The 422,860-nt window shown below is 63.3% G+C and carries 424 protein-coding genes, 3 tRNA genes, 1 other RNA gene, 7 pseudogenes and 1 riboswitch (1 of these 436 cut by a window edge); of the genes and pseudogenes, 173 read left to right on the top strand and 262 right to left on the bottom strand.

The genetic code is table 11. The annotated features are described in order from the left end of the window. Positions 1-320: 320 nt before the first annotated feature. The 5 genes from NKH05_RS04870 to NKH05_RS04850 form a co-directional block, all read right to left on the bottom strand. Positions 321-554, bottom strand: coding sequence for a hypothetical protein (locus NKH05_RS04870; protein ID WP_352494188.1), 234 nt, complete (start codon positions 552-554; stop codon positions 321-323). Positions 555-651: 97 nt separating this feature from the next. After that, a complete protein-coding gene (locus NKH05_RS04865; protein WP_352588427.1) occupies positions 652-1,497 on the bottom strand; it encodes a DUF4238 domain-containing protein in 846 nt (281 codons plus the stop codon). Positions 1,498-1,658: 161 nt separating this feature from the next. Beyond that, positions 1,659-1,733, bottom strand: a tRNA-Glu gene (locus NKH05_RS04860). A 90-nt stretch (positions 1,734-1,823) separates the two neighbouring features. Next, the gene (locus tag NKH05_RS04855; protein WP_353025080.1) at positions 1,824-2,231 is read right to left on the bottom strand and encodes a VOC family protein; all 408 of its coding nucleotides are present in this window, start codon (positions 2,229-2,231) and stop codon (positions 1,824-1,826) included. Then, entirely contained in the window at positions 2,228-2,611 is a 384-nt protein-coding gene (locus tag NKH05_RS04850) for a fimbrial protein (RefSeq protein WP_352480870.1), read from the bottom strand. The genes NKH05_RS04855 and NKH05_RS04850 overlap by 4 nt, the downstream gene beginning before the upstream one ends. Positions 2,612-2,637: 26 nt before the next feature. Between NKH05_RS04850 and NKH05_RS04845 the strand changes: the two genes are divergently transcribed. From NKH05_RS04845 to NKH05_RS04835, 3 genes are all read left to right on the top strand, one after another. Then, positions 2,638-3,678 (top strand): RluA family pseudouridine synthase, encoded by a 1,041-nt coding sequence (locus tag NKH05_RS04845; RefSeq protein ID WP_352961784.1) that lies wholly within the window; start codon positions 2,638-2,640, stop codon positions 3,676-3,678. A gap of 187 nt (positions 3,679-3,865) precedes the next feature. After that, on the top strand, positions 3,866-4,777 hold the full coding sequence (rpoH, locus tag NKH05_RS04840) for an RNA polymerase sigma factor RpoH (RefSeq protein ID WP_023720954.1): 912 nt from the start codon (positions 3,866-3,868) through the stop codon (positions 4,775-4,777). 368 nt (positions 4,778-5,145) lie between these two features. Then, complete coding sequence (locus NKH05_RS04835; RefSeq protein WP_352480872.1) at positions 5,146-5,661, top strand: hypothetical protein; 516 nt, start codon at positions 5,146-5,148, stop codon at positions 5,659-5,661. A gap of 216 nt (positions 5,662-5,877) precedes the next feature. On the opposite strand, the gene NKH05_RS04830 is transcribed toward NKH05_RS04835, so the two are convergent. From NKH05_RS04830 to NKH05_RS04815, 4 genes are all read right to left on the bottom strand, one after another. Then, complete coding sequence (locus tag NKH05_RS04830; RefSeq protein WP_352480873.1) at positions 5,878-6,750, bottom strand: MBL fold metallo-hydrolase; 873 nt, start codon at positions 6,748-6,750, stop codon at positions 5,878-5,880. Between the two features lie 152 nt (positions 6,751-6,902). After that, complete coding sequence (locus NKH05_RS04825; RefSeq protein ID WP_023720958.1) at positions 6,903-7,562, bottom strand: peroxiredoxin; 660 nt, start codon at positions 7,560-7,562, stop codon at positions 6,903-6,905. A gap of 174 nt (positions 7,563-7,736) precedes the next feature. Continuing rightward, positions 7,737-8,102, bottom strand: coding sequence for a cell division protein ZapA (locus tag NKH05_RS04820; protein ID WP_023720959.1), 366 nt, complete (start codon positions 8,100-8,102; stop codon positions 7,737-7,739). Between the two features lie 4 nt (positions 8,103-8,106). Further along, positions 8,107-8,379, bottom strand: coding sequence for a DUF4164 domain-containing protein (locus tag NKH05_RS04815; RefSeq protein WP_006200774.1), 273 nt, complete (start codon positions 8,377-8,379; stop codon positions 8,107-8,109). Between the two features lie 260 nt (positions 8,380-8,639). Between NKH05_RS04815 and tkt the strand changes: the two genes are divergently transcribed. From tkt to NKH05_RS04800, 3 genes are all read left to right on the top strand, one after another. After that, positions 8,640-10,631, top strand: a complete 1,992-nt coding sequence (tkt, locus tag NKH05_RS04810) for a transketolase (protein ID WP_352480874.1) — start codon at positions 8,640-8,642, stop codon at positions 10,629-10,631. Positions 10,632-10,789: 158 nt separating this feature from the next. Next, positions 10,790-11,800, top strand: a complete 1,011-nt coding sequence (gene gap, locus NKH05_RS04805) for a type I glyceraldehyde-3-phosphate dehydrogenase (RefSeq protein WP_023720961.1) — start codon at positions 10,790-10,792, stop codon at positions 11,798-11,800. 218 nt (positions 11,801-12,018) lie between these two features. After that, positions 12,019-13,908, top strand: coding sequence for a potassium/proton antiporter (locus NKH05_RS04800; RefSeq protein ID WP_023720962.1), 1,890 nt, complete (start codon positions 12,019-12,021; stop codon positions 13,906-13,908). Positions 13,909-14,086: 178 nt separating this feature from the next. Here the strand turns inward: NKH05_RS04800 and NKH05_RS04795 are convergent, their stop codons facing one another. After that, positions 14,087-15,004: a polyprenyl synthetase family protein gene (locus NKH05_RS04795; protein ID WP_352494184.1), complete on the bottom strand. Its 918-nt coding sequence runs from the start codon at positions 15,002-15,004 to the stop codon at positions 14,087-14,089. A gap of 78 nt (positions 15,005-15,082) precedes the next feature. Between NKH05_RS04795 and NKH05_RS04790 the strand changes: the two genes are divergently transcribed. From NKH05_RS04790 to NKH05_RS04780, 3 genes are all read left to right on the top strand, one after another. Further along, positions 15,083-15,841: a transglycosylase domain-containing protein gene (locus tag NKH05_RS04790; RefSeq protein ID WP_031194544.1), complete on the top strand. Its 759-nt coding sequence runs from the start codon at positions 15,083-15,085 to the stop codon at positions 15,839-15,841. A 139-nt stretch (positions 15,842-15,980) separates the two neighbouring features. After that, positions 15,981-16,163, top strand: a complete 183-nt coding sequence (rpmF, locus tag NKH05_RS04785) for a 50S ribosomal protein L32 (protein ID WP_006203806.1) — start codon at positions 15,981-15,983, stop codon at positions 16,161-16,163. A gap of 198 nt (positions 16,164-16,361) precedes the next feature. Further along, a complete protein-coding gene (locus NKH05_RS04780) occupies positions 16,362-16,763 on the top strand; it encodes a hypothetical protein (RefSeq protein ID WP_023720966.1) in 402 nt (133 codons plus the stop codon). Between the two features lie 10 nt (positions 16,764-16,773). Here NKH05_RS04780 and NKH05_RS04775 read toward each other — a convergent pair whose 3' ends face one another. The 3 genes from NKH05_RS04775 to NKH05_RS04765 form a co-directional block, all read right to left on the bottom strand. Continuing rightward, positions 16,774-17,205: a GlcG/HbpS family heme-binding protein gene (locus NKH05_RS04775; RefSeq protein WP_352908515.1), complete on the bottom strand. Its 432-nt coding sequence runs from the start codon at positions 17,203-17,205 to the stop codon at positions 16,774-16,776. Between the two features lie 99 nt (positions 17,206-17,304). Beyond that, entirely contained in the window at positions 17,305-17,535 is a 231-nt protein-coding gene (locus tag NKH05_RS04770; RefSeq protein ID WP_023720968.1) for a hypothetical protein, read from the bottom strand. A gap of 76 nt (positions 17,536-17,611) precedes the next feature. Continuing rightward, positions 17,612-18,136, bottom strand: a complete 525-nt coding sequence (locus tag NKH05_RS04765) for a winged helix-turn-helix transcriptional regulator (protein WP_023720969.1) — start codon at positions 18,134-18,136, stop codon at positions 17,612-17,614. A gap of 97 nt (positions 18,137-18,233) precedes the next feature. Between NKH05_RS04765 and NKH05_RS04760 the strand changes: the two genes are divergently transcribed. Then, on the top strand, positions 18,234-19,100 hold the full coding sequence (locus NKH05_RS04760) for an alpha/beta fold hydrolase (RefSeq protein ID WP_352908516.1): 867 nt from the start codon (positions 18,234-18,236) through the stop codon (positions 19,098-19,100). Between the two features lie 61 nt (positions 19,101-19,161). After that, entirely contained in the window at positions 19,162-19,818 is a 657-nt protein-coding gene (locus NKH05_RS04755) for a glutathione S-transferase family protein (RefSeq protein WP_352480879.1), read from the top strand. A gap of 147 nt (positions 19,819-19,965) precedes the next feature. Here NKH05_RS04755 and NKH05_RS04750 read toward each other — a convergent pair whose 3' ends face one another. From NKH05_RS04750 to NKH05_RS04740, 3 genes are all read right to left on the bottom strand, one after another. Next, on the bottom strand, positions 19,966-20,253 hold the full coding sequence (locus NKH05_RS04750; RefSeq protein ID WP_023720972.1) for an ArsR/SmtB family transcription factor: 288 nt from the start codon (positions 20,251-20,253) through the stop codon (positions 19,966-19,968). A 31-nt stretch (positions 20,254-20,284) separates the two neighbouring features. Next, complete coding sequence (locus NKH05_RS04745; protein ID WP_352480880.1) at positions 20,285-21,532, bottom strand: MFS transporter; 1,248 nt, start codon at positions 21,530-21,532, stop codon at positions 20,285-20,287. Positions 21,533-21,627: 95 nt separating this feature from the next. After that, positions 21,628-21,822, bottom strand: coding sequence for a DUF1192 domain-containing protein (locus tag NKH05_RS04740; protein ID WP_023720974.1), 195 nt, complete (start codon positions 21,820-21,822; stop codon positions 21,628-21,630). A 124-nt stretch (positions 21,823-21,946) separates the two neighbouring features. Between NKH05_RS04740 and NKH05_RS04735 the strand changes: the two genes are divergently transcribed. From NKH05_RS04735 to NKH05_RS04725, 3 genes are all read left to right on the top strand, one after another. Further along, positions 21,947-22,957, top strand: coding sequence for an NAD(P)H-quinone oxidoreductase (locus NKH05_RS04735; RefSeq protein WP_031194545.1), 1,011 nt, complete (start codon positions 21,947-21,949; stop codon positions 22,955-22,957). A gap of 132 nt (positions 22,958-23,089) precedes the next feature. After that, positions 23,090-23,230: a DUF1127 domain-containing protein gene (locus NKH05_RS04730; RefSeq protein WP_023720976.1), complete on the top strand. Its 141-nt coding sequence runs from the start codon at positions 23,090-23,092 to the stop codon at positions 23,228-23,230. Positions 23,231-23,584: 354 nt separating this feature from the next. Continuing rightward, on the top strand, positions 23,585-24,280 hold the full coding sequence (locus NKH05_RS04725; protein ID WP_352908517.1) for a DUF1013 domain-containing protein: 696 nt from the start codon (positions 23,585-23,587) through the stop codon (positions 24,278-24,280). 61 nt (positions 24,281-24,341) lie between these two features. Here the strand turns inward: NKH05_RS04725 and NKH05_RS04720 are convergent, their stop codons facing one another. The 3 genes from NKH05_RS04720 to NKH05_RS04710 form a co-directional block, all read right to left on the bottom strand. Continuing rightward, on the bottom strand, positions 24,342-25,061 hold the full coding sequence (locus NKH05_RS04720; protein ID WP_023678491.1) for a helix-turn-helix transcriptional regulator: 720 nt from the start codon (positions 25,059-25,061) through the stop codon (positions 24,342-24,344). Positions 25,062-25,079: 18 nt separating this feature from the next. Then, a complete protein-coding gene (locus NKH05_RS04715) occupies positions 25,080-25,487 on the bottom strand; it encodes a hypothetical protein (protein WP_023720978.1) in 408 nt (135 codons plus the stop codon). 135 nt (positions 25,488-25,622) lie between these two features. After that, positions 25,623-25,790, bottom strand: coding sequence for a hypothetical protein (locus NKH05_RS04710; protein WP_023720979.1), 168 nt, complete (start codon positions 25,788-25,790; stop codon positions 25,623-25,625). A gap of 203 nt (positions 25,791-25,993) precedes the next feature. Here NKH05_RS04710 and NKH05_RS04705 point away from each other — a divergent pair, with 203 nt between their 5' ends. Continuing rightward, positions 25,994-26,155, top strand: a complete 162-nt coding sequence (locus NKH05_RS04705) for a hypothetical protein (RefSeq protein WP_008873884.1) — start codon at positions 25,994-25,996, stop codon at positions 26,153-26,155. Between the two features lie 117 nt (positions 26,156-26,272). On the opposite strand, the gene NKH05_RS04700 is transcribed toward NKH05_RS04705, so the two are convergent. From NKH05_RS04700 to NKH05_RS04670, 7 genes are all read right to left on the bottom strand, one after another. Further along, positions 26,273-27,004, bottom strand: coding sequence for an SGNH/GDSL hydrolase family protein (locus NKH05_RS04700; protein WP_023720980.1), 732 nt, complete (start codon positions 27,002-27,004; stop codon positions 26,273-26,275). Positions 27,005-27,089: 85 nt separating this feature from the next. Then, positions 27,090-27,827 carry a DUF899 domain-containing protein gene (locus NKH05_RS04695; RefSeq protein WP_352855448.1) on the bottom strand — a complete coding sequence of 246 codons (738 nt, stop codon included), beginning with the start codon at positions 27,825-27,827 and terminating at the stop codon, positions 27,090-27,092. Between the two features lie 151 nt (positions 27,828-27,978). Then, the gene (locus NKH05_RS04690) at positions 27,979-29,004 is read right to left on the bottom strand and encodes a class I fructose-bisphosphate aldolase (RefSeq protein WP_352480884.1); all 1,026 of its coding nucleotides are present in this window, start codon (positions 29,002-29,004) and stop codon (positions 27,979-27,981) included. A 140-nt stretch (positions 29,005-29,144) separates the two neighbouring features. Beyond that, a complete protein-coding gene (locus NKH05_RS04685; RefSeq protein WP_352717022.1) occupies positions 29,145-30,341 on the bottom strand; it encodes a phosphoglycerate kinase in 1,197 nt (398 codons plus the stop codon). A gap of 174 nt (positions 30,342-30,515) precedes the next feature. Then, entirely contained in the window at positions 30,516-31,370 is an 855-nt protein-coding gene (locus NKH05_RS04680) for a lytic transglycosylase domain-containing protein (RefSeq protein WP_023720984.1), read from the bottom strand. 4 nt (positions 31,371-31,374) lie between these two features. Then, positions 31,375-32,628, bottom strand: a complete 1,254-nt coding sequence (gene ispG / locus NKH05_RS04675) for a flavodoxin-dependent (E)-4-hydroxy-3-methylbut-2-enyl-diphosphate synthase (protein WP_352480886.1) — start codon at positions 32,626-32,628, stop codon at positions 31,375-31,377. A gap of 204 nt (positions 32,629-32,832) precedes the next feature. Then, the gene (locus tag NKH05_RS04670; RefSeq protein WP_023678481.1) at positions 32,833-33,012 is read right to left on the bottom strand and encodes a YdcH family protein; all 180 of its coding nucleotides are present in this window, start codon (positions 33,010-33,012) and stop codon (positions 32,833-32,835) included. A 241-nt stretch (positions 33,013-33,253) separates the two neighbouring features. Between NKH05_RS04670 and NKH05_RS04665 the strand changes: the two genes are divergently transcribed. Further along, positions 33,254-33,457 (top strand): YdcH family protein, encoded by a 204-nt coding sequence (locus NKH05_RS04665; protein WP_023678480.1) that lies wholly within the window; start codon positions 33,254-33,256, stop codon positions 33,455-33,457. Between the two features lie 34 nt (positions 33,458-33,491). On the opposite strand, the gene NKH05_RS04660 is transcribed toward NKH05_RS04665, so the two are convergent. After that, a complete protein-coding gene (locus tag NKH05_RS04660) occupies positions 33,492-34,295 on the bottom strand; it encodes an IclR family transcriptional regulator (protein ID WP_023720986.1) in 804 nt (267 codons plus the stop codon). 127 nt (positions 34,296-34,422) lie between these two features. On the opposite strand from NKH05_RS04660, the gene NKH05_RS04655 reads away from it, so the two are divergent. The 8 genes from NKH05_RS04655 (at position 34,423) to NKH05_RS04620 (ending at position 40,881) form a co-directional block, all read left to right on the top strand. Further along, positions 34,423-35,304, top strand: a complete 882-nt coding sequence (locus NKH05_RS04655) for a transporter substrate-binding protein (protein ID WP_031194546.1) — start codon at positions 34,423-34,425, stop codon at positions 35,302-35,304. 71 nt (positions 35,305-35,375) lie between these two features. Next, on the top strand, positions 35,376-36,041 hold the full coding sequence (locus NKH05_RS04650; protein WP_023720988.1) for an amino acid ABC transporter permease: 666 nt from the start codon (positions 35,376-35,378) through the stop codon (positions 36,039-36,041). 1 nt (position 36,042) lies between these two features. Continuing rightward, positions 36,043-36,693, top strand: a complete 651-nt coding sequence (locus NKH05_RS04645) for an amino acid ABC transporter permease (protein ID WP_352640167.1) — start codon at positions 36,043-36,045, stop codon at positions 36,691-36,693. Positions 36,694-36,697: 4 nt separating this feature from the next. Further along, positions 36,698-37,492, top strand: coding sequence for an amino acid ABC transporter ATP-binding protein (locus tag NKH05_RS04640; protein ID WP_353025074.1), 795 nt, complete (start codon positions 36,698-36,700; stop codon positions 37,490-37,492). Positions 37,493-37,526: 34 nt separating this feature from the next. After that, on the top strand, positions 37,527-37,988 hold the full coding sequence (locus tag NKH05_RS04635) for a RidA family protein (RefSeq protein WP_023678474.1): 462 nt from the start codon (positions 37,527-37,529) through the stop codon (positions 37,986-37,988). A gap of 17 nt (positions 37,989-38,005) precedes the next feature. Beyond that, the gene (locus NKH05_RS04630; RefSeq protein ID WP_031194547.1) at positions 38,006-39,211 is read left to right on the top strand and encodes an aminotransferase class V-fold PLP-dependent enzyme; all 1,206 of its coding nucleotides are present in this window, start codon (positions 38,006-38,008) and stop codon (positions 39,209-39,211) included. Between the two features lie 99 nt (positions 39,212-39,310). Further along, entirely contained in the window at positions 39,311-39,808 is a 498-nt protein-coding gene (gene purE / locus NKH05_RS04625) for a 5-(carboxyamino)imidazole ribonucleotide mutase (protein ID WP_023720992.1), read from the top strand. Continuing rightward, on the top strand, positions 39,805-40,881 hold the full coding sequence (locus NKH05_RS04620; protein WP_352480890.1) for a 5-(carboxyamino)imidazole ribonucleotide synthase: 1,077 nt from the start codon (positions 39,805-39,807) through the stop codon (positions 40,879-40,881). The genes purE and NKH05_RS04620 overlap by 4 nt, the downstream gene beginning before the upstream one ends. A gap of 70 nt (positions 40,882-40,951) precedes the next feature. Here the strand turns inward: NKH05_RS04620 and NKH05_RS04615 are convergent, their stop codons facing one another. Beyond that, positions 40,952-41,374 carry a lysozyme inhibitor LprI family protein gene (locus tag NKH05_RS04615; protein ID WP_023720994.1) on the bottom strand — a complete coding sequence of 141 codons (423 nt, stop codon included), beginning with the start codon at positions 41,372-41,374 and terminating at the stop codon, positions 40,952-40,954. Positions 41,375-41,610: 236 nt separating this feature from the next. Between NKH05_RS04615 and ykgO the strand changes: the two genes are divergently transcribed. Continuing rightward, positions 41,611-41,736: a type B 50S ribosomal protein L36 gene (gene ykgO, locus NKH05_RS04610; protein ID WP_006327841.1), complete on the top strand. Its 126-nt coding sequence runs from the start codon at positions 41,611-41,613 to the stop codon at positions 41,734-41,736. Positions 41,737-41,831: 95 nt separating this feature from the next. Further along, entirely contained in the window at positions 41,832-42,431 is a 600-nt protein-coding gene (locus NKH05_RS04605) for a tetratricopeptide repeat protein (protein WP_023720995.1), read from the top strand. Between the two features lie 83 nt (positions 42,432-42,514). Here NKH05_RS04605 and NKH05_RS04600 read toward each other — a convergent pair whose 3' ends face one another. From NKH05_RS04600 to NKH05_RS04590, 3 genes are all read right to left on the bottom strand, one after another. Beyond that, the gene (locus tag NKH05_RS04600) at positions 42,515-43,597 is read right to left on the bottom strand and encodes an NAD(P)H-dependent flavin oxidoreductase (protein ID WP_352494179.1); all 1,083 of its coding nucleotides are present in this window, start codon (positions 43,595-43,597) and stop codon (positions 42,515-42,517) included. A gap of 215 nt (positions 43,598-43,812) precedes the next feature. After that, entirely contained in the window at positions 43,813-45,243 is a 1,431-nt protein-coding gene (gene pyk / locus NKH05_RS04595) for a pyruvate kinase (protein ID WP_352494178.1), read from the bottom strand. Further along, positions 45,240-45,686, bottom strand: a complete 447-nt coding sequence (locus NKH05_RS04590) for a DUF1036 domain-containing protein (protein WP_473505739.1) — start codon at positions 45,684-45,686, stop codon at positions 45,240-45,242. Before NKH05_RS04590 ends, pyk begins: the two co-directional genes overlap by 4 nt. Before the next feature lie 286 nt (positions 45,687-45,972). Between NKH05_RS04590 and NKH05_RS04585 the strand changes: the two genes are divergently transcribed. The 4 genes from NKH05_RS04585 (at position 45,973) to NKH05_RS04570 (ending at position 49,082) form a co-directional block, all read left to right on the top strand. Further along, a complete protein-coding gene (locus tag NKH05_RS04585; RefSeq protein WP_352855442.1) occupies positions 45,973-46,770 on the top strand; it encodes an N-formylglutamate amidohydrolase in 798 nt (265 codons plus the stop codon). A gap of 25 nt (positions 46,771-46,795) precedes the next feature. Further along, positions 46,796-47,104 (top strand): DUF1244 domain-containing protein, encoded by a 309-nt coding sequence (locus NKH05_RS04580; RefSeq protein WP_023721000.1) that lies wholly within the window; start codon positions 46,796-46,798, stop codon positions 47,102-47,104. Between the two features lie 165 nt (positions 47,105-47,269). After that, complete coding sequence (locus tag NKH05_RS04575) at positions 47,270-47,731, top strand: cupin domain-containing protein (protein ID WP_352480892.1); 462 nt, start codon at positions 47,270-47,272, stop codon at positions 47,729-47,731. Positions 47,732-47,900: 169 nt separating this feature from the next. After that, entirely contained in the window at positions 47,901-49,082 is a 1,182-nt protein-coding gene (locus NKH05_RS04570; RefSeq protein WP_352855440.1) for an MFS transporter, read from the top strand. On the opposite strand, the gene NKH05_RS04565 is transcribed toward NKH05_RS04570, so the two are convergent. Continuing rightward, positions 49,040-49,951, bottom strand: coding sequence for a LysR family transcriptional regulator (locus NKH05_RS04565; protein WP_023721003.1), 912 nt, complete (start codon positions 49,949-49,951; stop codon positions 49,040-49,042). The two genes, NKH05_RS04570 and NKH05_RS04565, sit on opposite strands and share 43 nt — an antisense overlap. 92 nt (positions 49,952-50,043) lie before the next feature. Here NKH05_RS04565 and NKH05_RS04560 point away from each other — a divergent pair, with 92 nt between their 5' ends. Beyond that, positions 50,044-51,021 carry an SDR family oxidoreductase gene (locus NKH05_RS04560; protein WP_352855438.1) on the top strand — a complete coding sequence of 326 codons (978 nt, stop codon included), beginning with the start codon at positions 50,044-50,046 and terminating at the stop codon, positions 51,019-51,021. Positions 51,022-51,058: 37 nt separating this feature from the next. On the opposite strand, the gene NKH05_RS04555 is transcribed toward NKH05_RS04560, so the two are convergent. The 6 genes and pseudogenes from NKH05_RS04555 to NKH05_RS04530 form a co-directional block, all read right to left on the bottom strand. Further along, entirely contained in the window at positions 51,059-51,217 is a 159-nt protein-coding gene (locus NKH05_RS04555) for a DUF3309 family protein (RefSeq protein WP_023678456.1), read from the bottom strand. Between the two features lie 99 nt (positions 51,218-51,316). After that, positions 51,317-54,493: an efflux RND transporter permease subunit gene (locus tag NKH05_RS04550; protein WP_352855436.1), complete on the bottom strand. Its 3,177-nt coding sequence runs from the start codon at positions 54,491-54,493 to the stop codon at positions 51,317-51,319. A 2-nt stretch (positions 54,494-54,495) separates the two neighbouring features. After that, positions 54,496-55,707: an efflux RND transporter periplasmic adaptor subunit gene (locus NKH05_RS04545; RefSeq protein ID WP_023721006.1), complete on the bottom strand. Its 1,212-nt coding sequence runs from the start codon at positions 55,705-55,707 to the stop codon at positions 54,496-54,498. Positions 55,708-56,086: 379 nt separating this feature from the next. Next, positions 56,087-57,213 (bottom strand): annotated as a pseudogene (locus tag NKH05_RS04540) (patatin-like phospholipase family protein). Between the two features lie 26 nt (positions 57,214-57,239). Further along, the gene (locus NKH05_RS04535; protein ID WP_023721008.1) at positions 57,240-58,022 is read right to left on the bottom strand and encodes a 3-hydroxybutyrate dehydrogenase; all 783 of its coding nucleotides are present in this window, start codon (positions 58,020-58,022) and stop codon (positions 57,240-57,242) included. Between the two features lie 201 nt (positions 58,023-58,223). Continuing rightward, entirely contained in the window at positions 58,224-59,312 is a 1,089-nt protein-coding gene (locus NKH05_RS04530; RefSeq protein WP_352480894.1) for a citrate synthase/methylcitrate synthase, read from the bottom strand. Between the two features lie 91 nt (positions 59,313-59,403). On the opposite strand from NKH05_RS04530, the gene NKH05_RS04525 reads away from it, so the two are divergent. Further along, on the top strand, positions 59,404-60,552 hold the full coding sequence (locus NKH05_RS04525) for a citrate synthase (protein WP_023721010.1): 1,149 nt from the start codon (positions 59,404-59,406) through the stop codon (positions 60,550-60,552). A 42-nt stretch (positions 60,553-60,594) separates the two neighbouring features. On the opposite strand, the gene NKH05_RS04520 is transcribed toward NKH05_RS04525, so the two are convergent. Further along, the gene (locus NKH05_RS04520) at positions 60,595-61,248 is read right to left on the bottom strand and encodes a TetR/AcrR family transcriptional regulator (protein ID WP_352494173.1); all 654 of its coding nucleotides are present in this window, start codon (positions 61,246-61,248) and stop codon (positions 60,595-60,597) included. A 101-nt stretch (positions 61,249-61,349) separates the two neighbouring features. On the opposite strand from NKH05_RS04520, the gene NKH05_RS04515 reads away from it, so the two are divergent. Next, positions 61,350-61,796, top strand: a complete 447-nt coding sequence (locus tag NKH05_RS04515) for a hypothetical protein (RefSeq protein ID WP_023721012.1) — start codon at positions 61,350-61,352, stop codon at positions 61,794-61,796. A 127-nt stretch (positions 61,797-61,923) separates the two neighbouring features. On the opposite strand, the gene phaR is transcribed toward NKH05_RS04515, so the two are convergent. Then, on the bottom strand, positions 61,924-62,532 hold the full coding sequence (gene phaR / locus NKH05_RS04510; protein WP_023721013.1) for a polyhydroxyalkanoate synthesis repressor PhaR: 609 nt from the start codon (positions 62,530-62,532) through the stop codon (positions 61,924-61,926). Between the two features lie 278 nt (positions 62,533-62,810). Between phaR and NKH05_RS04505 the strand changes: the two genes are divergently transcribed. The 7 genes from NKH05_RS04505 (at position 62,811) to NKH05_RS04475 (ending at position 70,806) form a co-directional block, all read left to right on the top strand. Then, positions 62,811-63,995 carry an acetyl-CoA C-acetyltransferase gene (locus NKH05_RS04505; protein WP_352480897.1) on the top strand — a complete coding sequence of 395 codons (1,185 nt, stop codon included), beginning with the start codon at positions 62,811-62,813 and terminating at the stop codon, positions 63,993-63,995. 103 nt (positions 63,996-64,098) lie between these two features. Continuing rightward, entirely contained in the window at positions 64,099-64,824 is a 726-nt protein-coding gene (gene phbB / locus NKH05_RS04500) for an acetoacetyl-CoA reductase (protein WP_023721015.1), read from the top strand. Between the two features lie 32 nt (positions 64,825-64,856). Continuing rightward, a complete protein-coding gene (locus tag NKH05_RS04495; protein WP_156948164.1) occupies positions 64,857-65,156 on the top strand; it encodes a hypothetical protein in 300 nt (99 codons plus the stop codon). 398 nt (positions 65,157-65,554) lie between these two features. After that, on the top strand, positions 65,555-68,971 hold the full coding sequence (locus NKH05_RS04490) for a helicase-related protein (protein WP_353025072.1): 3,417 nt from the start codon (positions 65,555-65,557) through the stop codon (positions 68,969-68,971). 12 nt (positions 68,972-68,983) lie between these two features. Continuing rightward, positions 68,984-69,370, top strand: a complete 387-nt coding sequence (locus tag NKH05_RS04485) for an RNA-binding S4 domain-containing protein (RefSeq protein WP_023721017.1) — start codon at positions 68,984-68,986, stop codon at positions 69,368-69,370. Positions 69,371-69,518: 148 nt separating this feature from the next. After that, the gene (fdxA, locus tag NKH05_RS04480; RefSeq protein WP_023721018.1) at positions 69,519-69,857 is read left to right on the top strand and encodes a ferredoxin FdxA; all 339 of its coding nucleotides are present in this window, start codon (positions 69,519-69,521) and stop codon (positions 69,855-69,857) included. A gap of 367 nt (positions 69,858-70,224) precedes the next feature. Then, positions 70,225-70,806, top strand: a complete 582-nt coding sequence (locus tag NKH05_RS04475) for a CarD family transcriptional regulator (protein ID WP_006327799.1) — start codon at positions 70,225-70,227, stop codon at positions 70,804-70,806. A gap of 74 nt (positions 70,807-70,880) precedes the next feature. Here NKH05_RS04475 and NKH05_RS04470 read toward each other — a convergent pair whose 3' ends face one another. The 3 genes from NKH05_RS04470 to NKH05_RS04460 all read right to left on the bottom strand — a co-directional run bounded on the left by NKH05_RS04470 (position 70,881) and on the right by NKH05_RS04460 (position 73,226). After that, positions 70,881-71,654: an amino acid ABC transporter ATP-binding protein gene (locus NKH05_RS04470; RefSeq protein ID WP_352588268.1), complete on the bottom strand. Its 774-nt coding sequence runs from the start codon at positions 71,652-71,654 to the stop codon at positions 70,881-70,883. Beyond that, positions 71,651-72,331 (bottom strand): ABC transporter permease subunit, encoded by a 681-nt coding sequence (locus tag NKH05_RS04465; protein WP_023721020.1) that lies wholly within the window; start codon positions 72,329-72,331, stop codon positions 71,651-71,653. The genes NKH05_RS04470 and NKH05_RS04465 overlap by 4 nt, the downstream gene beginning before the upstream one ends. A gap of 121 nt (positions 72,332-72,452) precedes the next feature. Continuing rightward, complete coding sequence (locus NKH05_RS04460; protein ID WP_023721021.1) at positions 72,453-73,226, bottom strand: amino acid ABC transporter substrate-binding protein; 774 nt, start codon at positions 73,224-73,226, stop codon at positions 72,453-72,455. Positions 73,227-73,554: 328 nt separating this feature from the next. Here NKH05_RS04460 and NKH05_RS04455 point away from each other — a divergent pair, with 328 nt between their 5' ends. Beyond that, complete coding sequence (locus NKH05_RS04455; protein ID WP_031194549.1) at positions 73,555-74,412, top strand: RNA polymerase factor sigma-32; 858 nt, start codon at positions 73,555-73,557, stop codon at positions 74,410-74,412. Here the strand turns inward: NKH05_RS04455 and NKH05_RS04450 are convergent. From NKH05_RS04450 to thiB, 5 genes are all read right to left on the bottom strand, one after another. Further along, entirely contained in the window at positions 74,409-74,594 is a 186-nt protein-coding gene (locus NKH05_RS04450; RefSeq protein WP_352480900.1) for a hypothetical protein, read from the bottom strand. The genes NKH05_RS04455 and NKH05_RS04450 overlap by 4 nt on opposite strands. 72 nt (positions 74,595-74,666) lie before the next feature. Next, positions 74,667-76,136: a M48 family metalloprotease gene (locus tag NKH05_RS04445; RefSeq protein WP_023721023.1), complete on the bottom strand. Its 1,470-nt coding sequence runs from the start codon at positions 76,134-76,136 to the stop codon at positions 74,667-74,669. 243 nt (positions 76,137-76,379) lie between these two features. Continuing rightward, positions 76,380-77,171, bottom strand: coding sequence for a thiamine ABC transporter ATP-binding protein (gene thiQ, locus NKH05_RS04440; RefSeq protein WP_023721024.1), 792 nt, complete (start codon positions 77,169-77,171; stop codon positions 76,380-76,382). Next, on the bottom strand, positions 77,168-78,787 hold the full coding sequence (gene thiP, locus NKH05_RS04435) for a thiamine/thiamine pyrophosphate ABC transporter permease (RefSeq protein WP_352480902.1): 1,620 nt from the start codon (positions 78,785-78,787) through the stop codon (positions 77,168-77,170). The genes thiQ and thiP overlap by 4 nt, the downstream gene beginning before the upstream one ends. Before the next feature lie 233 nt (positions 78,788-79,020). Next, entirely contained in the window at positions 79,021-80,034 is a 1,014-nt protein-coding gene (gene thiB, locus NKH05_RS04430; RefSeq protein WP_352480903.1) for a thiamine ABC transporter substrate binding subunit, read from the bottom strand. Positions 80,035-80,077: 43 nt separating this feature from the next. Next, positions 80,078-80,192: riboswitch (TPP riboswitch) on the bottom strand. 127 nt (positions 80,193-80,319) lie between these two features. On the opposite strand from thiB, the gene NKH05_RS04425 reads away from it, so the two are divergent. Genes NKH05_RS04425 through NKH05_RS04410 form a run of 4 tightly spaced genes read left to right on the top strand, consistent with a single transcriptional unit; the run spans position 80,320 to position 83,385 of the window. Next, positions 80,320-80,964, top strand: a complete 645-nt coding sequence (locus tag NKH05_RS04425) for a thiamine diphosphokinase (RefSeq protein ID WP_023721026.1) — start codon at positions 80,320-80,322, stop codon at positions 80,962-80,964. 1 nt (position 80,965) lies between these two features. Next, on the top strand, positions 80,966-82,786 hold the full coding sequence (locus NKH05_RS04420) for an ABC-F family ATP-binding cassette domain-containing protein (RefSeq protein ID WP_352788741.1): 1,821 nt from the start codon (positions 80,966-80,968) through the stop codon (positions 82,784-82,786). Between the two features lie 57 nt (positions 82,787-82,843). Beyond that, the gene (locus tag NKH05_RS04415; protein ID WP_352480905.1) at positions 82,844-83,086 is read left to right on the top strand and encodes a type II toxin-antitoxin system CcdA family antitoxin; all 243 of its coding nucleotides are present in this window, start codon (positions 82,844-82,846) and stop codon (positions 83,084-83,086) included. Continuing rightward, positions 83,086-83,385, top strand: coding sequence for a CcdB family protein (locus NKH05_RS04410; protein WP_352480906.1), 300 nt, complete (start codon positions 83,086-83,088; stop codon positions 83,383-83,385). The genes NKH05_RS04415 and NKH05_RS04410 overlap by 1 nt, the downstream gene beginning before the upstream one ends. A gap of 31 nt (positions 83,386-83,416) precedes the next feature. Here the strand turns inward: NKH05_RS04410 and NKH05_RS04405 are convergent, their stop codons facing one another. Both NKH05_RS04405 and NKH05_RS04400 read right to left on the bottom strand, forming a co-directional pair. After that, the gene (locus tag NKH05_RS04405; RefSeq protein WP_353025070.1) at positions 83,417-85,123 is read right to left on the bottom strand and encodes a hypothetical protein; all 1,707 of its coding nucleotides are present in this window, start codon (positions 85,121-85,123) and stop codon (positions 83,417-83,419) included. A gap of 74 nt (positions 85,124-85,197) precedes the next feature. Continuing rightward, entirely contained in the window at positions 85,198-86,496 is a 1,299-nt protein-coding gene (locus tag NKH05_RS04400; protein ID WP_352857536.1) for an adenylosuccinate synthase, read from the bottom strand. Positions 86,497-86,712: 216 nt separating this feature from the next. On the opposite strand from NKH05_RS04400, the gene NKH05_RS04395 reads away from it, so the two are divergent. Further along, positions 86,713-87,615, top strand: a complete 903-nt coding sequence (locus tag NKH05_RS04395) for a DMT family transporter (RefSeq protein ID WP_352547151.1) — start codon at positions 86,713-86,715, stop codon at positions 87,613-87,615. A gap of 84 nt (positions 87,616-87,699) precedes the next feature. Here the strand turns inward: NKH05_RS04395 and serA are convergent, their stop codons facing one another. The 5 genes from serA to glmM form a co-directional block, all read right to left on the bottom strand. After that, on the bottom strand, positions 87,700-89,298 hold the full coding sequence (gene serA / locus NKH05_RS04390; protein ID WP_353025068.1) for a phosphoglycerate dehydrogenase: 1,599 nt from the start codon (positions 89,296-89,298) through the stop codon (positions 87,700-87,702). A gap of 188 nt (positions 89,299-89,486) precedes the next feature. After that, the gene (locus tag NKH05_RS04385; protein ID WP_353025067.1) at positions 89,487-90,662 is read right to left on the bottom strand and encodes a phosphoserine transaminase; all 1,176 of its coding nucleotides are present in this window, start codon (positions 90,660-90,662) and stop codon (positions 89,487-89,489) included. A 188-nt stretch (positions 90,663-90,850) separates the two neighbouring features. Continuing rightward, positions 90,851-91,600: an outer membrane protein gene (locus tag NKH05_RS04380; RefSeq protein ID WP_352861258.1), complete on the bottom strand. Its 750-nt coding sequence runs from the start codon at positions 91,598-91,600 to the stop codon at positions 90,851-90,853. 235 nt (positions 91,601-91,835) lie between these two features. After that, positions 91,836-92,678, bottom strand: a complete 843-nt coding sequence (locus tag NKH05_RS04375; RefSeq protein WP_352861257.1) for an outer membrane protein — start codon at positions 92,676-92,678, stop codon at positions 91,836-91,838. Positions 92,679-92,904: 226 nt separating this feature from the next. Beyond that, the gene (gene glmM / locus NKH05_RS04370) at positions 92,905-94,257 is read right to left on the bottom strand and encodes a phosphoglucosamine mutase (RefSeq protein ID WP_352494163.1); all 1,353 of its coding nucleotides are present in this window, start codon (positions 94,255-94,257) and stop codon (positions 92,905-92,907) included. A gap of 874 nt (positions 94,258-95,131) precedes the next feature. On the opposite strand from glmM, the gene NKH05_RS04365 reads away from it, so the two are divergent. Further along, positions 95,132-95,797, top strand: coding sequence for a hypothetical protein (locus NKH05_RS04365; RefSeq protein WP_502896311.1), 666 nt, complete (start codon positions 95,132-95,134; stop codon positions 95,795-95,797). A 596-nt stretch (positions 95,798-96,393) separates the two neighbouring features. On the opposite strand, the gene ftsH is transcribed toward NKH05_RS04365, so the two are convergent. The 11 genes from ftsH to ruvB form a co-directional block, all read right to left on the bottom strand. After that, a complete protein-coding gene (gene ftsH, locus NKH05_RS04360; RefSeq protein WP_023677989.1) occupies positions 96,394-98,319 on the bottom strand; it encodes an ATP-dependent zinc metalloprotease FtsH in 1,926 nt (641 codons plus the stop codon). A gap of 106 nt (positions 98,320-98,425) precedes the next feature. Continuing rightward, complete coding sequence (tilS, locus tag NKH05_RS04355) at positions 98,426-99,847, bottom strand: tRNA lysidine(34) synthetase TilS (protein ID WP_352480914.1); 1,422 nt, start codon at positions 99,845-99,847, stop codon at positions 98,426-98,428. 54 nt (positions 99,848-99,901) lie between these two features. Next, positions 99,902-101,011: a tol-pal system protein YbgF gene (ybgF, locus tag NKH05_RS04350; RefSeq protein WP_023719604.1), complete on the bottom strand. Its 1,110-nt coding sequence runs from the start codon at positions 101,009-101,011 to the stop codon at positions 99,902-99,904. 187 nt (positions 101,012-101,198) lie between these two features. Then, positions 101,199-101,705, bottom strand: coding sequence for a peptidoglycan-associated lipoprotein Pal (gene pal, locus NKH05_RS04345; protein ID WP_352480915.1), 507 nt, complete (start codon positions 101,703-101,705; stop codon positions 101,199-101,201). A gap of 231 nt (positions 101,706-101,936) precedes the next feature. Then, positions 101,937-102,314 (bottom strand): four helix bundle protein, encoded by a 378-nt coding sequence (locus NKH05_RS04340; protein WP_352480916.1) that lies wholly within the window; start codon positions 102,312-102,314, stop codon positions 101,937-101,939. 44 nt (positions 102,315-102,358) lie between these two features. After that, positions 102,359-103,630, bottom strand: coding sequence for a Tol-Pal system beta propeller repeat protein TolB (gene tolB / locus NKH05_RS04335; RefSeq protein WP_502900346.1), 1,272 nt, complete (start codon positions 103,628-103,630; stop codon positions 102,359-102,361). Between the two features lie 80 nt (positions 103,631-103,710). Further along, positions 103,711-104,868 carry a cell envelope integrity protein TolA gene (gene tolA / locus NKH05_RS04330; RefSeq protein WP_352494161.1) on the bottom strand — a complete coding sequence of 386 codons (1,158 nt, stop codon included), beginning with the start codon at positions 104,866-104,868 and terminating at the stop codon, positions 103,711-103,713. An 8-nt stretch (positions 104,869-104,876) separates the two neighbouring features. After that, positions 104,877-105,335, bottom strand: coding sequence for an ExbD/TolR family protein (locus NKH05_RS04325; RefSeq protein ID WP_352494160.1), 459 nt, complete (start codon positions 105,333-105,335; stop codon positions 104,877-104,879). A gap of 9 nt (positions 105,336-105,344) precedes the next feature. After that, positions 105,345-106,055 carry a protein TolQ gene (gene tolQ, locus NKH05_RS04320; protein ID WP_254816465.1) on the bottom strand — a complete coding sequence of 237 codons (711 nt, stop codon included), beginning with the start codon at positions 106,053-106,055 and terminating at the stop codon, positions 105,345-105,347. 297 nt (positions 106,056-106,352) lie between these two features. Beyond that, positions 106,353-106,823 carry a tol-pal system-associated acyl-CoA thioesterase gene (ybgC, locus tag NKH05_RS04315; protein ID WP_353025063.1) on the bottom strand — a complete coding sequence of 157 codons (471 nt, stop codon included), beginning with the start codon at positions 106,821-106,823 and terminating at the stop codon, positions 106,353-106,355. A gap of 125 nt (positions 106,824-106,948) precedes the next feature. Beyond that, positions 106,949-107,989, bottom strand: a complete 1,041-nt coding sequence (gene ruvB, locus NKH05_RS04310) for a Holliday junction branch migration DNA helicase RuvB (RefSeq protein ID WP_352494158.1) — start codon at positions 107,987-107,989, stop codon at positions 106,949-106,951. Here ruvB and NKH05_RS33080 point away from each other — a divergent pair. Next, positions 107,988-108,242 (top strand): hypothetical protein, encoded by a 255-nt coding sequence (locus NKH05_RS33080; RefSeq protein WP_348633225.1) that lies wholly within the window; start codon positions 107,988-107,990, stop codon positions 108,240-108,242. The two genes, ruvB and NKH05_RS33080, sit on opposite strands and share 2 nt — an antisense overlap. A gap of 3 nt (positions 108,243-108,245) precedes the next feature. Here the strand turns inward: NKH05_RS33080 and NKH05_RS33075 are convergent. The 6 genes and pseudogenes from NKH05_RS33075 to rcdA all read right to left on the bottom strand — a co-directional run. Next, a pseudogene (locus NKH05_RS33075) lies at positions 108,246-108,320 on the bottom strand (AbrB/MazE/SpoVT family DNA-binding domain-containing protein); the annotation flags it as partial. 40 nt (positions 108,321-108,360) lie between these two features. Beyond that, complete coding sequence (gene ruvA, locus NKH05_RS04300; RefSeq protein WP_023719613.1) at positions 108,361-108,981, bottom strand: Holliday junction branch migration protein RuvA; 621 nt, start codon at positions 108,979-108,981, stop codon at positions 108,361-108,363. 13 nt (positions 108,982-108,994) lie between these two features. Then, on the bottom strand, positions 108,995-109,417 hold the full coding sequence (locus NKH05_RS04295; protein ID WP_353025062.1) for a type II toxin-antitoxin system VapC family toxin: 423 nt from the start codon (positions 109,415-109,417) through the stop codon (positions 108,995-108,997). Beyond that, complete coding sequence (locus NKH05_RS04290) at positions 109,395-109,664, bottom strand: AbrB/MazE/SpoVT family DNA-binding domain-containing protein (protein WP_023719615.1); 270 nt, start codon at positions 109,662-109,664, stop codon at positions 109,395-109,397. The genes NKH05_RS04295 and NKH05_RS04290 overlap by 23 nt, the downstream gene beginning before the upstream one ends. 56 nt (positions 109,665-109,720) lie before the next feature. Continuing rightward, positions 109,721-110,233 carry a crossover junction endodeoxyribonuclease RuvC gene (gene ruvC / locus NKH05_RS04285; RefSeq protein ID WP_352480921.1) on the bottom strand — a complete coding sequence of 171 codons (513 nt, stop codon included), beginning with the start codon at positions 110,231-110,233 and terminating at the stop codon, positions 109,721-109,723. A 307-nt stretch (positions 110,234-110,540) separates the two neighbouring features. After that, entirely contained in the window at positions 110,541-111,068 is a 528-nt protein-coding gene (rcdA, locus tag NKH05_RS04280) for a protease adaptor protein RcdA (protein ID WP_023719617.1), read from the bottom strand. Between the two features lie 578 nt (positions 111,069-111,646). Between rcdA and NKH05_RS04275 the strand changes: the two genes are divergently transcribed. After that, positions 111,647-112,198: a DUF2269 family protein gene (locus NKH05_RS04275; RefSeq protein WP_023719618.1), complete on the top strand. Its 552-nt coding sequence runs from the start codon at positions 111,647-111,649 to the stop codon at positions 112,196-112,198. A gap of 40 nt (positions 112,199-112,238) precedes the next feature. Here the strand turns inward: NKH05_RS04275 and NKH05_RS04270 are convergent, their stop codons facing one another. Both NKH05_RS04270 and NKH05_RS04265 read right to left on the bottom strand, forming a co-directional pair. Then, entirely contained in the window at positions 112,239-113,009 is a 771-nt protein-coding gene (locus NKH05_RS04270; RefSeq protein ID WP_023719619.1) for a sulfite exporter TauE/SafE family protein, read from the bottom strand. 95 nt (positions 113,010-113,104) lie between these two features. After that, a complete protein-coding gene (locus tag NKH05_RS04265) occupies positions 113,105-113,554 on the bottom strand; it encodes an Lrp/AsnC family transcriptional regulator (protein ID WP_023719620.1) in 450 nt (149 codons plus the stop codon). 132 nt (positions 113,555-113,686) lie between these two features. Here NKH05_RS04265 and NKH05_RS04260 point away from each other — a divergent pair, with 132 nt between their 5' ends. The 3 genes from NKH05_RS04260 to NKH05_RS04250 all read left to right on the top strand — a co-directional run bounded on the left by NKH05_RS04260 (position 113,687) and on the right by NKH05_RS04250 (position 116,428). Then, positions 113,687-114,571, top strand: coding sequence for a DMT family transporter (locus NKH05_RS04260; protein WP_353025060.1), 885 nt, complete (start codon positions 113,687-113,689; stop codon positions 114,569-114,571). Between the two features lie 176 nt (positions 114,572-114,747). Next, the gene (locus NKH05_RS04255) at positions 114,748-115,395 is read left to right on the top strand and encodes a thiamine phosphate synthase (RefSeq protein ID WP_353025059.1); all 648 of its coding nucleotides are present in this window, start codon (positions 114,748-114,750) and stop codon (positions 115,393-115,395) included. 1 nt (position 115,396) lies between these two features. Further along, a complete protein-coding gene (locus NKH05_RS04250) occupies positions 115,397-116,428 on the top strand; it encodes a tetratricopeptide repeat protein (RefSeq protein WP_352861127.1) in 1,032 nt (343 codons plus the stop codon). Positions 116,429-116,473: 45 nt separating this feature from the next. Here NKH05_RS04250 and NKH05_RS04245 read toward each other — a convergent pair whose 3' ends face one another. After that, positions 116,474-117,490 carry a zinc-dependent alcohol dehydrogenase family protein gene (locus tag NKH05_RS04245; protein WP_352494151.1) on the bottom strand — a complete coding sequence of 339 codons (1,017 nt, stop codon included), beginning with the start codon at positions 117,488-117,490 and terminating at the stop codon, positions 116,474-116,476. Between the two features lie 95 nt (positions 117,491-117,585). Between NKH05_RS04245 and NKH05_RS04240 the strand changes: the two genes are divergently transcribed. From NKH05_RS04240 to NKH05_RS04210, 7 genes are all read left to right on the top strand, one after another. Next, positions 117,586-118,458: a LysR family transcriptional regulator gene (locus NKH05_RS04240; RefSeq protein WP_352480922.1), complete on the top strand. Its 873-nt coding sequence runs from the start codon at positions 117,586-117,588 to the stop codon at positions 118,456-118,458. 138 nt (positions 118,459-118,596) lie between these two features. Beyond that, complete coding sequence (gene efp, locus NKH05_RS04235; protein ID WP_023678016.1) at positions 118,597-119,163, top strand: elongation factor P; 567 nt, start codon at positions 118,597-118,599, stop codon at positions 119,161-119,163. Positions 119,164-119,244: 81 nt separating this feature from the next. After that, positions 119,245-120,045 (top strand): inositol monophosphatase family protein, encoded by an 801-nt coding sequence (locus NKH05_RS04230; RefSeq protein ID WP_023719626.1) that lies wholly within the window; start codon positions 119,245-119,247, stop codon positions 120,043-120,045. 99 nt (positions 120,046-120,144) lie between these two features. Continuing rightward, positions 120,145-120,852, top strand: coding sequence for a PAQR family membrane homeostasis protein TrhA (gene trhA, locus NKH05_RS04225; protein WP_023719627.1), 708 nt, complete (start codon positions 120,145-120,147; stop codon positions 120,850-120,852). Between the two features lie 115 nt (positions 120,853-120,967). Continuing rightward, positions 120,968-121,993, top strand: a complete 1,026-nt coding sequence (locus NKH05_RS04220; RefSeq protein WP_023719628.1) for a MotA/TolQ/ExbB proton channel family protein — start codon at positions 120,968-120,970, stop codon at positions 121,991-121,993. Between the two features lies 1 nt (position 121,994). Further along, on the top strand, positions 121,995-123,026 hold the full coding sequence (locus tag NKH05_RS04215; protein WP_352480924.1) for a peptidoglycan -binding protein: 1,032 nt from the start codon (positions 121,995-121,997) through the stop codon (positions 123,024-123,026). 264 nt (positions 123,027-123,290) lie between these two features. Continuing rightward, entirely contained in the window at positions 123,291-123,689 is a 399-nt protein-coding gene (locus NKH05_RS04210) for a hypothetical protein (protein ID WP_352480925.1), read from the top strand. Between the two features lie 79 nt (positions 123,690-123,768). Here NKH05_RS04210 and NKH05_RS04205 read toward each other — a convergent pair whose 3' ends face one another. Next, entirely contained in the window at positions 123,769-124,119 is a 351-nt protein-coding gene (locus NKH05_RS04205; RefSeq protein ID WP_352480926.1) for a DUF1304 domain-containing protein, read from the bottom strand. A gap of 183 nt (positions 124,120-124,302) precedes the next feature. On the opposite strand from NKH05_RS04205, the gene NKH05_RS04200 reads away from it, so the two are divergent. Both NKH05_RS04200 and NKH05_RS04195 read left to right on the top strand, forming a co-directional pair. Next, positions 124,303-125,787 (top strand): carboxypeptidase M32, encoded by a 1,485-nt coding sequence (locus tag NKH05_RS04200; protein WP_352857550.1) that lies wholly within the window; start codon positions 124,303-124,305, stop codon positions 125,785-125,787. Positions 125,788-125,993: 206 nt separating this feature from the next. After that, complete coding sequence (locus NKH05_RS04195) at positions 125,994-128,021, top strand: DUF3857 domain-containing protein (RefSeq protein WP_352857552.1); 2,028 nt, start codon at positions 125,994-125,996, stop codon at positions 128,019-128,021. A gap of 25 nt (positions 128,022-128,046) precedes the next feature. Here the strand turns inward: NKH05_RS04195 and NKH05_RS04190 are convergent, their stop codons facing one another. Next, complete coding sequence (locus NKH05_RS04190; RefSeq protein WP_352480929.1) at positions 128,047-129,849, bottom strand: ABC transporter transmembrane domain-containing protein; 1,803 nt, start codon at positions 129,847-129,849, stop codon at positions 128,047-128,049. A 204-nt stretch (positions 129,850-130,053) separates the two neighbouring features. On the opposite strand from NKH05_RS04190, the gene rpmE reads away from it, so the two are divergent. Then, positions 130,054-130,275, top strand: a complete 222-nt coding sequence (rpmE, locus tag NKH05_RS04185; RefSeq protein ID WP_006327661.1) for a 50S ribosomal protein L31 — start codon at positions 130,054-130,056, stop codon at positions 130,273-130,275. A gap of 70 nt (positions 130,276-130,345) precedes the next feature. Here the strand turns inward: rpmE and NKH05_RS04180 are convergent, their stop codons facing one another. Further along, positions 130,346-131,053, bottom strand: a complete 708-nt coding sequence (locus NKH05_RS04180) for a hypothetical protein (protein ID WP_352480930.1) — start codon at positions 131,051-131,053, stop codon at positions 130,346-130,348. Positions 131,054-131,274: 221 nt separating this feature from the next. On the opposite strand from NKH05_RS04180, the gene NKH05_RS04175 reads away from it, so the two are divergent. Beyond that, a complete protein-coding gene (locus NKH05_RS04175) occupies positions 131,275-132,288 on the top strand; it encodes a helix-turn-helix domain-containing protein (protein ID WP_353025057.1) in 1,014 nt (337 codons plus the stop codon). Between the two features lie 16 nt (positions 132,289-132,304). Here NKH05_RS04175 and NKH05_RS04170 read toward each other — a convergent pair whose 3' ends face one another. Continuing rightward, a complete protein-coding gene (locus NKH05_RS04170; protein ID WP_352480932.1) occupies positions 132,305-132,946 on the bottom strand; it encodes a TetR/AcrR family transcriptional regulator in 642 nt (213 codons plus the stop codon). Between the two features lie 112 nt (positions 132,947-133,058). On the opposite strand from NKH05_RS04170, the gene NKH05_RS04165 reads away from it, so the two are divergent. Both NKH05_RS04165 and NKH05_RS04160 read left to right on the top strand, forming a co-directional pair. Beyond that, a complete protein-coding gene (locus NKH05_RS04165; RefSeq protein ID WP_352480933.1) occupies positions 133,059-133,892 on the top strand; it encodes a Rossmann-fold NAD(P)-binding domain-containing protein in 834 nt (277 codons plus the stop codon). Position 133,893: 1 nt separating this feature from the next. Then, complete coding sequence (locus tag NKH05_RS04160) at positions 133,894-134,373, top strand: anthrone oxygenase family protein (RefSeq protein WP_352480934.1); 480 nt, start codon at positions 133,894-133,896, stop codon at positions 134,371-134,373. A gap of 20 nt (positions 134,374-134,393) precedes the next feature. Here NKH05_RS04160 and NKH05_RS04155 read toward each other — a convergent pair whose 3' ends face one another. The 3 genes from NKH05_RS04155 to NKH05_RS04145 all read right to left on the bottom strand — a co-directional run bounded on the left by NKH05_RS04155 (position 134,394) and on the right by NKH05_RS04145 (position 136,008). Further along, a complete protein-coding gene (locus tag NKH05_RS04155; RefSeq protein WP_352480935.1) occupies positions 134,394-134,705 on the bottom strand; it encodes an Rdx family protein in 312 nt (103 codons plus the stop codon). Beyond that, complete coding sequence (locus tag NKH05_RS04150) at positions 134,702-135,451, bottom strand: YebC/PmpR family DNA-binding transcriptional regulator (RefSeq protein WP_352480936.1); 750 nt, start codon at positions 135,449-135,451, stop codon at positions 134,702-134,704. The genes NKH05_RS04155 and NKH05_RS04150 overlap by 4 nt, the downstream gene beginning before the upstream one ends. A 233-nt stretch (positions 135,452-135,684) precedes the next feature. Continuing rightward, complete coding sequence (locus NKH05_RS04145) at positions 135,685-136,008, bottom strand: ArsR/SmtB family transcription factor (RefSeq protein ID WP_352480937.1); 324 nt, start codon at positions 136,006-136,008, stop codon at positions 135,685-135,687. Between the two features lie 51 nt (positions 136,009-136,059). Between NKH05_RS04145 and NKH05_RS04140 the strand changes: the two genes are divergently transcribed. The 4 genes from NKH05_RS04140 to NKH05_RS04125 are packed head-to-tail and all read left to right on the top strand — an operon-like array spanning position 136,060 to position 137,880. After that, positions 136,060-136,542: an SRPBCC domain-containing protein gene (locus NKH05_RS04140; protein ID WP_023719640.1), complete on the top strand. Its 483-nt coding sequence runs from the start codon at positions 136,060-136,062 to the stop codon at positions 136,540-136,542. A gap of 28 nt (positions 136,543-136,570) precedes the next feature. After that, positions 136,571-136,963, top strand: coding sequence for a VOC family protein (locus tag NKH05_RS04135; protein WP_023719641.1), 393 nt, complete (start codon positions 136,571-136,573; stop codon positions 136,961-136,963). A gap of 55 nt (positions 136,964-137,018) precedes the next feature. Continuing rightward, complete coding sequence (locus NKH05_RS04130) at positions 137,019-137,381, top strand: VOC family protein (RefSeq protein ID WP_023719642.1); 363 nt, start codon at positions 137,019-137,021, stop codon at positions 137,379-137,381. Between the two features lie 31 nt (positions 137,382-137,412). Further along, positions 137,413-137,880, top strand: coding sequence for an SRPBCC family protein (locus NKH05_RS04125; RefSeq protein ID WP_023719643.1), 468 nt, complete (start codon positions 137,413-137,415; stop codon positions 137,878-137,880). A 21-nt stretch (positions 137,881-137,901) separates the two neighbouring features. Here NKH05_RS04125 and NKH05_RS04120 read toward each other — a convergent pair whose 3' ends face one another. From NKH05_RS04120 to ssrS, 4 genes are all read right to left on the bottom strand, one after another. Beyond that, entirely contained in the window at positions 137,902-138,666 is a 765-nt protein-coding gene (locus NKH05_RS04120) for a TerC family protein (RefSeq protein ID WP_352494148.1), read from the bottom strand. 70 nt (positions 138,667-138,736) lie between these two features. Then, positions 138,737-139,561, bottom strand: coding sequence for a TIGR00282 family metallophosphoesterase (locus NKH05_RS04115; protein ID WP_023678036.1), 825 nt, complete (start codon positions 139,559-139,561; stop codon positions 138,737-138,739). Between the two features lie 81 nt (positions 139,562-139,642). Continuing rightward, positions 139,643-140,230 carry a 5-formyltetrahydrofolate cyclo-ligase gene (locus tag NKH05_RS04110; RefSeq protein WP_352787922.1) on the bottom strand — a complete coding sequence of 196 codons (588 nt, stop codon included), beginning with the start codon at positions 140,228-140,230 and terminating at the stop codon, positions 139,643-139,645. A gap of 80 nt (positions 140,231-140,310) precedes the next feature. Beyond that, positions 140,311-140,466, bottom strand: a non-coding RNA gene (ssrS, locus tag NKH05_RS04105) — 6S RNA. 176 nt (positions 140,467-140,642) lie between these two features. On the opposite strand from ssrS, the gene NKH05_RS04100 reads away from it, so the two are divergent. The 5 genes from NKH05_RS04100 to msrB all read left to right on the top strand — a co-directional run bounded on the left by NKH05_RS04100 (position 140,643) and on the right by msrB (position 144,581). After that, positions 140,643-141,482, top strand: a complete 840-nt coding sequence (locus NKH05_RS04100) for an AAA family ATPase (protein WP_023719646.1) — start codon at positions 140,643-140,645, stop codon at positions 141,480-141,482. Positions 141,483-141,600: 118 nt separating this feature from the next. Next, entirely contained in the window at positions 141,601-142,047 is a 447-nt protein-coding gene (locus NKH05_RS04095) for a GNAT family N-acetyltransferase (RefSeq protein WP_023719647.1), read from the top strand. 8 nt (positions 142,048-142,055) lie between these two features. Next, positions 142,056-143,246: a vWA domain-containing protein gene (locus NKH05_RS04090; RefSeq protein ID WP_023719648.1), complete on the top strand. Its 1,191-nt coding sequence runs from the start codon at positions 142,056-142,058 to the stop codon at positions 143,244-143,246. Further along, positions 143,247-144,068, top strand: coding sequence for an MBL fold metallo-hydrolase (locus tag NKH05_RS04085; protein ID WP_023719649.1), 822 nt, complete (start codon positions 143,247-143,249; stop codon positions 144,066-144,068). Positions 144,069-144,176: 108 nt separating this feature from the next. Further along, on the top strand, positions 144,177-144,581 hold the full coding sequence (gene msrB / locus NKH05_RS04080; protein WP_023719650.1) for a peptide-methionine (R)-S-oxide reductase MsrB: 405 nt from the start codon (positions 144,177-144,179) through the stop codon (positions 144,579-144,581). A 3-nt stretch (positions 144,582-144,584) separates the two neighbouring features. On the opposite strand, the gene NKH05_RS04075 is transcribed toward msrB, so the two are convergent. The 13 genes from NKH05_RS04075 to NKH05_RS04015 all read right to left on the bottom strand — a co-directional run bounded on the left by NKH05_RS04075 (position 144,585) and on the right by NKH05_RS04015 (position 159,438). After that, positions 144,585-144,899 carry a hypothetical protein gene (locus NKH05_RS04075; RefSeq protein ID WP_352480941.1) on the bottom strand — a complete coding sequence of 105 codons (315 nt, stop codon included), beginning with the start codon at positions 144,897-144,899 and terminating at the stop codon, positions 144,585-144,587. A 70-nt stretch (positions 144,900-144,969) separates the two neighbouring features. After that, entirely contained in the window at positions 144,970-145,410 is a 441-nt protein-coding gene (locus NKH05_RS04070) for a hypothetical protein (protein WP_023719652.1), read from the bottom strand. A 50-nt stretch (positions 145,411-145,460) separates the two neighbouring features. Then, entirely contained in the window at positions 145,461-145,721 is a 261-nt protein-coding gene (locus tag NKH05_RS04065) for a DUF2312 domain-containing protein (RefSeq protein ID WP_023719653.1), read from the bottom strand. 161 nt (positions 145,722-145,882) lie between these two features. Continuing rightward, a complete protein-coding gene (gene pyc, locus NKH05_RS04060; RefSeq protein WP_352717794.1) occupies positions 145,883-149,341 on the bottom strand; it encodes a pyruvate carboxylase in 3,459 nt (1,152 codons plus the stop codon). Positions 149,342-149,515: 174 nt separating this feature from the next. Further along, positions 149,516-150,634: a branched-chain amino acid ABC transporter substrate-binding protein gene (locus tag NKH05_RS04055; RefSeq protein WP_023719655.1), complete on the bottom strand. Its 1,119-nt coding sequence runs from the start codon at positions 150,632-150,634 to the stop codon at positions 149,516-149,518. A 140-nt stretch (positions 150,635-150,774) separates the two neighbouring features. Next, positions 150,775-151,122: a DUF6867 family protein gene (locus NKH05_RS04050; RefSeq protein ID WP_023719656.1), complete on the bottom strand. Its 348-nt coding sequence runs from the start codon at positions 151,120-151,122 to the stop codon at positions 150,775-150,777. A gap of 17 nt (positions 151,123-151,139) precedes the next feature. Further along, positions 151,140-151,868: an ABC transporter ATP-binding protein gene (locus NKH05_RS04045; protein WP_023719657.1), complete on the bottom strand. Its 729-nt coding sequence runs from the start codon at positions 151,866-151,868 to the stop codon at positions 151,140-151,142. Continuing rightward, complete coding sequence (locus tag NKH05_RS04040; RefSeq protein ID WP_051409683.1) at positions 151,868-153,355, bottom strand: ATP-binding cassette domain-containing protein; 1,488 nt, start codon at positions 153,353-153,355, stop codon at positions 151,868-151,870. The genes NKH05_RS04045 and NKH05_RS04040 overlap by 1 nt, the downstream gene beginning before the upstream one ends. A gap of 23 nt (positions 153,356-153,378) precedes the next feature. Continuing rightward, positions 153,379-154,974 carry a high-affinity branched-chain amino acid ABC transporter permease LivM gene (gene livM / locus NKH05_RS04035; protein WP_352856394.1) on the bottom strand — a complete coding sequence of 532 codons (1,596 nt, stop codon included), beginning with the start codon at positions 154,972-154,974 and terminating at the stop codon, positions 153,379-153,381. Positions 154,975-154,978: 4 nt separating this feature from the next. Next, entirely contained in the window at positions 154,979-155,881 is a 903-nt protein-coding gene (locus NKH05_RS04030; RefSeq protein ID WP_023719660.1) for a branched-chain amino acid ABC transporter permease, read from the bottom strand. A gap of 334 nt (positions 155,882-156,215) precedes the next feature. After that, a complete protein-coding gene (locus NKH05_RS04025; protein ID WP_023719661.1) occupies positions 156,216-157,217 on the bottom strand; it encodes a 4-hydroxyproline epimerase in 1,002 nt (333 codons plus the stop codon). A gap of 28 nt (positions 157,218-157,245) precedes the next feature. Continuing rightward, complete coding sequence (locus NKH05_RS04020) at positions 157,246-158,496, bottom strand: NAD(P)/FAD-dependent oxidoreductase (RefSeq protein ID WP_352494144.1); 1,251 nt, start codon at positions 158,494-158,496, stop codon at positions 157,246-157,248. 48 nt (positions 158,497-158,544) lie between these two features. Continuing rightward, complete coding sequence (locus tag NKH05_RS04015) at positions 158,545-159,438, bottom strand: dihydrodipicolinate synthase family protein (protein ID WP_352494143.1); 894 nt, start codon at positions 159,436-159,438, stop codon at positions 158,545-158,547. Positions 159,439-159,541: 103 nt separating this feature from the next. On the opposite strand from NKH05_RS04015, the gene NKH05_RS04010 reads away from it, so the two are divergent. Beyond that, positions 159,542-160,195, top strand: a complete 654-nt coding sequence (locus NKH05_RS04010; protein ID WP_023719664.1) for a GntR family transcriptional regulator — start codon at positions 159,542-159,544, stop codon at positions 160,193-160,195. A 14-nt stretch (positions 160,196-160,209) separates the two neighbouring features. Here the strand turns inward: NKH05_RS04010 and NKH05_RS04005 are convergent, their stop codons facing one another. From NKH05_RS04005 to NKH05_RS03995, 3 genes are all read right to left on the bottom strand, one after another. Next, entirely contained in the window at positions 160,210-160,524 is a 315-nt protein-coding gene (locus tag NKH05_RS04005) for a hypothetical protein (protein ID WP_352480947.1), read from the bottom strand. 304 nt (positions 160,525-160,828) lie between these two features. Then, complete coding sequence (locus NKH05_RS04000; RefSeq protein ID WP_023719666.1) at positions 160,829-161,128, bottom strand: hypothetical protein; 300 nt, start codon at positions 161,126-161,128, stop codon at positions 160,829-160,831. A gap of 404 nt (positions 161,129-161,532) precedes the next feature. After that, on the bottom strand, positions 161,533-163,029 hold the full coding sequence (locus NKH05_RS03995) for a CoA-acylating methylmalonate-semialdehyde dehydrogenase (protein ID WP_352856395.1): 1,497 nt from the start codon (positions 163,027-163,029) through the stop codon (positions 161,533-161,535). A gap of 375 nt (positions 163,030-163,404) precedes the next feature. Between NKH05_RS03995 and NKH05_RS03990 the strand changes: the two genes are divergently transcribed. Beyond that, positions 163,405-164,286: a LysR family transcriptional regulator gene (locus NKH05_RS03990; RefSeq protein ID WP_023719668.1), complete on the top strand. Its 882-nt coding sequence runs from the start codon at positions 163,405-163,407 to the stop codon at positions 164,284-164,286. Positions 164,287-164,325: 39 nt separating this feature from the next. Here NKH05_RS03990 and NKH05_RS03985 read toward each other — a convergent pair whose 3' ends face one another. The 8 genes from NKH05_RS03985 to rsfS form a co-directional block, all read right to left on the bottom strand. Next, entirely contained in the window at positions 164,326-165,582 is a 1,257-nt protein-coding gene (locus NKH05_RS03985; protein WP_352494141.1) for a D-amino acid dehydrogenase, read from the bottom strand. 138 nt (positions 165,583-165,720) lie between these two features. After that, complete coding sequence (gene alr / locus NKH05_RS03980) at positions 165,721-166,890, bottom strand: alanine racemase (protein ID WP_023719670.1); 1,170 nt, start codon at positions 166,888-166,890, stop codon at positions 165,721-165,723. A 29-nt stretch (positions 166,891-166,919) separates the two neighbouring features. Continuing rightward, positions 166,920-167,441: an RNA pyrophosphohydrolase gene (locus tag NKH05_RS03975; RefSeq protein WP_352480951.1), complete on the bottom strand. Its 522-nt coding sequence runs from the start codon at positions 167,439-167,441 to the stop codon at positions 166,920-166,922. Position 167,442: 1 nt separating this feature from the next. After that, positions 167,443-168,654 (bottom strand): divergent polysaccharide deacetylase family protein, encoded by a 1,212-nt coding sequence (locus NKH05_RS03970; protein ID WP_353025055.1) that lies wholly within the window; start codon positions 168,652-168,654, stop codon positions 167,443-167,445. A gap of 198 nt (positions 168,655-168,852) precedes the next feature. After that, positions 168,853-170,178 carry a S41 family peptidase gene (locus NKH05_RS03965; protein WP_352494138.1) on the bottom strand — a complete coding sequence of 442 codons (1,326 nt, stop codon included), beginning with the start codon at positions 170,176-170,178 and terminating at the stop codon, positions 168,853-168,855. Then, a complete protein-coding gene (locus NKH05_RS03960) occupies positions 170,179-171,522 on the bottom strand; it encodes a murein hydrolase activator EnvC family protein (protein ID WP_352494137.1) in 1,344 nt (447 codons plus the stop codon). Positions 171,523-171,673: 151 nt separating this feature from the next. Further along, entirely contained in the window at positions 171,674-172,156 is a 483-nt protein-coding gene (gene rlmH, locus NKH05_RS03955; protein ID WP_023719675.1) for a 23S rRNA (pseudouridine(1915)-N(3))-methyltransferase RlmH, read from the bottom strand. A 61-nt stretch (positions 172,157-172,217) separates the two neighbouring features. Then, positions 172,218-172,595: a ribosome silencing factor gene (gene rsfS, locus NKH05_RS03950; RefSeq protein ID WP_353025054.1), complete on the bottom strand. Its 378-nt coding sequence runs from the start codon at positions 172,593-172,595 to the stop codon at positions 172,218-172,220. Positions 172,596-172,835: 240 nt separating this feature from the next. On the opposite strand from rsfS, the gene NKH05_RS03945 reads away from it, so the two are divergent. Further along, complete coding sequence (locus NKH05_RS03945) at positions 172,836-173,693, top strand: mechanosensitive ion channel family protein (RefSeq protein WP_023719676.1); 858 nt, start codon at positions 172,836-172,838, stop codon at positions 173,691-173,693. A 29-nt stretch (positions 173,694-173,722) separates the two neighbouring features. On the opposite strand, the gene NKH05_RS03940 is transcribed toward NKH05_RS03945, so the two are convergent. From NKH05_RS03940 to obgE, 5 genes are all read right to left on the bottom strand, one after another. Beyond that, a complete protein-coding gene (locus NKH05_RS03940; protein WP_023719677.1) occupies positions 173,723-175,012 on the bottom strand; it encodes an MFS transporter in 1,290 nt (429 codons plus the stop codon). A gap of 72 nt (positions 175,013-175,084) precedes the next feature. Beyond that, positions 175,085-175,672, bottom strand: coding sequence for a nicotinate-nucleotide adenylyltransferase (locus NKH05_RS03935; protein WP_031194203.1), 588 nt, complete (start codon positions 175,670-175,672; stop codon positions 175,085-175,087). Positions 175,673-175,921: 249 nt separating this feature from the next. After that, positions 175,922-177,208, bottom strand: a complete 1,287-nt coding sequence (locus NKH05_RS03930; protein WP_352480953.1) for a glutamate-5-semialdehyde dehydrogenase — start codon at positions 177,206-177,208, stop codon at positions 175,922-175,924. A 13-nt stretch (positions 177,209-177,221) separates the two neighbouring features. Next, positions 177,222-178,376, bottom strand: a complete 1,155-nt coding sequence (gene proB / locus NKH05_RS03925) for a glutamate 5-kinase (RefSeq protein ID WP_023719680.1) — start codon at positions 178,374-178,376, stop codon at positions 177,222-177,224. A 2-nt stretch (positions 178,377-178,378) separates the two neighbouring features. Then, the gene (gene obgE / locus NKH05_RS03920; protein WP_352480954.1) at positions 178,379-179,410 is read right to left on the bottom strand and encodes a GTPase ObgE; all 1,032 of its coding nucleotides are present in this window, start codon (positions 179,408-179,410) and stop codon (positions 178,379-178,381) included. A gap of 171 nt (positions 179,411-179,581) precedes the next feature. On the opposite strand from obgE, the gene NKH05_RS03915 reads away from it, so the two are divergent. Beyond that, on the top strand, positions 179,582-180,451 hold the full coding sequence (locus NKH05_RS03915) for an endonuclease/exonuclease/phosphatase family protein (protein ID WP_352480955.1): 870 nt from the start codon (positions 179,582-179,584) through the stop codon (positions 180,449-180,451). Positions 180,452-180,461: 10 nt separating this feature from the next. Here the strand turns inward: NKH05_RS03915 and NKH05_RS03910 are convergent, their stop codons facing one another. From NKH05_RS03910 to NKH05_RS03900, 3 genes are all read right to left on the bottom strand, one after another. Beyond that, positions 180,462-181,049, bottom strand: coding sequence for a GNAT family N-acetyltransferase (locus tag NKH05_RS03910; protein WP_352480956.1), 588 nt, complete (start codon positions 181,047-181,049; stop codon positions 180,462-180,464). Between the two features lie 115 nt (positions 181,050-181,164). Further along, positions 181,165-181,434 (bottom strand): 50S ribosomal protein L27, encoded by a 270-nt coding sequence (rpmA, locus tag NKH05_RS03905; protein ID WP_023678077.1) that lies wholly within the window; start codon positions 181,432-181,434, stop codon positions 181,165-181,167. A 98-nt stretch (positions 181,435-181,532) separates the two neighbouring features. Continuing rightward, positions 181,533-182,210 carry a 50S ribosomal protein L21 gene (locus NKH05_RS03900; RefSeq protein WP_352856400.1) on the bottom strand — a complete coding sequence of 226 codons (678 nt, stop codon included), beginning with the start codon at positions 182,208-182,210 and terminating at the stop codon, positions 181,533-181,535. Between the two features lie 338 nt (positions 182,211-182,548). Between NKH05_RS03900 and NKH05_RS03895 the strand changes: the two genes are divergently transcribed. From NKH05_RS03895 to NKH05_RS03885, 3 genes are all read left to right on the top strand, one after another. Next, positions 182,549-182,638, top strand: a tRNA-Ser gene (locus tag NKH05_RS03895). 430 nt (positions 182,639-183,068) lie between these two features. Further along, positions 183,069-183,707 (top strand): DUF1326 domain-containing protein, encoded by a 639-nt coding sequence (locus NKH05_RS03890; protein WP_352588206.1) that lies wholly within the window; start codon positions 183,069-183,071, stop codon positions 183,705-183,707. A gap of 60 nt (positions 183,708-183,767) precedes the next feature. Beyond that, positions 183,768-184,565, top strand: coding sequence for a DUF2182 domain-containing protein (locus NKH05_RS03885; RefSeq protein ID WP_245278614.1), 798 nt, complete (start codon positions 183,768-183,770; stop codon positions 184,563-184,565). 129 nt (positions 184,566-184,694) lie between these two features. Here the strand turns inward: NKH05_RS03885 and NKH05_RS03880 are convergent, their stop codons facing one another. Both NKH05_RS03880 and NKH05_RS03875 read right to left on the bottom strand, forming a co-directional pair. Further along, on the bottom strand, positions 184,695-185,270 hold the full coding sequence (locus tag NKH05_RS03880) for a DUF308 domain-containing protein (RefSeq protein ID WP_023719687.1): 576 nt from the start codon (positions 185,268-185,270) through the stop codon (positions 184,695-184,697). Positions 185,271-185,346: 76 nt separating this feature from the next. Then, positions 185,347-185,946, bottom strand: coding sequence for a TetR/AcrR family transcriptional regulator (locus NKH05_RS03875; protein WP_353020124.1), 600 nt, complete (start codon positions 185,944-185,946; stop codon positions 185,347-185,349). Between the two features lie 741 nt (positions 185,947-186,687). On the opposite strand from NKH05_RS03875, the gene NKH05_RS03870 reads away from it, so the two are divergent. Then, positions 186,688-187,581 carry an alpha/beta fold hydrolase gene (locus tag NKH05_RS03870; protein ID WP_353025053.1) on the top strand — a complete coding sequence of 298 codons (894 nt, stop codon included), beginning with the start codon at positions 186,688-186,690 and terminating at the stop codon, positions 187,579-187,581. Between the two features lie 197 nt (positions 187,582-187,778). Next, complete coding sequence (locus tag NKH05_RS03865) at positions 187,779-188,033, top strand: hypothetical protein (RefSeq protein WP_245278615.1); 255 nt, start codon at positions 187,779-187,781, stop codon at positions 188,031-188,033. Between the two features lie 21 nt (positions 188,034-188,054). Here NKH05_RS03865 and recQ read toward each other — a convergent pair whose 3' ends face one another. The 9 genes from recQ to uxaC form a co-directional block, all read right to left on the bottom strand. Then, positions 188,055-189,890, bottom strand: coding sequence for a DNA helicase RecQ (gene recQ, locus NKH05_RS03860; protein WP_352717786.1), 1,836 nt, complete (start codon positions 189,888-189,890; stop codon positions 188,055-188,057). A gap of 362 nt (positions 189,891-190,252) precedes the next feature. Next, on the bottom strand, positions 190,253-190,591 hold the full coding sequence (locus NKH05_RS03855; RefSeq protein ID WP_023719692.1) for a cupin domain-containing protein: 339 nt from the start codon (positions 190,589-190,591) through the stop codon (positions 190,253-190,255). A gap of 24 nt (positions 190,592-190,615) precedes the next feature. Continuing rightward, a complete protein-coding gene (gene kduD / locus NKH05_RS03850; RefSeq protein ID WP_352480961.1) occupies positions 190,616-191,383 on the bottom strand; it encodes a 2-dehydro-3-deoxy-D-gluconate 5-dehydrogenase KduD in 768 nt (255 codons plus the stop codon). Next, a complete protein-coding gene (kduI, locus tag NKH05_RS03845; RefSeq protein ID WP_353025051.1) occupies positions 191,380-192,240 on the bottom strand; it encodes a 5-dehydro-4-deoxy-D-glucuronate isomerase in 861 nt (286 codons plus the stop codon). Before kduI ends, kduD begins: the two co-directional genes overlap by 4 nt. Positions 192,241-192,268: 28 nt before the next feature. Then, positions 192,269-193,045: a FadR/GntR family transcriptional regulator gene (locus tag NKH05_RS03840; protein WP_352480962.1), complete on the bottom strand. Its 777-nt coding sequence runs from the start codon at positions 193,043-193,045 to the stop codon at positions 192,269-192,271. 10 nt (positions 193,046-193,055) lie between these two features. Beyond that, complete coding sequence (locus tag NKH05_RS03835) at positions 193,056-194,336, bottom strand: TRAP transporter large permease (protein ID WP_023719696.1); 1,281 nt, start codon at positions 194,334-194,336, stop codon at positions 193,056-193,058. A 4-nt stretch (positions 194,337-194,340) separates the two neighbouring features. Then, entirely contained in the window at positions 194,341-194,868 is a 528-nt protein-coding gene (locus NKH05_RS03830; RefSeq protein WP_023719697.1) for a TRAP transporter small permease, read from the bottom strand. A 103-nt stretch (positions 194,869-194,971) separates the two neighbouring features. After that, positions 194,972-195,949: a TRAP transporter substrate-binding protein gene (locus tag NKH05_RS03825; RefSeq protein ID WP_023719698.1), complete on the bottom strand. Its 978-nt coding sequence runs from the start codon at positions 195,947-195,949 to the stop codon at positions 194,972-194,974. Positions 195,950-195,986: 37 nt separating this feature from the next. Next, complete coding sequence (gene uxaC, locus NKH05_RS03820) at positions 195,987-197,396, bottom strand: glucuronate isomerase (RefSeq protein WP_352494129.1); 1,410 nt, start codon at positions 197,394-197,396, stop codon at positions 195,987-195,989. Between the two features lie 175 nt (positions 197,397-197,571). Between uxaC and NKH05_RS03815 the strand changes: the two genes are divergently transcribed. Next, positions 197,572-199,074, top strand: coding sequence for a mannitol dehydrogenase family protein (locus NKH05_RS03815; protein WP_023719700.1), 1,503 nt, complete (start codon positions 197,572-197,574; stop codon positions 199,072-199,074). Next, a complete protein-coding gene (uxuA, locus tag NKH05_RS03810; RefSeq protein WP_023719701.1) occupies positions 199,071-200,249 on the top strand; it encodes a mannonate dehydratase in 1,179 nt (392 codons plus the stop codon). The genes NKH05_RS03815 and uxuA overlap by 4 nt, the downstream gene beginning before the upstream one ends. Before the next feature lies 1 nt (position 200,250). Here the strand turns inward: uxuA and lepB are convergent, their stop codons facing one another. From lepB to NKH05_RS03775, 7 genes are all read right to left on the bottom strand, one after another. Then, positions 200,251-201,228 (bottom strand): signal peptidase I, encoded by a 978-nt coding sequence (gene lepB / locus NKH05_RS03805; RefSeq protein ID WP_502895829.1) that lies wholly within the window; start codon positions 201,226-201,228, stop codon positions 200,251-200,253. A gap of 89 nt (positions 201,229-201,317) precedes the next feature. Then, positions 201,318-201,725, bottom strand: a complete 408-nt coding sequence (locus NKH05_RS03800; protein ID WP_023719703.1) for a F0F1 ATP synthase subunit epsilon — start codon at positions 201,723-201,725, stop codon at positions 201,318-201,320. Positions 201,726-201,827: 102 nt separating this feature from the next. After that, the gene (gene atpD, locus NKH05_RS03795) at positions 201,828-203,393 is read right to left on the bottom strand and encodes a F0F1 ATP synthase subunit beta (protein WP_023719704.1); all 1,566 of its coding nucleotides are present in this window, start codon (positions 203,391-203,393) and stop codon (positions 201,828-201,830) included. 67 nt (positions 203,394-203,460) lie between these two features. Then, positions 203,461-204,345, bottom strand: a complete 885-nt coding sequence (locus NKH05_RS03790) for a F0F1 ATP synthase subunit gamma (RefSeq protein ID WP_023719705.1) — start codon at positions 204,343-204,345, stop codon at positions 203,461-203,463. A 28-nt stretch (positions 204,346-204,373) separates the two neighbouring features. After that, positions 204,374-205,903, bottom strand: coding sequence for a F0F1 ATP synthase subunit alpha (atpA, locus tag NKH05_RS03785; RefSeq protein WP_023719706.1), 1,530 nt, complete (start codon positions 205,901-205,903; stop codon positions 204,374-204,376). Continuing rightward, on the bottom strand, positions 205,903-206,463 hold the full coding sequence (locus NKH05_RS03780; RefSeq protein ID WP_023719707.1) for a F0F1 ATP synthase subunit delta: 561 nt from the start codon (positions 206,461-206,463) through the stop codon (positions 205,903-205,905). The genes atpA and NKH05_RS03780 overlap by 1 nt, the downstream gene beginning before the upstream one ends. A gap of 246 nt (positions 206,464-206,709) precedes the next feature. Next, positions 206,710-207,105, bottom strand: a complete 396-nt coding sequence (locus NKH05_RS03775; protein ID WP_023719708.1) for an AGROH133_08824 family phage infection protein — start codon at positions 207,103-207,105, stop codon at positions 206,710-206,712. Positions 207,106-207,320: 215 nt separating this feature from the next. On the opposite strand from NKH05_RS03775, the gene NKH05_RS03770 reads away from it, so the two are divergent. After that, the gene (locus tag NKH05_RS03770) at positions 207,321-207,566 is read left to right on the top strand and encodes a type II toxin-antitoxin system Phd/YefM family antitoxin (protein ID WP_023719709.1); all 246 of its coding nucleotides are present in this window, start codon (positions 207,321-207,323) and stop codon (positions 207,564-207,566) included. After that, complete coding sequence (locus NKH05_RS03765; RefSeq protein WP_352640107.1) at positions 207,563-208,018, top strand: type II toxin-antitoxin system VapC family toxin; 456 nt, start codon at positions 207,563-207,565, stop codon at positions 208,016-208,018. Before NKH05_RS03770 ends, NKH05_RS03765 begins: the two co-directional genes overlap by 4 nt. Positions 208,019-208,026: 8 nt before the next feature. On the opposite strand, the gene NKH05_RS03760 is transcribed toward NKH05_RS03765, so the two are convergent. Continuing rightward, positions 208,027-210,210: a primosomal protein N' gene (locus tag NKH05_RS03760; RefSeq protein ID WP_352640106.1), complete on the bottom strand. Its 2,184-nt coding sequence runs from the start codon at positions 210,208-210,210 to the stop codon at positions 208,027-208,029. A gap of 90 nt (positions 210,211-210,300) precedes the next feature. On the opposite strand from NKH05_RS03760, the gene fsa reads away from it, so the two are divergent. Then, positions 210,301-210,954: a fructose-6-phosphate aldolase gene (gene fsa, locus NKH05_RS03755; RefSeq protein ID WP_352640105.1), complete on the top strand. Its 654-nt coding sequence runs from the start codon at positions 210,301-210,303 to the stop codon at positions 210,952-210,954. A gap of 101 nt (positions 210,955-211,055) precedes the next feature. Here fsa and NKH05_RS03750 read toward each other — a convergent pair whose 3' ends face one another. Both NKH05_RS03750 and leuS read right to left on the bottom strand, forming a co-directional pair. Further along, positions 211,056-211,637, bottom strand: coding sequence for an LPS assembly lipoprotein LptE (locus tag NKH05_RS03750; RefSeq protein ID WP_023719713.1), 582 nt, complete (start codon positions 211,635-211,637; stop codon positions 211,056-211,058). Further along, the gene (gene leuS / locus NKH05_RS03745; protein ID WP_353025047.1) at positions 211,624-214,248 is read right to left on the bottom strand and encodes a leucine--tRNA ligase; all 2,625 of its coding nucleotides are present in this window, start codon (positions 214,246-214,248) and stop codon (positions 211,624-211,626) included. The genes NKH05_RS03750 and leuS overlap by 14 nt, the downstream gene beginning before the upstream one ends. A 146-nt stretch (positions 214,249-214,394) precedes the next feature. On the opposite strand from leuS, the gene NKH05_RS03740 reads away from it, so the two are divergent. Together NKH05_RS03740 and NKH05_RS03735 are read left to right on the top strand one after the other, a co-directional pair. Beyond that, the gene (locus tag NKH05_RS03740) at positions 214,395-215,057 is read left to right on the top strand and encodes a YggS family pyridoxal phosphate-dependent enzyme (protein WP_023719715.1); all 663 of its coding nucleotides are present in this window, start codon (positions 214,395-214,397) and stop codon (positions 215,055-215,057) included. A 107-nt stretch (positions 215,058-215,164) separates the two neighbouring features. After that, entirely contained in the window at positions 215,165-216,214 is a 1,050-nt protein-coding gene (locus tag NKH05_RS03735) for an aldo/keto reductase (protein WP_352480966.1), read from the top strand. A gap of 67 nt (positions 216,215-216,281) precedes the next feature. On the opposite strand, the gene NKH05_RS03730 is transcribed toward NKH05_RS03735, so the two are convergent. Next, positions 216,282-217,190 carry a LysR family transcriptional regulator gene (locus NKH05_RS03730; protein ID WP_023719717.1) on the bottom strand — a complete coding sequence of 303 codons (909 nt, stop codon included), beginning with the start codon at positions 217,188-217,190 and terminating at the stop codon, positions 216,282-216,284. Between the two features lie 136 nt (positions 217,191-217,326). Here NKH05_RS03730 and NKH05_RS03725 point away from each other — a divergent pair, with 136 nt between their 5' ends. Together NKH05_RS03725 and NKH05_RS03720 are read left to right on the top strand one after the other, a co-directional pair. Next, positions 217,327-218,505, top strand: coding sequence for an MFS transporter (locus tag NKH05_RS03725; RefSeq protein WP_352480967.1), 1,179 nt, complete (start codon positions 217,327-217,329; stop codon positions 218,503-218,505). A 37-nt stretch (positions 218,506-218,542) separates the two neighbouring features. Continuing rightward, entirely contained in the window at positions 218,543-219,577 is a 1,035-nt protein-coding gene (locus tag NKH05_RS03720) for an aldo/keto reductase (protein ID WP_352640103.1), read from the top strand. Positions 219,578-219,623: 46 nt separating this feature from the next. Here the strand turns inward: NKH05_RS03720 and NKH05_RS03715 are convergent, their stop codons facing one another. Next, positions 219,624-219,896, bottom strand: a complete 273-nt coding sequence (locus tag NKH05_RS03715) for an usg protein (RefSeq protein WP_023719720.1) — start codon at positions 219,894-219,896, stop codon at positions 219,624-219,626. 304 nt (positions 219,897-220,200) lie between these two features. On the opposite strand from NKH05_RS03715, the gene acs reads away from it, so the two are divergent. Next, positions 220,201-222,156: an acetate--CoA ligase gene (acs, locus tag NKH05_RS03710; RefSeq protein WP_023719721.1), complete on the top strand. Its 1,956-nt coding sequence runs from the start codon at positions 220,201-220,203 to the stop codon at positions 222,154-222,156. Then, on the top strand, positions 222,156-222,899 hold the full coding sequence (locus NKH05_RS03705; protein ID WP_023719722.1) for an MOSC domain-containing protein: 744 nt from the start codon (positions 222,156-222,158) through the stop codon (positions 222,897-222,899). The genes acs and NKH05_RS03705 overlap by 1 nt, the downstream gene beginning before the upstream one ends. 3 nt (positions 222,900-222,902) lie before the next feature. Here the strand turns inward: NKH05_RS03705 and NKH05_RS03700 are convergent, their stop codons facing one another. The 3 genes from NKH05_RS03700 to NKH05_RS03690 all read right to left on the bottom strand — a co-directional run bounded on the left by NKH05_RS03700 (position 222,903) and on the right by NKH05_RS03690 (position 227,103). Next, the gene (locus tag NKH05_RS03700; protein WP_353025044.1) at positions 222,903-224,168 is read right to left on the bottom strand and encodes a class I SAM-dependent methyltransferase; all 1,266 of its coding nucleotides are present in this window, start codon (positions 224,166-224,168) and stop codon (positions 222,903-222,905) included. Between the two features lie 385 nt (positions 224,169-224,553). Then, positions 224,554-225,915 carry a pilus assembly protein gene (locus NKH05_RS03695; RefSeq protein WP_023719724.1) on the bottom strand — a complete coding sequence of 454 codons (1,362 nt, stop codon included), beginning with the start codon at positions 225,913-225,915 and terminating at the stop codon, positions 224,554-224,556. Between the two features lie 318 nt (positions 225,916-226,233). After that, a complete protein-coding gene (locus tag NKH05_RS03690) occupies positions 226,234-227,103 on the bottom strand; it encodes a transglutaminase-like domain-containing protein (protein WP_353025043.1) in 870 nt (289 codons plus the stop codon). A 177-nt stretch (positions 227,104-227,280) separates the two neighbouring features. Between NKH05_RS03690 and NKH05_RS03685 the strand changes: the two genes are divergently transcribed. Beyond that, positions 227,281-227,952: an HAD-IA family hydrolase gene (locus tag NKH05_RS03685; RefSeq protein ID WP_023719726.1), complete on the top strand. Its 672-nt coding sequence runs from the start codon at positions 227,281-227,283 to the stop codon at positions 227,950-227,952. Positions 227,953-227,985: 33 nt separating this feature from the next. Here NKH05_RS03685 and NKH05_RS03680 read toward each other — a convergent pair whose 3' ends face one another. Then, entirely contained in the window at positions 227,986-228,198 is a 213-nt protein-coding gene (locus tag NKH05_RS03680) for a DUF1674 domain-containing protein (RefSeq protein ID WP_023719727.1), read from the bottom strand. A 116-nt stretch (positions 228,199-228,314) separates the two neighbouring features. On the opposite strand from NKH05_RS03680, the gene htpX reads away from it, so the two are divergent. The 4 genes from htpX (at position 228,315) to purH (ending at position 234,305) form a co-directional block, all read left to right on the top strand. Then, complete coding sequence (gene htpX, locus NKH05_RS03675; protein WP_352856419.1) at positions 228,315-229,331, top strand: zinc metalloprotease HtpX; 1,017 nt, start codon at positions 228,315-228,317, stop codon at positions 229,329-229,331. Beyond that, positions 229,322-230,722, top strand: a complete 1,401-nt coding sequence (locus NKH05_RS03670) for an RsmB/NOP family class I SAM-dependent RNA methyltransferase (protein WP_353025042.1) — start codon at positions 229,322-229,324, stop codon at positions 230,720-230,722. Before htpX ends, NKH05_RS03670 begins: the two co-directional genes overlap by 10 nt. Before the next feature lie 133 nt (positions 230,723-230,855). Then, positions 230,856-232,604, top strand: a complete 1,749-nt coding sequence (locus tag NKH05_RS03665; RefSeq protein ID WP_352494115.1) for a heparinase II/III family protein — start codon at positions 230,856-230,858, stop codon at positions 232,602-232,604. Positions 232,605-232,688: 84 nt separating this feature from the next. After that, positions 232,689-234,305 carry a bifunctional phosphoribosylaminoimidazolecarboxamide formyltransferase/IMP cyclohydrolase gene (purH, locus tag NKH05_RS03660; RefSeq protein WP_352494114.1) on the top strand — a complete coding sequence of 539 codons (1,617 nt, stop codon included), beginning with the start codon at positions 232,689-232,691 and terminating at the stop codon, positions 234,303-234,305. A gap of 34 nt (positions 234,306-234,339) precedes the next feature. On the opposite strand, the gene NKH05_RS03655 is transcribed toward purH, so the two are convergent. Together NKH05_RS03655 and NKH05_RS03650 are read right to left on the bottom strand one after the other, a co-directional pair. Further along, on the bottom strand, positions 234,340-235,716 hold the full coding sequence (locus NKH05_RS03655; protein ID WP_352494236.1) for an MFS transporter: 1,377 nt from the start codon (positions 235,714-235,716) through the stop codon (positions 234,340-234,342). A 185-nt stretch (positions 235,717-235,901) separates the two neighbouring features. Further along, complete coding sequence (locus NKH05_RS03650) at positions 235,902-240,686, bottom strand: NAD-glutamate dehydrogenase (protein WP_353025039.1); 4,785 nt, start codon at positions 240,684-240,686, stop codon at positions 235,902-235,904. 134 nt (positions 240,687-240,820) lie between these two features. On the opposite strand from NKH05_RS03650, the gene NKH05_RS03645 reads away from it, so the two are divergent. Further along, entirely contained in the window at positions 240,821-241,384 is a 564-nt protein-coding gene (locus NKH05_RS03645; RefSeq protein WP_023719735.1) for a peroxidase-related enzyme, read from the top strand. Positions 241,385-241,507: 123 nt separating this feature from the next. Continuing rightward, positions 241,508-241,831 carry a YciI family protein gene (locus NKH05_RS03640; protein ID WP_353025038.1) on the top strand — a complete coding sequence of 108 codons (324 nt, stop codon included), beginning with the start codon at positions 241,508-241,510 and terminating at the stop codon, positions 241,829-241,831. Positions 241,832-241,840: 9 nt separating this feature from the next. On the opposite strand, the gene NKH05_RS03635 is transcribed toward NKH05_RS03640, so the two are convergent. After that, entirely contained in the window at positions 241,841-242,455 is a 615-nt protein-coding gene (locus NKH05_RS03635) for a LysE family translocator (protein WP_023719736.1), read from the bottom strand. Between the two features lie 395 nt (positions 242,456-242,850). Here NKH05_RS03635 and NKH05_RS03630 point away from each other — a divergent pair, with 395 nt between their 5' ends. Further along, positions 242,851-243,468: a DUF1062 domain-containing protein gene (locus NKH05_RS03630; protein ID WP_353025036.1), complete on the top strand. Its 618-nt coding sequence runs from the start codon at positions 242,851-242,853 to the stop codon at positions 243,466-243,468. A 52-nt stretch (positions 243,469-243,520) separates the two neighbouring features. On the opposite strand, the gene typA is transcribed toward NKH05_RS03630, so the two are convergent. Continuing rightward, positions 243,521-245,350, bottom strand: coding sequence for a translational GTPase TypA (gene typA / locus NKH05_RS03625; protein WP_023719738.1), 1,830 nt, complete (start codon positions 245,348-245,350; stop codon positions 243,521-243,523). Between the two features lie 198 nt (positions 245,351-245,548). Between typA and NKH05_RS03620 the strand changes: the two genes are divergently transcribed. After that, positions 245,549-245,830 (top strand): hypothetical protein, encoded by a 282-nt coding sequence (locus tag NKH05_RS03620; protein WP_023719739.1) that lies wholly within the window; start codon positions 245,549-245,551, stop codon positions 245,828-245,830. Between the two features lie 46 nt (positions 245,831-245,876). Here NKH05_RS03620 and NKH05_RS03615 read toward each other — a convergent pair whose 3' ends face one another. After that, positions 245,877-247,451, bottom strand: coding sequence for an alkaline phosphatase D family protein (locus tag NKH05_RS03615; protein WP_023719740.1), 1,575 nt, complete (start codon positions 247,449-247,451; stop codon positions 245,877-245,879). A 366-nt stretch (positions 247,452-247,817) separates the two neighbouring features. After that, a complete protein-coding gene (locus NKH05_RS03610) occupies positions 247,818-249,101 on the bottom strand; it encodes an MFS transporter (protein WP_031194621.1) in 1,284 nt (427 codons plus the stop codon). A gap of 81 nt (positions 249,102-249,182) precedes the next feature. Between NKH05_RS03610 and NKH05_RS03605 the strand changes: the two genes are divergently transcribed. Together NKH05_RS03605 and NKH05_RS03600 are read left to right on the top strand one after the other, a co-directional pair. Beyond that, positions 249,183-249,788: a TetR/AcrR family transcriptional regulator gene (locus NKH05_RS03605; protein ID WP_031194622.1), complete on the top strand. Its 606-nt coding sequence runs from the start codon at positions 249,183-249,185 to the stop codon at positions 249,786-249,788. Between the two features lie 97 nt (positions 249,789-249,885). Next, complete coding sequence (locus NKH05_RS03600) at positions 249,886-250,476, top strand: hypothetical protein (protein ID WP_023721303.1); 591 nt, start codon at positions 249,886-249,888, stop codon at positions 250,474-250,476. Between the two features lie 17 nt (positions 250,477-250,493). Here the strand turns inward: NKH05_RS03600 and ppa are convergent, their stop codons facing one another. The 6 genes from ppa to NKH05_RS03570 all read right to left on the bottom strand — a co-directional run bounded on the left by ppa (position 250,494) and on the right by NKH05_RS03570 (position 254,841). Further along, complete coding sequence (ppa, locus tag NKH05_RS03595; RefSeq protein ID WP_023721304.1) at positions 250,494-251,024, bottom strand: inorganic diphosphatase; 531 nt, start codon at positions 251,022-251,024, stop codon at positions 250,494-250,496. Positions 251,025-251,139: 115 nt separating this feature from the next. Then, the gene (locus tag NKH05_RS03590; protein ID WP_023678138.1) at positions 251,140-251,646 is read right to left on the bottom strand and encodes a GNAT family N-acetyltransferase; all 507 of its coding nucleotides are present in this window, start codon (positions 251,644-251,646) and stop codon (positions 251,140-251,142) included. Positions 251,647-251,763: 117 nt separating this feature from the next. Further along, on the bottom strand, positions 251,764-252,402 hold the full coding sequence (locus NKH05_RS03585) for a TPM domain-containing protein (RefSeq protein ID WP_352494107.1): 639 nt from the start codon (positions 252,400-252,402) through the stop codon (positions 251,764-251,766). Between the two features lie 10 nt (positions 252,403-252,412). Continuing rightward, positions 252,413-253,255 carry a TPM domain-containing protein gene (locus NKH05_RS03580; RefSeq protein WP_352588424.1) on the bottom strand — a complete coding sequence of 281 codons (843 nt, stop codon included), beginning with the start codon at positions 253,253-253,255 and terminating at the stop codon, positions 252,413-252,415. 52 nt (positions 253,256-253,307) lie between these two features. Beyond that, positions 253,308-254,117 carry a TPM domain-containing protein gene (locus NKH05_RS03575; protein WP_502895830.1) on the bottom strand — a complete coding sequence of 270 codons (810 nt, stop codon included), beginning with the start codon at positions 254,115-254,117 and terminating at the stop codon, positions 253,308-253,310. Between the two features lie 85 nt (positions 254,118-254,202). Continuing rightward, positions 254,203-254,841 (bottom strand): LemA family protein, encoded by a 639-nt coding sequence (locus NKH05_RS03570; protein WP_023721309.1) that lies wholly within the window; start codon positions 254,839-254,841, stop codon positions 254,203-254,205. Positions 254,842-255,003: 162 nt separating this feature from the next. Between NKH05_RS03570 and NKH05_RS03565 the strand changes: the two genes are divergently transcribed. The 3 genes from NKH05_RS03565 (at position 255,004) to NKH05_RS03555 (ending at position 257,011) form a co-directional block, all read left to right on the top strand. Next, entirely contained in the window at positions 255,004-255,255 is a 252-nt protein-coding gene (locus NKH05_RS03565; RefSeq protein ID WP_023721310.1) for a hypothetical protein, read from the top strand. 11 nt (positions 255,256-255,266) lie between these two features. Beyond that, positions 255,267-256,151, top strand: coding sequence for a pyridoxal kinase PdxY (gene pdxY / locus NKH05_RS03560; protein ID WP_023721311.1), 885 nt, complete (start codon positions 255,267-255,269; stop codon positions 256,149-256,151). Between the two features lie 107 nt (positions 256,152-256,258). Then, a complete protein-coding gene (locus tag NKH05_RS03555) occupies positions 256,259-257,011 on the top strand; it encodes a DUF429 domain-containing protein (RefSeq protein ID WP_502905013.1) in 753 nt (250 codons plus the stop codon). A 10-nt stretch (positions 257,012-257,021) separates the two neighbouring features. Here NKH05_RS03555 and NKH05_RS03550 read toward each other — a convergent pair whose 3' ends face one another. Beyond that, positions 257,022-258,224 carry an aromatic ring-hydroxylating oxygenase subunit alpha gene (locus tag NKH05_RS03550; protein ID WP_352480981.1) on the bottom strand — a complete coding sequence of 401 codons (1,203 nt, stop codon included), beginning with the start codon at positions 258,222-258,224 and terminating at the stop codon, positions 257,022-257,024. A gap of 420 nt (positions 258,225-258,644) precedes the next feature. Here NKH05_RS03550 and NKH05_RS03545 point away from each other — a divergent pair, with 420 nt between their 5' ends. Further along, positions 258,645-259,049, top strand: a complete 405-nt coding sequence (locus NKH05_RS03545; RefSeq protein WP_352480982.1) for a hypothetical protein — start codon at positions 258,645-258,647, stop codon at positions 259,047-259,049. A gap of 93 nt (positions 259,050-259,142) precedes the next feature. On the opposite strand, the gene NKH05_RS03540 is transcribed toward NKH05_RS03545, so the two are convergent. Next, positions 259,143-261,230, bottom strand: coding sequence for a PAS domain S-box protein (locus NKH05_RS03540; protein ID WP_031194628.1), 2,088 nt, complete (start codon positions 261,228-261,230; stop codon positions 259,143-259,145). A 39-nt stretch (positions 261,231-261,269) separates the two neighbouring features. Continuing rightward, positions 261,270-262,049: a response regulator gene (locus NKH05_RS03535; RefSeq protein WP_352788054.1), complete on the bottom strand. Its 780-nt coding sequence runs from the start codon at positions 262,047-262,049 to the stop codon at positions 261,270-261,272. A 46-nt stretch (positions 262,050-262,095) separates the two neighbouring features. Here NKH05_RS03535 and NKH05_RS03530 point away from each other — a divergent pair, with 46 nt between their 5' ends. After that, positions 262,096-262,782: a winged helix-turn-helix domain-containing protein gene (locus NKH05_RS03530; RefSeq protein WP_352788012.1), complete on the top strand. Its 687-nt coding sequence runs from the start codon at positions 262,096-262,098 to the stop codon at positions 262,780-262,782. A gap of 78 nt (positions 262,783-262,860) precedes the next feature. On the opposite strand, the gene NKH05_RS03525 is transcribed toward NKH05_RS03530, so the two are convergent. Continuing rightward, entirely contained in the window at positions 262,861-263,028 is a 168-nt protein-coding gene (locus NKH05_RS03525; RefSeq protein ID WP_352641299.1) for a hypothetical protein, read from the bottom strand. Between the two features lie 603 nt (positions 263,029-263,631). On the opposite strand from NKH05_RS03525, the gene NKH05_RS03520 reads away from it, so the two are divergent. Beyond that, positions 263,632-264,096 (top strand): L,D-transpeptidase, encoded by a 465-nt coding sequence (locus NKH05_RS03520; RefSeq protein ID WP_023721319.1) that lies wholly within the window; start codon positions 263,632-263,634, stop codon positions 264,094-264,096. Positions 264,097-264,166: 70 nt separating this feature from the next. Here the strand turns inward: NKH05_RS03520 and NKH05_RS03515 are convergent, their stop codons facing one another. Together NKH05_RS03515 and NKH05_RS03510 are read right to left on the bottom strand one after the other, a co-directional pair. Further along, entirely contained in the window at positions 264,167-267,250 is a 3,084-nt protein-coding gene (locus NKH05_RS03515) for an efflux RND transporter permease subunit (protein WP_353025035.1), read from the bottom strand. Then, a complete protein-coding gene (locus tag NKH05_RS03510; RefSeq protein ID WP_502905034.1) occupies positions 267,247-268,524 on the bottom strand; it encodes an efflux RND transporter periplasmic adaptor subunit in 1,278 nt (425 codons plus the stop codon). Before NKH05_RS03510 ends, NKH05_RS03515 begins: the two co-directional genes overlap by 4 nt. Positions 268,525-268,674: 150 nt before the next feature. Here NKH05_RS03510 and NKH05_RS03505 point away from each other — a divergent pair, with 150 nt between their 5' ends. The 3 genes from NKH05_RS03505 (at position 268,675) to NKH05_RS03495 (ending at position 272,046) form a co-directional block, all read left to right on the top strand. Then, positions 268,675-269,211 carry a TetR/AcrR family transcriptional regulator gene (locus NKH05_RS03505; RefSeq protein WP_352641294.1) on the top strand — a complete coding sequence of 179 codons (537 nt, stop codon included), beginning with the start codon at positions 268,675-268,677 and terminating at the stop codon, positions 269,209-269,211. Positions 269,212-269,331: 120 nt separating this feature from the next. Further along, positions 269,332-270,936, top strand: coding sequence for an inorganic phosphate transporter (locus NKH05_RS03500; protein WP_023721322.1), 1,605 nt, complete (start codon positions 269,332-269,334; stop codon positions 270,934-270,936). A gap of 84 nt (positions 270,937-271,020) precedes the next feature. Further along, positions 271,021-272,046, top strand: coding sequence for a transporter (locus NKH05_RS03495; protein ID WP_353025033.1), 1,026 nt, complete (start codon positions 271,021-271,023; stop codon positions 272,044-272,046). A gap of 24 nt (positions 272,047-272,070) precedes the next feature. Here the strand turns inward: NKH05_RS03495 and NKH05_RS03490 are convergent. Together NKH05_RS03490 and NKH05_RS03485 are read right to left on the bottom strand one after the other, a co-directional pair. Then, positions 272,071-273,227, bottom strand: a pseudogene (locus NKH05_RS03490) (patatin-like phospholipase family protein). Next, a pseudogene (locus tag NKH05_RS03485) lies at positions 273,220-274,006 on the bottom strand (acetoacetate decarboxylase). Before NKH05_RS03485 ends, NKH05_RS03490 begins: the two co-directional pseudogenes overlap by 8 nt. A gap of 207 nt (positions 274,007-274,213) precedes the next feature. On the opposite strand from NKH05_RS03485, the pseudogene NKH05_RS03480 reads away from it, so the two are divergent. The 4 genes and pseudogenes from NKH05_RS03480 to NKH05_RS03465 all read left to right on the top strand — a co-directional run bounded on the left by NKH05_RS03480 (position 274,214) and on the right by NKH05_RS03465 (position 278,369). Continuing rightward, positions 274,214-275,002: pseudogene (locus NKH05_RS03480) on the top strand (3-hydroxybutyrate dehydrogenase). A 155-nt stretch (positions 275,003-275,157) separates the two neighbouring features. Further along, entirely contained in the window at positions 275,158-275,802 is a 645-nt protein-coding gene (locus tag NKH05_RS03475) for a carbonic anhydrase (protein ID WP_023721324.1), read from the top strand. A gap of 11 nt (positions 275,803-275,813) precedes the next feature. Continuing rightward, positions 275,814-276,224 carry a hypothetical protein gene (locus tag NKH05_RS03470; protein ID WP_023721325.1) on the top strand — a complete coding sequence of 137 codons (411 nt, stop codon included), beginning with the start codon at positions 275,814-275,816 and terminating at the stop codon, positions 276,222-276,224. Between the two features lie 90 nt (positions 276,225-276,314). Beyond that, positions 276,315-278,369 carry a M3 family metallopeptidase gene (locus NKH05_RS03465; RefSeq protein WP_352857126.1) on the top strand — a complete coding sequence of 685 codons (2,055 nt, stop codon included), beginning with the start codon at positions 276,315-276,317 and terminating at the stop codon, positions 278,367-278,369. On the opposite strand, the gene NKH05_RS03460 is transcribed toward NKH05_RS03465, so the two are convergent. From NKH05_RS03460 to NKH05_RS03435, 6 genes are all read right to left on the bottom strand, one after another. Then, positions 278,366-278,587 (bottom strand): hypothetical protein, encoded by a 222-nt coding sequence (locus NKH05_RS03460; RefSeq protein WP_023721327.1) that lies wholly within the window; start codon positions 278,585-278,587, stop codon positions 278,366-278,368. The genes NKH05_RS03465 and NKH05_RS03460 overlap by 4 nt on opposite strands. Beyond that, positions 278,584-279,270 carry an LOG family protein gene (locus NKH05_RS03455; protein ID WP_084642899.1) on the bottom strand — a complete coding sequence of 229 codons (687 nt, stop codon included), beginning with the start codon at positions 279,268-279,270 and terminating at the stop codon, positions 278,584-278,586. Before NKH05_RS03455 ends, NKH05_RS03460 begins: the two co-directional genes overlap by 4 nt. A gap of 51 nt (positions 279,271-279,321) precedes the next feature. Continuing rightward, positions 279,322-280,161: a hypothetical protein gene (locus NKH05_RS03450; protein ID WP_031194636.1), complete on the bottom strand. Its 840-nt coding sequence runs from the start codon at positions 280,159-280,161 to the stop codon at positions 279,322-279,324. A gap of 65 nt (positions 280,162-280,226) precedes the next feature. Then, positions 280,227-280,856 carry a LysE family transporter gene (locus NKH05_RS03445; protein WP_352480989.1) on the bottom strand — a complete coding sequence of 210 codons (630 nt, stop codon included), beginning with the start codon at positions 280,854-280,856 and terminating at the stop codon, positions 280,227-280,229. Continuing rightward, the gene (locus tag NKH05_RS03440) at positions 280,853-281,752 is read right to left on the bottom strand and encodes a DMT family transporter (protein WP_023721331.1); all 900 of its coding nucleotides are present in this window, start codon (positions 281,750-281,752) and stop codon (positions 280,853-280,855) included. The genes NKH05_RS03445 and NKH05_RS03440 overlap by 4 nt, the downstream gene beginning before the upstream one ends. A 629-nt stretch (positions 281,753-282,381) precedes the next feature. Further along, positions 282,382-282,457, bottom strand: a tRNA-Ala gene (locus NKH05_RS03435). Positions 282,458-282,621: 164 nt separating this feature from the next. Between NKH05_RS03435 and NKH05_RS03430 the strand changes: the two genes are divergently transcribed. The 3 genes from NKH05_RS03430 (at position 282,622) to NKH05_RS03420 (ending at position 284,257) form a co-directional block, all read left to right on the top strand. Next, complete coding sequence (locus tag NKH05_RS03430; protein ID WP_023721332.1) at positions 282,622-282,924, top strand: YggT family protein; 303 nt, start codon at positions 282,622-282,624, stop codon at positions 282,922-282,924. Beyond that, entirely contained in the window at positions 282,921-283,253 is a 333-nt protein-coding gene (locus NKH05_RS03425) for a DUF167 family protein (protein ID WP_023721333.1), read from the top strand. Before NKH05_RS03430 ends, NKH05_RS03425 begins: the two co-directional genes overlap by 4 nt. 290 nt (positions 283,254-283,543) lie before the next feature. Beyond that, positions 283,544-284,257 (top strand): haloacid dehalogenase type II, encoded by a 714-nt coding sequence (locus NKH05_RS03420; RefSeq protein WP_353025032.1) that lies wholly within the window; start codon positions 283,544-283,546, stop codon positions 284,255-284,257. 16 nt (positions 284,258-284,273) lie between these two features. Here the strand turns inward: NKH05_RS03420 and NKH05_RS03415 are convergent, their stop codons facing one another. The 7 genes from NKH05_RS03415 to NKH05_RS03385 all read right to left on the bottom strand — a co-directional run bounded on the left by NKH05_RS03415 (position 284,274) and on the right by NKH05_RS03385 (position 291,439). Further along, entirely contained in the window at positions 284,274-285,242 is a 969-nt protein-coding gene (locus tag NKH05_RS03415) for an ABC transporter ATP-binding protein (RefSeq protein ID WP_352480991.1), read from the bottom strand. After that, on the bottom strand, positions 285,242-286,252 hold the full coding sequence (locus NKH05_RS03410) for an ABC transporter ATP-binding protein (RefSeq protein WP_352481116.1): 1,011 nt from the start codon (positions 286,250-286,252) through the stop codon (positions 285,242-285,244). Before NKH05_RS03410 ends, NKH05_RS03415 begins: the two co-directional genes overlap by 1 nt. Beyond that, the gene (locus tag NKH05_RS03405) at positions 286,249-287,166 is read right to left on the bottom strand and encodes a dihydrodipicolinate synthase family protein (RefSeq protein WP_352788032.1); all 918 of its coding nucleotides are present in this window, start codon (positions 287,164-287,166) and stop codon (positions 286,249-286,251) included. The genes NKH05_RS03410 and NKH05_RS03405 overlap by 4 nt, the downstream gene beginning before the upstream one ends. 18 nt (positions 287,167-287,184) lie before the next feature. After that, positions 287,185-288,087, bottom strand: coding sequence for an ABC transporter permease (locus NKH05_RS03400; protein ID WP_352857104.1), 903 nt, complete (start codon positions 288,085-288,087; stop codon positions 287,185-287,187). Further along, on the bottom strand, positions 288,087-289,046 hold the full coding sequence (locus tag NKH05_RS03395; protein WP_352857106.1) for an ABC transporter permease: 960 nt from the start codon (positions 289,044-289,046) through the stop codon (positions 288,087-288,089). The genes NKH05_RS03400 and NKH05_RS03395 overlap by 1 nt, the downstream gene beginning before the upstream one ends. Positions 289,047-289,112: 66 nt before the next feature. After that, the gene (locus NKH05_RS03390) at positions 289,113-290,693 is read right to left on the bottom strand and encodes an ABC transporter substrate-binding protein (RefSeq protein ID WP_352857108.1); all 1,581 of its coding nucleotides are present in this window, start codon (positions 290,691-290,693) and stop codon (positions 289,113-289,115) included. 32 nt (positions 290,694-290,725) lie between these two features. Next, positions 290,726-291,439 carry a FadR/GntR family transcriptional regulator gene (locus NKH05_RS03385; RefSeq protein WP_352857110.1) on the bottom strand — a complete coding sequence of 238 codons (714 nt, stop codon included), beginning with the start codon at positions 291,437-291,439 and terminating at the stop codon, positions 290,726-290,728. Positions 291,440-291,536: 97 nt separating this feature from the next. Here NKH05_RS03385 and NKH05_RS03380 point away from each other — a divergent pair, with 97 nt between their 5' ends. Genes NKH05_RS03380 through NKH05_RS03370 form a run of 3 tightly spaced genes read left to right on the top strand, consistent with a single transcriptional unit; the run spans position 291,537 to position 294,440 of the window. Continuing rightward, positions 291,537-292,508, top strand: a complete 972-nt coding sequence (locus tag NKH05_RS03380; RefSeq protein ID WP_352857111.1) for a Gfo/Idh/MocA family protein — start codon at positions 291,537-291,539, stop codon at positions 292,506-292,508. Next, entirely contained in the window at positions 292,505-293,500 is a 996-nt protein-coding gene (locus NKH05_RS03375; RefSeq protein WP_023721344.1) for a Gfo/Idh/MocA family protein, read from the top strand. The genes NKH05_RS03380 and NKH05_RS03375 overlap by 4 nt, the downstream gene beginning before the upstream one ends. After that, positions 293,490-294,440 (top strand): dihydrodipicolinate synthase family protein, encoded by a 951-nt coding sequence (locus NKH05_RS03370; RefSeq protein WP_352857112.1) that lies wholly within the window; start codon positions 293,490-293,492, stop codon positions 294,438-294,440. Before NKH05_RS03375 ends, NKH05_RS03370 begins: the two co-directional genes overlap by 11 nt. A 36-nt stretch (positions 294,441-294,476) precedes the next feature. On the opposite strand, the gene NKH05_RS03365 is transcribed toward NKH05_RS03370, so the two are convergent. Next, the gene (locus NKH05_RS03365; protein WP_023721346.1) at positions 294,477-295,424 is read right to left on the bottom strand and encodes an LLM class flavin-dependent oxidoreductase; all 948 of its coding nucleotides are present in this window, start codon (positions 295,422-295,424) and stop codon (positions 294,477-294,479) included. A 130-nt stretch (positions 295,425-295,554) separates the two neighbouring features. Further along, on the bottom strand, positions 295,555-295,710 hold the full coding sequence (locus NKH05_RS03360) for a hypothetical protein (RefSeq protein WP_023678176.1): 156 nt from the start codon (positions 295,708-295,710) through the stop codon (positions 295,555-295,557). 266 nt (positions 295,711-295,976) lie between these two features. Here NKH05_RS03360 and NKH05_RS03355 point away from each other — a divergent pair, with 266 nt between their 5' ends. Then, complete coding sequence (locus tag NKH05_RS03355) at positions 295,977-296,744, top strand: SDR family NAD(P)-dependent oxidoreductase (RefSeq protein ID WP_023721347.1); 768 nt, start codon at positions 295,977-295,979, stop codon at positions 296,742-296,744. A gap of 14 nt (positions 296,745-296,758) precedes the next feature. Here NKH05_RS03355 and NKH05_RS03350 read toward each other — a convergent pair whose 3' ends face one another. The 10 genes from NKH05_RS03350 to NKH05_RS03305 all read right to left on the bottom strand — a co-directional run bounded on the left by NKH05_RS03350 (position 296,759) and on the right by NKH05_RS03305 (position 307,791). Further along, entirely contained in the window at positions 296,759-297,703 is a 945-nt protein-coding gene (locus tag NKH05_RS03350; RefSeq protein ID WP_352480999.1) for an ABC transporter permease, read from the bottom strand. Beyond that, positions 297,700-298,755, bottom strand: a complete 1,056-nt coding sequence (locus tag NKH05_RS03345) for an ABC transporter permease (protein WP_023721349.1) — start codon at positions 298,753-298,755, stop codon at positions 297,700-297,702. Before NKH05_RS03345 ends, NKH05_RS03350 begins: the two co-directional genes overlap by 4 nt. Continuing rightward, on the bottom strand, positions 298,755-300,260 hold the full coding sequence (locus NKH05_RS03340; RefSeq protein WP_352857113.1) for an ABC transporter ATP-binding protein: 1,506 nt from the start codon (positions 300,258-300,260) through the stop codon (positions 298,755-298,757). Before NKH05_RS03340 ends, NKH05_RS03345 begins: the two co-directional genes overlap by 1 nt. Positions 300,261-300,443: 183 nt before the next feature. Beyond that, on the bottom strand, positions 300,444-301,475 hold the full coding sequence (locus NKH05_RS03335) for a BMP family protein (RefSeq protein ID WP_023721351.1): 1,032 nt from the start codon (positions 301,473-301,475) through the stop codon (positions 300,444-300,446). Positions 301,476-301,642: 167 nt separating this feature from the next. Continuing rightward, entirely contained in the window at positions 301,643-302,851 is a 1,209-nt protein-coding gene (gene pcaF / locus NKH05_RS03330) for a 3-oxoadipyl-CoA thiolase (RefSeq protein ID WP_023721352.1), read from the bottom strand. A gap of 140 nt (positions 302,852-302,991) precedes the next feature. Continuing rightward, positions 302,992-303,753 carry an SDR family NAD(P)-dependent oxidoreductase gene (locus tag NKH05_RS03325; protein ID WP_023721353.1) on the bottom strand — a complete coding sequence of 254 codons (762 nt, stop codon included), beginning with the start codon at positions 303,751-303,753 and terminating at the stop codon, positions 302,992-302,994. Positions 303,754-303,764: 11 nt separating this feature from the next. Next, positions 303,765-304,577 (bottom strand): ABC transporter permease, encoded by an 813-nt coding sequence (locus tag NKH05_RS03320; protein WP_023721354.1) that lies wholly within the window; start codon positions 304,575-304,577, stop codon positions 303,765-303,767. Continuing rightward, positions 304,577-305,440: an ABC transporter permease gene (locus NKH05_RS03315; protein WP_352481004.1), complete on the bottom strand. Its 864-nt coding sequence runs from the start codon at positions 305,438-305,440 to the stop codon at positions 304,577-304,579. Before NKH05_RS03315 ends, NKH05_RS03320 begins: the two co-directional genes overlap by 1 nt. Positions 305,441-305,516: 76 nt before the next feature. Then, positions 305,517-306,680 carry an ABC transporter substrate-binding protein gene (locus tag NKH05_RS03310; RefSeq protein ID WP_353025027.1) on the bottom strand — a complete coding sequence of 388 codons (1,164 nt, stop codon included), beginning with the start codon at positions 306,678-306,680 and terminating at the stop codon, positions 305,517-305,519. Next, positions 306,661-307,791 carry an ABC transporter ATP-binding protein gene (locus NKH05_RS03305; protein WP_023721357.1) on the bottom strand — a complete coding sequence of 377 codons (1,131 nt, stop codon included), beginning with the start codon at positions 307,789-307,791 and terminating at the stop codon, positions 306,661-306,663. The genes NKH05_RS03310 and NKH05_RS03305 overlap by 20 nt, the downstream gene beginning before the upstream one ends. 114 nt (positions 307,792-307,905) lie before the next feature. Between NKH05_RS03305 and NKH05_RS03300 the strand changes: the two genes are divergently transcribed. Further along, positions 307,906-308,718: a response regulator transcription factor gene (locus NKH05_RS03300; RefSeq protein WP_352481005.1), complete on the top strand. Its 813-nt coding sequence runs from the start codon at positions 307,906-307,908 to the stop codon at positions 308,716-308,718. A gap of 8 nt (positions 308,719-308,726) precedes the next feature. On the opposite strand, the gene NKH05_RS03295 is transcribed toward NKH05_RS03300, so the two are convergent. The 5 genes from NKH05_RS03295 to NKH05_RS03275 form a co-directional block, all read right to left on the bottom strand. Further along, positions 308,727-310,796 (bottom strand): 3-hydroxyacyl-CoA dehydrogenase NAD-binding domain-containing protein, encoded by a 2,070-nt coding sequence (locus NKH05_RS03295; RefSeq protein ID WP_023721359.1) that lies wholly within the window; start codon positions 310,794-310,796, stop codon positions 308,727-308,729. 120 nt (positions 310,797-310,916) lie between these two features. Continuing rightward, positions 310,917-311,864 (bottom strand): ABC transporter permease, encoded by a 948-nt coding sequence (locus NKH05_RS03290; protein ID WP_023721360.1) that lies wholly within the window; start codon positions 311,862-311,864, stop codon positions 310,917-310,919. A 2-nt stretch (positions 311,865-311,866) separates the two neighbouring features. Next, positions 311,867-312,841, bottom strand: a complete 975-nt coding sequence (locus NKH05_RS03285; protein ID WP_023721361.1) for an ABC transporter permease — start codon at positions 312,839-312,841, stop codon at positions 311,867-311,869. A 1-nt stretch (position 312,842) separates the two neighbouring features. Beyond that, the gene (locus NKH05_RS03280; RefSeq protein ID WP_352845300.1) at positions 312,843-314,363 is read right to left on the bottom strand and encodes a sugar ABC transporter ATP-binding protein; all 1,521 of its coding nucleotides are present in this window, start codon (positions 314,361-314,363) and stop codon (positions 312,843-312,845) included. Between the two features lie 47 nt (positions 314,364-314,410). Next, positions 314,411-315,424 (bottom strand): ABC transporter substrate-binding protein, encoded by a 1,014-nt coding sequence (locus tag NKH05_RS03275; RefSeq protein WP_023721363.1) that lies wholly within the window; start codon positions 315,422-315,424, stop codon positions 314,411-314,413. Between the two features lie 218 nt (positions 315,425-315,642). Between NKH05_RS03275 and NKH05_RS03270 the strand changes: the two genes are divergently transcribed. The 6 genes from NKH05_RS03270 (at position 315,643) to NKH05_RS03245 (ending at position 323,288) form a co-directional block, all read left to right on the top strand. Beyond that, the gene (locus NKH05_RS03270; RefSeq protein WP_352588114.1) at positions 315,643-318,081 is read left to right on the top strand and encodes a glucan 1,4-alpha-glucosidase; all 2,439 of its coding nucleotides are present in this window, start codon (positions 315,643-315,645) and stop codon (positions 318,079-318,081) included. A gap of 14 nt (positions 318,082-318,095) precedes the next feature. Next, positions 318,096-319,112, top strand: coding sequence for a phosphogluconate dehydrogenase (NAD(+)-dependent, decarboxylating) (gene gnd / locus NKH05_RS03265; protein ID WP_353025025.1), 1,017 nt, complete (start codon positions 318,096-318,098; stop codon positions 319,110-319,112). Positions 319,113-319,134: 22 nt separating this feature from the next. Continuing rightward, positions 319,135-320,511, top strand: a complete 1,377-nt coding sequence (zwf, locus tag NKH05_RS03260) for a glucose-6-phosphate dehydrogenase (RefSeq protein ID WP_352788046.1) — start codon at positions 319,135-319,137, stop codon at positions 320,509-320,511. A gap of 19 nt (positions 320,512-320,530) precedes the next feature. After that, positions 320,531-321,235: an ROK family protein gene (locus NKH05_RS03255; protein ID WP_023721368.1), complete on the top strand. Its 705-nt coding sequence runs from the start codon at positions 320,531-320,533 to the stop codon at positions 321,233-321,235. 164 nt (positions 321,236-321,399) lie between these two features. Continuing rightward, a complete protein-coding gene (locus NKH05_RS03250) occupies positions 321,400-321,864 on the top strand; it encodes a Ros/MucR family transcriptional regulator (RefSeq protein WP_023721369.1) in 465 nt (154 codons plus the stop codon). 182 nt (positions 321,865-322,046) lie between these two features. Further along, on the top strand, positions 322,047-323,288 hold the full coding sequence (locus NKH05_RS03245; protein ID WP_353025024.1) for an MFS transporter: 1,242 nt from the start codon (positions 322,047-322,049) through the stop codon (positions 323,286-323,288). A gap of 82 nt (positions 323,289-323,370) precedes the next feature. On the opposite strand, the gene NKH05_RS03240 is transcribed toward NKH05_RS03245, so the two are convergent. The 6 genes from NKH05_RS03240 to hemC form a co-directional block, all read right to left on the bottom strand. Next, the gene (locus NKH05_RS03240) at positions 323,371-324,087 is read right to left on the bottom strand and encodes a glutamine amidotransferase (RefSeq protein ID WP_352850027.1); all 717 of its coding nucleotides are present in this window, start codon (positions 324,085-324,087) and stop codon (positions 323,371-323,373) included. 19 nt (positions 324,088-324,106) lie between these two features. Further along, complete coding sequence (locus NKH05_RS03235) at positions 324,107-324,586, bottom strand: tellurite resistance TerB family protein (RefSeq protein WP_352481012.1); 480 nt, start codon at positions 324,584-324,586, stop codon at positions 324,107-324,109. Between the two features lie 39 nt (positions 324,587-324,625). Beyond that, positions 324,626-326,242, bottom strand: coding sequence for a heme biosynthesis protein HemY (locus NKH05_RS03230; protein ID WP_352481013.1), 1,617 nt, complete (start codon positions 326,240-326,242; stop codon positions 324,626-324,628). Positions 326,243-326,250: 8 nt separating this feature from the next. Further along, on the bottom strand, positions 326,251-327,756 hold the full coding sequence (locus NKH05_RS03225) for a COG4223 family protein (RefSeq protein WP_023721374.1): 1,506 nt from the start codon (positions 327,754-327,756) through the stop codon (positions 326,251-326,253). Between the two features lie 337 nt (positions 327,757-328,093). After that, the gene (locus NKH05_RS03220; RefSeq protein ID WP_023721375.1) at positions 328,094-328,810 is read right to left on the bottom strand and encodes a uroporphyrinogen-III synthase; all 717 of its coding nucleotides are present in this window, start codon (positions 328,808-328,810) and stop codon (positions 328,094-328,096) included. Between the two features lies 1 nt (position 328,811). After that, a complete protein-coding gene (gene hemC, locus NKH05_RS03215; RefSeq protein WP_023721376.1) occupies positions 328,812-329,738 on the bottom strand; it encodes a hydroxymethylbilane synthase in 927 nt (308 codons plus the stop codon). A 106-nt stretch (positions 329,739-329,844) separates the two neighbouring features. Here hemC and tsaD point away from each other — a divergent pair, with 106 nt between their 5' ends. The 6 genes from tsaD (at position 329,845) to NKH05_RS03185 (ending at position 333,948) form a co-directional block, all read left to right on the top strand. Then, positions 329,845-330,930, top strand: coding sequence for a tRNA (adenosine(37)-N6)-threonylcarbamoyltransferase complex transferase subunit TsaD (tsaD, locus tag NKH05_RS03210; protein WP_031194644.1), 1,086 nt, complete (start codon positions 329,845-329,847; stop codon positions 330,928-330,930). Between the two features lie 11 nt (positions 330,931-330,941). Continuing rightward, the gene (locus NKH05_RS03205; RefSeq protein ID WP_352494081.1) at positions 330,942-331,943 is read left to right on the top strand and encodes an NAD(P)H-dependent glycerol-3-phosphate dehydrogenase; all 1,002 of its coding nucleotides are present in this window, start codon (positions 330,942-330,944) and stop codon (positions 331,941-331,943) included. Between the two features lie 26 nt (positions 331,944-331,969). Continuing rightward, positions 331,970-332,266: a YciI-like protein gene (locus NKH05_RS03200; RefSeq protein WP_023721379.1), complete on the top strand. Its 297-nt coding sequence runs from the start codon at positions 331,970-331,972 to the stop codon at positions 332,264-332,266. 135 nt (positions 332,267-332,401) lie between these two features. Beyond that, positions 332,402-332,827, top strand: a complete 426-nt coding sequence (locus tag NKH05_RS03195) for an EVE domain-containing protein (protein ID WP_352494080.1) — start codon at positions 332,402-332,404, stop codon at positions 332,825-332,827. Beyond that, on the top strand, positions 332,824-333,480 hold the full coding sequence (locus NKH05_RS03190; RefSeq protein WP_023721381.1) for a class I SAM-dependent methyltransferase: 657 nt from the start codon (positions 332,824-332,826) through the stop codon (positions 333,478-333,480). Before NKH05_RS03195 ends, NKH05_RS03190 begins: the two co-directional genes overlap by 4 nt. 48 nt (positions 333,481-333,528) lie before the next feature. After that, a complete protein-coding gene (locus NKH05_RS03185) occupies positions 333,529-333,948 on the top strand; it encodes a DUF1761 domain-containing protein (protein WP_023721382.1) in 420 nt (139 codons plus the stop codon). Between the two features lie 3 nt (positions 333,949-333,951). On the opposite strand, the gene gcvA is transcribed toward NKH05_RS03185, so the two are convergent. Continuing rightward, a complete protein-coding gene (gene gcvA / locus NKH05_RS03180) occupies positions 333,952-334,872 on the bottom strand; it encodes a transcriptional regulator GcvA (protein WP_023721383.1) in 921 nt (306 codons plus the stop codon). A gap of 162 nt (positions 334,873-335,034) precedes the next feature. Here gcvA and NKH05_RS03175 point away from each other — a divergent pair, with 162 nt between their 5' ends. Further along, positions 335,035-335,280 carry a hypothetical protein gene (locus tag NKH05_RS03175; protein ID WP_023721384.1) on the top strand — a complete coding sequence of 82 codons (246 nt, stop codon included), beginning with the start codon at positions 335,035-335,037 and terminating at the stop codon, positions 335,278-335,280. A gap of 114 nt (positions 335,281-335,394) precedes the next feature. On the opposite strand, the gene NKH05_RS03170 is transcribed toward NKH05_RS03175, so the two are convergent. Further along, positions 335,395-335,931 (bottom strand): L,D-transpeptidase family protein, encoded by a 537-nt coding sequence (locus NKH05_RS03170; RefSeq protein ID WP_245278686.1) that lies wholly within the window; start codon positions 335,929-335,931, stop codon positions 335,395-335,397. A 144-nt stretch (positions 335,932-336,075) separates the two neighbouring features. Here NKH05_RS03170 and NKH05_RS03165 point away from each other — a divergent pair, with 144 nt between their 5' ends. Both NKH05_RS03165 and NKH05_RS03160 read left to right on the top strand, forming a co-directional pair. Next, positions 336,076-336,759 (top strand): response regulator transcription factor, encoded by a 684-nt coding sequence (locus NKH05_RS03165; RefSeq protein ID WP_023721386.1) that lies wholly within the window; start codon positions 336,076-336,078, stop codon positions 336,757-336,759. 195 nt (positions 336,760-336,954) lie between these two features. Next, positions 336,955-337,410 (top strand): Crp/Fnr family transcriptional regulator, encoded by a 456-nt coding sequence (locus tag NKH05_RS03160; RefSeq protein WP_023680480.1) that lies wholly within the window; start codon positions 336,955-336,957, stop codon positions 337,408-337,410. Between the two features lie 43 nt (positions 337,411-337,453). On the opposite strand, the gene NKH05_RS03155 is transcribed toward NKH05_RS03160, so the two are convergent. The 6 genes from NKH05_RS03155 to NKH05_RS03130 form a co-directional block, all read right to left on the bottom strand. After that, complete coding sequence (locus NKH05_RS03155; protein WP_023721387.1) at positions 337,454-338,347, bottom strand: sugar phosphate isomerase/epimerase family protein; 894 nt, start codon at positions 338,345-338,347, stop codon at positions 337,454-337,456. Between the two features lie 117 nt (positions 338,348-338,464). Continuing rightward, positions 338,465-339,403 (bottom strand): ABC transporter substrate-binding protein, encoded by a 939-nt coding sequence (locus tag NKH05_RS03150; protein WP_023721388.1) that lies wholly within the window; start codon positions 339,401-339,403, stop codon positions 338,465-338,467. Positions 339,404-339,488: 85 nt separating this feature from the next. Next, positions 339,489-340,466, bottom strand: coding sequence for an ABC transporter permease subunit (locus NKH05_RS03145; RefSeq protein ID WP_502895841.1), 978 nt, complete (start codon positions 340,464-340,466; stop codon positions 339,489-339,491). Between the two features lie 20 nt (positions 340,467-340,486). Next, positions 340,487-342,031, bottom strand: a complete 1,545-nt coding sequence (locus NKH05_RS03140; protein WP_352643719.1) for a sugar ABC transporter ATP-binding protein — start codon at positions 342,029-342,031, stop codon at positions 340,487-340,489. After that, positions 342,028-343,407 (bottom strand): FGGY-family carbohydrate kinase, encoded by a 1,380-nt coding sequence (locus tag NKH05_RS03135; protein WP_353025020.1) that lies wholly within the window; start codon positions 343,405-343,407, stop codon positions 342,028-342,030. The genes NKH05_RS03140 and NKH05_RS03135 overlap by 4 nt, the downstream gene beginning before the upstream one ends. Beyond that, complete coding sequence (locus NKH05_RS03130) at positions 343,404-344,186, bottom strand: DeoR/GlpR family DNA-binding transcription regulator (RefSeq protein ID WP_023721392.1); 783 nt, start codon at positions 344,184-344,186, stop codon at positions 343,404-343,406. The genes NKH05_RS03135 and NKH05_RS03130 overlap by 4 nt, the downstream gene beginning before the upstream one ends. Before the next feature lie 229 nt (positions 344,187-344,415). On the opposite strand from NKH05_RS03130, the gene NKH05_RS03125 reads away from it, so the two are divergent. Genes NKH05_RS03125 through NKH05_RS03115 form a run of 3 tightly spaced genes read left to right on the top strand, consistent with a single transcriptional unit; the run spans position 344,416 to position 347,610 of the window. Then, positions 344,416-345,459 (top strand): class II aldolase/adducin family protein, encoded by a 1,044-nt coding sequence (locus tag NKH05_RS03125; RefSeq protein WP_353025019.1) that lies wholly within the window; start codon positions 344,416-344,418, stop codon positions 345,457-345,459. 1 nt (position 345,460) lies between these two features. Next, positions 345,461-346,762 (top strand): FGGY-family carbohydrate kinase, encoded by a 1,302-nt coding sequence (locus NKH05_RS03120; protein ID WP_352494075.1) that lies wholly within the window; start codon positions 345,461-345,463, stop codon positions 346,760-346,762. Further along, on the top strand, positions 346,759-347,610 hold the full coding sequence (locus NKH05_RS03115) for a TIGR01459 family HAD-type hydrolase (RefSeq protein ID WP_023721395.1): 852 nt from the start codon (positions 346,759-346,761) through the stop codon (positions 347,608-347,610). Before NKH05_RS03120 ends, NKH05_RS03115 begins: the two co-directional genes overlap by 4 nt. 20 nt (positions 347,611-347,630) lie before the next feature. Here the strand turns inward: NKH05_RS03115 and NKH05_RS03110 are convergent, their stop codons facing one another. From NKH05_RS03110 to NKH05_RS03100, 3 genes are all read right to left on the bottom strand, one after another. Beyond that, positions 347,631-348,437 (bottom strand): exodeoxyribonuclease III, encoded by an 807-nt coding sequence (locus NKH05_RS03110; protein ID WP_023721396.1) that lies wholly within the window; start codon positions 348,435-348,437, stop codon positions 347,631-347,633. Positions 348,438-348,821: 384 nt separating this feature from the next. Next, complete coding sequence (locus tag NKH05_RS03105; RefSeq protein ID WP_023721397.1) at positions 348,822-349,499, bottom strand: outer membrane lipoprotein carrier protein LolA; 678 nt, start codon at positions 349,497-349,499, stop codon at positions 348,822-348,824. Between the two features lie 133 nt (positions 349,500-349,632). Then, on the bottom strand, positions 349,633-352,293 hold the full coding sequence (locus NKH05_RS03100; RefSeq protein ID WP_353025017.1) for an FtsK/SpoIIIE family DNA translocase: 2,661 nt from the start codon (positions 352,291-352,293) through the stop codon (positions 349,633-349,635). 136 nt (positions 352,294-352,429) lie between these two features. Between NKH05_RS03100 and NKH05_RS03095 the strand changes: the two genes are divergently transcribed. Further along, on the top strand, positions 352,430-352,645 hold the full coding sequence (locus NKH05_RS03095; RefSeq protein WP_352481027.1) for a hypothetical protein: 216 nt from the start codon (positions 352,430-352,432) through the stop codon (positions 352,643-352,645). Positions 352,646-352,710: 65 nt separating this feature from the next. Here NKH05_RS03095 and NKH05_RS03090 read toward each other — a convergent pair whose 3' ends face one another. The 3 genes from NKH05_RS03090 to tesB all read right to left on the bottom strand — a co-directional run bounded on the left by NKH05_RS03090 (position 352,711) and on the right by tesB (position 355,597). Further along, the gene (locus tag NKH05_RS03090; protein ID WP_352481028.1) at positions 352,711-354,132 is read right to left on the bottom strand and encodes an ammonium transporter; all 1,422 of its coding nucleotides are present in this window, start codon (positions 354,130-354,132) and stop codon (positions 352,711-352,713) included. Positions 354,133-354,163: 31 nt separating this feature from the next. Then, entirely contained in the window at positions 354,164-354,502 is a 339-nt protein-coding gene (locus NKH05_RS03085) for a P-II family nitrogen regulator (RefSeq protein ID WP_023679755.1), read from the bottom strand. A 219-nt stretch (positions 354,503-354,721) separates the two neighbouring features. Next, positions 354,722-355,597 carry an acyl-CoA thioesterase II gene (gene tesB / locus NKH05_RS03080; RefSeq protein ID WP_023722686.1) on the bottom strand — a complete coding sequence of 292 codons (876 nt, stop codon included), beginning with the start codon at positions 355,595-355,597 and terminating at the stop codon, positions 354,722-354,724. A 100-nt stretch (positions 355,598-355,697) separates the two neighbouring features. Between tesB and NKH05_RS03075 the strand changes: the two genes are divergently transcribed. Beyond that, the gene (locus NKH05_RS03075) at positions 355,698-356,942 is read left to right on the top strand and encodes a ubiquinone biosynthesis hydroxylase (protein ID WP_352481120.1); all 1,245 of its coding nucleotides are present in this window, start codon (positions 355,698-355,700) and stop codon (positions 356,940-356,942) included. A gap of 187 nt (positions 356,943-357,129) precedes the next feature. Here the strand turns inward: NKH05_RS03075 and NKH05_RS03070 are convergent, their stop codons facing one another. From NKH05_RS03070 to NKH05_RS03060, 3 genes are all read right to left on the bottom strand, one after another. After that, on the bottom strand, positions 357,130-357,657 hold the full coding sequence (locus NKH05_RS03070) for a hypothetical protein (protein WP_353025015.1): 528 nt from the start codon (positions 357,655-357,657) through the stop codon (positions 357,130-357,132). A 118-nt stretch (positions 357,658-357,775) separates the two neighbouring features. Then, positions 357,776-358,132 (bottom strand): YciI family protein, encoded by a 357-nt coding sequence (locus NKH05_RS03065; protein WP_031195230.1) that lies wholly within the window; start codon positions 358,130-358,132, stop codon positions 357,776-357,778. A 2-nt stretch (positions 358,133-358,134) separates the two neighbouring features. Continuing rightward, on the bottom strand, positions 358,135-358,371 hold the full coding sequence (locus NKH05_RS03060; protein ID WP_352481030.1) for a hypothetical protein: 237 nt from the start codon (positions 358,369-358,371) through the stop codon (positions 358,135-358,137). A gap of 237 nt (positions 358,372-358,608) precedes the next feature. On the opposite strand from NKH05_RS03060, the gene NKH05_RS03055 reads away from it, so the two are divergent. Next, entirely contained in the window at positions 358,609-359,034 is a 426-nt protein-coding gene (locus NKH05_RS03055; protein WP_031195232.1) for an OsmC family protein, read from the top strand. Positions 359,035-359,333: 299 nt separating this feature from the next. Here NKH05_RS03055 and NKH05_RS03050 read toward each other — a convergent pair whose 3' ends face one another. Next, positions 359,334-360,293: a helix-turn-helix transcriptional regulator gene (locus NKH05_RS03050; RefSeq protein ID WP_352856373.1), complete on the bottom strand. Its 960-nt coding sequence runs from the start codon at positions 360,291-360,293 to the stop codon at positions 359,334-359,336. A gap of 159 nt (positions 360,294-360,452) precedes the next feature. Here NKH05_RS03050 and NKH05_RS03045 point away from each other — a divergent pair, with 159 nt between their 5' ends. The 3 genes from NKH05_RS03045 to NKH05_RS03035 all read left to right on the top strand — a co-directional run bounded on the left by NKH05_RS03045 (position 360,453) and on the right by NKH05_RS03035 (position 361,523). Further along, positions 360,453-360,623: a hypothetical protein gene (locus tag NKH05_RS03045; RefSeq protein WP_352481032.1), complete on the top strand. Its 171-nt coding sequence runs from the start codon at positions 360,453-360,455 to the stop codon at positions 360,621-360,623. Beyond that, a complete protein-coding gene (locus tag NKH05_RS03040; protein WP_352481033.1) occupies positions 360,620-360,973 on the top strand; it encodes a hypothetical protein in 354 nt (117 codons plus the stop codon). The genes NKH05_RS03045 and NKH05_RS03040 overlap by 4 nt, the downstream gene beginning before the upstream one ends. Before the next feature lie 151 nt (positions 360,974-361,124). Beyond that, on the top strand, positions 361,125-361,523 hold the full coding sequence (locus NKH05_RS03035; protein ID WP_352588052.1) for a hypothetical protein: 399 nt from the start codon (positions 361,125-361,127) through the stop codon (positions 361,521-361,523). A gap of 9 nt (positions 361,524-361,532) precedes the next feature. Here NKH05_RS03035 and NKH05_RS03030 read toward each other — a convergent pair whose 3' ends face one another. The 9 genes and pseudogenes from NKH05_RS03030 to NKH05_RS02990 form a co-directional block, all read right to left on the bottom strand. Then, a complete protein-coding gene (locus NKH05_RS03030) occupies positions 361,533-362,168 on the bottom strand; it encodes a YceH family protein (RefSeq protein WP_353025013.1) in 636 nt (211 codons plus the stop codon). Positions 362,169-362,256: 88 nt separating this feature from the next. After that, a pseudogene (locus NKH05_RS03025) lies at positions 362,257-362,793 on the bottom strand (nucleotidyltransferase domain-containing protein); the annotation flags it as partial. Between the two features lie 31 nt (positions 362,794-362,824). Next, positions 362,825-362,977, bottom strand: a complete 153-nt coding sequence (locus tag NKH05_RS03020) for a DNA polymerase beta superfamily protein (RefSeq protein ID WP_352588046.1) — start codon at positions 362,975-362,977, stop codon at positions 362,825-362,827. A gap of 6 nt (positions 362,978-362,983) precedes the next feature. Further along, positions 362,984-363,763 (bottom strand): succinate dehydrogenase iron-sulfur subunit, encoded by a 780-nt coding sequence (locus NKH05_RS03015; protein ID WP_023722699.1) that lies wholly within the window; start codon positions 363,761-363,763, stop codon positions 362,984-362,986. After that, a complete protein-coding gene (locus NKH05_RS03010) occupies positions 363,763-364,200 on the bottom strand; it encodes a DUF3052 domain-containing protein (RefSeq protein ID WP_352643749.1) in 438 nt (145 codons plus the stop codon). Before NKH05_RS03010 ends, NKH05_RS03015 begins: the two co-directional genes overlap by 1 nt. A 326-nt stretch (positions 364,201-364,526) precedes the next feature. Then, positions 364,527-366,365, bottom strand: a complete 1,839-nt coding sequence (gene sdhA / locus NKH05_RS03005) for a succinate dehydrogenase flavoprotein subunit (protein WP_352643748.1) — start codon at positions 366,363-366,365, stop codon at positions 364,527-364,529. A 3-nt stretch (positions 366,366-366,368) separates the two neighbouring features. Continuing rightward, positions 366,369-366,764, bottom strand: a complete 396-nt coding sequence (gene sdhD / locus NKH05_RS03000) for a succinate dehydrogenase, hydrophobic membrane anchor protein (RefSeq protein ID WP_353025012.1) — start codon at positions 366,762-366,764, stop codon at positions 366,369-366,371. Position 366,765: 1 nt separating this feature from the next. After that, positions 366,766-367,185: a succinate dehydrogenase, cytochrome b556 subunit gene (gene sdhC / locus NKH05_RS02995; RefSeq protein WP_352643746.1), complete on the bottom strand. Its 420-nt coding sequence runs from the start codon at positions 367,183-367,185 to the stop codon at positions 366,766-366,768. 242 nt (positions 367,186-367,427) lie between these two features. Continuing rightward, the gene (locus NKH05_RS02990; RefSeq protein ID WP_352481039.1) at positions 367,428-367,799 is read right to left on the bottom strand and encodes a hypothetical protein; all 372 of its coding nucleotides are present in this window, start codon (positions 367,797-367,799) and stop codon (positions 367,428-367,430) included. A 251-nt stretch (positions 367,800-368,050) separates the two neighbouring features. On the opposite strand from NKH05_RS02990, the gene NKH05_RS02985 reads away from it, so the two are divergent. Continuing rightward, complete coding sequence (locus tag NKH05_RS02985) at positions 368,051-368,410, top strand: hypothetical protein (protein ID WP_031195239.1); 360 nt, start codon at positions 368,051-368,053, stop codon at positions 368,408-368,410. On the opposite strand, the gene NKH05_RS02980 is transcribed toward NKH05_RS02985, so the two are convergent. Together NKH05_RS02980 and NKH05_RS02975 are read right to left on the bottom strand one after the other, a co-directional pair. Beyond that, positions 368,394-369,614, bottom strand: a complete 1,221-nt coding sequence (locus tag NKH05_RS02980; protein WP_353009381.1) for a GGDEF domain-containing protein — start codon at positions 369,612-369,614, stop codon at positions 368,394-368,396. The two genes, NKH05_RS02985 and NKH05_RS02980, sit on opposite strands and share 17 nt — an antisense overlap. Before the next feature lie 78 nt (positions 369,615-369,692). Continuing rightward, positions 369,693-370,889: a GGDEF domain-containing protein gene (locus tag NKH05_RS02975; RefSeq protein ID WP_352494059.1), complete on the bottom strand. Its 1,197-nt coding sequence runs from the start codon at positions 370,887-370,889 to the stop codon at positions 369,693-369,695. A 161-nt stretch (positions 370,890-371,050) separates the two neighbouring features. On the opposite strand from NKH05_RS02975, the gene NKH05_RS02970 reads away from it, so the two are divergent. Next, positions 371,051-371,362, top strand: a complete 312-nt coding sequence (locus NKH05_RS02970; protein WP_023722708.1) for a hypothetical protein — start codon at positions 371,051-371,053, stop codon at positions 371,360-371,362. 58 nt (positions 371,363-371,420) lie between these two features. On the opposite strand, the gene leuC is transcribed toward NKH05_RS02970, so the two are convergent. The 5 genes from leuC to rplS form a co-directional block, all read right to left on the bottom strand. Next, positions 371,421-372,830 (bottom strand): 3-isopropylmalate dehydratase large subunit, encoded by a 1,410-nt coding sequence (gene leuC, locus NKH05_RS02965; protein WP_352643742.1) that lies wholly within the window; start codon positions 372,828-372,830, stop codon positions 371,421-371,423. A gap of 250 nt (positions 372,831-373,080) precedes the next feature. Continuing rightward, the gene (locus tag NKH05_RS02960; RefSeq protein ID WP_353004072.1) at positions 373,081-373,716 is read right to left on the bottom strand and encodes a class I SAM-dependent DNA methyltransferase; all 636 of its coding nucleotides are present in this window, start codon (positions 373,714-373,716) and stop codon (positions 373,081-373,083) included. 51 nt (positions 373,717-373,767) lie between these two features. Continuing rightward, the gene (locus tag NKH05_RS02955) at positions 373,768-374,583 is read right to left on the bottom strand and encodes an amino acid ABC transporter permease (RefSeq protein WP_023722712.1); all 816 of its coding nucleotides are present in this window, start codon (positions 374,581-374,583) and stop codon (positions 373,768-373,770) included. A gap of 76 nt (positions 374,584-374,659) precedes the next feature. Next, the gene (locus NKH05_RS02950; RefSeq protein WP_031195240.1) at positions 374,660-375,457 is read right to left on the bottom strand and encodes a transporter substrate-binding domain-containing protein; all 798 of its coding nucleotides are present in this window, start codon (positions 375,455-375,457) and stop codon (positions 374,660-374,662) included. A gap of 258 nt (positions 375,458-375,715) precedes the next feature. Next, positions 375,716-376,255 carry a 50S ribosomal protein L19 gene (rplS, locus tag NKH05_RS02945; RefSeq protein ID WP_023722714.1) on the bottom strand — a complete coding sequence of 180 codons (540 nt, stop codon included), beginning with the start codon at positions 376,253-376,255 and terminating at the stop codon, positions 375,716-375,718. 367 nt (positions 376,256-376,622) lie between these two features. On the opposite strand from rplS, the gene NKH05_RS02940 reads away from it, so the two are divergent. Next, positions 376,623-377,375, top strand: coding sequence for a sulfite exporter TauE/SafE family protein (locus NKH05_RS02940; protein ID WP_353025011.1), 753 nt, complete (start codon positions 376,623-376,625; stop codon positions 377,373-377,375). Here NKH05_RS02940 and trmD read toward each other — a convergent pair. Together trmD and rimM are read right to left on the bottom strand one after the other, a co-directional pair. Further along, complete coding sequence (trmD, locus tag NKH05_RS02935; RefSeq protein WP_031195242.1) at positions 377,357-378,055, bottom strand: tRNA (guanosine(37)-N1)-methyltransferase TrmD; 699 nt, start codon at positions 378,053-378,055, stop codon at positions 377,357-377,359. The two genes, NKH05_RS02940 and trmD, sit on opposite strands and share 19 nt — an antisense overlap. After that, positions 378,052-378,651: a ribosome maturation factor RimM gene (gene rimM, locus NKH05_RS02930; protein ID WP_023722717.1), complete on the bottom strand. Its 600-nt coding sequence runs from the start codon at positions 378,649-378,651 to the stop codon at positions 378,052-378,054. Before rimM ends, trmD begins: the two co-directional genes overlap by 4 nt. A gap of 115 nt (positions 378,652-378,766) precedes the next feature. On the opposite strand from rimM, the gene NKH05_RS02925 reads away from it, so the two are divergent. Then, positions 378,767-379,705 (top strand): tyrosine recombinase XerC, encoded by a 939-nt coding sequence (locus NKH05_RS02925; protein ID WP_036245843.1) that lies wholly within the window; start codon positions 378,767-378,769, stop codon positions 379,703-379,705. Between the two features lie 84 nt (positions 379,706-379,789). Continuing rightward, a complete protein-coding gene (locus NKH05_RS02920; RefSeq protein WP_023722719.1) occupies positions 379,790-380,857 on the top strand; it encodes a TraB/GumN family protein in 1,068 nt (355 codons plus the stop codon). A 948-nt stretch (positions 380,858-381,805) separates the two neighbouring features. On the opposite strand, the gene lpdA is transcribed toward NKH05_RS02920, so the two are convergent. The 9 genes from lpdA to mdh form a co-directional block, all read right to left on the bottom strand. Next, a complete protein-coding gene (gene lpdA, locus NKH05_RS02915) occupies positions 381,806-383,212 on the bottom strand; it encodes a dihydrolipoyl dehydrogenase (RefSeq protein ID WP_023722721.1) in 1,407 nt (468 codons plus the stop codon). Between the two features lie 17 nt (positions 383,213-383,229). Next, the gene (locus tag NKH05_RS02910) at positions 383,230-383,979 is read right to left on the bottom strand and encodes an SDR family oxidoreductase (RefSeq protein WP_023722722.1); all 750 of its coding nucleotides are present in this window, start codon (positions 383,977-383,979) and stop codon (positions 383,230-383,232) included. Continuing rightward, positions 383,976-384,503: a hypothetical protein gene (locus tag NKH05_RS02905; RefSeq protein WP_352481048.1), complete on the bottom strand. Its 528-nt coding sequence runs from the start codon at positions 384,501-384,503 to the stop codon at positions 383,976-383,978. Before NKH05_RS02905 ends, NKH05_RS02910 begins: the two co-directional genes overlap by 4 nt. Before the next feature lie 23 nt (positions 384,504-384,526). After that, the gene (gene odhB, locus NKH05_RS02900; RefSeq protein WP_352548534.1) at positions 384,527-385,828 is read right to left on the bottom strand and encodes a 2-oxoglutarate dehydrogenase complex dihydrolipoyllysine-residue succinyltransferase; all 1,302 of its coding nucleotides are present in this window, start codon (positions 385,826-385,828) and stop codon (positions 384,527-384,529) included. A 48-nt stretch (positions 385,829-385,876) separates the two neighbouring features. Then, positions 385,877-388,864, bottom strand: coding sequence for a 2-oxoglutarate dehydrogenase E1 component (locus NKH05_RS02895; RefSeq protein WP_352717863.1), 2,988 nt, complete (start codon positions 388,862-388,864; stop codon positions 385,877-385,879). A 125-nt stretch (positions 388,865-388,989) separates the two neighbouring features. Then, a complete protein-coding gene (gene sucD, locus NKH05_RS02890) occupies positions 388,990-389,892 on the bottom strand; it encodes a succinate--CoA ligase subunit alpha (protein WP_352481051.1) in 903 nt (300 codons plus the stop codon). A gap of 49 nt (positions 389,893-389,941) precedes the next feature. Beyond that, positions 389,942-390,313, bottom strand: coding sequence for a cupin domain-containing protein (locus NKH05_RS02885; protein ID WP_023723110.1), 372 nt, complete (start codon positions 390,311-390,313; stop codon positions 389,942-389,944). A 4-nt stretch (positions 390,314-390,317) separates the two neighbouring features. Beyond that, positions 390,318-391,511 (bottom strand): ADP-forming succinate--CoA ligase subunit beta, encoded by a 1,194-nt coding sequence (gene sucC, locus NKH05_RS02880; protein ID WP_352481052.1) that lies wholly within the window; start codon positions 391,509-391,511, stop codon positions 390,318-390,320. Between the two features lie 41 nt (positions 391,512-391,552). Then, positions 391,553-392,521 (bottom strand): malate dehydrogenase, encoded by a 969-nt coding sequence (gene mdh, locus NKH05_RS02875; protein ID WP_023723107.1) that lies wholly within the window; start codon positions 392,519-392,521, stop codon positions 391,553-391,555. 356 nt (positions 392,522-392,877) lie between these two features. Between mdh and NKH05_RS02870 the strand changes: the two are divergent. Then, positions 392,878-393,183: pseudogene (locus NKH05_RS02870) on the top strand (GNAT family N-acetyltransferase); the annotation flags it as partial. 87 nt (positions 393,184-393,270) lie between these two features. Here the strand turns inward: NKH05_RS02870 and zapE are convergent. Beyond that, positions 393,271-394,467 (bottom strand): cell division protein ZapE, encoded by a 1,197-nt coding sequence (zapE, locus tag NKH05_RS02865; protein ID WP_352494048.1) that lies wholly within the window; start codon positions 394,465-394,467, stop codon positions 393,271-393,273. Positions 394,468-394,610: 143 nt separating this feature from the next. Further along, on the bottom strand, positions 394,611-395,150 hold the full coding sequence (locus NKH05_RS02860) for a protease inhibitor Inh/omp19 family protein (RefSeq protein ID WP_023723103.1): 540 nt from the start codon (positions 395,148-395,150) through the stop codon (positions 394,611-394,613). A gap of 281 nt (positions 395,151-395,431) precedes the next feature. On the opposite strand from NKH05_RS02860, the gene NKH05_RS02855 reads away from it, so the two are divergent. Next, the gene (locus NKH05_RS02855; RefSeq protein ID WP_352588018.1) at positions 395,432-396,442 is read left to right on the top strand and encodes an MBL fold metallo-hydrolase; all 1,011 of its coding nucleotides are present in this window, start codon (positions 395,432-395,434) and stop codon (positions 396,440-396,442) included. Here NKH05_RS02855 and NKH05_RS02850 read toward each other — a convergent pair. After that, positions 396,439-397,698 carry a flavin-containing monooxygenase gene (locus NKH05_RS02850; RefSeq protein WP_352588015.1) on the bottom strand — a complete coding sequence of 420 codons (1,260 nt, stop codon included), beginning with the start codon at positions 397,696-397,698 and terminating at the stop codon, positions 396,439-396,441. The two genes, NKH05_RS02855 and NKH05_RS02850, sit on opposite strands and share 4 nt — an antisense overlap. Before the next feature lie 289 nt (positions 397,699-397,987). On the opposite strand from NKH05_RS02850, the gene NKH05_RS02845 reads away from it, so the two are divergent. The 7 genes from NKH05_RS02845 (at position 397,988) to NKH05_RS02815 (ending at position 404,196) form a co-directional block, all read left to right on the top strand. Further along, entirely contained in the window at positions 397,988-398,149 is a 162-nt protein-coding gene (locus NKH05_RS02845; protein WP_031195454.1) for a DUF1328 family protein, read from the top strand. 74 nt (positions 398,150-398,223) lie between these two features. Next, the gene (gene dapF, locus NKH05_RS02840; protein WP_353025009.1) at positions 398,224-399,108 is read left to right on the top strand and encodes a diaminopimelate epimerase; all 885 of its coding nucleotides are present in this window, start codon (positions 398,224-398,226) and stop codon (positions 399,106-399,108) included. Next, positions 399,108-400,409: a tRNA (N(6)-L-threonylcarbamoyladenosine(37)-C(2))-methylthiotransferase MtaB gene (mtaB, locus tag NKH05_RS02835; RefSeq protein WP_352856362.1), complete on the top strand. Its 1,302-nt coding sequence runs from the start codon at positions 399,108-399,110 to the stop codon at positions 400,407-400,409. The genes dapF and mtaB overlap by 1 nt, the downstream gene beginning before the upstream one ends. Before the next feature lie 11 nt (positions 400,410-400,420). Continuing rightward, positions 400,421-402,184: a signal recognition particle-docking protein FtsY gene (gene ftsY / locus NKH05_RS02830; RefSeq protein WP_352588007.1), complete on the top strand. Its 1,764-nt coding sequence runs from the start codon at positions 400,421-400,423 to the stop codon at positions 402,182-402,184. Positions 402,185-402,244: 60 nt separating this feature from the next. Beyond that, positions 402,245-402,910 carry a septation protein A gene (locus NKH05_RS02825; protein ID WP_352494043.1) on the top strand — a complete coding sequence of 222 codons (666 nt, stop codon included), beginning with the start codon at positions 402,245-402,247 and terminating at the stop codon, positions 402,908-402,910. 91 nt (positions 402,911-403,001) lie between these two features. Beyond that, positions 403,002-403,622, top strand: coding sequence for a pyridoxamine 5'-phosphate oxidase family protein (locus NKH05_RS02820; protein ID WP_352494042.1), 621 nt, complete (start codon positions 403,002-403,004; stop codon positions 403,620-403,622). A gap of 40 nt (positions 403,623-403,662) precedes the next feature. Further along, entirely contained in the window at positions 403,663-404,196 is a 534-nt protein-coding gene (locus NKH05_RS02815) for an NADPH-dependent FMN reductase (protein WP_352494228.1), read from the top strand. A gap of 278 nt (positions 404,197-404,474) precedes the next feature. On the opposite strand, the gene NKH05_RS02810 is transcribed toward NKH05_RS02815, so the two are convergent. Together NKH05_RS02810 and NKH05_RS02805 are read right to left on the bottom strand one after the other, a co-directional pair. Further along, positions 404,475-404,684, bottom strand: a complete 210-nt coding sequence (locus NKH05_RS02810) for a tautomerase family protein (protein WP_352494041.1) — start codon at positions 404,682-404,684, stop codon at positions 404,475-404,477. Between the two features lie 32 nt (positions 404,685-404,716). Then, positions 404,717-405,634: an SMP-30/gluconolactonase/LRE family protein gene (locus tag NKH05_RS02805; RefSeq protein WP_352494040.1), complete on the bottom strand. Its 918-nt coding sequence runs from the start codon at positions 405,632-405,634 to the stop codon at positions 404,717-404,719. A 256-nt stretch (positions 405,635-405,890) separates the two neighbouring features. On the opposite strand from NKH05_RS02805, the gene NKH05_RS02800 reads away from it, so the two are divergent. After that, positions 405,891-406,058 carry a hypothetical protein gene (locus NKH05_RS02800; protein ID WP_023721879.1) on the top strand — a complete coding sequence of 56 codons (168 nt, stop codon included), beginning with the start codon at positions 405,891-405,893 and terminating at the stop codon, positions 406,056-406,058. 32 nt (positions 406,059-406,090) lie between these two features. Here the strand turns inward: NKH05_RS02800 and NKH05_RS02795 are convergent, their stop codons facing one another. The 5 genes from NKH05_RS02795 to ccmA form a co-directional block, all read right to left on the bottom strand. Then, a complete protein-coding gene (locus NKH05_RS02795) occupies positions 406,091-406,666 on the bottom strand; it encodes a DsbE family thiol:disulfide interchange protein (protein WP_352494039.1) in 576 nt (191 codons plus the stop codon). Next, on the bottom strand, positions 406,663-406,830 hold the full coding sequence (gene ccmD / locus NKH05_RS02790; protein ID WP_352494038.1) for a heme exporter protein CcmD: 168 nt from the start codon (positions 406,828-406,830) through the stop codon (positions 406,663-406,665). The genes NKH05_RS02795 and ccmD overlap by 4 nt, the downstream gene beginning before the upstream one ends. A gap of 102 nt (positions 406,831-406,932) precedes the next feature. Then, positions 406,933-407,310 carry an Imm50 family immunity protein gene (locus tag NKH05_RS02785; RefSeq protein ID WP_352481064.1) on the bottom strand — a complete coding sequence of 126 codons (378 nt, stop codon included), beginning with the start codon at positions 407,308-407,310 and terminating at the stop codon, positions 406,933-406,935. After that, complete coding sequence (ccmB, locus tag NKH05_RS02780; protein WP_352481065.1) at positions 407,310-407,975, bottom strand: heme exporter protein CcmB; 666 nt, start codon at positions 407,973-407,975, stop codon at positions 407,310-407,312. The genes NKH05_RS02785 and ccmB overlap by 1 nt, the downstream gene beginning before the upstream one ends. Continuing rightward, positions 407,969-408,598 carry a heme ABC exporter ATP-binding protein CcmA gene (gene ccmA, locus NKH05_RS02775; protein ID WP_352494037.1) on the bottom strand — a complete coding sequence of 210 codons (630 nt, stop codon included), beginning with the start codon at positions 408,596-408,598 and terminating at the stop codon, positions 407,969-407,971. The genes ccmB and ccmA overlap by 7 nt, the downstream gene beginning before the upstream one ends. 283 nt (positions 408,599-408,881) lie before the next feature. Here ccmA and acnA point away from each other — a divergent pair, with 283 nt between their 5' ends. Then, positions 408,882-411,572, top strand: coding sequence for an aconitate hydratase AcnA (gene acnA, locus NKH05_RS02770; protein WP_353025008.1), 2,691 nt, complete (start codon positions 408,882-408,884; stop codon positions 411,570-411,572). A gap of 67 nt (positions 411,573-411,639) precedes the next feature. Here acnA and NKH05_RS02765 read toward each other — a convergent pair whose 3' ends face one another. Next, a complete protein-coding gene (locus NKH05_RS02765; protein WP_023721887.1) occupies positions 411,640-412,302 on the bottom strand; it encodes a ceramidase domain-containing protein in 663 nt (220 codons plus the stop codon). A 175-nt stretch (positions 412,303-412,477) separates the two neighbouring features. Here NKH05_RS02765 and NKH05_RS02760 point away from each other — a divergent pair, with 175 nt between their 5' ends. Both NKH05_RS02760 and NKH05_RS02755 read left to right on the top strand, forming a co-directional pair. Continuing rightward, entirely contained in the window at positions 412,478-413,227 is a 750-nt protein-coding gene (locus NKH05_RS02760) for a DUF1223 domain-containing protein (protein ID WP_023721888.1), read from the top strand. Positions 413,228-413,826: 599 nt separating this feature from the next. Next, the gene (locus NKH05_RS02755; RefSeq protein WP_023721889.1) at positions 413,827-414,213 is read left to right on the top strand and encodes a DUF2794 domain-containing protein; all 387 of its coding nucleotides are present in this window, start codon (positions 413,827-413,829) and stop codon (positions 414,211-414,213) included. Positions 414,214-414,217: 4 nt separating this feature from the next. Here the strand turns inward: NKH05_RS02755 and NKH05_RS02750 are convergent, their stop codons facing one another. From NKH05_RS02750 to NKH05_RS02735, 4 genes are all read right to left on the bottom strand, one after another. Further along, positions 414,218-414,787 carry a GNAT family N-acetyltransferase gene (locus NKH05_RS02750; protein ID WP_352481068.1) on the bottom strand — a complete coding sequence of 190 codons (570 nt, stop codon included), beginning with the start codon at positions 414,785-414,787 and terminating at the stop codon, positions 414,218-414,220. Positions 414,788-414,946: 159 nt separating this feature from the next. Next, positions 414,947-415,726, bottom strand: a complete 780-nt coding sequence (locus tag NKH05_RS02745; RefSeq protein WP_254817871.1) for a Bax inhibitor-1/YccA family protein — start codon at positions 415,724-415,726, stop codon at positions 414,947-414,949. Between the two features lie 219 nt (positions 415,727-415,945). After that, positions 415,946-418,495, bottom strand: coding sequence for an ABC transporter permease (locus NKH05_RS02740; protein WP_352481069.1), 2,550 nt, complete (start codon positions 418,493-418,495; stop codon positions 415,946-415,948). Next, positions 418,495-419,205 carry an ABC transporter ATP-binding protein gene (locus tag NKH05_RS02735; protein ID WP_023721893.1) on the bottom strand — a complete coding sequence of 237 codons (711 nt, stop codon included), beginning with the start codon at positions 419,203-419,205 and terminating at the stop codon, positions 418,495-418,497. Before NKH05_RS02735 ends, NKH05_RS02740 begins: the two co-directional genes overlap by 1 nt. A 108-nt stretch (positions 419,206-419,313) precedes the next feature. Between NKH05_RS02735 and NKH05_RS02730 the strand changes: the two genes are divergently transcribed. The 4 genes from NKH05_RS02730 (at position 419,314) to NKH05_RS02715 (ending at position 421,450) form a co-directional block, all read left to right on the top strand. Continuing rightward, positions 419,314-419,958 (top strand): arylesterase, encoded by a 645-nt coding sequence (locus NKH05_RS02730; protein ID WP_023721894.1) that lies wholly within the window; start codon positions 419,314-419,316, stop codon positions 419,956-419,958. Positions 419,959-420,095: 137 nt separating this feature from the next. Beyond that, positions 420,096-420,692, top strand: a complete 597-nt coding sequence (gene thpR, locus NKH05_RS02725; protein WP_352481070.1) for an RNA 2',3'-cyclic phosphodiesterase — start codon at positions 420,096-420,098, stop codon at positions 420,690-420,692. A 6-nt stretch (positions 420,693-420,698) separates the two neighbouring features. Continuing rightward, the gene (locus NKH05_RS02720) at positions 420,699-420,995 is read left to right on the top strand and encodes a 4a-hydroxytetrahydrobiopterin dehydratase (RefSeq protein ID WP_352481071.1); all 297 of its coding nucleotides are present in this window, start codon (positions 420,699-420,701) and stop codon (positions 420,993-420,995) included. A 92-nt stretch (positions 420,996-421,087) separates the two neighbouring features. Beyond that, positions 421,088-421,450 carry a YkvA family protein gene (locus NKH05_RS02715; protein WP_023721897.1) on the top strand — a complete coding sequence of 121 codons (363 nt, stop codon included), beginning with the start codon at positions 421,088-421,090 and terminating at the stop codon, positions 421,448-421,450. 45 nt (positions 421,451-421,495) lie between these two features. Here NKH05_RS02715 and NKH05_RS02710 read toward each other — a convergent pair whose 3' ends face one another. Then, entirely contained in the window at positions 421,496-422,104 is a 609-nt protein-coding gene (locus NKH05_RS02710; protein ID WP_352494034.1) for a methyltransferase family protein, read from the bottom strand. 362 nt (positions 422,105-422,466) lie between these two features. On the opposite strand from NKH05_RS02710, the gene NKH05_RS02705 reads away from it, so the two are divergent. Beyond that, positions 422,467-422,860 carry the 5' portion of an invasion associated locus B family protein gene (locus tag NKH05_RS02705; RefSeq protein ID WP_023721899.1) on the top strand. 113 nt of this gene lie beyond the right edge of the window, so 394 of the gene's 507 nt are visible here — the first part of the coding sequence; it begins with the start codon at positions 422,467-422,469; the stop codon falls past the right edge of the window.

The following is a 422,860-nucleotide window of genomic DNA, read 5'->3' as shown; positions in this document are numbered from 1 at the left end:
GCCTTCCAATCTCCTCCATGACGATGTGAGGTGCAAAAGAGCAAGAGCCTGGCGCAGCATGGAGTGTGTAATGCATCAATTCCTCCGAAAACCGCATCTTACCTGTTTCAATCTGTACTAAGTTGCCAACGACGTCTTGCTGTTGTTTAGCGTACTTCCAACGCTACGGCCTCAAGCTCTTCCGCAGCCGCCATGAAGCGGTCGATCTCGGCCTGTGCAAGTTGCTTGGATGGTTTGGTTCTGGCCATTTTGCGATCTCCGTTAAGTGGATCGCCGCACCGGCGCAAATGAGGACCATATTCCTAATTCGACCGCAAGAGTTATTCTGCCAGATGGTCCTGATCGATCTTGGCAATTACCCCCTCAAGAGCCTGGACTGCGCGCCTCGATATCTCAACATGAGCAGCCGTGGTATCGACTTTTCCCTTGCCTGGCTGAACAGTCCAAATGCCCGTTTTCCCTGCTTCGGCATTGGTGATGAACCGGCGCTCCTCTTCGAGCTGCTGGCTAAGTTCTTCGCGGAAAGCCTTCCACTGGTCTTTCGTTGCGGCCATCGGGTCTCCTTCCTCGCTGCCTTTCGGCTGAAAGTGACGCAGCTCTGCCGGGCGCGCAAGCGCCCCTCAACGGTTTGCCGCCTCCCCGCGAAGGGAGTTAGACCAAGTGTGAGGACGACTCCGTTCTTGTTAGGTAACGATCGACGAAGCTGGGCTCTGCGTCGCCATACACAAATTTCTTCGCTGTGGAGATGGTGGAGATGTTCGTGGCGTCTACCACGCGCCTATCGGGCATCTTAGCGATGTTTTCTGCGATTGACCGCGCGTTTGTTGCGAAAAAGGCGTGACCAGGGGAGATGGGGAGATTTATGAGACATTTCGGACGGTAGAGGTCTCCAATGCGTTCAAGTGGGTCGTCGCCGAGCATGAGAGGCCGACTTGAATTGCTGACGTCGCGTACTGTCCACCAGAAGGAAAGCAGGCGCTCAATTGGCCGGCTCTCGCCGATCATCTTGGACAAGGTTTCCATGCCAGAATTGGCCAATGCACTAGGTGCGTGATTCTGAGCCCATTCGAGTAGGTTTCGTTCGGGTGCGGACCCTTTTGCAGCGTCGAAGTCTGCATCGGGTTCCGAAAGTATTTTTTGCTGCATCTCTTCAATGCGCTTTGATATCGACGCGACAACATGAGGGACACGCAGCAGCGCCGCGTTCAGATAGATCGCCCACCAGTATCGTTCTTCAATGGAGAGCGATTTTGCCCCTCGAACGACCATCTTCTCGAGGATGGGTGCTGCTTTGTCGTCTACGAAACCGAAAACCCGTTCTTCCACAAGGTGGACCTTGTCCGCGGGGACGTGCTCCAAAGCGTAAAGACCTGGGACGTATCCGGTGGCAGCAGGAGCTACCCCCTTTCTAGTCAGTTTTCCATTGTGCTTGATTCTGCCCCATTGTGTCACATAGCCAGCAGTGTCGGCCCACCGCCGGAGGTGAAACTGCGGCACATAGTGATGGTCCCCATCCTTGCTCAACGGTTTTGCTCAACTGCTTGCCAAGCGGCGCGGCTCACGGCGCTCTAGGCACCTCAAAAATGGATCCTACGAATGGCTTATTTGACCGTTATTTGACGGTTTTACCTGCCGGCCCGCTAAGTAGTTGAAACGATTGGTACGCCCAAGGGGAATCGAACCCCTGTTCCCGCCGTGAGAGGGCGGTGTCCTGACCGCTAGACGATGGGCGCGTTCAAGAACCGGCGATATAGGCTGACGGCTGGGAAAAAGCAACTAGGCTTAAGGCTGCCTGTCGCGCCGGTGAAATATCCGCTGCAAGCCTAGCGTTTTGGCTCGATCAGGTCCCAGAGATTTCCATGGAGATCGGCGAAAACCGCGACCGTGCCATAGGCTTCATGGCGCGGCGCCTCGCGGAACTCGACGCCCTTTTGGAACATCAGCGCATAGTCACGGGCAAACTCGTCGGTTTCGAGGAACAAAAAAACCCGCCCGCCGGTCTGGTTGCCGACGGCGTGCCTTTGCGCATCGCCGGATGCTTCGGCCAGAAGCAGCCGCGCCCCCTGCCCGTTGCCTGGCGTGATCGTGACCCAGCGTTTGCCGCCGCCGAGATCGACATCTTCGGTGAGGACAAAACCCAGCCGGTCGACATACCAGGCGATCGCCTCGTCATAATTTGCGACGACGAGCGCGACCGTGGCAATGCTGCGGTGTTCGGCAAAACCGGTCATTTGTTCCTGATCGAAAAACGGCCGACGATGCGTCGTTCGGTGATGTCATAGACGAAGATGGCGCGGCTGCCGTCTGCCAGCTCGGCGTCGATCGACAGGCGATTGCCGGAGAGCGATTGACTGACCACCCTGGCGCCGACCGGCAGCACGATGTCGCCATTGACCGGTTCGCCGATCGGCACCTGGATGTCGCTGCTCAGCGGAGGGCTGACAGGCGGTGCATTGCGCGCTTTGTAGACAAGCGCCGCGATCACCACCATAAGGGCGAGGAACAGCAGGCCGAGATTGATGGCGACGAAGCGGACGAGCTTCCTCCGCACCTTTTCGACCTCGGGGTCGAGCGGCTTTTCCTCGTCTTCGTCGGCAAGCGGCCGGGCCATGGCAGCAGATTCCGGAACTGTTTTCGATGAGCGCTCATAACGAAGAGGTCAGACAATTAATAGGGGCCAGACAGATCGTGCTGGAGGCCGGCGCCGATGCGGCCGGCCAACGGCTCGACCAATGGCTGGCGGCCAGGCTCGGCCCCGACATGTCGCGCAGCCGGGTGCAGATGCTGATAAAGCAGGGCGCGGTCAGGATCGGCGGCAGGCCAGCCAGCGAGACGAAGCGCAAGATGGCACAAGGTGACAGCGTGTCGGTCGACATGCCGGAGCCGGAACCGGCGGAGCCGCAAGGCGAAGATATTGCGCTGGATGTCCTCTACGAGGACAGCGAGCTGATCGTCATCAACAAGCCGGCCGGGTTGGTCGTGCATCCCGGCGCCGGCAACTGGACCGGCACGCTGGTCAACGCGCTGATCCATCATTGCGGCAACAGCCTGTCGGGCATCGGCGGGGTGAGACGGCCGGGCATCGTCCATCGCCTCGACAAGGAGACCAGTGGCGTCATGGTCGTCGCCAAGACCGATCGCGCCCACAAGGCGTTGTCGGAGGCCTTTGCCGACCACGGCCTGACCGGCGATCTCGAGCGCGCCTATCTGGCGTTGGTCTGGGGCATACCGGCAAGGCCGACGGGGATGGTCGACGCGCCGCTTGGCCGCGCCGCCGACCGGGTACGCCGCGCCGTGGTGCCGCAAGGCCGCGACGATGCCCGCCACGCCATAACGCATTTCACCGTCATTGAGCGCTTTGGCGAGCAGCAGCAGGAATTCGCCACGGCGAGCCTGGTCGAATGCCGGCTGGAAACCGGTCGCACCCACCAGATACGCGTCCACATGGCCCATATCGGCCATCCGGTGATTGGCGACCCCGAATACGGCCAGGCTTTCCGCACCAAGGCCAACCGGTTGCCTGAGCCGCTAACCAGCAAAGTGAAAGCATTTCCGCGACAAGCTTTGCACGCCCGCCTCCTTGCATTTCGGCATCCGGATACCCATTTAACGATGAGGTTCGAAGCACCGATACCGTGGGAGATGGAGGAACTCGTCGACGGCTTCCGCAAGCTTTGAACCAACCACCTGAAAACCTGACCGGCGTTGTTCACTTCAGCGTGACACACTGTTTCGTGTTGAACAAATGCCTGTCTTTCTGGTTTTGTTCCTATATATGTCGGTTGGCGCGAATGTGCCTTTGGCATTCGCGCCACATGCCTGCCGCGTTTCGGGGGCATCACTCCAATAGAGAGGGGGCGCTATCATGGCCCAGTCACTACCCAGTATCGTTTCCGGCGAAGGCGGCCTCAGCCGCTACCTGGAAGAAATCCGCCGTTTTCCGATGCTTCAGCCGCAGGAAGAGTACATGCTCGCCAAGCGCTACGCCGAGCATGAGGACACCACGGCTGCGCACAAGCTCGTCACCAGCCACCTTCGGCTCGTCGCCAAGATCGCCATGGGCTATCGCGGCTACGGCCTGCCGATCGGCGAGGTGATCTCGGAAGGCAATGTCGGCCTGATGCAGGCCGTCAAGAAATTCGAACCGGAGCGCGGCTTCCGTCTCGCCACCTATGCGATGTGGTGGATCAAGGCCTCGATCCAGGAATACATCCTGCGCTCGTGGAGCCTGGTCAAGATGGGCACCACCGCCAACCAGAAGCGCCTGTTCTTCAACCTGCGCAAGGTGAAGGGCAAGATCCAGGCGCTCGACGAAGGCGATTTGAAGCCCGACCAGATTACCGAGATCGCCACCCGGCTGAACGTCTCGGAAGCGGAAGTCGTGTCGATGAACCGCCGTCTGTCGGGCGATGCCTCGCTCAATGCGCCCATCCGGGCCAGCGAAGGCGAATCCGGCGAATGGCAGGACTGGCTGGTCGACGATCACGAAAGCCAGGAAGAGATGCTGATCGAGCAGGACGAGCTGGAAAACCGGCGCGGCATGCTGTCGGGCGCTCTTGCCGTGCTCAACGACCGCGAACGCCGCATCTTCGAGGCGCGCCGCCTCGCCGATGAGCCGTTGACGCTGGAAGAGCTGTCGGCCGAGTTCGATATCAGCCGCGAGCGCGTGCGCCAGATCGAGGTGCGCGCCTTCGAGAAGGTGCAGGACGCGGTCAAGGCCGCAGCCAAGCGCCAGATGCAGGCGCTGCGCACCATCGAGGCGCAGCCGGCGGCGTAAAGCCTTCCGATAGAAACAAATAACGGCCGGTAGAAACAAATAACGGCGGCGTCAGGTAACTGGCGCCGCCGTTATTTTAGAAGGTTGCCAGTTCCGCGGCGCCTTCGCGGATGTCCGATCCACTGCCATAAACTGCTCAGTAGCCTCGCCATCGTGTCCGCAGACGATCCCATCGATAGCGGCATTATCGCAATTTTCCCCAAGCTCTGGAAACCGCAACGCTGCAAGCTGTGGCGGCAATGTTCCGGCGCCGACACGGGCTTCCGTCGCAAAATTCCACAAGGCGGCGCTTGCGGCAGGCGGGCGACAACGGGCCGCCGGGGCCGCGCCGGGCAGTTGAACTCGTCTGTTCGGAAACGAAAGGCGATATGACGATGACGATTTCTCCGTTTCTGACCGCTCTCGGATCCGAAGGTCCCCCAGCCGACCGAGCGAAAGACATGGACCTGTATGGATGGCTAATTGGAAGCTGGGAAATGGACACGGTCCACTACCTCGATGACGGGACAATCCAGAAATGGGATGGCGAATGCCATTTTGGCTGGGTGCTCGAAGGCCGCGCGATTCAGGACGTTTGGATCAGGCCCAAGCGCCCTGCGCCGTCGACGATGTATGGCACAACCTTGCGCATCTTCGATCCTGGGATCGATGGCTGGCATATCATATGGAACGACCCGCTCAACCGGGATCACTCGCGCCAGATCGGCCGGGCCGAGGGTAAGGACATTGTCCAGCTCGGCAATGACTCGCGCGGTCTGAAAACTCGATGGCGTTTCACTGAGATCACTGCCAACAGCTTCCATTGGATTGGCGAGGAAAGATCTTCCGAGAGCGATCCTTGGCAAATCACGTATGAACATTTAGCCCGCCGAACAAAACCCTGACGCTGGACTAAACACTTAGCTGGCGTCTGCGCCGCTCCTCATCCGGCTGCCGCCACCTTCTCCCGTATGGCGACCTATCGGATTCGCACATCGCAAAAATCGAATCAGGATCAATAACTTAATCAATAACTTAATCAATAACTTAGATGACCATCTCGGAACGATGAGCGGGCGCCGAGTTTGAAATGGCATTTGTAGTGCCAGCGACCCATCTCCTCAGAGGCAATCGAGCGGAAATTTCAGATAGCGCCGCCCGTTGGATTCCGGTTCCGGCAGGCGTCCGCCATTCATATTGACCTGCAGCGCGTGCAGGATCAGCCGCGGCATCGGCAACGTCCTGTCGCGGGCTTGGCGGAGCGCGACGAAGTCGGCTTCCGTCTTGCAGCCGGCAACATGGATGTTGCCGGCTTTCTGTTCCGCGACCGTGCTTTCCCAGCGCGCTTCGCGGTCACCCGGCTGGTAGTCGTGACCGACGAACAGACGTGTCTCGTCCGGCAGTGCCAGGATGTCCTCGATCGAACGCCAGAGCCGCTCGGCGCTGCCGCCGGGAAAGTCTGCCCTTGCGGTGCCGCTGTCCGGCATGAACAGCGTGTCGTGGATGAAGGCGGCGTCGCCGATGACGTAAGTAATCGAGGCCAGTGTGTGGCCCGGCGAAAACAGCACTCTTGCCGGAAGGCCGCCGACCGAAAAAGTCGCGCCGTCGGCGAACAGCCTGTCCCATTGCGAACCGTCGGCGGGGAATTCCGGCCAGTTGTAGATCACCTTCCACAATTTCTGGACGTCGATGATCCTCTCGCCGATTGCCGTCGGCGCTCCGGTTCTCCCCCTCAGATAATGGGCGGCGGACAAATGGTCGGCATGCGGATGCGTGTCGAGGATCCACTCGACCTCCAGCCCGCTTTCCCTGACGAAGTCGAGCAAGGCGTCGGCGTTTTTCGTTGCCGTTGCACCGGACCTTTCGTCGAAGTCGAGCACCGGATCGATAATGGCGCATTTGCGGGTCGCCATGTCGGCGACCACATACTGGACGGACCCGCTCGGCTTGTCATAGAAGCCGGTGACCTGCGACCTGGCCGATAATGCGTCCAATCCCAGCCCCCTTGATCTCTCACCGTGGCAGGAATGATTTTCTCAGCCACGGCAAATGAAAGGCATGGTTGTCCGTCAACCAGGCGTCGTCAAGCACCCCGTGCTCACACGGCTAGGAAAACCAAAAATTTCTCCGTGCCGCCTCTGCCTGCTCAGGCGGAAGGCTGCTTGGTTTTCCTGAGATATGGCAGGATTGTCTCGTAGGCGCCGAAGCGCTTGATGGCATCCTCATTCGAGACAGCAGCGGTGATGATGACGTCCTCGCCCTGCTTCCAGTTCGCCGGCGTCGCCACCTGGTGCTTGGCGGTCAGTTGCATGGAATCGATGGCGCGCAGGATTTCGTCGAAGTTGCGGCCCGTCGTCATCGGATAGGTGAGGACCAGCTTGATCTTCTTGTCGGGCCCGATGACGTAGACCGAACGCACCGTGGCATTGTCGGCGGGCGTGCGGCCCTCCGAGCTCTCGCCGGCACCCGCCGGCAGCATCTCGTAAAGCTTGGCGACCTTGAGATCCTTGTCGCCGATCAGCGGGTAGTTCACCGAATGGCCGGTCGCCGTCTTGATGTCGTTCTGCCACTTTCCATGGCTTTCGACGGGATCGACCGAGATGCCGATGATCTTAACGTTGCGCTTCCTGAACTCGCCTTCGAGCCCGGCCATCGTGCCGAGTTCGGTTGTGCAAACCGGCGTAAAGTTCTTCGGATGGCTGAACAATACCGCCCAGCCGTCGCCGATCCATTCATGGAAGCTGATCGGTCCTTGCGTGGTCTCAGCGGTGAAGTCCGGCGCGATATCGTTGATGCGGAGGCTCATGACATGTCCCTACCTTGTGAGTGCAGATCGCAGCCGGCGTTGACCGGCGCTGCTTTTGCCTTTCTACCACTCCGGCGTCATCCTTCAAACGGCTGTTGCGCCGGCATCGAGGCCGGCGGCGAAATATTTTCATTGCTTCTCGGCAAATGCAGCAGGAATTTTCGCTGCGCTGGCTCAGGCCTTGCTCACTGCTAACGTCGTCGTCAGGTCTTCCATGCGCTGGGCCAACGCGCCGAGCGCCCCGGTCAGCACGGAATCGTTCTTGTCGGCCTTGGTCAGTGCGTCGTCGCGCGTCTTGCGCAGCGTCAGCACTTCGCTTTCCATGCCCTTGACCCGCTTTTGCAGTTCTGAAAGCTCGTCCATGACCATGATGCCGGCCATCACGGTCAGCCTCTGGTCGCCGATCTCGCCAAAAGAATCCTTCAGATGCGAGACATAGCGGTCGAAGCGCTCGGCAAGATCGATCAGATGCTCTTCCTGGCCCTCGTCGCAGGCCATCCGATACTGCTTGCCGTCGATGGAAACCGTGACTTGTGCCATTGGCCTACCTGTCCAGTACCGCGCGGATGGTCTCCATGGCTGTCACCAGCCTTCGCGACACTTCCTTGTTGGCATCTTCCAGCCGTTCGGCGCGGGCCTCGGAATTGTCGAGTTCCTGCGCCAGCCGCGAGCGGTCGGCGTTCATCCGCTGCACTTCGGCCTCGGCTTCCGAATAGTCCCGCTCGTGCTCGAGCTTGGCCGCGACGGCGTTTTCCAGCCCTTCGATGGCCTTACCCAGCCTGGCAATGACTTCCTTGAGGGTCGTTTCCCCGGTCATGGCTTTCGTCCTGCGCCCTGCCCATCACCGAATCATCCACGTTCAGAACGCGTTATCCCTGAAACATTACGCGCCGTGTGAACCGCACGTCAATAAAGCGATCGCGACTGTCCCCTGCTAACGCTAATGTAAGTGGTGCATGGCCATCACAAGACCGGCAAAAGCACACCGATTTGTTGACTAAAAGGCCGCGCCTGCTATGTGTCGCGCACCCTTTTCAAGGGCTTTCCCAAGGCCCAAACCCCCATTTTGGAGGAAGCATGACCTCGCGCGAACAACATGACCGGATGGCCAATGCGATCCGTTTTCTCGCCATGGACGCCGTCGAGAAGGCAAACTCCGGCCACCCCGGGCTGCCCATGGGCTGTGCCGACATCGCCACCGTGCTGTTCACCCGCTTTCTCAAATACGATCCGAAGAACCCGCATTGGCCGGATCGCGACCGCTTTATCCTGTCGGCCGGCCACGGCTCGATGCTGCTTTACTCGCTGCTCTATCTGACCGGCTACGAAGACATCACCATCGACCAGATCAAGCAGTTCCGCCAATTGGGGTCGAGGACCGCGGGCCACCCGGAATACGGCCATGCCGCCGGCATCGAGACGACGACGGGCCCACTCGGCCAGGGCCTTGCCAATTCGGTCGGTTTCGCGCTCGGCGAGCGCATCATGAATGCCGCTTTCGGCAACGATCTCGTCGACCACTACACCTATGTGCTGGCCGGTGACGGCTGCCTGATGGAAGGCGTGTCCCAGGAAGCCATCGCGCTTGCCGGACATCTGAAGCTGAACAAGCTGATCGTCTTCTGGGACAACAACAACATCTCCATCGACGGCCCGGTGTCGCTGGCCGACAACACCGATCAGGTCGCCCGCTTCCAGGCGTCCGGCTGGAACGCCAGCCATATCGACGGCCAGGACCCGGAAGCGATCGCCTATGCCATTGAAGCGGCCCGCCACTCCGACAAGCCGACGATGATTGCCTGCAAGACGACGATCGGCTTCGGCGCGCCGACCAAGGCCGGTACCAACAAGGCGCATGGCTCGCCGCTCGGCGCCGAGGAAATCGCCGGCGCCAGAAAATTCTTCGGCTGGGATTATCCGCCGTTCGAGGTTCCGGCCGATATCCTCGACGCATGGCGTACCGCCGGCCGGGCCGGCGTCAAGGCGCGCACCGACTGGGAAAGCCGCCTTGCCAAGGCCGACACCAAATTGCGCGGCGAATTCGAACGCCGCATCGGTGGCACGCTGCCGGCCAACTTCGATGCTGTCATTGGCGATTACAAGAAGAAGCTCGCCGCCGACAAGCCGAAGGTCGCCACCCGCAAATCGTCGGAAATGGCGCTGGAGGTCATCAACGGCGCCGTGCCCGAAACCATCGGCGGCTCGGCCGATTTGACCGGCTCCAACAACACCAAGACCAGCCAGACCAAGAACATCACTGCCGACGATTACGGCCAGCGCTATGTCCACTACGGCATTCGCGAGCACGGCATGGCGGCCGCGCTCAACGGGCTGACGCTGCATGGCGGCATTGTCGCCTATGGCGGCACCTTCATGTGCTTTTCCGATTATGCCCGTCCGGCGATGCGGCTTGCCTCGTTGATGGGCATCCGCTCGATCTTCGTCATGACCCATGATTCCATCGGCCTTGGCGAAGACGGCCCGACCCATCAGCCGGTCGAGCATCTGGCAGCACTTCGCGCCATCCCGAACCACAATGTCTTCCGCCCGGCCGACGCGGTGGAAACCGCGGAATGCTGGCAGCTGGCCATTGAATCGGAAAAGACGCCTTCGACTTTGGCGCTGACCCGGCAGAACCTGCCGACGGTACGCAACGACTTCGTTGCGGAAAACCTCTCCAGCCGCGGCGCCTATGAACTTGCCGCCGCAAGTGGCGAGGCGGCGGTGACAATCTTCGCTTCGGGCTCCGAGGTCGAGATCGCCCTGGCCGCGCGCGAGGCGCTGGAAAAGCACGGCCATGCTACCCGCGTCGTCTCGGTGCCGTGCTTCGAATTGTTCGACAAGCAGAGCGCCGACTATCGCAGCAGGATGATCGGCAATGCGCCGCTCAAGATTGCCATCGAAGCCGGCATCCGTCAGGGCTGGGATTATTTCATCGGCACCGAAGGCATCTTTATCGGTATGACCGGCTTCGGCGCCTCCGGCACGATCGAACAGCTCTATCCGCATTTCGGCATCACCGCCGAAGCAACGGTGAAGGCGGCGGAAGCCCGTCTGCACGGCAAATGAAATTAAGCCCCGATCCGCAAAGGCTGGCATAGCGGTTTTGCCGGCCGGCGGAGCACTAATCGATTTAAATCCGAGCCTCGGCGGCTGGATTCTTTGCCCGTCCGCCGTTATGAAGCTGCGGACTTGATCTTCGGCCCCCAACTCCCAGGGAGAGAACAATGACCGTCAGAGTTGCCATCAATGGATTCGGCCGCATCGGCCGCAACATCCTGCGCGCCATCCACGAATCCGGCCGCAAGGATATCGACGTCGTCGCCGTCAACGATCTCGGCCCGGTCGAGACCAACGCGCATCTGCTGCGCTTCGACAGCGTGCATGGCCGCTTTCCGCATGAGGTGACGGTTGACGGCGATCAGATCATCGTCGGCAAGGAAAAATTCAAGGTCACCGCGATCAAGGATCCGACGCAACTGCCGTGGAAGGAACTCGGCATCGACATCGCGCTCGAATGCACCGGCATCTTCACCGCCCGCGACAAGGCCGCCGCCCATCTGACCGCCGGTGCCAAGCGCGTTCTCGTCTCCGCTCCGGCGGAGGGGGCCGACCTGACCGTCGTCTATGGCATCAATCACGACAAGCTGACCAAGGACCACATCGTCATCTCGAACGCCTCCTGCACCACCAACTGCTTGGCGCCGCTGGCGGCCGTGCTGAATGAGGCCGTCGGCATCGAGAAGGGCATGATGACGACGATCCACTCCTATACTGGCGACCAGCCGACGCTGGACACCATGCACAAGGACCTCTACCGCGCCCGCGCCGCCGCGCTTTCGCAGATTCCGACCTCGACCGGTGCCGCCAAGGCCATCGGCCTGGTACTGCCCGAGCTCAAGGGCAAGCTCGACGGCATCTCCATCCGCGTGCCGACCCCGAACGTCTCGCTGGTCGATTTCAAGTTCATCGCCAAGCGGTCGACCACCGTCCAGGAAATCAACGACGCGGTAATCGCCGCTTCGAACGGCAAGCTGAAGGACATCCTTGCCGTCACTCGTCATCCCAATGTTTCTATCGACTTCAACCACGATCCGCACTCCTCGATCGTGGCGCTCGACCAGACGAAGGTCATGGACGGCAATTTCGTTTCGGTGCTGGCCTGGTACGACAATGAGTGGGGCTTCTCCAACCGCATGGGCGACACCGCTGTCGCCTTCGGCAAGACCATCGCCTGATCGCAGAACCATCTTCTCGACTTGGACAACGCCCGGCTCAGTCCGGGCGTTTTTCGTTGCAGCACGCCCCCCCGAGGCAGCCTCCGCTGCTCGGAGGTGCCAAAACATTCGACTATCGGCAGCGTAGGGCGAAAAGCCGCGCTGCTGCCTTGCAGCGGCCATGTCTTCGCCCCACTCTCCCGTGATGCCGGAGCATATCGACTAGGGGCGACCAACGAATGGAGCATGGTATCTATCTGGTGACGCTCGTTGGCGCAGCACTTGTCGTTGCCGCCGCGTTTTCGAGCCTGATCGCCTTCCGTTTCGGCGCCCCCCTCCTGCTGCTGTTTCTCTGCATCGGCCTTGCCACCGGAACCGACGGTCTCGGAATCCATTTCGACAATGCCCGATTTGCCTATTTTGCCGGCTCATTGGCGCTGGCGGTGATCCTTTTCGATTCCGGCTTCGGCACGCCGCTCAATGCCTTGCGGCAGGCGGCCGGGCCGGCGCTGTCGCTGGCGACCTTCGGCGTCCTTTTGACCACTGGCCTGTTCGGCGCCGCCGCCTATTATTTGCTCGACCTGACATGGCTGGAATCCTTCCTGCTCGGTGCCGCCGTCGCCTCGACCGACGCCGCGGCGGTGTTCTTCCTGCTGCGCGCCGGCGAGATCAATTTGCGCGAACGCGTGCGTTCGACGCTCGAGGTGGAATCCGGCACCAATGACCCGATCGCCATCTTCCTGACCATCACGCTGGTCGAGGTCATCGCCGCCAACACCCACCCCGAGGCCAAGGTGCTGGTTACCGATCTTGCCGTCGGTTTCCTTGTCAACATGGGGCTCGGTGCGGTCATCGGTATTCTCGGCGGCATGGCCATCGTGCGCCTTGTCGATCGCCTCAATCTAGATCACGGCCTGCTGCCGATCTTCGTGCTGACGCTGTCGCTGATGGTGTTTGCCGCCGCCGGCGCCGTCGGCGGCTCCGGCTTCCTGGCGGTCTATCTCGCGGGCCTGATCGCCGGCAATTCCGATATCCGGGCTGTCACCATCCTCAAGCGCTTTCAGGACGGGATGTCGTGGTTGGCGCAGATCATCATGTTCCTGATCCTCGGCCTGTTCGCGACGCCTTCGCAATTTCCGGCGATCCTGGTGCCGGCGGTGCTGCTCGGACTGTTCCTGATATTTGTCGCACGGCCAGTCGCCGTCTGGCTATGCCTGGTGCCGTTCCGTCTGCCACGCCCGGAAGTCGCCTTTGTCTCATGGGTTGGCCTGCGTGGCGCCGTGTCGATCCTGCTTGCTATCACGCCGCTGCTCGGCGGTCTTGAGAACGGCCGCCTCATCTTCAACACCGCCTTCATCATCGTGCTGGTCTCTCTGGTCATCCAGGGATGGACCGTCGGGCCGCTGGCGCGCCGCCTCGGCCTTATCGTGCCGGCCCGCCTGGGACCGCTCGACAAGGTCGAATTGGAACTGCCGGGCTCCGCCCATCATGAGCTTCTTGCCTACCGTGTGGCACCCGGCAGCCCGGTGGCGCGGGGCGAACGCATTCCGCGCTGGGCGCGGCCGTCGCTTGTGCTGCGAGACGGACGCTCGATGCGCTTCCAGGATATGGGCCGGCTGGCGGCTGGCGATCATGTCTACATCTTCGTGCCGGACCGCTATCCGCGCCTGCTCGACAAGCTGTTCGCCAGCCGTGCCGTGGTCGATCCCGAGGATGCGGATTTCTTCGGCGCCTTTGCCGTCGATCCGTCACGCTCCGCCGAGGAACTGGAGACCGCCTACGCGCCGGGCCTGACCGAAGCGGAACGCAAGCTCACCATTGGCGATCTGGTCACGGCGCGGCTCGGCGGCCACGCCGAATATGCCGACCGCGTGCTGCTCGGTCCGATCGAGCTGATCGTCCGCGACGTCGACGACAAGGGCAGGATCACCGGCCTTGGCCTATCCTTCGAGCCGACCGCGCCGGTGGCACGCGTTCCGGTGTTCCTCAGCGCCGGCGAAATCCGCGACCGTATCGCCGCCTTCATCCGCAACCGGCGCAAGCCGGCCGAAGCGCGAGCGGTCGAGGCGGTGGCCGAAATGGAACCGGTTCCGCAGCCCGTGGTGGAAAAGACAACTGGCGAAGGCTGACCGCGTCGACCCGAGCCGCGGAGCCCTGCCGCGAGGCTGAAGAATGGTTCGGCAACTGGCGTGGCGAGTCCATGTGGTCCGACATCGCCGGAAATCATCCCGATCGGCCGGCTGCGAGGGCATCTGGCCGAACAGTCGCCAATTCTCCGTGGCTGTACGGCGCGCCATAGGGGGCAGCTTAATTGTTGCGGGCCGCAACGAACTGCGCCGCTTGTTTCAGAAGCGCGGCTTGTTCGCCATAGGGCTCGAGCAGCGCATGAGCTTGGTCGACGAGGCCATGGAGTTGGTCCCGCGCCCAGTCCGGTCCGTGCAGCGCGACCAGCGTCGCCTTGCCGGCCGCGGCATCCTTGCCGGTTGCCTTGCCCATCTGATGCGCGTCGGCGGTCAGGTCGAGCAGATCGTCGGCAAGCTGAAAGGCAAGCCCGATCGCCGAGCCGAACTCGGCCAGCCTTTCGCGGTCGCCCGACGGCGCGCCGGCAACGATGGCGCCCGCTTCGCAGGCAAAGCGGATCAGCGCACCGGTTTTCATCGCCTGAAGCCGAATGATGCCAGCCTCGTCCGGCCGGCTTTGTTCGGCCTCGAGATCGAGCATCTGGCCGCCGACCATGCTGCCGGCCCCTGCGGCGCGGGCCAATGCCAGCACCAGCGCTGCCCTGCGCTCGGCCGGCAGCATTGTCGCCTCGTCGGCAAGGATGTCGAAGGCAAGCGTCAACAAGGCGTCGCCGGCAAGAATGGCTGTCGCTTCATCGAAAGCCCTGTGCACGGTCGGCTGGCCACGGCGCATATCGTCATCGTCCATGGCCGGCAGATCGTCATGGATGAGCGAATAGCAGTGCACGCATTCGAGCGCTGCCGCGACGCGCAGCGCCGGCTCGACGTCGGCTGAAAACAGTGCAGAACTTTCCATGACCAGGAAGGGGCGCAGTCGTTTGCCGCCGTTCAGAACGCCATGTCGCATCGCGGCCATCAGGCGTTCCGGCCGCGCGATCTCGCCTGAAAGCGTGCGTCCGTCGAGCAACCGCCTCAGCAGCGCCTCGAGCGGAACTGCCCGGGCAATAAGTGCAGCCTCGAACGCCATTTGGTCGTCTTTCGTCATGGTCGGGAGCGGTAGCCGACACTCAGACGTTGCGCAAGAAGCCAAGCGCCATTATGCCGGGGCAGGGAGTAGCGCGGATTGGGTGGCTTGGCGGAACCGATCGTCGATCACGAAACCGAAGGGTTGGACATGGCGAGACCGAGACGCGGCAGCCGCATCGGTCTTCAACGCTGGGTCCGGCGCGGCATCGCTGTCGCCATCGTGCTGGCGCTGATGCCGGTGGTTCTGACCTTTCTGTACCTGCCGTCATTCGTGCACCCGGTGTCGACATTGATGCTGAAGGACCTCGCGACGTTTTCCGGCTACGATCGGCGCTGGGTTTCTATCGATGATGTGGCGCCGGTGCTGGCATATTCGGTCATCATGTCGGAGGACGGGCAGTTCTGTTTCCATCGCGGCGTAGATCTGGGCGAGTTGCGCGGCGTCGTCGACGATGCGCTCGCCGGCGAGATGACGCGTGGCGCCTCGACCATCACCATGCAGACGGTAAAGAACCTTTATCTATGGTCGCGGCCGCTGGGCTCGGTCCGTAAGGTCGTCGAACTGCCGCTGGCCGTCTATTTCGATGCGGTGCTGTCGAAACGGCGGATCATGGAGATCTACCTCAACATCGCCGAATGGGGACCGGGCATCTACGGCATCGAGGCCGCCGCCCAACATCATTTCGGCGTCTCGGCAAAACAGCTGTCGCGCCGACAGGCAGCGCTGCTTGCCGTCACCTTGCCGAACCCGATCGTGCGCAATCCGGCGAAGCCCGGGCCGGGACTGAGGCGGCTTGCCGCGTTGATCGAACGGCGCGCGGGCCGCGCCGGCGCCTATGTCGGTTGCCTGCGATAGTGTCAAAAAAAAACACGGCGACGCTGGCCAAAACGCCATCGGGCGTGTATAGGCAGCCGACTTTCTCAGATTCCGGCCCCTGACGTGGCCCTTTCACGAGGGCCGCCGGGGCGTTTTGACCATGTAGTGGAGCATATCCATGGCCGTTCCGAAACGAAAAACCTCTCCGTCGAAGCGCGGCATGCGCCGTTCCGCCGACGCACTGAAGGCCCCGACCTATGTCGAGGACAAGAACTCCGGCGAGATGCGCCGTCCGCACCATATCGACCTGAAGACCGGCATGTATCGCGGTCGCCAGGTGCTGGAGCCGAAGGAAAGCTGAGAGAGCTTTCTACGGTTTATTATTGCAAAAGACCGGCCACTGGCCGGTCTTTTTGGGTTCGTCGACAACTGATCATACCGGCCGGGGCTGACATTGTTGTTTCACGCCGTCTTTGTCCGTGTTTATGGGCCGCACGAAAATTCTTGACGGCGAACGCCGGGCGCACTCTACAAAGATCAGTCCAACCGGAGCCGCCACATGTTCGGTGCCATTCCGCTGCTGATCGTGCCTTTCATCCTCTACAATCTCGGGCTTCTGGGAATATTCGGTAGCGGCGACGACCCGTGGGCGACCGAAATGTTTTCGGTCCGGATGATGTCGGGCGGGGTGTTCTCGATGACCCTCGGCGATCTCATCGTGCTGATCGCATTGATCTTCTTGTTCGTCGAAGTGGTGAAGTCGACGCGAACGACAAATGCCTCGATCATGGACCACCTTTTGTCGACCTTCGTCTTTGTGGCCTATCTGGTCGAATTCCTGCTGGTGAAGGGCGCCGCCCATTCCGTCTTTTTCACACTGATGGTCATAGCACTGATCGACGTGCTGGCCGGCTTTTCGGTGTCGATGCGGTCGGCCAGCCGCGACATCAACATGAATTAAGGATCCTGGCTCAGCCCGGGTCGGCGGTGAAGCCAGCCGCCTCGATGCCAGCGATGGCTGCCGTTTCATCATTGTCCGACGTATCGCCGGAAATGCCGACGGCACCGATGATCGTGCCAGCCTTATCGCGGATCAGCACGCCGCCGACGACCGGCAGGACGCGTCCGCCCGACACGTCGGAGACGCCGGCTATCAGATGCGGGCGCTCCTTGGCGAAAGCCTCCACCCGGCGCGAGCCCATGCCGATAGCGAGCGCGCCATAGGCCTTGCCGGCCGACATTTGCGGACGCAGGAACGAGGCGCCGTCCTGACGCTGGAACGAGACCAGATGCGCGCCAGCGTCGAGCACCGAGACGCCAAGCGGCCTGAGCTTGAGCTCGGCAGCCTTGGCAAAGGCGGCGGCAATGATCTCAAGGGCTTTGTCGAGCGTCAGTGCGGTCATGGCCGCCTCCTAAACGCGCCAGTTGTCAACCGGCAGAACAGATCGCGGTGAAAACTGTTCCCCGTACGAAACGAAGCAATGCGATCCAAGGACGCCGGCTTATTTCTTCTTGGCGCGGGACTTCTTCACCGGCGCCGGAGGCGCATTGGCCAGATCTTCCGCTTCCTTGGCGAGGCGCAGCGCCCGCAGCTTATTGGTTTTGGCTTGGCGAGCGTCGCTCTCGGCGACATATTCCGCCATGGCCTTCTGGCGCACCGTGGCTGCCTCTTCCTGTTTCTTGAAACGCAAATCGGCCCGCGCACGGGCAGTGTCCTTAGAGTTCTCGACCAAGAGCGTTATCCAATCCGGTAAATTATCTTCAGTCCCTTAATAGCAGAGCCAGCCCGCAATTGGGAAAATAAGTTGGTCATGGCGCCGGATCGCACCCGACTCGCTCCGCATTGCGGGCGATCACCGCATCGTATGCGGCCTGCAAGGTCGCGCGCACGGTGGGTCCAGATGGGGCGGGAGACGCACCTAGATGCTCGTGGCGCAACTCGTTCATGAACTTATCCCACATCGGCGGGCCGCCTTTTTCCAGAAGCTCGGCACGGATAGAGAGCTCTTCGCTGACCGGGAGCCAGACGCGGCCCCAGGCGCCGAGATGCGCCAGGATCGGCACCAGCGTAATAGCCATTTCGGTCAGGCTGTAGATCGCCTTCTGCTTGTGGGAGGGATCGTCCGCCTTGGTCAGCATGCTGAGCTCCATCAGCCGTTTCAGCCGGTCGGCGAGGATGTTGGAGGCGATGCCCTCCATCGAGCCATTGAGCAGCTCGCGAAAGTGGCGTCTGCCGCCGAAGATGATGTCGCGAAGGATGATCAGGCTCCACCGATCGCCGAACACTTCGAGCGACAGATTGATCGGACATCCGGACCGGCGATCGATGTTCATGCGAATCTCCAAAAACCGGTTGCATTATCGTATCGGTTTTAATATCGTGCAACCGATTGCAAATTGCAATCAGATTCGCGACCCGAGGAGGAAAGCCATGAGAAACGCCGAACACCCCGAAATCGTATCCCAGACGTTCGGCGATCCGGCACATCCGGCGGTATTGTTGATCATGGGCGCCATGGCTTCCATGCTCTGGTGGCCGGAAGCGTTTTGCCGGAAGTTGGCCGGCGAGGGTCGCTTCGTGGTCCGCTATGACAATCGCGATACCGGCCGTTCGACGAAATACGCGCCGGGCGAGCCGCCTTATACATTCGACGACATGGCGGACGATGCCATCCGCGTCCTTGACGACCAGGGAATCCGAAAGGCGCACGTGGTCGGCATGTCGATGGGCGGCGTGATTGCGCAGCTCGTTGCGTTGAAATACCCGTCGCGTGTCACTTCGCTTACGGTGATCAGCAGCTCGCCCTTGGGCATTGATACGTCGCATCTGCCCGGAACCACCGAGGCCTACAGGAAACATTCGGACGAAGGCGCGAAGGTCGACTGGTCTGACCGTGGCCAGGCGGTCGATTTCATCGTCAAGGACGCGTATGCGCTCACCGGCACCGCACGCTCATTCGACGAGCAGCGCACGCGGGCTTTCGTCGAACAGGATTACGACCGGTCCGGCGGCTTTCTAAGCGCCACCAATCATTTCATGCTCAAGAGCGGCGAAGATGGGAGCGGCGAAGATCGGAGCGGCCAGGACTGGACGGGGCGGCTGCACGAGATGAAGATCCCGCTCCTCGTTATCCACGGCACCGACGATCCGATCTTTCCAGTCGAGCATGGCGCCGCTCTTGCCGACGCGGTCGCCGGCGCACGGCTGGTCCGGATCGAGGGCGGCGGCCACGAGCTGCATCCCGACGACTGGGCCGCGATCATCGATGCCATCGTCACCCACAGCCAAGCCAAATAGTACCAAGCCTGACCTCAACACCGAATTTCCGCGAGACGAACCACCCAAGGAACGACAACCAATGTCCCTGACTATGCATCTTCATCCACTGGCCTCCTTCTGCTGGAAGCCGCTGATCGCGCTCTATGAGAACGGCACGCCATTCACATCCGTCGTCGTCGATCTCGGCAATGAACAGTCGCGCGCGGCGTTTCTGAAATTGTGGCCGCTCGGCAAGATGCCGGTACTGCGTGATGAAGCGCTGGATCGGACCGTGCCGGAATCGACAATCGTCATCGAATATCTCAACGCGTATTATCCTGGGCCGGCCGAACTGATCCCCGCCGATGTCGATCTCGCTCGCCAGACCCGGCTCGCCGACCGCTTCTATGACTTCTACGTCCAGGAACCGATGCAGAAGATCGTCGGCGACCGGCTGCGGCCGGAGGGCAAGACCGATCCGTTCGGCGTCGAGCAGGCCCGCGCCCAGCTGCGCAGCTCCTACGCCGTCATCGAACAGGACATGCAGTCGAGGACATGGGCGGTGGGCGGGAGCTTCACCATGGCCGACTGCGCCGCCGCCCCCGCGCTGTTCTACGCTAACAAGGTCGAGCCGTTCGGCGACAAATATCCTGCGGTGAGGCGCTATCACGACCGGCTGCTGCGGCGCCCGTCGGTTGCCCGTGTGATCGAGGAAGCGCAGCCCTATTTCAAGCTCTTCCCCTACAACAACGGCTAGAGAGTGGTTCATCGTTTCACGGAAACGCCGAACCGCTCGATCCTTTTGTTTTTTGCGCAATTCCGGACGGAAAACCGTTTCACACTTTTCCTGGAATTGCTCCAGGCCCGAGGCTGCACGAGCTGCCCGACGCGCGGACGACGCCTCTCAGCTTCCGGGTGAACCGAGCTGCTCTGCATCCCAGAACTGGTCGAGCCAGATGTTGAGCTTTAGGAAGCCGGCATTGCTGACCGTATAGACGCGCCTGGTGCCTTCCGGCTTGGCGTTGACCAGCCCGGCATCAAGCAGCACCTTCAGATGCTGCGAAACGGCCGGGCGGGACACCGGCAAGCCAGAGGCCAGTTCGTTGACGGTCTTCGGTCCGCGCCGGAGCTCTTCCAAGAGATAGCGCCGGTTGGGATCGGCAATCGCCATGAAGGCGTCGGAAAGCATCATGCCTTATTTGTGGGGCAAAGCGTCTCGAATCTCAACCGTCGGTTTCAGCTTTTCTGCGCGGGTCGAGCCGCAACGCTTCCGGCGTCACCGAGCGGTCGGCCGGCTGGGTCTTGAAGGCATCGCGGCCTTCGATTGGCACCGGCGCGCGACGGCTGATGCGCAGCAGCGTATAGGCGGCCAGGCAGAGATGCGCCAACGCAGTAGCCAGGAACAGCCCCTCGGGACGCATCCAGCCCATCAGGCCGGCGGCCAGCAGCGGGCCGATCATCGTGCCGAAGCCATAAAGCAGCAGCAGGCCGCCCGACACTTTGACGAAGTCTTCCGATCGGGCATGGTCGTTGGCATGCGCCACCGCGATCGAATAGAGCGTGTAGGCGAAGGCGCCGTAGGCGGCGGTGCAGACGATAACGAAGACGCCGGAGCGCGGTTCGAACAGGAAGATGGCGATGGCGAACAGCGCAGCGCCGAAAGCCGCGCCCGCCAGCACGAAACGACGGTCCGTCGTGTCGGAGAGCCGCCCGGCCGGAAGCTGCATGGCGGCGCCGGCGATGACCACCAGGCTCATCATGAGCGCGATCTCGGCCGTCGAGATGCCGATGCGAGCTCCATAAACGGCACCAAGCGTGCCCCAGGCGCCGTTGGCGATGCCGATCAGCACGCAGGCGATCGCCGACACCGGCGAATTGACGTAGAGCCCTTTGACGTCAAGCGACACGTCCTGCAGCGGCTTGGGGTGCGACGCCGTCGAGACCGCCGTCGGGATCAGTGATAGGCAAAACAGAATGCCGGTGATCATGAATAGCGACGCCGATTTCACATCGCCGCCGGCAACGATCATCTGACCGCCCATGATCGAGGCATAGGTGACCATCATGTAGAGGCCGAAGACGGTGCCGCGGTTTTCGTTGGTGGCCTTCTCGTTCAGCCAGCTTTCGATGACCATGAAAGCACCGGCCATGGTGAAGCCGGTGAAGGCGCGCAGCAGGATCCAGGTATATTCATCAATGATCAGGCCGGTGAGCAGTGCGACGATCGCTCCCGATGCGGCAAAGGCGCCGAAAGCCCTGACATGACCGGCGCGGCGCACGATGCGTGGCGCAAAGAAGCAGCCGGTGACGAAGCCGCCGGCCCAAGCCGTGCCCATCAGGCCGAGCGATGCGGTCGAGAAGCCCTCCACCTGGCCGCGCAGCGGCAACAGCAGCCCGTGCAGCCCGGATGCCGCCAGCAGGAACGCGGTGCCGCGCAGCAGCGAGAGGATCGGTCTGTAGCTTGCGAACATTGTTCAATCCGGCTGGGGTTCGGGGCACAGGTCTGGAGACAGCGGCATTCGGGCTTTTCGGCGGCGTGCCCGAGCTTTTGGAATTGCCCGCAGTACTATCCGCGGCGAAACAGCGCCTCTGCCGCCGACTTGGTGGAGCCCTTGGTCATGAGCTCGGCTTCCAGCCGGGCGATCTCGCCGCGCAGGATGCCGATCCGCTCGGACAATTCATCGACAGAAAGCAGCGACAGATCCTGCCCGATCTCGTGCGGGCGCGCTTTCTTCTTGGGTTCGTCGTCGAAGACCGCCATCGTCGCTCCTCCGTGATTGCCCATTTGCCTGATTTGCCAATGAGCATACATAGGGCAGGGGTATGGATGCAAATGGCAGGCAATAGCTGGCGCTAGAAACCGGCGAAACACGACGGGAAAATTCATGGCGAACGCACAGAAAATTCCGGCCAGGATGATGGCGATCGCCATCTCGGAGCCGGGCGGGCCGCGGGTGCTGAAACCGGAAACCCGCGACGTGCCGGTACCCGGCCCTGGCGAGATCCTGATCCGGGTGCGTGCCGCCGGCGTCAACCGGCCCGACGTGCAGCAGCGCAAGGGTGCCTATCCGCCGCCGCCAGGTGCGTCGGATCTGCCGGGCCTGGAAGCGGCGGGCGAAGTCGCCGCCCTCGGCGACGAGATATCGCGCTGGCGCGTCGGCGACCGGGTCTGCGCGCTGACGGCGGGCGGCGGCTATGCCGAATATGTCAAGGTTCATGCCGGCAGCGTGCTGCCGCTGCCCGCCGGCTTTACCTACACCGAAGCGGCGGCGCTGCCGGAAAACTACTTCACTGTTTGGCACAATGTCTTCGAGCGCGGCGGCCTGAAGAGCGGCGAGACGCTGCTCGTGCATGGCGGCTCATCGGGTATCGGAACGACGGCGATTCAGCTTGCTGCCGCTTTCGGCGCTTATGTCGTCACCACCGCCGGCAGCAAGGAGAAATGCGACGCCTGCCTCAAGCTCGGTGCCGACCGGGCGGTCAACTACCGCGAGGAGGACTTCGTCGCCGCGGTCAAGGAGGCAACCGGCGGCAAGGGCGCCAACGTCATCCTCGACATGGTCGGCGGCGATTATGTCGCGCGAAACTACGAGGCTGCGGCCGTGGAGGGCCGCATCGTCCAGATCGCGACGCAGGGCGGAGCGGTGGCGAGCGCCGATTTCTTCAAAATCATGGCCAAGCGACTCGTGCACACGGGTTCGCTGCTCAGGCCACGCACGGTGGACTTCAAGGCGGCAGTCGCGGCTGCGCTGGAGGCGCAGGTTTGGCCGCTGCTCGGCACGCGCAAGGTTGCACCGGTGATGGACACGATCTTCCCGCTCAAGGAAGCCTGGCGGGCGCATGAGCGGATGGAGGAGGGTGAGCACATTGGCAAGATTGTGCTCGATGTCGCCTGACGGCCGGTAAACAGGCTGAACGAAGGCTTAATGGTGCAATGCAACAAACGCATTGCCGCCATGCAAAAGCGTCTGTTCAATTTTTCATCGCCGATGCCTATTTGCGCGGCATCGAAACGATGGAGGACTACCATGAACCCGATCCGCGCTTTCCGTAACTGGCGCATGTACAACGAAACCGTGCGCGAACTGAACCGGCTGAACGCTCGTCAGCTCAATGATCTCGGCATCAACCGCGGCGACATAGAGAGAATCGCCCGCCAAGGGCTTTGATCTCGAGCACGATCCTGTCCGAAGACCGGGCGCTGCTTTTCCGCAACGCCGAGCCGCGGTTCGGGATCAAGCCTTAGAAGCCAGAGCCGTAGCAGACGGATTTCCGTCGTCGGTTCCGAGCCCGCCCGACCTTGGTCTGGCGGGCTTTGTCTTTTTGAAGCTTTCGACTGCATGGCTTCATGTGCCGACCCTTCGCGGTCTGCTGGTCGCGCCGCCATGCCGTCCTTGACGCGCGCCTGCCAAAAACATTGCGAAATGGCGAGTGAGCAGTTATATAGACCGCGATTTTCCCATTTTGGTGGCTGTAAACCACCGCCCGCGCGGGAACGCGGGCGAACGAGAAGGATTTTTGTAATGGCCAATACGCTGCTGATGCCAAAAGCGACCGCCGTCTGGCTGGTTGACAACACAGCGCTTTCCTTCGAGCAGATCGCGCAGTTCTGCGGACTGCATCCGCTTGAGGTCAAGGCGATCGCCGACGGCGAATCGGCGCAAGGCATCAAGGGTATGGACCCGATCATGACCGGCCAGCTCACTCGCAACGAGATCGCGCGCGCCGAGAAGGACCCGAACCACCGGCTGAAGCTCTCCGACCCCAAGGTGCGGGTGCCGGAATCCAAGCGCAAGGGTCCGCGCTACACGCCGCTGTCCAAGCGCCAGGACCGGCCCAACGCCATCCTCTGGCTGGTGCGCAACCATCCCGAGCTCAAGGATGCGCAGATTTCCCGCCTTGTCGGCACGACGAAGTCGACGATCGACCAGATCCGCGACAGAAAACACTGGAACTCCGCCAATCTCCAGCCGATGGATCCAGTGACGCTCGGCCTGACGTCGCAGATCGACCTCGACATGGAAATCAACCGCGCCTCGCGCGGCCGCGAGCAGGCGCAGCCGGTCGGCGATACGCTGCTGCCGGCCGCCTTGACCGAACGGCTGGTGCCGGCGCCGGAAAAGCCGAAGGACGAGGACCGCGAACTCGACGCCAACGCCGTCTTCGCCAAGCTTTCGGCGCTGAAGTCGAAGGACAAGGATACGGACGAAGAGGAATAGAGGTCTCGCATCCAAAACAAAAAGCCCGCTTTCAAGCGGGCTTTTTTTTCGATCTTCCGTGTCAGCTTCGCGCCGCCCGGTCCGGTGCCATGCCGTAGTCCTCGCTGCGTTCCACCGCGCGGTAGAAATCGGCGAGCTGCTTGCCGCGCTCCGGCTTGAAGGTGCGGCCGGCGATGACCACGGAGGCGATGCGGTCGATGCGGAAGGCGCGGAAATCGCCGCGCATCTCGCACCAGGCGACCAAGGTCCACACCTTGCCCCAGAACCACAGGCCGAGTGGGCGGATGTCGCGCGCGGTGCTGCGGCCGGCCTCATCCGAATAGTCGATGGTCAGCACCTGACGTTTCTCGATGGACCGCTCAATCAGGTCGATGGCTTCGCGGGCGGCGTCGCTTACCACCCACATCGGCGTGTGGATCTCGGTGCGGGCGATGCGGTCCTTTTCGGCGTCGGGCAGCACGGCGCCGATCTTGACCAGCGCCTCGTCGGCGGCTCGCGCCATGGCCGCGCCGCCAAAGGCGCGCACCATGCGGGCGCCGGCGACCAGCGCGACGATCTCGTCACGCGTGAACATCAGCGGCGGAAGGTCGAAACCCTCCCTCATCATGTAGCCGACACCGGCCTCGCCGTCGATCGGCACGCCGGTCGACTGCAGGTCGGCGATGTCGCGATAGATGGTCCGCTCGGAAACCTCGAGCCACGTGCCCAGCTTCTGGGCGGTGACCAGACGGCCACCGCGCAGGTGCTGCACGATCTGGAAGAGCCTGTCGGCGCGGCGCATCGTATGGTCCCTCGGCGTCTATTGCTCTAGCCCTTCGCGCTTGCGCTGCGCGGCGACGGAGGCCGCGCCGAAGGACAGTTTCCTCGTTGTCGGCGTGCTTGCGTCGAGCACCCGCCAGAACGGCGCAATGTCGCCCAGCGCCATGCCACGCTCAAGATCCTCGTTGGCGGCCTCGGCGACGGTACGCAGATGATAGCCGATGGTGACCGGACATGTCACCTCGGCACCGTGCTCGATGGCGAGCGCGGTGCGCAAAGCCCGGATATCCATATCCATGCCTTCGGGGATGGCGCAGATGAATGCATCGACCTGGCGAGCTGTGGGAACCAGCATCGGCTGGCCTTCGACGACATCAGCGATGGTGCGTGGCGACGGTGTTATGCCGTTGATGCCAGGCGTGTTCAGCCTGTCGGTCCAGCTTTTCATCGATCGTCCTCTCGGCCGTCCGTCTCTGACGGCCATCCCACTATGGCACGAGCCTCCTGACACCATACTGTCAGGAGGCTTCAGCATGCCTGTTTATCGCCGGGCCGCATCCAAACGCCGGGCAGAAAGATTGCCTCAATTGCCGCCATTGTGGCGGTCGCCATACATGTCCGGCCAGCCAATATCCTTGCGGATGTCCGCCGGCAGGGTGTTCATGAAACGCTGGGTGCGGATCTCATTGCGCATCGTCCGGATCTTGCCGACATAGTGCTGCACGCTACGCAGAATAGTAAAACCGTTCATGGCTGGTCTCCTCTCTTTCGATGCAGGCACTATCGCACACCCCTACTGACAGCAGTCAGTCAGGAGGGTGCGGCTCTCGCGACCGGCGTTCCGATTTGTCCACCGAAGTGATCGAACAGTGCTGAAAAGAGGCGTGCCGCGGTGGAAAGACCGCGATCGCGGAGCCGCTTTGACAGCCAGCCGCGATGCTGATCAAAGGCTGCATGTCGAAACTTCTCGCGCTCGTCATCATCGCCATGATGGTCATCCAGCTCATCAAGCCGCTCGGCTGGCCGGGGCTGAAGCGGCGCAGCGATTTCTGGAAGCTGGCGCTGTTGGCTATGGCGGCGATTTCGATTACGGCGGTGCTCGGACACTGGACGTAATGCATGTCGCGCAAAAGTGTGCAGCGGTTTTGCGCCAACGACATACATAAAACAAAGAACCTAAAGTAGCGTCGCATGAGGCCAATCGAACGCGACGCGCTTTAGTGCCGGCAGCCGCTACGCGACGCCCGGTTCGTTGGCGAGCACCAAGCCGGCCAGATGTTCCGCCCAGGCGCGGTAGCCGGCTTCCGAAGCGTGAAATCCATCCGACGCAAAGCCGGCCTCGGCGTCGGTGATCGGCAGGCGGGGCGCCGGTATGGCGCCGCGCTCGAGGCAAAGGCGCTCGCCCATCCGGTTCATCTCGCCGGCGCGGATCTCGAGGATCTTGCCGAGCAGCGGCGGCATTGCCGGCGCCCGGGTGAACTCCAGCACCGGCGACCACACCACGCGCGCCTCCGGCCATTTGGCGCGCAGCGCGTAGAGCAGGCCGCCAAAATCGCGCTTGAAGCGCGGTACCGAATGAAAATTCTTGGTGTCGTTGGTGCCGATGGCGAGCACGATATGCGTCCACGGATCGGCCGACAGATTGGGCAGCACATGATCGCGGATCTGGCCAGAGGTTGCCGAGTTGAAGCCGGCTGCCCGCCAGCGCACGGTGCGGCCGGTGCGTTGCGCAATTAGAACGGCCAGTTGCGCGGCCAATCCGTTTTCGGAATTGCCGATGCCGACTGAGGCAGCGGAGGAATCGCCGAGCACCAGCAGCGAGATTGCCGGCGCCTGGCCTGATATCTCGTGCATGACCGGACCTTGTGCCGGCAGCATGCGGGTGGTGCGGCGACGCACGCCAAGTCCTTGCCAGACATAGACCGGAAAGGCGAGCCAGGTGAGAAGGGTCGGAAAGCGCCGCATGGCAAATCCCTTTTAGGGCACAGCGAACAGCACTTAGCGCATGTTGCACTGAAGGTGAACGACCTTGCAGCGACAGCCTGTCGCCTCAATGGCAGCAGTCATGCGTCCCGGATTGGTCTTCATACTCGTCATGCAGCCGCACCCAGTCGGCGAGGCTATGATGCGGCCCGGTTTCGTTGCGGCCTTTCGGCGTCAGGTCGAGATAGTGATAGGCGCCGATCAGCGGATCGCCGCCTCTGGAGCGCGAGATGAAAGTCAGGAAGATGTCGCCTTTCTCGTCGCGATAGAACACGCTGGTGCCGGGAAGGTCCTTCGATCTCCGCGCGCGCCGCTCGAAATTGTAGGTCGTGTCGCCGGCCGAGATCTGCTTGTCGGTGAATGACACGTGCATATCGAAGTTGAAGTCCGAGGCGTAGGACGACACCCAGTCGAATTTCCAGCCCATGCGCTGCTTGTAGGGCAGAAGCTCGGCCAGCGGCGCCCGCGCCACCACGACAAGCGAAACATCGTGGTGCCTGAGATGCTGGTTGGCGCCGTCGATGTGGTCGGCAAGGAACGAGCAGCCCTCGCAACGATAATCGGCGCCCGGCCCGAACATGAAATGGTAGACGATCAACTGGCTGTTGCCGCCAAACAGGTCGGGCAGTTTCTTTGGCCCTTGCTCGGTCTCGAAGACGTAGTCCTTGCGGATCTTCAGCCATGGCAATTCGCGGCGTTCGGCGGCGACGCGGTCGCGAAAGCGCGTCAATTCCTTTTCGCGCGCCAGATGCGCCTTGTGCGCCTGGAACCAGTCTTCCTGCGAAACGGTCTTGTTGTTTGGCATAGGTCTGCTCCTCTTTTCACGGAGGACGTTCGGCAGCGAGGAATGCCGACACCGAGCTGCATTTCAGTTGCAAGAAAATTGCAGCCCTTGCTGCTTTCAAGCAAAACCCGGGCACGTGGCCCGGGTCGGGAGAAACGCAAGATGGATTCGGTTAAGCGGCTTGCTCCAGCGACGGCTGCCATTGTCCAAGCGCTGCCAGATGGTTCATGTGGGCGCGATGGGCGAAGGCGGCCTGCGCGGCGGCGACGTTCGCCGCCTTGCCGCTCCAGGCCTTCTGCGGAGCGGCCTGCAAGGCGCGGCCGTAGGAGAAGGTCAGCTTCCACGGATGCGGGCCGATGGCGTTGATGGCGTTGAGGTTGGCGGTCGCTTGCTCGTCCGATTGTCCGCCCGAAAGGAAGGCGATGCCTCCGATCGCGGCTGGCACCGTCTCGCGGAACAGTTTTATCGTCCTTTCGGCGACCTCGTCGGGGCTGGTGACCTTGCCCGATTTCTTGCCGGCGAGAACCATGTTTGGCTTCAGGATGGTGCCTTCGAGGACGACGCGGGCCGCATAGAGCTCGGTGTATAGCTTTGTCAGTGTCGCCTTGCTGATCTCGTAGCAAGTGTCGATGTCATGAGCGCCGTCCATCAGCACCTCCGGCTCGACGATCGGCACGATGCCGGCTTCCTGGCAAAGCGCGGCGTAACGGGCGAGCGCATGGGCATTCGAGCCGATCGAGGTGGCGGAAGGCACCCCCTTGGCAACATCGATGTCGATTACCGCGCGCCATTTGGCAAAGCGGGCGCCAAGCTTGTAATAGTCGGCGAGGCGTTCGCGCAGGCCGTCCAGGCCTTCGGTGATGGTATCGCCGGGAAATCTTGCCAGAGGCTTGGCGCCGGCGTCGACCTTGATGCCGGGAATGGCGCCTGATGCCTTGATGATGTCGACCAGCGGCGTGCCGTCGGCGGCCTTCTGGTGGATGGTCTCGTCATAGAGGATAACGCCGGAAATGTACTTGGTCATTGCATCGCTGGCGCGGAACATCATCTCGCGATAGTCGCGGCGGCTGTCGGCGGTCGACTCGACGCCGATGACGTCGAAGCGCTTCTTGATAGTGCCGGAGCTCTCGTCGGCAGCCAGCAGGCCCTTGCCGTTGGCCACCATCGCGGCGGCAATGTCCTCGAGACGTTCGCTCATCGTGCTTCTCCTGAAAGAATTGACCCGTACCCAGCAGACCACCAGAGCAACGCAGGTTCAAGTCGAACCCTTTCGTCGGAGAAGCGCGAATCGATTGAAAATCGCGAGCGCACTGCTTCGCGCTGTTATTAACGCCGCGCTCAGCGCTTCAAGACGTCGACGCCGGGCAAGGGCTTGCCTTCCATCCATTCGAGGAAAGCGCCGCCGGCCGTCGAGACATAGGTGAACTCATCGCTGACGCCGGCATGGTTGAGGGCGGCCACCGTATCGCCGCCGCCGGCCACCGAGACCAGCCTGCCGGCCTTGGTGCGCGCTGCCGCGTGCCTGGCCGTCGCCACCGTCGCATGGTCGAACGGCTCGATCTCGAAGGCGCCGAGCGGCCCGTTCCAGACCAACGTCGCGGCACGGTCGATCCATTCGGCAATGGTTTTCACGGTTTTCGCGCCGACATCGAGGATCATGCCGTCGGCTGGTACGTCTGCAATGGCGACGGTCTCGCTTGCGGCACCGGCCTTGAACTCCCTGGCGACAACGGCGTCGGCGGGCAGGATGATGGCGCAGCCGGCCTCGGCCGCCTCGATCATGATCTGCTTGGCGGTGGTCGCGAGATCGTGCTCGCACAAGGATTTCCCGACGTCGGTGCCGCGTGCCGCGAGAAACGTGTTGGCCATGCCGCCGCCGATGACCAGCGCGTCGACCTTCTTCACCAGGTTCATCAACAAGTCGATCTTGGTCGAGACCTTGGCCCCGCCGACAATGGCGACAACCGGGCGGACGGGATTGCCGAGGCCCTTTTCCAGCGCATCGAGCTCGGCCTGCATGGTGCGCCCGGCGAAGGCCGGCAGCACGTGCGCCAGCCCTTCCGTCGACGAATGGGCGCGGTGCGCAGCGGAGAAGGCGTCGTTGACGAAGATGTCGCCGTTGGCGGCGAGCTTTTCGGTGAAGGCCGGGTCGTTCTTCTCCTCGGCTTTGTAGAAGCGGGTGTTCTCGAGCAGCAGCACATCGCCGCTTTCCATGGCGGCGACGGCGCTCGCGGCCTTGTCGCCGATGCAGTCGGTGGCAAAGCCAACCGGACGGCCGAGCACGTCCGCCGTCGCCTTGGCGATCGGCTCGAGCGAGAATTCCGGCGCCGGTCCATCTTTGGGACGACCGAAATGTGCAAGCAGGACGACCTTGGCGCCCTTGCCGGACAGCTCGGCGATGGTCGGTACAATGCGCTCGATGCGGGTGGCGTCGGTGACCTTGCCCTCAGTGACGGGAACGTTGAGGTCGACACGCACCAGCACACGCTTGCCGCTGATATTGCCGATGTCGTCCAGTGTCTTGAAGTCGGCCATGCTGATCCCTTTCGCGAAAAATCGCGGGGACCTTACCCCGCATCAACGACGATGCAAGACCTGCCTGACGGTTCTGCTTAAGGGTTCACGGAAAATGTGATCGCGTGTCGAAGATGAAGCGCCCAGCGGGAGCGAGATGGGCAGCAATGGCGCGAAACGCGCCGACATATGGCTTTACCGGTTGCGCACCACAATGCATGCGCCGCCGACGCTGTGCAGCTTCTGGCAAATATCGTCGGCCTTGGCTTTGGTGTCGGCGCCGATCCGCACCGCATAGATGCCGCGCCTGCCGATCGGTGTGCGCACCCGGCTGACCACCGGATTGCGACCGCTGAGCAAGGCTGGAAACCGCCGTTTCACATTGCTCCACTGATTGAGCGCCGCGGCGCGGCGGAAATTGCCGGCCACCTGCACGCCCCATGGCTTGATGTTGATCGACGACATCGGCACGGTTCTGGACATGATCACCGGCAGCGTGCGGCAGGCGGCAGCGAAGCTCGCCTTCTTGTCGAGCGGCCGGATGACGCCGGCATACGCGGCATCGGTGAACCTGTCGGCCGGCTCGCCCATGACGTCCAAAACGTAGCTTTCGGTCTCCATCGGCAAGAAGCCGCCGGAATTCAGCCAGCGCGTCACCCGGCTCTCGCCGGCATTGTATGCGGCTGCGGCGAGGCCCAGATTGCCAAAGCCGGTCTTCATTTCGGCGAGGTATTTTGCCGAGGCCGGGATAGCCTGCTCGATATCGAACGAATTGGCGAGCCCGCGCATCTTGGCGGTACCCGGCATGAATTGGGCGATACCCTCCGCACCGACGGGGCTGACCGCATTGGGATCGAAGCGACTCTCCTTCCAGATCAGCCGGGCAAAGAAATCCCGGGGCAGGCCGTTCTGGTCGGCATGCGTCTCGATAAGATCGCAAACTCGATCGATCAGCTTCTGCTTGGCGGGCCGCGGCGGATCGGCCTGGACGGCTGTCGCCCAGCCCAGCCAGCAAATGACAACCAGCGTCGCCCCAAGCAAACGCCGCATCGAACTACTCCGCCGCGGCTTTGCCGTGTTGGCCAAACCGCCGTTCGATGTAGTCGGAAACCATTTTCTCGAAATCCGCGGCGATCGACGGGCCGCGCAGGGTCGCCGCCTTCTTGCCGTCGACGAACACCGGGGCGGTCGGCGTCTCACCGGTTCCGGGCAGCGAAATGCCGATATCGGCATGTTTGGATTCACCCGGACCGTTGACGATGCAACCCATCACCGCGACCTTGAGGTTCTCGACGCCGGGATATTGTTCGCGCCACACCGGCATGTTCTTGCGCAGGTCGGCCTGGATGTTCTGGGCAAGCTCCTGGAACACGGTCGAGGTCGTGCGGCCGCAGCCCGGGCAGGCGGCGACGATCGGCACGAACTGCCGGAAGCCCATGGTCTGCAACAGCTCCTGCGACACCTGCACTTCGCGTGTGCGGTCGCCGTTCGGCTCCGGCGTCAGCGAGATGCGGATGGTGTCGCCGATGCCTTGCTGGAGCAGGATGCCCATCGCAGCCGATGATGCGACAATGCCTTTCGAGCCCATGCCGGCCTCTGTCAGGCCGAGGTGCAGCGCATGGTTGGAACGGGTGGCGAGCTCGGTGTAGACGGCGATCAGATCCTGCACGCCGCTGACCTTGGCCGAGAGGATGATTTTCTCGCGCGCAAGGCCAATCTCTTCGGCCATTTCGGCCGACAGGATCGCCGACTGCACGATCGCTTCGCGCGTCACTTCCTGCGCGGTCAGCGGAAAGCCTTGGGCCTGGTTGTCATCCATCAGCCGGGTCAGCAGCTCCTGGTCGAGCGAACCCCAGTTGACGCCGATGCGCACCGGCTTGTCGTATCGGATCGCCATCTCGACGATCGCCGCGAACTGCCGATCCCTCTTGTCCTTGAAACCGACATTGCCGGGGTTGATGCGGTACTTGGCCAAGGCCTCAGCGCAGGCCGGATGATCGGCCAGGAGCTTGTGGCCGATGTAATGGAAATCGCCGACCAGCGGCACGTCGATCCCGAGCCGCTCCAGTCGCTCGCGGATGGCCGGCACAGCGGCAGCGCTTTCGTCGCGATCGACCGTTATGCGCACGATCTCGGAGCCGGCGCGATGCAGTGCCGCCACTTGCGCCACCGTCTGGTCGACATCGGCCGTGTCGGTGTTGGTCATCGACTGGACGACGACTGGGGCGCCGCCGCCGACCATCACGCCGCCGACGTCGACACCGACCGACCTGCGGCGCGGGAAGGGTGAGGAAAAATATCCGGTCATGCCGGCTGCCTTTAATCTTGAAGGTCCGGGCATGAGGTGGAGGAGCAAAGATGGCTTGTCAATGGCGACTGGCGCGCAGACCTAGCAAATCGGAAATGACAAGACGGCAGCTTGCCGCAAATCCATAAGCGTTTCCGGCAGCATAGAGACATGCCACCGGAAAGAAATCGCGCGCCAGGCGGCGCAGCTAGTCCTGGATGGGCGTCAGTGCGTCGTCGGTTTCGCCTTCAGTTTTTCAATCTCGTCCTTGAGCGCCAGCTTGCGCCGCTTGAGATTCACGATTTCGAGGTCGTCTACCGACGGATGGGTCATCGCATCGTCGATTTCGCGTTCGATGTCGCCGTGTTTCCGCTGCAGCTCATCAAGATGGGATGCAAGAGACATGATTGGTTCTCCCTTTCATGGTTTCCTCGGATTGCAGCCGTCATGGCACGTCCACCGCAGGCTCGCTTCTGTGACGGCATAATGACAGTGTGCCACCATCGCGCACCGATGTCGAATGCTGCGTGGTAGCATTCCACGACAATATGAAATGTGGTATGGGCTGCGCGCCGGTGCAAGAAGACCCCCGGTCCCGCCCAATCAGGCCCATAGTTTGGGCGCCGCAGACGTGCAGACGGTAAAAATGTCCGATCAGGAACAGGCAGATATCCGCCTCGAATATTCCCGGCTGAAGCAGGAACACGCCGATTTCGACGCGGCCATCAATGCGATGATCGCCATGAATTGCGACCCGCTGCAGATCCAGCGCATGAAGAAAAAGAAGCTTTTCCTGAAGGACAGGCTGATGGCGCTGGAAGACAAGATCATTCCAGACATTATCGCTTGAATGGACGCCGGCGCTGGCCTGCTGAAAAGGCGGCCTATGCCGCGATCGAAAGCCGCGCGGCGCGCTCGAGCAACAGCTCTATCAGGTCATCGGTCTTTTCGGTCGAGGTATCGATGGGAACCACCAGGCACATCGTCGCCTCGACCCTGCCCGGCGCCGAAAAGACCGGCGCGGCCAGGCATTTCGTGTAGGCATCGACAAGGCCGGAGGTGACGCAGTAGCCGGCCGACTTGGCCACCGCGATATCGGCTATGAAATCGTCGAGCTGCAACCTGCGGCCGTCCGGCAGTACGAGGTCGTCTTCCGAGACCATATCCTCGATCGCTGCCCTGTCGAAGCCGGCGAGGAGCAGCCGCCCGGAAGCTGTCCAGGGAAGCGGTATTTGCAGACCCGTCGCCGAGCTGATCCTGAATGGCCTGGTTCCCGGGCTTGAATGGACGATGGTGTAGCGGCCGCTTTGCAGCATGCACAGCTCCGAGGTCTCGCCGGACTCGCGTGACAGATGGTCGACTTCCTGCCGCCCTCGCCTGAGCAGGTCGTTGCCCCGCACATAGTCCATTCCGTAGAGATAGAGCTTCTTTCCAAAATAGACCCGATTGCCGTCTCCGGCCATCTCCAGCAGGCCTGCGTCGACCAGCGAGCGCACCAGCGTATAGGTCGTCGACCGCGGTGCGTTCACCCCTCTGGCAAGATCGCCAATGCCGATCGCGCGCTGGGTCGCGTGGAGAAACTCCAGAATCTGGAGGACCCGGTTGAGGCCCTTCTCCCGCGAGCCCGAATTCTTGTCTTCGTCCAGACCGGCGTCCGGTCGAGCGGCCAAGGCATTGCCTTCTTGCATTATCGATTCCTGATGTTAATCTGTCTTGTACAGAGTACAGGCGTCCCTTGTAAGGGACAATGACGTCAGTTGCAACCGATGCCTGCGCTGCTGGTCCAACGGGGAACACAACACGAAGGAGGTCGCCGTGAACGACACATCCAAAAGGCGTGAATTTCTGAAACTGGGAATGGCCGGGCTTGCAACGGCGGGAGTGATGAGTGCCGCCACTGCGGTCGATGTCCAGAAAGCTGCGGCCCAGGCAGCGCCTGACAGCCTGCTGCGCACCGTTCTCGAGCGCGGCAAGGTGATCGTCGGCACCGGCAGCACCAACGCGCCCTGGCACTTCGAGAACGATGCCGGCGAACTGGTGGGCATGGACATAACCATGGGTCGCATTCTCGCCAAGGGGCTTTTCGACGATCCGACCAAAGTCGAATTCGTCATGCAGGATCCGGCTCAGCGCATTCCGAACGTGACCACCAACAAGGTCGACATCACCATCCAGTTCATGACCATGACCGCCCAGCGCTCGCAGCTGATCCACTTCTCCAGGCCCTACTATGTCGAAGGCATCGCCTTGCTGACCCTTCCGAACGCCGAGAATAAGACCTTCGACAAGCTGCTTGCCGCCGGTTCGGCGACCCGGATTTCCATCCTGCAAAACGTCGATGCCGAGGCAAACGTGCGCATCGTCCTGCCGGAGGCGCAGGTGATGCAGATAGACACGCAGGCCAACGTGCTGCAGGCACTGGAATCGAAGCGATCCGACGCCGCGGCCGTCGATCTGTCGACGGTCCGCTGGCTCGCCTCGCGCAATCCGGACAAATACTTCGATGCCGGCAAGAGTTGGTTCTCGATGCTTTATGGTGCCGCACTGCGGCAGGGCGACCTCGACTGGCTGACCTTCGTCAACCAGACCTTCACCATCGCCATGTTCGGCCATGAAACGGCACTCTACGACGCTGCGTTCAAGGATTATTTCGGACAGGAGCCGCCGGCCCGCCATCCTGGATTCCCGGTTATCTGATCCATCAGGCGGAAGGATGCCTCCGGCGCCCTTCCGCCTCGCTCCCGGACTGTCGGCACTAAGCAGGACGCATGGGCTATACCCTCAACTTCAACCTGATCTGGCGGCATTTCGACAAGCTCTGGGGGGGGCTGCTGCTCAGCCTTGAGCTGGCTGTCATCTCCATCGCGATCGGCATCGTCATCGGGCTGCTTCTGGCGGTCTGGTACGTGTCGGCCGGGCGAGCGGTGCGGACCGTCATCGCGGGCTATGTCGAGTTCATCCGCAACGTGCCGCTGATCCTGCTCGTCTACCTGGTCTTCTACGGCCTGCCGACCGTGGTCGATATCGCCTACAGCGCGCAAACCTCGTTCATTGCCACGCTGTCGCTCTACAGCGGCGCCTATCTGGTCGAGGTATTTCGCTCCGGGCTCGAGGCGGTGCCGCGCGGACAACTCGACGCCGGCAAGGCGATTGGCCTGACCCCTTGGCAGAGACTGCTCCATGTACGCTTGCCGACGATGCTGCGCATAACGCTGCCGGCGCTTTCCAACACTTTCATATCGCTCTTCAAGGACACGTCGGTGGCGTCGGTCATCTCGGTACCCGAGCTCACCTATGGCGCCCAGTGGATCAACTTCAACACCTTCCGCATTGTCGAGGTCTATCTGGTGGTGACTGCGATGTACCTGTTGACCGGCTACGCGCTGCTTTTCGCGCTGCGGCTGGTCGAGCGCCGGTTCAAGGCGGCGCGCTGACATGCTGAGCCAGATCATCTATGCCTTGCCGTTCCTCGCCGAAGGCTTTGCCGTAACCTTGTGGGTGTCGCTGCTGGTTGTGGTGCTATCGCTTATCGCCGGCGTGCTGATGGGTGTCGGCCTCGTCTATGGTCCGGCTCCGCTGCGCTGGGCAGTGCGCGTCTTCAGCGACACCATACGCGGCATTCCGATCCTGGTGCTGATCTTCTTCGTCTATTACGGCCTGCCCGCGGTGGGACTGCATCTTGAGTCCTTTTGGGCGGCCGTACTCGCCCTCACCCTCTTCAAGACCGCACAAGTCGTCGAGTATCTCAGGGGCGCCGTCGGCTCGATTCCCAAGGGTCAGTCGGAGGCGGCGATGGCGATCGGGCTGACCTTCCGCCAGCGGCTGGCCTACGTCATTTTTCCGCAAGCGTTCAGGCGCTTCCTGCCGCCCTGGATCAACGGCGTCACCGACGCGGTGAAAGGCAGCGCGCTGGTCTCGCTGCTCGGCATCACCGACCTGATGCAAGCGATCAACCAGGTCATCGGCCGCACCTATGAGGCGATGCCGCTCTACATCCTCGGCGCGCTCGTCTACTTCGCCGTCAACTACGCCCTCTCCTTGGCCAGCCGGCGGCTGGAGCGGCGTTTCTCCTTCATCCGGGAATAACAAGATGTCCAAAGCCTCGCACGCAAATCCGGCGCTTCTCGATATCTCCGAGGTCTCCAAAGCCTTTGGATCCGTCGAGGTCCTGCGCTCGGTCAGCCTCAAGGTGACGCGCGGCGAGGTGGTGACGGTCATCGGCCCATCCGGCAGCGGCAAGACCACCCTGCTGCGCTGCGTCAATTTCCTGGAGAGCTATGATAACGGCTCGATCCGTATCGACGGTAAAGAGGTCGGCTACCGCGAGGCGGGAACACGCCAGCGACGCAGCGAGCGCGACCTTGCGGCGATGCGCGCCGAGACCGGAATGGTGTTCCAGAGCTTCAATCTGTTTCCGCATTTGACTGCGACCGGCAACATCATGCTCGGCCTGCGCAAGGTGCGCGGCAAGAGCAATGCCGAGGCCCGCACCATTGCCGAGCACTGGCTCGGCCGGGTCGGGCTCGCCCACAAGGCCGACAGTCTGCCGGCCGAGCTTTCCGGCGGCCAGCAGCAGCGCGTCGGCATCGCCCGCGCCGTGGCGATGGAGCCGAAGATCCTGCTCCTCGACGAGATAACCTCGGCGCTCGACCCCGAACTGGTTGGCGAGGTGCTCGAGGTCGTACGTAGTCTGGCCGAAGACGGCATGACGATGCTGATGGTCACGCACGAGATGGCTTTTGCACGCGACGCATCGAGCCGCATCGTTTTCATGGCGGATGGCGGCGTCAGTGCCCTCGGACCTCCCGCCGAGATTCTGGCTGCGGACTTCGACAATGAACGCCTTCGCAGCTTCCTGGCGCGGTTTCGCGCCTCGCATTTTTGACACCGGACGGCGAAAGCTGTCGCAAGGAGCTTTTATGACGCCTTACATCCGGCTCGCGGAATTGGGCCTGACGCTGCCCGAGCCGCCGAAGCCCATCGCCAACTTCGTCACCTATGCCGAGAGCGGACGGCTGATCTTCCTCTCCGGCCAGGGGCCGTTGCGCGCTGATGGCGCGCTCTGCACCGGCAAGGTTGGCGAGGATGTCTCCGTGGAGGAGGCCTATGGGCATGCCCGTCTCACCGGCCTGAACCTGCTCGCCGTCATGCATGCCGCGGCCGGCGACCTCGGCCGCATCGTGCGCGTCGTCAAGCTGCTTGGCTTTGTCAATGCAACGCCGACATTCAGCGAGCACCCCAAGGTGGTGAATGGCTGTTCCGATCTTTTCGCGGCCGTCTTTGATACGCTTGGCGGACACGCCCGTTCCGCGATCGGTGTCGGCTCGCTGCCGGGCAACATCACAGTTGAAATCGAGGCGGTCGTCGAGATCGCCGCCTGAAAACAGGATCTACAGAGATGACGACCTATTCCGCTGACCGTTCCAATACGACAATCCGCGAACGGCTCGGCCTTCGCCCGATCATTAATGTTTCCGGAACGATGACGGCGCTCGGCGCTTCGATCATCGTGCCGGAAGCGATTGCCGCAATGTCGGAAATCGCCTCGCAATGGGTCGAGATGGACGATCTGCAGCGCGCCGCAAGCACGGTGATTGCACGCCTCACCGGCGGCGAGGCCGGCTTTATCACCGCATGCTGCGCCAGCGGCATAACCATGGCGATTGCCGGCGCGATGACCGGAACCAGCCTTCTTGCGATCGAGCGGCTGCCGGACGACACCGAGGGCCTCAAATCGGAGGTCATCGTCCAGCTTGGCCACATCGTCAATTATGGCGCGCCGATCGACCAGTCGATCCGGCTTGCCGGAGCCAAGGCAGTGCCCGCCGGCACGGTCAGCGTTACGCAGGACTATCATGTAGGCGAGGCGATCCAGGACCGGACGGCGGCAGCCCTCTACGTCGTCGCGCACCACACCGTGCAATACGGCATGCTCTCGCTCGAAGAGTTCTGCGAGATCTGCCACGCCAAGGGCGTGCCGGTGATCGTCGACGCCGCCTCGGAATACGATTTGCGCGGCTTTCTGGCGCGCGGCGCCGACATTGTCGTCTATAGCGGGCACAAATTTCTCTCAGGGCCGACAAGCGGCATCGTTGCCGGCCGCAAGGATCTGGTGCGGGCCGCCTATCTCCAGAACCGCGGCGTTGCGCGCGCCATGAAGGTCGGCAAGGAGAGCATTGCCGGCACCATGGCGGCCCTGGAAGCCTGGGAACGGCGCGACCATGCCGGCATCCGCCAGCGGGAAGAAGCCGCACTGCATCTGTGGCAAACCGCATTGCAGGGCCTGCCCGGCATCGCAGCAAACATCATTCCCGATCCGACCGGAAATCCTCTCGAGCGCCTGCAGGTGTTTGTTGCGCCCGAAAGCCGGTTCACCGCCGCCGGGCTGGCCTCGGCACTGGCGGCGGGTTCGCCCCCCATTATCGTTCGCAACCACGAGGTCGAGCGCGGCCACTTCTTCCTTGATCCGTGCAATCTGCACCCCGGCGAGGCGGAGATCGTCGCCGAGCGCCTGCGGGCGGTGTTGAGCGCTGCTGAGCGGCCCGCGGATGCGATGAAGTCCGCTCGCAAGCAGTCTGCCGGGGCTTTGCGCTGGCCGGATTAGGTAGCGATGGCGCCATTCGCCCGAGTGCGGGACGCTCCTATCCTTGCGGCTCCCCTCGATTTCCGCTAATGCGCGCGTTTGCCGCCGGGGAGCAGAAGCTTGGACAATCACCGCGCCGACGTCGCCATCATCATGGGCAGCCAGTCCGACTGGGCGACGATGCGCCACGCCGCCGAAACGCTTGAGGCGCTTGGCATTCCGCACAAGCGGCTGATCGTCTCGGCCCACCGCACTCCCGACCGGCTCTATGACTTCGCCAAGGGCGCCAAGGGCGCCGGCTACAAGGTGATCATCGCCGGTGCCGGCGGTGCGGCGCATCTGCCGGGCATGACGGCAGCGATGACGCCACTGCCGGTGTTCGGCGTGCCGGTGGAATCGAAGACGCTGTCCGGCCAGGATTCGCTGCTTTCGATCGTGCAGATGCCGGCCGGCATTCCGGTCGGCACTTTGGCCATCGGCAAGGCCGGCGCTGCCAACGCCGCCCTTCTGGCCGCCGCGGTGCTGGCGCTGAGCGACGAAAAGCTTGCCGCCCGGCTGGACAGCTGGCGCGCCGCGCAGACCGCCAAGGTGGCCGCCGAGCCGACGGACACGCCGTGAGCCGGCCCGCCGGATCGACCATCGGCATCATTGGCGGCGGCCAGCTCGGCCGCATGCTGGCGATGGCCGCGGCCCGCCTCGGCTACCGCATCGTCGTGCTGGAGCCGCAGCCGGACTGCCCGGCGGCACAGGTCGCCAACCGGCAGATCGTCGCCGCCTATGACGACGCGGCCGCGCTCGGCGAGTTGGCTGCGGCCAGTGCCGTCGTTACTTACGAATTCGAGAACGTTCCGGTTGCGGCCGCCGCGGCACTTGCCACCACGGTCCCGGTCTATCCGCCGGCACGCGCACTGGAAGTGGCTCAGGACCGGCTGGCGGAAAAGAAATTCCTCAACGGCATCGGCATACCGACCGCAGATTTCAGCCCCGTCGACAATGACGAGGAACTGACGGCCGCGCTGAAAAAGTTCAACGGCAGCGGCATATTGAAGACGCGCCGGATGGGCTATGACGGCAAGGGCCAGCGTGTCTTCCGCAACATGGAAACAGGCGGCTTTGCCGGCACTTGCGAGGCGATGGGCAACGTGCCGTTGATCCTGGAATCATTCGTCGCCTTCGAGCGCGAGATTTCGGTGATCGCCGCGCGCGGCATCGACGGTTCGCTCGCCGCCTACGATCCGGCCTGGAATGTCCATCGCAACGGTATTCTTCACAGTTCGACGCTGCCGGCCGGGGTGAAGTCCGACACGGCGGCTGCGGCTCAAACGGCGGCGGCCGAGATACTTGCAGCGCTCGACTATGTCGGCGTCATCGGCGTCGAATTCTTTGTCCTGGCCGACGGTTCGCTGCTGGCCAACGAGATTGCGCCGCGCGTCCACAATTCCGGTCACTGGACGGAGGCCGCCTGCACCATCTCGCAATTCGAGCAGCACATCCGCGCCGTCGCCGGCCTGCCGCTGGGAAATCCCGCACGGCAGTTCGACTGCGTCATGGAAAACCTGATCGGCGACGACATCCGGCGCGTTCCTGAACTTCTCGCCGAGCCCGATCTGATGCTGCACCTCTATGGCAAGGCCGAGGCGCGGCCCGGCCGCAAGATGGGCCATTTCACGCGCGTGAGCCGCCGCAGCTAGAGCATGATCCCGAAAAGTGGAATCCGGTTTTCGGGAACGATCATGCTCAAACAAAAGTTAGAACCTACGCTTACTGGATGTCGCCGCTCTCGTCCTCGTCGGGGCTGGCGCAGCTCACATCGCCTTCCGCGCAGGTCGAATCGGCGGTGAGCTGTTTGGTGCGGTCGTCGGTCAGCCGCGTCAGGCATTCCGATATCAGCATCGGATAGATCGAGCCGCCTTCGCTGTCCGCGGCGGAATAGCTGCATTCCGCGTCGCGAAAGGCGATCCACGCGCGCTGCGCCGTCTGCAACAGCTTCCTGGCTTTTGCATCGCTTGCGCTGATGAGCTCCTGGTAGGCCTTGTTGAGTTTGGCGTCGGCGGATTTGTAGTCCGCGTCGGCGCAGATGTTCATCATCTGCTGGCTGTCGTCGTTGCGGTCGCATTCCTGCGCATGGGCAACAGAACCTGCCGCAAGGACGGCAAGACAGGCGGACACAAGAATTCGGCGCATGATGATCTCCAATTCGCAACCGCATCATTCCAGCCGTCTCAAGCCCGCGCAATGCCGCAAGGCGCCGTTGGCGGGTATTTCGATGATACGAAACGGTCCGTATCGTTTAGGCAACGCGCTTGCGGTTGACACGGGCAAGGCTCCTCGTCTATGAGCCACGCACAGTTCAAAGGCGCGTCTGTGGGCGCGCCTTAATAGTTCGGCCCGGGACCGGGCCCAGACCGACGGGCAAGACCATGAAGATCAAGAATTCGCTCAAGGCGTTGAAGGCGCGTCACCGCGACAACCAGCTGGTTCGTCGCAAGGGCCGCGTCTACATCATCAACAAGACCGCTCCGCGCTACAAGGCGCGCCAGGGTTGAGTTTTTGACCGGAGGCTGCGTGCCTCCGTGCGCATGATACGCCTCTCACGCTAAATTCAGTTTGACGATCCGGCGTCGGGGGCTAGATTCCCGCGATGCGGATTCTTTTTGCATTTTTCACGGCTTTCTTCGTTTCCAGCGCTGTCTCGCTGCCGGCGTGGGCTGAAGATCCGACAGCAAATCGGCCGACAGCACCTCCGGTTGTGATGACGAAACAGGCGCGGCTCGATCAGCTGTTTGCCGATCTCAAGCGCGAACGCAACGAAAAGGCGGCCGAGCGCATCGCCGGGCGCATCGGCAGCGAGTGGTCCCAGTCGGGCAGTGCCTCGATCGACCTCATGATGCAATGGTCGCAAAAGGCGACTGAAAACCAGAAATTCGATGTTGCGCTCGATTTCCTCGATCAGGTGGTAACCCTGCAGCCGACCTATGCGGAAGGCTGGAACCGGCGCGCCACGGTTCATTTCATGATGAAGAACTACGGGAAGTCGATGTCGGACATCGACCGTACCCTGCAGCTCGAACCACGCCATTTCGGCGCGCTTTCCGGCCTGGCCCAGATCATGGCCGAAACCGGCCACAAGCAGTCGGCGCTCGAGGCCTGGCAGCGCGTTCTCGGCATCTATCCGATGATGCGCAGCGCCCAGGACCAGGTCGCCGCACTTTCCGAAGAGCTTGCCGGCGAAGGCATTTGAGACCAGTAAGGGAATAGGGGAGTAAGGCAGTATGTGAGTGGTGTAGATGCACTCTGGAACACATCCCCTACTCCCCTACTCCCCTACTCCCCTACTCCCCTATCGGCCCGATCTATGCCGCTTGCTTCCGTGACGAGTTTCTCCACAAGGGCGGCGGCCGGCATCTCCCGCAGCTTCGCAACGCCCTGCCCGGCCCAAATAGGCAAGAAGTCAGCCCGCTTGCTTTCATCCTTTGCCATTGAAAGCGGCATGACCAGACTCGCCTGTAGCGGAAACGCCAGCGCAGCATCTTCCTCACCAGCCATTTCCATCACAAACCGGTTGCGCACCACGCGCGCTGGGCGGCCAGTGAAGCAGCGAGTCACCGACGTGCTCTCGTCGTTGGCCGAGCGCAATGCTACGCGATAGACTGGCTGCACATTGGCTTCAGGACAGGCCAGGAAAGCCGTGCCGATCTGCACACCAGATGCACCAAGTGCAAAGCTGGCAGCAATGCCGCGACCGTCGAAGATACCGCCGGCAGCAATTACAGGCACCCGCACGGCATCAACAATCTGTGGTACGAGGGCCATAGTGCCGGCTGTGCCGATAGCAGGGTCGCCAGTGAATGTGCCGCGATGCCCACCCGCCTCGTATCCCTGCGCGATAATGGCGTCCACCCCTCCTGCCTCAAGCTGGCGCGCTTCCGAGACGGTGGTAGCCGAACACAGGACAATACAGCCGCCGGCTTTCAACTGCTGCACAATTGCGGTGTCGGGTAGGCCGAAGTGGAAGCTGACCACCTTCGGGCGAAGCTCGAGCACAATTTCGAGACGCTCACGATCGAAGGTGGGGAAGGGTTCGCCCGGCTCGGGCACCGGTCCGAGGCCGACCTCCTCATAGCAGCCGCGAAGGCGGTCTCGCATACTTTGAGCTGCCGCATCATCGCGTGCCGGCGCCGGGTGCGCAAAGAAGTTGACGTTGATCGGACGATTGGTGGCGTGCTGTGTCGCCGTGAGCTGCTCGCGGATAGCCGCCGCAGGCAGAATGCCGCATCCGAGCGAGCCAAGCGCCCCGGCATTGCTGACTGCCGCCGCGAGTTCCGGCGTGGTGATGCCGCTCATCGGCGCCTGGATTATCGGGTGTTCAATGCCGAGGAGTTCCAGAAGATCAGTGCGCATCCACATTGGATCACCCTCCTCTTTCTCCCAGGAGAGATTACCTTAACTGACTTCCAGCTCAAGTCGGATAGGGCCTTCGAACCGCTTCACGGCCGGCCACAGGCTGATGCAAGCTGGCGGAGTTCGGCGTCGATCCTAACCCGACTGCGGTCGATGCGCCGGACTGGCGCCGCGTTTACGACGCGCCATGCAGCCGGCCCATCCGGCAGCCGCAGCCGACATTAGCGGCCGACTTCCGATCCGACATAGGCGATGCGCAGCATGTTGGTCGAGCCCGGCGTCCTCAGCGGCACGCCGGCCGTGATGATGACGCGGTCGCCGGGCTTGCCGAAGCCTTCGTCCAAAGCGATGCGGCAGGCGCGATCGACCATGTCGTCGAGGTCGATGGCATCGGGAGAAACGACGCAATGCGTGCCCCACAGCAGCGACAGCCGCCGCGCCGTGTTGAGGATCGGCGACAGCGCCACGATCGGCACTTGCGGCCGCTCGCGCGCGGCGCGCAAGCCGGTTGTGCCGGACGCGGTATAGGTGATGATCGCCGACAGCTTAAGCGTCTCGGCTATTTCGCGGGCGGCGAGCGAGATGGCGTCGGCTCCCGTCGCTTCCGGTTCCGAGCGCTGCGCGTTGATGATGCCGGCATAGGTCGGGTCGGTTTCGACCTTGGTGGCGATCCGGTTCATCATCGCCACCGCCTCGACCGGATAGGCGCCGGCGGCGGACTCCGCCGAAAGCATTATCGCGTCGGCGCCTTCAAACACGGCGATCGAAACGTCCGACACCTCGGCGCGTGTCGGCACCGGCGCGGTGATCATCGATTCCAGCATCTGCGTGGCGACCACCACCGGCTTGCCGGCACGGCGCGCGGCGCGGGTGATCTGCTTCTGGATGCCAGGCACGGCTTCGAGCGGCATCTCGACGCCGAGATCGCCGCGGGCAACCATCAGCGCATCCGAAAGTTCAATGATCTCGGCCAGCCGGGCGACGGCCTGCGGCTTTTCGATCTTGGCCATGATCAGCGCCCGGCCGCGTGCGATCTTGCGTGCTTCGGCCAGGTCCTCGGGCCGCTGCACGAAGGACAGTGCCACCCAGTCGACGCCGGTCGCCAGAACCGCGTCGAGATCCCGGCGGTCCTTTTCCGTCAGCGCTCCGACCGGCAGGTCGGTGTCGGGCAGGCTGACGCCCTTCTTGTCGGAAATGATCGTGCCGGCGACGACGGTGCAGACGATCGCCTTGCCGTTGCTGCTGACCGCCTTGAGCTCGAGCTTGCCGTCGTCGATCAGCAGGCGATGACCAGCCTCGACCGAACGCAGGATTTCGGGATGCGGCAGGTAGACCCTCGTCGAATTGCCGGGTTCGGGATTGTCGTCGAGCGTGAAGGTCTGACCGACGGTCAGCACCTCTTTGCCGTTGGCGAACTTGCCGACGCGCAGCTTTGGCCCTTGCAGGTCTGCGAGAACGCCGATCGGCCGGCCGACCGCCTCCTCGACGGCACGAATACGGCCGACGAGCGTACGCATCAATTCATGGTCGGTGTGGCTCATATTGATGCGGAACACGTCGGCGCCGGCTTCGAACAGCTTCTTCAGCATCTCCTCGGACGAGGAGGCCGGACCGATGGTGGCGAGGATCTTGACCTTGCGGCTGCGTCTCATTGACTGTTTGTTCCCGGGGCGGCTGGAGCGCCATCCGTTGCGGGCTCGTCAGTCAGCTGGACCATCCAGCTTGCCTGCTCGCCCGTGTCATATTCCTGGAATCCGGCGCGCTGAAAGCCCCGGGCGACGCAATCGGTAACGCCGGCGATCTTGAACTCTTTTTCGGCCACGCACATGTTGATCGGGCCATCCCAGCGTCCGCCGCGCTCGGCGTCTTCTGCATAAAGATAGTAAAACCTTGATGACAACGGTCCCTCGATCAGCGTCTTGCAGCTCGACCCTTCGATGTGCCACCAGCCTTCGGTGATCCAGCCAGCTTTGGCGCGATAGCCGATGCCGACACCGACCAGGTTCTGCGTGGCGTTGCAGACCCGGAAATCGGCCCGTGCCGGCGAGGCCGAAATCACCGCAAAAAGGCCCATGGCCGGTATCAGGAGCGGCATGGCCAAGGCATGGCGCACACGCAGCCTGCCGGCGAAACCCATCCTGAAACCCCTCAAGAACCACATTTGCATCTCTCAACGCCCCTTTTCGGAAAAGTCCGTACGCATGTCAACGCGCCGATCTATCCAATTCCAATCGATTTAGAAGGCTCTGGCGCGCTTACGGTCGCCCCTGCTCAGTTTTTTGGCAGAAACCGTGGCCAAACAACGGCATTGCGCGAGCGTTCTCTTCGTGGAATGACGGTACCACCCTCCCCGGAAGCCAGCGAACAGACCTTTCCCGCCAATGACCCGATCCACAGTTTTCGCGCCTTTCGACATCGTCGAAGGCGATCGCAAGCGCGGCATGGTGCTTTTGGCCGATCACGCCCGCCGCGACCTGCCGGAGGAGTATGGCAGCCTCGGCCTGCCCGCGGCGGAGTTCGACCGCCACATCGCCTACGACATCGGCGTCGAGACTGTAACCCGCGAACTCGCAAGTCTGCTCGGCGTTCCGGCGGTGCTTGCCAATTTTTCGCGACTGCTGATCGACCCCAATCGCGGCGAGGACGATCCAACGCTGATTCGCCAGCTCTATGACGGCACCGTCATCCCGGGAAATTATCCCATGGCGCCGGAGGAACGCGAAAGACGGCTGGATCGCTTTTACCGCCCCTATCATGACGCCGTCGGCGCCATGATCGCCTCGGTGGCGCAAGCGTCAGCGCAGGCGCCCTTCATTTTTTCGGTGCATTCCTTCACACCGACCATGCAGGGCTTCGTGCGGCCGTGGCATGTCGGCATATTATGGGATCTCGACGATCGCGCTGCGCGGCCGCTGATCGACATGCTCGCCGAGGACAAGAGCCTCGTCGTCGGCGACAACGAACCCTATGACGGCGCACTGCGCGGCGATACCATGTTCAGGCACGCTATCGTCAACGGCTTTGCCCATGCGCTTATCGAGATCCGCCAGGACCTGATCGCCGACCGGAAGGGTGCGCTCGCCTGGGCCGAACGGCTGGCGCCGATCGTTGACGCGATAGATCGACGTGCCGATATACATGCAGTGAAAATATTCGGCTCGCGCACCGGGCCGGCATGATGGAGGCCAAGGAGGCCAACAAGCCATGACCGAACTCAGCGACGTACAAAAGCGCGATTTCGAAGCCGCTGCCTTCCGCCGGCTGGTCGCGCATCTGCGCGAGCGTTCCGACGTGCAGAACATCGACCTGATGAACCTCGCCGGCTTCTGCCGCAACTGCCTGTCCAACTGGTACCGCGATGCGGCGCAAGCCGAGGGTGTCGAACTCAGCAAGGACCAGTCGCGCGAGATCATCTACGGCATGGCCTATGCCGAGTGGCAGGCACTGAACCAGATCGAGGCCTCCGATGCCAAGAAGGCCGAGTTCGAGGCAAGACGCCCCAGGGACCACTAGAGCAATTCCAGGAAAGGTGTGAACGGTTTTCCGTCCGGAATTGCGTCAAGACAAAAGGATGGAACGGTTCGGCGTTTCCGTGAAACGATGAACCGTTCCAGGGTCACAATCCATCGCACTGAACGACCTTCACGAATGGTTTTTGCCCCAAATGGGAGGACTGCCGTGCCTAAGATCGACGTCGCCGACGTACCCGGACGCAAGGGCTCATCCTATCCACCTCCGTTCGATGCACCCTGTGCCGAACGCGTGCGGCAGCGGCTGGGCAACGCCGGCGGGCTCACCGACTTCGGCATCAATCTCATGCGCCTGCCGCCGGGCAACTGGTCGAGCCAGCGCCACTGGCATTCGCACGAAGACGAGTTCGTCTACGTGCTCGAAGGCGAGCTGACGCTCGTCGAAGATGCCGGCGAGACGGTGCTGCGCGCGGGTGATTGCGCGGCCTTTCCGAAAGGCTCCGGCAACGGCCATCACATGATCAACAAATCGGGCGCAGTTGCGATCTATCTCGAAGTTGGTTCGCGTTGGCCCGCCGACGTAACCACCTGCTCCGACATCGACATGATGAGCACCAACGCCGACGGCCGGTTTGTGCACAAGGATGGCGCGCCTTATCCCGAGCCGTAGAGATTTTGGAGTGGACCACCGAGGTGGTTGGCCGACACGAGAGGACGTAGCGTCCACCGGCGCCTTGTGGCGCCGTCTGGTCCAAGCACTTTCGGCGAAGAGCGCTTGACTGTGAATTGAATCGATCTAATTTGCCGCGCAAAGCCATTTCCGGACCGGATTCTACCCGATGGACGCGCAGAAAATCACGCAAATCGCGATTCGTGGACGCTGGGCCGTGGCCGGCATCTTCCTCGCCAACGGCTTCCTGACCGGCAGCTGGGCGCCGCAGATCCCGGTGTTCCTGACCCGGCTGGACATCAGCAAATTCACGCTCGGCCTGCTGATCCTGTTGTTCGGCGCCGGCGCCGTCACCGCCATGACCTGGTGCGGCCATCTGATCTCGAAGCATGGCTCGCGCACCGTGCTGCGCTGGTTCGGACTTGCCGGCAGCTTCGGTCTTTTGATGGTGGCTCTGGCCCCCAATGTGCCCCTGGCGGCCATCGCCATGTTCATCTTCGGCGGTTCGATCGGCGGCATGGACGTCGCCATGAATGCCAATGCGGTGGCGGTGGAACGGCGGCTGTCCCGCGCCATCATGTCGTCCTCGCACGGTTTCTGGAGCCTTGGCGGTTTCGCAGGCGGCGCTTTGGGCGGTTTCGCCATCCAGAACTATGGTCATCTCGCGCATGCGACGATGGTGACGGCGCTTGCCTTTGCTGTCATCGCGGTAGCGATCCGCTACCTGATCGCCGAGGACAAGCATCCGGTCGCCGAGCATCACAAATTCGCCGTGCCGGCAAACCCGCTTGTCTATCTGGTCGGGCTGATGGCGCTGCTGACGATGATCTCCGAAGGCGCGGTGCTCGACTGGGCAGCGCTGTATCTCAGGCAGGAGCTCGGCGCCGATCTTGCTATCGCAGGCCTGGCCTATGCCGCCTTTTCCGGCGTCATGGCCGTCATGCGCTTTCTCGGCGATGGCGTCCGCAACCGTTTCGGTGCCGTTACGACGCTGCGCGCGTCGGCGCTTGCCGCTGCAGCCGGCATGCTGGTGGCCGGGCTGGCTCCCTCGCCGTGGCTGGCCATTGCCGCCTTTGCCTTTTGCGGCCTGGGTATTGCCAATATGGTGCCGATCATCTTTTCGGCCGGCGGCAACCAGGAGCGCATGGCGCCCGGCACCGGCATGAGCGTCGTCACCACAATGGGTTACTCAGGCATCCTGGTGGCGCCTTCGGCGATCGGCTTCATCGCCGAACACTCGAGCTTCGGCCCGATCTTCGTCGCTCTGTCCGGGTTGCTGATAGTCGTGCTGTTGATGGCCGGGCTCGCTCACCGCGCCGAATTTGCTGCCGAGCCTGCACCGGCTGAATAGCGCTTGAACTGTTCGTAGAGGAAATCCGCGACGCGGCGGATGCGGACGCTGGTACGCACGTCGCGGTGCATGGCCAGCCACACCGGCAGCGTCGGCAGCGGGAGGTCCGGCAGCACGATTTCCACCAGTGCATCGCGCTCGGCCAGCGGCTGCTGGCCAAAGCCGATGCCGTTTCCCGCCCGCAGTGCCTCCCACAAAACTATGTGGTTGTCGGTCCTGAAGCGGAAGGCATTGCGGTTGAGCGGAACCCCGAATTGAGCGAAGCCGCGAATGATTTCATCGCTGCGATCGAAGCCGACCAGATCGTGCTCGGCAAGATCGCGGGCCTCGCGCGGACGGCCACGCCGGTCGAGATAGGATTTTGCCGCGCAGGCGCGGAGCGGAATGTCGGTCACCTTGCGCGCGACCAGTTCATTCTGCGCCGGCTTGACCATGCGGATGGCAATGTCGGCGTCGCGACGCAGCAGATTCTCGACCTGGTTCGAAGCGACGATCTCAACCTCGATGCCGGGTTCCTCGACGGCAAGCCGCGCCGTCATCTCGGGTAGCACATAGGCCGCCACCACCTCGCTGGCGGCAATGCGCACCGTGCCCTCGATCGCTTCGACCGATCCCAGGGCCAGCAGCGAAAATGCGCTCGCCTGCTCGCTCACCGCGCGGCCCCGTTCAAAAAGCGTGCTGCCCGCTTCCGTGAGCGCATAGCCGCGCCGCCCGCGCCGGAACAAGGTGACGCCGAGCGCCTGCTCCAGCTCGGCGATGTGGCGGCCGAGTGTCGGCTGGCTTGCGGCAAGCTTTCGCGCGGCGGCCGACAGGCTCCCGGTCTCCGCCACCGTGACGAAACTCTTGATCAGGTTCCAGTCTATATCCATTCAAAATTGAATATCAGACCACCAGCTTTCGTCAATTTCCATTCGTTTGCGAGGAGATCATATTGGGTCATACGCAAACATGGAGACAAACAATGACCAAGATGGCAATTCTCGGCGCCAATGGCCGGCTCGGCCGCACGGTGGCCAAGGCCTTCATTAATGCCGGCTACGATGTCCGTGCCGTCACCCGCAGCGGCAAGGTGCCGGCGGAACTCAAAGGCGCCACGGCGATCGCCGGCGACGCGCTCGACCGTGCTGCGCTGATCCGCGCGACCGAAGGCGTCGATATCATTTTCAACGGCCTCAACCCGCTCTACACCGACTGGAGCAAATGCCTGCCGATGGCCGAGAATGTGATGGCTGCCTGCCGGGCGAATGGCGCACTGCATCTCTTCCCGGGCACCGTCTACAATTACGGCTCGCCGATGCCGGCGGTGATCGCCGAGGACACGCCGTTTCGTCCGACGACGGAAAAGGGCCGCATCCGCGTTGCCATGGAAGACCTGTTTCGCCGCGAGGCCGACGCGGGTCGGGTGCGCACCATCCTGCTGCGCGCCGGTGACTTCTTCGGCGGCACCGGCAGCGGATCGTGGTTCGATCTGGTCGTTGCCGCCAAGATGACCAAGGGCGTCTATACCGCCCCAGGGCCGGTCGATCTCGTGCATGAATGGGCCTATCTGCCCGACCTGGCCAAGGCTTTCGTCGGACTGGCCGACAATCTCGACAAGCTCGGCTCCTACGAGGCGCTGAACTTTCCCGGCCATGCGGTGACCGATCTCGAGATCAAGGCGGCCGCTGAGAAGGCGCTCGGGCGCACGTTGAAACTGACGTCGATGCCGTGGTGGGTGCTGCGTGCCGGCAGCCCGTTTGTGGCGATGTGGCGCGAGATCGTTTCGATGTCCTATCTCCGCTTCGAGCCGCACCGGCTGGTTTCAGGCGGGCTTGAAGGCATTATCGGTGCGATCCCCCACACGCCGCTGGAAAATGCAGTGTCGGAAGCGCTTGAAGACATCGGTATCGCCACGGTGAAGTCAGCGCAGAAGCAATCTGAAAAAAGGCGGATGGCCTGACGGTCATCCGCCGCTTGTCGGGGACCAATGATTGCGGTCAGATCCGGCCCATCAACAGCAGCACCAGGACAACGATCAGGATGACGCCGACGATGCCGGATGGTCCGTAACCCCAGGACCGCGAATGCGGCCACGCCGGAACCGCGCCAATCAGGATAAGAATAAGGATAATGATGAGAATGGTGCTTATCGTCATCAGAAAATCCTCGCTTTGAGGTTGCAATGACGGAACAATGCAGAAGGCCGCCCATTGTTCCCGGGCGGCCTTTGCTTGATCAGGACGGCGATTCAGCCTCTATTCGGCGGCCTTCGGGAAGGCGATCGCCGGTTCGGCGCCCAGATCGGCCTCCAGGCCTTCCGAGGAGATCTCGGCCTTGCCGCGCCCGAACAGGCGACTGAACCAGCCCCGACGCGCACTGGGTTTTACTTTGGCGCGGGTGAACACCATCAGCATTGACGGCGTCACCACCAGCGTCAGCACGGTGGCGAAGGACAGGCCGAAGACGATCGCCGACGACAGCGAAATCCACCATTGCGTCGACGGCGCGTTGATCGTCGTCTCGTGATGGAAGATTTCGAGGCCGAGGCCGAAAGCGATCGGCAGCACGCCGAGGATCGCCGACACCGCCGTCAGCACCACCGGGCGGGCACGTTCGCGGCAGGTCTGCAGAACGGCTTCGTATTTGTCCCAGCCCTCTTCGCGCAACCGGTCATAGGTGTCGATCAGCACGATGTTGTTGTTCACCACCACGCCGGCCAGCGCGATGACACCGATGCCCGACATGACGATGCCGAATGCCTCTCCCGTCAGCAGCAGCCCTAGGAACACGCCGATCGTCGCCATGACCACGCAGGACAGCACCAGCCAGACGCTGGTGAACTTGTTGAACTGCGCCAGAAGCACAATGAAGATCAGGAAGATCGCGGCACCGAAGGCTTTGCTGAGGAAGGCCCCGGCCTCCGCGCTGTCCTCATTGGAACCGGCAAGCTTCCAGCGAATGCCGCTGCCGAGGTTCATGTCGGCGACAGCTTTGGTGACCTCCTGCTGGACGGCAGCCACCTGGGCGCCGGCAGCGACGTTGGCCTGGACGACCACCGTTCGCGCGCCGTCGATGCGATTGAGGATACCGACCGTCGGCTCCGGCTTGCGTACGACGAAGTTCGAGATCGGCACCGAGCCTTGCGCGGTCTGAACCCTGAGTTCGTCGAGCGTCGACAGCGTGCGCCGATCCTCGGGCAGGCGCAGTCTGATGTCGACGGCATCGTCGGCGCCGGCGGGGCGGTACTCGCTGAGCTTCAGCCCGTTGGTCACCAGTTGGACCACCGTTCCGACCGCGGTCGGGCTGATGCCGTACTGCGCCGCCTTGGCGCGATCGACCTCGAGCGCCCAATCGACGCCGGGCGGCGCCAGGCCATCGGAAATATCGATGACGCCGGGCACCTTGGCAATGCGCGCGGCGACGGCGCGGGCCTTGTCGTCAAGACCCTTCGGATCGACGGCCGAAAGCCTGATCTGGATCGGCTTGCCGGTAGGCGGGCCGGCTTCCGGCACGCGAACCTCGACGTCGACACCGGGAATGCCGGCCATCACGCCGCGCAGTTCGTCGAGGATTGAGTTCGCCGATTTGCGCTCGCGCCAGTCGACGAATTCGTACTGGATCACGCCGACCACGTCTTCCGGAACGTCCTGGCCGCCGCCCTGCGTCTTGCCGACACGGGTATAGACAGACTTCACGCCCGGCCAGCCGAGCAGCCGATTTTCCGCCGTCTTGGTGGCCGCGTCCATTTCGGCAAGCGAAAGATTGCCGCGGGCGTGGACATAGAGCAGGCCGTAGTCAGGCTCGACATTCGGGAAGAATTCGACGCCGGCGCCGAATTTCGAATAGGCGTAGCCCACGCCAAACAACAGCGCGACGGTAAGGACAAGCACGGTGATGGGATAATGCACCGCCTGCTTGACCACGGCCATGTACCAGCCGTCGCGATTGTCGTCGGGGTGATGAGCCGGCGCCTTGGCAAATATGGCGCCCAGCGTCGGCGCGAAGACCAGCGCATAGAGCATCGAGGCCGAGAGTGTCACGATCAACGTGATCGGCATGTATTTCATGAAATCGCCGATGATGCCCGGCCAGAACAACAGCGGCGAGAAGGCGGCAATGCGCGTCATCGTCGCGGCGATGACCGGGCCGGCCATGCGCTTGGCCGCAAGCGCGAACGCCTGTTCCTTCGGCATGCCCTCGCTCATGCGTCGCTCGGCGAATTCGGTGACGATGATAGCGTCGTCGACCAGCATGCCGACCGCCAGGATGAGGCTGAACAGCACGATCATGTTGATCGTGTAGCCCATCATCGCCAGCAACAGGATGCCGATCAGGAAGGATGAGGGGATGGCCAATCCGATCAGTAGCGAGGCACGGCCAGACAGCGCGTAGAGAATGACGATGAACACCAGGATGACGGCGATCATCACGTGGTTCTGAAGGTCGCCGAGTAACTGGTTCACGAAGACGGACTTGTCTTGCGTGTAGGTGACGTGCATGCCCTCCGGCATCGTCTCGATGAAGGCGTCGGACACCTCCCTGACCTTGCCAATCGTATCGATCAGGTTGGAGCCGATGCGCTTCTTCACCTCGATGGCAATCGCCGGCTTGCCGTCCAGGCGGGTAACCGTCTCGGCGTCCTTGAAGGTCGAGCGGATGGTGGCGATATCCTTGGCCTGCACCACCGCGTTGGGGCCGGCGACGACCGGAAGCGCCGCCACATCTTCTGGTGTCTCGATAAGCGAGGGCACCTTGACTGCGTATTTGCCCTCGGATCCTTCGATGTTGCCGGCGGCGACAAGACTGTTGGAAGCGCCGACCGCACCGATCAACTGGTCGAGCTGCAGCCCGTAGGACGAAAGTTTCATCGGATCGATGACCACTTCGACGAGGTCGTCGCGCGCACCCTGCAATGAGCCCTCGAGCACGCCAGGCACTTCCTCGATGCGGTCGCGCAGCTCGCGCGCCGCCGCCGTCAGCACGCGCTCGGGCACCTCGCCCGACAGCGTCACGACCAGGACGGGGAACTCGGAGATGTTGACCTCGGAGACCACGGGCTCCTCAGCCGCTTGCGGCAGGTCGGCCTTGCCGTCCTGCACCTTGCTGCGCGTGTCCTGCAGCGCAGTGGCGAGATCCGTCTGTGGCTGGAATTCGACCAGCACATAACCGCCGCCCTGGAAGGCGGCCGAGCGCATCTCCTTGAGGCCCTTCAGGCTCTTCAGCTTGGCTTCCATCGGCCGCAGCAGGAGGCGTTCGGAGTCTTCCGGCGAGATGCCCTGATAGATCAGGCTGACATACATCATCGGAATCGGAACGTCGGGTTCCGCTTCCTTCGGCGTCGACTGGTAGGCGACCGCACCGGCAAGGATGAGAAAGACCAGGACCGCAATGGTCAGCCGGGCATTGCTGATTGCAAGTTTGACGATGTCCATGATTACTGCGTCCCGGTCGTCGCTTCGCCCAACAGCTTTTGAATGGTCGCCTGGTCGGCCTCGACCGGCTTGACCACTTCGCCTTCCTTCACCAGCTCCTGGCCAGCGACGATGATGCGGGCGTCGGCCGGAATGCCGCCGAGCACCAGGCCGGTCGGCGTGTCGTCGACCAGGTCGATCGGGAAGAACACGACCTTGTCATCCTTGTCGACGGCGCGGATGCCGAGGTCGCCCTTGTCGCCGAGCGTCACCACCGATCGCGGCAGCATCACGGCGTCGGTCGGCTGGGCGCTGAGCGCAATTTCTGCCGTCATGCCGGCCGGTACGGACCCATCGGCATTGGGGATAGCGACTTCAACCCGGAAGGTACGGGTTGCCGAAGATGCATCCCGGCTGATGTAGCGCACCGTACCCTTGACGGTCTGGCCACTGACCAGGCGCACATTGGCTTCGTCACCGATCTTCAGATAGCCGAGATCGCGCTCGCTGACTTCGCCGCGGGCGATCACCGGATCGAGCTTCAGAATGGTCGCCACCTCGCCGCCCTGCATGACGGAACTGCCAAGCTCCACCGGCACCCGGTCGATGACACCGTCGAAGGGCGCCTTCACCTCGTTGCGGTCGAGTTCGGCTTGCGCGGCGTCCAGTTGCGACTTGGCCAGCGTCAGGTTGGAACGGGCCGTATCGAGCTGCAGCGTCGGCAGATTGCCGGTTTTCATCAACCGCAGGGCCGCAGCCAGCTCGGCCTCACGTTGCACGACAAGCTGCTTGGCGTTGTCGACCGCCGAGATTTTTTCCTCGGCGGCAAGCATCAGGATCAGGTCGCCGGTCTTGACGTGCTGACCCTGCTTGACCGGCAGCTTGTCGATGACGCCGGCGACGCGTGTCGCCAGGACCGCGCGCTTGTCGGCTTCGGTCAGTCCGGAAATGCGGATAGCGCGCGCATAGATGCGCCGCGGCGGGGTTATGATCGCGACCGTCCGCAAGGCCGCTTTGGGCTGTTCTGCCTCGGCAGTCCCCGGCTTGGCAGCCCCCTGTTCGCCAGTTTGGGGCTTGCCTGAGTCGGCGGCCTTGGGCTGCTCGACCTCTCCTGCCTTGGGCTTGTTGTCGGCGGACGCGCTGCCGACGGACGAGAATTCGCCTGTCGCCATCCAGCCGGCGAACCCGATGAGCACAACAATGGCTGCAAGCTTGTGAAACCTGAATTTCGGCATCGTCATTTTTTCCAGTGCGCGGGGTTCGGCCAGGCCGCATCTTCTACTTGGGGCGCGTCGCCGATATGGGTGCGCGCGAGGCCGTATTCAAATTGCCGTGATCGGCGAAGCGCGCTTCTACCTTAAAGTTGCGTCGCAATATAGTCAGAAAAGTTGATGGATTGTTGCTTTGTCCGCAAAGATGCGGCTGCAGCATCGGCTGTTGATCGCCAAAACAGCGGTATGGCAGCAAGTGTCAGGATGATTGGACAGATTGCGATGTCATCTGCTTTGCGGGGGAGCCAGAACAATTCCAGGAAAAGTGTGAAACGGTTTTCCGTCCGGAATTGCGTCAAAAAAGATAGAGCGGTTCGGCGTTTCCGTGAAACGGTAAATCGTTCTAGGCCGGACGGCGGGCGGCCTCGGGCTGCTTGCGCGCCGCAAGAAACTCCTTGACCCGCCGGCCCGGCGCCGGCCCGCGCACCGGCTTCAAGCCGTCGTCGAGCTCGCCGGACAGATCGATCGTCGGCCGCTTGCCGACGGCGTCGTAATTTTCTTCCAGCCAATCACTGGCTGCGGTGCGGCCGAGGTCACGCAGATAGGCAAGGAACGCCCATTCGGCATTGACCTTGGACGATGCCGACAGATCCTTGAACGCTTCGTCGGCATCGATGCGGTGCATGCGGATGTCGCGATATTCGCCGTGCGGCAATCGGCCGGCGGCGATCAGTTCCTTGACGAAGGCGATCGAGCGGAATTCGCGCAACAGCCCGGCATTGAAGGTGATCTCGTGCGGTTCTGGATCTCATTGGCGCTCTTCGGCGTCCCTTCGCGGACCACCGGATTGATCTGCACCAAAAGCACGTCCTCAGTGGCCGCCGTCTTGAAGAACGGGAACAGTGCCGGGTTGCCGCCATAGCCGCCATCCCAATAGGGCACGCCCTTGATCTCGACGGCGCGGAACAATTGCGGCAGGCAGGCCGACGCCATTACCGTGTCGAGGTCGATCTCGCCGTCCGAGAAGACACGCAACTGGCCGGTCTCGACATTGGTCGCGGAAATGAACAGTTCCATCGACTTGCAGGCGCGCACATTGTCGAAATCGATCTCACGTTCGACCACATCGCGCAGCGGATTGATGGCGAGCGGATTGGCGACATAGGGCGAAAATACCCGCGACATCGTATCGAACAGGAAATAGCCGGGCGTGTTCTCGATCGACCAATTGCCCCAGGCGACGTCCCACGGCATGCGCTGCACTGGGCTGAAGCGGCCCTTTGCCGCCACCGCACGCCAGAAATCATCAAGTTTCCGCCGTGCGCCCTCGACGCCGCCGCGAACGAAGCCGTCGGCCAGCGCGACGGCATTCATGGCGCCGGCGCTGGTGCCCGAAACCGCCGTTATATCGAGGCGCCCGTCCTCGAGCAGCCGATCGAGCACGCCCCAGGAAAACGCCCCGTGCGAACCCCCGCCTTGCAGCGCGATGTTGATCTTCTTTGGCTCCTCCGCCTTGCCGTTTTTCGGCATGGCGTGACCCTTGACCGCTGGACGGCTCACTGAGCGGTCCAGCCGCCATCGACAGAGATGTGCGTGCCGTTGATCTGCGCTGCCGCATCCGAGCACAGGAACACTGCCGCCGCCGCAACCTGCTCGACGGTGACGAACTCCTTGGTCGGCTGCTTTTCGAGCATGACCTCGCGGACCACAGTCTCGCGGTCCATCTTGTTGGCCTTCATCTGGTCGGGGATCTGCGCCTCGACCAGCGGCGTCAGCACATAGCCGGGACAAATGGCATTGCAGGTGATCTTGTCGCGCGCCAGTTCCAGGGCGACCGTCTTGGTCAGGCCCATAATGCCGTGCTTGGCCGAGACATAGGCCGACTTGAACGGCGAGGCCACCAGCCCATGGGCCGAGGCGACGTTGACGATCCGGCCGCCACCGGCCTGTTTCATCAACGGGATGGCGGCGGCGATGGTGTGGAAGGCCGATGACAGGTTGATGGCGATGATCGCATCCCACTTCTCGATCGGGAAGCTTTCCACCGGCGCGACATGCTGGATGCCGGCATTGTTGACCAGGATGTCGACCGAGCCGAATGTCTCGGCTGCCTTCATGACCAGAGCCCGGCACTCGGCCGGCTTCGACATGTCAGCCTTGACATAGGCGGTCTGGACCTTGTGGTGTTTCGCAATTGCGTCGGCGATGGCGTGGTCGTCGGCGGTGTCGGAAAAGGAATTGACGACGATGTTGCAGCCTTCGGCCGCGAGCGCGTGGGCAATGGCCAGGCCGATGCCCGAGGTGGAACCGGTGACGATGGCGGTTTTTCTGGCGGTCAAGGCGGCTTATTCCTTTCGAGGCGGGCTCCCGCGGAACCATGCTGCACTGCAGCATATAGGCTCTCTGCCACCCAAGAACAGCGGATGTGTGGAGCAATGACATGAAATTTTTGTCATGAGGACCTCTCTCACCTTAACGAGAGAGTGTCTGGCACCGGCTGTAGCGGGGCCGGTTTCCGCAAAGCATGCGGGGGAAAATCCTTAGGCGACGAGGTCCGGCACCGGCCCGATATAGCGCGACTGCGGCCGGATCAGCCGTCCGCTCGTCTGCTGCTCGCGGGCGTGGGCGATCCAGCCGGCGACGCGCCCGGCAGCAAAGACATTGGTGAACGCCTCTTTCGGAAAGCCCGCGGCCTCCAGCAGAAGTGCTGTGAAGAACTCGACATTGGTCTGGAGCGAGCGCGACGGCTTGGCGATGCGAAGCACTTCAAGCGCCGCTTGCTCCACGCTTTCGGCAAACGCCAGCCGGTGGCCGGCTTCGCCCTCGGCGCCGAGTTGCCGCACCACCGCTTTCAGCACGTCGGCACGCGGATCGCGCACACGGTAGATGCGATGCCCGAAGCCCATGATGCGGCGGCCGCGCGCGATCTCGTCGCGCAGCCAGATGGCGGCGTCGCCATGCGCCTCTATCGCATCCAGCATCTCGATCACCGGACCTGGCGCGCCGCCATGCAGCGGCCCCTTGAGCGCTCCGAGTCCGGCCAGCACCGCCGAAGTAAGCCCCGCCTGCGTCGAGGCGACCACGCGCGTGGCGAAGGTCGATGCGTTGAGGCCATGGTCGCAAACCGTCACAAGATAGGTATCGAGCGCTTTCGCCAACTTCGGCGAGGCCGCCATGCCGGTCAGCATCCGCAGCATGTCGGCGGCATGATCGGCCTTGCGATCAGGCGCAATTGGGCTTTCGCCGCGCTGCAAGCGCAGCAAGGCCGGCGTCAGCACGGCAGGTGCCGCAACCAGCCTGAGCGCGTCCGGCAATTTGTCGCCGTCCGGCAGTAGGGCAATGCCGGCGCGCATCGCGCTGTAGATATCGAGGGATGCGAGAAACGGCAGCAAGGGTTCGATCCGCTCGAACACTTCACTGCGCGCCCGGCCGATCGCTTTCGCCAGCTCCTTTTCGCCGGGAAGATCGTCGAAAGAGCCGTCGAACAGCAGCCGAACCACGTCGGCGTATTTCCAGCGGCCTGCCAGTTCCGGCAACGAATGGCCCCGGATGGTCAGGCGGCCGCCAAGACCGTCGACATCGGAGAGCACCGTTTCTGCCACCACCACATCATCGAGCCCATTCGCCATTGGTTTTCTCCTTGACCCTTTCCGGGTCGTAGATAAGGGTTGGCGGCTGGACCATCAATCTTGATCAACCGAATCAACGTGCCAGGTTTACATGACTGAGTGGCTGACGCGGGACGAAGCCCTGGAGCGCCTCAAGGTGCGCGCCCAGACGCTCTATGCCTATGTCAGCCGCGGACGCATCGGCATGCGGCCGGATCGGGCCGACCCACGCCGCAGCCAGTATCGCGCCGACGACATCGCGGCGCTGGCGAGCCGCCGGGCGCGCGGCCGAAATCCCCAGGCAATCGCCGAAAGTGCAATTGCCTGGGGTGAGCCGGCGATCGCCACCACGATCTCGACCGTTTTGCACGGCCGCCTCGTCTATCGTGGCCAGGATGCGGTTGCACTCTGCGAGACTGCCACGCTGGAGCAGACGGCAAACCTGCTTTGGGCATCTGACGCACCAGTGTCGTTCGTGTCGGCGAGCCGCCATGGCAACGGCGCAACTGGCCGGCCGGCTGCCTTCGCGGAATTGGCCGCGTTGGCGGCCAAGGGCCGGCCTTCGCTCGGCCGCAGGGCGGCTTCGCTCAACCACGATGCGGCCGGCGCCATCGCCGCTCTGGCCCAGGCGCTCGGCGCGGTTCGCGGAATCGGTGCCGTGCACGAACGACTGGCGCAGGGCTGGTCCCTCGATGCAGCCGGCGCAGACTTGATCCGCCGCTCGCTGGTGCTGTTGGCCGATCACGAACTGAACGCATCGACCTTCGCCGCGCGGGTCGCCGCGTCCACCGGTGCACCTGTTTCGGCCTGCCTGCTTGCTGGCCTCGCCACGCTCTCCGGTCCGCGCCATGGCGGCGCCGCGGAGGCGGTCATGATGCTGGCGGAGGATGCGCAGAGATTGGGGCCGGATGCGGCTGTCGGACGCTGGCTCGGTCACGACAGGCCACTGCCCGGATTTGGCCATCCGCTTTATCCCGACGGCGATCCGCGTGCGGAACCGTTGCTGGCCGCGATCGATGTCGATGATGGGCTGTTACGGCTTTGCGATGCGGCCTTTGCGGCAACGGGCATGCGCCCGAACGTCGATTTCGCCTTGGCCGCGCTGACGCGCAGCCTCCGTTTGCCGTCCGATGCGCCGTTTCGCTTGTTTGCGCTCGGCCGCAGCATCGGCTGGGCCGCGCATGCCGTGGAGCAGGTGACAAGCAGCGGCCTGATCAGACCACGCGCCCGCTACCAGGGACCGCTGCCGGAGTTCCATTAGCTGGCGACGCAATCGCGGGCCCTTTTTTTGGGTGCTGGCGGATTAAGCTTTAGATGGAATGGTCATCCGGCTCATGAAAAGTCGGAGAGCCCGCTGCGCGGCCAGGGCTGGCGGCTCGGACGGATGCCATTCCCGGAAATGACCATCGATCGCCATGCGTGCCAACCCATAAACGAGTGCACGCGCGGCAAGCACAAGATGATCAAAGTCGGTGCCGGGAGCAAGCCGACCCTGTTGTTGCGCTTGCGTCAGCAAGTCGATCATCGTCCGCCGAATAGCCTCATTCTGATCACGAAGGCTGTCCGACCCTTCAAAATCAATCAGGGTTCGGGAACTGATGATCTGGAAATGCGTGGGGTTGCTAATTGCCCATTCCAGATAGCCTTGTCCGATTGCTTCGAAGGCCTCAATGGGATCTGCGCTGTCGATTTTCGACCGCGCCTTGGCAACGGCCTTTGTCAGCCGATCCATGGCCTGTTCGGCGACCGCGGTGAGCAGCGCTGTTTTCGATCGAAAATGCCGGAATGGCGCGCCGGGCGAAACGCCGGCACGTTTTGCGGCCTCGCGTACGGACACATGCTCGGCTCCCCGCTCCTCGATGATCTCCACGGTTGCCGTGATCAAGGCCTCGACGAGATTGCCGTGATGGTATCGCTTGGCATCTCCGGCTTCGTCGGAATCAGTTGTCTTGGTCATCTCAGTCAAATAGCACGAGAGCGGAATGTAATCACTGATTATTTCCCTTGTGTTCGAGCGCTGCGTATGTAATCAACGTTTACATCGCAACGGAGGTTACCATGTTTCGCATCACCGCAACGACTGCCCTCGCTTTCTCCTTATTGTCGCTCGTATCTGCCGAGGCCGAGGATCGGCCCACCCTGGAAGTCGTCTGGCCGACGGCGGGTTCAGTTGTCGAACTGGGCAATTCTCCTGAGAAAGCGATAGGCGTTGTCGTCAGGAGCAACTTCAGGCTGCTCACTGCGGGTGAGTGCGGGGAAATCAAGCAATGCGGCCACGTGCATATGAAGATCGATCCCAACGGAGACACCTGCAACATCCCCGGCAAGCCGTACAACAGCATGAACAGCGACTTTGGCGGTGATCTTATCAAGGCCCGTTTCGGCCATTGCCCGGATGCCGCCGGCAGACACGTGATCGGCGTGCTTCTTGCCGATGATCATCACCGGCCCATTCTAGTAGACGGCAAACCTGTTACCGCTCTGGTGACGGTGACCACGAAATAGGGCATGCCACGAAATAGAGCGTGCCACAAAATAGAGCGTGGATGACATCTTCACCTTCGAGGCGAAGATGTTTTCTGACACAGGCCTGCTGAGGGAAATTTTGGGCCGGCGCTTCGCCGGCCGGCAGTCACGACATCGTGTCGAGCTTGCGCTGCATCGCGGCGATCTGCTCCTTCAGCTCCTGAAGGTCGTCCGGTTTTTCCGGTGTTTCTTTCCTGGCCTGTTCGGCCGGTGCTGCTGCCGGCGCAGACCCCGCAGGCGGGAACGGCGTGAACAGCCGCATGGCGTTCTGGAACATTTCCATGTTACGCCGAGTCTGCTCCTCCAGCACCTTGATCGGCGTCGCGATCTTCATCATGTCCATCGGCGACTTGCCGAGGGCATCTTTCATCTGCTCGCGAAAGCGTTCCTGCTCCTTCGAGAAGGCCAGCATCGACTGTTCGAGAAAGCTTGGCACGATCATCTGCATCTGGTCGCCGTAGTAGGCGATGAGCTGACGCAGGAACGGGATCGGCAGCATGTTCTGCCCGTCCTTGTTCTCCAGCTCGAAGATGATCTGGGTCAGCACCGGATGCGTGATGTCGTCGCCGGTCTTGGCGTCCTGGACAGTAAAGTCCTCGCCTTTTTTGACCATTTCTGCGAGATCCTCGAGCGTCACATAGGTGCTGGTGCCCGTATTGTAGAGACGGCGATTGGCATATTTCTTGATAACAATAGGTTCGTCTTTCGCGGCCATCTGCATCCTCCCCGGACACCGGCCAGCTTAAGTAAGCCGCCGGTAACGATTGCGCCTTGTTAAAGGATATGCGCAAAAGCGTCATGAATCCAAGCTGTTTGTGCAGTGCGGGAACATTTTATGCTGCGCAGCACGGATGGGCCGTCATCGCAGCGACGCGCGGCCTGCTTGCCGCGGAGGAACGCCATGCCCATTTCGGGTTTGACTCGGGTTGTGGAAAGGGCAAGAAAAGTCCCCGACGGCACCCGAAATCGCTCCCCGAAAGTCTGGAGAAGAACATGTCCGCTTCCAACGCCATCGTTGTCGCCAGTGCGGCGCGCACGCCTGTCGGCTCCTTCAACGGCGCCTTCGCCAACACGCCAGCTCATGAACTGGGTGCCGTCGCCGTCAGGGAAGCGCTTGCCCGCGCCGGCGTCGACGGCAAGGAGGTGGACGAGGTCATTCTCGGCCAGATCCTGACCGCGGCTCAAGGGCAGAACCCGGCGCGGCAGGCGGCCATGGCCGCCGGCGTGCCGCAGGAGGCGACCTCCTGGGGCCTGAACCAGCTCTGCGGCTCCGGCCTGCGCGCCATCGCGCTCGGCATGCAGCAGATCGCCCAGGGCGATGCAAAAATCATCGTTGCCGGCGGCCAGGAATCGATGTCGATGGCTCCGCATGCGCAGCATCTGCGCGGTGGCGTCAAGATGGGCGATTTCAAGCTGATCGACACCATGATCAAGGACGGCCTGACCGATGCCTTCTATGGTTATCATATGGGCAACACGGCGGAGAACGTCGCCCGCCAGTTCCAAATCACCCGCGACGACCAGGACCAGTTCGCACTGGCTTCCCAGAACAAGGCCGAGGCTGCGCAGAAAGGCGGAAAATTCAACGACGAGATCGTTGCCTTCACAGTCAAGGGCAGGAAGGGCGACACGATAGTCGACCAGGACGAGTACATCCGCCATGGCGCGACGATCGACGCCATGACCAAGCTCAAGCCCGCCTTCGACAAAGACGGCACGGTGACAGCAGCCAATGCTTCCGGCATCAATGACGGCGCCGCCGCCGTGGTGCTGATGACCGAAGCGGAAGCCGCAAGGCGCGGCATCACGCCGCTGGTGCGTATCGTTTCCTGGGCGACCGCCGGCGTTGACCCGCAGATCATGGGGACGGGACCGATCCCCTCCTCGCGCAAGGCGCTGGCCAAGGCCGGCTGGTCGGTCGGCGACCTCGATCTGGTCGAAGCCAACGAGGCCTTCGCCGCGCAGGCCTGCGCCGTCAACAAGGACATGGGCTGGGACCCGTCCATCGTCAACGTCAATGGCGGCGCCATCGCCATCGGCCATCCGGTCGGCGCCTCGGGCGCCCGCATCTTCAACACGCTGGTCTACGAAATGCGTCGCAGAAGTGCCAAGAAAGGTCTTGCCACGCTGTGCATCGGCGGCGGCATGGGCGTTGCCATGTGCGTGGAAGCATTGTGATGAGATAAGCGATACGAATAGGATACTGGCGCAAAGCGAGTAGGGAATAGAGGGCAAACCTACCGCTTCAACGCTCAGTCATCTGCATTTCCCGGGAGGACACATGACAAAGGTTGCAATCGTCACAGGCGGGTCGCGCGGCATCGGCGCGGCGATATCGGTCGCCTTGAAAAGCGCCGGCTATTCGGTTGCCGCAAACTACGCCGGCAATGAGGAAGCGGCAGCAAAGTTCAAGGCAGCGACCGGCATCCCGGTCTACAAATGGTCGGTTGCCGACTACGAGGCCTGCGCTGCCGGCATCAAACAGGTAGAGGCCGATCTCGGTCCCGTATCGGTGCTGGTCAACAATGCAGGCATCACGCGCGACGCGATGTTCCACAAGATGACGCGCGAGCAATGGAAAGAGGTCCTCGACACCAACCTTTCCGGCGTCTTCAACATGACGCATCCGTTGTGGGGCGGCATGCGCGACCGCAAATTCGGCCGCGTCATCACCATCTCCTCGATCAATGGCCAGAAAGGGCAGGTCGGCCAGGTCAATTATTCGGCCTCGAAGGCCGGCGATATCGGCTTCACCAAGGCGTTGGCCCAGGAAGGCGCGCGCGCCGGCATCACCGTCAACGTCATCTGCCCCGGCTACATCGCCACCGAGATGGTCAAAGCGATGGACGAGAAGGTGCTCAACGAGCGTGTCCTTCCGCAGATCCCGGTCGGCCGTCTCGGCGAGCCGGAGGAGATCGCGCGCTGCGTCGTCTTCCTCGCTTCCGACGATGCCGGGTTCATCACCGGCTCGACCATATCAGCCAATGGCGGGCAGTACATCGCCTGACCGTTTATCTTTACGTTGAGATAGATACGCGCTTGGACGAACGGGCCTGCAAAACGGCCCGTTTCTATAGCGGTCTTCCCGTTGCAAGATCTCGATTCAGCACGCTGCCCCAATCCGGCACGCAAAGGTTAACGGCCGCTGCGCAGCCTGTGCAAAAACTGCCCGGCAGCCTGTGGATTCTCGGTGGAAAAGCTGTTCACAACACAACATGTTGCGGTGAACAAACCAAGAAACTTTGCCTATCGCTGATTCGTCGCCGATTCGTTCCGGCTTTGAGCGGAACGTTAACGGCGAGAGCCGAAAACACCCTCGAAATGATTAAAGCGGATTAGGAAACATCAATAATTTCATAATGTTGGGCGAAGCAGATTGGCCGGCCACGATCATTCACCGGCAAAGGTTAACGGTGGTGCTCGTTTGAATGCCGCCTGCATGAATCGGGCCAGTTTCTGTGATTCAGCATGTGGTGAGACTCGCCGGCAGAAATCCCAGATGTAGCCGTGAACAAAACCTGAATCAGCGCGAGTCAGTGATTCGTCGCTGATTCGTTCCAGACTCGTTCCAACTGTTAATCGGGAACAGATTTCTGGCTTCGAACCGACCAATCAGCCTGCCCTCGGCACATTCCGCTTTCGCTTCGCGCCCGAAATCCCTATGTGTCGCCTGTCATACGCGGCCAATATGGGCGCGCTCCCGACAATGCGAGGCAGAGAGCCTTATTTCCAGGCCGATGAACATCCATCCGAAACACACTGAACCGCTGATCCTGTCGGGTCGAGACGTAACGGCCGTGCTCGGCCCGACCAATACCGGCAAGACCCATCTCGCCATCGAACGCATGGTGGCGCATGAGAGCGGCGTCATCGGCCTACCGCTCAGGCTGCTTGCCCGCGAGGTCTATACGCGCGTCTGCGAGAAGGTCGGCGCCCATAAGGTTGCGCTCATCACCGGCGAGGAAAAGATCCAGCCGGCGGGCGCGAAATACTCGGTCTGCACGGTGGAAGCGATGCCGCGCGAGACCGACGCCGCCTTCGTTGCCATCGACGAGGTCCAGCTCGCTGGCGATCTCGAACGCGGCCACATCTTCACCGATCGCATCCTGCATCTGCGCGGCCGCCAGGAGACGCTGCTGCTGGGTGCGGCCACCATGCACGGCATTCTGCAGCGCCTGCTGCGGGGCGTGTCGGTGGTGACCCGGCCACGGCTGTCGCATCTTGCCTATGCCGGCTCGAAGAAGCTGACCCGCCTGCCGCGGCGCACCGCGATCGTCGCCTTCTCGGCCGACGAGGTCTATGCCATCGCCGAGCTGATCCGCCGCCAGCAGGGCGGTGCCGCCGTCGTGCTCGGCGCGCTCAGCCCGCGCACCCGCAACGCCCAGGTGGCGCTGTTCCAGTCGGGCGATGTCGACTACCTCGTCGCCACCGACGCCATCGGCATGGGCCTCAACCTCGACCTCGACCACGTCGCCTTCGCCCAGAATCGCAAATTCGACGGCTACCAGTACCGCAACCTGACCGCGGCCGAGCTCGGCCAGATTGCCGGCCGTGCCGGCCGGCATCTGCGCGACGGCACCTTCGGCGTCACCGGCCAGGTCGATCCGCTGGATGAGGAATTGGTCAAGAAGATCGAGGCGCATGATTTCGATCCGGTGAAAGTGCTGCAGTGGCGTACCGCGCATTTCGATTTCGCCAACCTCGATGCGCTGAAGCGCTCGATCGAGACCAACGCCCCGGTCGAAGGCCTGACGCGCGCACTGCCGGCCGTGGACGCGCAGGCGCTCGAGCATCTGTCGCGCGACGAGGACATCCGGGCACTCACCACCGACGCCAGGCGGGTGGCGCTGCTGTGGGAAGCCTGCGCGCTGCCCGACTACAGGAAGATCGCGCCGGCCCAGCACGCCGACTTGATCGCCTCCATCTACATGGACCTTGCCAGGCACGGCCATGTCGACGAGAACTACATGGCCGAGCAGGTGCGCCGGGCCGACACCACTGAAGGCGATATCGACACGCTATCGCACAGGATTGCCCAGATCCGCACATGGACCTTCGTTTCCAACCGGCCCGGCTGGCTGGCCGATCGGGCACACTGGCAGGAAAAGACGCGCGAAATCGAAGACAGACTGTCGGATGCGCTGCATGAGCGGTTGACGAAACGTTTTGTAGACCGCAGGACTTCCGTCCTCATGCGGCGCCTTAGAGAAAACACGATGCCTGAAGCCGAAATCAGCCCAACCGGAACCGTCCTCGTCGAAGGCCATCACGTCGGCGAGTTGCAGGGTTTCCGCTTCACCGCCGACCAGAGCGCCGGCGGCGAGGACGCCAAGGCGGTGCGGGCGGCGGCGCAGAAGGCGCTTGCCGCCGAGTTCGAGGCGCGTGCCGAACGCTTCGGCGCCTCGGCCAATGGCGACATCGCGCTGGGTTCGGATGGCACGCTGCGCTGGATCGGCGCGCCGATCGGCACGCTGGTCGCTGGCGAAGACGCTTTGAAGCCGCGTCTCGTTCTGCTCGCCGACGAGCAACTCACCGGCCCGGCCCGCGACAAGGTTGCGGCGCGCGCCGAGCGCTTCGTCAATTTCCAGATCGAATCCCTGCTGAAGCCGCTGGTCGATCTCAAGAATGCCGAGCAGATCACCGGCATCGGCCGCGGCATCGCTTTCCAGCTCGTCGAGCATTTCGGCCTCATCAACCGTCGCGACATCGCCGACGAGATGAAGTCGCTCGACCAGGAGGGCCGCGCGGCGCTTCGCCGTCTCGGCGTGCGCTTCGGCGCCTACCATGTCTTCGTGCCGGCGCTGATCAAGCCGGCGCCGGCCGGGTTGATAACGATGCTGTGGGCGCTGAGAAACGACGGCAAGGACAAGCCCGGCTTCGGCGATGTCGTTCACGCACTGGCCTCCGGCCGCACCTCGGTGGTCATCGATCCAACCTTCGACAAGACCTTCTACAAGCTGGCGGGCTACCGCAATCTTGGCCGGCGTGCTGTACGCGTCGATATTCTCGAACGGCTGGCCGACCTGATCCGGCCGGCGACCAACTGGAAGCCGGGCCTCGGACCTCGCCCCGACGGCGCCTATGACGGTCAGTCCTTCATGGTGACGCCGCCGATGATGTCGATCCTCGGCGCCACCGCCGACGACATGGAAGAAATCCTGAAGGGGCTCGGCTATCGCGCCGATGCCAAGCCGGCGGCCGAGGTCAAGGCGCGGCTCGAAGCACAGGACAATGCCGCGCGTGAAGCGGCCGCTGCAAAGCAGGCGGCGGAAGAGGCAACGCGAGCCGAGCAGGCGAGGATGGCGGAAGCAGCTGCCGCGGCAGAGCCGCCGGCGGAGGTTTCGGCGGAGGCTTCGGAGCCTGTGTCGGATGCGGCTCCTGTTGCGGAGGCGGCCGAAGCCGTGACCGAAGCGGCGGCAGAGCCTGTCGCGGAAGACCAGCCGGAAGCTCCAGCCCCTGAAGCTGCGGCAGAAGTCACGCAAGAGACCCAGCCCGCCGCCGAAGCGGCTGCAGAACCAGCGGCTGAGCCAAGGACGGAACTTGGGGCGGAAACTGAGGCTACGGCACCGGCAGAGCCGCCGGTTTCCGACACTATGGAAGCATCGCCGGCCGAACCTGCAGCAACGGCGGAAGCCGTCGCCGGCGAAGCTGCCCCAGAAGCCGAGGAGCCAAAACCTGTGCTGTTGTGGCGGCAGGGTCGTTTCGACCAGCGCCCGCGTCATCGCCAGCATGACAACCGCCCCCGGGACAATCATCGGGACAGTCGCCCGCGCAATGGTCAAGCTGCGCCGGACGGCCGCAGCGATGCGCCGGTAGATGCCGGCGGGCAACCGACGCCGGGCGACCGGCCCGCCCGTCAAGGGCGCCACGATCAGCGCGACGGCGCCGGCAAGCCACGCTTCGACCGCAGCAAGTTCAAGCCCAAGCCGCAAGGCGAGGCGGCAGAGCGGCGCGCCGGCAAGCCGCAAGGCGAACGCCTCGACCGGCGCGAAAACCGGCCCGACTGGAAGGCTGGACGGCAGGACGGCAAAGGCGGCGCCCAAGGCGCAAAGCCCGCCTTCCAGCCAAAGCCGCGTGAGGAACGCCCGGTCCGCTTCGATCCGGACTCGCCCTTCGCCAAGCTCGCCGCGTTGCGCGACCAGCTGAAGAAGTAAGCTGTTCGTCCGATGGTCACTGATGCCCGCCAGCGCATCGACAAGTGGCTGTTCTTCTCGCGCGCGGTAAAATCACGCACGCTGGCAGCCAAGCTGGTCGTCACCGGACGCGTCCGCATCAATCGCGACAAAGCAGCGCAGGCATCCGATACGGTCCGGCCGGGTGACGTTTTGACCATCACGCTCGAGCGGCGGATCTTCGTCTGGAAAGTCCTTGGCACCGGCGCACGGCGCGGCCCGGCCGAAGAAGCCCGCCTGCTTTACGAGGACATGTCGCCGCCCCCCGCGCCCAAGGGCGAGGCGCTTCCGGATGCGGTGCCGCCGTTGCGCGAGGCCGGCAGCGGTCGCCCGACGAAGAAGGAACGCCGCCAGACCGACCACCTGCTCGGCGACGATTGAGCAAGGTCGAACTTCCGCTTTGCCGGGCCTCTGGAATTCCATTCCGGAAACCCCGGCACCACTGGCAAGGGCTGCCCTTGCCAGCGGGGGACAAAGGCGTTACCTCACCAAAAAAGCCCAACAAAATGGGACGTCCCGGAGCCGACCAATGACCTATGTCGTGACCGACAATTGCATAAAATGCAAATACATGGACTGCATCGAGGTCTGTCCGGTCGACTGTTTCTACGAAGGTGAGAACATGCTCGTCATCCACCCGGACGAGTGCATCGACTGCGGCGTCTGCGAACCGGAATGCCCGGCCGACGCGATCAAGCCCGACACCGAGTCGGGCCTCGACAAATGGCTGCAGATCAACACCGAATATGCCGATAAATGGCCCAACATCACCGCCAAGAAGGAGCCCCCGGCCGACGCCAAATCCTTCGACGGGGAAGCTGGCAAATTCGAGAAATATTTCTCCCCGGAGCCCGGCGAAGGCGATTAACGAGAGCGCTGATTGCGGCAGCCTGACGCGGCGTAACAGACGTGATATATTAACTGCCTTGACAGGCGGCGATGGCGCATGGCCTTCGCGCGTGCAGCAAAACCTTGATTCTTCCGACTTTTTGTGTTATATCAGCCCAACATGCCGGTGACACAACGTCGATTTATGGCGCAAACGCCCCAAATCACTGAAAGGTGAATTTCTCAATCCGGACCAGAGCGATCTGGGGCAGGCGGTCGCAATGTTGCGATTTGCCGGTCCTGGCCTTCCGGTGAGTTCATCGTTGTGTGGCTAAGGACCGGTCACCCCGGTCGCACGAGTTCGGGCCGGCACGATGCCGGTACCACAACAAGGAGTTCAGGGCGTAATGGCAACGATCACCCCGCAGAAGAAGTCCACCGCAGCGCGCCACGGTTTCAAGACCGGCGAGTACATCGTCTATCCGGCGCATGGTGTCGGCCAGATCGTCTCGATCGATGAGCAGGAAGTCGCGGGCCACAAGCTGGAACTGTTCGTCATCGACTTCCAGAAGGACAAGATGCGCCTCAAGGTGCCAGTCGCCAAGGCGACCTCGATCGGCATGCGCAAGCTGTCGGAAGAGGATTATGTCGAGCGCGCGCTGAAGGTCGTGCAGGGCCGGGCCCGCGTCAAGCGCACCATGTGGTCGCGCCGCGCCCAGGAATATGATGCCAAGATCAACTCCGGCGATCTGATCTCGATCTCGGAAGTGGTGCGCGACCTCTATCGCGCTGACAACCAGCCGGAGCAGTCCTATTCCGAGCGCCAGCTCTACGAGGCGGCCCTCGACCGCATGGCCCGCGAGATCGCGGCCGTCAACCGCATGTCGGAGACCGAAGCGGTGCGCCTTATCGAGGTGAACCTCAACAAGGGCCCGAAGCGCGGCGCCAAGGCCGACAACGAGGAAGCCGAGCAGGAAGAGGCCGCCTGAGCCTTTTCGCCTTCGAATTCAGAAAAGCCCGGCCTCGCGCCGGGTTTTTATTTTTGGGATCGGCGAATGCATATCTAACCTTCGACACCGCCCTCCCTTTCCGCCTCCTGCTTCAGCGTGGCGATGAACCGCTTGGTCCGCTGGCGCTCCGGGTTGCTGAACAGCACCGCGGCCGGCCCTTGTTCGACGATGTTGCCGGCATCGAGGAACACCACTTCCCGCGCGATCTTGGAGGCGAGCCTCAGATCATGCGTCGCCATCACCATGGTCGTGCCCTCGCTGGCGAGCTTGCCGAGCACGTCGACCACCTCTTGCGCCAGTTCCGGATCGAGTGCCGAGGTCGGTTCGTCGCAGAGCAGCACTTTCGGCGACGGCGCCAGCGCCCGGGCAATCGCCACGCGCTGCTGCTGGCCGCCTGACAGCGTCGCCGGCCAGGCGTCGGCCTTGTGCGCCATGCCGACCTTTTCGAGCAGGGCGAGCGCCCGTTCGCGCGCCCTTTCCTTGGGCCATTTAAGCACCGTCACCAGCCCCTCCATGATGTTCTCGATCGCGGTGCGATGCGGAAACAGCTGGAAATTCTGGAACACCATGCCGGTCTGCAGCCGCAGCCGCTGGATATCCCTGGTCGAGACCCTGCCGCCGGGGTGGAATTCGAGTGCATCGTCGCCGATCCGCACCGTGCCTGAAGTCGGCAGTTCGAGCAGGTTGATGCAGCGCAAAAGCGTACTTTTCCCGCCGCCCGATGGCCCGACAAGCGCGGTGACACTGCCTTCCTCGATAGTGACGGTCACACCCTTCAGCACCAAATTGTCGCCGAAACGCTTTTCGATGTTGGTGAGGCCGATCATGCACGCGCCTCCAGGAAGCCACCATAGCGGTTAAGCCGCGTTTCCAATCGGGCCTGCAAGGCCGACAGCACGGAGCTCATGACCAGGTACAGAGCCGCTGCCTCGACATAGAGGATCAGCGGCTCATAGGTGGTGGCGACAATGCGCTGCGCCGCCTGGAACATCTCGGGCACGGTAATGGCGGCGGCGAGCGATGTATCCTTGACCAGCGAGATGAAGGTGTTGGACAGCGGCGGCACGGCGACGCGCCCCGCCTGTGGAAGAATGGTGCGCCGCATTGCCTGGGCCCAGGTCATGCCGATCGAATAGGCCGCTTCCCACTGGCCCTTCGGCACCGAACCAATGACGGCGCGGATGATTTCCGACGAATATGCGCCGATGTTCAAGGTAAAGCCGATCAGTGCTGCCGGAAAGGCGTCGAGCAGGATGCCGACCGATGGCAGGCCGTAGAAGATAAGGAACAGTTGCACGAGAAGCGGCGTGCCGCGGAAGATCCAGACGTAGAACCGGACCACGGCGACCAGCGGTTTGGGACCGAACAGCCGGACAAGCGCCACGACCAGACCGAGGACAAGACCGAATGCAAACGACAGCAGCGTCAACGGCACGGTGAAGATCAGTGCAGCCCACAGCAGCGTAGGCAGGGATTCCAGCATCAATTGCAGCCAGTGCGGCACGAAGCCTCCTCCTTGCCAGATTGCCGTCGCTCATATCACGCGAAAGCGGCGGGCCGTCAAAGACAGCTCGCCGCGACATGAACGACGCGGGCCGGCATTCGGCCCACGCGAGAAAAGCCGTTTACTTCGAAACGTCCTGGCCGAAATAGGTATCGGCGATTTTCTGGTAGGTACCGTCGGCCTTGATGTCGGCCAGCGCCTTATTGATGGCGGCCACCAGTTCCGGATCGCCCTTGCGCACGATGACGCCGGAATAGTCGGCGTTTTCTTCCTGCGCGGCAATCTTCACATTGGCGTCGGGCTTGTGCTTCTTGAAGTCGAGGAAGGACAGGCTGTCGTTGATGGTGGCGTCGGCGCGGCCGGTGAGAAGAAGCTGGATCGACTGGTCGAAGCCGTCGGTGCCGACGAGCTCGGCGCCATTGGTTTCAGCCAGCTTGCCGAAATTCGAGGTCAGCGACTGCGCCGCCTTCTTGCCCTTGAGATCGGCGAAACCCTTGATGTCGGTGTTGTCGCCGCGCACGATCAGCACCGCCTTGGAGGCGATGTAAGGATCGGAGAAATCATATTTGGCCTTGCGCGCCTCGGTGATGCCGACCTCGTTGATGACGGCATCGTAGCGGTTGGCGTCGAGACCGGCGATCAGCCCGTCCCATTTGCCTTCGAGGAACTGGGCTTTGACGCCGAGGCGCTCGGCGATGGCCCGGGCGATCTCGACGTCGAAGCCGACCAGCGCGCCGGAAGCATCATGATAGGTGAAGGGCGCATAGGTTCCTTCCGTGCCGACCTTGAAGACGCCGGACTGCTTGATCTGGTCGAGATTGGCGCCGGCATGACCGGCGGCGATTGCCAGAACCTGCAGCGTTCCGGCGATAATGAGCGATTTGAGCCATTTCATTTTTCTGTGATCCCGTCCTTGGCCGATGTCCGGCGTCGTTGCGAGTGCCGGAAAATGACAGATGCGCGATGCCAAAATAAGAAACTAAATTTCAAAAATCTCGCGCCCTTGAAATCCCATTCTCAACCAACACCTCCCGGCGGCACCCGGCTGAGTCAAGGCCGATGGCGAATCGCCTGGAACAGCGCAATCGGCATGACAGTCCGGGGGAACATTCCCCCGCATCGCACGTTCTTGGCTGTTGTAGGGCGCGGCGCCGCCATTTCAACCATCGGCGCCAACTCACGATTCAGCGATCGCACCGCAACGCGTGAAGCAGGAGCGCGGCATGATGCAAGACAGTGCAGGACGGACCATGGTTCGCGCGGCGATGAAAGCCCCTTACCTGGAGCGCGACGAAGAGCATCTCCTGGCGCTGCGCTGGAAGGAGAACAATGACCAGCACGCGCTGCACCGCATCACCGTCGCCCATATGCGGCTGGTTATTTCCATGGCATCGCGGTTCCGCCACTACGGCCTTCCCCTGGGCGACCTGATCCAGGAAGGCCATGTCGGGCTGCTGGAGGCCGCGGCCCGTTTCGAGCCCGAGCGCGAGGTGCGGTTCTCGACCTATGCGACATGGTGGATCCGCGCCTCGATGCAGGATTATATCCTGCGCAACTGGTCGATCGTGCGCGGCGGCACCAGCTCCGCGCAAAAGGCGCTGTTCTTCAACCTGCGGCGCCTGCGCGCCCGCCTGGCAAACGGCGCCGAGCAGACGTCGAATGCCACGCTTTACCGCGAAGTGTCGGCGGCTCTCGGCGTTTCCGAGGCCGATGTGGCGATGATGGATTCCCGCCTTTCGGCACCCGACAGCTCGCTCAACACGCCGCTTGCCGACGATGCGGGCGCAACCGAGCGGATGGAGTTCCTGGTTTCGGATGACCCGCTGCCCGACGAGGTCGTCGGCGACACGATCGATGTCGAACGCCGCTCTGTCTGGCTGAAGACGGCGCTCGGCGCGCTCAATGCGCGAGAACTCAGGATTATCGAGGAGCGCCGGCTGAGCGACGAGGGCGCGACGCTCGAAGCGCTCGGCGAGACGCTCGGCATCTCCAAGGAACGTGTCCGGCAGATCGAGGCGCGCGCCATGGAAAAGCTCAAGGCAGCTTTGGTGAAGCAGAACCCGGAATTTCTCGCAGCCTAACGTGCCACGTCCTGGCTGATTATTTCTTGCCCGCTGCCCGGTTGATGCTGTTTGACATATGTCAGGCCTACCGCCAGTGAAATCGAAAGCAGGTAGCAGACCACCACAAAGAACCTTGGAAACCTGCTGCGCTCCGCTTTAGCGACCAGCGTTTTCATCATGAAATTGAAGAAAGTGTACAAAACCGCCTCGTTGCATGGCGCGCAGCTTGCCACGGTATTCAGGCTCTGGCCCTTACACAAGCAGCGTCGCGATTACTTGTCGGTGACGATCTTGACCTTGTCGCCGGCCGAAACGGCGGCGCCCGGCGACAGCGCGTTGAGCACCCTGAACAAATCCAGCTTGCGGTCGACGCCGACCATCTGTGCGGCCAGGGAGCCCATTGTCTGGCCGGGCTGCACCGTGACGATGCGGATACGCAGCGGCTTCAACGCCGCCTTCTCGGCAGCACTCAGGATGCGGAACGAGCCGCTGACCGAGCGCGCCACCGTGCTCAGCGAGGTGCTGGCCGAAGGCGCCGCGGTCAGCAAGCGGTAGACCTGGCCGCCGGCGCGGATCACCGCAATATCGAATTGCCAGCCATCGGCGCCGGCATGCGCGGTTGCCGCTTCGTTGCCGTTGATCGTCTCCTGGCGCACGCTGCTGTCGTCGAGGCCGGCAACCCAGCCGCTGCGGATGTAGTCGGTCAGCGAGCGGCCCTTGTCGATCGAAACGCCGTCGAAGCGGATGGCGATGTCGCCCGGGCCTGTCGCCGTCACCGCCGCTGCCGAATTGTCGATGATGAAGCCGTTGGGCACCGAGAACGACACGCCGAGGCCAGGATGCAGGAAAGTTTCGCCGCGCACATAGCCTTCCTCCGGTGTGTCGCCGTAAAGCAGCCCGTCTACGCCGGAAAGGAATGAATCGCGATCGCGCGACCCGACACCGGGCGCGCCGAACTGGCGGGCGTGGCGCTGCGCGAGGTCGATACGCTGCGGCGTGTTGGGGTGCGTCGCCAGGAAGTCGAGGCTGGCGTCGGTGGCGCCGCTGATCGAGCGGAAATCGGTATAGGCCGACATCGACTGCAAGAAGCGGCCGGCAGCGTAGGGATCGAAACCGGCTTCGCCGATCGATTTGATGCCGATGGCGTCGGCCTCCAGCTCCTGATTGCGCGAGAACTGGGCCAGCCTCAGCTTGCCGCGGATCAGCGCCGCCTTGGCCGTCGGGTTGTCGCCGAGCACATCCGAAACGACCTTGGTCGCCAACCCCTCTTCGGCTTCCAGCTGCTGGCGCTGCAGGCCGTGATTGGCCGTAACATGGCCCATTTCATGCGCAATGACGGCGGCAAGCTCGGCTGAATCGTTGGCCAAGGCAAGCAGGCCCCGGGTGATGTAGAGATAGCCGCCCGGCAGCGCGAAGGCATTGACGTTGGGCGAGTTGAGGATGGTGATGCGGTAGGTCTGGGTCGGGTTGGCCGACACTACGGTCAGTCTGCCGACGATCTTGGCCACCATGCGCTCGAGCTTGGGGTCGGAATATTCTCCGCCATAGGTGGCGAGGATGCGCGGGTGCTGCGCCTTCGCCAGTTGGGCGAGCTTGCCGTTGGCGGCGACGTTGTCGACCGTGATCGGCTTGTCTGAGGGCTGAAAGCCTGATTCCTGCACGTCGGGAGGCGTGAACATCTGGCAGCTTGCCAGCGCCACGGCAAGACCGGCCAGCGCCAGAAAGCGCGCCAGCGGTTTCACCCTCCGATTGTCGATGCCGGTCGGCAGATCGGCTTCCTTTCAAGTCCTGGCACGTGACCGCGAAAATCGGGCGCGATTTCCGGAAAGCATCACGCGCAAAATCAAGTGCTACGGCGTCCGACAGATACGAGGCAGCAAGGGCAAATCACGGTCTAAGCCGGACCAGCTCCTGGCGGACCTAGCCACACTACCTCGACCATGGCAAGCAAGCGCCGCTTCGCCTTCCGCCGGTTTGACCATAAATTATGTCCGCTTCCGGGCAACATCTCGTGATCCAGCCGCAAACGGACCCGAGCCGATATAGCGTCGGAATGCCTCCGGTCCAGCCCCGACGAAAAAATCGGCCGCAGTGCCCGTCGCGGCAACCGTGCCACCATCCAGGAAAACCATGTTTTGCCCGATACGGCGCGCATCGTCCGGCTGGTGCGTGACGAATAGCACCGTCATGCGCTGCTCCGAATGGACGTCGGCGACCAGGTCGAGCATGTCGTCGCGCAGTGCCGGTCCGAGCGAAGCGAACGGCTCGTCGAGCAACAACACCGGCCGGTCGCGCACCAGGACCCGAGCGAGCGCGACGCGCTGCCGCTCACCGCCGGAGAGTTCGCGCGGCAGCCGGCTTTCCTTGCCGGCAAGGCCGACGCGCTTCAGCGCTGCGGCGATTGCGGCGCGGTCAGCCTCGCTCAGCATGAGCGAAGGCGAGCGGCCGAGCCCGACATTCTGCTCGAGGGACAGATGGGCAAACAGGTTGTTTTCCTGGAACACCATCGATACCGGCCGCGCTGATGGCGGCGCAGTGCTGACGTCGGCGCCGCCGATGAGCACGCGGCCTGACCGCGGCGCCTCGAAACCGGCCACCAGATTGAGCAGCGTCGACTTTCCCGAACCGCTCGGCCCCATGATGGCGGTGATTTCCGACGCCGGGAAATCGACATCGAATATAAGCGGCGTTTCACCATAGCTGAACGAGACATTATCGAGCCGCACGGCCGCGCCTTTTTCGACCGAAATCGACCGTTCCGGGCTGATCGGCATCATGATTTCTCCCTCCTTCCCAGCCAGTCCGCGGTCAGCACAAGCGCCAGGCAGACAAGGCCGAGCAGCAGCGCCAGGCCGGCCGCATCCTCGGTGCGGTAGCTGCCCATGCGCGCCAGCAACAGATAGGGCAATGTCTGCACGGAATCGCTGCCGAACAGCGCAATGACGCCGAGATCACCGAGCGACAGCGCCATGGCGAAGGCGAAGCCGGTGGCGAGCGGCCGCCGCAGCGACGGCCAGTCGACCAGACGCAACCGGTTCCAGCCCGAGATGCCAAGCTGTGCACAGAGCCGTTCGTGGCGTTCGCTCGCCGCGTCATAGGCGGGGCGGATGGCGCGGATGGCGAACGGCATCGCCATCACCGCATTGACCACAACCACCATGACAGGGGCGATCGCAAAGACATCGCTGACGCTGCGCAGGAGCAGGAACCAGCCGGCACCGATGACGATGGGCGGCACCACCAGGACGAACCCCGCACCGGTGTCGGCCAGGTGTTCGAGCAGCGTCCGCCTGCCGGTCCGCCGGGTGAGCGCCAGCGCCCGGCGCGCCATAACCAGCGACAGCGACAACGCCAAGGAGAGCAGCGCCGACAGGAGGGAGAGCACGGCACTGGTCGCCGTCGCTTGCCGCACCGCGCTCTCGCCGGCCAGGCGGCCGAGATCGGCGCCAAGCCCGGCCGACAGCGTAGCCGCCATCGGTCCGGCGACAAACAGCAGTGCCAGCCCGATCACCAGTGCGTTCAGCACGGTCTCGGCCGCACCGGCTGAAAAATACCGGCGCGGGGCTACCGGCAGATTGGCGTCGCCGGTCATATTGGCGCCAAGCCGCGTTAGTGCCAGCACGACGACGAAGGTCAGGGCAATCTGCAACAAGGTCAGCGTCACCGCCCGCGCCGGGTCGAAGTCGAAACGCAGCGCCTGGTATATGGCAACCTCCAGCGTCGTCGCGCGCGGCCCGCCGCCGAGCGTAAGCACGATGGTGAAGGAGGTGATGCACAGCATGAAAACGAGCCCGGCAACGCCCGGCAGGGCCGCACGCAACGCCGGCCATTCGATCAGCCGGAAGGCCGGCGCAGCACCCATGCCAAGCTGGCTCGCCAGCCGCCATTGGTTAGCCGGCACCGTCTGCAACGCTTCCAGGAACAGTCGCGTTGCCAGCGGCAGGTTGAAAAAGACGTGGGCGACGAGAATACCCGATAGGCCATAGATGCCGGGCCAGTTCTGGCCGCCAATCGCACCGAGCAAGCCGGCGAAATACCCGGCGCGGCCATAGAGTGCCAAGACACCGAGTGCGGCAACAATGGCCGGCAGCGCCAGCGGCACGGCGAAAAGCTGCAGGACAAAGCCTCGCCCGAAAAACTGTGGATGCCGCGACAGCGCGCGCGCGACGAACAGCGCCGGTGCGACGGAGAGCAGGGTCGACAACAGAGCCTGCCAGAGCGTGAAGCGGGCAACACGGAGGAGATAGGAATCAAAGGCGGAGGCGGCGCCCGACAGGTCGCGCATGGCTTCGACGACGAGCCCGGCGAATGCCCCGCCGATCAGCAGCGCGATGGCGGCGAGCGCGACGATACCGGCAGCGACGCGGGTATCCGATGATGGCGCGCGTTGCACGCTAGACCACCAGATTCGAGATTCTTAGCGAGGATTGCGTTCCTTCGCGCGCCCCTCTGTCCTGCCGGACATCTCCCCCACATGGGGAGAGATTGGCAGGTTCAGCGCTCCGCTCATTCCGGCAATGTCGGAGATTGGCGAAAGCCGGCATGACGGCCAATTTCCCTCCTTGTGGGGGAGATGTCCGGCAGGACAGAGGGGGGCGCCGTAGGGCGATCATCTTTCAATCCGAGCTACTTGCTCATCACCGCCAGCCACTCGTCGACCCAGGCCTTGCGATTTGCGGCGACCTCTTCCGAGCTGAACAGCAAGGTTTTGGTCGGTTTGACGAGCTTGTCGAACGCCGGATTGAGCGGCTTGTCGGTCTTGCCGGCCGGGAACATCCAGTTGGTTTCGGGAATGAGATCCTGGAATTTCGGCCCGGTCATGAAGGCGATGAACTTTTCCGCCAGCGGGTTCTTCGCGCCCTTGGTGGTGATCCCAGCGACCTCGATCTGCAGATATTCGCCTTCCTCGAAGGACGCCGCCTGGTAGCGCGAGGTGTTTTCGGCAACCATGTGGTAGGCTGGCGAAGTGGTATAGGACAGCACCATCGGCGCCTCACCCTTGGTGAACAGGCCGTAGGCCTCGCTCCAGCCCGGCGTCACCGTCAGCACCTTTGCCTTGAGTTTGGCCCAGGCTTCCGGAGCCTTGTCGCCATAGACCGACTTGACCCACAACAGCAGGCCAAGGCCCGGCGTCGAGGTGCGCGGATCCTGGATGACGATCTTGTCGCCGGCATCGCCCTCGACCAATTCCCTGAGGCTCTTCGGCGGGCTCTTCAGTTTTTCGCTATCGTAGACGATAGCGAAATAGCCATAGTCGAACGGCACGAAGATATCGTCGCTCCAGCCACCCGGCACACTGACGTCCGTCACGGCGCCATGCGGCGAAAACAGGCCGGTTGCCTTGGCGTCCGCCGTCAAATTGGTATCGAGGCCAAGCACGATATCGGCCTTGGTCGCGGCCCCTTCCAGCTTCACACGGTTGAGCAGTGCCACGCCGTCGGCGACCGAGACGAATTCGACGACGCAGGTGCACTCGGCCTCGAAGGCCTTCTTCACCGCCGGTCCCGGACCCCAATCGGCGGTGAAGCTTTCATAGGTATAGACGGTCAGCTTATCCTGTGCCGATGCCTGCCCCGGTAGGGCAAGCGCGGATGCCGCAAGCAGGATAATCGAGGCAAGAGAGTGGAAAAAACTGCGCATCGGCGCCTCCTTCGTTCGCGTTGAAAGGAATTGAGGCGTCGGGCTGTCCGAAACGTCTAATCCCTCCGCCGGTACAAACCGGATCAGGTTCAGCGGGTTGGCAGTCTTGCCTCTCAGCCGGTCCGCGAAGATCGCGTCCGGCACCCCGTTAGAGCGTTTCGACACATAGGCCCGGCCGAAGTGCTGCGCAAGCGGAAGTTTGCCGGGCATCCAAAGCGCGGCGTCCTGTTTCATCTGCCGTTTCATCTTCCGTTTCCGGGGCAGGGCTGGTAAGGGCCACGAGATATGAGCACATTCACCATCCTGCTTGGCGGCGATCTCATCCGCACGCCGCTGCTCGACCGCCAGGTCGAAGGCTCCCGCGTCATCGCTGCCGATGCCGGTATCGGCCATGCCCTTATGCTGGGCCTGATGCCGGAACTCTGGGTCGGCGATTTCGATTCCGTGCCTGCCGATTTGCCGGAGGATCTGGCCGCTGTGCCACGGCAGGTGTTTCCCGCCGAAAAGGACAAGACCGACGGTGAACTCGCTATCGCCGCCGCGCTCGAACGCGGTGCGACCAGCCTTGTGCTCGCAGGCGCCTTCGGCGGCAAACGCACCGACCACATCTTCCTGCATTTGGCGCTCAGCGTCCGGCTGGCGGAAGGCGGAACGGAAGTGCTTTTGACCAGCGGCGCACAGGAAGGTATTCCTTTGCTGCCTGGAAAGACTGGCTTCGATTATGTCGACGGTACGCTGTTTTCGGTGCTCGGCTTTTCGGATCTCGCCGGCCTGACAGTCACCGGCGCCAAATGGCCGCTCGCCCATGTCGAGGTTGCCTTCGGCTCGTCGCTGACCATTTCCAACGAGGTCAAGGGCCGGCTGGAAATCGCGCTGGCCAGCGGCCGCGCGCTGCTGCTCGCGCATCCTTTTCCCCTACCTGAAAGCTGACATGGCGCCGCCGCTTCTCAATCTCGACGGGATAAAGCTGACCTTTGGCGGCGCGCCGCTGCTCGACGGTGCCGCCCTGACGGCGTCAGCTGGCGACAAGATCGCCCTGGTCGGGCGCAACGGCTCTGGCAAGTCGACGCTCCTCAAGATCGCTGCCGGGCTGATCGAACCGCAGGACGGCGAAGTCTTCCGCCAGCCTTCGGCGACGGTGCGCTATTTGCCGCAAATGCCCGACATGGACGGTTTTGCGACCGTTCGCGCCTATGTCGAGGCGGGGCTCGGGCCCGCCGATGATCCCTACCGCGCCACCTATCTGATAGAGCATCTCGGCCTGACCGGCGAGGAACGGCCGAACGACCTCTCCGGGGGCGAGGCGCGGCGCGCGGCACTCGCCCGCGTCATGGCGCCCGAGCCCGACATTCTTCTCCTCGATGAACCGACCAATCATCTTGACCTTTCGGTTATCGAATGGCTGGAGGAGGAGCTTGCCCGCACCTCCTCGGCCCTGGTCGTCATCTCGCATGACCGCCGTTTTCTCGAACGCGTGTCACGCGCCACAATTTGGCTCGACCGCGGCCAGACCCGCCGTCTCGATAAGGGCTTTGCCTATTTCGAGGAATGGCGCGACACGGTGTTGGAGGAGGAAGAGCGCGAGCAGCACAAGCTCGGCCGCCAGATCGTGCGCGAGGAGCACTGGCTGCGCTATGGCGTGACGGCAAGGCGCAAGCGCAACATGCGCCGGCTCGGTGAGTTGCAGACCATGCGCCAGCGCTTTCGCGGTCATCGTGGCGCCGAGGGTGCGGCGACGATGACAGCCAGCGACGCCGCCGAATCCGGCAAGCTGGTGATTGAGGCCAAGAACATCGAGAAGAGCTTTGGCGATCTGACCCTGGTCAAGGGATTCTCGACACGCATCCAGCGCGGCGATCGCGTCGGTCTGGTCGGGCCGAACGGCGCCGGCAAGACGACGCTATTGAAGATGCTGACCGGCGAATTGAAGCCGGACGCAGGCACGGTGCGGCTCGGCACCAACCTGGAGATCGCCACGCTCGACCAGAAGCGCGAGGCCGTCGATCCGCAGGAGACACTGGCGCAGTATCTCACCGACGGACGCGGCGAGAACCTTGTCATCAATGGCGAGCAGCGCCACGTCGTGTCCTACATGAAGGACTTCCTGTTCAAGCCGGAACAGGCGCGCACGCCGGTGCGCGAGCTTTCGGGCGGCGAGCGGGCACGGCTGATCCTCGCCCGCGTTTTGGCGCGGCCGGCAAACCTGCTTGTGCTCGACGAGCCGACCAACGATCTCGACATGGAGACGCTGGAGCTGCTGCAGGAACTGGTCGCCGGCTTTGCCGGCACGGTGATCCTGGTCAGCCACGATCGCGATTTCCTCGACCGCACGGTGACCAGCATCATCGCGCCGGATGGCGACGGCCGCTGGATCGAATATGCCGGCGGCTATTCCGATATGCTGGCGCAGCGCGGCGGCACCAGGCTGGACGACCGCAAGGCGCGGCCGAAGGCAGAGACCGGCGAGGCGACGGCGGCAAGCAGGAGCGAAGCGGCCGCTAGCAGGGGCCTGGCCAAGAAACTGTCGTTCAAGCAGAAATTCGCGCTGGAAACCTTACCCAAGAAGATCGAGGCGGTGTCGGCCTCGATCTCGCGGCTGGAGAACAACATCGCCGATCCGGCCTATTATGAGCGCGACCCGGCGTCGTTCCAGAAGACGATTGCCGCGCTCGACAAGGAGCGCGCCACGCTGGAAGCGCTCGAAGAGGAATGGCTGGAACTCGAGATGCTGCGCGAAGAGATGGAGGGGTGAGAGGTTGAATGCACGCTCATATGCGCCTACATTATGCGCATAAATGGGAGCGGCTCCATGCCTCGATCGAATCCAAAAACCCAAAGAAAGTCGGTTAATACATCGATCGACTCCGGATTGATCGAGGACGCCAAGGCGTTGGGCATCAATATATCCCGCGCTGCAGAAGAGGGTATCGCCAAGGCGATTTCGGCCGAAAAAACCCGGCGATGGCAGGAGGAAAACAAGGAAGCGATCGAGAGTTCCAATGACTACGTCAGGCGCAACGGCTTGCCTCTGGCCAAGCACCGGCTGTTTTGATGGCGCGTTATGATTTCTACCAGACTGCCGAAGGCGACGGTTATCTTCTCGATCTCCAGTCCGACCTTCTGGGACGGCTCGACACCAAGGTAGTCGTCCCGCTGATGCCAGCCAATAAGGCTCCAGTGCCGGGCCGCCGGCTAAATCCTATCTTCACCATCAACGGTAAGGACCATGTCATGGTCACTCAATTCATGTCAGCCTTGATGACATCTGAATTGCCCATTGCCGAAGGAAATCTTTCTCGCCATCACGACGACATCGTGAGCGCAATCGACATGTTGTTCCAAGGCTTCTGAGCCAAAGAGGGGTTGGGCTGGTGAGCCGGCCTCAACCCGCCGTCTTGGTTTGCCAGGCCTTCAGCGCCTCGTCGAACACCTTCTCGCCCGGAATGCCCTTTTCCATCGTGAGCAGCGCCCGCCGCCCGGTCTTGTAGACGACCGGCACGTCGATCCAGTCCTGGCCCCTGAGCAAGGTCAGATTGGCGTCTTCATCTGCCTTGGTATCGTTGAGCGCAACCAGGAAGAAACCGTCGGCGATCTTGGCCGGGATGCCGATCAGCGGGCTGCCGGCATCCTGCTCGGAGCCCTTCATGGCGACACGCAGGATGTTGTCGACGCCGCCGCCCTCGAAGCCGTCAGGCGTCAGGAAGATCATCTCGATGATATGGCTGGCCGGCAGTGTCTGGTCGGTGTTGCGACGGATCGTCATGCGCAACTGGATATCCTTGCCTGGAATGGTCGCCTCGGCGCGGATCGCCGGCTCGGGCGGCAGGTCGCCGCCGGGCGATTCCTGCACCAGTGACCAGACGATATTGCCGGGCTCGGCCGAGCCTTGAGCGGTGCTGGTGCGCTCCTCGTAGAAGATCGCTTTCTGGCCGACGGCCAGCGCGGCTTCCGGCGGAACTACCGTCGGTGCCGCTGCCGCCACGGGCGGTGTGGCGGCCGCTGCAGGCGCTGGCGGGACAGCTGCAGCATCGGCCGGCGCTGCCGCCCCGTTGGCGGGCGGCGTTGCGGGAGTTGGTGCAGCGGACCCGTCGACTGCTGGAGCATTGGCCGTGGCTTGCGCGTCTGCGGGCGCGGCCGGTGCCGGCGCGGCGGGTACCGGGCTGGTCGGCGTTTGTGCGGCCGACGGCGGCGTGGTCAGCGCGGCGACGGATTCGCCTTCGCCGATGCCCGCCTGCCCGGCCGCGGGGCCGGGATCGACCTCGTGGCCTTCGGGCGTCAGGCGCTGCGTGAACTTCGCGCCTTCGCCGGCCTCCGTCGGAGGCGCGGCGGCCGGGACGGCCGCATCGGCCACCGGCTTGGCCGGGGCTGGCTTTACCAGCGGTTCGGTGGCGACGGTTTTGGTCCCGTCGAGGCCGAGCATGCTGCCGAACGCATCCTTGTTCAGCCACATGCCGTAACCGCCACCGGCAATGACCAGCAAGGCGACGGCAGCGGCAATCACACCGCCATAGCTGCGCCTGCGCTCGGCAGGATGGAGCCGCTGGAACCTGTCCTCCGCGGGGTCGCCGTCGTTGGAAAAGTCATCGCCCCGAAAAACCCCGTCTTGGTCATCGGCTGTCGGAAGATCCATGTCGGACGGCGGCGAACCAGCGCGCTCCTGAGAAAGAGCGACGGGCTGCGGCTTTTGCCAGTTCGACGCCGGCTTGGCGGGCGTGGGCTGCCATGCCGGCCCAGTCTGTGCCGGCCCGGTCTTTGCCGGCTCGGTCTTGGCCGGCTCGGTTTTGGCCGGCTGGCGGACATGGCTGGGCTGGTTCTTGTTGCGGTCGATGGAGGAGAAGATGTCCTCCAGCTCCGCCAGCGGATCGGATGCCGGCGCCGGTTTGCCATACTCTCGCTCAATGCTTGCGATGGCATCTTCGAGTGCACGCTTCTGCCTGGAGACGTCCGACGGCGCAAGTGGTGGATCGCGTTCGGCAATCTTCTTCGCAATCGTCGAACGAGCCTTGTCGTAGACCCTGGCGCGCACCTCCGCCGACGGCTCGCCGAGATTGTCGAGCGTCTTTTTCAGAACAGAAACAAAATCTACCATGCTTCAGTCGACCTGCATTTTGTTTCTGGGCCGGCCCCCGCAAATCAGCCGCAATGCCCGGAAAGGCTGAGAAACTAGTCTTGAAACGGATCGGTCACAAGTATCGTGTCGTCCCGTTCAGGGCTGGTGGAAAGGAGTGCGACCGGCGCGCCGATCAGCTCCTCGATGTAGCGGACGTACTTCACCGCCTGGGCCGGCAGGTCGTTCCAGCTGCGCGCGCCGGCGGTGGTGCCTTTCCACCCCTCCAGCGTCTCGTAGACCGGTTCGACGCGCGCCTGCGCGCCCTGGCTGGCCGGCAGGTAATCGATCGCCTCGCCGTCGAGGCGGTAGCCGGTGCAGACCTTGATCTCGTCCAGCCCATCGAGCACATCGAGCTTGGTCAGCGCAATGCCCTTGATGCCGTTGACGGCGACAGCCTGGCGGACCAGCACGGCATCGAACCAGCCGCAGCGGCGCTTGCGGCCGGTAACGACGCCGAATTCATGGCCGCGCGTGCCCAGGAACTCGCCGATCTCGTTCTTCTGTTCGGTCGGAAACGGGCCTTCGCCAACGCGCGTCGTATAGGCCTTGGTGATGCCGAGCACATAGCCGATGGTGCCCGGGCCGACACCGGATCCAGCAGCGGCCTGGCCGGCAACCGTATTGGAGGAGGTGACGAACGGATAGGTGCCATGGTCGATATCGAGCAGCGTGCCTTGCGCGCCCTCGAACAGGATGCGCTCGCCGGCGCGGCGCTTGTCGTCGAGGATTTTCCAGACCCGGTCCATATAGGGCAGAATCTCGTCGGCGACCGAGATCAGCTCGCTCATGATCGCCTCATGCGTGACCTCGGCATGGCCGAGCCCACGGCGCAGCGCATTGTGGTGCGTCAGCAGCCTGTCGACCTTCAAGGGCAGCGTTTCCAAATCCGCCAAATCCATCACCCTGACCGCGCGTCGGCCCACCTTGTCTTCGTAGGCCGGACCGATGCCGCGACGGGTCGTGCCAATCTTCGTTCCGGAATTGGAAGCGGCGTCCTCGCGAAATCCGTCCAGCTCCCGGTGCAGCGACAGGATAAGCGCGGTGTTTTCGGCTATTTTCAGGCGGTCCGGCGTCACCTCGACGCCCTGTGCCTTCAATTTCGCCACCTCCGCGACGAAAGCGTGCGGATCGAAGACGACGCCATTGCCGATGATCGACAGCTTGCCTTGCCGCACCACGCCGGACGGCAGCAGCGACAGCTTGTAGACCTTGCCATCGACGACCAGCGTATGGCCGGCATTGTGGCCGCCCTGGAAGCGCACGACAACGTCGGCGCGCTCGGACAACCAGTCGACGATCTTGCCTTTGCCCTCATCGCCCCATTGCGAGCCGACGACCACCACATTGGCCATGCTTCTTTTCCCTTGAGATGCCGCGCCAGGCAGCTTGAAACGGTTCGAAACGACAGGCCTCTATAGCGTCAAGACCGGGCGAGCGCGACCATTCTTTGCCGCCCAAAACGCTCCGAGGCACAACAATTTTCGCCTTTGACATCATTTACTTGCGCGAGCTGCCGCAATAGGCCCGCAACGACCGCGCATTTCTCTCCGCCTGGCCGGGACTTCACGATGCATCGAGCCGCCTATCTGTTCCTGCTGTTCACCACCTTGCTGTGGGGCGGCAACTCCGTGGCGGGGAAGCTGGCGGTCGGTCATATCTCGCCGATGACGCTGGTCTTCCTGCGTTGGCTGCTGGCGGTTCTGATCTTGCTGCCGATCGGCTGGGCAACGCTGCGCCAAGATTGGCCGGTGGTGCGCAGGCACTGGTTGCTGCTTGGCGGGCTCGGCGCTTGCGGCTTCGCCTTCTTCAACACGATCTTCTACACGGCGCTCAACTACACCACGGCGATCAACGTCTCGATCGAGCAGGCGGCGATCCCGATCGTCATCATCATCGCCAATTTTGTGCTCTTTCGCCTGCGCGTCAATGGCGTGCAGGTCATCGGCGTCGTGCTGACCATCGCCGGTGTCGCGGTGACGGCGAGCCATGGCGATCCACGCCAGCTTCTCAGGCTGGATCTCAACTTCGGCGACGCCATCATGCTGGTCGCCGTGCTTTGCTACTCGTTCTATTCGGTGGGGTTGCGGCTGAAGCCAGTCATCCGCTGGCAGAGCCTGATGCTGGCGCTGTCGGTTGCCGCACTCATCACATCGCTGCCTTTCTTCCTGTGGGAGATTGCCGCCGGCAAGGTCATCGTCCCCGATGCACGCGGCTGGGCGGTCGCGTTCTATACCGCCATCGGTGCCTCGGTCATATCGCAGATCTTCTATATCAGGGGCAACGAGCTGATCGGCGCCAACCGGGCCGGCCTGTTCATCAACCTGGTGCCGATCTTCGGTACGCTGCTGTCGGTGCTGATCGTCGGCGAGACATTCCAGCTCTATCAGGCGCTGGCGCTCGCGCTGGTGCTCGGCGGCATCGGCCTCGCCGAATACAGCGGACGGAAGACGGCGATATCCGCCGCTGAATGAAGTCGCTTGCCGCGACGTTTCACTGCGGTCCATCAACGACCGTGGAAGCGCCCCGCGTGCTGCTGCACACGGGGCGACCGAATTTCAGGCCACGCCGACGTCGAAGTGCAGCCGCTTGGCCGAGTCGATCGACTTGTGCGAGCGCACCTGCGCCAACACCTTTTCCGGGAACGGCGCATCGAGATAGAGCAATGCGATGGCATCGCCGCCCGGCCGGTTGCGGCCGAGCTGGAAATTGGCGATGTTGACGCCGTTCTCGCCGCAGACCGTGCCGAGCAGGCCGATGATCCCAGGCGCATCGGCATTCGTCGTGTAGAGCATGTGCTGGCCGACCTCGGCGTCGAGATTGATGCCCTTGATCTGGATGAAGCGCGGTTTGCCATCCGAGAAGCAGGTGCCGGCGATCGAGCGTGTCCTATGCTCGGTCTTGACCGTGAGCTTGATATAGCCGTCGAACACGCCGGATTTGTCGCGCTTGACCTCGGCGACGATGATGCCGCGCTCCTTCACCATGATCGGCGCCGACACCATGTTGACGTCGGAGACCTGCGGCCGGATCAGCCCGGCAAGGGTGGCGCTGATCAGCGCGCGCGTGTTCATCGTCGCGGTCGAGCCGTCGAACAGTATCTCGACCTCCTTGATTGGATCCTCGGTGACCTGGCCGACAAAGGCGCCGAGCACTTCGGCAAGCTTGACGAAAGGTTTCAGCCGCGGCGCCTCTTCGGCGGTGATCGACGGCATGTTGATGGCGTTGGAAACGGCGCCCTTGATCAGATAGTCGGACATCTGCTCGGCGACATGAAGGGCGACATTCTCCTGCGCTTCGGTGGTCGACGCGCCGAGATGCGGCGTCGCCACGACATTCTCCATGCCGAACAGTTCATTATACTCCGCCGGTTCGACCTCGAACACGTCGATGCCGGCGCCTGCCACCTTGCCGCTTTTCAGTGCCGCGATCAGGTCGGCCTCGACGACCAGCCCGCCACGCGCGCAATTGATGATGCGCACACCCGTCTTCATTTTGGCGATCGCCGCGGCATCGATGATGTTGCGCGTCTTGTCGGTGAGCGGTGTGTGCAGCGTGATGAAGTCGGCGCGGGCGAACAGCTCGTCGAGTTCGACCTTTTCGACGCCGAGCTCCTCGGCGCGGCTGTCCGACAGGAACGGATCGAAGGCGATGACATGCATCTTCAGGCCGACGCCGCGCGTAGCGACGATCGAGCCAATATTGCCGCAGCCGATGATGCCCAGCGTCTTGCCGGTGATCTCGACACCCATGAAGCGGTTCTTTTCCCATTTGCCGGCATGGGTCGAGGCGTTGGCCTCCGGTATCTGGCGGGCCAGCGCGAAGACCATGGCGATCGCATGCTCGGCAGTGGTGATCGAATTGCCGAAGGGCGTGTTCATCACGATGATGCCCTTGCGGCTCGCCGCCGGGATGTCGACATTGTCGACGCCGATGCCGGCGCGGCCCACGACCTTCAGCCTGGTCGCGGCGTTGATCAGCTTCTCCGTGACCTTTGTCGCCGAGCGGATGGCCAGCCCATCATACTGGTCGATCACCTCGAGCAGTTTTTCCTTATCCTTGCCGAGATCCGGCAAATAGTCGACGTCAATGCCGCGATCCCTGAAGATCTGCACGGCGGTGGTGGAAAGTTTATCCGAGACGAGAACGCGAGGCATTTGGCTTGGTCCTTTGCGATTGGCGTCCCTCCTTGAGGGGAGGGTCGGCGCGAAGCGCCGGGGTGGGGTCGGTGCGGCCGGATGCGGCCGAATCTTTCTGGATGGTGGATCGTTGAGCTCGTGTCCTTGAGCGGGTGGAGGCGACCCCACCCGGCCCTTCGGGCCACCCTCCCCTCGAGGGAGAGGGATCAGGCGGCTGCCTTCAGCGACGCCTGTTGCGCCGCAAAGGCCCAGTCCAGCCAAGGCAGCAGCGCCTCGAGGTCGGAGGCCTCGACCGTCGCGCCGCACCAGATGCGCAGGCCGGGCGGGGCATCGCGATAGGCGCCGATGTCATAGGCGACGCCTTCCTTGTCGAGCGCCGAGACAATTGCCTTGGCGAACGCAGCCTGTCCGTCGGCGTCGAGTGCAGCGACATCCGGATCGGTGAAGGAAAGGCAGACCGAAGTGTTCGAGCGCGTCGCCGGGTCGGCTGCAAGATGGCCGAGCCAGGAAGATTTCCTGACAAAGCCATCGAGCACGGCGGCATTGGCGTCGGCACGGGCGATCAGCCCATCGAGGCCGCCGATCGACTTCGCCCAATGCAGCGCGTCGAGATAGTCCTCGACGCACAGCATCGACGGCGTGTTGATAGTCTCGCCCTTGAAGATGCCCTCGATCAGCTTACCGCCGGAAGTGAGGCGGAAGATCTTCGGCAGTGGCCAGGCCGGCTTGTAAGTTTCCAGCCGTTCGACGGCGCGCGGGCTGAGGATCAACATGCCATGCGCGCCCTCACCGCCCAGCACCTTCTGCCAGGAGAAGGTAACGACGTCGAGTTTCTGAAAATCGAGCTTTTGCGCAAAGGCCGCCGAAGTGGCGTCGCAAATGGTCAGGCCCTTGCGGGTGGCCGGGATGAAATCGCCGTTCGGCACGCGCACGCCCGACGTCGTGCCGTTCCAGGTGAAGACCACGTCGCGGTCGAAGTCGATTTTCGTCAGGTCGGGCAGCGCGCCGTAGTCGGCCTCTAACCTGCGCACATCGGCTAACCTCAGCTGTTTGACCACATCGGTGACCCAGCCGGAGCCGAAGCTCTCCCAGGCGACCATGTCGACGCCGCGTTCGCCGAGCAGCGACCACAGCGCCATTTCGACCGCGCCGGTGTCCGAGGCCGGCACGATGCCGATGCGATAGTCTGCCGGAACCTGCAGATTTTCCCGCGTCAGCTCGATCGCTTGTTCGAGCTTGGTCTTGCCGATCTTGGCGCGATGCGAGCGTCCGAGCGCGGCATTTTTGAGCGCCGCGACCGACCAGCCGGGACGTTTTGCACAGGGACCTGAGGAAAAATTGGGATTTGCCGGACGGAGTCCGGGCTTCGTCTGCGTCGTCATCGTGGCTATCCTTCCAGATAGTGGCCCCTCGTTGGGGAGGGGTGGCCCACGGACGGCGATATGCGTTCAGGCTTTCGGCGTCAAGGGGAAAGTTTTCGTCGCTGTCAGGATATTGCCAGCGCCCGGAGCGAAAAAGCAAACGGCGGGCCTACGACCCGCCATTGTTAACGCCTCGGCTTCGATCGAGCCTACCAGAGATCGTAGCGTAGTCCGACTTTGACTTGATGATTGTTGATTCCTTTGCGGATCGGAAAAGAAGTCAGGCTCTCGGCAGTCACATATTCGGCGTCTGGCGCGGAAAAATACTGATAGCCCAGATCGACTGAGACGTTCTTGGACACTTGGTAGGCAAGGCCGGCATTCAGCGTGTAGGCGAAGGAGTATTGGGTCTTGTTGTCACGCAGGACGAAATCGTCGGCGGGGTTGGCATTGTCGGTGAAGTAGCTCGCCGAGAGGCGACGCTTGCTCTGGACGACACCGATACCAGCGCCGAGATAAGGTGTGATTCCGACATAGGTGCCAAGGTCGACATAGCCATTGAGTATGCCTGAGAAGGCATAGTTCTTCAGGGTCGCCGATGCCACGGTCGTTCCGTCGTTATAGCCGACGTCGATCTTGTTGCCGGGAAGATAGCCGACATTGAGATCGGCGCGCAGATAGTCATTGAAATGGTAGCCGAAGCCAATGCTGGCGAAGATGGGATCTTCCTTTTCGTCGAACCTCGCGGGCGTGAAGGCGAAATCCTCATCCTTGAAGCTCTTCTGCACCAGATAGGAGACATCGCCGCGCAGATACCATCCCGAGCCAACCTCGACCGGCACATAATCCGGCGCCTGGTCGACATAGACCGGCGGATCGTAGTCGGCGCCAAGCGCCGGCGTGAGCGGCATCAGGACGATTGCTGCAAGCGCCAGCACTACAGGCGATTTGAATGTCATGGTCCCCGGCTCCCGAACTTGGCGCATTCGCGATCGCACGCGCCGTTTCAGGAAGCATTGTTAACCATAGTGGTTAAGTGCAGGTTAAGGATAACAAGGCGTTAGCGGTTGATTTGAGCGGCTTTCGCTCTTCGGGCTGGACGGTATTACAGAGCGCCGCGGCATCTTTAGGCAGCCAAACGAAAACCGCCCGACTTAAGCCGGGCGGTCGACGAATTCCTCGATTTCGAAGCGACTACTTCGTGTAGACAGGCTCGGGTTCCGGAACATAGGGCTCCGGGGGCGGAGCACAGTCCGACCTGCCGAACTGGTAGCGCAGGCCGCCGCGCACTTCGTGCACGTTGATGCCTCGGTCATAGCCTGGGCCGACATTGCTATCTGAAGCATAGTCGAACATCTTGCCGCCATTGATGTGGCTGAAGCGGTAGCCGACATCGAGCTTGACGCGGTCGGTCAGGCAGTAGGATGCGCCCGCCATGGCAGCATATGCAAAACGCCAGCCTTTACCGCCATGATGCTCGAACTCGCCGTCATCGTCGACGTTGTGCAGATCATCCCATTTGACCCAGGCGCCGCCGATGCCGGCGCCGACATAAGGCGTGACGCCATGCCAGGTGCCGATGTCGACATAGGCGTTGGCCAAGAGCAGCAGCGCCGAATAGGACGAGGTGTCGACGGATGTGCAAGGGGTTTGTAATACGCCGCAGAAGCCGTTGGTCGAGCCGCGGAATTTGGATTTGCTCATCCAGTCCAAGGTGAGATCGGTACGGAAATGCTCGTCGATCTGGTAACCAACACCGCCACCGGCCGAGAAGGCGCCATCCAGCTTGCCTGTATCGAACTTGCCGGGATTCTGGGGCGCTACACCGTAGGTGATATAGTCGCCACCGCGAAACTTCGACCAGTGATAGTCGATATCGCCGCGGATATACCAGCCGCCATACTCGGCCGGCGGCTCGTAGGCGATCGGTGGCGGCGCCTCCTCGACCACCGGCGGCTCGACGAAATCGGCGGCGAATGCCGGCCCGACGCCGGCAAACAGCGCGGCCAGGAGAGCCATTCTTGCTGTGTTGAACATGCTTATCACCCCTGAGAACCCTCGAACGGCGAACGCGCCCGAAATATGATTGACCTCAGTTGTGGATAATGAATCGGAAAGGTTAAAAGGCGTTTAACCGTATCGATTAACCACGAATCTCTAAAATCCGAGGATTCTGGCGGCCGTTGCTGTTGCAGGACTGACAGGCGATCCAACAAAAAGCCCGCCGGCAAGGCGGGCTTTTTGAACTGATATTGGAGGGAGATCAGGCGGCGCTGCGCGTTTCCGAAATGACCTCGACGATGTCGTTGACCACGGACTCGACAAGCTGCGGGTCGTCGCCCTCCGCCATGACACGGATGAGCGGCTCCGTGCCGGATGGCCGGATGACCAAGCGCCCGGCCTTGCCGAGGCGATGGCGCGCATCTTCGATCGCTGCCTTGACCGGCGCCTCCTCCAGCGGCTTGCCGCCGGAAATATGCACGTTCTTCAACAGCTGCGGCACCGGCTCGAACTTCTTCGACAATTCGCTGACCGGCCGGTTCTGCCGCTTGATGCAGGCGAGCACCTGGAGCGCCGAGACGAGGCCGTCGCCGGTGGTCGAGAAATCGGACAGCACGATGTGGCCCGACTGTTCGCCGCCGACATTGAGCCCATGGGCACGCATGTGCTCGACGACATAGCGGTCGCCGACCTTGGTGCGATGCAACTGCAGGTTCATGTCGCCGAGGAAGCGTTCGAGGCCGAGATTGGACATCACCGTCGAGACGACCCCGCCGCCGGCCAGCCGCCCGCTCTGGTGCCAGGATTCGGCGATCAGCGCCATGATCTGGTCGCCATCGACGATCGCGCCGTTCTCGTCGACAATGACGACGCGGTCGGCATCGCCGTCGAGCGCTATGCCGATATCGGCGCGCACCTCGTGCACCTTCTTTTGCAGGCCGGCCGGATGGGTCGAGCCGCATTCCTTGTTGATGTTGAAGCCGTTGGGCTCGACATTGATGGCAACGACCTCGGCGCCGAGTTCCCATAGCGCGTCGGGCGCCACCTTGTAGGCGGCGCCATTGGCGCAATCGACGACGATGCGCAGGCCCGACAGCGACATCGAGCGCGGCAGCGTGCGCTTGGCGAATTCAATATAGCGGTCATGCACGCCGTCGACGCGTTTGGCGCGGCCGAGCCCATCAGAATCGGCAAGCGCCAGTTCGATATCCTTGTCGAGCATCCCCTCGATACGCTCCTCGATCTCATCGGACAGCTTGTAGCCATCGGGGCCGAACAGCTTGATGCCATTGTCGTAATAGGGGTTGTGCGAGGCAGAGATCATCACCCCTATATCAGCGCGCAGCGAGCGCACCAGCATTGCAACCGCTGGCGTCGGGATCGGGCCGAGCAGGAAGACATCCATGCCGGCGGCGCACAGGCCCGACACCATCGCGTTCTCGATCATGTAGCCGGAAAGCCTGGTATCCTTGCCGAGCACGACGCGGTGGCGGTGGCTGCCGCGCTGGAACGAGAGGCCGGCGGCCATGCCGACCCTCATGGCGACCTCCGCCGTCATTGGAAACTTGTTGGCGCGCCCACGAATACCGTCCGTACCGAAATAATGTCCTGCCATGCTAGCCAGCTTCCCGATGGTTCTTTCCGAGCATCTCATGCCATAAAATCGGCCGAGCTCTGTCATCACATTGTATGATTATGGACGACCAATCCTTAGAAAATTGTTGTCTTGTGTGTTTTGCGTCACGCTAATGTGTTGATTTTCAAGTTTCGAGCCCTTGTTGCGGCAGCAGCATCAGAAACGTCAACCTCAAACCTCATCTGGATCCTTTGGTTTGTGACAGTGTGGCCTTGAACCCGAATCCGCATCGCGCTGCTTCAGACAGAGATAGGCTCAGGTCCGTCGCACCCGCCGATTTGACTGGCTGTCATGCGACGCAGTGTACTCGCTGGGAACGAGCCATATGCGCGCTCTCCGTGCAATGCACCCGGACGAACTTGGCTGGGAAACAGTCCCGGCAACGAATTCATCACCTTAAAGAAAAGAATGCACTTCTAAATTGTCTCTACGCTACTTAGCATCTGGCGCAACCAGCCGTTGAGCGCTATTGCTGCACTGGGACATATCATGAACCGCCATAGGGAGAAAACGCATGCTCATCCATCGACTTGCCACTTTGACGGGCCTTGCCGTCGCGACCTTATTCCTGGCGGCGCCTGCCAATGCGCTGACCATGGCCGAGTGCAGCACCAAGTATAACGCGGCCAAGGATGCGGGAACGCTTGGCGGGCAGAACTGGAACCAGTTCCGCAAGGCCCAATGCGGCACCGATGCCACCGCCGCTACGACCGATCCCGCCCCAGCCAAAGCCACGGCCAAGGCCGCCGACACCACCAAGGCAGCCGCCGGCGACGATGCGGCGCCTGGGCTGACGGCGAAGGAGTGCAGCACCAAGTACCAGGCGGCAAAAGCCGCCGGCACGCTGAACGGCATGAAGTGGAACGATTTCCGCAAGACCCAGTGCGCCGCCGACGCGACGGCAGCCGCACAACCCGCCGCCACGACCAAGGCTGCGGCAGCCACCGCCGACGACGCTGCGCCGGGCCTGACGGCCAAGGAATGCAGCACCAAATACCAGGCCGCCAAGGCTGCCGGCACGCTCAACGGCATGAAATGGAACGATTTCCGCAAGAGTGAATGCGCCGCCGGCGCAACTGCAGCGGCACAACCTGCCGCGGCACCTGCCAAGGCGACGACAGCTGCCGCGACCGATACCGGCAAAGGCCTCAGCATGGCTGATTGCAGCGCCAAATATCAGGCCGCCAAGTCCGGCAATACTTTGAACGGCATGAAGTGGAACGACTTCCGCAAGAGCCAATGCGGCGCCGGCGCAGCCGACGACGACGACACCCTGCCGGCTCCCGATGCGAAGTACACCGGCGATCCGCAAGCGCCGACCATCACCGCCCCCCAGGGCGTGAAATTCCCGACGGCGATCTCCAAGAAATACGCTACCGAGACCCCGGCCAAGGGCCGCATGCACACCTGCCTCGACCTGTATTACGCCAACAAGGACGCCAACACGCTGGGCGGCCTCAGGTGGATCCAGAAGGGCGGCGGCTTCTACAGCCTCTGCAACGCCAAGCTGAAGAGCTGACCAGCGCCATCATCCGACGACATGAGCCCGCGAGCCGCAAGGTTCGCGGGCTTTTTTGTTGCTGCATGCTGCCGCGCGTTCCGAAGAGGCGGCATCCGCGCGCAGTCGGCCGCCGCTCTAGCGATCTCCCGCCTCGTGGGGGAGATGTCCGGCAGGACCCGGCAGGACAGAGAGGGGCGCTGTCCCGCCGACATCGATGGTCGGCAGCACGCGCCACGTTTGGTCGAAGGAGCCTGAAACAAAAAACCCGCCTCGGCGGGCGGGTCGTTGGAGCCAATTGGCACCATACGCAAATTAGTAGCATAGCTGCCGGCACAAAGCAAGAACAAAATGTGGCGCCGTCGGCAAAAAACTGCGAATTTCCTTCACCGGCGCGCCTTGTCGATCTTCCCGAAGTCGTCAACGAGGACGATAGAAGGCCGCGTTCCTTCGCGCCCCTCTCTGTCCTGCCGGACATCTCCCCCGCGAGGGGGGAGATTGGCCGTCATCGTCACTTTCGCCAATTTCCAGCGATGCAGGAAGGGTCGCATTCCCCAAAGAAAAACGCCGCGGTCAGAGCCGCGGCGTTTCGAAGTCGATCTCTCCTGGGCCGGAGCCTAGCTTGACGGCTGGGGTTCCATACCGCCTTCGGGCTCGGGGCCCTTCTTGCGGCGGCCGGACTTCGGCACGGCCGAGCCGCGGCTCGGCGGTGTGTCGTCGCCGAGGTCGCGTGCGGGCTTATTGCCGGCGATCAGCTGCTTGATCTCCTCGCCGGACAGCGTCTCGTATTCGAGCAGGCCTTGCGCCAGCGCGATCCATTCCTTCTTCTTCTTGGTCAGGATGGACCTTGCCGTCGAATAGGCCTCGTCGATCAGCCGGCGCACTTCGGCGTCGATGATCTGCGCCGTCTCTTCCGAGATATTCTGCGTGCGCGCCACCGAATGGCCGAGGAACACCTCCTCCTGGTTGTCGCCATAGGCGACATGGCCGAGCTTGTCGGAGAAGCCCCAGCGCGTCACCATGGCGCGCGCCAGCTTGGTCGCCTGCTCGATATCGGAAGAGGCGCCTGAGGTGATGTTCTCCTTGCCGAACTTGAACTCCTCGGCGACACGGCCGCCCATCATGATGGCGAGGCGCGAGATCATGTATTTGTAGCTCATCGAATAGCGGTCGCCTTCCGGCAGCTGCATGACCATGCCGAGTGCCCGGCCGCGCGGGATGATGGTCGCCTTGTGCAGCGGATCGGCCGACGGCACATTGAGCGCCAGGATGGCGTGGCCGGCCTCGTGATAGGCTGTCAGCTCCTTCTCAGCCTGCGTCATCGCCGACGAGCGGCGCTCGGCGCCCATCATGATCTTGTCCTTGGCGTCCTCGAATTCGGCCATGGTGACGAGGCGTTTGTTGCGCCGCGCCGCCATCAGGGCGGACTCGTTGACCAGGTTCATCAGGTCGGCGCCGGAAAAGCCCGGCGTGCCGCGTGCGATCACCTTGAGGTCGACATTGGGCGCCAGCGGCACGTTGCGCACATGCACCTTCAGGATCTTCTCGCGGCCGACGATGTCGGGATTCGGCACCACCACCTGGCGATCGAAGCGGCCCGGCCTGAGCAGCGCCGGATCGAGCACGTCGGGCCGGTTGGTGGCGGCGATCAGGATGATGCTTTCGTTGGATTCGAAGCCATCCATCTCGACCAGCAGCTGGTTCAGCGTCTGCTCGCGCTCGTCATTGCCGCCGCCGAGGCCGGCACCGCGATGGCGGCCGACGGCATCGATTTCGTCGATGAAGATGATGCAAGGGGCGTTCTTCTTGGCCTGGTCGAACATGTCGCGGACGCGGCTTGCACCGACGCCGACGAACATCTCGACGAAATCCGAGCCCGAAATGGTGAAGAACGGCACGTTGGCTTCACCGGCGACCGAGCGGGCGAGCAGCGTCTTGCCGGTTCCGGGAGGACCGACGAGCAGCACGCCGCGCGGGATCTTGCCGCCGAGCCGCTGGAATTTCTGCGGGTCGCGCAGGAACTCGACGATCTCTTCCAGATCTTCCTTGGCTTCGTCGACGCCGGCGACGTCCTGGAAGGTGACGCGGCCATGCGCTTCGGTCAAAAGCTTGGCCTTCGACTTGCCGAAGCCCATGGCGCGGCCGGAACCGGACTGCATCTGGCGCATGAAGAATATCCAGACGCCGAGGATGAGGATCATCGGCAGCCAGGATATCAGGGTGCCAAACAGCGAATTGGAGCCGTCGGATTCAGGACGCGCATTAATGGTGACGTTCTTGTCCTGCAACCGCGAAACCAGCGACGGGTCCCCAGGCGAATAGGTCTGGAAGCCGTTGGAGCTGTCCGTGTAGTTGCCGGAGATACGGGCGCCGGCGATGGTCACCGACTTGATCCGTCCCGCCGCGACCTCCTGTAGGAACTGCGAATAGGGGACATCGCTCGAGGCTCCACGCGTCTGCGGCGTTTGGAAAAGATTGAAGAGAGCGATGAGCAGGACCGCTATGATCGCCCAGAGCGCGAGGTTGCGATAATTTGGATTCATCAATTGTCCCGTTGGCGCCCGCTGGGCGGACGCACGTCGTGAGAGGAAACTTGGCCCTAACATAGGGAGAGCGTCTCCCCTTGCCAAGCATAACAGCAGGTCTCGGTTAAGCTTTCGCCCGTGGTAGGCCGGCACTGTGGCCGCCGAATGGCGCGGCTGGAACCGGCGCCGCGCCAAGCAACGCGGCGACGGCATCGGCCGGCGCCAGATCGAAGGACGGCAGGAAACGGGCGAAGGGCGCGACTGCCGGATATGCGGCGACCGCCGCCGGCATCGGGCTTTCCTCAGGCAAACCCGGGCCTTGCCCAGGCAGACCAAGGCATTCGCCATCCCGCCATAGCGCTGGTTCGGCGGCCAAGGCGGCACGCACAAGGCTTGCCGGCGTGCCATGCCCGGCAATTGCCCGCTTTGCGGCAAGAGCCACCCCGAGCGGGGCAACCAACAGCGGCGCGATCAACAATGCACCTGAACTGTCGCTCAATGTGATCCGTCTGCGGCCGTCCCAAAGGGCATTGTCGGAAACCGCAACAGCGGGCGGCAGATCGCGCAACTCACGATGCAGAAAGATGCCGGTACGCCGGGCATCGACCACGCTCCGCGACAATGTGGCACAAAGCGGCCCGGCCCGGAGCCGGCCGAAAAGGGCTTCGCCGCGGGCCTGGTCGGGAAGGAAGGTGGTACCGCCGGTCGCCGCCAGCAGGATGCGCAGCGCATAAATAGCCGCCCGGCGGTCGGCGACCGTCGCAAAATCCTGATCGAGGCGGACGAGGCCGGCGGCCGGCCTGGAGGCCAAGCCGCGGATCAGCATGGCCGCGCGCTGTCCTAACTGCTCACGCTCGACCGCCGCCTTTCTGGCCAGCGCCATCGTTTCAGCCATGCGAAGCGCATCGTTGCCTTCAACAAGTGCCGCGCGGACGCGCGGCCGCTCGAAAGCAGTGTCGGCATTGGTCGGATCTTCGATCCAGGCGACCTGTTCGCGCCGGAGGAATTTGCGCAGCTCCGCACGCCGCACGCCGAGCAGTGGCCGCACGATCCAGTACCGCCAGTCGTAGAGGGTTGCCGGCGCCATGCCGGCAAGGCCCCGCGGCCTCTCCTCACTTGGCACCTCGTCACGCGCTTGCCTCATCAGCACGGTCTCGGCCTGGTCGTCGGCGGTGTGGCCGGTCAGGATCAGCCCGACGCCTGCCGCTTCGGCGGCCTCGGCGAGCAGCCGGTATCGGGCTTCGCGCGCGGCGGCGGGCAGGCCGGTCGCTGGTTTGTGCCCCGACCAGACGACGATGCGATGGGCAATGCCGCGCGCCGCGCACAGCCTGGCCACGGCTTGCGCTTCCGCTGCCGCTTGCGGCCGCAATTGGTGATCGATCGTCACCGCTAGCAATTTCGTTGCCGGTGCGGTACGGTCGAGATGGGCTTTGAGGAGGAGGAGAAGGGCGGTCGAGTCGCTGCCGCCGGACACGGCCACAACAGCGCCGTTGGAAAAGTCGATCCGCGAAAAATCCGAAAGATCAGGCTCGGTGTCGAGCGTCATGCATGTCGCCCAAAAGTGGGCCCGGTTTTGGGGCAACGACGTGCAACAGAAAAACTAGCACGCCGCGAGTGCCCTTTCCTGCTTGACCCGCTCCTTGAGCGCGCCGGAAATATCGGGGTAGCGCTTGCCGATCTCGCTGAAGGTGGCACAGGCCACGTCGCGCTGCTTCAGCCCGACCAGTGAGACGCCGAGCTTCAGCAGCATGTCTGGCGCTTTCTTGGCCTTGGGATAGTCCTTGCTGGCTGCGAGGAAAGTCTCGGCCGCATCGCGGTATTTCTGCTGGCCGAGCAGCGATTCACCGAGCCAGTAATGCGCGTCCGCCGCTTTGGCGTCCCGGGGAAACCGAGCGATATGGTCGCGGAAGCCCTGTTCGGCGGTGCTGTAGTCGCCCGACAGGATGAACTGGTAAGAGTTGCGGTAAAGCTCCTCCGGGTCGTTGGTCGAGGGGAGTGCCGCGACCACCGTATCGTCGGATTTGCCGGCCTTGTTGCCGGCTGCGTTGGCGCCGTTGGCTGGGGCCGTATTCTGCTCCGGCGCGTTCGCCTGCGCATTGCCATCGGCTTCGACGACATTGCCGTTTTTGTCGACGGTGATGGTGCCGAACGTCTTGGGCGGCGCGCCGGGGATCAGCTTGCCGGGATCGCCGTTGGGCGATTCGACGATGACGTCCTCGACGCTCTTGTCGCCGGCTGGCGGCGTGTCGGCAGCGGCCGGAGCCTGCGTTGCAGGCGCCTCCGCCACGTTACTGTCGCCGTTGGGGTTGTCGCTGTTGGGCGCCGCCTCGGACTTCTTCTGCTCGGCCGGCTGCTGCGCGCCTTGCGGACCGCCTTCCAACTGCTGGAAGCGGAATTCGTTGTCTTCCTGCTGCTTGCGGATCTGCTCCTGCATCTGCAGGACCTGGAAGTTGAGTTCCTCGATCTTGCCGTTCATCTGCCGGAGCTGTTCCTCCAGCGCCGGAGTGCCGGTGCCATCCTGTTGCGCGAGTTGAACCTGATCCGGCTTTTTCTTTTCACCGAAAATGCCGGGCAGTTTGATCGTCGGCAGATGGAAGGAAAAGCCGCTTTCCGATGACTGCTCGGTGCCGCTTGCCCCGTCAGCAAGTGCCGCGATACTTGATACGAGCAGCAGCGCAAGCGTGCCGCTCAAGACCGATCTGAAATGCATGTGCCTCTCGCCGTGAAACCGTTGTTGCGCGCCTCTCACTCGAAGTAGACCAGCCAACTGGGACTAGCCAGACGCTCTCGGCTCTTAACAGGACGTGAGACTTCGGCCAAATTTTGTTTGGAGCGGGCAGATATGAAAAAGGCGGCCCTTTGGCCGCCTTTCGCACCAAGTGTTGCATTTATGCCGATCAGGAGCCGGCGCCGCCCAGGGTGGTTACGGCGCGGCGGTTCTGCGACCAGCAGGAGATGTCGTCGCAAACCGCGACCGGACGCTCCTTGCCATAGGAAATGGTCTTCAGGCGCTGCGCCGAAACGCCCTTGGCGACCAGGAAGTCGCGGGTGGCGGCAGCACGGCGGGCGCCGAGCGCCAGATTGTATTCGCGCGTGCCGCGCTCGTCGGCATGGCCTTCGATGACGATGGCATACTGCTTGTACTGGTTCAGCCACTGTGCCTGGCGCGCCAGCGTCGTCTGCGCATCGGCGCGGATCGACGACGAATCGGTGTCGAAGAAGATGCGGTCGCCGATGTTGACGGTAAAGTCCTGGGCTGACCCGGGCGTTGCCGCACCAGCGCCGTTGAGGCCGAGATCGGCGGCGCTGTTTGGCGTCTTCTTCGAGGCGCAACCGGTGATCGCGAGCATCGCGACCAGCGCGATCATGACCGGGTTTGTGGTAAGTGCTGCGATACGGCCCATGCCGCCTCTCCTTCGCAATTCGAGTGATTTCATTGATCGTCCAGTAACCACGTTTGGGTTAACCGGCGCTCAAGAAACACGGTTAAAATTTGGTTTCGGCTGCCGTCCACAACCGTTCTGCCGAGGGCTACTCAAGGGCGACAATGAGCGCGGACCGTAGGCGGAAATGCGGCCAAAACATGAAAAAGAGGGAATTGAAGAATTGAAGAGTTGAGGAATTGAGGAAAGAGATCACCTCAGCTTCTCTCTGAGATTGACCAGCATTCCGTAGATGCGGGCATAGGATTGCAACCAGTCGTCGCGTTGCACCTGTGTGATATACTCGAGGTCGAACGCATACGAAATCCACGTCTCCACTTCACTGCATGACCCTATGGCCATCGAAATGAAGCGTGCGAATTCGGGCTTGGAGCGGGTCTGTTTGGCAAAACCCTCAGCCAAATTGGCGCAGATCGCCTTGCTGGAACGACGTAGTTGATCGGCGAGCGCGTATTGCTCCATTTTCGGAAAAGCAAGCGTGGCTCTGTGTACCCCAAGGGAAACCGCATAGGCGCGCTTATAGACTTCCAAATCCCTCGCGTGCTCGATGTAGGCCCCTGGCTTCTCCATTCTTCAGTTCTTCAACTCGTCAGTTCGTCAATTCCTCAGTTCCTCTATTCGAGCAGCGGCGACCAGGCCGGATCCGAGGCGAAGTTCGCTGTCGGGATCGACTGTTCGTTGCGGCCGGTGAGGTCGACCGACACAAGTTTTGGTCCGCCATTGGAATCGCGGAAGAACATCACCACCCGGCCGTTGGGTGCCCAGGTCGGCCCTTCCTGCTGAAAGCCGGTGGACAGGATGCGCTCACCCGAACCGTCGGTGCGCATGACGCCGATCTGGAATTCGCCGCCGGTCTGCTTGGTGAAGGCGATGAGATCGCCGCGCGGCGACCACACCGGCGTCGAATAGACGCCGTCGCCGAACGAGATGCGGGTCTGGCCCGAGCCGTCGGCGCCCATCACATAGATCTGCGCCCGGCCGCCGCGGTCCGAGGTGAACACCACCTTGCTGCCGTCGGGCGAGTAGGACGGTGAGGTATCGATGGCGGTCGAATTGGTAAGCCTGGTCGTCGAGCGGCTTCTCAGGTCCATGGCGAAGATGTTGGAATTTCCGTCGTCGCGCAGAAGGCTCATGATTACTTTCTGGCCGTCCGGCGAAAAGCGCGGCGCAAACGTCATGCCGGGGAAATTGCCGACCAGCTCGCGCTGCCCCGTCTCGATCTGCAGCAGGTACACCCGCGGCTGACCGCTCTCGTAGGACATATAGGTGATTTCCTGCCGGTTCGGCGAGAAGCGCGGCGTCAGCACGATCGACTTGCCGTTCGAGAGATAGCGGACGTTGGCGCCGTCCTGGTCCATGATGGCAAGCCGCTTCTTGCGCGCATTCTTGGCACCGGACTCGTCGATGAAGACGACGCGCGTGTCGAAATAGCCCTTCTCGCCGGTCAGCCGTTCGTAGATGGCGTCGGCGATGATGTGGGCGACGCGCCTGGTATTGGCGTCGTTGGCGAAGAACTGTTCGCCCGACATCTGCTGGCCGGCAAAGGTGTCCCACAGCCGGTACTGGGCGCGGACACGGCCGTCAGCCTCCTTGCCGACACTGCCGGTAACCAGCGCCTGCGCATTGATCACCTTCCAGTCTTCGAAGCGCGGCGTCGCATCAGGGTTCGAGATCTTTTCGATGAAGGCGCTTTTGTCGATCGGCGCGAACAGGCCGGAGCGTTTCAGGTCGGCACTGACGATGTCGGAAATCTCGGCGCCGAGCGCATCGCCGCCCTGGAAATCGGTGATGGCGATCGGCAACGGCTCGACATTGCCCTTGTTGACGTTGAGCTCAACGAGCGCTCGCGCCGGCAGGGTGGCAGCAACGGTCATGCCCAGCGCCATCGCTGCGATCGCCAGGAGCGGCTTGAGAATGGATTTCATGTCTTCTCGCTTCTCTTCAAGGATTCTATGGGGGCGCCGGCCTAGAGGCCCAGCATCTCCCTCGGATCGAAAGTGACCTGGATGTCGGACCAGATGTCCTGCTTGCCTGCGGGAACCTGCAAGCCAGCCATGTCGCATTTCTGAACCGCGCGAACGGCACTTTCGTCAAACGGGCGGTTTCCGCTCGACTTTTCGACAGTAGGCCGGCCATCCAGCTTGCCCGACGCGTCAAGATTGAAGCGGACCACGGCGACGAGATCCTCCGCGCCTTCCACTCCGACTGGCAGGGTCCAGCATCCTTGAAGCTGATTTTCCAGGGTTCCCATCTCCGATTTGGAGAGCTTCTGGCCCTGATCCTTGTCGCCGCCGAGCGAAGACTGTTGGGTCGAGCGCTTGGCGCCGCCACCGGCCGGCTTCCGCTTGTCGAGCAGAGCCGAAATCTCGTCGGCGTTGAATTGCTTGTCGTCCGATTTCGGCTTGGATGAGGCTTCCTTGACCGGCTTGTCGGCATCCTTGCGCTCCGGCGCCTTGGCGCTTTCGGCCTGGACCGGCTGCGGCTTCGGCCGAGCCTCAGGCGCGGGGGCCGAGTCGGGAAGCTGCGCCTCCTCGGTTGGCGGTTCCTTGGCAATCGCCTCGGCGACGGCGTCCGGCTTGACCTCGGGCTGTGGATCGATCGCGGCGGTCTTGTCCTGCGGCGGCGTGGGCGTCGGCTCCTTGGCCGGCGTCGGCTTGGGCTCGGTCTGCTTGACCGGTTCTGGCTTGACCTCTTCCTTCGGCTGCGGCACCGGCGCTACCTCCGTAGCGGGAATTGGCTTCGGCTCTTCCTTCGGCTTCGGCACGTCCTCGGGCTTGGGCTTTTCGACCGGCGTCGGCGCGGGTGGCGGGGCCGCCGTCATGTCGACTGGCTGGGGCTTGGGCTCAGGTGTCGGCGGCTTGTCGGTGTCGACGCTGTTATCGCCGACTTTCTGGGCGTCGGGAACGATGTCGGGACGCTGCGTCGGCACCGGCGCCGGCTTGTCGTGCATCACAGCCTTCTTGTCGCCTTGCAGGATCTGTGCCGTCGCTTCCATCGGCACGATCTCGACCGACACCGATTCCGCATCAGACGCGGGCATCGCGGGCGGCGAGGACAACGTGAACAGGCCGAAGGCCAGCGCCACCGTATGCAAGATCACCGATGTGGTGAGGCCGGTCCGCATGTTCTTGTCTACTGATCCTGTTCCTGCAGTGACAGGAGACTCATGTTCTTGTAGCCAGCGGCTTGGACATAGCCCATGACCTTCAGAGCCGCTCCATAATTGGTTGCCTTGTCGGCGCGAACGAAAATGCGCTCGTCATAGCCGGTCTTCGAAATCGCCTGCAGCTTTGCCACCAGTTCCTCGATCGGGATCTCGGTTTCCTGAATGAAAATCTGGCCGGCGGCATTGATTGATAGGGTAATCGGTTGCGTGTCGGCCGCAATCGGCTTGGCCTGAGTTTCCGGCAGATCGACCGGAACGCCGACCGTCAGCAACGGCGCCGCGACCATGAAGATGATCAGCAGCACCAGCATCACGTCGACCATCGGCGTGACGTTGATCTCCGATATCAGGGCGTGATGGCGGCCGCGCCGCCTGTGGCCGCGCCCGCCGCGTCCTCCGCCACCTGCGCTTACGGACATTCCCATGATCGTTCCTCAGGCCTTCTGCGCGACTTTTTCATCGATTTGGCGCGAGAGTATGGCGGAGAACTCATCCGCGAACCCTTCCATGCGGACCGCGATCTTGCTCGCGTCCGACGACAGCTTGTTGTAGGCGATGACGGCGGGGATGGCGGCGAGCAGGCCGATGGCCGTCGCCAGCAGCGCCTCAGCGATACCGGGCGCGACCACCGACAGGCTGGTGTTCTTCGAGGCGGCGATCGCCTGGAACGAAGTCATGATGCCGATAACCGTGCCGAACAGGCCGATGAAGGGCGCCGCCGAGCCGGTGGTGGCGAGAAAGCCGAGCCGCCCTTCCAGCTTTTCCATCTCCCGGGTCAGCGCCAGATCCATCGCCTTGTCGATGCGGGTCTGCAGGCCGAGCGGCGATTTCGCGCCCTTCTCGAAGCTCTTCTTCCATTCGCGCATGGCGGCGACGAAGATCGCGCTCATGCCGGTCGTCTTGCGGTCGGCGAGCGTGCGGTAAAGTTCTTCCAGCGACTGTCCCGACCAGAACACCTGTTCGAAGCGATTGAGCGCCAGCCGCATGCGGGCATAGGCGACGAGCTTGTCGACGATGATCGCCCAGGTCCAGATCGAGGCGCAGAGCAGCCCGATCATGACCAGCTTGACCACCCAACCGGCCTGCATGAACAAGGCCCAAATCGATAAATGCGCGCCCGGTTCGGCGAGAGCGATGTTTTCCATGTTACGTCCTTAAAGATTTTCCGGGCGTGGCTGGCGGCTGGCCCATGGGCATCCCTTGTGGTCCGTTCGCGTTAAGCTGGCGGAATAACCCCAAATGCACCATTGGCGGCCTTTTCGGGGCAAATATTGGTGAAAGGAAGGCGCTTGGATTCTCCCAATCTTAACCAATCCCTTCATGGACCGTTATGGTTAAGGATGGGTTAGGACGTACAGCGCGGCGCATTGCCGCGCCCCGACGAGCCGCCGGCGGTCCTGGCCCCCTAACCGAGAGCTCCGGGATCGTCCGCCTCTGAACCCTTATTTGCGCGTTCTGGGCATGAAGGCTGCGATCCAGTCCTTGGGAAAGCGCCGCGGCCGTCCGTTGTCGCCGACGATCGCCGCTTCGACCCGCGCCTCGACCAGCACTTCGCTGCCGCGCTTCAACTGTTGCGCCATGACGATCCGCGCACCGGAAATCTCGTCGGTGCGCGTATCGATGGTCAGGATGTCGTCCATGCGCGCCGAACCGCGGAAATCGATTTTCATGCGCCGCACCACCCAGACTATTTTCTCGCCATGTTTGCCCTCGGCAAGCTCGGTGTGGTGGACGCCGGCCAAGCGCAGATAATCAGAACGGCCGCGCTCGAAGAACTCGAGATAGCGCGCGTGGTAGACGACGCCGGAAAAATCGGTGTCTGCATAATAGACCCGCGCCATCAATCGATGGCCGAATTCCGTCAGCGCGCCGGAAAGCCCGGCGGACAATGCCGATTCACGGTGATCGTCCATTGCTGTCCTTTTGGCCCGACGGGCCCTGTTTTAAGCAACACCTGTTTTGCGCATAGACCGGCGATGATCAAGACCTGGAGGGCGGGGCCGGGAACTGCCAGCACCGAAGCCATAAGCAGCGGAACTTACGGCTCTTCCTGGAACAGGCTGATCTGCTGCTGCGCCAGGTCCTTCGGCGCGTCGAGGCCGAGATGCCGCCAGGCATTGGCCGCCAGCACGCGGCCGCGCGGCGTGCGCATGATAAAGCCTTGCTGGATCAGAAAGGGTTCGATGATGTCCTCGATGGCATCGCGCGGCTCGGAAAGCCCAGCGGCGATGGTTTCAATGCCGACTGGCCCGCCGCCGAAATTCCGGGCGATCATCGACAAATAGCGGCGGTCGAGCGCGTCGAGGCCGAGCCCGTCGACCTCCAGCCGCGTCAGCGCCTCGTCGGCGATCCTGCGGTCGACATGGCCGTCGCCGGCAACGCTGGCGAAGTCGCGCACCCGGCGCAACAGCCGGCCCGCGATGCGCGGCGTGCCGCGCGCCCGCCGGGCGATCTCCAAAGCACCGTCGTCACCGAGCGGCATGGCAAGGATGCGGGCGCCGCGCCGCACGATCTGCTCGAGTTCCTCGACGGAATAGAAATTGAGCCTGACCGGGATGCCGAAGCGGTCGCGCAGCGGGTTGGTCAACAGGCCGAGCCGGGTGGTGGCGGCGACGAGGGTGAAGCGGGCCAGGTCGATCTTGACCGAGCGCGCCGCCGGCCCCTCGCCGATGATCAGGTCGAGCTGGAAATCCTCCATCGCCGGATAGAGGATTTCCTCGACCGCCGGGTTGAGCCGGTGGATCTCGTCGATGAACAGCACGTCGCGGTCTTCGAGGTTGGTGAGCAGCGCCGCGAGATCGCCGGCCTTGGCGATGACCGGACCGGAGGTCGAGCGGAAATTGACGCCGAGCTCGCGCGCCATGATCTGCGCCAGCGTCGTCTTGCCGAGGCCGGGCGGGCCGACGAACAGCACATGATCGAGCGCTTCGCTGCGGCCCTTGGCGGCCTCGATGAAGACTTTGAGATTGGCCCGCACCGCCGCCTGGCCGACGAAGTCGCCGAGCGTCTGCGGCCGCAAGGTCTGCTCGGCGTCCTCGCCGCGTTTGTCGGGAGCAATGAGGCGTGGCGAAAGGCTCATGCGCATACCGCTCGAAGGAAAAAGTTCGTATCGACACGGATTAACGTCACCCGGCACCCTCTCGTTCGGCGTCTTGCTGCTCGCCAACAACCTGGCGGCCCACTGCATCCCTTACCACCGCGTCGATCTGTTCCAGCGTAGCGGGCCCGTTAGGTGGATCACCCAGAAATCCAGCGAGGTCGGCAAATTCGAGATTGCGCGGCGTTCCTATCAGGAGACCATCCACGACCGTCCAGGCAACAGTATCGCCTGACTTGAGCGACAACTCGTTCCGGACTTTCTTTGGAATCGTAAGCTGCCCCCTGGAGGTCAAGCCCGCATATCCGACCATGCTCTTGTTCCTAGTCGGAATTTATTTGTCGGGCAACATCTCACCGTGCCAGCTCCTTCAGCCCGAAGCGGATCAGCTTCGACGCGTCCGCTTCCTCGCCGGCCGTCTTCAACGCCGCCGCCACTGCGTTGGCGGCAGTGTCGCGAGAATAGCCGAGATTGACCAGCGCCGAGACTGCGTCGGTGATCGGCGCCGAAGCAACGCCTTCGCCGAGCTCCTGCTTCAGGCCGATGGTGCCGGAGGCAGCACCTGCATAGGCCGGCGCCTTGTTCTTCAACTCGGTGACGATGCGCTCCGCCACCTTCTTGCCGACGCCCGGCGCGCGGCTGACCATGGCGATATCGCGCAACGCAATCGCATTGGCGAGGTCGGCCGGCGCCAGCGTCGACAGGATTGCCAGCGCCACCTTGGCGCCGACGCCCTGCACATTGTTCATCAACAACCGGAACCATTCGCGCTCCAGCACCGACTGGAACCCATAGAGCCGCAGCATATCCTCGCGCACATAGGTCTCGATGAACAATATCACCGCCTCGCCGGGCGGCGGCAATGCGGCAAGCGTGCGCGCCGAGCAATAGGCGACATAGCCGACGCCATGCACGTCGACGATGCAGAAATCCTCGTCGATCTCGTCCAGCGTGCCTTTTAGCTTGCCGATCATTTGAGCGTGCCGATCATGCCGGGTGGGTTTCCGGAGAGATGATATCGAGGTCCGGGAAATAGCTGCGATAGCGCGCGGCATCGCGCGTCAGCAGGCGATGCCCAGCGACAACCGCATGGGCTCCAATAAAGAAATCCGGCAGCGTTCGTTCGCGGAGGCCGCCGGCGCGGCGATAGCGGGAGTGCGTGACACCAGCAAGGAAGGCCGCTCCCCACGGCAGGAGTTCACGCTCGATCTTGAGCATGTCGACTGCTTGGCGAAGGGCCTGTTCGGTCGCGATCAACGGCGCGAGTTCGGACCAGACGATTGCATTGATTACGAGTGCGCCGTCGCGCCGGCATGCGGTAATTGCTGATGCCGACCATTTCGTCTCCCGTCCGGCAGGACCCCAAACGTCGATCAGGACGTTTGTGTCAATCAATGTCGAGGTCTTCACGCGGGCCCCTCAGCCATTCCACATATTCGTCCGCCGTCATGCCCCCCAGATCCAGCGTACCAGCCATACGGCCGAGCATCTGGCTGAATCTGCGCGAGGCTTCCTCCTTCGACATGTTTTCGTCGACCGCAATGACACGAGCACCGTCCTCGGTGGGGACGAACTCCACCTCCGAGCCCGGGCCGATACCCAGATGATCCCGTATTTCCTTCGGGATGGTCACTTGGCCCTTGGTGGTAACGCGCATGGTAATACCTCGTTGGTATTACTTATTGTTCACTGGAGAACAAGTCAAGAACAAACTTATTCGGCCAGCATCGCCATCCTGTAGGCGATGCTCTGCCTGTGATGCGCGTGACAGATGGCGATGGCCAGCGCATCGGCGGCGTCGTCGGTGTCGAAAGTCGCCTTCGGCATCAGCACCTTGACCATCATATGGATCTGCTTCTTGTCGCCATGGCCGACACCGATCACCGCCTTCTTGACGGCGTTGGGCGCATATTCGGCAACGGCAAGGCCGGCGCGCGCCGGCACCAGCATGGCGATGCCGCGTGCCTGGCCGAGTTTCAGCGTCGCCGCGGCATCCTTGTTGACGAAGGTCTGCTCCACCGCCGCCTCGTGCGGCATCGTGGCATGCAGGATCTCGGCAAGCCCGTCATGCAATTGGCAAAGACGCACCGCCAGCGCCGCCTTGTCGTCGGACCGTACTGTGCCGGAAGCGACGAAGCGCAGCGAATTGCCAAGGCTTTCGACGATGCCCCAGCCGGTGCGCCTAAGCCCCGGATCGATGCCGATGATGCGAATCGCTTCCCCCATCCGCCAAGTCTACCTTCGGCGGGCAGCGATGCCAGCGAAATGTGAACAAACCAGAAACGGGGCTCGTGATGTCCACAAAGCCTCTGAGACCGTTTCGAAAGGTCGCTCCGGCGAGTCATATGGTGGTGGTTTCGAGAACCGGAGCGCAGCGGACATTTGGGTCCGTGAGCCCACGCGTGATCCCGAGGGGATCATGCGCAATCAAAGTGCTGCAGCGTCCTTTGCGCGTCCAAAAGGACGCGGCGCTGCAGGTAAGCGGAGAAAACGCCGCCAGATGGCCGCTGGAGTAGAGTTTCCAAACGGTCTCTCAGCCGCGGGCGAAAGCCGTGTTGAGCAACGTGATCTGGTCGGAGACCGGATTGAGGCGACGGCTCGACTGAGGCACCTCGGCGAGGCCGCCATAGATCTCCTCGTCCATGCGGCGCACCAGCGCCTGCAGGCGCAGCGAGCGGTTGACGAGGTCGACGAAATCCGTCGGCAGCTCGGCCCAGCCGGGCGCCTCGTCATGCGCGGAGGCGGTGTCGAGACGCACCTTGGATTTTTCGGAAGCCACCTGATCGCGGGTCATCTCGCCGGAATTCGCCGCCCGCTGCAAAAGCAGCCACGAGGCGACCTGCATCAGCCTGGTGGTCAGCCGCATCGACTCGGCCGCATAAAGCGTCGCCGCCAGCCTCGACAGCTTCTTGGCCTCGGCGCGGCCCTTGCCGTCGAGATATTCGGCCGCCTGCTCGACCAAGCCCATGCCTTCCTGATAGAGCGGCTTGAAGGATTGGGAGAAAACCCGGCGCTCCGCCAGCTTGATGGTGTTCGCGCTCGCCTTCGAAGGCTCGTTCATCGCTGCGCCCCTGCACTTGCCTGACAGCCGGCCGATTCGGCTCTTGGCCGCCATATCCGGCAGCCTAAACGACTGAAGCTTGAAAATGCGCTTCGCTGCCGGCGAAGGCAAGCACATGTTTAACAAACGGTTAACGGCCGCATTTGGCCCAAGGGGCTCCATGCCGGCGAACAAAAAAAGAGCCGCGGATAAGGCGGCTCTCAGGAGTTTAACAGGGAGGCGTCAAACAAAGTGGCTCCAACCACTCGGTAAGAATCCAGATCACTGGATGGACATAGTAAACGCCTGTAAAGCTTAACAAAGCCTTAACGCAGGGCATATTTTTCGATCAAGCGCCCAGCATCTGTGCCGTAACAGCACAGATGGCCGGCTAAGCCGCCGCTCTCACCACCGGCTGGAAAGTGGGGGCGACGCGCTTGCGCCACGGTTCCTCCAGATCGTGACCGACATACCGAAACAGATCCGCTCGCCGCGCGACATCGTTCCGAAACAGGCGCCGCGCTAAACGCCCGCTCCTCGCAACGAGGCGGAGCAAAATTGCGCTCCGGCAATCATCAAAATTTCTCAAGGAGCGAACAATGGACTGGTACTCGGCCGTTAAATTTCTGCACATCGTCTCGGCGATCCTCTGGGTCGGCGGCGGCTTCACCCTGATGCTGCTTGCGGTACGCGCCGACCGCGCTGGAAACGTCGAAGGCATGTTGCAGGCGATGCGCGCCACTGGCGAGCTCGGTAACCGGTTCTTCGCGCCGATGTCGATGCTGACATTGCTCTTCGGCCTCATCATGTGCGGCTTCTGGGTCGGCTTTTCCGATTTGTGGGTGCTGATCGGCCTTGCCGGTTATGCGACGACCTTCTGCATCGGCATGTTCGTCTTCAAGCCGACTGCCGACCGCATGGCAGGCATGATCGCCAAGGATGGCGTGACGCCGGCGGTGCTTGCCCAGGGCCAGCGCGTCCTCAATGCCGCGCGCTTCGACTATTCGGTGATGCTGATGATCATCGCGGACATGGTGCTGAAGCCGACACTGCACGACATCACCATTCTTGGCTGCATGGCGTTCGTGCTGGCAACCGGCGCTGCTCTCGCGCTTGGCAGGACGCGGCCGCTGCTGCCGAGTGCCGCCTGAGGTTTAAGGAATCCGGCGGCGGCCGCCTGGGGCCGCCGTCTTACAGAAGGCCGGCGATGCCGTCCCACAGAAGCTTGACCGCGACGACCGCCACGGTCGCATAGGTGAAGGGATAGAACAGCTCCGGCCGCATCCGCCGCACCAGCCAGGCGCCGGCGATTGTCGACAGCGGCGCCAGCGGCATCAGCACCGCCGACGCGGTCAAATTGGTGGTGTCGAACTGGCCGAGCGCGAAATAGGGGATGAGCTTCAGTGCATTGGTGACGGCGAAGAAGATCGCCGCGGTGCCGGACAGCACCTTCGGATCCAGCCTGATCGGCAACGCATAGACCTGAAAAGGCGGGCCGCCGACATGGGCGACGAAGCTGGTGAACCCGGCAACGGTACCCCAGAAGCCGGCGGCAACGCGGTTGGGCTCCGCCGCGTGGCCGGCACCGTGGCGGAGTTGCAAATAGAGCCAGCGCAGCACGAAGATCAGGGCGACCGCGCCGACGATCAGCCGGACCATCTCTTCGGTTACAAGTGCCGCCGTCAGCCAGCCAAGGGCAATTCCGATCACGGCACCCGGCATCATGTCGGCCAGCATCTTGCGGTCGAAGATACCCCACCATGTCCACACCGAGACAATGTCCATCAGGCACAGAATTGGCAGAAGAATTGCGGCAGCCTGAACCGGCGGCATGGTCAGCGCCATCAATGGCACGCCGACAAAGCCGACGGCGCCGCCGAAGCCGCCTTTCGACAGGCCGACGAGGATGACGGCCGGCATGGCCGCGGCATAGAACCAGGGATCGATGAGCAGGCCTGACATGGGGAAAGGAGGCTGGAGGGGAAGTTGAACTCTGGAATAGACCAGAAATGGCCAGACCGCGACCGCAAATACGTGGGCCACGCCACCGGAGCCCGTCACATGTTTGGCATGTCGAGCGGCGGCGGGCGTCTCCGGATCGGCTGCGCCTTGATGATGGCGGTGCTGGTTTCGGCCTTGTCGGCGATGCGGTCGAGAATCCCGTCGAGCTCGCCGATCGAGCGGACGAACAGCCGGGCAACGAAGCAGTCATCGCCCGTCACCTTGTCGCATTCGCCGAATTCCGGGATTTCCTCGATCAGCTTCTGGACGATGTGCAGCTTACCGGGCAACGGCCGGATGCGAACGATCGCCTGCAAGGCGTAGCCGAGCGCCTGCGGATCGATGTCGATGGTGAACGCGCGAATGACGCCGCGATCCTCAAGCCGCCGAAGCCGCTCCGAAACGCTTGGTGACGACAACCCGACCTGCAGCGCCAGTTCCTTCAGCGAGGTCCGTGAATCCCTGACCAGGATATCGAGGAGCTTTCTATCGAGCTCGTCCAGCATTTTACAATTCCAAGAAAAAGCCGATGTTTACCTAATTAAATTAGGTTCGTTCTGCATATCACCATTTACAAGTCATGGAAAGGCCCGATCCGCCGTGGGATTATAAAATCTCAACGGGTTTCAGGAGCATCCATGGACAACACGGTACGCGGCACGATCGAAATGACTGCGGCGATGGCGATCCTCGGCACGATCGGCTGGTTCGTCGTCCTGTCCGGCCAACCCATCATGGACGTGGTGTTCTGGCGCTGCGCCTTCGGTGCGGTAACGCTGCTGGTTATCTGCACGGCGCTGGGACTGCTGCGCGGCAGGCTGTCGCTTCGCATTGTCGCGATCGCGGCTCTCGGCGGTGCTGCCATCGTTATCAACTGGCTGCTGCTGTTCAGCGCGTTTTCCCGCGCGTCGATCTCGATCGCCACGGCTGTCTACAATACGCAGCCCTTCATGCTGGTCGGTTTTGGCGCGCTCTTCTTCTCCGAACGGCTGACGGTGACCAAGCTGACCTGGCTCGGCATCGCCTTTGCCGGCATGCTGCTGATCGTGCAGGCCGCGCCCGATGCAGGCGATCATGGTACGGATTACTCTACCGGCATTGCGATGGCGCTGGCCGCGGCTTTCTTCTGGGCCGTTGCGGCTATCGTCACCAAGAAGCTCAAAGGCACGCCACCACACCTGATCGCCCTGATCCAGGTCTGCGTCGGCGTTCTCATGCTGGCACCCTTCGCCAATCTCACGCACCTTCCCGTCGATGCGCGGAGCTGGGTCATGCTGGCGACGCTCGGCATCGTCCACACCGGCCTGATGTACATCCTCATGTACGGCGCCATCCAGAAGCTGCCGACGCATCTGCAGGGATCGCTCTCCTTCATCTATCCAGTCGTCGCCATCCTCGTCGACGTCGTCGCCTTCGGCCACCGGCTGCATCCGGCGCAGATCGCCGGCGCCGCCGCCATCCTGGTCGCCGCCGCCGGCATGAACCTCGGCTGGTCGCTGTGGAAATCGAAGGTGCCTGCGTAGGGCCGCAAGCGACCAGGCGAGGAGAATTTCGGCCAACGGCAGCCATGCTGCCGAGCCCGATAGAATCTTGACGGCAATCGTGATCCCGCTGCCGCCTGTTCAATCCCCGCACTTTGCTCTATGCCGCAATGCAACCATCTTCGCCCGGCATAGGCGATAACCGGGACCGAACACCAATGAATGACGCAACGCCCCCCAACCGCTGCCGTATCGTGTTGATCGCGCCGCCGAACGTGCCGGCCGAGCGCATCGCCGCAGCCTTCGACGGCGGTGACGTCGCCTCGCTGATCCTGCCGGAAAACGGCATGGACGAGGCCGCCTTCCAGGCCTTTGCCGAGCAGATCGTGCCGGTGGCGCAAGCGGCCGGCATTGCCGTCATCATTGCTGGCGACACCCGCATCGCCGGCCGCGTCCAGGCCGACGGCATCCATGTCGAGGTCGGCAGGGACGAGCTCGCCGAAACGATCGAACACTTCCAGGCCAGGATGATGGTCGGCACCGGCGGCGCCAAGACCCGCGACGACGCGCTGGAACTTGGCGAGGTCAGGCCCGATTATATTTTCTTCGGTCGCTTCGGCTACGACAACAAGCCGGAGCCGCATCCCCGCAACCTGTCGCTCGGGCAATGGTGGGCGGACGTGATCCAGATCCCTTGCATCGTCATGGCCGGATCCGATCTTGCCTCGGTGGAAGCTGTCGCCGCCACCGGTGCCGAATTCGTGGCGCTTTCCAGCGCGGTTTTCGCCGGCGACGTCGATCCGAAGACGGCGGTTGCCACCGCCAACGCGCTGCTCGACGAAACCGCACCGCGCTTCGAGGACTGACGTGCTCTCTCGGACGATCCTTTTCAGCGCTTTTCTCGCAACGGCCGTAACCCAGGCGATAGCGGCGGAACCCGTTCCGCTGCCGCAGCCGAGGCCGGATTCCAGCGAGCCTGCCGACAAGCCGTTTCTCCCACCATTGCCGCAGCCCGCCACCACGGCCCCTTTGCCGTCGGCCGATACCATCAACCCCGACCGCTTCGGCGCAAAACCGTCCGACGCCGCCTACGGCGCCTTTCAGCGCGGCCTCTACAAGACGGCCTACAACCTTGCGATTTCCCGTGCTCAAAACGGCGATCCGGCGGCACAGACGCTGGTGGCCGAGATATTGTCGCGCGGCCTCGGCGTGCCGGTCGACGCGGCAGGGGCGGCGAAGTGGTATGCGCTTGCCGCCGAGCAGGGCATCCCGGAATCGCAATTCCAGTATGCGCTGATGCTGCTCGATGGCCGCTACGTCAAAAAGGACGAGAAGGAGGCCTATGCGCTGATGCAGGCCGCCGCCGAAGCCGGCAACCGCCTGGCGCAGTTTAATTTTGCCCAGCTGATGGTCGAACAGGAGCCCGGCGATGCCGGTATTGCCAAAGCCGTATCCTATTACGAGCGCGCCGCCGCGACCGGGCTTGCCGACGCACAATATGCGATGGCACAGGTCTACGCCAATGGCGCCGGCGGCAAGGCGCGCGACGATGTCCGCGCCCGCGGCCTGCTGGCACAGGCTGCGCGGCAGAACTACGACACGGCGCAGATCGATCTCGCCACCTGGATGATCGAGGGGCGCGGCGGCGCCCGCGACCTGAAATCGGGCTTTAACTGGATGAAGCAGGCCGCAGAAGGCGGCAACGTCGCCGCCCAGAACCGTCTCGCCAAGCTCTACATGAACGGCATCGGCACCGATCCGGATCTGATCCTCGCCGGCGCCTGGTATGTTGTCGCCCGCCGCGCTGGGCTCATCGACCAAGAGATGGACGATTTCCTGCAGGGCCTGACCGACGAGCAGACGCAGCAGGCGCTGCAACGGGCCAATCGCCTGCCCTGACTGTGATCTCGCGACTCATTGCACCCGGACTCGCAAGCGCGAGGCTCATTGCGTATGATCGAGCACGACCTTGCCGAAGGGCGAGCCGTGTTCAAGGTACCGAAAGGCTTCGGCGGCCTGGGTCCACGGTACGACCCGGTCGATCACCGGTCTCAATCGGTTGACGACAATGGCGCGGTTCATCGCCTCGAAGGATTCGCGTGAGCCCACCGGTATGCCTCGCGCCCTGACCTGCCGGCGGAAGATGTCGAGCGGGTTGATGGCGCCGTCACTGCCGCCGAGATAGCCGATGACGTTGATCTGGGCGCCGCGCGCCGCTGCCCTCAGCGATTGTGTAAAACTCTGCGGTCCGCCAACCTCGATGATATGGTCGGCGCCGCGCCCATCCGTCAATCCCAACACGGCCGATGCCCAGTCGGGGACGCTGCGATAGTTCACGCCATCATGCGCGCCCAGTTGCTTTGCCCGTGCAAGTTTCTCGTCGCTGCTCGACGTCACGATGACGCGCGCCCCGGCAGCGGCGGCGAATTGCATCGCAAACAAGGAAACGCCGCCGGTGCCGAGACAAAGTACGGTATCGCCGGGCTTGACGCTGCCCTCTGTAAACAGCGCGTGCCATGCCGTCACGCCGGCGCAGGGCAGCGTCGCCGCCTCGAAGTCGCTCAGATTGGCCGGCGCCAGCACCGCCGCCTGTTCATCGAGCCGAGCAAATTCGCTGAGCAGCCCGTCGATCGGGCCGCCACGTTGATAGGAGGGCTCGGCCATCGCGAAACTGCCGCCGACCCAGCGCTGCCAGAACGTGCCGCAGACCCGGTCGCCGATCTGGAACCTGCTGACCTCGGCGCCGACGGCTACGACTTCGCCGACGCCGTCCGACAGCGGCACCAGCGGCAATGCAAACTTCGTGTGATAGCTGCCGCGGACGATCTCGGCATCGCGGTAGTTCAGCGCCGTCGCCTTCACCTTCACAATCATCTCTTGGCGCCCTGGTTCAGGCATCGGCCGCTCGACCATTCTGAGATTCTCGAGGCCGCCCGGGCTCTGCAATTCGATCGCTTTCATCGTGTTCCTTCTCTGCTGGTCCTGCCGGAGGAAAATCGCTTGCCATCCATCGGATTTCAAATTCATAATGTTCAGCATAATTATGCCTCTCTGACATGTTCAGGTGTCTCGTGCTCGAAGAACTGAAAACACTGGCCCTCTTTGCCGAGGAGGGTTCGATTCAGAAGGTGGCTCGACGCCTGCCGTTGACGCAGCCGGCCGTCACCCGCCAGATCCAGCGGCTGGAGGAGATGCTCGGCACGGAATTGCTCGACCGCCGGCTAAAGCCGTCGCGACTGACCCCGGCCGGCGTAGAGGTGCTGGCACGCGGCAAGGACATTCTCGCCGCCGTCGACGCGCTGCGATCATTCGCCAGGGGCAACGAGCCGGAGGGTCTGCTGCGGCTCGGCCTCGCCCATGGACTTTGCGACAAAGCCGTGGCCGCCGCCATTGCTGATGCCGTGGCGCGGTTTCCGAAGGTTTCGCTGCGTCTGAAGAGCGGTTGGAGCCTTGAGCTGGCCGACCAGCACAAGCGCGGACAGCTCGACCTCGCCTTCATCCTGGACGGCGGCAATTCCAAAACTGGCGACGGCGTTGTCGGAACCGAGCCCCTCGCCATCATCGCCGCCGAAAACACCGGCCGGCAAGCCGACGTCAAGACCATGCCCTGGGTTCTCAGTCCTGAACCGTGCGACGCGCGCCGGCGGCTGGCGGCTGCCCTTGCCGAGGGCGGCCACAGGTTGATGGTCGGCGCCGAGATTCAGGACAGCGCGCTGCAGATCGACTGGGTTCGTCGAGGCCAAGGCCTTGGCCTGCTGCCCAAGCGGCTGCTGCAGGAAAAGCTGCCGGAGGGCATTGCCCTGGTCGACGCTCCCGGCCTCGAGCTGTCGCTGCGAATTGTCGTCTTGCGTTCGCCGCACCTGCATCTTTTAACAGAGGTAGCCGACGCCATGAGCGCGGCCGTAACCGCCATCGTCAGGACGGACTGAGGCTGCCGCGCCGCGCTGCCGGGCGAGCTTCGTTCCCGCTTCATCGGAAGGCGCTCCTTGCCTCTGCTAGCGATTTGTGGTCTTGGAGGCGCCAAATTGCCCTTTGCGGCGATCATCTCATTTCCGGATCACCTCACCATGGCCAAGATCAATGGCAACGAAATCCGTCCCGGCAACGTCATCGAGCATGATGGCGGCCTTTGGGTGGCGGTCAGGACCAACACCGTCAAGCCCGGCAAGGGCGGCGCCTACAACCAGGTCGAACTCAAGAACCTGATCAACGGCACCAAGCTCAACGAGCGCTTCCGTTCGGCCGAGACGGTCGAGCAGATCCGGCTCGATCTGAAGGATTTTTCCTTCCTCTACGAGCAGGGCGACGCGCTGGTGTTCATGGACACCGAAAGCTACGAGCAGCTCGAATTGCAAAAGGAGTTCGTCGGCGATCGCGCCGCCTTCCTGCAGGACGGCATGATGGTGACGGTCCAGCTCTATGACGAAAGGCCGATCGGCATTTCGCTGCCCGACCAGGTGACGCTGACCATCACCGAGGCCGACCCGGTGGTGAGGGGCCAGACGGCAGCCTCGTCCTACAAGCCGGCGATACTCGAAAACGGCATCCGTGTGCTGGTGCCGCCGTTCATCGGCTCGGGCGAGCGTATCATCGTCGATACCAACGAAATCACTTACGTACGCCGCGCCGACTAAGGCGTGATCCCGAAAAGTGGCAGACTTTTTGGATAGGATCACGCGTCAAAGCAGATAGGCGCAGCGACAGGAAGAAGAGCAATGGCGCGTTCCGCGATCCTCAATGTCATGGTCCAGGCCGCAATGAAGGCCGGCCGCTCGCTGTCGCGCGACTTCGGCGAAGTGCAGAACCTGCAGGTCTCGATGAAGGGGCCGGGCGACTATGTCAGCCAGGCCGACCGCAAGGCCGAAGACATCGTCTTTGCCGAACTGTCCAAGGCGCGGCCCGGCTACGCCTTCCTGATGGAGGAACGCGGCGTGATCGAGGGCGACGACGGCCAGCACCGCTGGATCGTCGATCCGCTCGACGGCACCACCAATTTCCTGCACGGCATCCCGCTGTTCGCGATCTCGATCGCGCTGGAGCGCCAAGGCCAGATCGTCGCCGGCGTCATCTACAATCCGGCGATGGACGAGCTCTACACCGCCGAGCGTGGCGGCGGCGCCTTCATGAACGATCGACGGTTGCGCGTCGCCGGCCGCACCAAGCTGGTCGATGCGGTGATCGGCTGCGGCGTGCCGCATCTCGGGCGTGGCCAGCACGGCAATTTCCTTGTCGAGTTGCGCAATGTCATGGCCGAGGTCTCGGGCGTGCGCAGCCTCGGCTCCGCCTCGCTCGATCTCGCCTACGTCGCCGCCGGCCGCATGGACGGTTTTTGGGAAATCGGCCTGTCGGCCTGGGATATTGCCGCCGGCATGTTGCTGATCCGCGAGGCGGGCGGCTTCGTCTCCGATTTTGCCGGCGGCCAGGACATGCTGACCGCCGGTTCGGTCGTTGCCGGCAACGAACTCATGCAACGCGCGCTGTTGAAGACGGTGAAGAAGCCGCTCCCAGCGCGCTGATGTAGTCGCGCCGCGCTGAAGCGCCGCAGTCGCAAAACCGCAACCAAAGCTTGAAATACTGTCCCGCGGCCGCCCAGATAAGGCGACGCAGGATCATCGATGACGAACAGCCGGCCCACATCCCAGAGCGAATTATCCCAGCTCGACATCCCCTTCATGGGGCGCTGGCATTACTCGCGCGCCGAGATCATCGCCGACGGTATCGTCCACGCCGTGGGCATCGTGCTGGCGATCGCTGCCGGCTCGACGTTGCTGGCACTGGCCGCCTATCGAACCGGCCCCGGCGAATATGTCGCCGCCGCCTTCTATGTGGTCTCGCTGCTCACCGTGCTGTCGGTTTCGCTGGCCTATAATCTGTGGCCGGTATCGTCGCCGGCGAAATGGATATTGCGGCGCTTCGACCATGCGGCGATCTACCTGCTGATCGCTGCGACCTACACGCCGTTCCTTGCCCAGCTCGGCGGCTCGCCGCTGGCTGTTTCGATGATCGTCCTGGTCTGGATCGCCGCGACGGTCGGCATCGCCATCAAGGTCTTTCTCCCCGGCCGTTTCGACCGGCTGGCAATCGTGTTCTATCTCGCCATCGGCTGGAGCGGCATCGTTCTGGTGGAGCCGCTCCTACGGACGCTGCCGGCGACATCGATCGCCCTCATCGTTGCCGGCGGCATCGTCTATTCCTGTGGCGTGATCTTCTTCGCCTGGAAAGGCCTGCGCTTCCACAATGCGCTGTGGCACGGCTTTGTCGTCACCGGCGCCGGCCTGCATCTGGCCGCCATGGTCGACTGCCTGGTCATCAACCGGCTTTGACCTCCGGTCGCGGACAGTGGCAATATTGCCAAGCGCCATTCAATTTCGTCACAATTCCGTTTAGAGTCGCAAACACAATGTGATCGGCGGCGATGGCATCGGAAACGGGGCACGGATGACTTTACTCAGATCCTTCGGCATGGGCAGGCGCTCCGACGTTCTGATCTACGACCCGCACAAATTGTCGAGCCCGCAGGTCTTTCTGCTGACCATGGTGATCTTTCTGTTCATCGTGGCCTTTATCGCCGCCATCCTGACCCGCCAGATCTCGACCGCCTTCGTCACCAATCCCGGCCTCAACGGCCTGATCATCGGCGTGCTGGCGGTCGGCATCCTGCTGGCCTTCGTCCAGGTCGGCCGGTTGTTCCGCGAGGTGCGCTGGGTCAATTCGTTCCGCGCCGGTTCCGAAACCACCGAACCCGTGCTGCTGGCGCCGATGAAGGCGATGATCGGCCGCTCCTCGACGATTGCCTTCTCGACCAGTTCGATGCGCACCATGCTGGATTCGATCGCCACCCGCCTCGACGAAAGCCGCGACACCTCGCGCTACCTTGTCGGGCTGCTGGTGTTCCTCGGCCTGCTCGGCACCTTCTGGGGCCTGCTCAACACGATCGGCTCGATCCGCGAAACCATCGAGTCGCTCGATCCCGGCACCGGCGACGCAGCGGCCGTGCTCGAATCCCTGAAGCAGGGGCTTTCCGCCCCTTTGGCCGGCATGGGCACCGCTTTCTCGTCGTCTCTGTTCGGCCTGTCCGGCTCGCTGGTGCTCGGCTTCCTCGACCTGCAGGCCGGCCGCGCCCAGACGCGCTTCTATACCGAGCTCGAGAACTGGCTGTCCTCGGTCACCGACCTGTCCTCCGACATCGTCGTTGCCGACGCGGCCAAGAGCGAACCCTCCGATGAAATCCGTCTGTTGTCGGAAAAGCTGCGCACCCTGCAGGAGAATGGCGGCGGCTCCAATCCGCGCGTCGCCACCGCCATGGCCAATCTCGCCGACGGCATTTCTGGCCTGGTCAAGAACATGCGCTCGGAACAGCAGATCATGCGCGACTGGGTCGAGGCCCAGTCCGACGAGCAGAAGGCGATGCGCAACACCCTGGAGAAGATCGCCGACGCCTTGAAGAAACCTGGAGTGCATTGACGTGGCGTTGGCACGAGGCCGGCGCTCCGACCGCCGCATCGATTACTGGCCTGGCTTCGTCGATGCGCTGTCGACGCTGCTGTTGGCGATCATGTTCCTGCTCACGGTTTTCGTGCTGGCGCAGTTCCTGCTCGGCCGCGAGATCTCCGGCAAGGACACGGTGCTCAACCGCCTCAACTCCCAGATCAATGAGTTGACCCAGCTTCTGGCGCTGGAGCGCTCGACGACGCAGGACAAGGAGGACACCCTTGCCAATTTGCAGGCCTCGCTGTCTGCATCGGAGGCGGAAAAGAGCCGGCTCGAACAATTGCTGGCGCAAGGCGCTGGCGCCGGCGACGCCGCCAACCAGCGCGCAACGGCACTTTCCGGCGAGCTCGACAGCCAGCGCCAGATCAGTCAACAGGCACTGAGCCAGGTTGAAATCCTCAACCAGCAGATCGCGGCGCTACGCAGGCAAATCGGAGCGCTCGAAGAAGCGCTCAACGTGTCCGAAACGCGCGATCGCGAGTCCAACACCAAGATTGCCGATCTCGGCCGCCGCCTCAACGTCGCGCTGGCGCAACGCGTGCAGGAACTGAACCGCTACCGCTCCGATTTCTTCGGCCGCTTACGTGAAATTCTCGCCGACCGCGAGAACATCCGCATCGTCGGCGACCGCTTCGTCTTCCAGTCGGAAGTGCTTTTCCCGACCGGCTCCGAAGTGATCAACGATGCCGGCAAGGTCGAAATGAAGAAGCTCGCCGATGCCATCATCGAATTGCAGAAGGAGATCCCGCCGGAGATCAACTGGGTGCTGCGCGTCGACGGCCACACCGACAACAAGCCGCTCTCCGGCACCGGCCGCTACCGCGACAATTGGGAATTGTCGACGGCGCGCTCGACGTCGGTGGTCAAGTTCCTGATCGAGAACGGCGTCCCGGCCAACCGGCTGGTCGCCGCCGGCTTCGGCGAATTCCAGCCGCTCGACCCCGCCGATACCGAAGAGGCGCGCAACAAGAACCGCCGCATCGAGCTGAAGCTGACCGAGCGGTGATCTGCAAGCCTTTGGCTCGTTACATGCACCGGATCGAGCCGGCTCAAGTCGGCGGCATCTAGGGCACTGGTGCGGCAGCGGCAAGAGCTGAAAAAATTACCTTTTTTTAATTACACTTTGCCACCACCACCTTTTAGCCTTGGTCATGGGCCGAGAACCGCCGGCGGTGGAACCGCTCATCGCGACGCGACGGAACCTGACGGCCCGCGGCCGGAAGGCGGGCCCCTCCCAACCACCGCCTTCCCCAGTAAAGGAGACGCAACCATGCGCTTCTTCGCTCCCAGGAACCTCAGGACTGCTACGCTCGCCACACTTCTCCTCGCCGTTCCGTTTGCTGGCGCTTACGCCGGCCCGCGTGTGACGGCCTTGATCAATCAGATCCAGAGCGTGGAGACGGGTATCCAGGGCGCCATCCGGGCGAACAAGCTCGAGCCGGGCGAGGCGCGTGACTTGCGCACGCAGGTCGCTCAACTCGATCGGGCCGCCCAGAGGGCCGCGCGCGATGGAACGATGCCGAGCACGCAATATCAGCAGTTGCTGGCGCAGCTCGACGATGTCAGCCAAAAGCTACGCGCTGATACCGGCAGTGCCTTCCTCATCGGCAACGGCGGCGATGGCGGATACTATCCTAACGGCTACGGCCCAAACTATCCAGGCGGCTGAGATCGGCCGCAGCGCCCGGCGCTGTGGCAATTGATTTTGCGTATGATCCTTTTCCAGTTTTCGGTTCAGGGATCATGCGCTAGCCCAACGCCAGCGCAATCAGCGCCAGCATTGCCGGCACTGTCTGGATGAACAGGATTTTACGGCCCACCGTCGCCGCGCCGTAGAGACCGGCGACGGCGACGCAGAGCAGGAAGAAGACTTTGAACTGGAAACCGGCTTCGCCGAGGTAAAGCCCCCAGATCAGCCCGGCTGCGAGAAAACCGTTGTAAAGTCCCTGATTGGCCGCAAGCACTTTCGAGGCACTGGCGAATTCCGGCGTCAGCTTGAATACCATGTGGCCGCGCGGCGTGTCCCACAGCACCGTCTCCAGATAGACGATGCAGAGGTGGATCACGGCCACCAGCCCGACCAGCACATTGGCGATCATATCTCGTCTCCCCCATTGCGGTCTGCCGCCGCCGACGACATTGATCACGCACGCCACGCTTCCGCAAGATGCCGTTCGGCCGTTGCGGCCGGCAGTCAATGCATCGGTCGCAGACGGTCTTCAGGGGTTGCCAACACTTTTGCGTTGGTATCTTTTCCCGCCGTCAAATCAGCGGAACCCACCATGTCCTTTCAAAAACTCGACGACCTCGGCCACAAGCTCGAAGCGCTGGAACATGCCCTCGCCATTCTCGGCGCCGACGAGGCGACCCATATGGCGGTCGGCGGCGGCGAGAAGCGCGCCGAGGCGATGTCGGCGCTTGCCGGCATGCACCACACCCAGGCGACTGCGCCGGAGATTGCCGACTGGATCGCGGCGGCCGAGCAGGAGGCGTTGAACGAAGAGCAGCAGGCCGCGGTCAGGGAATTCCGCCGGCAGTACACCAACCTGACCTGCCTGCCGGTCGAGTTCGTCGAGCGCCAGACGACTGTACGCATGCGCTCCGAGCAGCTCTGGCGCGACCTGCGCGCCAAGAACGACTGGGCCGGCTTCCTGCCGGCACTCGAAGGCGTCGTGGCGCTGGTCCGCGAGGAGGCGACACTTCGCGCCGAGGTGCTCGGGCTCGAGCCTTACGACGCGCTGATGGAGCAATATGACCCGGGCAATCGCACCGCCGACATCACGCCGGTGTTTGCCGAGTTGAAGGCCTTCCTGAAAGGCTTCGTACCGGAGGCACTGGCCGTGCAGGAAGAGCGGCTGGCGAAACATCCGCTGAAGCCGCTTTCCGGCAGCTACCCCTTGGACAAGCAGCGCGAGCTCGGCCTCGCCATGATGGCCGCAGTCGGCTTCGACCTCACCCACGGCTCGCTGTCGGTTTCGCACCATCCCTTCTGCGGCGGTGTGCCGAGCGACGTGCGCATAACCACCCGCTACAAGACCTCGGATTTCCTGTCGGCGCTGATGGGCGTGCTGCACGAGACCGGCCATGCGCTGTACGAGCAGAACCTGCCGAAGGCGTGGGCGCACTGGCCACTCGGCAGAGCGCGCGGCATGGCGGTGCATGAAAGCCAGAGCCTGTTCGTCGAAAAGCAGATCGGCCGCAATCCAGAATTCTGGCGCTGGGCACTGCCGGTGGTCGAAAGACACCTTGGTGAGAGCTGGACGATCGACGACATCCTGCCGCATGTGCACCGGGTCGAGCGCGGTCTGATTCGCGTCGATGCCGACGAGGTCACCTACCCGCTGCATGTCATCCTGCGCTACGAGCTGGAGCAGGAGCTTGTCTCGGGGCGGCTGGAAGCAGCCGACCTGCCCGAGGCCTGGGATGCCAAGATGCGCGATTATCTCGGCCTGTCGACATCAGACAATCCGGCTGATGGTCCGATGCAGGACGTCCACTGGCCGGGTGCCGCCTTCGGCTATTTCCCCTCCTACACGCTGGGCGCCATGATGGCGGCGCAGCAATGGGCGGCGCTGACCAGAGATCATCCTTCAGCCGACGAAGACCTCGCCAAGGGAGATTTCGCCGCGATCAACGACTGGCGCCGCAAAAGGATCTGGTCGCAAGGCTCGCGCTGGTCGACGCCGGAACTGCTCGAACGCGCCACCGGCGAAAAGCTCAATGCCGTGCATTTCACCGATCACCTGAAGAAGCGGTACGGTAACTGAGTCGCTTCGTCTGTTCCTGGTTCTTGCTGCGGTGACCGCAGAAATCCGCGAAACTGGCCTTTACTTTGGTGGGAAAGCCTCTGAAAAAGGAGTTCTTCCAAGTTGGGCGAGCGTAGATGTCTGCCTGTTACAGTTTTCATGGGATGAAGTCTTTCTGGCCCCGCTTGGTATTTTTCATCTTGTTGATCGGCCTGAGTTCTCCGGCCATGTCCGACGACATGGTTCTCAAGGGCCCCGCGGAAAGCTGGGTAACGCAGGTTGATACTCCGGCTGCCGATCCCACCCGATCGGATCAAATCAAGAATGGCGTTTCATGGCTGCTCTCGGACGACCAGATCAAGCATCGCGCCGGCGGCTATGTCGAGTACTCGCGCACAGTCTATAGAATCGTTGACCGTCCCGGGCTGGATCGGGGCGCGAGTATCGATCTGCAATTCGATCCGTCCCGGCACAAGGTCACGCTCAACCATCTTCACATCATCCGCGACGGCGCCGTTTTGGACCGGCTGGAAGACGTCGAATTCGACATCTTCCGCAGGGAAAGAGATGCCGAGAAAGGCGTCTTCGACGGCTGGCTGACAGCACATGTCAACATCGATGACGTGCGCGCCGGCGACATCGTTGATTACGGATCGACCTATGAGATAACGCCGCTCGTCGGCAAGGATCTCTTCTTCAAGAATTTCTCCACCGAATGGGAAGAGCCGGTAGCGCTTATCCGCACGAGCATCATTTGGCCTTCGGGCCAGCCGCTCGAGACCAAGACAAGGGGGACCCAACTCAAGCCTTCGATCTCGTCGACAGGGCCGGACACGACCTATCTGTGGGAAATTCCAAACCCGAAACCGGTCAATGTCGAGGACAACCTGCCCGTGACATATCCAGGCTGGGGCTCTATCGATGTCGCATCGACCGCGAATTGGCAAAGTGTGGTCGATGCTGTTGCGCCCTATTACAAGCCAGCGACCGTTTTTCCCTCGGCTTTTGCCGCAAAGCTCGACGACATCGCACTGCGGCATCCCGTGCCCGAAGACCGGATGGTCGAGGCAATGCGGTTGGTGCAGGACCAGATCCGCTATGTAAGCCTGTCGATGGGTGCCGGTTCCTACATTCCGCGTGATCCCGCGACCGTCATCCTGAGCGGGTTTGGTGACTGCAAGGACAAGGCACTGCTGCTGGTTTCTTCGCTTGTGCGGCTTGGCATTGCTGCCGAGGTTGCCCTGGCCGATCTCGACGAAGGGCGGGCCCTGGACCAGCATCTGCCGGCGCTTCGCGATTTCGACCATGCCATCGTCAAGGCGAGGATCGGAACAAAGACATATTGGCTGGATGCTACCGACTATCTTCAGGGCGGCAAGGCGCCCAATCTCGCACAGTCGGACTACGGCTTCGCGCTGCCGCTTTCCAGCACCGGCGGATTGGAGAAGATGCCGAGTCCTGTGCTTACCAGCCCATCGATCCAGATCGCCGAGGACTTCGATTTTCCGCGGAAACCGGGCGATCCCCTCGTGCTGACGGTCTTCTCGACATATCAGGACGCCGATGCCGATTGGATGCGCGGCAATTTGGCCAGCCGGTCGCTGAGCGAGGTGTCGGACGCCTACCTGAAATACTACAACAAGCAATATGCGGGCATCCAAACCGTCGCCAAGCCGGAAATCGTGGATCGCCGCGACGACAACATAGTGAGCGTGAAGGAAAGTTATCGCTTGCCGGCAGAGGCGCTGGCGGCCAACGATCTGGCAAAGAATTTCCCGATCCGCGCGGCCGATCTCGGCAACAACTCTCTTCCAACCCCGACAATCGTCGACCGAACCGGGCCCGTCTCCATCGGCCCCCAGTTCTACCGGCGTCACAAGATGACGGTGCGCAACCTCAAGGCGAGGTTTTCCGGCGAGTCGATGAAAAACGTCGTGACGCCCTATCTGTCTCTCAAGGCGTCCTGGTCCAACACGCCCACCGAATTTCAAGTCGAATGGAACTTTCAGAGCCTGGCAACTGAAGTGCCGGCCAAGGCGATTGCCGACTATCTGAAAACCGTCGATGACGTCGCGGACGAAATCCGGTGGCAGTACGATTTTACCTATGAAGAGCCGCCTGCCGATGTGCAGCTCAGCGATCCGGCAAAGGAGCAGCGCCAGACCGTCGCCAGCATGCTTTTGTTGTCGTTGCTTGTCGGCGTTCCCCTGTTCATCGCCTATCGACGCGGCAAACGCCGAGCTTTCGGTAGCTGAAGAATCCCAGCGGTCGCTGGGGGACCTACTCGGCCGCGCCCCTGAAGGCATTCGCCCCGGTTTCGAACTGCAGCTTGGCCAGCCGCGCATAGATGCCGCCCTTGGCGACCAGGCTCTGATGCGTGCCTTCCTCGACGATGCGGCCGCCATCCATGACCAGGATGCGATCGGCCTTCAGCACGGTTGCCAGCCGATGGGCGATGACGATCGTGGTACGCCCCTGCATCAGCCGGTCGAGCGCCGTCTGCACCAGCGTCTCGCTTTCGGCATCGAGTGCCGAGGTCGCCTCGTCGAGCAGAAGGATCGGCGCATCGCGCAAAATGGCGCGGGCGATCGCCACGCGCTGGCGCTGGCCGCCCGACAGCGTCACCCCGCGCTCGCCGACCTGGCTGTCATAGCCCTTTTCGAGTTTCAGGATGAACTCGTCGGCAAGCGCGTCTTTCGCCGCCGCCTCGATCTCGGCCTGGCTGGCGCCAGGCCGGCCAAAGCCGATATTGTCGCGCGCGCTTGCGGCAAAGATGGTGACATCCTGCGGCACGATGGCTATGCGCGCGCGGATCGCGGCCGGATCGGCCTCGCGCAGATCGACTCCGTCGATGACGATCCTGCCGGCTTCCGGATCGTAGAAGCGCAGAAGCAGCGAAAACACGGTGCTCTTGCCGGCGCCGGATGGTCCGACGATCGCCACCGTCTCGCCGGGTTTGACCTGAAAGCTGAGGCCATGGACGGCGGCGCGGTCGGGCCGGGCCGGATAGGAGAAGGAGACATCGTCGAAGCTGATCGCGCCTCTCGCCTTTGCCGGCAGCGGCTTCGGATCGGCGGGCGCCTGGATCGCGGGTTTCTCGGCCAGGATCTCGGTCAGCCGTTCGGCAGCGCCTGCTGCCTGGGACAGTTCGCCCCAGACCTCCGACAAGGCGCCGAGCGCGCCAGCAGCGAACACCGAATAGAGCAGGAATTGGCCAAGCGTACCTGGCGACAGCGTGCCGTCGAGCACGTCGCGCGAACCGAACCACAGCACCGCCACCACCGAGGAAAAGATCATGAAGATGGCGAAGAAGGTGAGAAAGGAGCGGGCAAAGATCGAGGCCCGCGCCGCTTCGAACGCTGCTTCCACGGCGGATGAAAAATACCCGGTGACAAGCTTCTCGTTGGTGAAGGCCTGCAGGGTGCGGACCGCGCCGATCTGCTCGCTGGCATAGGCGGTGGCATTGGCCAGAGTATCCTGCGCCAGCCGTGACTTGCGCCGCACCGAGCGGCCGAAGGCGACCAGCGGCAGCACGATTAACGGAATGGCCGCGATGACCAGGCCGGACAGTTTTGGGCTGGTGAAGACCATCATCGCCACGGCGCCAAGGCCGAGGATGACGTTGCGCAAAGCCACCGAGGCGGTAGCACCCACGGCCGATTTGACCTGTGTCGTGTCGGCGGCGAGCCGCGAGACGATCTCGCCCGACTGGGCCGTGTCGAAGAAGGAGGGCGACAGCGTCGTGACGTGGGCAAAGACATCGCGGCGGATATCGGCAACGACGCGCTCGCCCAGCGTGATGACGAAATAGTAGCGGCTGGCAGACGCCGCCGCCAGCACGGCGGCCATCACCACCAGCATGGCGAAATATTCGGCAATGAAGCTGGAATCGGAAGCGGAAAAGCCGTGATCGATCATCCGCCGCACGGCCAGTGGCAGCGCCAGCGTCGTCGCCGCCGCGACGGCCAGCGAGATGATCGCGCCGATGACCATTTTGCGGTAATGGGTGATGTAGGGAAACAGGCGCTGCAGCGGCCTCAGCGAGCGCCTGCGCTCGTCTGCATCGCCGCTGATGTTCGCCATGACCGTGTCCTTTGGCCTTTTGAGGTTTGCGCCATCAATATGCGCTTGCCGCGGCCTTGTGATTCAATTCCGGCTGATGTATAGGCTCGCCGACCGTTTTAGAAGCCGTGGCTCCTCAATAGCTGCGGCTTCGAGTTTTTAAAAGGGGCGCATCGACGCAGGCTTCAGCCCGTCGGCAGCACCCGGCAAGCCAGGAACAGAACCATGAAGACCGACATCCATCCCGACTACCACACCATCAAGGTCGTCATGACCGACGGCACCGAATACATGACCCGTTCGACCTGGGGCAAGGAAGGCGATACGATGAACCTCGATATCGACCCGACGACCCATCCGGCCTGGACCGGCGGCCAGCAGACCCTGCTCGACCGCGGCGGCCGCCTGTCGAAGTTCAAGAAGCGCTTCGAAGGTTTTGGCCTGTAAGGTCGAAGAACGCTCAAGCCGCATTGGCTGCCTGCAGATAAAAAACCCGCCCTTGTGGCGGGTTTTTTATTCAGCGGATCGTCGCGCGAACGAAATCGCCCTTGATGACGATCGAGGGTTTGGCGCCGGCGGTGTTGGGAAGCGAACTGTCGACGAAGGACGCCAATGCTGTCACCGAATAGCTGATCGGAACCTGCTGGCCGAAGGACAGCGTGGCTTCCAGCGCCTTGCCGGCAATCGCGATGTTTTCGTCCTGCCGGATGCTGCCATAGAAGAGATTGACCTTCAGCGCCTCGCCCTTGAGATCGATGCTCGAAGCATGCCCGTCGAGTGAAACATCGGCGGCCTTGCCGGCGATGGCGATAGTAGAGAAATTCCCCGCCATGTTGGCTTGCAGCGCCGCTTGGTCGATCGACACGGAACTCTCGGGTTGGATGTTGGCGTTGATCTCGACCACGCAGTCCGAAGGATCCAGCCACGAGGAGGGAGCAACATCGATGCGTAGCGTCGAGGCCACCAGCTTCATGTCGCTGGCGGAACGGCAGTCACTGGCGAACCAACTCGAATACCAGCTCGCAAACCAGCCTTCACGGCGGCCGCTGATCGTCGCGTGGTAGGGTGCCGCGGACGAAGTGGTGAGCTTGACGGAACTGGCTTCGCCGGTGATGACGACGGCGCTCACCCCGACGAGATCGAGCGTCTTGGAGGCCTCACCGGTCGCCGGCGATGCCAGGGCAACGCCGGCAAAAGGCAGCAAGACGAGAATTGCGGATTTCATCATTGTCTCCGATCATGTTGGGCGGTCGCGACTGGACCGTGGCGTTGTCGAGATGATCTGAAACGTCGATTTCCGCGACCTTGATCGCGATCCGGGACGACCGCGAACGCAATCCGGGTCATTGTCGGCCGCTGCCCGCTTTGGAACCACGCTTGCGATCATGATCTTCATTCCCCTGCCATTCGTCGTTGCCCTGTTGCTGGTCATCCTGCTCGTTGCAGATGGTCCGCCGAAACGAGGCCGATCTGCGTGAAAACATCGCCTTCATGCTGCTGATCGCCGCCTATGCCTTGCAGTCGGTGCTGATCGGCATTCGCTGGGGTTATGATGTCAGGGCAATCATGCCGTTCCAGTCGGTCCTGGCGACACTGATCGCACCCCTTGCCTGGATAGCCTTCAGCGGTTTGACAAAGGAACCGTCCGCGCATCGCCTGGCATCACTCTGGCCGCATTTGCTGCCGGCCTGCCTGGTTGTCCTGCTCCTGATCTTCTGGCGCGAGCCGGTCGGGCCGGTGATCATCCTCGTTTTCCTGTCCTATGGCGCCGCCCTTCTTTGGCTAGCGCTGGCCGGTCCGGATGTTCTTGTCGAATCGCGTCTCGACGGCGTCTTGCGGTCCTACCGATCGCTGTTGGTGACGGCGCTGGCGATCCTTGCATCGCCGGTCACCGACATCATCATCAGCTTCGACCTCGAATGGACAGGTGGCACTCATTCCGGCGCGGTGATTGCCGCCGCCAACGTCCTAGCGCTGATGCTGCTCGGCAGCGCGGCCGCTGTTGCCAGCGAAACCGCTGCTTCCGACGAAGAGGAAGAGGATGTGTCGCACGCCCAAACCACGCCACGGGTGACCAGCGAAGATTCCGCGGTCGCGGCGGCGGTCGACGCGCTGATGACATCGAAATATCTCTACAAGGATGTCGATCTCAACCTCGGGCGCATCGCCAGGCGGCTCGGCCTCCCCGCACGGCAAGTGTCATCGGCGGTCAATCGCGTCCACGGATCGAGCGTATCCCAATACGTCAACGGCAGGAGGATCGATGAGGCCCGCCGCTTGCTCGCGGCGACCGACGAACCGATCACCCGCATCATGCTCGACGCCGGTTTCCTCAGCAAATCGAACTTCAACCGTGAGTTCCTGCGCATCACCGGCCTGAGCCCGAAGGCATGGCGGCGGAAGTATCGGCCGCCGAAGGGCACGATGCCGGCCATCTCCTTGCCAGGCAAGGGAAAATGAATGCGCGCGGCGCCGGTCAGGCGCCGAGCAACTCTCGCAGAGCCATCCGCTTGTAGGCCGCAACCAGCCTGTCACCCTCTTGCCGGTCGACCGAAATCGCAAGCCGCATTGCGGCCTCGCCCATCTGCCAGATGAGAAATGCCGTCGTTTCCAGCGCTTCCGGATCGGCGGACGGCCGCAACCGCTTCAGCACCGTGGTGAGGAATTCGGCGTTGGCCCGGCTGTCGGCAAGCTCAAGCTCGCGCAATGCTTTGTCGGCCTGTGTCCCCGACCAGATGTCGCGCATCACCGGCTCGGCCAGGAATAACCGGTAGTAGATATCCACCAGCTCCGAAAACGCCTGGCGCAAGCCGTCGGCGTCACTGACGTCGGCAAGTGCCGCCGCGATGCAGGCCTGGCTTTCGGCGGTGTAGCGTTCGGCCAGCGCCCAAATGATTGCCCGCTTGTCCGGGAAGAACTGGTAGAGCGAGCCGATCGACACGCCAGCCCTCTCGGCCACCTCGCCCATGCGCATCGCATCGCTGCCTTGCTCGGCGATCAGCGCCGACGCTGCGGCCAGCATGCGCTCGACCCGCTCGCGGCTACGCTGCTGGCTCGGCGTTCGGCGCGGCGATGCGATCTGGCCATCCTGTGAATCCGATACGGCAGAGCCTTCCATCACTGTCTCCAGGCGAACAATCAACAAATTGGCTTGACTCGCAAAATACGAGGGTTTATCACGTTTGGCAAATGTGAGGATTGCTCACATTTGCAAACTGAGGAAAATCGACATGAACCCTACTGTAACGAAACCAACTTTGATCCTCGGCGGCACCGGCAAGACCGGCCGCCGTCTCGCCGAGCGGCTGACGGCGCGGGGCCTGCCGGTAAAGATCGGCTCGCGCTCGGGTACGCCGCCCTTCGACTGGGAAAATAGCACGACCTGGGAACCCGCACTTGATGGTGTGGGCGCCGTCTACATCAGCTACTATCCTGATCTTGCGGTGCCCGGCGCGGCCGACACGGTCGGCGCCTTCTCTCGTCTTGCCGTGGAGTGTGGTGTGCGTCGGCTGGTACTGCTGTCGGGGCGCGGCGAAACGGAAGCACAGCGCGCCGAAGAGATGCTCAAAGCTTCAGGCGCCGATTGGACGATCCTGCGCTGCGCCTGGTTTTCCCAGAACTTCAGTGAAGGCTTCCTCGTCGAATCTTTGCAGGAGGGCGAGGTGGCGTTGCCGGTCGGCAGTGTGGGCGAACCATTTGTGGATGCCGACGATATCGCGGAGGCCGCCTTTACCGTGCTAACCCAGCAAGGACATGTCGGAGAGCTCTATGAGCTGACCGGGCCGCGGCTGCTGAGCTTTGCCGACGCGGTCGCCGAGATCGGCAGGGCCGCCGGCCGCGACATTCGTTTCAAGCGGGTTTCCCATGCCGAGTTCACCACCGCCATCGCCGAGCACGAGTTGCCGGCCGAGTTCGCCTGGCTGCTCAACGAGCTGTTCACCGAAGTGCTCGACGGCCGCAACGAAACGCTGACCGACGGCGTCCAGCGCGTGCTCGGCCGCGCCCCAAAAGACTTTTCCACCTACGCAACCGAAACCGCCGCCACGGGCATCTGGAGGAACTGACATGATCATGAAACTGCTTCCCACCCTCACCTTCGTCGCTGCCATTGGCTCAGGCGTTGTCGGCGGCGTTTTCTTCGCCTTCTCCAACTTTATCATGCCGGCGCTCGCCCGCTTGCCTGCCGGAGGCGGCATCGCCGCCATGAATTCGATCAACATCACCGTGATTACGCCGGCATTCATGACCGCGCTATTCGGCACCGGGCTGGTCTGTCTTGTGCTTGCCGCCGGCGCTCTTATCGGCTGGAGCCAGCCGGGCGCGTTCTGGCTTCTCGCCGGCGCCCTGATCTATCTCGTCGGCAACCCGATCGTGACGATGATGTTCAACGTGCCGCTCAACAACGCCCTGGCCGCCGTCGATCCGGCAAGCGCCAACGGCGCCGCGGTATGGGCCACTTATCTCAAGGACTGGGTGATGTGGAACCATGTCCGCACCATCACCGCCATCGTGGCGCTGGGCTGTTTTATCTTCGCGTGGCGGTGAATGCCGGGGCAAGAAGACCCTCAGGCAGGGTCCTTCGACTTATGACCCTTGCGATCGGCATGGCCGAGATCGCGATCCGGATCGATGACGTCGCGAACCAGTTGCTTGAGTTTTGCGGCGTCGGGAAAACCGCCGTCACGTTTGCGGTCCCAGACCAGCGTGTCATTGCAGGAAATGGTGAAGATGCCGCCGGTGCCGGGCACCAGCGCCACTTCGCCGAGATCGGTGCCGAAGGTGGACAGCAGCTCCTGCGCCATCCAGCCGGCCCTGAGCAGCCACAGGCACTGCGTGCAATAGGTGATGCGGACTGTAGGCAGCGCGTGTTGGGTCATGCCGCGCTGAGCTTCGCCAAGGTCTCCTCGTCGACCTCGAAATTGGCGTAGACGCTCTGCACGTCGTCGTCATCTTCAAGCGTCGCGACCAGCTTCATCAGCGATTGTGCCCGCTCCTCGTCGACCGCGATATTGGTCTGCGGCTTCCAGATCGGCTTCACCGATTCAGCCTCGCCGAGCGCGCCTTCCAGCGCCTTCGACACCTCGCCGAGATTCTCGAAGGCGCAGTAGATCGTGTGGCCTTCCTCGTCCGACTGGACGTCGTCGGCGCCGGCCTCGATCGCCGCGTCCATCACCTTTTCGGCGCTGCCGGCCGATGCCGGATAGTAGATCTCGCCGATGCGGTCCCACATGAACGACACCGAGCCGGTCTCGCCCATCGCCCCGCCGGCCTTGGTGAAGGCAGCGCGCACATTCGACGCCGAGCGGTTGCGGTTATCGGTCAGCGCCTCGACGATCAGCGCGACGCCGCCCGGCCCATAACCCTCGTAGCGCACGGCCTCGTAGGTCTCGGCATCGCCCATCGACGCCTTGTTGATGGCGCGCTGGATGTTGTCCTTCGGCATCGACACCGCCTTGGCGTTCTGCACCGCAAGGCGCAGGCGAGGGTTCATCGATGGATCGGGCGTGCCGCTCTTGGCGGCGACGGTGATTTCGCGCGCCAGCTTGGAAAACATTTTCGATCGCACCGCATCCTGACGGCCCTTGCGGTGCATGATGTTCTTGAACTGTGAATGGCCAGCCATGGCACTCCTGTCGTCTTCTCGGCTAGAGCATCCGCGGCCTGCTGAACCACCCGGCGCCTTGCAAAATGCTCGAATTCAAAATCTCAGAACGTCCTGCTGCGTCCGGACGGACGTACGGCGCTCTATGTCGGAATGGCCGGCTTATAGATAAATCGGCTCAATTCGTCCAGCCGCGCCGTGGCAGACGACACGCAAGGGCTTGAGACCCGAAAAAGGCAGGCTTCGGCGGCCGTTCACCCCTCCAGATCGGACTTCAGCCGGTCGAGAATGCTGATCGCGTGCGTGGCATACTGGCTGATCCAGCGGTCGTGGATGTGCTTGATCGGCAGCGCGTTGAGATGGTTCCAACGCTCGCGGCCCTCGCGCCGCGCCACGACCAGGTCGGCCTCCTCCAGCACTTTCAGATGCAGCATGATCGTGCAGCGGTCCATGTCGGGGAAGGCATCGCACAACATGCCGGTGGTCTGCGGCGCATCCTTCAGCCGGTCCAGCAACTCACGCCGGCGCGGATGCGCCAGCGCCTTGAAAACATTGTCGTCCTGCGAATGGCTTGACATGTTATGTTTCTATAACATATCGTTGAACCCTTCAAGGAAGGAGCTGTGGATATGTCTCTTGGATTCAGGGTTTCCGGCCGCATTGGCAAGCCGGTCGCCGAAGTCTTCGACGCGGTCGTCAATCCGAAGAAGCTTAGCGGCTATTTCACTACGATCGGCGGCGCCAGCGCGCCGCTGGTGGCTGGTGCCGGTGTTGTCTGGTGGGGCAAGGTCCCCGTCGAGGTCGACGAAGTGATCAAGGACAGCCGCATCGTGCTGCACTGGGACGCCTCCGATGCCGACGGCAAGCCAGCCTACAAGACCCGCATCGAGATGAATTTCGAACCGCTCGATGATGGCGGCACCTTTGTCACCATCGCCGAGACCGGCTGGCGCGAGGACGCGGTCGGCCTGAAGAAGTCCTATCTCAATTGCGAGGGCTGGTCGCAGATGCTGGCCTGCATGAAGGCCTATGTCGAATACGGCATCAATCTGCGCGACGGCTATTACCGCAGCGAGATGAAGGGCGAGCCGGCCAACGAGAACAACATCTGAAAAACCACCAAGATGACGGAGGCCTGCGATGAAGCAAGTGACGCCATTTCTGATGTTCGAGGGCAAGGCCGAAGAGGCAATGACCTTCTATTGCGAGACGATCCCCGACAGCAGCGTCCTTGACGTCACACGTTACGGCTCCGGCGAAGACGGCCCGGAAGGGACGGTCAAGCTGGCGCGCGTGTCCATAAGCGGTCTGGAAGTGATGGTCTACAACAGCCCCGTGCACCATGCCTTCACATTCACGCCGTCGGTCTCGATGTATGTGGATTGCTCCACCGAGGCAGAGCTGAACGGCATTGTCGAGGCCCTGGCCAAGCACGGCAAATTTCTGATGCCGCTGGACAATTATGGTTTCAGCCGCCGGTTTGCATGGCTCAACGACAGGTTCGGAGTCTCCTGGCAAATCAATTTGGCATAGCGGGTTCTGGACCGAACCGGCCAATCGAACCTGAACACGGGAATGGAGCCAGCAAATGACCGCGAAGATCAGCGGCGGCATCAACATCGCCATGAAAGTGCCGCCACATCAATACCAGGCAACGATCGCCTTCTATCGCGACGTCATCGGCCTGAAGCCATTCACGGCCAAGGCGCCCGCTATCGGCTTTGAACTCGGTCCCAGTCGCCTGTGGATCGACGAGGCGCCGATGCTTAGTCAGGCCGAGGTCTGGCTGGAACTGTTCACCGATGATTTTCCAGGCGCGGCGGACCATCTCGCCAGGGCCGGCGTCGTGCGCTGCGACGCCATCGAGGCACTGGGTGAAGGCTTTCGCGGCGGCTGGATCACCAACCCGGCCAACATCATTCACCTCGTGCGCGAACCCGATGCTTGGTGAACCGGGGCGGCGCCGTGGAAAGGAGGACGCTATGGAAATCCGTGAAACACCGACCGCCGAAGCCGGCATGCTGATAAGGCGGCCGGTCGCCGACGCGTTCGAAGCTATCGTTGATCCGGCGATCACGACAAAATTCTGGTTCACCCACGGCAGCGACAGGCTGGACAGCGGCAAGGAAATCCATTGGGAATGGCGCATGTATGGCGTCTCGACGACGGTAACGGTCAGCGAGATCGTGCCGAACGAGAAGATCGTCATGCAATGGAGCGATCCGCCGACCACGGTGGTGTGGACCTTTACCGAGATGCCGGGCGGCACGACCTTTCTCGAGGTCCGCAATTTCGGCTTTGCCGGCAGCCCCGATGAGCAGGTCAAGCAGGCGATCGACTCGACCGGCGGTTTTGCGCTGGTGCTCGCCGGCGCCAAGGCGTGGCTCGAGCAAGGCCTGACGCTTGGCCTGACCGGCGACCGCCATCCGAAGGGTTTGCCGGGGCATTAGGTCAACCGCGGTGGGCCATCCTCAGTGCCCGCCGCCCTTTGCCTTCTTCCGCCGCCGGGCCAGCATGTTGAGCCCTTCGACCAGTGCCGAAAAACCCATGGCAGCGTAGATGTAGCCCTTCGGAACGTGGTAACCCATGCCGTCGGCGATCAGCGTCATGCCGATCATCAGCAGGAAGCCGAGCGCCAGCATGACGATGCTGGGGTTCCTGGCGATGAAATCGGCCAGCGGCCCGGCCGCCAGCATCATCACGCTCACCGCCACGATCACCGCGATGTACATGATCGCGATTTCGTCGGTCATGCCGACCGCGGTGATGATTGAGTCGATCGAGAAGACGAGGTCGAGCAGCAATATCTGGAAGATGGCGCCGGCCAGCGAAAGCTGCAGCGTTTCGCCCATCATCGTGTCCTGGTGATCATCGAGATCGACCGTGTGGTGGATCTCCTTGGTCGCCTTCCAGACGAGGAACAGGCCGCCGGCAATCAGGATCAGGTCGCGCCATGAAAAGCCGTGGCCGAAGGCGGTGAATATCGGCATCGTCAACTGGACGATGATCGAGATGGTGGCCAGCAGGATCAGCCGCATCACCAGCGCGGCGGAGATGCCGAGCCGCCGGGCGCGGGCTCGCTGCGCTACCGGCAATTTGTTGGTCAAAATCGAGATGAAGATCAGATTGTCGATGCCGAGCACGACCTCCAGCACGATCAGCGTCAGCAGCGCGACCCATGCCGTCGGGTCGGAGACAAAGGCGAAATGCGGCGCCAGGAATTCGACTAGCTGCATGGAGGTCGTCCCCTCTACGATCTAGAGCAGTTTCGCCGGCAATTGGGTATTGCAAGCGTCCATATCAATGTCACGACCAGAAGGAAGGAGCCGTTTCCTCCAGCCGCGGGCCGCGGCGAAACGGCGCGATCCGTTCAGTCAGGCCGCTACGGTCGGAAATGTCGACGCCGACGCCGCACAATGTCGCCGGTCCGGTCGACGCCTCGAAACGGCCTTTCGGCACCTTGGACAAAAACCGGTTGAGCGGCTCCTCCTTGTCCATGCCGAGCGAGGAATCGTAATCGCCGCACATGCCGGCATCGGAAATATAACCGGTGCCGCCATTGAGGATCTGGTGATCGCCGGTCGGCTGATGCGTGTGGGTGCCGACAACAAGGCTGGCACGGCCGTCGACGAAATGGGCGAAGCACATTTTTTCCGAGGTCGCCTCGGCATGGAAATCGATGACGATCGCATCGGCCTGCTCGCCAAGCGGACAAGCGGCAAGTTCGCGCTCGCCGGCCTGGAATGGATCGTCGAGCTCGGGATGCATGAACACCCGGCCCATGATGTTGGCGACCAGCACGCGCGCGCCGTTCCTGGCGATGTAGACGCCCGAGCCGCGCCCCGGCGTGCCTTTCGGGAAATTGGACGGACGCAGGAAGCGTTCCTCGCGCGGCGCGAAAATCAGCGCATCGCGCTGGTCCCAGACATGGTTGCCGGTGGTGACGACATCGGCGCCGGCCGAGATCGTCTCGCGAAAAATCTCCTCGGTGATGCCGAAGCCGCCGGCGGCGTTCTCGCCATTGACGATGACGAAGTCGAGTTTGAAATCCGAGATCAGGCCGGGCAGTTGTTCCCACACCGCCGTACGTCCTGTCTTGCCGACCATGTCGCCGAGGAAGAGAAGTCTCATATAAGCGTGATCCCGAACCGAAGGTCAGCGAAGCAAAAAGCTGCATGACTTTCGGAAAAGACCATGCGTCCAGGAACTTATCTACAATTTCGGCGCGAACAGGCGCAACCCGCTCTCGGTGAGTATTTCCGGAATGATCACGTCATGCGGCTCGTCCGGCACCTGGGCCACCTCCTGGCAGTCGAAGGCAATGCCGATCAGCCGCAGCTGCTGCCCCTTGTCGGCCAGCCGCGCGATCGCCCGGTCGTAATAGCCGGCGCCGTAACCGATGCGGTGGCCGCGCGCATCGAAGGCGGCAAGCGGCACCAGCATCACCTGCGGATCGAGTACCTCGGCTTCCTCATGCGGCCCGACGGTGCCGAAGCCCATGTCGATCATTGGCGCGCCGCGCACCAGTTCGCGAAAAACGATGGTGGTCTTGTCGAGAATGGCCGGCAGGCAGAGCCTCGCGCCCTTCTCGCGCAAGGCAAACATCAGCGGCCGGACGTCGACTTCCGAGCGCATCGGCCAGAAGCCTGAGACGATCTGGCCCGGCTCGACGGTGATCTGGTCGCGCGCCGTCTCGGCCATTTCGAGTGCTGCCTCCACACGCCAGAACGGATCGAGCGCATCGCGGCGCCCGAGGGCTTGGTTGCGAAGATTTTTTTTCAGGTCTTTTGAGGAGGTCATGGAGCCAGGATAGAAAAAGTCGGATCTGGACGGGGTTTTGGGAGCGACGTTTCCTACCGCATGGCCCACTGAAATGTGAGTGACGATCCACACAACCGGTGGAGAGAGCGATCCCGGGAACCTACAAAGTAGGTGGGCGCCGTATGAGAAAACCCACGGGTCTTCCCAGGGACAGCTCCCTAGGGATCATTAAGGCCCCGGGGAAAATGTTCTCCTGCCGGGAAGCGCAGACCGTCCCCGCCAATATAGGCAGACGGCAGGCCCAGCGCCAGAGAGACGACACGCTTCGAGTCTTAAATCGACGCAGAACCCCTCAACGAGGTCAGCGCCGGCAAAATCCCCGCTTCGCCAGCAGCGCCTTGCACACCGAAGGCCGCGTCCTTAGGGTCGCGCGATGAACCCGGGAGCAAAAATGCGTTTCGAAGGCACGGCAGCCTATGTTGCCGACAAGGATCTGATGGTGGCGGTCAACGCGGCGATCGCGCTGGAGCGGCCGTTGCTGGTCAAGGGCGAGCCCGGCACCGGCAAGACCGAACTTGCCCGCCAGGTGGCGGCAGCGCTCGGTCTGGATCTGATCGAATGGCACGTCAAATCGACCACGCGGGCGCAGCAGGGTCTCTATGAATACGATGCCGTCTCGCGGCTGCGCGACAGCCAGCTCGGCGACGAGCGCTTCAACGACATTCGCAATTACATCAAGCGCGGCAAATTATGGAATGCCTTTGCCGCCGGCAAGAAAGTCGTGCTTCTGATCGACGAGATCGACAAGGCCGATATCGAGTTCCCCAACGATCTGTTGCAGGAATTGGATAGGATGGAGTTCTTCGTCTACGAGACCGGCGAGACCATCCGCGCCACCGTCCGGCCGATCGTCATCATCACCTCCAACAACGAGAAGGAATTGCCGGACGCCTTCCTGCGCCGCTGCTTCTTCCACTACATCCGCTTCCCCGACGTCGACACTTTGCACAAAATCGTCGACGTGCATTATCCCGGCATCAAGCAGAAACTGGTGCGAGCGGCATTGACCCAGTTCTATGAGATCCGCGATGTGCCCGGCCTGAAGAAGAAGCCGTCGACCTCCGAGGCACTCGACTGGATCCGCCTGCTGGTCGCCGACGACATCGCGCCCGAGGACCTGCGCGCCGACCCGAAGAATGCGTTGCCGAAACTGCATGGCGCGTTGCTGAAGAACGAACAGGACGTGCATCTGTTCGAGCGCCTGGCCTTCATGGCGAGACGGCAGGGGTGAGGGGCTGGTCAGTCGGAAGCCGACGAAAGCCCTCGGACAGCGGTTTCCCGTCGCTGGACCGTTGCCCTTGGTCAGGGACGGAGGCAGCTTCGGGTTGCCGAGTTCAGAGGGAAATGAAATGACCGAGATCACCGTCCGCCCATTGGCGCAATCCGACCATGCCGATTGGCGGCGTCTGTGGACCGCCTATCTCACCTTCTACGAAACCAAGTTGCCGGAAGCGGTTTACGCCGTCACCTGGAAGCGGCTGTTCACGGCGGGCGAGTTCGAGCCGAAAGGCTTCATCGCCACCCTCGACGGCAAGGCCGTCGGCCTGACGCACTATCTCTACCATCGCTCCTGCTGGTCGGAGATAAACAACTGCTATCTGCAGGACCTGTTTGCCGACCCCGATGTGCGCGGCAAGGGCGTCGGCGCCGCCCTGATCGAAGCGGTCAGGCAGGAAGCCGGCAAGATCGGCGTCAAGAACGTCTACTGGATGACGCACGAGACCAACACCACCGCACGCAAGCTCTACGACCATGTGGCGCGCAGGACCGGCTTCATCGAGTATGATCTGCTGTAGACCGTGAGATGTTCATCCCCTTCTTCCTCGAACTGAAGGCAGCGCGGGTTCCGGTCTCGCTCCGCGAATATCTGTCGCTGCTGGAGGGGCTGGAGGCCGGGCTGGTCGACTATGATGTTGAGGGCTTTTACTATCTCGCCCGCGCCGCTCTGGTGAAGGACGAGCGCCACATCGACCGCTTCGACCAGGTCTTTTCGCACATCTTCAAAGGTGTCGAGGCGCGGGCTGGCGAAAACCCGGTCGATGTCGCAAACATCCCGGAGGAATGGCTGCGGAGGCTCGCCGAAAAGCACCTGACCGATGAGGAGAAGAAGCTGGTCGAGGCGCTGGGCGGCTTCGAAAAGCTGATGGCGAGGCTGAAGAAGCGGCTGGAGGAGCAAAAGGGCCGACATCAGGGCGGTTCGAAATGGATCGGCACCGGCGGCACCTCGCCCTTCGGCGCCTATGGCTACAATCCCGAAGGCGTGCGCATCGGCCAGCACGAAAGCCGCAACCGCCGCGCGGTAAAAGTCTGGGACAAACGCGAGTTCAGGAACTTCGACGATGCCGTCGAGCTCGGCACCCGCAACATCAAGGTCGCGCTGAAGCGCTTGCGCCGCTGGGTGCGCGAAGGCGCCGAAGAGGAATTCGACCTGCCAGGGACCATCCACGCCACCGCCGAGCACGGATATCTCGACGTTAAGACACAACCCGAACGTCGCAATGCGGTCAAGCTGCTGATGTTCTTCGATGTCGGCGGCTCGATGGACGACCACATCAGGAGCGTCGAGGAGCTATTTTCGGCTGCCCGCGCCGAATTCCGCCAGCTCGAATATTTCTATTTCCACAACTGCCTCTACGAGGGCGTGTGGAAGGACAATCGCCGCCGCCATGCCGAGGTGATTCCGACCTTCGATCTCCTGCATAAATATGGCCCCGACTACAAGGTGATCGTCGTCGGCGACGCCTCGATGAGCCCCTACGAGATCGCCCATCCCGGCGGCTCGGTCGAGCACTGGAACAAGGAGGCCGGCGCCGTCTGGCTTGGGCGGTTGCTGCAGCAATGGCCAAATGCCATATGGCTCAACCCGGAAGCCGAGAAGAACTGGGGTTTTACCCATTCGATTGCCATGATCCGCGATATTTTTGACGGCCGCATGTTTCCACTGACGCTCGCCGGCCTCGAAGCCGCGACGAAGCAACTTTCAAGGAAGCACTGAATGGATCCACGCAAAACAGGAAGGTCGACCTGTTTCCTTTGCCTGCAATGCGGTGTCCAGTTCGCGGCGACAGCGACGCCGCCGCGACATTGCCCGATCTGCGAGGACGAGCGGCAATATGTGCGTTGGGAGGGCCAGGCCTGGACCACGCCGGAAGAGCTCGCCGCCGGCCATCGGCTCGTGATGAGAGACGACGCCGGCGTGCTCGCCTTCGGCATCGAGCCGCGCTTCGCCATCGGCCAGCGGGCATTGCTGGCGCAAACGCCGCACGGCAATGTGCTGTGGGACTGCATTTCGATGGTCAGCGACGAGGCGGTGGCCGAGATCAACCGCCGGGGCGGCCTCGCCGCGATCGCCATTTCCCACTGCCATTATTATTCGGCAATGGTCGAGTGGAGCGAGGCGTTTGGCGGCGTGCCGATTTATCTGCACGCCGATGATTGTCAGTGGATCATGCGGCCGCATCCGGCGATCATCAGCTGGCAAGGCGAGACGCGCGCCATAAACCCGTCGCTGACGCTCATCCGCTGCGGCGGCCACTTTGCCGGTGGCCAGGTGCTGCACTGGAAGCGCGACGGCGGCAATGCCATCCTGGCCGGCGACATCGTGCAGGTGACGCCGACTCGCCGCCATCTCAGCTTCATGTACAGCTACCCGAACTACATCCCGCTCAACGCTTCGAAAGTGCTCGGCATCAAGGCCGCGCTGGAGCCTTTCGCGTTCGACCATATCTATGGCGCGTGGTGGAACCAGAACGTCATCGGAGATGCAAAGGCGGCATTTTCAGCATCGGTTGCGCGCTATCTCGCCGCCATCGCCTGAGGAATTCTTCGCGACAGGATAGAAATACGGGCAAACGCGGTAACAAATCCCTATTTCAGGCGAAGTTGGGAAGGCAACCCAAATAGCGACCTAAGCTAAGAGGAAAAAATGGACAGCCACACCTACCCCGTTACCCGCACCGACGCCGAATGGCGCGCCCGGCTGACGCCTGAGCAATATGCGGTGATGCGCAACCACGGCACCGAGCGGCCGGGAAGCTGCGCCCTGCTGCACGAGAAGCGCGCCGGCACCTTCTCCTGCGTCGGCTGCGACCAACCCTTGTTTGAATCCAAGCTGAAATTCGAGAGCGGCACCGGCTGGCCGAGCTTCAACGACCCGGTGCCGGGTTCGCTCGAGACTACTGTCGACCGCAGCTACGGCATGGTCCGCACCGAATGCCATTGCGCCCGCTGCGGCAGCCATCTCGGCCACGTCTTCGAGGACGGCCCGCCGCCGACCGGCCTGCGCTATTGCATCAACGGCGTGGCGCTCAAATTCGAGCCGGCCGCCTGATCGTCAGGCCACGACCACCAGGATCAGCCACAACGTGGCGCCAAGCGTCATCAGCGAGGCCTTGGCGCCACTTGATTTTCCGGCAGTTCGCCAAACGGCAAAAGTCAGGAAGATGTTGTAGGGCACCGGCGCGAAATGCACCGCCAGAACCAGCGCAAGCGGCAACTTCAGCCCGAGCAGAATGAGCGCCGCCACCGATGACGCGACGTTGATCGCTGTGCCGACAACGACCAGGTCGCGCCAGAACAGCCGATCGAGCGGCACGCCGCCGAGCCAGCGTGAGCGGAAGAAGGCGGCAACGCGCGACATGATCGTCATCGATCGACCGGCTCCTCGCTCTGCTCACCAGCGCAACCCTTCCACAAGGATTGCGTCTGGAAACCCTGCTTTATTCCTGACCCAGAACTTCGGCAATCGCGCGCTCGAAACGCGAGGCTTCCGTCACCAGCCAGTCGGTCATCGCCGGCCAATTGTCTTCGGCAAAACAATTCACCCGCCACATCGAATTGATGCCGAGGCCGTCGCAACTTTGTTCTGGCCTGAGCTTCAGCCTGTCTTCGATGGCCGGCTGGAACGGCTTCAGCCGCGACCAGGCTTGCGTGGCACCGAACTTCTCGTTGCGGCCGAAGAAGACGCCGACATGATTCTGCGCAGGCGCGACGTACATGGAAAGGACCAATGCGAAGTCGGGCAGCCCACGCTGCCAGAACCACGGTCCACGCCTCGCCAGCAGAGCCCTTTCATCCGGATGCCGTTCCGCGAACAGCGTCCAGAAGCTGCGTTGGCGGAATTCAGAGGCGCGGCGGGCGCCAAAATCGAATTCGCTCATGTTCGAACCGTTGAGGGGCGCCGCAACCGGCGCCCAAGGCTATTACCGGCCTACACCATTCCAAGCGCGGCCTTGTACAGATCGAGGATGGACTCCTCTTCCTGCCGCTCGGCCTGGTCCTTCTTGCGCAGCCGGATGATCGACCGCATCGCCTTAGTGTCGAAGCCGGTGCCCTTGGCCTCGGCGAACACTTCCTTGATGTCGTCGGCAATCGTCTTCTTCTCTTCCTCGAGCCGCTCGATACGCTCGATGAAGGCGCGCAACTGGCCGGCGGCAACAGTCTGGCTGGTCTCGGTGATGTCGTCGGCCATATTCTTCTCTCCGCGTCGTTTTCTCACCGCGACTCGGGGTGACCCGAGCGGCGAATTGCAGCGGTTCGATGCCCGACCGGGCGCGGCGGGTCAAGGTGCTATCGATGCGGCATGAAGGGCTGCTGCCAGGCGCCGACAAGGCTGTCTGATGCCGGCCTATTTCACCCGAATGCGATCAGCAGATCCTTGGCATCAATCTGGTCGCCGGCCTTGACGAGCACCTCGGCGATGGTGCCGTCGCGCTCGGCATGCAGCGCCGTTTCCATCTTCATCGCTTCGATCGACAGCAGCACGTCGCCGGCCTTCACCGCCTGGCCGGCAGCGACCGCAAGCGCCGAGACGACGCCGGGCATCGGCGCGCCGACATGCGCCTCATTGCCCGGCTCCGCCTTGCGCCGTGCCTTGGCAGCGGACGCGCCATGCGCCCGGTCCGGTACCTTCACGCGGCGCGGCTGGCCGTTGAGCTCGAAGAACACGGTGACCATGCCCTTTTCGTCGACATCGCCCATGGCAAGGCAGCGCACCACCAGCGTCTTGCCTTTCTCGATGTCGACGAAAATCTCGTCTTCCGGCTTCATGCCGTAGAAATAGGTCGGTGTCGGCAGCACGCTGACCGGGCCGTAGGTCTCCTGCGCGGCGGCGAAATCCGAAAACACCTTCGGATACATCAGCCACGACGCGAACTCGAACTCACTGAGCTTGCGCTCGAGCTTTTCCTCGACCTCCCTGCGGCTGGCCGTGAGGTCCGCCGCCTTGAGCAGCGAACCCGGCCGCACCGTGATCGGCTTTTCGCCCTTCAGCACCTTCTTCTGCAATGGCTTTGGCCAGCCGCCCGGCGACTGGCCGAGGTCGCCGCGCAACATCGACACCACAGAATCCGGGAAGGCGATGTCCCGCGCCGGATTCTCGACGTCGGCGACGGTCAGGTCCTGGCTGACCATCATCAGCGCCATGTCGCCGACGACCTTGGACGACGGCGTCACCTTGACGATATCGCCGAACATCAGATTGACGTCGTGATAGGTCTGCGCCACTTCGTGCCAGCGCGTCTCCAGCCCAAGCGAGCGCGCCTGTTCCTTGAGGTTGGTGAACTGCCCGCCAGGCATTTCGTGCAGATAGACCTCCGATGCTGGCCCCTTCAGGTCGCTTTCGAAGGCGGCGTACTGGTTGCGCACCGCCTCCCAGTAGAACGAGATATTCCTGATCCATTGCGGGTCGAGGCCCGGATCGCGCTCGGTGCCCTTCAGCGCCTCGACGATCGAACCCAGGCATGGCTGCGAGGTGTTGCCAGATAGCGAATCCATCGCCGCGTCGATGCCGTCGACACCGCTCTCCACCGCTGCCAGCACGGTGGCCGCCGACAGGCCGGATGTGTCGTGCGTGTGGAAGTGGATCGGCAGGTCTGTCGCCTCGCGCAGTGCCTTGAACAGCACGCGGGCAGCACTCGGCTTTAGAAGCCCCGCCATGTCCTTGACGGCAATGATATGGGCGCCCGCCGCCTGCAATTCGCTGGCCAGGCCGACATAGTATTTCAGATCGTATTTCGCCCGCGCCGGATCGAGTATGTCGCCGGTATAGCAGATCGCCGCTTCGATCAGCTTGCCCTCGGCGCCGACCGCATCCATGGCCACACGCATGTTCTCGACCCAGTTCAGGCAGTCGAAGACGCGGAACAGGTCGATGCCGCCAGCAGCGGCCTGGTGGACGAAATGCTGGACGACATTGTCGGGATAGTTAGTATAGCCAACGCCGTTGGCGCCACGCAGAAGCATCTGCAGCAGAAGATTGGGTGCTGCCTCGCGCACCAGCGACAGCCGCTCCCATGGATCTTCGGTGAGGAAGCGCATGGCGACGTCGAATGTTGCGCCGCCCCAGCATTCGAGTGACAAAAGCTGCGGCAGAGCGCGCGCATAGGTGCCGGCGATGCCGGCGATGTCATAGGTGCGCACACGCGTCGCGAGCAAGGATTGATGCCCGTCGCGCATTGTCGTGTCGGTGACCAGCACCTCTTTTTGCTCGCGCATCCACGCCGCGAATTTCTCCGGCCCGAGCACGTCGAGCTTCTGCTTGCTGCCGTCAGGCACATTGCCGTTGAGATATGGCACCACCGGTGGCGCCGCATCTGCTTTTGGCTGCGGCCGGCCGCGCGTCTCGGGATGGCCATTGACCGAAACGTCGGCAAGATAGTTGAGCAGCTTGGTCGCGCGGTCCTGCCGCTTCACGCTGGCGAACAGTTCCGGCGTCGTGTCGATGAACTTGGTGGTGTAGGAATTGTCGGCGAAGCTCCGGTGATTGATGATCGCCTCGAGAAAGGTGAGATTGGTCGCCACGCCCCGGATTCGGAATTCGCGCAACGCCCGGTTCATGCGGGCGATGGTCTCGGCCGGCGTCGGCGCCCACGCCGTCACCTTTTCCAGCAATGGATCGTAGAAGCGGGTGATGACCGCGCCCGAATAGGCGGTGCCTCCATCAAGGCGGATGCCGAAGCCGGTGGCGCCGCGATAGGCGGTGATGCGGCCATAGTCGGGGATGAAATTATGCTCGGGGTCTTCAGTGGTGATGCGGCACTGCAGCGCGTGCCCGTTGAGCCTGATGTCCTTCTGCGTCGGCACGCCCGATTCCGCCGTGCCGATGGCAAAGCCGTCGAGTATGTGGATCTGTGCTTTGACGATGTCGATGCCGGTCACTTGTTCGGTGACGGTGTGCTCGACCTGGATGCGCGGATTGACCTCGATGAAATAGAATTTTCCGGTATCGGCATCCTGCAGGAACTCGACCGTGCCGGCGCCGATATAGCTGGTTTCGCGCGCGATCCTCAGCGCGTAGCCGCAAAGCTCCTCGCGCTGCGACATTTCGAGATAGGGCGCCGGCGCCCGCTCGACCACTTTCTGGTTGCGGCGCTGGATCGAACAATCGCGCTCGAATAGGTGCACGGCGTTGCCATGCGTGTCGCCCAGCACCTGCACCTCGACATGGCGGGCGCGCTCGATCAGCTTCTCGAGATAGACCTCGTCCTTGCCGAAAGCCGCCTTCGCCTCACGCTTGCCTTCCATCACCTCGCGGGCGAGATCGGCCTCGGAGCGGATGGCGCGCATGCCGCGGCCGCCGCCGCCCCAGGACGCCTTGAGCATCACCGGGTACCCGATCGTCCTGGCGAGTTCCTTCACCGCCGCCATGTCGTCCGGCAAGGGATCGGTGGCGGGAATTACCGGCACACCGACTTCGATTGCGAGATTGCGGGCGGCGACCTTGTTGCCCAGCCTGCGCATCGTATCCGGCTTTGGCCCGATGAAGATGATGCCGGCCGTGGCGCAGGCCTCGGCGAATTCCGGGCTCTCCGACAGCAGGCCGTAGCCTGGATGGATGGCATCGGCGCCCGAAAGCCTGGCGACGCGGATAACCTCCTCGATCGACAGATAGCTTTCGATCGGCCCCATATCCCTGGTCAGGTGCGGCCCGCGCCCGACCTGGTAGCTTTCGTCGGCCTTGAAGCGATGCAGGGAGTATTTGTCTTCCTCCGCCCAGATCGCCACGGTTTTGAGGCCGAGTTCATTAGCCGCGCGGAAGACGCGGATGGCAATTTCGGAGCGGTTGGCGACAAGGATCTTCGAGATTGCCAAGGACAGGGCTCCGGACACGGGGAAGGGAACTGCCGGACATGATTAGCGCGAAAATGCTGCAGTGCAAACAAAATCGGGCAGCGGCTAAACCGATTTAAATCAACTCGATGTCGTCAAAACGGAAATGCCCGGCGCAAGCGCCGGGCATCTCCAAAATTATCGTCGTCGACAGGCTTACATCTTCTGGATGTAGGTGTACTTGCCGTCGTCGCCCTTCTTCCACTCGTACATGACGTAGCCGGGCAACGTCGGATCGCCCTTCGCGTCATAGGAGAGGTCGCCCAGAACGGTCTTGAACGGACCCTTCTCATGCAGCGCCTTGGCAACTTCCTGCGGGTCGTTCGACTTGGCAACGGTGGCTGCTTCGGCGATCGCCTGCATGGCGGCGTAGGAGTAAAGCGTGTAGGCCTCCGGTTCGAAGCCCTGCGCGCGGAACTTCTCGACGAGTTCCTTGTTCGTCGGGATCAGACGCGGATCCGGGCCGAACGTGTTCAGCGTGCCCGCAACTGCGTCGCCAGCGATCGAGGCCAGCTCGTTCGACACGATGCCGTCGCCGGAAACCAGCGTCGCCTTGAGGCCCTGGTCAGCCGCCTGGCGGATGATCAGGCCGGCTTCGGTGTGCAGGCCACCCCAATAGATGATGGAAACGCCGGCTTCCTTCATCTTGGCGATCAGCGCCGAGAAGTCCTTGTCGCCGACATTGACGCCTTCGTACATGACTTCCGTCAGGCCGGCTGCGTTCATCGCCTTCTTGGTCTCATCGGCAAGGCCCTGGCCGTAGGTCGTCTTGTCGTGGATGACCGCGATCTTGGCATCCTTGAAGTTCGCCGCGAGATAGGCGCCGGCGATGCTGCCCTGCTGGTCGTCACGTCCGCAGGTGCGGAACGTGTTCCACATGCCGCGTTCGGTGAACTTCGGATTGGTCGCGGCCGGCGTGATCTCGAGGATGCCGTTTTCCGCGTAGACTTCCGACGCCGGGATCGAGACGCCCGAGTTGAAGTGGCCAACCACGAACTTGACGCCGTCGCCGACGAACTTGTTGGCGACCGAGATGCCCTGCTTCGGATCGGAGACGTCGTCGCCGACCGAGAGCTTGATCTGCTCGCCATTGATGCCACCGGCCGCATTGATGTCGGCGACGGCCTGTTCGGCACCCTTCTGCAGCTGCGCGCCGAAGGCGGCATTCGGACCGGTGATCGGACCGGCGACGCCAACCAGGACGTCAGCCCACGCGCTGCCGCTGAACGCGATCAGCGCGGTCAGGGCGACGGCGGACAAAAGTGATTTTTTCATGTAAAACGCTCCCATTTACGGAGTGGGCGTTGGATGATGCTTTCATGCGATGCCCACTTTTACTCGCAGAAAACGTACTTTGCCGATTTTCAGGCACTTGTCACGCCGATTCATCCCCGAAACGGCGTTAATCATGAACGTCAACCTTTCGGCTTCCAGCTCAAAACCGATGCTCTTTCATAGAGCCAATTATACTGTGTCACCATCTGGTTTGTGCGCGTGTATTGATAGCCGATGAAGCCCAATATCATCAGTACGATCGTATCCACGATATAGTAATGCAGCGAGAACATCGTGCCGCCGAACAGCGCGTGATGAATGAACCTTACGCCAATGCCAAGGCCGAGCATGTAGGCGAACAATTGGAGGAAGCTGCGCCATGTCTGGGCGCTGGCCTTGCCGGTCATCCATGCCGCCCAGCCGCCGAGCAGGCAGGTGACGAAGAAGAACTGCCAGATCGAGGGTTCCTCGTAGAGAATGCCCTGCATGATGAAGTCTCCTGAACTCAGTGGTGGCCGCCTTCGAGATAGGCGGCGCGCACTTCCGGATTGGCGAGCAGCTCCTTGCCGGTGCCGCTCATCGTCACATTGCCGTTGACCATGACATAGCCGCGCGTCGCGAGCTTCAGCGCGCCGAAGGCGTTCTGCTCGACCAGGAATACGGTCAGCCCTTGGGTCCGGTTCAACTCGCGGATGGCGTCGAAGATCTGCTTCACGATCAGCGGCGCCAGGCCGAGCGACGGCTCGTCGAGCAGGAGCAGCTTCGGCCGTGCCATCAGCGCACGCCCGATCGACAGCATCTGCTGTTCGCCGCCCGACAGGGTGCCGCCGCGCTGGGCGATGCGTTCCTTCAGGCGCGGAAACAGCGTAAACACCTTCTCGACGTCCTCGTCGTAATGCTTGAGGCCGTCGAGGCTGGCGCCCATCTGCAGGTTTTCCATCACCGTCATGCGCGGGAAGATGCGCCGGCCCTCCGGCGACTGGGCGATCCGCATGCGCGCGATCTCATGCGTTGGCATCTGGGTAATATCGGTGCCGGCGAAGGTGATCGTGCCCGCCCGGGCCCGCGGAGCACCAAAAATGGTCATCATTAGCGTCGACTTGCCGGCGCCGTTGGCGCCGATCAGCGCCACGATCTCGCCCTGCCTGACGGTGACGTCGACACCGTTCAGCGCCCTGATGTTGCCGTAGTAGGTCTGGACGCCTTTGATATCGAGCAGCGTTGTGCCGGCCATCACTTGCGCCCTCCGCGCTTGCCCGCAGGTGCGGCAGCAGTCTTGCCGGCAACTGTTTTCGCAGTTTTCCCGGAAGCGTGGCTCGTTTCCACTTTCCCGGCGTCGACGCGGCGCGAAAATTCCGTCTCCTTGCCGGCGGCGAGAAGCTTGGCCTGACCAACCCAGTCCTCACGGGCGATGCGTCCGTCGAAGGCGAGATAGGCCTCGACGGCCGCGACGTCGGCTTTCTTCCATGCCGCGATCTGGTCGAAATGGAAGATGCCGTGCTGGTTAAGCTTCTTCTCGTTGACCGTGCCGATGCCCTTGATGCGGGTCAGATTGTCGGCCTCGCCGCCACGTGGCGCTGTGAGCCGGTTCGAAACGCCCGCGACCTTCGACTTGGCCGGCGCCTTAGCCGTGGAGGGTTTCGCGGTCGGCTTAGCTGCAGCGGGTTCCGCCTTGGCCGGGGGAGCGGCGGCTTGCGCTGCTGCCTTGCTTGCCGCGGCACTCGACTTTGCATCGAACTGCCCGGCTTTCGAGGCGCCTTTCGACACGGTCACGCGCTCGCCCTCGCTGTGGCCGATCGTATCGGTCACCGGTCCGGCGAGATACGAAGACGATGTGCCTGGGCCGTGCGCGGAATCGGGACCGGTGTCCAATTGCTCGATGACGTCCTCGTCGCCGACTTCGGTCAGTACCGTCTCGACTTCCTCGTCTTCGACGCCGAGATAGGCAGCGATGACGCGCGGGTCCGTGCGTACCGAATGCGGGCTGCCGTCCGATATCTTGCGCCCGTATTCGAGCACCACGACGTGGTCGGAAATCTGCATGACCACCGCCATGTCGTGCTCGATCAGCAGGATCGAGGTGCCGGTGTTGTCTTTGATGTCCATCAGCAGCGCGTTGAGCGCCATTGATTCTTTCGGATTGAGGCCGGCAGCCGGCTCGTCGAGGCAGAGCAACTCCGGACCCGTGCACATCGCCCGCGCGATCTCGAGGCGTCGTTGCGCGCCATAGGGCAGGTCGCCGGCCGGGTCGTCGGCACGGTCGACGAGATCGGCCTTCTCCAGCCAGTGCCTGGCCAGTTCGACCGACTCGGCCGATGCCTTCCGGTAGCCGCTGAAGCCGAACAGGCCGAGCACGGTGTAGCCGGACGCCTTCATCAGCTTGTTGTGCTGGGCTACCAGCAGGTTCTCGAGCAGCGTCATGCCCGAGAACAGGCGGATGTTCTGAAAGGTGCGCGCCACCTTGGCGCGTGCCGGGATTTCATGGTTCGGCAGGCGTTCGAGCAGATAGCTCGAGCCGTCGCGCCTATTGAGCGTGAGCATGCCTTCCGACGGTTTGTAGAAACCGGTGATGCAATTGAACACCGTGGTCTTGCCGGCGCCGTTCGGTCCGATCAGCGCGGTGATCTCGCCGCGCTTGGCCTGGAAGGAGAGATCGCCGATGGCGACCAGACCGCCGAATTTCATCGACAGATGGTCGACCTGCAGGATGGCATCGTTCATGGGAGATGGGTTCGTATCACTCATCAGCCGTGGCCTTCCTTGGTGAAGGAGCCGGATACGGCCTTGCTCTTCTTGAGGAAGGCTGTCGGTTCACGGCTGCCGACGAAGCCGCGCGGCTTCCACAGCATGACGATGACCATGGCCATGCCGAATAAAAGCATGCGGTAGAGTTCCGGGGTGAAGTCGGGGCCGAAGACCTGCTTCAGGAAATCGAGTTCGCGCAGCACCTCCGTGCCGCCGATCATCACCATGGCGGCGACGGCGATGCCAACCAGCGAACCCATGCCGCCAAGCACGACCATAGCCAGAATGATGGCCGACTCCAGGAAGATGAAGGATTCGGGGCTGACGAAACCTTGCCGTGCCGCGAAGAACGAGCCGGCGAAGCCGCCGAACATGGCGCCGGTGGCAAAGGCAGTGAGCTTGGTGGTGGTGGTGTTGATGCCGAGCGAGCGGCAGGCGATCTCATCCTCGCGCAGCGCTTCCCAGGCGCGGCCGACAGGCATGCGCCTTAGCCTTATCGTGACGAAGGCGGTGAGCAGGCAGAGCCCCAGGATCAGATAGTAGAGGAATATCTTGTAGTAGGCGCTCGATGTGGCGATATCCAACACCTTGGCGATATAATTCGGATCCGAAACGTTGAACGTCATCAGGCCGAAAAAGGTGACCTTGGGGATGCCGGAGATGCCGGCCGAGCCGTTCGTAACCTCGCGCCAATTGATCAGCACGAGACGAATGATCTCGCCGAAGGCAAGCGTCACGATCGCCAGATAATCGCCGCGCAGACGCAGCACCGGAAACCCGAGCAATACCCCCCAGAAGGCGGCCATGGCGCCGGCGGCGGGCAGCAGGATCCAGAACGACAGGCCAAAATGCGTGCCGAGCAGCGCATAGGCATAGGCGCCGACCGCGTAGAAGGCGACGTAGCCGAGATCGAGCAGGCCGGCGAGGCCGACGACGATGTTCAGCCCCCAGGCCAGCATCACATAGATCAGGATCTGGATGCCGAAATTGTCGACCCATTTCAGTGAACCCTGGAACCCGCCGGCCATCGACCCTGCGTACACGGCAAGCACCGCCACGACGATGATCGGGTAGAGCGCCAGTGCGGTTATGCCCAACGCCGAGAAATGGGCGAGGATGACGGTGCGGAAATAGAACAGCACCGAGGCCAGCGCATAGATGATCGCCAGCGCCCGCGCGAAGCGCGCATAACCGGCGAGACCCGGCCCCAGCAAACCATCGAGCGAGCCGGCCAGCAGCGCCAGCACAGCCACTACGACGACGGCAGCAATGAAATACGGCAACCGGAAGAACCGCGTCGCCACGCTTTCCGGCAACAGCCCGGTGGCGATGTCGGCAATCTTCTGGTTGGCCAGGAAGGGCTGGCCGTAGGCAACGTAGAGAAAGCGGCCGAGCATGGTGGCGATCACCACGGCGGCGAGCAGGCCCCAGCGCTGTACGAGGATCAGCTCGTTGGAGATGTTCTGATCGGTCCGCAGGCCGATGAACAGCACGAACAGGCCGAGCGCGATGGCACCAGCATAAAGCGCCTCGCGCGTGGCGCGTTGCACTGGGGTGGCGACGACGCCGCGCTCCGGAGATACAGTGACCGCCATGACCTCAGACCTTTTCGACTTCTGGCCGGCCCAATATGCCGGAAGGCAGGAAGATCAGGACGATCGCCAGGATGGAGAAGGCGGCGACGTCCTTGTAGTCGATCGAGAAATAAGCCGACCACATGCTTTCGATGAAGCCGATCATCAGCCCGCCGAGCACGGCGCCGGGCAGCGAGCCGATGCCGCCGAGCACCGCCGCGGTGAACGCCTTCACGCCGGGCGTGAAACCGTCGGAGAAGGCGATGACGCCGTAATACATCAGGAACAGCGTGCCGGCGACGGCAGCAAGGGCCGCACCCATGACGAAGGTGATCGAGATGGTGCGGTCGACGTCGATGCCAAGCAACGCCGCCATCTTGCGGTCCTGCTCGCATGCCCTTTGCGCCCGGCCCAGTGAGGTCTTGTTGACCAAATACCAGAACAGCGCCAGCAGCAGCGCGGTGACGATGACGATGATGATCTGCTTCAGCGATACGCTGATGCCCTCGATGTTGTAGACCGTGGACACCATCGGCGGGATCGGCTTGTTGCGCGGCCCTTGCGTCACCTGGACGAAGTTCGACAGGGCGATCGACATGCCGATCGCGGTGATCAGCGGGGCCAGCCGGAACGAACCGCGCAAAGGCCGGTAGGCCACCTTCTCGATCGTCCAATTATACAGGCTGGTCAGCAGCATCGCGACGATCATCATGATCAGCAGCGCGATCACCACCGGCAAGGAATAGAACAATGCGCCGAGAATGAGGAAAACGATGAGGGCGGTGAATGCCCCGACCATGAAGATGTCGCCATGGGCAAAATTGATCATGCCGATGATGCCGTAGACCATCGTATAGCCGATCGCTATCAGCCCATAGATCGATCCCAGCGTCAGCCCATTGATAAGCTGCTGGACAAAATACTGCATGCTGTCGTGGCTCCCCTGGAATGTCGCCCATGCAGACGCATTCCTTTTCGTATTTCCCCTAGTCGTAAAGTTTCGAGCCCGGATTGCAACGTGATTTTTCGATGGCTATGCGTGTTTTCGCCGCACGCCGTCCGATTGCCCGTTTTATTCCCGTCCGGCCCCTGGACCATCGCGGACCCTACCATTGGCCTAACGCAATGTCTTTGACGATTCAACCGCACCATGCGCCTCGTTTCGAAGAAATCGCCGTCAAAATAAGTTGATGAGCGGGATCGTTGCGTCGTTGATCGCAATCCGTTTACGCTCTCTTTCTTCCCCTGCGTCAGCGTTTTTTCTATTTGACGACGAAGCCGTGCGCGAACGGGTCGCGGTCGTCGATGAAGATCGTGTTCAATCCGGTCATCCGTGCCCAGCCGCCGATCGACGGAATGATCGCCGGCTTGCCGGCGACGGTGACCTCTTTTTCCACCCTGCCCTTGAACAGCGAGCCGATGATCGATTCATGGACGAAGTCGTCGCCAACCCCAAGCTTGCCCTTGGCGTGAAGCTGCGCCATCCGCGCCGAGGTGCCGGTGCCGCAGGGCGAGCGGTCGATCGCCTTGTCGCCGTAGAAGACGGCGTTGCGGGCATCGGCTTGCGGGTTGGTCGGCGCACCGGTCCACAATATGTGCGACAGCTTGTCGATGCCGGGATTCTCCGGGTGGACGAAGGAATATTTCTCGTTGAGCCGCTGCCGCACCACCGGGCTCCAGGCGATCAGCTCGCCCGCCGAATGGTCGGCCATGTCGCGATAGTTCGTTTGCGGTTCGACGATGGCGTAGAAATTGCCGCCATAGGCGACATCGACGCTGATCTCGCCGAGCCCGGGGCATTCGACCGTCAGTCCCTCGGCATAGAGGAAGGACGGCACATTGGTGATGCGCACCTCCTCGACATAGTCGCCGACCTGCTTGTACTCGGCGACGACCAGGCCCGCCGGCGTATCCAGCCTGAGCACGCCCGGCGTCTTCGGCTTGATCAGCCCATGTTCGACGGCAAAGGTCACAGTGCCGATTGTGCCGTGGCCGCACATCGGCAGACAGCCGGAGGTTTCGATGAACAGGATGGCGATGTCGCAATCCTCGCGCGTCGGCGGATAGAGGATCGAGCCGGACATCACGTCATGGCCGCGCGGCTCGAACATCAGCCCGGTGCGGATCCAGTCATATTCGGCCAGGAAATGCGCTCGCCGCTCCATCATCGTCGAGCCGTTGAGCAGCGGTCCGCCGCCGGCGACCAGCCGCACCGGATTGCCGCAGGTGTGGCCGTCTATGCAGAAGAAGGAATTCTTGGCCATGCCGGCTCCCAACTGAATGTCTTCGATCTCAAAACCGTTGCGGACTGAACGGACCGAGATCGAGCGATGGACCCTGCCCGAGAACGAGCTCACGGATCAAGCGTCCGGTCGCCGCGGCCTGGGTCAGGCCGAGATGACCATGGCCGAAGCCATACACCACCGACGGCGTTTTTTGCGACCGCCCGATCACCGACAACGAATCCGGCAGCGACGGCCGGAACCCCATCCATTCGCGGCCATTGGCCGGATCCAGCCCTGGCAGGAATTTTTGCGCCTTTTCGAGCAGTGCTTTCGAGCGCGCATAATTGGGCGGCCTTTCGAGGCCGCCGAGCTCGACCGCGCCACCGACGCGCAGGCCGGTCTCGAGCGGCGTGATGACAAAGCCATGCCCGGAGAAGATCAATTGCCGCTTTACGTCGAACGCAGTCTTCGGCAGCGTCGTGTTGTAGCCACGCTCGGTCTCCAGCGGGATGCCGTCGCCGAGATGTCTTGCCAGCAGATGCGACCAGGCCCCGGCAGCGATGACGACATGCTTTGCCCGACGCGTCGTACCGTCGGCCATGGTCAGGATCGCGTCGCCCTGTCCCGCCTCGATACGCTCGATCCGGGCCTTTTCGAACCCCGCGCCCAACCTCTCGGCATAGGCCCATAAGGCCTTTCCAAGCAGCTTGGGGTCGGCGACGGTCTTCCACCCCGGCACGAACGTGCCCCTGGCGAAGCGCGGCGACAGGCCGGGCTGCAAGGCGGCGAGAGCGCTGCCTTCGACATGGTTGAAGCCGATGCCGAAGCGCTGCCTTGCCGCCCAGCCGGGCAGCGACGCCTTGAACTCGGCCTCGCTTTCGTAGAGTTCGAGCGAGCCGTCCTCGTGCAGCATCGGCCGTGTGCCGGAACGGTCGAGCAAGCCCATCCATTCCGCCTCGGCGAGCTTCATCATCCCGGCCTGCGCGGCAAGGCCGGCTTCATAGCGGTCGCTTCGGCCGGCCCGCCAGAAGCGGACCAGCCAGGGCAACAGCTTCGGCAGATAGGCGGGCGGAATGCTGAGCGGGCCTAGCGGGTCGGCGAGCCATTTCGGCAACTGCCTGATCATGCCCTTGTGAGCCAGCGGCAGCACATCGGAGAACGCCAAGGCAGCGGCATTGCCGGAGCTGGTTTCCTCGCAGATCCCCGTCCGATCGAAAATCGTGACGTTTCGCCCCGCCTCGGCCAGAAAGCCGGCGGCGCAGATGCCGATAATGCCGCCACCAATGATGGCAACATCGAGCGTAGCATTATCATTCATTGCCATGCGCCGCGCTGCACATCTGCAAATACCCTCGAAGGGACTGGATCAGAATGCCGGCAGCTCTGGCCGCACCGCCAGCGCGTCCCTGACGGTCTTTTCGACAGCCTTGCGCCGCTCGCCCGCCAACGGCTGACGCGGCATGCGCACCCGGTCATTGGTATCGATGGCGAAGACCTCCGCGAGCTTGATGTTCTGCACCAGATAGGTCGAGACGTCGAGGTCGAGCAGCGGCCGGAACCAGCGGTAGATTTTCAACGCCTCCTCGCGGCGGCCCTGTCTCATCAATTGATAGATGGCGACTGTCTCGCGCGGGAACGCGGTGACCAGGCCCGCCACCCAGCCAATGGCGCCGACCGACAGCGCCTCGAAGGCAAGATTGTCGACGCCGGTGAACAGGTCATAGCGGTCGCCGAGGCGGTTGATGATCTCGGTCGAGCGGCGGATGTCGTCGGAGGACTCCTTGATGGCAACGAAGCGCTGGTCCTTCGCCAGTTCCTCCATCTGGTCGACAGTGACGTCGACGCGGTAGGCAAGCCGGTTGGAATAGATCATCACCGGCAGGTCGCCGGCCGCGGCGACGGCGCTGAGTGCCGCGACCGTCTCCTCGGTATTGGTATGGTAGATCGGGCTCGGCACCACCATCAAACCGTTGGCGCCTTCTTTTGCGGCGCGGCGCGCGATCGTCGCCGCCTCGCGTGTGCCGGCTTCGTTGACCGTCAACAGCACCGGTTTGTTGCCGGCGATCTTCTGCGCGGTCTTCAGCACCTCGATCTTTTCGTCATGCGACAGCATCGGTCCTTCGCCAAGCGAGCCACAGACGATGATGCCGTCGCAGCCGGCCTCCATCTGCAGCGCAAAGCAGCGCTCCATCTCGGCATGGTCGAGGCGATCATCCTCGGTGAATTTGGTCGTAACGGCGGGGAAAACTCCGGCCCACATGTCGGTCGCTCCATCTGATATATCAGTCGTATATTTCTTAAGACGCCGGCTGTCAACGTTGAATCTGATATGATATATCACAAATATATCAGGAGACGCCGCATTGGTATATGACAACCCAGGCTCCGAGCCGGCGACTGCGAAGGCCTACCGCAGGCTCGAGCATATGATCGTAACGCTCGAACTGGCGCCCGCGAGCTTCATCACCGAGGGGGCGCTGATCGACAGGCTCGGCCTTGGCCGCACCCCGGTGCGCGAAGCGATCCAGCGGCTGGCCTGGGAGGGGCTGCTCGAGGTCCGGCCGCGTGCCGGCATTGCCATTGCCCCGCTTCACCCTGGCGACTGGCTGCGCGTCCTCGACGCCCGCCGCGGCGTCGAGGTCGTGCTTGCCCGCTCGGCCGCCCGCTTCGTCACCCGCGAGGCCGCCGACCTGTTTCATGACGCAGCGCTGGCCATGCAAAAGGCCGTGATTTCGGAAAATGTTCTTTGCTTCATCCAAGCTGACAAGGCGCTTGATGAGGCGCTGGCGCTGGCTGCAGACAACCCGTTCGCGGCGCGCCTGGCGGCGCCCTTGCAAACCCACAGCCGCCGCTTCTGGTTCCGCTACAAGGCCGATACCGGCTTGGCCGAATCCGCCGAGCACCATGTCGCATTGATCCGCTCGATCCTCGCCGGCGACGAAGAGGCCGCGGCCAAGGACGCCAAGCGGCTGATGGCGTTGCTGCGCGGCCACGCTGAGGCAGCTGCTACGCGCTGACGCCGCCCGCTCCCTCATGAGTTTTGGCCGGGCAGGGCCTCCACGCTTTCCCAATTTTCGCCGGCTGCGACAATGCAGCTTCTGCCGGCGACGTCGGTCACGATGACCGTCCAGCTTCCGCTATCGGCGACAAAAACTTCCATGACCGCCTCCTGACCGATCAGTCCGAGAGCAAACTGTCTTTCCTGGAAATTCTCGGCCAGGTGGGCGACGAGGTCGCCATGTTCAACGCAGTATTGATATTGGGCGCTTGCGGCATTCGTACCCACCGCGAATAAGCCAGCAAAAGCTACGGTCTTCACCCATCCTAACAGCGATTTGCGTGCCATAGGGCACCTCCTTTGCCATCACGATCCGGCAAAGGGAGGTGATTGACGGCCTCATTTTGCCGGAGCGATCCAGGCCGGTTCCGACGTCATCATCGCGTCGCTCCTTTCCGTGTTCCGGTCTGCCGCCAGCGGGAACGATTCTGGATGTTCTCGCTATGTTCCATATATGGTATCGCTAACGAAAAATAGCAAGCCGTGCGCGCCTCAAGTGGGCGCGGGGAGATCCGTTTCAAGGTCGCCGAGAACAGGGCCGCAGCCCGGCTGTCGTGCCGAGGCTGCGGCCAGGTGAATAGGAAGGCCTACTTCAGGTACCGGGCAGCGCCGCTATCGTCATCGCGCTCTCCCAGCCTTCGCCGACTGAAATCACGCAGCTTTGACCTTTTGTATCGCTGGCGAGGATGGTCCAGGTGCCCTTGTCGGAAACGAAGACTTCAAGCACCACATTCGGATTGACGACGCCAACCGCGCTCGGGTTTTCATGAAACTTCTCGCCGAGCGCCTTGACCATATCGGCGCGTGCCGCGCATTGCTCGGCAGCCATTGCCGGGATGGCGGAAAGCGCCGCCGTTGCCGCGCAAGCTATGATCGCCATGAGACGTGTCATCTGACATCTCCTTTGCGCCGGACGATATCCCCCGGAGCCGTCACCAGCGCCGTTGGTTGATCTGCCAACTCCTCCTTCGCGGCAGGACTGCAACCTAAGAGGATTGCTGCCTTCTTGGTTCCATCACATTCGTGTTCATGCCGATGAAGACGGCGACAAAAAAGGCCCGGGCTCCAAGCCCGGGCCTTTTCTTGCTTTCTGCGATTTGGATCAGTTCATCGTCGGGATGACGAACTCGGCGCCGTCCTTCACGCCGGCCCGCGCGCCCGCAGCCGAAGCGAGGACGCGCAGACAGGAAACCGTCCGGCTAATTCATCGTCGGGATGACGAACTCGGCGCCGTCCTTCACACCGGCCCGCGCGCCCGCAGCCGAAGCGAGGACGCGCAGACAGGAAACCGTCCGGCTAATTCATCGTCGGGATGACGAACTCGGCGCCGTCCTTCACGCCGGACGGCCAGCGCGACGTCACAGTCTTGGTCTTGGTGTAGAAGCGGAACGCGTCCGGCCCGTGCTGGTTGAGGTCGCCGAACGAGGACGCCTTCCAGCCGCCAAACGTATAGTAGGCGATCGGCACCGGGATCGGCACGTTGATGCCGACCATGCCGACCTGGACTCGTGAGGCGAAGTCCCGCGCCGCATCGCCGTCGCGGGTGAAGATGGCGACGCCATTGCCCATCTCGTGCTCGTTGGCAAGCTTGATGGCGTTTTCGTAAGTCGGCGCGCGCACCACCGACAGCACCGGCCCAAAGATCTCTTCCTTGTAAATGCGCATGTCGGCAGTCACGTTGTCGAACAGGCAGCCGCCCATATAGTAGCCGTTCTCGTAGCCCTGCATGGAAAAGCCGCGGCCATCGACCATCAGCTTGGCGCCTTCCTTGACGCCGGTGTCGACATAGGATTTGACCCGCTCCAGCGCCTGCGCCGTGACCAGAGGGCCGAAATCGGCGGAAGAATCCGTCGACGGACCGACCTTCAGGCTCTCGACGCGCGGCACCAGTTTTTCCATTAGCCGGTTGGCGGTGTCGTTGCCGACCGGGACGGCCACCGAGATCGCCATGCAGCGCTCGCCGGCCGAGCCGTAGCCGGCGCCGATCAGCGCGTCGACGGTCTGGTCCATGTCGGCATCGGGCATGATGATCATGTGGTTCTTGGCGCCGCCGAAGCACTGCACGCGCTTGCCGGCCGCGCAGCCGCGCGAATAGATGTACTGGGCGATCGGTGTCGAGCCGACGAAACCGATAGCCTTGATGTCGGGATCGTCGAGGATGGCGTCGACCACTTCCTTGTCGCCGTTGACGACATTGAGGATGCCCGCCGGCAGGCCGGCCTCGATGAACAGTTCGGCAATCCGCATCGGCACGCCCGGATCGCGCTCCGACGGCTTGAGGATGTAGGCATTGCCGCAGGCGATGGCCGGCGCGATCTTCCATAACGGGATCATCGCTGGAAAATTGAACGGCGTGATGCCGGCGACGACGCCGAGCGGCTGGCGCATCGAATAGACGTCGATGCCGGGGCCGGCGCCATCGGTGAACTCGCCCTTCATCATATGCGGCGCACCGATGCAGACCTCGACCACTTCGAGGCCACGCTGGATGTCGCCCTTGGCGTCGGCGATGGTCTTGCCGTGTTCGCGCGCCAACATCTCGGCCAGCGCGTCATACTCCTTGGCGACCAGTTCGAGGAACCGCATCAGGACGCGTACGCGCCGCTGAGGATTGGTCGCCGCCCAGCCGGGCTGTGCCGCCTTGGCGTTTTCGACCGCTGCGCGCAATTCCGCCTGCGAAGCCAACGCCACCGTGCCACGCACCGTGCCGTCCATCGGCTGCATGACGTCCTGCTTGCGGCCGCTGGTCCCGGCGACACGCTTGCCGCCAATGAAATGACCGTATTCGATCATGGTTTCTCTCCTTGGTTCGTGATGAGGCATTGTCCGCCTTTGCGGGAGCGATGGCAACGCGAGTGAAAACGCAACCGTTGTGCAGAAAATAGATAGCGGCGCGCGATTGTGCATCAAATGGCGCAAATGGTAGGGAGTGTACTCCTATCGCTTGGATTGCTGAGTTGAGTTCCTTCACACCCCCCTCTGTCCTGCCGGACATCTCCCCCGCAAGGGGGGAGATTGGCGACTTCGGCCTTACCGCCCTTTTTGCGACGTTGGAGATTGGCGAAAGCCGACCGGACATCCGATCTCCCCCCTTGCGGGGGAGATGGCCGGCAGGCCAGAGGGGGGTGGGCGGGAACACGGCGCTCTCTATCGAAACGGACCATCCCCATGAACTGGGATGACGTTCGCATCTTCCTTGCCGTGGCGCGCGCCGGCCAGATCCTCGGCGCCGCCAGGCGGTTGGAGCTCAATCACGCGACCGTCTCGCGCCGCATTGCCGCCCTCGAGGATGCATTCAGGACAAAACTGTTTCGCCGGCTTACCACCGGCAGCGAGCTGACGCCGGCAGGCGAACGTTTCCTCGAAATCGCCGAACGCATGGAGGGCGACATGATCGCCGCGCGCTCGACCGTTTCAGGCGAAGGCGACGACGTCTCGGGCACCGTGCGCATCGGCGCGCCGGACGGTTTTGGCGTCGCCTTCCTGGCCAGGCGCCTCGGCGCGCTGACCGCTCTGCACCGTGAACTCACCATCCAGCTGGTGCCGGTACCGCGCTCCTTCTCGTTATCCCGGCGCGAGGCCGACATTGCCATCACCGTCGAACGGCCGACGGAAGGCCGTCTGGTGGCGGGAAAGCTGGTCGACTACACGCTCGGCCTGTTCGCGTCGCGGGCCTACGCCGACACGCATGGCCTGCCCGGAACCGCCGCCGAGCTGGGCCAGCACACGCTGATCGGCTACGTGCCGGACCTGATCGTCAGTCCCTCGCTCGACTACGCGGCCGAATTCAGCGCCGACTGGCGCACCAGCTTCGCCATTTCCTCAGCGCTCGGCCAGGCCGAAGCGGTGCGTTCCGGCGCCGGCATCGGCATCCTGCACACCTTCGTTGCCCGCTCGATGCCGGAGCTGGTGCCTCTCGATATCGTCGCACCCATCCGCCGCGCCTACTGGCTGGTCTATCATGAATCGGTCAGGCCACTGCGCCGCGTCCAGATCGCCGCGAGCTTCATCACCAAGGCCGTCGAACGGGACCGGGGTTTGTTCGCGTGAAGCCTACCGGCCGGCGGCTGTCTTAAGCTGCTGGGGGTCTTACTTGGCGTATCGTCCCGGCCCGAGATCGCCGACGTCGATGTCTGGCACCCGGCTGGAGATGATGTCGGCCAGAACCTTGGCCGAGCCGCAGGCCATGGTCCAGCCGAGCGTGCCGTGGCCGGTATTGAGATAGAGATTGGAGAAATCGGTGCGCCCGATCAGCGGCGGCCCGTCCGGCGTCATCGGCCGCAGCCCGCACCAGAAGGTGGCCGACCGCATGTCGCCGCCGCCCGCGAAAAGGTCGCCGACCGAATGTTCGAGCGTGCGGCGCCGCGATTCGTGCAGCCGCATGTCGAAGCCGGAGATTTCCGCCGTGCCGCCGACCCGGATACGGTCGCCGAGGCGGGTGATCGCCACCTTGTAGCTCTCGTCCATCACCGTCGACACCGGCGCGGCGGCGGCGTCCTTGATCGGCAGGGTGATCGAATAGCCCTTGACCGGGTAGACCGGGATGGGCCGCTTCAGCATGCGCATGAACCGCGCCGAATAGCTGCCCATCGCCATCACATAGGCGTCAGCGACCATCCAGCCCTTGCTGGTGCTGATGTTGGTGATGCGATCGCGCTTCTTGACGACGCGCCGTATCTCCGTGTCGTATTCGAAGGTGACGCCGCGTGCCGCGCAAAGCTCCGCAAGCCTGTCGGTGAACATCTTGCAGTCGCCGGTTTCGTCGCCGGGCAACCGCAGGCCACCGACGAATTTCTCGCGCACGCCAGCCAGCGCGGGCTCGGCAGCAATGCAGCCGTCGGGGTCGAGGACCTCATAAGGGACGCCATAGGTCTTCAGCACCTCGACATCGCCGCCGACGCCATCGAGCTGCTTTTGCGTTCGGAAAAGCTGCAGCGTACCCTTGGCGCGCTCGTCATAGGCGATGCCGGTCGCCTCGCGCAGCGCCTTCAGCGTGTCGCGGCTGTATTCGGCCAGCGGCACCATGCGCGCCTTGTTCAGCGCGTAGCGTTCAGCCGTGCAATTGCGCAGCATCTTGACCAGCCATATCCACATATGCGGATCGAGCGCCGGCCGCACCACCAGCGGACCATGCTTCATCAACAGCCATTTGACGGCCTTCAGCGGAACGCCGGGCCCGGCCCAGGGCGAGGCATAGCCGGGCGAGATCTCGCCGGCATTGGCAAAGCTGGTTTCCAGCGCCGGGCCTTTCTGGCGGTCGATCACCGTCACCTGATGGCCGGCCTCGGCAAGAAAATAGGCGGTGGTGACCCCGATCACACCGCCGCCCAGCACGAAGATCTTCATCGCTTAGTTCTCCGCAACGGCGTCTCGTCAGGGTTCGGGTCCGGGATCATCGCCGCCTTCTGTCTGCCGGATTCTGCGGCGTCCGCCAAGTGCCGATGCTGAGGGAAACGACATGCGTGAGGACAACAAGCTTGCGTCCTAGCCATTCACATAGCGCCGGTGGAAGCGGTGGCCGAGGCTGGTCAAGACCTCATAGCCGATGGTGCCGGCCTGGCCGGCTACCTGGTCCACGGTCTGCGACGACGGCCCGATCAGTTCGACGAGGTCGCCGGCCTTCAGCTTGCCGGGCGGCAATGCGGAAATGTCAAGGATGATCGAATCCATCGAAACCCGGCCGATGAAGGGCAGCCGCACATTTTCGAACCAGGCAGCGGAAGCGGCGCGTCGATGCCAGCCATCGCCGTAGCCGAGCGAAATCGTCGCCGCGGCAAGCGGGGCCTTGGTGTGGAAAGTGTGGCCGTAGCCGACACCGGCGCCGGCCTCCAGCATCCGCGTCTGGATGACCTTGGCTTGCAATCGCACCACCGGCAGCATCGGGTTGTCCTTCGCCGGCGTCGGATTGATGCCATAGAGAGCGGCACCCGGACGAACGAGGTCGTAGTGATAGCGCTGCCCGAGAAAAATGCCTGATGAATTTGCAAGCGACGCCGGCGCTCCCGGCAGCATCCGGCGCAGCCGTTCGAATTCCAGCCGTTGCTGCTCGTTGGCCGGTTGCTCGGGTTCGTCGGCGCAGGCGAGATGGCTCATCACGAAGGTCAGTTCGACACCATCGAAAGCCTGCGGATCCTGCGCGATGGCTTTCACCTCCTCGGGCGCCATGCCGAGCCGCGACATGCCGCTGTCGACCTGGACGGCGGCAGGCAATTTATGGCCCACCCGCCCGGCCATCTCGCGCCATGCCGCAAGTTGGCTGGCGCTGTTGACGACAGTGCAAAGCCCCGCCGCAACCGCTTCCCGTTCCGCACCTGGCGGAATGCCGTTCAGCACGTAGATGGCCGGGTCTGAGCCGAGCGCCTTGCGCAGCAAGACGCCGCCGGCCAAATGCGCGACGAAGAAAATATCACAGCCTTCAGCCATCAGCGCCGCCGCCACCGGCGCCGCGCCAATCCCGTAACCGTCGGCCTTGACCACTCCGGCACAGCTGACGCCGCCCAGACGCGCCTTCAGCCGCCGGTAATTCTCACGGACGGCGCCAAGATCGACGGTCAGGATCGCCCCCGCCGCCGCTTCGCTGATCGGCTCACTCGGGGCGCCGGCCTGCGGTAGAGAGACGGTCTGCGGAAGGGATTTGCTGGAGATGTCGGTCATGCCGACCTGTTTTAGCGGAAGGCCGGCGGCTACGCCACCAGGTGCCGGAACGCTGCCACCACGTCTTCGTAGACCTTGCGCTTGAACGGCACGATCAGACCGGGCAGTTCCAGCATCGGCCGCCACGCCCACCGGTCGAACTCGGCCTTGTGGCCACCCGGCGGCGGATTGATTTCGATCTCGCTTTCGTCACCGTGGAAGCGGAAGGCAAACCATTTCTGCGTTTGGCCGCGATATCGTCCCTTGAAGGCGACGCCGACCAGATGGGCCGGCAGGTCGTATTTGATCCAGTGCGGCGCCTCGGCCAGCAGCGACACCGAGCGCATGCCGGTCTCTTCGTAAAGCTCGCGCTCCGCCGCGGGCAGCGGCTCCTCGCCATCGTCTATGCCGCCCTGTGGCATCTGCCAGAGCTGCGTGGTTCCAGCGAATTCGCTGTCCGGCTCGGCAATGCGATGGCCGACCCAGACCATGCCATCGCCATTGAGGACCATCACCCCTACGCAGGGCCGGTAGGGCAGTGTCTCGGCGTCAACGAGCTTGTTCTTTGCCATGTCAGCCTTTTTCCGGATCTATGGCCACCGCCGAAATCGGCACGATCTCGATGCCGCGCTTCTTGGCCTCGGTCACCCAGGACGACACGGTATCGACTGTCAGGTCGAAGGCCGAGCCGATGCCGACGGCAAAGCCTTTCGCCCGTGCCGTCGCTTCCAGCCCATCCAGTTTCTTCAATATGGCGCCGCGGTCCTGCACCGCGTCGATCGCCGTATCGCCGCCGACGAACGGCACGCCGTCCTTCAGCGCCAATTCGGATGCCAGGCTGCGCGCCGACGAACCGTCGTCGACATAGGCCAGACCACGCTTGCCAAGCTCGGCCATCAACGGCCCCATCGCCGTCGCGTCGGCCGAAAAGCGGGCGCCCATATAGTTCATGACGCCGGTGTAGTTGGTCGTTCGCGACAGCGCCCAGCGTAAATTCTTCAAATTCACGTCCGGCGCCGCTGCCACTGTCAGCGTGTTACGGCCGGGGTTGACGTTCGGATAGTCGAACGGCTCGAGCGGCACCTGCATGATGACCTCATGGCCGCCTTGCCGCGCCACCTGCATCCAGCGGCCGATGCTGTTGCCTTGCGGCGCGAAGGCCAGCGTCACTTCCGCCGGCAGCTTGGCGATGGCTGCCTGCGTGCCGGTCTGCGACACGGCAAGCCCGCCGATGACGAGCGCCACGCGTGCACCGCGTGCGCCGGACCACGGCCGCGCATAGACATCGAACGGGCGCCGGCCGTCGGCGGCGCGGATCGGCAGCGGACCGGTCTCGCTGGCCTCGATCAGCGCCTTGTCGGGAATGTGCGCGATCCTGAGGTTCTGGCCGATCGTCGAAGGGTCGCGGATGACAATGGCCGCCTTGGGCGGACCGTCGCCCTCTTCGGTCTGGACATGGATGATCTGCGGACCGCCCATCTTCCCGCTTGTCGTTTGTTCGCCCGTCTTCTGTTCGCTTGCGTTGCTTGGCGCTTCCGTTGCGGGCGTCGCCTTGGCCGGCGCCGCGGCGGGATCCGCCGCTGCCGGCATCTTCGGCGTCGAAACGGCGACTTCTTGCGGCTTGCGGAACGGCTTGTCGCGCAAGGCGATCGCGCCGGAAACGCCGACCACGGCCAGCACGACGAGCGCGGCCGCGACTGCACCGGCGCTGATCCTGCTGCCTGGGCGCGGCGCCCGGATCGCCTGTCCGAGAGGTCGTTCTATGTCCTTGCCGATATCAGCCAAGCCCGCACCCCCGGCGCGCATCTCCGAAGTGAAACCTCCGGAGGCGCAAATCCAAAATGTCGGCGCGTCCCCTCGCTTCACTGGACGCGCAGCATGCCGGCCGCGGCCCCGAATCAAACTGCCGGAGCCTCGCGGCCCCGGCAGCATCGCATCGCTTCGCTCAGGCAGCCAGACCTGTTTGGCCCGGCTTGCCTGCCCTTATTGGTTCAACACGGCCTTCTGCGGATTCGGTGGGAACGCCGGATCGGTCTTCTGGCCGCGCAGCAGCTGCTCGGCATAGATGAGCTGCAAATCGTCCTTCGGTTCCGGCGGCACATAGGCTGCCGAGCCCGAACCGGTCGTGCCTTCGTCGGCGCCCTTGATATGGCCCTTGAGGTCGGATTCGCCGCGCGTCAGGTCCCTGCCCTGCAGTTCCGCCGGCAGCGGCTGGTCAACCTTGATATCGGGCGTGATGCCCTTGCCCTGGATCGACTTGCCGGACGGTGTGTAATAGAGCGCCGTCGTCAACCGCAGCGCCCCGTTCTCGCCAAGCGGAATGATGGTCTGCACCGAACCCTTGCCGAAGGACTGCGTGCCGACCACCGTGGCGCGGCGCAGATCCTGCAGCGCGCCGGCGACGATTTCCGAGGCACTGGCCGAGCCGCCATTGACGAGCACGATCAGCGGCTTGCCGCCGACGTCGTCGCCGGCCCGCGCGTCGAAGCGGGTGACGTCCTTCGGATCGCGGCCGCGCGTCGAGACGATCTCGCCACGGTCGAGGAAGGCATCCGACACACTCACCGCCTGGTCGAGCAAACCGCCCGGATTGAGGCGCAGGTCGAGCACGTAACCCTTGAGCTTGTCGTTCGGCACCTGCTTCTTGATGGTGTCGATGGCATTCTCGAGGTCGTCATAGGTCTTTTCGGTAAAGGAGGTGATCTTCATGTAGCCGATGTCGTTTTCGACCCGGAACTTCACCGCCTTTACCTTGATGATGTCGCGCACGACCGTCAGTTCGATCGGCTTGTCGGCGCCCTGGCGCAGGATGGTGAGCTTGATCGGTGTGTTGACCAGCCCGCGCATCTTCTCGACGGCGTCGTTGAGGGTCAGGCCGCGAACCTCCTCGCCGTCGATCTTGGCGATATAGTCGCCGGCGAGCACGCCAGCCTTGGCGGCCGGCGTATCGTCGATCGGCGTGATCACCTTGACCAGGTCGTTCTCCATGGTGACCTCGATGCCGAGGCCGCCGAACTCGCCCTTGGTCTGCACGCGCATGTCCTGCGCTTCTTCGGCATTCATGTAGGAGGAGTGCGGGTCGAGCGAGGACAGCATGCCGTTAATGGCATTTTCGACCAGCGATTTGTCGTCGGGCGGCGTCACATAATTCGCCCGCACCCGCTCGAAGATATCGCCGAAGATCGCCAGTTGCTTATAGGTCTCGGAGCCCGCAGCCTTCGCCGTCGAGCCGGGCGCGCCATAGACCAGGCTCATCGCCGATGCACCCATCAGCGCACCGGCAAACAGAAGCGACAGTTTCCGCATCATTCACGTCCTTCCAGAAAAACGGTCCGCCCACCATGGGGCCGGATCGACGGGTTTTCCATCCTTGCGGAACTCGACATAGAGCTCCGGCGTGGCATTTCCATTCTTCGATGCCGAGGTGCTCGCCACCCGGGCCTCTCCCATCGCGCCGACCGGCTCACCTGCGAGCACCGACTGGCCAGACGCGACGCTGATTCTGCTCATCCCCGCTAGGACGACATGATAGCCGTCACCCGCATTCAGGATCAAGAGTTGACCGTAAGAGCGGAAAGGCCCCGCATAAAGCACGTTTCCATCCGCCGGCGCTGTGACGATGGCTCCCGATTGTGTCGCAACCATGTCACCGAGCATCACCGCGCCGTTACCGTCGTTGGCCCCGAAGCGCCGCTTGATCCTGCCGGTGACCGGCAGCGCGATCTGCCCTTGAAGCGCGGAAAACGGCGCAGCAGCGGTGAGCCTGTTGCTCTCCGGCACCGGCAGCGAGGCCAGTTCCGTTGGCGCCGGGGCCGATGCCGGGCCCTTGTCGGCGTCCACCGTCTTTTGCTCGGCTGCCTTGGCCGCATCCGCCGCCTTGCGGGCCCTGTCGGCCTCGAGCGATGCGATCAGCTCTTTCAGGCTGCCGGCCTTGGCCGCCAGCGTCGCGGACCGTTGCTTTTCGGCGGCCAGCGCGGTTTGCGTATCGGCGGCGAGCTTCTGCTTGGCTTCGAGCAGCATGCCGAGCCGCTTTTTTTCCGCCGCCTGCTCGCCGACCGCTGCCGTCAGCCGCGCCCGCTCGGCCTCGATCGAGGCCGTCACCCGCGACTGCTCTTTGAGATCGGCCAGCAACATGTCGGTCTGCTGGCGCAGTTCCGGCACCACGGCACCGAGCAGGATGGCGCTGCGCACCGACGACAATGCGTCCTCCGGCTTGACCAGGATCGCCGGCGGCGGATTGAGCCCCATGCGCTGCAGCGCGCCGAGCACTTCGGCCAGAACGTCACGTCTGGCGGCCAGTGAGGCGCGTATCTTCTGCTCCTGCGCCTTCAGCCCTTCCAGCTTGCCGCCAATGTCCTCGATGTCCTGGCCGAGCTTCTGCTCGGTCATCGCCGACTGGATCAGTGCCGCGGTGATCGAGGCATGGTCCTTCTTGACCGCCGCTATGTCGGCGGCGAGCTTGGCCAGCCGCTCGGACGACAGCGTGATCTCTTTCGATACCTTTTCGTATTCGGCGCGGCTCTGGTCCGGGTCCGGCGCCAGGTCGAGCGTGTTCTCAGCCCGCGCGATCCCGAGCGAAACCACGATCACCGCCGCTGCGATGCCGTAGCGCACGCGCCAGGAGCCCGTTCGTGATTTCCAGTCTTCAGACATTGAAGCCCAACTCTATGCGCGGCTTCGTTAACGAACCATCAACCATGTTCGAGCCCGGCCGCCATCCGCAAACCCCTATGAGCCCAAACTGTCGATGAGCATTGGGGCAGAAATCCGGGCGGCTGGCGTCAATTCGCTGATCGAACCGGCTTCATGAACGATGGTAGGGGTGGCCGGAAAGGATCGTGGCCGCCCTGTAAAGCTGCTCGCCCAGCATGACGCGGACCAGCTGATGCGGCCAGGTCAGCGCGCCGAGCGACACCGTCAGATCAGCCAAGTCACGCAGCGACTGGTCATGGCCGTCGGCGCCGCCAATGGCGATCACCAGCGCCTTGCGCCCGCCATCGCGCAGCAAGCTTATGCGGCCGGCGAAATCCTCGGAGGAAAGGTTCTTGCCGCGCTCATCCAGCAGCATCAGCGCCGTGCCCGGTTGCAAGTGCGTCTGCAGCTTCTGGCCTTCCTCGCGCCGGCGCTCATTGGCCGTCTGCGCGCGGCCTTCGGCAATCTCGGCGATCCCGGCGAATTCGAGGCCTACGGCAGGGCCGCTCTTGGCGAAACGCTCGAAATAGCGGTCGGCCAACTGCTTCTCGGGGCCGGCTTTCATTCGGCCCACGGCATGAACGGTAATCTTCATCCCTGCCTCGGAGAGCCGCTGATGCGTGTCGCACAACGACATGCATCAAGACGAATACGGCTCAGTGGAGGGTCTCTTCCTCAAGATCCGGCGCCTGCCACATCTTTTCGAGATTGTAGAAGTCGCGGACCTCGGGACGGAAGACATGGACGATGATGTCGCCCGAATCGATCAGGACCCAGTCGGCGCCAGCCAGCCCCTCGACGCGCGCCGTGCCGAGCCCGGCATCCCTGAGCGCCTTGAGGAGATGATCGGCGACAGCCGAGACATGACGGTGCGATCGGCCCGACGCGACGACCATGTAGTCGCCGAGGCTCGATTTCCCCTGAATGTCGATTGAGACGATGTTTTCAGCCTTGGAGTCTTCCAGACTGGCAAGGACTGTCTTGATGGCGCGGGACACGGCGTCGTTTACGCTGATCCCGGCCGGCGAAGGCACGATGTCGGCCTTCTTCCGCAGTGCTGTTCTCAGTGTATTTCCTTTCGCAGCAAGAACAACCAAATCACCTTTCAAATCAGGTGACACTGCTTAGATAGGCAGAGTTAGGTTGCAGTTTCAAGACACCGCTCGCAAGCAGACGCCCGGTAACGGCCGAATATGCGGCTTTTCCGGGCCAGAAATTCGGAACCGCCTCGCCCCGCAGCGGTTATCAGCTCATCCACGAACCGGAATCCCGACATGCCGATCGATCCTCAGAACGCCCTCCTCACCGTGCAATCCGGCCTGGCGCAACTCAGCACGCTGATCGTCTCCTACTCGCTTTCGGCGGTCGGCGCCGTCATCCTGCTGGTCATCGGCTACATCGTCGCCGGCCTCGCCGAGCGTTCGATCTATGCCGGCCTCGGCCACGTTCACGGCTTCGACGAAACGCTCCGCCATTTCTTCTCGCAGGTCGTCCGCTACGCCATCCTCGGGCTTGTCGTGATCATGGTTCTCGGCCAGTTCGGCGTGCAGACGGCTTCGATCATTGCCGCCATCGGTGCCGCCGGCCTGGCCATCGGTCTGGCGCTGCAAGGCACGCTGCAGAACATTGCCGCTGGCATCATGCTGCTGGCGCTGCGGCCGTTCCGCATCGGCGAATATGTCGAGGTCGGCGCCATATCCGGTACCGTCGAGGAGATCGGGCTGTTTGCAACAACGCTGAGGACGGTCGAAGGTGTCTACGTGCTTGCACCTAACTCGACCCTGTGGAACCAGCCGGTCCGCAATTTCACCCGCAATGGTGTGCGCCGCGGCGACATCACGCTCAGCATCGGCTCGTGGAACGACATCGATTTCGCGCAAAAGACCATGCTCGGTGTCGCCGCCGCCGACCGGCGCGTCAGGCGGCAGCCGGCGCCGATCGCCTTTGTCGCGACTGTCGGGGACAGCACTGTCGCCATCACCTTGCGCTACTGGACGGCGGCTGCCGATTTCTTCGCCGCCCAGATCGACCTCACCAAGAGTGTCAAGCAGGCGTTCGATGCCGAAGGCCTTTCAATTCCGGCGCCGGCGCCGCAAGCGCCGCAGCCGGAGGCCTCAGCCACGCAGCAATAGAGCATTTGAAGCCAGCCCGCAGATGGCCCTCAAAGCTCTCCGCGCCCGCGCTGATCTTCGGGCGCGAAGGCGAGATCGACAGGCAACGGCGCCTGCGCCGTCATCGGCGCGAAACTGCCGGTCTCGGTGGCGGGCACGGGCCGCACCATGCCGACGCGCCAGAGAACGAACAAGCAGTAGGCGGCGGCAATGACGATTGCCACATAGATGAAGGCCTGCGTGCCATAGATGGCGGAAAGCCCGGTCACAATGCCGGGCACGACGAAGCCGGACAGCGACCAGGCAAACAAGAGCGAGCTCGACAGCGCCACCATGTCGTCCTTGCCGGCGCGGTCGCCAGCATGGGCGCTGGCCAGCGAATAGATCGATTCCGAGGCGCCGTCCCAGACCACGTAGATGACGAGCAGCGTCGCCAGAGCGCCACCGTCGAAACCCAGTGCAAACAGGCCCGCCGCGGCGGCAAGCGCCGACGCCGCGATCAGCACAAAGCGCCGGTCGGTGCGGTCGGAAATCCAGCCGAGGGGAATCTGCAGGATCAGCGTGCCGACCGGCATTGCCGAAAGCAGCAAGGCGACGTCGGCCTGGCTGTAGCCTCTGGCGGTGGCATGGATTGGCGCAAAACCCGAAATCGTCATCGACAGGCCGCCGACGGCAAGCATGCCGGCAACGCCGACCGGCGAGATTCGCCAGGCGCGGCCGAGCGCCACCGACGCCGCTTGCGGCGCCGGTGGCTGCGCGAGCCGCGTCAGCCCGACGGGAAGGATCGACAGCGCGGTGAAGGCAATGCCGATCAGCGGCGCATCGGCCGCGCGGATATCGATCAACGCCAGCGTCGAATAGCCGACGCCGAGTCCGGCGACATAGGCAACGTAGAAGATAGCCATGACCCGGCCGCGGATGGCGTTTGCGACGACATCGTTCAGCCAGCTCTGCGCGACAATGAACAGGCCGCATATGGCAAAGCCGTAGAGCGCCCGTGCAGCGATCCATGGCAATGGGTGCGGCCCGGCGCCGACCGCGGCGTTGGACAGCACGATCAGCGCCGACAGTACCATGAACACGCGGGCATGGCCGACACGCCGCACCAGCGGCCCGGTCAGGATGCAGCCAGCGAGGCCGCCAGCCGAAAGGCCGGTGACGATCAGCCCCGCCCAAGTCGGATCGAAGCCCTCGGCGCCGAGCCGGACTGGGATATAGGCGAACATGAGCCCATTGCCGACGGCGATCAGCGCCATCGACAAGAGGATGCTGGCAATGGCGATCGAGGGCGCCGGCTGCCCTAGACCGTTCTTGTCCTGGTCGCGCTCGAGAATCGTCATGACCGAGGATCGCCCATCAAGCAGGTCAAGGCAGCGGCAAATGCGACATGGCTGGACTTGCCTTCCGCCCCCTCAGCCCTTTGCCACATTGCGGATCGCGCTCGACGACAGCGACGAACGCGGGCCGTGGATGAAGGTCCAGGCCGGCGCGTTCATGCGGGCGAGCCGCGGTGCGTCGCCTTCGTCGACGCGGGCATAGTCGAAAGTCTTGGCGACCACGGACGACAGGAACGACAGCGTCGCACCTGGCCGGTCGACCACCGCGATCGGGAACGTCATCACGATACGGCGCCAGCGCTGCCAGCGGTGGAAGTCGCGAAGCGAATCGGCCCCCATGATCCAGACGAAATCGACGCCGGGGTTACGCGCCTTGACCAACGCCAGCGTGTCGGCGGTGAAGCGGACGTGGTGGGCCGCCTCGAAGGCGGTGACCTTGATCTTCGGGTTTTTGGCGATCTTTTCAGACAGCTGCAGCCGCTCGGCCAGCGGCGCAAGTTCACCAGCGTTCTTGAGCGGATTGCCGGGCGTCACCATCCACCACAGCTGGTCGAGAGCAAGGCGTCTGAGTGCGATCTCGGCGACCAGCGCATGCCCGGCGTGCGGCGGATTGAACGAACCGCCAAACAGCCCGACCGCCACGCCTTTCCCGGCATGCGGCATCTTGAGGTAACGGGAGGATATGGCATGTTCGGACAAGGCAAGCATGCGTCAGGCACCCCCCTCTGCCCTGCCGGGCATCTCCCCCTCAAGGGGGGAGATTGTCAGCTTCAATGACAGCTTGAATTCTGCCCGCCCGGCAATTGGCGAAATCGCGAACGAGAGCTGATCTCCCCCCTTGAGGGGGAGATGTCCGGCAGGACAGAGGGGGGTGGCTGGGCGCAAGGCTTCAGGTTCTTTGAACACAAAGCTTCAAGGCCTCACCTGTCCCGACCCGCGTACACGATATTTGAACGACGTCAGTTGCTCGACGCCGACCGGTCCGCGGGCATGCATCTTGCCGGTGGCGATGCCGATTTCGGCGCCCATGCCGAATTCGCCGCCATCGGCAAACTGGGTCGAGGCGTTGTGCAGAAGGATCGCCGAATCGACCTCGTTGAAGAACCGGTCGACCGCTGTGGCGTCCTCGGCGACGATCGCCTCGGTGTGATGCGAGGAGAACGTCTCGATATGCTCGATCGCGCCGCCAATGCCGTCGACCAGCTTCACAGCGATGATCGCGTCGAGATATTCGGTCACCCAGTCTGCATCGGTCGCGGGCTGGGCATCGGCATAAAGCCTCAGCACCTCGGCATCGGCATGGATCTCGCATCCTGCCGCCCGTAGGGCCTCGAGGATCGGCACCAGGTGCGTGACGGCGACGGCACGGTCGACCAGCAGCGTCTCGGCAGCGCCGCACACCCCGGTGCGCCGCATCTTGGCATTGACCGCGATCTTGACCGCCATGTCGAGATCAGCCGATCGGTCGATATAGAGATGGCAGATGCCCTCGAGATGGGCGAAGACCGGCACCCGCGCCTCCTTCTGCACACGCTCGACCAGGCTGCGGCCGCCGCGCGGAATGATGACCTCGAGATTGCCGGAAAGCCCTTTCAGCATTTCGCCGACGGCGGCGCGATCGGTGGTCGGCACCAATTGTATGGCATCCTCCGGCAGCCCGGCTGCCTTCAGCCCCTCGACCAGGCAGGCATGGATCGCGGCGGAAGAATTCGCTGAATCCGAGCCGCCGCGCAGGATCACCGGATTGCCCGCCTTGAGGCAGAGCGCACCGGCATCGGCGGTCACGTTCGGCCGGCTCTCATAGATGACGCCGATGACGCCTAGCGGCGTGCGCACCCGTTCGATGTGCAACCCGTTCGGCCGGTCCCATCCAGCAATGATTTCGCCGATTGGGTCGCGCAACTCGGCGATCTCGCTGATGCCGTCTGCCATGGCGCGGATGCGGACGGGATCGAGCTTCAGCCGATCCATCGACGCTGCCGATAGGCCAGCCTCCTCGCCATTTCTGATGTCGATTGCGTTGGCGTCGAGGATATCCTGCTCATGCCGAAGGATCGCCTGAGCCATGCCGACCAGCGCCTTGTGCTTGCGCTCGGCCGCTGCGATGGCCAGCGGTCGGGCCGCGGCATGCGCGCGGCGGCCGATATCGGCCATCAGCGCGACGGTGTCATCCCGGGATTTTTCATGCAGCGTCAGCATGGCTCATCCTCCGCTATGTAACCTGGTCACCGACTACTTGCTCACCACCGGCATGGCTCACCACAAGGTCGTCGCGGTGGATCATCGCCGAACGCGCCTCGTAGCCGAGCACGGTTTCGATCTCGGTCGTCTTCAGCCCAGCGATCCTTACGGCATCGGCGGCATCATAGGCAACCAGCCCGCGCGCTATCTCGCGGCCCTCGGGCGACAGGATCGCCACCGTGTCGCCACGCGCAAAATTGCCGCTGACCAATTTGACGCCGGCCGGCAGCAGCGACTTGCCGGAGAGCAGCGCGCCGATGGCGCCGGCATCGACGGTCAGCCGGCCAGCCGGTTCGAGCTGCCCGGCGATCCAGGTCTTGTAACCTTTGACCGGGCTGCTGCTCGGCCGGAAGAAGGTGGCGCGCTCGCCGCGCTCGATTGCCAGCAGCGGCGACAGCCGCGTGCCTGATGTGATGATCATGGCGGTGCCGGCGGCGGTTGCAATCTTGCCGGCATCGAGCTTGGTGCGCATGCCGCCGCGCGACAATTCCGAAGCGGCGGCACCCGCCATCGCCTCAATGTCGGGGGTGATGCGGTCGACGATCGGAATGAACCGAGCGTGCGGGTCACGCGCAGGCGGTGCCGTGTAGAGCCCGTCAATGTCGGAGAGCAGCACCAAAAGGTCGGCGCCCATCATGGTGGCGACGCGCGCCGCCAGCCGGTCGTTATCGCCATAACGGATTTCGGAGGTGGCCACCGTATCGTTCTCGTTGATGACCGGCACCGCCTTCATCTTGAGCAGCGTCGAGATCGTCGCCCGCGCGTTGAGATAACGGCGGCGCTCTTCCGTGTCGCCGAGCGTCAACAGGATCTGGCCCGATTTCAAACCATTCTTGCCGAGCGCATCCGACCAGGCGCCGGCCAAGGCGATCTGCCCGACGGCGGCCGCCGCCTGGCTCTCCTCGAGCTTCAGCGCCCGCTTGCCGAGGCCGAGGATGGTGCGGCCAAGTGCAATCGCACCGGAAGACACAACGAGAATTTCGGCGCCGCCATTGGCCAGCACGGCGATGTCGTCGGCAAGCGAGGCCAGCCAGTCGCGCTTCAGGCCCGTCGTGCGGTCGACAAGCAGCGCCGAGCCGATCTTGACGGCAATGCGCCGATAATTTTTCAGCGATTGCGCGGCCATGGCTATGCGTTCCAGCGCGTCTCGACCGGCGCAGCGACAGCTTCGCGCGCCTTCGCCACCACAGCCATCAGCGCGCGCAACACCGCCTCGACGCCCTCGCCGGTGACCGCCGAAAGCAGCATCGGCGCGCGGCCGGCGGCGCGTTTCAGCGAGGCGGCCTTCTTTTTGCGTGCGTCGGCATCGAGTATGTCGACCTGCGAAAGAGCGACGATCTCGACCTTGTCGGTCAGCCCGTTGCCATAGGCGTCGAGTTCGGCACGCACGGTCTTGTAGGCCTTGCCCGGATTTTCTTCCTGCGCCGAGACGAGGTGCAGAAGGACGCGCGTGCGTTCGACATGGCCGAGAAAGCGGTCACCGATGCCGACGCCTTCATGCGCGCCTTCGATCAGGCCGGGAATGTCGGCAATGACGAATTCGCGCCCGTCGATGCGGGCCACGCCAAGGCCCGGATGCAGCGTGGTGAAGGGATAGTCGGCGATCTTCGGCTTGGCCGCGGTGACGGCCGCCAGGAAGGTCGACTTGCCGGCATTGGGCAGCCCGACCAGGCCGGCATCGGCGATCAGCTTCAGCCTGAGCCAGATATTGAGCTCTTCGCCCGGCAGTCCGGGGTTGGCGCGGCGCGGCGCCTGGTTGGTCGAGGTCTTGAAATGCTGGTTGCCGAAGCCGCCATTGCCGCCCTTGGCCAACAGGAAGCGCTGGCCGACGACCGTCAGATCGCAGATCAGCGTCTCATTGTCCTCGGCAAAGACCTGTGTTCCGGCCGGCACTTTCAGCGTCACGTCGGCACCCTTGGCGCCGGTCATGTTGCGGCCCATGCCGTGCGTCCCGGTCTTGGCCTTGAAATGCTGCTGGTAGCGATAGTCGATCAGCGTGTTTAGTCCGTCGACCGCCTCCACCCAGACATCGCCGCCGCGGCCGCCGTCGCCGCCGTCCGGGCCGCCGAACTCGATGAACTTTTCGCGCCGGAACGACACCGAACCGGCGCCGCCGTCGCCGGAGCGGATGTAGACCTTGGCTTGATCGAGAAATTTCATCGGATTGTATGATTTCTGCTATTGGCTTTGCGGGATTGCTCTAAAGCAAGGCGGGTCGAAGGGCGAGGGCCGTTTTTGCTACTGTAACGTCGCGCGTATCTCTGGACGCGTAGCATTTGGTTGACCCTTGCCGAAAATCGATCTTCGGCTTTCCAAGCGCGAGATGTCGGAATGAAGCTGGTAACTTACAATATCCACTACGGCATCGGCCTCGACGGCCGCTATGATGTCGGTCGCATCGCCGATGCGGTGCGCGGCGCCGACGTGATCGCGCTGCAGGAGGTCACCCGCGCCAACCCGAAGAATGGCGGCCGCGACATGGTGGCCGAGCTCGGCGAGGCGCTGCCCGACTATTTTGCCGTCTACGGCAGCAATTTCGAAGCCGACGCCGGATCGCGCCTGGAGAACGGCCGCGCCATCACGACCACCTTCCAGCTCGGCAACATGGTGCTGTCGAGAACGCCGATCCATCTGTCGCGCAATCTCCTTTTGCCGCGCAGCCGCAGTTTCGAGGCGATGAACTTCCAGCGCGGCGCGCTGGAGGCGCTGATCGAAACGCCGCTTGGCTTCGTCCGCTTCTATTCCACTCATCTCGACCATCGCAGCCCGGTCGAACGCCTGAGCCAGATCCGCTTTCTGCGCGAACGCCTGTTGAACTACCCGCTCGAGGGCGGTGGGCTCTCCGGCGTCGCCGAGATCGGCTTACCGGACTTGCCTTGTCCCGAAGCCTTCGTCGTCATGGGCGACTTCAACATGCTCGCCGGATCGCCGGAACACGTCGAACTCGCCGGCCAGCCTGACCATGAATTCGGCATGCCGGTGACCGCCGACCTCGCCGTCGATGCCGCCGCGCGCCTCGGCGCGGCCGGCACCGATCTCGTCACCTGGGTCGACCCCAAGCGGCCGGGCGATGCCAGCCGCCACAAGCGCATCGACTACATCTTCACCAGCGCCTCGCTTACCAAATCGCTGAGGCGCCTGTGGGTCGACCGGCAAGCGGCCGGTTCGGATCACTTGCCGGTCTGGGTCGAGATGGCGTGAGCCGCATCCATCAAAAATGCACCCAATTCCTGAGGCTGGTCCAGGTCTTGCGATCGAGGCGGTAGCGCTCGACCGGCACCTGGCCGGCAACGATCGAATTCAGCATGCCCTGGCCGGCATACTGGAAGCCGCATTTGTGGATGACCCGGCGCGAGGCCGGATTGATCACCCGCGTCGAGGCGTGCAGCACCTGGATCGTGGTTCTCTGGAAGGCAAGGTCGACCAGTGCGTGCGCTGCCTCCGTCGCGTAGCCGCGTTTCCAGTACGGCTCGCCGATCCAATAGCCGAGCTCCAGCCCGCGATCCGTGGTGTTGAGCCCGGCACAGCCGACGAAGGTCTCGGTGCCGGCCAGCGTCAACGCATAGGCGATTCCGGCCCGGCGCGATGCCGTCATAGCCAGGAAAGCGCGTGCCTCGGCCTCGCCATAGGGATGCGGCATGCGGGCCAGCATTTCCGCGACATGGCGGTTATCGGCGAGCGCCACCAATTGCTCGATGTCGCTTTCACGCGGGGCCCGCATGACCAGCCGCTCGGTGACCAGGACCGGGCAATCTATCGCGTAACTTTCGTCGTCTGTCGCTTCCGCTTCGGCAACCATGTCAGTCCTCCAGGCAAGAAAAAGGGGAGATGGAAACCCATCTCCCCTGATCCATTTCCTGGCTTGGCCAGACACCGGTCCCGAGATGGGTGCCGGTGTTCTCTTGCGGAACCGGCTACTCCGCTGCCTTCGTCATCGGGTTCACCGATACGTAGGTTCGGCCATTGGCTTTTTTGTTGAAGGTGACTGCGCCAGCTTCCAGCGCAAACAGCGTGTGGTCCGTGCCAATGCCGACATTGGTGCCGGGATGCCACGTCGTGCCACGCTGACGAATGATGATGTTGCCTGGAATCACGGCTTCGCCGCCGAATTTCTTCACGCCGAGCCGCTTGGAATGGGAGTCGCGACCATTGCGCGATGATCCGCCAGCTTTCTTGTGTGCCATCTAACTACTCCGATGCGCCGCGAGGCGCCTAAAAGGTCTTATGAACGCGTTCGCGTTCCGTTTCAAGTCCGATCCGGCGACGATTGCGCCGGTTCGTTCTACTTCTTCGCCAATTCCTTTGCCTGCTCGCGCCAGTCCTTGATCTGGTCGGCGCTGAACGGCATGTGCTCGTCGATCTTCGCGACATCCTTGTCGGACAGCTTGGCGATCTGGGCGAAGGTGGTGATGCCCTGTTCGTTGAGCTGGCCGGCGGCAACCGGGCCGATGCCCTTGATCACCGTCAGATCGTCCGGCTCGCCCTTCGGCGCCTTGAACAACGGCGCGGCGGCTTCGGCAGCCTTGTCCTCGGTCGTCTCGGCCTTGGCTTCCTTCTTCGGCGGAGCCTCTGCCTTGGCTGCGGCCTTCGGCTCAGCTTCAGCCTTCGCCTCGGTCTTGGCGGCGGCCTTCTTCGCCGGCTTGGCGCCACCCAGCAGGATCTCGGCGATCCTGACGGTGGTCAAAAGCTGGCGATGGCCGATCTTGCGGCGCGAATTCTGCCGACGACGCTTCTTGAAGGCGATGACGGTGCGGTTCTTGCCTTGCTCGACGACTTCGGCGGTGACCATCGCACCATCGACGAACGGCGCGCCGAACGTGACGTTCTCGCCTTCGCCATGCGCGAGCACATTGCCGATTTCGACGATATCGCCGACATTGGCTTCGAGTTTTTCGATCTTCAGGAGATCGTTGGCGGCAACGCGATACTGCTTGCCGCCCGTTTTGATGACTGCGAACATTTTTTGCCTTTCGCTGTTCGGTCGGCCTTGATGAACCGCCTCAGGCGGTTCGGCCGTCTTTTTGTCAGTCTGCGGGTTCAAAAAACAAGCGGCGCGGAATATCCCTCCACGCCGATTGCGCGCTGTCCCTAACCGAAGGTTCGGCTTGAGTCAAGGCAAGCGCCGCGGGCAAGCTGCGAATGGGCTGAGCCCAGTCCGGCAAACATGGAACATCGGGCACCGCAGCTTTGAACGCAGCACGGACGGGAACCTGCGGCGCCGGGGCAGATTGGCCCTTGTAACCTGCCTGTCCAGCCGTTATCTAGTGCGCCGCGCCGGCAACGGCGGACCATGACCGCGGAGAGGTGGCAGAGTGGTCGAATGCACCGCACTCGAAATGCGGCATGGGTGCAAGCCCATCGGGGGTTCGAATCCCTCCCTCTCCGCCAGTGATACTAACTTCATTTTTTGATTTGGCCTGCCGAACTCAGCCATAAATGCTCGTGAAGCCGCGGAGCTCAATTGCAGCCCGGCGTTAACCCTTGGCCCGCTAGGTCGTTGACCAAGCAACCGAGCGGTGTTGCGGAAGGTTGTCGGTTCGCAATGTGGGTCAAGCGAGCGTCAGCTGGATCGTGTATTTGGTGATCGACCCGTCGCGAACCTACCCACGACCTCATCGAGCACATGGAACGGAGCAAGAAACCACTTTCGTGGTCGCATTGGATGGTGGCTGGGTTCCGTCGCGAGCAGTTGCTGATCAACGCGGTGACTTGTGTCTGGGTCGGCAAGTTCACCAAAAATCACCGAGCGATGCACTAACTGCTGGAGTGCGCCCCGCCTTCGACGTATAAATGGCGCTACATTCCGGGAGGAAGAGCCATGAATGCAGTGCCTCAATGGTGGCTTGCAGGCGACTGGTTCGACATCTGCAGCTGCGATATCCCTTGCCCTTGCGAGTTCGCCCAGCGGCCGACCGGCAATCACTGCCAGGGCGTGCTCGCCTGGCATGTACGCGAGGGTCAGTATGGCGACGTGAAGCTCGACGGCCTGTCGCTGGTGGCGCTCGGCGAGTTCGAAGGCAATCTATGGGCCGGCGAGGCAAAGGCTGTGATGGGCATGTACCTCGACGAGAAGGCGAACGAGCGGCAACGTGAAGCCCTGCAGGCGATCTTCGGCGGGCAGGCTGGCGGCTGGCCGGCGGGTTTTGCCGCCAACATCGGCGAGATGCGTGGCATGGAGTTCGTGCCGATCACTTTCGAGGTGGCGGGCGACCTTGCCACCTGGCGGGTCGAGATTCCTGGCCTCGTCGTCGGGCATGCGGAAGCGCTTTCAGGTCCCACAACACCACCCGGCAAGCGGGTGCAGACGATCAACCCGCCGGGCTCGGAGGTCGGCCCGGGCCAGGTTGCCACCTGGGGGCGTTCGGTCGAGGTGAGCACCAAAGGCTTCGGGCTCGACTGGACGGGCACGGCGCGCTCGAGCAAACACATTCCGTTCGACTGGACCGGCCCGAACTAGGACGTGCCGATGCCTGACGCGTTCCCCGGGAAATCGTCGCGGCTCCGGAATTTGCGTGGCATGCCGCTCGGTGTTCTCGCATCGCTCGTCGTGCTAACAGCGGCGGCGTGGGCGCTGACCCTCAGCATGGATATGCCTATGGGCATTGCGGTGCGCGGCGGGATGGAGGGTATGGAAGGCATGGCCGGCATGGCGATGGCAGGAATTGCCGCCGACGGCTGGTCACTTGCCGGCGCCGCCGCCTTTCTTGCTGTATGGACGGTGATGATGGCTGCCATGATGCTGCCGGCGGCCGCGCCCATGATCTTTATGTTCGCGGCGGCGCAGGCCAGGCGCGAACAGCACGTTGCCATCCCGACGTGGATATTCGTCGCGGGTTACATGCTCGTCTGGGCGGCGGCGGGCCTTCTCGTGTATGTCCTGGTCCAGTTCGGAAGCGAGTTTGCGACCAGCCTCGATCCGCCTCAGCGTTCGAAATGGGCGCCGCTCGCGCTCGGTATCACGCTTGGCGTCGCCGGACTCTACCAATTCACGACCCTCAAGCACATTTGCCTCAGCCATTGCCGTTCGCCGCTCGCTTTCGTTGCGCAGCATTGGCGCGACGGGCGGGTTGGCGCACTCGAGATGGGGCTGCGGCACGGGCTCTATTGCTTTGGTTGCTGCTGGGCGCTGTTTGCCGTGCTGGTCGCGGTGGGCATCATGAGCGTCGCCTGGATGCTGCTGTTGACGCTGGTCGTCTTCGTCGAGAAGCTGCTGCAGCGCGGCCGCCGCTTCGAAGTTGCTTTGGGCATTGCGCTGATGGCCCTCGGGATCGCTGTATCGTTCGGCGCGATCGAGATGCCTTGGATGAGCGGCTAGCCCCCAGCCGGGTGGTGAAATTCCAAACATATCGGTCCTTAAGGATAAGGGCGGGTCGTTGTGTTTGGCGAACCGATACTAGCAGCTGGCAGCCCTCTGATCGGGTCGGTGATGGCTCAAGATGGCAGACTATGCAGCCTTCCGCCGCAATTGGCTCACACTCAGCCACACCGCCGAAACCAGGAAGTAGAGGGCGCCTACTGCGGCATAGCCGGCCACGTTGGTGATGGATGGCGGCATCGGCATCCGCGCCTGCGCGATGAAAAACGTGCCTGCCAGTGCTGATTGCCCTCCGCTCAGGATCATCGCCCACTGCGCGCCAGAGCTCTTCCAACGGCGGACCGCGGTGCCGAGTTGAAGCAGGCCAGACAGGATCGCCCATAGGCCGAACACCCCGAGCACCCAATTCATGCTCATCTTCAGCGCAACAACGACCGCGAGCGTTGTCGCCACACTGACCACGACGTTGATGGTCTGGGTGCGATTCTGTCCCAATCCTCCGCTGCGCGATGCGTCGACAAAATTGGCGAGGGCATCCCATGCAGGATAAGCCACGAGCAAAACCGCCGCCGCCACCCCGGAATTCTGTCCCACTGTAAAGGCAGCCGCCACCCAGACAGCCGAGACCGCCGTCCGTGCGAAGTAATAGAGCTTGAGCCATTGTTCCTGGCTGGCGCGGGAAAGATCGCTATTGTGAACCGTCATTGGATGTCCTTTCGACTAGTAGGTAGGGCTCTCGACGAACGTCGCAGAGCCGTTACGGCTATGGTTAGTTGAGATCTTAGGATTGTATCTGGAGGGAACGCGGAGCGAGCCGCTCCAGGAGCGGGCGTGTCACGACGGCGAATATCTTCGGATCGCCATAGGCCCGTGCCGAAAGCATCGCGCCGTGGACAGTCGCCATGAACGCTTCAGCCTCGGCACGAGGGGTACTCATCAGTTGAAATCGGCCGAGCCGCGCACCGCGCTCCAGCACGGATGTCAGCCAAGCCGACAGGGAGCGGAAATGCGCCCGGACCTCAAGGCCAACTTCCTCGGGCAGCACGGGGAGCTCGCTTGCCAACAGCGCGCAGATACAAAACGGAGCGCTGGCATCCGCGATGCAGACTTCCCAATAGCCAGCGTAGTCCTGAAGCTGTTCGAGCGGATCGGAGACCTGAAGTTCGAGATTCGCCATCCCCGCTTCAGCTTCTTCCCGATACCGCGCAACCAGCGTTCGGACCAGATCGACCTTGCTTGGGAAATGGTGATGGATGCTCGCCTTACGAATCCCGACCACATCAGCGATGTCGGCATAACTGAAACCGTTGTAGCCGCCAGCGACGATCAGAGAACGCGCACAAGCCAGGATGTCGTCGGAGGTAGTAGACACGTTGCCCATGCCCCCACCTACCTTCTGGTAGGATGGCAGTCAAGCCCTCTTGCAACGCAACGACCAAAGCGAGAGCAGTAGCGTGGAACGTGGCTATGGCGCAGACGTCATTCGATGTTCCTTGTGTCTCGGCCGCCATCAATTCAAAAAAGCGTCCGGTGTTTGTCGATCGAAGTAGCCGTCCCACTTCGACGAGAAGGCAACACCCTCCGGCCGACCGGACCACGGCTAATCGCCGCGCGGATCTGGGCGTTTGCACCGACCGCGCTATCTCCCCATCGTTAGCCCTTGCTCTATCGCTGGTTGAGATCGGGAGGTTTCCATGGATCGGCGACTATTTTTGACAGGAATGTTTGGCATTGCCGGGGCCGCGGCCCTTGCAAGCACAGTTCGGCCAATCAACGCAGTGGCCGGCGTTCCAACTGCCAGAAGCGGCATTCTCGATGAACTCGAGGCGCCGGATGTCGAGACCTTCGACGACGACGAAACTCAAGCAGAGTTGCAACCAGTCTATCATCGCCGGTGGCACCGGCCGCGTCGGCGCCGCCGGCGCGCTTGGAGAAGGGTATGTCGCGTTTACTGGCGAAACGGCTATCGGCGCAGACGGTGCTTCCGCAGGCGCGTCTGGGTCTGGTTTCGATTCTAGCAATTGGCCGGCTTGAACCCTGGCCATCGCGGCCGGGGTTTTCGCCTCAGGCGACCGTTAGTGCCCTTAGAGAGTTTGTCTGACGGCGCCGGAGGAGGCTGACGGTGTTTGCAGGTTTCAGAGCCACCAGCTTGCGACTGGACGATACGACCATTTTCGCAAGGGTCGGTGGCACCGGTCCGCCGCTGCTGCTTCTTCACGGTTTTCCAGAGACGCATCTGATGTGGAGGGATATCGCCGCAGCCTTGGCGCCCCGCTTCACGGTGGTCGCCGCCGACCTTCGAGGCTATGGCCAAAGCGGATGCCCGGTTTCCTCTGCCGATCATAGCCAATACGCCAAGCGCGCCATGGCCGGCGACATGGTTCAAGCCATGAAGCAACTGGGGTTTGAGCGATTCATGGTTGCCGGACATGATCGCGGCGGGCGGGTTGCCTATCGCCTTGCGCTCGACCATCCCGACAAAGTGCTCAAAATCGCCGTCCTCGACATCATCCCCACCGCCGCAACATGGGATCGGGCGGATGCCAGGCTGGCGCTCGGCTTCTGGCCCTGGAGCCTGCTTGCCCAGCCGGAGCCCCTGCCGGAACGTCTGATTGGCGCGGCTCCCGATGCCGTCGTCGACGATGCAATAACGCAATGGGGATCGTCGACGAAAATGGTCTCCAAAGAGGTCAGGGACGCCTATGTTGATGCGCTTCGCGATCCCGCGCATATTCATGCGATATGCGAAGAGTATCGCGCCGCTGCGACGACCGATCGTGAACATGACGCGCTGAACCAGGCAAACGGTCGTCGCATCGAGTGCCCGCTAATGGCGCTATGGAGTGGCGAAGGCGCCCTGGAGAACTGGTATGCGCAAGAAGGCGGGCCGCTGGCTATCTGGAGGAAATGGGCTGACAGAGTGGAAGGACGCGCTGTCCAAGGCGGGCACTTTTTCCCAGAAGAGCACCCCGACACGATAGCAGCGGTTCTCTCGGAATTCTTCGAGGACAAATAGGACGGTCAGGACAGAGGGTTGTAGAGGTCACATGCTTCAGTTACGCGGAACCTCGGGAGTGCTTCGCGGCCCCAGGTCGAGCATCCTCCGATATTCGTCTGTCCGGCATCAACGTGCTTGATAAGAGAATGAAGCCGATCTCCACGGCCACGCCTGTGATATGCAGCCTGATGTTTGTCGGAAGTTGTGCATCGCCTTTGCCTGCATCCTTTGATGCTGCGAAATACGACAAGATGAGTTGCGTCGAGCTCAACGTGGCGATCGGCACGGTCGCTGACGAGATGTCGGCAACAGCCATCGCTCGCGGCAAAGTCGTCCACACCAACATTCCGGACTGGCTGTGGGGAGGGCAGCGTGTCGCCTCGACCGTCGCTGCCCGCCAAAGCGCGAAGATCGAGCGCTTGCGGCAGCAGGAGGCTGCGATTGCAGCGGCGAGACGAAGCAGGTGCTGATTGCGTCGCTGGAGTGGGTCTTCAACCCGAGAGACCGGACTGATGCGCAGCGATCGCGCCGAGGAATATCTCGCCGAAATCCTTGAGCTTGGCGGCGCCGACGCCGTTGACCGCGGCGAAGGCGTCCAGATCACGCGGGCAGCGTTCAGCCATATCGATCAGCGTACGATCCGAAAAGATCACGAAGGCCGGCACTTGGCGTTCCCGGGCAAGACGCAGCCGTACCGCCTTGAGCGCGGCCAGCAGCGCCGAATCCAGACCTTCCGTGCCTGCTGCGGTATCCACAGGACGTATCTTGCCTCGCGATGACTGGCGCGCGTCCACGCGATACCGGAATGAAGCCTCGCCCCGGGCGAGTTCACGGCCTTTCTCGGCGACGGCGAGGCCGCCATGGCCGGCTGAGTCCAGTGTCAGGAACCCTCCCGCGACGAGTTGGCGAAGCAGCGACAGCAAGAGACTCTTCTTATGCGCCACACCGGTGCCGAAGCTGGCAAGCCTGTGGTGGTTCCTGGCCAGGACCTTCTCGGTCTCATGGCCGAGCAGGACATCGACAACGTGGGCAGCGCCAAAGCGCTCGCCGGTCTGTGTGATCGCTGCCAGGATGATCCGCGCCTCGGCGTCGCCATCCGCATGCGGCGCCTGGTCGAGGCAGTTGTCGCAATTGCCGCAAGGCGAAGCACTTTCGCCGAAATAGCCAAGCAGGATCTGGCGGCGGCACTGCGCCGTCTCGCAATAGCCGATCAACGTATCGAGCCGGCCATGCGCGCGCCTCTTGTGCTCCGCCGGTGCGCCCTCGTCATCGATGAAAAGCCGGCGCATACGGATGTCGCCGAGACCGAAGAGCATATGCGCCTCGGCCGCCCGCCCGTCGCGGCCCGCCCGCCCGATTTCCTGATAGTAGGCTTCCAAGCTGCCCGGCAGGTCGGTGTGGAAGACATAGGCGACGTCCGGCTTGTCGATCCCCATGCCGAAGGCGATGGTCGCCACCATCACCACCCCGGACAAGGTCATGAAAGCGTTTTGATTCGCTTCACGCGCGTCCTTGCTCATGCCGGCATGATAGGCGAGCGCGCGTACGCCGTTCCGCTCGAGGAACGCCGCCATCTCTTCGGTCTTTTTGCGCGACAGGCAATAGACGATCCCGCTTCGGCCGGCATGGCGCTGCACGAAATTCAGCAATTGGCGCTTGCTGTCCTGCTTGGGCTCGATGCTTAGCTTGATGTTCGGTCGGTCGAAGCCGAGCACCACGGTATCGACGCGCCCGTCGAACAGTTGCGCGGCAATGTCGGTGCGCGTCGTCTCGTCCGCAGTCGCCGTCAGCGCAATGATCGGCACATCGGGGAAGATGCCGCGCAGCCGCGACAATTCTTCGTATTCGCGCCGGAACGCCGGTCCCCATTGCGAGATGCAATGTGCCTCGTCGATGGCGATCAGCCGGACATCGAGCTTGGTCAACGCCTCGAGCATCCGCGGGGTCATCAGCCGCTCCGGCGCAAGATAGAGCAGCCGTGTCTGCCCTGCCGCGACGCGGCGCCATGCAGCGACATTGGCATCGCGATCGAGCGAGGAATTGATCGTATCGGCCGCCACACCGGCAAGGCGCAATGCGGCGACCTGGTCCTGCATCAGCGCTACCAGCGGCGAAACGACAATGGTGAGCCCGCCCAGCACCAGCGCCGGGACCTGGTAGCAGAGCGATTTGCCCGCACCCGTCGGCATGACGGCCAGTACATGATGCCCGGCCAGCAGCGCCTCCATCACGGCCGCCTGGCCGAGACGAAAATCATCGAAGCCGAAGACATCCTTCAGGACGCGCCGCTTGGAATCCTCTGCCGGCATGCTCGCCGCAATCTGCATTACAGAACTTTCGCGGATACGACCTGCCGAAATTCCCCGGCGAATCGCCGGGTGATTGCCTGGACAGCAGATTCGAACATTTATCGACCCCTCTGGTCCTGTCCTCGGCACCGCCTGAAGCGAACTTCTCTCTCATTGGCCGATATCAGACCGTCGTTCCAGCCCCTATTCGCCTTGGCTGTGAATATCGCGCCGCCTCGGAGCGGTTAATCCTATCTTCACCATCATTCGGCAGGTTCAGGTTCTGCGGTGATGTTTTGAGTACCGCGGCGCCACAAGCGCCCAGGCAACACGCCCGCGTCTCTCCGGAGGCGCGGGTTTTTCGTTCCGAGAACTGACAGCCTGATCTTCGGGCCCGCAGCTCAGTCGAGGAAATCGGCGCGGGGCGGCGTAAAGTTGTCGACCAGTCGTCCCGCCTCCAGTGCCTTGACGCCATGGACCAGGTTGGAAGGAACGATGAAGCTGCTTCCGGTTTCCAAGATCTCGGTCCTGCCGTCGATGGTGACCTCGAAGCGGCCTTCGGCGACGTAGCTCGCCTGGACATGCGGATGCGAATGCAGCGCGCCGACGCCGCCCTTGTCGAAGGCGAACTCGACCATCATCAGTTCGTCCGTGTGCAGGAGCACGCGCCTGCGGTTGCCATCCGGCGTCGGCGTCCACGCACCCTCGCCGGCATGCGAGAAGATCTTGGTTCCGGTCATCGCCAAACTCTCATCTTTTGTTGTTCATCGCGCCAGCCAGCCACCGTCCACCGGCATCACCGCGCCGTGCATATAGTTCGACGCCGGCGCCAGCAGGAAGACGGCTGCGTCGCCGATGTCTTCCGGCGCGCCCCAGCGCCCGGCCGGAATGCGCGCCAGGATCGAAGCGCTGCGGTCGGGATCGGCACGCAGCGCCTCGGTGTTGTTGGTCTCGATATAGCCTGGCGCAATGCCGTTGACGTTGATGCCCTTTGCCGCCCATTCGCAGGCGAGCAGTCGGGTGATGCCGAGCACGCCATGTTTGGAGGCGGTGTAGGAGGCGACGCGGATGCCACCCTGAAAACTCAGCACCGAAGCGATGTTGACGATCTTGCCACGCCGTCCCGGGTCGGCAAGCACGCGCCTGGCAAAACTCTGGCTGAGGAAGAACACCGTCTTGAGGTTGACGCCGATGACGTCGTCCCAGTCGGCTTCGGTCAAGTCGACCGCATCGGCACGCCGGATGATGCCGGCATTGTTGACCAGGCCGTCGAGCGGCCCCGTATCGTCCCAGACGCGGTCAAGCATCGCCTGGGCGGCGGCATCATCGCCAAGGTCGCAGCGGACCGCCTCGAAGCGTCCGCCGGCCGCCGCAATCTTCTCCGCCGTCTCGTCCATCGCCGAGCGACCGACGCCGACGACCGCGCCGCCGGCACGCGCGATCGACACGGCGATGCCCTGGCCGATGCCGGTATTGGCGCCGGTGACGAGGATACGCTTGCCGGCAAGGCTGAAGGCCGAGAGGTCGCTCACTTGAGCTCCTCCATCGCCACCAGGTCGACATCGGTATAGTCGACATTGTCGCCGGCCATCGCCCAGATGAAGGCGTAGTTCGACGTGCCGGCGCCCGAATGGATCGACCATCCCGGCGACAGCACCGCCTCCTCGTTGCGCACGACGAGATGACGCGTTTCGTCCGGTTCGCCCATGAAGTGAAACACCCGCGCCGTCTCCGGCAGGTCGAAATAGAGATAGGCCTCCATGCGCCGGTCATGCACATGGCACGGCATGGTGTTCCAGACCGAACCGGGGGCAAGCTGGGTCATGCCGACGACCAGCTGACAGGTCTTCACGCCGTCGGCATGGATGAACTGAAAGATCGAGCGCTCGTTGGAGGTCGCCTGGCTGCCGAGATCGAGCCGCTTGGCATCGCCGATGCGGATCAGCCGGTTGGGATGGCTCTGATGCGCCGGCGCGCTTAGCAGGTAGAACTTAGCCGGCTCAGCCGGATTGGTCGCAGCAGCGAACGACACCTCATCGGTGCCCATGCCTAGATAGAGCATGTCGCGCGCCTGCAGCTCGTAGGATTGGCCGCTGGCTTTCACGACGCCTGCACCGGCGATGTTGACGATGATCATCTCGCGGCGGTCGAGAAAATTCTTGGTCCCGGTTGGCTTGATCGCCTGCAGCGGCAGCGGCGCGCCGGCGGGCATGGCACCGCCGACGATCATGCGGTCGTAATGGGTGTAGGTCAGGCTGATACGGCCGGGCTGGAACAAGTCCTCGATCAGAAAATTGTGACGCAGTTCGTCCGTGCCCATCGCCGCGGCAGAAACAGGATCGATGGCAAAGCGCGAGGTGAAATCCGTATGATTGTCAGTGTGATTCATTGCTGTCCCATGGAGCTGCCTCAATTGCTTATTCAGTTGCCGCGGCCTTGACCGAGTCGGCATAAAACACCTGACGCGCGTGCAGGCGTTCGCGATACCGCTGCTGGCTGGCACCGAGATGCGCGCGCATCGCCTCCCGTGCCGCCTCGGCATCGCCTGCCGAGATGGCATTAAGGATCATCAGGTGTTCGCGCTGCAGGCCGCGCTGGTAGGCGTCGGACTGCGCGAATTCGGTCGACCAGGGCGAGGTCACATCGCAAGGGATGGCGCGCCGGCCGAGCACATCGAGCATCTCGACATAGAACGGATTGTTGGTGGCGCTGGCGATTGCGCGGTGGAAGGCGAGGTCGGCCGGTCCCGTCGGCTCGCTGTTGAGGAGCAGCCGTTCGAACTCGAAGAAGGCTTCCTGGATCGCCGCTTCCTGTGCGGCGTTACGGCGGAGGGCGGCGAGCCCGGCGGATTCGATCTCGATCGCCAACCTGACTTCGAGCACGTTGAGGGCAATTGAATCCTTGCTGCCCATCTCCGCTGCCAGAGCCCCGAACGCTGTCGAGATATGCTCGGTGACAAAGACGCCGGCGCCTTGGCGCGGCTCGACCAGGCCGTCCGCGGCAAGCTTGGCCAGCGCCTCGCGTATCACGGTGCGGCTGACCCCGAAGGTTTCAGTCAACTGGCCCTCGGTCGGCAGCTTTTGCCCAGGCTGGATCTCGCCCGCCTGCAACTGCTTGCGGATCGCGGCGACGACGGTTTCCGAAAGCTTCGGTCTTCGTTCGACGCGGAGCCCGACTGCGGTGTCCGATGCCATGTCGCAACCCCTATTTGAAGACGCTCGGCAGCCATAGCGAAATGGCTGGAATGTAAGTGACGAGCGCCAGCACCACGAGGCCTGCGCCATAGAACGGCCAGATCGAGCGCATCGATTCCCAGACGGATATCTTGCCCACTGCGCACGCCACGAACTGCACTGCGCCCACCGGCGGCGTGTTCAGCCCGATGCCGAAATTGAGGATCATGATGACGCCGAAATGCACCGGATCGACGCCGTAGGCCTGCGCCACGGGCAGGAAGATCGGCGTGCAAATGATGATCGTCGGCCCCATGTCCATGAACGTGCCGAGGAACAGCATCAAGAGGTTGAGCAGCAGAAGCACGACCAGCGGATCGTCCGAGATCGCGTTCATGGAGGCTATCAGCGCTGCCGGTACTTTCAGGAAGGCCATCAGCCACGAGAATGCCGCCGCCATGCCGATGATAAGCAGCACCATGGCCGTGGTGCGCACGGCGCCATGGGTGGCATGAACGAACCCTTCCCAGGTCATCTGCCGGTAAACGAAGACGGTCACGAGCAGCGCATAGATGACGGCGATACAGGAACTCTCGGTGGCCGTGAAGACGCCCGATCGTACGCCGCCGAAGATGATCGCGATCAGCAGCAGGCCGGGCACCGCGACGGCGAAAAGATGCGCGACCGCGGTGAAGCCCGGAAACGGCTCGGTCGGATAGCCGCGGGAGCGCGCCACGAAATAAGCGGTGACCATCAGTGACAGGGCCAGCAGCAGGCCCGGGATGATGCCGGCCGTGAACAGATCGGCGATGGAGATCTTTCCGCCTGCCGAGATCGCGTAGATGATCATGTTGTGCGACGGCGGCAGCAGCAGCGCGATCAGCGCCGCCATCGACGTGACGTTGACGGCGTAGTCCGCTCCATATCCACGCGCCTTCATCTGCGGGATCATCAGGCCGCCCACCGCGGCTGCCTCCGCCACCGCGGAGCCCGAAATGCCGCCGAATAGTGTAGCGGTCGCGATGTTGACCTGCCCGAGGCCGCCGCGCAAATGGCCGACGAGCGAGCCGGCGAAGGCAACGATCTTGCTGGCGATGCCGCCGCGCACCATCAAGTCGCCGGCGTAGATGAAAAACGGAATGGCCAGCAGCGAAAAGACGCTCATGCCGGAATTCAGGCGCTGGAAGACGATCAGCGGCGGCAGGCCCATATAGAGGACGGTGGCCAGGCTTGCGACGCCGAGGCAGAAAGCGATCGGCGTGCCGATAAGCATCAGCAGGGTGAAGACGCCGAAGAGAATCCACAGTTCCATGGCGTCAGACCTTCACGTTGGCGGTGTCGAGTTCGGCTGCGACTTCGGCCGGCGGCAATTCATCGAGGGCATCGTCGATCGGCGCGCCGGAGAGGCGAAGCACGATGCGCTCCAGCGTGAAGAGCACGATGAGCGCGCCTCCCGCGACAAGCGGGACATAGTCCCAGCCCCCCGATATGCCGAGTGACGGCAAGACAGAGCCCCAGGTCAATGCGACCAGCTGGCTGCCATACCAGATCATGCCGATGCCGAAGGCGAGCGCGACGAGGTCCGAAATCATCCGCAGCCAGCGCTTGCCGCCTTTTGGCAGCACGTAGAGCAGGACGTCGAAGCCGAGATGATAGTTCTCGCGCACGCCGACGGCAGCGCCGAGGAAAATGAACCAGCTCATCAGCATCACCGAGCCCGGCTCGGTCCAGCTCGGCGAACGATTCAGAACATAGCGGCCGAACACTTGCCAGGCGACGAAGGCGGTCATCAGCACCAGCCCGATGCCGGCGATCGACAGCGCCGCCGTGCTGACGCGCGACATCACTTGCGCGACGCCGGACAGGAGCGGTCTTGGTTTTAGGCTGGAAGTCACCGGTTTTCTCCGCAAGAGGACGGCGGCGCGGGATGTCCGCGCCGCCGCTTGATCACTGCACGGCCTTGATGGCTTCGACCATGGCCTTCAGCTTGTCGTCCTTGACGTGCTTCTCGTAGACCGGGCCCATCGCGTCGATGAAGGGCTGCTTATCCGGCGTCGTGATCTGCGAACCGGCCGCCTCGACCTTGGCGCGCGATTCCTTGACCTTGGCGGTCCACAGCTCGCGCTGCTTGGCGACGCTCTCCTTGGCGGCCGCTTTGAAGATCGCCTGGTCTTCCGGCGTCAGCTTGTCCCAGCTCGACTTCGCCATGACGAAGGCTTCCGGCACCATCGTGTGCTCGTCGAGCGAATAGTATTTGGCGACTTCCGCGTGCTTGGCGGTGTCGTAGCTCGGAAAATTGTTCTCCGCACCGTCGATCACCCCGGTCTCGATCGCCGAATACACCTCGCCATACGGCATCGGCGTCGCGTTGGCGCCGAGTGCCGCCACCATATCGACGAAGATGTCGGACTGGATGACGCGGAACTTCATGCCGGCCATGTCGGCTACAGTGTTGATCGGCTTCTTCGAATTGTAGAAGGAGCGCGAGCCGCCATCGTAAAAGGCGAGCAGCACCAGCCCGACCTGGTCGAACGCCGCCGCGATCTGGTCGCCGATCGCCCCGTCCATGACCTTGTGCATATGGTCTTCCGAACGGAAGATGTAGGGCAGCGAGGGTACGGTGGTCTCCGGGATGAGCCCGTTGAACGGCGCCATCGAGACGCGGTTGAGATCGATCACGCCGGTGCGCACCTGCTCGATCGTGTCCTTTTCCTCGCCGAGTTGCGCGGAAGGATAGAGTTCGACCACATAGCGGCCGGCCGTGCGCTCTTTCACGAGCTCGCCGAAATATTTGACCGCCTCGACCGTCGGATAGCCGTCCGGGTGTGTGTCAGACGAGCGCAGGACCGTCTGGGCGCTTGCCGTTCCGGCCAGCAGTGCGGCGGCAAGTAGCGTAGCTCCCGCCCGTCTTGAAAAATGCAGCATTGGTTTCCTCCCGTTTGAACGATGGCGGCAAGCGCCGTTAGAGCCGGTACGCCTTTTTCGCGAGCGTATAGGCAAGTTCCTGCGCCAGCTCGTGCGCCTCGTCCTCGCCGAGCCGATGCTCGGCGACGAGACGCGCCAGATATGCGCAATCGACCCGGCGCGCCACATCATGGCGGGCCGGTATGGATGGAAAGGCGCGGGTGTCGTCGTTGAAACCGACGGTGTTGTAGAAACCGGCCGTTTCGGTGGTCATCTCGCGGAACCGGCGCATGCCTTCGGGGCTGTCGTGGAACCACCAGGCCGGCCCGAGCTTCAATGCCGGGTAGACACCGGCGAGCGGCGCCAGCTCGCGCGCATAGCTGGTCTCGTCGAGGGTGAACAGGATGATGGTGAGATCGCGCTCCAGCCCGACACAGTCGAGCAGCGGCTTCAACGCCGTCACATAATCGGTTCGAGTCGGGATATCGAAGCCTTTGTCCCTGCCGAACTTCTGAAAGACAGCCGGCGAATGATTGCGCCAGGAGCCGGGATGGATTTGCAGGACCAGCCCGTCGTCACGGCTCATCTTGGCCATCTCGGTCAGCATCTGGGCGCGAAACAGCTTTCGCTCGCGCTCGTCGTTCGAGCCCCGGCGGATGCGGTTGAACAGCTCCTCGGCGGCGGCATCCGAGAGATTGGCGGTTTCGGCCGTCGGATGGCCGTGATCGGAGGAAGTCGCGCCAAAGCTCTTGAAGAAGGCGCGCCGCTGGCGATGCGCATCGAGATAGCCGGCCCAATTGCCGGTGTCGCAGCCGGTGATCTCGCCAAGCCGGTCGAGATTGGCCGAAAAGCCTTCGAAGTCGGGATCGACGATCGCATCCGGCCGATAGGCGGTGACGACGCGGCCCTCCCAGCCGCTGTCGCGGATCATCTGGTGCCATCTGAGATCGTCGAGCGCGCCTTCGGTCGTCGCGATGACCTCAATGTTGAAGCGCTCGAACAGCGCTCGCGGGCGAAAATTCTCCCACTGCAGCAGCGTCGCGATCGTGTCGTAGTGGCGGTCGGCCGTCTTGGCATTCAGCGGCTCGTCGATACCAAACAGATGGGCGAGCACATGGTCGAACCACAGCCGGGTCGGCGTGCCGCGGAACAGGTAATAATGCTCGGCGAAGCGCCGCCAGATCGTTCTGCCGTCGGTTTCCACCGGCGAACCGTCACGCGTCGGCACGCCAAGCTCCTCAAGCCGAACACCCTGGCTGAACAGCATGCGGAAAATGTAGTGGTCCGGCACGATCAGCAACTGCGCCGGATCGGGAAACGCCTCGTTGAGCGCATACCAGCGCGGATCGGTGTGGCCGTGCGGGCTGACGATCGGCAGGTCCTTGACCGCGGCGTAGAGATCGCGGGCCAGCGAAAGCGGGCGCGCCTCGGCGGCAAACAGCAAGTCCGGATCCGTCAATGCGGCCACGTAAATCCTCCCAATCCGGACATCGGTAGGGTTGGAAAGAAATAATGTCAACATACAAAAAATGGGTTGTTGTATGATGACTTTTCGTCGGCCATTGCCCATTGTGCGTGACGGCAACGGGTGTTACGCCGCCTGCCAACAGTGACCCAGCAACCTCGATCAGACACGCCGCGCAATGACCAATAGACGCCTTTCCAACAGCACGCTGAAGGCACTGCCGGCTTCGGTCGCGGTTCCCCGCTACGACCGCGGCGCTATTGCGCCAGGCATCGTCCATCTCGGCGTCGGCGCGTTCCACCGCGCCCACCAGGCGGCCTATGTCGACGACTGTCTGGCGGCTGGAGAGACAGGCTGGGGCATTGTCGGCGTGTCCTTGCGTAGTCCAGACACGCGCGACGCACTGGCGCCGCAGGATGGCCTCTACACACTGGCGATCAGGAGCAGCGTCGAAGAAGAGCTGCGCGTCGTCGGTTCGATCCTGTCGCTGCTGGTGGCGCCGGAAGATCCGGCTGCGGTGCTCGCCGCTCTGACCGATCCGCTCACCCGTATCGTCACGCTGACGATCACCGAAAAGGCCTATCTGAGGGCAGCCGGCGGCGGACTGGACAATACCCACCCCGACATCGTCCATGATCTGGCTAACCCGCAAATGCCACGAACGGCGCATGGTTTCCTGACGGAGGCGCTGTCGCGCCGCCGTGCCACCGGCATCCAGCCTTTCACCGTGCTCTGCTGCGACAACCTTCCGGCCAATGGCGCCACGCTGCACCGCCTGCTGGTCGAATTCGCCGCACTGCGCGATGCCAGGCTCGCCACTTCAGGCGATGCCAGGCTCGCCGCACACATCGCCGACGGCGTCGCCTTTCCGTCGAGCATGGTCGACCGCATCGTGCCGGCGACCACCGATGCCGACCGGGCGCGTATCGCCGTCGAGCTCGGCGTCGAGGATGCCTGGCCGGTGATGACCGAGCCGTTCTGCCAATGGGTGGTCGAGGACGACTTTCCGGCGGGCAGGCCGGCCTGGGAAAAGTTCGGCGTCACCATGGTCGGCGACGTCGGGCCGTTCGAGGACATGAAGCTGCGGCTGCTCAACGGCTCGCATTCGGCAATCGCCTATCTCGGCCTGCTCAGCGGCTACGACACGGTCGACCGCGCCTTTGCCGATCCGGCGATCCGGCAATTCGTCGACGGCTTGTGGGCCGAGGCGATCCCGACGCTGCCGCCGGACGCCGGGCTCGATACGGCCGGCTACACGGCCCAGCTCGCCGAACGTTACTCGAACACGGCGCTGGCCCATCGCACGGCGCAGATCGCCAATGACGGCAGCCAGAAACTGCCACAGCGCATCGTCGCCTCGGCCGTCGAGCGGCTGAGTGCCGGTGATCCCCCAGCCCATCTGATGCTGGTGGTGGCCGCCTGGATCGCCGCTTGCGAGGCGCGCGGCAAGACCTTGCCCGAAGCCCATTTCACCGACCCGATCGACACTCGGCTTACGGCGCTCGGCAGCCGGCCGGCTGATGAAGCTGTGACAGCGATGTTCGATCTCGCCGGCTTCGCCAGGGACCATTCCCAGCGCATGACACTGATTGATCTGACGACAGCCCATCTCGAGCGCCTGCGGCGGGGCGGGCCTGCCGCTGCCTTGGCGGCGCTTGGCATAGGGAGTGAGAAGCCATGAGACAGACTTGGCGCTGGTTCGGGCCCGACGACCCGGTGACGCTTGCCCATGTCCGTCAGGCCGGCGCCGTCGGCATCGTCAGCGCGCTGCATCACCTCAATGACGGCCGCGCCTGGCCGGCGGACGAGATCGCCAGGCGCAAGGCAGAGATCCAGGCAGCAGGCCTGACCTGGGACGTGGTCGAGAGCATCGTCGTCCACGAGGACATCAAGACCCGCAGTGGCGACTGGCGCACCCTGATCGACAATTATAAGGCCTCGATCCGCGCCGTCGCTGCCGCCGGCATCAACACCATCTGCTATAATTTCATGGCGATCACCGACTGGACGCGCACCGACCTCGACTATCCGATGCCGCATGGCGGCACGGCGCTGCGCTTCGATGTCGTCGAGCTCTGCGCCTATGACGTCTTCATCCTCGAGCGAAAACGGGCGGAGGCCGATCACCCGCCGGCCCGTGTCGAGGCGGCGCGTGTGCGGCTGCAAGGCATGAGCGAAAGCGACAAGGCGAGACTGGAGCTCAACCTGATCGGCTGGGTGCCGGCGCGCGAATTCATCTTCGATCGAGCGAGCTTCCGCCGCGCCCTCGACCTCTACAAGGACGTCTCTACCGAAGGACAGCGCGAAAACCTGTTTGCCTTCCTGCGCGAGATCGTGCCGGTTGCCGAAGAGGCCGGCGTCAGGATGGCGATCCACCCCGACGATCCGCCTTTTTCGTTGTTCGGCCTGCCGCGCATCGTTTCCAAGGCAGCCGATGCCCGCGCGCTGCTCGACGCCGTCGCTTCGCCGGCTAACGGACTGACACTGTGTACCGGCTCCTACGGCGCGAGCGCGCAGAACGATCTGCCGGCAATGGCGAAGGCTTTCGCCGAGAACATCCATTTCGCCCATCTGCGCAATGTCACCAAGGAGCCCGACGGCTCCTTCCACGAAGCCGAGCACCTCGACGGCGACACCGACATGGTGGCGGTCGTGTCGGCGCTGATTGGCGAGGAGCGGCGGCGCAAGGCGGCAGGCAGGGCGGACTGGCAGATTCCGATGCGTCCGGACCATGGCCATGCCATTGTCGACGACATCGGCAAGAAGGTGAACCCCGGCTATTCCTGCATCGGCCGCCTGAAGGGCCTCGCCGAACTGCGCGGCGTCATGCGCGCCGTGGAAGCGCTGACGGTGTGAGCTATTTGCCTGACGGATCCAATACTTGCCGGGAAGAATAGTCGACGCCTTTAGAATTCCAGAACAGCCGCACGGCCTTGCCGACCAGATTTTCACTGGGAATAAACCCGACGCTGAATCGGCTGTCGGAGGAATTGTCCCGATTGTCGCCAAGTGCAAAATAGTGGCCTGCGGGCACGATCCACGAGTTCGTGTTGTCCCCGATGGATGAATCTGTCAGGTTGAGAACGGTGTAGGACACGCCCTCTGGCAAAGTTTCACGTTGAAGTTTGACTGGATCGGGGAACTCTTCGGACGAAAAAGAGCCAATATCCTCGAGCCCCACCGCTACCTCGTTGATGTAAAGCATCCCGTCGATGATCTGGATCTTTTCGCCCGGAAAGCCGACGATCCGCTGGATGTAGTTCACGCTCGGATCGGGCGGGAACTTGAATGCCACCACATCTCCCCTTTTGGGTTCCGCGCCCAATAGGCGCCCGTCAAATGAGAGCACGTTGAAGGGCACGCTGTAGCGACTGTAGCCGTATGCGGATTTGGACACGAAGAGATAGTCGCCCTCCCGCAACGTCGGCGTCATGCTGCCAGACGAGATCGAAAACGATTGGAACACCAACGAGCGGATTACAAACGCAGCCACGATGGAGGCGTAAAACGCCAACACGAACACCGACACCCCTTGCGCATACCATTTGTCCGGCTTGAACCGATGCGCAAAGGGAACAACGAGCGTCGCCCACAGGATCATCAAGCCGATACCTGAAAAGTTGCCCGCCGCCGCAAGATCCATGCCCGGCACCACCGGAATTCCGATGTAGCAAAGCGCGATGCTGACAGCACTGATCACAAACAGGCTTATGACAGCCAGTTTGCCAGCGCCAATCCATAGAAATCCGCCAAACGGGCCGCCAAGGGCCGACACCAGGGCCGTCGACCATCTGGATCGCGAGACTGTTTCTTGTTGCACTGTTTGTTCTGTCATCGGCCCCCCACGCCAAGGCAGCCTGACTGTTCACCAAATAAAAAAGCGAGGCAAGCCTCGCTTTCTCGACGCCGAACTGATCCTTCGCGTTAAGCCGGCAGGATGGCGCCTTCAAGCGTGGTGAGCTGGTTAAGGAACTGCTCGGCCTTGCTGCGGGTCTGGTCGTCCTTGGCGTCGGCGGCGTCTTCCCTCGCCTCCTGGATGCGGCGGGCAAGCTCGGCGCGGTCGATGTCGCCGACGGCCACAGCCGATTCCGCCAGCAGCGTGCAGCCGGCCGGAACGATGTCGGCAAAGCCGCCGAACACCACGTAGCGTTCTTCCTTGCCGGAAGCGGTCTTCAACGTGACGACGCCCGGCTTGATCGTGGTCATGACCGGTGCGTGATGCGCCATCACGGTCATTTCGCCCTCGGCGCCTGGGATGACGACGGATTCGACCTGCTCGGAAACCAAGAGGCGCTCCGGCGAGACCAGTTCGAACTTGAAAGCTTCAGGCATGATCAATTTAGCGAATAGGGAATAGTGAGTAGCGAGTAGTGAAGAAACTCGTCCGGCTCATAGACCCCTATTCGCTACTCCCTATTCGCTATTCGCTTTGGCTTACGCCGCTTCAGCCGCCAGGCGCTGTGCCTTCTCGACCGCTTCCTCGATGCCGCCGACCATGTAGAAGGCGGCCTCCGGCAGGTGGTCGTAATCGCCGTTGCAAAGGCCCTTGAAGCCCTTGATGGTGTCGGCGAGGTCGACCAACTTGCCCGGCGCGCCGGTGAACACTTCGGCGACGAAGAAGGGCTGCGACAGGAAGCGCTCGATCTTGCGGGCGCGGGCAACCGTCTGCTTGTCCTCTTCCGACAGCTCGTCCATGCCCAGGATGGCGATGATGTCCTGCAGCGACTTGTAACGCTGAAGGATCGACTGCACCTGGCGCGCGACCTGGTAGTGCTCCTCGCCGACAACCATCGGGTCGAGCATGCGCGAAGTCGAATCGAGCGGATCGACCGCCGGATAGATGCCCTTTTCCGAAATCGCGCGGTTGAGCACGGTCGTCGCGTCGAGGTGGGCGAATGAAGTCGCCGGTGCCGGGTCGGTCAAATCGTCGGCCGGCACATAGATCGCCTGCACCGAGGTGATCGAACCCTTGGTCGTCGTGGTGATACGCTCCTGCAGCGCGCCCATGTCGGTGGCCAGCGTCGGCTGGTAGCCCACGGCCGAAGGAATGCGGCCGAGCAGCGCCGACACTTCCGAGCCCGCCTGCGTGAAGCGGAAGATGTTGTCGACGAAGAACAGCACGTCCTGGCCCTGGTCGCGGAAGTATTCGGCAACCGTCAGGCCGGTCAGGCCGACGCGCGCGCGCGCGCCCGGCGGCTCGTTCATCTGGCCATAGACGAGCGCGGCCTTGGAGCCTTCGCCGCCGCCCTTCTTGTTGACGCCGGACTCGATGAACTCGTGATAGAGGTCGTTGCCTTCGCGGGTGCGCTCGCCGACGCCGGCGAACACCGAGAAGCCGCCATGCGCCTTGGCGACGTTGTTGATCAGTTCCTGGATCAGCACCGTCTTGCCGACGCCGGCGCCGCCGAACAGGCCGATCTTGCCGCCGCGGGCATAGGGGGCCAGCAGGTCGAGCACCTTGATGCCGGTGACCAGGATCTGCGCTTCCGTCGACTGCTCGACATAGGTCGGCGCCGGCTGGTGGATCGAGCGCATCTCGATGCCGTCGACCGGGCCTGCCTCGTCGACCGGCTCGCCGATGACGTTGATGATGCGACCGAGCATGCCAGGGCCGACCGGCACGGTGATCGGCGCGCCGGTGTCATAGACGTCCTGGCCGCGAACCAGACCTTCGGTGGAGTCCATGGCGATGCAGCGTACGGTGTTTTCGCCGAGATGCTGGGCCACTTCGAGCACCAGGCGATTGCCGACATTGATCGTCTCAATCGCGTTCAGGATCGCCGGCAGATGTTCGCCGAACTGCACGTCGACAACAGCGCCGATGACCTGGCGAACCTTGCCCGCCAAGCCGGTTTTCTTGATGGTAGCGGCCGGCGTATTCACGGCGGCGGCCTTGATTGCTGCCGCCTTCTTGGCCGGAGCGGCCTTTGCTGCCGCCGGAGCCTTTGCTGGTGCCGCGGCCTTAGGGGCTGCCGTCTTCGGGGTCGCTGCTTTCGCCATCGTCTTTACCCTTTTCGTCTCTTTGTTTCTCACACGCTTGAGGTCGATGACCTCCTTGGGAGCGTGCCTAGAGCGCCTCGGCGCCCGAAATGATTTCGATCAATTCCTTGGTGATCTGCGCCTGCCGCTGGCGGTTGTAGGTGATCGACAATTTGTTGATCATGTCGCCGGCATTGCGCGTCGCATTGTCCATGGCGCTCATCTTGGCGCCCATCTCGCCGGCCGCATTCTCGAGCAGCGCGCGGAAGACCTGCACGGAGATGTTGCGCGGGATGAGATCGGAGAGGATTTCGCCCGGCTCCGGCTCGTATTCGTAGACAGCGCTGCCACCATCCTTCGCTTCAGCAGCATCCGAAACCACGCCCGCCGGGATAATTTGCTGCGCTGTCGGGATCTGGCTGATCACCGACTTGAACTGCGAATAGAACAGCGTGCAGATGTCGAAGCCGCCTTCGTTGAACAGATGGATCACCTTCTTGGCGATGGCATCGGCATTGACGAAGCCCAGCGTCTTGACCTCGCGCAGATCGACACGCTCGATGATCAGCGCCCCGTAGTCGCGGCGCAATATGTCGAACCCCTTCTTGCCGACGCAGATGATCTTGACCTGCTTGCCGTCGGCCAGAAGCTTGCGGATGTGGTCGCGGGCAAAGCGGGCGATCTGCGAATTGAAGCCACCGCACAGGCCGCGTTCGGCCGTGCAGACGACAAGCAGATGTACGTCGTCCTTGCCGGTGCCGGTCATCAGCGCCGGGGCATCGCCGCCACCGCCGATCGCCTGGGTAATGTTGGCCAGCACCGCGCCCATGCGCTCCGAATAGGGACGCGCCGCTTCAGCCGCTTCCTGCGCGCGGCGCAGCTTCGCCGCGGCGACCATCTGCATCGCCTTGGTGATCTTCTGCGTCGCCTTGACCGAGGCGATACGGTTACGAAGGTCTTTTAACGAAGGCATGCTTCAAACCTGATCCCGTCCGGTCCACTCAAGCAAAGGTCTTGGCGAAGGCGTCGATCTCTGCCTTCAGCCTGGCGCGCAGATCGTCGGACAGCGCCTTCTCCTTGCGGATGCCGTCGAGCACGTCCTTGCCGGCCGAGCGCATGTGCGACAACAGCCCCTGCTCGAACTTGCCGACCTGGTTGATCGCCAGCTTGTCGAGATAGCCGTTGACGCCGGCGAAGATCACCGCGACCTGCTCCTCGACCTTGAGCGGCGAGAATTGCGGCTGCTTCAAAAGCTCGGTCAGGCGCGAGCCGCGATTGAGCAGGCGCTGCGTGGCGGCGTCGAGATCGGAGCCGAACTGCGCGAAAGCAGCCATTTCGCGGTACTGCGCGAGCTCGCCCTTGATCGACCCGGCAACCTGCTTCATCGCCTTGATCTGCGCCGAAGAGCCGACGCGCGACACCGACAGACCGACATTGACCGCAGGACGGACGCCCTGGAAGAACAGATTGGTTTCCAGGAAGATCTGGCCGTCGGTGATCGAGATGACGTTGGTCGGGATATAGGCCGACACGTCGTTGGCCTGCGTCTCGATGATCGGCAGCGCCGTCAGCGACCCGCCGCCATTGTCGTCGTTGAGCTTGGCGGCGCGCTCGAGCAGGCGCGAGTGCAGGTAGAAAACGTCGCCCGGATAGGCCTCGCGGCCCGGAGGACGGCGCAGCAGCAGCGACATCTGGCGATAGGCGACGGCCTGCTTCGACAGATCGTCATAGCTGATCAGCGCGTGCATGCCGTTGTCGCGGAAATATTCGCCCATGGTGCAGGCGGTGAACGGCGCCAGGAACTGCATCGGCGCCGGATCAGATGCGGTCGCAGCGATGATGATCGAATAGTCGAGCGCGCCGCGCTCTTCCAGCACCTTGACGAACTGCGCCACGGTCGAGCGCTTCTGGCCGACGGCGACATAGACGCAGTACAGCTTTTCCTTCTCCGGGCCGTTGTCGTGCACCGATTTCTGGTTGAGCATGGTGTCGAGGATGATCGCGGTCTTGCCGGTCTGGCGGTCGCCGATGACCAGCTCGCGCTGGCCGCGGCCGACCGGGATCAGCGCGTCGATGGCCTTGAGGCCGGTCGACATCGGCTCGTTCACCGATTTGCGCGGGATGATGCCGGGCGCCTTGACGTCGACGCGCTTGCGTTCGGTGGCCTGGATCGGGCCCTTGCCGTCGATCGGGTTGCCGAGCGCATCGACGACGCGGCCGAGCAGGCCCATGCCGACAGGCGCGTCGACGATGGCGCCGGTGCGCTTGACGGTATCGCCTTCCTTGATGTCACGGTCGGCGCCGAAGATAACGACGCCGACATTGTCGGCTTCGAGGTTGAGGGCCATGCCGCGGATGCCGCCGGGGAACTCGACCATCTCGCCGGCCTGGACATTGTCGAGGCCATAGACGCGGGCGATGCCGTCACCGACGGACAGCACCTGGCCGACTTCGGAGACCTCGGCCTCCTTGCCGAAATTCTTGATCTGGTCTTTCAGAATTGCGGAAATTTCCGCGGCGCGGATGTCCATCAGCCGACCTCTTTCAGTGCAAGCTTGAGCGAATTGAGTTTGGTTTTGAGCGACGTATCGATCTGGCGCGAGCCGATCCTGACCACCAGCCCGCCGAGCAGCGACGGATCGACGGTGACGGTGATCGCCACATCCTTGCCGGCGACGCTTTTCAGCGCCGCTTTCAGCTCGGTTTCCTGGGCAGGCGTCAGCGCATGCGCCGAGGTGACCTCGGCGGCGGTCTCGCCGCGGTGTTCGGCGGCGATCTGGCGGAACGCCTTGATCATTCCTGGCACGGCGAAAAGCCGGCGGTTCTGGGCAACGACGCGCAGGAAATTGCCAGTGAGGCCCGTGATCCCCGCTCTGTCGGCGATCGCGGCGATCGCCTTGGCCTGGTCTTCGCTGGAGAAAACCGGGCTCCTGATCAGCCTCGAAAGGTCAGCGCTGCCTTCGAGCATCGCTTCGAAACTGTTGAGGTCGGTCTCGACGCTGGCCACCGAATTGGCCTGCAGCGCGAGTTCGAACAGCGAACCCGCATAGCGTTCTGCGACACCTGAGATTGGCGATGACGATTGGGCCACGGACCGTCTTTTCTCTTGTCTGACAGGCCGCAGATTGTTGGCGCGAGCAAAAACTCTGGCTAAATCTTTGACCTTACTGCATTTTTCCAAGCACGGAGGCGCGGCTTCCGCTATCCCCGGTCGAAAGTCGATTGCCGTCTAGCACAGGCATTTTCAGACCGCAATGCGTCGTCCGGCATGGTTTTCAGGCACTATTGTCGCATCCGCTCGCCGAGTTCAGCAACCAACCCCGGATTGCTCTGTGATTCAGGGCAAAAAGCCGAAGGCGAACGCGAGCGGCAGCGCCGCCAGCACCAGCTCGACGACGATGGATGCCCAGTTGAACGGCGTATTGGCGCCGTCCGACATCATCGACAGCAGCCGGCCGAAGGCGGTGAATAGCCAGGAGAAGCCGAGCGCCATGTAGAGCAGCGGCTGCGCCAAGAGGATGCAGCACAGGCTGACGCCGAGATAGAAGCCCGACATCCGGCCGCGCCCCTCGGCGATCGCCGCTGCCTTCTCCGGTCTGACCTGCAGCCGCAGGATGCGGAACGCCAGCTGTGGAGCCAGGAATAGCAACAGGCCGAGCAATAGAGTCGCGACCGCGCTCGACCATGCCAGCCACTCGCCCTGGCTCATCGGCCATGGAAACGCAAATTCCATCCTTGTCCCCTCGTAAATGGATATTCAAAATTTCGGGCATTCTAGCGAAGCAACTGACATGCGCCAGATGGGCCGTCGGCAATTTGCAGGGCGCGTCAGCTCAACGCGAGCGCGACCGTTGTCTCGACCGGGCTAACAGGACGTTAAACAATGGGCTGTTTTTTTCTGCACAATTCCTATATTGTGACTACATGAGACCACAAGGGGTTCCGCGCATGAAGACGATGCAACTGCGAGAGGCAAAGGCCAGCCTTTCCGCGCTCGTGGAGGCCGCTGAGAACGGTGAGCCCACGGTTATCACCAAGCACGGCAAGCCCGCAGTCATGGTGGTGCCAATCGGTGAGGGACGGAAACTTTATCCGCAGAACAGCCAAAAAGACTTCGTGGATTTCCTGCTTCGGTATCCAGGCGGCATCGAGCTTGAGCGAAACGAATCGCCGTCGCGGGAAGTGGAGTTTTGACCGGCTATCTGCTTGATACGTCTTTTCTCTCGGCATTTGCACCTGGTAGGCCTCTGCTTCCGTCACACGTGCAGAACTGGGTTGCTGTACAAGGAGAACGCGGCTCTTGGCAGCTCTCGTCGATCGTCATCTTGGAGGTGGAACGAGGAATCGCGAAACTGAAGCGGGCGGGCGGGCATATGAAGGCGGAGCGCATCAATGAGTGGTTCGAAAGGTTGCTTCTAGAGTTCAACCAGCGCATCCTTCCCATCGATTTAGCAATCGCGCGAGAAGCCGGAAAACTGGAAGACGCCACTATCGCCAGAGGCGCCAATCCGGGACTGGCGGACGTTCTGATCGCAGCTACCGCCCGTTTGCACGGCCTGTCAGTTTTGACGGCCAACACCCGGCATTTTGCGATTCTCGACGTGCCTTACCTGAACCCATTCACCGAACGCGTCTCGAAAGGGTAATCGACACCTTACAAAAAGCTTTGCGGGTCGATATCGACCTGGACCCGCACCGAGGCCCTTATCTTCGGTCCCTCGGCCAGCATGGTGCGGATGAACCCTTGCATGTCGGCGCGCCGCTCGCCCTGGATCAGTAGGCGAAAGCGATGGCGGCCGCCGATCAATGACAGCGGCGCCTCGGCCGGACCGAGGACGAACAGGTCGATGGCTTGCGGCGCGGCACGGCGCAGGCCGCGGGCGTGCCCTTCGGCTTCCGCCCGGGTCGCCGCGCTGACGATGACGCCGGCGAGCCGGCCGAAGGGCGGCAGCCCCGCCCGCTCGCGTTCGGCGATCTCGCGCTCGTAGAAGGCCTCGGCATCGCCGGAGACGATCGCCCGCATCACCGGGTGGTCGGGTTGGAAGGTCTGCAGCAGGCCAAGGCTCTTCTTGCCGGTGCGGCCGGCGCGGCCGGTCACCTGGCTGAGCAGTTGGAAGGTGCGCTCGGCGGCGCGTGGGTCGCCATTGGCCAGGCCGAGATCGGCATCGACGACACCGACGAGCGTCATGTTGGGGAAATTGTGGCCCTTGGCGACGAGTTGCGTGCCGATGACGATGTCGGCCTCGCCATTGGCTATGGCTTCGAGCTCGAGCCGCAGCCGCCGCACGCCGCCCATCAGGTCGGACGACAGTACGATGGTGCGGGCATCAGGGAAATGCGCGACGACCTCCTCGGCGATGCGCTCTACGCCCGGCCCGCAGGCGACCAGATGATCGAGCGTGCCACATTCCGGGCAGGCCTCGGGCCGGCGTTCATTGTGCCCGCAATGGTGGCAGACGAGCTGACCGCGAAAGCGGTGCTCGACCAGCCAGGCCGAGCAGACCGGACAGCCGAAGCGGTGGCCACAGACCCGGCAGAGCGTCAGCGGCGCATAGCCGCGCCGGTTGAGAAACAGCAGCGACTGTTCCTTTCTTTCCAGCGTCTGCCGTATATGGCCGAGCAGTACAGGCGACAGGAAGCCGCCGCGTGCAGGCGGCGCACGGCGCATGTCGATCGTCTTGAGATCGGGAAGTGCCGCCTCGGCAAAGCGCGCCGAAAGCACCGCCCTGCTGTAGCGGCCCTGGCTGGCATTGACCCGGCTTTCGACCGACGGTGTCGCCGAGGCGAGCACGACCGGAAACCCGCCGATATGGCCGCGCACCACGGCCATGTCGCGCGCGTTGTAAAAGACGCGATCCTCCTGCTTGTAGGCGGGGTCGTGCTCTTCGTCGACGACGATCAGCCCAAGCTCCCTGAACGGCAGGAACAGCGCCGAGCGCGCGCCTGCGACCACCCGCACGCCGCCTTCCGCCACCTGCCGCCAGACCTTTTCGCGCATTCTTGGCGGCAGGTCCGAGTGCCACTCAGCCGGCTTGGCGCCGAACCGCTCCTGAAAGCGCTCGAGGAAGGCGTGGGTCAGCGCGATTTCCGGCAGCAGGATCAACACTTGCGTGCCGCGATCGAGCGCGGCCGCAACCGCCTCGAAATAGACCTCCGTCTTGCCGGATCCGGTTACACCGTCAAGCAGAGTGACGCCGAATATGCCGGCCGCGACATTGGCGCGCAGCATCTCGGCGGCATCGCTCTGGTCGGGCATCAGTGCCGGCACGGCGTAGCCGGGATCGGGTGCTGCGACCACCGGCCGCGGCGGGATCATCACCGTCTCGAATACCCCCTGCGCCCTCAGCCCGTCCACCACCGTCGACGACACGCCTGCCGCATGCGCCAGGCCCGACCGCGTCCAGGCGAGCCCACCTTCGGCCGTTTCCAGCACGCGCGTCCTCGCCTCCGTCATCCGGTCGGGCTTGGCGAAGGTGCGCTGCAGCCCTTCGATCCACGGCTCCTGATCGAACGCCTCCGGCGCCCTGAGCAGCATGCGCGCCACCATGCCGGGCGGCGACAGCGTGTACTGCGCCACCCAATCGACAAAACGCCGCATCGCGCGGTCGATCGGCGGGCAGTCGAAAACCTGCTCGATCGGCCGCAATTTCTTCGCGTCGACCTTTTCGACGGCGCCGTCCCAGACGATGCCGGCGACCTGGCGGGGCCCAAGCGGAACGCGCACGATCGAGCCCGGCACCACGCGCATGCCAGCCGGCACAGCATAGGTGTAGGGGCGCTCAGCAGGCATTGGGACCAGCACCGGTGCGGCCGCGACAAAGGGCGAATCTTCGATCATGAGGCGTGACCTTGCCCCGACTTTGGTCTAGATCAAAGTCCGACCCCGAATGTGCATGACCTGCACATGAAAAATCTTCAGGAGACCGCCATGAAATTTTTTGTCGACACCGCCGATGTCAAGGAAATCCGTGAGCTGAACGATTTGGGGCTGCTCGACGGCGTAACCACCAATCCGTCGCTGATCCTGAAATCGGGCGGCAAGATCGCCGACGTCACCAGAGAGATCTGCGAGATCGTCAAGGGACCGGTCTCAGCCGAAGTCGTTGCCACCGAGTACAAGGATATGATGACGGAGGCCAAGATCCTGGCCAGGATCGCCGACAATGTCTGCATCAAGGTGCCGCTGACGCTCGACGGCCTGAGAGCCTGCAAGGACATCCGGTCGGACGGCCGCATGGTCAACGTCACGCTGTGCTTCTCGGCCACCCAGGCGCTGCTCGCCGCCAAGGCCGGCGCCTCCTTCATCTCGCCCTTCGTCGGCCGCATCGACGACAGCGGTTGGGACGGCATGGAACTGATTGCCGATATCCGCACCATCTACGACAATTATGATTTCCAGACCGAAATCCTGACCGCTTCTGTGCGCACGGTGAACCATGTCAAACAGGCGGCACTGATCGGCGCCGACGTCATCACCGCCCCGCCGGCGACGCTCAAGGCGCTGGTCAAGCACCCGCTGACCGACAAGGGCCTGGAGCAGTTTCTCGCCGACTGGGCAAAGACCGGCCAGAAGATCGGCTGAAGCGAAATATCCTACGTCGAACAAAAAAGGCCGAGCAATCGGCCTCTTGCTGACAGCGCAATCCGCCACAGACGGAGCGCTTCAATCCAGGATGGAGAGACCTAGCTTGCCGCCGGCTTGCCGTGCTTGATCAGATCTTGGGCGATCGACAGCCGCAGCACATCCGCCAGTTCGCGCGCCGCGCGGTTCTCGGCGTCGATCTGCGCCCGATACGACGCGAATTCCTGGCGCGGCCTATCGTATGAGGACGGGATAGAGCGCTTGCCCCTCGCTATGACCGTGCCGGTCTTGGCATCGCTCAGCACATAGTTGGCGGTCAGCGTCACTGTGCCGGCGGTCGGCTCGTCCTCGTCGGTCGTGACCTGCTCGATTGCCGCCGATTCGACGAGTTCGGAGACGCCGAGATCAAGCGAATAGACCGGCGAAGCAGGCTCGCCGGCGCCCTGGCCGAGCGCGAAGATCAGATTGTTGCGGACCTGCTGGGCGTAGCGGGTCTTGACCGGCTTGACCGAGATCGATGCCAGTTCGGCAGCAGCGCCGACCTGAGAGCCGGCGATCAGCGGCGCGCTTGAATAGAGCGGCCGCACCGTGCAGGCGGAAACCAGCGCCACCGAAGCGAGCAGCCCGTAGAGCATGATACGGCGCGGCGTCAGCTCCGCTTTTTTCGGATCAGGCAACAACATTGACGATCCTCTGCGGCACGATGATCACCTTGCGCGGTGCCTTACCTTCGAGCGCTTTCTGCACGAAGTCGAGAGCCAGAACCGCTTTTTCGACCGCACCTTGGTCCGCGTCGCGGGCAATTGTCAAATCGCCGCGCTTCTTGCCGTTGACCTGGACCGGCAGCACGATCTCGGCGTCGACGACAAGCGAGGGATCGTAGTCCGGCCAGGGCCGTTCGGCGACAAGGTCGGTGCCGCCGAGCGTCTGCCAGCACTCCTCGGCCAGATGCGGCATGACCGGCGCGATCAGGTGCACCAGGATCTCGACGGCTTCACGGCAGGCCGCTTGGAGCGCCGGACCGGCCTTGCCTTCGGCTGCCTCGTTGAGCGGTACGGTCAAGGCATTGGCGAGCTCATAGATACGGGCGATGGCACGGTTGAAGGCGAGCTTTTCAATATCCTCGCCGACAGACTTGAGGATCTTGTGCGCGGCCTTGGACACTGTTCCGGCCTCGCCGTCCTTCGCCGCCTCTGGCCGAACTCCGGCGAGCGAATCGGCAGCCGTCAACACCAGCCGCCAGATGCGCTGGATGAAGCGATGCGCGCCGGCCGCACCCTCGTCGGTCCATTCGACATCGCGTTCGGGCGGCGAGTCCGACAGCATGAACCAGCGCGCCGTATCGGCGCCGTAGCCGTCGGTGATCTCTTCCGGGCTAACGGTATTCTTCTTCGACTTCGACATTTTTTCGAGCGGACCGATCACCGCCTCTTCGCCAGTGGCGATTTCGAAGGCGCGGCGCTTGCCGTCGGCGTCCTCCAGCCTGACCTCGCTGGGCGCAAGCCAGCGGCCGTTCGAGGCGCCGCCAACCCGATACGTCTCGTGCACCACCATGCCTTGCGTGAACAGGCCCCTGAACGGCTCGGCGAGATCGACATGGCCGGTCTCGCGCATGGCGCGGGTGAAGAAGCGCGAATAGAGCAGGTGCAAAATGGCGTGCTCGATGCCGCCAATATACTGGTCGACCGGCAGCCATTCAGTCGCGGCCTTGGGATCGGTCGGATCGTTGGCCCAGGGCGCGGTGAAGCGCGCGAAATACCACGACGAATCGACGAACGTGTCCATCGTGTCGGTTTCGCGCCGCGCATCCTTGCCGCAACGCGGGCATTTGACGTGCCGCCATGTCGAATGACGGTCGAGCGGATTGCCCGGCCGGTCGAACTCGATATCGTCAGGCAGCCTGACCGGCAGGTCGGCTTTCGGCACCGGCACAACGCCGCAATCCTCGCAATGGATCATCGGGATCGGGCAGCCCCAATAGCGCTGGCGCGAAATGCCCCAGTCGCGCAGGCGGAAATTCACCTTGCGCTCGGCCATCGGCCGGTTGCCGATGGTCTTCTGTTCGAGCAGCTTCGCCACCTCGTCGAATGCCTGATCCGGCTTCATGCCGTCGAGGAAGCGCGAATTGATCATCACGCCGTCGCCGACATAGGCCTCGTCGATGATCTGGAAGCTTCCTTGATTCTCGCCTTCCGGCATCACCACTGGAATGACCGGCAGGCCGTATTTGTTGGCGAAGTCGAGGTCGCGCTGGTCACCGGACGGGCAGCCGAAAACGGCGCCGGTGCCGTAGTCCATCAGCACGAAATTGGCGACGTAGACGGGCAGCGTCCACTTCTCGTCGAACGGATGGACGACGCGGATGCCGGTATCGAAGCCCTTCTTCTCGGCCGTCTCCAGGGCCGCCACCGACGTGCCCATGTGGCGGACCTCGTCGATGAACTTTGCCAGCGCCGGATTGTCTTCGGCCGCCTTTTTGGCCAGCGGATGGTCGGCCGCAATCGCCATGAAGCAGGCGCCGAAGATGGTGTCGGGCCTTGTCGTATAGACTTCGAGCTCATGCTCGCCGGCGACTGGCTTGGCCAGCGGCCAGCGGATCAGCAGGCCTTCAGAACGGCCGATCCAGTTCGCCTGCATCAGCTTCACTTTTTCCGGCCAGTCGTCGAGCTGGTCGAGCGAATCCAGCAGATCCTGCGCATAGTCGGTGATCTTGAAGAACCATTGCGTCAGCTCGCGCTGTTCCACCAGCGCGCCCGAGCGCCAGCCGCGCCCGTCGATGACCTGCTCGTTGGCAAGCACCGTCATGTCCTCCGGATCCCAGTTGACCTTGGAGGATTTGCGCGTCACCAGGCCCTTCTCGACGAAATCGAGGAACAGCATCTGCTGGCGGTGGTAATAATCGACATCGCAGGTAGCGAACTCGCGTGCCCAATCGAGCGACAGGCCCATGACCTTGAGTTGCTCGCGCATGGCAGCGATGTTCTGATAGGTCCAGTCCTTGGGATGGACCTTGTTCTGCATTGCTGCGTTTTCGGCTGGCATGCCAAAGGCGTCCCAGCCCATCGGGTGCAGCACGTTGAAACCCTTGGCCCGCTTGTAGCGCGCCACCACGTCGCCCATCGTATAGTTGCGGGTATGGCCGATATGGATGCGCCCCGATGGATAGGGGAACATCTCCAGCACGTAGTATTTCGGGCGCGGGTCATCGTTGTCGGCTTCGAACAGCTTCTTGGCGTCCCAGGCGTTCTGCCATTTGAGCTCTGACGCGCGCGGATTGTATCGTTCGGTTGCCATCGGGTGTTTTTCACTTAAAAGCATGCGCGAGCCGCCGGACAATGCCCGGGCGGCTCAGGAAATGTCGTCGCGGTGTTCACCATGGATTACCGGACCCGTCAACTGCGGCGATCCGGCGAAAAGCCAAACACAGGCAGGATATAGGCATGGCGAGCGCCGTCGAACAGCTTTTCACCGTCAAGGCAAGGATCGCCACTGCCGAGCGCGAGGCCGGACGCGAGGCCGGGGCGGTGACGCTGGTTGCGGTCTCGAAAACCTTCGATGCCACCGATATCCGTCCGGTTATCGAGGCCGGCCAGCGCGTCTTCGGCGAGAACCGCGTCCAGGAGGCGCAAGCCAAGTGGCCGGCGCTGAAGGAAGCTTTCCCCGACATCGAGCTGCACCTGATCGGGCCGTTGCAATCGAACAAGGCAAAGGAAGCGGTGGCGCTGTTCGACGTCATCGAAACCGTCGACCGTGAAAAGATCGCCGCCGAACTCGGCAAGGAAATCGCCAGGCAGGGCAGGACGCCAAGGCTCTACGTCCAGGTCAACACCGGCTCGGAGCCGCAAAAGGCCGGCATCGAGCCGCGCGAGGCCGTCGCCTTCGTGGCCCGCTGCCGCTCGGTTCACGCCCTCGCCATCGAAGGGCTGATGTGCATTCCGCCGGCGGACGAGAACCCCGGTCCGCATTTCGCGCTGCTAGAAAAGCTTGGGCTTGAGGCCGGCGTTGACAAGCTCTCTATGGGCATGTCCGGCGACTACGAAACGGCGATCGCCTTCGGCGCGACAAGTGTCAGGGTTGGATCGGCGATTTTCGGCGCCAGATGAGGCGCAGCCGGCCTTAGGCCACAGGCTGACGCTGACTATGCCAGCAATAGAAACGGAACGTTTCGTTCCTATATGGTTCGAGTTATCCCAAAGCCTCTGGAGCCACCATGCGTTACAATCAACTTGGAAATACGGGGATGTTCGTCTCCGAACTTTGCCTCGGTACGATGACATTCGGCGCCGCCGGCGAGAATGCCCAATGGGGCCTGATCGCCAGCCTCGACCAGGATGGCGTCGACGAGATCGTCGCCCGCTCGCTCGCCGCCGGCGTCAATTTCTTCGACACGGCGGATGTCTATTCCTTCGGCGCCTCGGAACGGCTTCTCGGCCAGTCGCTGAGAAATCTCGGCGTTAATCGGCAGGACGTGATCATCGCCACCAAGGTTCACGGCGCCATGGGCGGCGGCCCGAACCAGCGCGGTTCTTCGCGCGGCCATATCATGGATTCGGTCGAAGGTAGCCTCGAACGGCTGCAGCTGGACCATATCGATCTCTATCAGCTGCACGGCACCGACACGGTCACGCCGATAGACGAAACGCTGCGGGCGCTCGACGACCTGGTTGCCGCTGGCAAGGTCCGCTATGTCGGCGTCTCGAACTGGCAGGCCTGGCGCATCGCCAAGGCGTTGGGTATTGCCGAGCGCAAGGGCTTTGCCCGTTTCGAAACCGTCCAATCGTATTACTCGATCGCTGGCCGCGATCTCGAGCGCGAGATCGTGCCGCTGCTCAACGAGGAGAAGCTCGGGCTGATGGTCTGGTCACCGATGGCGGGCGGCCTGCTCTCGGGCAAGTACGGACCCGGTGCCCCCGGCAATGGCGAAGGTCGCCGCGCCAGCTTCAATTTCCCGCCGGTCAATGAGGACCGTGCCTGGGCAGCGGTCGCCGTCATGCGCGAGATCGCCGCCCAGCACGGCGTCAGCGTCGCCACGGTGGCGCTCGGCTTTGTCCTGGCCAAACCGTTCGTGATGAGCGTCATCATCGGCGCCAGCCGCATGGACCAGTTGGAACAGAACCTTGCGGCGACCGAGTTGAAGCTCGATGCCGACGATCTTGCTCGTCTCGACGAAGTCAGCGCGCTCCCGCCCGAATATCCGGGCTGGATGCTCGAACGCCAGGCGGCGGGCCGCAGGCCGGCGCCGTTCACGCCAAAGAAGTAGTTCCTTGTCGACGTGACATTTCGGCAGCCAAATTCGGGAGCCAAGTGGCTCCCGAATGCCTTCCGCTTCAGCCCAGCCGCGCGGTTTCGGCCAGGAAATCTAAAATGGCCCGTACCCGCGCCGGCAAATGCTTGCCTTGGCCGACATAAACCGCATGGGTCAGTTCCTCGTCGCCGGGGTTGAACTCTTCCAGCAGCGGCAGCAGCCGGCCGGCGGCAATGTCGGCCTCCACGTGCCAGCGTGCCAGCCGGGCGATGCCCGCCCCTGAGAGCGCCATCAACCGCATCGCCTCGCCGTCGCTGACCAGCGTGTTTCCAACGATCGATATGGTGATCGGCTTGCCGGCCGCGTCGACAAAAGGCCAGCCCTCGACGTGGCGCACGAAACAGAAGCCCATCCGGTTGTGACGATCGAGATCGGCGGGCGTCTTGGGTGTGCCACGCGCTTCGAGATACGATGGCGCGGCAACGACGACCACCCGGCTCTGCCCGAGCTTGCGCGCCACTAGCCGTGATTCGCCGAGCGGGCCGGCACGTATGGCGACGTCGGCGCGCTCCTCCATCAGGTCGATAACACTGTCGGTCAACACCAGATCGACCGAGATTTCGGGGTATCGTTCTAGAAAACGCGGCAAAAGCGGGATCAGCCGGTGCTGCCCGAAAGGCACGTAGCTATTGATCCGCAGCCGGCCACGCGGCGCGGCACCCGCCGCTGCCTCGCGCTCGGCTACCGCCATGTCGGCCAGGATGCGCACGCCGCTGTCGAAGAAGGCCGCCCCTTCCGGGGTCAGTCGCAGCTTGCGCGTCGAGCGGATGACCAGCCGGGCGCCAAGACGCCCCTCCAGCCGCGCGATCAGCTTGCTAACCGCCGACGGGCTCATGCGCAGCGCACGTGCAGCGGCCGAAAAGCTGCCGGCCTCGACGACGCGGACGAACACTTCGATCTCGCCGGAGCGGTTGATGTCGGGCCTGGCCATTGGTGAATCTATTTCACAGGCAATGTGCCCTAGGCAAGGCTGGTTCACAGTTCGGTGCATCACGATCTTTCGGGCCGGGCGTGAGAGGACACGGCGCCCGTCGTCGAAACTGGCCGTCATCGAAGTGGGAACCGCCATGCCTCTTGCTCTCTACGCTCTTGCCGCCGGCGCCTTCGGTATTGGCGTCACCGAATTCGTCATCATGGGCCTGCTGCTCGACGTCAGCACCGATCTCGGCGTCTCGATCTCAGCTGCCGGTCAACTGATTTCCGGCTATGCGCTGGGCGTCGTCATCGGCGCGCCGCTGCTGACGATCGCCACCGGCCGGTGGCCGCGCAAGACCGTGCTTCTGGCGCTGATGGCAATCTTCACGCTAGGCAACCTCGCGTGCGCGCTGGCCCCAGACTACTGGACGCTGATGGGTGCGCGCGTGCTCACCGCCTTCGCCCACGGCACCTTCTTCGGCGTCGGCTCGGTCGTGGCGACCGGGCTGGTGGCGCCCAACAAGAAGGCATCGGCGATCGCCCTGATGTTCACCGGCCTGACCATCGCCAACATCCTCGGCGTCCCCTTCGGAACATGGCTCGGCCAGGCCTTCGGCTGGCGCGCGACCTTCTGGGCGGTGACCCTGGTCGGCATGGTCGCTTTCGCCATCATCCTGCTGCTGGTGCCGCGCAGCCAGACAGCGCCTGAGCAAAGCAATTTGCGCGCCGATCTCGCCGTGCTCGGCCGCACGCCCGTCCTGCTTGGCTTTGCCACCACCGTGCTCGGCTATGCCGGCGTCTTCGCCGTCTTCACCTACATCGCCCCGTTGCTGACCGAGATCACCGGTTTTGAGGAAGCAGCGGTGTCGCCGATCCTGCTGGTCTTCGGCGGCGGCCTCATCGCCGGCAACCTCGCTGGCGGCAAGTTCGCCGACCGCTGGCTGGTGCCTTCCGTTCTCGGCAGTCTCGTCGTGCTGGCGCTGGTGCTCGGCACCATGACCTTCGCCCTGCACAGCCAGGTTATGGCCGTCATCTATGTCGGCCTGCTCGGCGCCGCCGCCTTCGCCACCGTGGCGCCGCTGCAGATGTGGGTACTGGAAAAGGCACAAGGCGCCGGCCAGAGCCTCGCCTCGTCCTTCAACATCGCCGCCTTCAATCTCGGCAATGCGGCCGGCGCCTGGCTCGGCGGCGTGGTCATCGCCCATGGCCCCGGCCTCGGCGCCGTCACCTGGGTCGCGGCCCTGCTGCCGCTCTCGGCGCTTTCCGTGGCAGCGCTGGCGCTACGCCTCGATCGCCCAACGCTCGGTGAACCGGCACCCGCCCGCTCGTAGCAACTCGAAGAACCCTTGTACACCATAGGAGAAACAGATGGATTATCGAAATCTTGGCGCATCGGGCCTGAAAGTCCCGGCGCTCTCGTTCGGCGCTGGAACCTTCGGCGGGTCAGGGCCGCTGTTCGGCGCCTGGGGCAACAGCGATGCGACGGAAGCCCGGCGGCTGGTCGACATCTGCCTGGAGGCGGGTGTCAACCTGTTCGACACCGCCGACGTCTATTCGAATGGCGCTTCCGAACAGGTGCTCGGCGAAGCGATGAAGGGCCGCCGCGATGCCGTACTGATCTCGACAAAGACCTCGCTGCCGATGGGCGACGGTCCCAACGACGCCGGCTCGTCCCGCTCGCGCCTCATCAAGGCCGTCGAGGACGCACTGAGGCGTCTTGGCACCGACTACATCGACCTGCTGCAGCTGCACGCGTTCGACGCCGCAACACCGATCGAGGAGGTGCTATCGACGCTGGATAGGCTCGTGCGCGCCGGAAAGCTGCGTTATGTCGGCGTTTCCAATTTTTCCGGCTGGCAAGTGATGAAGTCGCTCGGCCTGGCGGACAGATACGGCTATCCCCGATACGTCGCCCACCAGGTCTATTACTCGCTGGTCGGGCGCGATTATGAATGGGAGTTGATGCCGCTCGGCCTCGACCAGGGCGTCGGTGCGCTGGTGTGGAGCCCGCTCGGCTGGGGCCGCCTGACCGGCAAGATCCGCCGTGGCCAGAAGCTGCCCGAGAAAAGCCGGCTGCACGACACGGCAAGCTTCGGACCGCCCGTCGACGACGAGCATCTCCATCGGGTCGTCGACGCGCTTGATGTTGTCGCCGAGGAAACCGGGAAGACCATACCGCAGATCGCCATCAATTGGCTGCTGCAGCGGCCGACTGTCGCCTCCGTCATCATCGGCGCGCGCAACGAGGAGCAGTTGCGCCAGAATCTCGGCGCCGTCGGATGGTCACTGACCCCGGATCAGATGAAAATCTTGGACACGGCAAGCGAGGTCACCGCACCCTACCCGTATTTTCCCTATCGCCGGCAGGAGGGTTTTGCCCGGCTGAACCCGCCCGCCGTCTGACGCTCCAAAAGCTGGGCGGCGGCTCCCAGGCTGCCGCCCGCGTGCTTTAATGCAGCACGAACTCGCCGTCGACCTTGCGCCATTCGTTCGGCGCGATCAGCTTCTGGTGCGTGTAGCTGACTGAATGCAGCGGGCCTTCGAGCTTGGCCTGCCAGAACTCGATGAAGCGGATAAGCACCGGAAATTTCGGGGCGATGTCGTAATCCTGCCAGATGAAGCTCTGCAGCAGATGCGGATGATCGGGAAAGTGATAAAGAATCTTGGCCGTGGTCAAGCCATAGCCCTTGAGCATCAGGTCCATTTCGGAATGGTCGCGCATTGCGGTCCCCTGGTTGATTCTCTTTCCTCCCAGCCTGAAATTGTGCACCCCATTTGCTTAATCGTCTATTGATATTTCTGCGGTCGAGCCAGATTTCTGCCGCAAAAACATGCGGTTAGCAGCCGTCTCGCTAGAGTGCTGACACCACCCGGGAAGGGACCTGCGGCATCCCGCCGCGCAAATCCAACGTCTAATGTTGCCGTCATCGCCGAACTGTTAATAATGCGCGCGAATTCGCGGCCGCAACGCTGCGATCCTGCCGGCAGTCAAGCCGGCGGTTTGGTTTCGGGAGGAAGGCGAAGAAATGTCCGATGTTCATGTCCATCGCGTCCAGCCGGCGTGGAAGAAGAACGCGCTGATCGACAATGACACCTACCTGAAATGGTACGCCGACAGCGTCAAGAGCCCGGACAAGTTCTGGGGCAAGCACGGCAGGCGCATCGACTGGTTCAAGCCGTACAGCAAGGTCAAGAACACGTCCTTCGACGGCAAGGTCTCAATCAAATGGTTCGAGGATGGCCAGACCAACGTTTCCTGGAACTGCATCGACCGGCATCTGAAGAAGCGCGGCGAACAGACCGCCATCATCTGGGAAGGCGACAATCCCTACGACGACAGGAAGATCACCTATAACGAGCTTTACGGACATGTCTGCCGCCTCGCCAATGTGATGAAGAAGCACGGCGTCAAGAAGGGCGACCGCGTCACCATCTACATGCCGATGATCCCGGAGGCCGCCTATGCGATGCTCGCCTGCACGCGCATCGGCGCCATTCATTCGGTGGTCTTCGGCGGCTTTTCGCCGGACGCGCTGGCCGGACGCATCGACGACTGCAAGTCGACCTTCCTCATCACCGCCGACGAAGGCCTGCGCGGCGGCAAGCCGATCCCGCTGAAGGAGAACACCGACAAGGCGATCGAGATCGCCGCCAAGGCCGGAACGAAAGTCGAAAAGGTCTTGGTAGTACGCCGCACCGGCGGCAAGACCGGCTGGGCCGCCGGGCGCGACGTCTGGTACCATGACGAGGTCGCGACGGTTAAGGCCGAATGCAAGCCCGAGAAGATGAACGCCGAGGATCCGCTGTTCATCCTCTACACGTCGGGCTCGACCGGCAAGCCGAAAGGCGTGCTGCACACCACCGCCGGCTATCTCGTCTATGTCTCGATGACCCACCAATATGTCTTCGACTATCACGACGGGGACGTCTACTGGTGCACCGCCGATGTCGGCTGGGTCACCGGCCACAGCTACATCGTCTACGGGCCGCTCGCCAACGGCGCCACCACGCTGATGTTCGAAGGCGTGCCGAACTACCCGTCGCAGTCGCGTTTCTGGGACGTGATCGACAAGCACAAGGTCAACATCTTCTACACCGCGCCGACGGCGCTGCGCGCGCTGATGGGCGCCGGCGACGCCCATGTCACCAAGACGTCGCGCAAGTCGCTGCGCGTGCTCGGCACCGTCGGCGAGCCAATCAATCCAGAAGCCTGGGAATGGTATTTCAACGTTGTCGGCAACGGCAAGGTGCCGATCGTCGATACCTGGTGGCAGACCGAGACCGGCGGCATCATGATCACGCCGGTTCCGGGCGCCACCCACCTCAAGGCGGGCTCGGCGACGCGGCCCTTCTTTGGCGTCAACCCGCAGCTGGTTGATGGTGACGGCAAGGTGCTGGAGGGTGAAGCCAGCGGCAATCTTTGTATTGCCGACTCATGGCCGGGCCAGATGCGCACCGTCTATGGCGATCACGACCGCTTCGTGCAGACCTATTTCTCGACCTACAAGGGCAGGTACTTCACCGGCGACGGCTGCCGCCGCGATGCTGACGGCTACTACTGGATCACCGGCCGCGTCGACGACGTCATCAACGTCTCCGGCCACCGCATGGGCACCGCCGAGGTCGAATCGGCGCTGGTTTCGCATGAGAAGGTCTCGGAAGCGGCCGTCGTCGGCTACCCGCACGATATCAAGGGCCAGGGCATCTACTGCTATGTCACGCTGATGGCCGGCGAGACGCCAAGCGAGGAATTGCGCCAGGAGCTCGTCGCCCATGTCCGCAAGGAGATCGGCGCCATCGCTTCGCCCGACAAGATCCAGTTCGCGCCCGGCCTGCCGAAGACCCGTTCCGGCAAGATCATGCGGCGCATTCTGCGCAAGATCGCCGAGGACGATTTTGCCGCGCTCGGCGACACCTCGACGCTGGCCGATCCGGCGGTCGTCGACGACCTGATCGCCAATCGGCAGAACAAGAAGAGCTGATGCAAGCCATATTGGGTGCCGTCACCGAGCTTTGGCGCTATCCCGCGAGCTCGCTCGCCGGCGAGCGCCAGCAGGCGATCTCGGTCGCCCGGCATACCGTTGAAGGCGACCGCCTGTTTGGTCTTATCGACACGTCGAACAATGAAATCGCACGGCCGGACCGCGAAGTGAAATGGCACAAGGTGCCCCGCATCCGAACCCGGCTGTCGCCGGCCGGCGCACTGGAGGTTGCGGTCCCGGATGGCGACTGGCTAGCCGCACCGGGCGCTGATAGCGACCGCGCCATTTCCGCCTATCTCGGCTTTGCGGCCTCCATCCGGCCGTTCCGCCGCGAGAATACTACACCGGGATACGCCGGTCCCCTGCTGGCGGAACGCTATGTCAAAGCCCCCATTCATCTGCTGACCACCGCTTCGCTGGCGCAGTTGAAGTTGCTGCATCCAGACGGCACCGCCGACCCGCGCCGCTTCCGCCCCAACATCGTCGTCGACATGCCGAAGATCGAGGGGTCATTCCCCGAAACCGAATGGATCGGGCGCAAGCTGGCGATCGGCGACCTGCTCCTGACCATCTCCGAGCCGTGCCGCCGCTGCGGCTTCACCATCATTGGCCAGGACGGGTTCGACCACGACCCGGCAATCCTGCGCAGCCTGGTCCGCCACAACGCCCATAATTTCGGCGTCTACTGCACTGTCGATCGACCGGCCCGCGTCGAGATCGGCGCCACGATGCGTCTCCTGTAGCTATTAGTATAAATCCGCCCGCGTCGGCGGCAGGCCGCTTGGGCCGCGCGCGCGCCTGGTGGCGACGGTCTGGAAAATCTGCGCCGAGGCGCGTTCGAAGGTAATCGAGCAGCCGGTGAGATAAAGCAGCCAGAGCCGCGCCTTGGATTCGCCGACCTCGGCGATGGCCTCGTCAAAGCGTGCGTGGAGGCGCTCGGCCCATAGCCGGCAGGTGCGCGCATAGTGCTCGCGCAAGTTTTCGACGTCATAAATGAGGAAGCCGTGCGCCTCGAGATTGCCGAGCGTCATGCCGATCGTATCGAGTTCGCCGCCCGGAAAAATGTATTTGATCAGCGCTTTGAATTCCGGCCCCTTGCGCAGCGTCTTCTTCATGCTGCCCTTGTCGCGGCGGGTGATGGCATGGTGCAGATAGATGCCGCCGGGTTTGAGCAGGCGATGGATGGTCGAAAAATAGGCGGCATGGTTGGCAAGCCCCAGATGTTCGAACATGCCGATCGACGAGATCTTGTCGAAGGAACCGGACAGCTCGGCATAGGACTTTATCTCGATGGTGATGCGATCCTCCAGCCCCTCAGCGCGGATGCGTTCGCGGGCGAACTCGGTCTGTGCCTCCGATAGCGAAACGCCGTGGCCGACGACGCCATAATTCTTCACGGCATAGATGAGCATCGCTCCCCAGCCGCAGCCGATGTCGAGCAATCTGTCGCCGGGCTTCAGCCGAAGCTTGCGGCAGATATGGTCGAGCTTGTCTCTCTGCGCCTGATCGATATCGTTGGCGAAGTCCTTGAAGTAGCCGCAGCTATAGACCATGCGCTCGTCGAGGAAGAGCCGGTAGAATGCGTTGGAAATGTCGTAGTGATGCTGGATCGCCTCCTTGCTCGAACCGCTGACGTAAGGATTGCGGCCGGAAAGATCGGTTCGCGCCGTCATCTGTTTTCGCGAAAACAGCACCGCCGGCAGGTCGCGCAGGATCGCCAGCTTCGGCAGTGTCTTGAGCTTCGTCCTGAGCTTGCCGTGCGTGGGCAAGGCATAGAAATCGAACAGCGATCCGTCTTCGACGTCGACCGCCTTGGCAATCCACATCTCGATCAGCGTCGATAAAGAGGGCCGACGTACGATCTGCCAGACGATGTCCTGGTCGTTGATGGTGAGCACCGGGCCGGCAGCCGGGCCGATCCGCTCGCCCGTCCACAGCCTCACCGCAAAACCCGGCTTCATCGTTTCGATGACCGTCCGAACAATCCGGGCCGCTCTCTCGGCTGCCTCCATCCCCGTCCTCCCTTACCCGGCAAAATAGTGGCCCGGAACAATAGCGGCCCGATCTTGCCTGCCAGATCGGCCGGCCGCAAGCCGCCTGGGTGCGCAAGCACGCTTGTTCAGGATTTTTGGATGCCGCGCCTTGCCATTTCCCGGGTGACACCCCATCATGGGGGAGTGTTCAACAAATCGAAAGGAGGTGATCCGATGTCGAGTGATTTCGTTTTCCAGAACGTGGCCTCAGCGGATTGCACTTTCGGGAAGCAGTCTTCCCGTTAAGGCGCGAGATGCGCGGCTGGCGACCAGTGTCGCCGCCAGGAACCGCGTCATGGACGGAAACACGGAAGGCCGCCGACTTCGCAAGAAGCGGCGGCCTTTTCCTTTGGGCTGTTGTCCCCTATCTGGTTACGGTCAACATCTCGACGTTGCGCGCTATATCCTGGAAAGCCTGGTTGAGTTCGGTTCCATTGGCCGCCTGATAAAAGTGCTTGATCTTGGCGGTGTCCGGGCTGGCGCAATCCTGGAGCGTCGCCTTGGCATTCGTTTCGTTTAGGTCAAACCCAATGGTGAATATCTCAATGCCCTTGTTGCGCATGGCAGCGCAGAGTGTCTTGGCGGCCGTGCGGGTCGGCTCCTTACCGGCGTCATTGTAAACGTCGCTCACCGTGCTCGCATCGAAGTAGGATAGGTTGAATTCGCCGTCGGTCATCAGGATCGCGATTTTGGCGACCTTTTTTGGATCCATCTTGGCCGGCCGTTGCGAAGTCCTCATGATGCTACCCCAGTTCTCCGACAGCATGTACCAGGTCCACTGCACGCCGATATGGCCGGCGGTGCCGCCGGATGCGACGAAATTCTTGATGACCGTCTTGAGCGCCGTCGCATCCGCCGTCAGCGGCATCAGCGTGGCGGCCGGGCAGGCGGCGGTGCCGGTTTGCCAAGCGAAGGACGACAGCAGGTAGTCGCGGTTGACCATGCTGGCGTCGGGGCCCGCGTCCGAATATTGATAGATCCCCTTGCGTTCGGTGGCGCAATTGTCCGGACGGATGAAGCCCGAGATATATTGCACGGCGTCATTGGCCGGCGCCTGTTTGCGTTGGCTGGTGCTTGTTTCCACATAGACGCTGCTGGGCGCAAGTGTACCCGCATTCACCGAATTTGCGTAAGGCACGATGGCAACCCGCACTCGTGGCTTGGAGGGGTCCTGACCGCCCAGGAAACTGTCGACGGCATTCGCCGCAGCCGTCCGCAGATCGATGATTTTCTGGCCGGCCATCGACCCGGTCACATCGAGCATCATTGCGACTTCGATCTGCTTGTCCGAATAGAGCGCCATCGTCGATGCGGGAACGCTTTGCATGCCACTCGTGCCGAAAAGCGGGAAATAGTAGCTGACATTGACATGGACATCCGCCTGAACCGTGTTTGCAGTCCGGTCGACGGTCAGCTTGTCGAGAACGATCTGGTTGTCCTGCAGGATACCCGCCGTGCTGTTGGCATCGAGAAAGGCCTGCACCGATTTGCTGGCGTCGGCCTCGCTGATGACGCCGGTTGTCAGGTCGCGCGCCGTCGAGGTGACCGCAGCGTCGACGACGCCTTGCAGGCTCGATTTCACATTGTAGAGTTGGGACACGTTGACGGCAAAGCCGACACTCAGCGCCAGCACCGAGCTGATTATACCAAACAGCACCGCGAAATTTCCGCTGCGATCCCCGGCAAAGCCGCCGATCGCCTGAACAAGACCCCCGAAACGCTGCATTCCTTCCGCCTCCATCGCCACAGCCTGCAGCTGTCCGAAGGCGCATTGCAGGAATCCGGCCGGATCGCGCCGCCAGGCGCGAGAAAGCGAGCGGCTCTCGCTCGGGCCATTGTTTCCAAACGGTTTCAAGCGACGGCAAGGTAAACAACCGGTAAATGAAAGTCGCGTCAGCGCGGCTTTGTTGACAAAGCGCTTACCATGATCAGGCTCGCAATTCAGGACGACTGGACTGCGTCCCAATCCGGTACAGACGAGATGTATCGAACCGGTTCAGCACGACCGCGGTAGCGGGAGATGGAAATCTGGACTGTGAAAGGACTATGCCAGCATCCGTGCGCTGACGGTCTTGTCGACGCCGCGATAGGGCGGCTTGAAGAGATTGCCTTCCTGCTCGTGCGTCCAGACCTTGAACCGGCTGAGTCGATGCGGGCCGAAACTATGCAGCAGCGGCACGTCGGTGGCGTCACGGCCGCGCGCTATGACGACGCGGCCGATCCTCGGCACATTGTGGCGAGGATCGAACGTGTACCATCTGCCGCCGAGGAACACTTCCACCCACGCCGAGAAATCCATCGGCGCCGGATCGGCGGGCACGCCGATATCGCCGAGATAGCCGTTCACGTAACGGGCCGGGATATTCATGCAGCGGCACAGCGTGATCGCCAGATGGGCAAAGTCGCGGCAGACGCCGACGCGCTCCTCATGCGCCTGCGCCGCCGTGCGGGTCGGGCGCGCATAGCCGTAGCCAAAGGACAGGCGGTTGTGGACATAGTCGACGATCGCCTGCACCCGCGCCCAACCCGGCGGAAGCTGGCCGAAAAGTTGCCAGGCGAGATCGCTGAGATGATCGGTCTCGCAGTAACGGCTGCCAAGCAGATAGCCGAGCACCTCGTCCGGCAATTCCGCGACCGGGACTTCCCCGGCCAGCGTGTTGACCTCGTCCGTCTCGCCACCGTCCTCGATCACCGCGTCATAGAGGATGCGAAAGCTTCCTGCCGGCGCCGTGAAGCGGCGGCAGCTATTGCCGAAAAGATCGTGGTAGACCCTGGTCGGCACGGATGGCGACGTCAGTACGCGCGTCTGCCGCTTGATGTCTGCCTGACGATCCCCGTGGATGTCGAGCAATGAAACGACCGGCGTTGGTGCAACGCATTCAATGCCAATTTCATAGCCGAGCCGAATCAGCATCGCCCTCCCCTCCGATCGTCATGGAAGATAGTGCTGGTCAACGCAGGAGAGTGCGCGCGGTTCCTTGCGAACGTCGAAAACGAGGTCTCGCGGCTTCCCATACGGACGCGGCAACGTTACGGTCGATCGATATGCTCCCTTCGAAATAATCCTTCCAAGATGACCCCGGGAAAACCGATGTTTGCAGGCAGAAAATTCGCGGCCTTCCTGTTCGATATGGACGGCACGATTCTCAATTCGATTGCCGCGGCGGAAAGGGTCTGGGCAGCCTGGGCGCACCGGCAAGGTCTTGACGTCGCTGCATTCCTGCCGACCATCCACGGCGTGCGGGCGATCGAGACCATCGGCCGGCTGGCGCTCCCAGGGATCGATCCTGCCCGCGAAGCCGATGCGCTTTTGCAGGCCGAAGCAGCCGACGTCGAAGGCATCCACCCGATTACCGGCGCCGCGGCATTCCTGGCGTCGCTGCCGCCCGGGAGCTGGGCGATCGCCACTTCGGCGCCCCGTGAACTCGCTCTGCTGCGCCTGCAGGCCGCCGGCATTCCGGCTCCCGCCGTGATCGTTGCGGCAGAGGATGTCTCCCGCGGCAAGCCGGCGCCCGACTGCTTCCGGCTGGCGGCCGAACGGCTCGGCGTCGACGTGCGCGATTGCCTCGTCTTCGAAGACGCACCGGCAGGCATAGCAGCAGCCGAGGCCGCGGGCGCCGCGGTCGTCGTGATCAGCGCCACGCACCGGCATCCGTTGGAGACGCCGCATGCCGCCATCGCCGGCTATGACGCGATCGGCGTCGCCGTCGATGCCAGCGGCTGGATTGCCATCGAAGCGGAGCGGGCCGCCCAGCCTGCTTAGCTGGTACCCTGCTTAGCCAGCACCCTGCCTGGGCTAAAAGTCGCTGGTCAGGCCCTTGACCTCCCAGTCGCCGTAGCGGCCGGGTTCCTTGCCGCCGCGCCCACCGATCTCCCTCGGCAGCGTGGCTTCCTTCTCGCGATATTGCTCCCGCCGGGCCTCGGCCTCGGCCAAGGCGCGCCGGGCTGCCGGCGTCAGTGGCTTGTGCGGCGAGCCGTTAGCATGCGTTTGGCTGGTTTTGTCGATCATGCGATCTTCCGCTAGATTGAAACAGGCCCCGATTGAAACGGGAACCGCTGTTTCCCATCATATAGCGATGGGCCCACAAGGATCGACCCCCTTGTTGGGCCAGAACGGAGCAGACGATGAACACCCTTCGCACCGCCATGCTTTTGGCCGCAATGACGGCCCTGTTCATGGGTGTCGGCTATCTGGTCGGCGGATCCGGCGGCATGATGATCGCCTTGCTGATCGCCGCCGGCACCAATTTGTTCAGCTATTGGAACGCCGACAAGATGGTGCTGTCGATGCACCGTGCGATCGAGGTCAACGAAAGCAACGCGCCCGAATATTACGCCATCGTGAAGGGTCTCGCGCAACGCGCCGGCCTGCCGATGCCGAGAACCTATCTCATCGACAATCCTCAGCCCAATGCCTTCGCCACCGGCCGCAATCCGCAAAATGCCGCTGTCGCCGCCAGCACCGGCCTGCTCGAGCAGCTCTCACATGAAGAAGTCGCGGCGGTGATGGCGCATGAGCTTGCCCATGTGCAGCACCGCGACACGCTGACCATGACGATCGTCGCGACCTTTGCCGGCGCAATTTCGATGCTCGGCAATTTCGCTTTCTTCTTCGGCGGCAACCGCGACAACAACAATTCCTTCGGCATCGTCGGCGTGCTGGTGGCGATGATCGTCGCGCCCCTGGCCGCCATGATCGTGCAGATGGCGGTGAGCCGCACCCGCGAATACGAGGCCGACCGGCGCGGGGCCGAAATCTGTGGACACCCGCTGTGGCTCGCCTCGGCACTTGACAAGATCGCGCGGGGCGCCGAACGCATCCGCAACCCGGATGCCGAGCGCAATCCGGCAACCGCCCATCTCTTCATCATCAATCCTCTTTCCGGCGAGCGCATGGACAGTTTGTTTTCCACTCACCCGAGCACAGAAAACCGCATCGCCGCATTGCAGAGGATCGCGAGCGAGATGGCCGGCGCAGCCGAAGCGGCCGCGACGCCAAAGCCGGCGCCGAAAGAGACCGGGCAGCAGCCGTCAGGTCCGTGGGACAGGGCCGCCCGGCCCGAGGGGCCGGTTGAGCCGGCCAAGCCGAGACCCAATCCCTGGGGACGCAATCCGACCGGACCCAAAGGTCCGTGGTCGTGAGCGCAGCACAACGCCGGCACGCAATTCCAGGTGATCGCGAGCACAATTCGGGCAGCGAGGCCGTAGCCGGTCTCGCCGCGCGCAAGGCAGCCGCGCGCCTGCTTGCCGCCGTCATCGACGCGAGGACGCCGCTCGACGGGCTGACCGACCATGAAAACGGCCATCCGCAATACAAGGCGCTCGACCTGCGCGACCGCGCCCTGGTACGCGCCATTCTGGTCACCGCCCTGCGCTACCGCATGACCATATCGGGCCTTTTGGCCCGCCGCCTGGAAAAGCCGCTGCCGCCCAACGCCACTGCGCTTTCGCACATCTTGCATGTAGCGGCGGCACAGATCCTGTTCCTCGATGTTCCCGACAGCGCCGCCGTCGACCTCGCCGTCACCCACGCCAAGTCCGATCCGCGCACGGCGCGCTTTTCCGGCCTCGTCAACGGCGTGCTGCGTACGCTGGCGCGGTCCAAGCAGGACGAGCTCGCGGCAGCACTTGCCGCCACCGACGAGGCGCCGAAATGGTTTTCCGACCGTTTGAAAACGGTCTACGGCCCCGACAAGGCCAGGCAGATACTGCTCGCCCATCGCCATGAGGCGCCGGTCGATTTCTCGGTCAAGTCGGACCCGGCGCTGTGGGCCGAACGGCTCGGCGGCTTCGTCTTGCCGACCGGCACGGTGCGGGTCGAAAAGCTCAGCGCTTCCGTGACCGAACTGCCCGGCTTTGGGGAAGGCGCCTGGTGGGTTCAGGATGCAGCGGCCAGCCTGCCGGCCCGGCTGTTGGGCGACATCAATGGTTTGCGAATCGCCGATCTCTGTGCCGCCCCCGGCGGCAAGACCGCCCAGTTGATCCTCGCCGGCGCCCATGTCACCGCGCTCGACATGTCCAGAACGCGGCTGGCACGGCTGACGCAGAACCTCGAAAGGCTCGGCTTGGCCGCGGAGATCGTCGAGGCCGATCTGCTCAAATACGAGCCGAAGAACCGCTTCGACGCCGTCCTCCTCGACGCACCTTGCTCTTCGACCGGCACGGTGCGGCGGCATCCCGACGTTCCCTGGACGAAGGCGGCGGCCGACGTCGAAAAATTGGCCGACCTGCAACGCCGGCTGCTTGCCCGCGCCATCACCCTGGTCAAGCCTGGCGGTCGCATCGTCTTTTCCAACTGTTCGCTCGATCCGCTGGAAGGCGAAGAGCTCTATCGCGACTTTCTCGCCGGCAATGCGGAGATCATCGACGACCCGCTTCGGCCGGGCGAGATCGCCGGCATCGACCCGTTCCTGACGCCGCAAGGCACGTTGCGCACCACGCCGGCCGATCTGGAGCTTGGCTCACCGGCGCGTTCCGGGCTGGACGGTTTCTTTGCCGCCCGCATGCGCAGAGCGGCTAAGGGCCGATCTTGAAGCGCCATCCGACTTCTTGGGGCGAGGAGGCATGGAAAACAGGCTGAACGGCCCCACTGCCGCGGAATTCGCCTTCGCACAAGTTCTTGAATCATATAAACTTGTGCTTGGGTGAGGACGATCAGGAGGGGTTTTGGCAATCGCTGCCGGTAACACGACGCGTCTGTGGACGCTTGTCGCGAGGGAGTTCTGGCGCAAGACGCGCCGGCGCTTGCGTGCCGGGCCACTCTATCGCTGGCGCTACTCCGGCCGCACGCCGGAGCGCGTCCTGATTGCCCCGCCGGACCTGCGACTCGCCGATCCTCAGATCGCACTCGAGATCTACTACGGCCGCTATCCGCTTTCGGGGCATCTGGTCGAGACCGGCGGCAAATCGCCCTTCCAGATCGACGTGCCCAATCCCGGCTGGCAAAAGACGCTGCACGGCTTTCGCTGGCTGCGCCATATGCGTGCCGCGGGTACGGAGCTCGCCGCCGCCAACGCGCGGGCGTTGGTTTCCGACTGGATTGCAATCCATGGCAGCCATATTTCCGGCGTCGCCTGGGAGCCCGGCACGACGGCCAAGCGTGTCATTGCCTGGCTGCAGCATTCCTCGATCGTGTTGCAGGGCGCCGAGTTTCCGTTCTACCGTGCGTTCCTGAAATCGCTTGCCGTCCAGATCCGCTATCTGCGCGCCATGGTGCGCGAGATGCCGGACGGCAAGGACAGGCTGCGCGCCCGCATTGCGCTGGCCTTTGCCGCTTTGTCGCTGCCGGCGCCGGCCTCGGCGCTGCGCGGTGCCACCCGCAATCTCGCCGAGGAGCTCGACCGCCAGATCCTGCCTGACGGCGGCCATATCTCGCGTAATCCGATGACCGTGCTTGAAATCCTCGCCGACCTTCTGCCATTGCGCCAGACATACGCCAATCAGGCCGAGACACCGCCGGCCGCCCTGATCGGCGCCATCGACCGGATGCTGCCGGCACTGCGCTTCTTTCGCCATCAGGATGGCAGCCTTGCCCGCTTCAACGGCATGGGCGCCACCATCCACGACCGCATCGCCAGCATCCTGCATCACGACGACACCGCCGGCGCACCACTGCTGCACGCGCCGCATTCGGGTTATGAGCGCCTGTCGATGGGTGGTGTCACGGTGATCGCCGATACCGGCCCGCCGCCGCCCGTCGACGTGTCCAATGCCGCTCACGCCGGATGCCTCGCCTTCGAATTGTCGTCGGGCCGCCAGCATTATATCGTCAATGCCGGCATAGACACCTATGGTGCCGCCGAGTTCCGGCCGCTTGCCCGCGCCACCGCCGCCCACTCCACCGCTACCATCAACGACACGTCGTCGGCGCGCTTCAACCACTCCTTGCGCGTCAACGACCTGCTCGGCACGCCTTTGATAGGCGGGCCGCAGCATGTGCCTTGCAAGCGCACCGACCAGAAGGGCAGCCAGGGCTTCATCGCCCGCCATGACGGCTATGTGGCGCGCTTCGGCTTCCTGCATGAGCGCGAGCTGAAATTGTCGACCGAGGGCAATGTGCTTGCCGGCAGGGACCGCTTCCTGCGGCCGGGCGGCGCTTCTATCCGCAACAATGGCCGTGATTTCGTTACAGTGCGTTTCCATGTCCATCCCGACATAAACGTGCTCCAGGATGAGCATGACCGTCTGGTGCTGACCGCCGACCACGCCGATACCTGGGTGTTTACCTCCACCGAAGTGGCACCCGAGGTCGAGGAATCGATCTATTTCGCCGGGCTCGGCGGTCCACGCCGCAGCCGCCAGATCGTGCTTGCCTTCAAGGCCTCGGAGATTCCCGAGGTCCATTGGCAATTAACGCGGACAATTATCGCCGGCCGTCAAGAAAAAACTGATGCCGGTGGCAACGGCAGACACTGATCAAGCCTTGCGGCTTGATTTCCGGGCCTCATATGCTACGGCCCGCGGACGCTCTCCAACCACACGTGGAAAGGCCGCCAGCCCATGGCCGTCGCCGCCAAGAATATTCCCGCGCCCGACCTTGTACCCATCCGTCGCGCGCTGCTCTCCGTCTTCGACAAGACCGGCCTGATCGATTTCGCCAGGGCGCTGGCTTCGGCCGGCGTCGAGCTGGTCTCGACCGGCGGCACCGCAAAGGCCCTCGCCGATGCGGGCATGGCGGTGCGCGACGTATCCGAGCTCACCGGCTTTCCCGAGATCATGGACGGGCGCGTCAAGACGCTGCACCCGTCGGTGCATGGTGCACTGCTCGGCGTGCGCGACGATCCAGAGCACGCCGCGGCGATGCGCGACCACGGCATTGAGCCGATCGATCTCGTCGTCTCCAATCTCTATCCATTCGAGGAGGTGCGCCGCTCCGGCGCCGACTACGCCGCGATCGTCGAAAACATCGACATCGGCGGCCCGGCGATGATCCGTGCCTCGGCCAAGAACCACGCATACGTCGGCATCGTCACCGACCCTGACGACTATGCCTCGGTGCTCAACGCGCTGGAGATGAATTTCGGCTCGTTGTCGCTGGATTTCCGCAAGAAGTTGGCAGCCAAGGCCTTTGCCCGCACCGCCAGCTACGATGCGGCGATCTCGGGATGGTTCGCCGAGGCGCTGGAGATCGAGCATCCGACATGGCGCGCCTTCGGCGGCAGGCTGCAGTCGGTGATGCGCTACGGCGAAAACCCGCATCAGGGCGCCGGCTTCTATGTCAACGGCGACAGGCGGCCGGGCGTCGCCACGGCACGCCAGCTTCAGGGCAAGCAGCTTTCCTACAACAACATCAACGATACCGACGCCGCCTTCGAGCTGGTCGGCGAGTTCGATCCGACCCGCTCCGCAGCGGTAGCCATCATCAAGCACGCCAACCCGTGCGGCGTCGCCGAAGGCGCTTCGCTGCAAGCGGCCTATGCCAAGGCGCTGGCCTGCGACCCGGTCTCGGCCTACGGCGGCATCGTCGCCATGAACCGTATCCTCGATGCCGCAGCCGCCGAAGAGATCGTCAAGACCTTTACCGAAGTGATCATCGCACCGGAGGCGTCCGATGGTGCAATCCGCATCATTGGCGTCAAGAAGAATCTACGCCTGCTGGTCACCGGCGGCCTGCCCGACCCGCGCGCGGCGGGCCTTGGCTTGAAATCGGTTGCTGGCGGCTTGCTCGTCCAGGGCCGCGACAATGCGGTGGTGGATGACCTCGAGCTGAAGGTGGTGACCCGGCGCGCTCCGACGCCGGCCGAAATGGCCAATCTGAAATTCGCCTTTCGCGTGGCAAAGCACGTCAAGTCGAACGCGATCGTCTATGCCAGGGACGGCGCCACCGTCGGCATCGGCGCCGGCCAGATGAGCCGTGTCGATTCCTCGCGCATCGCCGCGCGCAAGGCGCTCGACGCGGCCGACGCTGCCGGTCTGACGGAGCCTTTGACCAAGGGCTCGGTCGTCGCCTCGGATGCCTTTTTCCCGTTCGCGGATGGGCTTTTGTCGGCAATCGAAGCCGGCGCCACCGCCGTCATCCAGCCCGGCGGCTCGATGCGCGACGACGACGTCATCGCCGCCGCCGACGCTCACGGCATTGCCATGGTCTTCACCGGAGTGAGGCACTTCCGGCATTGAACTCCCTCCCCCTGTGGGAGAAGGGAAGAGCAGCTCACTCCGCCGGCCGATCCGCCGGATAGGGCGTGCCGATCAGGATCGCCATGCCTGCGCCGAGGAACAGCACGATCGCCGCCATTCCGAGCCGCGCCGAGCCGCTGGCCAGGGTGATCGTGGCCACCATGAAGGGCGCTGCAAAACTTGTTGCCCGACCGGCCAGCGCATAGATGCCGAAATAGCGGCCGGATTCGGCTGCGGAGACGCTGCGCGCCATGTAGGAGCGCGACGATGCCTGCACCGGCCCGAAGGCAAGCCCGATCAGCAGGCCGTAGAAAATGTAGGCCTTTTCCGCCGCCGTGCCGAACAATCCGCCACCGTCCAGTCCGGGCATCACCCAGGCGCCGAACAGCGTATAGCCCGGGCCGGTCGAGACGATGCCGATCGTGGCAATGCTCAGCATGACCAGCGAAATCATCACGATGGTCTTGGAACCCAGTGCAGTGTCGAGGCGTGCGGCAACCAGGCAGCCGACGATGGCAACGACGTTGAGGATGATGCCGAACAGGCCGATCTCGGTGATCGACCAATGGAACATCGCCGCCGCAAACGTTCCGCCCAGCGCCAGCAGCGCGTTGACGCCGTCCTGATAGATCATGCGGGCGACGAGAAAGCGAAAAATACCGCTGCGCTTGCTTACTTCGGCTAGCGTCGACTTCAGTTCCGACAGGCCCTCGCGCACCGCCGGCCCGATTGGAATGCCTTTGATCGCATCAGGCGTGAAAAAGAACATCGGCAGGATGAACAGGAAATACCAGGCCGCCGACAACGGTCCGGTGGCGCGCGCGTCCTCGCCGAGCCTGGGGTCAAGGCCGAAGATCGGGTCGAGCCCGACGACGGTCTTGCCGGTTTCAGGCGAGCCGGCCATGACGGTAACGACGAAGATTAGCGCGATCATGCCACCGAGATAGCCGAGCCCCCAAGCCATGTTCGAGATCCTGCCGATGTCGCTCTTCGGCACCAGGCGCGGCATCATCGAGTCATTGAACACGGTCGAGAATTCAGCCGCGACCGATGCCAGCGAGAACAACGCCACGACCAGAAAAAGGTTGGAGCCGGGCGCGGCGAACCACAGCAAGGTGAGGCTGGTGATCTTGACCGCGGCGAAGAAGGCTATCCACGGTTTGCGTGGTCCGGTCTGATCGGCGATCGAGCCGAGGATCGGCGACAAAACGGCGATGACGAGGCCGGCGGCGGCGATGCCGTAGCCCCAGGCCGCTTGCCCCGTCTCGGGATTGCTGGCCATTCGCGAGACGAAATAAGGACCGAAGATGAAGGTGGTGACGACCGTGAAGAACGGCTGGGCCGCCCAGTCGAACAGCATCCATCCCCAGATGCCGCGTCCCGACGCACGCTGCACTGCCACCTCAGCCATGTCCCCTCCGCTGGAGCTCTCCATGCCGATCGAATCGGCATGATGCTCCGTCTTCTTGTTGAGCACGATCTTGTCCAAAAGCCGATCGTTACGTTCGCGATCATGCTCCGGGCGCCCCAACGCCGCGCGCCGTTCGCTCTATAGCGCAGTTCTTCCCGGCAATCCCGCGCGATGTGGAAGACTTCTCACAGCGCCGTCAGATCACTCATCAGGCCGGACGCCACCGACAGCCGGGACACGGTGATGTCGCCGCCCTCGGTCAGCGCCTGCAGCCGCTCGCGGATGCGTCCGACCCGTTCGCCGCCGGACTCCAACCATCCAGTCACCGGATCCGCCGCCTCGGCATGGCCGGTGAGTGCCGCCACGGCGATGCCGCGCCTGGCCGCCCCAATCGTGTCGGTGGCGCGGGAAAGGGCCAGCTGATCGTAATAATCCGAGGGCGTGATCGAGCGCGCCGCGTCCTCGACGCGCGGGATGCGGAAGACATCGCTGACTGCAAAGAACGCCTTGGCGGCAGCGACGATGCTGGCATTTGCCGTCCGCGCCGTCAGCGCAATGTCGGGGATGAGCTCCGCCACATCGGTCAACGCCAGTTGCTCGGCAAGACTCTCCGGCGCGCCGCCCTTCGACAGGCCGTGCCGCCGCTCCTCGATCCGCTCGCGAGAGAAGGCCGGCAGCAGCGACACGAGCTTCGGCTCCAACGCCTTGCGCGCATCCTGCAATTCGGTGATCCGCTGCCCGAGCGGCGCGGTGCCGGCATCGTTCTTCAGGTACCAGCCGCTGGTCACATAGATCAGCCGGCTGACCGCCTGATAGAGGTCGAGCTGGATCTGTCCGTCGATCTGGTTGTCGAGCGCGTCGATCTGCCGGTAGAGCGCCGGCAGCGCAAAGCCATCCCGCACCACGGCGAAGGTGCGCACGACATCGGCGGCACTGCGGCCAGTCGCTTCCTGCAGCCTGTTGACGAAGGACGGGCCGCCGCGATTGACCAGATCATTGGCGACGACACGGGCGATGATCTCGCGGCGCAGCCGATGGCCGTGGATTTCTCCCGCATATTTCTTCGCCATGCGATCGGGGAAATAGCCCATCAGATCACGGTCGAAATGCGGATCGTCCGGCACGTCGCTGGCGACGATATCGGAAAACAGCACGATCTTGGCATAGGCGAGCAGCACGCCGAGCTCGGCCCGGGTCAGCGGCTCACCGCGCGTCTCGCGCTCGGCAAAGGCCGCCGGCGACGGCAGCGCCTCGACGGCACGGTCGAGCAGTCCGCGCGCCTCCAGCGCCGCCATGAAGCGGCTCTGATGGGCGATGTCGGCGAGCCCGCGCTTACGGGCAAGGGACAGCGCCAGCGTCTGCTGGTAATTGTTGGACAGCACCAGGGCGCTGACCTCATCGGTCATCTCGGCCAGCAATTTGTTGCGCGCCGGCCGGGTCAGCGATCCCTTGCGCATGGCGGAAGCCAGCGCGATCTTGATGTTGACCTCGACGTCGGAGCAATTCACGCCGCCCGAATTGTCGATCGCATCTGAGTTGCAGCGGCCGCCATTCAATCCGAATTCGATGCGCGCCCGCTGCGTGACGCCGAGATTGGCCCCCTCACCGATGACCTTGGCACGCAGGTCGAGCGCGGTGATGCGGATCGCGTCATTGGCACGGTCGCCGACGTCCTGGTTGGTCTCGCCCGATGCCCTGACATAGGTGCCGATGCCGCCAAACCACAAAAGGTCTGCCGGCGCCTTGAGAATGGCACTCATGATCTCGACTGGCGTGGCCGTTGTCTTGCCGAGGCCGATCGCCGCAGCCGCGGGCGCCGGCAAGGTGATCGACTTCTGGCTGCGCGAGACGATGATGCCGCCCTCCGACAGCTTCGTCTTGTCGTAATCCTGCCAGCTTGAACGGGCGAGAGCGAACATACGCCGGCGCTCGGCCATCGAAGCCGCCATGTCGGGATCGGGATCGATGAAGATGTCGCGATGATCAAAGGCGGCGATCAGCCGGGTCTGCTCCGACAGCAGCATGCCGTTGCCGAACACGTCGCCCGACATGTCGCCGACGCCGACGACAGTGAACGGCGTGGTTTGGATGTCGCGGTTCATCTCGCGGAAATGCCGCTTGACTGCTTCCCAGGCGCCCTTCGCGGTGATGCCCATCTTCTTGTGGTCGTATCCGGCCGAACCGCCGCTGGCGAAAGCGTCGTCGAGCCAGAAGCCGTGCCTTTCGCTTATGGCGTTGGCGGTGTCCGAGAAGGTCGCCGTTCCCTTGTCCGCGGCGACGACGAAATACGGATCATCCTGATCGCGCCGCACCACGCCGGCTGGCGGGATGACGCCGTCCAGGCCGATATTGTCGGTGATCGACAACAGGCTGGAAACGTAATTCTTGTAGGCGGCCGTGCCGGCCTCGAAAATGGCGTCGCGCCCGGCGCTCATCGGCAGCTTTTTCGGGTAGAAGCCGCCCTTGGCGCCAACCGGCACGATCACCGCATTCTTGACCTGCTGTGCCTTGACCAGGCCAAGCACCTCGGTGCGATAGTCCTGCGCACGGTCCGACCAGCGCAGGCCGCCGCGCGCGACCGGGCCGAAGCGCAGATGCACGCCCTCGACCTCGGAGCCATAGACGAAGATCTCGCGCCATGGCCGCGGCGCCGGCAGCCCGTCGACCGATTGCGAATCGAGCTTGATCGCCAGTGATTGGCCCTTCTCTTTCGTATCGGCAACGAAATGATTGGTGCGCAGCGAGGCTTCGATCAGGTTCAGATAACGTCGGATGATGGTGTCGTCGTCGATGTTGGGAACGTCTTCCAGCGCATCCGTGATCTTGGCCTTCAGATGTTTGGCCTGAACGACGCCTTCCGTCTCATCCGTCGGGCCGAGGCGGGCGACGAACAGCGCATGCAGTCCGCGGGCGATCTCGGGATAGCGGTTGAGTGCGGCGGCGATGAAATCCTGGCTCTGCGGGATACCGGCCTGCTGCAGATAGCGGCCATAGGCGCGCAGGACGGTGATCTCGCCCGACCACAGGCCTGCGGTCTGGGCGAGGCCGTTATAGCCGTCATTGTCGACATTGCCGCGCCAGACGGAAAGGAACGCGTCCTCGAACAGCGCGCCGCCATTGCCGAGGTCGATCGGCCTGCCGTAGCTGTTCTCAAGTTCCATGTCGTGGATGAAGACCATGCCGGATTGATTGTCGCCGACCTCGAAAGTACGCTCGCTGATGACGCGGAAACCGATGTTTTCCAGCACGGGCACGCGCCGCGACAGCGCCACCGGGCTGCCATGGTGATAGATTTTCAGCGCCGCCTGATGCGGCTTCTGGTCGGCGTGACGGTAATAGTCGATGGCGATCGGATTTGACGCATCGAGCCTGGCGATGCGCCCGGCATCGGCCAGCGCCACGGCCGGCGGGAAACTGTCGCGATAACTTTCCGAAAAGCGCGAGGCGATGGCCGTTAGCTTCGCGTCGGCCCCGGTCTCGGTCGCGGTCTCGCGCAGTGCATCGTCCCAGGTCCGTACGATGTCGCGAATCGCCGCCTCGATCGTCGCCTGCTCGACCTTCGGCGTCTTGCCGCCGGAGCGGCCGATGATGAAGTGGACGCGCGCCAGCCCGCCTTCCGGGAAGGCCGGATAATAGGCCGACAGCCGGCCTTCGAAGACGGTCTTCAGATAGGTGCCGATCTTCTCGCGCACGACGCTGTCGTAGCGGTCGCGCGGCACGAAGACGAGCACGGAGACGAAGCGGTCGAACTGGTCGACACGCACCAATGCCCTGACGCGCGGCCGCTCGATCAATCCCAGTATGGCTTCGGCATGCTTGCGCAGGATCGGCACCGGAACCTGGAACAACTCGTCGCGCGGATAGCTCTCCAGCACGTTGATCAATGCCTTGCCGGAGTGGTCGCCGGGATTGAAGCCGGATTTGGCAATGACGGTTTCGGCCTTCGAGCGCAGATAGGGGATTTTCATCACCGAGCGCGTATAAGCAGTCGAGGTGAACAGTCCGACGATGCGCAGCTCGCCCGAAAGCACGCCTTTGCCGGTGTAGGTCTTGACGCCGATGTAGTCGAGGTAGATGCGGCGGTGCACCGATGACTTGGCGTTGGCCTTGGTGACGATCAGCGGTTCCGGCCCATGCAGGAAGGCGCGGATTTCCGGCGTCGTGCTCACCGCTTCGGTGCCACGCCTGAGCACCAGCACGTCGGGATCGGAAAGGATGCCGAGGCCGGGCTTTTCGGCACGCTCGAGCATGCCGCTCTTCTCGCCGCCGGTGTATTTGAATTCACGCATGCCTAGAAAGGTGAAATTGTCGTCGCGCAGCCATTCGAGGAAGGCGATCGCCTCGGTGACATGGGCCTTGTCGAGCGGCACCGGCGAGTAGCGGAATTCCGAGATCGCCTGGTCGAGGCGGGCAAGCATCGGCTTCCAGTCGATGACGGCGGCGCGCACCTGACCGAGCAGCTTCGTCAGGCGTGCGGAAAGGCCTTCGGCCTGCTCGGCCGAAAGGCGGCCGATATGGACATGGATGACGCTCAGCCGGTCATGGCTGTGCTCGCCCTTGGCATAACCGCCATCGCCGAGGATTTCCTCGACGCCGTTCTTGCCGTGCCTGACCACGATGACCGGGTGGGTAACCAGCAGCGGCTCGCCGGCGCTCTCTGTAATCTCACCGAGGACGGAATCGAACAGGAACGGCATGTTGTCGTTGACGACGGTGATCACCGTCATCGGCCGGCCTTGGCGGACGACACCGGAATCGACGTCTATGGCAACGACGCAGTCGTCCTTCTTGTGCCGGGCGACAGCGCGGCCGGCGAGTTCGGCAGCGCGTTCGAGATCGATGACGTCGTAGGCGGCGACATCTTCGGCCGGAGCTCGGGCCAGCAAGTAGTCGGCAAGCCTGCCGGGCTTTTCGCTGCCCTTGGCCGGACTCATCTTTTTCAGCTGGCTTGCGGATTTCAGGCCGGCCATGAGCTAATTCCCTCCCGTCATGTTTTTACAACTATCGTAGCAGATGACGGGTATTTGGCGACAAAGGTTTGACGGCTTGCGACGAAATGTCGGAATTCACCGGCAGCCTGGCGGAAAACGAGGAGAAATCCCCTATGACAGACAAAATCACCGCGCTTGACCTCGCACCGGCGGAGCTGAGCGAAGCGACCAACGCCTATTTCGCCAAATGCCGGGAGAAGCTCGGCCTCGTTCCCAATGTGCTGCTCGCCTACGCCTTCGACGAGAAGAAGCTGCGCGCTTTCACCGACATGTACAATGATTTGATGCTGGGTGAATCCGGCCTGTCGAAGCTGGAGCGAGAGATGATCGCGGTGGTCGTCTCATCGGTCAACCATTGCTATTATTGCCTGGTTGCACATGGCGCGGCCGTGCGCCAGCTTTCCGGCGACCCGGCCTTCGGCGAGATGATGGTGATGAATTTTCGCGCCGCCGAGCTGTCAGACAGGCAGCGCGCCATGCTCGAATTCGCGGTGAAGCTGACCGAGCAGCCGGCAAAGATCGTCGCAGCCGACCGGGCGGCGCTGCGGCAAGTGGGCTTTTCCGACCGCGACATCTGGGATATCGCCTCGACTGCCGCGTTCTTCAACATGTCGAACCGGCTGGCATCGGCGATCGATATGCGGCCGAACGATGAATATCACGCGATGGCGCGATAGGGCACCGCGGTCGTATATATTAGCTACATCGCATTCTCGTTGCTTGTTTGCCGGTTTGGTCCGATGATCGGCATGCGGCATGACCGCATGCCGGTTCGATGCCGCCGATCAAAGGAGGAGAACATGGCGAAATTTCTCTACGTCTATCACGGCTCGGGCAAGATGCCGACCGAGGAGGCCGAACGGAAGGCAGCGATGGATGCCTGGAACGGCTGGTACGGCAAGCTTGGCTCAGCCGTGGTCGACGGTGGCAATCCAGTCGGCATGTCGAAGACCCTGCTGCCCGGCGGCAAGGTCGAGAACAATGGCGGCAGCAATCCAACCGCCGGTTACACCATCATCGAAGCGAAAGACATCGACGATGCCGTCGGCAAAGCCCAGGATTGTCCTATCCTGACGGACCCGGGTTTCAGCGTCGAGATCGCACCGATAATTGAAATGGGTTGACGCGCCGGCTCAGGACCGCGCCGCGATCGCCGCCGCAGCGCCGGCCATGGTGCCGGCGCTGATGCGGTTGGCGATCTTCATCGCCCGCTTGCTCCTCAAGAGCTTGCGCGCCTGCGATGCGGCGAGCACCCATGTCAAATCGATGGCGACCAGCACCACGGCCATGGTCGCCGTCAGCTCGACCCAGCCGATCACGCGGACTGAACCGAGATCGATGATGGTCGGCAGCAGCGCCAGATAGAACATCATGATCTTGGGGTTGCCGAGCGTCACCGCCATGCCGGCAAAGAACAGTCTGACGGGCGAATCGTCGCGCGGCAGCGAGCCTTCTTTTGCCTCGACCGGTGCCGTCCACATCTTCCAGGCAAGCCAGGCGAGATAGACGACGCCAACCCATTTCACGACGACAAAGGCGAAGTGGAACGTCTGCGCCACCACGGCGAGGCCAAACACCGCCAGTGACAGCCAGATCGCTTCGCCAATCCACATGGCAAGCAGGAACGGAAACACGTCGCGAAACCCTTTTGCGATGACCCGCGCCACAAGTGCGGCAATCGACGGGCCCGGCGAGCCGGCGGCAACAAGCAGGGCGCCGGCAAAAATCAGAAGCGACGTGAAATGCATGACGCGGATCTCGTTAGAAACTTTTGGAGTCATTCAACATAACCCAACTGTTCCGACGACGGTAGCGTCTACCGAAAGAAGGCTTGTCGGCTGGGCACCTCGCGGCTAGAAATGTCGTCCCGACATCATTTCGAGCTTCACTTTGCCTACGTAACCGCCGGTCTCGCCAACTCCCCCAACACAGAGCAGGGCGTCGCAGTCGCGGCGCCTGTTTTCACATCATGTGTTCCTCAGGGTGGCGGTTCGAGACCGGTTTGGCACTGCTGAACCGCTGTCGCGCACAATCACCCGCGACGCTTATTTCCAACTGCCGCAGTCTCTCGCCACGCCGTGCCCGCAGGGGCATCTCGACATCGCCGATCTGACGAACTTCCCGACGGGAAGGGCTTTTCGGCATGCCTTCGATACTGCGTATCCGCTGGGCGATCGCGCCCAAGACCGCACCGCGACCTCACCTCAACTGCAATCGCTGCGGTGGCCTGAAAGCCTATCGCTGCAGCGGCAAATTCCGGGTCAATGCTAATGGCAAACGCATTGATGCCTGGTTGATCTACCGGTGCATCGATTGCGACAATTCCTGGAATTTCGGCATTCTGGAGCGCTGCAATCGCCGCGACATCGAGCCGGCCCTGCTGCAGGCGCTCGAATGCAACGATCCGGTCCTGGCGCGGCGCCATGCTTTCGATATTGCCGCATTGCGAAGCAGGATCGGGCGCGTCGAGGAATTTCCTGAAGCCGCCGTTCATAAGCAGGTGCTCGGGGACAGGCCGGAAAACACCGCCGGCCTCGAACTCCAGCTCGAGCTCGAAATGCCGACAGCGCTGCGGCTCGACCGGTTGCTCGCCAACGAACTCGGTATCTCGCGATCGCGGCTTCAGGTTTGGGAAGAGAAGCGATTGCTGGCCGTTGGTCCGGACGGGGCCAAAGCCTTGCGCAGGCCAGCCCGAGCGGGAACGGCGATCCGCATCGACCTGTCTAGTAATCCAGACCGGGGCTGCCGGCGGGTAAGATAGAGGGAGGAAGCACGCACGTGCTCCCTTCCTCATAATGGCTGAGAAAAGTGGCTTACGCCGCGCCGACCACTTTCGCCGACTTCTCGAAACGCTTGCGCTCGTTCGGGTCGAGATAGAGCTTGCGCAGGCGGATGGTTTTCGGCGTCACTTCGACCAGCTCGTCGTCCTGGATCCAGGCCAGCGCGCGTTCCAGCGTCATGCGGATCGGCGGCGTCAGCTTCACTGCCTCGTCCTTGCCGGCGGCGCGGATGTTCGTCAGCTTCTTGCCCTTGAGCACGTTGACTTCGAGGTCGTTGTCCCTGGAATGGATGCCGATGATCATGCCCTGATAGACCTTGACGCCGGGGTCGATGACCATCGGGCCGCGGTCTTCCAGGTTCCACATGGCATAGGCCACCGATTCACCCTGTTCGTTGGAGATCAGCACGCCGTTGGTGCGGCCCGGCAGCTCACCCTTGTAAGGCTCATAGGCATGGAACAGCCGGTTCATCACGGCGGTGCCGCGCGTGTCGGTCAGCAGTTCCGACTGGTAGCCGATCAGGCCGCGCGTCGGCGCGTGGAAAACGATGCGCTGGCGATTGCCGCCCGAAGGGCGCAGCTCGACCATCTCGGCCTTGCGCTCCGACATTTTTTGCACGACGACGCCGGCATGCTCCTCGTCAACGTCGATGACGACTTCCTCGACCGGCTCCAGCAATTCGCCGTTCTCGCCCTTCTGCATGACGACGCGCGGCCGCGACACGGCGATCTCAAAACCTTCGCGGCGCATCGTCTCGATCAGCACGGCCAGCTGCAATTCGCCGCGTCCGGAGACGAAGAACGAATCCTTGTCCGGCGATTCCTCGATCTTCAGCGCGACATTGCCTTCGGCCTCGCGCAGCAGGCGGTCCCGGATGACGCGGCTGGTCACCTTGTCGCCTTCGGTGCCCGCCAGCGGTGAATCGTTGACCAGGAACGACATCGTCACCGTCGGCGGATCGATAGGCTGCGCGTGCAGCGGCTCGGTCACCGACAGGTCGCAGAACGTGTCGGCGACGGTGCCTTTCGACAAGCCGGCGATGGCGACGATGTCGCCTGCCTGCGCTTCGTCGATGGGCTGGCGCTCGAGCCCGCGAAAAGCAAGGATCTTCGAGATGCGGCCGGTTTCGACCTGGGTGCCATCATGGTGCAGCACCTTGACCGCCTGGTTGGATTTCAGCGTGCCGGATTCGATACGGCCGGTGATGATGCGGCCGAGGAACGGATTGGCTTCCAGAATGGTGCCGATCATGCGGAACGGGCCAGGATGAACGGTCGGCGCCGGCACGTGCTTGATGACGAGGTCGAACAGCGGCGCCAGAGCCTGGTCCTTCGGACCTTCGGGGTTTTCGGAGACCCAGCCGTCACGGCCCGAACCGTAAAGGATCGGGAAGTCGAGTTGCTCGTCGGTCGCGTCAAGCGCGGCAAACAGGTCGAACACCTCGTTGACCACCTCGACGTGGCGAGCATCCGGCCGGTCGATCTTGTTGATGACGACGATCGGCTTCAGTCCGACCTTGAGCGCCTTGCCGACGACGAATTTGGTCTGCGGCATCGGCCCCTCGGCGGCGTCGACCAGCACGATGGCCGAATCCACCATCGACAGGATGCGCTCGACCTCACCGCCGAAGTCGGCGTGGCCGGGCGTGTCGACGATGTTGATGCGGGTGCCCTTCCAGTCGACCGAGGTCGCCTTGGCCAGGATGGTGATGCCGCGTTCCTTTTCGAGATCGTTCGAATCCATGGCGCGCTCGGCGACACGCTGGTTGTCGCGGAACGAGCCGGACTGTTTCAGGAGCTGATCGACGAGGGTGGTTTTTCCATGGTCGACGTGCGCGATGATCGCGATATTGCGGATTTTCATGTTTTGGTCTCGGGAGCGTTGCAGGCAGCAGGCCAAAAGGCGCTGCCTCTTTCGGTTGGGCGGCTCATACAGGGTTTTTCGCAATTGCGAAAGAGGAGGCGAGTCACCAAATAAAGTCACCAAATCTTAAATGTCTTGGTGTGAAGTGGAATTATTAACCAAGGCGGAACCTTTCATGGTCCGGGCAGTTCGAATTTCATGATCGACGCAGGCAGCAGACTCCGGCCGATTTTGGCATGTAGCGCACTCGCCGTCCTCCTCGCGGCAGGCGCGGCGCAGTCGGCCGCGTCGTTCAAGGAGACGCGGACTGCCCTGCCGTCCGACAAGCGGTCGGCGGAGCAGCTTTTTGCCGATGCTCCCGATGGCGTCGACCCGGTGGTGACCGGGCCAGTCAGCGCCGCCTTCAAGCAAAGGCAGCAAAATGCCGGATGCGACAGCGCCGTCTGGCCCAACATTCCCGTCGTCTGCTATCCCGATTGATACACGTCCTACCCTCGGGCTGGCCCGAGGATAATGGTGCAGTCGCTCACGCCGACCGCACCGGATCGAGCGTGACCTTGTAGAGTTCGCTGTCGTCGCGATCCATCAGCCGCACCGTCAGCTGCTCTGTAGCGCCATCGATATCGACAAGTCCGAAGAACTGCAGGCCGGCCGACGGCGGCAGGTTCTGACCCTGCTCGGCAGTCGGTGCCTTGATGAACTTCAGCTCCGGGCCGAAGGTCATGTCGAAACCATTCGGTCCGAACGTGCCTGAATGGATCGGACCCGAAACGAATTCCCAGAACGGATTGAAGTCCTGGAACTGCGCCTTGTCCGGATTGTAGTAATGCGCGGCCGTGTAATGCACGTCTGCGGTGAGCCAAACGGTATTGCTGATGCCCGCGTTCTTTATATAGCGAAGAAGGTCGGCAATTTCCAGCTCGCGCCCCTTGGCCGGGCCATTGTCGCCATTGCTGACTGCCTCGGCCCCGACCTTCTTGGTACCGTCATTCCAGACCACGAGGCCGAGCGGCATATCGGCGGCGATGATTTTCCACGTCGCGTTGGAATTTGCCAGCTCACGCTTCAACCACTTGATCTGCTGTTCGCCGAGGATGCGCGATTCAGGCGTCATCGTCTCCTGCATATCCGGACCGTTGGGGCCGCGGTAGGAACGCATGTCGAGGAAGAACACGTCGAGCAGCGGACCATAAGCGATTTTGCGGTAGACGCGGCCCGGCTCCGACGGTTCGTAGCGGATCGTCGTCATCTCGTGGAAGGCGCGCGCCGCACGTGCTGCCAGCACATGGATTGATTTTTCTGTGTAGCGGTCGTCGGCGCTCAGGTCCTTCGAGTCCGACCAGTTGTTAAGCACCTCATGGTCGTCCCACTGATAGAAAGTCGGGCAGATGGCACTGAGCGCAAGAACGTTCTTGTCCATCATGTTGTATTTCCACTGCGCCCGGTATTCGTCCAGCGTCTCGGCAACCTTGCGCTTTTCGTTGATCAGCACTGTGTTTTTCCACTTGCCGCCATTGGGCAGGTCGACTTCGTCCTTCATCGCACCATCGGCATAAATCGTATCGCCCGAATGCAGGAAGAAGTCGGGCGTGTGCTTGGCGATCGTGGCGTAGGTCTTCATGCCGGTCTCGTCTATGCCCCAGCCTTGGCCGGCGGTGTCGCCCGACCAGGCAAAGCGGATGTCACGCTTCGAGGCAGGTGCCGTGCGGAAGCGGCCGACGATCGGCTCGGAAACGGCGTTGATGTCGGCAAGATCGGCCGCGACCATGCGGTAGAAAATATCCTGGTCGGAGGCGAGATCGGTGAGCAGCCGCTTCACCGTATAGTCGCTGGCCGGCGAGGTATCGAGCGGCGCCAGGCGGACGGCATTGGCGAAACTTTCCGTCGACGACACTTCGAACATGACGCGCGACGGCCGGTCCGTGCGCGTCCAGACCATGCCGCTGGTCGCGTCGACGTCGCCGGACTGGATGCCATGGGTGAAGGCCGGGCGCTGATTGGCGCGCGAGTAATAGGGAAGGGCGAGACCCGAGGCGCCGACCAGGCCAACGGCGCTGGCCGACGTGACGAAAGCGCGCCGCGTCATTGAAATCTTGTTCATGGCTGTCTCCTGGATGGCGTTGAACGTCGCCGCCAAGCTCCAGCTTCAATGTTTCAGGCACATTTCGAAACGATGAAGGTTTTCTGACATCAACAAGCGGGAAGGCTGGACCGCTCGGCGGCGAAGCTGCTGATCTCCCCCCTTGCGGGTCCCTTGCGGGGGGAGATGGCCGGCAGGCCAGAGGGGGGCGCTGTCCCGCCGACGTACAAATCAGAAAGAAATCAGACGGAGCAGCGGAGTTTGGGCAGAACATTGCGTAAAGTCGGAGGCTGGCGAACCTTCGCGCCCCCTCTGCCCTGCCGGGCATCTCCCCCGCGAGGGGGAGATCGGCAATTTGGCCGACGGCATCTCTCCTGCAACGAGAAGCTATGCCGCCTGCGGTTCAGGATCGAACGCCGGGCGGCTGGTGTTGATCAGCAGCGAGATGCAGGCGGCGGCTATTGCCGTCATGCCGGCGATCAGGAAGGCAAGCTCGTAATTGCCCTGCAACTCACGCATAGTGCCACCGAAAAAGGCCGCTGTCGCTGCGCCGACTTGATGGCCGGCGACGATCCAGCCGAAGACGATCGGCCCGCTGCGGTCGCCGAACGCCTCGTTGGAAAGCCGCAGCGTCGGCGGCACTGTGGCGATCCAGTCCAGTCCGTAAAATACGGCGAAGATGATCAGGCTGGTCGCCGAGAAGCCGGAATAGGGCAGATAGATCAGCGACAGGCCGCGAATGCCGTAATAGATGCCGAGCAGCTTGCGCGGGTCGAAACGGTCGGTGAGCCAGCCCGACAGCGTCGTGCCAATAAGATCGAAGATACCCATCATCGAGAGCAGGCCCGCGGCCTGCACTTCGCCGATGCCCATATCGCCGCAAAAGGCGATCAGGTGCGTGCCGACCAACCCGTTGGTGGTGAAGCCGCAAACGAAGAAGGTGGCGAACAGGTACCAGAACACACGCGTACCGGCGGCGCGGCGCAACGTGCTCAGCGTATGCGCGAGGAAATTGCCTTGCGCGGCCGGCGGCGCGGGCGGCACATCGTCGAGCTCGGCGCCATAGCGGACCATGCCGATCGCGGCCGGACGCTCCGGTACCAGCATATAAACCAGCGGCACCAAGGCGGCGGTGGCCACGGCAATGGCAATGGCGACCGGCTTCCAGCCGCCGGACTGGGCGAGCGAGGCGAGCAGCGGCAGGAAGACCAGCAGCCCGGTGGCGCTGGACGCCGACATCAGTCCCATCACAAGGCCGCGATTGGTCTTGAACCAGCGGTTGACGATGGTCGCGCCGAGCACGGTGGCGACAGCGCCCGAACTGATGCCGGAAAACACGCCCCAGGTGAGGAGCAGATGCCACGGCTTGGTCATTAGCAGGCTGAGCGCGGTCGATCCCGACATCAAAAGCAGCGCGGCAAGCAAGGTGCGGCGCAGCCCGATCCGCTCCATCAGCGCCGCGGCAAACGGCCCGGTCAGGCCATAGAGGAAGATGCCGGTGGCCGCCGCCAGCGAGACGACGTCGCGCCGCCAGCCGAAACTATTCTCCAGCGGCAGCATCATGACTGCCGGCGCCGAACGCAGGCCCGCGGCGATCAGCAGGCAGAGGAAGATGACGGCGACCACGACGAAAGCGTAGCGCTGGCCAAACGGGCGGGATTGAGCTATCATGTTACTGACCGGTACGTTTCAGATGCGCGGAACATACGTACCGACCGGTAACATTGTCAACCAGGCATCGGCAAACCAGACATGAAAAGCATTGAACCAACGATCAAGGAGAATGGCGCACCGCTGCCTCGCGCCGCCGAACGGATCCTCCAGGTGGCGCGCGACCTGTTCTACCGGCAAGGCATCAGGGCGATCGGTGTCGACGAGATCGTACGGCGTGCCGGCGTCACCAAGCCAAGCCTCTACCGCAGCTTTCCGTCCAAGGATGAGTTGGCTGCATCCTATCTTCGGCACTATGACCTCGAATTCTGGGAGCGCTTCGACGAGGCGGTGAATGCCCATCCCGGCGATCCGCGCGCGCAGATCGTCGCCTTCCTGACGCGTGTCGGCAAGCGCACGCAAAGGCCCGACTATCGCGGCTGTGGCATGACCAATGCCGCGGTCGAATATCCCGAACACGGCCATCCGGCCCGCGTCGTGAGCGAGGCCAACAAGCAGGAATTGCGCCGGCGCTTGCGCACCATGGCGGCGGCGATGGGTGCCGGCGACGCCGACACGCTGGGTGACGGGCTGCTGCTCCTGATCGAGGGCGCCTATATCAGCGGTCAGTTGTTCGGTGCCGGCGGACCGGCGCAGTCGGTGGCCCGCAACGCCGACCTTCTGATCGAAGCAAGCTTGAGGAAATAGCGTTCCGTTTACCAGGTCACTGTGAGCAGCCTGACTTCGTCTAGGCTGCTGCTGAATTTGACGGTACGCTGCGGCAGCCCGAACGGAGTTGTCCGCCATGCGCGCTCTTTTGATCCCGCTTGCCCTCGCCGGTTTCTGCCAGGCGGCCCGGGCTGGCGACATATCCAGCGTCTATACCGATCTCGTCTGGGAGAAGGACTGCGTGACTTATGCCCAGGCGGAGGAAGGCGACGGCGACTGGGCCGACCTGGCCTGTTCGGGCTATGGCGGCTACCCGGTGATGGTTTCCTACGACGATGCGCGGGAATCGCTGTTCTACGGGTTTCCACCTGGCGACATGACCACGGTCTGGGAAAGCTTTTCCGGCCTCAACTCGGCTGGACCCAAAGTCGAGTGGCGTATCGAAACCAAGGGCGATATGGCCGTTCCTTTCGCAGTCATCCATCGTCGCTCGATCAGCGATAGCGAGGGCGAGAACAAGTCGACGGAAGTGCTGATCGTCGCCAAGGTTGCCCAGCCTGGCGCCTACGAAGGCTGCACGATCGCTCTTGTGCTCGCCACTGGCAATCCCGCCGCCAACGATCAGGCGCGCAAGCTTGCCGACGAGAAGGCACGCACCTTCGCCTGCGGCAAGGACAAGCGTGTGGTGATCGGCAACACGCCCGATTTCGGCCGCGTCGACAACTGACGATTTGCGCCCGTTAATTACTTGCGCTTGGCCCGCTCGATTGCCTCGACGATCATCTTCTTGGCATAGGCGGCATCGTACCAGCCCTCGATCTTGACCCATTTGCCGGGTTCGAGATCCTTGTAGTGCTCGAAAAAGTGCTGCACCTGCTGGCGGGTGATATCAGGCAGCTGCGTGTATTCGTGAACGTCCTCATAGCGCAAGGTCAGCTTGGGCGAAGGTACTGCGATGACCTTCTCGTCCTGGCCGGCATTGTCCTCCATCACCAGCACGCCGATCGGCCGCACATTGATGACGCAGCCCGGCACCAGCGCGCGTGTGTTGCAGACCAGCACGTCGATCGGGTCGCCGTCGCCCGACAGCGTGTGCGGTACGAAACCGTAATTGCCGGGATAGCGCATCGACGTGTGCAGGAAGCGGTCGACGAACAGCGTGCCGGCCTCCTTGTCCATCTCGTACTTGATCGGCTCACCGCCGATCGGCACCTCGATAATGACGTTGACGTCCTCGGGCGGGTTCTTTCCGCTGGCAATCGCTTCGATACGCATCGCTTTATCCCTCTCTCGATTGAAGATCGATAGCGGGCGACGGCGAATGGTGCAATGCGGCGAATGGTACTGGGGGATCGTCCGAACCGAAACCGGTCGGATCATGCGCTGGCCGTCATTCCCAGACGAAAGCGACCTTCTTCAGCGCCTTCTGCTCGAATATCTCGACGCCCTCGGCCACATCGCGACCGCCGGCGCCGGCATAGAAGGCAAGTGCGTTCTGATTGTCTTCCAGCGCCCACACCACCATGCCCTTCAAGCCATGGTCGGCCAGCCGTGCCCGTGCCGCCGAGAACAGCCGGCTGCCGAGCCCGATGCCTTGATATTCCGGCCGCAGGTAAAGCTCGTAGATCTCGCCCTGCTGCCTGAGTTCGCGGGCACGGTTCTTGCCGATCGTCGCGTAGCCGGCAATTTTGCCGCCGATTTCGACGACCAGGACGGTGGCGGCGCGGCGAATGGCATTCGCCCACCAGTCGGCACCGCGGCGGTTGATCATCGATGTCAGAGTGCGGTGTGGGATGATGCCCGAATAGGCGCCGCGCCAGGCCTCGAGATGCACGTCGGCAATGGCGGCTGCATCGCGCGGCTCGGCTTTCCTGATGTCGATGCTCAGCGTATTCATGATTGGTTAACCATAAACCCGCGGCGCCCGATTGCAAGAGTCCGGTCAGCCACTGCGATGCTTTCGCACAGCCGAACGGTGCGTCCTTGAGACGCTGCAAAACCGCCTTTAGCGAGATCAAATCTCGACCAGATGGTCGTCCAGTTCGTTGCTGTCGCCGGTCGACACCGGAAAATGCTCGGCCAGTACCGCACCGACCGCTTCGACCGCCCTGACGAAGCCGTCGGCAAGCCGATCGTCGCCGGCATGCGCCGTAAGGTCGCGGACGACACCGTCCCAGACATGCTGGCCGACACGAGAATCGATGCCGCTGTCGGCGACCACTTCAGCATAGCGCTCGGCGATCGAGACGAACACCAGCACGCCGGTGCGCGCCGCGGTGCGGTGGACGTTGCGGGCGAGGAACTGCTTCATCGCATTGGCGTGGGCGGCCTGGTAGCGCAGCCGCCTCGGCACCAAATGGATGCGCAATGCGGGCAATGCCCACAACAGGATGAGCACACTGGCAAGCGCCAGAAGCTCGGCTATGACGAAATGCGGCAAGCGGATCGACAGCCACCAGGCTTCCAGCCCGTAACCGACGGCGAGGCTGACGACGAGCATGCCGAGCATCGCCATGAAGGCGGCCGGGAAGAAATAGCCGTCGCTTGCATGCGCCACGACGCAGTAGATCTCGCCGTCGGTCTTTGATTCGGCAGCGCGGATCGCATCGGCGATGCGCTCATGATCCTCGGGGCTGATCGGTCGTGTTGCCATGATTGATGTCTCACCAGCTTCCTGAAGAACCGCCGCCGCCGGACGAACCGCCGCCGCCGGAAAACCCGCCGCCGGAACTTCCTGACGACCAACCACTGCCTGAACTTCCCGACGACCAGCCACTGCCGGACGAGGTCCCCGACGTCCAGGCACCGCCACCGGAGGGTGACGAACCTGGCCCGCGGCCGTAGCGGAACGTCATGCCCAGCCACTTGTACACGCCCGGCGACAGTTTCGTGCCGAAGATCGGCGGCAGGAACGCCATTGCCAAGCCGCCGAAGAACATCGTCGCCCACAGGATGATGAACAGCATGAAGATGGGATCGACAGGATTGTCATTCGCCGGATTGCGCTTGCCGCGCGCCTCCAGCTCTTCGGGATTGCCTTCCAGCACCATGATCATGTCGTCGACGGCCTTGCTGATGCCGCCTGAGAAATCGCCGGCACGGAAGGCCGGCACCATATCGTTTTCGATGATCAACTTGGTGTGCAGGTCGGTCAGCGTGCCTTCAAGCCCATAGCCGACCTCGATGCGCATCTTGCGGTCGTTCGGCGCCACCAGAAGCAGGACGCCGTTGTTCTCCTTCGCCTGGCCGAGTTTCCAGGCGCGAAACAACCGGTTGGCGTAAGGCTCGATCTCCTCGCCGTCGAGGCTGGGAATGGTCGCGACGACGATCTGGTCGGACCCCTTGGTCTCGAAATCGGCAAGCTTCTGCGTCAGCGCCACCTTGGTCGCGGCATCGATGATGCCGGCATTGTCGACGACCCGTCCGGTCAGCGCCGGCAATTCGGCGGCGAAGGCCGCGAAGCCGAACAGCAGCACCGCTATGGCCAACAGCGCGGTGCCGGTCATTTTGATGAAACGGCCGGATTCCACCGGGCTGACGGCGTGTCTTGTCATCTCGTCACCAGCTTCCCGAGGAGCCGCCGCCGCCGGACGAACCGCCGCCGCCGGAAAACCCGCCACCGCTTGAACCCGACGACCATCCCCCGCCGGAACCTCCCGACCAGCCGCCGGACGACCGCCGGCTCGGCTCGAAGGTCATGCCCAGCCAGCGATAGCGGCCGGGACCGATCTTCTGGCCGAAGATCGGCGGCAGGATGGAGGCTGCGAGGCCGCCGAAAAAGATGATTGCCCAGATGGCTATGAAGATGGTGAAGAACAGATCGTCGCTGTTGAACGGCGGCTGCTGGTTGCGTTCGCCGCGCGCTTCCAGCTCTTCGGGATTGCCTTCCAGCACCATGATCATGTCGTCGAGGGCCTTGCTGATGCCGCCGGAGAAATCGCCGGCACGGAAGGCCGGCACCATGTCATTTTCGATGATCAACTTGGTGTGCAGGTCAGTCAGCGTGCCTTCAAGCCCATAGCCGACCTCGATGCGCATCTTGCGGTCGTTCGGCGCCACCAGCAAAAGCACGCCGTTGTTCTCCTTCGCCTGGCCGAGTTTCCAGGCGCGAAACAACCGGTTGGCGTAAGGCTCGATCTCCTCGCCGTCGAGGCTGGGAATGGTCGCAACGACGATCTGGTCCGAACCCTTGGTCTCGAAATCGGCAAGCTTCTGCGTCAGCGCCGCCTTGGTCGCGGCATCGATGATGCCGGCATTGTCGACGACCCGTCCGGTCAGCGCCGGCAATTCGGCCGCGAGAACGGTGAGAGGGAGGAGGAGAAAGCTTAGAACGAAGCCAAAAAAAATCCGGCCGGCATTTCTTCCCACCCCCCTCTGTGGGGAGATGGCCGGCAGGACAGAGGGGGGTGGGACGGAGTACAAGGCCAACGGGAACAGACCCGCTAAGCGCCGTTCACCCGCCCTGCTGCGTGCCGAAATCGACCTTCGGCGGCTGCATCTTGTCCTCCTCGATGGTGAAATTCGCAAACGGCTGGTTGCCGCGGAACCACAAGGTCGCCCAGATCACCGACGGGAAGGTCCTCAGCGTCAGATTGTACTCTCTCACCGCCTGGATATAGTCGCGGCGGGCGACCGTGATGCGGTTCTCGGTGCCTTCGAGTTGTGCTTGCAGCGCCAGAAAGTTCTGGTTGGCCTTGAGATCGGGATAGTTCTCCACCACCGCCAGCAGGCGCGACAGCGCGCTGGTCAGGCCGGCCTGGCTGTCCTGGAATTTCTTGAAGGCTTCCGGATTGTTCAGCGTTTCCGGCGTCACGGTCACCTGCGTCGCCTTGGCGCGCGCTTCGACCACGGCATCGAGCGTGTCCTTCTCGTGCGCGGCATAGCCCTTGACCGTGTTGACCAGATTGGGGATGAGATCGGCGCGGCGCTGGTATTGATTCAACACCTCGCTCCATGCGGCCTTGGCGTTTTCCTCAGCCGTCGGGATGGTGTTGTAGCCGCAGCCGGCAAGCAGCGGCAGCATGACGGCCATCACCAGGAACGCAGCTAAATTACGGAAGATTGGCGGTAAAGCAAGGCGCTGGACAAGCATGATAAGGTCCCCTCGATAGCATTGGCACGCGAAGCATTAGCACAATCCTTGCGCAAGAAAATGACTTCGGCCGAGAAGCGTTACTGGTTTCTACCATTCGCCGTCAGGCCCTGTGACAGACGAGGCGAACGGGTTAAGCTCGGGATGAAACGGGATATCACCATGGCGAAACGCCACGACAGCGACGCGGAATCGCGCCGCATCATCGAACGGGTGGCGCGCGAGACCGACCCGGGCGGCACCTCGTTCCTCGCACGAACCGCCAGAGGCGCGCGCGACCACGTCACAGCGGCCGATGCCGACCGATCGGACCCGATCGAATATTGGGGCACCCGTATTGGTCGGGCGGCAGGCTTGCTTATTGCCATCGGCCTGTTGATCTGGCTCGTGCTTTTCATCACCAGGGGCGGTTAGGACAAAGATCAATGAGCGCCGAAAAAGCCGACGCGCCGCGCGCGGTCATCGTCGTCTCCAGCCATGTCGCACGTGGCTCGGTCGGCAACCGTGCCGCCGTGTTTGCGCTGGAGACGCTGGGGTTTCCGGTTTGGGCGGTGCCGACCGTCATTCTGCCCTGGCATCCGGGGCACGGCCGGGCCACCCGCATCGTGCCGCCGCTGGACCAGTTCAAGGCGCTGATGACCGACCTCGAGCGCGCGCCGTGGCTGGGCGAGGTCGGCGCCGTGCTGTCCGGCTATCTCGGCGAGGCTGGCCAGGCCGAAGCCGTCGCTTCGCTGGTCGGCGCCGTCAAGGCGAAGACGCCGGACGCCCTCTATATCTGCGACCCGGTGATGGGCGATTCGGGCGGCCTCTACGTACCTGAGCCGACCGCAATCGCCATGCGCGACCGGCTGATGCCGATCGCCGATATCGCCACGCCCAACCGCTACGAGCTGGAATGGATGGCCGGAGCGCCGCTGCCCGACCTGAAATCGGCAATGGCTGCTGCCCTGCAAGCCGGCCCACCGGCCATGCTGGTCACTTCGGCACCGGCGATGATGGCCGGCGGCATCGGCAATTTGCTGCTCAACGGCAGAGAGGCGCTGCTTGCCGAACACCGGCTAATCGACAAGCCTCCGAATGGGCTCGGCGACCTGACGGCGGCCGTCTACCTGGCGCGCATCCTGTCCGGCCAAACGGCCGCCAAGGCGCTGCAATCGACCACGGCAGCGGTCTACGAGATCCTGGCGCGCACCGCCAAGCGCGGCGGCGACGAATTGCAGCTCGAGACCGATGCCCAGAGCCTGTCGCACCCGATGGCGATGGTGCAGCTTCGCCATCTCCTGCATCCGGGACGGGATCGCCGGGCGTGACGCAGGCCGAAGACGCCGTGCCCCAGGATGATGCGCCCAAGGGTGCTGCGCTCGACCATGTTGTGCCTGGGGATGTTGTGCCCGAGGATGTTGCGCGTAGGGATGTTGTGCTTGTCGGCGTCGACGGTTGCAAGACCGGCTGGATAGCCGTCCGCCGCGATTCCGGTGCCGCACCGTCGACAGCCGTTTTCCCAAGCTTCGCGGCGTTGCTCGACCAGCTACCCGTCAATGCAATCGTAGCGGTCGATATGCCGATCGGCCTGCCCGATTTCTCGCAAAGAGGCGGTCGCGGTCCGGAGGCGCTGGTGCGGCCATTTCTTGGCGCCCGGCAATCCAGTGTCTTTGCCATCCCCTCCCGCGCCGCGCTCTATGCGGAGATCGAAGCCTTCACCACGGTCGAAGCCTGGTACGCGGCACATCGCAGGGCAAGTGACGTGGCCAAGACGACCTCAGATCCGCCGCGCCGTGTCTCGATCCAGGCCTTCGGCATCTTTGCCAAGATCCGTGAGATCGATTCGCTGCTGATCGCGCGGCCCGAACTGCGCAGCCGCGTCTTCGAATCGCATCCGGAAGTTGCCTTCTGCAGACTGAACGGCGACCGGGCGATGCGTCTGCCGAAGAAGATCAAGGGCAACATCAATCCGGCCGGCATGGCCGAACGCAAGGCGCTGCTTGCCCGGCATGGTTATGGCCAGCATTTTCTCGACCAGAGGCCGCCGCGCGGCGCGGCCACCGACGATTTCCTCGATGCCGCGGCGATGATGCTGATTGCCGGCCGCATCGCCAGAGGCGAGGCAATGCCGTTTCCGGATCCGCCGCTCGCCGATCGTTTCGGCATTCCCGTCGCCATCTGGGCTTGAGGACCAGGCGTCAGGAGCGTGATCTGAGCGCCTCGTTGAGCGCCCACATATCCTTCTCCTCGGGCGCGGTCTCCAATCCGAGCACGGGAATTTGCTTGCGCAAATGGTCGTGGTGGGTGCGCACGCCATATTCGAGATCGGAGAGGTAAAAACCTCCGAAGGCTTCTGACAGCATGGATTCGTTGGACCATATCGAAAGCTGTACATCTTCGGCCAGCGTGTCGCGGTCGATGCGGTAGGATAGGTAGCGGGCAGCCGCCTGCTCCCTGCTCTCGTCGCGATAGCGGTAGATGGCGCCGCGCAGCAGCGTCTCACCCGTCGACAGCGGGAACTCCTGATAGAACTGCACCGACTCCGGCATGATCGACAGCGCGTTGTTCGGAAAGATGCCGTAATAGATCCAGGCCTTGCGCAGGTGCTCCGGCAGTTGCTTCGCCTCGGGTGCGAGCTTGATGTATTGCGCGACGCTCCAGCGCCGTCCGGCATGCGGGTTGTAAGTGGCGAACGAGCGCGACACGCCGTTGACGAACGGCTCGTCGAAGTAGGTCGCGCCATAAAGATCCTGCAGCGCCGGATGCGCCATGGCGACGTGGTAGCCTTCATTGTCGACGTCGCGCACCGACTTCCAGTTGACCGGCGTCTTTTGGGTCCAGATGCCCCAGGACGGCACCATCTCGGCGACGCCGTAATGGGCAATCTCGGCTTCGATCGGCTTCAACAGCTCGGCCACGGATGGCTGCGGGCCACCCTTGCGGAAGCGGATGAAGATGAAGCCCATCCAGATTTCGAGCTCGAGCGGCATCAGGCCGAATTCGGTCTTGTCGAGGTCGGGGAAGGACCGCGGGCGGGCAGCGCCGCGCAACGTGCCGTCGAGATTGTAGACCCAGCCATGAAAGGGGCAGACCAGCGCATTCTTGCAAGTGCCTTGGCTATCGGCAACGACGCGACTGCCGCGGTGGCGGCACATATTGTTGAAGGCGCGCACCACGCCATCCTTGCCGCGCACGATCAGCGCCCGCTCGCCGACTACATCCATCGTCAGATAGTCGCCGGCGTTCGGCAGGTCGCAGACATGGCCGGCGATCTGCCAGTGATTGCGGAAGACGTGCTCTTTCTCGAGTTCGAGCAAGGCGTCGGAATGATAGCTCCAGCCCGGCAGGCCCCGCCGATCCCAATCGTTGGGGATTGCCACGTCACGCAGATGCGGGTTCATAAAAGGCTCTTATTTATTGAATGGCCGTTCAATACAAGCATATTTTCTGTTGAAATGCAATAGCTTGCGAGAATAGGGCGAATTCCCGACGCGAAACCGATCGGCAATTGAGAGCCGAGCTCGAACGATCGAAGCCGGGAAAATCCCGGGAATTCCGGGCGTTAATCCCCTTACGCTTGTTGAGCGCCCAGCCCTCCGTGGACCGGAAAAGTCGACGTGGATCCGGTGCCGTGGATAGCGGAAAACGAGCGCTGAATGTCACCGGTGCGGCCAGCTACGCATCGTCGGTTTGCCCCCGGAATGGCCGCGGGCCTGGTTTCATGCCGGTTACACAATCGTTAATCCATCATCGTTGGCCCGTTACAAGGTGCGGTTAAGTTCGTTTCAACAGGGAAAAGAAGAACACCGAAGGAAACGACGATGCCTACGAAAACCCAGATCACCGACAACGACCATCGCCTGCAGGGTCCGCAGCGCAACGACCGGCGCCCGAAGCTGGCGCTGCGCCAGCGCGCCAGCGATCACCCGATGGCGATGTTCCTGCTGCTTGCCGCTGCCGCGTTTGCCGGCATGGCGTTCACGCCGACCGTCGGTCCGGCCTTCGCCTCGCTGAACCCGCCGGTCAACCTCATCGACGGCGCGACGACCACGACCAAGACGGCGCGCCTGCCGATCCCGGACATCGATTTTGCCTGCAAGGGTCAGGCCTGGGGCGCCGAGAGCCTGGACTGCCTGCGCGCCATCGCTGCCCAGTCGGGCAAGGCACGGCCCGTCCGCATGATCGCCAACGCCGCCCCGCTGGCCGATACGCCGAACGTTTTTTGATCTTTTCGCGAGCGCCCTCCAGCACTCCAGTCAGGCTCCCGCCGCAATGTCGGCTGGGAGCCTTTTTTCTTTCCTTTTTGTCTCTCTGGGAGTCTAGCCGCCCAAAGCGACCTGCTCGGCAATGGCCGAGAGCACGCCGCGCACATCCAGCGTGCTGAACGGCTTTTCGAGGATTGGCGGCCGCTGCGGCGCCGGCAGCGCCTCGATTTCGCCTTTTGCGCCGATCAGATCGCCGGTGACAAGCACGAAACGCCGCGCCAGATCCGGCATTTCGGCAAGCAGCTCGCGATAGGCGGCTATGCCGCTGGTGCCGGGCATGCGCAAATCGGAAAACACGATGTCCGGCGGCATGTGGCCGCTCAGGGTCGCGGCGGCCGAGACCCAGGCCGGCACGATCCGCGACTTGATGCCCATCAACTCCAGAATGTCGGACAGCGACGCCGCGACATCCGGCTCATCGTCTATGATCAGCGCGTGACGCAAGCCGCTCGACCGCGACGGACTGTCGCCGGCGGCGACCGCGCCGGCAGCGATCGCCGGCAACTGCACGACAAAACGCACGCCTCTCGGCGAAACCTCCTCGAACCAGATATTGCCATTGTGCCGCTCGATGATCGATTTGGAAATCGACAGGCCGATACCGGTACCGACGCCGACTGGCTTGGTGGTGAAATAGGATTCGAATATGCGTGAGCGTATCGCTTCCGGCACGCCTGGCCCGTTGTCCTCGACCGAGAATCCGGGATTGCCGCGGTCGCTGCGAAACGTCCGGACCTTGATCCGCCGGTCGCCGGCAATGCCGGCCAAGGCATGCTGGCTGTTGATGAGGAAGTTGGCGGCTACCTGCGTCACGTGGTCGGCATCGGCCATGGCCAGCAGCGGGCCGCCGGCGAAATCGGTGTCGATGATGATGCCGCTTGATCGCGCGCCATAGGCGGTCACTTCGAGTGCCGCGCGGATCACCTGGTTGAGGTCGGTCTCGGCCTGCGCCGTCGGGTGCAGGCGGACCATCGACAGGAAGCTTTTGACGATACGGCCGCAGCGCTCGGCAGCGGCGCGCACCTTTTCGGCGCGTACTTTGGTCTGCGGATCGGCGGCGAATTCATGCAGCAGCGTCGACTGGGCGACGACCACGGCCAGCGGGTTGTTGAGCTCGTGCGAAACCCCCGCAAGCAGCGAGCCCATCGCCGCCATCTTCTCGTTCTGGTGCAGTTTTTCGCGCTGACGGTTGATTTCCTCCTCAGCGCGCAATCTGTCGCGCAGGTCGCGGATGGAGCCGAAGATCAGATGGCGATCGGCGACCCGCATCTCGGTCGCCGTCAGCTCGATCGGAAAAACCTCGCCGGCGGCATTCTGGGTGACCGTTTCGAGCCGCTGGCCGACCATCGGCGCGCCGCGGCCCGACATGTATTCGGCGCCCGACGCATAGCCTTTGCGGTAATATTCCGGCACGACCGTGTCGAGCAGGTCCTTGCCGAGGATATCGCTGCGTCGATAGCCGAACATCTTCTCGGCCGCCGGATTGAATTCGATGATCGAGCCGGTCTCGTCGATGACGATGATGGCGTCGAGCGAGGCCTGCAGCATGGTGCGGCGAATGACGTCACTGGCATGCGCGTCGGAGGGCGACCGTTCGATGGCGTCGCCAATGGCGAGTGCCACCATGTGCAGCGCCGCCTCTTCCTGGTCGGTCCATTCGCGTTCGTTGACGCAGTCGTTGACCGCCAGCGTGCCCCACAAATTGCCGTGCGAAAAGACCGACACCGACAGGAACGACTTGATGTTCTGCTTTTCGAAATCGGTCCGCAGAAAGCCTTCGAGATCGCGTGTGTGCCCGGCGAATATCTTGCCTTGGCGCTCGTCCTCCGCCAGCTGTTCCAGCAATGGGTCCGAATCGACGACCGACTGCATGATGACGGTCGGTGACGCCAGCTCGCCGCCAAACCGGGGGGCGATCCAATAAGCGGCGACCGACTGGGCGAAGCCCTGGCCGGGCAGTTCGCGCAGGCGAAACAGGATGCCGCGGTGACAATCCATGGCTTCGCAAAGCGTTTGGAGGATACCCTCCATCTCGCGCTGCCAGTCGCCGGCTTCGCGCAGCCGGCGAACCACATGCACGGCCGCCATCGCCGCGCCCTGCCTGGCGCCCTGCGAGTCCGCGCGTGCTGTTTCAGCCGTCATGGTCATTTCCTGGCAGTGGCTTGCTCAAGCCGCCAGGCCTCAGTTATTTTCGCCGGCTGGCAGCGAGAAGATATAGCCTTCGCCGCGCACCGTGCGCAGGAATTTCGGATTGGCCGGATCCGCCTCGATCTTCTTTCTCAGCCGCATGATGCGGATGTCGACGGCGCGGGACGATTCCGCGTCCTCGACGAAACCGATCGCCTCGGAGATCGCCGCCCGCGTCAACAGCCGGTTGGCGCGGGTAAGGAACACCTCCAGCACGTCGAACTCGCTCTTGGCCATGTCGATGACCGCACCGTTGGCGCCGGTGACGAGCCGGCCGTCGAGGTCGGCGTGAAAGGCGCCGAAGCTCACGGACCGGCGGCCACCGGATGTTTCAGCCTTGGCTTTTTGTGGTTCGGTCGGCTCCGGAACGCGGCGCAGCACGCTGCGCACCCTGGCCAGCACTTCGCGCAACTCGTAAGGCTTGACGATGTAGTCGTCAGCGCCGAGCTCCAGTCCGACGATGCGGTCGAGCGCGGTACCGGCGGCCGTCGCATAGATGATGCCGATCGGCATTTTCGACCGCATCCAGCGGCCGAGCGACAGGCCGTCCTCGCCCGGCATGGCGATGTCGAGAATGGCCAGATGGAAGGACTGGGCTTCCAACAGGTCGCGCGCCGCCACCGCACTTTCGGCCGTGGCCACATCATAGCCGCTGGCGCCGAGATACTCGGCGACCGCGTCCCTCAGGTCGGGCTCGTCCTCGACAATGACAATTCGTGCCCGCACGATGCGTTCGCTCCCGCTTTCAGCGGAAAGTAGATTGGGTATAAACATGATGTCCAGCACTCTTCTTGGGTTGCCGTATGCGGGGTAGAAAAACATGGCTGCACGATCCGTCATCGCGCTTGTTTCCGTCGCTGAAGTAATTGCGACCGATCTCGCCGATCATCTCAAGCGACGCGGTCATGACGTCCGCGCCGCGCGACAGCCGTGGGAAGCCGAATCGCTGCTTTCTGAAAAGGGTATCGATGTCGTGGTTGTCGGCGACAGCGTCAGCCAGGCGGAGGGGCGCGACCTGCTCAGGCGACATGGCGGCGAAGGTGGACCGGATTTCATCCTGATCTGCCGCCCGGCCGATCTGGTCGACAAGGTGCTGGCGCTCGAGCTCGGCGCCGCCGACGTCGTCGAAAGCCCGCTCAATGTCAGGGAGCTTGCCGCCCGCGTTGGCGGCCTGCTGGCTCGGCGCGGCAGGAACGCCGGGGAATTGATCGTGCTGGAGAACGCGACCGTCGATCTCCGGTCGGCCATCGTCATGCACCGCTCGGGCACGGAAGAACAGCTGTCCGCCGGGCAGGTGGCGCTGCTCAGGCTGTTCCTGGCCAGCCCGCGCAAGGTGCTGACGCGTGACGACATCATCGCCGCCGCGCCCGCCGAAAATGCCGAAGCCTTCGACCGGTCGATCGATTCGCGCATCGTGCGGCTGCGCCGCAAGCTCGACACCGAAACCATCACCACCATACGGGGTGCGGGTTACCGGTTCGATCCGCCAACGCAATTCGCCGATTGAATGCAGGACAGCCACCCCTTTTTTGAGTATCGGATTTTCCTAAAACCGGTTCCCGCTTTTGGGTCCGATGCTCTTTCCTCAGCGCGCCACGAGAAGCGACGGGCCTGACGGCATGTCACTGTTCGTGCTGACCTCGCCGGCATGCGCACGTTCCTTCAGCAGCACGGTTGCGAGGCCGGCAATGCCGAGCAGGCCCTGCACGTAGAGCAGGGCAGAAAGCACGGAAGCGGCGAATTTCGTTTTCATCCTGTTCTTTCCTCAAAATTGGGATTTACGGGCGCTTCAGGGGAACCCCCGAAGCCCCCGCGCCGCCAGCGGAGCCCCCCGTTGCGGCGCGGGCCTTCGGTCCTCTCGGCTGCAAGTTGCCGGAGGCGCCGCGCATCCTCAACGGCTCTAAGCCGCCCCCGCCAGAGGGGCTTGAGCCGGTCGACGCGCAGGCTGGAAACTGTCCAGACAATCCAGACCGTAGCGAAAACAGTGTTGGCTTCCGATCGTTCGTTGCCCGCTGTTTTCGTTACGTCAACTTTGCCCGTTCGCTGTATCCGGATCATGCCGCCGAGGCCGCGCTTTGTTGCAGCTCGGTTTCGGAGTCAGGTGGAATTCCTCTCAAACGAAAGACAATCGCGTATTCGTGCCGCGGTTTGGCTGATCCGCTTAGGCAAACACGCCGCCGCTGTCATGACGACGTCCAACAGCTGTAAGCCGCTTTGCACGGCGTTTTCTGTTAACCCGGGGGAAACAGAATCGAAACACAAACGAGCATCTAGCGAAATCGGCTCGAAACATGACGCCCCGATAAGCCGGTCATCGAATTGAGCCGGCCCCGACCGGCAGAATAGGGGAGACATCATGTACACCGCCATTTCCGCCAAGCTCATCAACATCGCCGCCGCCGTCATCACCGGTGCTGCCTTGCTTGTCAGTGCCGGCAACAGCGCAGCCCACGCCGCCGCCAACAAGATCGTCGCGCGTGTGTCGCTATCGCAGCAGACCATGGAAATCCTGGTCGACGGCCGGCCGACATTCGCCTGGAAAGTCTCGACCGGCGACAGGACGCACGTCACGCCGACCGGTTCGTTCAAGCCGACCCGCATGCATGAAATGTGGTATTCGAAGAAATACGACAACGCCCCGATGCCGCATTCGGTGTTCTTCAGCGGCGGCTACGCCGTACATGCGACAAGCGCCATCAAGCGCCTCGGCCAGCCGGCCTCGCATGGCTGCGTGCGTCTGCATCCGGACAACGCCGCCGATTTCTATCAGCTCGTCGAGGTCTTCGGCCCGGCCAACACCAGCATCGTCATCGTCAAATGAGCGATGCTTTTCGTAGCTCCCAAGAAAGGCCGGAAATCCGGCCTTCTTTATTGTGCAATGTTAGTACAATCTAATCCGGCATCACCGGCATCAGCTTGGGGTCCGGCTTTTCGGCGTGATGCGGCAGGTCCTTGCTGGCGATAAACGTGTAGAACATCGGCACCACGAAGAGCGTGAACATGGTTCCGACCAGGATGCCGGTGAAGATCACCAGGCCCATCGAATAGCGTGCCGCGGCACCAGCGCCGCTGGAGATGATCAGCGGCACCACTCCGAGCGCCATCGCCGCCGTCGTCATCAGGATCGGCCGCAGCCGCACCTTGGCCGACGCGATGATCGCATCGCGCCGCCGCATGCCGTGCATTTCACGCTGCTGGTTGGCGAACTCGACCAGAAGGATGCCGTGCTTGGTGATCAGGCCGATCAGCGTAATCAAGCCGACCTGGGTGTAGATGTTGAGGGTGCCGAGCCCGACATTAAGCGGCACGATCGCGCCGAAGATCGAGAGTGGCACCGCCATCATGATGATCAACGGATCGCGGAAACTTTCGAACTGCGCCGCCAGCACCAGATAGATGACGAGAACGGCTGCCGCGAAGGCGATGATGATCGTGTAGCCCTGTTGCTTCTCCTGCCGCGACTGGCCGGTATAGTCGATGAAGAAAGTGTCGGGCAGGCTCTCCTTGGCGATATCCTCGATCGCTTTCAAACCGTCGCCGGTGGTGACGCCAGGCAGCGGCAGGGCGGAAATCGTTGCGGAATTCAACTGGTTGAACTGCTCGATCGCCGCCGGCGACGCGTTGGTCGAGATCTTCACCACCGCAGAGAGCGGCACCATCTCACCCGAGACGCTGCGCACGAAATACTCCCCCAGTTTTTCGGGATTGTCGCGAAAGCTCTGCGGCACCTGCGGGATGATGTCGTAGCTGTTGGATTCGCGGTCGAATTGCGCCACCTCGGCGCCACCGACCAAGAGGGTCAGCGTCCGGCCGATATCGGCGATCGGCAGGTTGAGTGCCGCGGCGCGGTCGCGGTCGATCGTCACCGTCACTTGCGGCGCATCGTAGGACATCGAATTCTGCACCGCGAGGAAGCGACCGGAGGCCTGCGCCTTGTTCTTGATGTTCTCGGCCGCCTCGTACACTTGGGAGGCCTCGCCGGTCGAGCGCACCACCATCGTGATTGGCAGGCCGCCGCCGGAGCCGGGCAGTGTCGGCGGTGCGAAGACGAAAGCCTCGACGCCCGCCACCTTGGCAAGGCGGGCAGTGATGTCTTCCTGAAGTTCCTTCGAGCTGCGCGCGCGCTCGGCCCAGTCCTTGAACGCAAAGCCGACGAAAGCGCTGTTCGTCGGGCCTTGGAACGCGACGGCGGAGAACCGCGCCCTGGTTTCGGGGATATCATTCACTAGCCCGAGAATCTGGTTCACATAGGTCTCGGTGTAGTCCGACGTCGCATAGCGCGGTGCGTTCACAATAGACAGCAAGAAGCCCTGGTCTTCTTCCGGCGCCAGTTCGCTCGCGGTCTTGGTGAACATGAAGCCGGTCGTGGCGACCAGTGCGATGACGATCATCAGCGTCACCGGGCGATATTTCAGCGAGCCGCTGACCAGCCGCTCATAGACGTTTTCGACGCGCCCGAACGTGTTGTCGACAATGCGCTGGAAGCGGCTGTGCGAGCCGGCCCTCAGGATGCGTGCCGACATCATCGGCGTGACGGTTAGGGCAACGACACCCGAAAGGACCACCGAGCCGGCAAGCGTCACTGCGAATTCGCGAAACAGTGCGCCTGTCAGGCCGCCGGTGAAGGCCAGCGGCGCGAACACGGCGGCCAACGTTATCGTCATGGCGACGACGGCGGAGGAGATCTCCCGCATGCCGTTGAAAGCCGCCTGCATCGGCGACAAGCCGTCTTCCTCCATGTGGCGGTGGATGTTTTCCACCACCACGATGGCATCGTCAACAACCAGTCCGATCGCCAGCACCATGGCCAGCAACGACAAAAGGTTGATCGAATAACCCAAAGAAAACAGCAGGAAACAGACGCCGATCAGCGACAGCGGAATGGTCACGATCGGCATCAGCACCGAGCGGAACGAGCCGAGGAAGAGCAGGATGACGACGATGACGATGGCGACCGCCTCGCCGATGGTCTTGAACACCTCCTCGATCGACGCGCTGATCTGCTCGGTCGAGTCATAGACGATCTCGATCGTCATGCCGAGCGGCAGCGTCTCCTGGATCGTCGGCACAATCTTGTGGATCGCCGCCGCGGTGGTCAGTGGATTGGCGGCCGGCGTCGGAAAGATGGCGAGAAAGATGCCGGGCTTGCCGTTGAAGGTGACCCTGGTGTCGGTGTTCACCGCGGCGAGTTCGACGCGGGCCACGTCGCGCAGTCTCACCACATTGCCGTCTTTCGAGCGGAGCGGAAGGGCAGCGAAAGCCTCCGGCGTCTGCAGGGTCGAGCGAACCGTGATCGAGGAAGCCACATATTCGTTTTCGGTATCGCCGGGCGCGGAGAGGAAATTCGATTCGTTAATGGCGGTCAGCACTTCCGCCGCCGTCACACCGCGCGCCGCCAGTTTGATCGGGTCGATCCAGACACGCATCGAATATTCGGCGGCGCCGAAAATCTGCACGTCGGCAACACCTTCGACCGTCGACATACGCGGCCGCACGACGCGCTCGATATATTCGGTGAGCTGTTCCGGCGTCATGTTCGGGTTCTGCATCGAGATGTACATCATCGCGAACTGCTGGCCGGTGCCCTTGACGATCACCGGGTCTTTGGTTTCGTCCGGCAGATCGCCGCGAACGCTCTGAACCTTCGACAGGACTTCGTTCAGCGCAACGTCGGGGTCGGAGCCGAGTTTCATCTGCACTGTCACGGTGCTGGATGACGGCCGGCTCGCCGACGTGACATAATCGATGTTTTCGGTCGAAGCGACAGCACGCGCGATCGGCGCGGAAATGAACCCCTGGATCAGGTCGGCGCTGGCGCCGGGATGGGCCGTGGTGATCGTGATGGCCGTTTCTTCAACCTCTGGATACTGCCGGATCGAAAGGTTGAAGATGCCCTGAAAACCCAGAAGCAGGATCATGCAGGCAAGCACGGTCGAAAGGACCGGGCGGCGGATGAAGAGGTCGGAAAAGCTCATTGCTGGGCTGCCTGCTGGTTCCCCGGCTTGCTCGGATCGATTGTGTTGTCGACGGCAACGGACATGCCGTTGGAGAGCCGGTTCTGGCCGGCGGTAACGACTTCGTCGCCGGGCTGGATGCCTTCCAGGATCTCGACCAGGCCGGCGTTGTGGCGGCCTGGCTTGACGAACACCTGGGCGAGCACGAGCTGCGGCTTCTGTTCTTCCGCTGCCGGTTTGGCTTCCGCTGCCGGTTTGGCTGGGGTAGCGCCCGGCTTTTCTTCGGGTTTTGCCGCGGGTGCTTCGGCAGCGGGCTTGGCAGCATCCGCGGCTGGTTTTTCTTCCGGCTTTGCCTCGGGAGCCGCGCCGTTGACTTCTGCGGATTTGGCCGGGCGCACCACGAAGACGAAGTCACCGTACAGGCTGGAGGTCAGCGCAGTCTGCGGCAGCGCCAGCACGTTGTTCTCCTCCGGCAGTTCGACACGCACCTGGACGAACTGGCCGGGCGTCAGCTTGCCTTCAGGATTGGCGACCTCCGCCCTCACCGTCACCAGCCGGCTCGTCGGGTCGATCTTCGGATCGATACCGCGGATGATGCCGGCGAACGGCATGTCGCCGCCGCCAATGCCCAGCCGCACCGTCTGTCCGATCTTCAGCAGCGGAAGCTGCTGCTCCGGCACGGTGAAATCGACACGCATCGTGTCCATGTCCTGCAAGGTCACCACGGCGGTGCCGGGTGTGAGATACTGGCCAATGTCGATTTTCGGAATACCGACGGTGCCCTTGAAAGGGGCCGTCAACTGCTTTTGGTCGAGCACCGCTTGCAGCTTGTTTACCTGCGCGGAGGAGACCGATGCTGCCGCCTGCGCCGTGTCCAGCGTAGCGTCGGTGCCGACCCCGCGCTTCTGCAGCTCAAGAGCGCGCATCAGCGTCGTCTGGTCGGATGTGGCTTGCGCCTTCGACGCCACGAGGTCGGCCCGCTCGACGGCATCGTCGAGCTGCAGCAGCACGGCGTTGGCGGCGACCTTCTGATTGGCATGAAACTGGATGTCCTTGACGATACCCGCGGTTTCGACGGTCAGGTCGACGCCGCGCACGGCACTGACAGTACCGATCGCCTCGACGCCGGGCGTCCAGGACATCGGTTTGACGATGACCGTCGACACGGTCGCGGCCGGCGGCTTCATGGTGGCGAAAAACTGTTTGATCGCATTGTCGCGGAACAGGTTGAAGCCGACGATGCCGCCGCACACCAGCACGAGCAGAATGAAGGCGATGATGAAGCGCTTGATCACGAACAGTCCCCTCGGCCATGGCCCAGCATAACGGTCGGATGACCGGAACACATACCTGTGACTGGTCCCAATTTCAAATGACGGCAATCTTACTGTACCGTCTGGACGGTCTTGTCAATTCCGCTTAAGCTAATGAATGGGGAACGATTGATGAAGGCCCGCAGAACAAATTCGCGCGAGAAGATCCTCGCCGCCGCCGCCGACGTGGCGCGCGAGACGGGTCCCGGCAGCCTGTCGCTGGATGCGGTCGCCAGCCGTGCCGGCGTGTCGAAGGGTGGTCTTCTCTACAATTTCCCGACCAAGGCGAAATTGATGCAGGCGCTGGTGGAGGATTATCTCAGCGCGTTCCAACAGGCGCTTGAGGCCGCCCGCACCAACGGCGTCAGCGGTGAGAGCCCGCTTGCGGCCTATATCAGGCTTTCGGCCGAGCATGCCGAGGAGTCGAAACCGTCGGCGACCTGGATATTTTCGGCGATTGCCGAGGATCCCGATTTCCTGACGCCGATAAAATCGTTCAGGCGGCAAGTGTTCGAGCGGCTGAAGGAGGAGACGCCGAATCTCAAGGCGCTGCTGGTCTGCTATCTCGCTATCGAAGGGCTTCGCAGCATGAACCTGTTCGGTTCGGACATTCTCTCCGCCGACGAGCGCCGGTTGCTGATATCGACCCTGCTGGAGATCGCGGAATAGATCAGGAACCACCGTCCAGCACTATCTGCTCCAATCTCAAAGTGCTCTGCCGTCACACAGGCTTCATTGTGCCGACATAGCGTCCTCCCATTCTTTGCTGCAACGCAAGAGGAGTGGGGTATGGTCGATATTGTTTCCAGCGAAGCAGGAATTCCAAGGCCGGAGCATCCGCTCGACCGGCCAAACAGCACCGGCAAATGGTTTCTGCCGGCCTTTGCCGTCATCATCCTGGGCGGCCTTGCCTATGTCGGCTACGCGCTCAGCCAGGACCTGACCAGCACCGTCGCGGTGCCGTGGATTCTGCTTGGCCTGGCGCTGCTGATCGCGCTCGGCTTCGAATTCGTCAACGGTTTTCACGACACCGCCAATGCGGTGGCAACGGTGATCTACACCCATTCCATGCCGGCCGAGCTTGCAGTGATGTGGTCCGGCTTTTTCAACTTCCTCGGCGTGCTCACCGCCAGCGGGGCGGTCGCCTTCGGCATCATTTCGCTGTTACCGGTCGAACTGATCCTTCAGGTCGGATCGAGCTCCGGGCTGGCCATGGTCTTTGCGCTGCTGGTCGCAGCGATCATGTGGAACCTCGGAACCTGGTATCTCGGCCTGCCTGCCTCGAGCTCGCACACGCTGATCGGTTCGATCATCGGCGTCGGCCTCGCCAACCAGTTCACGGCGCCGGCCGGTTCCATCACCAGCGGCATCGACTGGTCGCAGGCAAGCAATGTCGGCCTGTCGCTTCTGATCTCGCCGCTGGTCGGGTTTTGCCTGGCTGGGCTGCTGCTTCTGGTGATGAAGCTGCTGGTCAGGAACCGCGAGCTTTACGAGGCGCCGAAGTCGAGCGCCCCGCCGCCGCTGTGGATCCGGGCGCTGCTTATCTTCACCTGCACCGGCGTCAGCTTTGCCCACGGCTCCAATGACGGGCAAAAGGGCATGGGCCTCATCATGCTCATCCTGATCGGCGTGGTGCCGACCGCCTTCGCGCTGAACCGCACGCCGGATATCAATTATCTCGAAGCCTACAAATCGGCGGCGACGCAGGTCGAAACGGTACTCGGCAAATACGTCAAGCCCGGCGTCGCCGTGACCGACGCGGCGACCGTGGTCGGTGACGCCGTTCGCACCAAGACCTGGAAGGACGAGACCACGCCTGCGCTGCAGAGCTTCATCCACGACACTAGCGCAATGTTGTCGCCCTATCCGTCCGTGGAAAAGCTGCCGACAACGCTGGTCAGCAACGCCCGCAACAACATCTATCTTATCGGTGAAGCGCTGAAACTGATCGACAAGAAGAAGCTGCTGCCGATGGAGGCCGACGACCTGAAGGCGGTGACGACCTATCACAAGGCGGTCGACAACGCGACGAAGTTCATCCCGCTCTGGGTCAAGGTCGCCATCGCGCTGGCGCTCGGCCTCGGCACCATGGTCGGCTGGAAGCGCATCGTCGTCACCGTCGGCGAGAAGATCGGCAAAAGCCATCTGACCTACGGCCAGGGTGCGTCCGCAGAGCTTGTTGCAATGGCGACCATCGCATCGGCCGACTATCTCGGCCTGCCGGTCTCGACCACCCATGTGCTGTCGTCGGGCGTTGCCGGCACCATGGCGGCGAACGGCTCGGGCCTGCAATGGTCGACAGTGCGCAACATGCTGATGGCCTGGATACTGACCCTTCCGGTCTCCATCTGTCTTGCCTTCGTGCTGTTCGTCATCTTCCGCCAGATATTCTGAGCGGGGATAGGACTTGGCCAGAATGTCGCGGCGCCGGCTCCGGCGCCGCCCAGATCCTGAACGTGCATTGTCTCGGCGGCGGCCATGAATGACGCATCGCATCTGACATTGCTTGCCGCGGACGACCAGCATCATGCCCCCGGGCTGGTCTGGGCCTATCATGCCGCTCCCGGCAAAGCTCCCGAATCGCTGGCGCCCCGGGACACAGAGGCCGCGCTGGCCTCACTGGACGGCTGGGTCTGGCTGCATGTCGACCTTGTCGACCGGCGCGCCCATTCCTGGGTCAGCCATGCCTGCGCGCTGCCGGCGTCGGCTCATGCAATCCTCGAAGGACATGAGGACAGCCTGGTGCTGGCGCATGAGAATGGCGTCGTCCACGGCATTTCCGCCGACCTGCATGGCGAGATCGCCCATCAGTCGACGACCATCGGCAGATTGCATTTTGCGGTCTCGGAGCGGCTGCTGGTCACCGGCCGCCGCCATCCGCTCGCGGCGGTGGAGGAAGTGCACACCGCCCTTGCCGCGGGGCTGCGGCCCGCCACAGCATTCGAGCTGTTCGAAACGCTGGTCATGGCTTTTTGCAAGACCACCAGCCTGCGGCTCGCCGCGGCGACGAAGCGGCTCGATGCGGTCGAGGACCATCTCGTGACCGAGCGACTTGCCGACGAAAGACGACAGCTGAAGGATGTGCGCCGCCTTGCCGTATCCTTGCATCGGCCGATCTCGGCCCTGGCAGCACTTTTCCAGGATGAAGACCGTTCCGCCTGGAACCTTTCCGCCGGCGCACATGAAGTTCTGCGCCGGCTTGCTGCCCGCCTGGAACGGCTCGACCGGGAGGTCGTCATGATCAACGACCGGGCAAGGCTGCTGCAGGAGGAGCTTGCGGCCGAGCTTGCCGACGAATCGAACCGCAGCCTCAAGGCGCTGGCGGTGATGAGCCCGCTGCTTTTGCCGGGCACCCTGATCGTCGGCATATTCGGCATGAACACCGGCGGGCTGCCATTCACCGACAGCCCCAGCGGCTTCATCCTGACGATGCTGCTCGCGGTCGGCGCGACCGGCCTGTTCTACTGGCTTTTGCTGCGCGCCGGCGCCAAACTGCGGTTCTGAGGCCGGTCAGGCGCGCGGCGCGCTTTAAGTCGGATCTTCGCGGTGCAGGTCGTGGATGGCGACGCCCTCGACATTGGTCGGCAGTGTCAGCCATTGGCGATGGCGCAGCGTCCGCTGCGTGTCTTCCAGCCCCATCTCCCAATGCTCGCGCATCGAGGTGCCCGAGAATTCGTAATCCTTGGCGTGCCCCTCATAGCCTTTGTGCTGGTAGATCAGGTGGACGATGTTGACCACGCCGGCATCCGATAGTCCGCGATCAATTCCTGCTCCCCTTCTTTCAGTAACTCGACGGGGACGCGCTTCAGCGCATCGAGCAGCTTCATCTTCAGCGCATGGATGCGCTGGAAGTTGTCGGTATTCTGGCGTGTGCGGCTTGAATACATGATGTCCTTGTGCCGTGACAGAACATCGGCCATGCCGCGCGGCAAGGCGCCGCGGGCGCTGAACAAATCGACCTGAAACACCAGCGAACTGCGGTCCTCTTCCTGGTCGAGCAAATACTGCAGCGGCGTGTTGGAGACGATGCCGCCGTCCCAATAATGCTCACCTTCGATGAGGATCGACGGGAAGGCCGGCGGCAGCGCGCCGCTTGCCATGACGTGCTCCGGCCCGATGCGCACCTTCTCGGTGTCGAAATAGACGAAATTGCAGGTCCTGACATTGACCGCGCCGACGCTGAGCCGCTTCTTGCCGTCATTGAGCACGTCGAAATCGATCAGGCTCTCCAGCGTCTCTTTAAGCTCGACGGTGTCGTAGAAGCTGGTAGCGCCCTCGGTGCCTGGCTGCTCGAACCACGGATTGGGATGGCGCGGCTTGAAAAAGCCGGGCTGGCCCATCGTCATCGTCATCCACGAGCTGGTGCGGTTGCGGATGTCCCGGTAGACGTCGCCCTCCGGCGTATAGGCCCAGATCTTGCGCCCGGAGATTGTCTGCCAGAACTGCTCGAGCCGCTGCAGCCGGCGGCTCGGCTCGTTGCCGGCTATGATCGCTGCATTGATCGCACCGATCGACACGCCGGAGAACCAGGTCGGTTCGCAGCCGGCATCGGCCAACGCCTGGTACACCCCGGCCTGATAGGCGCCCAGCGCACCGCCGCCCTGGAACACCAGCGCGACGCGGTCGTACTGCGCCGAGATTTCCTCGATGGTGGCGACGGCCCTCTTGGTGTTGCGTTCAAGCACGGCTGAATGCCTCCAGATTTGGACTGACTGACCGCTCGCGTCCGGCGAGATAGTCGTAAACCACCTCGCCAAGGCCGAGCGTCAGGTCGGCGATGAAGTGAACCGCCGAGACGATCTCGAGCACTGGCAACCGCGCCACGTCGGCCATGACATGGGGCCTGAGATCGAGCGCCGCCGGCGCTGTCCAGGCCTCCTTCAACGTCACGTCGGTGAGGTGACAGCGCACCAACTCGCAAATGCGCGGCGTGCCGTCGACATGCGGGATGATCTTGATCAGGAAATTGGGCGCCGCGAGCGAGGCGAGAATCTGGCCGTGATCGGCCGGCCTGTGCTTGTAGCCCATCGTGCCGGTGGCGCACAGAACGCTGCCGTAATGCAAGGTGCCGACAACCACCTCGCCCTCATGCACGATCTTCGGGCTGGCAAGCTTCTTGGGAAAGCCCCAGAGCTCGCGTCCGCCGGCAATCGGTGCATCGTCGTCGAGAAACATCGAGTGGACATAGGTGCCATGCTGGCCCTGGAAGCGGACCGGGATGACCTGCCCGGTCTCGGTATAATCGCCGAAGCCGGTAGAATCCGGCATGCGGATGAACTCGTATTTGACCAGCGGCTCGTCGATTTCCAGCGGCGCCGGCACGACGGCCTCGAGGGCTTCGCGCGTCGTACGATAGGTGATGATGACGTATTCGCGGTCGAAGAAACGGTAGGGCCCGGGCGGGAAGGACGGGTTTGGTGAGCGGCATCGCATAGGCGCGCTTCACGACATCGGCGATTTCCAAGCTGCTCCCCCATGTACTGCAGGAATGACCGCGCGAGTGCGCACCGGTTATCTTGCACGGCACCATGACAACGCCGTGTCAGCCGCCAGCAGCTGAAGGCCGTTGGACTGCCACAGCGCTGTAATCGCGCCGACACACGGCGATGGCATGGTCATGCTGCGACGCACACCAGCATCGCCGTTCCCTCCTACCTTTCGCGAGATCATCATGGGTTTCCTGTCTTCCAAGAACGCCCTCGTCACCGGCTCGACCAGCGGCATCGGTCTGGCGATTGCCCGCGCCCTTGCCGCCGAAGGCGCCAACATCACCATCAACGGTCTCGGCGATGCGGCCGCCATCGAACAGGAGCGCGCCGGCATCGAAGCCGATTTCGGCGTCCAGTGCCGCTACTCCAGCGCCAACATGATGGACGGCGCGGCGGTGACTGCCATGGTCCGCGAGGCCGAGGAAGCCTTCGGCAGCCTCGACATCCTGGTCAACAATGCCGGCATCCAGCATGTCGCGCCGATCGAGGAATTTCCCGACGAAAAATGGGAAGCATCATCCGCATCAATTTGCTTGCGGCCTTCTATGCCATCAAGGCGGCGCTGCCCGGCATGAAGGCGCGCAAATGGGGCCGCATCATCAACACCGCGTCGGCACATGCGCTGGTCGCCTCGCCCTTCAAGTCCGCCTATGTGGCGGCCAAGCACGGCATATCTGGCCTGACAAAGACAGTGGCGTTGGAGACAGCGCAAGCCGGCATCACCGTCAATGCGATCGCACCTGGTTATGTCTGGACGCCGCTGGTCGAAAAGCAGATCCCCGACACCATTAAGGCACGCGGCATGACCGAGGAACAGGTCAAGCACGACGTGCTGCTCGCGGCCCAGCCGACCAAAGAATTTCGTCACCGTCGAGGAGCTTGCGGCACTGGCGCTGTTCCTGTGCTCGGATGCGGCCAAGCAGATCACCGGCACGACCTTGCCGATGGATGGCGGGTGGACGGCGCAATAGGCACTCTGGAGAGAGCCTGCCTACAAAGTACGCTGCAATGCTTTGAACCTGCGTCTCCGCGCCTCCGAAAATCGGTTCCGATTTTCGGGCCGATGCGCTAGAGCCTTTCGGGATTGAACCGTGCCTTTAACCCGGAAAGGCTCCCGCCGCTGCCCATGCCCCATCTTCCCGAGCATCTTCTCACCGGCTACCGCAATTTCATGAGTGGCCGCTATCTCACCGAAAGCGGGCGTTATCGCGCACTGGCCCGGGAAGGCCAGGCACCGGAAACTATGATCGTCGCGTGCTGCGATTCCCGCGCCGCGCCCGAAGCGATCTTCGATGCTGGGCCGGGCGAACTGTTCGTGCTGCGCAATGTCGGCAATCTGGTGCCGCCCTATGCGCCCGACGATCAGTTCCACTCGACATCGGCAGCGCTCGAATTTGCCGTGCAGAGCCTCAAGGTCAAGAACATCGTGGTGATGGGCCACGGCCGCTGCGGCGGCATCCGCGCGGCACTCGACACCACGGCCGCGCCGTTGTCGCCGGGTGATTTCATCGGCAAATGGATGAGCCTGATCGCGCCGGCGGCCGAGACCGTATCGTCCAGCACCTTCATGACCGCGACCGAGCGCCAGACCGCGCTGGAGCGCATATCGATCCGATATTCCATCGCCAATCTGCGTACCTTCCCTTGCGTCTCGATCCTCGAAGGCAAGGGGCGGCTATCGCTGCACGGCGCCTGGTTCGATATTTCGACCGGTGAGCTTTGGGTGATGAACAAGGAGACCGGCGATTTCGAGCGGCCGGAGACGGAGTAGGAGACAAGGGCATGGTGCGAATTCCGGTCGCGTTCGCGGCGGCAGCACTGCTGTGCTCGGCAGATTTCGCCCGCGCCGACGACAGCGCGATCATCGACCGCTGGTATTCGGCACTGCTCGTCGCCGACCGCACCGAATTGTCGGACCTGCTCGCCGACGACGTCCGCATCAAGCTCGACGACCTCGGCGTCGTGCAAAGCAAGCAGGAATTCATCGCTTCGATCGCCGAGTGGCAAGGCGCCGTCGCCGGCGCCGAAATCCGCCACCGGATCGAGAAGACCGAGGGCGGCGTCACCACTGTGATCGCCTGCTATGATTTTCCCAGCAACGACATGCTGATGCAGGAGACCTTTGCGGTCGCCAACGACCAGATCACCGCCAGTTCGCAAGCCGCGATCGCGGAAAACTGCGACGGCTACTGAGGAAATCATGAACGGGGCGTGCTGTTGCGTGGAGCCGGCCGGCGTCCTACATCGGTGACGATCCGCCTCCTCCCGCCATCCAGCGAAAGTTTGCCCATGCCGTCCGCCGTCGACCTCGCCGCCCATCCGCTGACTGAATGGCAAGGGCCGCTCGGCCTGCCCGATTTCACGCGCATTGGCGAAGGTGATTTTTCTCCGGTGTTCGACGCCGCCCTGAAGACGCATGAGGCCGAGATCGAGGCGATTGCCGGCAACACCGGGACGCCGACCATCGACAATACACTTGCCGCGCTCGAACTCGCCGGCGAGGCTCTCGACCATGTCTCGTCGATCTTCTGGTGCCGCGCTGGCGCCCACACCAACGAGGCAATCCAGGCGCTGGAGCGCGACATTTCGCCGAAGATGTCGCGGCATTTCTCGGCGATCTCGATGAACGAGCGCCTCTTTGCCCGCATCGACGATCTCTATCAACGCCGCGAGACTCTGAAGCTCGATGCCGAAACGCTGCGCGTACTGGAAAAGACCTGGAAAAACTTCGTCCGCTCCGGTGCCAAGCTCGACGCCGAAGGCAAGAAGCGGCTGGCGTCGATCAACGAGGAATTGTCGTCGCTCGGCACCAATTTCGGCCAGAACCTGCTTGCCGACGAGCGCGACTGGGCGCTGTTCCTCGACGAGGCTGACCTTGCCGGCCTGCCGGAATTCCTGAAAAGCTCGATGGCGGAAGCCGCCGAGATGCGCGGCCAGAAGGGCCGCTACGCCGTCACCTTGTCGCGTTCGATCTACGAGCCGTTCTCGACCTTCTCAGAACGCCGAGACCTGCGCGAGACGGCGTTCCGCGCCTTCATCATGCGTGGCCAGAATGGCGGCGCCACCGACAACACGGACGTAGTGCGCGACATGCTGCGCCTGCGCGCCGAAAAGGCGAAGCTGCTCGGCTACGAATCATATGCCGCGTTGAAGCTCGACGACACAATGGCCAAGACGCCGGAGGCGGTGCATACGCTGCTCGACCCGGTTTGGAAAAAGGCATTGGAGAAGGCCGCCGCCGACCAGGCCGAATTGCAGCGGCTGGCGGCCGAGGCCGGCAGCAATGAAAAATTCGCCGCCTGGGACTGGCGCTTCTATCAGGAGAAGCTGCGCGCCGAGAAATTCGCTTTCGACGAGGCCGAACTGAAGCCGTATCTGCAGCTCGACCGCATCATCGACGCCTGTTTCGACGTGGCGACACGATTGTTCGGCATTTCTTTCGAGGAAAAGAAGGGCATTGCCACCTGGCATCCGGACGCACGTGTTTTCGTCGTGAAGAATGCCGACGGCAGCGAGCGCGGCCTTTTCCTCGCCGATTATTTCGCGCGACCCTCGAAACGCTCCGGCGCTTGGATGAGTGCACTCAAATCCGGCTATAAGCTTGGTCCTGGCTCGAAGCCGGTCATCTACAATATCATGAATTTCGCCAAGCCGCCGGCCGGCGAGGCCGCCTTGCTGTCGGTCGATGAAGCCAAGACGCTGTTCCACGAATTCGGTCATGCCCTGCACGGTATGCTGACCGACGTCACCTGGCCATCGGTCGCTGGCACCTCGGTCAGCCGCGATTTCGTCGAGCTGCCCTCGCAGCTCTACGAACACTGGCTGACGGTACCGGCGGTGCTGGAAAAACATGCGCTGCATGTCAAGACCGGCAAGCCGATGCCAAAGGCGCTGGTCGACAAGATGCTGGCGGCGCGCACCTTCGGCGCCGGCTTCGCCACGGTCGAGTTCACCGCCTCAGCCTTGGTCGACATGGCCTACCATGCGCGCCCGGAGGCGCCGCAAGAGCCGCTTCGTTTCGAAGCCGAAACGCTCGAAAGGCTCAATATGCCGGACACCATCGCGATGCGTCACCGCACTCCGCATTTCGGCCATATCTTTGCCGGCGATGGCTATTCGGCCGGCTATTATTCCTACATGTGGTCGGAAGTGCTCGACGCCGACGCCTTCGCCGCCTTCGAGGAAGCAGGCGATCCGTTCAACCCGGCGCTGGCCGAGCGGCTGCGCAAGAACATCTACGCCGCCGGCGGCTCGAAGGACCCCGAAGAACTCTACACCGCCTTCCGCGGCAAGATGCCTTCACCGGAAGCAATGATGGCCAAGCGCGGACTGGTCTAAGCCTTGCCCGGCCCTTCTCGGGCCGGCTCGGCCTCACCGGCCGCGGCTGTCTCGTTGAGGAAGCCGGCGATCCGCTCCGCCGTCTTGGTCGTGGCAAAGGAGAGCAATCGGCCGCGATGGACCACGGGCTCGCCGCTCTCATTGTCCCAGATATCGAACCGGCAGCTTGGGTTCGCTATGGCTTCGAAGCGGTCCTTCATATCGACAGCTCCGGTCATGGTGTCGCCACGGGTGCCAGAGATTGAGCGGTGCGCCCGACGGTACTCGCGCCTTGCTGCGTTTGCGTGAAGCAGACGCCGCGCTGCAGCATCGGCAGGATTGCTGCCGGCACGTCGGCAACAAGACATGCCGTCGACACGTGGCCGCTGAGAAACCCCGGCTCCTCGAGATGATCGAGCAGGTCGAGCCAGGGCGACCAGAAACCGAAGAAGTCGGCGACCCGGATCGGCTTGTCGTGCCGGTCGAGCTTGCGCCAGGTCATCACTTCGGCCAGTTCCTCGATGGTGCCGATTCCGCCCGGCAGCGCTACAAATGCATCCGCATAGTCGAACATCAGCCGCTTGCGCATGTGCATGTACGGAACCGCTATGATTTGGGCGACGCCGCGCGGCATCCGCATCCGCTCCAGAAGGAAGTGCGGCGCAATCGCGATCACCTCGCCGCCGGCGTCTGCCGCCGCGGAAGCCACGGCGCCCATCAACCCTTCACCGCCGCCGCCATAGACGAGGCGGATGCCGGCACTGCCGATTTCGCGGCCCAGCGCCGCGGCCGCTTGCGCGAGGCGCCGGTCGTTGCCGGCGCGGGCGCCGCCGAACACGCAGACGGTGCCGATACGGGTCTGCGTCGGATAGAACAGCCCCTCCAGGGAAGGCGCATCGTCGTCATTGAAAATTCCGAACATGGCTCTGTCTCCATTTGGCTTCAGTTGAACGATGGTCCTGCGGGCGCGGCTCTAGTCGCCCTGCCCCGCCGCGGCGGAACGGGTTGGTGGGCTTTCGCCGGCGTCGGCAAACAGCAGAAGGTCGGCCCTCGCCCACAGCGCGTAGCAGGCGAGCAATGTCAGCGGCGCGGTGACAAGGGCGGGTGAGGCCCCCGACCACACTTCAGGCACGGCGGAGCCGGCCGAAAGGGCTGCCGCCAATGCCGCAGGCAGGCGGCTGGCCAACACTGCGCTGCGGAACGGATCGGGCCACCTGGCCGGCCAACCGGGCACAATCATGCCGGACACGGCGCTGCCGAATTTTCCCAACGCATGCAGCAGTCCGGCAGTCGCAGCCAGCACCGGTTGGCCGAGCAGGAACAGCGCTACGCCGAGCCCGATCGCGCCGAGCCCCGACAGGAGATCGGCGCGCCGGTTAAGCGCCGGATCGGGGACATCGCGGCCAGCCCAGGCGCGGTGATAGACTTCGCCGCTGCAGAAGAAGATCGACGTCGCCAGCGTCAACGCCACGGCGCTGCCGCTGCCGGCAAAATAGTCGAACAGGGTGCCGGCACCCCATTCAGGGCCGGTGGCGAGCTGCATCGCCACGCCCATTGCCAGCCCCAGCGCGTTGCCAAGATTGTAGTAGCCGCCCGGACCGGAAATGCGCGCCCGGATGGCAGCCGCAAATCGCGACACCGCCCGGGCGGTCCGACTGGGGCCGGCAGATTTCGGTTTTAAGTCGATAATCGACGGCTCGAAGGAGAGGCGATCGACCAGCCCGGAGGCATCACGCCAGCTGGCCGGCGCGTCGTTCCAGATTGAAAGCGCGAAATGCCGGCCGAACGGCGCACGGTCGTTGTCGAATTGCATTGGATCCTCCTTTTCAGCTGCGGTGGCATTTGACGGCACGATGAGCGGGCGTTTGCTACGGGCGGTCATGGCGAGACGAGCCCCACGGCCATGACCAATGCGACGGTGGACAGGATGAGCCCGGAGATGAGATCGAAGATGCGCAGGCTGGCACGGCTGCGCAGCAGCGGCGCCAAGAGGCCGCCGCCGAGCGCATAGCCGTAACAGCCGAGCGCCGACATCAGGATCAGCGTCACCATGAATTCGAGCTGCGTACCACTCGCAGCGAAAGACTGGCCGAACGCCGCCGGCACGAACAGCCGCTCGACGTAGGTCAGCGGGTTCATCCCGACCACGCCCATGACGCGGGCTACGCAGGAGCGGCTGGTCTCGGCCTTGCCGGAGCGGTCCTCGGCCTCGCCGACGGCCAATGCTGCACGAAAGGATTTCACCGCAAACCAGGAGACCGCCGCCAGGCCAAGCCAGGAGAGCGCCGTTCCGAGTGAGGGATCGAGGCCGGCGATCGAGCTGCCGAGCATATAGGAGATGGCGATCAGGGCGACATAGGTCGCCCACACCAGGCTCGCCACGAACATCACCCGCCCGCGCAGCAAGCCTTCCCTGATCATCATCAGGTTGTTCGGCCCTATCGAGGCCATCGAGGCCATGCCGAGCGCAAGCCCAGCCTGGAATCCGCTCGCGTCGGCAAAGCTCATGGAGCTCCCTCCAGCGATGATATGACGGGATCGGCCGGATTCGCCGGCCCGGGCGAGGTGACGAGATAGAGGATGGTGCCGAGCATCATCATCGCGCCGAGAGCCCCCATGGGCGAGATCCGCTCACCGAGAAAAAGGGCGGCGCCAGTCGCGCCGAACAGGCTTTCGGCGCTGACGATCACCGCTGCGTGGCTGGCAGAGGTAAAGCGCTGGGCAACGGTCTGGATGCCGAAGCCGGCGGCAGTCGAGAACACGCCGAGCACAAGCAGTTGCGGCCAGGCATCGAGTGCCGTCGCGACCGACAAATTGCCATGCGAGAGGGCTAGCGGCAGGGTGACCGCCGCAGTGCCGAGGAACTGCGCCGCCATGGTGGCAAACGGGCGCCCATGGGTTTGCATGTGGCGGCCGAGCTCGACCGTCCACAATGCATAGCATGCGGCCGACAGCACCACCGTCGTGTCGCTGCCATTGAAGCCGGCGATGCCGCCAGACAATAGCAGCGCGCCGATCAGGGTCATGCCGGCGGCAAACCCGACCGTCGCGGTCAGCCGCTCCCCGACCAGAACCCACGCTGCAACCGGCGTCATCACGGTCGCGGTGCTGATCAGGAAGCTGGCATTGGTGACCGAGGTGCCGAGATAGGCAATCTGCTGCAGAACGATCGAAATGGCGAATAGCGCGCCGACCCTTGCCAAGCTGGCGCGAAAACCTTTGGTCTTCGCTACCCGGCTTTCTCCAATCATCAGCGGCAGCACCAGAAGTCCGGCGATCAGGCAGCGCATGCCGGCCGCGCTCAGCGGGTCGAGATATCCGAGCACAGTCTTCTGCGAGACATTGCCGAAACCCCACAAAGCGGCGGCAAGCAGGAGAAGCAGGTTGGCGTGAAGCTTCGACATCGGCTCTTCCCCCTAGAGCCGATTGCAGGCATGTGCCGATTCAAGCTGTTTGCGAGAGCCTGGCGGGCTTCGGCCGGCACGCCCTGAAGACGCGCTGGAACTGCGCTTGCAGGCTGCCGGTGGTGCTGTGTGCCGGCTGCGCTGAGAACCTTTGGAACCGCTCTGCGCGCTCGGTCCGGCGTCGCGGATTTTGTCTCGAAGTGCTGAAGTAGCCGCCATTTCAAACCCCCGCCGCCTGATCGATGGACACAGGCGAAGGGCCTGCGGCAATCGACTTTTATCGACGGGGTGAGGTTCCGATAACGTGGCTTACGGATGGCTTACGGGGCGTTTTTCGAGGTGGTCATGGTGCCGAAGCGACGCTCAGCGCAGCAAGGTTAGGGGGTCGTTCGGAAGGTTGGAGAAGGAGGCAACGCCCTCTGGCCTGCCGGACGAGCGACCTGAGAGGCTGATCTTTGCCGCCCGATGCCTAACGCGTTCGTAAACGCCGGTCGATGGCCGCAAGTCGCGAGCGGCCTTCTCTCGGCGTCGCGAAATCGCCCCTGCCCGAGTAAGCTTGCGCAAGCGGAACAGCGCCCAAGGCCGCTGTCTTCGGCATGCAACCAGGCAAGGGGATTCGAAAAATCCGCTGGTGGAGCTGAGGAGGATCGAACTCCTGACCTCGTCATTGCGAACGACGCGCTCTCCCAGCTGAGCTACAGCCCCGTCCAGCGGATGGGGCTTTTATCGGCCGCTGAGGTTTCCTGTCAAGGCTGTGCGTGTCGCCGAATTCTCGTCTGCCGCTGGTCCGGCTTCGCCATGCGGCAGAGGCGGCTCTTGCCGCTTTCCCCTGCAGTGGCTACATGTCGGGCGTTCGCAAGGAGCAACCGATGATCGCAGTCTTTTACACGCTGCATGCCGCGATTAATATCTATTGGTATATTGTGATTGGCGCGGCTATCTTCTCTTGGCTTTACGCCTTTAACGTCGTCAATTCGCGTAACCAGCTTGTCGACTCGATCGGCAACATGCTCTATCGACTGACCGAGCCGGCATTGCGGCCGATCCGCCGCATTCTCCCGGACCTTGGCGGCATCGATATCTCGCCGATCATCCTGTTGCTGGCGCTGACATTTATCAGCGTTTTCCTAGACACGACGGTTCAGCCGATGTTCGGTATCGGATCGATGTGAGTCACGGGACGAACCGTTTCTTTCGACTTCGCGCCGACGGCATCGACCTGTTCGTCCGGCTGACGCCGAAATCAGCGATGGACAGGCTGGAAGGCATCGAGACATCGGCGGATGGGCGAAGCTATTTAAAAGCCCGTGTCCGCGCCGTGCCGGAAAACGGGGCCGCCAATCGAGCGCTGGAAAGGCTGGTCGCCAAGGCGCTTGACGTACCCGCATCAGCCGTCTCGGTCGTCGCCGGCGGCACCGCGCGACTGAAGACGCTGCGCGTGCTTGGCGATCCCGCGGCGCTGACCAAACGCATCGATACGCCCGGCACGCCTGCGCCATGATCTCGGCTCGCTCACCGAGCCCGGCAGAAAAAAGGCCGGGCTGCAAGCCCGGCCAGATGTGAAGGTCGAAAACCTTCAGAGGGGAACGCGCCGGACGAATGGGAGGAAACATCCGACGCCGATTGCATATGGGTTGGCGTCGATGACGTTTCAATGAGGTTGGGGGAACCACCTTCGCGATCAGGCTTTTAAACATTTCGACTATCTGATCAGCAGCTCGACGAGGTCGATCCGTCCTATCGCGACCGATGCGGCAGGACACGCACCGCAACCCCGACCGGAAGCTCAATATGACCACTATTCGAGTCCTATTCTTCGATGTTCTGGGAACCGTCGTTGACTGGCGCAGCGGTATCGCAAGGGAGGCCGGCGCCTTCCTCGCGCGAAATGGTGCACAGCAGGTCGATCCCGGTGAATTCGCCGATGCATGGGCGTTGCGTTATGACGCCTCGACCGAAGCGGTGCGGACAGGGCACCGGCCTTTCGTTTCACTCGACGGGATAAACCGGGAGAATCTGGACGCCGCTCTCGTCCAGTTCGGGCTGACCCCATCCGAGCTGCCGGCCGCCGAAGTTGAGGAACTCAATCTCGCCTGGCATCGGCTGGAGCCGTGGCCCGATTCGCTGAAAGGCCTTGCGAGGCTGAGGGAACGCTTCATCATCGCGCCGTTGTCCGGGGGCAATACCCGGCTGTTACTGGATATTGCCAAGCGCGCCGGCCTGCCTTGGGACACCGTCCTTGGCTCGGATGTGTTCGGCACCTACAAGCCTGCGCCACAGGCTTATCTCCGCGCAGTGGAGATCCTGGGGGTGCGACCTTCGGAGGCCGTGTTAGTCGCCGCGCATAACGACGACCTGGCTGCGGCACGAAGGTGCGGTATCGGAACCGCTTTTGTTGCTCGGCCGAGAGAGCATGGTCCGGCGCAGACGACCGATCTCTCGCCTCTTGAGAGCTGGGACTTTGTGGCCGACGACCTTGTCCATCTCGCCCAAGTTCTCGCGTAGGCACAGGGCAAAAAACCTAAGCGATGTCGTCGCGGATGCAGGCCTTCAGATGACCCTCGGCTGTCGCCCTCAGCGGCGGCACAGCCCCGGCGCAAGCCTCCAGCGCAAACGGGCAACGGGTCCGGAAAACACAGCCCGACGGCGGGTTTGCCGGGCTGGGAATATCGCCCTTGAGCACCTGCCGGTCTTGCCTGGCCAACGGATCGAGCGACGGAATGGCCGACAGCAGCGCGCGCGTATAGGGATGCTGCGGCCGGGCATAGAGCTCGGCCGCCGGCGCAACCTCCATGATGCGCCCGAGATAGAGCACGATGACCGTGTCGCAGATGTACTCGACCACGGCCAGATCGTGCGAAATGAACAGCATGGTCAGCCCAAGCCGGAGCTGCAGGTCGCGCAACAAATTGATGATTTGGGCCTGGATCGAGACGTCGAGCGCCGAGACCGGCTCGTCGGCGACAATGAATTCCGGCTCGAGCGTCAGCGCCCGGGCGATGCCGATGCGCTGGCGCTGGCCGCCCGAGAATTCATGGGCGTAGCGATCATAGGCGTCGACCGGCAACTCGACCGCGGCAAGTGCCTTCTCGGCCTTCGCCCGCCGCTCGGATTTCCTGCCAATGCCTTGAATGTCCAAGCCTTCGGTGAGGATCTGCCCGATCGTCATGCGCGGCGACAGGCTGGCGAAGGGATCCTGGAAAATATACTGCATCTTGCGGCGCTGGCGGCGCAACTGGGCGGCACCCAGCCTGGTGATGTCGGTGCCGCCATAGCTGATCTGGCCGGATGTCGGCTCGATCAGACGCAGCACCGAGCGGCCGATCGTGGTCTTGCCGGAGCCGGATTCGCCGACCAGCCCGACCACCTGACCACGCCTGACCTCGAACGAAATATCCTCCAGTGCCCTGACGATGGGGCCGCGCGAAAACGCGGTCGGCGCAAAATGCTTGGTCAGGTTTTTGACCGATAGGAACGGGGCGCCCTCCATCAGAGCTCCTCCCAGCGCAGGCAGCGGCTTTGCTGGGTCGGCGTCGCCGCAAACAATGGCGGCACCGCGGCGCGGCAGGCAGTGATAGCCATCGGGCAGCGCGGCGCGAAGGAACAGCCCTTGGGCAGCAAGGCGAGCGACGGAACATTTCCGGCAATGGTCGGCAGCGGCGTCCCCGCTATCTTCAGCGCCGTGGCCTCGCCGAGCCTCGGCACCGAGCGCATCAACCCCGCCGTATAGGGATGACGCGGGCGGGTGAACACTTCGCTCACCGGACCTGTTTCGACGATACGCCCGGCATACATCACCGCTACCCGGTCGGCAATTTCGGCTACGACGCCGAGATTGTGAGTGACGAACAGGATGCCCATGCCGCGCTGCGCCTGCAGCTCGGCCAAAAGATCGAGAATCTGGGCCTGGATTGTGACGTCCAGCGCGGTTGTCGGCTCATCGGCGATCAGCAAGCCTGGATCGCAGGACAGGGCCATGGCGATAGTGGCGCGCTGGCGCATCCCGCCCGACAGCTCGTGCGGATACTGTCGCGCCCGCCGCTTCGGATCGGGAATGCCGACCTGCTCCAGCAGCCGCACCGCGTCTGCTTCTGCCTCGCGATGCGATTTGCCGAGATGGATGCGGATCGGCTCGGCAATCTGCTCGCCGATCGTGTAGACCGGGTTGAGGCTGGCCATCGGCTCCTGGAACACCATGCCGATCTCGTTGCCGCGTATCTTGCGCAGCGACTCGGCATCGAGGCTGGTCAGCTCGGTGACCGTGCCGTTCTTGCGCCGCAGCGCGATCGACCCCTCAGCGATATGCCCGACCCTTTTCGGCAACAGGCCGATGATCGACAGGCTGGTGACGGATTTGCCGGATCCGGATTCGCCGACGAGCGCCACCGTCTCGCCGGAGCCGATCGTCAGGTCGACATCCGTTACCGCCGCGATGTCGCGCCCCGCAATGCGGAACACCGCGCGCAGGCCGGAAATCGAGAGTATCGGCGCGACACTCAGCGGAGCAGCCCCACGTCGCGAAGGATCATGTCGATCTTTGCGGTTTCCTCCCCGTTCAGACTGCGTTGCGGCCGCGCCATGGTGTTCGAGGCGATGATGCCGAGGCTCTTCATCGCTGCCTTGAAGGCGCCGACGCCGGCCGAGCCGGCGCTTGTCCTGCCGAGCGAGATCCAGACGATCTCGAACAGTTTCAACAATCGCTCCTGCTCTAGCCGTGCTTCGGCATGCTGGCCGGCCTGCGTCAGCTTCCACAGCCTGACGTAACCATGCGGGTCGACATTGGCGAGGCCCGGCACGACGCCATGCGCGCCCATGGCCAGCACACTGTCGACCAGGATCTCGGAGCCGGTCATGCCGAAGAAACCCGGATCGTCGGCCATATCCTTGAGCACGTAACGCAGATTGCCGTCATCGCCGCTGGAATCCTTGATGCCCGCGATGGCGCCTTCCCTGGCGAGGCCGACCGTGGTCTTGCGCTCCAGCTTGACGTGAACGCAGACCGGGATGTCGTAGGCGATGACGGGAATGTCGATCGCATCCTTGATATAGCGGAAGTGGTCGCCGATCTCCGGCTGGCTGGTGCGGGTATAAAACGGCGCGGTGACAACAATAGCGTCGACGCCGGCCGATCTGGCGATGCGTGCGTGGTTGATGACACGATCGGTCGTCGGGTCGATGACCCCAGCGAAGATCGGAACCCGGCCGTTATTGACCTTGACTGCATGCTCGAGGATGGCCCTGCGGCCTGCCTCGTCGTGGAAGACCACCTCGCTGGTCGAGCCGAGCACGAACAGCCCGTGGACACCGCCGTCGAGCAGGTTCTCGATGGTGCGGGTGAACGACGGGAAGTCGATGCTGAAATCGGCATTGAGCGGGGTGACGACAGGTGGCACGACGCCGGTAAACAGGGGCATTTTGATGAACCTTTGAGGTCAGTTGAGATCGGAGCGAGGATCGAATGCATCGCGCAAGCCGTCGCCGATGAAATTGATGGCGAGGACGGTGAGCACCAGTGCGGCGCCCGGGAACATCCATTGCCACGGGTAATTTTCCAGCACGACGGTGGAGCGGGCGAGATTGAGCATGTTGCCCCAGCTGGCTTCTGGCGGTGCGATGCCAAGGCCGAGAAAGGACAGGCCGGCCTCGAGCAGGATAGCGTTGGCGATCTGCAAGGTGGCGTAGACGACCAGGATATCGATGCAGTTGGGCAGGCCATGCCGGAACAGCAGATGCGGCAGCCCCGCGCCCATGCCCCGGGCCGCAACGACGAAATCGCGCTCGCGCAGTTCGAGCAGCCGGGCGCGCACCATGCGCGACAGCACTGGCCAGGAGAGCAGCGAGATCACCAATATGGTCGGGGCGATGCCGGTGCCGGCAATCGAAGCCAGCACCAGCAGGAAGATCACCGGCGGCAGCGTCATCGCCAGATCGACGAAGCGCATCACCGTGCCGTCGACGAGACGCCCGCCAAAGCTGGCGACGGCGCCGACCAGGAAGCCGATGACGGTCGAAATGGCGACCGAGCAGACGGCAACCAGCAATGAGATCCGCCCGCCTTGCAGCAACCGGGCCATGACGTCACGCCCGACGCCGTCGCTGCCCAGCCAATGAATGGCCGACGGGGCCTTGTTCATCGCCCTGAGGTCGATGGCGTTCGGGCCGAACGGCCACCACAGAGGATAGGTCGAAACCGCCAGCAGGATGGGAATGACGATCAAAAGCCCGGCGCGCGCCGCGCGGTTTTCAAAAAAGCGGTCGAGCGCGCGGCGAAGCGGGCCTTTGGTCTGTGGCGCGGCTGTCCGGTCGGCTGTCGGGTCCGGCGCGGTGATTGCCATCACGCCACCTGAATGCGCGGGTCTACGACGGCATAGACGACGTCGGTCAGGAGATTGACCAGGATGACGCAAACGCCGATCACCAGGGTTGCGCCCATGATCACCGGGTAATCGCGGGTGCCGACGGCATTGACCAGAAGCAGCCCCATGCCCGGCCAGTTGAACACGCTTTCCAGGAAAATGGCGCCGCCGATGGCGATGCCCACGGTCGAGCCGATCAGGGTGATGACCGGCAAAAGCGCGTTGCGGGTGGCGTGCTTGATGATCACCCAGAACTCGCGCACGCCCTTGGCACGCGCCGTCCGCACGTAATCCTGGTTGAGCACTTCCAGCAGCGAAGCGCGCATGTAGCGCATGATCAGCGCGGCATGGCCGATCGATAGCAGGCAGGCGGGCAGGATGAGGTGCGCAAGCACATCCGTCATCGAGAACGGCGCGCCCGCCGTCTGCATGCCGCCGGACGGCGCCCAGCGCAGCAATACCGAGAATAAATAGAGACCAAGCAGCGCCGTCAGGAAAGCTGGGCTGGAGATACCGATAAACGACAGCACCGACAGCGCGATGTCGGACGGTTCGTTACGGCGCACCGCACTGAAAATGCCGGCGGAAATGCCGAGCACGATGGCGATCGCCAGGCCCGTGCCCATCAGCAGCGCCGTCGGGCCGATGCGTTCCATGACCAGTGGCAGCACGGCAACGCCGCTGCGCTGGATCGAATAGCCGAAATCACCGCTCAGCGCCGCGCGCAGCCAGGCGAGATATTGCACGGGAAGCGGCCGATCGAGCCCGAGCCGTTCGCGCAGGCCCTCGAGGTCGGAAGCCGACATGGGGACCGACGGGTTGATATAGGCGTCGATCGGATCGCCCGGCGCCAGCCGCAGCAGGATGAAGATCAGGATGCTGAGCGCGACCAGCATCAGCAATCCTGTGGCACTGCGGCGGGCAATGAAGCTCAACATTGGCTATCCGTGGCGACGGCAGGCGGCGCCAAAGTGGTTCCGCCTGCTCGCTTGGTTGCGGAGTTCTTACGGGATGTCCCAGCGCTCGGGGTGAGCTGCATAAGGACCGCCGCCCGGCGCCGGCGTCCAGACGAAGTCACGCAGCTTGTTGGAGGCCACGCCATAGCGGTTGGCCACCCACAACGTCGCCCAGGGCAGGTCCTTGTTCATGACCTTGCAGACCTCCTGCCAGGATTGATCGAGCTTGGCCGGATCGGTTTGACCGAGCGCGGCGTCCAATGCAGTGCTCAGATCATCGAACTCGATGCGCATGGTGTTGAAGCCTGCCGGCGGAATCTGCGACTTGTTGAGGCCGGGATTGAGGCCGGCCGGGTTGGGGCCGTTCTGCAGGCCGGCATAAACCATCGGAAATGCATTCCAGTCCGGCGTGCCTTGCTTGTAGACGATGCCATTGTAGGTCGGCGTATCGACGACGCGCGGCACCACATTGATGCCGACCTCGGCCAGCATCGACTGGACAGCGGCCATCACATTGGCGGCTTGCGGCGAGCCGTAATAGGTCAGCAAGGTGATCGGCTTGTCGCCATTGATCTTGTCCCAGCCCGCCTCGGTCAGCAGCGCCTTGGCCTTTGCCGGATCGTAGGCATAGGGTTCGAGGTCTGCCGGAACGAGATGCGGCGCGACATAGCCGCAATTGGCTGGCTTGGCGGCACCGCCGTAGAGGCTGTCGATGATGGCGTTGCGATCGATCGCATACATAATCGCCTGGCGGACACGGATATCCCTAAACAGGTCGACCTTCTGGTTCAGGCCGACATAGTTGACCACGTACGAGGCACCTTCGATCACCTTGAAATTGCTGTCGCTCTTGAAGGATGCCGCATCGTCGGGCTCGACATAGGTGAACTGGATCTCGCCGGCGCGGAGCGCGGCGACGGCCGCCGCCGGCGACTCGAAATAGCGGTTGATGAGCACGTCTACCTTCGGCTTGCCGCTGCGATAGTCGTCATCGGCTGCCAGTTCGACATATTGGTCGGTCACGTAGCGCTTGAACTTGAACGGGCCGGTGCCAACCGGAGCGGTCGACCACCAGGTGCTTGTCGCCAGTGATTCCGGCGGCAGAGCGGCCAGGGCATGCTCCGGCAGGATCATTAGCTGCGAGAGGATGGATAGAAACGAGCCGTTCGGTTTCGATAGCTTCACCACTGCGGTGTGGTCATCCGGTGCATCGACCGAGGCGATGTTGGCGAGGCGGGCGGCAAACAGGCTGCCGGAGGCCTTGTTCTTGGCAAGCTCCAGGGTGAACTTGACGTCCTTCGAGGTGAACGGTTTGCCGTCATGCCAGGTCTCGTTGACCAGGTTGAACGTATAGCTCAGCTGGTCGTCGCTGATCTTGTAGTCCTTGGCGAGATCGCCTTCGATATCGGTTAGCCCGGCATTGTAGATGACCAGCGGTTCAAAATATGTGCTGAGCCAGGTGTAGCCGCCGGTCGCGACCAGCGGGTTGAAGTTCTTGGGAAAACCGCCGGGGCCGACGTCGAAGCCGCCCGCAATGGTCTTGGCGCTTTGTGCCTGGACATTGGTCAATGGGGCAATGCTGGCGAGCAGCAGCCCGGCGACTGAGAATGCGATAGTCCTGATGCGCATGGTTTCCTCCCTTGGCATAGTCAGGTTGTTCTTCAGCTTGCTCGGTTTTTGGCGATAACCTGCTGGATTCCCCGGTAATGGTCGTCGAGCCGCCGACGCGCCTGGTCGACATCCTTGGCGGCGACAGCCTCGACGATCTCGTGATGGTCGCGCCATGTCGCCAGCGGCGTCGGATTATCGAGATTGGTGAAATTCGAGGCCTTGTTGAACGCCGTCCAGAAGATGTCGATCAGTGCGCTCAGCATGTGATTGTTCTGGCAGCGGAACAGCAGCTGGTGGAATTGCTGGTCCTCTTCGGCGAAGCTCTCATGGAGCTCGGCACGTTGCCGCATGCGCTCGGTCAACTGGCGCAGCGCCTCGATATCCTCGGCACTGATCATCTCGATCGTCTTGGCGATGAGGCCGGTTTCCAGCACGCGGCGGATTTCGCGCAGCTCTTCGACATCGCGCAGCGAATCCTGCAAACCGTATGCCAGGTTATCCAGCAGCGGCTTGAACGAGAACTCCTTGACGAAGACGCCGATGCCGCGCCGCGTCTCCAGGATGCCGATCGATTCCAGCGCCTTGATGGCTTCCCGCACGGAGTTGCGGCCGACGCCGAGCCGCTGCGCCAGGAACGTTTCCGGCGGCAAGGGATCGCCTGCCTTGAGCTGGTTGATTTCGATATAGGCCCTGAGGCTTTCCTGCACGGTGACGTGAAGAAGCGGCGGTCTGCTCAACGGTTCGATCGACTTCAGTTCCGCCATCCCACTGCTTTCATCATCCGCCGGATTAGCCTGCCCGCTTGTCGTATAGCTACTTGTAGGATATCCTGCAAGCCCATAACAAACCTGCTGCCTTCGAATGAAGATTACCCTCGCCGGCTCGAGCCACTGGCACGCCGAAATGCACCTCGACGCCGCACGCTTTTACGGTGCGGAGATCGCCGGCATCTGGGACGAGGATCCTGGCCAAGCGCATGGGTTCGCCGCGCACCACGATCTGCCGTTTATCAAAGATTTCACGGAAATACTCTCCAGCCCGCCGGATGCGATCCTGTTGATGGGGCACCCTTCGATGGTGCCGGCGCGGGCACGCGCGATCATCGCAGCAGGGATACCGCTGATCCTGGAGAAGCCGGCGGCCAGCCATACGAGGGAACTGATGGCGCTGCGCGAGCTTGCCAGGCAGCACCAGGCTTTTGTCGCTGTTCCCCTGCCCAACCGTTTCGGGCCGGCCGTTGCCGGCTTTGAACGGCTGCGCCGGCAAGGTCGCGCCGGGCCGGTGGCGCATTGCCAGTTCCGGCTGGTCAACGGCCCGCCGCAACGCTACATCGCCGACGGTGTCGCCTGGGTCGTCGATCCGGCGGTTGGCGGCGGGGGTGCGTTGAGGAATCTCGGCATACACGGCGTCGACGCGGCACTCAGCCTCGCAACCGGCAAGCTCGGCCTGAAAAGCGTTTCGATCGCGAACCGCATTCATCCCGGCCCGGTCGAGGACCATGCGCTGCTGGTGCTGGAAGACGAGGCCGGCGCGGTGTTCATCGTCGAGGCCGGTTACACCTTTGCCTCGATGCGCCCCGGCGGTGACTTCGAGTGGCGTATCGTCAGTGCCAATGCCACCCTCATCGATCATGGCGACCATGCCACCTGCGCAACGCTCGACGATGCGGCCGTTACCGATTTGCCGGTCGAACTGCCGGCAACGCGCTATCGTCTGTTCATGCGCGATACGCTTGACCGGCTGGCCAGAAAGGCGCCTCCGCCGGTGTCCATCGAGGATTATGTTGCGGCGATGTCTCTGATCGACGCCGCTTATGAAAAGGCAGGATCATGATTGGAATAGGAATTATCGGCGCCGGCGATTTCGGCGCAGCCCATGCGCGGGCAATCCGTGAGGTGGGAGGCATTCGTCTCGTCGCCGCCTCTCGTGGAAATGCCGATGCGCTGCAGCGCTTCACCGCCGAATATGGCGGCTGCGGCTACACTGATTGGCGCAAGCTGCTGGACGACAAGGAGGTCGACGCGGTCCTCATTGCCACCCCGCACCATCTCCATGCCGAAATGGCCATCGGCGCAGCAAACGCCGGCAAGCACATCCTGCTCGAAAAGCCGATGGCGCCGACGGCGGCTGCCTGCGACGCGATCAACGCCGCCGTAACCGATAGCGGCGTCAAGCTGATGGTCGCCCATCTCATGCATTTCGCCCTGCCCTGCATGGCAGCCAGGCAGAAGCTGGAGCAAGGAGAGCTCGGCCGGCCGCTCATCGGATCGAGCTGGATCATCAAGCTATGGATGGAGCACAATCGCCGCGACTGGCATCTGCGCAAGTCGACCGGCGGCGGCATGCTGTTGACGGCCGGCATCCACGCGCTCGACCGCCTGGTCTGGCTGATGGATGACGATGTCGTGTCGGTGAGCGGCATGCTCGGCGCCAAGTTCCATGACCAGGAAGCAGACGACAGCGCCTTGCTTGGGCTGCGCTTCGCCGGCGGCGGCATCGGCCAGGTGCAGAGCATCGGCTATCGCACCGGCGCTACCACCTACGCCATGGATCTGGTCTGCGAGCAGGGAACGCTGCGCATCGACATGGACCGGGGCACGATGCTTGGACGCGATACGGTCTGGACCGAGTTGCCCGGTTCCTTTGAGCCGAACTGGATGCACAACGCGCTGGTGCGCGAATGGAGCGCGATGCGCGATGCCATTGCCGACGACACGCCGGTGCCGGTCGACGGTCTCTATGCACGCAAGATCATCGGCATTATCGAGGCTGCCTTCGCGTCGAACGAAACCCGCCACGAACACGAGATCGCCGGTGCACGCTGACCTCGACGACCATCTGGCCCGCTTGCCCGCACACGCACCGCGCGGCGTCTGGGGCGCGGTGATGCTGGCCATCGACGATCGCGGAGCGATCGACTGGCAGGCGACGGAAGAGACGATCGCCCGGCTCTGCGCCTCAGGCGTCGACGGCGTCTATTCCAATGGCACGGCCTGCGAATTCCATTGCCAGACCGAACCCGAATTCGACCGGCTTTGTGAGCTGGTTGCCGAAATAGCCGGCGGCGCGCGCCTTCCTTTCCAGATCGGCATCAGCCAGTCCAATCCGCGCGTCGCACTGGAGCGGCTGACGCGGGTCTCGGCGTTTGGCCCGGCGGCGGTGCAATTCACGCTGCCCGACTGGTGGCCGCCCAGCGACGACGAGGTCATGCGGTTCGCCGGCGGCCTCTGCGAGGCTGCGCCTGACACGCCGCTGGTGCTTTACAACCCGCCGCACGCCAAGCGGCGCCTGACGCTCGACGGCATCGCCAGGCTGCGTGCGGCCATGCCGTCGCTGGTCGGCGCCAAGCTGCCGGGCGGCGACGCCGGCTGGTATGCCGATATGCGCCGCCAACTGGACGGATTTTCCGTCTTCGTCCCCGGCCATACGCTGGCAACAGGCTATGCCGGGGGAGCCCATGGCAGCTATTCCAATGTTGCCTGCCTCAACCCGAAGGGCGCGGTGCAGTGGTGGCGGATGATCCGTACCGATTTGGTCGCCGCTGCCGAGGTCGAGGCCCGCATACAGGCCTTCCTCGCCGCACATGTCCTACCGTTTCGCACCCGTTACAATGTCGGTGATGCAGCACTCGACAAGGCGATGGCGGCGGCCGGCGGCTGGGCGCCGCTCGGCCCGCGACTGCTCTGGCCCTACAGCTCCGTTCCCGATCAGGAAATCCCGACGCTGGCCAGGGCCGCTCACGCGGCTTTCCCGGAATGGTGGTAGGATCCGTCAGCCAAGGTGCGTGACGACGGCGGCTCTTCAGCACTCGGCTCGCAGGCCCGGTATCGCGCGTGACACAAACGTCCCCGATGCAGGGGCATCCGCCTCGCGCCGTGCCAGTGAGTTGCGCAGCAGTGCGATCGCCTCGCGGCCGGCAGTCGCAATCTCGCGCGGCCTGTCGACGCCGACGATCATGAACTCCTTGATCCCCAAAGCGGCGTAGGAAAGCAGCGACAGCGCGACCTGCGCCGGCGGCCCGGCAAGTTCGACCGCCTTCTGGCAGGAAGCGGCAGGTTTGTCTGCCGAACGGATTCGGACGGGAAGCGCGAAACGCAGCTTGCCGGCCCGACCGTGTTCGGCGGCAGCGCCGCGCACGCGCTCCATTGACTGTCGGATTTCTGCAAGCGAGCCGGGCGCCAGCTCGAACACATCCGCATGCCTGCCCGCGACCCTGAGCGCTGTGCCCGACTGTCCGCCCATGCGGATGGTCACGTCGGCACCATGCAGCCCCTTGCGCGGCACATAGCCGCCGTTGACGCTGTAAAAGGCGCCTTCATGGTCGAACGGCCTGTCGTTCGACCACAACCGCTTCAGCAGCACCAGATATTCGTCGATGCGTTGCCAGACCACCGTATGGCCGGCCGGACGTGCCTCGGCATCGTCGTCGTTCAGCGGCTCGCTGAGCATCCTGAGCGACAGCCGGCCACGGCTTCTCGCGTCGAGGGCAGCGAGCTGCCGCGCCGCCACGGTTGGTTCGATCACGCCTGCCCAATGGGTGAGCACGACCTCGAGGGAGGAGGTCCGGTCCAGCGTCTGGGCGGCAAGGTCCATATTGGTCAGCAGCCCGGCCTGGTCGTCGATGACGATCTTCTGGAATCCGGCATCCTCGATCAGCGACAGCTTCGTCGCGGTCTCGACAAAGTCGTAGAAAAAGCTGGCGTCGGCAGCGTGGATCTTACCGGGAACATGCGTGAACTCGATCGGCATTGCCATCTCCTCCATCACGTTGAATCAGGGCACGCAAAAGCGCACCGGCATTCGGTTCATTCAACTCCGGAATTTCTGCAAACGGCAGGCCGCTATCCCGAGCAAGCCTCGACGATCAGAGCCTTACTAATCAGGGGATCAGCCCCAGTACCACTGCCCCGGTGAATACGAACGCAAGGGCAAAGACGAGATAGGCGAAAGCGCCGGCATAGGCCGGCCGCCACACCTGGTCGGAACCCAGCCTTTGGCCTTTGCGGGCAGTCTGAGCGTTCTGGCTATAGGACATATCGACCTCCGTCTCGGCGCTTAATCTATAAAATCAGTAGACTTTGTCGAGTGCTATTTTCGCGCGATCTTTAGAACAATTTTCCCCAAACCGCAGACAAATTGGTGTTTTTGCTGCTTAGCGCTGGCTTTTGGGCGTGCCGGGGAAGACGGCAGAAAACGTCAGGTCCATGTGTGTGTGGCTCCTTGGCCATCCAATGGATGCGGGATAGCATCGCTGCTTGAGCGGAAGCCGCGACGTCACGGCAAGGCAGCAGGGAGCAAAACATGGGCACAAGACTGGCCGGCAAGGTCGCCATCATTTCGGGCGGCGCGACGGGAATGGGCGGTGCGGCCTCGGAGCTTTTCGCGGCCGAGGGCGCCAAGGTGGCGATCGTCGACCGCAACGGCGAAGCGGCGGCTGCCACCGCAGCGGCAATCAGGCAACGCGGCCATATCGCCGAGCACTGGGTCGCCGACGTATCGGACGAGCGGCAGGTCGAAGCGGCGGTGAAGGGCGTGATGGAAAAATTCGGCCCGGTTACGGTTCTGTTCAACCATGCCGGCACCATCGTCATCAAACCCTTCCTGGAGACCACGCTGCAGGAATGGGACTGGCTGCATGCCGTCAATGTGCGTTCGATGTTCCTGATGACGCGCGCCGTGCTGCCCGGCATGATCGCCGCCGGCGGCGGTTCCATCGTCTGCACCTCGTCGATCTCGGCGGTGGCGGCGACGCCGATGGAGGTGCTTTACGACACCACCAAGGGTGCCTGCCACATGTTCGCGCGTGCCATTGCCGTCGAATTCCGCGACCGCAACGTCCGCTGCAATGCGGTCTGCCCCGGCTTCATCAGGACACCGCATGGCCTGCGCGAGGTCGCCGATCTCGACAAACTTGGCGTCGATGTTTCAGACGCGGCAATGGCCGCGCAGCAAGGCCGGATCGGCGAGCCGGAAGAGGTGGCGAGGGCAGCCCTGTTCCTGGCCAGCGACGAGGCCAGCTTCGTCAACGGCGCCCATCTGTTCGTGGATAACGGCTTTACCGCGATGTGAACGACGGCGCGCCGCTACCGCTCTTCGCGCCGGAACGGCTTGAGCAGTGCCGAAGGAGCCACCGCATTGCGCGACATCACCGCCATGGCGACGATGGTGAAGATGAAGGGCAGCATCAGGAACGCCTCATAAGGAATGTGGCCGAGCCCACTTGCCTGCATGCGCAATTGCAGCGCGTCGACGAAGGCGAACAGCAGTGCGGCGCCTGCCGAGCGCCATGGATCCCAGCGGCCGAAGACGACGAGTGCGATCGCCACCCAGCCACGCCCGGAAACCACGCCGAAGGTGAAAGCGTTGAATTGCGCCATCGACAGGAAGGCGCCTGCAAGCCCCATCAAGGCGCCGCCGAGGATCACCGCCTGGGAGCGCGTCGCGATGACGCTGACGCCTGCCGAATCGGCGGCGCGCGGGTTTTCACCGACCATGCGGACCGACAGGCCCCATGGCGTGCGGTAGAGCACGAAGGCGGCCAGGGGAATAGACAGCATTGCCATGTAGACCAGCGAAAACTGGTTGAACACCGCCGGCCCAAGCACCGGAATACCGGATAATATCGGGATCGGCAGCGTCTCGAACCCCTTGATGTTCGGCGGTACCGATTGCTGGCCGAAGATCAGCCTGTAGAGGAAATAGGCAAGGCCTGAACTGAACAGCGTCACGCCGATGCCGCAGACATGCTGGCTGAGGCCGAGCGCCACCGTGAACAGCGCATGCACGGCGCCCATCAGCGCGCCGGTCAGCACGGCTGCGAGCACGCCAAGCCAAAGGCTGCCGCTGAGGCTCGCCGCGGTGAAGCCGGTCATTGCCGACAACAGCATGATGCCTTCGATGCCGAGATTGAGCACGCCGGCGCGCTCGGAAAACATCTCGCCCAGCGTCGCGAAGGCAAGCGGCGTGGCGATGCGGATGATGGCGGCCAGGAAGCCGACCTGGAATATCTGCTCCAGCACCACGCTCATTTGGCTATTCCCACGCGACGGATGCGATAGGCGGTGAACAGCAGCGCCACCAGCATGGCGAGCAGCGCCGTTCCCTGGATGACATCGCTGAGGAAGGCCGGAACGCCGGTCGCCCGCGACATCGCCTCGGCGCCGGTCATGACGGCAGCAAGGAAGATCGCCGCCGGCACGACGCCGAGCGGATTGAGCCTCGCCAGCATGGCGACGACGATGCCGGAATAGCCATAGCCCGGCGAGATGTCGCTCATCACCTGGAAATGCACGCCGCCGACCTCGCCGACGCCGGCAAGGCCGGCCAGCGCGCCTGATAGCAGCGCCGTCGAAATCAGCACCCGCTCGACATTGATGCCGCCATAGCGCGCGGCTTCCGGGTTCTCGCCGGTGACCCTGATGCGGAAACCAAGCGTCGTGCGCGCGACCACGAACCAGATGACCGGTGCGGCGACCAGCGCCGCGACGACGCCGAGATGCAGTCGCGTGCCTTCGAGCAGCACTGGGAAATTCGCTGAATCCTCGATCGGCGGCGAGATCGGGTAGCCGCTGAAACTATCCTTCCATGGGCCCTCGATCAGCGCCATCAGCGCGTAGAAAATGACCGAATTGAGCAGCAGCGAGCTGACCACGTCATCGACCCTGAATTTTACCCGCAGTGTGGCAGGGATCAGGGCGACGGCCGCGCCGGCGGCGGCGCCCGCCAGCGCCATCAGCAACATGGCGAGCGGCCCCGGCATCGGGATGGCGCCGACGGCACAGCTCGCCACCGCACCGGCCAGCAATTGCCCTTCGGCGCCGATGTTCCAGAATTTGGCGCGGAAAGCGACCGCCACGGCAAGACCGGTGAAGATCATCGGCGCGGCACGCACCAGCGTTTCGGTGATGGCGTAGCTGTCGCCCAACGACGCCGAAAACATCACGCCATATGCCTCGACGACGCCGGCGCCGGCCAATGCAATGAGGCCGCTGCACAGGATCAGCGTCGCGCCGATGGCGAGCAGCGGCAGCGCCAGATTGAACCAGGCGGGCGTTGAGGTGCGGGCCTCGAGACGGAACATCAGGCCTCCGCCCCGGTCATCATCAACCCGAGTCTGGCGACGCTGGCATCGGCGCTGTTCAGCGTGCCGACGATGCGGCCCTCATACATCACGGCAATGCGGTCGCAGAGCATCAGCAACTCTTCCAGGTCCTCGCCGATAACGATAATGCCACAGCCCTTGGCGCGCATGTCGAGGAATTTTTCGTGGATGAAGCGCGCGGCACCAATATCGAGGCCGCGTGTCGGCTGCGAAACGATCAGCACCTTTGGGTCGAAGGCGAGTTCGCGCGCCAAAAGCGCCTTCTGCAGATTGCCGCCGGACAGCGCCCCGGCGCGCGTCATCGGCCCGGGGCAACGTATATCGTAGGCCTTGATCTGCGCCTCGGCGAAGGTGCGGATCGCATCCTGTCTGAGCAGGCCGTTGCGGCTGAACGCCACCGTGCCGATGCGCGGCAGCACCATCGAATCGGCAAGCGGCAGATTGGTGACCAGCCCGGTCGTCATACGGTCTTCTGGGATGCGGCCAAGGCCGAGCGCCTGCACTGCGCTCGGCGAGAACCGCGAAACGGCTTTGCCGGCTATCGTCATGCGGCCGGCATCGGGCGCTCGCACGCCGGAGATGACCTCGGCAAGCGCCCGCTGGCCGTTGCCGGAGACGCCGGCAATGCCGAGGATCTCGCCGCCGCGTACCGACAGCGACACATCGCGCAGCGCCATGCCGGAATGATGCGATGTCGAGATACCATCGAGGGTCAGCACCGCCGGACCCGGTGTCGACGGTCCCCTGGCCGGAGGCACGATCTCGTGGCCGCACATCAGCCGCGCCATCTCCGAAGATATCGTGCTGGCCGGCGTATCGACGCGGCCGGCAACGCGCCCGTGCCTGAGCACGACGCAGCGATGCGTCAGCGCCCGCACCTCGTTGAGCTTGTGCGAGATGAAGATGATGCCGAGCCCCTGTGCCGCCATCGAGCGCAGCGCCGAAAACAGTCCGTCGACCTCGGTTGGCGCCAGCACCGCCGTCGGCTCGTCGAGGATCAGCAGCCTTGCGCCGCGAAACAATGCCTTGACGATTTCGAGCAGCTGTTGCTCGCCGACCGACAGCGCCGAAACGGGAAGGTCCGGGTCGAGCGCCAGCCCATGCTGGCGGCCGATCTCGGCGAGCCGCGCCAGCCCCCCGGCGCGGTCGATCCGGCCCGATCTGCCGGGAATGCCGATCAAGAGGTTCTCCAGCACCGAAAGTCGCGGTGCGAGATGAAAATGCTGGTGCACCATGCCGATGCCGGCGGCCAGCGCATCGGCCGAGCTGTTGATCGCCACTGGCCGGTCCTGCACCAGGATCTCGCCGGCGTCGGGCGCATAGGCGCCGAACAGCACGTTCATCAGCGTCGTCTTGCCGGCGCCGTTTTCGCCGAGCAACCCGAGGATTTCACCCGGCGCGACGCTGAGATCGACGGCCTCGTTCGCCTTGACGGCGCCGAAGCTCTTGGTGATGCCGCGCATTTCGATGAGAGGGGCGGGCAAGGGCACTCCTGGTGAGAGATGGCGCGGATACCCTTCCCCCTTGCGGGGAGGTACCGAGCGAAGCGAGGCGGGAGGGGTCGCCTCAACCGCCTCGACTTTTGACTTAAGAGACGGAGCGCGTCGCGGAGGACCCCACCCGGCCCTGCGGGCCACCCTCCCCTCAAGGGGGAGGGGCGGGCGCACTCAGTCCGAGACCGGCGTATTCTCGTCCACGTCGACGCGGAAATTGCCGTCGAGGATCTCGGCCTTCTTCCTCTCGACCAATTCCTTGACCTCGGCCGGCAGCGTCTTGTCGAATTTGTGGTACGGCGCGAGGTAGGAGCCGCCCTTGGCCATGCGCGAGAAATCGCCGTAATCCTGCGCGGTGAAGACCCCGGCCTTGACCAGCTTGATCGCCTGCTCGACGGTCGGATACATGTCCCAGACCGGCCCGGTGATCACCGTGTCGGGACCGAGGCTCGACTGGTCCGACATGTTGGAGATGGCGAGGATCTTCTTCTCCGCCGCCGCTTCGATGACGCCGAAGCGCTCGGCATAGATGACGTCGACGCCAGCGTCGATCTGGGCAACAGCCGCTTCCTTTGCCTTTGGCGGATCGAAGAACGAGCCGATGAAGGCGACCTTCTTCTTGATGTTGGGATTGACCTCCCTGGCGCCGGCAAAGAAGGCGTTGACCAGCCGGTTCACTTCCGGAATGCCCATAGCCGCGACCGCGCCGATCGTGCCCGATTTCGACATCTTTCCGGCGATCATGCCGGACAGATAGGCCGGCTCGTGAATCCAGTTGTCGAAAACGCCGAAGTTCGGCTCGGCCGGCCCGGCGCCGGAGCCGAACAGGAAGGCGGTCTTCGGGAACTGCTTGGCGGTCCTGCGGGATTCGCGCTCGGCGGCGAAGGCATCGCCCAGCACCAGCTCATAGCCGCCTTGCGCATATTCGCGCATGACACGGCTGAAATCGGCGGTCTGCACCTTCTCCGACCATTTGTACTCGATGCCGAGTTCCTTCTCGGCCTTCTGCAGGGCGACGTGGATCTGGTTGTCCCACGGCTCCTCGATCGGCGTGGCGAAGATCGCCGCCACTTTCAGCTTCTTGGTCTTAGCAAAGGCGCTGCCCGGCAGCATCGCCGCCGCAAGGCCGAGCGCGCCCAGCTCCAGCACGTTGCGTCGCGAAAGCCCTTCGCGTTTCGATTGGATTCTGCTCTTCCCGTTGTCCATTGCATGCCCCTCTGATTGGCGCCGTGTCGAGCCGGCTCTCTTCTCTGGAATATCAGCGAAGGAACTATGGAACGGTGCCCGGCTTTTGTCCACATGGTCAAATTTGAAGGGCGGAACGACGTGGGAATTCGCGCAGCCGCACCTTCAGAACGGCCGGAGTTGCTCGCTCACAATCTCTCCAGCGCCACCGCTATGCCCTGGCCGACACCGATGCACATGGTCGCGAGGCCGTAGCGGCCGCCGCGTTCGCGCAGTTCCAATGCCGCCGTGCCGGTGATGCGCGCCCCGGACATGCCGAGCGGATGGCCGAGCGCGATGGCGCCGCCATTCGGGTTGACGTGCTCCGCATCCTCGGCAATGCCGAGTTGGCGCAGCACGGCGATGCCTTGCGAGGCGAAGGCCTCGTTGAGCTCGATGACATCGAATTGTTGCGGCTCCAGGCCGAGCCGGGCGCATAGCTTCTGCGTGGCCGGCACCGGACCAATGCCCATGATGCGCGGCGCCACGCCGGCGGTGGCACCGCCGAGGATGCGGGCGATCGGCGTCAACCCGTATCTTTTCACGGCGGTTTCCGAGGCGACGATCAGCGCCCCGGCACCATCGTTAACGCCCGACGCGTTGCCGGCCGTAACCGTGCCGCCTTGCCGGAACGGCGTCGGCAATTTGGCCAGCGCCTCGATCGTGGTACCCGAGCGCGGATGTTCGTCCTTCGAGACGACGACGATCGGGTCACCCTTGCGCTGCGCGATCGTCACCGGCGTGATTTCCTTTGCCAGCCGGCCATTGGCCTGTGCGGCGACCGCCTTGTCCTGGCTGCGCACGGCAAACGCATCCTGGTCGGCGCGAGAGACGGCGAACTCTTCCGCCACGTTCTCGCCCGTCTCCGGCATCGAATCGACGCCGTATTGCTTCTTCATCAGTGGATTGACGAAGCGCCAGCCGATCGTGGTATCGTGAACTTCGGCATTGCGCGAAAACGCGGTCTCGGCCTTCGGCAGCACGAACGGTGCGCGCGACATCGATTCGACGCCGCCGGATATCATCAGCTCCGCCTCGCCGGCCTTGATCGCGCGCGCTGCGATGATGACGGCATCCATGCCCGAACCGCAGAGGCGATTGACGGTCGAGCCGGAAATCTCCTTCGGCAGGCCGGCCAGCAGCAGTACCATGCGCGCCACATTGCGATTGTCCTCACCGGCCTGATTGGCGCAGCCATAGACGACGTCGTCGATGGCAGCCCAGTCGATGCCGGGATTGCGCTCGACCAGCGCCCTCAGCGGGATTGCGCCGAGATCGTCGGCACGCACCGCCGACAACGAACCGCCGAAGCGGCCGATCGGCGTGCGGATATAGTCGCAGATATAGGCCTCGGCCATTATGCAGCTTCCCTTTGCGCTGACGATTTCTGCTCCCGGCCCAGCCATGTTGGCCGCATTCTCCTTGAGACGAAAGCACATCTTGCCGCCGGCCGTTAGGCCAAAGGGAATTTCAGCTCCCGCCCGCCGGGAGCTGCGGATCAGCCGATGCTTTCACCGCCGTCGATCACCAACGCCTGCCCGGTCATGAAGGACGAGCGGTCGGAAACGAGAAACAGGATCGCTTCGGCGATTTCCTGGGCGCTGGCCCAGCGCTGCATGGGGATCTTGGTGCGGACATAGTTTTCGATCGCCGCCCGCCCGCCCATCTGCGCGATAAACGGTTCGTTGAAGGGCGTGTCGACCCAGCCGGGGCACAACGCGTTGACGCGGACATTGTGCCGGGCATAGTCGAGCGACATCTGCCGGGTCATCGCCACCACGGCATGTTTTGAGGTCGCGTAGGCGATCATTTCGCGGTCGTAGAACACACCCGAATTCGAGGCGGTATTCAGGATCACCCCGCCGCCTTGCGCGATCATCGACGGCATGACCAGCCTGGCCGCGAGGAACTGCGCCCGCACATTGATCCGCCAGGAGGCATCCATGCCGTCGGCGCCGACTTCGGTCAGCGTGCCGCCGACCTGGATCCCGGCATGATTGTGCAGGATGTCGATCCGCCGATGCCGGCCCAGCGTTCCTGCGACGAGCTGCTCGACCGCCGCATCGTCGCCGACATCGGTGGCGACGGCTTCGGCCCGACCGCCGGACGCACGAATGTCGGAAGCGGTTGCTTCCCCCGCCGCCTGGTCCCTGTCGGCGATCACCACGAGCGCGCCTTCCCTGGCCATTATCATGGCGCCGGCACGCCCGATCCCCGACCCGGCGCCCGTCACCACGGCGATGCGATCTTTCAGAATCATGTTTTTGTCTTTCAGTGGGATGGTTTTCGCTGGCGCAATTGCCATTGGGCGAGCACCACGAGCAGAACGGAGGCGACGAGCACGATCGTCGCGATGGCATTGATCTCCGGCGTGACCCCGCGCCGGATCGAGGCAAAGACATAGATCGGCAATGTCGTCTGCGCGCCGGCGACGAAAAAAGCGACGATGAAATCGTCGAAGGAGAATGTGAAGGCGAGCAGGAAGCCGGCGACCACCGCCGGCATGATCTGCGGCAACACGATGCTGCGGAACGTCGTCAGCGGGGTGGCGTAAAGATCGCTCGAAGCCTCGACCAGATTGCGGTCGAGGCTGCCGAGGCGCGTGCCGACGATCATCGCCACCAGCGCCATCGAAAACAGCCCGTGCGCGGCGATGATCGAGCCATAGCCGAGCGCCAGGCGCGGTGGCTGATCGTTCGGCCACAGCGAAGCGACAAACGGGTTGACCACCCCGAATAGCTGGACCAGCGCGACCAGCGTCGAGATGCCGATGACGACGCCAGGAACGACGATCGCAGCACCCAAAAGCGCATCGAAGACGGCTCGCGTCCGCGCGCCGACACGCGCCAGGCCAAGCGCCGCCGCGGTGCCGCAGAGTGCCGCGAGCAAGGCGCTGGTCGTGGCGATTAACAGGCTGTTCTTCAGCGCTTCGACCAGGAACGGGTTCGCCAGTGCCTTGCCGTACCATTGCACCGAGAAGCCAGTGAACTCGCTGGCGTGGTGGCCGGCGTTGAACGAGAACAGCACCACCAGCGCGATCGGCAGGTAGAGAAAGGCAAAGACCGCAACGACGAAGGCACGCATCAGATCAGGTCCACCCGGCGGGCACCCGAAAGCCGTGTCGAAATGCGGTTCGCGGCAAGCAGCACGACCACGGAAACCGCTACAAGGGTTATGGCGATTGCCGATCCGAACGGCCAGTTGCGCGATTGCAGGAACAGATCGACCAGCGCGTTGCCGATGAAGAAGACCTTGCCGCCGCCGAGTAGCGTTGGGATCAGATATTCGCCGAGCAACAGGATCATGACCAGCGAGAAGCCGGTCATCACACCTGGCAGCGACAGCCGCAGCGTCACGCCGAGGAATGTCGAGATCGGCGTCGCGCCGAGATCGGCGGAGGCCTCCAGCAGCCGGCGATCGAGCCGCTCGAGGCTGACATAGATCGGCAGGATCATCAGCGGCAGATAACCATAGACGATGCCGAGCAGAACCGCTCCCGGCGTATTGATCAGCCGCACATCCTCCATCCCGACATAGGCCAGCAGAGCTGGGACGCCGCGCCCGCCAAGCACATACATCCAGGCATAAGTCCGCATCAGCAGGCTGGTCCAGAACGGGATGACGACAAGCGCAAGCAGGATCAGCCGCCACCGCTCCGGCGCGCGCAAGGCGAGGTAATAGGCGACCGGATAGGCAACGAGAAGACAGGCCAGTGCACCGGCCGGCGCCAGCACCATGGTGTTCCAGAAGGCGGTCGCCCGCGCCGGAAGATTGGCATACTGCGCCAAGGTGAAAGCGGCCTGATAGCCGCCTTCCGGCGCCCGCTCGCCGACGCTGAAAACGGCGATCGCCACGAACGGCAAAACTAAAAACACCAACAGCCATGCGGTCGCCGGACCGAGCAGCAGGGCGGTCAGGAGATTGTGACGAAGAACATTGCTGCGCATTGAAAAATCGCCCCGATGCCGGCGGACATCTGTCCGCCGGGGGAGTTGCCTGCATCGGACCTTTGGTCCGCCCGGTTCAAGCCGACTTGAAGCGTGCCATCAATTCGGCCCGGCCCGGGTCGGTCAAGGTCGCGGCTGCACCGAATTCGAGTGGCTTGAGCAGATCCGCCGCCGGATAGAGGATCGGATTTTCCAGCACCTCCTTGGGCAGCAGCGCATTGACCCGCGCATCGGTGGAAGGCGCACCGTTGGCCAGGTGCTCCCTGACCGCGACTTTCGGGTTCATCAAATAGTTGAGCAAGGCATAACCCGCAGGCTTGTTGGGCGCATCCTTGGGGATTGCGTAGAAGTCGGTCCAGATCTCGCCGCCTTCCTTGCCAAGCACGTAGGCGATTTCGGGGATGTCGCGGTGGAGCTGCGCCCCGTCATTGGTCCAGCACATCGTCATCCAGGCGTCGCCGGCACGCATCGACGGCTGGTAGTCGCTGGAGACCGCGAACAGATGCGGCTTGACCTTCAGCAGCAATTCCTCCGCCTTGGCGAGTTCGTCCGGCTTCAGCGAGTTGAACGAGAAGCCGAAATATTTCAGCGCGTTGCCGGTCGTGGTCAGCTGGTAATCATGAACCATGGTCCGGCCGTCGCCCTCCGCCATCGCCGTGTCCCAGAATTCCTTCCAGCTCGTCATCGGCTTGGCCAGTTTCTTGGTGTTGACGGCAAAGCCGGTGGTGCCCCAATTCTTCGGCACAGCGTAGGTCACGCCGTCGATGGTGCCTTCCCCAGTGAAGCGCGGGTCTTCTTGCGAGCCGTCATAATTGGCAAGCTTGGCCATATCGAGCGCTTCGATGATGCCGAGCTTCTTGTAAGTCGAGATCGTGTAGTTGGTTGGAACGAAAAGGCTCCAGCCCGAGGCGCCGGCCTGCAGCTTGGCCAGCATCTCCTCGTTTGAGCCGAACACATTGACCTCGACGGCAACGCCGGTCTCGGCCTGGAAATTCTCGAACGTCGCCGGGTCGTGATAATTGGGCCAGGTGGCAATCGACATGCGGTCGCCAAGACCTTCCTGGGCGAAAGCCGGCGTCGGCATGATGCCGAGCTCGCGGGCCATCACCGCCGTTGCGATGCCCAGGCCGGTAAGGCCAAGGAACTCGCGGCGGCCGATGGAACCCCGCTTGAGGCGCATCAATTGATCGACGAACTTTTCAGGGCTTATCGGCAGTCCGTCACGATATGATTTCGACATTTTTGTTTTCCCTCTGGTTGGTTCCGTTATTCTCCGGAAACGCCAGCGGCGTTCCGGCTGCAAAGCCGATGGCAACGGGTTCACCCGGCTTGAAGAGATTTCCACCGCCAATCAGATGATCGGCCTTTGCGAGCAGCGTCCCGATGCCCTGGACCTCGATTGCATATTCCGCGGTCGAACCGAGAAAGATCCGGTTGCGGACAAGCCCGTTCAGCCGGCCGCTTCCGGGCGCGCCGAGGCTTAGCGATTCAGGGCGCAGGCTGACCGAAACGGCTTCACCCTGAGCCATCGAAGTCCGCTTGCGCGCGGCAATGACAGTGCCATCGGCAAGCGCCACCTCGACGAGCTTGCCCGAGAGCCCGACGACCTTGCCGCTCAACAGATTGGTCTTGCCGACGAAATCGGCGACAAAGAGGTCGGCGGGTTCGTCGTAGATTTCGCTCGGCTGCCCAAGCTGGACGATACGCCCGCCATTCATGACGCAGACGAAATCGCTCATCGACAGTGCTTCTTCCTGATCGTGGGTGACCAGGACGAAGGTGATGCCGATCTCGCGCTGCAGGTTCTGCAGCTCTATCTGCATGTCGGTGCGCAGCTTCTTGTCGAGCGCCGCCAGGGGCTCGTCGAGCAGCAGCACCGCCGGTTTGTTGACCAGCGCCCGCGCCAGGGCGACACGCTGCTGCTGGCCGCCGGAAAGCTCATGGATCTTGCGGCGTCCATAGCCGGCAAGCCGCACCATGGCGAGCGCCTCGCCTGCTTTCAGGCTGATCTCGCGCGACGACAGGCGCGGCCGCGCCTGGCGCAGGCCATAGGCGATGTTGTCCTCGACATCCAGATGCGGAAACAACGCATATTGCTGGAACACCATGTTGACCGGCCGCCGATAGGGCGGCGTGCCGGCCATGTCGTGGCCACGGATGAATACCGCGCCTTCGCTTGGCTGTTCGAAGCCGCCGATCATGCGCAAACAGGTTGTCTTGCCGCAGCCGGACGGCCCGAGCAAGGCGACAAAGGCAGACGGCGGGATGGCAAGATCGATGCCGCTGACCGCGATCACGCTGCCGTAGCGTTTGGTGACCCCGCGAAACTCGATGTCGGGCACTGCGGTCAAAGCTGCGGGCTCCAGCGGCTAGTTGATCTCGAAACGCTATCAGAGCCAATGGCGGCTAGTATATACCTCCCAGGTGGTATATTTTGTCTATTTTCTCGTCTGGAGGGGTATGAATTGGGCGTTTCGCGCAGCGATGAATACAGCCGGCTCGCTGCGCTCATCGCAGCGACGCGGGAGACCAGCGGCGAGCTTTTCGGCAAGGCAATGGTGGCCTGGCTCCGGCAGCATGTCAGCTTCGATCATTGCGTGATCTTCGGCTATCGCGGCGCCTTACGCCCGCCGCTGCTGTTCGAGACATTCTCGCCGGCCGACAGCCACGTCTTCGTCGCGCTCTATCAGGAAGGGCCTTATCTGCTCGATCCGTTCCACCATGCTGCGGTCGAGCGCAAGGAAGGCTTTTGGCGCATGCGCGAATTGGCGCCGGATCGCTTCTATGCCAGCGAATATTACCGCTCCTATTACAGCCAGACCAGACTTGCGGAGGAGGTCGGCTTTTTTGTGCCGCTGCCGGGAAAGGACGCACTGGTGCTCTCGCTGATGCGATTGCGCGCTTCGGGACCTTTCGGAACCGCCGATGCGAGGTTGCTGCGCGACATGGCGCCTGCGGTGATCAATCTCATCAGGCTGCGCTGGCATGATCTTCCGGCCGACAAACCGGCAGAGACGAAGCAGGACGAAACGATTGCTCCAGTCAGCGAGTTCGAACGTGCTCACATCTGGAAGAGCCTTTCGCTCACGCCGCGCGAACAGCATGTCGTCGACCTGGTGCTTCAGGGCCATTCCACGGAATCAATCGCCAGGGCGATGCGCATCGTGCCGGGAACCGTAAAAGTCCATCGCCGTAACATCTACCGCAAGCTCAAGATCAAATCGCAGGCGGGCCTATTCGCGCGTTTTGTCGAGATCATGGATGCACGGATTCGGTAGTCCCAAGTTCAGCCGGCAGCGCCGTCCCAGGAACCGGTTTCGGCCATTTGCCTGAGCAGAGGTGCCGCCCGGAAGACGTCCTCGCCGGTCTGCTGGTGCCAGTGATCCAACCGCCGGATGATCTTGTCCACGCCTTCGCGGCTTGCCCAGAACATCGGCCCGCCCTTGCCGACCGGGAAGCCATAGCCGTTGACCCAGACGACGTCGATATCGGACGCGCGGGCGGCAATCTGTTCCTCGAGGATTTTGGCGCCCTCGTTGATCATCGGATAGAGCGTGCGCTCGATGATCTCCTCGGCGCCGATTGCCCGCGGTGCAATGCCGCGTTCAGCAGCCTTGTTGTGGATGAGCGCTTCGACCTCCGGATCGGGCAGCGGCGTGCGCGAACCGTTCTCATAGCGATAGAAGCCGCTGCCGGTCTTCTGGCCGAAATGGCCCTGTTCGCACAACGTGTCGGCGATGTCAGCCGTCTGGCCACGCGCCTTGCGGTTGCGCCAGCCTATGTCGAGGCCGGCGAGATCGCTCATCTGGAACGGCCCCATCGGCCAGCCGAAATCGGTGAACACCTGGTCGACCTGGCGCGGCATTGCACCCTCGAGCAGAAGCGCCTCCAGTTCCGCACCCCGCGCCGCCAGCATGCGGTTGCCGACGAAGCCGTGGCAGACGCCGACGACGACCGGCACCTTGCCGATCCGCCGCGCCAGATCGACGATGGTCGTCAGCACGTCCGGCGAGGTCTTGTCGGCGCGGACGATTTCCAGAAGCTTCATGACGTTAGCCGGCGAAAAGAAATGCATGCCAAGGAGATCTTGCGGCCGCGACGTCGAAGCGGCGATCTCGTTGACGTCGAGATAAGAGGTGTTGGTGGCAAGGATCGCGCCCGGTTTGGCCACCGCATCGAGCCTGCCGAATACCTCCTTCTTGACCGCCATTTCCTCGAACACAGCCTCGACGATCAGGTCGCAATCGGCGAGGTCTGCATAGTCGGTGCTGCCCCTGAACAAAGCCAGCCGCTGGCGCTTGGCGTCTTCGCTCAGCGACCCGCGGGTGACGGAAACGGCATAGTTCTTGTCGATCGTCGCCAGCCCGCGTTGCAATGCTTCCTGCGTTGTTTCCAGCAAGGTCACGGGAAGACCGCCATTGGCGAACGCCATGGCGATGCCGCCGCCCATCGTGCCGGCGCCGATGACGCCGACCCGGGCGATCTTGCGCCTGACGACATCCTTGCCGGCAAGCTTTGCCGCCTCACGTTCAGCGAAGAACAAATGCCGCTGCGCGCGTGATTGGTCGCCGGCGACAAGCTTGACGAACAGGTCGCGTTCGGCCGCCAGCGCTTCGTCGAAGGGCAGCGTGAGGGCGTTGCGGACCGACTGCGCACAGGCTATCGGCGCCTCGAGACCGCGCGCTTTGCCCGCAAGCGTTGCCGCCTCCTTGTCGAAGGCCGGCAAGTCGGCCTGGTCGAGGCGATCGTTGCGGTCGCGCACCGGCGTGAACGGACCGCCTTTCGCGGCCGTTTCGCTGGCGAAACTCACCGCTTGCGCGGTCAGGTCGCCATCGAAGACGGCATCCACCAGACCGGCGGCGCGCGCCTCGGCCGCATTGATCGGCGTTCCCGAAACGATCATGCTGAGTGCCTTCAGCGGACCAACCAAGCGCGGCAGGCGAACCGTGCCGCCGCCGCCCGGCAGCAGGCCGAGCTTGACTTCCGGCAGGCCGAGCCTTGCCGCTCGGTCGGCAACACGGAAATGGCAGCCGAGCGCCAGTTCCAGGCCGCCGCCGAGCGCAGTGCCGTGAATGGCGGCGACCGTCGGCTTGGCGATGGTTTCCAGCACGGCGACAATGGCGCGCAATTCCGGCTGCTGCGCCGGTCTGCCGAATTCGGTGATGTCGGCGCCGGCGACGAAGGTCCGCCCGGCGCAGGCTATCACGATTGCTCCCACCGACGGCTCGTCCCGCAGGGAAACGAGCGCCCGCATCAACGGCTCGCGCACATGGAAGCTCAGCGCGTTGACCGGCGGATTGTCGATGGTCACCAGCGCGACGTTGCCGTGCCTTGTAGTGCTGACGAAATCGGGCACGCAAACCTCATACAATGATGTTGGCCAGGAGCCCGACGGGATTTACAGCGCTGGCATGCGGATGGGAACCACATGTTTGCGGGCCGGATCGATATCCTCTCGCTGCCGGGTGGCCTTGCCTTAGCGCAGCGCCTTCTGCCCGCCGGCCGCGGTGATGACGCCGACGATGATCAGCCCGGTCAGCACCAGGCGCACGCCGACGCTTACGCCGAACGTGTTGAGCATGGTCAACAGCAGCACGAGGAACAGCGCCGCGCCCCAGACCCCCGGCACATTGGCCTTGCCGCCGGCTACCGACGTGCCACCGATGACGACGACCGCGATCGACGCCAGCAGATACTCATTGCCGATATCGACATTGGCGCCGCGGAAATAACCGGCGAGCAGTGCACCGTCGAGGCCGCCGAGCGCGCCCGACAGCGTGTAGGTGAGGAAGCGGGTGCGGCCGACATTGACGCCTGCCAGCCAGGCGGCGCGGATGTTCTGGCCGATCGCCAGCACCGAGCGTCCGTAGATCATGCGCTGCAAAACGATGCCGGCGCCGATGGTGAACAGCACGGTCAGGATCGCCAGCACCGGGATGCCGAACACCTGCCAGTTGGTGAAATCGGCAAAGCCCGGCGGCGGCTTGATCTGCAAGCCGCGCCCATAGCTGATGTCGACCGACTGGATGACGAAGCTGGCCGACAGCGTCGCGATGATCGGCGGAATGCGCAGCGCCCATATCAGAAGGTAGTTGACGGCACCGATCGCCATGCCGCAGGCAAGCGCGGCCAGCAGCCCGACCGCGATCATCGCATCATTGCCGTCCATGACCTTCATGGCGACAGCACTGGCAAGGCCGATATTGGCCGGCAGCGACAGGTCGACATTGCCCGGCCCGAGCGTGATGACGAACATCTGGCCGACGCCGACGATGACGGTGAAGACGGCAAGCGACAGCGCCGCCGTGATCATCCCGCCTCCGCCATAGCCGCCGGTGAAGGCGATCGTCGCCAGCCACACCAGCAGCGCCCCGAAGAACGACCAGATCCAGGGTCTGGCGAGCAGTGTCCGCAGCGAGACCATGCTCACCTCTCCCTGCGGCTGATCAGCACCCGGGCCGCCAGCACGATGATCAGGATGGCGCCATTGGCGGCAACCTGCCAGTCGGGCGGAATGTGCATGAACGTCAGCAGTGGCGATGCGGCCAGCGCCAGCGTCAACGCGCCGATGACGGCGCCGATCGGCGACACCCGGCCGCCGACGAACTCACCGCCGCCGAGGATGACGCCGGCGATCGAAAGCAACGTGTAGCCATTGCCGATATTGGCGTCGGCCGAGGTGGTGATGCCGATCAGCGCCATGCCGGACAAAACGCCGAACAGGCCGGTCAGCGCAAACAGCGCGATTTTGGTACGGAGCAGCGACCAGCCGGCGCGCTTGAGTGCGGCTGAATTGCCGCCCGATCCACGCAGGATGACACCATAGGAGGTGCGCATCAGGCCAAAGTGGACGACCGCCGCGATCAGCAATGCCGCGATGATCGGGAACGGAATGAAGGGTGGCTTGAAGGCCATCAGCGCCAGCAGCCAGTCCGGCGCCTTGCCGCCGGGCTTTGGCAGGATCAGGATGGCCAGGCCCTGCCAGACGAAACTCATGCCGAGCGTCACCACGATCGAGGGCAGGTTGCGCAGATGGATCAGCGCGCCGAGCAGCGCGTAGACACCGATCGACCCGAGCAGGATGACGACGCCGAGCAACGGCGCGTCCTTCAGCCATGTCGCCGTGACGCAGCCGACGAAGCCGACAAAGGTGCCGATTGACAAATCGAGCTCGTTGCCGGCGATGACGAACATCTGCGCGATCGTCGCCAGCGCGATCGGGATCGCCAGATTGAGCATCAGGCTGAAGCCGAAATAGCTGATGGCGCGCGGGTTGAGCCAGGCGATAGCGATGAGCACCAGCGCCAACGACAGTGCCGGCAGCAGGCTGCGCAGCATGCGCGCCCGCCTCGTGGCGCGAGCCGACGATTTTAGCCCATTCTCGATGGATGCCGCCGTCATCTCAGGCCGCGTCGCCAAACGAGGACTGGATGATCTTTTCCTCCGTCAGTTCGTCGCGACGAAGGTTGGCGACGATCCGGCCGTTCTTGAACACATAGATGTGGTCGCAATTGTCGAGCTCTTCGGTTTCGGTGGTGTACCAGAGGAATGTGCGGCCATGGCGAGCTTCTTCGCGCACGAGGTCGTAGACTTCGAGCTTGGTGCCGATGTCGACGCCGCGCATCGGATCGTCCATCAGCACGATCTTGGCGTCGGAGCCGAGCGCCCGCGCGAACAAGGCCTTCTGCTGGTTGCCGCCGGACAGCGAGAAGATGTTGTTGTTCATATCGGGCGTGCGGATGCCGATTTTCCGCTGCCACAGCTGGGCGAGCTCGGCTTCGCGCTGCGGTGAGATCAAGAGGCCGTTGCGCAATCGCGCCAGCGAGCGGATGCCGATGTTCTCGGCGATCGACCATTGCGGAAAAATCCCGTCCGACTGGCGGTCGCCGGCAACCAGCGCCACCGGAGCGGTGACCTCTATGCCGGTCTTGGCGCGGGAAGCCGCGGCGAAGATCGCCAGCAAAAGGTCGGTCTGGCCATGCCCGGCAAGCCCGGCAAGGCCGATGATCTCACCGGCACGGGCGATGAGCTCGTTGCCATCTTGCTGTCGCGCCGGCCGCGCCCGGACCCGCAGCGGACCGGGCTCCGGCTTGCCGCTCGCAATCTCTGCGGCGGCCTTCTCGCGCGCCTCCGCTCCGCCCATCGCCGTCACCAGCCTGTCGCGGTCGAATTGATCGGCCTGTCCGGCGGCGACCACCTTGCCGTCGCGCATCACCACGATGCGGTCGGCATTTCCGAGCACCTCGCCCAGCACATGCGAGATCAGGATGCAGCTCTTGCCGGCGGCGATGAAGCGGCGCACGAACGCCAGCAGCTGGCCGGCCGTATGCGCATCGAGCGAGGATGTCGGCTCGTCGAGGATGACCAGTTCGAGCGGCTCCTGGGTGACCGTGAAGGCGCGCGCCACCTCCACCATCTGCCGGCTGGTGATGGCGAGATCACCGACGATGTCGGATGCCGAGATGCTGTGGCCGGGGAAGATCTCGTCGAGCTTGGCCGCGATCAGATCGGCCGCCTTGCGCCGCCAGCCGAAGCCATTAAGCGAGGCGTGGTTGATCCGCGTATTCTCGGCGACGCTGAGGTTCGGGCAGAGCGACAGTTCCTGGAAAACGCACCGTATGCCGAGCTGCTGTGCGCGCGGCACCGAATAACTTGCCTCGACGCCGCCGCGGACCGCGATCTGCCCGCTGTCGGGGGTAAGCGTGCCGGCCACCATATGCATGAGCGTCGACTTTCCGGCGCCGTTATGGCCGACGAGACCGACGCATTCTCCGGCACGAACGCTGAAATCGACACCGTCGAGCGCCCTGACGGCACCGAAATGTTTTTCGGCGCCGCCCAGTCTTATGATGTCCATACTGACGGCACCGAAATGTTTTTCGGCGCCGTCAGGCCTGATGATGTCTGCACTGGCCTCGGGCATCCCTCAACGATACCCGGTTATCTGTGGCGGCAACAATAGTGCCATGCTCACTTGATGTTGGCCTTGATCGCCGCGACGGCGTCTTCCTGCGTGTATTCGTGGCTGGCGACGCCGCCCTTCGGAATCTTCGGCAACGCTGCCTCGAAATCGTCCTGTGTGAAGGCGAGATAAGGAACCAGCAGGTCGTGCGGCACGTCGGTGCGGCCGTCGAGCACTTGCTGCGCCACCCAGAAGGCAAGCGTCGATACGCCTGGCGCGATCGAAGCCGACCAGGTCTGGTAACCGTCCTTTTCCTTCTGCTCTTTCCACCATTGCAACTCGTCCTGGCGATTGCCCATGATGATGGTCGGGCGCGGCTTGCCGGCGGCGGCAAAGGCCTGCGCCGCGCCGTAGCCGTCACCGCCCTGGTCGACGACACCGACCACATCCGGCAGCGACGGCAGGATCGTCGCTACGGCCTTCTGTGCCGTGGTCTGGTCCCAGTCGCCGGTCACCGAGCCGACGATCTTGAACTCGGGATGGGCGGCGACACCTTCGAGGATGCCGGCATGGATGGCATCGTCGATCGAAGTGCCGGCAAGGCCACGGATTTCCAGCAGATTGCCACCCTTGGGCTGGAACTTGGCCATCTGCTCGACTTCCTGCTTGCCCATGTCCTTGAAGTCGACGACGACGCGGTAGGCGCAGGGTTCGGTGACGATGCCATCGAAGGAGACGACGACAATGCCGGCGTCGCAGGCCTGCTTGATGGCGCCGTTGAGGGCATCCGGAGATGCCGCGTTGATGACGATCGCGTCATAGCCCTGCAGGATCAGGTTCTGCACCTGGGCTGCCTGCGTCGGCACTTCCTTGTCGGCCGTCGTGAAGACGTCGGCGGCGCCGACCACCTTGTCGGCGACTGCCTTCTTGGTGACGATGCCGTAGCTGTCCAGCATCGCCTGCCGCCACGAATTGCCGGCGTAATTGTTGGAGAAAGCGATCTTTTTGCCGCTGGTATCGGCAAGCGCGGTGCCTGCGGCAAGCATCGCTGCAAGGGCGCCCAAAACGAATATTTTCTTCATGTCATACTCCTCCCGTGAGTTGCTGTCTTACTGGTGGCTAATGGCTGGCTGGTGGCTAATGGCTGATACGCTCACAATGCTGTTTTTTATCTATTATCAGACAAATGCAGATAGCCAGCAAGCTGTCAACATCAATCCATGGCCGACGATCAACTTGCGGTGCAATCATTGAAACCGGTTCGACTCCTGGTCTAGGGATGGCGATGGAGACCGATTAAATGGCAGTGAACCTTGCCCCGGGTGCACCCGGCATTCCGGCGCGCTGGACGTCGAGCGCCAAGAGCGGCGTCGGCACCGCGCTGTCGCCGGCCTGCCCGATCTGGTTCACCATCAGCCACGGTATCCTCAACGAGATCTACTATTCCCGCCTCGACAGCGCATGCACCCGCGATCTGGGGCTGATCGTCACCGGACCCGACGGCTATTTCTCCGAAGAGAAGCGCGACGCCGAACATCGCATCGAACCCCTCGAGGACGGGGTGCCTGCCTATCGGCTGGTCAACACCGCAGCCGATGGAAGCTACCGGATCGAGAAGCGCGTCCTCACCGATCCGGAACGTCCCGTCTTGCTGCAGGAGATCATGTTCACGTCGCTCAAGGGTGCCGCCAGCGACTACCGCGTCTACGCGCTGCTGGCGCCGCACCTCGTCAATGCCGGCATGGGCAACACTGCCTGGATCGACGACCATGAAGGACAGCCTGTTCTGTTTGCATCGGGACGCGGCGTCTGCCTGGCGCTCGCCTCGTCGCGGCCGTGGAAGGCGTGCGCGGCCGGCTATGTCGGCGTCTCCGACGGCTGGCAGCAGCTTCGTCAAAGCGGCCGGCTCGATCCGGCCTGCCGCAGGGCCGAGGACGGCAATGTCGCGCTGACCGGTGAGATCGCCTTTTCGGCTGCGAACCCAAAAATGTTGCTGGCGCTGGGCTTCGGCACGACGCCGCAACAGGCGGCGGAAACTGCTTTCGCCAGCCTGAACCAAGGTTTTGGGCCCGCAGCCGGATCCTACGTCGACAAATGGCGCCAATGGCAGGCCGGATTGCTGCCGCTGGACCGGCATGCGGTGTCCGCCCTCAATCCCTACCGCCTCAGCACGGCGGTGCTGGCGACACACCGCTCGTCGACCGGAGCAGCCGTGGCCAGCCTGTCGATCCCGTGGGGCTTCAACAAGGGCGACGACGATCTCGGCGGCTATCACCTGGTCTGGCCGCGCGATCTGGTCGAAACCGCCGGCGGATTCCTCGCCGCCGGCGACCCGGCGGAAGCCTTGCGCATCCTTGGCTATCTGCGCTCGATCCAGCAGCCGGACGGCCATTGGCCGCAGAACGCCTGGCTCGACGGGTCGGTCTATTGGCCGGGCATCCAGATGGACGAGTGCGCCTTTCCGCTGCTGCTCGCCGACGCGCTGCGCCGCGCCGGGCATTTGCCGCCTGCGGTACTCTCCTCCTTCATGCCGATGATCGAGCGCGCTGCCGCCTATGTCGTACGCAACGGCCCCGTCACCGGCGAGGACCGCTGGGAGGAAGACGCCGGCTACAGCCCGTTCACGCTTGCCGTCGAGATCGCCGCGCTGCTTGCGGCTGCGGACATGTTCGATGCCGCCGGCAAAACAGAGCCGGCAAACTATCTGCGCGAAACCGCCGATGTCTGGAACGATCAGATCGAGCGCTGGACCTACGTCACCGGCACCACCGCATGCGACGAGGCCGGCGTCGAAGGCTACTATGTCCGCATCGCCCCGCCCGACAGGGCCGGCGCCGCATCGCCGAAGGACGGCTTTGTGCCGATCAAGAACCGCGCGCCCGGCGATACGGACCGCCCGGCCGAAGCGATCGTCAGCCCGGATGCGCTGGCGCTGGTCCGCTTCGGCCTGAGGGCAGCCGACGATCCGCGCATCCTCGACACGGTCAAGGTCATCGACGCGCAATTGCGCTGCGAACTGCCGCAGGGCCCGCTCTGGTACCGTTACAATGGCGACGGCTATGGCGAGCATGCCGACGGCGCACCGTTCGATGGAACCGGCCAGGGCCGGCCCTGGCCGCTGCTGGTCGGCGAGCGCGCCCATTACGAGTTGGCGGCGGGACGCAAGGACAGAGCGGCAAGCCTTCTCAACACGTTCGAGAACTCTGCCGGGCCGGGCGGCCTGCTGCCGGAGCAGGTCTGGGATGGTCCCGATATGCCGGAGCGCGAATTGCGGCATGGCGGCCCCTCCGGCAGCGCCAAGCCGCTGGTCTGGGCGCATTCCGAGCACATCAAGCTGCTGCGGTCGCTGCGCGACGGCGCCGTGTTCGACATGCCGCCGCAAGGCGTCAAGCGCTATATCGAGGGCAGGACGGTGTCGCGCCTCAGGGCATGGCGCTTCAACCACAAGATCCGTACCATACCGGCAGGCAAGGCGCTGCGCATCGAACTTCTGGCTCGGGCGGTGGTTCATTGGAGCAGCGACAATTGGGCCACCGTCCATGACAGCGAGACCGCTGCGAACCTTTTCGGCATCCATCTTGCGGAATTGCCGGTTGCCGACGCCGCTCCGGGCAATAGCCCGGACAATAGCATTGTCTTCACATTCTTCTGGTCCGATGCCGGACGTTGGGAGAATGTCGACTTTTCCGTTGGTATCGACGATGCCGCACAGCCACTAGATCATCGATCCCTCAAGTAAGGCAGGACGAGACCATGCAGATAGGAATGATGGGACTGGGCCGGATGGGCGCCAACATGGTTCGGCGCCTGCTGCGTGATGGCCACGAATGCGTCGTCTACGATATCAACCCGGCGAGCGTCGCGGCGCTTGTGACCGCCGGCGCGGTCGGAGCCCCCTCGATGGAGGAGTTCGTCGGCAAGCTGGCGAAGCCGCGCAGCGCCTGGCTGATGCTGCCGGCGGCGATCACCGGCCGGATCGTCGACCAGGTGGCCGCCTTGATGGAGCCGGGCGACATCATCATCGACGGCGGCAATTCCTATTATCATGAGGCCGTCGACCACGCCGCACGCCTGGCCTTGAAAGGCTTGAGCTATGTCGATGTCGGCACCAGCGGCGGCGTCTGGGGCCTCGAGCGCGGCTATTGCCTGATGATCGGCGGCCCCGACAGCGCGGTGCAGCATCTCGATCCAGTCTTCGCAACGCTGGCGCCCGGCGCCGACGCCGCTTCGCCTGCGCCCGGCAAGTACGCCGGAACCGCTCCCTTCGGCTATCTCCACTGCGGACCAAGCGGCGCCGGCCATTTCGTCAAGATGGTCCATAACGGCATCGAATACGGCGTCATGGCCGCCTATGCCGAGGGCATGAACATCCTGAAATCGGCGAACGCCGGCAAGCGGCAGCGCACCGCCGACGCCGAAACCAGTCCACTCGAGAACCCGCAATATTACCAGTTCGACATCGACATCGCTGAGGTGGCAGAGGTCTGGCGGCACGGCAGCGTCATCGGCTCGTGGCTGCTCGACCTGACGGCCGGCGTGCTGAAGGCCGATTCGTCGCTGACACAGTTCGGCGGGCGGGTCTCGGATTCCGGCGAAGGCCGCTGGACGCTGAAGGCGGCGATCGACACCGGCGTGCCGGCGCCGGTGCTGTCGTCGGCGCTGTTCGACAGGTTCTCCTCGCAAGGCGAGTCCGAATTCGCCGACAAGCTTCTGTCCGCCATGCGCTATGCCTTTGGCGGCCATGTCGAAAAACCCAAGGCCGGCTCGTGACGGGCGACAGGGAGGCACGCCCATGAGCCAGGAACGATCGGACACGCTGGTGCTTTTCGGCGCCACCGGCGATCTCGCCCACAAGAAGATCTTCCCCGCCCTCTACGCCATGGTGGCCAAGGGAACGCTGAACGAGCCGGTGATCGGCGTCGCCTTCGATCCTTGGGATATCGCCAAGCTGCAGGCGCGCGCCCGCGACGGCATCGTCAACGCCATCGGCAGCATCGACGAGAAGATCTTCGCAAGGCTCGCGTCGCTGCTGCGCTATGTCAGCGGCGACTACCGGGCGCCTGCGACCTTCGATAAACTGAAGACCGCGCTCGGCAGCGCACAGCGGCCGCTGCACTATCTGGCGGTGCCGCCCGCCATGTTCGAGGTCGTCGTCCAGGGACTGGAGCAGTCGGGCGCCGCCCAGGGCGCACGCCTGATGGTGGAAAAGCCGTTCGGCCATGATCTGCAATCGGCGCGCTGGCTGAACCGGGTACTGCATCTGGTCTTCGACGAAAAGTCGATCTTCCGCATCGACCATTATCTCGGCAAGGAGGCGATCCAGAACTTGCTCTATTTCCGCTTCGCCAATTCCTTCCTCGAGCCGATCTGGAACCGCAACTTCGTCGAGAGCGTGCAGATCACCATGGCCGAGGATTTCGGTGTCGAGGGCCGCGGCCGCTTCTATGACGAGGTCGGCTGCATCCGCGACGTCATCGAAAACCATCTGCTCAACATCCTCTTGCTGCTCGCCATGGAGCCGCCGGTCGGCCGCTCGGCCGACGATCTGATCGACGAGAAGGTGCAGGTGCTGCGGGCGATCCGGACGCTGACCAGGGACGATGTCGTGCGCGGCCAGTTCGACGGCTATCTCAACGAGCCGGGCGTGGCGCCGAACTCGCCGGTCGAGACCTTCGCGGCGGTGCGCTTTTTCGTCGATACCTGGCGCTGGCAAGATGTGCCGTTCTTCATCCGCGCCGGCAAATCCCTGCCGGTGCACGCCACCGAGGTCATCGTGCGGCTGAAACGGCCGCCGCTCGACGTCTTCGATCCAATCAAGCCCGGCGACTGCAATCACGTGCGCTTCCGCATCGATCCGCAGGTGGCGATCTCGATCGGAGCCCGGCGCAAGGCGCCCGGCGACGACATGGTCGGCGAGCAGGTCGAGCTCACCGCGCTCGACGATTCGACGGGCGACATGCCGCCTTACGAGCGGTTGATCGGCGACGCTATGAACGGCAACGGCCAGCTGTTCACCCGCCAGGACGCCAGCGAGCTCGCCTGGCGCATCGTCGGCCCGGTGCTCGGCGACACCACGCCGCCCGCGATCTACGCGCCAAAGACCTGGGGGCCGACCGAAGCGATGACTGGATTCGGCCCGCCGAACGGCTGGATCAATCCATCGAAATGATTTCTGGGAGGCGAAAGCGATGGCCAAAGCGGTGAAGCGACCGGCACCCGACGCCGAAAAGATCGTGCTTGCGATCGATATCGGCGGCTCGCACGTCAAGATCCGCACCAGCGCCGGCGGCGACGAGCGCAAGACCGCTTCCGGACCGGAGCTGACGCCGCAGCAGATGGTCGCGGCGGTGAAGACGCTGGCCGAAGGGCTGCAATACGATGTCGTCTCGATGGGCTATCCGGGTCCGGTGCACCACAACCGGCCGCTCACCGAACCCGCCAATCTCGGCAAGGGCTGGGTCGGCTGCGATTTCGCCGCTGAGTTCGGCAAACCGGTGAAGGTCGTCAACGATGCGCTGATGCAGGCCGTCGGCAGCTATGAAGGCGGCCGCATGCTGTTCCTCGGCCTCGGAACCGGCCTCGGGGCCGCGATGATCGTCGACAACGTCGCCCAACCGATGGAGCTTGCCCATCTTCCCTACAAGAAGCGCGGCAGTTTCGAAGACTATGTCGGCGAACGCGGCCTGCAAAAGCGCGGCAAGAAGAAATGGCGCAAACACGTCTTTGACGTGGTCGACCGGCTTCGCGCCGCCATGCAGCCGGATTACGTGGTCATCGGCGGCGGCAATGTCGAGGAACTCGCCGACTTGCCCGCCGATTGCAGACGCGGCGACAATACACGCGCCTTCGAGGGCGGATTTCGACTGTGGCGCGACAAATCCCTGATTATCTGATATTGCTGATTGTCTGATATTATCGAGCACCGGCTCAGGGTTGTTAATCCCGCGCTGCCGTTAGTATTATTATTCAAAATAATGTGTGACGTGGTGCGGCGTCATTGCATTGCGCAGATTTGCCGACTAGGAATTTCTGCGACCCCCACGGACGGAGAAATAGATTGACCGACGACAACAACAACGCTCGCAAAGACATCGACCTGCTTGAGCTGACCGCCCATATCGTGTCCGCATATGTCGAGAAGAACCGCTTGCCGGCTTCCGGCCTCGGCGATCTCATCGCCAGCGTCAGCGCTTCCATAGGCGGGCTCGGGCAACCGGCAGTGCCGGTCGCCGCGCCGCTGACGCCTGCCGTCAATCCCAAGAAATCGGTGACGCCGGACTACATCATCTGTCTCGAGGACGGCAAGAAGTTCAAATCCTTGAAGCGCCATATCGGCGTCCATTTCGGGCTGACGCCCGACGCCTATCGCGCCAAATGGGGCCTGCCGTCCGACTACCCGATGGTCGCCCCCAACTACGCGGCCTCGCGTTCGCAGCTGGCCAAGGCAATCGGTCTCGGCCGCAAGGCCGCCCCGCCCGCGCCCGTCAAGGGCAGGGGCAGGAAGGCCAAGGCGACGGCCTAAAGCGTTCGGAGCAGGTCCGGTCGCTCCGCCAGCGGCAACGCCCGGCGGAGCGGAAATTGTTGATCCAGGCCGGATTTTTGCGCGCGCCCTGCGCTGAACTGCGCTAAAGGCTCTCTTGGCCGGACCAGCGCCCATCGTGGAAGTGCCCCGCCGGCCGACATCGCCGCCACGGGGCCTGATCCATGACCACAGAATCCCAAGTACCGCCTGACCAGCGTTATGCCGCCTTTCGCCATCGGCCGTTCCTGAGCTACTGGGCGGCGCGCTTCCTCTCGACATTCTCCACCCAGATCGTGTCGGTCGCCGTCGGCTGGCAGATCTACGATCTGACCCGCGACCCGTTCGACCTTGGGCTTGTCGGCATCGTCCAGTTCCTGCCTTCGCTGCTGCTGGTGCTGGTCACTGGCGACGTTGCCGACCGTTTTGGACGCCGCCTGATCATGGCGCTGGCGGTGCTGGTCGAGGCGGGCTGCGCTTTGGCGCTTCTGTTGCTGACGCTGCGCGGCCTCTCCGGGCCGATGCCGGTCTTCATCGTGCTCGCCATGTTCGGCATCGCGCGCGCCTTCTTCGGGCCGGCCTCGTCATCATTGTTCGCCAATCTGGTGCCGCCCGAGGATTTCGCCAACGCCATCGCCTGGAACTCGTCCGCCTGGCAGACGGCAACCATCGTCGGGCCGGTCGCCGGCGGTCTGCTCTACGGGCTTTCGGCCGAAGCCGCCTACACCACCGCGGCCGCGCTGATGCTCATCGCCGCCGTGCTGATCTTCACCATCCCGAAGCCCGCCCAGCGCAGCCGGACCGACAGACCGACGGTACGGACCCTGTTCGCCGGCTTCGGCTATATCTGGAGCGAAAAGATCGTGCTAGGCGCGATTTCGCTCGATCTGTTCGCGGTGCTCCTGTCCGGCGCCTCGGCGCTGCTGCCGGTCTATGCGCGCGATATCCTCGAACTCGGCCCATGGGGGCTCGGCCTGTTGCGCTCGGCGCCCGGCGTCGGCGCCATCTGCGTCGCCATCTGGCTGGCCGGACACCCGATCCGCAACCATGCCGGCCTTGTCATGCTCGGCTTCGTTGCGCTGTTCGGCGCGTTCACCGTCTTGTTCGGCCTCTCGACCATCACCTGGGTGTCGATCGCAGCCCTTGCCCTGCTCGGCGCCACCGACATGTTCAGCGTCTATATCCGCGAGACGCTGATCCAGCTGTGGACGCCGGACGACGTTCGCGGCCGCGTCAACGCCGTCAACCAGGTGTTTGTCGGCGCCTCCAATGAGCTCGGCGAATTCCGCGCCGGCACCATGGCCGCGCTGATCGGCACGGTTCCGGCCGTGGTGGTCGGCGGCGTCGGCGCGATCGCTGTCGCCGGTCTATGGGCGGTGCTGTTCCCACAGCTGCGCGAGGTGCGTCATCTCAGGGGGCGAAACTAAAGCGCGACGCGCTTTAGTTCGTTTGTTTGTGCATGTCGTTTTCCCAAAACCGCTGCACACTTTTGGGCGACATGCACCGACTTCACCGCAGCGCCGGCTTGCCAAAAATCATCGGCAGGAACTCGCCGAGCCAGCGCTTGAGGTGCATGTCCCAGATCAGCCGGCCACCGAGATGGTCGCGGCCGGGCTGCGCGCCGGGCAATTCGAAGCGATGGGCGCCGCGCACCACCCAGCGCTGCATCATCGCCCGGGTCAATTCGCCATGGAACTGGATGCCCCAGGCATTGTCGCCATAGCGGAAGGCCTGGTTGGGATAGGTTTCGGCCGTCGCCAAAAGTGTTGCGTCCTTCGGCAGCGAAAAGCCCTCACGATGGAACTGATAGACCATCTCCGGCCAATGCATCAGCCTGCTGCCTGCTTCAGTCGCCTTTAGCGGATACCAGCCGATTTCGACGAGGCCCTCGCCATGGCCCTCGACCCTGCCGCCGAGATGCTTGACCAGCATTTGCGCGCCGAGGCAGATGCCAAGCAGCGGCCGGTTCTCGTTGAGTGGAATTTTGAGCCAGTCGGTCTCGCGGCGGACGAACTCGTCGCCGTCATTGGCGCTCATCGGCCCGCCGAACACCACGGCACCGGCATGGCCATCCAGCGTCTGCGGCAAGGCCTCGCCGAGCGGCGGGCGGCGGATGTCGAGATCGAAGCCTTCCTCGATAAGCATATGGCCGACCCGTCCCGAGCTCGAAAGCTCCTGATGCAGCACGATCAGGATCTTTGGTCTCGGGCTTGGCTTGGGCGGCATTGGAAGGCGGGATCCTGTTCTATTCGTCGCTTGACGTTCCGGCAGCACCAGGAGCCGCGGCCGCCGCCTTGAGGCGCGCCTCGACGCGGTCGCGGCGTTCGACGCCGATCAGCTCGGCGACCCGCCAGACGGTATTGTCCTCGAGTTCGTGCAGCTCGCCATCGGCATAGACGATCTCCCACATCAGGCCGATAAAGGCCTTTCGCGCCTCGGCGTCGAGATGGCGCTTGAGCACGCTGGTAAAGGCGTAAAGGTCGATCGCCTCATTGTCGGCCCGCTCGCCGGCAGCCGCCAACGCATCGAGTTCGTCGCCGCTGATAGAATAGCTTTCCGCCAGCACCTTCTTGAACCGTTCCCATTCGGTATCCTGGCGCACGCCGTCGGCGTTCATCACGTGGAAAAGGAGGGCGGATGCGGCAACGCGCGGATCGTCGGCGCTGGCGCTGGCGCCACTACCGGACGGCAGGTCCCTTAGAAACGACAGAACGCGTTCGAACATCAAATCATTCCCAATAAGACCGGGTCCACTCGACCCGGATCAGAACAAACGAAACCGGCGCGTCGATTTACCCGCCTCGTCGTCGGGGTCGACGCCGGGGTCGTCGGGCAGCCGCGTCAACTCCTGCGCCGGCTCGACGGCTTCGGCATCGTCCGGCACCGCGGCAAACGCCGCCGCGGCGACCGGTGTCACATGATCCTCGCCGGCACGGTTTTCGGTCTCTGCTTCGGTCGCGGTGCCCGGAGTCTCGGCAGCAACCGCTGTGTGCTCGATCGCCTCGGCTGTTTCCTGTACCGGCTTGGCTGAAGCCGCAATTGCCGGCACCGATGCCTCCTGCGTATCCTCATCGCTGTCGATCAACTGGCCGAGCCGCTCCATCGGCGCTCGCCATTCGAATGCATCGAGCCTGCCGGTGATCGGCGATACCGGAGCCCAGCGGTCGGAGACGACGCCGTCGGCGACCCAGGCCGGGTCGCGCGGCGCTCTCACCGCCTTCGACAGCAACTGCCGCACCTTGCCCTGGTCGCCGGTCTCGGCCTCCTCGATATCGGCCAGCAGCAGATAGGCGCCTTCGCGGCGATCGATGCGGATGGCGGCTTCGGCCTCGCGGCGCGCGGTTGAAAAGTCCTGCGCATCGAGCGCGGCGCGCGCCACGGCAAGCGAGGCCTCGGCATGGTTCTTCTTCAGGTCCTGCAGCTTCTTTGCCCGGTTCAGCCGGTCGAGCACGGCATCGCCGGGCCTGGCATGGGTGTAGAGCTCGGCGATCTCCGGGTGCGGCTCGGCCTTCCACGCCGCCTCGAGGATTTTCGAGCCCTTGCGCACGTCGTTCAGCCGAAACAGCAATTTCGCCGCGGCGACCGCCGCCGGCGCGAAATCCGGCCGCAGCCGGTTGGCTTCGAGAGCCGCCGTCCGGGCGGCATTGGCATCGCTGTCGATCAGCGCCTGCGCCTTGGCGGTCAGCAGCACAGCGCGGCGCCGGTTAGCGGCGTCGCGCTCGATCTGCCGCGTTGACTTCTGGGCGTCGACAAGTTTCAGCGCACCATCCCAGTCGCCACGCCCGGTCAGATCTTCCAGCGTCGATTCGGCCGCCCAGGCCAGCTGCGGCGCCACCGCCGCCGCACGGCCGGCATAGTGGCGGGCTGCGTTGCGGTCGCCGAGCCGCTCGGCTTCGAGATACAGTCCGCGCAGGCCGAGCAGCCGCATTTCGGGATCGTCGAGCATGGTCTCGAACTTTTCGCGGGCGCCCTCATGGTCGCCTTCGAGCAGCGAGGCCTGCGCGTCGAGCAGCTGGATCAGCGGCTCCTGGTCGGAGCGGATCAGCTTTGCCGCTTCCTTGGTCTTCTTGCGGGCGAGCGCGCCGTCACCGGCGCCGGCGGCGATCATGCCGGTCGACAGCGCCTGATAGCCGCGGTCGCGGCGCCGCACGCGGAAATAGCGCGAGATCGTATAGGGGCTGGTCCACAGCGCCTTGACCAGCCACCAGACGATCATCACCGCGGCAACCACGGCAACGATCGCCACCGCCGCGACCATCAGGCTGACCTGGTATTGATAGCCGTTGAAGGTGACGAGCATTTCACCCGGCCGGTCGGCCAGCCAGGCGAACCCGAGCCCGAGCGCAAAGACGACGGCAAGGAAGGCGAGGATGCGGATCATCGGGTTCCTCACGCCTTCATCGCGCCAGCGATGAGTGAATCGATCTGCGTCTCGACCTCCATCCGCGCTTTCAGTTTGCCGGCAAAGTCGGCGCCGGCGGCCTTGGCCGCTTCAGGCAGCGTTTCGTATTCGCTGAGCGCCTTGGCGTAGTCGCCCTGATTGACGGCGACCTCCATGCGGGCGACGGTTTCCGGGGCGCCGGCGCCCTCGACCGCACCGATCGGCCTGACCTTGACCAGCGATTCGGCGCTCGACAGCAGCTTTTGCAGGATGCCGGCATTCTGGTCGACAGGCGTCGCGGCAGCGACCATGGCGTTGGCGGTGGCGTCCGCTTCGGCGGCGATCTCGGCGCGCGTTGGGACGCCCTTTTCGGCATAGGCGCGCAGCGTCGCGATCTCGGGTGCATCGGGTGAGATCGCGGCAAAGGTTTCGAGTTCGGTCGCGAACGGCGCACCGCGGTCGAGCGCTGCCTTGAGCGCCGAGGCGGCAATGGCCAGCGCGATCTTCGGCTGCGAAGCCTGTGCATCGACCTTGCCCGAGAGCTGTGAAACCGACTGTTCCAGCGCCGCAAGCCGGCCTTCCTGCGCCTTTGCCGTCTCGCCGGCCGATTTCACCAGCGCGTCGAGCGCGGCCAGCCTTTCGTTGAGCGGCTCGAGATCGACCGGCGCCGTGCCGCCGGCCTTGCCGAGGCCCGCGACCGCCGTCTCGATCTGCCGGACCTTGTCGCCAAGTGCGGCCAGCCCGGCATTGTCGCCGGCGCCGCCTTGCTCGACCGCCGATTTGAGCGCCGTGACGTCCGCCCTGACCTGATCCAGCGCCGACGACAGCCCGTCCACCTTGGCTGATGCGTCATTGTTGGCGTCGGCCTGTCTGAGGTCCGCGACCTCGCGTTTCAGCGAAGCGATCTCACTATTGACGGGGTCGAGCGACACGCCGCCCGACCCCGGCGCCCCGAGCAGGCCGGCAAATTGCAGCCCGCCGGCGGCGGCCAGCGCGATGACGCCGCCGACAATACCGGCGGCGATGCCGTTGATGCCGCTCCGCTTCGGCTGCGCTGCCATATGGTCGTCCCTCGTCTCAGCTGTCTTCTCGCCGGAACCTGGTATCCTCGGTTCGTTGGCCCCGGTTCCGCTGGGTGCATCTTCGAAACTGTAGTCGGAAGCCGTGAAGCGACCGACCGGCGCATCCGAACCGGCCGGATAAGGGATTTCCGCTTCCCTGGCAGAATCGGCGCCTGCGTCCGTCGGCTCTTGCGTGCCGGCCCGCGCGGCTGCGTCGGCATGTTCCCATGGTTCGAGATCGGTCTGGTCGGCATGCACCGGCTCCTCAGGCGGCTCCGGCTGCGATGCGTTCGCCGCTTCCTCGGCCCGCGCCTCGTAGGTCTGCGCCGCGGCCGGCTGCTGCGAGCTGGCATCCTGTTCGTCGGCGACTCGCGAGACGGCGCCGGGCTCGAGATCGATGGTCACCGGCTCACGGCGGCTCTTGGAATGCCGCATCTTCGGCGTCTTGACCATGCTCGGGCTCCGCAAAATTCGCTTCGGGATGGTTTGAAGGGTCTAGCACATCACCAAGCGGTGAAAAGGGGCGGCGTGATGACGCCACGGCTTGGAGTTCAGTTTTGGCAAAACGCCGCAGCGGTTTTGGGACACGGCATGCGGAACCAGAAATGAAAAACCCGCCTCGGCGGCGGGTCGTTGGGGCGAATCAGCACCATAAGTGATTTTCTAGCATAGCTGCCGGCACAAAGCAAGAACAAAATAGCTGTGTCGCGGACAATCGCCCCAGCTTAGCTGCGGAATGTTTCAGGAGCCCGCAGGAGGTATGCCAACGTCCGGAACAGGCGGATGCCGGTCAGCGCCGCGCCTGCAAAAGCCCCAGCAAGGCATCTTCGCTGGGCTCAGGCGCAATCCGGATCCTTTCGCCAGCGGCATCATCCAAGGCCGCGGCAATACGTCCCGACAATGCGAAAAAGCGCGTCTCTTCAAAAAAACCGCGCACCGCCGGCCGGCTAGCCAGGGCCTGCATCGCCATGGCCGCCTTGGCCGAATAGAGCAGCACCGCCTCGACCGGCCGGGCGGACAGGCGCGCAAGCACGGCCTCGTCGGAGTAATCCAGCACAACGGTGTCGTAGGTCTCGACGGCGCGGACCTGAGCGCCCGCCGCCTGCAGCCGCTCCTCGAAGCCCGGAAAGCGCACCCGCCCGCAGAGATAGACGATGGTCTGCCCCGCGTAACCACCAGCAAGCGCATCGGCCAGCGCCTCGGCATTCCCTGGGCCTTCGCTGACCGACAGAAACCCGGCCGCGCGGGCGGCTTCCGCCGTCTTCCTGCCGACGGTGTGGCACGGCAAGCCGGCGAGCGCCGCGATGACCTCTTTCGGCGCATGGCGAACGCCGTTGGCACTGGTGGCCGCGACCGCCGCAGCCGCATCGGCGACCGCGCCGACGTCGACGGGCAGCGCCACCGTTTCGGTCAGCGGCAGCAGGATCGGCTGAAAGCCGGCATCCGCAAGCCGGCGCGCCGTGCGCAAGGCGCCCGGTTCGGGTCTCGTCACCAGGACGCGGAGCATGTCAGGTCCAGCCGTCGAAGAATGTTTCGCCGGCTTTGGCCCGAACGGTCGCGGCGGCTTCCGCGCCAATGCGCGCCGCCTCCTGCGCTGGCCCTTCCAGCCTGACTTCATGCGACTGCGTGCCATCGGGCGAGATGATCAGCCCGGCAAAGGAAACCGTTGCGCCGGATATCGTCGCATGGCCGGCGATCGGGGTGCGGCAGGAGCCGTCGAGCGCCGCCAGGAAGGCGCGCTCGCAGGCCAGCGCCTGGCCGGTCGGCACGTCGTGGATTGCCGCCAGCATCGCTTCCACGTCGCGGTCGCCGATGCGGCTCTCGATACAGATCGCGCCTTGCCCCGGCGCCGGCGGAAAGACGTCGAGCGGCATCAGGTCGGTGACGACATTTTCGAGCCCGAGCCGCTTCAGCCCGGCATAGGCGAGGATGGTGCCGTCGGCGATGCCTTCGTCGAGCTTGCGCAGCCGCGTCTGCACATTGCCGCGAAACATCACCACGTCGATGTCCGGCCGCATCCGCCGGATCAGTGCCTGGCGCCTGAGCGACGACGAGCCGACCCTGGCGCCTTGCGGCAGGCCGGCAATCGTTCGCGCCGCCTTGCCGATGAAGGCATCGCGTGCGTCCTCGCGCGGCAGGAAGGCGGCCAGTTCCAGCCCCTCGGGCAACAGCGTAGGCATGTCCTTCGACGAATGCACGGCGATGTCGATGCGCCGCGCCAGCAACGCCTCCTCGATCTCCTTGGTGAACAGGCCCTTGCCGCCAGCTTCCGACAGCGGCCGGTCCTGGATGCGATCGCCGCTGGTCGAGATGACGACCACCTCGAACGCCTCGGCCGGCATGCCATGCGCCGTCATCAGCCGCGCCTGCGTTTCATGCGCCTGCGCCAATGCCAGCGGGCTGCCGCGTGTTCCGATTTTCAAGGTTGTTTGCATGGCGCGCCGTCCGTGATAACCCCCGGCAGGATCGAGGTCCGTCTTTCCGGCTTCCTCCTATCGGGGAAAGGCAGGCCGTACAATCCTTGGAGACAGCGACGAATTGATCCGCGTTCTGGGCATCGAGACGAGTTGCGACGAGACCGCCGCCAGCGTGGTGGCGCTGGACGGTCGCAGCACGCCGCAAATCCTGTCGAACATCGTGCTCAGCCAGATCGAGGAGCATGCCGCTTTCGGCGGCGTCGTGCCGGAGATTGCCGCGCGCGCCCATGTCGAGGCGCTCGACGGCATCATCGAGGCAGCGCTGGCCGATTCCGGCGTCGACCTCGCCGACATCGATGCGATTGCCGCCACCGCCGGTCCCGGTCTTGTCGGCGGGCTGATCGTCGGCCTGATGACGGCAAAAGCAATCGCCGCGGCAGCTAAAAAACCGCTGATCGCCGTCAACCATCTCGAAGGCCACGCGCTGACGGCCAGATTAACCGACGGGCTCGACTTTCCCTACCTCTTGCTGCTGGTTTCCGGCGGCCATACCCAGATCGTCGCCGTGCGCGGCGTCGGCGACTACCAGCGCTGGGCGACGACCATCGACGACGCGCTTGGCGAAGCCTTCGACAAGACGGCCAAGATGCTCGGCCTGCCCTATCCGGGCGGACCGAATGTCGAGAAGGCGGCGGCAAATGGCGATGCGGCCCGTTTTGCGTTTCCGCGCCCGATGAAGGGCTCGGCGCAGCCCGATTTTTCCTTTTCCGGCCTCAAGACCGCAGTGCGCCAGGCGGCATCCGCGATCGCCCCGCTGAGCGACCAGGACGTCGCCGATATCTGCGCCTCGTTCCAGGCGGCGGTGGCGGATGCGCTCGGCGACCGTGTTTCGCGGGCGCTGACCAGATTCCGTCAGCAATTCCCGGACAAGGCCGAGCCTGCGCTGGTTGTCGCCGGCGGCGTCGCCGCCAACCGGACGATCAAGGCGACATTGCAAGCGCTGTGCGAACAGGCCGGGTTCAGCTTCGTCGCCCCGCCGCTTAATCTCTGCACCGACAATGCGGCGATGATCGCCTGGGCCGGCATCGAGCGGCTGCGCGCCGGCATATCAGGCGAAAACGCCGCCGATTTCGTGCCGCGCTCGCGCTGGCCGCTGGACAGCGTCTCGGCCCCGATGGTCGGCTCTGGCCGGCGCGGGGCCAAGGCGTGACGAGCAAAGCCATGACGCGCAAAGCCAGCGCCGGCTGGCGTGTCGCCGTGCTTGGCGGCGGTGCCTGGGGCACGGCGCTGGCGCTGGCCATGCTGCGCGCCGGCCATTCGGTCCGGCTGTTCGCGCGCGACCCGGAGACCGTCGCGGCGATCGACCGTGGCGAAAATCCGCGCTATCTGCCCGGCATCGCGCTCGATCCCGGCATCGCGGCGACAAGTGACATCAAACTGGCTCTCGCCGACGCCGACTGCGTGCTGGCGGTGGCGCCGGCGCAATCGTTGCGCGCCATGCTGACGGCCGCGTCCAGCCATGTGCCGAAAGGCGTCCCGCTGGTGCTCTGCGCCAAGGGCATCGAGCGCGACACCGGCGCGCTGCTGTCGTCCATTGCCGAGGAAATCCTGCCGGCAAATCCGGTCGCCGCTTTGTCCGGCCCAAGCTTTGCCACCGACGTCGCCAGGGGCCTGCCCACGGCCGTGGTGGTCGCCGCCCGCGACGAGGCTCTGGCCACCGACCTTGCCGCCCGTTTCTCGGCTGAAAACCTGCGTTGTTATTGGAGCGACGACCTGATCGGCGTCGAGATCGGCGGCGCGCTGAAGAACGTCTTTGCCATCGCCGCGGGTGCCGTTACCGGCGCCGGGCTCGGCGCCAGCGCCCAGGCCGCAATGGTGACGCGCGGCTTCGTCGAATTGCGCCGCATCGGTGCCGCCTTCGGCGCAAAGCCGGAGACGCTGATGGGGCTTTCCGGCCTCGGCGACCTGCTGCTCACCTGCTCGTCCGCCCAGTCGCGCAATTTCGCCTATGGGCTGGCGCTCGGGCAAGGCAAGCCGCTTGCCGGCCTGCCTCTGGCTGAAGGCGTGCCGACGGCGGCGATCGCCGCCCGCATCGCCGGCGAGCGCCGGATCGACGCGCCGATCATCGCCGCCGTCGCCGCCATACTGGACGGCACCGTCACCATAGACCAGGCTGTGTCGGCGTTGATGACCAGGCCGCTCAAAACCGAAACCGACATGTAATCCCGAACGATTGCGGAGATGGAAAGATGCTGTTTGCGTTGATTTGCAAGGACAAGCCAGGAAGCCTGCAGGTGCGGCTCGATACGCGGCCTAAGCACCTTGCCTTCCTGGAAGGGCTGAACGGTGACAAGAAATTGGCCTTCGCCGGCCCGTTCCTCGACGCAGACGGCAAGCCGAACGGCACTCTCGCCGTTGTCGAGGCGCCCGATCTGGCTGCGGCAAAAGCCCTGTCGGCGGCCGATCCCTATACCAAGGCAGGGCTGTTCGAAAGCGTCGAAATCCGGCAGTGGAACTGGAGCTTCAACAAACCGGCGGGTATCTAAATGCATGTCGCGCAAAAGTGTGCAGCGGTTTTGTGATAACGACATGCATAAAACAAGAACCTGAAGCGCGTCGCATGACGCCGGTCGAACGCGACGCGCTTTTAGTCGCGACGGCACCTGAGGAGGAGCAAGACAATGAACTACTGGCTGTTCAAATCCGAACCCTCGGTCTTCTCCTTCGAGGACCTCAAGGCCAAGGGCAAGGCCGGCACGCAATGGGACGGCGTGCGCAATTATGCGGCGCGCAACAACATGAAGGCGATGCAGATCGGCGATCTCGGCTTTTTCTACCATTCCAATGATGGGCTCGACATAGTCGGCATCGCCGAAATCTGCGCTCTGGCCCATCAGGACAGCACGACCGACGATCCCCGCTGGGAGTGCGTCGATATCCGCGCCTTCAAGGACATGCCGAAGCCGGTGACGCTGGAACAGGCCAAGGCCAATCCAAAGCTGGCCGACATGGCGCTGGTGCGGCTCGGGCGGCTGTCCGTGCAGCCGGTGACGCCTGCCGAATGGCAGGAGGTCTGCCGCATGAGCGGACTGACGCCGGCGCCATGACGGCGCTGACGCCGGACAGCGCCAAGAAATTCATCCTCGACAACACGGCGCTGATGGCGCCGCCGCATGTGCCGGAGATACGCCTGCAGCTGGCCGACGAGGCGCATGAATTGTGGCAGCGGACCGAGGATGAGCTGACCGAAATCGGCCTGCCGCCGCCCTTCTGGGCCTTCGCCTGGGCCGGCGGCCAAGGCCTTGCCCGCTACATCCTCGACAATCCGGCGGCGGTGCGCGGCAGGCGCGTGCTCGACTTCGCCTCCGGCTCCGGCCTCGTCGCCATTGCAGCAGTGAAGGCCGGATCTGCCGAGGTGATCGCCGCCGACATTGACCCGTTCTGCGCGACCGCGGTCCGCCTCAATGCCGAGGCCAATGGCGTCGAGATAGAATTCCTCGCCGGCGACTGCATCGGCACCGATGCGGGCTGGGATCTGGTGCTGGCCGGCGACGTCTTCTACGACAAAGCTTTCGCCGACAGGCTGATGCCGTGGTTCGCAGCGTTGAAGGCGCGCGGCGCCGACATCCTCGTCGGCGATCCCGGCCGCTCCTATTTGCCGAAGACCGGGCTGGAACCGCTTGCCGTCTACGAAGTGGCGGTGACCCGCGCGCTGGAGGACGCCGAGGTCAAGCGCACCACCGTCTGGTGCCTTGCTTGACGGCATCGCCGAACAGGCGTTCCATCGCGCAATCGACCGGAGGGAATCATGGATTTTTCAGCAATCAATTGGCTGGCGGTAATCGTCGCCGCCGTGGTGGCGTGGCTGTTCGGCGCGGCCTGGTATATGGGCCTGAGCAAGCCGTGGCTGAAGGCCGCCAAGCTTGATCCGGCGACGATGAGCAAGTCGATGCTGCCCTTCGTCGTCTCCTTCGTCGCGGAGCTTGTCATGGCGCTGGTCATGTCGCTGATCATCGGCGCAGTGACCGGCGGCGAACCGAGCCTGCTTGCCGGGGTGATCTTCGGCTTCGTTCTCTGGCTGGGGTTCGTCGCCACGACGCTTTCGGTCAACCATCGCTACGAAGGTTTCGGCTGGGATCTGACGCTCATCGATGTCGGCCATTGGCTCGGCGTGATGCTTCTCATCGGCGCGGTGATCGGCTGGTTCGGCGCGGCGGCGACAGGCTGACCTTTAGGTTGGGGTCTTGGCGACTTCCTCGAGAAGCCAATCGCGAAAGGCGACGATGCGCGGATCGTTCGCCGCACTTTCGGGATAGACCAGGAAATAGGCGAATTCGGGCGCGACCTTGATGCCGAGTTCAAAGGGCCGGATCAGCCGGCCTTCCGAAAGGTCGTTTGCCACCATGGCGAAATCGGCGAGCGCAACCGCGTTGCCGTCGAGCGCGGCCTGCACGGCATCCGTCGAATTGCCGAACACGATGGTCCGGCTGTCGTCGAAATCGTCGACGCCCGCCGCCGCCATCCACATGCTCCAGTTCGGCCAGGTGACGCCCTGGCGCGACCACTCGATATGCGCCAGCGTATGATGGAACAGGTCGCGTGGCTCCTTGAGCGGCGGCCCTGACCGCAGCAAGGCCGGACTGCAGACGGGAATGATGACGTTTTCGAACAGCCGGTGCGAGCGAAGCCCCGGATATTTGCCGGCGCCGAAACGGATGCCGACATCGACATCGTCGCGGTCGAAATCGCGCACCTCATAGCTGATATCGAAGCGCAGCTCGATTGCCGGATGCTGTTTGCGAAAATCGTCGACGCGCCGCATCAGCCACTTCGTCGCGAATTGCGCATCGAGGGTGACCTTCAGCAGCGCCGATCCGCGCGCCGTCTTCTGCGCCCGTGAGACCGCGCGGCCAAGCAGGTCGAGCGCGTCGGTCGAGGCCTCGAACAGCACCGCACCCGCCTCGGTGAGCCGGATTGTGCGGCTGGTGCGTGTGAACAGCATGATGCCGAGCTGATCCTCGATTTCCTTGATCTGGTGGCTGACCGCTGCCGGCGTCAGGCCGAGCTCGTCGGCGGCGCGGGTGAAATTGAGGTGCCGGGCCGCCGCCTCCAGCGTCCGCAGCGCACGGGTTCCAGGCAGCAGGCGCGCCATCAGGGCCAGACGAGGAGGGTTCGGTCGAGCATTCCAATCCTCAAACAAAACTTGAAGATGCAGAAAAAACTACTCGTTTCCCGTTTGAATTTCAATCCGCCATGATCTGAGCATCGAAGAAACATCAAACCGGATTTGATGTCCGGAGAAGCGGATTGCACCATGTCTGACATCGCCCTGCGCTCTGTAACCCTCCGCCCGGCCTGGCTGCGCGCCGTGCTCGACTGGCTTCGGCACGCGAGAATCGCGGCCAATCTTCCCTACGAGAATGTCGAGGATCTCTCCGATCGCCAGCTGCGCGACATCGGTAGCGAACGCAAGGACATCGCACGCGCCATGGACCGCGAACTCGGCCGGCTCGGCCTTCTCGACATAGGGTGGCAAAGGAGTAGGGGAGTAGGGGAGTAGTGAGTAGGGGAGTAGGGAGTAGGGGAGTAGGGGAGTAGGGGAGCTAAGCGGCGCGCCCGCCCCTGTCTCTACTTTTACTGCCCTATTCCCCTACTCCCTTATTCCCCTATTCCCTTACCTTACCACCCTCACCACCGTCCGCTCCGACAGCAGCGGCAGCAGCCGTGCCATGGTGCGGGCTGTTACCGCGACGCAGCCTTGCGTCGGCGTGAAGCCGGGGCGCGCCAGGTGGAAGAAGATGGCGCTGCCGCGCCCGCGCCGGCGCGGCACAATGTTCCAGTCCAGCACTAGGCAAGCATCGTAGAGATCGTCGGCCCGCTGCATCCGCTCATGGCTGGCACCATAGGGGATTTTGACCGGGCGGTTGTAGTTGCGGTCCCCAGGCACTTCGCACCAGCCGAGGTCGCGGCCGATCGGCGTCATCGCCAGCCGCGTCCGGCGGCCGCTGGAAAAACGGTCGCCGCGAAAATATCCCGACAATATCCGCATCGAGGCGAGCGGCGTGGCGCCATCGCCCTCGCGCTTGCCGGCCGAGATGCCGCCATGCCCCAGCGCACATGGAAACACGAGTTTGCCGGCCTGTAGAAAGCCCTGGCTGGCATGGCCGGGCCGCGCGCGCACGGTGAGCACGGTAAGCCCTTTCGGCAAAATTGCGCCGACTGCATTGCGATCGTGTTTTTTCTTGTATGATCGTGCCACGGAACAAATCACTGTGAACGGCTGTTGTGCCGGTCAGCTTCCGCATAAACAGGCAGCGGTCAACTGAAATCTCTTTTCAAAACAACGGATTGATCCATGACTTCACGCACCATTCTGATCGTTGACGACGATGACGACCTGCGCGGCACCCTTGTCGAGCAATTGTCGCTTTATGAGGAATTCGATGTCCTGCAGGAAGCGACCGCCGCCAAAGGCGTCGCCGCGGCGCGCGGCGGGCTTATCGACCTGCTCATCATGGATGTCGGCCTGCCCGACATGGATGGCCGCGAGGCGGTGAAGATATTGCGCAAGGGCGGCTACAAGGCGCCGATCATCATGCTGACCGGCCACGACACCGATTCCGACACGATCCTTGGTCTCGAGGCCGGCGCCAACGACTATGTGACCAAGCCGTTCCGCTTTGCCGTGCTGCTGGCCCGCATTCGCGCCCAGCTGCGCCAGCACGAGCAGAGCGAGGACGCCACTTTCTCGGTCGGCCCCTACACGTTCAAGCCCAGCCAGAAGCTTCTGATCGACCCGCGCGGCGCCAAGGTGCGGCTGACCGAAAAGGAAGCCTCGATCATCAAATATCTCTACCGCGCCGACCAGAAGGTGGTGACCCGCGACGTGCTGCTGGAGGAAGTCTGGGGCTACAATTCCGGCGTCACCACGCATACGCTCGAAACCCACGTCTACCGGCTGCGCCAGAAGATCGAGCGCGATCCTTCCAACGCGGAAATTCTCGTGACAGAAAGCGGCGGCTACAAGCTGGTTCCTTAAACATTTCATTATTCAAATAAGCGATCCGGGCGGGGCGCTTTTCGGGTACGGTCCTGAGCTGGAGGTGGGTCTGGATCGAACTCGCGGAGGCATCGGGTCCAAGGAGCGGAACCGATTTTTGAAACGCCTTGCGCGTCCGGGGGACGCGCGGCGCTCTAGGGAGGAGTGGGACTGACGGTTCGGGGACATAGCTAGATGGCGCTGGATGACGACATCCGCATCCTGTCCACCGTGAGGCTCTTCGAGGGCTTTACGCAGGAACAGCTGCGTCTGCTCGCCTTCGGCGCCGAAACCACCATGCTGAAAGCCGACCACAAGCTTTATCGCGAGGACGACGAAGCTGATTCGGCCTACATCGTGGTCAGCGGCCGCATCGTGCTCTATCGCGAGCACGACGGGGAGCGCATCCCGATCGGCACCGCCGGTCCCGGCACCATACTCAGCGAACTGGCGCTGATCGCCGACACCAACCGGCTGACCAGCGCCTCCGCCGAAATCGATTCGGAAGTGCTGCGGCTCAGCCGCAAGATGTTCCGCCGCATCCTCGAGGAATACCCGGAGCTGGCGGTTCACTTGCACCAGCGCATATTGGAGGATTTCCAGGCGATGATCCGCCGGATCGAGGAACTTGGGCCGCGTTTTGCCGGCTAATGTAGCGCCTCTGGTTTAACCAGATTTCGGAATTTGCGAGTTCTCAAGGCCGGTGCGTTGCGGAAACAAGCTCCGCCTTGCGCCGCGCCGTCTCCAGTCCGAGCGCAATGAAGCGGCGCGCATGTTTGGCCAGCTCCATATTGTCGGTCCACAGATTGCGCCAGATCGCGGTTTTCCGCGACAGGTTCTCGTCGACGATTTCCGACGAGAAGGATTCGAAGCTGAGGTCGTCGCTGTAGCCGATAGCGGTCAGCGCATCGAATATCCCGGCGAAATCGATATTGCCGGTGCCGAGGAAGCCGCGATGGCTCTCGCCGATATGGACATAGCCGATTTTCTTTGCGGCGTTGCGGATGGCCAATCCGACATCGGCCTCCTCGATGTTCATGTGGAACGTGTCGAGATGCAGGAAGATGTTGTCGGAGCCGCTGTCCTCGAGAAAGGCCATGCCTTGCGCGGCGGTGTTGAGCAGGTTGCTTTCGAAGCGGTTGACGATCTCAAGGTTGAGGGTGACGCCGGCTGACTTTGCCGTCTCCGCCACCTCGGCAAGCGTGCCGGCGCTGCGGTTCCACTGGTCGCGCGTCGGCGCCTCGCTCTGCAAACCGTGGCTGGTGCTGAGGATGCCGGCAACCTTCTGGCCGCCGAGATCGCGAGTCAGCGCGATCGTACGTTTCAGGATTTCGACGCCGTGCGCCGCAATCGTTTTGTCGGCGCTCGAAATATCGCCGTCGGCCGGCAGTCCGATGCTGATCGCGACGCCGAGGCCGAGATCGGCTATCCGCTTGGCCAAGCCGTCAATGTCGACATTGGCGGGGTCGAGATAGGAGAATTCGATCAGGTCGAAGCCGGCTTCGCTGGTGTTGGCCAGCGTCCGCTCGAGATCGCTCTGCGTCGAGCTCGCCGACCAGACGAATGAGTGGATTCCGATGCGCGACATGATTGTCTCCGGTTATTCCAGCAGTAGCGGACCCAAGTCCAAATCGGTGTTTGGCAATCCGTTGCTCAGACAAAAAAGGTGCGGCCGGTCATACCGGCCGCACCAGGCTTGGGAGGTTTAGCGAGCTGCGGTCCAGCCCTTGTAATCCTTCAAATTGTCGGCCGTGATCAGCTTCGGGTCGAGCAGCACCGTCGGCTCGGCCGGCTTCTTGCCGGCAAGCAGGTCAGCCGCCATCGTCAGCGACTGGCCGGCCATCACATAGGGATCCTGCGAGGCCGAGGCCTTGATCATCGACGTGCCGGAAGCGAGTTCCTTCTCGATATCGGGCGCGCCGTCGACCGCCGTGAAGATGAACTCCGAGCGGTTGAGCTGCTTGGCCGCAAGCTGGGCGCCGATCGCCGTCGGATCGTTGATGGCGAACACCGCGTCGATCTTGTCGAAACGGGTCAGCAGCGACTGGAACACTTTCAAGCCGCCGTCACGTGAGCCTTCGGCGTTCTGGTCGTCTGAAAGGACCTTGATGTCGGGGTGTTTTGCCAGCACGTCCTTGCAGCCCTTGACCCTCTCCAGGATCGACGACGAGGCCGGGCCGTTGAGGATGACGTAGTCGCCCTTGCCGCCGGTATGGTCGACCAGATACTGGCACGCCTCTTCGCCGGCCTTGACATTGTTGGTCATCACGGTGACGTCGGCGCCCGGCGCCGAAACGTCAAAAGCGGCAACGACGATGCCGGCCGCCTGTGCCTTCTTCACCGCCGGTGCGATCGCCTTGGCATCGACGGCATTGAGCATGATGACGTCGACGCCGGCGGCGATGAAGGAATCGACCTGCGAGACCTGCTTGTTGAGATCGTAGTCGGCCGATACCGATGTCACCTGCACATTCGGGTTGATTTTCTTGGCCGCGTCCTCGATGCCCTTGATGGTGGCGACGAAGAACGGGTTGCCGAGCAGGCCGACCGAGATGCCGACCTTGTTCAGGTCCTTGGCCGATGCCGGCGCGATGACGGCGGCTGCAAGGGCGACGCCGCAGAGCAGTTTAGCGATGATCTTCATTGTTTTATTTTCCTCCTGATGCCCGCGCCTCTCACGGTGCGTTACACATGAAACCGGCTCGATGGACGCCGGCGACTAAGGGCCATCACGTTCTTGCTCCTGCCTGGAGCCGGTAACGGTCGAGGGCGACCGCCACGATGATGACCAATCCCTTGATGATGTACTGCCAGATGTCGGAAACACCGGCGAGGATGAGCCCATTTGACAGCACGGCGATGATCAGGCCGCCGATCAGCGTGCCCCAGATCGAGCCGACGCCGCCGACGAAGCTGGTGCCGCCGAGGATGACCGCGGCAATGGCGTCGAGTTCGTAGGACTGGCCGAGCTGCAGCCCGTTGGCGGCATAGAGCCGGGCCGCCGACATGGCGCCGCCAAGGCCGGCCAGAAGGCCGGAAACGCCGTAGACGAAGAGCAGCACCAGCGGCACCTTGATGCCGGTCAGTCTGGCGGCCTCGGCGTTGCCGCCGACGGCGTAGATCCAGGTGCCAAGCACGGTGCGCTTGAGCACCAGCCAGGACAGCACCACGACCGCCAGCGCGATGATGACCAGCCATGGAACGCCGAACTGCGAACCGTTGCCGATGAAGTCGAACGGCAGGTCCGAGTTGAACACCGTCGTGTCCTGGCCAAGCAACCGGGCGACGCCGCGCACGGCGGTCAGTGATCCCAGCGTGACGATGAAGGGCGGCAGCTTGATGTAGGCGATCAGCAGGCCGTTGATGACGCCGAAGCCGAGCCCGACGAGAATGGCCGCCGGCACGCCCAGCAGTCCCCAATCGGGCACCAGCGACACCATCACCGCCACCATCGCCGAGGCGGCAAGGATCGAGCCGACGGACAGGTCGATGCCGCCGGTCAGGATGACGAAGGTCATGCCGGCCGCCAACACGATGTTGATCGACGATTGCTGCATGACGATCAGCAGATTGGTCTGGGTGAAAAAGCGCGGGTTGATGAACTGGAAGCCGACCGCCAGCAGAATCAGGATCGGCAGCATGCCGAGCGCAGCGATGGCGGTGCGCCACCTTGTGCTCCTGCCGACCGCCCGGTCGTCCGCTTTCATCGTGTCGGCCACTTTGTCGGTCATCGCTGAGCCGCTCCCGTTGCAAGTTCCATGATCGCTTCCTGCCGCAGTGGCTCGCCCTCCGACGCCGTTACCTCGCCGGCAATGGTGCCGTCGCGCATCACCAGCACGCGGTCGGCGATGCCGATCACCTCCGGCAGTTCGCTGGAGATCATCAGGATGGCGATGCCTTTCTTGGCCAGATTGTCGATCAGCCGGTAGATTTCCGACTTCGCCCCGACGTCGACGCCGCGGGTCGGCTCATCGAGGATGACGACCTGCGGCTCTGTTTCCAGCAGGCGGGCGAGCAGCACCTTCTGCTGGTTGCCACCCGACAGCGAGCCGGCATTGGCCTGCACCGAGCTGGTGCGGATGGAGAGCTCGGACACCGCCTTGGCGGCGCGCTTTTCGGCAGCCGCGAAGTCGCGCAGACCGCCGGCCTTCGCGTCCCTTGCCAGCACGCCCATGCTGATGTTGTCGGAGATCGACATGTCGAGGAACAGGCCAAGTTGCTTGCGGTCCTCGGTCAGGTAGGCGATGCCGGCATCCAGCGCCTCGCTTGGCGAACCGATGGATATCGGTTTGCCGCCGAGCTCCAGCGTGCCCGATATGTGCCTGTCGGCGCCGAAGATCAGTCGTGCCAGTTCGGTGCGGCCCGAGCCGACCAGGCCGGCCAGCGCCAGCACCTCGCCTTTGTGGAGGTCGAAGGAGCAATTCCTTATGAAATTGCCGTCCGACATGCCGCGCACCGACAGCGCGACGGCGCGCTTGCTGTCCGGCGGGCGGTGATCCTTCTTGTAGAACGTCGACAGATCGCGTCCGACCATCATCGATACCAGGCGCGAGGCGTTCAGATCGGCGCGGTCGAGCGTGCCGACATAGCCGCTGTCGCGCAGCACGCTGACGCGGTCGGCGAGCTGGTAGACCTCTTCCATGCGGTGGCTGATGTAGATGATGGCGATACCTTGCGACTTCAGCGTCGCGATCACCTCGAACAGCCGGTCGGTCTCACGCGAGGTCAGCGAGGTGGTCGGCTCGTCCATGACGATGATGCGCGCATTGGTCGACAGCGCGCGGGCGATTTCGACCAACTGGCGTTCGCCGAGCGACAGGCTGCTGACCGGGGTGCGCGCTGAAAAAGTCACGCCGAGCCGCGCGATGATGTCGCTGGCGCGCCGGTTACACTGCTCGCGATCGACGATGCCGAACCGTCGCGGCTCGTTGCCGAGGAAAATGTTCTGCGCCACCGACAGATTGGGCGCCAGCGACAGCTCCTGGTAGATGACCGCAATGCCGGCGGCGCGTGCCTTGATCGGGTCGCCGGTGGCGGCCGGCATGCCGTCGATCAGGATTTCGCCGCCGGGATCCGGCCGGTAGGCACCGGACAGCACCTTCATCAGCGTCGACTTGCCGGCACCGTTCTCACCCATCAGCGCGTGCAGCTCGCCGGCATGGACGGTCAGCGACACATCGTGCAGGGCGCGGATCGGGCCGAATGTCTTCGAGATGTGGCGCATCTCCAGCACCGGCTGGCGCACCGTCTCGATCCGGGCGATGGCGCTCATCGCGCACCTCCCGCAGCTGCTCTGGGGGCACCCCGATCGGCGGCAAGGCCGCGCCAGTCGTTGCGGTAGCCGGCAAGGCCGCTGAAGCTTGCCGCATGCACCGCCTCCGGCGCCTCGGTGGCAAACTCGCGTCCGACGCTTTCGAAGGCAAGTGCTGCGGCACCGGTGGCGCTGCCCTCCAGCGTTGCGCCCTGCAGGAAGGCCTGCCCGGGACGCACTTGCGCCAGCAGCGCGGCAAGCAGCCCGCCATTGTTCAGGCCGCCGTCGACGATGACGGTATTATCGGAATGGATCAGCTCGAGGCACAAATCGACCATCAGCGCGACATAGAGCAGCGCCATGGCCGCGCGTTCGTCGGCGTTGGGCGTGCGCCCGACCAGTTCGCCGCGCCGGTGTGCCATCGGGCCGCCGGGCGCGAAGCTCGGCAGCGCCATGATGCCGGCGTCGATCACCCGCTGTATCGATGACGGCGCGATGGCGCCCTGCCAGCCGGCGCTGATCGTCGCGAATTCGCGGCCGCCCATGAAGCGGATGGTTGGCACCGGGCCGCCATCGACATCGACGTTGACCAGCATGTCGCGCTCGCCGTCGAGTGCGTCGAGAGGACAGTCCGGATTGAGAACGACGACCCAGGTGCCGGTCGAGACCACGGTCACCGGCCCGAGCTGCTGCCGGCGGTAGGCATGGAGCGCGGCATTGCTGTCGTGGACGCCATTATGGATGGCGACCGGCTTCGCGGCTCGGCCGAAGCGCTGCTCGCCGATCACCGCGCCGGCACGCTCGAAGGCGGGCATCTGGCCGCGCCAGCCCCCGCCATCGACCAGCGAGCTGAAATCGCGTTTGCGCGGCGCCCATAAATGCGAGTGGCAGCCGAGATAGGACACTTCCGATACCGGCCGGCCACCAAGGCGCCAGCTCCAGTATTGGGGGTAGCCGAGGATCGATTTCGCTGCGGCGAAGGCACCGGGCTCCACCTCCTTCAGCCACAACATGTGGCGGCCGTAGTTGAAGCCAAGCGGCAGGCGCGGCGAAAAGGTCTCGGCAAAATCCGGAATGCGGCGATCGATTTGCGCGGCGATCTCGGCCGGCGGTTCCTGCTCGTAATCGAGGATCGGATGCGTCAGCGCGGCGTCGTTGACCAACGCGAAGGTGCAGCCATGGCCGGATACCATCAGCCCTTCCACGCCATGCGTGTCGACGGCGTCATCGATGGCGCGGGCCGCCCAGTCGTGCAGCGTTGCCTCGTCGAGCACGCTGAAGCCGTTTTTGCGGATCCAGCTCGGCTGGGTGCGGCGCTCGTCGAGGATGCGTCCGTCCTGGCCGAAGACGAACAGCTTCGAATTGGTCTTGCCGAAATCGAGGACGGCTACTTTCACTGGGCGCCTCCCGAGGAAGCGGCGATGCGCACCATGACGCCGGCATCTTCGAGCATGCGCGCGTCGGTGTCGGACAGGCCCTCATCGGTGACCAGCGTACCGATCCGCGACAGCGGCAGCGCCACGTTGCGGGCGTGGATCGACAGTTTGCGGCTGTCGGCCAGCACGACGATCTGGTCGGCGCAGAGGCTGAGCTCGACGATCGAGCGAACCAGCAGCGGGTGCGATTCCAGAAGGCCTTCCTGGCCGATGCCTTGCGCGCCGAGAAAGAACTTCGAGGCGTAGAACGGCACCGTCTGGGTCAGCGAATGGATGATACCCGGCTCGCGGTGCAGTTCGCCGCCGGCGACGGTCAGGCTGCAATGGCCGTGATCGCTGAGATAGGCCGCGAGCGGCATCGAGTTGGTGTAGAGCCGGATGTTGCGGTCGGCGAGCTTGACGCCGAGATGGAAGCAGGTCGAACCGCCATGCACGATGACCGCGTCGCCGTCGCGCACCATGGTGGCGGCGAGAGCGGCGATCTGCCGCTTGGCCTCGACGGCGAGGTCGCGGTTCTCGTCATAGGGCCTGGCATAGGCGACGCCGACTTGCGAAGCGCCATCGAGCGCCGAGATGCCGCCATAGACCTTGCGCGCTTCGCCGGCCTCGTCGATCTTGTCGATGTCGCGCCGCACCGTCGCCGCCGACACGCCAAGCCGCTCCTGCAGCTCGCGCACCGATGCGAAAGGCCGGTCTCGCAAAAGCTCGACAATCTGGCGCTGGCGGCCGGAGTCGCTCAACCCTTACCTCCCAATGCGCTTGCCTCCCAAGCCATTTTGCACGGCATTGCCATTTTGCACGGCAATTGGTGCAACTTACTCAACGGGCCTCGGATTGCAAGCGTGATTTGACGCGATAACATCACTGTTGACGTAACTTACTCGCATCTGCGATACCAGCGTCGGTCTTAGTCCCGGCAACGGGCCGTCCAAAGCCGTGGCCACGCGGCCGGTTTGTGGAGGAATTTCGATGACGATCAGTGCGGATGCGCAGGAATTGGCAGCGCTGCGGTCGCTTTCGGCCGTCATCGGCAGCGACCCGCATCTGACCCAGGCCGCCGGCGGCAATACCTCGCTGAAAGCCGGCGACACGCTCTGGATCAAGGCCTCCGGTACCTGGCTGAAGGACGCGCTTACCGCAGACATCATGGTGCCGGTCAGCATCCCGCCATTGCTTGAAGCCATCGAACGGCGCGACCCGGCCGCCGAACAGCCGCAGGCCTTCGCCATCGGCGCCCTCAATCCACGCGGCTTGCGTCCGTCGATCGAGACCACGGTGCATGCGCTGATGCCGCAGCGCATCGTTCTGCATGTCCACTGCGTCGAGACCATTTCGCTGGCAGTGCAGGCCGATTGCGAGGCCGAGATCGCCAGGCGGCTCGATGGCCACCAATGGGCGTATGTTCCTTATCGCCGGCCGGGGCTGCCGCTCGCCCAGGGCATCGCCGAGCGCCTGCGGCCAGGCGTAGACATCCTGATCCTCGGCAATCACGGCCTGGTCGTTGCAGCCGAGACCGTCGCCGCGGCCGACATGCTGCTACGGCGCGTAACCCGGCTCTTGGCGCGGCCGCCGCGCCAGGTGGCAGAACCGGACATCGTGGCGCTGACGGCGCTCGCCGGCGGCAGCGGCTACAGACTGCCGGCCGACGTCGAGGCGCATGCGGTGGCGATCGACCCCGAATGCTGCCGCATGGCGGCAGGGGGCAGCCTCTACCCCGACCACGTCATCTTTCTCGGCGAGGGTTCGGTCGTGGCGAGACCGGACGAGGATGTGAAGCGCGTGATCGAGCGCTGCGGCGCCGCACCCGTGGCGATCCTGTTTCCCGGCCTTGGCGTGCTGATGCGCGGCGACGCCGGCGCCGGCGCCGACGCCATGCAGGGCTGCCTCGCCGACGTGACGGCGCGGGTCGATGTCGCTGCGAAGCTGAATTATCTGACAGCGGCGGAGAATGACGAACTGATCAACTGGGACGCCGAAAAATATCGCCAGAAACTCAATGCCGGAGGCAGCTGACATGCCGCGTTCGTCAAGTCCGCTATCAACTGGCCCGCTTGCCATCGGCATCGACATCGGCACATCCGGCGCGCGCGCCGTCGCAATGCGCCCGGACTTTTCCATCGCCGCGCATTCCGCAATTGCCCTTGAGCGATTTGGGCTGAACGGCCGCGACCCCGCCGTATGGTGGGAGGCGGTCGGCGCGACGTTGGCGGAAGTGCTCAAATGTATCGATCGCGCGGCAGTGCTCTCGATCGCCGTCGACGGTACGTCGGGCACGCTGCTGCCGGTCGACGGCTCCGGGCGGCCGCTGGCCGAACCGCTGATGTACAACGACAAGGTCGCCGACGACATTATTCTGACTGCAATAGCCGGCGCGGCACCGGCAACGAGCGCTGCACTTGGGGCGACGTCCGGTCTCGCCAAGGCGCTGTCTTTCCAGCACCTGCCCGGCGTCGCCACTGTGCTGCACCAGGCCGACTGGATCGCCGGACAGTTTTCCGGCCGCTTCGATGTCAGTGACGAGAACAACGCGCTGAAAACCGGCTACGACGTCGAGGCCCGGCGCTGGCCGGACTGGATCGCGGCGACCGGCATGCGCATGGAATTCCTGCCCCGAATCGTGCGGCCGGGCGATGTCACGGGCACGCTCACCGCCAGCGTTGCGAAAATGTTCGGCCTGCCGCGCGACGTGGTTGTCGTCGCCGGCACCACCGATGGATGCGCGTCGTTCCTGGCGACCGGTGCGACTGCCGCGGGCGCCGGCGTCACCGCGCTCGGCTCATCGCTGACCATCAAGATCCTCTCCGACCGGCCGATCTCGGCGCCGCAATTCGGCATCTACAGCCATAGGCTGGGAAACACCTACCTGGCGGGCGGTGCCTCGAACTCCGGCGGCAAGGTGCTGGCCCAGCATTTCCCCGTCGCCCGCATTGTCGAACTCAGCAAAAAGATCGACCCGGCGACAGAGACCGGCCTCGATTATTACCCGCTGCCGGCGCCGGGCGAACGCTTCCCCATAGCCGATCCGGCGCTGCCGCCCCGCCTCGAGCCGCGGCCCGCCGACGACGCCGATTATCTGAAAGCGATGTTCGAGGGTATTGCGGCGATCGAAGCGCTCGGCTATCGCCGGCTTGCCGAACTCGGCGCACCCCGGCTTACATCGGTCAGGAGCGTCGGCGGCGGTGCGGCCAATCCGGCCTGGACGGCGATCCGGCAGCGCAAGCTTGGCGTCGCTCTCGTGCCGGCTCTTTCGGAGGAGGCCGCCGCCGGCACGGCGCGGCTGGCGCTGATGGGCGCAGGCGCAGCGGGGCTTTTATGACGGCCAAGATAATTCAGCACCTCGACGGCATCGCCGCGCTGGCCGAGCGCTATCAGGTGTTCCTGCTCGACCAATTTGGTGTGCTGCACGACGGCACCAGCGCCTATCCAGGCGCTATCGAAGCCTTGTCGGCACTCAAGCGCGCCGGCAAGACCATCGTGCTGATCTCGAATTCCGGCAAGCGGGCGCAACCCAATGAGCGCCGCCTGCTGAAGCTCGGCTTCGCACCGGGAAGCTGGGACCATTTTGTCTCCTCCGGCGAGGTGGCGTGGCGCTCCTTCCACGAAATGGCGGCATCGGGGACCCTGCGCCCGCAGACAAAATGCCTGCTGATCAGCCGCGATAATGACCGTTCGGCTGTCGACGGCCTGCCCTTCGTCCTGGCCAAGGACGGCGACGATGCAGAACTGGTACTGATTTCCGCCAGCGAGGGCGATCGCTACGACCTCGACCATTATCGCCGGCTTCTCGGTCCGGCGGCGAAGCGCCAGGTGCCGTGCTTCTGCACCAACCCCGACAAGATCATGCTGACTGCCGTCGGGCCTTGCTTCGGCGCTGGCCGGCTGGCCGATCTCTATGAGAACCTCGGCGGCAGCGTCACCCGCATCGGCAAGCCCTATCCGCAGATATTCGAGGCAGCGCTGGCGCTGGCGGGCAACCCGGAGCGCGGCAACGCGGTCTGCGTCGGCGACAGCGTCGAGCACGACATCGCCGGCGGCAACGGCGTCGGCGTCGCGACGACGCTGGTCCTGTCCGGCATATTGGCGGAGACACCTGATCTGGAGACTGTTTTCGCCACGCTGAACGCCCGCCCCGACTACATCGCGGATAGCTTCAGGTTTCGCTGAATTGTTAATGCGAGACAAAGCTAATCGAGGTTGAAACGCCCGATCACCGGCACATGGTCGGAGGGCCGCTCCCAGCCGCGCGCCGGCCGCAGGATTTCATAGCCGGCAAACTGCGGCACCAGGTTTGGCGACGACCAGATATGGTCGAGGCGGCGGCCGCGATTTGACGCCTGCCAATCCTGTGCACGATAGCTCCACCAGGTGTAGAGCTTCTCCTCGTAGGGCACATTGAGCCGCATCAGGTCGACCCAGTCGCCGGCGAGCCGCATCGCTTCGAAATTTTCCGTCTCGACCGGCGTATGGCTGACGACGTTGAGCAGCTGCTTGTGCGACCAGACATCGTGCTCGAGCGGCGCGATGTTAAGATCGCCGACCAGGATCGAGCCGGAAACCTCGTCATGCTCGGCGCGGACGGCGTTCATCTCGGCAACAAAATCGAGCTTGTGCTTGAACTTCCGGTTGACGGCCGGGTCGGGCTCGTCGCCGCCGGCCGGCACGTAGAAATTGTGCAGCAGGATCGCCTTGCCGCCAGCCTTGACGGTGACCGACAGATGCCGGCTGTCGTCGATCTCGCAGAAGCGGCGCTTTTCGACCACCTCGATCGGCCGCCGTGCCACCGTCGCAACGCCGTGGTAGCCCTTCTGGCCATGGAAGGCGATGTGCTCGTAGCCAAGCTTGCGGAACGCCTTCTCCGGAAACAATTCGTCAGGAACCTTGGTTTCCTGCAGGCAGAGCACGTCCGGCGCCTGCTCGACCAGCAGACGCTCGACGATCGGCATGCGCAGCCGGACGGAGTTGATGTTCCAGGTAGCGACGGAAAACGGCATGTGGGGTTCCGGACAACGCAAGATCCGCCGGATGGCCCGACGGAAGTCAATCGCGGAAACTACTGCCAGCCGCGCACCGCAAAAACAAGCCGGCCGCGCCTTGGGGGCGCGGCCCATGACTTTCCAGAAATATCAATACAGGAACCAAGCCCAAGGTGTGCTGAGATTCAGGTCAGGCCGAGTCGGAGTCGAAGACGGGCGCGAAGCGACCAGAATGGTGGATTCCGAGAACCGGAGCGGAGCGTACTTTTGGGTACGTGAGCACCGGCCTACGCCGGCCGTAGCCTTAACTGCCACGACCGCTCATGAGTGCTTTGGCCGGCGAAGGCCGGAAGCGCAGGAAACCGCCGTTGCAGGCCGGCATCACCTGAATATCGACACACCTTAGCGCGACTTGGTGTTCAGTTCCCGGTTGGCCGTATAGTCGATGGCAAAGGTGTCGGGCGCGAAACTGACGCCCTCCTTGGTGTTGAAGATCATCACCGTCGTGTCCTTGCCTTGCGCATCGGTGATGGTCCACTGCCGCAATTCATAGGATTTCGGATCGAACATCATGGTGATCTTCGAATTGCCGAACACCGATTTGTCGGCAAGCTGGATGGTGGTGAGATCGTTTTCTTCCTTAACGCTTCTGACGCGTCCGCCCGACAGATCGATCTTGTCGTCGAGCAGCAGCTTCAGCGGTGTCTTCGACAGCGGGTAGAGGTCGGAGGTCCGCAGCTTCTTGTTGAGGATGACCACCGACTTGCCGTCGGAAATCACCCTGAAATTCGAGGCGCCGTCATAGTTGAAGCGGATCTTGCCCGGCCGTTCCAGAAAGAACTTGCCGCCGGTCTGCTCGCCCTTTGGCCCGAACTGCACGAACTCGCCGCTCATCGATTTGACCGAGGAGAAATGATCGGCGATCTTCTGCGCCGTCGCCGGAACCGCTGCTTGCGCCGACGCCAGCAGCTGGAAGCCGGGCACGACGTTGACGGCCGCGGCACCGGCCAGGACCAGACCGAGCACCTGTCGGCGGGTTGGGGCGAAATCCCTGCTCGGGGCGAAAGATGCGTTTTTCATGCCGGTCACCATCATCTGATTGCTTGCTCGTTATATTGGTCTGGCCCCCCAGTTGGGCTTAAGTTTGGCGGGCGCGCAGCGCTCATCCGTTGCAACGCGCCGAGAGGTTCAAAGTTGCCGGCGCGGATGCGCTCTAGAACTTGTCGTCCTCCGTCGGCACCAGGATTTCGCGTTTTCCGGCATGGTTGGCCGGGCCGACAATGCCTTCCTTCTCCATCTTCTCGATGATCGAGGCGGCGCGGTTGTAGCCGATGCCGAGCCGGCGCTGGATGTAGCTGGTCGAGGCCTTGCCGTCGCGCAGCACCACCGCGACCGCCTGGTCGTAGGGATCGTCGGAATCCTCGAAATTGCCGCCGTCGCCGCTGCTGCCACTGCCTTTGCCCGACGGCTCATCATCATCCTTGTCGTCATCCTCGGTGATGGCGTCGAGATATTCCGGCACGCCTTGCAATTTCAGATGCGCGACGATCCTCTCCACCTCGTCGTCGGAAACGAAGGGACCGTGCACGCGCTGGATGCGGCCGCCGCCGGCCATGTAGAGCATATCGCCCATGCCGAGCAGCTGTTCGGCGCCCTGCTCGCCCAGGATGGTGCGGCTGTCGATCTTCGATGTCACCTGGAAGGAGATGCGGGTCGGGAAGTTGGCCTTGATGGTGCCGGTGATGACGTCGACCGACGGCCGCTGCGTTGCCATGATGACATGGATGCCGGCGGCGCGCGCCATCTGCGCCAGGCGCTGCACTGCGCCTTCGATGTCCTTGCCGGCGACCATCATCAGATCGGCCATCTCGTCGATGATGACGACGATGTAGGGCATCGGCTCGAGGTCGAGGTTCTCCGTCTCGTAGATCGCTTCACCGGTCTGGCGGTCGAAGCCGGTCTGCACGGTGCGCGAGATTCTTTCGCCTTTTTTCTCGGCCTGCTGCACGCGCGCGTTGAAACCGTCGATGTTGCGGACGCCGACCTTCGACATTTTGCGGTAGCGGTCCTCCATCTCTCGCACGGTCCATTTCAGCGCCACCACCGCCTTCTTCGGATCGGTGACCACCGGCGTCAGAAGATGCGGGATGCCGTCATAGACCGAGAGTTCCAGCATTTTCGGATCGATCATGATCAGCCGGCAGTCCTGCGGCGTCAGCCGATAGAGCAGCGACAGGATCATGGTGTTGATGGCGACGGACTTGCCCGAGCCGGTGGTGCCGGCGACCAGCACGTGCGGCATCTTGGCGATGTCGACGATGACCGCCTCGCCATTGATGGTCTTGCCCAGCGCCAGCGCCAGCTTGGCCTTGGTGGTCTCGAAATCGCGGCTGGCCATGATCTCGCGCAAATAGACGGTCTCGCGCCTGGCGTTCGGCAATTCGATGCCGATGGCGTTGCGGCCAGGCACCACGGCGACACGGCAGGCGATGGCGCTCATCGAGCGGGCGATGTCGTCGGACAGGCCGATCACCCGCGACGATTTGATGCCGGGCGCGGGTTCCAGCTCGTAAAGCGTGACGACCGGACCCGGGCGCACATGGATGATTTCGCCCTTGACGCCGAAATCCTCCAGCACGCCCTCGAGCAGGCGGGCGTTCTGCTCCAGCGCGTCCTTCGACAGGCTGGCGTCGCGCACCACGTTCTTCGGTTCCGACAGGAAATGCAGTGACGGCATCTCGAATTTTTCCGAGCCGATCAGCGAGGTCTGCGCCTCGCGCTGGACCCGGGCGCCGGGTGCCGGCCGCGGCGCCGGCGCCTCGACGCGTGTCGCCGCATCGGAACGGAAGTTCTGCACCTTCGCCGTCGGCGCGGCGCGGCGTTGGCCGGCCGGCTCGGGCGCGAAATCCATGTCGTCGTCATTGTCGTCGTTATCGAAGACATCGGCATCGTCGGGGTCGATCGAGGCACTGCGGTCGTTGACCATGGCGGCGAAGAATTCCGGCTCGACGCGGGCGCGCCCGCCCGGGCTCATCCGCGCCTCGGCGAACTCGGCCGATTCGACCCGTTCTGCCGCCCGCCGCCAGGCGCTGGCCCGCGGCTCCATCTCCGGCTCGAAATCGTCGCGCTCGCGCCGGCGCGCGGCGCGGCGACGCAGATAGGCCCGCAGCGACAGCCACCAATGGGTGATGGCGCCAAGCGCCAATATGCCTTCGTCGCCCTCGTCCTCTTCATTGTCGAAAAGCAGGTCGTCCTGCGGATCGGCAGCAGTGGGCTGATCAAGCACGGCAAAGCCGTTCTTGCGTGAAATCAGCGCCGAACCATACAGAAACAGCCCCAGCGCCGGTGCTGCAAGGAGCACGGCAAGCACGCTGGCGACGAGGCCGGTCGGATAGCCGCCGATGACCAGGCCGGGAATGTTGAGCACCATGTCGCCAAAGACGCCGCCGAGGCCGGTCGGCAGCGGCCAGGTCTTGGGCGGCATCACGCAGCCGGCAATTGCCGCGCCAAGCAGCGAAAACCCGAACCAGGCCAGCACCCGTTTCGGCAGCCGGTCGACGCCGCGCGCGGTAAACAGCAGAAATCCCCAGATCACCGCCGGCACCAGCGCCGCAACGGCGGCGAGTCCGAAGAACTGCATGGCAATGTCGGAAAAGACGGCGCCGGCATAACCCATTGCATTGGTGACGATATTATCGGTGGCGTGCGAGAAGCTCGGATCGGCGACGTTCCAGGTGGCAAGGGCGGCGACGCCGAAGCCAACCAGAGCAAACAGCCCGGCACCGACCAGCCGCCCGACCTGGCGCCTCGCGAACGCCCGGATGCCGTGCCCCGTATCGGCCAGCGCAAGCGGTGCTGAAGCCCCTGAACGCATGCTCTTCCTCGTCTGTCGTTGCCCGGCCGGGCGCGGACGCGCAACACGGCAGATTCGGCTGTCAGACTAGCGGCGGGAAGGTTAAGGGCGCATTAACCATGGGCAGCCTGCGTCTGCGGAACGGGCGCAGGATGTCATGCCTGACTTCCTGTTCAAACGCGGCGGTGATCCTGCGACAGGCATTGGCAACCACGCTGACTCGGCGAAAATGGCGGGCACGCTGGAGCCGCTGCGGCAGATGTTTCATCGCCGCCGGCGGATCGAGCACCTTGATCAAGCGATCGTGATCGAGCCGTCACGGCCATCCGCGCACAAAAAGAGGCCCGGAAGATTTCCGGGCCTCAAGGCGTGAGCCCTTGCGGGAGCATCACGACGGGATGGGACGTCGCGAGGCGGCCGAGGCCGCCCCGGACGAGCTTACGGGTGATAGGCCACTTCGCCGTGCGAGGTGAGATCGAGCCCCTCGCGCTCTGCATCGGCTGTCGGACGCAGGCCGACGATCAGGTCGACGATCTTGTAGAGGATCGCGCTGCCGATACCCGACCACAGGATTGTCACCAGCACACCCTTGAACTGCGACATCAGCTGGGTGGCCGTGCCGGCGTAGCCGGCGGCGAAGTCGGCTGTCGAGTAATCGACGATGCCGGCGCCGCCGAGAGCGGGATTGACCAGGATACCGGTGCCGAGCGCGCCGATGATGCCGCCGATGCAGTGGATGCCGAAAACATCGAGGCTGTCGTCGTAGCCGAACTTGTTCTTCACCACCGAGACGAAGAAGTAGCAGACGCAAGTGGCGACGAGACCGAGCACGATGGCGCCCATCGGTCCGGCAAAGCCGGCGGCAGGTGTCACGGCGACGAGGCCGGTGACAGCACCCGAAACGGCGCCAAGCATGGATGCTTTGCCGCGCAGCAGCGTTTCAAGCACGATCCAGGTCACTGCCGCCGCCGCCGTGGCGACAAACGTATTGACCATGGCCAGCACGGCATAGGCGTTCGCTTCCAGGTTCGAACCGGCATTGAAGCCGAACCAGCCGACCCACAGCAGCGAGGCGCCGACCATGGTCAGCGTCATCGAGTGCGGCGCCATGACGTCCTTCTGGTAGCCGATACGCTTGCCGATCATCAGCGCGCCGACAAGGCCGGCAATGCCCGCATTGATGTGAACGACGGTGCCGCCGGCGAAGTCGATGGCGCCGAAGCCGAAGATGAGACCCGACGGATCGCTATAAGCGCTCGGGCCGCCCCAGAACCACACCATGTGAGCGATCGGGAAGTATACGAAGGTGACCCAGAGGATGGTGAAAAGGATCACGGCGGAGAACTTGATGCGTTCGGCGAAGGCGCCGACGATCAGGGCAGGCGTGATGCAGGCGAAGGTCATCTGGAAGAGGACGAACACCAGTTCGGGAATGGCCACGCCCTTGGTGAAGGTTTCGGACACCGTCGTCACGTCGACGCCGGCCAGAAACATCTTGGAAAGGCCACCGACGAAGGCGTTGCCGGGGGTGAAGGCCAGGCTGTAGCCGTAGAAAACCCAGACGATCATGACCACGCTGGTGATGGTGAAGACCTGCATCAGCACCGACAGCATATTCTTGGCGCGAACCAGGCCACCGTAGAAAAGGGCAAGGCCGGGAATGGTCATCAGCAGCACCAGAATGGTGGAGATCATCATCCACGTCGTGTCGCCCTTGTCGACGGTGAATGCCGGCGCCGCTGCCGGTGCTGCCGGAGCCGCTTCCTGAGCGAACGCAGCAACCGTGCCCAGTGCAGCGAGAGCGAGCGAACCCAAAACGGCCGCGCGTCCCGTTATCTTCAAGGTGGAAGGAATATTCATTGAACTCTCCATTGGAATACGTGTCCGCGGCTCAAAGCGCGTCGGTGTCTGTTTCGCCGGTGCGAATGCGCACCGCCTGGTCGATGCCGAAAACGAAGATCTTGCCGTCGCCGATCTGGCCGGTCTTGGCCGCCGCGGTGATGGCTTCGACGGCCTTGTCGACCATGTCGACGGCGACCGCGACTTCGATCTTGATCTTCGGCAGGAAGCTGACCGCGTATTCCGCTCCGCGATAGATTTCCGTGTGCCCCTTCTGACGTCCGTAGCCTTTTACTTCGGTGACGGTCAGGCCTTGGATGCCGACTGCGGTGAGCGCCTCGCGCACCTCGTCGAGCTTGAACGGCTTTATGATTGCCATCACGATCTTCATAAGGTTTCACCCTTTGCTGTTGCGGGTCCCCGCGTTTGCACGACTTCGCCGATCCCCATGAGAGCCGGAGAGTGCCCGCTAGGATTCAAGCTCCGTGCCAATTGCCGAAGCAGGGTGTTAAGCTGTTGTTAAACAAGGAAATCGGGAAGGTTTGTCGGCTGCCTGTTCACAGTCGCGGCAATGCAACTGATTAAAAAATAGGCAAATTTAAAAAAATGCCTACTCCGCAGGCGGCCGCTTCAGCCGGATGAGTCCTTCTTGGGCAACCGAGGCGATCAACGTGCCGTCGCGGGCAAACAGCGAGCCGCGGGTAAAGCCACGCGATCCTTGCGTTGACGGGCTGTCCTGCGTGTACAGCATCCAGTCGTCGAGCGGATGGCTGCGATGGAACCACATGGCGTGGTCGAGGCTCGCTGCCTGGATGTCGCGATCGAAAATGGCGCGGCCATGGGCAAAGGTCGAGGTGTCGAGCAGCGTCATGTCGGAGAGGTAAGCGAGCACGGCCGCCTGCGTGGCGCGGTCGGCCGGCACCGGGCCGGTGGTGCGGATCCAGATGTTCTGCTTCGGCTCGAGCTTTTCCCGGCTGGTGTAATGCTTCAGCATCACCGGCTTCATCTCGATCGGCCGGTCGCGCTCCCAATAGCGCTTGATGCCATCGGGCACGGCTTCGCCGAACTTGCCCAGCAATTCGCGCTGCGACAGCAATGTGTCGGGCGCCGGCACGTCCTGCGGCATCGGCACCTGATGTTCCAGGCCGACCTCATCCTGCTGGAATGAGGCTTCCAGCGAAAAGATCGCCTGGCCGTGCTGGATCGCGACGACGCGGCGCGTGGTGAAGGAGCCGCCGTCACGGATGCGGTCGACCTCGTAGATGATCGGCACCTTGGTGTCGCCCGGTCGCATGAAATAGCCATGCAGCGAGTGCACATGGCGCTCGGCCTCGACCGTTCGCTGCGCGGCGACAAGCGCCTGGGCGATGGTCTGGCCGCCGAAGATGCGCTGCCAGTCGAGCTTGGGGCTGCGACCGCGATACAGGTTGTGTTCCAGCTGCTCGAGGTCGAGAATGCCGAGAAGCTCGTCCATGGCTGCCGTCATCTTGACCTCGCCGCAAAATTACCATGGCGGTTTCCGACAGGAACAGCGGGCAGTCAAGGGCGGAATGCCCGGCGACAGTCAGGCTGCGAAAGGAATTGCCATGGTGGACAGCAAAAATTCGCTCGACGTTCTGGTCGCCGGCGCCGGCTATATCGGCCTGGCCGCCGCCGTGTCGCTGAAGCAGGCGCGGCCGAGCCTCGCCGTTGCCGTCGTCGACGCAGCACCCGCCGGCGTCTGGCAGAAGGACGGCCGCGCCTCGGCGATTGCAGCCGCCGCGTGCCGCATGCTCGACCAGCTCGGCGTCTGGAACGAGATCGCGCCGGAGGCGCAGGCGATCACCGAAATGATCGTCACCGATTCGCGCACAACGGATCCGGTCCGTCCGGTGTTCCTCACCTTCGACGGCGAGGTCGCGCCCGGCGAACCCTTTGCGCATATGGTCGCCAACAAGGATTTGAACGGCGCCTTGCGCCGGCGCGCCGAACAGCTCGGCATCGGCATCATCGAGGGCGTCGCCGTCAGCGCCTTCGATACCAACGGCGCCGGCATCACCGTGCATCTTGCCGATGGCGCGACGCTTAAGGCGCGGCTGCTGGTCGCCGCCGACGGCGTCAACTCGAAGCTGCGCGACATGGCCGGCATCAAAACGGTGAAATGGGAGTATGGCCAGTCCGGCATCGTCTGCACGGTGGCGCATGAGCGGCCGCACAACGGCCGCGCCGAAGAGCATTTCCTTCCGGCCGGCCCCTTTGCCACGCTGCCACTCAAGCCGGGCAAGGACGGCACCAACCGTTCGTCGATCGTCTGGGTCGAACGGTCGCAGGATGCCGAAAAGCTGGTCGCGGGCGACACCCTGGTCCTGGAGTATGAGCTCGAGCATCGCTTTGGCCTCAAGCTCGGCGAAATCCATATCGCCGACAAGCCCCGCGCCTGGCCGCTCGGGCTGACCATTGCGCGCGCCTTCGTCGCGCCGCGCATCGCCTTGGCCGGCGACGCCGCCCACGGCATCCACCCGATCGCCGGCCAGGGCCTCAATCTGGGCTTCAAGGACGTGGCGGCACTTGCTGAGGTGGTGGTCGAGGCCGACCGGCTCGGCCAGGACATCGGCGCGCTCGACGTGCTTGAGCGCTACCAGCAATGGCGGCGCTTCGACACGGTGCAGATGGGCATCACCACCGATGTGCTGAACCGGCTGTTTTCCAACGATTTCGGCCCGCTGCGTACGTTGCGCGACGTCGGTCTTGGCCTTGTCGAACGCATGCCGCGGCTGAAGGGGTTCTTCATCCGCCAGGCGTCGGGTCTGTCCGGCGACACGCCGAAGCTGTTGAAGGGCGAGGCGATCTGATCCATCTCACAGACATGCCAGGATGTGTTGAGATTCAGGTCAGGCCGAGCCGGAGTCGAAGACGGGGCGCGAAGCGACCAACAGTGGCTTCCGAGAACCAGAGCGGAGCGTGCGTTTGGGTACGTGAGAATAGGAAGCGCAGGAAGCCACCCTTTGCAGGCCGGCATCACCTGAATATCAGCACACCCTAATTGACTTCAAAGCCCAGCTTCTGGCGCAGCCGGAGCATGCGCTGGTCGGAAATCTGCTGGCTTTGCACGCCGACTTCCGTGACACGGCTGACCATCTGCAGCAGATCGTTCCTTTCAGCCGCGTCGAGGCGTTCGCGCAGGAACGGTGCCAGCTTGTCGATGACGACCGTGGCGTCGTCGATTTGCGATGCCGCCCATTTGGCATAGATCACCGCTTCATCGGTCTGCTTTTTGTCGGCAATCTCCGAGATCACCGATCGAATGGCAGCTTCGCGTTGCGGCAGCACCGGACCATGTTCGGAAACGATGGCGGTGATCAGCGTCGCCGCCGCCACGACCGGATCGACGATCGCCGTCAACGGCGAGAGCGCCGCCTGCTTGCGCAGTTTCTTGCGGCGGACATTGCCCTGGACGCGGCCAACGACGTCGGCAACCTCACGCGCCGCGTCGTTCATGGTCTTCAGCCGGTACCACCAGAACGCCGCTGCCCCCAGCAGGCCGATTGCAGCAATCAATATATGCATGCCCAAGATCCCCCAATCTCGGGCGACGATAAGAGAAGTGTTGCTTCGCTTCAACACGCAAAAGTTGCGTCAATCGAAGAAAACAAAAGCCTGCGCCAGTCGCCGGCCGCCGACATCTCTACGACCCCGGCACATTGTAGATCGCCCGCACCTCGATCGTGCCGATTTCTGCCAGCGGAATGCCGCCGGCGATCTCCAGCGCCTCGTCGACGTCCCCGGCCTCGATCATGACGAAACCGAGCAACTGCTCCTTGGTCTCGGCGAAGGGGCCGTCCGTGACCAGCCGCTTGCCTTTGCGCCGGCGCACGGTTTTCGACGTCTGCACCGATTGCAGCGCCTGCGCGATGATCAGCCGGCCGCTTTGTGCCACCGACCTGTCATAGGCCAGCGAATCGGCGTCGAGCTTGGCCAGCCTCGCAGGCGTCATTGCGTAGAGATCTTTTTCTTCACCGTAGACCAGGCAAACGTATTTCATCTTTACCTCCATTCCTGGGTTGAAGCGGCAGCCGAGGCTAGGGAAATCTCGGCCGCGCCTTTGCCCGCTGTATGATCGAGCCCCGCTGCATAATCCAGAAAGGACACCGCAATCCCGATAATGGCAATCGCCGCAAGCAGCCGGCCGAAGCCGGAAGGCGGCACGCGCGACCAGTCGGCTTGTTGTTCACCGGCCCTGTGGCTGGTGTTTGTCCAGTGAGCAGAAAATAGATTGTTCATGTGGTCCTCCATCCGGCCACCAATTCCATGGCCGCCCGCAGGACGGCCGGGACAGGGGAAAGTCGACATTTTTGCACGCGTATTTTTTTTGAATTTTTTGCCCGAGCGATTTTTTGCCTGACCATGATGTGTCACGCTGCCGCCGATACGAAAGCGCGGGTGGCCTTCGCTCCAGCGCGCGCTATAGTCGACTGGATGCCGATCACGGGCTCAATCACGACAATCAAGGAGGAATTGATGGACCGCACCGCCAACGCCGTTTGGAAAGGCACTTTCAAGGAAGGCAAAGGCACGCTCGAAACCCAGAGCGGGACGCTGAAAGGTACGCCCTATTCTGCCAAGATGCGTTTTGAGGACGAGAGCGGCAAATCCGGCACCAACCCGGAAGAGCTGATCGCCGCCGCCCATGCCGGCTGCTACGCCATGCAGCTTTCGCATTTCCTCGCCGAGAACGGCACTCCGGCTGCCGAGCTCGACGCCAAGGCCGTGGTAACGCTGGTCCCCGGCACCGGCATCACCGGCAGCGCGATCACGCTGGTCGGCAAGGTGCCGGGCATCGATGCCGCCAAGTTCAAGGAACTGGCCGAAAAGGCCAAGGCCGAATGCCCAGTCTCGAAAGCGCTCGGCGCCATCAAAGTATCGCTCGACGCCAGGCTCGGGTGAGTCTGCATCGAACAGCCGGTCGATGATTGGCGACAGCATAGCGGCCATCCAATCTCCCTTGCGGGGGGCTGGCAGGATAGAGGGAAGATCGCGGCTTTATTCCAGCTTGGGTTGCTCGCCCCACGACAGTGGGAGAGGTGTCTCGGCGAAGCCGAGACGGAGAGGGGAACCGCGCTCTATGAAGCCCCCTCTCCGGCCGTTTCGCGGCCACCCCGCTTCGCGGTGGGCGAGGAACCCAGTCTTGAGAGGTCGGGGGCCTCGCCCCACGGGCTCCCATCATGCCCGGGCGTGACCCAATGTCAGTTCTTTAAGGCCGCAGCGCGCACGTCCGACGGCGTCGCGTCATAGCGCCGCCGGAACGCCCGGTTGAAATAGGAAAGGTCGTTGAAGCCGACCTCGAAGGCGATTGCAGTGATGCTGCGGCCGGCATGAGAAGGATCGGCTAGCATGCGATGCGCGCGCACTAACCGCTGGCGCAGCATGAAGTCCGACAGCGACGTGCCTTCGCTCTCGAACAGCTTTCGCACATAGCGGGCGCAGAGATGGTGGCGGGCGGCGATGTCTTCGGCGGACAGCTCGCCGTGCCCGCCATGGGCGACGATATCGGCCTTGATGGCGCGCAATCGCGCCACCCGCACGCCGCGGCCACGCGCGATTTCGGCGGCATCCCTGGTCGCCCCCATGGCAAGCGCGGCAAGGTCGAAAATGTGAGTCGCGGCCAGCTGCCAGGTTTCCGGCGTCAGCGCATCGTCTGCATCCTGGATCGACTGGACATAGTCGAGCAGCAGCCGCATCGCCCCGCTCGTGGTCGGCAACGGCTGCATAAGCACCGAAGCCGGATCGCCGATCAGCGGCGAAAGCTGCCTCAGCGAGAAGCTCATATTGACGAAGCGCATGCCGCCGGGCTGGATGAGGTTGAGGCCGACCTCTTCGCCGCTCATCATCAGCGCCCGGCCGTTGCCGATCGGTTCCTCGCGGCCGCGATGCTTCATGACGCTCGCGCCATCGAGCGCCGCCAACAGGATGAGGTCGTCGCTGTCGATCAGCGGCATCGAGTGATGCGCCCGGAATTCCGAGGAGGTGCCGGTGGCAATGCCGAGGCCGGGCAGCGCACGCACCTTCATGTCGACATGCGTCGGTGCGAGCGGATCGAGATCGACCTTGAGGACCGTGCGGCCGTAGACCTGGCGCATCACCTCGACGCGATCCTGCTCCGGAAACGCGTCCGTCATCAGCCTGAATGAGGTCGTCGCATTCATCGGCATCCCCCAGCCCGAGAGCGCGCTGATATGCGCCGAGCCCCCTGAAACGTCAATACAGGGCCGTTTAGGCCGTTTTTAGGGCCGTCTCGTCCAAGCCGGCTTGTCTCCATCGGACGTAGTTTGCAGCCCGTTTCCAAAACCGGAAATCCATCGGCAATGACCACAGGGGGTTCGATGTATCACCTGCAACTGTTCAGGACGCTGTCGGCGCTCGCCTCGGCGGGCTTTAATCCGCGCGTCTATCTCCTGTCGCTTGCGCTCGGAAAAACCGCCACCCATGATCGCGACCTAAAGCTGCCACCACGCATCGGGGAGCGTCAGCCATGAGCCTGCGATATGCCTTTTTGGCGGCGCCGATGCTGTGCCTTGGCCTTTCCGGCTGCGTCGGCCTCAATCCGATTTCCGCGGCTGTCGGCCTCGGCGGCATGGCGGCGGCAAACTCCATCGGCATGGCGCAATCGGGTGTCATCAGCCCGCAGGAGCAGGCGAAATATGCCGGCATGTCCTGTGCCGAGTTGCGGCAACAGGCCGCCGGCTACGAGGAGGCCAGGAACCATGGGCCTTCGCCGAAGAAATATGGCGGCATGGCACCGCCTGGCAAAACAGCGATCGTCAACAATGTCATAGCCACGCGGCTTGCCCATCTGCACAAGCTTATCGCGAGCAAGGGATGCTGACCGGCTCCTCACCCGCGCGCCTGGCGGTTTTTGTCACACTGGCGGGCCTGACCGGTTGCCTGGCCGTCGGCCCGGCCGATGCCGCCGGCCAAGGCAAGGGGCAGACAGCCCGTTCGCGCCAGGGCTCGATACCACCAGCACTTGTCGGCAAATGGGGTGCAAATGGGGCTTTGCAGTCGCCAGCGGCGATTATTGCACGACGCTCGGCCACTGTGCGCCGGGCAGCGGCGGCAGCATCTCCTTCACCTTCGGCGCCAACGGGCGCACGCAATATGCGCTGTTCGAATCCTCGCTGGTCGACGGCTGCGGCCAGATCCAGTCGCTGACGCTGAAGACGGGCACGACGACCGTGCACGGCTCGACGCTGGTCTTCACGCCTAAGGCCGGAACCTACAAATCCGTCAATGGCTGCCGGCCCGATCTGACCGGCACCTGGAAGTTCGGCGCCGGCGACCTGAAGCCGGTCTCGCTGAGCTGGCAGTTGAATGGCCGGCAGTTGCGGCTGGTCGATCCGGGAGGCGAGGCGAGCGGCGTCCACAGCAGGAGATGAGGTCGCGATTCAGTGCCCCTCGCCGGTCAGCGCGTCGAGGCGGGCGCGCAATGCCGCGACCTCCTGCTCGAGGGCCTGCACGCGCATTTCCAGATTCGAGGCCGGCAAGGGCGATTGCTGGGGCGCCGCGGCAGCCGACAGCTGCACCGGCCCGCTGAGCAGTTGGACATAACGGTCCTCGCGCTGGCCCGGGCCGCGGTCGATCTGCTGCACCAGCGGCGGCCTGCGGCCGATCAGCAGATCGAGATTGCCGCGGAGCTCGTCGATCGACGGCAGCCGCGCCATGCGCTCGCTTCGTGCCAGCAATTCATAAGCCGTCTGCGGGCCGCGCAGCAGCAACAGGCCGAGCAGCGTGATCTGCGCCGAGGTCAGGGAAAAGCGCTGCGCCACGACATGCTCGTAGCGCTCGACGCGCGACGCGAACACCTGCCTGACCAGGCCCTTCTGCTCCAGCTGGCCAAGCGCCCTTCTAACCTCGGCAAGCTCGACCGACATTACCGGCTCGCGCGCCGTCTTCTGGTTGGCCGCGGCAAGTGCCGCATTGAGCGTCAGCGGATAGACGTCGGGCGTCAGCTCCTTCTTCTCGATCAGGCAGCCGAGCACACGCGCCTCGATGGGGGAGAGGATGGGAAGCTCATCGCTCATTGAAGTTCAGCCTCCCGGCGGTAAAAGTCGGTTGCAAGGACACGGTTTCGCGCCTGGCGGGCTTCATCCCGGATCACGCCGGCAAGGTTCATTTCGTGGTGACCATAGCGCGCCTCAAGATAGCGCGCGATCGCCGTCGGGATGAGACCGGTCCCATTTCCCGCGTCTGGCTTTTGCGGTCGATCAGGCTGCGGATTTCATCGCTTGCCTGCGCTGGCATCTCGATCTGGTCGATGCACTCGCCAAGGTTCATCGGCGGTAGACCGGCGAGGCCGCGCTGCTCCATCCAGTCCAACGCGACCAGTGGTCGAATGAGATAGAACAGCTTCTTCAGCTTCACCTCGCCGGAAAAGCTGCCGATCTTGGCAACATGTGAACGCGCCAGGCCGAGATAGTGACGCGCTACTTTTGCCGGATCGACGATCTCGGCAAGCAGGTCGAGAAGGCGCCGCCGAAATCCCGTGACCTCTTCGTAGACGATTGATGATTTTGCCCATTCGACGATGACGGCATTGCCGCCGAGCCCGAGCAGCAAGGCCTTGCGCAGATCCCAGCCGCCGGCATCGATCTCGCCTTCGATGGGAAATTCGATCACGTCGCGTGCCTGTTCCAACACAAGGTGATCCGATGCCGGCCTGACATAGACGAAACGGCAGTCATAGTCGCTGTCGGGAGACGGGAACCCCCCAGGCGCGGCTGCCGCTTTCGATGGCGAACAGGATCGTCACGCCTTGCGTTCGCACGACATCGAGTCGCGCCCGGATCGCCGCGACGGCGTCAGATGAAAAATCGGCAGGTAGCTGCTTCATCTGCTGCTAAACCCGTCGCTCCACCATCATCTTCTTGATCTCGGCGATCGCCTTGGCCGGGTTGAGCCCCTTGGGGCAGGTCTGGGCGCAGTTCATGATCGTGTGACAGCGATAGAGCCGGAACGGGTCTTCGAGATTGTCGAGCCGCTCGCCCGTTGCCTCGTCCCTGGAATCGATCAGCCAGCGATAGGCCTGCAGCAGCGTCGCCGGGCCGAGATAGCGCTCGCCGTTCCACCAGTAGCTCGGGCAGGAGGTCGAGCAGCAGGCGCACAATATGCACTCGTAGAGCCCGTCGAGCTTTTCGCGGTCCTCATGGCTCTGCAGCCATTCCTTGGCCGGCTCGGGCGACACCGTCTTCAACCACGGCTCGATCGAGGCGTGCTGGGCGTAGAAATTGGTGAGGTCGGGCACAAGGTCCTTGACCACTTGCATGTGCGGCAGCGGGTAGACCTTGATCGCGCCGGAAATGTCGTCGCAGCCCTTGGTGCAGGCCAGCGTGTTCGACCCGTCGATGTTCATGGCGCAGGAGCCGCAAATGCCTTCGCGGCAGGAACGGCGCAGCGTCAGCGTCGGGTCGATCTTGTTCTTGATCCAGAGCAGCGCGTCGAGCACCATCGGCCCGCAATCGTCCATGTCGACGAAATACGTGTCCATGCGCGGGTTCTCGTCATCGTCCGGCGACCAGCGATAGATGCGGTATTCGCGCAGGTTGGTCGCGCCCTCCGGCTTCGGCCAGGTTTTTCCGGCCATGATCTTCGAGTTTTTCGGAAGCGTGAGTTCGACCATTATCTCAGGTCCTTTCGGATGACGAGCTTCAGCCCGGACCAGATCCCGTTTATGGCGGCGACCTTGACGTCGACGAGGTCGAGCTTCAGCGCCTCGGGGCGGATAACGTCCTCGGTGACGTCGGTCGGCACTTTCGATGCCTTCTTTGGCCACGACACCCAAACCATGCCGTGCCGCTTAATCGCCGCTTCTACGTCGCCAAGACGGTCCTCGATTTCGACACGCCGCCGGGCGAAAGCATGCACGGCATCGTATTTCTCATGAACGCCTGAAATCGCTGACCAGTTGGCCAGCCGGTCGAGCTCGGCAAAGTCCACTGCTTCGGCAAGGTCGTCCAGCTCGGGCGGCAAGGCGACGAAGGCGGCAATCATCCCGTCCTTCAGGCCGAGCTTGGCCGGAAGGGGCGTGCCGGAATATCCCGTTGTCGTCAACGCCACCCTATTTCTCCGCGTGAACGTAAAGGGAATTTACGAATCCCGTACAACTGCCGTATACGCGCACTTCCACGGCTTTCCCCACGATTTGCCTTCTCGCGGCCCGGGCTGGCAAATGCCCGTCCCCTACCACGCAACTAACCGGCCCGTTGCCTTTCTCGAACCAAAACCTGTTTGACGATTGCGCGCTGGAGGCGTCCCTCCAAACCGGGATGTCGTTCACTGACTTTGATATTTTATCAGCGTTATCATAAACATAGACGGTATCAGCCGACGTTGCGCAGCCGCTGACGGCAATGGAAAGCATCGCGACCGCCAGCAGCCTCATCTCAATACACCCTGGCCTTTGGCGCGATTTTGGCCGGATTGATGCCGCCGTCTGCCTCCTTGAGCAGCGTCTCGGTGTGCACCGGCCGGTAGCTGAGCGCCACCTCGCCGGCCTCGTTGAGCCGGGCCAGCGTGTGCTTGCGCCAGTTCGCGTCGTCGCGGGCCGAAAAGTCCTCCCGCGCGTGCGCCCCGCGGCTTTCCTTGCGCGCTTCGGCGCCATAGACGGTGGTGATAGCGTTGGCCATCAGGTTTTCCAGCTCCAGCGTCTCGACCAGGTCGGAGTTCCAGATCATCGAGCGGTCGAACACCTTGACGTCGCCGAGTTCACCCCAGATCTGCGAAATGCGCCTGCAGCCGCTTTCCAGCGATTCCTGGGTGCGGAACACCGCAGCGTCCTCCTGCATCGCCTTCTGCATCTTTTCGCGTAAAACCGCTGTCGGCGTCGAGCCGTTGGCGTGCCGCAGCCGGTCGAAGCGGTCCATGATCTTTTCGACGGCGGCCTCGTTTGGCGAGGGGATCGCCGATGTGCGGTCGATCACCTTGCCGGCCCGGATCGCCGCCGCACGGCCGAACACCACCAGGTCGATCAGCGAATTCGAACCCAGGCGGTTGGCGCCGTGCACCGAGGCGCAGCCGGCCTCGCCGACGGCCATCAGCCCGGGCAACACCTGGTCCGGGTTCAAGGCGGTCGGGTTGAGCACCTCGCCCCAGTAATTGGTCGGCACGCCGCCCATATTGTAATGGACGGTCGGCAGCACCGGGATCGGCTCCTTGGTCAGGTCGACGCCGGCAAAGATCTTTGCCGATTCCGAAATACCCGGAAGCCTCTCGTGCAGCACGGCCGGGTCGAGATGGTCGAGATGCAGGAAGATGTGGTCCTTCTTCGGGCCGACACCACGGCCTTCGCGGATCTCCAGCGTCATGCAGCGCGAGACCACGTCGCGCGAAGCAAGGTCCTTGGCCGACGGTGCGTAGCGCTCCATGAAGCGCTCGCCTTCGGAATTGACGAGATAGCCGCCCTCGCCGCGCGCGCCCTCGGTGATCAGGCAGCCGGCGCCGTAGATGCCGGTCGGGTGGAACTGCACGAACTCCATGTCCTGCAGCGCCAGGCCGGCGCGTGCGGCCATGCCGCCGCCATCGCCGGTGCAGGTATGCGCCGAGGTGGCCGAGAAATAGGCGCGGCCATAGCCGCCGGTCGCCAGCACCACCATCTTGGCCGAAAAACGGTGGATGGTGCCGTCGTCGAGGTTCCAGGCGACGACGCCGGTGCAGGTGCCGTCCGGCTCCATGATCAGGTCGAGCGCGAAGTACTCGATGAAAAACTGCGCATTGTGCTTCAGCGACTGACCGTACAGCGTATGCAGCATGGCGTGGCCGGTGCGGTCGGCGGCAGCGCAGGTGCGCTGCACCGGCGGCCCTTCGCCGAAATTCATCATCATGCCGCCGAACGGCCGCTGGTAGATTTTCCCGTCCTCGGTGCGGCTGAAGGGAACGCCGTAATGCTCGAGTTCATAGACCGCCGCCGGCGCCTCGCGCACCATGTATTCCTGCGCGTCGGTATCGCCCAGCCAATCCGAGCCCTTGACCGTGTCGAAGAGATGCCACTGCCAGTTGTCGGGGCCCATATTGGCGAGCGAGGCGGCGATGCCGCCCTGAGCGGCGACCGTGTGCGAGCGCGTCGGGAAAACCTTGGTGATGCAGGCGGTGCGCAGGCCCTGCTCGGCCATGCCGAGCGTCGCACGCAGGCCGGCACCGCCGGCGCCGACGACCACGACGTCGAATTTGTGGTCGACATAGCTATAGGCGGAAGCCGTATTGGCGTTCTTCGCGTCCTTGGCCAAAAATCAGCCTCCAAATGCCAGTTTAAGCAGCGCGAAGACCGAAGCGACGCCGACGACTACGGGAAAGAATGTGTTGAGCGCGAGCAGCGCCAACCTGGTGCCCTCGCCATGCACATAGTCTTCGATGATCGCGTGCATGCCGAGCCGCATGTGGTAGAGCACCGACAACAGCACCAGCGCCAGCACCAGTGCCACGAACGGATTGGCAAGTGCGGCGCGCACCTCGAGATAGCTGGCGCCGTTGAGTGCGATCAGGAAGCCGACGAAGAACAGGACAAGCGGGATGTTGGAGATCGCCGTCAGCCGCTGGCGCCAGAAATGGCCGGTGCCCTCGCGGGCCGAACCGAGGCCGCGGACCTTGGCCAGCGGCGTGCGCATGTCGGTGTTCTTGCCGCTCATCTCAGGCTCCTCGCGCCATGTAGCCGGCGATCCAGATCAGCAGCGTCAGCGTGACCGAGCCGGCCAGCGTCGCCCAGGCGATCCTCGAGGCCGTATGCTTTTCCAGCCCGGCCCCCGTGTCCCAGATAAGATGGCGCACGCCGCCCAGCATGTGGTGCATCAGCGCCCAGCTGTAGCCGAACAGCACCAGCCGCCCGAGCCACGAGCCGAAGGCCCAGTTGACGGCATTGAAGGTCGCCTCCGAACTCGCCGCCGCCATCAGCCACAGCGCGACCAGCAGCGTGCCGAAATAGAGCGCCCCGCCGGTGATGCGGTGGACGATCGACATCGTCATGGTGATCGGCGGCCGATAGACGGTCAGATGCGGCGAAAGCGGCCGTTCACGTCTGGTAAATTCGCGGGTGGCTGGTGATTTGCTCATGGCTCCCCCAGTTCGGCGTCTCTGGAGCCTCAGGTGGAAATGCGGCATTACCGCTTCCGGTTGCGACTTCGGACAGCCGGTTTCTAATGCTCTTTTTGCACCGCGTCAAAGCCGGAAAACCGTTTTGAAAACGTAATTTAGTCTGATGAAAGCGAAGGTTTCAGCTTCAATCGATTAGGGCTGTGGCCTTGAGCCGGCACAATGTCGCTGCACTGCAAAATATGGCTGCCGCGCCGGGTCGATCAGCGTGTACAGGCCACCGGTGAGGCGCCGCCCTTCATCACCAATGCGTCGCGCCCGTCGATCACAATTGCGTCATGCGCCTCGCCGTACCGGCTGGTCTGATTGGCGGGTGAGGCCGGCAGCTCGGAGCTGGTGCCGTCCGGGCCGAGCACACGCACCGACGTGCCGAGATTCTCGATGGTCATCATGCTCCCGTCGGCGCATTTGTAGGTCGCCGTGCGCGGCTGCGGTGTCGATTCGGTTGGAGTGATCGCGACAGAAGCGGCCACTGTATTCCCGAGCTTGGGCGCACTGGTCTGCGGCGTGCAGGCGGCGGCAGCCAGCAGCGAGGAGACGGCCAGCGCTATTCGAAACGTGCGGCGTAATCTCATATGCTGCTTCCCCGCGCCTCGAAACCGGCCGCGATGCCCCGGCAAGCCGCCGGATTTCATGCTTTTTGAGTCGCGCTCGATGCCGGCGATGGTGGGAACAAGCATGGCCGAATGATGGCCGGTGGCCGCTCGAATATTAACCATGTTTTCCGAGACCTCGCGGCGGCGGCGGTTGCCCTCTTAACAAAGGTTAATAAAAGGTTAATTTCTGATTCGAGGAGGCTTGCCTCTCAGCAATGGAGCAGCTCGCCATGCATTCGAATTCAGCAAGATCGTGCCTTCGTGGGTTCCTATTGGCGGCGCTCGCCGTCGGCATCGCCGCACCGGCATTCGCCGGAACGCGCCACCACGACCGCGTCTATGCCGATTCCTTCGGCAACCTAGTCATCGAAAGCGCCGCCGGCTACAAGCGCATCCTCGTCGGCGAGGGCAAGCTGGCCAAGGAATTGTCCGACTACACCAGCGCCGGCCAGCCCGAGGTGATCTATGAAAACGACTCGGATGAGGTCCGAAACGGCGACTGCTACAGGCCGCCGGTTTTCGTGAAGGGCCGCAGCTATATGTACGGCCTCTCCGACGGCGAGATGCCGGAGCTCAGCCCGTGCCGCTGACGGCCGCGCTGCCGTTTGTCGCCGGCGCCGGCTGGGCAGCAGCCGGCCCGGCCGAGACACGCACGCAATCGCGGCCGCTGCCCTTCGCCTGATAGAGCGCTTTGTCGGCGCGCCGCAGCAGGTCGGAAAAGCTTTCGCCCGGACCAAGCTCGGCAATGCCGAAGCTGGCGCTGCAGCGATGATCCGCCGGCAGGCAGTCGATGGGCGTGGCACCGAAGGCGGTACGCGTGCCCTCGGCAAAGAGCCGGGCGGCGGCTAGATTGGTCCCCGGCAGGAAAATAGCGAATTCCTCGCCGCCGATCCGGCCGGCGACATGATGGTCGGCCGCGGCATCGCGGAGAAAACCGGCAAAGGTCTCGATGACCCGATCGCCGGACGCGTGGCCGTACGTATCGTTGATGCGCTTGAAATGGTCGAGATCGGCAATGACCAGTGCCGCCGAGACAGCCCGCCGCATGGCGTCGCGCAGTGCGATCTCGGCATGGCGCTCGAAGCCGCCACGGTTGAGCAGCCGTGAAAGCGTATCGGTTTCCGATTTCGACGTCGCCTCGGCGAGCACGTCGCGGACCAGGATAGCCAACGTCACCAGCGCAAGCGCCAGGCCGAACACGGTGCCGATAGACTGCGACACCAACGCGTAGCTGGTCTGCGCATAAGATTGCGGGTTGGCGCCCCAGCCGCCAAGCGTATGGGCGATGAAGGGTTTGCTGGCGAACTGCAAGGTGCTGGCTGCCAGGACAGCCATCAGCATATAGTCGAGCCGCTCGCGTCTTTGCCTGGACGACAAGACGATCGTCAGCCCGGTGAATTGCATGGCCGCATAGGGAAACTGGTAGGCCGCCATGCGCACAAAGGATTGACGTTGCAGGTCCTGTACGACGTAGACCGCCACGGTGGCGAAGACCAGGAAGAAGAGCATCGGCGGCCAAGGGCGCGAAACGCCGTATTTATGGGCAAGCCCGCCATTGAAGGCGACGGTAGCGCCAAGGAAAGCGGCAAAGGCTGCAACAACCAGCGGTCGTGCATTGTCGAAGGCAGGGATGCTGAATTCGATGGCGAAATAGGCCATGCCCAGTACATAGCCGAACGCAAGCCAGCGCGCCGACACCCGTCCTGCGTCATAGACGGCGATCGTCATGAAGGCCGCCGCCAGCAGCCCGGCAACGAACAGGTTGATCACCAGGATGAAATTGGCGCTGCCCATTGCGTTTTTGGCACTCCCCGCCGAACAGCAAACCACCGAGGCGCGAAAAAGACGTTAATTCGAGGCCGCCGCTGACGCTCAGCCGGCACTGGTCCGATCGGGAAAGAACACCGTTTCAGGCCGCTGATAGGACAGGCACACGCTGTCGCGGCCATTTCTCTTGGCTTTGTAGAGCGCTTCGTCGGCACGGCGCATCAGCGGGTCCAGCCCTTCGTCGCCCGTACGGGCGGCCACGCCGAAGCTCGCGGTCACTCTTGTGTCGGGCGGAAGCCCATCGATTCTGCCCGCCGAATAGAGCGTGCGAATGGCTTCGGCAAACAGTCTTGCCGCGCCAAGGTCACTGAGCGGCAAGAGCACGGCGAACTCCTCGCCGCCGATGCGGCCGGCAACGCCGCGCGTGCCTGCAGCCGATAGAAGCTTGGCGGCGAAGTCGGCGATGACGCGATCCCCGGCCGCGTGGCCATGCTGATCATTGAGCGCCTTGAAATGATCGAGATCGGCCAACACCAGCGCAACCGGCAATCGCGCCGTGGCACAGTGCTGCAGGACAAGCATGGCGCGCTCCTCGAAGCCACGGCGGTTGAGCAGGCCCGACAGCGGGTCCGTCAGGGTTTCGGTCTTCAGGGCCTTCATCACATCGAGCGCGGCGGCGCCGAACAGGCAAAGCGCGATAAGCAGCGACAGCAGCGCATGCGACAGCAGTGCCGTCGTCCAATAGGACGAGGAGTAAAGCCCTTCATAGCTGGCAAATGGACCATGCGCGATGACGACGGCAAGGGTCCGCACCAGGAAGTTCAGGCCGGAAAGCAGCGACAGCACGAACAGGATCATTTCCGTCGGGCCGTTGTTGCGCACCACGCGCAGCTCGGCGGCGACAACCAGGCTGATGCCGCCGAAGCTGAAATTGATGGCAAGGATCCGCCAGGTGATATCCGGCCGGGCAAAGAGAAACCATGAGACCGCGGCAAGGCCGCCGGCCGCCAGAATGCCGATCGCTGGATACGGCACGCGCCGCCCGTAGCGCGCGATGACCGCGCCGGCGAGACAGCAGGTCGCGAAGGTGAAGCATAGGATGGACATGAGCTTGGTCGGCGCCATACCGACCGGCAGCGTGAAATACTGGAGCAGGAAGCCTGCGGCCGAGGCCGAGTAGCCCGCCGCCAGCACGATCAGATAGGGACGGTGGCGCTGATAGAACCACAGCACGAGAAATGCCGCGCCGAGTGTGAGGGCGATGCCTGGATTGAGCAGCGCTATGAGCAGGCCGGTGTCCAAGCGCTGTAAGTTCCCCTCGCTTCCCCTGAGGAGACATTAGAGCGGAAGCCCAAACAAGCGGTTAAGCGAAGGCGAATATACGACGGATTCATCGGTGAAGCTGCTGGACGGAACCGGGAACGGCGGGCGGCGTTTCACGACGGCAACCAGGAGACGCTCTGATGGCCGACACGATCATGCTGACCGATCACGATGCAATTCGCTCATGGGCCGCGGCGCGCGCCGGCTTTCCGGCGATCGTCGACGTGTCGCCTGAAGCCGGAACCCAGGCCATGCTGAGGCTGGTCTTCGGCCAGCACGCCTACCAGGATCAGGACGAGGCCGAACGCCCGATCAATGCCGGCGGCTATGAACTGGTCGAATGGGACGAATGGTTCAAGCTCTTCGACGAGCGCCAACTGGCGCTGGTCGTCGCAAAGGACCAACCCGGCCGCCGTGAGGGATTCCACGAATTCGTCAGGCGCCCCAGCTGAAGAAATGCCCGAACCGCACTGCGGCTCGGGCAACTCATATCCGACTGCGTGCCCTGCGCTATTTCCACTCGCGGATATCGACGAAATGGCCGGCGATCGCTGCTGCTGCCGCCATTGCCGGCGACACCAGATGGGTGCGGCCCTTGAAGCCTTGGCGGCCCTCGAAATTGCGGTTCGAGGTCGAGGCGCAGCGCTCATGCGGCTTCAGCCGGTCGTCGTTCATGGCAAGGCACATCGAGCAGCCCGGCTCGCGCCAGTCGAAACCGGCGGCGACAAAGATCTTGTCGAGACCTTCGGCCTCGGCCTGTTCCTTGACCAGGCCGGAGCCCGGCACGATCATCGCACTGACCCGCGGATTGACCTTTTTGCCCTCGATCACCTTGGCGGCGGCGCGCAGATCCTCGATGCGGCCATTGGTGCAGGAGCCGATGAAGACGCGATCGAGCTCGATATCGGTGATCTTGGTGCCCGGCGTCAGGCCCATATAGTCGAGCGCGCGTTGCTTGGAGGTGCGCTTGTTCTCATCAGTGATGTCGTCCGGGTTCGGCACGATGCCCTGGACCGAAACGACGTCCTCGGGCGAGGAGCCCCAGGAGACGATCGGCGGCAGCTTTGCCGCGTCGAGCACGACCACCTTGTCGAAATGCGCGCCTTCGTCGGACTGCAGCGTCTTCCAATAGGCGAGCGCGGCATCCCAGGCTTCGCCCTTGGGGGCGCGCGGCTTGTCCTTGACATAGGCGAAGGTGGTCTCGTCGGGCGCGATCAGGCCGGCGCGGGCGCCGGCTTCGATCGACATGTTGCAGATCGTCATGCGGCCTTCCATCGACAGCGCACGGATCGCTTCGCCGGCATATTCGATGACATAGCCGGTGCCGCCGGCCGTGCCGATTTCGCCGATGATGGCAAGGATGATGTCCTTGGCGGTGACGCCTTCCGGCAGCGCGCCGTCGACACGCACCAGCATGTTCTTTGCCTTGCGCTGGATCAGCGTCTGCGTCGCCAGCACATGCTCGACTTCCGAGGTGCCGATGCCATGCGCCAGCGCGCCGAACGCGCCATGCGTCGAGGTGTGGCTGTCGCCGCAGACGATGGTCATGCCGGGCAGCGTAAAGCCTTGCTCCGGCCCGATGATGTGGACGATGCCCTGGCGGATGTCCTTCTCGGAATAGTATTCGATACCGAAATCCTTGGCGTTTTTGGCCAGCGCCTCGACCTGGATGCGGCTTTCCTCGTTCTTGATTCCAAACTTGCGTTCCGGCGAGGTCGACACATTGTGATCGACCACGGCCAGCGTCTTTTCCGGATGCCGAACCTTGCGGCCGGTCATGCGCAGGCCTTCGAAAGCCTGCGGGCTGGTGACTTCGTGGACGAGGTGGCGGTCGATGTAGAGCAGGCAGGTGCCGTCGTCCTGGCGGTCGACCACATGGTCGTCGAAAATCTTGTCGTAGAGGGTGGGCGGTGCGCTCATTTGCGTAAATCCGTCGATTTAAAAAAAGGAAAAGGACGCCGGTCGGCCCGGCGAAACAGCCCGGCGAGTCTGCCTTAGCTAAGTCGGCTGGTCAGCGCCCCGCAGACGCGCGCCGAAAATCGCGACGGCAGGCGTTTTCTGTCCTGCAGCACGAAACCCTTATAGGCCGGATCGCCAAAAAGCTCTTCCATGGCGCTGCTCTTATCAATGTTTTGGCTTTTCAGCAATCGTGGCGGCCTTCGCAGGCGCTTCACAGCACCTCGAACACAAACGTCTTCACCAGCGCGTCGGGCTCGGCGATCGCATAGCAGCGGAACCATGGGCTCTCCTCGACCGGCCGCCATTTTTTCGCCTGCTCCAGTTCGTCAAACACGGCTTGAAACCCGCCGCTTTCAAATACCTGGTCACGGACGGTGAAGATGGCGTGGCCGCCCGTCCTGGTGATGCGTACCAGTTCATGCAGGCCCGACGCCGGCGCGTGGCTGATGGTGAACACGCCGGTCGAGAAAAAGGCGCGGAAATACCCGTCCGGCCAAGGCAATGGCCCGCCGAGCATCGCCTGTTTCAGCTCGCTGTAGGCCTGCCGGCTGCCGGCGATTTTCAGCATGTCCTGCGACAGGTCGAGCCCGGCAATGTCGTGGTAGCCGAGTGCCTTGAGCGACGGCCCCGACAGGCCGGTGCCGCAGCCGGCGTCCAGCAGCGGCCCTTCGCCTGACGGCACGTGGCGCGTCACCCAGGCGGCGATCAGGAACGGCAGGAGATAGCCGAGCGCCGCGGTTTCGCCGTCATAGGTCGCAGCCCATTGCGCATAGGCCTTGGCGAGCGCCTCAGGCGTGTCGGCCGTGTAGACTGCTTCTAGCGCCGCATTGGCTTTGTCGATGATCATGGTTCTCCCCGGTCGCATTCGTTCGATGGTAGCGCCGTTTTCGCCTGCCTTCTATTCCCCATGCTGGTGCCGCAGCCGCTTCTCCAGCGCCCGCAACGCCAGCGACAGACCGACGGTCAGGATGAGATAGATATAGGCGACGATCGAATAGGTTTCGAAGAAGCGGAACGAACCGGCGGCGTAGATCTTGCCCATCTGGGTGATGTCGGCGACGCCGAGCACCGAGACCAGCGAGGAATCCTTGACCATGGCGACGAAATCATTGCCGAGCGGCGGCAGGATGGTGCGGATCGCCTGCGGAAAGACGATCAGCCGGAAGCGCTGCGTGCGCGTCAGCCCGAGCGCCTTCGCCGCCTCGATCTGACCCTTCTCGACCGCCTGGATGCCGGCGCGGAAGACCTCCGAGATGAAAGCGGAATAGCCGATGGTCAGCGCCATGATGGCGCGCCATAGCAGCGACACGTCGCGTACCAGCAGCTCACCGAACAGGCCGGCGCTTTGCAGCGGCGCCGTCAGCGCGTTCCATGCCGCGACGAAGGCCGGCGCGCCAGCAAAGGCGATCCAGAACAACAGCACCAGGATCGGCACGCCGCGGATGATCTCGACGTAGAAGCGGGCGATCTGGCTGAGCCAGCGTGAGCCCGACAGCCCCATCAGCGCCACGCCAAGCCCGATGGCGCAAGCCAGCGTGAAGGCGACCACGGTGACGAAGATGGTGACGCCGATGCCCTTGGCGACGGTCGCGAACACCTGGGCATAGAGGTCGCTGGCGGCGATGAAGATGGCGGCGGCCAAGGCGATCGTCACGGCCACGGCAAGCCACCACGGGAAGTCGGATTTGGCGGAGGCTGGGGGCGCCGGCGGCATCAAGCAATACCGGTGACAGAGTCGCCCAGAGTCAGCACGAGTTCCCGCGCATCACCCGGCACCCGCGACAAAAGTCCTACTGCCCCATCTTGTAGTCGAGGAACCACTTCTTGTTGAGCGCGTCGAGCGTGCCGTCGGCCTTGAGCGCGGCGATTGCCGCGTTGACCGGCTTCACCAGGTCGGAGCCCTTGGGGAAAATGAAGCCGAAATCCTCGGTGCCGAGTGGGCCGCCGATCAGCTTAAGGCCGCCATTGGACGCATCGACATAGCCCTTGCCGGCAGTGCCGTCGGTGAGCACGACGTCGACGTCGCCGGACTTCAGCGCCTGCACCGTCGCGCCGAATGTCTCGAACAGCTTGATGCGCGGATTCTGTTCATTGCCGTCGAGGACGCTGTAGACCGCGGTGTAGAACGGCGTGGTACCGGCCTGCGCGCCGATCAGCCCGTCCTTGAAGGCAGCGAACGTCTTGGCATCGCTGAAGCGCTTCTCGTCGCCGCGCACCAGCATGAACTGTTCCGAGCGCATATACGGGTCGGAGAAATCGACCTTCTGCTTGCGGTCGTCCTTGATGGTGATGCCGGTCATGCCAATGTTGTACTGGTTGTCGGAAACCGCCTGGATCATCGCGTCCCAGGAAGTATTCTGGTACTCGACCTTGAAATTCAGCCGCTTGGCGATCTCGTTCATCGCGTCATATTCCCAGCCGATCTGCTTGCCGGTCTTGGCATCGATGAACTGCAGCGGCGGATAGGCGTTTTCCGTCACCACCACCACTTTCTTGCCGCCGAGGTCGGGCAACACCTGCGCCATAGCCGCGACAGGCACAAGAAGGCAAGCCAGCAGGCCGGCCAGCAGCAGTTTCGAATTGATCATGACTATGCTCCCCAGGAACTGAACCGCCTCGATCGGCCGAGGCATGCAGGAAAATCCGGCGCCGACTTTAGCTTTCCGCAGGCGCCTTGCAAGCCGCTCCGATGCGCCGCTCGGCACGAAAATGGATTTCCGATGCTTTCAACGACGGCATTACGGAACGATCCGTATCGATTGCGGGACTGGCAAAATCGAATCCACCTCGCGAAACAAAAAGGCGGCCGAAGCCGCCTTTCCGAAAACATGGGTTTTGAAGACGCCTTATTCGGCGGCAGCTGTTTCCGCGGCCTTGGCTGCCTCGTCGGCGGCCTTCTTCTCGGCGGCGTCCTGCGCTGCCTTCTCGGCGGCCAGCGCCTGGGCGGCGGCCACCTTCTCGGCCTCGATGCGCGCCTTCTCGGCGTTCAGCGCATCGCGCTCTTCGTCGTTCAGCTTGCGGGCGCGCACGCCGGTGTTTTCCGAAATACGGGCCGATTTGCCGCGACGATCGCGCAGGTAATACAGCTTGGCGCGACGCACCTTGCCGCGGCGCACGATCTCGACGCCCTCGACCATCGGCGAATAGACCGGGAACACACGCTCCACGCCTTCGCCGTAGGAGATCTTGCGAACGGTGAAGCTCTCCTGGAAACCGGCGCCGGCGCGGGCGATGACGACGCCCTCATAGGCCTGGACACGGGTGCGGGTGCCTTCGGTCACGCGGACCTGGACGCGCACGGTGTCGCCGGGCTGGAATTCGGGAAGCTTGCGCTTGGCTTCGATCTTGGCGGCCTGCTCGGCCTCGAGCTGACGGAGGATATCCATCTCATAAATCCACTTCTTGTTCTTCCGACAGTCAGAGCGTCCGACACTCGCCTTGCAGTCGCATCGACCGCTCGGCTATGCCCTTCGTTCGAGAACGTCTGTTCGAGAACATCGGGCAGGGGCGACTACACCGTCATTGTTGACGGGCCAGAAGATCGCTCTTGGCAGATTTTCTTCCGGTTCGGCGCGCACATACAGCTATTTCGGCGCTTTGTCACGCCTTCGCTGTTTCTTTTTTGGCGCTGCTTCTTTTGACTGGCGCCCGCTGTGGCAATCCCATGATCGCTTGTGGTCCAGGGGGTTGCGCCCGCGCGTCAAGCTTTCTAAGCCGGAAGATAAGCATTTTCCTCCAGCGACGACACCCCTCATGCCAATCTTGGACGCGGTCCTGCTCTTTCTCACCGGCTTTCTATCAGGCGCGGTCAACGCAGTTGCCGGCGGCGGCACGTTCATAACCTTTGGCGCCATGACCCTGGCCGGCCTGCCGCCGATCGTCGCCAATGCGACATCGTCGGTGACGCAATTTCCTGGCTACATCACCTCGACGCTCGCCTATTGGCACGACATCAAGCATTTCTGGCGCGGCGCACTGCTGCTCAGCCTCATTTCGGCTTTCGGTGCGCTGTCTGGCGCGCTCATCCTTCTAGGGCTCGACAACCCGTCGTTCCGCGCCTTGGTGCCGTGGCTGCTGCTGGCGGCGACGGCGTTGTTCGCTGCCGGGCCATGGCTGAAGCCGGCGCCCAAGCCGGAGCATGAGGCCGCGGTGGGTTCGCTGGTCGGATCGCTGGCGCAGTTCGCCACTGCCGTCTATGGCGGCTTCTTCGGCGCGGGCATGGGCGTCATGATGCTGGCGACGCTCGGCCTCACCCAGTCCGGCGACTATCACCGGCTGAACGCACTGAAGAACATGCTGGCCGTTGTCATAGCTGCGGTCGCCATCCTGGTCTTTGTCTCCGGCGGCGTCATCGCCTGGCTGCAGGCGATCATCATGATCCCAGGCGGCGCGCTGGGCGGCTATGCCGGCGTCTGGATCGCCAGGCGCGTGCCACAGAACGCGGTGCGCGGCTTCGTCATCGCGGTCGGCCTGTTCCTGGCGTTTTACTATTTCGACAAGGGCTGAGCGGCCAAAAGATCAGGCCTTCGCTCTTTCGTCAGCTTTTCCGCCTCGGCCCGCCGCCAGGCGGCGATCTTCTTGTGATTGCCCGAAATCAGCACTTCGGGGATCGGCCGGCCCTCGAACTCCTGCGGCCGCGTGTAGTGCGGATGTTCGAGCAGGCCGTTCTCAAAGCTCTCTTCGTCGCCCGACACCGCATTGCCCATGACACCGGGCAGCAGCCGCACCACGGCGTCTAACAGCACAAGTGCCGCCGGCTCGCCGCCGGACAGGATGAAGTCGCCGATCGAGACTTCCTCGAGGCCTCGCGATTCGATGACCCGCTGGTCGACGCCTTCGAAGCGGCCGCAGACAATCACCGCACCCGGCCCGCCGGCGAGCTCGCGCACACGGCGCTGCGTCAGCGGCTTGCCGCGCGGGCTCATTAGCAGTTTTGGACGCAGATCGCCCGGCGGCGAGGCATGGTCGATGGCGCTGGCCAGCACGTCCGCCCGCATCACCATCCCGGCGCCACCGCCGGCCGGTGTGTCATCGACAGTACGGTGACGATCGCTGGCAAAGTCGCGGATCTGGATCGCCTTGAGCGACCAAATGCCGGTCTCCAGCGCGCGTCCGGCCAGCGACAGGCCGAGCGCGCCGGGAAACATCTCGGGATAGAGCGTCAGCACCGAAGCGGAAAAACTCACCGGTTGCCTCCGGCGTCCCGCGGCCCGCGCGGCCTGCCTTTGGGGTCGAAGCTGTCGCGGCCGGCAGGCTCGCCGTCCTCGTCCTCGACCAACCCTGCGGCGGCCGGATCGATGCGGACAAAGCCGCCGGCGATCGACACTTCCGGAACGGCGGCCTGCGTGAACGGGATGAGCACGCCTTTGCGCCCCGCCAGCGTCACGTCGAGAATGTCGCCGCCGCCGAAATTATGCACGGCGACGACCTTTCCGATGACCGCACCAGTGTCATCCTTGACCTCCAGCCCGACGAGGTCGGCATGGTAGAATTCATCCTCTTCGCCCTCATCCGGCAACACCGAACGGTCGACGAACAATTCGGTGCCGGCAAGCGCCTCCGCGGCATTGCGATCGCTGACGCCTTTGAAACGCACCACCACCACCGTGTTGGCAGGCCTGATATCGACGATCTGGAAGGCGCGGCCATCCCTGGCGTAGAGCGGACCGTAATCGGCCAGCGCCAGCGGGTCGCCGGTAAAGCTCTTGACGCGCAATTCGCCCTTGATGCCATGCGCGGCACCGATCACGGCCATCTGGACGGGGTTTTGCGGCTTGCTCATCTGCGGAAAATCCTTTGCCTTGCTCTAACCCCAGCCCGTCGTCATTTCAATGATGCCGCTCTTCACCGCTTCCTAACCCGCGTGCCGGAAGATGGCGGAGAACTGGAAGAGCGCAATGCAGGAATTCCTCATACCGGCAAAACCCGATCTACAGGCGGCGCGCGAGGCCTGGCTGAAGATGCTGGCGCGCGAACGACGGCTGTCGCCCGAAACCGTCGAGGCCTATGAGCGCGACACGCGCCAGTTCCTGCATTTCCTGACCGGCCATTGCGGCGGCTCGCCCGGCATTTCCGACATCGCCGATCTGCGCCCCGCCGATCTGCGCGGCTTTCTCGCTGCCCGCCGTACCGAGGGCGCCGGCGCCCGCACGCTCGGGCGCGGCCTAGCCGGCATCCGCTCGCTGCTGCGTTTCCTGGAACGGCGCGGCCTCGCCAATGCGGCAGGTGCGGCAGCCTTGCGCGCGCCGCGGCAGCCGAAATCGCTGCCCAAGCCGCTGACCGCAAGCGATGCAAAACACGTCGTCTCGGTGGAAGGCCAACTGGCGGAGGAGCCGTGGATCGCCGCGCGCAACGCCGCCGTGCTGACCCTGCTCTATGGGTCCGGCTTGCGCATTTCCGAGGCGCTCGGCCTGTCGGGCGCCGATCTGTCCTCGCCTGGTGAGACCGTGCTGCGCGTCACCGGCAAGGGCGGCAAGACGCGGTTGGTGCCGGTGCTGCCGGTGGCGCTGCGGGCGATTGCCGAATACCGCCGCTTGTGTCCCTATCATCTCGATCCCAAGGGCGTGCTGTTTCGCGGTGCCCGCGGCGGCCCGCTGAACCCGGCAATCGTTCAGCGCGACATGGCCAAGCTGCGCTCGGCGCTCAACCTGCCCGACACGGCGACGCCGCATGCGCTGCGCCATTCCTTTGCAACGCATCTGCTTGGGCGCGGCGGCGACCTGCGCACCATCCAGGAGTTGCTCGGCCACGCCAGCCTGTCGACAACCCAGATATACACCGGTGTCGACACCGCCAGGCTGCTCGAGATTTACGAAGCAGCTCATCCGCGTGCGTGATGGATGCTTGATTGGTGGCCATCTCGCAACAATTTTGATGCGCCGATTAACCGTTTTGCCGCTTTTTGCGCCTAGAACCGCAGCATGAAACGCCTCATCGCCATCGCCGACCGCGCGACCCATGTGTCGCTGAAGCTGCTTGTCGCGCTCAACGCCCTGTTTTTCCTCTCCTTCCTCATCATCGCGCTGCTCGCCGCAGGCAAGGCACGCGCCGAGATCCCGGTCTGCGCCGGTACCGATATGCTGGGCGCGCTGCAAAAGGACGACCCGGCCACCTACCGCAAGATCGAGGCGGACGCGGCAGTGACGCCGAACGGCAAGGGCCTGCTGTGGAAGCTCGAAAAATCAGGCGAAAAACCGTCTTTCCTGTTCGGCACCATGCACGTTACCGACCCGCGCGTCACCACGCTGCCGCCCGCCGCGCAGAAGGCATTCGATGCGGCTGGCACCGTCATCATCGAGACCACCGAAGTGCTCGACAAGCAGAAGATGATGGCCGCACTGCTGAAAGAGCCGGATCTGATGATGTTCACCGACAAGACGACGCTTTCGTCGCTGCTGTCGCCGCAGGATGCGGCGGTGGTCAACAAGGCGCTCGATGCGCGTGGCATCCCGCCAGCGACCGTCGCCAAGATGAAGCCCTGGTTGCTGTCGGCGATGGTGGCGCTGCCTGCATGCGAAGTCGCCCGCCAAGCTGGCGGCGCACCGGTGCTCGACGTCAAGCTTGCCAAGGACGCCGAGGCTTCGGGCAAATCAGTCGAGGGGCTGGAGACAATCGCCGACCAGTTGCGCGCCATGGCTTCGCTGCCGATCGCCTTTCACCTGAAGGGGCTGGTCGATACGCTGAAGCTTGGCGACAAGGTGAACGACGTCAACGAAACCATGATCGTGCTTTACCGGCGTGGCGACACTGGCATGTACGTACCGCTGTTTCGGACCGTCATTCCCGAACAGGTCGACGACCAATCGGGTTACGCCGAATTCGAGCAGACCATGATCACCAGCCGCAACAAGGTGATGGTCGATCGGGCAGCGCCGATCCTCGCCCACGGCAATGTCTTCATGGCGGTAGGCGCCATGCACCTTCCCGGAGCGCAAGGCTTGGTCGAGGGTTTCCGCAAGACCGGCTACACGGTGACCGCCGTCAACTGAACAACACGGCGGAGTTGCACACCGAATCATTGCCGTGGCGCGACGGCGGACCACCCGCGCTTCGTGCCAAGAAACTGAAAAAGGTTCGGTTTGGCTCGATCGAACCCATTTTTGCGGTGGAAATGCATGCCTGCAAGCGATTCCGGATCAGAATTGCCCTGTTTTCGGCGTTTTCAACGCCTAATGTGAAACCGATTCAACGATTGTACGTTGATGGCTATTACTTGATGTTTTTCATCCACGGAGGACACTTTTATGGCGAACACACCCAATCCGAACGACCCATTCACCTCACCGGGTACCGCACGGCCACGCGGCGGCGGCAGCGGCTGGCTGATTGCCCTGGTCGTCGTTATCCTGGCAATTGTCGCCTATTATGTTTTTGGAAGACGTAGCGAGGCACCTGCGCCTGCCGAACCGCCCGCAGCCAGCACACCGGCTCCGGCTCCAGCACCTGCCGAGCCGATGAAGCCAGCCGAACCGGCTCCTGCGCCAGCTCCGGCAACACCCGCTCCGGCTCCCGCTCCGGCAGAACCTGCACCCGCTCCGGCCCCTGCGCCAGCCCCGGCCCCGGCCCCGGCACCAGCACCGGCCCCTCAGTAATCAGACTGCCGACTTAATATATGAACGGCCCGCTGAAAGGCGGGCCGTTTTGTTTTTGGGAACAGCCGTCGATGGCTTCGTCATCCCAGGGCGGAGCGAACGCAAAGCGGAGCGCAGACCCTGGGATCCATGCCGTGACATCCGCCGAAGAATGCAGTAGTGCAGAATCACCGGTTACGAGCCGATGGAAGAGGCACTCGATTCTGGTTCGCCGGAACACTGCCGCTTAGGTAACGGCATGGATCCCAGGGTCTCCGCGACATCGCTCCGCTCCTGCTCCGCCCTGGGATGACGAATCGCGGCTGTTTCAGCCAATCTCTAAGCTTTGCGATTCACCGCGTTTGCTCAGATATGGATGGGCTTGAAGAACGTCGCCAGTGCCGCCTCCTTGACCGCCTCCGACATTGTCGGATGGGCGTGACAGGTGCGGGCTAGGTCTTCCGACGAGCCGCCAAATTCCATCAGCACCGCCGCCTCGTGGATCATCTCGCCGGCGCCGAAGCCGACGATGTGGACGCCGAGCACGCGGTCGCTGGCCTTGTCGGCCAGGATTTTCACAAAGCCGTCGGTGTGCAGCATGGCGCGCGCCCGGCCATTGGCGCTGAACGGGAATTTTCCCGCCTTGTAGTCGACGCCGGCCTTCTTCAATTCTTCTTCGGTCTTGCCGACCGAAGCGATTTCCGGCGTGGTGTAGACGACGCTCGGAATCACGTCATAGTTCACATGCCCGGCCTGGCCGGCAATGGTTTCGGCCACCGCCACGCCCTCGTCCTCGGCCTTGTGGGCGAGCATCGGGCCGGCGATGACATCGCCGATGGCGTAGATACCGGGGACTTTGGTCCTGAGATGGCCGTCGGTCTTGACCCAGCCGCGCTCGTCGACGTCGACGCCTGCCTCCTTAAGCCCGAGAGCGTCCGAATAGGCCCGTCGTCCCGTCGCGATCAGCACGGCGTCGGCCTCGATCGTCTCGGCCGCCCCGCCTTTGACTGGCTCGAAGGTGACCGTCGCTCCCTTCTTGGCCTTGGCGACGCCGGTCACCTTGGCGCCCAGCCTGAACTCAAAGCCCTGCTTCGACAGCAGGCGCTGGAACTGCTTGGAGACCTCGCCATCCATGCCGCCCAGGATGGTGTCGAGGAACTCGACCACGGTGACCTTGGCGCCGAGCCGCGCCCATACCGAGCCGAGTTCCAGCCCGATGACGCCGCCGCCGACCACCACCAGATGGCCCGGCACCTTGTCCAGCGACAGCGCGCCGGTCGACGACACGATCACCTTCTCGTCGAAATCGACCTTGACACCGGGAATGCCGGCGACGTCGGAGCCGGTGGCGATGACGATGTTCTTGGTCTCAATCTCCTCGACCTTGCCGTCATCGGAGGTCACCGACACCTTGCCAGCCGCAACTACTTTGCCGGTGCCACGAAAACTGTCGATCTTGTTCTTCTTGAACAGGAAGGCGACGCCATTGACGTTGGCCGTCACCGTCGCATCCTTGTGTGCCATCATCTTGCCGAGATTGAGCTTGGGCGCGCCGATCTCGACGCCGAGCGCGTCGAAGGAATGGCCGGCCTCGGCAAACATCTCGGACGCATGCAGCAGCGCCTTTGACGGGATGCAGCCGATGTTGAGGCAGGTACCGCCGAAGGTCGGGTTCTTTTCGACCACCGCCGTCTTCAGGCCGAGCTGTGCCGCCTTGATGGCGCAGACATAGCCGCCCGGTCCCGATCCGATGATAACGACGTCATAGGCCATGATACTGTCCCTTTGCTTTAGCGGCCGCCGCCGACTTCCAGATTGGCGCCTGTCGTATAGGAGGCCTCGTCCGACAGCAGCCAGAGAATTGCGGCCGCGACTTCCTCGGCAGTGCCTGCGCGCTGCATCGGCACCACCCGGCCCATTTTCTCGGCGCGATCCGGCTGCCCGCCGGAGGCATGAATTTCCGTGTCGATGATGCCCGGGCTGACCGCGTTGACACGGACGCCTTCCTCGGCCACTTCCCGCGCCAGGCCGACAGTGAAGGCGTTGATCGCGTTCTTGGAGGCTGCGTAGTCGATATATTGACCTGCCCCGCCAAGCCTTGCCGCGATCGAAGACAAATTGACGATGGCGCCGCCCTTGCCGCCATTTCTGGTCGACATGCGCTTCACCGCTTCGCGTGCGCAAAGCATCGGCCCAATCACATTGATCCGCATCATGCGCTCGAGCCGCGCGAACGACATCTCGTCGACCCGTGACAGGCTGTCGACGACACCGGCATTGTTGACCAGCGCATCAAGCCCGCCGAAGCGGTCTTCGACCGCCTCGAACATGGCCAGCACATCCGTCTCGCTGCCGACATCGGCCTTGAGGGCAAAGGCTTCTCCGCCGCCGGCCTCGATGTCGGCGACCACCGTTTCGGCCGCTTTTGCATTCGACGCGTAATTGACCGCAACGCGGTAGCCGGCCTCGGCGGCAAGCCTGCATGTAGCGGCGCCAATGCCGCGGCTGCCGCCGGTCACCAGCAGGATTTTTCCGCTCATTCCTGACATCCTTTCAGGGCAAAGACGTCCCAGGGCACCTTGGAAAAGCCGTTGGCGCCATAGGCCGCCGACATCTGCAACGACGCCCCCAGATCGGGCAGGATCAGCTTCTTCGGCGCATCCTTTCCTTCGCCCGGCAGCAACGCGATATTGCCCTGGTCGTCGGCCGTATAGATGACCCCCTCCCACACAGTGCAGGCGGCGAGCTCGTCGCCGGTGACGTCGCCGGCCGGGCATTTGTACATCAGTGAGCCATGCGGCCGCGCCACGCCCTCCGTCCACATGACGATTCCGTCGAGAACGACGCCCTTGTCGAGCACCATCTTGAAACTGTTGGTGACGGCGGCCGATTCGCCGGTTGGCCTGAAATCGATCTCGGCTGCGTTTTCAGTGTCGCCGTAGACGGCCAGTTCGAGCGGGCAGGCGGCAAGCGCAGCGGAGACCGTCTGCACGCCGAGTGCGGAGATCGTGACAAACAAACCGGACCGGAAACGAGAGGAACCAATCCGGTGGCGCAGATCCATTCTCCGGCTCACTCGGGCCGCCCCTAGAGGTCGAGCACCAGCCGCTCGGGATCCTCCAGGCTTTCCTTGACCCGCACCAGGAACGTCACCGCTTCCTTGCCGTCGACGATGCGGTGATCGTAGGACAGCGCCAGATACATCATCGGCCGGATGACGATCTGGCCGCCGACCACCACCGGCCGCTCCTGGATCTTGTGCATGCCCAAAATGCCCGACTGCGGCGCATTGAGGATCGGCGTCGACATCAGCGACCCGTAAACGCCACCGTTGGAAATCGTAAACGTGCCGCCTTGCATATCCGCAACCGATAGCTTGCCGTCGCGCGCCGCAAGCCCGAGCCTGCCGATGTCCTTCTCGATTTCGGCGATGGACATCTGGTCGGCATTGCGCACGACCGGCACGACAAGGCCTTTTTCGGTACCAACGGCGACGCCGATATGGGCGTAGTTCTTGAAGATGATGTCGGTGCCGTCGATCTCGGCGTTGACGGACGGGATCTCCTTCAGCGCATGGGTGACGGCCTTGGTGAAGAAACCCATGAAGCCGAGCTTCACGCCGTGCTTCTTCTCGAACACGTCCTTGTATTTGCTCCTCAGCGCCATCACCGCGCTCATGTCGACCTCGTTGAAGGTGGTCAGCATCGCGGCGGTCGATTGCGCTTCCTTGAGGCGGCGCGCGATGGTCTGGCGCAGCTTGGTCATGCGCACGCGCTCCTCGCGCGACGCATCGTCGGCCGAGGACGGCGCGCGCGCGGCGACAGGTGCCGGCACAGGTGCTGCCTTTGGCATTTCGGCCGGCTGCGACGGCGCGCCCCTGGCGATCAGGTCGAGCACGTCGCCTTTCAGCACCTGGCCGCGCTTGCCCGAGCCCGAGACCTGGTCGACCGCAAGATTGTGCTCGGCCAGCAGCTTTGCCGCCGACGGCGCCGGCGGCATTGTGCGTGTCTCAATCGCGCCGGCGTCGCCGGCGATCTTGGCCGTCTCGGCCGCGGCCTGCTGGACGCTCGAGGCCGCGGTCGGAGCCGAGGCCTGCGACACCGCGTCCGGCTTCGCTGCCGGAGCGGCGGCAGCATTGGCTGCTGCGCCGGCGCCTGCCGAAATCGTGCCGAGCAGCGCCCCGACGCCAACCGTCTCGCCTTCCTTGACGGCGATCTCGCTGAGCGTGCCCGCGGCGGCGGCCGGCACTTCCACCGTCACCTTGTCGGTTTCGAGTTCGACCAGCGGCTCATCGGCGGCGATCGCGTCGCCGACCTTCTTGAACCATTTGCCGATGGTCGCCTCGGTGACGGATTCACCAAGTGTCGGGACGCGGATTTCGGTTGCCATTGTGCCTGTCCGTTTCTTTCGGTTCTATTTTATCCGCCCAGTTCTGTTCTATTCACCAAGCGCGTCGTCGAGCAAGGCGGCAAGCTGGGCGAGATGCTTCGACATCAATCCGGTCGCCGGCGAGGCGGCGGCCGGCCGGCCGGTATAGCGCACCCGCTGGTGCTTGGCGTCGATATGCGCCAGCACCCATTCGAGATACGGATCGATGAACGACCAGGCGCCCATGTTCTTGGGCTCCTCCTGGCACCACACCATCTCGGCATTGCGGAAGCGCGACAGTTCGGTGATCAGCGCCTTGGCCGGGAACGGATAAAGCTGCTCGACGCGCAGCAGGTAGATGTCGTTGATGCCGCGCTTCTCGCGCTCTTCGTAGAGGTCGTAGTAGACCTTGCCCGAACAGAGCACGACACGGCGGATCTTCGAATCCTTGGTGAGCTTGATGGCCTGGCCCGACAGCAGCTGGGCGTCGTCCCACAACAGCCGGTGAAAGGCGCTTTCGCCCGACATTTCCGGCAGCGTCGACACCGCCCGCTTGTGGCGCAGCAGCGACTTCGGCGTCATCAGGATCAGCGGCTTGCGGAAGTCCCGCTTCAATTGCCGGCGCAAGATGTGGAAGTAGTTGGCCGGCGTGGTGACGTTGGCGACCTGCATGTTGTCTTCGGCGCAAAGCTGCAGGAAGCGCTCGAGCCGGGCCGACGAATGCTCCGGCCCCTGGCCTTCATAGCCGTGCGGCAGCAGGCAGACGAGGCCCGACATTCTGAGCCACTTGCGCTCGCCCGACGAGATGAACTGGTCGAACACCACTTGGGCGCCATTGGCGAAGTCGCCGAACTGCGCTTCCCACAGCGTCAGCGCCTTCGGCTCAGCCAGCGAGTAGCCATATTCGAAGCCGAGCACGGCCTCTTCCGACAGCATCGAGTTGATGACCTCGAAGCCGGCCTGCGCCGCCGACAGATTGTTGAGTGGGATGTAGCGGGTCTCATCGCGCTGGTCGTAGAGCACTGAATGGCGCTGCGAGAAGGTACCGCGCTCCGAATCCTGTCCGGACAGCCGGATCGGATTGCCGTCGAGCAGGATGGCGCCGAAGGCCAGCGCCTCGGCCGTCGACCAGTCGATGCCTTCGCCCGACTCGATCGCCTGGCGGCGGTTGTCGAGGAAGCGGATGATCGTCTTGTGTGCCTCGAAATCCTTCGGCACCTCGGTCAGCTTCTTGCCGATCTCCTTCAGCGTCTTGACCGGTACCGCGGTCTTGCCGCGCCGCTGTTCGTCCTGGTTGTCGGCCGAGCGCAGGCCGGACCAGGCGCCGTCCAGCCAGTCCGCCTTGTTCGGCTTATAGTGCTGGCCGACCTCGAATTCCTGCTCGAGATGCGCCCGCCAGTCGGCCTTCATCTTTTCGAGCTCGGCCTGGCTGATGTGGCCTTCGGCGATCAGCCGGTCGGCATAGATCTGCATGGTCGTCTTCTGGTTGCGGATCTTGCGATACATGATCGGCTGGGTGAAGGCCGGCTCGTCGCCCTCGTTATGGCCGAAGCGGCGATAGCAGAACATGTCCACCACCACCGGCTTGTGGAACTTCATGCGGAATTCGATCGCCACCTTGGTGGCATGGACCACAGCTTCCGGATCGTCGCCATTGACGTGGAAGATCGGCGCCTCGATCATCTTGGCCACGTCGGACGGATAGGGCGACGAACGCGAAAAGCGCGGGTTGGTGGTGAAGCCGATCTGGTTGTTGATGATGAAATGCAGCGTGCCGGCGACGCGGTGGCCACGCAGGCCAGACAGGCCGAGGATTTCGGCAATCACGCCCTGGCCGGCAAAGGCCGCATCGCCATGCAGCAGCAGCGGCAGCACCTTGGCGCGCTCTTCCAGCGGCACGATCTCCTCGCGGCTGCGGCCAAACAGATAGTCCTGCTTGGCGCGCGCCTTGCCCATAACCACCGGATCGACGATTTCCAGATGCGATGGGTTGGCGGTCAGCGACAGATGCACCTTGTTGCCGTCGAACTCGCGGTCGGATGAGGCACCGAGATGGTACTTCACGTCGCCCGAGCCTTCGACCTCGTCGGGCGCGGCCGAGCCGCCCTTGAACTCGTGGAAAATGGCGCGGTGCGGCTTGGCCATCACCTGCGACAAAACGTTCAGCCGGCCGCGATGCGCCATGCCGAGCACGATCTCCTTCATGCCGAGCTGGCCGCCGCGCTTGACGATCTGCTCCAGCGCCGGGATCAGCGACTCGCCGCCATCGAGGCCGAAGCGCTTGGTTCCCTTGTACTTGACGTCGATGAACTGCTCGAAGCCTTCGGCCTCGACCAGCTTTTGCAGGATCGCCTTCTTGCCGGTGGCGGTGAAGGAGATCTCCTTGTCGGCGCCCTCGATGCGTGCCTGGATCCAGGCCTTCTCCTCGGGATCGGAGATATGCATGAATTCGACGCCGAGCGTCGAGCAATAGGTCCGGGTCAGGATGTCGAGCATCTGCCGGATGGTGCCGAATTCCAGCCCGAGCACATTGTCGAGGAAGATCGGCCGGTCGTAATCGGCTTCGGTGAAGCCGTAATTCTCCGGCGACAGCTCGTTATAATCCTCGAGCGGCTTGGCAATGCCGAGCGGATCGAGATTGGCATGCAGGTGGCCGCGCATGCGAAAGGCGCGGATCATCATGATGGCGCGGACGGAATCGCGCGTCGCCTGATGCACGTCGGCGTCGGAAAGCGCTGCGCCGTTGCCGGCTGCTCGGTCCTTCACCTTCTTTTCGATGTGCTTTTCGACCAGGCCCCAATTGCCGTCCAGCGCCGAGACAAGCTCGCCATTGGCCTGCATCGGCCAGGAGGGCTTGGCCCATGAGGCGCCCTTGGCATTCTTGCGCACGTCGCCAGCGTCGTCCTTCAGCGCCGCGAAAAAGTCCTGCCATTCGGGATCGACCGACGCGGGATCGTCCTCATAAGCGGCATAAAGCGCGTCGATATAGTCGGCATTGCCGCCATAGAGGAAAGAGGTAAGCGAAAACTGGTCGTTGGCCTGATCTTGTCTTGCCATTTTTTTTCCGCGGAGCGCCTGCTCCGTCTCCTTTTCAGAGCGAATAGAGAGTAGTGAGTAAGGATTTCCCTGGTTCGCGCCGTTACTCTGTTTTTCCTATTCGCTATTCACTACTCGCTACTCACTTATCCTTTGATCGCCTCGACCAGCGTCGTACCGAGCCGTGCTGGCGACGGCGATACCTTGATGCCGGCCGATTCCATCGCCGCGATCTTGTCTTCCGCGCCGCCCTTGCCGCCCGAGATGACCGCGCCCGCATGGCCCATGGTGCGGCCCGCCGGCGCCGTGCGCCCGGCGATGAAGCCCGCCATCGGCTTGCTGCGGCCACGCTTTGCCTCATCCTTGAGGAACTGCGCGGCGTCTTCCTCGGCCGAGCCGCCGATCTCACCGATCATGATGATCGACTTGGTCTCATCGTCGGCAAGGAACATCTCCAGCACGTCGATGAACTCCGTGCCTTTGACCGGATCGCCGCCAATGCCGACGGCGGTGGTCTGGCCGAGACCGACATTGGTGGTCTGGAACACCGCCTCATAGGTAAGCGTTCCCGAGCGCGAAACAACGCCGACCGAGCCCTTGCGGAAGATGTTGCCGGGCATGATACCGATCTTGCATTGGTCGGGGGTCAGCACGCCGGGGCAGTTCGGCCCGATCAGCCGCGATTTCGAGCGGTCGAGCCTCGCCTTGACCTTGATCATGTCCATCACCGGTATGCCCTCGGTGATGCAGACGATCAGCGGGATCTCGGCCTCGATCGCTTCCAGGATCGCTTCGGCGGCACCCGCCGGCGGCACGTAGACGACCGAAGCGTTGGCGCCGGTCTTCGCCTTGCCTTCGGCTACGGTGGCGAAGATCGGCAGTGCCTCGCCCTTGGCGCCGGTCCAGATCTCGCCGCCCTTCTTGGGATGGATGCCGCCGACCATTTTCGTGCCGTGATAGGCCAGCGCCTGTTCGGTGTGGAACGTGCCGGTCTTGCCGGTCAGGCCCTGCACCAGCACCTTGGTGTTCTTGTCGACGAGAATGGACATGGTGGTCCTTTTCAAAAACCGTTGATCGGGGAAGGCCGCGCGCTCATCGTCACAACCGCTTCAGCTCGGCGACGGTCAGGTCGCTCTTGGCGTTGCCGGTGTTGAGCGTCGTCGCCGGCTCGAACATCAGCACCACAGGTTCTTCGCTCAGCGAGCGCGGCCGGTGCTCGACGGCGCGCGGCACGACGATGAACTCGCCGCTGGAAAGCTCCACCGTGCCGTCGCGGAAATCGATGGCGATGCGGCCGCGCAGCACCAGGAAGGCCTCGTCTTCATTGTCGTGCGCGTGCCAGTCGAAGACGTCGCCGAACTTGGCGATCTTGACCTGGGAATCGTTGACGTCGCCGGCAATATGCGGATCGAAGACCTTCTTGATCTTCGTATCCGCCGCCTCGACGAGGTTTATCTTGTGCGGAGGCACAGACTCAGCCCTTCACCGCCGCCACGATCTTCTTGGCCGCATCGTCGAGATCATCGGCCGACACTACGTTCAGCCCGCTGTCGTTGATGATCTTCTTGCCGAGCTCGGCATTGGTTCCTTCCAGCCGCACAACCAGCGGCACTTGCAGGCCGACCTCCTTGACCGCGGCGATGACGCCCTCAGCGATGATGTCGCACTTCATGATGCCGCCGAAGATATTGATAAGAATGCCTTTGACCGCTGGATCCTTGGTGATGATCTTGAACGCCGCCGTCACTTTTTCCTTAGACGCGCCGCCGCCGACATCGAGGAAGTTGGCCGGCTCGGCGCCGTAGAGCTTGATGATGTCCATCGTCGCCATGGCAAGGCCGGCGCCGTTGACCATGCAGCCGATATTACCGTCGAGCGCGACATAGGCCAGGTCGTATTTCGACGCCTCGATCTCCTTCTCGTCCTCTTCGGTGGTGTCGCGCAATTCGAGCACGTCCGGGTGGCGGAACAGCGCATTGTTGTCGAACGACACTTTTGCGTCGAGCACGCGCAGCCGGCCGCTCTTCATGACGATCAGCGGGTTGATCTCGAGCAGGCTCATGTCCTTCTCGACAAATGCCTTGTAGAGGATCGGAAACAGCGTGCCACCATCTTTGGCGGCGTCGCCGTCGAGCCTCAGTGCGGCGTTGAGCGTGTTCACATCGTCGGCCGTCACGCCCTTTTCCGGGTCGATGGCGACGGTGATGATCTTTTCCGGCGTGTCGTGGGCGACCGCCTCGATGTCCATGCCGCCCTCGGTCGAGACGACGAAGGCGACGCGCCCGACCGAGCGGTCGACCAGGATCGACAGATAGAGCTCGCGCTCGATGTCAGCGCCGTCCTCGATGTAGAGCCGGTTGACCTGCTTGCCGGCCGGGCCGGTCTGCTTGGTGACCAGCGTATGGCCGAGCATCTCCTTGGCGTTGGCGACGACCTCGGCCACCGACTTCGCCAGCCTGACGCCGCCCTTCGCATCGGCGCCGAGCTCCGTGAACTTGCCCTTGCCGCGGCCGCCGGCATGGATCTGGCTCTTGACCACATAGAGCGGGCCGGGCAGCGCCTTGGCGGCGGCTTCCGCCTCGCTCGCCTTGAACACCGGCACGCCCTCGGCCACCGGTGCGCCAAAACCTTTCAGCAGCGCCTTGCCCTGATACTCATGGATGTTCATGCGCTATGTCTCCAGCTTGTTTGGCGGGCTTGGTTGCCGGCTTATTTGGCCGCGAGATGCGGAGCGATCTTGACGCAGGCGTCGCACAGACCCTGCACCGCGGCGACCGAACTGTCGAACATCTTCTGTTCGCTTTTCGCCAGTTCGATCTCGATGATACGCTCGACGCCGCCGGCGCCGATCACCACGGGAACGCCGACATAGGTGTTCTTGACGCCATATTGGCCGGAAAGAAAGGCAGCACAGGGCAGCACCCGCTTCTTGTCCTTGAGATAGGCTTCGGCCATGGCGATGGCCGAGGCGGCGGGCGCGTAGAAGGCCGAACCGGTCTTGAGCAGGCCGACGATCTCGGCGCCGCCGTCGCGGGTGCGCTGCACGATCTGGTCGAGCCGCTCCTTCGAGGTCCAGCCCATCTTGATGAGGTCGGGCAGCGGGATGCCGGCAACGGTGGAATAGCGGATCATCGGCACCATGGAATCGCCGTGGCCACCGAGCACGAAGGCGGTGACATCCTCGACCGAGACCTTGAATTCCTCGGCCAGGAAATAACGGAAGCGCGAACTGTCGAGCACGCCGGCCATGCCGACGACATGGCTCTTCGGCAGGCCGGAAAACTTCTGCAGCGCCCAGACCATGGCGTCGAGCGGATTGGTGATGCAGATGACGAAGGCCTTCGGCGCGTATTTCTTGAGGCCGGCGCCGACCTGCTCCATCACCTTCAGATTGATGCCCAGAAGATCGTCGCGGCTCATGCCGGGCTTGCGCGGCACGCCGGCGGTGACGATGCAGACGTCGGCGCCCTCGATGCCGGCATAGTCGTTGACGCCGGTCAGCCTGGAGTCGAACCCATCGACCGGCGACGACTGCGCGATGTCCAGCCCCTTGCCTTGCGGGATGCCTTCGGCGATATCGAACAGCACGACGTCGCCGAGATCCTTGAGGCCGACCATGTGGGCGAGGGTGCCGCCGATCATGCCCGAGCCGATGAGCGCTATCTTGTTGCGTGCCATGTCAGGATGTTTTCCCTTTGACTATGACGGCGCCCAAATCCTTGACGATTTGATGACGGCGTCGGAGGAAGAGGCCGGAATGCTGCGGAACCGCGAAATTCGCCGCACGCAATAGCCCCGGCCGTGCAAAAATTCAAACGATTATTTTGGAGTGAGTAATTTCAATCGGTTAGAAACAATGGGACTTACGTAAACGTAAAAGTTCTGAAGCCGGCTAGAGGAATTCTACACAATGGCATCTGAAATCAGAAGGCTATTTCCGGGCGATGACGCCCTTGTGATGCGGGTTTGCCGACGAGGTTTTCGATGAGCCGGTCAGGCCGGATCGACTCTCTGCCTATCTCGCGGCGCCCGGCCATTTCATGATCGTGGCCCTCGCCGACGGCGTCGTTATCGGCCAATGCGCCGCGATCGTCCACCGGCACCCGGACAAGGTGAGCGAACTCTACATAGACGAGGTCGGCGTGGCGCCGGCCTTTCAACGCCAGGGCATTGCGACGAGGATGCTCGACGCCATGTTCGCACTCGGTCGCGAGCATGGTTGTGAGGAGGCCTGGGTCGGCACCGAGCCGGACAATGTTGCTGCTCGCGCACTTTACGAGTCGCGAAAGGTGCCGCATGGGCCGGCGGAGGATTTTGTGATGTATGTTTATCGATTATAGACGCGGCGGGACGGACCCTTTTAACGATGGCTGGACAGGTGTGAAGGAGCGCTGCAGATCAGCCTGCTGGGCATCGGGCTCCTAGCCCTAAGCCTGCCGCGCCTCTGTCGATGATCCCCGCGCCTTCTGCCTTTCCACCCAATCCTCCAGCCAGTCGTGGCTCTGCATCTCGATCAGCCGCGATGCGGTGCGCTCGAACTCGAAGACCTCGTTGCCGCGCTTGGCCGTATAGAGCTGCGGCGGCGGTGCTGCGGCGCTCATCACCAGCCGCACATGATGATCGTAGAGCGTATCGACCAGCAGGATGAAGCGCTTGGCTTCGTTGCGCTTGCCTTCGCCGAGCACCGGCACATGGTCGATGAAGATGGTCGAGAAACGGCCGGCGATGGCAAGATAGTCACGGGCGCCGAGCGGCCTCTCGCAGAGATCAGCGAAGGAAAACCGCGCCGCCTCGCCGGCAGCACGCGGCACTACGACATGCCGGCCCTTCACCATCAGCATCGTCTCGGCCGTCGGCCTGCCATGCGTCATCACCGCCCAGGCGTCGTCGAGCGCATGGTCGGCGGCGGCATCGGCCGGGGTGACGTAGACCGGCATGCGGCTGAGCTTGTCGAGGCGGTAATCCTTGTCGGCGTCCAGCGCCAGCACCTGCGCGTGGCGCTCCAAGATAGCAACAAACGGCAAGAACAACTGACGGTTCAGGCCGTCACGGTAGAGCTCCTGCGGCGCGACATTGGAAGTGGCGACCAGCACCACGCCATTGGCAAACAACGCCGAAAACAACCTGGACAGGATCATCGCATCGGCGATGTCGGTGACCGAAAACTCGTCGAAGCACAGCACCCAGGCTTCCTCGGCCAGCGCGCGCGCCACCGGTGGGATCGGATCGTCCTCCTTGGCCGTGCCGTTCTTGCGAGCCTGCCGGTGCTTCTGGATGCGATCCTGCACGTCGGCCATGAAATCGTTGAAATGCACGCGGCGCTTGCGCCGCACCGGCAGCAGCTCGAAGAACATATCCATCAGCATGGTTTTGCCGCGGCCGACGCCGCCATGGATGTAGAGGCCCTTGACTGCCTCGTGCACTTCGCGCTTGCGGGCGAACAGCCACCCAAGTGCGCTTGATTTATGCGCCAGCCGCTTTGCCGATATTTCGTCGATCAGCCGGTCGAGCGCAGCGGCGATCCGCTCCTGCGCCGGGTCGCGCCCGATGGCGCCCGTCTCGACCAGATGGTCGTAGCGCTGCTTGACGGTCGCATGGGTCTGGAGGCCGTCACGCAGATGCATCGGTCACGTCGTTCCGGAGCAATTCCAAGAAAAGTGTGTAGCGGTTTTCTGTCCGGAATTGCGTAAAAAACAAAAGAGGGCAATTCCAGGAAAGTGTATAACGGTTTTCCGTCCGGAATTGCGTAACAATAGGGGCGGTTCGATTACCTTGTAAGCGAGATCGGCAGGCCGTTGGAAGTCTGGCCGTCGAATTTCTCGCCGCCCGAGGAATACAGCCGTGCCAGCGTGCCGCCGTTCTCGTCAAAGAGCGTCAGCTGTTTGCCGGCGACGTTCCAGGATTTGATGCCGTCGAGCGGCGCCGGGCAATGCAGCGGTCCGGCGCGATAGCCCGAGCCGAATTTGGTCTGCGGCGTCGCCACCTGACAGCTCTGGCCGGACACGCTTGCCTTCCACACGCCGGCGACGCTGGAGGCGGTCAGGTCGGCCGCGCCGGCCGGCGCCGTCCCGTCGGGCGGCAACGAGGCGACCTGGGTGTTCTGCGGCGCGGTTGGAAATTTCGACGGATCGGCCGGGCCGGGTGTCGCCGGGGGCGGCAGCTGGTTTGCAGTCACCTTGCCGGCGGGCGCAGCTTCCAGCGGCGCCGGCTGCTGCTCGTCCATTGATGAGAACCGCGAGGTTGAACAGCCGCTCGCAACGAGCGCGGCCAGCGATACGGCCAGCAGGCCGGTTTTCGAAAATCTCATTCTTCAACCTCCGTCGGATCCGGCTGGGGGGTGCCGTCCGCGCAATGTCCCTCTCACCAAGATGGAGAAGGTGGCGAAATTTCAACCCGATATGGTTAAAATACGGTTTGCGCCGCTAATGTTGCAAATTTATCGCAAAATGCACATTGCCTGGCTGATACCTCCGGGTCGGTGCGATACGGCGCGCCGGCTCCAAATCCTTGACGTTCACCTCAAATGCTTGCGCCAGCTGGCTCCGGCATTATCTCTTGGCGATCAGCAAACTGCAGGGAGCCGATTTCTTGGCCGCGAGAAAGAGAGCCGCCAACCGCTATTACAGCGGCCCGCCCAGCGATCATTTCGACGGCACCTTGTTCTTCAATCCCGACGGCCGGCCGCCGGGTCGCTTTGCCGATCTGTTGAAATGGCAATTGAGCGGCGAGCGCTCGAAATGGCCGGCGGCGAATCCGAGTCCGTTTCCACCGGCAAGACCGGTCGAGCGGATCGATGGTGCAGCGCTCCGCCTCACCATGGTCGGCCATTCCTCGCTGCTCGTCCAGACAGCCGGCCTGAACATCCTTACCGATCCGGTCTGGTCGCGGCGTGTCTCGCCAATCTCGTTCGCCGGGCCGAAACGCGTCAATCCGCCGGGCATCGCCTTTTCCCATCTGCCGCCGATCGACCTCGTGCTGGTCAGCCACAACCATTACGACCATCTCGACCTCGCCACGCTGAAGCGCCTGAAGGCAACGCACGACCCGCTACTGCTGACGCCGCTCGGCAACGACGCCATCATCGGCGCTGCCGTTCCCGGTATGCGGCTTTCCGCGCATGACTGGGGCGATCGGGTCGATATCGGCGATGACGTCGCCGTGCATGTCGAGCCGGTGCACCACTGGTCGGCCCGCGGTACTCGCGACCGGCGCATGGCGCTGTGGGCGGGTTTCGTCGTCGAAACGCCAAGTGCAAAGATCTATTTTGCCGGCGATACCGGCTTCCACGGCGGTATCAACTACCGGCTGATGGCTGAAAAGCATGGCGGCTTCCGCCTCGCCATCCTGCCGATCGGCGCCTACGAGCCGCGCTGGTTCATGGCGCCGCATCACCAGGATCCGGAGGAGGCGGTGCAAGGCATGCTTTTGTGCAACGCTGGCTATGCCGCCGGCTGCCACTGGGGCACATTCCGGCTCACCAACGAGCCGATCGACGAGCCGGCCAGAAAGCTCGGCGAAGCGCTTGGAGCCGCCGGTCTGCCGCGGGATCGTTTCCGTGCCTTGCAGCCGGGCGAAGTCTGGGACGTGCCAGAGGTTTAGCGCGGCGGCTGGCCTGACGGCGAAGGCGGCTGCAAAGCTTCCATATGCCTGGCTATATGGGCGGCGTCGCGGCCCACATATGAAAGAAGGCCGGAGCCGAAGGTATGCATCCAATGAAGGCCAAGAAAGTACAGGCCGGGAAAGGCTGTCACGCCACGCTGTTGAATAGGTGCGTTGCGCGAATCGAAAATTGGTAAATCGATCCAGTTATAGTCGAAGCGATATCCCGTTCCCCAGATGACCGAGCCGACGTTCTCACCGGAGATATCCACTGACCGGGCGCCGCCGACTTCCGCCAGGATTGGCGTTGCTGAGCGTTCATTGCCATCGCTGATGTGGTCCGCGACTTCAGGTTTCTCTGCCAGCGCCTCTGCCGCGGAGACAAAATCGTCATAGGACCTATCGGCTTCAGCCAATATCTGCGAGGCATCCCCGGCCACCAACAGTTTTCCATCGGCGCATCCGAGTACACGTCCCAGCACCACTCCACCATCGCGTGCAAAACGGCGGACGTTCATATCGTAACCGCCGTTGACACCGGTTACGACGGTCGAGGGGGGATACCGCCGCTCCGGGAAACTATCGATAGTGATCTCGAAACGTCCCATTTTGTCGAACCACCACAAGACATCCTGGCCGCGATAGCGCCGCGGCACCCGACGATGCGGACTGACCGAAAGATAGACATCGCGCCCGGATTGCTGGAGTTCATCCGCAATCTGGCTACCGGATGCACCACTGCCCACCACCAGCACCACTCCGGGGGGAAGCTCGTCGGGGTTGCGGTACCTCGAAGCGTGAACCTGGTAAACGGATCGAGGCAAATCCTTGGCCGCCGCCGGTACCATCGAACGCTGGAAAGGGCCCGTCGCCACAACGACATTGCGGGCCGTCATGCTGCCGGCGTTTGTCTCCAACGCATAATCGCCGGTATCCCTGTGTCGGAGCTTCGTGACCTCCACACCCTCGCGAACCGGAGCTGCAATTTTTGCCGCATAGTGCTCGATGAACCGCGTGATGGCGGTGTGGTGGGCGAATCCTTCCGGTTCAGGGTCCTGATAAGAAACCCCAGGAAGCTCTATTGCCTGGTTGATGAATTGAAACCGAAGCGAATCCCAACGCTCAGTCCGCCAGCGTCCGGCAATACGCGCGCGTTCCAACACGACATGCTCACGTTCATGTTGGTGAAGATAGTAACTCATGGCGAGCCCCGCCTGGCCGCCACCAATAATGATCGTGTCCCAACGCTCAGTCATTGGAAAACTCTATCGCCGGCCCGCCAAACACGTCGTCAGCTTACGGTCTCGGTGCGGTGAAGATCTTGGGTAAGACGAAAAAAGGGATCCAAGATTGCTTAGCAGCGAAATATCCATTCCCGGACGTCAAATCGACACAACGGTAGCGTTCATTCAACACTATGACAACATTGCATCCGTAGCTGCATATCACAGCCGGGTCCTCGACCCGCCCAGCCACCGCAGGGAACCCAAGCCCTCGCAGAAGCGTTTGTAGGTGTTCAAACCTGCCGGCTGCGAGGTGTCTCTCATGATCAGGTGGATCATCATTCTTTTGATTATCGCGGCCGCGGCAAGCCTGCTCGGCATGCCGGCACTGGCTGGAGCCGCCGCAACCGGCGCCCGCATCCTCATCGGCATCGTGCTGATCATCTTCCTGCTGATCGTGCTTGGCGTATTCGCGGTGACCTGAAAAGCATGCCGCACTGGTAATTTCGGCCGGTATCCGCCATATAGGCGCCAAATCGGCAAGAGACCTTTCGATCCATGGCAAGCGCGGCCCCTTTCGCCAAGATGAACGGTATCGGCAACGAAATCATCGTTGCCGATATGCGTGGCCGTGCCGATCGCGTAACGCCTGCGGCAGCCGTCGCGCTTAATGCCGACGCCGCGACCAGGTTCGACCAGATCATGGCGATCCACGATCCCAGGACGCCGGGCACCGCCTTTTTCATCGACATCTTGAATTCCGACGGAACCAGTGCGCAAGCCTGCGGCAACGGCATGCGCTGTGTCGTCCAGGCGCTCGCCGCCGAGACCGGCCAGAAGACATTTGCCTTTGAAACAGTCGCCGGCATCCTCAATGCCGAGGAACATGCCGACGGAATGATCTCGGTCGACATGGGCAAGCCGCGCTTTGGCTGGCGGGACATCCCGCTGGCCGAGGAGTTTCGCGACACCCGCATGATCGAACTGCAGATCGGCCCGATCGATGCGCCGGTACTGCATTCGCCGTCGGTCGTCTCGATGGGCAATCCGCACGCCATCTTCTGGGTCGACCGCGACGTCTGGTCCTATGAACTCGAGCGCTTCGGCCCGCTGCTCGAAAACCACCCGATCTTCCCTGAGCGCGCCAACATCACCATCGCGCAAGTGACTTCGCCGGAGACCATGGCCATCCGCACCTGGGAGCGCGGCGCCGGCCTGACCAAGGCCTGCGGCTCGGCTGCTTGCGCCGCCGTGGTCGCCGCGGCCCGCACCCGGCGCACCGGCCGCAGCGTCACGCTGATGACGCCCGGCGGCGGCTCGCTGCACGTCCTGTGGCGCGACGACGACCACGTCATCCTGACCGGTGCCGCCGAATGGGAATTTTCCGGCAGCTTCGATCCGTCGACCGGGGCGAGGGCGCGCGACACCGAAAGCGCCGCCTGATGGCTCCTCGTGGCAACAGGGGTATCGACGTCGTCACCTTCGGCTGCAGGCTGAACACCTATGAATCCGAGGTGATGCGGCGTGAAGCCGAAAGTGCGGGCTTCGGCGGGCTCGAAGGCGGCGCTATCATCTTCAACACCTGCGCCGTCACCGGCGAGGCGGTGCGCCAGGCCAAGCAGTCGATCAGAAAAGCCCGCCGTGAGAACCCGGCCGCCCGCATCATCGTCACCGGCTGCGCCGCGCAGACCGGCCCGCAGGATTTCGTCGCCATGGACGAGGTCGATCTCGTCCTCGGCAATGAGGAGAAGCTGAAGGCGCATTCATATCGCGCGCTGCCGGATTTCGGCGTCAACGACACCGAAAAGGCGCGCGTCAACGATATCTTTTCGGTGCGCGAAACGGCCACCCACATGGTCGACGCCATCGAGGGCCGGGCGCGCGCTTTTGTCCAGGTGCAGAACGGCTGCGACCACCGCTGCACCTTCTGCATCATTCCCTACGGTCGCGGAAATTCGCGCTCGGTCCCGATGGGCGCCGTGGTTGAGCAGGTCAAGCGACTCGCCGGCAATGGTTATGCCGAGATCGTGCTGACGGGCGTCGACATGACCAGTTTTGGCGCCGATCTGCCGGGCGCACCGAAGCTCGGCAAATTGGTCAAGACCATCCTGAAGCAGGTGCCAGACGTGAAACGCCTGCGGCTTTCTTCCATCGATTCGATCGAGGCCGACGACGATCTGCTGGACGCCATCGCCACCGAGCCGAGGCTGATGCCGCATCTGCACCTGTCGCTGCAATCGGGTGACGACATGATCCTGAAGCGGATGAAGCGCCGGCACAGCCGCGACCAGTCGATCCGCTTTTGCGAGGATGTGCGCAAACTGCGCCACGGCATCGTTTTCGGCGCCGACATCATCGCCGGCTTCCCGACGGAGACGGATGCCATGTTCGAAAACTCGCTGGAGATCGTCGAGGAATGCGGCCTGACGCATCTCCATGTCTTCCCGTTTTCGCCGCGCCAGGGCACGCCCGCCGCGCGCATGCCGCAGCTTCGCCGCGAAATGGTCAAGCAGCGCGCCGCACGGTTGCGCGCCGCCGGCGAGGTCGCCTACCGCCGTCACCTTTCCTCGCTCGCTGGCACACGCCAGTCGATCCTGGTCGAGCGCGATGGGCTCGGCCGCACCGAAGGGTTTACGCTGGCCGTGTTGTCAGCCGGGGCGCCGGGCGACATCGTCGAGGCTGATATCGCCGGCAATGACGGTATCAGACTGATCGCCGCGCCGCTTGCCGCCCGCGCCGCCTGAGAGCGCAAGACATGGCCGGGTTTTTCAAGAAGATATTTTCGTTCGGCAAGAAGGAAGTTGTCGAGGAGCGGCCCGACGAGACCGCACCGCTGCCGCCGATCAAATGGGACGAACTGGAGGCGCTGAAGCCGGCGGCCGAGCAGGCCGTCCCGGAGTTTTTGAAACGCGAAGAGTCGCGGCCCGAGGCAGACACTGCGCCTCCGCCGTCTGTCGAGACGGAAGCGCCGCCCGCGCCGCAGCCACCGCTCGAACCCGCACCAACCATTCCGCCCGAGCCAGAGATCCAGCCGGAGTCGGAAACGCCTGCTGAGGAGCCGGAAGAAATCCCGGCCGAGCTTGTTATTCCCGAGCCGGAGCAGCCGGAGATTGTCCAGACTGAGCCTCGGTCATCGGAAGCTGGCGCTGCCCCTCATCCGCCTGCCGGCACCTTCTCCCCGTATGGTGACGGGGAGAAGGGGGCTGATCGGCAGGCCGAGCCTCCTTTTGAAAGCGATGAAGAAGAAGCTGCAACGCTGACGTCCCCCTCTCTCCGTCCTTCACGGGGGTCCGAAGGACCGGCGAGACAAGCGGCTCGCCCCGGAACGGGAAAGGGTGAGGGGCAGCGCGAACCTCTGCAAGATACCGCACCGCCCGCCGAGAGCCCCTCCGCAGCGCCCGAAGCGCCGCCGGCCGAAATCCCGCCTCCGCTCCGCCAGCCCGCCCCGGTCGAAACGAAACCGGTCTTGACCGAGATTGCGCCCGAACCAGAGGCCATTCCGCAACCATCGCCGGAGCCAAAACCTGCCCCCGGCAAGGTGACCGTAACCAAGAAGGTCGAGCAGAAGGCCGAGCCGCAAAGAGCGCCCGAACCGGCGCCGAGGCGCTCCTGGTTCCAGCGCATGCGAGACGGGCTGGCCCGCTCTTCCAGGGAGTTGTCCGGCAACATCGCCGGCGTCTTCACCAAGCGCAAGCTCGACGAGGACACGCTGCAGGACCTGGAGGATGTGCTGATCCGCGCCGATCTCGGCATGGAGACGGCTTTGCGCGTTACCGACGCGCTCTCCGCCAGCCGCTACGGCAAGGATGTCTCCGAGACGGAAGTCCGCGCCATCATGGCGGCCGAGGTGGAGAAGGTACTGACCCATGTCGCCATGCCGCTGGAACTCGACCTCAGCCACAAGCCGCACGTCATCCTGGTCGTCGGCGTCAACGGCACGGGGAAAACCACAACCATCGGCAAGCTCGCCGCAAAGCTCACCGATGGCGGCCTCTCGGTGATGCTCGCCGCCGGCGACACTTTCCGCGCCGCCGCGATCGAGCAGTTGAAGATCTGGGGCGAGCGCACCAACTCGCCGGTCATTGCCTCGAAGCTCGGCGCCGACGCCGCCGGCCTCGCTTACGACGCCTTCGAGCGGGCGAAGGAGGCCGGCTCCGACGTGCTGATCATCGACACCGCCGGGCGGCTGCAGAACAAGACCGAACTGATGGCGGAACTGGAAAAGATCGTCCGCGTGCTGGGCAAGCTCGATCCGGAAGCGCCGCACACCGTGCTGCAGACGGTCGATGCCACCACCGGCCAGAATGCGCTCAACCAGGTCGAGATCTTCCGCAATGTCGCCGGCGTCAACGGCCTGGTGATGACCAAGCTGGACGGCACGGCGCGCGGCGGTATTCTGGTGGCGATCGCGGCAAAGCACAAATTGCCGGTCTACTTCATCGGCGTCGGCGAACAGGTCGACGACCTCGAACCCTTTTCCGCAAGCGAGTTCGCCAGGGCGATCGCTGGCGTGGCTTGACGAGCATGATCCCGAAAAGTTGCAGACTTTTTGGATTGGATCGTGCGTAAGAAGGATCCCATGAACCCACCCATCCTCGAACGCGACCTGTCCGATCCGCGACGCAAGGCGTTGAACCCCGGCCTGAAATTCCTGCTCGAACTCGGGCCTGGTCTGGTGTTCTTTTTCACCACCATCCGCGGCGCGTGGCTTGTCGGGAAATTCCCGATCCTCAGCCATATCGGCGAGCCTATCCTGATTGCCACAGCGTTCTTTATGGTGGCGACGGCGCTGTCGCTCAGCGTTTCGTGGATTTTGACGCGCAGCTGGCCGATCATGCCGCTGGTCTCGGCCATCGTCGTGTTTGTGTTTGGTGCGCTGGCGCTGTGGCTGCAGGACAAGACCTTCGCTTTCATGAAGCCGACAATCATCAACAGCCTGTTCGGCATCACGCTGCTTGGCGGGTTGGCGTTTGGCAGATCGCTGTTGGGCTATGTCTTTGATTCCGCCTTCAATCTCGACGCCGAAGGCTGGCGCAAGCTCACTTTCCGATGGGGGCTTTTCTTCCTTTTTCTGGCTGTGCTGAACGAGGTCGTGTGGCGCGATTTTTCTGAGGAAACCTGGCTTTATTTTAAGGTCTGGGGCACGATTCCCATTACCCTTGTCTTCACGTTAAGCCAAATGCCGTTGATCCTGCGCCACTCGCTCGAGGACAAGGCCGCCAAGGAAGAGAAAGCCGGCAAATAGAGCAATTCCAGGAAAAGTGTGTAGCGGTTTTCCGGGGAAAAGCGCGTAGCGCTTTCCCTAGGGAATTGCGTCAGAATAGGAGGAGAGGGGCATGGAATTCATCACCACGCGCGACGAGTTGAGGACGATCTACAAGACGCCTCGGCCGACCGACGGTTCGATCCGCAAGGAACTGAAGGCATTGGACGGCCACTGCCGTTCCTTCATCGGCAAGAGCCCCTTCGTGCTGATCGGCTCGTCCGACGGCGCCGGCAATGCCGATGTGACGCCGAAGGGCGACAGGCCGGGCTTCGTAACAGTGCTCGACGAGAAGACCATCGCCATCCCCGACCGGCCCGGCAACAACCGGCTCGACACGCTGGAGAACATCCTTCTCAATCCCTCGATCGGGCTGCTCTTCCTCATTCCCGGCATGAACGAAACGCTGCGTGTCAATGGCGATGCCCGCATCACGGTCGATGCGTCATTGCGTGAGCGGCTGGCGGTCGACGGCAAGGCACCGCAAAGCGTCGTCGTGGTGACGGTCAAGGCCGCCTACATGCATTGCGCCAAGGCCTTCATGCGCTCCGAATTGTGGAAGCCGGAGAGCTGGTACGACCGCGCGACGCTGCCGACGCTCGGCCAGATCCTGCGCGACCAGTTGGCGCTCGCCGATTCGGCCGAGGCGACCGACCGCTGGCTGGAAGAGGAATACAGAGAGACCATGTGGTAGTGTGCCCGGCGACGAATCGCTCAAGCCGCTTTCCATTCCTTTGCTCAGCATCCTCGCCATCTCCGGCAGCCTGCGCGCCGCCTCGACCAATTCGGCCCTGGTCGCGGCACTCGCGCAAAACGCGCCGCTGGACTGTCACGTCTCCGTCTACGATGGGCTTGCCCGGCTGCCGATTTTCAACCCCGACGACGAGGGCGAGCGGACGCCGCCGCAAGCAGCGGCGCTGATCGACGCGGTCACCGCCGCTGACGGCGTCATCGTCTCCTGCCCGGAATATGCCCATGGTGTGCCAGGCGGCCTGAAGAACGCGCTCGACTGGCTGGTGTCGCGCGATGCAGCCGTCGGCAAACCGGCCATGCTGGTACATGCCTCGCCGCGCTCGCTGTTTGCCCGCGCCGCACTTGCCGAGATCATGCGGACAATGTCTTTCGCGCTCTATGAGGAAGCAGCGCTCGAAATCGCGTTGCTCGGCAAGAAGCCGCCGGAGGTGGAGAAAATCCTGGCGGAACCGGAAAACCGGCTGGCGATGCGCAGCGCCGTTTCGGCCTTCGCGGGCTTCATCCGCTCGCGTTAAGTGGCGCCCATCGTGCTGTCGTATCCCAGGGCAGAGCGAACGCGAAGCGAGCGTCGGCGATCCTTCGCGCCCCCCTCTGTCCTGCCGGACATCTCCCCCACAAGGAGGGAGATTGGCCGTCATCCCTGCTTTCGCCAATCTCCAACGTTGAAAGAAGGGCCATGCGGCGAAGCTGCCGATCTCCCCCCAAGTGGGGGAGATGCCCGGTAGGGCAGAGGGGGGCGCTGTCCCGCAGGCCTCTCGCAAACTTCCGCACTGCCGCTGTGCTCGTCGAGAAATCAGCCCTTGCCCCTCCGCGTCTCGACGTCGGTCTCGCCGACGAACCAGTCGCGTGCAGCGACCTCCTCGAACACCACCCAGACATCGTTGCTGGTCAGGCCGGTGGCGCCGGTGATGGCCGCCGTCACCTGGGCGGTGATCGCGGCCTTTTTTCCGGCCGGGTCGTCGGCAATCACCTCCTTGACCAGGCGGATGTTTACGAATGGCATGGTGCCCTCCCTTGGATATGCTTGGCGGCCGCTCAAAATGTCTTGGCGCCGTTGACCATGAGCCGGACCATGTAGAGCGAGGTCGTGCCGGCGATGTAGAGGCAGTTCAGCTTGTTGCCGCCGAACACGCAATTGGCGACGACTTCCGGTACCTTGACCTTGCCGATCAGCGTCCCGTCTGGATCGTAGCAATGGACCCCGTCGGCGGCACTGGTCCAGATGCGGCCGTCCGCATCCAGCCTGAAACCGTCGAACAGGCCGGCGGTGCAGTCAGCAAAGACCTTTTCGCCGGACACCGTCTTGCCGCCCTGGCCGACATTGAACACCCGGATGTGCGCCGGGTTTTGGGCGCCATGCGTGCGGCCGGTGTCGGCGACATAGAGCTTGCTCTCGTCGAGCGAGAAGGCGAGCCCGTTTGGCCTGACCATGTCGGTGATCACCGCCTCGGTCTCGCCGGTGCCGGGATCGACCCGGTAGACATGGCAGGCCCCGATCTCGCTTTCGGCCTTGTCGCCCTCGTAATCGGTATCGATGCCGTAGCTCGGATCGGTGAACCAGATCGAGCCGTCGGACTTGACCACCGCGTCATTGGGCGAGTTCAGCCGCTTGCCGCGCCATTTGTCGGTTATGGTGATGACCGAGCCGTCATGCTCGGTGCGGCTGACGCGGCGGCCGGAATGCTCGCAAGTAACCAGCCGTCCTTGCCGGTCGACGGTGTTGCCGTTGGAATTGCCGGATGGCTGACGGAACACGCTGACGCTGCCGTCGGTCTCGTCGTAGCGCAGCATGCGATTGTTCGGGATGTCGGACCAGACCACATAGCGCCCGGCCGCAAACCAGGCCGGCCCCTCCGCCCATCGGCAGCCGGTAAACAGCCTGTCCACCTGTGCGTTGCCGTTGAACAGCCGCGAAAAGCGCGGATCGAGAACTTCGTAGAATTCGCTGGCCATGGTTCCTCCCGGTATCAGTCGCTTGGCGAGCCGCGATCAAGCCAGCCTGCGATCGATATGGCAAGATCGATGATGCGTCAGAAGCAAGCGAATGCTGGGCCGGACGGCAGGTCACATCCCGTTAACCGGCTATGCGCCCAGCGCAATGGTGCATTGCAACATCTTATTTTTGCAACGCACCATAACTATGTCATGCTTCGTATCGATCAAGGGAGGAACAACTGGCCGCGAAATGCGGCGCAAAAGGAAACTCGCTATGATCATCGACAGCCTCATGAGCCGCGCTCGCGCCAGCATCGCCAAGCGCCGGCATTACAACCGCCTCGTCGCCGAAATCGACAGCTTCAGCAGCCGCGACCTCGCCGACATGCGCGCCGACCGCTCAGAAATGCTCTATCAGGTCCACAAGCAGATCTACGGCTGAGTCTTCGGTCGACCTATCACGATCGGCGGGCATCAGCCCGGCACGGCCAGCGCCTTCTCGATCTCCGGCAGCAGCAGCGTCTGCGCCGAGTCCGGCGTCAGCGGCCCGACATGCTTGTAGGCGATCTTGCCATCCTTGCCGATGACGAAGGTCTCCGGCACGCCGTAGACACCCCAGTCGATCGCCGTGCGCCCGGCCTGGTCGACGCCGATCGCCTGGAACGGATTGCCGAGATCGCCAAGGAACCGACGGGCGTTTTCCGGCTGGTCCTTGTAGTTCAGCGCTGCCATGACGAAGCGTCTGTCCTGCGACAGCGCCAGCAGCACCGGATGCTCGTCGCGGCACGGCGCGCACCAGGACGCGAAGACGTTGACCAGCGTCACCTTGCCGGCGAACTGTTTTGAATCGAGGCCCGGCAAATTGGTGCCTTCGAGCGCCGGCAGATTGGTCTGCGGCGCCGGCAGGCCGATCAGTGCCGACGGCACTTCCGAAACGTCGCGCCCGGACAACAGCTGCGCCAGGAACAATCCCGCCAGCCCGAGAAAGACCAGCAGCGGCAGCAGCACGATCAGGCGGCGGCGCGCCGGAGTTTCCGTTTCCGTGCTCATGATTTTGCTGCCTTGTCGGAGCGCCGGCGCACGCCGGACGCCTCCAGCTCGGCGAGCTCTCGCTTGCGGCCGCGCTGGTCGAGCAGGATCCAGCCAACCAGCCCGGCCAGCACCACGGCCGTAATGGCATAGGCGGCGGTGACATAAAGGGCGTGCACGCTCATTTTCCCGATCCAAGGCTTCTCACGGCGAAATTCATAGCCTCACCGGCTGTTTGCCGCAATGAACGGGTCTGCGGCAGATTTGCGGTTATCGCAAGCCGAAGGTCACTGCGAAAGCAAAACACCTGATATGTTTTTGATACGCATGTATTGGCACGTGAGGGACAGCCTGACAGCTCCTTCGCAGGTAAGCAGGATTCTACCGGCGTCATCCCACATCCTGATTGCACTGGAGCCATGGCTCTGGAACTTGCGAAGGCTAATGGATTCGACCGCGATGAACTCAAGCCCGAAAGACACGGCATTGAACGCCGCCCATTTGGCGGGAGGCCGGTAGGGGAGGACGGTCGAGATGAAGGAAAGGTGCATGCTAGGCCCGTTGCGGTCCATCTTGGCCCCGGTAACCTCGACGGAGGACAGATCGGGGTAGTTGCCGTAGATGGTCTGGAGAAAGATCGGGTTCTCTATGCGCAGCGGCCACATCAATCCGTTCCGTGCCGCAGCGCCAGCGCCGCTGCCACCGGCCCGAGCACGGCAAGAAACAGGGTCAGCGCGGTAAGAATGAGGAAGGGCTGCAGGAAGGGATCGGGGTCCGCCACCGCGCCATAGCTTGCCGATACGCCGAAGATCAGCACGGGAATGGTCAGCGGCAGCACCAGCACCGAGATCAGCAGCCCGCCGCGCGGCAATGCTACCGCCACCGCGGCACCGGCGGCACCGATGAAGGTGATCGCCGGCGTGCCTACCAGAAGCGTCAGCGCCGTGGCACCGATGCCGATGGGCTCCATGTTCATGAACAGGCCGAGCAGGGGAGCCGCGATGACCAGCGGCAACACGCTACCCGCCCAATGCGCCAGGCATTTCGTCAGCACGGTCAGGGCCAGCATGTGCCGGTCGTTGCCAAGCACCAGAAGATCGAGCGAGCCGTCCTCGCGGTCAGCCTGGAACAGCCGGTCGAGGCCGAGCAGGCAGGCCAGCAAGGCGGCGATCCACAGGATCGCCGGGCCGATGCGGGCCAGCAGCTTCAGGTCGGGACCGACGCCGAAGGGGATGGTCGCGATAACGGCGAGAAAGAAAATCACGCCAGTCAGCGCCCCGCCGCCGGCGCGGATACTTAAGCGGATGTCGCGGAGAAAGAGGGCTAGCATGATGTGAGATGCTTTCGCCCAGGCACCCCCATCACAAGCTCCCTCGCCCCCTCCAGCCCCAGCGGCAAATGCGTGGCCGCAACCACGATCCCCCCACCATCGAGATGCTTCCGCAGTAGCCCGCCGAATCTCTCCTCCGAAGCCTTGTCCAGTCCCGCCGTCGGCTCATCGAGCAGCCACAATGGCCGATGACTGACCAGCAGTTTTGCGATCGCGGCGCGGCGGCGCTGGCCGGTCGAGAGATAGCCGAACGGCAGATGGCCGATGCCGCCCAACCCGACGGTCTCCAGCGCCTCTTCAACACCCCTGGAACCCGCGCCCGAAAAATCGCGCCAGAAGCACAGATTCTCCTTAACGGTGAGTGCGCTCTTCATCGCGTCGAGGTGGCCGAGATAGTGACAGGCCGAGGCGGCCGACGGAAAGTCTTCGCCACCACCTTCGAACCGCACACGGCCTGCCGCCACCGGCAACAGTCCGGCGATGATCCTGAGCAGCGTCGATTTGCCGGCGCCGTTCGCGCCGGTGACGACCAACGCCTGGCCATCCCCCAGCGCGAATTCGATGCCGGAAAATACCGTCTCGCCGCCGCGTTCGCCGCCCAGATTTTCGGCGATCAGCCGCATCCGTTCCCCTTCGCCGAAAGTTCAAGCGCGGCTTCGGTGCGCCGCAGCAAAAATGGCAATTCCGTGTCTAGAACTATTCCAGAAAATTCTCTATATCCGCATCATCCGTGCCAGCGGTCGGCACGGGAACCGAATTTGCGCCGAACCAGCGCGCGTGCCGCCTTGAACGGCCCGGACGCTTGGGAACGGATAGCGGAAATGGCCGTACCCGCACCTTTGCGCGTGATTTGCATGCCCACTGGCGTCCGTTCCCTCCCCGGCAACCGACAGTTAGGGATCGCACGTGTCCAAATCACTCGACAGCTTCAATTGCCGCCGCACGCTGACCGCCGGCGGCGCCGAGTACATCTACTATGACCTTGTCGAGGCCGAAAAGAACGGCCTCACCGGCATCGCTCAATTGCCCTATTCGATGAAGGTGCTGCTGGAGAACCTGCTGCGCAACGAGGACGGCCGTTCCGTCACCACGGAGAGCATCCAGGCGGTCGCCGGCTGGCTGACAGACCGGGGCACTGCCGGCGTCGAGATCGCCTATCGCCCGGCCCGCGTGCTGATGCAGGATTTCACCGGCGTTCCGGCTGTGGTCGACCTTGCCGCCATGCGCGACGCCATGGCCTCGCTCGGCGGCGACCCGCAAAAAATCAATCCGCTGGTGCCGGTCGATCTGGTCATCGACCATTCGGTCATCGTCGACGAATTCGGCACGCCGCTGGCTTTCGCCCGCAATGTCGAGCTTGAGTATGAGCGCAATGAGGAACGCTACAAATTCCTGAAATGGGGCCAGCAGGCGTTCCGCAATTTCCGCGTCGTGCCGCCCGGCACCGGCATCTGCCATCAGGTCAACCTTGAGTACCTCGGCCAGGTCGTGTGGACCAACAGCGAAGATGGCGAGACCACCGCCTATCCCGACACCTGCGTCGGCACCGATTCGCACACCACCATGATCAACGGCCTCGGCGTGCTCGGCTGGGGCGTCGGCGGCATCGAGGCCGAGGCCGCGATGCTCGGCCAGCCGGTTTCCATGCTGTTGCCCGAAGTGATCGGCTTTCGCCTCACCGGCAGGCTGAGGGAAGGCGTCACCGCCACCGACCTGGTGCTCACCGTCACGCAGATGCTGCGCAAGAAGGGCGTCGTCGGCAAGTTCGTCGAATTCTTCGGTCCGGGCCTGTCCAACATGACGCTGGCCGATCGTGCCACCATCGGCAACATGGCGCCGGAATATGGCGCCACCTGCGGCTTCTTCCCGGTCGACAGCGAAACCATCCGCTACCTCACTATGTCCGGCCGTGACGAAAGCCGCATCGCCCTGGTCGAGGCTTATTCGAAGGCGCAAGGCCTATGGCGCGACGTCGGCTCGGCCGATCCGGTCTTCACCGATCTGCTCGAGCTCGATCTCGGCAGTGTCGTCCCGTCGATGGCCGGCCCGAAGCGGCCGGAAGGCCGCGTGGCACTTGAAGACATTCCGGCCGGCTTCGACAAGGCCATGGAGACCGAGTACAAGAAGGCCGCCGAAATCGACAAGCGCTATGCCGTCGAGGGCACGGACTACGATCTTGGCCATGGCGATGTCGTCATCGCCGCCATTACCTCCTGCACCAACACCTCGAACCCGAGCGTGCTGATCGGCGCCGGGCTGTTGGCGCGCAACGCCAACCGGCTCGGCCTCAAGCAGAAGCCGTGGGTCAAGACCTCACTGGCGCCGGGCAGCCAGGTCGTCGCCGAATATCTGGAGAAATCCGGTCTGCAGAAGGAGCTCGACCAGATCGGCTTCAACCTGGTCGGCTTCGGCTGCACCACCTGTATCGGCAATTCCGGCCCGCTGCCGGCGCCGATCTCCAAGACCATCAACGATAAGGGCTTGATTGCTGCGGCAGTCTTGTCCGGCAACCGCAATTTCGAAGGCCGCGTCTCGCCCGACGTGCAGGCGAACTATCTCGCCTCGCCGCCGCTGGTCGTCGCCCACGCGCTGGCCGGGACCGTGACCAAGGATCTGACCACCGAGCCGCTCGGCGAGGATCGCAACGGCAATCCGGTCTATCTCAAGGACATCTGGCCGAGTTCAGTCGAGATCCAGGAATTCATCGAGAAGAATGTCACGCGCGAATTGTTCGCCCGCAAATATGCCGACGTCTTCAAGGGCGACGAGTACTGGCAGAACGTCAAGGCGCCGGAAGGCCAGACCTATGCCTGGGACGACAATTCGACCTATGTGCAGAACCCACCCTATTTCGCCGGCATGACATCAGGCTTCGGCAAGATCGGCGATATCAAGGGCGCGCGTGTGCTCGGTCTGTTCGGCGATAAGATCACCACCGACCACATTTCGCCGGCCGGTTCGATCAAGGCGGCCTCCCCGGCCGGCAAGTACCTCACCGACCACGGCGTCGGCGTCGCCGATTTCAACCAGTATGGCACGCGCCGCGGCAACCACGAGGTGATGATGCGCGGCACCTTCGCCAACATCCGCATCCGCAACCACATGCTGGGCGAGAACGGCCGCGAGGGCGGCTACACCATCCATTACCCGTCGAAGGAAGAGGAATCGATCTACGACGCCGCCATGCACTACAAGAAGGAGGGCGTGCCGCTGGTCATCTTCGCCGGCGTCGAATATGGCAACGGCTCGTCGCGCGACTGGGCGGCCAAGGGTACGAATCTGCTCGGTGTCCGCGCGGTCATCGCCCAGTCCTTCGAGCGCATCCACCGCTCCAACCTGGTCGGCATGGGCGTAATCCCCTTCGTCTTCGAGGAAGGCACCTCGTGGGCCTCGCTCAACCTCAAGGGCGACGAACTGGTCGAGATCGACGGACTGAGCAACATCAAGCCGCGGCAGAAGATGATCGCCAGGATCACCTATGGCGACGACAGCGTCAAAGAGGTTCCGATCATCTGCCGCATCGATACGCTGGACGAGCTCGACTACTTCAAGAATGGCGGCATCCTGCAATACGTGCTGCGCGACCTTGCGGCTTAAGGGAGTAGGGCAATAAGGGAGTAGGGCAGTAGGGGAAGCAAGGACAAGCACCTACTGCCCTACTGCCCTACTTTGGCTTTCCAAACCGCGCTGTCGCCGCCAGCAGCACGCCGAGCATCAGCCCGTTGAGGATGTGCCACAGGAAATGCGTGCCGAGCGGAAAGCCGCCGCAGACCAGCGGATCGATCATCCGGCAGACGACCGACACGACGAAGATCGCCGAACCCGCCAGATTGTACCAGCCGGCACGATTGCCGCTGGCCGCCACCCAGGCGCCGAAGAAGGCAAGCGCCAGGAAGGGCGGCAGGTAGCCGGTCGTGCCGTTCGACGCTTGGCGCAGCCAGTCCGGCACGGCAAAGGTCACCAGCCCGGCAACGGCGTAAAAGGCGACGAAGATGACGATCGCCTTGCCCCATTTCATGCCGAGAAAACGTCGCAGGTTGAACAGCGTGTAGGCCAGCGTGAACCCTGCAATCGGCAGCACGTCGGCCAGGATCATTCCCCTTGTGGCAAAGGTGTGGAACAGCGACGAGCCGACGCCGATCGCCACCACCCACCAGGCCAGCACTTCGGCGAAGGCGCCGGTGCCGCGCTTGCGCACCTGCCAGACACCCCATAGCCCGGCGGCAAAAAAAGCCAGATTGCTCAGCGCATTGAGCGGTTCAGCCCAGAATTCCGGCCCCGTCCGTTCGCAATAGAGGTCGACCGGCGCCAGGAGAGATTGCCACATGCTGATTGCCGCCCGAATCGCTTCCATCGTGAAGTGCGCGTCCACCTATTGCGCCCTTGCCAGCGGTTGCAACGGCAAAATTTCACCGCAACGTGACTTCCCGTTGACTGCCGCTTCTGCCACATATTTCGACAATCAGAACAAAGCCGGCATCACCGGCGGGATCGGAACGGCCATGTCATCTCGAAGACCATTGCGGCTTGCGGCCGTTGCGCTGGCTCTCTCGGCGTTTGCCGGAAGCGCCTTCGCCGAGCAGGCCGACAAGCCATTAGGCGTCGTCGAGCTCTTCACCAGCCAGGGATGTAATTCCTGTCCGCCGGCCGACGAATTCTTCGCCGAGCTCGCCGCCAAGGAGAACATCGTCGCGCTCGCCTATCATGTCGACTATTGGGATTACCTCGGCTGGCAGGATACGCTGAGCCGCAAGGAAAATACCGAGCGGCAATATGAGTATATGCGCGCCTTCGGCAGCCGTTCCGTCTACACCCCGCAAGCCGTCATCAACGGCCGCAGCCATGTCAATGGCGCCAGCCGCAAGGAAGTCGACGGCGCGCTGGCCCGCATGGAGAGGGTCGGCGAAGGCATGCGCGTCGGCATCAAGGTCAGCCGGACCAGCGATCGCGTCATGATCGATGCCGGCGACGCCGTGACCGGCCCCGCCGACGCGCATGTCGTCATCGTCTATTTCAACCCGCCGCAGACGATCAAGATCGGCAAGGGTGAAAACACCGGCCGCAGCATGACCTACTGGAACGCCGTCTCCAGCATCCAGACCGCCGGCATGTGGCACGGCAAGGCGCAGCGCTACGAACTGCCGATGAGCGAGATCGCCAAGAAGGGCGGCTGCGCCGTGCTGCTGCAGTCGGTCGGCAAGGACGGCGTGCCCGGTCCGATCCTGGGTGCAGCCTTTATCCGCAAGCCTTAGATGGAGCGCTCTCCCTTCTCCCTTGTGGGAGAAGGTGTCGCCGAAGGCGACGGATGAGGGTGTTCCAGGGAACGCCAACGCCTCACTCCGTCCAACACCCCTCATCTGTCTCGGCGCTGCGCGCCGATCCACCTTCTTCCACAACAAGGGGAGAAGGGATAGCCGCGCTCAAGCCTCCGACGACAGCCTATCCGGATGGATCGCGCCGCCACGGCTCCAGCCAATAAAAAACCGGCGTCAGCTTGCTTCTGACGCCGGTCATTTAGGTTTTGGGATCGTCGCACCCGATCTTTCCAAGGAAAGACCGAGGTTGGTTCGATCCGACGCAGACCCGTGGGCGGGGGGCTTGGGGTTTACGAGCCGGTGCCGGACCGAACCGTCTCAGGCAACGCCGGTAAATTCGTCGGACATTGGGGCATGAGCACGGATAAAAAAAGGCAGGATTGTGGCGAAGCATCACCAATTCCAACAGGCGTTTCGCAAACGTGACTGGACGTTGGAGAAACCGCGCGGTGCTGCCGTTGCCCGGCCGGGCCTTGCAATTCGGCAACGAAAGCGCCAACTTTGGTCGGCGTACGATTCATTGCGAGGATCCAGGCATGACTGATCGCAGCAGCGGGACGGAGGATGGGGACGCATCCGCAATATTGATCCCGCTGCACGAGGCAAGACACGAACGCCTCGACCAGCCGGTGCGGTTCGACCGCCGCGAACTGGACCAGATCCTCAGGCTCTACGGCCGTATGGTCGCCGCCAATGAATGGCGCGACTATGCTATTGACCATCTCACCGACCGCGCCGTTTTTTCCGTCTTCCGTCGCACCAGCGAAGTGCCGCTTTTCCAGATCGTCAAGGATCCGAAGCTGGCGCGCCGGCAAGGCGCATTCGCCGTCATCGCCGCCGGCGGACGCATCCTCAAGCGTGGCCAGGAACTCGGCCGGGTGCTTGGCGTGTTCGACCGAACGCTGAAGCTGGTCGAGGCGTAACCCCTTATTTTTGTTTGCGGAACTTCCGCTCGGGCAGCGATTTCGGATCGGGCGGGACCGACGCTCCACCGTTGATCGGCAGTTGCATGAACACCGTGTCCAGCCAGCGTCCGTGCTTGTAGCCGGAGCCTTCCAGGCGGCCGGAATGGTGAAAGCCGAGCTTCTCGTGCAACCGCACCGAGGCGCTGTCGGGCCGGCCATCGCCAATCACCGCGATGATCTGGCGAAAGCCCGCCGCCTTGGCTGCCTCGATCAGCCTTTGCATCAGGAGCAGCCCGACGCCCTGCCCCTTGGCGTCGGGCGCGACATAGACGGAATCCTCAACCACGAAGCGGTATGCCGGGCGCGGCCGGAAAGCGCCGGCATAGGCATAGCCGAGCACAATGCCGCCTTTTTCCGCCACGAGATAGGGAAAGCCACCCGCTACCAAACTGTCGAAGCGCGCTCCCATCTCGATACGACTTGGCGGGTCGAGTTCATAGCTCGCCGTGCCGTTTGTCACCGCGTCGGCATAGATTTCCGTGATCCGGTCGAGATCGGCCGACGTCGCGGCCCGCAAGGTGATGCTGCTCATAATTTATGCACGTCGTTCATCTGCCCTATATCACAGCAAAAGCCGGCACAAAAGGGCGGCCATTGGGCCGCCCTTTCCAAACTCGCTGGAGTCAGACCATGATCCCGAAAAGTGGAAACCGGTTTTCGGAACAGATCATGGTCAACAAAGAACGCCGTACTAGCGACGGTCGCCCATGAACTGCAGCAGGAACATGAACAGGTTGATGAAGTCGAGATAGAGCCTCAGCGCGCCCATGATCGCCTTGCGGCCGGCGACATCAGTCTCGTCACCCTCGAAATACATCTCCTTGATGTTCTGCGTGTCATAGGCGGTGAGGCCTGCGAAGATCAGCACGCCGATCGCCGAAACGGCGAAGGAAAGCGCCGACGACTGCAGGAAGATGTTGATCACCATCGCGATGATCAGGCCGACCAGGCCCATGACCAGGAACGAGCCGAACGCGGAAAGGTCGCGCTTGGTCGTGTAGCCGTAGAGCGACAGCCCGCCAAACGCGGCGGCGGTGGCGAAGAAGGTCTGCGAGATACTGGCGGTGGTGTAGACCAGGAAGATCGACGACAGCGACAGGCCGACAAGGCCGGCGTAAACCCAGAACGTCGTCTGCGCCGCCGAAACGCTCATCGATTGGACCCGGAACGACAGGAACATCACCGCTGCCAGCGGGGCAAAGATCACCAGCCATTTCAGCGGCGAGCCGAAGATCGCGTAGCCGAACGAGGTCAGCATCTCGCCGCTTGGCAACGTGGCAACCGCCGAGGCGGGATCGCTGGTGGTGGCCAGCATGATTGTGCCGACCGCGGCAAGGCCGGTGATGAGGAGGCCAAGCCCCATCAGGTTGTAGACTTTGATCATGTAGGCGCGCAGGCCCTGGTCGATGGCAGCATCGACGCCGGCGCCGGGCACGGCGCGCGTCTGATAATTGCGAACGGGATCAGCCATGGAAATCCTCATATTGCTTCTGCCCCGTCCGGTGTCAGGTCCTTTTGAACCCAGGCGCCGCTGGCGGGGCTCCAGCATGCCTGCGCCGAAATATGATGGTTCTTGGCGTAAAGGACAAGACCGTAACCGGACGTAATGCTCCGTGAAGTGCCGGAGATCCGGTTTTATTGGCCTTGCCGGTCGAAACATTAACGAGATTTAATCAAAACCGGCTCTGGCTCAAAGATTCCGCAGCACCGGCGCCGCCTTGTGGCCCAGCACCCGCCACGTGCCGGCCAGGCCGATACCCACCGTGACCACCAGTGAAAAGCCGATGGTCGCCACCGCTACCTCGGGCATGAAGTGCGATGGCAGCGTCATGATGCGCGCGACGACGTACCACGCCGCCACACCGCCCGCCGCCAGCGCGAAGATCGCGGTCGCAAGGCCGATCAGCATGTATTCCAGCGAAAAGGCCGCGATCAGCGTTTTCCTGGTCGCACCCAGGGTCTTCAGCACCACCGCGTCGTGGATGCGGGCCCGGTTGCCGGCGGCGAGCGCCCCGGCCAGCACCAGCACCGAGGCGATCAACGCCACGCCCGCCGCGGCCCTGATCGCGGTGCCGAGCTGCACCACCAGCCGGTTGACGATGTCGAGCGCGTCCTTGACCCTGACCGTCGTCACCGCGGGAAAAGCCCGGGTGACGGCATTGAGAAGATGCGCGTCGTCGGCCGCCGACGCATTCGTCTCGGTCAGCGTCGCCAACCAGCCATGCGGCGCCCCGGCGAATGTGTTGGGCGAGAACACCATGACGAAATTGATGCCCATGGTTTCCCATTCGACCTGGCGGAAATTGGCGATCTTGGCCGTGATATTGCGGCCGAGCACGTTGACGGTGATGGTGTCGCCGAGCTTCAGCCCGATCTCCTTGCCCTCCTCGGCGGAAAACGAGACCAGCGGTTCGCCGGAATAATTCCCCGGCCACCAGCTGCCCTCGGTCAGCGTTGCATTCTCCGGCAATTGTGCGTCATAGGTCAGCCCACGGTCGCCGCGCAGCACCCAGGCGCCTTCGGCCGGAACCTTGACCTTGTCGACATCGACGCCGTTGAGCGCCATCACCCGGCCGCGCAGCATCGGCACCTTGATCAGCGTGCCCTGCGGCGCCTCTTTGCCGACCAGCGCGGAGAAGGCATCGACGTCGCCGCTCTGGATATCGACGAAGAAGAAGTTCGGCGCCCGTTCCGGCAGGCTGCCGGAAATCTGCCGCCTGAGATTGCCATCGATCAGCGCCAGCGTCACCAGGAGCGTCAGCCCGAGACCCAGCGACAGCACCACGGACGGCGTCAAGGCGCCAGGCCGATGGATGTTGCCGATGGCGAGCCTGAGCGCCGTCGAGCGCACACGCGGACTTCTCTTCGCCGCCCACTGCACCAGCGTACCGACGACACGCAGCACCAGGAACGAAAAGACCGTGGCGCCGACGAAGATCGAGGCAATACGGCGGTCGCCGGAAAACAGGATCGCCAGCACCGCGAGCAGCAGCGCGATGGCCATTGCCGCGGCGACATAGAGCGGGCGGGGAAAACCGCGGCCCTCAAAACCCATTTCGCGAAACAGCGCCGTCGCTGGCACGTCGCGAGCACGGCCGAGCGGCAGCAGGGCGAAGGCCAGCGTCACCAGCAGCCCGAACAGCGCTGCCATGCCGAGGGCGCCGGGATAGAACCCACCTTCCGCCGGCACCGGAATAACCGACTGGAGTGCCGCGCTGGCCGCGAACGGCATCAGCGCGCCAAGCACAAGGCCCAGCGTGATACCGAGGGCGGCAATCATCAGGATCTGCACCAGGTAGACGGCAAAGACGAACCCGCCCGAAGCCCCCAGGCTCTTGAAGGTGGCGATGACGCCGCGCTTGCCGTCGAGATAGGCACGCACCGCATTGGCCACGCCGACGCCGCCGACCACCAGCGCCGTCAGCCCGACCAACGTCAGGAATTGCGAGAACCGCTCGATGTTCGAGGACAGCGCCGGCGCTGCGTTGCTGCGCGTGCGGATCGACCAGCCGGCCTGCGGGAACTCTTTCGCGGCCTGCTCCTGGATCGCCTTGATCTGTACTTCAGTGGTGCCGCCGGGCAGGCGGACCTTATAGGCGTTCTCGACCAGGCTGCCCGGCTGGATCAGGCCTGAAGCGGCAAGCCCGTCGGTCGACACCATCAGCCGCGGCGCAAAACCGAAGCCATCCGACACCGCATCTGGCTCGTTGACCAGCTTGGCGCGCAGCTCGAATGTCGCGCTGCCGAGCTTCAACCGGTCACCGATGCCAAGGTTCAGCCGCTCGAACAGAAGGTCCGGGGCGGCGGCGCCGAAGACACCGGATTTTTCGCCGAACAAATCCTCTCGCGACAGCACCGGCTGGGTCTCCAGCGCGCCATAGAGCGGATAGGCGCCGTCGACCGCCTTGGCCTCGACCAGCGCCTGGTCGGAGCCGTCCTCGAGCCTCGCCATCGAGCGCATGTTGGCGCTGTGCGAAACCGTGCCAAGCCGGCCGAGGAAGCTGCGTTCGGCTCTGGTCGGATCGCGCTGGTTGATCTGGAAGCGGAGATCGCCGCCGAGCAGCGTCTGACCCTGGTCGGCAACACCGGCGGAAATCGCCTGCGCCACCGAATTGACGCCGCCGATTGCCGCGACGCCGAGCGCAATGCAGGCAAGGAAGATCAGGAAACCGGACAGCCCGCCGCGCATTTCGCGCAGCGAGAACTTGAAGGCCAGCCTCAGCGTTTGCGACAGCGGCATCAGGCGGTCACCTTGCCGGCCCTGGAGGCCGGCTTGGATGCGTCCTCGATCAGCCCCGACCGCATCGACACCTGGCGCGAGCAGCGCGCCGCGAGCACCGGGTCATGCGTGACCAGCACCAGCGTCATGCCGCGTTCGGCCGCCTTGGCGAACAGCAGGTCGGCGACGTGCCGTCCCGTCGCCTGGTCGAGATTGCCGGTCGGCTCGTCGGCGATCAGGATGCGTGGCGACGGCGCCAGCGCCCGGGCGATCGCCACGCGCTGCTGCTCGCCGCCAGACAATTCGCCGGGATAATGGGTGATGCGATCGCTAAGGCCGACCGCCGCCAGTTCGCGCGCCGCCACGCCGAACGGATCGGCATGGCCGGCAAGCTCAAGCGGGACGGCGACGTTTTCCAGCGCCGTCATATTGGGGATGAGGTGGAACGACTGGAACACGATGCCGATGTTTCGCCCTCGAAACGATGCGATCTGGTCTTCGCTTTTGCCGTTGAGCAGCTCGCCGGCAATTCGTACCGCACCCGAATCGACCCTTTCAAGCCCGGCCAAAACCATCAGCAATGTCGACTTTCCCGAACCCGAAGGTCCAACGATGCCTGTCGCTTCGCCGCTCGCCACATCAAGGCTGACGCCCTTCAGCACATGCACCGAGGATGCGCCTTCGCCGAGCGTCAGCGATACGTCTTTCAGCGAAATGACGGCTTCTTCCAAAATCAAATCGTCCTATATGGGGGAAAGAGGGCTAGAGCATCCGATGCTCGACAAAGACGAAAACCTGCCTTCGCCAACAGATGTTCCTGGTCATATGGGGCCTGCCGCATGGCTTTCAAACACACTTTTGCCGCAGCCTTCGCCCTTTTCCTCGCGATCTGCAGCGCCATTTCGTCGGCGCGCGCCGAGCCCTTCACCATCGTTGGCTTCGGCGACAGCTTGATGGCGGGTTATGGCCTTGGGCCGGGTCAGGGGTTCACCGAAAAGCTGCAGGCCGCGCTTCGCGCCAAGGGCTACGATGTCACGGTCGCCAATGCCGGCGTTTCCGGCGATACGACGAGCGGCGGCCTGTCGCGGCTCGACTGGTCGGTGCCGGACGGCACGCAGCTGGTCATCCTGGAGCTCGGCGCCAACGACATGCTGCGCGGCGTTTCGCCCGCCATAGCGGAAAAGAACCTGGACGCCATGCTGGCAAAGCTGAAGCAGCGCAAGATCGCCGTGTTGCTGGCCGGGATGCGCGCGGCGCCGAATCTCGGCGCCGATTACCAGAGGGCCTTCGACGCGACCTTTCCGAGACTGGCTGAAAAATACGGCGTGCCGCTCTATCCTTTCTTTCTCGAGGGCATCGCCGGCCAATCCGTCCTGCAGCTCGAAGACGGTCTTCATCCAAACGCCCGAGGCGTCGACCGCATCGTCGAGGGTATCCTGCCCAGCGTGGAGAAGACCATTGAAGCGATCCGGGGCAATTCCTGAAGGCGAGGGTTCGCCGCCGCAACACCTTCCGCGGGGGAAGCTTTTCGGCAGGCCTGCGACCAACAAACCCCTTGCCCCGTTTGAATATCGATGATTCGCTAGGGGCAAGAGTTCGATTCGAGGACAGGAGGCTTGCCATGCCGCGTCTTTTTACCGCCCTCGAAATACCGCGTGATGCCGCTCTTTCGCTGTCCCTGCTCAGGGGCGGCCTGCCCGGAGCCCGCTGGATCGACGTCGAAAACTATCATCTGACGCTGCGCTTCATTGGCGATGTCGAGGGCCATGTCGCCGACGAAATCGCCAACGCGCTCGACCGCGTTCACCGCCCGTCCTTCCCGCTGACGCTGTCCGGCGTCGGCGCCTTCGGCCAGAAGAAGCCGCATGCGGTGTGGGCCGGGGTCGCCGCTTCGCCCGATCTTTCCGCTCTGCAAAGCGAAATCGAGCGCATCTGCCAGCGGCTCGGCATCCCGGCCGACCCGCGCAAGTTCATGCCGCATGTGACGCTGGCCCGCCTGCGCAATGCGAGCCCGCTCGACGTCGCCCAGTATCTGTCGGCGCGCGGCAATTTTTCGACGCTGCCGTTCCGGGTCGGCCGCTTCGTGCTGATGTCGTCGCGCGACTCGGTCGGCGGCGGGCCTTACGTCGTCGAGGAGGCTTGGCCGCTTTCAGGTGCCGACAACCGCGTCGCCAGCCGTTTGGCCGGCGCCGCCGACGCTTCGCGGATCATGCGGTAGACGGACATGGCCAGGGAGAAACTAGCAAAAGAGGCGATCAGCGCCGAACTTGCCGGCCTCGACGGCTGGTCGCTGGCCAAGGATGGTGGTTCGATCAGCCGCAGCTTCACTTTCAAGAATTTCTCGGAAGCCTTTGCCTTCATGACCCGCGTTGCCCTGGCTGCGGAGAAGATGGACCACCACCCCGACTGGTCGAACGTCTACAAGACGGTAAACGTGACCCTCAACACCCACGACGTCGGCGGCCTGACCGCGCTGGATTTCGATCTGGCCAGGAAGATGAACCGCTATTTCGGCACCTGACGTTATCTGCACCTTGCAGCGAGGTTCGGCTTTCACCACATTTTGCCTCGCGGTCACGCGTGAAGTCACGCGACGGCGGCAAGGAGAGGTTGATGGCGCAAAAATCCGGTTTTGATTTCTTCGGCCTCGGCAGCAAGCTGGGCAATGAGAGCGAAGTACGCGAAAAGTTCTGGCGTACGGCGAAGAAGGCTGCCCGGCAGATCCCGTTCATGGAGGAGGTGGTCGCCGCCTATTACTGCGCCATGGACAAGAAGACGCCGCTGCGCGCCAAGGGCACATTGCTGGCTGCGCTCGGCTATTTCGTGCTGCCGACGGACGTCATCCCCGATTTCATCTTTGGGCTTGGCTTCACCGACGACATCGCTGTGCTGACCGCGGCGATCACAACCGTCAGCGCCCACATCACGCCGGCGCACCGGCTCGCCGCCAGGCAGGCCATCGCCGACAAGAGCTGAGCCGGTACGGCGCAAAAAATCGCGCGGGAACCGACTTTCCGGCCGTCAAAGCCACCGCCGCACCCGCGTCTTGTAGGCGCGATAGGCGTCTCCGAACTTACGCTCGAGATAACGCTCTTCCGGCGCGATGACGCCCGTATTGATCACCCACAGCAAGGGAATGACGAGCGCGATACCCCAAAGACTTCCGGCCGCGACACCGAGGCCCAGATAGATAAGGGTCGCTCCCAGATAGAACGGATTTCTGGTCCACCGATAGATACCGTCGACGACCAGCGCCGTCGTTGGCAAGGTCGGTGGTATGTTGGTTCCAGCGGCCTGAAAGCGGCCCGCCGCCATAAAGATGAGCACCAAGCCGCACACCGCGAGCACGGCGCCGGCCAGATAGCGGGCGAGGGCCTGCCCGGCCATGACCGGGAGCGGCGCGAGCACCTCGAGCACGGTTGCCGCCGCCAGGAAGCCGAGGAAGATCAAAGGCGGCAGCGCAATGACCCCCGCCACGTCGGGCGCGCCCGGTCCGCCCGCCACCTCTCCGCCATCCGACCGGGGCACCGCGCCGCTGGCCACCGCGCGGACGGCGACACGAATGCCGAACACGATCGCCAGGACGACTGTGCCGCCCGCCAGGATCAGAACTGTCTCGGAAATGGCCATGGCCAAATCTCCCGTAAGCCGCCAAGGAGGGCACCCTGGCCGAGTGCCGTGGAGCCGAACGCAGACATATACCGCCTGGCGGGAAATTCGTCACGTAGCTCTCAGAAAAGCGAGAATCGCTGCAAGACCTAGCTGCTTGAAAAGTCAAACTCTTGCCGTTTTCGTGGCCTCCAAGTCGCGGCAGGGACATTGCGCCAGCCGCTTTTTCAAGCGGCAGCGCGAAGACGGCGGCGGTTTCCTGGCGTGAACATCCTTTTCTCAGGGGAAATTCACCGTTTGGTAACCCAGATTAAATCAAAATGAAGCGACGGGCAGGACGCCGAGCCGGCCTGCCGCCGCACCAGTGGAATACGGGAAAAGCGATGCGCGGATTGATTGCTATAGTTTCCAGCCTGGCCCTGGTGGCCTTGACGGCGCCCGCGCTGGCGCAGTCGGCAACCAAGATCGGCCAGCACAATGCCTGGGGCACCTACAGCTACCAGGCGTCGGGCGGCGGCAAGGTCTGCTATGTCCTGACCGTGCCAACCGACAAGCAGCCGCCGACGCTCGATCATGGCGACATGTTCTTCTTCGTCAGCCAGCGGCCGGGGCAGCAAGTGTCCTACGAGCCGCAATTCATCGCCGGCTATACCTTCCAGGAAGGTTCCAAGGCCACCGTCACCATCGACAAGAAGTCTTTTTCGATGTTCACGCGCGGCAAGTCGGCCTGGGTCGAGAACGCCGCCGAGGAGCCGGTGCTGATCGCCGCGATGAAGA

The sequence above is a fragment of the Mesorhizobium sp. M1399 genome (genome assembly GCF_040317735.1).
Classification (GTDB): Bacteria; Pseudomonadota; Alphaproteobacteria; order Rhizobiales; family Rhizobiaceae; genus Mesorhizobium.
Note: the sequence above shows the minus strand (reverse complement) of the source record. Positions and strands in the feature narration are given on the sequence as shown.

Bases quoted from the DNA above. Each gene is read 5' to 3' on its own strand.
- NKH05_RS04870 (WP_352494188.1), bottom strand. From the start codon at position 554: ATGGCCGCAACGAAAGACCAGTGGAAGGCTTTCCGCGAAGAACTTAGC.
- NKH05_RS04855 (WP_353025080.1), bottom strand. From the start codon at position 2,231: ATGACCGGTTTTGCCGAACACCGCAGCATTGCCACGGTCGCGCTCGTC.
- NKH05_RS04850 (WP_352480870.1), bottom strand. From the start codon at position 2,611: ATGGCCCGGCCGCTTGCCGACGAAGACGAGGAAAAGCCGCTCGACCCC.
- NKH05_RS04845 (WP_352961784.1), top strand. From the start codon at position 2,638: ATGAGCGCTCATAACGAAGAGGTCAGACAATTAATAGGGGCCAGACAG.
- rpoH (WP_023720954.1), top strand. From the start codon at position 3,866: ATGGCCCAGTCACTACCCAGTATCGTTTCCGGCGAAGGCGGCCTCAGC.
- NKH05_RS04835 (WP_352480872.1), top strand. From the start codon at position 5,146: ATGACGATGACGATTTCTCCGTTTCTGACCGCTCTCGGATCCGAAGGT.
- NKH05_RS04825 (WP_023720958.1), bottom strand. From the start codon at position 7,562: ATGAGCCTCCGCATCAACGATATCGCGCCGGACTTCACCGCTGAGACC.
- NKH05_RS04820 (WP_023720959.1), bottom strand. From the start codon at position 8,102: ATGGCACAAGTCACGGTTTCCATCGACGGCAAGCAGTATCGGATGGCC.
- NKH05_RS04815 (WP_006200774.1), bottom strand. From the start codon at position 8,379: ATGACCGGGGAAACGACCCTCAAGGAAGTCATTGCCAGGCTGGGTAAG.
- tkt (WP_352480874.1), top strand. From the start codon at position 8,640: ATGACCTCGCGCGAACAACATGACCGGATGGCCAATGCGATCCGTTTT.
- gap (WP_023720961.1), top strand. From the start codon at position 10,790: ATGACCGTCAGAGTTGCCATCAATGGATTCGGCCGCATCGGCCGCAAC.
- NKH05_RS04800 (WP_023720962.1), top strand. From the start codon at position 12,019: ATGGAGCATGGTATCTATCTGGTGACGCTCGTTGGCGCAGCACTTGTC.
- NKH05_RS04795 (WP_352494184.1), bottom strand. From the start codon at position 15,004: ATGACGAAAGACGACCAAATGGCGTTCGAGGCTGCACTTATTGCCCGG.
- rpmF (WP_006203806.1), top strand. From the start codon at position 15,981: ATGGCCGTTCCGAAACGAAAAACCTCTCCGTCGAAGCGCGGCATGCGC.
- NKH05_RS04780 (WP_023720966.1), top strand. From the start codon at position 16,362: ATGTTCGGTGCCATTCCGCTGCTGATCGTGCCTTTCATCCTCTACAAT.
- NKH05_RS04775 (WP_352908515.1), bottom strand. From the start codon at position 17,205: ATGACCGCACTGACGCTCGACAAAGCCCTTGAGATCATTGCCGCCGCC.
- NKH05_RS04765 (WP_023720969.1), bottom strand. From the start codon at position 18,136: ATGAACATCGATCGCCGGTCCGGATGTCCGATCAATCTGTCGCTCGAA.
- NKH05_RS04760 (WP_352908516.1), top strand. From the start codon at position 18,234: ATGAGAAACGCCGAACACCCCGAAATCGTATCCCAGACGTTCGGCGAT.
- NKH05_RS04755 (WP_352480879.1), top strand. From the start codon at position 19,162: ATGTCCCTGACTATGCATCTTCATCCACTGGCCTCCTTCTGCTGGAAG.
- NKH05_RS04750 (WP_023720972.1), bottom strand. From the start codon at position 20,253: ATGATGCTTTCCGACGCCTTCATGGCGATTGCCGATCCCAACCGGCGC.
- NKH05_RS04745 (WP_352480880.1), bottom strand. From the start codon at position 21,532: ATGTTCGCAAGCTACAGACCGATCCTCTCGCTGCTGCGCGGCACCGCG.
- NKH05_RS04740 (WP_023720974.1), bottom strand. From the start codon at position 21,822: ATGGCGGTCTTCGACGACGAACCCAAGAAGAAAGCGCGCCCGCACGAG.
- NKH05_RS04735 (WP_031194545.1), top strand. From the start codon at position 21,947: ATGGCGAACGCACAGAAAATTCCGGCCAGGATGATGGCGATCGCCATC.
- NKH05_RS04730 (WP_023720976.1), top strand. From the start codon at position 23,090: ATGAACCCGATCCGCGCTTTCCGTAACTGGCGCATGTACAACGAAACC.
- NKH05_RS04725 (WP_352908517.1), top strand. From the start codon at position 23,585: ATGGCCAATACGCTGCTGATGCCAAAAGCGACCGCCGTCTGGCTGGTT.
- NKH05_RS04720 (WP_023678491.1), bottom strand. From the start codon at position 25,061: ATGCGCCGCGCCGACAGGCTCTTCCAGATCGTGCAGCACCTGCGCGGT.
- NKH05_RS04715 (WP_023720978.1), bottom strand. From the start codon at position 25,487: ATGAAAAGCTGGACCGACAGGCTGAACACGCCTGGCATCAACGGCATA.
- NKH05_RS04710 (WP_023720979.1), bottom strand. From the start codon at position 25,790: ATGAACGGTTTTACTATTCTGCGTAGCGTGCAGCACTATGTCGGCAAG.
- NKH05_RS04705 (WP_008873884.1), top strand. From the start codon at position 25,994: ATGTCGAAACTTCTCGCGCTCGTCATCATCGCCATGATGGTCATCCAG.
- NKH05_RS04700 (WP_023720980.1), bottom strand. From the start codon at position 27,004: ATGCGGCGCTTTCCGACCCTTCTCACCTGGCTCGCCTTTCCGGTCTAT.
- NKH05_RS04695 (WP_352855448.1), bottom strand. From the start codon at position 27,827: ATGCCAAACAACAAGACCGTTTCGCAGGAAGACTGGTTCCAGGCGCAC.
- NKH05_RS04690 (WP_352480884.1), bottom strand. From the start codon at position 29,004: ATGAGCGAACGTCTCGAGGACATTGCCGCCGCGATGGTGGCCAACGGC.
- NKH05_RS04685 (WP_352717022.1), bottom strand. From the start codon at position 30,341: ATGGCCGACTTCAAGACACTGGACGACATCGGCAATATCAGCGGCAAG.
- NKH05_RS04680 (WP_023720984.1), bottom strand. From the start codon at position 31,370: ATGCGGCGTTTGCTTGGGGCGACGCTGGTTGTCATTTGCTGGCTGGGC.
- ispG (WP_352480886.1), bottom strand. From the start codon at position 32,628: ATGACCGGATATTTTTCCTCACCCTTCCCGCGCCGCAGGTCGGTCGGT.
- NKH05_RS04670 (WP_023678481.1), bottom strand. From the start codon at position 33,012: ATGTCTCTTGCATCCCATCTTGATGAGCTGCAGCGGAAACACGGCGAC.
- NKH05_RS04665 (WP_023678480.1), top strand. From the start codon at position 33,254: ATGTCCGATCAGGAACAGGCAGATATCCGCCTCGAATATTCCCGGCTG.
- NKH05_RS04660 (WP_023720986.1), bottom strand. From the start codon at position 34,295: ATGCAAGAAGGCAATGCCTTGGCCGCTCGACCGGACGCCGGTCTGGAC.
- NKH05_RS04650 (WP_023720988.1), top strand. From the start codon at position 35,376: ATGGGCTATACCCTCAACTTCAACCTGATCTGGCGGCATTTCGACAAG.
- NKH05_RS04645 (WP_352640167.1), top strand. From the start codon at position 36,043: ATGCTGAGCCAGATCATCTATGCCTTGCCGTTCCTCGCCGAAGGCTTT.
- NKH05_RS04640 (WP_353025074.1), top strand. From the start codon at position 36,698: ATGTCCAAAGCCTCGCACGCAAATCCGGCGCTTCTCGATATCTCCGAG.
- NKH05_RS04635 (WP_023678474.1), top strand. From the start codon at position 37,527: ATGACGCCTTACATCCGGCTCGCGGAATTGGGCCTGACGCTGCCCGAG.
- NKH05_RS04630 (WP_031194547.1), top strand. From the start codon at position 38,006: ATGACGACCTATTCCGCTGACCGTTCCAATACGACAATCCGCGAACGG.
- NKH05_RS04615 (WP_023720994.1), bottom strand. From the start codon at position 41,374: ATGCGCCGAATTCTTGTGTCCGCCTGTCTTGCCGTCCTTGCGGCAGGT.
- ykgO (WP_006327841.1), top strand. From the start codon at position 41,611: ATGAAGATCAAGAATTCGCTCAAGGCGTTGAAGGCGCGTCACCGCGAC.
- NKH05_RS04605 (WP_023720995.1), top strand. From the start codon at position 41,832: ATGCGGATTCTTTTTGCATTTTTCACGGCTTTCTTCGTTTCCAGCGCT.
- NKH05_RS04600 (WP_352494179.1), bottom strand. From the start codon at position 43,597: ATGTGGATGCGCACTGATCTTCTGGAACTCCTCGGCATTGAACACCCG.
- pyk (WP_352494178.1), bottom strand. From the start codon at position 45,243: ATGAGACGCAGCCGCAAGGTCAAGATCCTCGCCACCATCGGTCCGGCC.
- NKH05_RS04590 (WP_473505739.1), bottom strand. From the start codon at position 45,686: ATGCCGCTCCTGATACCGGCCATGGGCCTTTTTGCGGTGATTTCGGCC.
- NKH05_RS04585 (WP_352855442.1), top strand. From the start codon at position 45,973: ATGACCCGATCCACAGTTTTCGCGCCTTTCGACATCGTCGAAGGCGAT.
- NKH05_RS04580 (WP_023721000.1), top strand. From the start codon at position 46,796: ATGACCGAACTCAGCGACGTACAAAAGCGCGATTTCGAAGCCGCTGCC.
- NKH05_RS04570 (WP_352855440.1), top strand. From the start codon at position 47,901: ATGGACGCGCAGAAAATCACGCAAATCGCGATTCGTGGACGCTGGGCC.
- NKH05_RS04565 (WP_023721003.1), bottom strand. From the start codon at position 49,951: ATGGATATAGACTGGAACCTGATCAAGAGTTTCGTCACGGTGGCGGAG.
- NKH05_RS04560 (WP_352855438.1), top strand. From the start codon at position 50,044: ATGACCAAGATGGCAATTCTCGGCGCCAATGGCCGGCTCGGCCGCACG.
- NKH05_RS04555 (WP_023678456.1), bottom strand. From the start codon at position 51,217: ATGACGATAAGCACCATTCTCATCATTATCCTTATTCTTATCCTGATT.
- NKH05_RS04550 (WP_352855436.1), bottom strand. From the start codon at position 54,493: ATGGACATCGTCAAACTTGCAATCAGCAATGCCCGGCTGACCATTGCG.
- NKH05_RS04545 (WP_023721006.1), bottom strand. From the start codon at position 55,707: ATGCCGAAATTCAGGTTTCACAAGCTTGCAGCCATTGTTGTGCTCATC.
- NKH05_RS04530 (WP_352480894.1), bottom strand. From the start codon at position 59,312: ATGGCGAATGGGCTCGATGATGTGGTGGTGGCAGAAACGGTGCTCTCC.
- NKH05_RS04525 (WP_023721010.1), top strand. From the start codon at position 59,404: ATGACTGAGTGGCTGACGCGGGACGAAGCCCTGGAGCGCCTCAAGGTG.
- NKH05_RS04520 (WP_352494173.1), bottom strand. From the start codon at position 61,248: ATGACCAAGACAACTGATTCCGACGAAGCCGGAGATGCCAAGCGATAC.
- NKH05_RS04515 (WP_023721012.1), top strand. From the start codon at position 61,350: ATGTTTCGCATCACCGCAACGACTGCCCTCGCTTTCTCCTTATTGTCG.
- phaR (WP_023721013.1), bottom strand. From the start codon at position 62,532: ATGGCCGCGAAAGACGAACCTATTGTTATCAAGAAATATGCCAATCGC.
- NKH05_RS04505 (WP_352480897.1), top strand. From the start codon at position 62,811: ATGTCCGCTTCCAACGCCATCGTTGTCGCCAGTGCGGCGCGCACGCCT.
- phbB (WP_023721015.1), top strand. From the start codon at position 64,099: ATGACAAAGGTTGCAATCGTCACAGGCGGGTCGCGCGGCATCGGCGCG.
- NKH05_RS04490 (WP_353025072.1), top strand. From the start codon at position 65,555: ATGAACATCCATCCGAAACACACTGAACCGCTGATCCTGTCGGGTCGA.
- NKH05_RS04485 (WP_023721017.1), top strand. From the start codon at position 68,984: ATGGTCACTGATGCCCGCCAGCGCATCGACAAGTGGCTGTTCTTCTCG.
- fdxA (WP_023721018.1), top strand. From the start codon at position 69,519: ATGACCTATGTCGTGACCGACAATTGCATAAAATGCAAATACATGGAC.
- NKH05_RS04475 (WP_006327799.1), top strand. From the start codon at position 70,225: ATGGCAACGATCACCCCGCAGAAGAAGTCCACCGCAGCGCGCCACGGT.
- NKH05_RS04470 (WP_352588268.1), bottom strand. From the start codon at position 71,654: ATGATCGGCCTCACCAACATCGAAAAGCGTTTCGGCGACAATTTGGTG.
- NKH05_RS04460 (WP_023721021.1), bottom strand. From the start codon at position 73,226: ATGAAATGGCTCAAATCGCTCATTATCGCCGGAACGCTGCAGGTTCTG.
- NKH05_RS04455 (WP_031194549.1), top strand. From the start codon at position 73,555: ATGATGCAAGACAGTGCAGGACGGACCATGGTTCGCGCGGCGATGAAA.
- thiQ (WP_023721024.1), bottom strand. From the start codon at position 77,171: ATGATGCCGATCAGCCCGGAACGGTCGATTTCGGTCGAAAAAGGCGCG.
- thiB (WP_352480903.1), bottom strand. From the start codon at position 80,034: ATGCGCAGTTTTTTCCACTCTCTTGCCTCGATTATCCTGCTTGCGGCA.
- NKH05_RS04425 (WP_023721026.1), top strand. From the start codon at position 80,320: ATGAGCACATTCACCATCCTGCTTGGCGGCGATCTCATCCGCACGCCG.
- NKH05_RS04420 (WP_352788741.1), top strand. From the start codon at position 80,966: ATGGCGCCGCCGCTTCTCAATCTCGACGGGATAAAGCTGACCTTTGGC.
- NKH05_RS04415 (WP_352480905.1), top strand. From the start codon at position 82,844: ATGCCTCGATCGAATCCAAAAACCCAAAGAAAGTCGGTTAATACATCG.
- NKH05_RS04410 (WP_352480906.1), top strand. From the start codon at position 83,086: ATGGCGCGTTATGATTTCTACCAGACTGCCGAAGGCGACGGTTATCTT.
- NKH05_RS04405 (WP_353025070.1), bottom strand. From the start codon at position 85,123: ATGGTAGATTTTGTTTCTGTTCTGAAAAAGACGCTCGACAATCTCGGC.
- NKH05_RS04400 (WP_352857536.1), bottom strand. From the start codon at position 86,496: ATGGCCAATGTGGTGGTCGTCGGCTCGCAATGGGGCGATGAGGGCAAA.
- NKH05_RS04395 (WP_352547151.1), top strand. From the start codon at position 86,713: ATGCATCGAGCCGCCTATCTGTTCCTGCTGTTCACCACCTTGCTGTGG.
- serA (WP_353025068.1), bottom strand. From the start codon at position 89,298: ATGCCTCGCGTTCTCGTCTCGGATAAACTTTCCACCACCGCCGTGCAG.
- NKH05_RS04385 (WP_353025067.1), bottom strand. From the start codon at position 90,662: ATGACGACGCAGACGAAGCCCGGACTCCGTCCGGCAAATCCCAATTTT.
- NKH05_RS04380 (WP_352861258.1), bottom strand. From the start codon at position 91,600: ATGACATTCAAATCGCCTGTAGTGCTGGCGCTTGCAGCAATCGTCCTG.
- NKH05_RS04375 (WP_352861257.1), bottom strand. From the start codon at position 92,678: ATGTTCAACACAGCAAGAATGGCTCTCCTGGCCGCGCTGTTTGCCGGC.
- glmM (WP_352494163.1), bottom strand. From the start codon at position 94,257: ATGGCAGGACATTATTTCGGTACGGACGGTATTCGTGGGCGCGCCAAC.
- NKH05_RS04365 (WP_502896311.1), top strand. From the start codon at position 95,132: ATGAAGTGGAACGATTTCCGCAAGACCCAGTGCGCCGCCGACGCGACG.
- ftsH (WP_023677989.1), bottom strand. From the start codon at position 98,319: ATGAATCCAAATTATCGCAACCTCGCGCTCTGGGCGATCATAGCGGTC.
- tilS (WP_352480914.1), bottom strand. From the start codon at position 99,847: ATGACGCTCGACACCGAGCCTGATCTTTCGGATTTTTCGCGGATCGAC.
- ybgF (WP_023719604.1), bottom strand. From the start codon at position 101,011: ATGCATTTCAGATCGGTCTTGAGCGGCACGCTTGCGCTGCTGCTCGTA.
- pal (WP_352480915.1), bottom strand. From the start codon at position 101,705: ATGGGCCGTATCGCAGCACTTACCACAAACCCGGTCATGATCGCGCTG.
- NKH05_RS04340 (WP_352480916.1), bottom strand. From the start codon at position 102,314: ATGGAGAAGCCAGGGGCCTACATCGAGCACGCGAGGGATTTGGAAGTC.
- tolB (WP_502900346.1), bottom strand. From the start codon at position 103,630: ATGGCGCTGGGCATGACCGTTGCTGCCACCCTGCCGGCGCGAGCGCTC.
- tolA (WP_352494161.1), bottom strand. From the start codon at position 104,868: ATGCGGACCGGCCTCACCACATCGGTGATCTTGCATACGGTGGCGCTG.
- NKH05_RS04325 (WP_352494160.1), bottom strand. From the start codon at position 105,335: ATGGGAATGTCCGTAAGCGCAGGTGGCGGAGGACGCGGCGGGCGCGGC.
- tolQ (WP_254816465.1), bottom strand. From the start codon at position 106,055: ATGGAAAACATCGCTCTCGCCGAACCGGGCGCGCATTTATCGATTTGG.
- ybgC (WP_353025063.1), bottom strand. From the start codon at position 106,823: ATGGACGATCACCGTGAATCGGCATTGTCCGCCGGGCTTTCCGGCGCG.
- NKH05_RS33080 (WP_348633225.1), top strand. From the start codon at position 107,988: ATGCGCATACCGCTCGAAGGAAAAAGTTCGTATCGACACGGATTAACG.
- ruvB (WP_352494158.1), bottom strand. From the start codon at position 107,989: ATGAGCCTTTCGCCACGCCTCATTGCTCCCGACAAACGCGGCGAGGAC.
- ruvA (WP_023719613.1), bottom strand. From the start codon at position 108,981: ATGATCGGCAAGCTAAAAGGCACGCTGGACGAGATCGACGAGGATTTC.
- NKH05_RS04290 (WP_023719615.1), bottom strand. From the start codon at position 109,664: ATGCGCGTTACCACCAAGGGCCAAGTGACCATCCCGAAGGAAATACGG.
- ruvC (WP_352480921.1), bottom strand. From the start codon at position 110,233: ATGGGGGAAGCGATTCGCATCATCGGCATCGATCCGGGGCTTAGGCGC.
- rcdA (WP_023719617.1), bottom strand. From the start codon at position 111,068: ATGAACGAGCCTTCGAAGGCGAGCGCGAACACCATCAAGCTGGCGGAG.
- NKH05_RS04275 (WP_023719618.1), top strand. From the start codon at position 111,647: ATGGACTGGTACTCGGCCGTTAAATTTCTGCACATCGTCTCGGCGATC.
- NKH05_RS04270 (WP_023719619.1), bottom strand. From the start codon at position 113,009: ATGTCAGGCCTGCTCATCGATCCCTGGTTCTATGCCGCGGCCATGCCG.
- NKH05_RS04265 (WP_023719620.1), bottom strand. From the start codon at position 113,554: ATGCTGGACGAGCTCGATAGAAAGCTCCTCGATATCCTGGTCAGGGAT.
- NKH05_RS04260 (WP_353025060.1), top strand. From the start codon at position 113,687: ATGGACAACACGGTACGCGGCACGATCGAAATGACTGCGGCGATGGCG.
- NKH05_RS04255 (WP_353025059.1), top strand. From the start codon at position 114,748: ATGAATGACGCAACGCCCCCCAACCGCTGCCGTATCGTGTTGATCGCG.
- NKH05_RS04245 (WP_352494151.1), bottom strand. From the start codon at position 117,490: ATGAAAGCGATCGAATTGCAGAGCCCGGGCGGCCTCGAGAATCTCAGA.
- NKH05_RS04240 (WP_352480922.1), top strand. From the start codon at position 117,586: ATGTTCAGGTGTCTCGTGCTCGAAGAACTGAAAACACTGGCCCTCTTT.
- efp (WP_023678016.1), top strand. From the start codon at position 118,597: ATGGCCAAGATCAATGGCAACGAAATCCGTCCCGGCAACGTCATCGAG.
- NKH05_RS04230 (WP_023719626.1), top strand. From the start codon at position 119,245: ATGGCGCGTTCCGCGATCCTCAATGTCATGGTCCAGGCCGCAATGAAG.
- trhA (WP_023719627.1), top strand. From the start codon at position 120,145: ATGACGAACAGCCGGCCCACATCCCAGAGCGAATTATCCCAGCTCGAC.
- NKH05_RS04220 (WP_023719628.1), top strand. From the start codon at position 120,968: ATGACTTTACTCAGATCCTTCGGCATGGGCAGGCGCTCCGACGTTCTG.
- NKH05_RS04210 (WP_352480925.1), top strand. From the start codon at position 123,291: ATGCGCTTCTTCGCTCCCAGGAACCTCAGGACTGCTACGCTCGCCACA.
- NKH05_RS04205 (WP_352480926.1), bottom strand. From the start codon at position 124,119: ATGATCGCCAATGTGCTGGTCGGGCTGGTGGCCGTGATCCACCTCTGC.
- NKH05_RS04200 (WP_352857550.1), top strand. From the start codon at position 124,303: ATGTCCTTTCAAAAACTCGACGACCTCGGCCACAAGCTCGAAGCGCTG.
- NKH05_RS04195 (WP_352857552.1), top strand. From the start codon at position 125,994: ATGTCCGACGACATGGTTCTCAAGGGCCCCGCGGAAAGCTGGGTAACG.
- NKH05_RS04190 (WP_352480929.1), bottom strand. From the start codon at position 129,849: ATGGCGAACATCAGCGGCGATGCAGACGAGCGCAGGCGCTCGCTGAGG.
- rpmE (WP_006327661.1), top strand. From the start codon at position 130,054: ATGAAGACCGACATCCATCCCGACTACCACACCATCAAGGTCGTCATG.
- NKH05_RS04180 (WP_352480930.1), bottom strand. From the start codon at position 131,053: ATGAAATCCGCAATTCTCGTCTTGCTGCCTTTTGCCGGCGTTGCCCTG.
- NKH05_RS04175 (WP_353025057.1), top strand. From the start codon at position 131,275: ATGGTCCGCCGAAACGAGGCCGATCTGCGTGAAAACATCGCCTTCATG.
- NKH05_RS04170 (WP_352480932.1), bottom strand. From the start codon at position 132,946: ATGGAAGGCTCTGCCGTATCGGATTCACAGGATGGCCAGATCGCATCG.
- NKH05_RS04165 (WP_352480933.1), top strand. From the start codon at position 133,059: ATGAACCCTACTGTAACGAAACCAACTTTGATCCTCGGCGGCACCGGC.
- NKH05_RS04160 (WP_352480934.1), top strand. From the start codon at position 133,894: ATGATCATGAAACTGCTTCCCACCCTCACCTTCGTCGCTGCCATTGGC.
- NKH05_RS04155 (WP_352480935.1), bottom strand. From the start codon at position 134,705: ATGACCCAACACGCGCTGCCTACAGTCCGCATCACCTATTGCACGCAG.
- NKH05_RS04150 (WP_352480936.1), bottom strand. From the start codon at position 135,451: ATGGCTGGCCATTCACAGTTCAAGAACATCATGCACCGCAAGGGCCGT.
- NKH05_RS04145 (WP_352480937.1), bottom strand. From the start codon at position 136,008: ATGTCAAGCCATTCGCAGGACGACAATGTTTTCAAGGCGCTGGCGCAT.
- NKH05_RS04140 (WP_023719640.1), top strand. From the start codon at position 136,060: ATGTCTCTTGGATTCAGGGTTTCCGGCCGCATTGGCAAGCCGGTCGCC.
- NKH05_RS04135 (WP_023719641.1), top strand. From the start codon at position 136,571: ATGAAGCAAGTGACGCCATTTCTGATGTTCGAGGGCAAGGCCGAAGAG.
- NKH05_RS04130 (WP_023719642.1), top strand. From the start codon at position 137,019: ATGACCGCGAAGATCAGCGGCGGCATCAACATCGCCATGAAAGTGCCG.
- NKH05_RS04125 (WP_023719643.1), top strand. From the start codon at position 137,413: ATGGAAATCCGTGAAACACCGACCGCCGAAGCCGGCATGCTGATAAGG.
- NKH05_RS04120 (WP_352494148.1), bottom strand. From the start codon at position 138,666: ATGCAGCTAGTCGAATTCCTGGCGCCGCATTTCGCCTTTGTCTCCGAC.
- NKH05_RS04115 (WP_023678036.1), bottom strand. From the start codon at position 139,561: ATGAGACTTCTCTTCCTCGGCGACATGGTCGGCAAGACAGGACGTACG.
- NKH05_RS04110 (WP_352787922.1), bottom strand. From the start codon at position 140,230: ATGACCTCCTCAAAAGACCTGAAAAAAAATCTTCGCAACCAAGCCCTC.
- NKH05_RS04100 (WP_023719646.1), top strand. From the start codon at position 140,643: ATGCGTTTCGAAGGCACGGCAGCCTATGTTGCCGACAAGGATCTGATG.
- NKH05_RS04095 (WP_023719647.1), top strand. From the start codon at position 141,601: ATGACCGAGATCACCGTCCGCCCATTGGCGCAATCCGACCATGCCGAT.
- NKH05_RS04090 (WP_023719648.1), top strand. From the start codon at position 142,056: ATGTTCATCCCCTTCTTCCTCGAACTGAAGGCAGCGCGGGTTCCGGTC.
- NKH05_RS04085 (WP_023719649.1), top strand. From the start codon at position 143,247: ATGGATCCACGCAAAACAGGAAGGTCGACCTGTTTCCTTTGCCTGCAA.
- msrB (WP_023719650.1), top strand. From the start codon at position 144,177: ATGGACAGCCACACCTACCCCGTTACCCGCACCGACGCCGAATGGCGC.
- NKH05_RS04075 (WP_352480941.1), bottom strand. From the start codon at position 144,899: ATGACGATCATGTCGCGCGTTGCCGCCTTCTTCCGCTCACGCTGGCTC.
- NKH05_RS04070 (WP_023719652.1), bottom strand. From the start codon at position 145,410: ATGAGCGAATTCGATTTTGGCGCCCGCCGCGCCTCTGAATTCCGCCAA.
- NKH05_RS04065 (WP_023719653.1), bottom strand. From the start codon at position 145,721: ATGGCCGACGACATCACCGAGACCAGCCAGACTGTTGCCGCCGGCCAG.
- NKH05_RS04055 (WP_023719655.1), bottom strand. From the start codon at position 150,634: ATGAAAAAATCACTTTTGTCCGCCGTCGCCCTGACCGCGCTGATCGCG.
- NKH05_RS04050 (WP_023719656.1), bottom strand. From the start codon at position 151,122: ATGCAGGGCATTCTCTACGAGGAACCCTCGATCTGGCAGTTCTTCTTC.
- NKH05_RS04045 (WP_023719657.1), bottom strand. From the start codon at position 151,868: ATGGCCGGCACAACGCTGCTCGATATCAAAGGCGTCCAGACCTACTAC.
- NKH05_RS04040 (WP_051409683.1), bottom strand. From the start codon at position 153,355: ATGAACGATGCCATCCTGCAGGTCGACCATCTGTCGATGAAATTCGGC.
- livM (WP_352856394.1), bottom strand. From the start codon at position 154,974: ATGGCGGTCACTGTATCTCCGGAGCGCGGCGTCGTCGCCACCCCAGTG.
- NKH05_RS04030 (WP_023719660.1), bottom strand. From the start codon at position 155,881: ATGCAGTATTTTGTCCAGCAGCTTATCAATGGGCTGACGCTGGGATCG.
- NKH05_RS04025 (WP_023719661.1), bottom strand. From the start codon at position 157,217: ATGGCCAAGAATTCCTTCTTCTGCATAGACGGCCACACCTGCGGCAAT.
- NKH05_RS04020 (WP_352494144.1), bottom strand. From the start codon at position 158,496: ATGAATGATAATGCTACGCTCGATGTTGCCATCATTGGTGGCGGCATT.
- NKH05_RS04015 (WP_352494143.1), bottom strand. From the start codon at position 159,438: ATGTGGGCCGGAGTTTTCCCCGCCGTTACGACCAAATTCACCGAGGAT.
- NKH05_RS04005 (WP_352480947.1), bottom strand. From the start codon at position 160,524: ATGGCACGCAAATCGCTGTTAGGATGGGTGAAGACCGTAGCTTTTGCT.
- NKH05_RS04000 (WP_023719666.1), bottom strand. From the start codon at position 161,128: ATGACACGTCTCATGGCGATCATAGCTTGCGCGGCAACGGCGGCGCTT.
- NKH05_RS03995 (WP_352856395.1), bottom strand. From the start codon at position 163,029: ATGATCGAATACGGTCATTTCATTGGCGGCAAGCGTGTCGCCGGGACC.
- NKH05_RS03990 (WP_023719668.1), top strand. From the start codon at position 163,405: ATGAACTGGGATGACGTTCGCATCTTCCTTGCCGTGGCGCGCGCCGGC.
- NKH05_RS03985 (WP_352494141.1), bottom strand. From the start codon at position 165,582: ATGAAGATCTTCGTGCTGGGCGGCGGTGTGATCGGGGTCACCACCGCC.
- alr (WP_023719670.1), bottom strand. From the start codon at position 166,890: ATGACCGACATCTCCAGCAAATCCCTTCCGCAGACCGTCTCTCTACCG.
- NKH05_RS03975 (WP_352480951.1), bottom strand. From the start codon at position 167,441: ATGGCAAAGAACAAGCTCGTTGACGCCGAGACACTGCCCTACCGGCCC.
- NKH05_RS03965 (WP_352494138.1), bottom strand. From the start codon at position 170,178: ATGATGCGGAAACTGTCGCTTCTGTTTGCCGGTGCGCTGATGGGTGCA.
- NKH05_RS03960 (WP_352494137.1), bottom strand. From the start codon at position 171,522: ATGTCTGAAGACTGGAAATCACGAACGGGCTCCTGGCGCGTGCGCTAC.
- rlmH (WP_023719675.1), bottom strand. From the start codon at position 172,156: ATGAAGATTACCGTTCATGCCGTGGGCCGAATGAAAGCCGGCCCCGAG.
- NKH05_RS03945 (WP_023719676.1), top strand. From the start codon at position 172,836: ATGCCGATCGATCCTCAGAACGCCCTCCTCACCGTGCAATCCGGCCTG.
- NKH05_RS03940 (WP_023719677.1), bottom strand. From the start codon at position 175,012: ATGACGATTCTCGAGCGCGACCAGGACAAGAACGGTCTAGGGCAGCCG.
- NKH05_RS03935 (WP_031194203.1), bottom strand. From the start codon at position 175,672: ATGCCGCATGCCGGGAAAGGCGTGGCGGTCGGGCTGTTTGGCGGTTCG.
- NKH05_RS03930 (WP_352480953.1), bottom strand. From the start codon at position 177,208: ATGCTGACGCTGCATGAAAAATCCCGGGATGACACCGTCGCGCTGATG.
- proB (WP_023719680.1), bottom strand. From the start codon at position 178,376: ATGGCCGCGCAATCGCTGAAAAATTATCGGCGCATTGCCGTCAAGATC.
- obgE (WP_352480954.1), bottom strand. From the start codon at position 179,410: ATGAAATTTCTCGATCAAGCCAAGGTCTACATCCGCTCCGGCGACGGC.
- NKH05_RS03915 (WP_352480955.1), top strand. From the start codon at position 179,582: ATGAAGCTGGTAACTTACAATATCCACTACGGCATCGGCCTCGACGGC.
- NKH05_RS03910 (WP_352480956.1), bottom strand. From the start codon at position 181,049: ATGGTTGCCGAAGCGGAAGCGACAGACGACGAAAGTTACGCGATAGAT.
- rpmA (WP_023678077.1), bottom strand. From the start codon at position 181,434: ATGGCACACAAGAAAGCTGGCGGATCATCGCGCAATGGTCGCGACTCC.
- NKH05_RS03900 (WP_352856400.1), bottom strand. From the start codon at position 182,210: ATGTTCGCAGTCATCAAAACGGGCGGCAAGCAGTATCGCGTTGCCGCC.
- NKH05_RS03890 (WP_352588206.1), top strand. From the start codon at position 183,069: ATGAATGCAGTGCCTCAATGGTGGCTTGCAGGCGACTGGTTCGACATC.
- NKH05_RS03885 (WP_245278614.1), top strand. From the start codon at position 183,768: ATGCCGCTCGGTGTTCTCGCATCGCTCGTCGTGCTAACAGCGGCGGCG.
- NKH05_RS03880 (WP_023719687.1), bottom strand. From the start codon at position 185,270: ATGACGGTTCACAATAGCGATCTTTCCCGCGCCAGCCAGGAACAATGG.
- NKH05_RS03875 (WP_353020124.1), bottom strand. From the start codon at position 185,946: ATGGGCAACGTGTCTACTACCTCCGACGACATCCTGGCTTGTGCGCGT.
- recQ (WP_352717786.1), bottom strand. From the start codon at position 189,890: ATGCAGATTGCGGCGAGCATGCCGGCAGAGGATTCCAAGCGGCGCGTC.
- NKH05_RS03855 (WP_023719692.1), bottom strand. From the start codon at position 190,591: ATGACCGGAACCAAGATCTTCTCGCATGCCGGCGAGGGTGCGTGGACG.
- kduI (WP_353025051.1), bottom strand. From the start codon at position 192,240: ATGAATCACACTGACAATCATACGGATTTCACCTCGCGCTTTGCCATC.
- NKH05_RS03840 (WP_352480962.1), bottom strand. From the start codon at position 193,045: ATGGCATCGGACACCGCAGTCGGGCTCCGCGTCGAACGAAGACCGAAG.
- NKH05_RS03835 (WP_023719696.1), bottom strand. From the start codon at position 194,336: ATGGAACTGTGGATTCTCTTCGGCGTCTTCACCCTGCTGATGCTTATC.
- NKH05_RS03830 (WP_023719697.1), bottom strand. From the start codon at position 194,868: ATGTCGCGCGTCAGCACGGCGGCGCTGTCGATCGCCGGCATCGGGCTG.
- NKH05_RS03825 (WP_023719698.1), bottom strand. From the start codon at position 195,949: ATGCTGCATTTTTCAAGACGGGCGGGAGCTACGCTACTTGCCGCCGCA.
- NKH05_RS03815 (WP_023719700.1), top strand. From the start codon at position 197,572: ATGACCAATAGACGCCTTTCCAACAGCACGCTGAAGGCACTGCCGGCT.
- uxuA (WP_023719701.1), top strand. From the start codon at position 199,071: ATGAGACAGACTTGGCGCTGGTTCGGGCCCGACGACCCGGTGACGCTT.
- lepB (WP_502895829.1), bottom strand. From the start codon at position 201,228: ATGACAGAACAAACAGTGCAACAAGAAACAGTCTCGCGATCCAGATGG.
- NKH05_RS03800 (WP_023719703.1), bottom strand. From the start codon at position 201,725: ATGCCTGAAGCTTTCAAGTTCGAACTGGTCTCGCCGGAGCGCCTCTTG.
- atpD (WP_023719704.1), bottom strand. From the start codon at position 203,393: ATGGCGAAAGCAGCGACCCCGAAGACGGCAGCCCCTAAGGCCGCGGCA.
- NKH05_RS03790 (WP_023719705.1), bottom strand. From the start codon at position 204,345: ATGCCTTCGTTAAAAGACCTTCGTAACCGTATCGCCTCGGTCAAGGCG.
- atpA (WP_023719706.1), bottom strand. From the start codon at position 205,903: ATGGACATCCGCGCCGCGGAAATTTCCGCAATTCTGAAAGACCAGATC.
- NKH05_RS03775 (WP_023719708.1), bottom strand. From the start codon at position 207,105: ATGGAATTTGCGTTTCCATGGCCGATGAGCCAGGGCGAGTGGCTGGCA.
- NKH05_RS03770 (WP_023719709.1), top strand. From the start codon at position 207,321: ATGAAGACGATGCAACTGCGAGAGGCAAAGGCCAGCCTTTCCGCGCTC.
- NKH05_RS03760 (WP_352640106.1), bottom strand. From the start codon at position 210,210: ATGATCGAAGATTCGCCCTTTGTCGCGGCCGCACCGGTGCTGGTCCCA.
- fsa (WP_352640105.1), top strand. From the start codon at position 210,301: ATGAAATTTTTTGTCGACACCGCCGATGTCAAGGAAATCCGTGAGCTG.
- NKH05_RS03750 (WP_023719713.1), bottom strand. From the start codon at position 211,637: ATGTTGTTGCCTGATCCGAAAAAAGCGGAGCTGACGCCGCGCCGTATC.
- leuS (WP_353025047.1), bottom strand. From the start codon at position 214,248: ATGGCAACCGAACGATACAATCCGCGCGCGTCAGAGCTCAAATGGCAG.
- NKH05_RS03740 (WP_023719715.1), top strand. From the start codon at position 214,395: ATGGCGAGCGCCGTCGAACAGCTTTTCACCGTCAAGGCAAGGATCGCC.
- NKH05_RS03735 (WP_352480966.1), top strand. From the start codon at position 215,165: ATGCGTTACAATCAACTTGGAAATACGGGGATGTTCGTCTCCGAACTT.
- NKH05_RS03730 (WP_023719717.1), bottom strand. From the start codon at position 217,190: ATGGCCAGGCCCGACATCAACCGCTCCGGCGAGATCGAAGTGTTCGTC.
- NKH05_RS03725 (WP_352480967.1), top strand. From the start codon at position 217,327: ATGCCTCTTGCTCTCTACGCTCTTGCCGCCGGCGCCTTCGGTATTGGC.
- NKH05_RS03720 (WP_352640103.1), top strand. From the start codon at position 218,543: ATGGATTATCGAAATCTTGGCGCATCGGGCCTGAAAGTCCCGGCGCTC.
- NKH05_RS03715 (WP_023719720.1), bottom strand. From the start codon at position 219,896: ATGCGCGACCATTCCGAAATGGACCTGATGCTCAAGGGCTATGGCTTG.
- acs (WP_023719721.1), top strand. From the start codon at position 220,201: ATGTCCGATGTTCATGTCCATCGCGTCCAGCCGGCGTGGAAGAAGAAC.
- NKH05_RS03705 (WP_023719722.1), top strand. From the start codon at position 222,156: ATGCAAGCCATATTGGGTGCCGTCACCGAGCTTTGGCGCTATCCCGCG.
- NKH05_RS03700 (WP_353025044.1), bottom strand. From the start codon at position 224,168: ATGGAGGCAGCCGAGAGAGCGGCCCGGATTGTTCGGACGGTCATCGAA.
- NKH05_RS03695 (WP_023719724.1), bottom strand. From the start codon at position 225,915: ATGCAGCGTTTCGGGGGTCTTGTTCAGGCGATCGGCGGCTTTGCCGGG.
- NKH05_RS03690 (WP_353025043.1), bottom strand. From the start codon at position 227,103: ATGCTGATTCGGCTCGGCTATGAAATTGGCATTGAATGCGTTGCACCA.
- NKH05_RS03685 (WP_023719726.1), top strand. From the start codon at position 227,281: ATGTTTGCAGGCAGAAAATTCGCGGCCTTCCTGTTCGATATGGACGGC.
- NKH05_RS03680 (WP_023719727.1), bottom strand. From the start codon at position 228,198: ATGATCGACAAAACCAGCCAAACGCATGCTAACGGCTCGCCGCACAAG.
- htpX (WP_352856419.1), top strand. From the start codon at position 228,315: ATGAACACCCTTCGCACCGCCATGCTTTTGGCCGCAATGACGGCCCTG.
- purH (WP_352494114.1), top strand. From the start codon at position 232,689: ATGGCCGTCGCCGCCAAGAATATTCCCGCGCCCGACCTTGTACCCATC.
- NKH05_RS03655 (WP_352494236.1), bottom strand. From the start codon at position 235,716: ATGGCTGAGGTGGCAGTGCAGCGTGCGTCGGGACGCGGCATCTGGGGA.
- NKH05_RS03650 (WP_353025039.1), bottom strand. From the start codon at position 240,686: ATGGCCGGCCTGAAATCCGCAAGCCAGCTGAAAAAGATGAGTCCGGCC.
- NKH05_RS03645 (WP_023719735.1), top strand. From the start codon at position 240,821: ATGACAGACAAAATCACCGCGCTTGACCTCGCACCGGCGGAGCTGAGC.
- NKH05_RS03640 (WP_353025038.1), top strand. From the start codon at position 241,508: ATGGCGAAATTTCTCTACGTCTATCACGGCTCGGGCAAGATGCCGACC.
- NKH05_RS03635 (WP_023719736.1), bottom strand. From the start codon at position 242,455: ATGCATTTCACGTCGCTTCTGATTTTTGCCGGCGCCCTGCTTGTTGCC.
- NKH05_RS03630 (WP_353025036.1), top strand. From the start codon at position 242,851: ATGCCTTCGATACTGCGTATCCGCTGGGCGATCGCGCCCAAGACCGCA.
- typA (WP_023719738.1), bottom strand. From the start codon at position 245,350: ATGAAAATCCGCAATATCGCGATCATCGCGCACGTCGACCATGGAAAA.
- NKH05_RS03620 (WP_023719739.1), top strand. From the start codon at position 245,549: ATGATCGACGCAGGCAGCAGACTCCGGCCGATTTTGGCATGTAGCGCA.
- NKH05_RS03615 (WP_023719740.1), bottom strand. From the start codon at position 247,451: ATGAACAAGATTTCAATGACGCGGCGCGCTTTCGTCACGTCGGCCAGC.
- NKH05_RS03610 (WP_031194621.1), bottom strand. From the start codon at position 249,101: ATGATAGCTCAATCCCGCCCGTTTGGCCAGCGCTACGCTTTCGTCGTG.
- NKH05_RS03605 (WP_031194622.1), top strand. From the start codon at position 249,183: ATGAAAAGCATTGAACCAACGATCAAGGAGAATGGCGCACCGCTGCCT.
- NKH05_RS03600 (WP_023721303.1), top strand. From the start codon at position 249,886: ATGCGCGCTCTTTTGATCCCGCTTGCCCTCGCCGGTTTCTGCCAGGCG.
- ppa (WP_023721304.1), bottom strand. From the start codon at position 251,024: ATGCGTATCGAAGCGATTGCCAGCGGAAAGAACCCGCCCGAGGACGTC.
- NKH05_RS03590 (WP_023678138.1), bottom strand. From the start codon at position 251,646: ATGAATACGCTGAGCATCGACATCAGGAAAGCCGAGCCGCGCGATGCA.
- NKH05_RS03585 (WP_352494107.1), bottom strand. From the start codon at position 252,402: ATGGCAACACGACCGATCAGCCCCGAGGATCATGAGCGCATCGCCGAT.
- NKH05_RS03580 (WP_352588424.1), bottom strand. From the start codon at position 253,255: ATGACCGGCACCGCGCTGTTGGCCATAGCGGTGCTGCTGTTCGGCTTC.
- NKH05_RS03570 (WP_023721309.1), bottom strand. From the start codon at position 254,841: ATGCTTGTCCAGCGCCTTGCTTTACCGCCAATCTTCCGTAATTTAGCT.
- NKH05_RS03565 (WP_023721310.1), top strand. From the start codon at position 255,004: ATGGCGAAACGCCACGACAGCGACGCGGAATCGCGCCGCATCATCGAA.
- pdxY (WP_023721311.1), top strand. From the start codon at position 255,267: ATGAGCGCCGAAAAAGCCGACGCGCCGCGCGCGGTCATCGTCGTCTCC.
- NKH05_RS03550 (WP_352480981.1), bottom strand. From the start codon at position 258,224: ATGAACCCGCATCTGCGTGACGTGGCAATCCCCAACGATTGGGATCGG.
- NKH05_RS03545 (WP_352480982.1), top strand. From the start codon at position 258,645: ATGCCTACGAAAACCCAGATCACCGACAACGACCATCGCCTGCAGGGT.
- NKH05_RS03540 (WP_031194628.1), bottom strand. From the start codon at position 261,230: ATGACGGCTGAAACAGCACGCGCGGACTCGCAGGGCGCCAGGCAGGGC.
- NKH05_RS03535 (WP_352788054.1), bottom strand. From the start codon at position 262,049: ATGTTTATACCCAATCTACTTTCCGCTGAAAGCGGGAGCGAACGCATC.
- NKH05_RS03530 (WP_352788012.1), top strand. From the start codon at position 262,096: ATGGCTGCACGATCCGTCATCGCGCTTGTTTCCGTCGCTGAAGTAATT.
- NKH05_RS03525 (WP_352641299.1), bottom strand. From the start codon at position 263,028: ATGAAAACGAAATTCGCCGCTTCCGTGCTTTCTGCCCTGCTCTACGTG.
- NKH05_RS03520 (WP_023721319.1), top strand. From the start codon at position 263,632: ATGTACACCGCCATTTCCGCCAAGCTCATCAACATCGCCGCCGCCGTC.
- NKH05_RS03515 (WP_353025035.1), bottom strand. From the start codon at position 267,250: ATGAGCTTTTCCGACCTCTTCATCCGCCGCCCGGTCCTTTCGACCGTG.
- NKH05_RS03505 (WP_352641294.1), top strand. From the start codon at position 268,675: ATGAAGGCCCGCAGAACAAATTCGCGCGAGAAGATCCTCGCCGCCGCC.
- NKH05_RS03500 (WP_023721322.1), top strand. From the start codon at position 269,332: ATGGTCGATATTGTTTCCAGCGAAGCAGGAATTCCAAGGCCGGAGCAT.
- NKH05_RS03495 (WP_353025033.1), top strand. From the start codon at position 271,021: ATGAATGACGCATCGCATCTGACATTGCTTGCCGCGGACGACCAGCAT.
- NKH05_RS03475 (WP_023721324.1), top strand. From the start codon at position 275,158: ATGCCCCATCTTCCCGAGCATCTTCTCACCGGCTACCGCAATTTCATG.
- NKH05_RS03470 (WP_023721325.1), top strand. From the start codon at position 275,814: ATGGTGCGAATTCCGGTCGCGTTCGCGGCGGCAGCACTGCTGTGCTCG.
- NKH05_RS03460 (WP_023721327.1), bottom strand. From the start codon at position 278,587: ATGACCGGAGCTGTCGATATGAAGGACCGCTTCGAAGCCATAGCGAAC.
- NKH05_RS03455 (WP_084642899.1), bottom strand. From the start codon at position 279,270: ATGTTCGGAATTTTCAATGACGACGATGCGCCTTCCCTGGAGGGGCTG.
- NKH05_RS03450 (WP_031194636.1), bottom strand. From the start codon at position 280,161: ATGCAATTCGACAACGACCGTGCGCCGTTCGGCCGGCATTTCGCGCTT.
- NKH05_RS03445 (WP_352480989.1), bottom strand. From the start codon at position 280,856: ATGAGCTTTGCCGACGCGAGCGGATTCCAGGCTGGGCTTGCGCTCGGC.
- NKH05_RS03440 (WP_023721331.1), bottom strand. From the start codon at position 281,752: ATGTCGAAGCTTCACGCCAACCTGCTTCTCCTGCTTGCCGCCGCTTTG.
- NKH05_RS03430 (WP_023721332.1), top strand. From the start codon at position 282,622: ATGATCGCAGTCTTTTACACGCTGCATGCCGCGATTAATATCTATTGG.
- NKH05_RS03420 (WP_353025032.1), top strand. From the start codon at position 283,544: ATGACCACTATTCGAGTCCTATTCTTCGATGTTCTGGGAACCGTCGTT.
- NKH05_RS03415 (WP_352480991.1), bottom strand. From the start codon at position 285,242: ATGGAGGGCGCCCCGTTCCTATCGGTCAAAAACCTGACCAAGCATTTT.
- NKH05_RS03405 (WP_352788032.1), bottom strand. From the start codon at position 287,166: ATGCCCCTGTTTACCGGCGTCGTGCCACCTGTCGTCACCCCGCTCAAT.
- NKH05_RS03400 (WP_352857104.1), bottom strand. From the start codon at position 288,087: ATGGCAATCACCGCGCCGGACCCGACAGCCGACCGGACAGCCGCGCCA.
- NKH05_RS03395 (WP_352857106.1), bottom strand. From the start codon at position 289,046: ATGTTGAGCTTCATTGCCCGCCGCAGTGCCACAGGATTGCTGATGCTG.
- NKH05_RS03390 (WP_352857108.1), bottom strand. From the start codon at position 290,693: ATGCGCATCAGGACTATCGCATTCTCAGTCGCCGGGCTGCTGCTCGCC.
- NKH05_RS03385 (WP_352857110.1), bottom strand. From the start codon at position 291,439: ATGGCGGAACTGAAGTCGATCGAACCGTTGAGCAGACCGCCGCTTCTT.
- NKH05_RS03380 (WP_352857111.1), top strand. From the start codon at position 291,537: ATGAAGATTACCCTCGCCGGCTCGAGCCACTGGCACGCCGAAATGCAC.
- NKH05_RS03375 (WP_023721344.1), top strand. From the start codon at position 292,505: ATGATTGGAATAGGAATTATCGGCGCCGGCGATTTCGGCGCAGCCCAT.
- NKH05_RS03365 (WP_023721346.1), bottom strand. From the start codon at position 295,424: ATGCCGATCGAGTTCACGCATGTTCCCGGTAAGATCCACGCTGCCGAC.
- NKH05_RS03360 (WP_023678176.1), bottom strand. From the start codon at position 295,710: ATGTCCTATAGCCAGAACGCTCAGACTGCCCGCAAAGGCCAAAGGCTG.
- NKH05_RS03355 (WP_023721347.1), top strand. From the start codon at position 295,977: ATGGGCACAAGACTGGCCGGCAAGGTCGCCATCATTTCGGGCGGCGCG.
- NKH05_RS03350 (WP_352480999.1), bottom strand. From the start codon at position 297,703: ATGAGCGTGGTGCTGGAGCAGATATTCCAGGTCGGCTTCCTGGCCGCC.
- NKH05_RS03345 (WP_023721349.1), bottom strand. From the start codon at position 298,755: ATGTTCCGTCTCGAGGCCCGCACCTCAACGCCCGCCTGGTTCAATCTG.
- NKH05_RS03335 (WP_023721351.1), bottom strand. From the start codon at position 301,475: ATGGACAACGGGAAGAGCAGAATCCAATCGAAACGCGAAGGGCTTTCG.
- pcaF (WP_023721352.1), bottom strand. From the start codon at position 302,851: ATGGCCGAGGCCTATATCTGCGACTATATCCGCACGCCGATCGGCCGC.
- NKH05_RS03325 (WP_023721353.1), bottom strand. From the start codon at position 303,753: ATGATTCTGAAAGATCGCATCGCCGTGGTGACGGGCGCCGGGTCGGGG.
- NKH05_RS03320 (WP_023721354.1), bottom strand. From the start codon at position 304,577: ATGCGTGCCTTCGTCGTTGCGGTCTTTGCCTTTCTCTACCTGCCGATC.
- NKH05_RS03315 (WP_352481004.1), bottom strand. From the start codon at position 305,440: ATGCGCAGCAATGTTCTTCGTCACAATCTCCTGACCGCCCTGCTGCTC.
- NKH05_RS03310 (WP_353025027.1), bottom strand. From the start codon at position 306,680: ATGTCGAAATCATATCGTGACGGACTGCCGATAAGCCCTGAAAAGTTC.
- NKH05_RS03290 (WP_023721360.1), bottom strand. From the start codon at position 311,864: ATGGTCTCGCTGCGGACACTGCTCGCCAGACCCTGGATCTGGTCGTTC.
- NKH05_RS03285 (WP_023721361.1), bottom strand. From the start codon at position 312,841: ATGACGGCGGCATCCATCGAGAATGGGCTAAAATCGTCGGCTCGCGCC.
- NKH05_RS03280 (WP_352845300.1), bottom strand. From the start codon at position 314,363: ATGCCCGAGGCCAGTGCAGACATCATCAGGCCTGACGGCGCCGAAAAA.
- NKH05_RS03275 (WP_023721363.1), bottom strand. From the start codon at position 315,424: ATGAAGAAAATATTCGTTTTGGGCGCCCTTGCAGCGATGCTTGCCGCA.
- NKH05_RS03270 (WP_352588114.1), top strand. From the start codon at position 315,643: ATGGCAGTGAACCTTGCCCCGGGTGCACCCGGCATTCCGGCGCGCTGG.
- gnd (WP_353025025.1), top strand. From the start codon at position 318,096: ATGCAGATAGGAATGATGGGACTGGGCCGGATGGGCGCCAACATGGTT.
- zwf (WP_352788046.1), top strand. From the start codon at position 319,135: ATGAGCCAGGAACGATCGGACACGCTGGTGCTTTTCGGCGCCACCGGC.
- NKH05_RS03255 (WP_023721368.1), top strand. From the start codon at position 320,531: ATGGCCAAAGCGGTGAAGCGACCGGCACCCGACGCCGAAAAGATCGTG.
- NKH05_RS03245 (WP_353025024.1), top strand. From the start codon at position 322,047: ATGACCACAGAATCCCAAGTACCGCCTGACCAGCGTTATGCCGCCTTT.
- NKH05_RS03240 (WP_352850027.1), bottom strand. From the start codon at position 324,087: ATGCCGCCCAAGCCAAGCCCGAGACCAAAGATCCTGATCGTGCTGCAT.
- NKH05_RS03235 (WP_352481012.1), bottom strand. From the start codon at position 324,586: ATGTTCGAACGCGTTCTGTCGTTTCTAAGGGACCTGCCGTCCGGTAGT.
- NKH05_RS03230 (WP_352481013.1), bottom strand. From the start codon at position 326,242: ATGATCCGCATCCTCGCCTTCCTTGCCGTCGTCTTTGCGCTCGGGCTC.
- NKH05_RS03225 (WP_023721374.1), bottom strand. From the start codon at position 327,756: ATGGTCAAGACGCCGAAGATGCGGCATTCCAAGAGCCGCCGTGAGCCG.
- NKH05_RS03220 (WP_023721375.1), bottom strand. From the start codon at position 328,810: ATGCTCCGCGTCCTGGTGACGAGACCCGAACCGGGCGCCTTGCGCACG.
- hemC (WP_023721376.1), bottom strand. From the start codon at position 329,738: ATGCAAACAACCTTGAAAATCGGAACACGCGGCAGCCCGCTGGCATTG.
- NKH05_RS03205 (WP_352494081.1), top strand. From the start codon at position 330,942: ATGACGCGCAAAGCCAGCGCCGGCTGGCGTGTCGCCGTGCTTGGCGGC.
- NKH05_RS03200 (WP_023721379.1), top strand. From the start codon at position 331,970: ATGCTGTTTGCGTTGATTTGCAAGGACAAGCCAGGAAGCCTGCAGGTG.
- NKH05_RS03195 (WP_352494080.1), top strand. From the start codon at position 332,402: ATGAACTACTGGCTGTTCAAATCCGAACCCTCGGTCTTCTCCTTCGAG.
- NKH05_RS03190 (WP_023721381.1), top strand. From the start codon at position 332,824: ATGACGGCGCTGACGCCGGACAGCGCCAAGAAATTCATCCTCGACAAC.
- NKH05_RS03185 (WP_023721382.1), top strand. From the start codon at position 333,529: ATGGATTTTTCAGCAATCAATTGGCTGGCGGTAATCGTCGCCGCCGTG.
- gcvA (WP_023721383.1), bottom strand. From the start codon at position 334,872: ATGGCGCGCCTGCTGCCTGGAACCCGTGCGCTGCGGACGCTGGAGGCG.
- NKH05_RS03175 (WP_023721384.1), top strand. From the start codon at position 335,035: ATGTCTGACATCGCCCTGCGCTCTGTAACCCTCCGCCCGGCCTGGCTG.
- NKH05_RS03165 (WP_023721386.1), top strand. From the start codon at position 336,076: ATGACTTCACGCACCATTCTGATCGTTGACGACGATGACGACCTGCGC.
- NKH05_RS03160 (WP_023680480.1), top strand. From the start codon at position 336,955: ATGGCGCTGGATGACGACATCCGCATCCTGTCCACCGTGAGGCTCTTC.
- NKH05_RS03155 (WP_023721387.1), bottom strand. From the start codon at position 338,347: ATGTCGCGCATCGGAATCCACTCATTCGTCTGGTCGGCGAGCTCGACG.
- NKH05_RS03150 (WP_023721388.1), bottom strand. From the start codon at position 339,403: ATGAAGATCATCGCTAAACTGCTCTGCGGCGTCGCCCTTGCAGCCGCC.
- NKH05_RS03145 (WP_502895841.1), bottom strand. From the start codon at position 340,466: ATGAAAGCGGACGACCGGGCGGTCGGCAGGAGCACAAGGTGGCGCACC.
- NKH05_RS03140 (WP_352643719.1), bottom strand. From the start codon at position 342,031: ATGAGCGCCATCGCCCGGATCGAGACGGTGCGCCAGCCGGTGCTGGAG.
- NKH05_RS03125 (WP_353025019.1), top strand. From the start codon at position 344,416: ATGACGATCAGTGCGGATGCGCAGGAATTGGCAGCGCTGCGGTCGCTT.
- NKH05_RS03120 (WP_352494075.1), top strand. From the start codon at position 345,461: ATGCCGCGTTCGTCAAGTCCGCTATCAACTGGCCCGCTTGCCATCGGC.
- NKH05_RS03115 (WP_023721395.1), top strand. From the start codon at position 346,759: ATGACGGCCAAGATAATTCAGCACCTCGACGGCATCGCCGCGCTGGCC.
- NKH05_RS03110 (WP_023721396.1), bottom strand. From the start codon at position 348,437: ATGCCGTTTTCCGTCGCTACCTGGAACATCAACTCCGTCCGGCTGCGC.
- NKH05_RS03105 (WP_023721397.1), bottom strand. From the start codon at position 349,499: ATGAAAAACGCATCTTTCGCCCCGAGCAGGGATTTCGCCCCAACCCGC.
- NKH05_RS03100 (WP_353025017.1), bottom strand. From the start codon at position 352,293: ATGCGTTCAGGGGCTTCAGCACCGCTTGCGCTGGCCGATACGGGGCAC.
- NKH05_RS03095 (WP_352481027.1), top strand. From the start codon at position 352,430: ATGCCTGACTTCCTGTTCAAACGCGGCGGTGATCCTGCGACAGGCATT.
- NKH05_RS03090 (WP_352481028.1), bottom strand. From the start codon at position 354,132: ATGAATATTCCTTCCACCTTGAAGATAACGGGACGCGCGGCCGTTTTG.
- NKH05_RS03085 (WP_023679755.1), bottom strand. From the start codon at position 354,502: ATGAAGATCGTGATGGCAATCATAAAGCCGTTCAAGCTCGACGAGGTG.
- tesB (WP_023722686.1), bottom strand. From the start codon at position 355,597: ATGACGGCAGCCATGGACGAGCTTCTCGGCATTCTCGACCTCGAGCAG.
- NKH05_RS03075 (WP_352481120.1), top strand. From the start codon at position 355,698: ATGGTGGACAGCAAAAATTCGCTCGACGTTCTGGTCGCCGGCGCCGGC.
- NKH05_RS03070 (WP_353025015.1), bottom strand. From the start codon at position 357,657: ATGCATATATTGATTGCTGCAATCGGCCTGCTGGGGGCAGCGGCGTTC.
- NKH05_RS03065 (WP_031195230.1), bottom strand. From the start codon at position 358,132: ATGAAATACGTTTGCCTGGTCTACGGTGAAGAAAAAGATCTCTACGCA.
- NKH05_RS03060 (WP_352481030.1), bottom strand. From the start codon at position 358,371: ATGAACAATCTATTTTCTGCTCACTGGACAAACACCAGCCACAGGGCC.
- NKH05_RS03055 (WP_031195232.1), top strand. From the start codon at position 358,609: ATGGACCGCACCGCCAACGCCGTTTGGAAAGGCACTTTCAAGGAAGGC.
- NKH05_RS03050 (WP_352856373.1), bottom strand. From the start codon at position 360,293: ATGAATGCGACGACCTCATTCAGGCTGATGACGGACGCGTTTCCGGAG.
- NKH05_RS03045 (WP_352481032.1), top strand. From the start codon at position 360,453: ATGACCACAGGGGGTTCGATGTATCACCTGCAACTGTTCAGGACGCTG.
- NKH05_RS03040 (WP_352481033.1), top strand. From the start codon at position 360,620: ATGAGCCTGCGATATGCCTTTTTGGCGGCGCCGATGCTGTGCCTTGGC.
- NKH05_RS03035 (WP_352588052.1), top strand. From the start codon at position 361,125: ATGGGGTGCAAATGGGGCTTTGCAGTCGCCAGCGGCGATTATTGCACG.
- NKH05_RS03030 (WP_353025013.1), bottom strand. From the start codon at position 362,168: ATGAGCGATGAGCTTCCCATCCTCTCCCCCATCGAGGCGCGTGTGCTC.
- NKH05_RS03020 (WP_352588046.1), bottom strand. From the start codon at position 362,977: ATGAAGCAGCTACCTGCCGATTTTTCATCTGACGCCGTCGCGGCGATC.
- NKH05_RS03015 (WP_023722699.1), bottom strand. From the start codon at position 363,763: ATGGTCGAACTCACGCTTCCGAAAAACTCGAAGATCATGGCCGGAAAA.
- sdhD (WP_353025012.1), bottom strand. From the start codon at position 366,764: ATGAGCGGCAAGAACACCGACATGCGCACGCCGCTGGCCAAGGTCCGC.
- sdhC (WP_352643746.1), bottom strand. From the start codon at position 367,185: ATGAGCAAATCACCAGCCACCCGCGAATTTACCAGACGTGAACGGCCG.
- NKH05_RS02990 (WP_352481039.1), bottom strand. From the start codon at position 367,799: ATGAGATTACGCCGCACGTTTCGAATAGCGCTGGCCGTCTCCTCGCTG.
- NKH05_RS02985 (WP_031195239.1), top strand. From the start codon at position 368,051: ATGCATTCGAATTCAGCAAGATCGTGCCTTCGTGGGTTCCTATTGGCG.
- NKH05_RS02980 (WP_353009381.1), bottom strand. From the start codon at position 369,614: ATGGGCAGCGCCAATTTCATCCTGGTGATCAACCTGTTCGTTGCCGGG.
- NKH05_RS02970 (WP_023722708.1), top strand. From the start codon at position 371,051: ATGGCCGACACGATCATGCTGACCGATCACGATGCAATTCGCTCATGG.
- leuC (WP_352643742.1), bottom strand. From the start codon at position 372,830: ATGAGCGCACCGCCCACCCTCTACGACAAGATTTTCGACGACCATGTG.
- NKH05_RS02960 (WP_353004072.1), bottom strand. From the start codon at position 373,716: ATGATCATCGACAAAGCCAATGCGGCGCTAGAAGCAGTCTACACGGCC.
- NKH05_RS02955 (WP_023722712.1), bottom strand. From the start codon at position 374,583: ATGCCGCCGGCGCCCCCAGCCTCCGCCAAATCCGACTTCCCGTGGTGG.
- NKH05_RS02950 (WP_031195240.1), bottom strand. From the start codon at position 375,457: ATGATCAATTCGAAACTGCTGCTGGCCGGCCTGCTGGCTTGCCTTCTT.
- rplS (WP_023722714.1), bottom strand. From the start codon at position 376,255: ATGGATATCCTCCGTCAGCTCGAGGCCGAGCAGGCCGCCAAGATCGAA.
- NKH05_RS02940 (WP_353025011.1), top strand. From the start codon at position 376,623: ATGCCAATCTTGGACGCGGTCCTGCTCTTTCTCACCGGCTTTCTATCA.
- rimM (WP_023722717.1), bottom strand. From the start codon at position 378,651: ATGAGCAAGCCGCAAAACCCCGTCCAGATGGCCGTGATCGGTGCCGCG.
- NKH05_RS02925 (WP_036245843.1), top strand. From the start codon at position 378,767: ATGCAGGAATTCCTCATACCGGCAAAACCCGATCTACAGGCGGCGCGC.
- NKH05_RS02920 (WP_023722719.1), top strand. From the start codon at position 379,790: ATGAAACGCCTCATCGCCATCGCCGACCGCGCGACCCATGTGTCGCTG.
- lpdA (WP_023722721.1), bottom strand. From the start codon at position 383,212: ATGGCCTATGACGTCGTTATCATCGGATCGGGACCGGGCGGCTATGTC.
- NKH05_RS02910 (WP_023722722.1), bottom strand. From the start codon at position 383,979: ATGAGCGGAAAAATCCTGCTGGTGACCGGCGGCAGCCGCGGCATTGGC.
- NKH05_RS02905 (WP_352481048.1), bottom strand. From the start codon at position 384,503: ATGGATCTGCGCCACCGGATTGGTTCCTCTCGTTTCCGGTCCGGTTTG.
- odhB (WP_352548534.1), bottom strand. From the start codon at position 385,828: ATGGCAACCGAAATCCGCGTCCCGACACTTGGTGAATCCGTCACCGAG.
- NKH05_RS02895 (WP_352717863.1), bottom strand. From the start codon at position 388,864: ATGGCAAGACAAGATCAGGCCAACGACCAGTTTTCGCTTACCTCTTTC.
- sucD (WP_352481051.1), bottom strand. From the start codon at position 389,892: ATGTCCATTCTCGTCGACAAGAACACCAAGGTGCTGGTGCAGGGCCTG.
- sucC (WP_352481052.1), bottom strand. From the start codon at position 391,511: ATGAACATCCATGAGTATCAGGGCAAGGCGCTGCTGAAAGGTTTTGGC.
- mdh (WP_023723107.1), bottom strand. From the start codon at position 392,521: ATGGCACGCAACAAGATAGCGCTCATCGGCTCGGGCATGATCGGCGGC.
- zapE (WP_352494048.1), bottom strand. From the start codon at position 394,467: ATGCATCTGCGTGACGGCCTCCAGACCCATGCGACCGTCAAGCAGCGC.
- NKH05_RS02860 (WP_023723103.1), bottom strand. From the start codon at position 395,150: ATGAGATTTTCGAAAACCGGCCTGCTGGCCGTATCGCTGGCCGCGCTC.
- NKH05_RS02850 (WP_352588015.1), bottom strand. From the start codon at position 397,698: ATGACTGAGCGTTGGGACACGATCATTATTGGTGGCGGCCAGGCGGGG.
- NKH05_RS02845 (WP_031195454.1), top strand. From the start codon at position 397,988: ATGATCAGGTGGATCATCATTCTTTTGATTATCGCGGCCGCGGCAAGC.
- dapF (WP_353025009.1), top strand. From the start codon at position 398,224: ATGGCAAGCGCGGCCCCTTTCGCCAAGATGAACGGTATCGGCAACGAA.
- mtaB (WP_352856362.1), top strand. From the start codon at position 399,108: ATGGCTCCTCGTGGCAACAGGGGTATCGACGTCGTCACCTTCGGCTGC.
- ftsY (WP_352588007.1), top strand. From the start codon at position 400,421: ATGGCCGGGTTTTTCAAGAAGATATTTTCGTTCGGCAAGAAGGAAGTT.
- NKH05_RS02825 (WP_352494043.1), top strand. From the start codon at position 402,245: ATGAACCCACCCATCCTCGAACGCGACCTGTCCGATCCGCGACGCAAG.
- NKH05_RS02820 (WP_352494042.1), top strand. From the start codon at position 403,002: ATGGAATTCATCACCACGCGCGACGAGTTGAGGACGATCTACAAGACG.
- NKH05_RS02810 (WP_352494041.1), bottom strand. From the start codon at position 404,684: ATGCCATTCGTAAACATCCGCCTGGTCAAGGAGGTGATTGCCGACGAC.
- NKH05_RS02805 (WP_352494040.1), bottom strand. From the start codon at position 405,634: ATGGCCAGCGAATTCTACGAAGTTCTCGATCCGCGCTTTTCGCGGCTG.
- NKH05_RS02800 (WP_023721879.1), top strand. From the start codon at position 405,891: ATGATCATCGACAGCCTCATGAGCCGCGCTCGCGCCAGCATCGCCAAG.
- NKH05_RS02795 (WP_352494039.1), bottom strand. From the start codon at position 406,666: ATGAGCACGGAAACGGAAACTCCGGCGCGCCGCCGCCTGATCGTGCTG.
- ccmD (WP_352494038.1), bottom strand. From the start codon at position 406,830: ATGAGCGTGCACGCCCTTTATGTCACCGCCGCCTATGCCATTACGGCC.
- NKH05_RS02785 (WP_352481064.1), bottom strand. From the start codon at position 407,310: ATGTGGCCGCTGCGCATAGAGAACCCGATCTTTCTCCAGACCATCTAC.
- ccmB (WP_352481065.1), bottom strand. From the start codon at position 407,975: ATGCTAGCCCTCTTTCTCCGCGACATCCGCTTAAGTATCCGCGCCGGC.
- ccmA (WP_352494037.1), bottom strand. From the start codon at position 408,598: ATGCGGCTGATCGCCGAAAATCTGGGCGGCGAACGCGGCGGCGAGACG.
- NKH05_RS02765 (WP_023721887.1), bottom strand. From the start codon at position 412,302: ATGTGGCAATCTCTCCTGGCGCCGGTCGACCTCTATTGCGAACGGACG.
- NKH05_RS02760 (WP_023721888.1), top strand. From the start codon at position 412,478: ATGTCATCTCGAAGACCATTGCGGCTTGCGGCCGTTGCGCTGGCTCTC.
- NKH05_RS02755 (WP_023721889.1), top strand. From the start codon at position 413,827: ATGACTGATCGCAGCAGCGGGACGGAGGATGGGGACGCATCCGCAATA.
- NKH05_RS02750 (WP_352481068.1), bottom strand. From the start codon at position 414,787: ATGAGCAGCATCACCTTGCGGGCCGCGACGTCGGCCGATCTCGACCGG.
- NKH05_RS02745 (WP_254817871.1), bottom strand. From the start codon at position 415,726: ATGGCTGATCCCGTTCGCAATTATCAGACGCGCGCCGTGCCCGGCGCC.
- NKH05_RS02740 (WP_352481069.1), bottom strand. From the start codon at position 418,495: ATGCCGCTGTCGCAAACGCTGAGGCTGGCCTTCAAGTTCTCGCTGCGC.
- NKH05_RS02730 (WP_023721894.1), top strand. From the start codon at position 419,314: ATGGCTTTCAAACACACTTTTGCCGCAGCCTTCGCCCTTTTCCTCGCG.
- thpR (WP_352481070.1), top strand. From the start codon at position 420,096: ATGCCGCGTCTTTTTACCGCCCTCGAAATACCGCGTGATGCCGCTCTT.
- NKH05_RS02720 (WP_352481071.1), top strand. From the start codon at position 420,699: ATGGCCAGGGAGAAACTAGCAAAAGAGGCGATCAGCGCCGAACTTGCC.
- NKH05_RS02715 (WP_023721897.1), top strand. From the start codon at position 421,088: ATGGCGCAAAAATCCGGTTTTGATTTCTTCGGCCTCGGCAGCAAGCTG.
- NKH05_RS02710 (WP_352494034.1), bottom strand. From the start codon at position 422,104: ATGGCCATTTCCGAGACAGTTCTGATCCTGGCGGGCGGCACAGTCGTC.